440 protein-coding genes, 2 tRNA genes and 60 pseudogenes (1 of these 502 cut by a window edge) are annotated in these 445675 nt (G+C 59.2%); 278 read left to right on the plus strand and 224 right to left on the minus strand.

Features of this window, described 5'->3' with window-relative positions:
- Positions 1–123 precede the first annotated feature (123 nt).
- The gene (locus OVA00_RS31890) at positions 124–822 is read left to right on the plus strand and encodes a helix-turn-helix transcriptional regulator (RefSeq protein ID WP_268090397.1); all 699 of its coding nucleotides are present in this window, start codon (positions 124–126) and stop codon (positions 820–822) included.
- Between the two features lie 338 nt (positions 823–1160).
- Here OVA00_RS31890 and OVA00_RS31895 read toward each other — a convergent pair whose 3' ends face one another.
- The 3 genes from OVA00_RS31895 to OVA00_RS31905 all read right to left on the minus strand — a co-directional run bounded on the left by OVA00_RS31895 (position 1161) and on the right by OVA00_RS31905 (position 4095).
- Complete coding sequence (locus OVA00_RS31895; protein ID WP_268090398.1) at positions 1161–2408, minus strand: type II toxin-antitoxin system HipA family toxin; 1248 nt, start codon at positions 2406–2408, stop codon at positions 1161–1163.
- Complete coding sequence (locus OVA00_RS31900; protein WP_268090399.1) at positions 2401–2736, minus strand: helix-turn-helix domain-containing protein; 336 nt, start codon at positions 2734–2736, stop codon at positions 2401–2403. Before OVA00_RS31900 ends, OVA00_RS31895 begins: the two co-directional genes overlap by 8 nt.
- 432 nt (positions 2737–3168) lie before the next feature.
- Complete coding sequence (locus OVA00_RS31905; protein ID WP_244495328.1) at positions 3169–4095, minus strand: nucleotidyltransferase and HEPN domain-containing protein; 927 nt, start codon at positions 4093–4095, stop codon at positions 3169–3171.
- A 399-nt stretch (positions 4096–4494) separates the two neighbouring features.
- Between OVA00_RS31905 and trbB the strand changes: the two genes are divergently transcribed.
- The 12 genes from trbB (at position 4495) to OVA00_RS31965 (ending at position 15539) form a co-directional block, all read left to right on the plus strand.
- Positions 4495–5463, plus strand: a complete 969-nt coding sequence (trbB, locus tag OVA00_RS31910) for a P-type conjugative transfer ATPase TrbB (RefSeq protein WP_060644944.1) — start codon at positions 4495–4497, stop codon at positions 5461–5463.
- The gene (locus OVA00_RS31915; RefSeq protein WP_113189234.1) at positions 5453–5833 is read left to right on the plus strand and encodes a TrbC/VirB2 family protein; all 381 of its coding nucleotides are present in this window, start codon (positions 5453–5455) and stop codon (positions 5831–5833) included. Before trbB ends, OVA00_RS31915 begins: the two co-directional genes overlap by 11 nt.
- Entirely contained in the window at positions 5805–6119 is a 315-nt protein-coding gene (locus OVA00_RS31920; RefSeq protein WP_060644942.1) for a conjugal transfer protein TrbD, read from the plus strand. The genes OVA00_RS31915 and OVA00_RS31920 overlap by 29 nt, the downstream gene beginning before the upstream one ends.
- A 10-nt stretch (positions 6120–6129) precedes the next feature.
- Positions 6130–8580: a conjugal transfer protein TrbE gene (locus OVA00_RS31925; RefSeq protein ID WP_268090400.1), complete on the plus strand. Its 2451-nt coding sequence runs from the start codon at positions 6130–6132 to the stop codon at positions 8578–8580.
- On the plus strand, positions 8552–9355 hold the full coding sequence (gene trbJ, locus OVA00_RS31930; RefSeq protein ID WP_060644940.1) for a P-type conjugative transfer protein TrbJ: 804 nt from the start codon (positions 8552–8554) through the stop codon (positions 9353–9355). Before OVA00_RS31925 ends, trbJ begins: the two co-directional genes overlap by 29 nt.
- Entirely contained in the window at positions 9349–9525 is a 177-nt protein-coding gene (gene trbK, locus OVA00_RS31935; protein WP_060644939.1) for an entry exclusion protein TrbK, read from the plus strand. The genes trbJ and trbK overlap by 7 nt, the downstream gene beginning before the upstream one ends.
- Before the next feature lie 4 nt (positions 9526–9529).
- Positions 9530–10714, plus strand: a complete 1185-nt coding sequence (trbL, locus tag OVA00_RS31940) for a P-type conjugative transfer protein TrbL (RefSeq protein WP_268091125.1) — start codon at positions 9530–9532, stop codon at positions 10712–10714.
- 20 nt (positions 10715–10734) lie between these two features.
- Positions 10735–11397, plus strand: a complete 663-nt coding sequence (locus OVA00_RS31945; protein ID WP_060644937.1) for a conjugal transfer protein TrbF — start codon at positions 10735–10737, stop codon at positions 11395–11397.
- Between the two features lie 16 nt (positions 11398–11413).
- Positions 11414–12226 carry a P-type conjugative transfer protein TrbG gene (gene trbG, locus OVA00_RS31950; protein ID WP_268090401.1) on the plus strand — a complete coding sequence of 271 codons (813 nt, stop codon included), beginning with the start codon at positions 11414–11416 and terminating at the stop codon, positions 12224–12226.
- Between the two features lie 3 nt (positions 12227–12229).
- Entirely contained in the window at positions 12230–12667 is a 438-nt protein-coding gene (gene trbH / locus OVA00_RS31955) for a conjugal transfer protein TrbH (protein ID WP_268090402.1), read from the plus strand.
- A 12-nt stretch (positions 12668–12679) separates the two neighbouring features.
- Entirely contained in the window at positions 12680–13975 is a 1296-nt protein-coding gene (gene trbI / locus OVA00_RS31960; RefSeq protein WP_268090403.1) for an IncP-type conjugal transfer protein TrbI, read from the plus strand.
- Positions 13976–14450: 475 nt separating this feature from the next.
- Positions 14451–15539 carry a nucleotidyltransferase family protein gene (locus tag OVA00_RS31965; RefSeq protein WP_029742463.1) on the plus strand — a complete coding sequence of 363 codons (1089 nt, stop codon included), beginning with the start codon at positions 14451–14453 and terminating at the stop codon, positions 15537–15539.
- A 23-nt stretch (positions 15540–15562) separates the two neighbouring features.
- Here the strand turns inward: OVA00_RS31965 and OVA00_RS31970 are convergent, their stop codons facing one another.
- The 4 genes from OVA00_RS31970 to traA are packed head-to-tail and all read right to left on the minus strand — an operon-like array spanning position 15563 to position 21209.
- Positions 15563–16165 (minus strand): TraH family protein, encoded by a 603-nt coding sequence (locus OVA00_RS31970; RefSeq protein WP_029742461.1) that lies wholly within the window; start codon positions 16163–16165, stop codon positions 15563–15565.
- Between the two features lie 13 nt (positions 16166–16178).
- Positions 16179–17345, minus strand: a complete 1167-nt coding sequence (locus OVA00_RS31975) for a conjugal transfer protein TraB (RefSeq protein ID WP_192439386.1) — start codon at positions 17343–17345, stop codon at positions 16179–16181.
- Positions 17335–17901, minus strand: coding sequence for a conjugative transfer signal peptidase TraF (gene traF, locus OVA00_RS31980; protein WP_442780577.1), 567 nt, complete (start codon positions 17899–17901; stop codon positions 17335–17337). The genes OVA00_RS31975 and traF overlap by 11 nt, the downstream gene beginning before the upstream one ends.
- Positions 17898–21209 carry a Ti-type conjugative transfer relaxase TraA gene (traA, locus tag OVA00_RS31985; protein ID WP_268090404.1) on the minus strand — a complete coding sequence of 1104 codons (3312 nt, stop codon included), beginning with the start codon at positions 21207–21209 and terminating at the stop codon, positions 17898–17900. Before traA ends, traF begins: the two co-directional genes overlap by 4 nt.
- Before the next feature lie 253 nt (positions 21210–21462).
- Here traA and traC point away from each other — a divergent pair, with 253 nt between their 5' ends.
- From traC to OVA00_RS32010, 5 genes and pseudogenes are all read left to right on the plus strand, one after another.
- Positions 21463–21759 (plus strand): conjugal transfer protein TraC, encoded by a 297-nt coding sequence (gene traC, locus OVA00_RS31990; RefSeq protein WP_060520078.1) that lies wholly within the window; start codon positions 21463–21465, stop codon positions 21757–21759.
- A 4-nt stretch (positions 21760–21763) separates the two neighbouring features.
- Positions 21764–21979: a type IV conjugative transfer system coupling protein TraD gene (gene traD / locus OVA00_RS31995; protein WP_058328780.1), complete on the plus strand. Its 216-nt coding sequence runs from the start codon at positions 21764–21766 to the stop codon at positions 21977–21979.
- Positions 21966–23882, plus strand: coding sequence for a Ti-type conjugative transfer system protein TraG (traG, locus tag OVA00_RS32000; RefSeq protein WP_029742455.1), 1917 nt, complete (start codon positions 21966–21968; stop codon positions 23880–23882). The genes traD and traG overlap by 14 nt, the downstream gene beginning before the upstream one ends.
- A gap of 9 nt (positions 23883–23891) precedes the next feature.
- Entirely contained in the window at positions 23892–24332 is a 441-nt protein-coding gene (locus OVA00_RS32005; protein ID WP_049810932.1) for a thermonuclease family protein, read from the plus strand.
- A 338-nt stretch (positions 24333–24670) separates the two neighbouring features.
- Positions 24671–24945: pseudogene (locus OVA00_RS32010) on the plus strand (HU family DNA-binding protein).
- Between the two features lie 157 nt (positions 24946–25102).
- Here OVA00_RS32010 and OVA00_RS32015 read toward each other — a convergent pair.
- From OVA00_RS32015 to OVA00_RS32050, 8 genes and pseudogenes are all read right to left on the minus strand, one after another.
- Positions 25103–25273 carry a hypothetical protein gene (locus OVA00_RS32015; RefSeq protein WP_176960363.1) on the minus strand — a complete coding sequence of 57 codons (171 nt, stop codon included), beginning with the start codon at positions 25271–25273 and terminating at the stop codon, positions 25103–25105.
- A 663-nt stretch (positions 25274–25936) separates the two neighbouring features.
- Entirely contained in the window at positions 25937–26245 is a 309-nt protein-coding gene (locus tag OVA00_RS32020) for a DUF736 domain-containing protein (protein WP_268090405.1), read from the minus strand.
- A gap of 714 nt (positions 26246–26959) precedes the next feature.
- Positions 26960–27043, minus strand: a pseudogene (locus OVA00_RS39835) (zincin-like metallopeptidase domain-containing protein); the annotation flags it as partial.
- Positions 27043–27449 (minus strand): annotated as a pseudogene (locus OVA00_RS32030) (hypothetical protein); the annotation flags it as partial. The pseudogenes OVA00_RS32030 and OVA00_RS39835, both read right to left, overlap by 1 nt.
- Before the next feature lie 253 nt (positions 27450–27702).
- Positions 27703–27879, minus strand: a complete 177-nt coding sequence (locus OVA00_RS32035; RefSeq protein ID WP_268090406.1) for a hypothetical protein — start codon at positions 27877–27879, stop codon at positions 27703–27705.
- Positions 27880–27944: 65 nt separating this feature from the next.
- Positions 27945–28382, minus strand: coding sequence for a hypothetical protein (locus OVA00_RS39840; RefSeq protein ID WP_442780578.1), 438 nt, complete (start codon positions 28380–28382; stop codon positions 27945–27947).
- A gap of 25 nt (positions 28383–28407) precedes the next feature.
- Entirely contained in the window at positions 28408–28584 is a 177-nt protein-coding gene (locus tag OVA00_RS32045; RefSeq protein WP_268090407.1) for a hypothetical protein, read from the minus strand.
- A 290-nt stretch (positions 28585–28874) separates the two neighbouring features.
- On the minus strand, positions 28875–29186 hold the full coding sequence (locus OVA00_RS32050) for a DUF736 domain-containing protein (RefSeq protein ID WP_060644930.1): 312 nt from the start codon (positions 29184–29186) through the stop codon (positions 28875–28877).
- 425 nt (positions 29187–29611) lie between these two features.
- Between OVA00_RS32050 and OVA00_RS32055 the strand changes: the two genes are divergently transcribed.
- Positions 29612–29845, plus strand: a complete 234-nt coding sequence (locus tag OVA00_RS32055; RefSeq protein ID WP_268090408.1) for a hypothetical protein — start codon at positions 29612–29614, stop codon at positions 29843–29845.
- A gap of 220 nt (positions 29846–30065) precedes the next feature.
- Here the strand turns inward: OVA00_RS32055 and OVA00_RS32060 are convergent, their stop codons facing one another.
- Positions 30066–30917, minus strand: coding sequence for a DUF932 domain-containing protein (locus tag OVA00_RS32060; protein WP_268090409.1), 852 nt, complete (start codon positions 30915–30917; stop codon positions 30066–30068).
- A 922-nt stretch (positions 30918–31839) separates the two neighbouring features.
- On the opposite strand from OVA00_RS32060, the gene repA reads away from it, so the two are divergent.
- The 3 genes from repA (at position 31840) to repC (OVA00_RS32075) (ending at position 35542) form a co-directional block, all read left to right on the plus strand.
- A complete protein-coding gene (gene repA, locus OVA00_RS32065) occupies positions 31840–33102 on the plus strand; it encodes a plasmid partitioning protein RepA (protein WP_089045425.1) in 1263 nt (420 codons plus the stop codon).
- Entirely contained in the window at positions 33099–34115 is a 1017-nt protein-coding gene (repB, locus tag OVA00_RS32070) for a plasmid partitioning protein RepB (RefSeq protein ID WP_268090410.1), read from the plus strand. Before repA ends, repB begins: the two co-directional genes overlap by 4 nt.
- A 212-nt stretch (positions 34116–34327) precedes the next feature.
- On the plus strand, positions 34328–35542 hold the full coding sequence (gene repC / locus OVA00_RS32075; protein WP_268090411.1) for a plasmid replication protein RepC: 1215 nt from the start codon (positions 34328–34330) through the stop codon (positions 35540–35542).
- 1251 nt (positions 35543–36793) lie between these two features.
- Here the strand turns inward: repC (OVA00_RS32075) and OVA00_RS39845 are convergent.
- The 3 genes from OVA00_RS39845 to OVA00_RS32085 all read right to left on the minus strand — a co-directional run bounded on the left by OVA00_RS39845 (position 36794) and on the right by OVA00_RS32085 (position 39538).
- The gene (locus OVA00_RS39845) at positions 36794–37660 is read right to left on the minus strand and encodes a PAS domain-containing protein (protein WP_326494153.1); all 867 of its coding nucleotides are present in this window, start codon (positions 37658–37660) and stop codon (positions 36794–36796) included.
- Positions 37599–38072, minus strand: a complete 474-nt coding sequence (locus OVA00_RS39850) for a PAS domain-containing protein (RefSeq protein ID WP_326494154.1) — start codon at positions 38070–38072, stop codon at positions 37599–37601. Before OVA00_RS39850 ends, OVA00_RS39845 begins: the two co-directional genes overlap by 62 nt.
- Before the next feature lie 551 nt (positions 38073–38623).
- Positions 38624–39538 (minus strand): recombinase family protein, encoded by a 915-nt coding sequence (locus OVA00_RS32085; protein WP_060520067.1) that lies wholly within the window; start codon positions 39536–39538, stop codon positions 38624–38626.
- Between the two features lie 991 nt (positions 39539–40529).
- Here OVA00_RS32085 and OVA00_RS32090 point away from each other — a divergent pair.
- The gene (locus OVA00_RS32090; protein WP_268090412.1) at positions 40530–41765 is read left to right on the plus strand and encodes an HlyD family secretion protein; all 1236 of its coding nucleotides are present in this window, start codon (positions 40530–40532) and stop codon (positions 41763–41765) included.
- 302 nt (positions 41766–42067) lie between these two features.
- Here OVA00_RS32090 and OVA00_RS32095 read toward each other — a convergent pair.
- Positions 42068–42757: pseudogene (locus OVA00_RS32095) on the minus strand (IS66 family transposase); the annotation flags it as partial.
- Positions 42758–42867: 110 nt separating this feature from the next.
- On the opposite strand from OVA00_RS32095, the pseudogene istA (OVA00_RS32100) reads away from it, so the two are divergent.
- The 12 genes and pseudogenes from istA (OVA00_RS32100) to OVA00_RS32155 all read left to right on the plus strand — a co-directional run bounded on the left by istA (OVA00_RS32100) (position 42868) and on the right by OVA00_RS32155 (position 57911).
- Positions 42868–44402: pseudogene (istA, locus tag OVA00_RS32100) on the plus strand (IS21 family transposase).
- Positions 44392–45186 (plus strand): IS21-like element helper ATPase IstB, encoded by a 795-nt coding sequence (gene istB / locus OVA00_RS32105; RefSeq protein WP_268090414.1) that lies wholly within the window; start codon positions 44392–44394, stop codon positions 45184–45186. The pseudogene istA (OVA00_RS32100) and the gene istB (OVA00_RS32105) overlap by 11 nt, the downstream one beginning before the upstream one ends.
- Before the next feature lie 70 nt (positions 45187–45256).
- Positions 45257–46552 (plus strand): annotated as a pseudogene (locus OVA00_RS32110) (ISL3 family transposase); the annotation flags it as partial.
- Positions 46553–46788: 236 nt separating this feature from the next.
- A pseudogene (locus tag OVA00_RS32115) lies at positions 46789–47009 on the plus strand (IS110 family transposase); the annotation flags it as partial.
- Between the two features lie 207 nt (positions 47010–47216).
- Positions 47217–49484, plus strand: a complete 2268-nt coding sequence (locus OVA00_RS32120) for a helix-turn-helix transcriptional regulator (protein WP_268091127.1) — start codon at positions 47217–47219, stop codon at positions 49482–49484.
- Between the two features lie 182 nt (positions 49485–49666).
- Positions 49667–50695 (plus strand): ABC transporter permease, encoded by a 1029-nt coding sequence (locus tag OVA00_RS32125; RefSeq protein ID WP_058320658.1) that lies wholly within the window; start codon positions 49667–49669, stop codon positions 50693–50695.
- A complete protein-coding gene (locus tag OVA00_RS32130) occupies positions 50695–51555 on the plus strand; it encodes an ABC transporter permease (protein ID WP_268090415.1) in 861 nt (286 codons plus the stop codon). The genes OVA00_RS32125 and OVA00_RS32130 overlap by 1 nt, the downstream gene beginning before the upstream one ends.
- 1 nt (position 51556) lies before the next feature.
- Positions 51557–53227, plus strand: coding sequence for an ATP-binding cassette domain-containing protein (locus OVA00_RS32135; protein WP_268090416.1), 1671 nt, complete (start codon positions 51557–51559; stop codon positions 53225–53227).
- Between the two features lie 47 nt (positions 53228–53274).
- Entirely contained in the window at positions 53275–54834 is a 1560-nt protein-coding gene (locus OVA00_RS32140) for a hydantoinase/oxoprolinase family protein (protein ID WP_268090417.1), read from the plus strand.
- Positions 54827–55957 carry a DUF917 domain-containing protein gene (locus OVA00_RS32145; protein ID WP_268090418.1) on the plus strand — a complete coding sequence of 377 codons (1131 nt, stop codon included), beginning with the start codon at positions 54827–54829 and terminating at the stop codon, positions 55955–55957. The genes OVA00_RS32140 and OVA00_RS32145 overlap by 8 nt, the downstream gene beginning before the upstream one ends.
- On the plus strand, positions 55954–56226 hold the full coding sequence (locus OVA00_RS32150) for a hypothetical protein (protein WP_268090419.1): 273 nt from the start codon (positions 55954–55956) through the stop codon (positions 56224–56226). Before OVA00_RS32145 ends, OVA00_RS32150 begins: the two co-directional genes overlap by 4 nt.
- Before the next feature lie 107 nt (positions 56227–56333).
- Positions 56334–57911, plus strand: coding sequence for an ABC transporter substrate-binding protein (locus OVA00_RS32155; RefSeq protein WP_442780601.1), 1578 nt, complete (start codon positions 56334–56336; stop codon positions 57909–57911).
- A gap of 110 nt (positions 57912–58021) precedes the next feature.
- On the opposite strand, the pseudogene OVA00_RS40095 reads toward OVA00_RS32155, so the two are convergent.
- Positions 58022–58135: pseudogene (locus tag OVA00_RS40095) on the minus strand (hypothetical protein); the annotation flags it as partial.
- Between the two features lie 259 nt (positions 58136–58394).
- Positions 58395–58668, minus strand: a pseudogene (locus OVA00_RS32160) (DUF2726 domain-containing protein); the annotation flags it as partial.
- A gap of 183 nt (positions 58669–58851) precedes the next feature.
- Between OVA00_RS32160 and OVA00_RS32165 the strand changes: the two are divergent.
- From OVA00_RS32165 to OVA00_RS32185, 5 genes and pseudogenes are all read left to right on the plus strand, one after another.
- Positions 58852–59554 (plus strand): annotated as a pseudogene (locus OVA00_RS32165) (IS6 family transposase).
- Between the two features lie 54 nt (positions 59555–59608).
- Positions 59609–60484: pseudogene (locus OVA00_RS32170) on the plus strand (ABC transporter ATP-binding protein); the annotation flags it as partial.
- Positions 60485–60577: 93 nt separating this feature from the next.
- On the plus strand, positions 60578–60865 hold the full coding sequence (locus OVA00_RS32175; protein WP_268090421.1) for an AAA family ATPase: 288 nt from the start codon (positions 60578–60580) through the stop codon (positions 60863–60865).
- Positions 60866–61315: 450 nt separating this feature from the next.
- Positions 61316–61594 carry a type II toxin-antitoxin system Phd/YefM family antitoxin gene (locus tag OVA00_RS32180; protein WP_058328843.1) on the plus strand — a complete coding sequence of 93 codons (279 nt, stop codon included), beginning with the start codon at positions 61316–61318 and terminating at the stop codon, positions 61592–61594.
- On the plus strand, positions 61581–62012 hold the full coding sequence (locus OVA00_RS32185; RefSeq protein ID WP_268090422.1) for a plasmid maintenance toxin (PemK-like): 432 nt from the start codon (positions 61581–61583) through the stop codon (positions 62010–62012). The genes OVA00_RS32180 and OVA00_RS32185 overlap by 14 nt, the downstream gene beginning before the upstream one ends.
- 233 nt (positions 62013–62245) lie before the next feature.
- Here OVA00_RS32185 and OVA00_RS32190 read toward each other — a convergent pair whose 3' ends face one another.
- Entirely contained in the window at positions 62246–62482 is a 237-nt protein-coding gene (locus OVA00_RS32190; RefSeq protein ID WP_112773382.1) for a helix-turn-helix domain-containing protein, read from the minus strand.
- Between the two features lie 107 nt (positions 62483–62589).
- Between OVA00_RS32190 and OVA00_RS32195 the strand changes: the two are divergent.
- A pseudogene (locus tag OVA00_RS32195) lies at positions 62590–63476 on the plus strand (LysR family transcriptional regulator).
- Positions 63477–63669: 193 nt separating this feature from the next.
- Here the strand turns inward: OVA00_RS32195 and OVA00_RS32200 are convergent.
- From OVA00_RS32200 to OVA00_RS32210, 3 genes are all read right to left on the minus strand, one after another.
- Positions 63670–64176: an RES family NAD+ phosphorylase gene (locus OVA00_RS32200; RefSeq protein WP_268090423.1), complete on the minus strand. Its 507-nt coding sequence runs from the start codon at positions 64174–64176 to the stop codon at positions 63670–63672.
- Positions 64173–64658 carry a type II RES/Xre toxin-antitoxin system antitoxin gene (gene parS / locus OVA00_RS32205; RefSeq protein ID WP_112773384.1) on the minus strand — a complete coding sequence of 162 codons (486 nt, stop codon included), beginning with the start codon at positions 64656–64658 and terminating at the stop codon, positions 64173–64175. Before parS ends, OVA00_RS32200 begins: the two co-directional genes overlap by 4 nt.
- A 584-nt stretch (positions 64659–65242) precedes the next feature.
- Positions 65243–65923, minus strand: a complete 681-nt coding sequence (locus OVA00_RS32210) for a GntR family transcriptional regulator (protein WP_234824664.1) — start codon at positions 65921–65923, stop codon at positions 65243–65245.
- Positions 65924–66078: 155 nt separating this feature from the next.
- Here OVA00_RS32210 and OVA00_RS32215 point away from each other — a divergent pair, with 155 nt between their 5' ends.
- From OVA00_RS32215 to nuoG, 23 genes are all read left to right on the plus strand, one after another.
- Positions 66079–66846, plus strand: a complete 768-nt coding sequence (locus tag OVA00_RS32215) for an HAD-IA family hydrolase (protein ID WP_268090424.1) — start codon at positions 66079–66081, stop codon at positions 66844–66846.
- A 30-nt stretch (positions 66847–66876) separates the two neighbouring features.
- Positions 66877–67749, plus strand: a complete 873-nt coding sequence (locus OVA00_RS32220; protein WP_112773386.1) for an amino acid ABC transporter substrate-binding protein — start codon at positions 66877–66879, stop codon at positions 67747–67749.
- A gap of 40 nt (positions 67750–67789) precedes the next feature.
- On the plus strand, positions 67790–68494 hold the full coding sequence (locus tag OVA00_RS32225; protein WP_112773387.1) for an amino acid ABC transporter permease: 705 nt from the start codon (positions 67790–67792) through the stop codon (positions 68492–68494).
- A gap of 12 nt (positions 68495–68506) precedes the next feature.
- On the plus strand, positions 68507–69166 hold the full coding sequence (locus tag OVA00_RS32230) for an amino acid ABC transporter permease (RefSeq protein WP_112773388.1): 660 nt from the start codon (positions 68507–68509) through the stop codon (positions 69164–69166).
- A 63-nt stretch (positions 69167–69229) separates the two neighbouring features.
- The gene (locus tag OVA00_RS32235; protein WP_146749616.1) at positions 69230–69958 is read left to right on the plus strand and encodes an amino acid ABC transporter ATP-binding protein; all 729 of its coding nucleotides are present in this window, start codon (positions 69230–69232) and stop codon (positions 69956–69958) included.
- A complete protein-coding gene (locus OVA00_RS32240) occupies positions 69873–70961 on the plus strand; it encodes a threonine ammonia-lyase (RefSeq protein WP_268090425.1) in 1089 nt (362 codons plus the stop codon). The genes OVA00_RS32235 and OVA00_RS32240 overlap by 86 nt, the downstream gene beginning before the upstream one ends.
- A 20-nt stretch (positions 70962–70981) precedes the next feature.
- Complete coding sequence (locus OVA00_RS32245; RefSeq protein WP_268090426.1) at positions 70982–72193, plus strand: pyridoxal phosphate-dependent aminotransferase; 1212 nt, start codon at positions 70982–70984, stop codon at positions 72191–72193.
- 117 nt (positions 72194–72310) lie between these two features.
- A complete protein-coding gene (locus OVA00_RS32250; RefSeq protein WP_268090427.1) occupies positions 72311–72658 on the plus strand; it encodes a RidA family protein in 348 nt (115 codons plus the stop codon).
- 183 nt (positions 72659–72841) lie between these two features.
- Positions 72842–73696: an amidase family protein gene (locus OVA00_RS32255; RefSeq protein ID WP_255381658.1), complete on the plus strand. Its 855-nt coding sequence runs from the start codon at positions 72842–72844 to the stop codon at positions 73694–73696.
- A gap of 291 nt (positions 73697–73987) precedes the next feature.
- The gene (locus OVA00_RS32260) at positions 73988–74488 is read left to right on the plus strand and encodes an NADH-quinone oxidoreductase subunit J family protein (RefSeq protein WP_034796791.1); all 501 of its coding nucleotides are present in this window, start codon (positions 73988–73990) and stop codon (positions 74486–74488) included.
- On the plus strand, positions 74488–74790 hold the full coding sequence (gene nuoK / locus OVA00_RS32265; protein WP_060529633.1) for an NADH-quinone oxidoreductase subunit NuoK: 303 nt from the start codon (positions 74488–74490) through the stop codon (positions 74788–74790). Before OVA00_RS32260 ends, nuoK begins: the two co-directional genes overlap by 1 nt.
- A 4-nt stretch (positions 74791–74794) precedes the next feature.
- Positions 74795–76258, plus strand: a complete 1464-nt coding sequence (locus tag OVA00_RS32270; protein ID WP_268090428.1) for a monovalent cation/H+ antiporter subunit D family protein — start codon at positions 74795–74797, stop codon at positions 76256–76258.
- The gene (locus tag OVA00_RS32275) at positions 76255–76509 is read left to right on the plus strand and encodes a hypothetical protein (protein ID WP_255381653.1); all 255 of its coding nucleotides are present in this window, start codon (positions 76255–76257) and stop codon (positions 76507–76509) included. Before OVA00_RS32270 ends, OVA00_RS32275 begins: the two co-directional genes overlap by 4 nt.
- Positions 76502–78277: a Na(+)/H(+) antiporter subunit D gene (locus OVA00_RS32280; RefSeq protein ID WP_268090429.1), complete on the plus strand. Its 1776-nt coding sequence runs from the start codon at positions 76502–76504 to the stop codon at positions 78275–78277. Before OVA00_RS32275 ends, OVA00_RS32280 begins: the two co-directional genes overlap by 8 nt.
- Before the next feature lie 8 nt (positions 78278–78285).
- The gene (locus OVA00_RS32285; RefSeq protein WP_268090430.1) at positions 78286–79761 is read left to right on the plus strand and encodes a complex I subunit 4 family protein; all 1476 of its coding nucleotides are present in this window, start codon (positions 78286–78288) and stop codon (positions 79759–79761) included.
- Entirely contained in the window at positions 79758–81197 is a 1440-nt protein-coding gene (locus tag OVA00_RS32290; protein WP_268090431.1) for an NADH-quinone oxidoreductase subunit N, read from the plus strand. Before OVA00_RS32285 ends, OVA00_RS32290 begins: the two co-directional genes overlap by 4 nt.
- 153 nt (positions 81198–81350) lie before the next feature.
- Positions 81351–81716, plus strand: coding sequence for an NADH-quinone oxidoreductase subunit A (locus tag OVA00_RS32295; protein ID WP_029742550.1), 366 nt, complete (start codon positions 81351–81353; stop codon positions 81714–81716).
- Complete coding sequence (locus OVA00_RS32300) at positions 81704–82207, plus strand: NuoB/complex I 20 kDa subunit family protein (RefSeq protein WP_034796776.1); 504 nt, start codon at positions 81704–81706, stop codon at positions 82205–82207. Before OVA00_RS32295 ends, OVA00_RS32300 begins: the two co-directional genes overlap by 13 nt.
- Positions 82204–82740 (plus strand): NADH-quinone oxidoreductase subunit C, encoded by a 537-nt coding sequence (locus OVA00_RS32305; RefSeq protein ID WP_159416262.1) that lies wholly within the window; start codon positions 82204–82206, stop codon positions 82738–82740. The genes OVA00_RS32300 and OVA00_RS32305 overlap by 4 nt, the downstream gene beginning before the upstream one ends.
- Positions 82741–82820: 80 nt before the next feature.
- A complete protein-coding gene (gene nuoD / locus OVA00_RS32310; RefSeq protein ID WP_255381648.1) occupies positions 82821–84035 on the plus strand; it encodes an NADH dehydrogenase (quinone) subunit D in 1215 nt (404 codons plus the stop codon).
- A gap of 16 nt (positions 84036–84051) precedes the next feature.
- Entirely contained in the window at positions 84052–84564 is a 513-nt protein-coding gene (gene nuoE, locus OVA00_RS32315; RefSeq protein WP_255382345.1) for an NADH-quinone oxidoreductase subunit NuoE, read from the plus strand.
- A 2-nt stretch (positions 84565–84566) separates the two neighbouring features.
- Positions 84567–85832, plus strand: a complete 1266-nt coding sequence (gene nuoF / locus OVA00_RS32320; protein ID WP_268090432.1) for an NADH-quinone oxidoreductase subunit NuoF — start codon at positions 84567–84569, stop codon at positions 85830–85832.
- A 28-nt stretch (positions 85833–85860) separates the two neighbouring features.
- Positions 85861–88437, plus strand: coding sequence for an NADH-quinone oxidoreductase subunit NuoG (gene nuoG, locus OVA00_RS32325; protein WP_268090433.1), 2577 nt, complete (start codon positions 85861–85863; stop codon positions 88435–88437).
- A gap of 60 nt (positions 88438–88497) precedes the next feature.
- Here the strand turns inward: nuoG and OVA00_RS32330 are convergent, their stop codons facing one another.
- The 4 genes from OVA00_RS32330 to OVA00_RS32345 form a co-directional block, all read right to left on the minus strand.
- Positions 88498–88938 carry a CBS domain-containing protein gene (locus OVA00_RS32330; RefSeq protein WP_255381642.1) on the minus strand — a complete coding sequence of 147 codons (441 nt, stop codon included), beginning with the start codon at positions 88936–88938 and terminating at the stop codon, positions 88498–88500.
- A 37-nt stretch (positions 88939–88975) separates the two neighbouring features.
- Positions 88976–89542, minus strand: coding sequence for an NADH-quinone oxidoreductase subunit I (locus OVA00_RS32335; protein WP_268090434.1), 567 nt, complete (start codon positions 89540–89542; stop codon positions 88976–88978).
- A 132-nt stretch (positions 89543–89674) separates the two neighbouring features.
- Positions 89675–90661: an NADH-quinone oxidoreductase subunit NuoH gene (nuoH, locus tag OVA00_RS32340; RefSeq protein WP_268090435.1), complete on the minus strand. Its 987-nt coding sequence runs from the start codon at positions 90659–90661 to the stop codon at positions 89675–89677.
- A gap of 1615 nt (positions 90662–92276) precedes the next feature.
- Positions 92277–93014, minus strand: a complete 738-nt coding sequence (locus tag OVA00_RS32345) for a hypothetical protein (protein ID WP_255381639.1) — start codon at positions 93012–93014, stop codon at positions 92277–92279.
- A gap of 281 nt (positions 93015–93295) precedes the next feature.
- Here OVA00_RS32345 and OVA00_RS32350 point away from each other — a divergent pair, with 281 nt between their 5' ends.
- Together OVA00_RS32350 and OVA00_RS32355 are read left to right on the plus strand one after the other, a co-directional pair.
- Positions 93296–94159, plus strand: a complete 864-nt coding sequence (locus tag OVA00_RS32350; RefSeq protein ID WP_255381638.1) for a LysR family transcriptional regulator — start codon at positions 93296–93298, stop codon at positions 94157–94159.
- Between the two features lie 99 nt (positions 94160–94258).
- The gene (locus OVA00_RS32355; RefSeq protein ID WP_268090436.1) at positions 94259–94777 is read left to right on the plus strand and encodes a hypothetical protein; all 519 of its coding nucleotides are present in this window, start codon (positions 94259–94261) and stop codon (positions 94775–94777) included.
- An 823-nt stretch (positions 94778–95600) separates the two neighbouring features.
- On the opposite strand, the gene OVA00_RS32360 is transcribed toward OVA00_RS32355, so the two are convergent.
- The 3 genes from OVA00_RS32360 to OVA00_RS32370 form a co-directional block, all read right to left on the minus strand.
- On the minus strand, positions 95601–96080 hold the full coding sequence (locus OVA00_RS32360; RefSeq protein WP_268090437.1) for a hypothetical protein: 480 nt from the start codon (positions 96078–96080) through the stop codon (positions 95601–95603).
- Positions 96074–96238 (minus strand): hypothetical protein, encoded by a 165-nt coding sequence (locus OVA00_RS32365; protein ID WP_255381634.1) that lies wholly within the window; start codon positions 96236–96238, stop codon positions 96074–96076. The genes OVA00_RS32360 and OVA00_RS32365 overlap by 7 nt, the downstream gene beginning before the upstream one ends.
- Before the next feature lie 239 nt (positions 96239–96477).
- Positions 96478–97410: a LysR substrate-binding domain-containing protein gene (locus OVA00_RS32370; protein WP_255381633.1), complete on the minus strand. Its 933-nt coding sequence runs from the start codon at positions 97408–97410 to the stop codon at positions 96478–96480.
- Between the two features lie 159 nt (positions 97411–97569).
- On the opposite strand from OVA00_RS32370, the gene OVA00_RS32375 reads away from it, so the two are divergent.
- The 8 genes from OVA00_RS32375 to OVA00_RS32410 all read left to right on the plus strand — a co-directional run bounded on the left by OVA00_RS32375 (position 97570) and on the right by OVA00_RS32410 (position 103943).
- Complete coding sequence (locus OVA00_RS32375) at positions 97570–98265, plus strand: ABC transporter permease (protein WP_268091128.1); 696 nt, start codon at positions 97570–97572, stop codon at positions 98263–98265.
- Positions 98262–98981: an ABC transporter permease gene (locus OVA00_RS32380; protein ID WP_268090438.1), complete on the plus strand. Its 720-nt coding sequence runs from the start codon at positions 98262–98264 to the stop codon at positions 98979–98981. The genes OVA00_RS32375 and OVA00_RS32380 overlap by 4 nt, the downstream gene beginning before the upstream one ends.
- A complete protein-coding gene (locus OVA00_RS32385; RefSeq protein ID WP_255382342.1) occupies positions 98981–99760 on the plus strand; it encodes an ABC transporter ATP-binding protein in 780 nt (259 codons plus the stop codon). The genes OVA00_RS32380 and OVA00_RS32385 overlap by 1 nt, the downstream gene beginning before the upstream one ends.
- Before the next feature lie 35 nt (positions 99761–99795).
- Entirely contained in the window at positions 99796–100623 is an 828-nt protein-coding gene (locus tag OVA00_RS32390) for a lysine/arginine/ornithine ABC transporter substrate-binding protein (protein ID WP_255381629.1), read from the plus strand.
- A gap of 65 nt (positions 100624–100688) precedes the next feature.
- On the plus strand, positions 100689–101810 hold the full coding sequence (locus OVA00_RS32395) for an NAD(P)/FAD-dependent oxidoreductase (RefSeq protein WP_255381628.1): 1122 nt from the start codon (positions 100689–100691) through the stop codon (positions 101808–101810).
- Positions 101794–102093, plus strand: a complete 300-nt coding sequence (locus OVA00_RS32400) for a (2Fe-2S)-binding protein (protein WP_255381627.1) — start codon at positions 101794–101796, stop codon at positions 102091–102093. Before OVA00_RS32395 ends, OVA00_RS32400 begins: the two co-directional genes overlap by 17 nt.
- Before the next feature lie 2 nt (positions 102094–102095).
- Complete coding sequence (locus OVA00_RS32405; RefSeq protein WP_268091129.1) at positions 102096–103574, plus strand: FAD/NAD(P)-dependent oxidoreductase; 1479 nt, start codon at positions 102096–102098, stop codon at positions 103572–103574.
- Positions 103575–103598: 24 nt separating this feature from the next.
- Positions 103599–103943 (plus strand): RidA family protein, encoded by a 345-nt coding sequence (locus tag OVA00_RS32410; RefSeq protein WP_268090439.1) that lies wholly within the window; start codon positions 103599–103601, stop codon positions 103941–103943.
- A gap of 260 nt (positions 103944–104203) precedes the next feature.
- Here OVA00_RS32410 and OVA00_RS32415 read toward each other — a convergent pair.
- The 4 genes and pseudogenes from OVA00_RS32415 to OVA00_RS32430 form a co-directional block, all read right to left on the minus strand.
- Positions 104204–105064 (minus strand): annotated as a pseudogene (locus tag OVA00_RS32415) (IS30 family transposase); the annotation flags it as partial.
- Complete coding sequence (locus OVA00_RS32420) at positions 105027–105425, minus strand: hypothetical protein (RefSeq protein WP_268091175.1); 399 nt, start codon at positions 105423–105425, stop codon at positions 105027–105029. The pseudogene OVA00_RS32415 and the gene OVA00_RS32420, both read right to left, overlap by 38 nt.
- A 107-nt stretch (positions 105426–105532) precedes the next feature.
- Entirely contained in the window at positions 105533–106210 is a 678-nt protein-coding gene (locus OVA00_RS32425; protein WP_060607736.1) for a glutathione S-transferase family protein, read from the minus strand.
- A 138-nt stretch (positions 106211–106348) separates the two neighbouring features.
- Positions 106349–106627 carry a GYD domain-containing protein gene (locus OVA00_RS32430; protein ID WP_268090440.1) on the minus strand — a complete coding sequence of 93 codons (279 nt, stop codon included), beginning with the start codon at positions 106625–106627 and terminating at the stop codon, positions 106349–106351.
- A 630-nt stretch (positions 106628–107257) separates the two neighbouring features.
- On the opposite strand from OVA00_RS32430, the gene OVA00_RS32435 reads away from it, so the two are divergent.
- On the plus strand, positions 107258–108040 hold the full coding sequence (locus OVA00_RS32435; RefSeq protein ID WP_060607595.1) for a DUF1194 domain-containing protein: 783 nt from the start codon (positions 107258–107260) through the stop codon (positions 108038–108040).
- Between the two features lie 74 nt (positions 108041–108114).
- Here OVA00_RS32435 and OVA00_RS32440 read toward each other — a convergent pair whose 3' ends face one another.
- Entirely contained in the window at positions 108115–109629 is a 1515-nt protein-coding gene (locus OVA00_RS32440; protein WP_268090441.1) for a winged helix-turn-helix domain-containing tetratricopeptide repeat protein, read from the minus strand.
- 225 nt (positions 109630–109854) lie between these two features.
- Positions 109855–110550, minus strand: coding sequence for a gamma-glutamylcyclotransferase (locus tag OVA00_RS32445; RefSeq protein WP_268090442.1), 696 nt, complete (start codon positions 110548–110550; stop codon positions 109855–109857).
- 597 nt (positions 110551–111147) lie between these two features.
- On the opposite strand from OVA00_RS32445, the gene OVA00_RS32450 reads away from it, so the two are divergent.
- The 7 genes from OVA00_RS32450 (at position 111148) to OVA00_RS32480 (ending at position 118802) form a co-directional block, all read left to right on the plus strand.
- A complete protein-coding gene (locus OVA00_RS32450; RefSeq protein ID WP_442780602.1) occupies positions 111148–111630 on the plus strand; it encodes a nitrile hydratase subunit alpha in 483 nt (160 codons plus the stop codon).
- A 44-nt stretch (positions 111631–111674) separates the two neighbouring features.
- Positions 111675–112973 (plus strand): IS21 family transposase, encoded by a 1299-nt coding sequence (gene istA, locus OVA00_RS32455; RefSeq protein WP_268088390.1) that lies wholly within the window; start codon positions 111675–111677, stop codon positions 112971–112973.
- The gene (istB, locus tag OVA00_RS32460) at positions 112970–113761 is read left to right on the plus strand and encodes an IS21-like element helper ATPase IstB (protein ID WP_089046329.1); all 792 of its coding nucleotides are present in this window, start codon (positions 112970–112972) and stop codon (positions 113759–113761) included. Before istA (OVA00_RS32455) ends, istB (OVA00_RS32460) begins: the two co-directional genes overlap by 4 nt.
- A gap of 48 nt (positions 113762–113809) precedes the next feature.
- Complete coding sequence (gene nthB / locus OVA00_RS32465) at positions 113810–114484, plus strand: nitrile hydratase subunit beta (RefSeq protein WP_268090443.1); 675 nt, start codon at positions 113810–113812, stop codon at positions 114482–114484.
- Positions 114471–114827: a hypothetical protein gene (locus OVA00_RS32470; RefSeq protein ID WP_255381615.1), complete on the plus strand. Its 357-nt coding sequence runs from the start codon at positions 114471–114473 to the stop codon at positions 114825–114827. The genes nthB and OVA00_RS32470 overlap by 14 nt, the downstream gene beginning before the upstream one ends.
- Positions 114828–115590: 763 nt before the next feature.
- A complete protein-coding gene (locus OVA00_RS32475) occupies positions 115591–116823 on the plus strand; it encodes an HlyD family secretion protein (protein WP_060607576.1) in 1233 nt (410 codons plus the stop codon).
- Positions 116805–118802, plus strand: coding sequence for a glycosyltransferase (locus OVA00_RS32480; RefSeq protein WP_268090444.1), 1998 nt, complete (start codon positions 116805–116807; stop codon positions 118800–118802). Before OVA00_RS32475 ends, OVA00_RS32480 begins: the two co-directional genes overlap by 19 nt.
- Before the next feature lie 324 nt (positions 118803–119126).
- Here OVA00_RS32480 and OVA00_RS32485 read toward each other — a convergent pair whose 3' ends face one another.
- The 9 genes and pseudogenes from OVA00_RS32485 to OVA00_RS32525 form a co-directional block, all read right to left on the minus strand.
- On the minus strand, positions 119127–119507 hold the full coding sequence (locus tag OVA00_RS32485) for a helix-turn-helix domain-containing protein (RefSeq protein ID WP_029742565.1): 381 nt from the start codon (positions 119505–119507) through the stop codon (positions 119127–119129).
- A 17-nt stretch (positions 119508–119524) separates the two neighbouring features.
- Positions 119525–119836, minus strand: a complete 312-nt coding sequence (locus OVA00_RS32490) for a type II toxin-antitoxin system HigB family toxin (RefSeq protein WP_268090445.1) — start codon at positions 119834–119836, stop codon at positions 119525–119527.
- Positions 119837–120029: 193 nt separating this feature from the next.
- Positions 120030–120461: a hypothetical protein gene (locus tag OVA00_RS32495; RefSeq protein WP_268090446.1), complete on the minus strand. Its 432-nt coding sequence runs from the start codon at positions 120459–120461 to the stop codon at positions 120030–120032.
- 4 nt (positions 120462–120465) lie between these two features.
- A complete protein-coding gene (locus OVA00_RS32500) occupies positions 120466–120729 on the minus strand; it encodes a hypothetical protein (RefSeq protein ID WP_268090447.1) in 264 nt (87 codons plus the stop codon).
- Between the two features lie 164 nt (positions 120730–120893).
- Positions 120894–121682 (minus strand): annotated as a pseudogene (locus OVA00_RS32505) (tyrosine-type recombinase/integrase); the annotation flags it as partial.
- 27 nt (positions 121683–121709) lie between these two features.
- On the minus strand, positions 121710–122051 hold the full coding sequence (locus OVA00_RS32510) for a hypothetical protein (RefSeq protein ID WP_268090449.1): 342 nt from the start codon (positions 122049–122051) through the stop codon (positions 121710–121712).
- Positions 122048–122521 carry a hypothetical protein gene (locus OVA00_RS32515; protein WP_268090450.1) on the minus strand — a complete coding sequence of 158 codons (474 nt, stop codon included), beginning with the start codon at positions 122519–122521 and terminating at the stop codon, positions 122048–122050. Before OVA00_RS32515 ends, OVA00_RS32510 begins: the two co-directional genes overlap by 4 nt.
- A 308-nt stretch (positions 122522–122829) precedes the next feature.
- Positions 122830–123168 (minus strand): annotated as a pseudogene (locus tag OVA00_RS32520) (HNH endonuclease signature motif containing protein); the annotation flags it as partial.
- Positions 123168–123376, minus strand: a pseudogene (locus OVA00_RS32525) (hypothetical protein); the annotation flags it as partial. The pseudogenes OVA00_RS32520 and OVA00_RS32525, both read right to left, overlap by 1 nt.
- A gap of 339 nt (positions 123377–123715) precedes the next feature.
- Between OVA00_RS32525 and OVA00_RS32530 the strand changes: the two are divergent.
- The 5 genes from OVA00_RS32530 (at position 123716) to OVA00_RS32550 (ending at position 125153) form a co-directional block, all read left to right on the plus strand.
- Positions 123716–124012 carry a hypothetical protein gene (locus OVA00_RS32530; protein ID WP_268090451.1) on the plus strand — a complete coding sequence of 99 codons (297 nt, stop codon included), beginning with the start codon at positions 123716–123718 and terminating at the stop codon, positions 124010–124012.
- 21 nt (positions 124013–124033) lie between these two features.
- Entirely contained in the window at positions 124034–124414 is a 381-nt protein-coding gene (locus OVA00_RS32535) for a hypothetical protein (RefSeq protein WP_268090452.1), read from the plus strand.
- Between the two features lies 1 nt (position 124415).
- Positions 124416–124652 carry a hypothetical protein gene (locus OVA00_RS32540; RefSeq protein WP_268090453.1) on the plus strand — a complete coding sequence of 79 codons (237 nt, stop codon included), beginning with the start codon at positions 124416–124418 and terminating at the stop codon, positions 124650–124652.
- Complete coding sequence (locus OVA00_RS32545; RefSeq protein ID WP_268091130.1) at positions 124543–124776, plus strand: hypothetical protein; 234 nt, start codon at positions 124543–124545, stop codon at positions 124774–124776. The genes OVA00_RS32540 and OVA00_RS32545 overlap by 110 nt, the downstream gene beginning before the upstream one ends.
- A gap of 92 nt (positions 124777–124868) precedes the next feature.
- Positions 124869–125153: a DUF1515 family protein gene (locus OVA00_RS32550; protein ID WP_326494155.1), complete on the plus strand. Its 285-nt coding sequence runs from the start codon at positions 124869–124871 to the stop codon at positions 125151–125153.
- A 988-nt stretch (positions 125154–126141) separates the two neighbouring features.
- Here OVA00_RS32550 and OVA00_RS32555 read toward each other — a convergent pair.
- Positions 126142–126315, minus strand: a complete 174-nt coding sequence (locus OVA00_RS32555) for a hypothetical protein (protein ID WP_268090454.1) — start codon at positions 126313–126315, stop codon at positions 126142–126144.
- 415 nt (positions 126316–126730) lie between these two features.
- Positions 126731–127216, minus strand: coding sequence for a hypothetical protein (locus tag OVA00_RS32560; RefSeq protein WP_268090455.1), 486 nt, complete (start codon positions 127214–127216; stop codon positions 126731–126733).
- A 626-nt stretch (positions 127217–127842) separates the two neighbouring features.
- On the opposite strand from OVA00_RS32560, the pseudogene OVA00_RS32565 reads away from it, so the two are divergent.
- A pseudogene (locus OVA00_RS32565) lies at positions 127843–129246 on the plus strand (dipeptide ABC transporter ATP-binding protein); the annotation flags it as partial.
- Between the two features lie 197 nt (positions 129247–129443).
- Positions 129444–129832, plus strand: a pseudogene (locus tag OVA00_RS32570) (transposase); the annotation flags it as partial.
- A 115-nt stretch (positions 129833–129947) separates the two neighbouring features.
- Here the strand turns inward: OVA00_RS32570 and rsgA are convergent.
- Positions 129948–131006, minus strand: a complete 1059-nt coding sequence (rsgA, locus tag OVA00_RS32575; RefSeq protein WP_268090456.1) for a ribosome small subunit-dependent GTPase A — start codon at positions 131004–131006, stop codon at positions 129948–129950.
- A 304-nt stretch (positions 131007–131310) separates the two neighbouring features.
- Between rsgA and OVA00_RS32580 the strand changes: the two genes are divergently transcribed.
- The 5 genes and pseudogenes from OVA00_RS32580 (at position 131311) to OVA00_RS32600 (ending at position 135322) form a co-directional block, all read left to right on the plus strand.
- Entirely contained in the window at positions 131311–131526 is a 216-nt protein-coding gene (locus tag OVA00_RS32580) for a DUF736 family protein (protein WP_268091131.1), read from the plus strand.
- Between the two features lie 444 nt (positions 131527–131970).
- A pseudogene (locus OVA00_RS32585) lies at positions 131971–132142 on the plus strand (DUF932 domain-containing protein); the annotation flags it as partial.
- A gap of 805 nt (positions 132143–132947) precedes the next feature.
- Positions 132948–133517: a TetR/AcrR family transcriptional regulator gene (locus OVA00_RS32590; RefSeq protein WP_268090457.1), complete on the plus strand. Its 570-nt coding sequence runs from the start codon at positions 132948–132950 to the stop codon at positions 133515–133517.
- Positions 133518–133636: 119 nt separating this feature from the next.
- Positions 133637–134713: a 23S rRNA (adenine(2503)-C(2))-methyltransferase RlmN gene (rlmN, locus tag OVA00_RS32595; RefSeq protein WP_268090458.1), complete on the plus strand. Its 1077-nt coding sequence runs from the start codon at positions 133637–133639 to the stop codon at positions 134711–134713.
- Between the two features lie 45 nt (positions 134714–134758).
- On the plus strand, positions 134759–135322 hold the full coding sequence (locus OVA00_RS32600; RefSeq protein WP_268090459.1) for an AAA family ATPase: 564 nt from the start codon (positions 134759–134761) through the stop codon (positions 135320–135322).
- Positions 135323–135334: 12 nt separating this feature from the next.
- On the opposite strand, the gene OVA00_RS32605 is transcribed toward OVA00_RS32600, so the two are convergent.
- The 3 genes from OVA00_RS32605 to OVA00_RS32615 form a co-directional block, all read right to left on the minus strand.
- Positions 135335–135493, minus strand: a complete 159-nt coding sequence (locus OVA00_RS32605) for a hypothetical protein (protein WP_268090460.1) — start codon at positions 135491–135493, stop codon at positions 135335–135337.
- 260 nt (positions 135494–135753) lie between these two features.
- Positions 135754–137109, minus strand: a complete 1356-nt coding sequence (locus OVA00_RS32610; protein ID WP_268090461.1) for a serine hydrolase domain-containing protein — start codon at positions 137107–137109, stop codon at positions 135754–135756.
- Positions 137110–137242: 133 nt separating this feature from the next.
- Positions 137243–137716, minus strand: coding sequence for a GNAT family N-acetyltransferase (locus OVA00_RS32615; RefSeq protein ID WP_268090462.1), 474 nt, complete (start codon positions 137714–137716; stop codon positions 137243–137245).
- 431 nt (positions 137717–138147) lie between these two features.
- On the opposite strand from OVA00_RS32615, the gene OVA00_RS32620 reads away from it, so the two are divergent.
- The gene (locus OVA00_RS32620) at positions 138148–138927 is read left to right on the plus strand and encodes a class I SAM-dependent methyltransferase (protein ID WP_268090463.1); all 780 of its coding nucleotides are present in this window, start codon (positions 138148–138150) and stop codon (positions 138925–138927) included.
- 166 nt (positions 138928–139093) lie between these two features.
- Here OVA00_RS32620 and OVA00_RS32630 read toward each other — a convergent pair.
- The 4 genes and pseudogenes from OVA00_RS32630 to OVA00_RS32645 all read right to left on the minus strand — a co-directional run.
- Positions 139094–139997: pseudogene (locus OVA00_RS32630) on the minus strand (IS3 family transposase); the annotation flags it as partial.
- A gap of 135 nt (positions 139998–140132) precedes the next feature.
- A tRNA-Ile gene (locus OVA00_RS32635) sits at positions 140133–140208 on the minus strand.
- A 253-nt stretch (positions 140209–140461) separates the two neighbouring features.
- Positions 140462–141646, minus strand: a complete 1185-nt coding sequence (locus tag OVA00_RS32640; protein WP_268090464.1) for an RICIN domain-containing protein — start codon at positions 141644–141646, stop codon at positions 140462–140464.
- 279 nt (positions 141647–141925) lie between these two features.
- Positions 141926–142837: a LysR substrate-binding domain-containing protein gene (locus OVA00_RS32645; protein WP_268090465.1), complete on the minus strand. Its 912-nt coding sequence runs from the start codon at positions 142835–142837 to the stop codon at positions 141926–141928.
- Positions 142838–142935: 98 nt separating this feature from the next.
- Between OVA00_RS32645 and OVA00_RS32650 the strand changes: the two genes are divergently transcribed.
- The 3 genes from OVA00_RS32650 to OVA00_RS32660 all read left to right on the plus strand — a co-directional run bounded on the left by OVA00_RS32650 (position 142936) and on the right by OVA00_RS32660 (position 144547).
- A complete protein-coding gene (locus tag OVA00_RS32650; RefSeq protein WP_112772992.1) occupies positions 142936–143157 on the plus strand; it encodes a YdcH family protein in 222 nt (73 codons plus the stop codon).
- Between the two features lie 17 nt (positions 143158–143174).
- Positions 143175–143462 (plus strand): hypothetical protein, encoded by a 288-nt coding sequence (locus tag OVA00_RS32655; RefSeq protein WP_112772993.1) that lies wholly within the window; start codon positions 143175–143177, stop codon positions 143460–143462.
- A 92-nt stretch (positions 143463–143554) separates the two neighbouring features.
- Positions 143555–144547, plus strand: coding sequence for a TerC family protein (locus tag OVA00_RS32660; RefSeq protein ID WP_268090466.1), 993 nt, complete (start codon positions 143555–143557; stop codon positions 144545–144547).
- A 531-nt stretch (positions 144548–145078) separates the two neighbouring features.
- Here the strand turns inward: OVA00_RS32660 and OVA00_RS32665 are convergent.
- From OVA00_RS32665 to OVA00_RS32675, 3 genes are read right to left on the minus strand one after another with little or no spacing between them, the layout of a single operon-like run.
- On the minus strand, positions 145079–145909 hold the full coding sequence (locus tag OVA00_RS32665) for an alpha/beta fold hydrolase (RefSeq protein ID WP_268090467.1): 831 nt from the start codon (positions 145907–145909) through the stop codon (positions 145079–145081).
- A gap of 19 nt (positions 145910–145928) precedes the next feature.
- A complete protein-coding gene (locus OVA00_RS32670; RefSeq protein ID WP_268090468.1) occupies positions 145929–146405 on the minus strand; it encodes an SRPBCC family protein in 477 nt (158 codons plus the stop codon).
- The gene (locus tag OVA00_RS32675) at positions 146395–146739 is read right to left on the minus strand and encodes an ArsR/SmtB family transcription factor (RefSeq protein ID WP_112772998.1); all 345 of its coding nucleotides are present in this window, start codon (positions 146737–146739) and stop codon (positions 146395–146397) included. Before OVA00_RS32675 ends, OVA00_RS32670 begins: the two co-directional genes overlap by 11 nt.
- A 662-nt stretch (positions 146740–147401) precedes the next feature.
- On the opposite strand from OVA00_RS32675, the gene OVA00_RS32680 reads away from it, so the two are divergent.
- The 5 genes from OVA00_RS32680 to OVA00_RS32700 all read left to right on the plus strand — a co-directional run bounded on the left by OVA00_RS32680 (position 147402) and on the right by OVA00_RS32700 (position 151689).
- Positions 147402–147833: a SyrB-like regulator gene (locus tag OVA00_RS32680; RefSeq protein ID WP_112773000.1), complete on the plus strand. Its 432-nt coding sequence runs from the start codon at positions 147402–147404 to the stop codon at positions 147831–147833.
- A gap of 249 nt (positions 147834–148082) precedes the next feature.
- Entirely contained in the window at positions 148083–149597 is a 1515-nt protein-coding gene (gene istA / locus OVA00_RS32685) for an IS21 family transposase (RefSeq protein ID WP_442780449.1), read from the plus strand.
- Positions 149594–150490: an IS21-like element helper ATPase IstB gene (istB, locus tag OVA00_RS32690; protein WP_064816995.1), complete on the plus strand. Its 897-nt coding sequence runs from the start codon at positions 149594–149596 to the stop codon at positions 150488–150490. The genes istA (OVA00_RS32685) and istB (OVA00_RS32690) overlap by 4 nt, the downstream gene beginning before the upstream one ends.
- Before the next feature lie 111 nt (positions 150491–150601).
- Positions 150602–151120: a hypothetical protein gene (locus OVA00_RS32695; protein ID WP_268090469.1), complete on the plus strand. Its 519-nt coding sequence runs from the start codon at positions 150602–150604 to the stop codon at positions 151118–151120.
- Between the two features lie 32 nt (positions 151121–151152).
- Positions 151153–151689, plus strand: coding sequence for a hypothetical protein (locus OVA00_RS32700; protein ID WP_146749599.1), 537 nt, complete (start codon positions 151153–151155; stop codon positions 151687–151689).
- 97 nt (positions 151690–151786) lie between these two features.
- Here OVA00_RS32700 and OVA00_RS32705 read toward each other — a convergent pair whose 3' ends face one another.
- From OVA00_RS32705 to OVA00_RS32730, 6 genes and pseudogenes are all read right to left on the minus strand, one after another.
- Entirely contained in the window at positions 151787–151990 is a 204-nt protein-coding gene (locus OVA00_RS32705) for a cold-shock protein (protein ID WP_065377544.1), read from the minus strand.
- A gap of 343 nt (positions 151991–152333) precedes the next feature.
- A pseudogene (locus OVA00_RS32710) lies at positions 152334–152558 on the minus strand (transcriptional regulator); the annotation flags it as partial.
- A gap of 63 nt (positions 152559–152621) precedes the next feature.
- Entirely contained in the window at positions 152622–153185 is a 564-nt protein-coding gene (petA, locus tag OVA00_RS32715) for a ubiquinol-cytochrome c reductase iron-sulfur subunit (protein WP_268091132.1), read from the minus strand.
- 449 nt (positions 153186–153634) lie between these two features.
- Positions 153635–153913, minus strand: coding sequence for a hypothetical protein (locus OVA00_RS32720; protein ID WP_112773003.1), 279 nt, complete (start codon positions 153911–153913; stop codon positions 153635–153637).
- Positions 153914–153924: 11 nt separating this feature from the next.
- Entirely contained in the window at positions 153925–154224 is a 300-nt protein-coding gene (locus OVA00_RS32725) for a DUF982 domain-containing protein (RefSeq protein WP_112773004.1), read from the minus strand.
- Positions 154225–154294: 70 nt separating this feature from the next.
- Entirely contained in the window at positions 154295–154771 is a 477-nt protein-coding gene (locus tag OVA00_RS32730; protein WP_112773005.1) for an Hsp20 family protein, read from the minus strand.
- Positions 154772–155194: 423 nt separating this feature from the next.
- Between OVA00_RS32730 and OVA00_RS32740 the strand changes: the two are divergent.
- A pseudogene (locus OVA00_RS32740) lies at positions 155195–155427 on the plus strand (transposase); the annotation flags it as partial.
- A 171-nt stretch (positions 155428–155598) separates the two neighbouring features.
- Here the strand turns inward: OVA00_RS32740 and OVA00_RS32745 are convergent.
- Complete coding sequence (locus tag OVA00_RS32745; RefSeq protein WP_065376416.1) at positions 155599–155961, minus strand: SPW repeat protein; 363 nt, start codon at positions 155959–155961, stop codon at positions 155599–155601.
- Between the two features lie 302 nt (positions 155962–156263).
- Here OVA00_RS32745 and OVA00_RS32750 point away from each other — a divergent pair.
- Positions 156264–156581 (plus strand): annotated as a pseudogene (locus OVA00_RS32750) (transposase); the annotation flags it as partial.
- Between the two features lie 210 nt (positions 156582–156791).
- Here the strand turns inward: OVA00_RS32750 and OVA00_RS32755 are convergent.
- From OVA00_RS32755 to OVA00_RS40100, 3 genes and pseudogenes are all read right to left on the minus strand, one after another.
- Positions 156792–157300 (minus strand): annotated as a pseudogene (locus tag OVA00_RS32755) (ISNCY family transposase); the annotation flags it as partial.
- Between the two features lie 655 nt (positions 157301–157955).
- Positions 157956–158171 (minus strand): DUF982 domain-containing protein, encoded by a 216-nt coding sequence (locus tag OVA00_RS32760; protein WP_181529634.1) that lies wholly within the window; start codon positions 158169–158171, stop codon positions 157956–157958.
- Between the two features lie 58 nt (positions 158172–158229).
- Positions 158230–158325: pseudogene (locus tag OVA00_RS40100) on the minus strand (aldolase); the annotation flags it as partial.
- Between the two features lie 46 nt (positions 158326–158371).
- On the opposite strand from OVA00_RS40100, the pseudogene OVA00_RS40105 reads away from it, so the two are divergent.
- Positions 158372–158742 (plus strand): annotated as a pseudogene (locus OVA00_RS40105) (class II aldolase/adducin family protein); the annotation flags it as partial.
- A gap of 171 nt (positions 158743–158913) precedes the next feature.
- Positions 158914–159060: a DUF1127 domain-containing protein gene (locus OVA00_RS32765; RefSeq protein WP_112773006.1), complete on the plus strand. Its 147-nt coding sequence runs from the start codon at positions 158914–158916 to the stop codon at positions 159058–159060.
- 595 nt (positions 159061–159655) lie between these two features.
- Here the strand turns inward: OVA00_RS32765 and OVA00_RS32770 are convergent.
- Positions 159656–159778, minus strand: a complete 123-nt coding sequence (locus OVA00_RS32770; RefSeq protein ID WP_268090470.1) for a hypothetical protein — start codon at positions 159776–159778, stop codon at positions 159656–159658.
- A gap of 47 nt (positions 159779–159825) precedes the next feature.
- Between OVA00_RS32770 and OVA00_RS32775 the strand changes: the two are divergent.
- Positions 159826–160779 (plus strand): annotated as a pseudogene (locus OVA00_RS32775) (IS630-like element IS870 family transposase); the annotation flags it as partial.
- 233 nt (positions 160780–161012) lie between these two features.
- Here the strand turns inward: OVA00_RS32775 and OVA00_RS32780 are convergent.
- Entirely contained in the window at positions 161013–162011 is a 999-nt protein-coding gene (locus OVA00_RS32780) for a LacI family DNA-binding transcriptional regulator (protein WP_268090471.1), read from the minus strand.
- A gap of 285 nt (positions 162012–162296) precedes the next feature.
- Here OVA00_RS32780 and OVA00_RS32785 point away from each other — a divergent pair.
- The 12 genes and pseudogenes from OVA00_RS32785 to OVA00_RS32840 form a co-directional block, all read left to right on the plus strand.
- Positions 162297–163372, plus strand: a pseudogene (locus OVA00_RS32785) (ABC transporter ATP-binding protein).
- A gap of 40 nt (positions 163373–163412) precedes the next feature.
- Positions 163413–164648, plus strand: coding sequence for an ABC transporter substrate-binding protein (locus OVA00_RS32790; protein WP_112773008.1), 1236 nt, complete (start codon positions 163413–163415; stop codon positions 164646–164648).
- A gap of 64 nt (positions 164649–164712) precedes the next feature.
- On the plus strand, positions 164713–165648 hold the full coding sequence (locus OVA00_RS32795; RefSeq protein ID WP_234824611.1) for a carbohydrate ABC transporter permease: 936 nt from the start codon (positions 164713–164715) through the stop codon (positions 165646–165648).
- A 3-nt stretch (positions 165649–165651) separates the two neighbouring features.
- Positions 165652–166506, plus strand: a complete 855-nt coding sequence (locus tag OVA00_RS32800) for a carbohydrate ABC transporter permease (RefSeq protein WP_112977063.1) — start codon at positions 165652–165654, stop codon at positions 166504–166506.
- Positions 166503–168239: an L-arabinonate dehydratase gene (gene araD / locus OVA00_RS32805; RefSeq protein WP_112773010.1), complete on the plus strand. Its 1737-nt coding sequence runs from the start codon at positions 166503–166505 to the stop codon at positions 168237–168239. Before OVA00_RS32800 ends, araD begins: the two co-directional genes overlap by 4 nt.
- Positions 168240–168250: 11 nt before the next feature.
- Positions 168251–169054: an HpcH/HpaI aldolase family protein gene (locus OVA00_RS32810; protein ID WP_112773011.1), complete on the plus strand. Its 804-nt coding sequence runs from the start codon at positions 168251–168253 to the stop codon at positions 169052–169054.
- A gap of 19 nt (positions 169055–169073) precedes the next feature.
- Positions 169074–169949, plus strand: coding sequence for an SMP-30/gluconolactonase/LRE family protein (locus OVA00_RS32815; protein ID WP_268090472.1), 876 nt, complete (start codon positions 169074–169076; stop codon positions 169947–169949).
- 8 nt (positions 169950–169957) lie between these two features.
- Positions 169958–170716 carry an SDR family NAD(P)-dependent oxidoreductase gene (locus OVA00_RS32820; protein ID WP_112773013.1) on the plus strand — a complete coding sequence of 253 codons (759 nt, stop codon included), beginning with the start codon at positions 169958–169960 and terminating at the stop codon, positions 170714–170716.
- Positions 170717–170726: 10 nt separating this feature from the next.
- A complete protein-coding gene (locus OVA00_RS32825; RefSeq protein ID WP_112773014.1) occupies positions 170727–172718 on the plus strand; it encodes an alpha-glucosidase in 1992 nt (663 codons plus the stop codon).
- A 2-nt stretch (positions 172719–172720) separates the two neighbouring features.
- Positions 172721–173491 carry a TSUP family transporter gene (locus OVA00_RS32830; RefSeq protein ID WP_255381583.1) on the plus strand — a complete coding sequence of 257 codons (771 nt, stop codon included), beginning with the start codon at positions 172721–172723 and terminating at the stop codon, positions 173489–173491.
- Positions 173488–174957, plus strand: coding sequence for an NAD-dependent succinate-semialdehyde dehydrogenase (locus OVA00_RS32835; protein ID WP_112773016.1), 1470 nt, complete (start codon positions 173488–173490; stop codon positions 174955–174957). The genes OVA00_RS32830 and OVA00_RS32835 overlap by 4 nt, the downstream gene beginning before the upstream one ends.
- A gap of 21 nt (positions 174958–174978) precedes the next feature.
- A pseudogene (locus OVA00_RS32840) lies at positions 174979–175086 on the plus strand (FAD-dependent oxidoreductase); the annotation flags it as partial.
- Positions 175087–175354: 268 nt separating this feature from the next.
- On the opposite strand, the gene OVA00_RS32845 reads toward OVA00_RS32840, so the two are convergent.
- Entirely contained in the window at positions 175355–176341 is a 987-nt protein-coding gene (locus OVA00_RS32845) for an NAD(P)H-quinone oxidoreductase (protein ID WP_268090473.1), read from the minus strand.
- 11 nt (positions 176342–176352) lie between these two features.
- On the minus strand, positions 176353–176889 hold the full coding sequence (locus OVA00_RS32850) for a hypothetical protein (protein ID WP_268090474.1): 537 nt from the start codon (positions 176887–176889) through the stop codon (positions 176353–176355).
- Positions 176890–177007: 118 nt separating this feature from the next.
- On the opposite strand from OVA00_RS32850, the gene OVA00_RS32855 reads away from it, so the two are divergent.
- Entirely contained in the window at positions 177008–177922 is a 915-nt protein-coding gene (locus OVA00_RS32855) for a LysR family transcriptional regulator (RefSeq protein WP_268090475.1), read from the plus strand.
- A 174-nt stretch (positions 177923–178096) separates the two neighbouring features.
- Here the strand turns inward: OVA00_RS32855 and OVA00_RS32860 are convergent.
- The 7 genes and pseudogenes from OVA00_RS32860 to OVA00_RS32890 all read right to left on the minus strand — a co-directional run bounded on the left by OVA00_RS32860 (position 178097) and on the right by OVA00_RS32890 (position 182603).
- Positions 178097–178173 (minus strand) — tRNA-Ile (locus tag OVA00_RS32860).
- Between the two features lie 139 nt (positions 178174–178312).
- Positions 178313–178879 carry a hypothetical protein gene (locus OVA00_RS32865; RefSeq protein ID WP_112773020.1) on the minus strand — a complete coding sequence of 189 codons (567 nt, stop codon included), beginning with the start codon at positions 178877–178879 and terminating at the stop codon, positions 178313–178315.
- A gap of 368 nt (positions 178880–179247) precedes the next feature.
- A complete protein-coding gene (locus OVA00_RS32870; RefSeq protein WP_112773021.1) occupies positions 179248–179451 on the minus strand; it encodes a hypothetical protein in 204 nt (67 codons plus the stop codon).
- A 156-nt stretch (positions 179452–179607) separates the two neighbouring features.
- A pseudogene (locus OVA00_RS32875) lies at positions 179608–179810 on the minus strand (IS6 family transposase); the annotation flags it as partial.
- A gap of 219 nt (positions 179811–180029) precedes the next feature.
- Positions 180030–180356: a hypothetical protein gene (locus tag OVA00_RS32880; RefSeq protein ID WP_112773022.1), complete on the minus strand. Its 327-nt coding sequence runs from the start codon at positions 180354–180356 to the stop codon at positions 180030–180032.
- Between the two features lie 185 nt (positions 180357–180541).
- Positions 180542–182275, minus strand: coding sequence for a SulP family inorganic anion transporter (locus OVA00_RS32885; RefSeq protein ID WP_112773027.1), 1734 nt, complete (start codon positions 182273–182275; stop codon positions 180542–180544).
- Between the two features lie 67 nt (positions 182276–182342).
- A complete protein-coding gene (locus OVA00_RS32890) occupies positions 182343–182603 on the minus strand; it encodes a transcriptional regulator (protein ID WP_112773023.1) in 261 nt (86 codons plus the stop codon).
- A gap of 222 nt (positions 182604–182825) precedes the next feature.
- Between OVA00_RS32890 and OVA00_RS32895 the strand changes: the two genes are divergently transcribed.
- Positions 182826–183365, plus strand: a complete 540-nt coding sequence (locus OVA00_RS32895) for a transposase (RefSeq protein ID WP_234824612.1) — start codon at positions 182826–182828, stop codon at positions 183363–183365.
- Between the two features lie 235 nt (positions 183366–183600).
- Here OVA00_RS32895 and OVA00_RS32900 read toward each other — a convergent pair.
- Positions 183601–183717: pseudogene (locus OVA00_RS32900) on the minus strand (transposase); the annotation flags it as partial.
- Between the two features lie 271 nt (positions 183718–183988).
- On the opposite strand from OVA00_RS32900, the pseudogene OVA00_RS32905 reads away from it, so the two are divergent.
- Positions 183989–184561: pseudogene (locus OVA00_RS32905) on the plus strand (NAD(P)-dependent oxidoreductase); the annotation flags it as partial.
- Between the two features lie 70 nt (positions 184562–184631).
- Here OVA00_RS32905 and OVA00_RS32910 read toward each other — a convergent pair.
- Positions 184632–185513: an AraC family transcriptional regulator gene (locus tag OVA00_RS32910; protein WP_112773115.1), complete on the minus strand. Its 882-nt coding sequence runs from the start codon at positions 185511–185513 to the stop codon at positions 184632–184634.
- A gap of 136 nt (positions 185514–185649) precedes the next feature.
- On the opposite strand from OVA00_RS32910, the gene OVA00_RS32915 reads away from it, so the two are divergent.
- Genes OVA00_RS32915 through OVA00_RS32925 form a run of 3 tightly spaced genes read left to right on the plus strand, consistent with a single transcriptional unit; the run spans position 185650 to position 187789 of the window.
- Positions 185650–186393 (plus strand): SDR family NAD(P)-dependent oxidoreductase, encoded by a 744-nt coding sequence (locus OVA00_RS32915; RefSeq protein ID WP_112773116.1) that lies wholly within the window; start codon positions 185650–185652, stop codon positions 186391–186393.
- 15 nt (positions 186394–186408) lie between these two features.
- Positions 186409–186804, plus strand: a complete 396-nt coding sequence (locus OVA00_RS32920; protein WP_268090476.1) for a VOC family protein — start codon at positions 186409–186411, stop codon at positions 186802–186804.
- A 1-nt stretch (position 186805) separates the two neighbouring features.
- Complete coding sequence (locus tag OVA00_RS32925; RefSeq protein WP_112773118.1) at positions 186806–187789, plus strand: saccharopine dehydrogenase family protein; 984 nt, start codon at positions 186806–186808, stop codon at positions 187787–187789.
- On the opposite strand, the gene OVA00_RS32930 is transcribed toward OVA00_RS32925, so the two are convergent.
- The gene (locus OVA00_RS32930) at positions 187776–187943 is read right to left on the minus strand and encodes a hypothetical protein (RefSeq protein WP_268090477.1); all 168 of its coding nucleotides are present in this window, start codon (positions 187941–187943) and stop codon (positions 187776–187778) included. The genes OVA00_RS32925 and OVA00_RS32930 overlap by 14 nt on opposite strands.
- A gap of 50 nt (positions 187944–187993) precedes the next feature.
- On the opposite strand from OVA00_RS32930, the gene OVA00_RS32935 reads away from it, so the two are divergent.
- The 3 genes from OVA00_RS32935 to OVA00_RS32945 all read left to right on the plus strand — a co-directional run bounded on the left by OVA00_RS32935 (position 187994) and on the right by OVA00_RS32945 (position 190003).
- Positions 187994–188128: a hypothetical protein gene (locus tag OVA00_RS32935; RefSeq protein ID WP_268090478.1), complete on the plus strand. Its 135-nt coding sequence runs from the start codon at positions 187994–187996 to the stop codon at positions 188126–188128.
- Between the two features lie 105 nt (positions 188129–188233).
- Positions 188234–188704 (plus strand): nuclear transport factor 2 family protein, encoded by a 471-nt coding sequence (locus OVA00_RS32940; protein ID WP_112773119.1) that lies wholly within the window; start codon positions 188234–188236, stop codon positions 188702–188704.
- Between the two features lie 657 nt (positions 188705–189361).
- Positions 189362–190003, plus strand: coding sequence for an HD domain-containing protein (locus OVA00_RS32945; RefSeq protein WP_097542934.1), 642 nt, complete (start codon positions 189362–189364; stop codon positions 190001–190003).
- Positions 190004–190032: 29 nt separating this feature from the next.
- Here OVA00_RS32945 and OVA00_RS32950 read toward each other — a convergent pair whose 3' ends face one another.
- Both OVA00_RS32950 and pdxR read right to left on the minus strand, forming a co-directional pair.
- Positions 190033–190995: a GlxA family transcriptional regulator gene (locus OVA00_RS32950; RefSeq protein ID WP_097542903.1), complete on the minus strand. Its 963-nt coding sequence runs from the start codon at positions 190993–190995 to the stop codon at positions 190033–190035.
- A gap of 109 nt (positions 190996–191104) precedes the next feature.
- On the minus strand, positions 191105–192517 hold the full coding sequence (gene pdxR / locus OVA00_RS32955) for a MocR-like pyridoxine biosynthesis transcription factor PdxR (RefSeq protein ID WP_112773137.1): 1413 nt from the start codon (positions 192515–192517) through the stop codon (positions 191105–191107).
- Positions 192518–192610: 93 nt separating this feature from the next.
- Between pdxR and OVA00_RS32960 the strand changes: the two genes are divergently transcribed.
- From OVA00_RS32960 to OVA00_RS32980, 5 genes are read left to right on the plus strand one after another with little or no spacing between them, the layout of a single operon-like run.
- Entirely contained in the window at positions 192611–193033 is a 423-nt protein-coding gene (locus OVA00_RS32960) for a cupin domain-containing protein (RefSeq protein WP_268090480.1), read from the plus strand.
- Positions 193034–193047: 14 nt separating this feature from the next.
- Positions 193048–193503, plus strand: a complete 456-nt coding sequence (locus OVA00_RS32965; protein ID WP_097542905.1) for a carboxymuconolactone decarboxylase family protein — start codon at positions 193048–193050, stop codon at positions 193501–193503.
- A 13-nt stretch (positions 193504–193516) separates the two neighbouring features.
- A complete protein-coding gene (locus OVA00_RS32970) occupies positions 193517–194179 on the plus strand; it encodes an HD domain-containing protein (protein ID WP_112773121.1) in 663 nt (220 codons plus the stop codon).
- 11 nt (positions 194180–194190) lie between these two features.
- Positions 194191–194871 carry an HD domain-containing protein gene (locus OVA00_RS32975; RefSeq protein ID WP_268090481.1) on the plus strand — a complete coding sequence of 227 codons (681 nt, stop codon included), beginning with the start codon at positions 194191–194193 and terminating at the stop codon, positions 194869–194871.
- Positions 194872–194931: 60 nt separating this feature from the next.
- Entirely contained in the window at positions 194932–195693 is a 762-nt protein-coding gene (locus OVA00_RS32980; protein ID WP_326494157.1) for an SDR family oxidoreductase, read from the plus strand.
- A 778-nt stretch (positions 195694–196471) separates the two neighbouring features.
- On the opposite strand, the gene OVA00_RS32985 is transcribed toward OVA00_RS32980, so the two are convergent.
- Positions 196472–197008 (minus strand): LysR substrate-binding domain-containing protein, encoded by a 537-nt coding sequence (locus OVA00_RS32985; RefSeq protein ID WP_268090482.1) that lies wholly within the window; start codon positions 197006–197008, stop codon positions 196472–196474.
- Between the two features lie 45 nt (positions 197009–197053).
- Here OVA00_RS32985 and OVA00_RS32990 point away from each other — a divergent pair, with 45 nt between their 5' ends.
- The 5 genes from OVA00_RS32990 to OVA00_RS33010 all read left to right on the plus strand — a co-directional run bounded on the left by OVA00_RS32990 (position 197054) and on the right by OVA00_RS33010 (position 199537).
- Positions 197054–197437: a hypothetical protein gene (locus OVA00_RS32990; RefSeq protein WP_268090483.1), complete on the plus strand. Its 384-nt coding sequence runs from the start codon at positions 197054–197056 to the stop codon at positions 197435–197437.
- Complete coding sequence (locus OVA00_RS32995) at positions 197410–197601, plus strand: LysR family transcriptional regulator (protein WP_326494173.1); 192 nt, start codon at positions 197410–197412, stop codon at positions 197599–197601. The genes OVA00_RS32990 and OVA00_RS32995 overlap by 28 nt, the downstream gene beginning before the upstream one ends.
- A 209-nt stretch (positions 197602–197810) precedes the next feature.
- A complete protein-coding gene (locus tag OVA00_RS33000) occupies positions 197811–198014 on the plus strand; it encodes a hypothetical protein (RefSeq protein WP_146749603.1) in 204 nt (67 codons plus the stop codon).
- Between the two features lie 183 nt (positions 198015–198197).
- Positions 198198–199148: a TerC family protein gene (locus OVA00_RS33005; RefSeq protein ID WP_414436894.1), complete on the plus strand. Its 951-nt coding sequence runs from the start codon at positions 198198–198200 to the stop codon at positions 199146–199148.
- Complete coding sequence (locus tag OVA00_RS33010) at positions 199145–199537, plus strand: exopolysaccharide biosynthesis protein (RefSeq protein WP_112773129.1); 393 nt, start codon at positions 199145–199147, stop codon at positions 199535–199537. Before OVA00_RS33005 ends, OVA00_RS33010 begins: the two co-directional genes overlap by 4 nt.
- A 336-nt stretch (positions 199538–199873) precedes the next feature.
- On the opposite strand, the gene OVA00_RS33015 is transcribed toward OVA00_RS33010, so the two are convergent.
- A complete protein-coding gene (locus OVA00_RS33015) occupies positions 199874–200863 on the minus strand; it encodes a zinc-dependent alcohol dehydrogenase family protein (RefSeq protein WP_181529644.1) in 990 nt (329 codons plus the stop codon).
- Between the two features lie 108 nt (positions 200864–200971).
- Here OVA00_RS33015 and OVA00_RS33020 point away from each other — a divergent pair, with 108 nt between their 5' ends.
- Positions 200972–201865 carry a LysR family transcriptional regulator gene (locus OVA00_RS33020; protein ID WP_112773138.1) on the plus strand — a complete coding sequence of 298 codons (894 nt, stop codon included), beginning with the start codon at positions 200972–200974 and terminating at the stop codon, positions 201863–201865.
- 84 nt (positions 201866–201949) lie between these two features.
- Here OVA00_RS33020 and OVA00_RS33025 read toward each other — a convergent pair whose 3' ends face one another.
- Positions 201950–202804 carry a LysR substrate-binding domain-containing protein gene (locus OVA00_RS33025; protein ID WP_112773139.1) on the minus strand — a complete coding sequence of 285 codons (855 nt, stop codon included), beginning with the start codon at positions 202802–202804 and terminating at the stop codon, positions 201950–201952.
- Between the two features lie 88 nt (positions 202805–202892).
- On the opposite strand from OVA00_RS33025, the gene OVA00_RS33030 reads away from it, so the two are divergent.
- Positions 202893–203594 carry a haloacid dehalogenase type II gene (locus OVA00_RS33030; RefSeq protein WP_112773131.1) on the plus strand — a complete coding sequence of 234 codons (702 nt, stop codon included), beginning with the start codon at positions 202893–202895 and terminating at the stop codon, positions 203592–203594.
- Between the two features lie 16 nt (positions 203595–203610).
- On the plus strand, positions 203611–204426 hold the full coding sequence (locus OVA00_RS33035) for an aldolase (RefSeq protein WP_112773132.1): 816 nt from the start codon (positions 203611–203613) through the stop codon (positions 204424–204426).
- Between the two features lie 195 nt (positions 204427–204621).
- Here the strand turns inward: OVA00_RS33035 and OVA00_RS33040 are convergent, their stop codons facing one another.
- A complete protein-coding gene (locus tag OVA00_RS33040; protein ID WP_112773133.1) occupies positions 204622–205389 on the minus strand; it encodes an SDR family oxidoreductase in 768 nt (255 codons plus the stop codon).
- Positions 205390–205930: 541 nt separating this feature from the next.
- Positions 205931–206263 (minus strand): GYD domain-containing protein, encoded by a 333-nt coding sequence (locus OVA00_RS33045; RefSeq protein WP_112773092.1) that lies wholly within the window; start codon positions 206261–206263, stop codon positions 205931–205933.
- 677 nt (positions 206264–206940) lie between these two features.
- Between OVA00_RS33045 and OVA00_RS33050 the strand changes: the two are divergent.
- Positions 206941–207073: pseudogene (locus OVA00_RS33050) on the plus strand (IS3 family transposase); the annotation flags it as partial.
- A gap of 154 nt (positions 207074–207227) precedes the next feature.
- Positions 207228–207831: pseudogene (locus OVA00_RS33055) on the plus strand (VIT1/CCC1 transporter family protein); the annotation flags it as partial.
- Between the two features lie 78 nt (positions 207832–207909).
- Here the strand turns inward: OVA00_RS33055 and OVA00_RS33060 are convergent.
- From OVA00_RS33060 to OVA00_RS33080, 4 genes are all read right to left on the minus strand, one after another.
- Positions 207910–208299 carry a DUF302 domain-containing protein gene (locus OVA00_RS33060; protein ID WP_112773090.1) on the minus strand — a complete coding sequence of 130 codons (390 nt, stop codon included), beginning with the start codon at positions 208297–208299 and terminating at the stop codon, positions 207910–207912.
- Positions 208300–208583: 284 nt separating this feature from the next.
- On the minus strand, positions 208584–210353 hold the full coding sequence (gene arsA / locus OVA00_RS33065; protein ID WP_268090485.1) for an arsenical pump-driving ATPase: 1770 nt from the start codon (positions 210351–210353) through the stop codon (positions 208584–208586).
- Positions 210354–211147: 794 nt separating this feature from the next.
- On the minus strand, positions 211148–212482 hold the full coding sequence (locus OVA00_RS33075; protein WP_268090486.1) for a GAF domain-containing protein: 1335 nt from the start codon (positions 212480–212482) through the stop codon (positions 211148–211150).
- The gene (locus OVA00_RS33080) at positions 212479–212949 is read right to left on the minus strand and encodes a hypothetical protein (RefSeq protein WP_112773089.1); all 471 of its coding nucleotides are present in this window, start codon (positions 212947–212949) and stop codon (positions 212479–212481) included. The genes OVA00_RS33075 and OVA00_RS33080 overlap by 4 nt, the downstream gene beginning before the upstream one ends.
- Positions 212950–213087: 138 nt before the next feature.
- On the opposite strand from OVA00_RS33080, the gene OVA00_RS33085 reads away from it, so the two are divergent.
- Positions 213088–214632: a flavin-containing monooxygenase gene (locus OVA00_RS33085; RefSeq protein WP_112773088.1), complete on the plus strand. Its 1545-nt coding sequence runs from the start codon at positions 213088–213090 to the stop codon at positions 214630–214632.
- 57 nt (positions 214633–214689) lie between these two features.
- Here the strand turns inward: OVA00_RS33085 and OVA00_RS33090 are convergent, their stop codons facing one another.
- The 4 genes and pseudogenes from OVA00_RS33090 to OVA00_RS33105 form a co-directional block, all read right to left on the minus strand.
- Positions 214690–215118, minus strand: a complete 429-nt coding sequence (locus OVA00_RS33090) for a hypothetical protein (protein ID WP_181529639.1) — start codon at positions 215116–215118, stop codon at positions 214690–214692.
- Between the two features lie 212 nt (positions 215119–215330).
- Complete coding sequence (locus tag OVA00_RS33095) at positions 215331–216086, minus strand: SDR family NAD(P)-dependent oxidoreductase (protein WP_112773087.1); 756 nt, start codon at positions 216084–216086, stop codon at positions 215331–215333.
- A gap of 166 nt (positions 216087–216252) precedes the next feature.
- Positions 216253–217194: a LysR family transcriptional regulator gene (locus tag OVA00_RS33100; protein ID WP_268090488.1), complete on the minus strand. Its 942-nt coding sequence runs from the start codon at positions 217192–217194 to the stop codon at positions 216253–216255.
- 312 nt (positions 217195–217506) lie between these two features.
- Positions 217507–217629: pseudogene (locus OVA00_RS33105) on the minus strand (DUF2277 domain-containing protein); the annotation flags it as partial.
- Between the two features lie 150 nt (positions 217630–217779).
- Here OVA00_RS33105 and OVA00_RS33110 point away from each other — a divergent pair.
- The 3 genes from OVA00_RS33110 to OVA00_RS33120 all read left to right on the plus strand — a co-directional run bounded on the left by OVA00_RS33110 (position 217780) and on the right by OVA00_RS33120 (position 221651).
- A complete protein-coding gene (locus OVA00_RS33110) occupies positions 217780–218739 on the plus strand; it encodes an AraC family transcriptional regulator (protein WP_112773085.1) in 960 nt (319 codons plus the stop codon).
- 233 nt (positions 218740–218972) lie between these two features.
- On the plus strand, positions 218973–219431 hold the full coding sequence (locus OVA00_RS33115) for a (2Fe-2S)-binding protein (RefSeq protein ID WP_112773084.1): 459 nt from the start codon (positions 218973–218975) through the stop codon (positions 219429–219431).
- A gap of 3 nt (positions 219432–219434) precedes the next feature.
- A complete protein-coding gene (locus tag OVA00_RS33120) occupies positions 219435–221651 on the plus strand; it encodes a xanthine dehydrogenase family protein molybdopterin-binding subunit (RefSeq protein ID WP_268090489.1) in 2217 nt (738 codons plus the stop codon).
- A 286-nt stretch (positions 221652–221937) separates the two neighbouring features.
- Here OVA00_RS33120 and OVA00_RS33125 read toward each other — a convergent pair whose 3' ends face one another.
- Complete coding sequence (locus OVA00_RS33125; RefSeq protein ID WP_268090490.1) at positions 221938–222906, minus strand: MBL fold metallo-hydrolase; 969 nt, start codon at positions 222904–222906, stop codon at positions 221938–221940.
- Positions 222907–223043: 137 nt separating this feature from the next.
- On the opposite strand from OVA00_RS33125, the gene OVA00_RS33130 reads away from it, so the two are divergent.
- Together OVA00_RS33130 and OVA00_RS33135 are read left to right on the plus strand one after the other, a co-directional pair.
- Entirely contained in the window at positions 223044–223940 is an 897-nt protein-coding gene (locus tag OVA00_RS33130; protein WP_112773081.1) for a LysR family transcriptional regulator, read from the plus strand.
- Between the two features lie 327 nt (positions 223941–224267).
- On the plus strand, positions 224268–224519 hold the full coding sequence (locus tag OVA00_RS33135) for a hypothetical protein (RefSeq protein ID WP_112773080.1): 252 nt from the start codon (positions 224268–224270) through the stop codon (positions 224517–224519).
- Between the two features lie 190 nt (positions 224520–224709).
- Here the strand turns inward: OVA00_RS33135 and OVA00_RS33140 are convergent.
- The 6 genes and pseudogenes from OVA00_RS33140 to OVA00_RS33165 form a co-directional block, all read right to left on the minus strand.
- Positions 224710–224931: pseudogene (locus OVA00_RS33140) on the minus strand (DUF982 domain-containing protein); the annotation flags it as partial.
- 83 nt (positions 224932–225014) lie between these two features.
- Positions 225015–225659, minus strand: coding sequence for a helix-turn-helix domain-containing protein (locus OVA00_RS33145; protein WP_112773078.1), 645 nt, complete (start codon positions 225657–225659; stop codon positions 225015–225017).
- A 68-nt stretch (positions 225660–225727) separates the two neighbouring features.
- A complete protein-coding gene (locus OVA00_RS33150; protein ID WP_146749601.1) occupies positions 225728–225931 on the minus strand; it encodes a hypothetical protein in 204 nt (67 codons plus the stop codon).
- Positions 225932–226157: 226 nt separating this feature from the next.
- Complete coding sequence (fixJ, locus tag OVA00_RS33155; protein ID WP_181529640.1) at positions 226158–226769, minus strand: response regulator FixJ; 612 nt, start codon at positions 226767–226769, stop codon at positions 226158–226160.
- Entirely contained in the window at positions 226765–228249 is a 1485-nt protein-coding gene (locus OVA00_RS33160) for a PAS domain-containing sensor histidine kinase (protein WP_234824618.1), read from the minus strand. The genes fixJ and OVA00_RS33160 overlap by 5 nt, the downstream gene beginning before the upstream one ends.
- A gap of 816 nt (positions 228250–229065) precedes the next feature.
- Positions 229066–231171 (minus strand): putative bifunctional diguanylate cyclase/phosphodiesterase, encoded by a 2106-nt coding sequence (locus tag OVA00_RS33165; RefSeq protein WP_268090491.1) that lies wholly within the window; start codon positions 231169–231171, stop codon positions 229066–229068.
- A gap of 1357 nt (positions 231172–232528) precedes the next feature.
- On the opposite strand from OVA00_RS33165, the gene OVA00_RS33175 reads away from it, so the two are divergent.
- Positions 232529–232846: a hypothetical protein gene (locus OVA00_RS33175; RefSeq protein WP_112773072.1), complete on the plus strand. Its 318-nt coding sequence runs from the start codon at positions 232529–232531 to the stop codon at positions 232844–232846.
- A 716-nt stretch (positions 232847–233562) separates the two neighbouring features.
- The gene (locus OVA00_RS33180; RefSeq protein WP_112773071.1) at positions 233563–233922 is read left to right on the plus strand and encodes a hypothetical protein; all 360 of its coding nucleotides are present in this window, start codon (positions 233563–233565) and stop codon (positions 233920–233922) included.
- 102 nt (positions 233923–234024) lie between these two features.
- On the opposite strand, the gene OVA00_RS33185 is transcribed toward OVA00_RS33180, so the two are convergent.
- The 7 genes from OVA00_RS33185 to OVA00_RS33215 form a co-directional block, all read right to left on the minus strand.
- Positions 234025–234309 (minus strand): copper-binding protein, encoded by a 285-nt coding sequence (locus OVA00_RS33185; protein WP_112773070.1) that lies wholly within the window; start codon positions 234307–234309, stop codon positions 234025–234027.
- Between the two features lie 27 nt (positions 234310–234336).
- Complete coding sequence (locus OVA00_RS33190) at positions 234337–234813, minus strand: cupredoxin domain-containing protein (protein WP_112773093.1); 477 nt, start codon at positions 234811–234813, stop codon at positions 234337–234339.
- A 39-nt stretch (positions 234814–234852) separates the two neighbouring features.
- A complete protein-coding gene (locus OVA00_RS33195) occupies positions 234853–236202 on the minus strand; it encodes a multicopper oxidase family protein (RefSeq protein ID WP_112773069.1) in 1350 nt (449 codons plus the stop codon).
- Positions 236203–236216: 14 nt separating this feature from the next.
- A complete protein-coding gene (locus tag OVA00_RS33200; protein ID WP_268090492.1) occupies positions 236217–237680 on the minus strand; it encodes a TolC family protein in 1464 nt (487 codons plus the stop codon).
- Positions 237677–237904: a hypothetical protein gene (locus tag OVA00_RS33205; protein ID WP_112773067.1), complete on the minus strand. Its 228-nt coding sequence runs from the start codon at positions 237902–237904 to the stop codon at positions 237677–237679. Before OVA00_RS33205 ends, OVA00_RS33200 begins: the two co-directional genes overlap by 4 nt.
- A gap of 89 nt (positions 237905–237993) precedes the next feature.
- Positions 237994–238398, minus strand: coding sequence for a hypothetical protein (locus tag OVA00_RS33210; protein WP_268090493.1), 405 nt, complete (start codon positions 238396–238398; stop codon positions 237994–237996).
- Positions 238399–238935: 537 nt separating this feature from the next.
- Positions 238936–239817 (minus strand): LysR family transcriptional regulator, encoded by an 882-nt coding sequence (locus OVA00_RS33215; RefSeq protein WP_268090494.1) that lies wholly within the window; start codon positions 239815–239817, stop codon positions 238936–238938.
- Between the two features lie 127 nt (positions 239818–239944).
- Between OVA00_RS33215 and OVA00_RS33220 the strand changes: the two genes are divergently transcribed.
- The 5 genes and pseudogenes from OVA00_RS33220 (at position 239945) to OVA00_RS33240 (ending at position 246646) form a co-directional block, all read left to right on the plus strand.
- The gene (locus OVA00_RS33220; RefSeq protein WP_268090495.1) at positions 239945–241549 is read left to right on the plus strand and encodes a GMC family oxidoreductase; all 1605 of its coding nucleotides are present in this window, start codon (positions 239945–239947) and stop codon (positions 241547–241549) included.
- 18 nt (positions 241550–241567) lie between these two features.
- Positions 241568–242776, plus strand: coding sequence for a mandelate racemase/muconate lactonizing enzyme family protein (locus OVA00_RS33225; protein WP_268090496.1), 1209 nt, complete (start codon positions 241568–241570; stop codon positions 242774–242776).
- Positions 242777–242803: 27 nt separating this feature from the next.
- Positions 242804–244235: pseudogene (locus OVA00_RS33230) on the plus strand (aldehyde dehydrogenase family protein).
- Between the two features lie 95 nt (positions 244236–244330).
- A complete protein-coding gene (locus OVA00_RS33235; RefSeq protein WP_112773061.1) occupies positions 244331–245650 on the plus strand; it encodes an MFS transporter in 1320 nt (439 codons plus the stop codon).
- A 57-nt stretch (positions 245651–245707) separates the two neighbouring features.
- Positions 245708–246646: an NAD(P)-dependent oxidoreductase gene (locus tag OVA00_RS33240; protein ID WP_268090497.1), complete on the plus strand. Its 939-nt coding sequence runs from the start codon at positions 245708–245710 to the stop codon at positions 246644–246646.
- A 137-nt stretch (positions 246647–246783) separates the two neighbouring features.
- On the opposite strand, the gene OVA00_RS33245 is transcribed toward OVA00_RS33240, so the two are convergent.
- From OVA00_RS33245 to folE, 10 genes are all read right to left on the minus strand, one after another.
- The gene (locus tag OVA00_RS33245; protein WP_060530557.1) at positions 246784–247089 is read right to left on the minus strand and encodes a hypothetical protein; all 306 of its coding nucleotides are present in this window, start codon (positions 247087–247089) and stop codon (positions 246784–246786) included.
- Entirely contained in the window at positions 247089–248654 is a 1566-nt protein-coding gene (gene tnpC, locus OVA00_RS33250) for an IS66 family transposase (protein WP_060530572.1), read from the minus strand. The genes OVA00_RS33245 and tnpC overlap by 1 nt, the downstream gene beginning before the upstream one ends.
- Before the next feature lie 72 nt (positions 248655–248726).
- Positions 248727–249074 carry an IS66 family insertion sequence element accessory protein TnpB gene (gene tnpB / locus OVA00_RS33255; RefSeq protein WP_060530558.1) on the minus strand — a complete coding sequence of 116 codons (348 nt, stop codon included), beginning with the start codon at positions 249072–249074 and terminating at the stop codon, positions 248727–248729.
- Complete coding sequence (gene tnpA, locus OVA00_RS40110; protein WP_060530559.1) at positions 249071–249457, minus strand: IS66-like element accessory protein TnpA; 387 nt, start codon at positions 249455–249457, stop codon at positions 249071–249073. The genes tnpB and tnpA overlap by 4 nt, the downstream gene beginning before the upstream one ends.
- A gap of 503 nt (positions 249458–249960) precedes the next feature.
- The gene (locus OVA00_RS40115) at positions 249961–250179 is read right to left on the minus strand and encodes an RICIN domain-containing protein (protein ID WP_112773472.1); all 219 of its coding nucleotides are present in this window, start codon (positions 250177–250179) and stop codon (positions 249961–249963) included.
- Positions 250180–250601: 422 nt separating this feature from the next.
- The gene (gene trpB, locus OVA00_RS33260) at positions 250602–251819 is read right to left on the minus strand and encodes a tryptophan synthase subunit beta (protein ID WP_112773407.1); all 1218 of its coding nucleotides are present in this window, start codon (positions 251817–251819) and stop codon (positions 250602–250604) included.
- 362 nt (positions 251820–252181) lie between these two features.
- Entirely contained in the window at positions 252182–252343 is a 162-nt protein-coding gene (locus tag OVA00_RS33265; RefSeq protein WP_326494174.1) for a DUF2256 domain-containing protein, read from the minus strand.
- Positions 252344–252388: 45 nt separating this feature from the next.
- Complete coding sequence (locus OVA00_RS33270) at positions 252389–253951, minus strand: cryptochrome/photolyase family protein (RefSeq protein ID WP_326494158.1); 1563 nt, start codon at positions 253949–253951, stop codon at positions 252389–252391.
- A gap of 41 nt (positions 253952–253992) precedes the next feature.
- A complete protein-coding gene (locus OVA00_RS33275; protein ID WP_268090499.1) occupies positions 253993–254700 on the minus strand; it encodes an SDR family NAD(P)-dependent oxidoreductase in 708 nt (235 codons plus the stop codon).
- A 40-nt stretch (positions 254701–254740) separates the two neighbouring features.
- Complete coding sequence (gene folE, locus OVA00_RS33280; RefSeq protein WP_268090500.1) at positions 254741–255349, minus strand: GTP cyclohydrolase I FolE; 609 nt, start codon at positions 255347–255349, stop codon at positions 254741–254743.
- A gap of 442 nt (positions 255350–255791) precedes the next feature.
- Here folE and hemH point away from each other — a divergent pair.
- From hemH to OVA00_RS33305, 5 genes and pseudogenes are all read left to right on the plus strand, one after another.
- Positions 255792–256811, plus strand: a pseudogene (hemH, locus tag OVA00_RS33285) (ferrochelatase); the annotation flags it as partial.
- A 79-nt stretch (positions 256812–256890) separates the two neighbouring features.
- The gene (locus OVA00_RS33290; protein ID WP_112773456.1) at positions 256891–257112 is read left to right on the plus strand and encodes a hypothetical protein; all 222 of its coding nucleotides are present in this window, start codon (positions 256891–256893) and stop codon (positions 257110–257112) included.
- A gap of 505 nt (positions 257113–257617) precedes the next feature.
- Positions 257618–257878 (plus strand): PepSY domain-containing protein, encoded by a 261-nt coding sequence (locus OVA00_RS33295; RefSeq protein ID WP_112773455.1) that lies wholly within the window; start codon positions 257618–257620, stop codon positions 257876–257878.
- Between the two features lie 2 nt (positions 257879–257880).
- Positions 257881–258531, plus strand: coding sequence for a cytochrome b/b6 domain-containing protein (locus OVA00_RS33300; RefSeq protein WP_112773454.1), 651 nt, complete (start codon positions 257881–257883; stop codon positions 258529–258531).
- Positions 258532–258590: 59 nt separating this feature from the next.
- The gene (locus OVA00_RS33305; protein ID WP_268090501.1) at positions 258591–259040 is read left to right on the plus strand and encodes a helix-turn-helix transcriptional regulator; all 450 of its coding nucleotides are present in this window, start codon (positions 258591–258593) and stop codon (positions 259038–259040) included.
- 1256 nt (positions 259041–260296) lie between these two features.
- Here the strand turns inward: OVA00_RS33305 and OVA00_RS33310 are convergent.
- The gene (locus tag OVA00_RS33310; RefSeq protein ID WP_268090502.1) at positions 260297–266509 is read right to left on the minus strand and encodes a putative Ig domain-containing protein; all 6213 of its coding nucleotides are present in this window, start codon (positions 266507–266509) and stop codon (positions 260297–260299) included.
- A 493-nt stretch (positions 266510–267002) separates the two neighbouring features.
- Here OVA00_RS33310 and OVA00_RS33315 point away from each other — a divergent pair, with 493 nt between their 5' ends.
- The 4 genes from OVA00_RS33315 to OVA00_RS33330 are packed head-to-tail and all read left to right on the plus strand — an operon-like array spanning position 267003 to position 269214.
- A complete protein-coding gene (locus OVA00_RS33315) occupies positions 267003–267533 on the plus strand; it encodes a phage tail protein (RefSeq protein WP_112773060.1) in 531 nt (176 codons plus the stop codon).
- Between the two features lie 23 nt (positions 267534–267556).
- Positions 267557–268087 carry a phage tail protein gene (locus OVA00_RS33320; protein ID WP_112773056.1) on the plus strand — a complete coding sequence of 177 codons (531 nt, stop codon included), beginning with the start codon at positions 267557–267559 and terminating at the stop codon, positions 268085–268087.
- Positions 268088–268117: 30 nt separating this feature from the next.
- Positions 268118–268651 carry a phage tail protein gene (locus OVA00_RS33325; protein WP_268090503.1) on the plus strand — a complete coding sequence of 178 codons (534 nt, stop codon included), beginning with the start codon at positions 268118–268120 and terminating at the stop codon, positions 268649–268651.
- On the plus strand, positions 268651–269214 hold the full coding sequence (locus tag OVA00_RS33330) for a GNAT family N-acetyltransferase (protein ID WP_268090504.1): 564 nt from the start codon (positions 268651–268653) through the stop codon (positions 269212–269214). The genes OVA00_RS33325 and OVA00_RS33330 overlap by 1 nt, the downstream gene beginning before the upstream one ends.
- A 7-nt stretch (positions 269215–269221) precedes the next feature.
- On the opposite strand, the gene OVA00_RS33335 is transcribed toward OVA00_RS33330, so the two are convergent.
- The 6 genes and pseudogenes from OVA00_RS33335 to OVA00_RS33370 form a co-directional block, all read right to left on the minus strand.
- On the minus strand, positions 269222–269515 hold the full coding sequence (locus tag OVA00_RS33335) for a DUF6916 family protein (protein ID WP_112773053.1): 294 nt from the start codon (positions 269513–269515) through the stop codon (positions 269222–269224).
- Between the two features lie 106 nt (positions 269516–269621).
- Positions 269622–269741: pseudogene (locus OVA00_RS33340) on the minus strand (ornithine cyclodeaminase); the annotation flags it as partial.
- A 374-nt stretch (positions 269742–270115) separates the two neighbouring features.
- Positions 270116–270796, minus strand: a complete 681-nt coding sequence (locus OVA00_RS33350; RefSeq protein WP_268090506.1) for a type 1 glutamine amidotransferase domain-containing protein — start codon at positions 270794–270796, stop codon at positions 270116–270118.
- 214 nt (positions 270797–271010) lie between these two features.
- Entirely contained in the window at positions 271011–272237 is a 1227-nt protein-coding gene (locus OVA00_RS33355) for an alanine racemase (protein ID WP_268090508.1), read from the minus strand.
- 41 nt (positions 272238–272278) lie between these two features.
- Positions 272279–274158, minus strand: a pseudogene (locus tag OVA00_RS40120) (ABC transporter ATP-binding protein).
- 267 nt (positions 274159–274425) lie between these two features.
- The gene (locus tag OVA00_RS33370) at positions 274426–275379 is read right to left on the minus strand and encodes a LysR family transcriptional regulator (protein WP_268090511.1); all 954 of its coding nucleotides are present in this window, start codon (positions 275377–275379) and stop codon (positions 274426–274428) included.
- Between the two features lie 122 nt (positions 275380–275501).
- Here OVA00_RS33370 and OVA00_RS33375 point away from each other — a divergent pair, with 122 nt between their 5' ends.
- The 10 genes and pseudogenes from OVA00_RS33375 to OVA00_RS33420 all read left to right on the plus strand — a co-directional run bounded on the left by OVA00_RS33375 (position 275502) and on the right by OVA00_RS33420 (position 285292).
- A complete protein-coding gene (locus tag OVA00_RS33375) occupies positions 275502–277430 on the plus strand; it encodes an ABC transporter substrate-binding protein (protein WP_268090513.1) in 1929 nt (642 codons plus the stop codon).
- 75 nt (positions 277431–277505) lie between these two features.
- A complete protein-coding gene (locus OVA00_RS33380; protein ID WP_268090514.1) occupies positions 277506–278543 on the plus strand; it encodes an ABC transporter permease in 1038 nt (345 codons plus the stop codon).
- The gene (locus OVA00_RS33385) at positions 278540–279412 is read left to right on the plus strand and encodes an ABC transporter permease (protein WP_110819581.1); all 873 of its coding nucleotides are present in this window, start codon (positions 278540–278542) and stop codon (positions 279410–279412) included. The genes OVA00_RS33380 and OVA00_RS33385 overlap by 4 nt, the downstream gene beginning before the upstream one ends.
- Before the next feature lie 34 nt (positions 279413–279446).
- Positions 279447–281123 (plus strand): serine hydrolase domain-containing protein, encoded by a 1677-nt coding sequence (locus OVA00_RS33390; RefSeq protein WP_268090515.1) that lies wholly within the window; start codon positions 279447–279449, stop codon positions 281121–281123.
- A gap of 7 nt (positions 281124–281130) precedes the next feature.
- Positions 281131–282225 (plus strand): aminotransferase class I/II-fold pyridoxal phosphate-dependent enzyme, encoded by a 1095-nt coding sequence (locus OVA00_RS33395; RefSeq protein ID WP_268090516.1) that lies wholly within the window; start codon positions 281131–281133, stop codon positions 282223–282225.
- A gap of 371 nt (positions 282226–282596) precedes the next feature.
- Positions 282597–283397: a M55 family metallopeptidase gene (locus OVA00_RS33400; protein WP_034800685.1), complete on the plus strand. Its 801-nt coding sequence runs from the start codon at positions 282597–282599 to the stop codon at positions 283395–283397.
- A gap of 151 nt (positions 283398–283548) precedes the next feature.
- Positions 283549–283800, plus strand: a pseudogene (gene repC, locus OVA00_RS33405) (replication initiation protein RepC); the annotation flags it as partial.
- A gap of 136 nt (positions 283801–283936) precedes the next feature.
- Positions 283937–284326, plus strand: a complete 390-nt coding sequence (locus tag OVA00_RS33410) for an antitoxin Xre/MbcA/ParS toxin-binding domain-containing protein (RefSeq protein WP_029742583.1) — start codon at positions 283937–283939, stop codon at positions 284324–284326.
- On the plus strand, positions 284323–284841 hold the full coding sequence (locus OVA00_RS33415) for an RES family NAD+ phosphorylase (protein ID WP_112773047.1): 519 nt from the start codon (positions 284323–284325) through the stop codon (positions 284839–284841). The genes OVA00_RS33410 and OVA00_RS33415 overlap by 4 nt, the downstream gene beginning before the upstream one ends.
- A 244-nt stretch (positions 284842–285085) precedes the next feature.
- A complete protein-coding gene (locus OVA00_RS33420; RefSeq protein ID WP_112773046.1) occupies positions 285086–285292 on the plus strand; it encodes a cold-shock protein in 207 nt (68 codons plus the stop codon).
- A gap of 126 nt (positions 285293–285418) precedes the next feature.
- On the opposite strand, the pseudogene OVA00_RS33425 reads toward OVA00_RS33420, so the two are convergent.
- Positions 285419–285712, minus strand: a pseudogene (locus OVA00_RS33425) (Mu transposase C-terminal domain-containing protein); the annotation flags it as partial.
- Positions 285713–285722: 10 nt separating this feature from the next.
- Here OVA00_RS33425 and OVA00_RS33430 point away from each other — a divergent pair.
- The 3 genes and pseudogenes from OVA00_RS33430 to OVA00_RS33440 form a co-directional block, all read left to right on the plus strand.
- Positions 285723–285863: pseudogene (locus tag OVA00_RS33430) on the plus strand (IS256 family transposase); the annotation flags it as partial.
- A gap of 168 nt (positions 285864–286031) precedes the next feature.
- The gene (locus tag OVA00_RS33435) at positions 286032–286742 is read left to right on the plus strand and encodes a DUF938 domain-containing protein (protein WP_268091134.1); all 711 of its coding nucleotides are present in this window, start codon (positions 286032–286034) and stop codon (positions 286740–286742) included.
- Positions 286743–286853: 111 nt separating this feature from the next.
- Entirely contained in the window at positions 286854–287693 is an 840-nt protein-coding gene (locus OVA00_RS33440; protein ID WP_268090517.1) for a molybdopterin-dependent oxidoreductase, read from the plus strand.
- Here the strand turns inward: OVA00_RS33440 and OVA00_RS33445 are convergent.
- A protein-coding gene (locus OVA00_RS33445) for an IS5 family transposase (RefSeq protein ID WP_090429178.1) occupies positions 287624–288378 on the minus strand; the annotation gives its coding sequence in 2 pieces (ribosomal slippage) (positions 287624–288045 and positions 288045–288378; 756 coding nt in all). The two genes, OVA00_RS33440 and OVA00_RS33445, sit on opposite strands and share 70 nt — an antisense overlap.
- A 79-nt stretch (positions 288379–288457) precedes the next feature.
- Here OVA00_RS33445 and OVA00_RS33450 point away from each other — a divergent pair.
- Positions 288458–288841, plus strand: a complete 384-nt coding sequence (locus OVA00_RS33450; protein ID WP_268090518.1) for a hypothetical protein — start codon at positions 288458–288460, stop codon at positions 288839–288841.
- Positions 288842–288879: 38 nt separating this feature from the next.
- Here the strand turns inward: OVA00_RS33450 and OVA00_RS39855 are convergent.
- Positions 288880–289330: pseudogene (locus OVA00_RS39855) on the minus strand (pyrroline-5-carboxylate reductase); the annotation flags it as partial.
- A 118-nt stretch (positions 289331–289448) separates the two neighbouring features.
- Between OVA00_RS39855 and OVA00_RS33460 the strand changes: the two are divergent.
- The 7 genes from OVA00_RS33460 (at position 289449) to OVA00_RS33490 (ending at position 296880) form a co-directional block, all read left to right on the plus strand.
- A complete protein-coding gene (locus OVA00_RS33460) occupies positions 289449–290447 on the plus strand; it encodes a LacI family DNA-binding transcriptional regulator (protein WP_268090521.1) in 999 nt (332 codons plus the stop codon).
- Between the two features lie 41 nt (positions 290448–290488).
- Positions 290489–291790, plus strand: a complete 1302-nt coding sequence (locus OVA00_RS33465) for an ABC transporter substrate-binding protein (protein ID WP_268090522.1) — start codon at positions 290489–290491, stop codon at positions 291788–291790.
- A gap of 76 nt (positions 291791–291866) precedes the next feature.
- The gene (locus OVA00_RS33470; RefSeq protein ID WP_268090523.1) at positions 291867–292799 is read left to right on the plus strand and encodes a carbohydrate ABC transporter permease; all 933 of its coding nucleotides are present in this window, start codon (positions 291867–291869) and stop codon (positions 292797–292799) included.
- Complete coding sequence (locus OVA00_RS33475) at positions 292792–293685, plus strand: carbohydrate ABC transporter permease (RefSeq protein ID WP_268090525.1); 894 nt, start codon at positions 292792–292794, stop codon at positions 293683–293685. Before OVA00_RS33470 ends, OVA00_RS33475 begins: the two co-directional genes overlap by 8 nt.
- 2 nt (positions 293686–293687) lie before the next feature.
- Entirely contained in the window at positions 293688–295394 is a 1707-nt protein-coding gene (locus OVA00_RS33480) for a GH32 C-terminal domain-containing protein (RefSeq protein WP_268090526.1), read from the plus strand.
- Positions 295395–295407: 13 nt separating this feature from the next.
- Positions 295408–296454 (plus strand): ABC transporter ATP-binding protein, encoded by a 1047-nt coding sequence (locus OVA00_RS33485; RefSeq protein WP_268090527.1) that lies wholly within the window; start codon positions 295408–295410, stop codon positions 296452–296454.
- A 15-nt stretch (positions 296455–296469) separates the two neighbouring features.
- A complete protein-coding gene (locus OVA00_RS33490; RefSeq protein WP_268090528.1) occupies positions 296470–296880 on the plus strand; it encodes a hypothetical protein in 411 nt (136 codons plus the stop codon).
- A gap of 104 nt (positions 296881–296984) precedes the next feature.
- Here the strand turns inward: OVA00_RS33490 and OVA00_RS33495 are convergent, their stop codons facing one another.
- The 5 genes from OVA00_RS33495 to rocF form a co-directional block, all read right to left on the minus strand.
- Positions 296985–297278, minus strand: coding sequence for a hypothetical protein (locus OVA00_RS33495; protein ID WP_060517231.1), 294 nt, complete (start codon positions 297276–297278; stop codon positions 296985–296987).
- A 212-nt stretch (positions 297279–297490) separates the two neighbouring features.
- Positions 297491–297901, minus strand: coding sequence for a type II toxin-antitoxin system VapC family toxin (locus tag OVA00_RS33500; protein ID WP_268090529.1), 411 nt, complete (start codon positions 297899–297901; stop codon positions 297491–297493).
- A complete protein-coding gene (locus OVA00_RS33505; protein WP_082936598.1) occupies positions 297898–298131 on the minus strand; it encodes an AbrB/MazE/SpoVT family DNA-binding domain-containing protein in 234 nt (77 codons plus the stop codon). The genes OVA00_RS33500 and OVA00_RS33505 overlap by 4 nt, the downstream gene beginning before the upstream one ends.
- Positions 298132–298322: 191 nt before the next feature.
- On the minus strand, positions 298323–299384 hold the full coding sequence (gene ocd, locus OVA00_RS33510; RefSeq protein ID WP_034800695.1) for an ornithine cyclodeaminase: 1062 nt from the start codon (positions 299382–299384) through the stop codon (positions 298323–298325).
- A gap of 28 nt (positions 299385–299412) precedes the next feature.
- Complete coding sequence (gene rocF / locus OVA00_RS33515; RefSeq protein WP_060517226.1) at positions 299413–300333, minus strand: arginase; 921 nt, start codon at positions 300331–300333, stop codon at positions 299413–299415.
- 119 nt (positions 300334–300452) lie between these two features.
- On the opposite strand from rocF, the gene OVA00_RS33520 reads away from it, so the two are divergent.
- Entirely contained in the window at positions 300453–300890 is a 438-nt protein-coding gene (locus tag OVA00_RS33520; RefSeq protein ID WP_268090530.1) for an Lrp/AsnC family transcriptional regulator, read from the plus strand.
- A gap of 277 nt (positions 300891–301167) precedes the next feature.
- Here the strand turns inward: OVA00_RS33520 and OVA00_RS33525 are convergent, their stop codons facing one another.
- The 7 genes from OVA00_RS33525 to OVA00_RS33555 all read right to left on the minus strand — a co-directional run bounded on the left by OVA00_RS33525 (position 301168) and on the right by OVA00_RS33555 (position 307718).
- Positions 301168–301905 (minus strand): amino acid ABC transporter ATP-binding protein, encoded by a 738-nt coding sequence (locus OVA00_RS33525; protein ID WP_268090531.1) that lies wholly within the window; start codon positions 301903–301905, stop codon positions 301168–301170.
- 85 nt (positions 301906–301990) lie between these two features.
- Positions 301991–302671, minus strand: coding sequence for an ABC transporter permease (locus tag OVA00_RS33530; protein ID WP_268090532.1), 681 nt, complete (start codon positions 302669–302671; stop codon positions 301991–301993).
- A 4-nt stretch (positions 302672–302675) separates the two neighbouring features.
- Positions 302676–303347, minus strand: a complete 672-nt coding sequence (locus OVA00_RS33535; protein ID WP_060581649.1) for an ABC transporter permease — start codon at positions 303345–303347, stop codon at positions 302676–302678.
- A complete protein-coding gene (locus OVA00_RS33540) occupies positions 303344–304726 on the minus strand; it encodes a M20/M25/M40 family metallo-hydrolase (RefSeq protein ID WP_268090533.1) in 1383 nt (460 codons plus the stop codon). The genes OVA00_RS33535 and OVA00_RS33540 overlap by 4 nt, the downstream gene beginning before the upstream one ends.
- 61 nt (positions 304727–304787) lie before the next feature.
- Positions 304788–305567 carry a transporter substrate-binding domain-containing protein gene (locus OVA00_RS33545; RefSeq protein ID WP_268090534.1) on the minus strand — a complete coding sequence of 260 codons (780 nt, stop codon included), beginning with the start codon at positions 305565–305567 and terminating at the stop codon, positions 304788–304790.
- 46 nt (positions 305568–305613) lie between these two features.
- Entirely contained in the window at positions 305614–306747 is a 1134-nt protein-coding gene (locus tag OVA00_RS33550) for an aminotransferase (protein WP_268090535.1), read from the minus strand.
- A gap of 29 nt (positions 306748–306776) precedes the next feature.
- A complete protein-coding gene (locus OVA00_RS33555) occupies positions 306777–307718 on the minus strand; it encodes an ornithine cyclodeaminase family protein (protein ID WP_268090536.1) in 942 nt (313 codons plus the stop codon).
- Between the two features lie 123 nt (positions 307719–307841).
- Between OVA00_RS33555 and OVA00_RS33560 the strand changes: the two genes are divergently transcribed.
- The 5 genes from OVA00_RS33560 to OVA00_RS33585 all read left to right on the plus strand — a co-directional run bounded on the left by OVA00_RS33560 (position 307842) and on the right by OVA00_RS33585 (position 310893).
- Positions 307842–308411, plus strand: coding sequence for a helix-turn-helix domain-containing protein (locus OVA00_RS33560; protein WP_268090537.1), 570 nt, complete (start codon positions 307842–307844; stop codon positions 308409–308411).
- Positions 308412–308467: 56 nt separating this feature from the next.
- Complete coding sequence (locus OVA00_RS33565; protein WP_268090538.1) at positions 308468–309541, plus strand: aminotransferase-like domain-containing protein; 1074 nt, start codon at positions 308468–308470, stop codon at positions 309539–309541.
- Positions 309542–309552: 11 nt separating this feature from the next.
- Complete coding sequence (locus OVA00_RS33570) at positions 309553–310089, plus strand: transporter substrate-binding domain-containing protein (RefSeq protein WP_268090539.1); 537 nt, start codon at positions 309553–309555, stop codon at positions 310087–310089.
- A gap of 58 nt (positions 310090–310147) precedes the next feature.
- Positions 310148–310318, plus strand: coding sequence for a hypothetical protein (locus OVA00_RS33575; protein ID WP_268090540.1), 171 nt, complete (start codon positions 310148–310150; stop codon positions 310316–310318).
- Between the two features lie 185 nt (positions 310319–310503).
- Positions 310504–310893 (plus strand): inositol monophosphatase family protein, encoded by a 390-nt coding sequence (locus tag OVA00_RS33585; RefSeq protein ID WP_268090541.1) that lies wholly within the window; start codon positions 310504–310506, stop codon positions 310891–310893.
- A 150-nt stretch (positions 310894–311043) separates the two neighbouring features.
- Here OVA00_RS33585 and OVA00_RS33590 read toward each other — a convergent pair whose 3' ends face one another.
- The 4 genes from OVA00_RS33590 to OVA00_RS33605 all read right to left on the minus strand — a co-directional run bounded on the left by OVA00_RS33590 (position 311044) and on the right by OVA00_RS33605 (position 315482).
- The gene (locus tag OVA00_RS33590; RefSeq protein ID WP_268090542.1) at positions 311044–311802 is read right to left on the minus strand and encodes a DUF2306 domain-containing protein; all 759 of its coding nucleotides are present in this window, start codon (positions 311800–311802) and stop codon (positions 311044–311046) included.
- A 227-nt stretch (positions 311803–312029) separates the two neighbouring features.
- Positions 312030–313322, minus strand: coding sequence for a nucleotide sugar dehydrogenase (locus tag OVA00_RS33595; RefSeq protein WP_268090543.1), 1293 nt, complete (start codon positions 313320–313322; stop codon positions 312030–312032).
- A complete protein-coding gene (locus OVA00_RS33600) occupies positions 313319–314587 on the minus strand; it encodes a glycosyltransferase family 4 protein (protein WP_268090544.1) in 1269 nt (422 codons plus the stop codon). Before OVA00_RS33600 ends, OVA00_RS33595 begins: the two co-directional genes overlap by 4 nt.
- A 4-nt stretch (positions 314588–314591) precedes the next feature.
- Positions 314592–315482 (minus strand): polysaccharide deacetylase family protein, encoded by an 891-nt coding sequence (locus OVA00_RS33605; protein ID WP_268090546.1) that lies wholly within the window; start codon positions 315480–315482, stop codon positions 314592–314594.
- Between the two features lie 330 nt (positions 315483–315812).
- On the opposite strand from OVA00_RS33605, the gene OVA00_RS33610 reads away from it, so the two are divergent.
- Both OVA00_RS33610 and OVA00_RS33615 read left to right on the plus strand, forming a co-directional pair.
- Positions 315813–317297 carry an FAD-dependent oxidoreductase gene (locus OVA00_RS33610; protein ID WP_268090547.1) on the plus strand — a complete coding sequence of 495 codons (1485 nt, stop codon included), beginning with the start codon at positions 315813–315815 and terminating at the stop codon, positions 317295–317297.
- Positions 317298–317317: 20 nt separating this feature from the next.
- Positions 317318–318448: a glycosyltransferase gene (locus OVA00_RS33615; protein ID WP_268090548.1), complete on the plus strand. Its 1131-nt coding sequence runs from the start codon at positions 317318–317320 to the stop codon at positions 318446–318448.
- A gap of 217 nt (positions 318449–318665) precedes the next feature.
- On the opposite strand, the gene OVA00_RS33620 is transcribed toward OVA00_RS33615, so the two are convergent.
- Positions 318666–319055, minus strand: a complete 390-nt coding sequence (locus tag OVA00_RS33620; RefSeq protein WP_442780579.1) for a cupin domain-containing protein — start codon at positions 319053–319055, stop codon at positions 318666–318668.
- 425 nt (positions 319056–319480) lie between these two features.
- Between OVA00_RS33620 and OVA00_RS33625 the strand changes: the two are divergent.
- The 3 genes and pseudogenes from OVA00_RS33625 to OVA00_RS33635 form a co-directional block, all read left to right on the plus strand.
- Positions 319481–319673, plus strand: a pseudogene (locus OVA00_RS33625) (Lrp/AsnC ligand binding domain-containing protein); the annotation flags it as partial.
- Positions 319674–320027: 354 nt separating this feature from the next.
- Positions 320028–320705, plus strand: coding sequence for a dioxygenase family protein (locus OVA00_RS33630; RefSeq protein ID WP_326494159.1), 678 nt, complete (start codon positions 320028–320030; stop codon positions 320703–320705).
- Positions 320706–321622: 917 nt separating this feature from the next.
- The gene (locus OVA00_RS33635) at positions 321623–321886 is read left to right on the plus strand and encodes a hypothetical protein (protein WP_034803228.1); all 264 of its coding nucleotides are present in this window, start codon (positions 321623–321625) and stop codon (positions 321884–321886) included.
- A gap of 104 nt (positions 321887–321990) precedes the next feature.
- Here OVA00_RS33635 and OVA00_RS33640 read toward each other — a convergent pair whose 3' ends face one another.
- Both OVA00_RS33640 and OVA00_RS33645 read right to left on the minus strand, forming a co-directional pair.
- Positions 321991–322263 carry a DUF1515 family protein gene (locus OVA00_RS33640; RefSeq protein ID WP_268090551.1) on the minus strand — a complete coding sequence of 91 codons (273 nt, stop codon included), beginning with the start codon at positions 322261–322263 and terminating at the stop codon, positions 321991–321993.
- Complete coding sequence (locus tag OVA00_RS33645) at positions 322260–322463, minus strand: hypothetical protein (protein WP_112773340.1); 204 nt, start codon at positions 322461–322463, stop codon at positions 322260–322262. The genes OVA00_RS33640 and OVA00_RS33645 overlap by 4 nt, the downstream gene beginning before the upstream one ends.
- Positions 322464–322726: 263 nt before the next feature.
- On the opposite strand from OVA00_RS33645, the gene OVA00_RS33650 reads away from it, so the two are divergent.
- The 3 genes from OVA00_RS33650 (at position 322727) to OVA00_RS33660 (ending at position 324555) form a co-directional block, all read left to right on the plus strand.
- Positions 322727–323176 carry a hypothetical protein gene (locus OVA00_RS33650; RefSeq protein ID WP_268090552.1) on the plus strand — a complete coding sequence of 150 codons (450 nt, stop codon included), beginning with the start codon at positions 322727–322729 and terminating at the stop codon, positions 323174–323176.
- 66 nt (positions 323177–323242) lie between these two features.
- Entirely contained in the window at positions 323243–323389 is a 147-nt protein-coding gene (locus OVA00_RS33655; RefSeq protein ID WP_268090553.1) for a hypothetical protein, read from the plus strand.
- Between the two features lie 530 nt (positions 323390–323919).
- A complete protein-coding gene (locus OVA00_RS33660; protein ID WP_268090554.1) occupies positions 323920–324555 on the plus strand; it encodes a hypothetical protein in 636 nt (211 codons plus the stop codon).
- A 394-nt stretch (positions 324556–324949) separates the two neighbouring features.
- Here the strand turns inward: OVA00_RS33660 and OVA00_RS33665 are convergent, their stop codons facing one another.
- Together OVA00_RS33665 and OVA00_RS33670 are read right to left on the minus strand one after the other, a co-directional pair.
- The gene (locus OVA00_RS33665) at positions 324950–325150 is read right to left on the minus strand and encodes a hypothetical protein (RefSeq protein ID WP_112773344.1); all 201 of its coding nucleotides are present in this window, start codon (positions 325148–325150) and stop codon (positions 324950–324952) included.
- 122 nt (positions 325151–325272) lie between these two features.
- Positions 325273–325423: pseudogene (locus tag OVA00_RS33670) on the minus strand (glucoamylase family protein); the annotation flags it as partial.
- Positions 325424–325773: 350 nt separating this feature from the next.
- Between OVA00_RS33670 and OVA00_RS33675 the strand changes: the two are divergent.
- From OVA00_RS33675 to OVA00_RS33690, 4 genes are all read left to right on the plus strand, one after another.
- Positions 325774–325983: a cold-shock protein gene (locus tag OVA00_RS33675; protein ID WP_034806062.1), complete on the plus strand. Its 210-nt coding sequence runs from the start codon at positions 325774–325776 to the stop codon at positions 325981–325983.
- A gap of 118 nt (positions 325984–326101) precedes the next feature.
- Complete coding sequence (locus OVA00_RS33680) at positions 326102–326326, plus strand: hypothetical protein (RefSeq protein ID WP_268090555.1); 225 nt, start codon at positions 326102–326104, stop codon at positions 326324–326326.
- A gap of 29 nt (positions 326327–326355) precedes the next feature.
- On the plus strand, positions 326356–326736 hold the full coding sequence (locus OVA00_RS33685) for a DUF6481 family protein (protein ID WP_268090556.1): 381 nt from the start codon (positions 326356–326358) through the stop codon (positions 326734–326736).
- A gap of 74 nt (positions 326737–326810) precedes the next feature.
- Complete coding sequence (locus tag OVA00_RS33690; protein ID WP_034799791.1) at positions 326811–327086, plus strand: hypothetical protein; 276 nt, start codon at positions 326811–326813, stop codon at positions 327084–327086.
- A gap of 487 nt (positions 327087–327573) precedes the next feature.
- Here the strand turns inward: OVA00_RS33690 and OVA00_RS33695 are convergent, their stop codons facing one another.
- The 3 genes and pseudogenes from OVA00_RS33695 to OVA00_RS33705 all read right to left on the minus strand — a co-directional run.
- On the minus strand, positions 327574–328023 hold the full coding sequence (locus OVA00_RS33695; protein WP_268090557.1) for a hemerythrin domain-containing protein: 450 nt from the start codon (positions 328021–328023) through the stop codon (positions 327574–327576).
- Between the two features lie 388 nt (positions 328024–328411).
- Positions 328412–329485, minus strand: a complete 1074-nt coding sequence (locus OVA00_RS33700) for a sensor histidine kinase (RefSeq protein WP_268090559.1) — start codon at positions 329483–329485, stop codon at positions 328412–328414.
- Between the two features lie 181 nt (positions 329486–329666).
- A pseudogene (locus OVA00_RS33705) lies at positions 329667–329890 on the minus strand (histidine kinase dimerization/phosphoacceptor domain -containing protein); the annotation flags it as partial.
- 145 nt (positions 329891–330035) lie between these two features.
- Between OVA00_RS33705 and OVA00_RS33710 the strand changes: the two are divergent.
- A complete protein-coding gene (locus OVA00_RS33710) occupies positions 330036–330386 on the plus strand; it encodes a hypothetical protein (RefSeq protein WP_268090561.1) in 351 nt (116 codons plus the stop codon).
- A gap of 945 nt (positions 330387–331331) precedes the next feature.
- Here the strand turns inward: OVA00_RS33710 and OVA00_RS33715 are convergent.
- A pseudogene (locus OVA00_RS33715) lies at positions 331332–331646 on the minus strand (HAD family hydrolase); the annotation flags it as partial.
- A gap of 99 nt (positions 331647–331745) precedes the next feature.
- Positions 331746–332423 (minus strand): BON domain-containing protein, encoded by a 678-nt coding sequence (locus OVA00_RS33720; protein WP_268090562.1) that lies wholly within the window; start codon positions 332421–332423, stop codon positions 331746–331748.
- 914 nt (positions 332424–333337) lie between these two features.
- Here OVA00_RS33720 and OVA00_RS33725 point away from each other — a divergent pair.
- Positions 333338–333562, plus strand: a complete 225-nt coding sequence (locus tag OVA00_RS33725) for a hypothetical protein (protein WP_268090563.1) — start codon at positions 333338–333340, stop codon at positions 333560–333562.
- A 331-nt stretch (positions 333563–333893) separates the two neighbouring features.
- On the opposite strand, the gene OVA00_RS33730 is transcribed toward OVA00_RS33725, so the two are convergent.
- Positions 333894–334208 carry a c-type cytochrome gene (locus OVA00_RS33730; RefSeq protein ID WP_268090564.1) on the minus strand — a complete coding sequence of 105 codons (315 nt, stop codon included), beginning with the start codon at positions 334206–334208 and terminating at the stop codon, positions 333894–333896.
- Positions 334209–334879: 671 nt separating this feature from the next.
- On the opposite strand from OVA00_RS33730, the gene OVA00_RS33735 reads away from it, so the two are divergent.
- From OVA00_RS33735 to OVA00_RS40125, 10 genes and pseudogenes are all read left to right on the plus strand, one after another.
- Positions 334880–335089 (plus strand): cold-shock protein, encoded by a 210-nt coding sequence (locus OVA00_RS33735; RefSeq protein WP_034806062.1) that lies wholly within the window; start codon positions 334880–334882, stop codon positions 335087–335089.
- A 118-nt stretch (positions 335090–335207) separates the two neighbouring features.
- Positions 335208–335432: a hypothetical protein gene (locus OVA00_RS33740; protein WP_268090565.1), complete on the plus strand. Its 225-nt coding sequence runs from the start codon at positions 335208–335210 to the stop codon at positions 335430–335432.
- Between the two features lie 29 nt (positions 335433–335461).
- Positions 335462–335842: a DUF6481 family protein gene (locus OVA00_RS33745; protein ID WP_268090566.1), complete on the plus strand. Its 381-nt coding sequence runs from the start codon at positions 335462–335464 to the stop codon at positions 335840–335842.
- Positions 335843–335916: 74 nt separating this feature from the next.
- On the plus strand, positions 335917–336192 hold the full coding sequence (locus OVA00_RS33750; RefSeq protein ID WP_034799791.1) for a hypothetical protein: 276 nt from the start codon (positions 335917–335919) through the stop codon (positions 336190–336192).
- Between the two features lie 242 nt (positions 336193–336434).
- Positions 336435–336764, plus strand: coding sequence for an OsmC family peroxiredoxin (locus OVA00_RS33755; RefSeq protein WP_234824670.1), 330 nt, complete (start codon positions 336435–336437; stop codon positions 336762–336764).
- Entirely contained in the window at positions 336761–337456 is a 696-nt protein-coding gene (locus tag OVA00_RS33760) for a VIT1/CCC1 transporter family protein (protein ID WP_112773439.1), read from the plus strand. The genes OVA00_RS33755 and OVA00_RS33760 overlap by 4 nt, the downstream gene beginning before the upstream one ends.
- Before the next feature lie 76 nt (positions 337457–337532).
- On the plus strand, positions 337533–337922 hold the full coding sequence (locus OVA00_RS33765) for a DUF302 domain-containing protein (protein ID WP_112773438.1): 390 nt from the start codon (positions 337533–337535) through the stop codon (positions 337920–337922).
- Between the two features lie 141 nt (positions 337923–338063).
- Complete coding sequence (locus OVA00_RS33770; RefSeq protein ID WP_268090569.1) at positions 338064–338456, plus strand: hypothetical protein; 393 nt, start codon at positions 338064–338066, stop codon at positions 338454–338456.
- 111 nt (positions 338457–338567) lie between these two features.
- Positions 338568–339068 (plus strand): NUDIX domain-containing protein, encoded by a 501-nt coding sequence (locus OVA00_RS33775; RefSeq protein ID WP_112773436.1) that lies wholly within the window; start codon positions 338568–338570, stop codon positions 339066–339068.
- A 42-nt stretch (positions 339069–339110) separates the two neighbouring features.
- A pseudogene (locus OVA00_RS40125) lies at positions 339111–339269 on the plus strand (transposase); the annotation flags it as partial.
- Positions 339270–339561: 292 nt separating this feature from the next.
- Here the strand turns inward: OVA00_RS40125 and OVA00_RS40130 are convergent.
- The 4 genes and pseudogenes from OVA00_RS40130 to OVA00_RS33790 form a co-directional block, all read right to left on the minus strand.
- Positions 339562–339780 (minus strand): annotated as a pseudogene (locus OVA00_RS40130) (tyrosine-type recombinase/integrase); the annotation flags it as partial.
- Positions 339781–339911: 131 nt separating this feature from the next.
- Positions 339912–340421: a CYTH domain-containing protein gene (locus OVA00_RS33780; RefSeq protein ID WP_268090570.1), complete on the minus strand. Its 510-nt coding sequence runs from the start codon at positions 340419–340421 to the stop codon at positions 339912–339914.
- 224 nt (positions 340422–340645) lie between these two features.
- Positions 340646–341521, minus strand: coding sequence for a polyphosphate kinase 2 (ppk2, locus tag OVA00_RS33785; protein ID WP_268090571.1), 876 nt, complete (start codon positions 341519–341521; stop codon positions 340646–340648).
- Positions 341522–341624: 103 nt separating this feature from the next.
- Entirely contained in the window at positions 341625–342305 is a 681-nt protein-coding gene (locus OVA00_RS33790) for a VIT family protein (protein ID WP_268090573.1), read from the minus strand.
- Positions 342306–342579: 274 nt separating this feature from the next.
- Between OVA00_RS33790 and OVA00_RS33795 the strand changes: the two genes are divergently transcribed.
- Both OVA00_RS33795 and OVA00_RS33800 read left to right on the plus strand, forming a co-directional pair.
- Positions 342580–344664: a mechanosensitive ion channel family protein gene (locus OVA00_RS33795; RefSeq protein WP_112773252.1), complete on the plus strand. Its 2085-nt coding sequence runs from the start codon at positions 342580–342582 to the stop codon at positions 344662–344664.
- A gap of 70 nt (positions 344665–344734) precedes the next feature.
- Positions 344735–346039: a DUF2254 domain-containing protein gene (locus OVA00_RS33800; protein ID WP_112773241.1), complete on the plus strand. Its 1305-nt coding sequence runs from the start codon at positions 344735–344737 to the stop codon at positions 346037–346039.
- 31 nt (positions 346040–346070) lie between these two features.
- Here OVA00_RS33800 and OVA00_RS33805 read toward each other — a convergent pair whose 3' ends face one another.
- From OVA00_RS33805 to OVA00_RS33845, 9 genes and pseudogenes are all read right to left on the minus strand, one after another.
- Entirely contained in the window at positions 346071–346754 is a 684-nt protein-coding gene (locus OVA00_RS33805; RefSeq protein ID WP_268090574.1) for a MarC family protein, read from the minus strand.
- 1262 nt (positions 346755–348016) lie between these two features.
- Positions 348017–348386, minus strand: a pseudogene (locus tag OVA00_RS33810) (MFS transporter); the annotation flags it as partial.
- A 96-nt stretch (positions 348387–348482) separates the two neighbouring features.
- On the minus strand, positions 348483–348677 hold the full coding sequence (locus OVA00_RS33815; protein ID WP_181529650.1) for a hypothetical protein: 195 nt from the start codon (positions 348675–348677) through the stop codon (positions 348483–348485).
- Complete coding sequence (locus OVA00_RS33820; protein WP_112773242.1) at positions 348674–348889, minus strand: DUF2933 domain-containing protein; 216 nt, start codon at positions 348887–348889, stop codon at positions 348674–348676. Before OVA00_RS33820 ends, OVA00_RS33815 begins: the two co-directional genes overlap by 4 nt.
- Positions 348886–350976, minus strand: coding sequence for a copper-transporting P-type ATPase (locus OVA00_RS33825; RefSeq protein ID WP_326494175.1), 2091 nt, complete (start codon positions 350974–350976; stop codon positions 348886–348888). Before OVA00_RS33825 ends, OVA00_RS33820 begins: the two co-directional genes overlap by 4 nt.
- Before the next feature lie 210 nt (positions 350977–351186).
- Entirely contained in the window at positions 351187–352641 is a 1455-nt protein-coding gene (locus OVA00_RS33830) for a multicopper oxidase family protein (RefSeq protein ID WP_268091138.1), read from the minus strand.
- Positions 352642–352718: 77 nt separating this feature from the next.
- Positions 352719–353102, minus strand: coding sequence for a hypothetical protein (locus OVA00_RS33835; protein WP_146749606.1), 384 nt, complete (start codon positions 353100–353102; stop codon positions 352719–352721).
- A 502-nt stretch (positions 353103–353604) separates the two neighbouring features.
- Complete coding sequence (locus OVA00_RS33840) at positions 353605–353982, minus strand: NmrA family NAD(P)-binding protein (protein WP_326494176.1); 378 nt, start codon at positions 353980–353982, stop codon at positions 353605–353607.
- Positions 353963–354187, minus strand: coding sequence for an NmrA family NAD(P)-binding protein (locus tag OVA00_RS33845; protein ID WP_268090577.1), 225 nt, complete (start codon positions 354185–354187; stop codon positions 353963–353965). The genes OVA00_RS33840 and OVA00_RS33845 overlap by 20 nt, the downstream gene beginning before the upstream one ends.
- 103 nt (positions 354188–354290) lie before the next feature.
- On the opposite strand from OVA00_RS33845, the gene OVA00_RS40135 reads away from it, so the two are divergent.
- A complete protein-coding gene (locus OVA00_RS40135; RefSeq protein WP_414436896.1) occupies positions 354291–354398 on the plus strand; it encodes a LysR family transcriptional regulator in 108 nt (35 codons plus the stop codon).
- Between the two features lie 65 nt (positions 354399–354463).
- Entirely contained in the window at positions 354464–354736 is a 273-nt protein-coding gene (locus OVA00_RS33850) for a hypothetical protein (RefSeq protein ID WP_268090578.1), read from the plus strand.
- Between the two features lie 419 nt (positions 354737–355155).
- Here OVA00_RS33850 and OVA00_RS33855 read toward each other — a convergent pair whose 3' ends face one another.
- On the minus strand, positions 355156–355626 hold the full coding sequence (locus OVA00_RS33855) for a DUF6438 domain-containing protein (RefSeq protein WP_234824648.1): 471 nt from the start codon (positions 355624–355626) through the stop codon (positions 355156–355158).
- Between the two features lie 1030 nt (positions 355627–356656).
- On the opposite strand from OVA00_RS33855, the gene OVA00_RS33860 reads away from it, so the two are divergent.
- The 3 genes from OVA00_RS33860 (at position 356657) to OVA00_RS33870 (ending at position 360493) form a co-directional block, all read left to right on the plus strand.
- Complete coding sequence (locus OVA00_RS33860; RefSeq protein WP_268090579.1) at positions 356657–357064, plus strand: hypothetical protein; 408 nt, start codon at positions 356657–356659, stop codon at positions 357062–357064.
- A gap of 377 nt (positions 357065–357441) precedes the next feature.
- Positions 357442–360078, plus strand: a complete 2637-nt coding sequence (gene ligD / locus OVA00_RS33865) for a DNA ligase D (protein ID WP_268090580.1) — start codon at positions 357442–357444, stop codon at positions 360076–360078.
- A 37-nt stretch (positions 360079–360115) separates the two neighbouring features.
- Positions 360116–360493: a DUF4112 domain-containing protein gene (locus tag OVA00_RS33870; RefSeq protein ID WP_112773248.1), complete on the plus strand. Its 378-nt coding sequence runs from the start codon at positions 360116–360118 to the stop codon at positions 360491–360493.
- Positions 360494–360499: 6 nt separating this feature from the next.
- Here the strand turns inward: OVA00_RS33870 and ligD (OVA00_RS33875) are convergent, their stop codons facing one another.
- From ligD (OVA00_RS33875) to OVA00_RS33890, 4 genes are all read right to left on the minus strand, one after another.
- Positions 360500–361528, minus strand: coding sequence for a non-homologous end-joining DNA ligase (gene ligD / locus OVA00_RS33875; RefSeq protein WP_442780580.1), 1029 nt, complete (start codon positions 361526–361528; stop codon positions 360500–360502).
- 85 nt (positions 361529–361613) lie between these two features.
- On the minus strand, positions 361614–361886 hold the full coding sequence (locus OVA00_RS33880; protein ID WP_268090581.1) for a hypothetical protein: 273 nt from the start codon (positions 361884–361886) through the stop codon (positions 361614–361616).
- Positions 361887–361920: 34 nt separating this feature from the next.
- Complete coding sequence (locus tag OVA00_RS33885; protein WP_442780581.1) at positions 361921–363549, minus strand: GMC family oxidoreductase; 1629 nt, start codon at positions 363547–363549, stop codon at positions 361921–361923.
- 205 nt (positions 363550–363754) lie between these two features.
- Positions 363755–364537 (minus strand): alpha/beta fold hydrolase, encoded by a 783-nt coding sequence (locus OVA00_RS33890; protein WP_159416243.1) that lies wholly within the window; start codon positions 364535–364537, stop codon positions 363755–363757.
- 142 nt (positions 364538–364679) lie between these two features.
- On the opposite strand from OVA00_RS33890, the gene OVA00_RS33895 reads away from it, so the two are divergent.
- On the plus strand, positions 364680–365147 hold the full coding sequence (locus OVA00_RS33895) for a MarR family winged helix-turn-helix transcriptional regulator (protein WP_034799823.1): 468 nt from the start codon (positions 364680–364682) through the stop codon (positions 365145–365147).
- Between the two features lie 19 nt (positions 365148–365166).
- Here OVA00_RS33895 and OVA00_RS33900 read toward each other — a convergent pair whose 3' ends face one another.
- Complete coding sequence (locus tag OVA00_RS33900; RefSeq protein WP_112773210.1) at positions 365167–365946, minus strand: SDR family oxidoreductase; 780 nt, start codon at positions 365944–365946, stop codon at positions 365167–365169.
- Positions 365946–366266, minus strand: coding sequence for a nuclear transport factor 2 family protein (locus OVA00_RS33905; RefSeq protein ID WP_268090583.1), 321 nt, complete (start codon positions 366264–366266; stop codon positions 365946–365948). The genes OVA00_RS33900 and OVA00_RS33905 overlap by 1 nt, the downstream gene beginning before the upstream one ends.
- 95 nt (positions 366267–366361) lie before the next feature.
- Here OVA00_RS33905 and OVA00_RS33910 point away from each other — a divergent pair, with 95 nt between their 5' ends.
- Both OVA00_RS33910 and OVA00_RS33915 read left to right on the plus strand, forming a co-directional pair.
- Entirely contained in the window at positions 366362–367261 is a 900-nt protein-coding gene (locus OVA00_RS33910; protein ID WP_268090584.1) for a LysR family transcriptional regulator, read from the plus strand.
- Between the two features lie 243 nt (positions 367262–367504).
- Positions 367505–367654 (plus strand): annotated as a pseudogene (locus OVA00_RS33915) (IS1595 family transposase); the annotation flags it as partial.
- A gap of 514 nt (positions 367655–368168) precedes the next feature.
- On the opposite strand, the gene OVA00_RS33920 reads toward OVA00_RS33915, so the two are convergent.
- Positions 368169–369146 carry a LysR substrate-binding domain-containing protein gene (locus tag OVA00_RS33920; RefSeq protein WP_268090585.1) on the minus strand — a complete coding sequence of 326 codons (978 nt, stop codon included), beginning with the start codon at positions 369144–369146 and terminating at the stop codon, positions 368169–368171.
- Between the two features lie 98 nt (positions 369147–369244).
- Between OVA00_RS33920 and OVA00_RS33925 the strand changes: the two genes are divergently transcribed.
- The 8 genes from OVA00_RS33925 to OVA00_RS33960 all read left to right on the plus strand — a co-directional run bounded on the left by OVA00_RS33925 (position 369245) and on the right by OVA00_RS33960 (position 375382).
- Positions 369245–370219: an MBL fold metallo-hydrolase gene (locus OVA00_RS33925; RefSeq protein ID WP_268090586.1), complete on the plus strand. Its 975-nt coding sequence runs from the start codon at positions 369245–369247 to the stop codon at positions 370217–370219.
- A gap of 288 nt (positions 370220–370507) precedes the next feature.
- The gene (locus OVA00_RS33930) at positions 370508–371437 is read left to right on the plus strand and encodes an AraC family transcriptional regulator (protein WP_268091142.1); all 930 of its coding nucleotides are present in this window, start codon (positions 370508–370510) and stop codon (positions 371435–371437) included.
- Between the two features lie 146 nt (positions 371438–371583).
- On the plus strand, positions 371584–372333 hold the full coding sequence (locus OVA00_RS33935; protein WP_268090587.1) for an SDR family oxidoreductase: 750 nt from the start codon (positions 371584–371586) through the stop codon (positions 372331–372333).
- A gap of 57 nt (positions 372334–372390) precedes the next feature.
- Positions 372391–372939, plus strand: coding sequence for a flavin reductase family protein (locus tag OVA00_RS33940; protein WP_268090588.1), 549 nt, complete (start codon positions 372391–372393; stop codon positions 372937–372939).
- Positions 372940–372991: 52 nt separating this feature from the next.
- A complete protein-coding gene (locus OVA00_RS33945) occupies positions 372992–373276 on the plus strand; it encodes a DUF1330 domain-containing protein (RefSeq protein ID WP_090428604.1) in 285 nt (94 codons plus the stop codon).
- A 101-nt stretch (positions 373277–373377) separates the two neighbouring features.
- Positions 373378–373680, plus strand: a complete 303-nt coding sequence (locus OVA00_RS33950; RefSeq protein ID WP_113080614.1) for a putative quinol monooxygenase — start codon at positions 373378–373380, stop codon at positions 373678–373680.
- A 20-nt stretch (positions 373681–373700) separates the two neighbouring features.
- Positions 373701–374540 (plus strand): oxidoreductase, encoded by an 840-nt coding sequence (locus OVA00_RS33955; protein ID WP_060608865.1) that lies wholly within the window; start codon positions 373701–373703, stop codon positions 374538–374540.
- A gap of 71 nt (positions 374541–374611) precedes the next feature.
- Entirely contained in the window at positions 374612–375382 is a 771-nt protein-coding gene (locus OVA00_RS33960; protein ID WP_326494177.1) for an SDR family NAD(P)-dependent oxidoreductase, read from the plus strand.
- 56 nt (positions 375383–375438) lie between these two features.
- On the opposite strand, the gene OVA00_RS33965 is transcribed toward OVA00_RS33960, so the two are convergent.
- From OVA00_RS33965 to OVA00_RS33975, 3 genes are all read right to left on the minus strand, one after another.
- Positions 375439–375873 carry a DoxX family protein gene (locus OVA00_RS33965; protein ID WP_268090590.1) on the minus strand — a complete coding sequence of 145 codons (435 nt, stop codon included), beginning with the start codon at positions 375871–375873 and terminating at the stop codon, positions 375439–375441.
- A gap of 653 nt (positions 375874–376526) precedes the next feature.
- A complete protein-coding gene (locus tag OVA00_RS33970) occupies positions 376527–377237 on the minus strand; it encodes an NADPH-dependent F420 reductase (RefSeq protein ID WP_268090591.1) in 711 nt (236 codons plus the stop codon).
- Positions 377152–378048 (minus strand): pirin family protein, encoded by an 897-nt coding sequence (locus tag OVA00_RS33975; RefSeq protein WP_268090592.1) that lies wholly within the window; start codon positions 378046–378048, stop codon positions 377152–377154. The genes OVA00_RS33970 and OVA00_RS33975 overlap by 86 nt, the downstream gene beginning before the upstream one ends.
- 100 nt (positions 378049–378148) lie before the next feature.
- Between OVA00_RS33975 and OVA00_RS33980 the strand changes: the two genes are divergently transcribed.
- Complete coding sequence (locus OVA00_RS33980; protein ID WP_034799859.1) at positions 378149–379063, plus strand: LysR family transcriptional regulator; 915 nt, start codon at positions 378149–378151, stop codon at positions 379061–379063.
- A 392-nt stretch (positions 379064–379455) separates the two neighbouring features.
- Here the strand turns inward: OVA00_RS33980 and OVA00_RS33985 are convergent, their stop codons facing one another.
- From OVA00_RS33985 to wrbA, 6 genes are all read right to left on the minus strand, one after another.
- On the minus strand, positions 379456–379602 hold the full coding sequence (locus OVA00_RS33985) for a hypothetical protein (protein WP_268090593.1): 147 nt from the start codon (positions 379600–379602) through the stop codon (positions 379456–379458).
- 94 nt (positions 379603–379696) lie between these two features.
- The gene (locus OVA00_RS33990) at positions 379697–380650 is read right to left on the minus strand and encodes an alcohol dehydrogenase catalytic domain-containing protein (RefSeq protein ID WP_060608723.1); all 954 of its coding nucleotides are present in this window, start codon (positions 380648–380650) and stop codon (positions 379697–379699) included.
- Between the two features lie 188 nt (positions 380651–380838).
- Positions 380839–381609, minus strand: coding sequence for an SDR family oxidoreductase (locus OVA00_RS33995; protein WP_268090595.1), 771 nt, complete (start codon positions 381607–381609; stop codon positions 380839–380841).
- Positions 381610–381639: 30 nt separating this feature from the next.
- Positions 381640–382077: an ester cyclase gene (locus OVA00_RS34000; RefSeq protein WP_034799869.1), complete on the minus strand. Its 438-nt coding sequence runs from the start codon at positions 382075–382077 to the stop codon at positions 381640–381642.
- A gap of 24 nt (positions 382078–382101) precedes the next feature.
- A complete protein-coding gene (locus OVA00_RS34005; protein WP_192358335.1) occupies positions 382102–382869 on the minus strand; it encodes an SDR family NAD(P)-dependent oxidoreductase in 768 nt (255 codons plus the stop codon).
- Between the two features lie 93 nt (positions 382870–382962).
- Positions 382963–383562 carry an NAD(P)H:quinone oxidoreductase gene (wrbA, locus tag OVA00_RS34010; protein ID WP_060528814.1) on the minus strand — a complete coding sequence of 200 codons (600 nt, stop codon included), beginning with the start codon at positions 383560–383562 and terminating at the stop codon, positions 382963–382965.
- Positions 383563–383814: 252 nt separating this feature from the next.
- On the opposite strand from wrbA, the gene OVA00_RS34015 reads away from it, so the two are divergent.
- The 4 genes and pseudogenes from OVA00_RS34015 (at position 383815) to OVA00_RS34030 (ending at position 386411) form a co-directional block, all read left to right on the plus strand.
- Positions 383815–384735 carry a LysR family transcriptional regulator gene (locus OVA00_RS34015; protein WP_268090596.1) on the plus strand — a complete coding sequence of 307 codons (921 nt, stop codon included), beginning with the start codon at positions 383815–383817 and terminating at the stop codon, positions 384733–384735.
- A 311-nt stretch (positions 384736–385046) separates the two neighbouring features.
- Positions 385047–385411 (plus strand): annotated as a pseudogene (locus tag OVA00_RS34020) (short-chain fatty acyl-CoA regulator family protein); the annotation flags it as partial.
- A 255-nt stretch (positions 385412–385666) separates the two neighbouring features.
- The gene (locus OVA00_RS34025) at positions 385667–386209 is read left to right on the plus strand and encodes an SDR family NAD(P)-dependent oxidoreductase (RefSeq protein WP_268090597.1); all 543 of its coding nucleotides are present in this window, start codon (positions 385667–385669) and stop codon (positions 386207–386209) included.
- Positions 386103–386411, plus strand: coding sequence for an SDR family oxidoreductase (locus OVA00_RS34030; RefSeq protein WP_268091143.1), 309 nt, complete (start codon positions 386103–386105; stop codon positions 386409–386411). The genes OVA00_RS34025 and OVA00_RS34030 overlap by 107 nt, the downstream gene beginning before the upstream one ends.
- A gap of 90 nt (positions 386412–386501) precedes the next feature.
- Here OVA00_RS34030 and OVA00_RS34035 read toward each other — a convergent pair whose 3' ends face one another.
- On the minus strand, positions 386502–387428 hold the full coding sequence (locus tag OVA00_RS34035) for a LysR family transcriptional regulator (protein WP_268090598.1): 927 nt from the start codon (positions 387426–387428) through the stop codon (positions 386502–386504).
- Positions 387429–387562: 134 nt separating this feature from the next.
- Between OVA00_RS34035 and OVA00_RS34040 the strand changes: the two genes are divergently transcribed.
- Positions 387563–388120, plus strand: coding sequence for a hypothetical protein (locus OVA00_RS34040; RefSeq protein WP_034799876.1), 558 nt, complete (start codon positions 387563–387565; stop codon positions 388118–388120).
- Positions 388117–388368 carry an Atu4866 domain-containing protein gene (locus OVA00_RS34045; protein WP_268090599.1) on the plus strand — a complete coding sequence of 84 codons (252 nt, stop codon included), beginning with the start codon at positions 388117–388119 and terminating at the stop codon, positions 388366–388368. Before OVA00_RS34040 ends, OVA00_RS34045 begins: the two co-directional genes overlap by 4 nt.
- Before the next feature lie 102 nt (positions 388369–388470).
- On the opposite strand, the gene OVA00_RS34050 is transcribed toward OVA00_RS34045, so the two are convergent.
- A complete protein-coding gene (locus OVA00_RS34050) occupies positions 388471–389307 on the minus strand; it encodes a phytanoyl-CoA dioxygenase family protein (RefSeq protein ID WP_034799881.1) in 837 nt (278 codons plus the stop codon).
- 135 nt (positions 389308–389442) lie between these two features.
- Here OVA00_RS34050 and OVA00_RS34055 point away from each other — a divergent pair, with 135 nt between their 5' ends.
- The 5 genes from OVA00_RS34055 (at position 389443) to OVA00_RS34075 (ending at position 396176) form a co-directional block, all read left to right on the plus strand.
- Complete coding sequence (locus tag OVA00_RS34055; protein ID WP_268090600.1) at positions 389443–390450, plus strand: LacI family DNA-binding transcriptional regulator; 1008 nt, start codon at positions 389443–389445, stop codon at positions 390448–390450.
- Between the two features lie 547 nt (positions 390451–390997).
- Positions 390998–392506, plus strand: coding sequence for an ATPase domain-containing protein (locus tag OVA00_RS34060; protein ID WP_268090601.1), 1509 nt, complete (start codon positions 390998–391000; stop codon positions 392504–392506).
- A 28-nt stretch (positions 392507–392534) separates the two neighbouring features.
- Positions 392535–394541, plus strand: coding sequence for a hybrid sensor histidine kinase/response regulator (locus tag OVA00_RS34065; protein ID WP_234824637.1), 2007 nt, complete (start codon positions 392535–392537; stop codon positions 394539–394541).
- A 672-nt stretch (positions 394542–395213) separates the two neighbouring features.
- Complete coding sequence (locus OVA00_RS34070; RefSeq protein WP_268090602.1) at positions 395214–395639, plus strand: hypothetical protein; 426 nt, start codon at positions 395214–395216, stop codon at positions 395637–395639.
- 231 nt (positions 395640–395870) lie between these two features.
- Complete coding sequence (locus OVA00_RS34075; protein ID WP_112773237.1) at positions 395871–396176, plus strand: DUF1236 domain-containing protein; 306 nt, start codon at positions 395871–395873, stop codon at positions 396174–396176.
- Between the two features lie 507 nt (positions 396177–396683).
- Here the strand turns inward: OVA00_RS34075 and OVA00_RS34080 are convergent.
- Entirely contained in the window at positions 396684–398189 is a 1506-nt protein-coding gene (locus OVA00_RS34080; RefSeq protein ID WP_112773290.1) for a globin-coupled sensor protein, read from the minus strand.
- 302 nt (positions 398190–398491) lie between these two features.
- Positions 398492–398836, minus strand: a complete 345-nt coding sequence (locus OVA00_RS34085; RefSeq protein ID WP_112773291.1) for a hypothetical protein — start codon at positions 398834–398836, stop codon at positions 398492–398494.
- A 165-nt stretch (positions 398837–399001) separates the two neighbouring features.
- Here OVA00_RS34085 and OVA00_RS34090 point away from each other — a divergent pair, with 165 nt between their 5' ends.
- Positions 399002–399460 carry a HipA N-terminal domain-containing protein gene (locus tag OVA00_RS34090; RefSeq protein ID WP_268090603.1) on the plus strand — a complete coding sequence of 153 codons (459 nt, stop codon included), beginning with the start codon at positions 399002–399004 and terminating at the stop codon, positions 399458–399460.
- Positions 399461–399605: 145 nt separating this feature from the next.
- Here the strand turns inward: OVA00_RS34090 and OVA00_RS34095 are convergent, their stop codons facing one another.
- Together OVA00_RS34095 and OVA00_RS34100 are read right to left on the minus strand one after the other, a co-directional pair.
- Positions 399606–399875: a hypothetical protein gene (locus tag OVA00_RS34095; protein WP_268090604.1), complete on the minus strand. Its 270-nt coding sequence runs from the start codon at positions 399873–399875 to the stop codon at positions 399606–399608.
- 20 nt (positions 399876–399895) lie between these two features.
- Positions 399896–400195, minus strand: coding sequence for a DUF982 domain-containing protein (locus OVA00_RS34100; protein WP_268090605.1), 300 nt, complete (start codon positions 400193–400195; stop codon positions 399896–399898).
- A gap of 298 nt (positions 400196–400493) precedes the next feature.
- On the opposite strand from OVA00_RS34100, the gene OVA00_RS34105 reads away from it, so the two are divergent.
- Positions 400494–400742, plus strand: coding sequence for a CopG family ribbon-helix-helix protein (locus tag OVA00_RS34105; protein WP_268090606.1), 249 nt, complete (start codon positions 400494–400496; stop codon positions 400740–400742).
- A 62-nt stretch (positions 400743–400804) separates the two neighbouring features.
- On the opposite strand, the pseudogene OVA00_RS34110 reads toward OVA00_RS34105, so the two are convergent.
- Positions 400805–401113, minus strand: a pseudogene (locus tag OVA00_RS34110) (aminoglycoside phosphotransferase family protein); the annotation flags it as partial.
- Positions 401113–401793 (minus strand): annotated as a pseudogene (locus tag OVA00_RS34115) (APH(3'') family aminoglycoside O-phosphotransferase); the annotation flags it as partial. The pseudogenes OVA00_RS34115 and OVA00_RS34110, both read right to left, overlap by 1 nt.
- 338 nt (positions 401794–402131) lie before the next feature.
- On the opposite strand from OVA00_RS34115, the gene OVA00_RS34120 reads away from it, so the two are divergent.
- Genes OVA00_RS34120 through OVA00_RS34130 form a run of 3 tightly spaced genes read left to right on the plus strand, consistent with a single transcriptional unit; the run spans position 402132 to position 403506 of the window.
- A complete protein-coding gene (locus OVA00_RS34120) occupies positions 402132–402566 on the plus strand; it encodes an Hsp20/alpha crystallin family protein (protein ID WP_110819540.1) in 435 nt (144 codons plus the stop codon).
- 9 nt (positions 402567–402575) lie between these two features.
- Positions 402576–402980, plus strand: a complete 405-nt coding sequence (locus OVA00_RS34125; protein ID WP_268090607.1) for an Hsp20/alpha crystallin family protein — start codon at positions 402576–402578, stop codon at positions 402978–402980.
- Between the two features lie 25 nt (positions 402981–403005).
- Entirely contained in the window at positions 403006–403506 is a 501-nt protein-coding gene (locus OVA00_RS34130) for an Hsp20/alpha crystallin family protein (protein WP_110819538.1), read from the plus strand.
- Positions 403507–403561: 55 nt separating this feature from the next.
- Here OVA00_RS34130 and OVA00_RS34135 read toward each other — a convergent pair whose 3' ends face one another.
- A complete protein-coding gene (locus tag OVA00_RS34135; RefSeq protein ID WP_034803523.1) occupies positions 403562–403825 on the minus strand; it encodes a hypothetical protein in 264 nt (87 codons plus the stop codon).
- A 509-nt stretch (positions 403826–404334) separates the two neighbouring features.
- Between OVA00_RS34135 and OVA00_RS34140 the strand changes: the two genes are divergently transcribed.
- Positions 404335–405777, plus strand: coding sequence for a DUF1254 domain-containing protein (locus OVA00_RS34140; RefSeq protein ID WP_268090608.1), 1443 nt, complete (start codon positions 404335–404337; stop codon positions 405775–405777).
- A gap of 621 nt (positions 405778–406398) precedes the next feature.
- Here OVA00_RS34140 and OVA00_RS34145 read toward each other — a convergent pair.
- The 4 genes from OVA00_RS34145 to OVA00_RS34160 all read right to left on the minus strand — a co-directional run bounded on the left by OVA00_RS34145 (position 406399) and on the right by OVA00_RS34160 (position 409219).
- Positions 406399–406602, minus strand: a complete 204-nt coding sequence (locus tag OVA00_RS34145) for a hypothetical protein (protein WP_268090609.1) — start codon at positions 406600–406602, stop codon at positions 406399–406401.
- 1158 nt (positions 406603–407760) lie between these two features.
- Positions 407761–408213 carry a hypothetical protein gene (locus OVA00_RS34150; protein ID WP_268090610.1) on the minus strand — a complete coding sequence of 151 codons (453 nt, stop codon included), beginning with the start codon at positions 408211–408213 and terminating at the stop codon, positions 407761–407763.
- Between the two features lie 117 nt (positions 408214–408330).
- Positions 408331–408597 carry a hypothetical protein gene (locus OVA00_RS34155; protein ID WP_110818988.1) on the minus strand — a complete coding sequence of 89 codons (267 nt, stop codon included), beginning with the start codon at positions 408595–408597 and terminating at the stop codon, positions 408331–408333.
- 337 nt (positions 408598–408934) lie between these two features.
- Complete coding sequence (locus OVA00_RS34160) at positions 408935–409219, minus strand: helix-turn-helix transcriptional regulator (protein ID WP_112773306.1); 285 nt, start codon at positions 409217–409219, stop codon at positions 408935–408937.
- Positions 409220–409305: 86 nt separating this feature from the next.
- On the opposite strand from OVA00_RS34160, the gene OVA00_RS34165 reads away from it, so the two are divergent.
- Genes OVA00_RS34165 through OVA00_RS34175 form a run of 3 tightly spaced genes read left to right on the plus strand, consistent with a single transcriptional unit; the run spans position 409306 to position 410617 of the window.
- A complete protein-coding gene (locus OVA00_RS34165) occupies positions 409306–409788 on the plus strand; it encodes a peptidoglycan recognition protein family protein (RefSeq protein ID WP_255382370.1) in 483 nt (160 codons plus the stop codon).
- Between the two features lie 29 nt (positions 409789–409817).
- Entirely contained in the window at positions 409818–410129 is a 312-nt protein-coding gene (locus OVA00_RS34170; RefSeq protein WP_268090611.1) for a cell wall anchor protein, read from the plus strand.
- Positions 410129–410617 (plus strand): hypothetical protein, encoded by a 489-nt coding sequence (locus tag OVA00_RS34175; RefSeq protein WP_268090612.1) that lies wholly within the window; start codon positions 410129–410131, stop codon positions 410615–410617. The genes OVA00_RS34170 and OVA00_RS34175 overlap by 1 nt, the downstream gene beginning before the upstream one ends.
- Here the strand turns inward: OVA00_RS34175 and OVA00_RS34180 are convergent.
- Positions 410536–411807: an IS256 family transposase gene (locus tag OVA00_RS34180; RefSeq protein WP_268088859.1), complete on the minus strand. Its 1272-nt coding sequence runs from the start codon at positions 411805–411807 to the stop codon at positions 410536–410538. The genes OVA00_RS34175 and OVA00_RS34180 overlap by 82 nt on opposite strands.
- Before the next feature lie 161 nt (positions 411808–411968).
- Here OVA00_RS34180 and OVA00_RS34185 point away from each other — a divergent pair, with 161 nt between their 5' ends.
- The gene (locus tag OVA00_RS34185; RefSeq protein ID WP_268090613.1) at positions 411969–412133 is read left to right on the plus strand and encodes a hypothetical protein; all 165 of its coding nucleotides are present in this window, start codon (positions 411969–411971) and stop codon (positions 412131–412133) included.
- A 13-nt stretch (positions 412134–412146) separates the two neighbouring features.
- Here OVA00_RS34185 and OVA00_RS34190 read toward each other — a convergent pair whose 3' ends face one another.
- Positions 412147–412335, minus strand: a complete 189-nt coding sequence (locus tag OVA00_RS34190) for a hypothetical protein (RefSeq protein ID WP_110818991.1) — start codon at positions 412333–412335, stop codon at positions 412147–412149.
- Positions 412336–412588: 253 nt separating this feature from the next.
- Positions 412589–412891, minus strand: a complete 303-nt coding sequence (locus tag OVA00_RS34195; RefSeq protein WP_181432596.1) for a hypothetical protein — start codon at positions 412889–412891, stop codon at positions 412589–412591.
- A 1211-nt stretch (positions 412892–414102) separates the two neighbouring features.
- Here OVA00_RS34195 and OVA00_RS34200 point away from each other — a divergent pair.
- Complete coding sequence (locus tag OVA00_RS34200; protein ID WP_110818993.1) at positions 414103–414294, plus strand: helix-hairpin-helix domain-containing protein; 192 nt, start codon at positions 414103–414105, stop codon at positions 414292–414294.
- Positions 414295–414672: 378 nt separating this feature from the next.
- Here OVA00_RS34200 and OVA00_RS34205 read toward each other — a convergent pair whose 3' ends face one another.
- Together OVA00_RS34205 and OVA00_RS34210 are read right to left on the minus strand one after the other, a co-directional pair.
- Positions 414673–415173, minus strand: coding sequence for a hypothetical protein (locus OVA00_RS34205; RefSeq protein WP_268090615.1), 501 nt, complete (start codon positions 415171–415173; stop codon positions 414673–414675).
- Between the two features lie 458 nt (positions 415174–415631).
- Positions 415632–415901: pseudogene (locus OVA00_RS34210) on the minus strand (MauE/DoxX family redox-associated membrane protein); the annotation flags it as partial.
- Here OVA00_RS34210 and dctP point away from each other — a divergent pair.
- Positions 415899–416654: a TRAP transporter substrate-binding protein DctP gene (dctP, locus tag OVA00_RS34215; RefSeq protein ID WP_268090616.1), complete on the plus strand. Its 756-nt coding sequence runs from the start codon at positions 415899–415901 to the stop codon at positions 416652–416654. The pseudogene OVA00_RS34210 and the gene dctP overlap by 3 nt on opposite strands.
- Here dctP and OVA00_RS34220 read toward each other — a convergent pair.
- Positions 416590–417046, minus strand: a pseudogene (locus OVA00_RS34220) (TRAP transporter large permease subunit); the annotation flags it as partial. The gene dctP and the pseudogene OVA00_RS34220 sit on opposite strands and share 65 nt — an antisense overlap.
- Here OVA00_RS34220 and OVA00_RS34225 point away from each other — a divergent pair.
- Positions 417015–417674, plus strand: coding sequence for a TRAP transporter large permease subunit (locus tag OVA00_RS34225; protein WP_246811095.1), 660 nt, complete (start codon positions 417015–417017; stop codon positions 417672–417674). The pseudogene OVA00_RS34220 and the gene OVA00_RS34225 overlap by 32 nt on opposite strands.
- 440 nt (positions 417675–418114) lie before the next feature.
- On the opposite strand, the gene OVA00_RS34230 is transcribed toward OVA00_RS34225, so the two are convergent.
- Positions 418115–418639: an IS30 family transposase gene (locus OVA00_RS34230; RefSeq protein WP_268090617.1), complete on the minus strand. Its 525-nt coding sequence runs from the start codon at positions 418637–418639 to the stop codon at positions 418115–418117.
- The gene (locus OVA00_RS34235; protein WP_156553107.1) at positions 418548–418826 is read right to left on the minus strand and encodes a hypothetical protein; all 279 of its coding nucleotides are present in this window, start codon (positions 418824–418826) and stop codon (positions 418548–418550) included. The genes OVA00_RS34230 and OVA00_RS34235 overlap by 92 nt, the downstream gene beginning before the upstream one ends.
- Positions 418827–419051: 225 nt before the next feature.
- Here OVA00_RS34235 and OVA00_RS34240 point away from each other — a divergent pair, with 225 nt between their 5' ends.
- The gene (locus OVA00_RS34240; protein ID WP_268091144.1) at positions 419052–420275 is read left to right on the plus strand and encodes an ATP-binding protein; all 1224 of its coding nucleotides are present in this window, start codon (positions 419052–419054) and stop codon (positions 420273–420275) included.
- 153 nt (positions 420276–420428) lie between these two features.
- Here OVA00_RS34240 and OVA00_RS34245 read toward each other — a convergent pair whose 3' ends face one another.
- Entirely contained in the window at positions 420429–420827 is a 399-nt protein-coding gene (locus OVA00_RS34245; RefSeq protein WP_244547899.1) for a helix-turn-helix domain-containing protein, read from the minus strand.
- Positions 420828–420854: 27 nt separating this feature from the next.
- On the opposite strand from OVA00_RS34245, the pseudogene OVA00_RS34250 reads away from it, so the two are divergent.
- Positions 420855–421067: pseudogene (locus OVA00_RS34250) on the plus strand (S-(hydroxymethyl)glutathione synthase); the annotation flags it as partial.
- Between the two features lie 146 nt (positions 421068–421213).
- On the opposite strand, the pseudogene OVA00_RS40140 reads toward OVA00_RS34250, so the two are convergent.
- Positions 421214–421376 (minus strand): annotated as a pseudogene (locus OVA00_RS40140) (Tn3 family transposase); the annotation flags it as partial.
- Between the two features lie 78 nt (positions 421377–421454).
- Between OVA00_RS40140 and OVA00_RS34255 the strand changes: the two are divergent.
- Positions 421455–421766, plus strand: a complete 312-nt coding sequence (locus OVA00_RS34255) for a hypothetical protein (protein ID WP_268090618.1) — start codon at positions 421455–421457, stop codon at positions 421764–421766.
- A 146-nt stretch (positions 421767–421912) separates the two neighbouring features.
- On the opposite strand, the pseudogene OVA00_RS40145 reads toward OVA00_RS34255, so the two are convergent.
- A pseudogene (locus OVA00_RS40145) lies at positions 421913–422098 on the minus strand (SMP-30/gluconolactonase/LRE family protein); the annotation flags it as partial.
- A 46-nt stretch (positions 422099–422144) separates the two neighbouring features.
- Here OVA00_RS40145 and OVA00_RS34265 point away from each other — a divergent pair.
- The 9 genes from OVA00_RS34265 (at position 422145) to OVA00_RS34305 (ending at position 427459) form a co-directional block, all read left to right on the plus strand.
- On the plus strand, positions 422145–422498 hold the full coding sequence (locus tag OVA00_RS34265) for an ArsR/SmtB family transcription factor (RefSeq protein WP_268090619.1): 354 nt from the start codon (positions 422145–422147) through the stop codon (positions 422496–422498).
- Positions 422495–422935: an arsenic resistance N-acetyltransferase ArsN2 gene (gene arsN2 / locus OVA00_RS34270; protein WP_268090620.1), complete on the plus strand. Its 441-nt coding sequence runs from the start codon at positions 422495–422497 to the stop codon at positions 422933–422935. The genes OVA00_RS34265 and arsN2 overlap by 4 nt, the downstream gene beginning before the upstream one ends.
- A gap of 15 nt (positions 422936–422950) precedes the next feature.
- Positions 422951–423478 carry an arsenate reductase ArsC gene (locus OVA00_RS34275; RefSeq protein WP_060520386.1) on the plus strand — a complete coding sequence of 176 codons (528 nt, stop codon included), beginning with the start codon at positions 422951–422953 and terminating at the stop codon, positions 423476–423478.
- Between the two features lies 1 nt (position 423479).
- On the plus strand, positions 423480–424538 hold the full coding sequence (gene arsB, locus OVA00_RS34280) for an ACR3 family arsenite efflux transporter (protein WP_268090621.1): 1059 nt from the start codon (positions 423480–423482) through the stop codon (positions 424536–424538).
- 2 nt (positions 424539–424540) lie between these two features.
- Entirely contained in the window at positions 424541–424963 is a 423-nt protein-coding gene (gene arsC, locus OVA00_RS34285) for an arsenate reductase (glutaredoxin) (protein WP_268090623.1), read from the plus strand.
- A complete protein-coding gene (gene arsH, locus OVA00_RS34290) occupies positions 424938–425666 on the plus strand; it encodes an arsenical resistance protein ArsH (RefSeq protein WP_268091145.1) in 729 nt (242 codons plus the stop codon). Before arsC ends, arsH begins: the two co-directional genes overlap by 26 nt.
- Before the next feature lie 236 nt (positions 425667–425902).
- Positions 425903–426130, plus strand: coding sequence for a GDCCVxC domain-containing (seleno)protein (locus OVA00_RS34295; protein WP_077961967.1), 228 nt, complete (start codon positions 425903–425905; stop codon positions 426128–426130).
- A 106-nt stretch (positions 426131–426236) separates the two neighbouring features.
- Positions 426237–426428 carry a DUF6494 family protein gene (locus tag OVA00_RS34300; protein ID WP_060520389.1) on the plus strand — a complete coding sequence of 64 codons (192 nt, stop codon included), beginning with the start codon at positions 426237–426239 and terminating at the stop codon, positions 426426–426428.
- A 260-nt stretch (positions 426429–426688) separates the two neighbouring features.
- Entirely contained in the window at positions 426689–427459 is a 771-nt protein-coding gene (locus OVA00_RS34305) for an SDR family NAD(P)-dependent oxidoreductase (RefSeq protein WP_268090624.1), read from the plus strand.
- Between the two features lie 55 nt (positions 427460–427514).
- Here OVA00_RS34305 and OVA00_RS34310 read toward each other — a convergent pair whose 3' ends face one another.
- From OVA00_RS34310 to OVA00_RS34320, 3 genes are read right to left on the minus strand one after another with little or no spacing between them, the layout of a single operon-like run.
- A complete protein-coding gene (locus OVA00_RS34310; RefSeq protein ID WP_268090625.1) occupies positions 427515–428321 on the minus strand; it encodes a sulfite exporter TauE/SafE family protein in 807 nt (268 codons plus the stop codon).
- A 56-nt stretch (positions 428322–428377) separates the two neighbouring features.
- Entirely contained in the window at positions 428378–429577 is a 1200-nt protein-coding gene (gene arsK, locus OVA00_RS34315) for an arsenite efflux MFS transporter ArsK (RefSeq protein ID WP_442780582.1), read from the minus strand.
- A gap of 19 nt (positions 429578–429596) precedes the next feature.
- Positions 429597–429938: an ArsR/SmtB family transcription factor gene (locus tag OVA00_RS34320; protein WP_060520391.1), complete on the minus strand. Its 342-nt coding sequence runs from the start codon at positions 429936–429938 to the stop codon at positions 429597–429599.
- Positions 429939–429981: 43 nt separating this feature from the next.
- Here OVA00_RS34320 and OVA00_RS34325 point away from each other — a divergent pair, with 43 nt between their 5' ends.
- Entirely contained in the window at positions 429982–430503 is a 522-nt protein-coding gene (locus OVA00_RS34325; RefSeq protein WP_268090626.1) for a DUF6428 family protein, read from the plus strand.
- A 760-nt stretch (positions 430504–431263) separates the two neighbouring features.
- Here OVA00_RS34325 and OVA00_RS34330 read toward each other — a convergent pair.
- From OVA00_RS34330 to OVA00_RS34345, 4 genes are all read right to left on the minus strand, one after another.
- A complete protein-coding gene (locus OVA00_RS34330) occupies positions 431264–432052 on the minus strand; it encodes a hypothetical protein (protein ID WP_268090627.1) in 789 nt (262 codons plus the stop codon).
- 112 nt (positions 432053–432164) lie between these two features.
- Positions 432165–433394, minus strand: coding sequence for an alpha/beta hydrolase (locus tag OVA00_RS34335; protein ID WP_268091147.1), 1230 nt, complete (start codon positions 433392–433394; stop codon positions 432165–432167).
- Positions 433395–433517: 123 nt separating this feature from the next.
- Positions 433518–433730: a hypothetical protein gene (locus tag OVA00_RS34340; protein ID WP_268090628.1), complete on the minus strand. Its 213-nt coding sequence runs from the start codon at positions 433728–433730 to the stop codon at positions 433518–433520.
- On the minus strand, positions 433727–434533 hold the full coding sequence (locus OVA00_RS34345) for a DUF2092 domain-containing protein (RefSeq protein WP_268090629.1): 807 nt from the start codon (positions 434531–434533) through the stop codon (positions 433727–433729). The genes OVA00_RS34340 and OVA00_RS34345 overlap by 4 nt, the downstream gene beginning before the upstream one ends.
- 894 nt (positions 434534–435427) lie before the next feature.
- On the opposite strand from OVA00_RS34345, the gene OVA00_RS34350 reads away from it, so the two are divergent.
- From OVA00_RS34350 to OVA00_RS34370, 5 genes are all read left to right on the plus strand, one after another.
- On the plus strand, positions 435428–436090 hold the full coding sequence (locus OVA00_RS34350; protein WP_268090630.1) for a hypothetical protein: 663 nt from the start codon (positions 435428–435430) through the stop codon (positions 436088–436090).
- A 50-nt stretch (positions 436091–436140) separates the two neighbouring features.
- Positions 436141–438594 carry an arylsulfatase gene (locus OVA00_RS34355; protein WP_268090631.1) on the plus strand — a complete coding sequence of 818 codons (2454 nt, stop codon included), beginning with the start codon at positions 436141–436143 and terminating at the stop codon, positions 438592–438594.
- 303 nt (positions 438595–438897) lie between these two features.
- Positions 438898–441114: a mechanosensitive ion channel family protein gene (locus tag OVA00_RS34360; RefSeq protein ID WP_268090632.1), complete on the plus strand. Its 2217-nt coding sequence runs from the start codon at positions 438898–438900 to the stop codon at positions 441112–441114.
- Positions 441115–441138: 24 nt separating this feature from the next.
- Positions 441139–443535 (plus strand): tetratricopeptide repeat protein, encoded by a 2397-nt coding sequence (locus OVA00_RS34365; RefSeq protein ID WP_268090633.1) that lies wholly within the window; start codon positions 441139–441141, stop codon positions 443533–443535.
- A 484-nt stretch (positions 443536–444019) separates the two neighbouring features.
- Positions 444020–444316: a hypothetical protein gene (locus tag OVA00_RS34370; protein ID WP_268090634.1), complete on the plus strand. Its 297-nt coding sequence runs from the start codon at positions 444020–444022 to the stop codon at positions 444314–444316.
- Between the two features lie 451 nt (positions 444317–444767).
- Here OVA00_RS34370 and OVA00_RS34375 read toward each other — a convergent pair whose 3' ends face one another.
- Positions 444768–445361, minus strand: coding sequence for a mobile mystery protein B (locus OVA00_RS34375; RefSeq protein ID WP_268090635.1), 594 nt, complete (start codon positions 445359–445361; stop codon positions 444768–444770).
- Position 445362: 1 nt separating this feature from the next.
- On the minus strand, positions 445363–445675 hold the 3' portion of the coding sequence (locus OVA00_RS34380; protein WP_268090636.1) for a mobile mystery protein A. Its footprint extends 152 nt past the window's final position; only the last 313 of its 465 coding nucleotides appear in the window; its start codon lies off the right edge, out of view — the gene reads right to left on this strand; it ends in the stop codon at positions 445363–445365.

Consider the following 445675-nt stretch of genomic DNA (forward strand, 5'->3'; position numbering starts at 1 on the left):
TCAATCAGAACTGATCGCACTCACAAACCTTCACAAAACCATTGTGAATTCTTCACCCAGGCTTCGTTGCACCCTTTTTGCGAGCATTGCACGCTTGGCAGTCGCAACCGGAGATGATGTCAGATGAATTCGGCACTGGACCAACTGATTGACGCAAGCAATGTTGCAATGAATGAAGAAGACATTCGCGAGGCACTTTGCGCGTTCACGAAGCGATGCGCATTCGACTGGTTTGCCTATGTCGATATGACCTTCCCTTTCGGTGCAGCGTTCACGAACTTCCCCGAGGCGTGGCAGGACGAGTATTCCGCCTGCGGCTACTTGCAGATCGACCCCGTCATGGCCCAGGCCCAGCGCTTGATGCGCCCGTTCGCCTGGCTAAACGCACCCACGCCGGGTGCCGATCGCAACGTCAGACAATTCTGGGATGGCGCCCGCCGCCACGGTATCGCGGGAGGGGTATCCATCCCTATCCGTTGCCCCTTCGGCAACTTCGCGGCACTGACTTTCGCCGCAAGAGACTGGCCACATATCAAGTCACCGCTCGACGAATTCAAGGCGATCGCCGCGGTCGCCTTCGTCCATGCACGCATCGTTGCGTGCCGGCCCACCACGCTCAAGGCGCCCGATGTCAATCTTTCGGCGCGCGAAGTCGAATGCCTCGCCTGGGCATCGCTCGGGAAATCGATGGCAATGACAGCGGAACTGGTGGGCATGCGGCCAGGCACCGTGAAGTTCCACCTCGATCGGGCGCGAATGAAGCTTGGAGCGTACAACCTCACCAACGCCGTTTATCAGGCAACCCGTCAACGATTGATTTAGTGCCAGGTGAACGTTCGCAGTCGGCGACGCCGATCCTCCTCGAACGATACCGCCAACCTCGGAGCTAAGGGCGGTCCATGATGGGATGCGAGACCATAGCGAACTTGTGGCTCTTTTCGAACAGCTCGAACTCGCCGCTCGATAACAGGACTGTCCCTATGACCTTGCAAGCGAGGTCTCTCCGTTGGCGGCGGCGGTATGGTCTCAGCTCGCCGCCGACGCGGGCAATCTAGCGCTCGTGCAGCGTGGCGAGGAGGTTGCTCCGAGAGGCGATGCGTCGCGCCCAGATAGCCCCATGTAGCAGGAGGACGGATCGAAGCTGTGGAGGAAGGTCCTCGTCACAGGGCTAGCGCCCGCTGCAGATCGTCGTGCTCAAACGCGCTGGCCATGCGGTTGATCTCGGCCGACCGCGCACCGACCACCTTTGCGGTCTCCCGCCAAGTCGCGGTGGCGGTCGCCACTTCTTTGATGATAGTGCGAGCTTGGGCGAGCGTGAGGGCGAAGAACCCGGCGGCTTCTTCCAGCAGATCGAGCGAGCAGGTACCCTCATCGAGATCGATATTGGTCGTCAGCACCCGTGCCTTGACGTCGGTCGGCACCGGATTAAGGTCATAGGCAGGGGACAACGACCACCCGACCTTACCGAGCCAGAGAAAGCCGTGATTTCGCAGGTGATCGTCGACGTTGGAAATCAGCACATTGAAGGCCACGCGGCGATAAAGGGCGTGGGCATCGGTTCTTCCTTGCGCTCCGTGTTCAGCCAACGCGTCCACGATCTCTGGGTAGCTACCGCGCTCTCCGTCCCTGGCGCCCATCATCGCCATTGCCGACAGGAAGGGAATTCGGACGGTACCATCGCGGTCGAAGCGACGGGACAACAAGACCTTCTTACCGGCCACGTCTATGAGTTCGTGGAGGGGCGTCGCAATGCCGGCCTGATCAGCCAGTCGCAGAGCAATCTCCTCCCATGTCTCCATGCTATATTCGTCGGTCTCCTTGGGAAACTTGGCAATCGAGAGGTGGCCATGTTGATCGATGACGGAGGCCTTCGGCCTGGCCCCACCAAGCGACGAGCCAGGTGCAAAGATAAGTTGGAGGTCTTCGTCGGTCTCCTCATCGCGTAGGATCCGCTCGGTGATCTGCAGCAGGCGACCGAGCTCGATAAAGGCGGGGACACCGGCGCGGACCGGAGCTTGGAACGGCTCTTCGCCGGCCCAGCGAAAGCGTAGTGCACCCAACCGGGTCTCGTCGGCGACGCCAAGCAGATAGTCACTTTCAGCTAGCGTGCGCACAGCACGGCCGTCCCGCTCCGCAATGCGTCGTTCGGAGCGTTGCATGAGGCGGCGGCCCCAGGTGTCAGGTGCCGAATCGCCGATGGAGCCGAAGGTCGTGAGGCCGGCGGGCGGCGCGAAAGCTCCTCGAGTGAGGGCCAGAGCCGGCTCCAGCGAGAAGCGGTCGGGGTCCTCCAGCCACGCGCGGTCATACTCGAACATGATAGTCTCAGCGCCACGGACGCGATTGCTCCGCGCCAGCCCGATCGGGCGCGTGCGGCCGTGAAGGTCGATGTGAACTTCGAAATCAGCCATCTCGCGATGATCCCGGCAATCGCCTCGGGTGAGCGTGCTTAGGTAGTTGGGCGCTGGCCAGCGACTGACCGACACTGTCGTTACTGATGTCGGCGATCTGGCTCAGCCCATCCAAGAGGCCAAGCGCGTGCAGGACGCCGGCATAAATGCCGATACTGACGTTGGTGTCGCCTGCCTCGATCTTCTGAAGTGTCGAGCGCGACGTGAAGGCACGTTCGGCCACCACAGCCATCGGCAGCCGCCGGCGCCGTCGTGCGTCATGTATGTCTGCGCCCAGTTTGCGCAGCGCGCGCCGCACCGCGGTCGGAGGATTATGAGGTGTCGGCATTTGCTACCTTCGCACTACAATTTGGCCGAATATGTAGCACGAAGCTTACAATTTTTCCAGAGGCGATAGTCAGACAAGAAGTCCAACGGGTTCAACTCGGGAAATGGTACGATGAGAAGTCTGACGCGCCGGTCCGCCACTCTATATAGGCTCTCAGCGCTCCTGCGCTCGACTTAAGGCCGACAATGGTGATGTCACCAAACATGATCGTGCCAAGCGCCATCGACTTCGCCCCACGGGGCCATCGGATACTCACGCTCGGCTCTGGATAGACGCGCCGGATCGTTTTTGCTTCTTCGACTCCTTGAGACATGAGGCGAATACAGCAACGCGTATGGTTCTATCCGATCTTCTGCCGGACCGAATTTGCAACGGATACGTTTTGCCTGACGGTCTTGCCGGGAAACGGCTCACCCAACATATCCTCCCCACCTAGCCTTCGAGTTTCGTAGCCAGAGCTTCGAGCGCATTGAGATGGTCTTCGCAGACTTTCTTGACCAACGCGTGGAGGACTTGCGTGCGCTCGACAAGGAAAGCGAGCGCCTCGTCGGTTATCTGGTAGTGCTTCGAGTACCGCGCCTTCACATAGGCTTCGTTTATCGTGTTGAACCAGGCAACATAGCGCTGGCGGTCCTGGGGCCAGGCATCCGCCAGACTACGGTCAAGTTCTTCCGCAAAGCCGCGCAGGGAACGCAGATTGTGCGTCGGCGGACCATAGTTCTTCAGGACAAGCAGCACGGTCGAATAGGCGTGTTCTATGGATTGATGGAGCTGAAACGCTGCAAGTGCGGCATCACCCTCAGATATGCAAAACCGTGCAACCTTGAGGAATCCAAGGGCGTGCGGCAACCGGCCCTGATAATGCTCGCGCGCGACATCAAGTTGCTGCTGCGGGCTTAGCGGTCGCGGCTCAGCGAGCGGCTCACTGTCAAGTTCATAGAGCACAATCCCTTGTTGACGGATATCGCAGAAGAAGTCGTTTCCCTTTTTGAGCTCTTCATTCACCTCCCGCCGCGAATGCACGATAAACGGCACTTGGTCGCCTTTCAGCATTTTGTCGGTCAGCAAGCGATCAGCGGCGCTGTTCCAGTAGGTGACAAAATCCGTCAGCTTGCGATTGTTGACGATGACCAACAGGTCGTAGTCGGAACGATATCCTTTGCCAGTGTGCGCCTCGTCCACCCAATCGCCGCGGGCATAGGAGCCGAACAGGATGACCTTGAGTATGCGCCCCTTCTTCTTGAACTCCGCAGCGCCTTCGGCCAGCGCATCGTCGAACTCCTCGCGCAGGATCTCCAATGCCCGAGCGAGCTGGCGCCGCTTGGCTTCGGGAAGGTGATCCAGGTTGGATTTCATCATGGTCGGAGGGGGCTCTAGCTTCGCGGTTCAATAGGCAGTCGATCGAAACAATATTAAACACTCTCCGACTCGCCGCAACCCAAGCGTTAGATGCTGCTGCTGCCGAGGCTTTGCCCGAAGGGCCAATCCTCCCGGCGAGGGGCGACTAACACTTCTGCGAGTAGATTGATCCGCGCGACGCTGCAAATCTCCCCGACGAAACGAATAGGAGATTTACTTGATGCCTGTCATCCCGATGACTCGTTGCGAAACCAGTCCGATTGCGTGCCGTGACACCCCCAGACCGAGAGCAACTACCGGGACGTGCAGCTTCGACACCGAACTTCCCGATGTTCCCTTTTCATTCGCTTCCGGTCGTCCGATCGTCTTGTTTCCTCTTCAGCAGAAAGCTGCATCGTGATGACACCCCTCAATCGCTCACTTCCTCGCCTCATCAGCAAACTTCAGAACGCTCTCGGCGATCATCTTTGCGTCGCTCTCGATGATCCAAGCGTAGTCGAAATCATGCTGAATCCCGACGGAAAACTGTTCATCGAACGCCTGGGGCACGGCATCACAACGGCCGGCGAGCTGTCTCGATCTGCGGCCGAAACCGTAATCGGCACCGTCGCTCATGTACTGAACTGCGAGGTGGACGACGAACGCCCGATCGTTACGGGCGAGCTTCCAATTGGCGGCCACCGCTTCGAGGGTCTTCTTCCGCCGGTTGTGTCGGGACCATCCTTCACGATCCGGCGCCGTGCCGCACGCCTCATCCCCCTGGACGAGTTTGTCGCCAGCAAAGTCATGACGACCACACAGGGCGAAGTCATTCGGAGTGCGGTGGCCGCCAAGCTAAATATCGTCATCTCCGGCGGCACGGGATCAGGCAAGACGACGCTTGCCAACGCGATCGTTGCCGAAATCGTCGCCCAGGCACCAGAGGATCGCCTGATCATTCTTGAAGATACGGCCGAAATCCAATGCGCAGCGGAAAATGCCGTTTGCCTCCACACGAGCGATGCCGTTGACATGTCCCGTCTCCTCAAAAGCACGATGCGACTTCGTCCCGACCGCATCATTGTCGGTGAAGTCCGCGACGGAGCAGCTCTGACGCTGCTGAAGGCCTGGAACACTGGCCATCCGGGTGGCGTTGCGACGATACACTCGAACACGGCGCGCTCTGCGCTTCAGCGTTTCGAGCAGCTTACGGCCGAGGTCAGCCAGCAACCGATGCAGGCGGTGATCGGGGACGCTGTCGATCTGATCATCTCGATCGAGCGGACACCGAAGGGGCGTCGCGTCCCGGAAATCCTTCACGTCGAGCGATTTGCCGGCGGCCAGTACCAGATCGAGCCCTACGCCGAGGAAGCACGCAATGCAGCCTAACCGCAGATTTCTTCCATTCAGCATTGTTGCACTATCTGCAATCGCTGTTGCTGGCCCCGCGGTCGCCGGCTCGGGCGGAGGACTTCCATGGGAAGGGCCGCTTGAGCAGATTCAGGAGTCAATCACTGGTCCAGTCGCCGGCTATATCGCGCTCGCGGCAGTCGCCATCGCCGGCGGCATGCTGATCTTTGGTGGCGAGCTAAACGACTTCGCACGACGGCTGGTGTATGTGGTCCTGGTCGCCGGGGTCCTGCTCGGTGCCACACAGATCGTCGCCCTTTTCGGCGCCACCGGAGCCACCATCGCACTGTCGGAGTCGCAGGCAGAATCGGTGCGTTCGGATGGAAGTTGGGAGGCGGCGCGTGGCTGAAACCGGTCTTCAACGCAACCGTATACATCGGGCCCTCTCCCGACCAAACCTTCTGCTTGGTGCAGATCGCGAACTGGTGCTGATTACAGGCCTTGCCGCCGTCATCCTTATCTTCGTGGTGTTAACGATCTATTCGGCGCTCTTCGGGATCGCTGTATGGATCATGGTCGTTGGCGCGCTACGCATCATGGCCAAGTCGGATCCGCTGATGCGGAAGGTCTACCTCCGCCACATTTCCTATAGACCCTCTTACAGACCAACCGCCTCGCCGTGGCGTAAGTATTGAGGAGGCGAGCATGGTCGCGCTCAAGCAATTCAGGGCCAAAGGCCCTTCGTTTTCTGACCTCGTACCCTATGCCGGTATGGTGGATAACGGCGTCCTTCTCTTGAAAGACGGAAGCCTCATGTCCGCCTGGTACTTTGCCGGGCCAGACCTGGAAAGCGCGACAGATCAGGAGAGGAACGAGCTCTCTCGCCAGATCAACGCCGTCCTGTCGCGGCTGGGCAGCGGTTGGATGATCCAGGTCGAAGCAATCCGGATTCCAACCGTCGACTACCCGTCGCAAGAACGTTGCCATTTTCCGGACCCAGTTACGCGGGCAATCGATGCGGAACGCCGCATGCATTTCGCGCGCGACAACGGGCATTTCGAGAGCAAGCACGCCCTGGTGCTGACGTATCGGCCGCCCGAGTCCAGGAAAGCGGTGCTGAGCAAATATATCTACTCCGACGAAGAGAGCCGCAAGAAGTCCTACGCCGACACGGTTCTCATCGCGTTCAAGAACGCTGTCCGCGAGGTCGAGCAATACTTCGCAAACACCCTATCCATGCACAGAATGCGAACCCGCGCCGTCGCCGATCGAGGCGGCGCACGAACAGCCCACTATGACGAACTCCTTCAGTTCGCCCGGTTTTGCATTACCGGCGAAAACCATCCAATCCGCCTCCCAGACGTCCCCATGTATTTGGACTGGATCGCGACGGCCGAGCTTCAGCACGGGCTGACACCGATGGTTGAAAACCGCTTCCTCGGCGTCGTCGCGATTGATGGCTTTCCTGCTGAGAGCTGGCCGGGAATCCTGAACAGTCTTGACCTGATGCCGCTGGCCTATCGTTGGTCGTCGCGTTTCGTGTTCCTCGATGCGGAGGAAGCTCGACAGAAACTCGAGCGGACGAGGAAGAAATGGCAGCAGAAGGTGCGGCCGTTCTTCGATCAGCTCTTCCAGACGCAGAGCCGATCAGTCGATCAGGATGCTCTCACCATGGTGGCGGAGACTGAGGACGCCATCGCCCAGGCATCGTCGCAACTGGTCGCCTACGGTTACTACACGACTGTCGTCGTGTTGTTCGATGGCAACAAAGAAGCCTTACAAGAAAAGGCGGAGGCGGTCCGCCGGCTGGTTCAGGCCGAGGGTTTCGGCGCCAGGATCGAAACACTAAACGCGACGGACGCCTACCTCGGAAGCCTGCCGGGCAACTGGTACTGTAACATCCGTGAGCCTCTGATCAACACGAACAATCTCGCTGACCTCATCCCGTTGAACTCGGTCTGGTCGGGTGATCCGGTAGCCCCGAGCCCGTTTTATCCGCAGAACTCGCCGCCTCTCATGCAGGTCGCCAGCGGTTCGACACCCTTTCGGTTGAACCTGCATGTCGATGACGTCGGTCATACTTTGATTTTCGGCCCCACTGGCTCCGGCAAGTCGACCTTGCTGGCGCTGATCGCTGCGCAATTCCGACGCTATGAACATGCCCAGATCTTTGCCTTCGACAAAGGAAACTCACTTCTGCCGCTGACACTTGCCGCAGGCGGCGACCATTATGAGATCGGCAGCGACGGGAAGGGGAGGGCACTGGCGTTCTGCCCGCTTTCGGAGCTCTCCACCGACGAAGATCGCGCTTGGGCGACCGAGTGGATCGAGATGCTTGTGGCGCTTCAAGGCGTCACGATCACCCCGGACCTTCGCAACGCGATCGCCAGGCAAATCAGGCTCATGGCCAGTGCGCCCGGACGTTCGCTGTCTGACTTTGTCTCAGGCGTTCAGCTTCGTGAGATCAAGGATGCTCTGCATCATTACACGGTTGACGGTCCGATGGGCCACCTGCTCGACGCGGAGCATGACGGGCTCAGTTTAAGATCGCTCCAATGCTTCGAGATCGAACAGCTCATGAACATGGGAGAGCGCAACCTCGTTCCAGTGCTCACCTACCTGTTTCGAAGGATCGAAAAGCGTCTCGACGGATCCCCAAGCTTGATACTGCTCGACGAAGCTTGGCTGATGCTTGGCCACCCGGTTTTCCGCGACAAGATCCGTGAGTGGCTCAAGGTTTTGCGGAAGGCAAACTGCGCCGTTGTGCTCGCGACCCAGTCGATCTCGGATGCTGAGCGCTCTGGCATCATCGACGTGTTGAAAGAATCCTGCCTAACCAAGATCTGCCTTCCAAACGGTGCTGCGCGGGAACCCGGCACTCGAGCGTTCTACGAGCGGATTGGCTTCAACGAGCGGCAGATCGAGATTGTTTCGATGGCCACTCCAAAGCGCGAATACTACGTGGTTACGCCCGAGGGCCGCCGGCTTTTCGATATGGCGCTGGGTCCTTTTGCGCTCAGCTTCGTTGGCGCGTCCGGCAAGGAGGACCTCAAACGCATTCGCGCGCTCAGATCGGAACATGGCCGGGACTGGCCGACCCAATGGCTGAAAACGAGAGGAGTTCAGGATGCTGCGTCACTGCTCAATATCGAATAGGGTGGTTCCGGTATTAGCCGCCATTGCCATGGCATCCTTGTCCCCGCTGCCGGCACGCTCCGGCTCGGCAACGGGCGTTGCCACCGAATGGACGCAGCTTGCCAACAACGCTCAGCTCGTCGATCTCCTCAAGAGCAGTGGCCTGCAGGTCGACAACCAACTGACCCAGATCAGCCAGCTGGCGGAGCAAATCCAGAACCAGCTGAAGATTTACGACAACATGCTCCAGAACACGGCGCGATTACCTGATCATATCTGGGGCGAGGTCGAGCGCGACCTGAGCCAGTTGCGCGGCATCGTGGAGAATGGGCAAAGCATCGCCTTCTCGATGGGTAACGCGGACGACGTTCTTCAGCAGCGCTTCAAGAGCTACGCAGACTTGAAGAAGAACCTGCCTAGCGGTGAGAGTTTCTCGTCGACCTACCGGGCCTGGTCAGAGACAAACCGCGACACAATCGCCGGCACTCTGAGGGCAGCAAGCCTCACCGCCGACCAGTTCGATACGGAGGAGGGCACCATGGACGAGATCCGGTCGATGTCACAGTCCGCGGACGGACAGATGAAGGCGCTGCAAGTCGGTCATCAGATCGCTGCACAACAGGTAAGCCAGATGCAGAAACTGCGCGGTCTCGTCTCGCAGCAGATGACGATGATGGGCACGTGGCTTCAGTCGGAACAGACCGACAAGGATCTGGCACAGGCGCGGCGCGAAGAATTCTTCGGAGTGACCGCTCCGTCCACGACAGGTGGTGAAAAGATGAAGGTGGAATGGTGAGAACGAAGATCATCCTGGTCTCATTGGCCCTCACCCTCGCCATCATCAGCACAGGCGTCTGGATTCTCATGTCGGAGAAACAAGCGGCTCAAGAAAGACGTGCAAAGTTCATCGGCAGCTCAAGGGAATATCCGACCTCGGGCGGTGAGAAGATGAAAATTGAGTGGTGATCCCATGTCATTAACGCTCCATCCTAGATTTCGGACGGTCGCGCTCATCGCAGCCACTGCAGCGTTGGCCACCACACACCCGGCCCTTGCGCAGGAAGGCTCGGTCCTCACGTCTCTGCAAAACCAAATCACAACGGCAGCCAAGGGTTGGGAAACCACGGTGATGGACGCGGCCAGGTCGCTCTTCTGGATTCTTGCGACAATCGAGATTGGCGTCGCGGCGGTCTGGCTTGCCTTACAAGCGGCCTCACTCGACAGTTGGTTCGCCGAGCTCGTTCGCCGGATTCTGTTCGTCGGCCTCTTTGCATTCGTGCTCGAGCAAGGCCCGGGGTTTGCGAAGTCTGTTGTCGATAGCTTGTTCGAGATTGGAGCCGGGAACGGTACCGCCTCACCTGCAGATGTCTTCAACGCCGGTTTAGTCGTTGCCACCAAGATGTCGGAGAAGGTGCAGTTTGGCCTTTTCGAGGACAATGCACTGGCTATCTCAGCGGCGGTGGCAATGGTCGTGACGGTGATAGCGTTCTCGCTCGTGGCGGCGATCTTCGTATCGGTGATGGTCGAGATGTACCTGGGTCTTCTCGCCGGCATGATCATGCTGGGTCTCGGCGGATCGTCATTCACAAAAGACTTCGCAGTCAGATATCTTGTCTACGCCTTCTCCGTCGGCATGAAGCTGATGGGACTGGTAATGATCTCACGCATAGGATCCGAGGTTCTAATCGGGCTCGCGAATGAGCCCGAAGTGGGCGACCAGTTTCAAACCGCCCTGGCGATTGCCGGCATAGCCGTCGTCGTCTTCATCATCGCCATGTACGTGCCCGCAATTCTGCAGGGCGTCGTGCAGGGCGCCTCTGTGACGGGTGGAATGGAAACCATTCGTCATGGGGGTCAAGCTGCCTCCTTCGCCGCCGGTGCGGCGTCACTGGCAGCCGGTGCGGTCGGCGCCGGCGCCGCAGCGGCCCAGTCCGCTCGCGCAGCCGGCTCAACGACCGCCGCCTCAGCGCTTCGCGGAATGGGAGCGGCTCTCGGCTCCGGCGGCAAGGCAATGGGGTCTGCCGCCAAAGAGAAGGCGATCGGATCGCCTGGTGCCTATGCCGGGTCACTGCTCGGCCTTGCCAACGCGAAACTCGACAAGGCACGCGGGCGCGCCGGCCGGAGCAAGGCGATGCCTGAGCGAAACGATGAATAGCTTATCGAAGGAATATACCAATGGCAGCAAACCGCGCCCCCGAAAACCCGTACCTTGCTGCGCGTCAGGAATGGTCCGAGCGATACGGCTCCTATGTCAAGGCGGCCGCCGCGTGGCGCATCGTTGGCATTCTCGGGCTTGCCATGGCTGTTATCGGATTCAGCTACGCAATGTATTTGAGCACCCAGGTCCGGCTGGTGCCCTACATCGTCGAGGTCGACAAACTAGGCACACCGATCGCCGCGGGTTTCCCGGAGCAGATAGAGTATGCAGATGCGCGCGTGGTGCGTGCGACGCTTGCAAATTTTGTGGCGAGCTTCCGGAGCATCTCCCCGGATGCAGTGGTCCAGAAGCAGTACATAGACCGCACTTACGCCCTCCTTCGCACATCGGATCCATCTACCCAAAAGATCAACTCATGGTTTCGCGGCAACTCGCCGTTTGAGAAGGCCAAGTCGTCGACCGTGGCCATCGAGGTCAACAACGTTGTCGCGCTTTCGAACCAGACCTACCAAATCGACTGGACGGAATACGAGCGCGACCGCAAGGGCAAGGAATCCGGCACGCGCCGGTTCCGCGGGATCGCAACTGTCACGCTGACGACGCCGCAGGACGAGGCGATCATCCGCATCAATCCCATTGGCCTCTACGTCCAGGACTTCGACTGGACCGCGCAGCTTTAAGGGCAGGGACATTCAAATGCACAAATCAGTATTGATGGCGGCGGCAGGCTGCATGGCCGGGCTCGCGTTTGTCGGCGGCACGTTCGCGCAAGATATGACGACGAGCGAGGCAAAGGGCACGAGTTTATCCGCCAAATGGCGTGGCGCGTCGGGGCTCGTTACAAAGGGGCCCGACGGCAAGGTCATCTTCCTCTTTGGGCAAATCCAGCCCTCGGTGGTTTGCTCGCCGCTCCAAGTCTGCGATATCGAACTGCAAGGCGGCGAGATCGTTCGCGACGTGCTCGTTGGCGATACGGTCCGATGGAAGGTCGAGCCGGCGACATCAGGTGCTGCCGGCGGGCAGGCAATCCATCTCATCGTCAAGCCATCCGAACCTGGCATCGTGACCTCAATGGTCGTCACGACGTCGCGGCGAACCTATCACATCCAGCTGAAGTCTCATCCGAACCAATATATGGCCAGGGTGGGGTTTGAGTATCCGGAGGATGTCGCGCACAAGCTCGCCGATATCAACTCACGACTGGAGGCCGGAAGCTTCGGGTCGGCGGCGCCCGAGGTGCTGACTTTTTCATATACGGTAAGCGGACGCGCGCCTTGGAAGCCGAAGCGCGTCTATTCCGATGGCCGCAAGACCTACATCCACTTTCCACGTTCCATCGCCGGGCAGGATGCACCGGTTCTCTTTGTCGTCAGCGGCGGCCAGAACCGCGTGGTCAATTACCGCATGAAGAACGACATGATGATCGTCGACTACACCATCGATCGGGCAATCCTTGTCTCTGGTGTTGGCTGGCGTCAGCAGAAAATCACGATCAGGCGAGGAGGTTGAACCGTGCCAAGATTTTTCGCCGCTCTCGTTGCGGCACCCCTTCTTGCAAGCTGCCAGACCGCCGATCCACAGCACTCGGTGATAGGTGCGCCGATCGCCATCACCGGGCCGGCTGCAAGCGCGATAGCAGGCGACATGGCGAGCAGGTTTGCCGAGCAAATCAGGTCCGCCGGCGCGGCCACCATCAATTTGCAGGGAGAGCCGTCCGAATATGCGGCCGCGCTCGAGGCCGCCTTGAAGGGGTGGGGGCACACGATCGTTGCCGATGGAAAAGCTGCCAAGGATCAGAACCCGATAGAACTCGCCTATTCAATCGATAGCATCGACGGCCAGGTTTTCGCGCGGCTGACCACGTCCTCGATCTCGCTTGGCCGCGCCTACACGCCCACTGCGACAGGCGCGACGCCGACGAGCCCGCTTTCGATCATGCAGCGCGGATGACAGGAGGCGACTTTGGTTCAATCGCTACAGCTCGGTGCATCCCCTAATGGCGACGATCAGCATGGGATGCGCCGCCTCAACCGGCTGCCAGTCATCGTCACAGTCATGATCGTTGCGCTGTTCCTCGGCGTTGTCGTGATTGGACTTTCATGGCGCGGACTATCGTTCAATCGAGCCAATGAGCTTGAAAGCGCGGCAAACGGCAGCGCTACGAATTTCGGAGACCAGTTGAAGCGCGGTGTGCCGGACGGGATTATCGGGGAGCCTGAAGGCAAAGAAAGCGTCCAGCCGACGCCAGCCGTTGTCGAGAAAGAGCAGGCGAGGGAGCCGGACATCGAGCGGCAAGCAGAGGTCCGCGATAGCAAGCGGCAACGGCTGGAGTCCGAGGAAGACTGGAAAGCTCGACTGAAGCGCGAGCAGGACGAACAATATATCCGGGAAGCCCAGCGCCAACGAATGGCCCGCCTGCAGGCGCGTGCTACCGCAATGGATTCACCTCTGACTGTTGACGTCTCCAACGCTCGGACGTCTGCGGCTGATCGTGTCAGCGGCAGCCAGAGCTCAAGTCGCGCCCCCAATAGCGCTTCTGACCTCTATGCAGCTGCGATGAAGTCCAGTGCGATGGGCCAGAATGCCGATCCAAATGGACAAACATCGAAGGAAGACTTTTTCAATCAGGACATCAAGGATCTCGGGTACCTGCCCAACCAGGTCGTGCCGGCGCTTTCTCCCTATGAGCTGAAACGCGGCTCAGTCATTCCTGCTATCTTGCTTACGGGCTTGAACTCCGACCTACCTGGAAGGATCACAGCGCAGGTCAGCCAAAACGTCTATGACAGCGCAACCGGGCACCGCCTGTTGATCCCGCAAGGTGCAAGACTGTTCGGGCGCTACGATTCAAAGGTGTCGTTCGGCCAGCAGCGCGTGCTCGTTGTGTGGACCGATCTCATTCTTCCGAATGGCTCAACACTACAGATCGGCGGCATGGCCGGCACAGATGCCGAGGGCTATGGCGGCTTTAGAGACCGGGTCGACCGGCACCTCTGGCGAACATTCGGATCGGCGGCGCTTATTGCGCTCATCGGCACCGGGATCGATGCTTCAATGCCGGAAAGCTCGACCCTTGCGACACAGGATAGCGCCTCGGACGCAGCGCGCAGGAATTTCGCAGAAACCTTCGGACGCGTCGCCGAGCAGACGATCTCCAAGAATCTCAACGTGCAGCCGACAATCCGGATCAGGCCGGGCTACAGGTTCAACGTTCTCGTTGACCAGGACATTATCTTCCCATCTCATTACAAGGGCTAGCTGAGCACGGCCATTAGACGAACCTCGTCGGTTGTTGATCGATTTCCGCAGGTTGAGCGACGGCGCACGGTCAGCGGCTTGCTATTTCCGTGCATTGTTCCGCTTTTATTTGGCGCCTTCGACAAACACTAATATCAAGTATCTGGATCGCACTAATTTTATGCTTTGGACTCAAACGCCACAACGGTCTTGGGTGTTTGGACGAAGGGTTATGCCTTTTTTGTGGAAAGGTATAACGTTGATTTTTTCGACAAACATCAGTCCTATCCTTGACCCTCGATTCCGATCCAGTTATACCTTTTTTGATAAACGGTATAACGTCGAGGAATGCGACACGGGCAGCGGAGTCCGGTGAAAAATAAGCCGAGATCCTCCCGAAGAGAGAGCCAGTGGCGGTCTATCCGCTCGGCGACAAGCGGCTTGCCTATCCTGCTACGCAATCGAGAGACAGAAATCCGAGGAAAAAAGCCCGCCAATGAAGCAAATCGACCTCATGTACCAGACCATGCTGGCCGAACTCGGCCAACGCTCGCTCGACGCCGCATGGACGGCCGACTTCCCCCCTGAGGGCAGGTTCACGCCGGTCACAGTGAAAGATCGCCGCTACTGGTACTTCGATATCCCTGATGGAACTGGGGGCAGGACACGCCGCTACGTTGGTCCTGCGGACGATCCGGACATCGCAAAGCGCGTCGAAACCCACAAGCGAGAGAAAGACGACCTTCGCGCCCGCAGGCGCATGGTGGCGTCGCTGACCCGCGAAGGAGGCATGATCGCTCCGGATTCAATGACGGGCGATATCGTCGAGGCGCTGTCGGCTGCAGGCCTATTTCGGCTGCGGGGCGTTCTCATCGGCACGGTAGCTTTTCAGACTTACGCCGGAATCCTCGGTGTTCGCCTGCCGATGGCCGCGCTCCTCACAGGCGATGCGGACATCGCACAGGACTACGCCATCTCTCGTGAGGTTGAAGACACCCTGCCGCCGATGCTCGAACTGCTGCAGTCAGTGGATCCCACCTTCATCCCGGTGCCCCATCGATCGGGCGCCGCGTCCTCGTCCGCTTTCCGAACCGCCAACGGCTACAGAGTCGAGTTTCTGACATCGAACCGCGGCTCAGACGATTACCTCGACCAGCCCGCTAAGATGCCAGCTCTGGGTGGAGCTCGTGCCGATCCGCTGCGTTTTCTCGATTTCCTGATCCGCGATCCGGTGCGGACAATGCTGCTTCACAAGTCCGGTGTCCCTGTGACTGTCCCAGCCCCCGAGCGGTATGCCGTTCATAAGCTCATCGTCGCCAGCCGCCGACACAACGACGTGCAGGGGGCTGCGAAGCGGGACAAGGATATCCGACAGGCCGAACTTCTGTTCGAGGCCCTGCAGCAGACGAGGAGGGCATCGGACCTAGCCCTCGTATACAACGAGGCGTGGGAACGCGGTCCGCAATGGCAGGAAGCCATTCGCGCCGGAGCTGGCATGATGAGGAAAGAGGGATTGGACCGCCTTAGGGACTGTCTCACGTACGGCGCCATCCAGATCGGCGAAGATATCACAATGCCATTCTGACGACACAGGGAACGGGATGAATGTCAATTTCCGCCGATGCGGGACAGGTCAATGCGAATTCCAGCGCGTCCAAGATCCTCATTCGTCCCGTTCGCGGGTATAGTCATTGCTGCTTCCTCATCATCGATAGAATGCACTTTGCTTTGCTTCGGCATTTCGATTGAACCTCCCGGGTCCTCCGCCTCGAACACGCTTACGCCTTCGAACTCTCCCGTCTTCCAGGCATAGACCGCATCCTCGAAAATCTGCGGAAAGACGTCATCGCTCCTCGGATTGCCGTACCATTTGGCAACGATCCGCAGGATCTTCGCAAACATCAGCGTGCCCATTCGCAGGTTCGCACATGGTTCGACGAGGTCGGATTTCAGTTCGTACGCCTCTTTCAAGACTACTCCTGCCGGAAACTGCGTTAGGCCCACGCGAACGACTGCGCGCCCTACATTCTGCCGAATGATCTCCATTGCGCTGTCCGCTGTTGTCGCCTTCGGCACGAGGATCAATCGCCCGCCCGAATTCACGGTAATGGTAAGCGGATCGGGCGAGCCGGCTGCCTCAACGAACTTCTCTACGATCGCCGGCCTGAGTGAGGGGTCGGCACATTCTTTGATCAACGCAATGTCCATCATGCGATCTCCCGGTTCAGGTATTGAAGGAAATGACGAGAGGTTTGTCGAAGAGCCGTGCCCAGGCCTGAGCGCTGGCGCGTTGAATGTCGACGATTGAGGTTCCAGCCGTCCACCACCCATTGCCGACGGCGACGATGGCGTCGGGATCACGGAGCATCGATTGCAGGACCGGCCAGGCGACAAGCAATTCGTAGCAAATCAGGGGAGCGATGCGGGTATTGCCAACGAAGGCGGCGGAATCGCCAAAGAAATGTGCTTTGGCGCCACCGTCTCCCCCTGTCCAGGCCCGCCACGGCTGCCACATGGAACCGGGAACCGGCATTCGCTCACGATAAGCGACTTCACCACCCTTTTCGGAAATCGACACCAAGACGTTGTCGTATCCATCGTCATTCAAGACCGCTGCGCCAGCGAGCACGATGAGACCGGTTCCATTCAGCTCATGGTTCCAGAGGCGTTCGACCGTCGGCGTCCAGAAACCGAGCGCGCTCTCAGGAAGAACGACAACCGAACCTTGGCCTTGGTTTGCTGCCCGGACCGTTGCTGCAAGAGCACGGTGGCGGTCAAGATTGCTCACGCGACCGAGGGAGGCGCCGAAATCAAGATCGACACCATGCCAACCCGAAAGTAAACTCTGCGTCGTCCACTCAGCGGCGGACCAGAGCCAGAAGCTCATCAAGGCTATGGCTGCAGCCGGCCGAAGCCAAGTCGTCATGACGGCGAGGCCGGCTGCCATCAGCGCCAGTCCCGACCAACCCCATCCCGGGAACACGACGCCTGCGGCGGTGATCGGGTGCGCCCAGCCAAGAATTCCAAATGGTGGGACCGCCATGAGGACGGATGCGCCGAGATAGAAAATCCCGCGCCGCCAACCACTTCTTCCGGTCCAACAGGACGTATGGACGACGACGAAGGCGCTCGAGGCGATCAACCACAGTATCAATCCGGGCCAGAGGTCGGACGCGTAAAACGTTGCGACGCCTTGCGGCAAGCCACGCGACGCCGACAGAAAGTAAGCGGTGGAAACCAGCGCGGCCTGCGCTCTGTTTTCCGCCGTGGACCAGAGTGCGGGAAATAATGCCGAGACCGGCAGCAGCAGCACTTCACCGCTCCAGCCAACCCATCCGACGGCCGCAGCACTGATGACCTGCAGGAGAGGTCGGAACCAATTATGGGGCATAAGTGATAACCTCCTCTGCCAAACCGAGGATGCCCGACGCCGGCACCGGGCCGAAGTAGCGAGAATCGAAGGAGCCCCGGAAACCAGAGTGCAGGAACACGGTGCCCGACGGCACGCTGCCGCCACTGAAAGCTGTCAATCGTCGGCCTCCCCCGTCCTTCGATGAAAGCGTGGAGCTCAACACGGGAATACCGTCGATGGTGACGTTGTGACCGATCTGAACGTATTGGCCTGGCAAGGCCACGATCGTCTTGATAAGCGGAGCGTAACCGCCTGGGCAAAGTCCTGCCCTCAGATAACAGCGCTGGCGCGCGATCTCCATAGACCTCGCCTGCGGAGGGCAGATGAAGACGAGATCGCCGCGGGCTGCCGGCCGCTCGAGCGGCCTGATACGCCAGACGCCCAACGGCTCGCTTGGTGTCAGGTTCACACGATAACCGAGGAGCCCGCCCAAGCCGACAATGATCGGAATTGCCAGGGTGACGACCAGAAAACTCCTCGACCGGACGCTTGCGCGTGATGGCCGACCCGAATGTCCAAATAGAGCAAGGATCATTTCAATGAGAGCCCCTGGCTCTTCGTTTGACGAGATGTCTCTGACTGTTTCAAGGCAGTCATGGTGTGCTCATGCGCGGCGAGCTGCTGAGCGGTCCGCATGGCGTTCCAAGCAAATTGGACCTCGCCCTTCTGCGATGGGTTCATATCCGACGTCAGCCTCTGGAACGTCTCGCCGTTCGGCTCTTTCGCAGCCAGTGTGAGGAAGGTCCTTTCGCCAAACCGCTCGGACACCGCCCTGGTAAAACCATCGAGTTCCGCCTTCACTTGTCCCTCGGCAAGCGCAAACTCCAGACCCGCCGGAAGATCATTCCGATCGATCGCATCTCGAACCCGTTCGAGTGTCTGCTTGGCGGACGGCGAGAGGGCGGGAATGTCGATCGAGAACTTTGCGCGGATCGACCGTTCCTCCGTCTCGTGCTTGCGCTCGGCCACCGCGCGGTGGCGCAGGTAGCGTTCCAGATTGCGCGCGAGAGCGGGGGCATTCAGAGTCGCCTTTTCTCGATCTTGCTTGTGGGCGCTGCTCACGAACATGCCTGTCTTGCCCTTGAGCGCACCAAAACTTTCCGGTTCCGTGTTGATCTTCGCGATCGCGGACTTCGCGGCAGCTTCGTCCGCAAGGATGGCGTCGACATTGATCGCTTTGAATGCGGCTTCCGGCTCCGCGTAGACAACGTGGAAGCGAGATGAGACTTCCTCCCACTGCTTCTTCAGACCGGGATCGGCTGCAAGCCTATCCTCTACCGTCTGCTCAAGCGATTTTGGAAATACCTTAATTCCTGACACCATGGGCTTTGCCTCGTTGATGGCGCTCGCTGTTTCGGATGATTTCTTGATTGGGGACAGGCCCAAAGCTTTGCCGAGGGCAGACAGTTGAGCGCCGAGCTCAACGAGCCGCTGCTTCTGCCGGACAACCCAAACGAGCCGGTCTCGCGCTAAAGTGCGCGCGACATTGACGAGATGGAATCCCCGAGCTTCGGCAAAAAGGAGGGCCTGGCGGTAGAAGCTCCCGTTCACATAGTCGAGCGTGGTTTCCTTCGAATTCTTGCGAGACAGGATCGCGATCAGGCCGCCGGCCTTCGCAAAAGAACGACGGCCGTAATAGACGCCGAGATCCTCGCGATGGCGCGTCATCGCCACATAGGTCAGATGACGATCCAGCGAGAGGGAAGCGAGTACTTTCACCCGGTCGACCGTGGCACCCTGGCTCTTGTGAATGGTGGTCGCGTAGCCGTGATCGACATTGCTGTAGAAGCGCTGATCCACCGAGATCTGGCGGCGATGCTTGCCGTCGCCAATCTCCGCAACGATGCGACCGGGAGCCGCATCGGCGACTTTGGCCAGCATGCCATTCTTGACGCCCAGCGATCCCTCGTTCTTCAGGAAGACGATCTGGTCGCCCGCTGCGAAACTGCGATCGCCGTCTGCTGTCTTGAATGTCGCACCCGACTCAATGATGCCGCGCTGTATGAGCTTGGCCCGCGCCAATTCGTTCAACATCCGGACGTCGCGCCGTAGATGAGCGAGGATCAGGGAAGACTTCGCAGGATCGAAGTCGCGGTTCCAGTCGGCAATGAGAGCTGCGACTGCCTCCGACTTCAGTTCTGCGCCGATCATCCTGCCGTTGGCGCGATAGGCTTCGACCGCCTTGCCGACATTGCTACGCGCCAGATCGAGCGAAGCATCGCGCATCCACTGCTCGCGCTGGCGGTAGATGATTTCGAGCTCGGCATAACCGATCCGATCCGCGATGGCCCGGAAGGCGGCGCCCGCTTCGATCGGCTGCAATTGCTCCGGATCACCGACAAGAACGAGCTTGGCACCGGAACTGGTGACGGCTTCGACAAACAGCGCCATCTGCCGCGATGAGACCATGCCCGCCTCGTCGAGAACGAAAACGCAACGGTCGTCGAGTTGCTCGCGACCCTTGCCCCAGCACATTTCCCAGGACGCAAGCGTGCGCGAGGCAATGCCCGCTTCCTTCTCCAGACCTTCGGTCGCCTTACCGGCAAGTGCGCCGCCGACGACACGATAACCGGCGGCTTCCCACGCCTCCCGCGCCGCCTTCATCATAGTCGTCTTGCCCGCACCGGCGCGGCCGATGACAAGAGCGATGCGTGCCTTACCCACGACATGCTCGATCGCCGTTTTCTGTTCGTCTGATAACCGGTCATGACGTGCAAATGTCGCGTCGAGCACTGGCCGGCGAACTTCATGCGAGGACCGCTGCGACAGCCAGATCGCGCGATTGGCCATCCCGGCTTCCAGCCGGATCAGCTCGCGGGTGGTGTATTTCGCCGGGGCGCGCAAACCCGTCGCAAAGTCGATCCTCTCGAGATTCAGCCGCAGCGTCTCCGGGCTCTCCAGAATGCGCGCCATCAGGTTCTGGAAATGGCCGGCGTCGTCGATATAGCGATGCAAGATCTTCGCGATGTCTTGGCTGTCGAAAACGCTCTTCTCACGGGTGAGCAGGTCGAGCACGATACCAGGATTTCTCTGGATCCGACGCGCATTCTCGGCGCGACGTTCCGCCTGGAGCTCCAACCGTTCGAGCGCTGCCACCTCTCCGCAACCAGTCGCTTTCCGCTCCATGGCCTTGGCGCCGACGCCGAGATGGATTGCGGGCATGAGCGCAATACCCTGCTTCTCGTAGGAGCGGCCATCGACGCGCAAGTCGAGGCCGGCGAGCGCAAGATGCCTGTTCTGGCAGGCGAACCAGCCATCTCGAAACACAATGAAGTCGTTGAGGCTTCCGGCCCAAAGCTGGTAGACGATCTTGCCAGCATCATTACGAAGCGGTTTGCCGTCCGGACCTGTGACAGCAACCTTCTTCGAACCGAACCCATCTTCGGTCAGGGGCCGCAATGTCGTCATAAGATGGATATGCGGATTGCCGGGCGCGTCGTGGAAGACCCAGTCCGCCACCATGCCCTGACCCGTAATATGTCTTGCAACAAAATCCCGCACGAGCTCGATGTTCTGCGCGGCCGAAAGTTCGATCGGCAGGGCGATGGTCACGTCCTTGGCAAGCTGGGCGTCCGAGCGTTTCTCGAAATCCTCGACCTTGTTCCAGAAGGCTTCCGAGGCGCCGGACACCGAATGATAGGCAATCATCGATTGCAGCCATTCCGGCGCATCAGCGGGGATGACGAACTCCTCATGCAGAAGTCCCTGCTTGCGGGTGTAGTCGATCGTACGGGCCTCACGCTTGTAGTCCATCTTCGCGCAGTGCCGGTAGGCCGCCGACAGCACCGCACTTCGGCCGGAGCCGCGTGCGACGATACTGACGGAAAAATGCGGAGCGGCCATCGCTACGAAAGTTCCTGTGATCGAGCGAATTCAATACATTCGTCGTGAGCGGCGGCCCCGCTGGGCCAAAAAGCAAAGCGTCGCGTCAGCGACGTATAATTGCGCCCTTCGGATCCGCTCCTTCGGAACGGCCGGGATCATGATCAAAGGCGTTGGCTGCGCCAACTCGCACTTCTGTTAGTGGATCGGCACGCCGATCTGAAGGAACCTGATGCTGTTCAATCCAAACAACATCAGACAGGGACAACCGTAAATGAAGAAGCCCTCCTCCAGGATCCGCGAAGAAATCGCCAAGCTTCAGGAACAGCTGAAGCACGCCGAGACGCGTGAAGCCGAACGGATCGGTCGCATCGCACTCAAGGCCGGACTCGGTGAAATCGAGATCGAGGAGGCGGATCTTCAGAAGGCCTTCGAGGATATGGCCAAACACTTTCGCGGAGGCAAAGTCGGATCGAACGGAAAGGGGCGGGCAGGGGTTGGCGTCGCGGCCACGACGGAAAGTGCGACGGTCTCGGCTGGCGCGACTTCGGGGAGCGGTCACGAGGCTTGAGCGCATGCGCCGCACTACGACTTCAAAGGCGCGCAAAAAGGACACGCGCGACAAGATCGAACTTGGCGACCTGATCGTCAAAGCAGGTCTGCGATACGAGAAGCGCGCGCTTATCCTGGGCGCGCTCATCGAACTCGCTCGCCGCCTCAAATACGATGAAGGCGAGCGAACCAGGCTGATCGCTATCGGTGCGGAGGCCTTCAGCAATGACGGCGACTAGGACCCTGTTGGTCGTCGCACCGGTCGCACTCATGGTGACCGCCATCTTTGTCACGACCGGAATGGAGACTTGGCTTCAAGGCTTCGGAAACACGGAAGCGGCAAAGGTCGCTCTTGGTCGCGTTGGAATTTCTGCGCCGTATATTGCAGCGTCGGCGGTGGGTGTCGTCTTCCTATTCGCGTCTGCTGGTTCGGCAAGTGTCCGCTTTTCCGGCTGGGGTGTCGTTGCCGGAAGCGGTGCAACAATCCTGATCGCCGCGTTGCGTGAAGCGGTACGTCTTGCCGCGTTTGCGGGGAAGATGCCGGCAGGCAAGAACCTGGCGGCCTCTCTTGACCCCGCAACAGTGCTCGGCGCTGCGATCGCGCTGATGGCGGCGTCTTTCGCTTTGAGGGTCGTGTTGATCGGCAACGCCGCTTTTGCGCGTCCAGAACCGAAGCGTGTCAACGGAAGACGGGCACTTCATGGAGAAGCGGACTGGATGAAGCTCGCATCGGCCGCAAGGCTTTTTCCCGAATCCGGAGGAATCGTTGTCGGAGAGCTTTACCGGGTCGATAAGGATAGCACTGCAGCACAGTCGTTTCGCGCGGATAGTCCCGACACCTGGGGTGCCGGTGGCAAATCGCCGCTCCTTTGCTTCGACGGGTCATTCGGCTCCTCACACGGGATCGTATTCGCCGGATCCGGCGGCTTCAAGACGACGTCAGTGACGATCCCGACGGCACTCAAATGGGGTGGCTCGGTAGTCATCCTTGATCCGTCGAAAGAAGTAGCGCCAATGGTCTCGAAGCATAGGCGAGACGCCGACCGGGACGTCTTCGTCCTCGATCCAATGGCCCCGGAGACGGGATTCAACGCGTTGGATTGGGTCGGTCGGTTTGGTGGAACGAAGGAAGAGGATATTGCGTCGGTCGCTTCGTGGATCATGAGCGAAAGCGGTGGTGTACGTGGCGTGCGCGATGACTTCTTTCGCGCGTCAGCGCTACAGTTGTTGACGGCTCTGATCGCCGATGTGTGCCTGTCGGGACGCACTGACAAAGCGGACCAAACTTTGCGTCAGGTACGCAAGAACCTCTCCGAACCGGAGCCGAAGCTTCGCGAGCGGTTGCAAACAATCTATGACAATTCGGATTCCGACTTCGTGAAGGAGAACGTTGCGGCCTTCGTGAACATGACGCCGGAGACTTTTTCGGGCGTCTATGCAAACGCGGTTAGGGAAACGCATTGGCTGTCCTACTCAAACTACGCCGCACTTGTATCCGGCTCGACGTTCTCAACCGGAGAGATTGCCACCGGACACGCGGACGTTTTCATCAACGTGGATCTGAAAACATTGGAAGGCCACTCTGGTCTTGCCCGTGTCATCATCGGCGCGTTGCTCAACGCGATCTACAATCGCAATGGGGAGATGAACGGTCGCACCTTGTTCCTTCTCGACGAGGTGTCCCGGCTCGGTTACATGCGCGTTCTTGAAACGGCAAGGGACGCCGGTCGCAAGTACGGTATCACGCTCACGATGATCTATCAGTCGATTGGTCAGATGCGAGAAGCTTATGGCGGGCGCGACGCGGCAAGCAAGTGGTTCGAAAGTGTAAGCTGGATCAGTTTCGCTGCCATCAACGATCCTGAAACCGCCGACTACATTTCCCGGCGATGCGGAATGACGACTGTCGAGATCGATCAGGTGAGCCGCAGTTTCCAGTCACGGGGATCCTCGCGGACACGTTCGAAGCAACTCGCGGCAAGACCATTGATCCAGCCGCACGAAGTGCTGCAAATGCGAGCCGACGAGCAGATCGTATTTACTGCTGGCAATCCGCCGCTTCGCTGCGGCCGAGCGATTTGGTTTCGCCGTGCAGACATGAAAAGTTGCGTAGCGGAAAACAGATTCGAAAAAATGAAATAGGAAGCAAGCATGAATTTTCTCAAAGGCTCGTTGGCCATCGCGGGCACGCTGCTCTGTATGGCTGGGCCGGCAGTCTCGCATGCCGCGGCGCGTGACAGCCTTTCGGCACAGTTTTCGATCTGCTCCAGCGCCCCGCGCGTCAATTGCGTCGTAGATGGGGACACCTTCTGGTTTCGCGGTCAAAAAATCCGCATCGCCGACATCGACACACCGGAGCTCAGTCCGCCGCGTTGCGTGCGCGAAGCAGAGCTCGGTGAAGCCGCAAAGTACCGTCTGCTCGTGCTCCTAAATGCCGGGGAATTTTCGCTCACCAGCGGCTTGCGCGATGCAGATCGCAACGGCCGGAAGCTGCGGACAGTGCTGCGCAACGGATCATCGCTCGGCGAAATCATGATATCCGAGGGCCTGGCGCGCAGCTGGGAGGGACAGCGTCGGAGCTGGTGCAACTGACGCAGCCGAAGGCGATGAGACCTGTCGCGGCTTTCGCCCCGCCACTCTTGAGGCAATGAGCGTATCAGGCAGAGGACGCATCCTGCGTCCGGCGCCAATTCACGCGCCGCTTGACCGGTTAAAAGGGTCGCCGCAGGAGGGTTAGCATAGCGCCGCCGCCAGGCGGAACCCGGGACCGACTATCCCCGGCAAGCGGCTCCATTTGAAGCCACCTTTACGAAACATCACCCTCGTGAATCGATTGGCTGCGATCGATCCATATAAGTCGTTGGAGGTGCAACTGCCCGATCGGCGATGCTCGAGCCATGGGGCGTATAGGCCCGCGCGGGCAAGAGCGGGTGACGACAACGAATGAAATCGCCGACAAGATCGCAACCAACCATGGCCTCACCAAAGTGCAAAGCAAGGCGATCGTCGAAGCAGTTTTCTCTGCGATCACGACTGCCGCGGAATCGCCGAGACTTCCATTCCGGGCTTCGGCAAGTTCAAGGTGAAGGATACGCCTGAACGCGAGGCACGCAATCCGGCCACGGGAGCGACGATCAAGGTCGCGGCAGCCAAAAAGCTCACTTTCGCGCCCGCCAAGGCGTTGAAAGATGCCTTGAACCAATGAGCTTTGTTCGCGTGCGCGATCGGGCGCGTCGCGAAAACTCTCTTTGCATGCGGAGGCCGCCATGGCGGCCTTCGCATGCAAAGAGACCGAGTCCAGCGGACTCGATTCCATCTTCGATCCATAGCCGCTGGCAAGACACTGAATGGGAAATGCCGGCTTAGAAGGGCGGCTCAGGTACAGCTCTGTCTTCCTGCTCCGCCGTGATGATTGCCAATTCGGCTTGCGCCAGTTCCAGCTCAATTTTGATCTCGCGCCGTTCACTGTCGCTGATGGTCCCGGTCAGTTCAGCCCGCAGTTCTTCGATCTGGATTTCGAGAGAATGGGTCATCTTCGTTTCCCTGACGTTTGTGAAAGTTGACCGACAGTCCCGAGAAGGGGATGGCGGAGTCAGGGATCGCAACAGCGACCGGCAGAGCCGGCGAGTGGGGGAGCCGATTTCCGGGGCAGCAATCAGGCTGCGGGAGGAAATTGGGGGCACCGCTCGTCCTTGAGGCCTGCATGCCCGCTTGGTACAATCGGATATTCTGAGCAGCTTTTCCGCAAGCCGTATGGCACCAAGAAAGCCGGACCGGGCTCGATGCCGGGTCCGGCTTCGTCTTCTCGACACAAGAAGAGGCCTCACCGGCGCGCGAAGCCACCCGCGCCTGTTGCTCCTACACCGCTGGAAGCACGGAAATTCGGTTGCGTGGAAGAGATAGCTGGGTGGCCATGGCTATTCGTTCGATCCGGGATACAACAAATCGATGTCGATTGTAGGTCATCGAGACGCATTAAGACGTGTTTGAGACATCTGAAAAACTGCGCAAGAGCAAATCTCAACATCGGGTAGGTACGGCGGTTGGCGCGCCTTTGCAGATATTCGGACTGCACAAAACCGGCCCGAGAAATTTGCAACTGATGAAATCCCGCTTCCGGTACCAAAACCGCCAAGACGGAGCCATGTTTTCCTGCATTGCTGGGGGCCCCGCCGGCGGCGAGGCCCCTGGAAACCTCAGTCCCTGCTCGGGCGGGACCAGATGAGCTGGAGTCCGTCTTCGCCTTCCACTTCAGCGAGCGTTGCGTAGATCGGGGCAGGGAAGCTCGGATCGTCAAGCTTGACCGACAGGTAGTCGCGGCCCTGCTCGGTGGTCTTCTGCCAGGCGGCGCCGAGTTCAACGCTGCCGGCGTAGACGCGGAACTGCGGGCCCTTGTCGGAAGGGTTCTCGACCCGGGCGATGCGCGCCTTGACGTTGAGCGCGAGGGTGCGAATGGAGCCGGTGAAGCCGTTTTCGGTGGAGGTGAAGGTGCCGATGGTTGCCATTGTCGTATTCCTTTTCTTGTGTATCGGGCCGCGCCCATCGCGGCCTCGATGGCTGTCGCAAAGACCGGTGACGATCGGACCGCACCCAGCCGGGGTCCCCATCGCGCCCGCGCGTTGGGGTGGCGATTAGGCCGCAATAAAATGGAGGGCGGCAAGTCGCAGATTTGTTAGTGGGAGAGGAGGAGACCGAGCTGGGGTCCTCGCTCGACTTGTCGAGTGGGGTAGGTTGGCTCGGGGGTAAGAAATCTGAGGCTGCCGTTGCGGCAAGACGATCGAGGCGAAGCCGGTCTCCGGTCAGACATGCCTCATCGAGCCCGCAGATGGGTTGCCGGAAACTCTGACGTGAAGGGATATGGCAAAGGCGTGTCGCAGCGCTCGCCGGTGCACAAACGGCACCCGTCGCCTTGACCCACCATGGCCTTTGTCAACCCGCATCAATCGGGGCATCCGCTTCCGCCTCAATGTGCCCGTTTGCCCGACATACCCGGTGGGATATCGTTGCTCTCGCTTGTCGCAGCCTGGAGGATCAATGCGTCAGCAGACCAAGCCGTTCATCGTCGAACGCAAACCGTCCCGCAAACCCAAACCCGATGCCGAGAGACCATCGATCTGGGGAAGGCTGGACGCTGACATCATCGCACAAGGTCTCAAGGACCGTTGGATACGGATCAGGCGGCCGCCACCGGTGGTGACGGCCGCGCTCAAGCATGAACATCATGCCGCTGCCTTCACTTCCGCCTCTGGCTGCAACGAATGCAGGAAGCTGACGGCGCGCTGCGCGTGAGCCGCCGCCTGGAAATCGCCTGTTTGTCGTTGGCCACTGCGCCCTCCGCTGCCATTCTGAGCGCGTGGGACTGGACCTCCATGTCGGCCGCGAACTCCCGCTTGCGTTGGGCGGCGCTGTCATAGCCAACCGGGCCATCGAGGGCATCGTTGGACGCCTTGGCGGTGGCGTCGCGCGGCTCGGTCACGGCGCGGGAGTAGAACTGTCCAGCGCCGTGCGCCGATCCGACAAAGGTCCCGACGATGCGCTGCAGATGGATCTGCATGGCCTTTTAGCCCAGGCCTTCGGAGAGGCACTTGGAAGTGTGGATGATCAACCGTTCATGAAGGCTGCGGATGCCATCGCTGTCGACGACTGCTGTCCGAAGCTTTCGGCGATCTTCAATGCCTGGGTGGCGTGGGGGCAGGAAAGGCGGACCATTGCGAGGGTGGTGCCGCGGCGAGGTTGCGATGACCTGGTGCTGGCAATCCGGTTCGGGCCCGATATCAGTTCCAGACCGAGAGAAGACGACATGGCCAAGCCCGGCATGCCGACCGAAACCGGGCAAGTGTAGCACTGGCGCCGTCGTCTCAGGTCCGCCTATTCCCGCCTGTACCCCACAGCCGCATGATCGCGATACTCAAGCTCGCCGATAACCTGCTTGCCTGTTTGCAACGGCGTCGAGTTCCCGCCATCATTCGAAGGTCAGGCAGATGCGAGAGACGGGGATTGGATCGGCGCCTTTCCGGCTCCGGACCTTCACCGTCGTCGCCTGTCTTTCGGCAGGCGCCGCAATCTGCCGGGTCAGGGCAATCGAGATGCCGCTGCGCGTCATCGTCGCAAGCGGCCGACGGACAGCGACAGCACTCACGAGACACGTAAAGGCGCTGGATGCCGTGACTATATCCAGCACCAGATCACCAATGCGGGCAACGGCTAAAACATCCGCGCTGCTGGAAAACTCCACCCCCGTGGGTGATGCGATGTTCGATTGAATGGCGGAGGGTCATGCTGCAGCCCTCTTATCGATGTCATGATCATTCTTCTCGTCGGCTGGTAGAACTGCATCCAGTGGATCGCCATCGACCGCGTCGTCGTGATCCTCTTCGGCGGGATCGTGCCCATCGCCGACGCCACATTCTGAGGTCCCGCGCCAATGATATCGGTCGCAGCGCCGGCGCGGACCCAGCCCAGCAGCTCGTCGGCTGGCGGCGCGAAGCGGCCCAACGCATGGACGAAGTGCTCGTTTGCGAAATGCTCGACGAGCGCCGCACGGGTTTCACGTACCTTCGGCCGGGGCTGGACGGACGCCTCCGCGCAAGAGCCTTCCAGCGCCTGGCGCGACAGGCATAACAAGAACTCCTCCGAACCCATGTTCGGCAGAAATTCGTCGGGAGGCTCAATGAGCCGCAAAGGGATAGAGCTCGTGGATGACCTCAAGGTCATCGCCAGCGTCGATCTCGTCAGAGGGAAGGATGCCGTATTCGCCGTCGACTTCGAAGACGGTGACCGGGACCATCAGGTCGCGGGAAAGCTGGAACGCGTGGGCCTGTGCAAGAGAAAGGTCGTGCGACATATGGAAGGCTCCATCTCAGGAGCGGGCCAATTCCCGATCGACGGCGTCCTGGCTCAGGGCCGGATCTCTTCGTCTGCCGGTCATTTCATGCTGCGCTTCAGATCGAAAATCTGGATCATAGCGGTCGAATTTCGACCGCGAAATTGCAGGATTCATCAATAGACCAACGACGCCAGGAAGCGGCGCGCATTCCTGATTTCGGCCCGCGTGGCTTAATCAGTGTTCGATGGTCATTGTCGGCTCCCGGCGTTGAAAGAGAGGCCCCGCCTGGCGGCGGGGCCTGCTGCTTGTTAGTCCCGGTTCGGGCGCGACCAGATCAGCTGGTAGCCATCTTCACCTTCGCCCCCCGCAAGTGTCGCGTAGATCGGAGCAGGAAAGCTTGGATCATCGAGCTTGACCGAGAGGTAGTCTTTACCGGTCTGCTCGGAGCTCTTCTGCCAGGCCGCCCCGAACTCGACGTTGCCGGCATAGATGCGGAAGTGGGGGCCCTTGTCGGAAGGAGATTCGATCCGGGCGATGCGAGCCTTGACGTTGAGGGCCAGGGTGCGGATCGAGCCGTTGAAGCCATTTTCAGTGGAGGTGAAAGTGCCGATGGTTGCCATGTCGAAGTTCCTTTCTGTTGTTTCGGGCCGCGCCCTTCGCGGCCTCGATGGCTGTCGATAGGACCGGGGACGATCGGACCGCACCCATTGGGCCGCAATGAAATGGAGGACGGCAAGGCACACTTTTGTTGGGTTGGCGGGGAATGGCGGCCTGAGCCGCCAGGGGCAAGAAAAGTGCGCCTGCCGTTGCGGGCGGACGATCGAGGCGTCAGCCGTTTTCCGGTCAGACACGCCCCATCGAGCCCGCGCAGGGCGCGGCCCAAGGCACGGAAGAAACATCTCCATGGCAACGAAGCAGGCCAACGCTGATCAAAACGTTCGGCGGTCGTCCACAACCTGCGAATTCCGTCGGAGCCGACTTTCGCCGTTGCCGTCTCCATCCTCGATCAAGGCACAGCTGCAAATCCCGTCGCGCGCGAACTCGTTTGATCGCGACCCGTCCAGGGGAGGAGACATGGGCCAAGCAGACAAGACCGTTCATCGTTGAAATCAAGCAGTCCAGAAAGCCGCGGAACAAGGCGCAAAAGGCGTCGATTTGGGGAAAAATGGACCTGCGCGTGACCGACGAACCCATTGCAGCCATTCCGGCAGAACAGGGCCCGTCCGCGGCGACCGATGTCGTCGCTCACCGTCAGAGCGAGCGTCCTTCAGTTGCCTGATGGATGCCCATGGGCGCTTGTCCCAATCCAGCGTTGCTGCACATCCAGTGCCAGACCGACCAGGCAAACTGTCCAGGTCGACGCGAGCGTCCTTCGCGCTGGCGTCTTCCGGGTGGGCAGGGGAGTTTGAGGGGCGGGGCTTTGGGGCGCCCCTCAAGGCACGCGATCGCCTCGCGTCCAGATGGATACCGGACGCGAGGAAATCGATCGGCCGAGAAGGTCAGCGGCGGAGCAATGCGGCCATTCTCTCACCAATGAGCCAAAGAGCCTTGTTGAGCTTGATGTCCTGATCGATGCCGTTGATCGGTCGTGACGTCGACCGGCGCGCTCTGCCGAATTCATCACGCCTTACAGCAGGCAATCCACCTTTAACGCTGTTCTCCTGAACGACATTCCACACGGTCCAAAGATCTTCTGCCCGGTCCTCGATGCGGCGTGGCACCAGCAATTGCTCCGGTTTGATCGGGTTTGTCACCGACCCTTCGCTGTCGCCAAAACGAACGAGATGTGCAGCCTCGGCCAGGACTTCCCTTGCCTCACGCCCCACTCTTAAGCCCGACCAGTCCTGCGGCGCCGCCAGAGTGCGCTCCGCCTCCCCAAGGACGCGATAGGTGCCCTCGATCACCTTGCCTTGAACATCGCCGGAGTGCCGGACTTTGATCGCGTCGATCGTTCCCGTTTGCGCAACGAGCGAGTTGAGGCAGCACACGCGGAAAAGTCCTGCGAGCAATTCGTATGCACTCGTTCCGTCATTTGCATTCTTGAGCAGGATTTCGCAGACGGTATCGCCGACGTGATAGATATTGCCATCATCGAGACGGCGAAGCCGGATGAGGTGCTTTGTAAAATTCGCCTTTCCTTCGGTGCGGCTAACCGATTGGCGCGCTCCGACAGGCATGAACCCCTCCTTAGCGAGACCGCGCAAAATCTCGATTGTCGGGATCGGCTTGAAGCGCTCGGAGCGGCTTTCGTGCGCTGAGGTGGCAAATATCGAAGGTGCAAGGCCACGCATCTCGTCCTCGGTGAGAGCTCGACCGGTGTCAAATCGGGCAGTTTTGGCGTAAATGCTCATCGTCATTTCTCCTTTTCCCTTGGACCGCGAAGCAGGGCCGCGTCCTGCTTCCCGGGGCCGCGCGAGCGGTGGGGACGGAGGGGAAAACAGTCTTTGCGGGGAACCGCCTGCACGAAAGCGCAAGCGAAGGAAGGTGGGCGAAAGACTGTTTAGGGGAGAGAAGGGGCAAAGACCCTCGGCCCCCTCGACCGATCGGGGTCGATCGGTCAACCAACAATGAAGCGTATCGGAGCTTTCAGCATAGCGGCGCTTCAGCGGGAAAGCGGGAATTCGCGTCACGCGATGGGCGGAAAAAGGGCCGCCGCAGGAGCTTTAACATAGTGGCCCGAAGGGGAAGCGGGACCGACTGCCCCCGACCGTAGCGTTCCACCAATCAGGCACGTGAAGCCCTCGCGTTGGCAGCGCACTCTCGAGCATTCACGCGTGCGGGCAAAATGCTTCCTTTGACGCGCGTTACTGAAACTCGGGGACAATAGCTGCGTCCGACCAAGCACGGACGAATGTCGGAGAAGGCTAGGACTGGAAACCGTTCGAGGGTGAAAACGCTCTCGAGACTTCGTTGCATTTAGTCCAGGGGATGAGGTTCGGCGGGGAAGATCGTCTCTCCCGATCCGGCAATCACATGCACAGGCACAGACACATGCTGTAGGCAGCTTGCGTTGATAATTCCTGTCGCATTGCCGCACTGATTCGGGTGACAGGGGGACAACGCAACGGTGATTGCCCTGCAACTGACGGCGTCGAGCTTAACAAATGTGTGCGCAATTTCAGCCGCCGGGAGCGTTGCGTTTGGGAAAAACACACGCGATTCCAACGACTAGCGCGGGTTTGGTCACCGAGTCGTCACAATCGACGTTAAAGCTTTGTTAACCCTATAATTCTGGACGGTTCAGGAGAATCGTGTTCTATCTCTTGGCGGATAATGGCCGTCAAACCGGTCTTTGACCGCCAAGAGGGAAAAATGGCGATAGCTCAACGCGCAGAAAATGACGTTCAACTCAAGGAAGACGCAGCCGCAAAGATCTTGCGGCACGCCGGTCTTTTGTCGAACCAGCTGCAGCAACTGCGGACACGGATGTACCCGCCGAGGTCGGAAAAGGCCTTGAGGTCGTTTCTCACGAACGAAGTCTCGAAGCTGACGTCCATACCGGATTCGACCCTGAAGCTGATGTCATCGGAAGGGCGCGGGCCGACGCCGGGCCGCCTTGAGAACAACCATCGCGTCTACACGCTCGCACAAATCAACGAACTGCGAGAGCTGTTTGCCAAGCAGAAGCCTGCGGAAGCACTCCGCTTCCTGCCTCGCCGCCGACCGGGTGAGCACCTCCAGGTGCTGGCGATCGCGAACTTCAAGGGCGGTAGTGCGAAGACCACGACATGTGTTCATCTGGCGCATTACCTTGCCCTCCATGGTTATCGCGTCCTCACACTCGATCTTGACCCCCAGGCATCGCTGTCTGCAATGTTCGGTGCGCAGCCGGAAATCGATGTCGGTGCGAACGAAACGATCTACGCAGCGCTTCGCTACGATGACGCCGAGCGGCGACCGATCAAGGACATCATTCGCAAAACCTATTTCGATGGCGTCGATCTCGTTCCGGGCAACCTTGAAGTCATGGAATACGAGCACGAAACGCCTCGTGTTCTGGCAAACAAGTCGAGCTCTGGCGCGATCTTTTTCGAGCGCCTGAAGCTTGCCTTGGCAGACGTCGAACAGGACTACGACGTCGTCATCCTGGACACCCCGCCCTCCCTTGGCTTCTTGACCTTAAGCGCGATCTATGCGGCAACCAGTATGGTCATCACGGTCCATCCTGCGATGCTGGACGTGGCGTCCATGAGCCAGTTCCTCTTGATGATGGGCGATCTGATCAGCGTCTTGAATGAAAGCGGCGCCCAGCTCGACCAGGATTTCATTCGATATCTCGTGACACGGCATGACCCGAACGATGCGCCGCAATCGCAGGTCGTTGCGATGTTGCGACATATGTTCGGGACAGACGTCCTCTTGCCGACCGCCATCGAAAGCACGGCCGTCGAAGCCGCGGGCCTCGCCAAGCGCTCGATTTACGAGCTCGAAATGGGCCAGATTGGTCGTGACACCCATAAGCGCGCCCGTGAAGCCGTCGACTCGGTCAACGAGGCGATTATCCGCCTTATCAACGATAGCTGGGGGCGGACATGAGCAAGTCATCTCGCAAATCAATTGTCGCGAGCTTCGGTCTGCTGTCGCAAGAACTGGAGAACAAGCTCGCGGACGATCCGCAACCTGCGCCACCAGCCCCGTCGCCGCGCGTCGGGGCTGGCGTTGTCGGCGCGGCGCACCGCGCGATCGATGACATCAGGGCTGAGCGGGACCGTTTAAAGGCCATCGTCGAAGCCGGCGGGGGAACGGTCCTTGAGCTCGATCCCGCGCTGATCGATCCTTCCCCCTACCCCGACCGATTGTCGGATGATGACGGCAGCGATTTCGAGACGTTCAAACGCTCGATCGAGGCCGAGGGCCAAAAGGTTCCCATCCAGGTTCGGCAGCATCCCTCTTCTGCAGGGCGCTACCAGATTGTCTACGGTCACCGACGTTGGCGTGCTGCCAAGGAACTTCTTCGGAACGTTCGCGCGCTTGAGGTCGACATCTCCGATCTCGATCTCGTCGTCGCACAAGGCATCGAGAACGCGAGCCGGCAAGATCTGACCTGGATTGAGCGCACATTGTTTGCATCGCGGATGGACGACGCCGGCATCAAAGCCCGCAACATCTATGCGGCACTGTCGATTGCGGACGCAGAACTTGCTCGAATGCGCGGCGTTTATCGAACGATCCCGGCAGACGTGATCGAAGCGATTGGACGTGCCCCCAAAGTGGGTCGGCCGCGCTGGATAGAGTTTGCAAGAACGATAGCAAGCGATCCTGGATCGCTTGAGGTGGTGCGGAAGGTGCTCTCGCATGCACGTGAAGGCGGCTCCCTGTCGGATCAACGCTTCCAGCGTGCTTTCGAGGCAATAAAGCCCTCGGGCCCGCCGCGGGAGGACAGCCGTGACCTTCTGGACCATGCAGGATCGAAGCTCGGCTCTTGGAAGATTTCGGCCAAGGAGCTTCGGATTTCTGCAGATGGCCCGCTCGGTCAGGACTTCGTGAAGTTCGTCGGCGACGAATTGCCGGCTCTCATCGAACGCTTCTCGCGTGAGCGTCAAAGCTAGACGTTATAGACAAGCTGTCAGCTGGTCTATTCGACAAGGAAAATACGGAAAGGAATACCGCAAAAGAAAAAGGCCCCCTTAACGTTGCCGTCGTGGAAGCCTCTCTCATATCTGGACAATCTGAGAATCGCATTTCCACGAATCCCAGTCAAGAGTTTTTGGCACCGAATTGGGTGAGCGGATATCTTTTGCCTTCTGAAGGGTGAAGGAAGATGCAAAGTGGAAGTGTGACGACGCCTTTTGGGCGGCGGCCGATGACGCTTGCGCTGTTAAAGCGACAAAAAGCGTCCATCGAGATCCGGCCGAACAAATCGGCCGACAAATGGAAAGTGTTCCGGGATGCCTGTGAAGCCAGGGCGCATCTTGGACTGCAGGATCGTGCTCTTGCCGTCCTTGACGCGCTTTTGAGCTTCTATCCTGAGACTTATCTCCGGCAGGGAGATTCTCTCATCGTTTTTCCTTCGAATGCCCAACTGTCGGTGCGTGCGCACGGTATTGCCGGCGCGACGCTGCGGCGGCACCTGGCAGCGCTTGTTGAAGCCGGACTGATCAATCGCAAGGACAGTGCGAACGGGAAGCGCTACGCCCGCAAGGACAGGGCTGGCGATGTTCAGGATGCTTTCGGTTTCGATCTTTCCCCGCTTCTCGTCCGGTCGGAGGAACTTGCGCAGATGGCGCAGCAGGTGGCTGCCGAGCACGCCTTGCTTCGGAAGACCAAAGAAGCGCTCACGATCCGTAGACGCGACGCCCGCAAGCTCATCTCTGCAGCAATTGAAGAAGGGGCGAGCGGCGATTGGGGAAAGATCGAAGGCATTTATCAGGCTCTCGTTGCGAGGATCCCGCGGTCTCCAACCATCCACGACCTGACACCGATCCTCGACGAGATGGACCTGCTTTGCTCGGAGATCGTCAATCAGTTGGATATTTTGGATAATTCTGGAATTTTGAGCAGCAATGATGCCCAAAATGAGCGCCACATACAGAATTCACATACCGAATCCTTATATGAACTTGAACCTGGCTCTGGAGAGGAGCTGGAGGCGAAATCCGAACCAGCAAAGCGGGTGGTGAACGAGCCAATCAAGGCTTTTCCCCTCAGCATGGTGATGCGGGCCTGCCCCGAGATCGCACTGTACGGCCAGGATGGTGCCGTATCGAACTGGCGTGACCTGATGTCCGCCGCCATCGTGGTGCGTTCGATGTTGGGAATAAGCCCGAACGCGTACCAGGACGCCTGCGAGGCAATGGGGCCTGAAAATGCTGCCGTTGCGGTCGCTTGCATCCTTGAGCGGGCAGGACACATCAATTCGGCGGGAGGTTACCTGCGCGACCTGACGACAAAGGCACGGCGCGGCGAATTCTCTCTCGGGCCGATGCTGATGGCTCTGTTGAGAGCAAATGGAGGCTCGGAGCGGCGCGTTGGATAGACCCCGGGCTACCATCTCTTGTCGCTGTAGATCGAAATCGGTACACGAGACGAGGCTTATCTCTCCCGATGTGGAAATGCACCTGATGACGAGACACGGCTTCTCCCTCGGTTGGCGGGCGCGATCTCAGAAGGGCGGCAACTCCAGCCTGGTGAGATCAGTGTCTTTCACTCAAATGGCCCGTTCGACCATTGGACATTGTGGGTTCACGCTTAATGGCGGCTGTTCGGGCCTGAGGAGAAAAGTGCGGCTTCATTGGTCATTCGCACCGCTTTCCGTTTCACTGAGCTGGCTATCGATCCCATGCTTCCGGAATGTCGAGACGCAAATCGTAAGCATCCGCTGAACAGAAACCCGGTTCCGCTTGTTCCGTCCGCGGTTTTTCGTGCGGAAGGCGTCCGGGACAATGAGGCGTCGCTACGGTTGACGGCAGGTCGAGGCAAGAGCTGAGCTCAGAGTTGAGGGCGAACCCGACCGGCGTTTATGGGCTCCGTTCGCCTGCAGATTGTTCCTTTACGCGACGCGACGCACTCAGTGGCGGTGCCGTCTATTGATGGATGTCCTGGATGAAGCGGGCTCCGGTTGAGTGGCGGGTGATTGGACTTCCCGATGAGAAACCCTGACAGCTGTCAGGGTTTTTGAAGGATGAGCCTTCCAACTACGATGACGGAGCTGGACACCTCGTGCCTCAGACAGCAGGACGGGGCGATCGACTTATTGCGCTTCCCTGCACGCTTTGCCCCGTGATTTCCATCAAACCCTGACAGCTGTCAGGGTTTTGGATCTTACGGTTCCATGGTTTGAACTCGTCACTGGGAGCCTAGTTGTGACGACGTCTCCGGCAAAACACTCGGCGCGCTGCGCAGTCTCTTGCCGAAAAACACTGCGCGTCGGCGCAAATGGGAACGGTAGTCGGCCACCTTTAACGCGAACAGCAGCCTGCCGCTGAGATCGGGACCGCTTTTTAAATTTCTTTCGGTATGAGCGACCGGGGAACAACTGCGTGCGCGGGTTCAAAGGCATTGGGAAGCGCAGGTGATGAGGACTTATATCAAGGCGCCGCGGAGCTTCTGGAAAGGCTCCTTGATTGAAGGGCCGGAAAATATTGTGAAATCGACTGTTCGACGATCACCGTAATTCGGCCTGCTCCCATGTCCCGTGGGTCATGGAAATCATGAGCGCGTGCCATGGAAGATAGCTGCGCCTCGAATGAGCGCACGTCCGCGCATTTACATGTCCATGGCCAAGCGTTTAGCGCGAGATCGCAAGGACAGCCGCAGAAAGGTTCTTCACCCGATGGTTCAGTCCACCGACGAGGACGCTCTGTAGGCGTTCTGCGTCTTTTCGGGCCGAGATGTCATGCGCAATCTTCGATGCGCCGACGATCACGCCATAGGCGTCATAGATCGGTGAGACGCTGAGGAGGACAGGGACGCTTCGACCGTCCTTGTGGAGTCTTGCCGTTTCGTAGGGCTCCACCTTCAGGCCGGCGCTGACCTGGCGCAAAATTGCAGGCTCCTCACCCTGGCGGTCCTCAGGAACCAAGACCAGGACGGATCGGCTAATGACCTCGTCAGCCGTATATCCATAGAGCCGCTCGGCGCCAGTGTTCCAACTCGTGATTTTCATGCCAAGGTCTATGCCAAGGATGGCTTCGTTGGACGAAGCGATGATCGCGGCCAGGCCACGCTCGACGTCCTGCGCGCGCTTGCGTTCGGTAATGTCGACGATGATGGCAGTCGCTTGCTGGAAACCGCCATCTTTGTCGCGAAGCGCCGAAACCGAGCTCGCCACCCAGACCAAACTGCCATCTTTTCGCCGAAGACGGCTCTCCATCTCGAAACTCTGGCCGCGTTCAGCGTCAATATCTCCGGCAATACAGATATCCCGCATTCGCACCGATATGAGCTCGCTTTCGCTATAGCCGAGGATCTCGCAGAAGCGGTTGTTGACCAGGAGAAAGCGGCCCCTGAGGTCTGTCTGAACGATCCCTGCAGCGGACTGGGAAAAATCGCCCTCAGTCGCTCTTCGCTCGCCTGCAATGCACTCTCGAACTTCACCCGGTCCGTTGTTTCGTTGACGATGCAAAGGACCCGCGAACGCGGCGCTCCTCGTCACGGACGGGCGAATAGGAGATGTCGAAGTGGACTGTTTCCGGGTAGCCGTGGCGTTCGATGTAGAAGGGACGGTCCTTCGCAAAAACCGTCTCTCGGCCGTCAAGGACACGTCGAAGCAGGGGCTCGAGATCACTCCAGAGTTCACCCCAGTTTTCTCGGGCAGGACGTCCAAATGCGCGAGGGTGCTTGTCACCGATGGCGGGCGCATAGGCTTCGTTGTAAAGGGCGACGAATTCTTCGCCCCAAAACAGCATGATCTGGGCCTGCGCCGGCAGCAAAATATCCATTGCGGCGCTGAGACAGTTTGGCCAACGCTCCCTGGGGCCGAGAGGGCTGGCCTGCCAGTGGCCGGCTTCGATTACACGCTCACTTGCCCCAACTGCTATAAAATCGTTGCTGCTCTTCAGGGCCAAACTCCTCACCGATATGTGCGTGCACTTCAACCTTTTGAGACGGTTGGGATAAAAAGCAAAGTGAGGGGACCTGCTGGGCCCTATGCTTACGTTTCGGATCAGATGCGCGCTTGGAGCCACATGGCACGTACCCCGCTTGCGTGCTTGAACGGAGCTTGGCCTGTTCGTGAACCGATGATCATTCATCAGACTGCGGGTGTGCCCGGATAACGAATGATCCCTGCGCTGCCGTGGCTGTCGGCGCTCTCAGACATTGTCCTGGCGGAGACTTGCTTGGCGACCGCGCCGCCCTGGGTAGGCCAGACGTTGTCCTTGTATGGCCGGAGCGTATCAGGAGGGATGGGAGGCGAGGGAATTGCCGCGGCACAGGCCCAGCAAGGGGGCTCGCGCTAGTCTGTAAGTTCGGCATCGCGCAGACCGTCCACTCGATCACTGGCGGTTACGGAAGCAGAGCGGGTTCGGTAGTGAGTGTGTCACGTCAGCCAAGGGCTCGCCGTCGCAGAAATTCCGTAGGCAGAATGTCGGCAATCGCGCGCCTGATAGAATGTGCCTCAGCGGCGGATGAGGCCGAACCGGTGGGCCTCATCCAGCAAATCTCGGACGGAGGAGGGGATCCATTTTCTGCCGCCGCCCTTCGGCCGCTCTCCCAGTTTGTCCAGCTCGGCGGCAATTTCGCGAAGCGACAGATCGGGATCGGCGATCGCGATCGCCGCCACCAGTTGCATTAAATGGTCTTCGGGAGCGCGACGTGGGGATCGGGCGAGGAGATCATTTTCTGCGAGCTTTGCGCGGACCAGGCGATGCACGGCGCGACGAAGGCGTTCGACGGTCCAGTCCTGGCCACGTCGGTTGAGAACGCGAACGACATTATCCCAACTGTGCTGAGGCCTGAGTTGTCGCACCATCGGAAGCCACGCCTGTGCGGACGCGATCAGCTCTTCGAGATAGAGCTTCTCCCGCGCCTTTGAAACCGCCGCAATCGCCTCCGGCCGCCGTTCTCGAAGACCGGGGTTTCCAGGCAGCCTGCCCCGAGCCTTCGCGGCCTTGATGCCCGCTTTGGTTCGCTCGGCGTTCAGCGAACGCTCAAGCTTTTCGACGGCATCGAGGACCGCAAGGGAAAACATGCCTTGCGGAGTTGAGGTATCGATCGGATCTTGGATTGACCGAAAGTGCACCCCGCGATGTTGAAGATCCCGGATGACTTGCAGCAAATGGCTCACGGATCTGGCCAGCCGATCGAGACGGACGACGACGAGGACGTCTCCCGAGGTGAGCTCGCCCAGCAATTTGGTCAAGACAGGCCGAGCGCGCGAAACCCCGGTGCCATGTTCCTGATAGATCCGATCGCAGCCGGCGCCCCTCAGCTCGTCCAGCTGGGTATCGTTGGCCTGGTCATCCGTCGACATGCGAGCGTAACCGATTAGTCGCTGCAGGGGTTGGAAATCAGCTGTTTGTTGCTTCGCCATCGCGCCTTCGAACCGTCACTTCATTGAGGATAATAAAGTGTGTGAGAAACAGGTAAGTTGCAAGCGTGTTTTATAGTGAGAATGGGAGGCCATCAGACGCAATATAGAAGGGAGGATGGTAAGATGATCGTAAACGATAGCGAAAGCGCTCCAGTGGGCTTCTGTGGGCGAAATCTCGATAATTGGCAGCTCCACACGAGGTCGCAAGGCGTCGTAACTCATTGGAAGGAGAATATGGAGAATAATGCGAAGCGGATAGCGCACACACTGGACCCGCCCCTTCGGTCAGTCCATTCTATCTCGCAGGTGATTCTCCCCGTGCTGATCCGGGGACTGAGGCTTTGCGTTTTCGGTGCGATCACTATCCATACCTGAAACCTATCGATAGTGATGGTGCCTGGAAATCGACGTCCCGATGACGGAAACGTTCGATTAGTTAGATTCCGTTTATAAGATTTAAGATGTTAATTCATATGGTTAATGATTGCCTGAGGGCGTCAGGGGTTTGTGTTGATGGGGGTAACGGGGGCAGATTTTCTGGCGATGCTGATGAGATAGGCAACCTAACGGCTTCACGCCGAAGAGGGAGGGGTTTCTCAAAGCCCGGATGCCTTGAGGTGATTGACGTGCTCGCGGCATCACGAAGTTGATTTCCCGGGGCCTGGCCAGCTGGATTCCCGCAAGTATCTCTTGCGTTTACTGAGACTGTGCTAATCTGCAGCCTCCTGATCCATCTGCTCTCGGTGACAGGCAATGTCCGACAGCATTCCATCCAACTGCCATTCACCACCTGCCGCCGTTCATCACCGCTCAGGACTAGAGCGACATGCTGTTCCATGTCGCGGTGATCTTCATGATCCGTTCTCGTCGATCTCCCGCTCACCGGAGCCGGCCAGATCGAACGCCGCCGGGATCGGTGGAACTCGAAGTCGTGGCAAGCCATCCGTGCGCCGTTGTAGATCTGTCGTCCGTGGGAGGGAAAGCCTGAGCCATGTTTGAATTCATCCTATGCTCGATGCTGACAATCCTGCCGGACTATCTCTACCGCCGTTATGCCCAGGGCAAGCGGTTCGGCAAAGAGATCACGATCTATTCCGTCTGGTTCGAACTGCGCTACGGGATCACCGCCTGCATCCTCCTGACGATCTCCTTGATCACGCTGATCTTTTACTTCCATCCGTCGACGTCGCATGTGAACGCGGCGTTCCGCACCGTCGCGGTGCTTCCCGAGACCAGCGGACGGGTCTCCGAAATCTATGTCACTGCCTTCGACAAGGTGGAGGCCGGCCAGCCCCTGTTCAAGCTCGACAGCTCGGAAGAGGAAGCCGCCGCCGAGGTAGCGCGCCGCCAGATCGCCGAAGTCGATGCCGAGATGACTGTCTCGCGCACCGAGCTGGTCGCTGCCGATGGCGCGATTGTACAGGCACAGGCGGCGGTGCAGCAGGCCCAAGACGAATACGACACCCAGGTCGAACTGAACAAGCTGAACCCAAATGTCGTCGCACGGCGCGAGATCGAGCGTCGACAAGTCGCACTGGAAGGTAGCAAGGGTGCGCTTACCGCCGCCCAGTCCAACAAGCAGACGCTGGAGACCAAGCTCCAGTCGCTACTGCCCTCGCAGAAGGCCAGCGCCGAAGCGGCCTTGAAGCAGGCGGAGGTCGATATCACTAAGACCACCGTGCGCGCCGGCGTGTCTGGCACGCTGCAGCAGTTCACCCTCCGGGTCGGCGAAGTGGTCAATCCAATGTTGCGGCCGGCGGGCGTTCTGGTGCCTGAAGGTAACGGTGGCAAGCCATGGCTGGTTGCCGGCTTCGGTCAGATCGAGACGCAGGTGATCAAGGTCGGCATGATCGGCGAGGCGACCTGCGTCGGCAAGCCTTTCACCATCATCCCGCTCGTCGTCACCGAGGTGCAGGAGGTGATTGCCTCTGGCCAGGTTCGCGCCAGCGATCAGCTGATCGATATTGCGAATATTTCGCGGCCCGGCACGCTGACCGTTTTCATGGAGCCGCTCTATCCCGGCGTGCTCGATGACGTGCCTCCGGGCAGCACCTGCATTGCCAATGCCTATACCAACAGCCATGATGAACTGGAGTCGCCCGACATCAGCACTGGCCGCTGGGTCTATCTGCACGTCGTCGATACCGTGGGTCTCGTCCATGCGATGATCCTGCGCTTGCAGGCGCTGATGCTGCCTGTGCAGACACTGGTGTTCGGTGGGCACTAAAGCGGAAACAACAGACCCACGGGTCTAGAGGCGAAGCGCCGCCGCCCGATGACGCGCGCTCCACTTGACCTGCGGTCCCCCTCAGCCAGGTCCGGTAACGAACTTCGTCGCTGTCCGAGTTAGGCGCGCAGTCGCTGCGGAATAGCGGCGCTATTGAAATCGTTAGCGATAAATCTTCCGGTGTTGTTCGGGTAACCCAGCCGCCGTATGACAATTCACCGTTTGAAACGCCAAACCAAAACCGACATGGATCATAGCATGGGCTGAAGAAGTACAAGATGCCCGTTCGTAGGGGAGGGCGCCTAGGCTTTGGTCGCGACAAGGGTGGCCAACGGTGGGATGGCCTGGCCATCAACGCCGAGGCGATCACCGAGATAGTGCCAGAAGGAAAGTCCGAGCTTCCGGCAGGTCTTCATCAGCCCGAGCATGGTGTCGCGTGCGACGCGACCATCGCGGCTCATCGTGCCGCCGGAGATCTTGCGCTTGGTGACGAAGCTGCGCAGATCGTTCTCCGACGCATTGGTGTGGAGCGGCGTTCCCGGTCGTTCCAGCACCTTGAGCAGTTCGTCCTTGCGGCGAAACAGGCGCGCGAGCAGTTTATCGAGTTCGTCGTAACCGGTGCTGAATGAGAAGATACGGTCGAAGCGTCGGTGGAATGCGGCAGTGAGCCCTGGCGGCGGCTTTCGTTTGACGTTCTTCAGCGCCCGGTAGAACTGCCACACGAGATCGCGCACCGTCTCGACTAGACGCACCTGCCGCGGCGTTGTCGGCATTAGCTTTTGCAGCAGCCGCTCCGAGTGGACCCAACAGAGCGCATGATTGCCGACCCGAAACTGGCCGGCGTCGTCGGAAACGATGACGGTGTCACCGATCAGACCATGATGGCGGATCGATCCCCAGATGCCGGCTTCCGCCAGTACACGGATCGCCTGCCGGTCGAAAATGTCGATGCCTTTGCTCGCCAGATATTCGAGAAATGGCACCTGGTTTGTTGGTTTCCGCGCGGAACTGAGCCGGTTAGGCGCATAATTTCCATTGAGAATTGAGCCATGTGAACCTTCCCCTCAACGCGGTGAGCGACGGGGGCAACGGAGTGATCCACATGGGACTTTTAAACATCATCCGTCGGATGGCACTGCGCGAGAAGCTGTCGGTTCGCGAGATCAGCCGACGAACCGGATTGTCGCGCAACACGATCGCGAAGTACTTGAGCGCTGGCACGATCGAACCGAAGTTCGCGATACCAGAGCGACCAAGCAAGCTCGATCCTTTTGCCGATAAACTGGCCGGCTGGCTGAAGACCGAGGCCGGGAAGTCGCGCAAGCAGCGTCGAACGTTGAAGCAGGTTCACGCCGATCTGGTGGCTCTTGGCTTTGCCGGTTCTTATGGCCGGGTGGCCGCTTTCGCCCGTGATTGGCGGGCTGATCGGCAGCGTGAGCAGCAGACGACGGGCCGCGGCATATTCGTTCCGCTGTCTTTCCGCCCAGGTGAGGCATTCCAGTTCGATTGGAGCGAGGACTATGCCGTCATAGGCGGAGAGCGCGTGAAGCTTCAGGTCGCGCACATCAAGCTGTCGCACAGCCGTGCTTTTCTGCTCAGAGCCTACTTACTGCAGACGCATGAGATGCTGTTCGATGCCCACTGGCACGGCTTCCGGGTGTTCGGCGGCGTGCCTGGTCGCGGCATCTATGACAACATGAAGACGGCGGTCGATCGCGTGGGACGGGGCAAGGAGCGGCAGGTCAACATCCGCTTCCTGGCGATGACGAACCACTACGTCTTCGAACCCGAGTTCTGCAATCCGGCGGCAGGCTGGGAGAAGGGTCAGGTCGATAAGAACGTCCAGGATGCCCGTCCACGGCTGTGGCAACAGATGCCGGACTTCCCAGATTTGGCGGCATTGAATGCCTGGCTGGAACAGCATTGCCAGAACCTGTGGCGGGAGACATCGCACGGCACCTTGCCTGGCACGATCGCCGACATTTGGGTCGCAGAGCAGGCCGCGTTGATGGCGTTGCCTAGCGCTTTTGACGGCTTCGTCGAGCAAAGCAAACGCGTCTCACCGACATGCCTCATTACCTTCGAACGGAACCGCTACAGTGTGCCTGCATCCTTTGCGAACCGGCCCGTCAGCCTGCGGATTTACCCTGAGCGGCTGGTCGTTGCGGTACCGAGGGCAATATCCTATGCGAACATGCGCGGGTCATTGAGCGCAGCCACGACAAACCGCCGCGAACGATTTACGACTGGCGGCATTACCTTGCGGTCATCCAGCGCAAGCCCGGTGCCTTGCGCAATGGTGCGCCCTTCCTGGAATTGCCGTTGGCCTTTCGGCAATTCCAGGACCAGATGCTTCGCCGCCCTGGCGGTGACCGTGAGATGGTCGATATCCTCGCGCTTGTGCTTCATCACGACGAACAGGTCGTCGTCAGGGCTGTGGAACTGGCTCTGGATGCGGGCGTGGCGACCAAGACGCACGTGCTGAATCTTCTGCACCGGCTGATCGACGGCAAGACGACCGACGGCCCGGACATCGATACGCCACAGGCGCTGACCTTGCTGCGTGAACCCAAGGCCAATGTCGAACGCTACGACGGCTTGCGCGTCCGGATCGTAGGAGGTCGCCATGCGTCATGATCCTGCCAGCGCGGCCGTCGTCATCATGCTGCGCAGCCTGAAGATGTATGGCATGGCCCAGGCCGTCACGGACCTGATCGAGCAAGGGGCTCCGGCCTTCGACGCGGCCGTGCCGGTCCTGTCCCAGTTGCTGAAAGCCGAAATGGCCGAGCGCGAGGTTCGATCCATCGCCTATCACATGAAGGCTGCCCGCTTCCCGGCCTACAAGGACCTCTCCGGCTTCGACTTCGCCGCCAGCGAGATCAACGAAGCGACCGTGCGCCAGTTGGACCGATGCGAGTTCATGGACGGAGCGCAGAATATCGTGCTCGTCGGCGGGCCGGGCACAGGCAAAACACATGTCGCGACAGCACTCGGCATTCAGGCGATCGAGCATCATCGCCGAAAGGTCCGCTTCTTCTCGACCATCGAATTGGTCAACGCGCTCGAGCAGGAAAAGGCCAAGGGCAAGGCGGGCCAGATCGCAGAGACGTTGGTCAGGCTCGACGTGCTGATCCTGGACGAGTTGGGATACCTGCCGTTCAGCGCCTCCGGCGGCGCATTACTCTTCCACCTGCTGAGCAAGCTCTACGAGCGGACCAGCGTGGTGATCACCACCAACCTCAGCTTCAGCGAATGGGCCACGGTCTTCGGCGACGCCAAGATGACGACCGCTCTCCTCGATCGTCTGACCCATCGTTGTCACATCCTGGAAACCGGCAACGACAGCTTCCGCTTCAAAGCCAGCTCGGCCGCTGCGGCCCAGAAGAGAGGAGAAAAAGCCAATCCCTTGACCAAACCCTGATCAGAAAACCATACTCAGAGGTGGCTCACTTCTCGGTGAAAAACCGGCTCAGTTCCGCGCGGAAACCAACAAGATATTCGCCGAGCGGTTCGGCGATGTACTGGCGCCTTATGCCAGACGAACCGGACGCCTCGAGCATGTTGTCCATCACTTGGCCCTCGCGCTTGGTGGACGCCCGGCGGCCCGTTTTGCCCAACGTCTGATGCTTCCCGTCAGCAACGACACCTTGCTACGCGTCATCCGTAGGCAAGGCCTTCCGCCATCAGCCCCACCCTCGGTAATTGGCATCGATGATTGGGCCTGGCGTCGCAATCATCGCTACGGCACGATCGTGTGTGATCTGGAACGGCGGCGGCCGGTCGGTCTGCTGCCAGACCGCGAGCCAGCGACGGCGGAGGCTTGGCTGCGGCAGAACCCCCAAATCCAAATCGTTGCCCGCGACCGTGGCGGCGCTTACGGGCTAGCGGCCGCAAGGGCATTGCCTAATGCAGTGCAGGTCGCTGATCGATGGCATTTGATGGAGAATGCCAGCCGTGCATTCCTGGACGCGGTCCGCAAATCGATGCGGCAAATCCGCAAGGCGCTCGGCGCAACGCGCGTGGATCCGAAGCTGCTGACTGCGGCCGAACGCCTTCAATACGAAGGCTATCTCCGACGGGAACAGACCAACGCGGCCATCATGGCGCTGGCAAAGGACGGCATGACGATCAAGGAAATCGTGCGCCGCACCGGTCATAGCCGCGGCTTGGTCCGCCAGGTGCTCAGAGGCCAACGAAACGATGTCTTTCGGTGCCGAGAAAGTTCGTTGGAAATGTATCTGGAATGGCTCGACGCACAATGGGCTGCCGGCAAGCGGAACGGCACTGAACTATGGCGGCGTTTGAGAACACAGGGCTTTCGCGGTTCGCGCCGAGTCGTGAGTGAATGGGCCACACGGCGGAAGCGTGCCGACAAGGCGGATGCGGAATCGTTGACCCGCACTCCCTCCGCCAGGACGATTGCTCGCCTCTTAACAAACAACAGAGATAACCTGACGAAATCCGAAACCGTCACCATCGCCGCGATCGAAAGCGGCGTCCCGTTGCTCATTGCGGCTCGCGATATCATTACCGACTTCCATCTGATGGTTCGGCGCAAAGTGGAAAACCAGCTCATGCCGTGGATCGACCGCGCCCGAGACAGTCTGGTCGCCTCCTTTGGCAAGGGCGTAGCGAAAGACATTCAGGCGGTTCGGGCGGCGATCGTCTCACCATGGTCCAATGGGCAAACCGAAGGGCAGATCACCAAGCTCAAGCTGGTAAAGCGCCAGATGTACGGACGCGGAAAGCTTGATCTTCTTCAAGCCCGGCTGATCGGTGCGACATGAGAGTAATGCACCAAATCTGCGTCAGAGCCCAATTTTGACCCCCCTGGTAATGTAGATCAGCGCTGGCCGGGGTTGCAGAGGGTAGGCCAAGGGCGGGTGATGATCGTCTTCGGCTTTAGATTCCATGAGGCGTGAACCGCGCCCGGCGCTCTGCGAGAGTGTGGTTGCACAGATGCAATCAATCTCCAGGAGACGGTCATGCAAGTTCCCCAAAGCCAGTACGACAATCGACCGCGATCCGCACCGATCTGGGTGCTATTTTTGTGTCCCTTGAGTTGAGCCGGGCTACTTGGCTGGTCACGTCATTGTCGCCAGGCGGCGGTGAAAAGATGTCGAAGCATGCGGTCCAAGGCGGTGACGTCGGCGAATTGCTTTCCCGCTTCGCCCACCTTCAGGAGAAGGTTCGCGGTACCGGACTGGCCACCTCTTTCCAATCATTCCGATTCAGGAGGCAGGGCAAAAAATGGCCACTGAAGATATCAAACATGGCGAGCGCCTTGCCGTTCCCCAATGATGCGTCTCGGTTCTTGCGTGTCCATTGGCCAACACTCGCGGGGGCTGCTTGCGCCTTGACAGCTGCACTGAAGAGCGTTTCTTCGCGGGTATGGTCGAAATCATCAGACATGGGTTGCTTCAGCGCATTGAAAGCGCGCACGAGCCTATAGTGGTCGTCGACGCCGTTGCGGGGATGGGCAAGTCAGTCCTCGTGTCGCAACTCGCGTCGAGCTTGGGAACCAACGTGTGGCGATCAGATCTCCCACCCAGCCATGATGGTCCTCCGGGCGCCATCATTTGGGATGTGCCGCCGGCATCGGTCGAGATCGAACTCGATGGCGATTTTCTGGATGGCGACCGCAGAATTGTCATCGCCAAGCGCCCTCAGACGCTCATCCGTGGCCTCAATCGGGCCATTGTCTACGGGCGGGTATTGCGCCTTGACGAGAGGGATCTTTGTTATTCCGTCGACGAACTTACCGCTGCCTTCGGCGATGCTGCCGCCCAGGCGCTGAGCGATCGTACCGCCGGCTGGCCATTCTTGGTGCATCTCTTGACCCAAGGTATTCACGACGAGGGCGATATCGTTCGGTTTCTGATGGACGAAGTTCTCGAAAGAATGAGTGACGGCCTGTTTGTTGATCTTTGTCTTGCCCTGTCTGGCGAGCGGCCAGGATCGACCCAGGTCCGTTATCTTCTTGCTGACGCGGTAAAAGAGCCTGTTTCGGCAGCGGTCAATAAGACTATGTCACGCTGGATCGCTGAGGCGACCCGCGCGCCCGGCATCGCCGCCGCCTATTCAGCCCGCGGTCACGAGACTGACGCCATTCTGGTTCTTCAGCGCGCTGGCCTTCATGAATTAGCGCTACGTTCGTTCTTAGCTTACGGCACATTCTTCATCTATGTGTTCGGACCGGATGCCTTTGACCGGGTCCTTGACGGCTTTCCTGCCGAATTGGCCGGTCAGAACGAGACCATTGTAACGTCGCTGGCATTGCAGGCGCTGAAGAAGGGCGACGTCCCGCGTGCCCAGCGATTGTTGGCTGATTGCTACGGATCGAGGGCCAACAACGTTCTGAAAGTTCTCAGCGACCGCGCCGCTTTTTCCGCGACCTTTCGTTCTTTCCGCCTCGTCATGCTGATCTATGAAGATATCCCGCTCAGCGATGAACTTCTTGAGCAGGCGACGGCGCTTCTATCCGAGTTTCCTCTTAACGCCCATCTGGAACGGGGAAGTATCTACAACGCGATTCTGGAATTTTACATCCGCCGCAGGCGTTTCGAAGTCGCCCTGGACCTCGCTGCCCGAGCACTCTCGCATTACGAGCAGGCTGGTGTTGCCTTACTGTCGTTTTACATCAATCTGCATCAGGCGATGATTCACTTGATGATCGGCGACGCAATCCGGGCAAGGCGAAGTGCGGAAGAGGCCGCGGTGAAGCTCGCACGGGCGCCATTCCACAGCCCTATGGATACCCGTCTTCTCGGATTGCTCGAGGCCTGCGTTGCTTATGAGGACGGCAAGCCGGAGCCGCTTGCCCAGTTTTTGACGACAGAAATGGACGAATTCTCCCACGGCGAGGTTTGGGCAACCCTCATCGAATTTGCCTTGCAATATGGAAGCCAGGCGCTCAGCGAGCATTTCTCCGTCAACGCCGCGCGTGGCTTTCTTGATCGTTGGCGAACCTACCAAGTCTATAATCGTCAGTTCCGGTTGATGATCGAGGTTCGCGAGGCCGTTATCCTGCAAAATGGTAACCGCTGGCAGCAGGCCGCAGAAACACTGGCTTCGATTCAATCACGGATAAATCGCACCTGGGTGGAGGCCGCAGTGGACGAGTTGGCGCGCCTGCAGGATCAAGACGAAATCGCATTGGCGGTGGTCTGGCTGCGCCATCTTGTTTTCAACAAACCTGATCGTGCGCATCTTGGCCGGCAACTTGCCGCCCTCGCTAACAATCTCAACCTCAGCGGACGTCAGCGCTTGTGCGTTGAGGTCTGGCAGGCCTTTGTGGCCAGACGCCAACGCGACCTCACAGCTGCTCGATCCATCCTCCAAAAAGCCTTTGAAAAGGCAGCCCGTCTCGGAACGGTCGCACCGCTTTCCGAGGAGCGCGTCTTCTTGCACGAGCTGACGACCGACAAGCGGATCACAGACTTCCTGGCGACGATGCCGACCGCGCAATCGATCCTGCGTCGCCTTCGCGACGCCGGCTTTTCAGGGGAAAAACTCGGCGCAGAAAGCGAACTGACCCGCCGCGAGGCTCGTCTCCTCCTGATGATCGCAGAGGGCGCTTCAAACAAATTCATCGCAAATGCTCTGGGGCTCAGTGAGGCGACAGTCAAATTCCATCTCGGCAATCTGTATCGCAAGCTCGGCTGCAATCGCCGGCGGGAGGCGATCGAGGCTGCCAAGGGCATTGGTCTGATCACGTAACGGTTGTCATCCCATTCGGACGCGCTTTAGCGTTTTGCTGCCGAAAACAAAACCTATACCTTTCTCATCAAAACCTAGCCTTTCACCCCGTTGTGCGGGTGGCCTTGTTGGCTGGAAACTACTCCGACCGCAAAAAGCGGCAATGAGGACCGGACCATAGCCGGCCGAGGGGAGGTTTCCCGATGGGTAACTACTACGTCGCATTGTTTGCGCGACGCGCCGCAGGCTTTCTGCTGGTGCTTTTCGTGCTGTCACTGATGATTTTCATCCTTGCCCGTGTCGTGCCAGGCGATCCGGCGCGCATGGCACTCGGCCCGAGCGCCACTCAAGAGCAGGTCGATCAACTCCGCCAGAGCATGGGCCTCGATGATCCATTGTTCAGCCAGTATGTGACCTATATGGGCCACGCAATCACGGGCGATCTCGGACGCTCGATTGCTTCTGGACGCGCGGTCAGTTCCGACATCGCCACCTTCCTGCCGGCCACTCTTGAGCTCGTCCTCGCGACCATCATTTTCGTCTTTGTCGTTGCAGTACCTCTCGGGGTGATCACAGCCCGCTACCGCAACAGCTGGATCGATAACACCGGGCGCTTCTTTTCACTGATTGGCGTGACGATCCCGAGCTTTCTGTTCGCGGTCATCCTGCAGATCATCGCAGCTGACCATTTCCCATCGTGGCCAACGCTCGGCCGCGTTGATTTCTCCCTTGGCGCACCGACGGGTCCAACTGGCCTCTTGCTGGTCGACAGCCTCCTGGCCGGTCGGCCGGAGGTGTTTGTGAGCGCCGCCCAGCACCTTGTTTTTCCGACGCTTGCCCTTGCCATGGGCGGCATTGGACAAATCACGCGCATCACACGCTCTGCGATGATCGACCATCAGCGGCGTGATCACGTGTTGACGCTCAAATCCTTCGGCGTTCCCGATCGCGTGATCGTATTCCGTTATCTCCTGAAGCTGTCTTCGATCGCACCGCTGACAATCATGGGGCTCGAGTTCGCTTCGCTGATAGGCAACGCCTTCGTTGTCGAGATGGTGTTCTCCTGGGGTGGCTTTGCTTCCTATGGGCTCGACGCCATCCTGCAGAAGGACCTCAACGCCGTTATGGCCGTGGTGCTCGTGTCGGGCATCTTCTTCATCGCCGCAAATATCGTCATCGACCTGATCATCAGCATCCTTGACCCGCGGCTTCGTTTCAAGGAGGCCCGCTGATGCAGGAGCCCGTCCGCCTGTCCGCCAGCTACATGACCTGGTACCGCTTCAGCAGGAATTCCGCTGCCCTTGTCGGCGCAGCAATCGTGCTCTCGGTGATCCTCGTGGCGATCTTCGCGCCGCTGATCGCCCGCTTTCCCGAACATGTCGGCGCGGTCGTCGACTTCCGCAACCGTCATATGCCGCCAGACATCGTCAACTGGTTCGGCACTGACAAGGCCGGCCGCGATGTCTTTTCTCGCACGGTGTTCGGTTTTCGCGTCTCGCTGCTTTTGGTCATCGGGGTCCTTGGGATCGCGGTCCCGATAGGCTCGGCGCTCGGCATGATCGCCGGCTACGCGGGCGGCCTGACGGAACGTCTTCTCACGGGCTTTACAGACATCATGCTGGCAATCCCGCCTCTCGTCATGGCGCTTGCTATCGGCAATGTGCTCGAGCCCAACCTCGTCAATGCGATGCTCGCGATCACACTTCTGTGGTGGACCTGGCATGCCCGGCTTGTTTATCGCGTGACGAAATCGATTGTTGCTGACGACTACATCGAAGCAGCACGGCTCGCCGGCGCCAGCCATCTGCACATTCTCTTCAAAGAGATCCTGCCGAACTGCATCTCGGTGATTTCGGTCAAGACGACGCTTGATGCCGCCTTCGTCATTCTCTTTGGCGCAACGCTTTCCTTCCTCGGTCTTGGCGTCAAGCCGCCGACCCCGGACCTCGGGTCGATGGTCGCCGACGGCCGCCAGTTCCTGCCCGAAAAATGGTGGGAGGTGCTCGCACCGGGTGCTGCGATTTTCTACACGACGCTTGGCTTCAACCTGCTCGGAGACGGGCTGCGTGACATGTTCGACGTGGAGGCGTGAGATGACGAAGCAACCTCTTCTCGCGGTCAAGAACCTCGATATCGCCTTCTCCACCTATGGTCGACGTCACCATATCCTGAAGGATATCTCGTTCGAGATCGGCAAGGGCGAACGCGTCGCGCTCATTGGCGAGACCGGTTCCGGCAAATCGGTGACGTCCAAGGCGATCCTCGGCACGCTTCCCGACAACGCCCGCATTGAGCGTGGCAGTATTGAATTTGAAGGCCGCTCGATCCTGGACATGCGTTCCCGAGAGCGCGAGGCCCTCAAAGGCACGGCCTTTTCGATCATCATGCAAGACCCGTTGTCGTCGTTCAATCCGGTGTTCCGGATCGGACGGCACCTGGATGACGTCATGTATTATGCCGATCGCCGCGATGGCCTGGCAAGCTCGCGCAGCGAACGCAGACAGCGCATTTTCGACGTCTTGCGCCGGGTGCAGTTGCAGGATCCCGAGCGTGTGTTCGAGGCATATCCAGCCCAACTCTCAGGCGGCATGCGCCAGCGCGTGCTGATCGGCCTGGCACTGCTGCACCAACCGCAGTTGCTCATCGCCGATGAACCCGGGACCGCGCTCGACGTGACCACGCAGGACGAGATTCTAAAGCTGATCAATCGTCTCGTCGACAGCGAGGGGCTGTCGCTCCTGATGATCACGCACAATCTCGGTGTCGTTCGCCAGACGGCCGACCGCGTTTTGGTCATGCGACAGGGCGAGATCGTCGAAAGCGGCAACTTGCATCAGATCTTCGGCGCGCCGCGGCAGAAGTACACGGTCGACCTCATTGATGCGATCCCGCCACTCTACGGTCCCAAGGTTTTCGACCAGCCCCTTTCACAAAAGCCACCGATCATCACCGTCAAGGGCGCTGGCAAGACCTATGTTCTGAAGCCGTTCCTTGGCGCCGGTAAAGCTTATGAGGCGGTCAAGCCGGTGACTTTCTCGGTGTCGGAAGGCGAGATTTTCGGCCTGGCGGGCGAGTCCGGCTCCGGCAAGACGAGCATCGCCCGCATGATCATGGGGCTGATCGCGCCCAGTTGCGGGAAGATAGAAATTTCGACAGGCGCCGGACAACCCTCAGCGCAACGGCTGACGCAGATTGTCTATCAAAATCCCGGGACATCGCTGAACCCGAAACGAACTGCGGCCCAAACGCTGTCTGTTCCGCTTGCCCATGTCGGCCTGCGCGGAAAAGCGGCCACGAAGCGCATGGAGGAGCTAATGGCGCTCGTCAATCTGCCTTCAGCCTATCTCTCGAAGTATCCGCACGAGCTTTCAGGCGGACAGAAACAGCGGGTGGCAATTGCCCGCGCGCTGGCTGCGGAACCGAAGATCATCGTCCTCGACGAGCCGACGTCTTCCCTTGATGTGTCGGTGCAAAAGCAGGTCATCGCGCTCCTGCAGAAACTTAAGGATGAGCTCGGGCTGACCTATCTGTTCATCTCCCACGACCTCTCATTGATGCGCAACTTCTGCAGCCGCATCGCGATCATGCTGAAGGGCGAGATCGTCGAGCAAGGCCGAACGGCGGACGTTTTTGCCGATCCACGCCACCCCTATACCCGCGCGCTGATCTCCGCGATCCCGGTGATGAGCGATGAGGAAGAGGCTCTCAAGCCAACGGTCAGCGCCGAGGAGAGAGGGCGCTTTCTGGTGAAGACCACGGCCTGAAGCCGAGTGAGACAACCGGGCAAGACCCGCCAACAAGGAGACTATCCGTGTATCGATTGGGAATAGATGTCGGTGGTACCAACACCGACGCTGTCATCATGGAGGGACAGCACGTCCTTTCGGGGGTCAAGGCTTCGACGTCTGAAGACGTGACCACCGGTGTCATCGAGGCATTGGAAGGCGCCGTTTCGAAAGCCGGGATCGATCGTTCCAAGATCGGAACCGTGATGATCGGAACGACGCATTTCACCAATGCCGTAATCGAGCGCAAGCATATCAGCCATGTCGCCGCCATCCGCCTCGGCCTGCCGGCAACCTCCAGCCTGCCGCCGCTTGTCGATTGGCCGGACGATCTGGCGGAAGCCGTCGGCCATCACACCTATCTTGTTCGTGGGGGTTATGAGTTCGACGGGCGTGCGATCGCGCCGCTCGACGAGGAAGAACTCGTCCGCATCGCCCAGGATATCCGGGCAAAGAATGTCAAAGCCGCAGCGATCACCTGCGTCTTCAGCCCAATCAATTCTGAGATGGAAAAGCGGGCAAAGGCCGTTATCGAGAAGCACTGCCCCGGTCTTCCGGTCGTGATCTCCGGCGATATCGGACGCATTGGATTGCTTGAGCGCGAAAGTGCTGCGATCATGAACGCAAGCCTGCTTCCGCTGGCGGCAAAGACCGTCGACGCCTTCGGCAAGGCGCTTGCCGAAGCCGGGCTCTCCTGTCCTTTCTTCATTACCCAAAACGACGGCACCCTCATGGCCGCCGCGACGGTCCGCAGTTTCCCTGTTCTGACCTTCGCGTCCGGGCCCACCAATTCGATGCGTGGAGCCGCGTTTCTGACCGGACGAAAGGAAGCAATCGTCGTTGATATCGGAGGGACTACCTCCGACGTGGGGGCGTTGCATCACGGCTTTCCGCGCCAGGCGGCAACCATCGTCGATGTTGGCGGCGTGCGCACCAATTTCCGCATGCCGGACGTCTTCTCGATCGGCCTTGGCGGTGGCTCCCTTGTGCGCGAGCTTGCTGGCGGCGAGGTCACGGTTGGACCGCAATCGGTTGGTTACCGTATTGCGAAGGAAGCGCTCGTCTTCGGTGGCTCTACACTCACGACGACGGACGTCGTTGTCGCACTCGGCAAGGCCAGTGTCGGCGACGCCTCCAAAGTAGCTCACCTTGATCGGGCTCTTGCCGAAAAGGCTCATGCGAAGATCGTCTCGATGCTCGAAAACTCGGTCGAACGCAGCCGCGTTTCCGCCGATCCGATCCCGGTGATCGCCGTTGGCGGCGGATCTATTTTGATGCCGGACCGCCTTGGTGACCTTGAAGTCATTCGCCCGGAGAACTTTGCAGTGGCCAACGCCGTAGGTGCAGCAATCGCCCAGATCAGCGGCGAGGTCGACAGGGTTTTTGCACTCGAAAATGGGCTCACGCGAGAAGCCTGCTTGAAGCAGGCGGAGCAGGAAGCGACCGATCGGGCGCTTTCTGCAGGCGCCATTGCCGACACGATCCAAGTTATCGAGCGGGAAGACGTACCGCTTGCCTATCTGCCGGGTAATGCAACCCGCATTCACGTGAAAGTCGTCGGCGAAATGGGAGGTTACCATGGCTGAGCGCGCGCTTAAGACTTTGAACTACGATCCTTCTGACGTTTGGGTGCTTAACGAGGAAGACCTGGAGGCGCTCGAAATCGGCTCCGGGATTCTCGGAACTGGCGGCGGCGGTAACCCCTATATTGGCAAGCTGCGTGCGCGTCTTGCCATGCGCAGTGGCTATCCTTTGTCGATCCTGCCGCTTGATCGTCTCCCCGATGACGCGCGCTGTGTTTCAATCGGCGCGATCGGCGCACCGGTTGTGGCTTACGAACGTCTGAAGGAAGGCCGTGAGGGGCTGCGATGTGTGCGTGCGCTGGAAGAGCACCTGAACATTTCGATCGACGCGATCGTCTGCGAGGAAATCGGAGGTTCAAACTCGATGGAACCGCTGATCGCGGCCGCCTTTGCCGGTCTTCCGGTTGTCGATTGCGATGGGATGGGACGAGCGTTCCCCGAAATGCAGATGACGACCTTTTCGATCTATGGACACCGCTCGACCCCAAGCGTGATGTGCGACCTGCATGGCAATACCGTCCTGTTTCAGCATGCGGCGTCGGAGCTTTGGCATGAGCGCATGGCGCGTGCCTGCGTCGTCTCCCAAGGTGGCTCGTCCATGCTTGCCTCGTCACCGATGACCGGTGCGTTCCTGAAGAAATACGCGGTTCCCCATTCCTATACACAGGCCATCGCACTTGGGCGCGCGGTATTGAAGGCGCGGCGGGAGCATGCCGATCCGGTGGCGGCAATCTGCGCGCAGGAGAAGGGTCGCACCGTGTTCACCGGCAAGATCGTCGATCTGGAGCGCCAGTTGCGCGGCGGATTTGTTCTCGGCGAGGCAAAGCTTGCAGGCATCGATAGGTTCAACGGCGACACCGCCTCGGTGATGATCCAGAACGAAAACCTGGTCTTCAGCCGCAACGGCAGTGTCGAAGTATCCGTGCCGGATCTGATCATCGTGCTCGATGTCGATAGCGGCATCGCAATCACCACCGAGATGCTTCGCTACGGCCAGCGCGTCGCAATCGTCGCATTGCCCTGCCATCTGCTGTTGCGATCTCAAGCGGCACTCGAAGTCGTTGGACCAAAGGCTTTTGGCTTTGACGACGTTATTTTCCGCCCGATTGAGGAGATGCCGGCGTGACAGTTGGTTCGGAGGCCGGCTGCAGCATCGATGCGATGGCGACGGGCGGCGGCCTTGCCGCACGGACGCAGAAGGCTGGACTTGGATGCGGCAAGGGTGTGTTGAACGGCATCGAAGTCTTTGCCGGCCGCCGGCTCGAAGTTGTGTTTCAGTATGCATCTGAGGCCCGCGTGGCGCTTGATGCTGATGGCCACATGCCCGTGACCCTGGAACAGCTTCGCGATGGGTTCACGGTCAAGCTCACCGGCTTTGCGTCCGACTGGCGATAGCGCCGCAGCCAAGCGACCTGGGATTTGCCGGCAACGGTGAACACTAAACCCGGCCGTCATTGAGCGGCCGGCCTACTCAACGACAACAAGCAAAAGGGAACATGGATATGAAGAACACCCTCATCACGGGCCTGCTTTTGGGGCTGTTGCAAGCGACAGCGCTCACCGCCGCGGCCGCGGCTGCAGAGAAAGTGTCGATCGTCGTGAATGCGACGCAGGAATTTGGGACGATCGATCCCGCCAAGATAAACGATTATACCGAATACATGGCCGCGGTGAACCTGTACTCGGGCCTCACGACAGTCAACCCCGACGGTTCCGTGGTTCCAGACCTTGCCGAAAGCTGGAGCGTTTCCGACGACGATAAAACCTACACCTTCAAGCTGAAGCGGGGAGCCACGTTCCAGGACGGAACGCCGGTCAAGGCGTCGGATGTCGTCTACACGGTCAAGCGGCTGCTGGCAGGCAATGAAGGTCCGTCATATTTGTTCATTGACATCGTCGATCCGGACAAGGTGAGGTCCGTCGACGAGCAGACCGTGGAAATTGGGCTGAAGAAAGTCTATGCGCCCTTCATCGCCAGTACCCCGCTCATCCTCGTGTTAAACGAAAAGCAGATCAAGGCAAACAGCAGCCAAAAATGGGGAGCGGATTATCTTGCCGACCATCCGGCAGGTGCTGGCCCTTACACGCTTTCGTCCTGGCAGCGCGCGTCCCAGATGGTCATCAATCGCTATGAGGGTTACCACGGCGGCTGGAACAAGGGAAAACCGATCGACGAAATCCGTTTCGTCATCACGCATGACGAGGCGACGGTAAAGGCGCTCGCAGCCAAGGGCGAGCTCGGAATGTCGGCGCGCGCCCAGGCAAACGAGACCTTCGATGCAATCGGAAAAATGCCGGGCTACAAGATTCTGAACGGCACCACGGCAACCGGCTACTACATCAAGATGAACACCAAGGTGCCGCCGACCGACGATATCCATGTTCGCCGCGCGATTGCCTATGCAACGGACTATGACACGGTGCGCAAGGTGATCCATCCGGGCGAACCGATGAACGGCCCGTTGGCTGCGGTTTTCAAAGACGCCTATCTCGATGAGCTTGCCGCGCCGGAGTACAATCTGGAAAAGGCCAAGGAGGAACTTGCGAAGTCGAAATATGCGGGCAAAGGGCCGATCAAGGTCACCCACACTTACGTGACAGGCTTGGCATTCGAGGAGGATCTTGCTCTGCTGATGCAAGCCAACCTGGAGCAGATCGGAATCGAGCTCGATATCAAGCCGGAACCGTGGAATCGGATCACCGAGCTGGCGGCAAAGGCCGATTCGACGCCGGCGACCACTCAGGTCGTCTACGGCCCTACCTATCCATCCCCCGACAGCGTTTTCTATGTACAATACCATTCGAAGGCCAAGGGCACGTGGGCCTCTATGGAATGGCTCGATGATCCGGAAATCGATGCACTGATCGATAAATCGCGCGAGACGCTCGATCCGATCGCACAGAACGCTCTTTATAAGGATATCCAGCGCAAGATCGTTGAAACGCAGGCCGACGTTTTTCTGACCGTTGAGGCACAGCAATATGCCGCAAGCAAGTGCCTTCAGGGTTATGCTTTCATCCCGATGCAGAGTTGGGACCTGAACTTTTCGCGCTTCTGGTGGGACTGCCAGGCCGAATGACAACGTAAGGGTCCTGTTTCATCCTCGAGCAGGGCCTCAAATCAACTTTCCGATTGCGGGGAAAGCAGGTTCGAGCGGCTGAAGAGGTAGATTTCAGCCACTCAAACCGTTCATCGGCCGGGCGATCGTGATCGGTCGGCACTCTCATTGATGCCGTCAGAAGGTACCTCCGGTACAAAACCGAGGGCGTCAAGAATATCCGAGAGCTCCTCTAGTTGGGCGGATGACGTTTAGTCCCGAAGACCCATAATCGAAACAAGACTTGACCCGTTGGACGATGCGGTCGAGTCAGCCGCAAGTCTGCTTTCGCGCATCAGAACAGGGTTCGGCAAACGCCTTGCGTGAGCGAAGAGCGCTGGCGCTGGCCGGCGGGTTAGGAGAGGGAGGAGTGTTGAAACGCCGTTGACGCCCCACTTAGGCAACTCCGCGCAAGCCACGGCACTTATTTGTATAGACATAAAGTCTTTATTGGATAGATTAAATTGGCTTCTGAAGCCAGGGTCCCCGTATGATGCGCTCATTGCTGCGCTTTTCTTCCCAGCGTGATCTGTTTTTCTCCCGCCACGCCTGCTTTCTCATCGTGGCTAGGAACTGCTCAATGGCCATGCCGATCAGGAGGCCGATAAACAGCGCGGCGATTCAGCAGTTCAGGCTTTTGGAAGTCTGCAACGGTTATACCGCCCGAAGCGACTACTGCGGCCGCTCTGATGATAAGCCAAGGCGCTGTGAACAGCACCGACCTTTGGCGATAGTGCATGCCCCTCTCCAGATTTCGCCAAGATAGTAGAACGCGCGGAGGACGCGCGAAAAGTCACCCAAAAGCATTAGGTTCCGCGGACGCCGAGCCAGAAGCTATTGCATTCGAAATGCCTGGGCGGAAGGTTCGATTCGGTGTTGTCACATAAACCTGCTGTCAGTGAGTGGGCGTAGAGGTGGTGGGATGAAGAATTCAACCATTAGCTACAAGCGTCACCGTTTCCCGCAACAGATCATCGCCCATGCGGTCTGGTTGTACTTTCGGTTCCGCTGAGCCTGCGCCTGGTCGAGGAATTGCTGCTGGAGCGCGGCATCGTCGTTTCGTATGAAACGATCCGGCGATGGGGTCGGAAATTCGGACCGGCCTACGCGAAGCAAATCCGTCGCCGGCGGCCGTCGCACCGGGACGTCTGGCATCTGGACGAGGTGGTGGTTTCCATCGCTGGCCGCAAATACTGGCTTTGGCGTGCCGTTGACCAGACGGTTATGTTCTCGACGAGATCGTTCAAAGCCTGCGCGATACGAAAGCCGCGAAGCGATTGCTGATCAGGCTACTGAAGAAAGCAGGCATGCCGCCTAAGCGGATCATCACCGACAAGCTCCGTTCGTATGGCGCGGCCAAGCGTGAGGTTATGCCGGCTGTCGAGCACCAGGCCCACAAGGGTCTCAACAATCGAGCGGAAAATTCTCATCTGCCGCTCCGAAAACGAGAGCGGATGATGCAGGGTTTCCGATCAGCCGGCAGCCTGCAGCGGTTCATCTCGATCTTCTCGGCGCTCCGAAATCTCTTCGTCACCCGGCATCACAAACGATCCGCCCTGGCCACTCACATTCACCGCATCCGCGCAATAGCGCATTGGAAAGTCGCGACGGGCGCGGTTGCCTGATCTCAGAGCGCCGCGGGGCTAGTTCGATCACCGCTCGATAACGTGACAACTCCGATGGGGCAGCAGGTCTTCAAGGCGCTGGGCACGATCAAAGATGCGATGCCTGTGATGACCACGCCGCCGACCGTGACCGATCGGCAGGGTGCGACGAAGCTTGTTGTCCAGCACGGCAAAATTCGTTTCGAGAACGTCCGCTTTGCTTATAAGTCGAACCGGCCGGTTATCGATGGCTTGTCGCTGACGGTCCACCCGGGTGAAAAGGTGGGGTTGATAGGCCTTTCCGGCGCCGGAAAGACGACGCCCGTCAGTCTGCTGCTACGTTTCTACGACATCCAGGAGGGCAGCATCGAGATCGACGGTCAAGACATTCGCGCCGTGAGTCAGGCCAGTCTGCGGCGAAACATTGGGGTCATCGCCCAGGATGTCGCGCTCTTGCACCGGTCGGTCGGCGACAACATCCGGTATGGCCGCCCCGAAGCAAGCCAGACAGAGATTGAGCAGGCCGCAAGGGCCGCGCAAGCCGATGCCTTCATCGCCGAACTGACCGATGGCGAGGGGCGAAAAGCTTATGAGGCGTTCGCCGGCGATCGTGGCATCAAGCTTTCGGGAGGTCAGCGGCAGCGTGTTTCGATCGCGCGGGTGCTGCTGAAGAATGCGCCAATTCTGATTCTCGACGAGGCAACGTCCGCCCTCGATAGCGAGGCCGAGGCAGCGATCCAGGAAAAGCTCAATCTGCTGATGGAGGGTAAGACTGTGATTGCGATCGCCCACCGCCTGTCGACAATCGCAAGGATGGACAGGATCATCGTCCTGGATCGTGGTCAGATCATTGAGGAAGGCACGCCGGATGCGCTTCTGGAGCGAGACGGGCTCTATGCCCGTCTTTGGAAGCGGCAGACAGGTGGCTTCATACCAGAAGAACTGGAGTAGGTGCCATTCTGGGCACAGCACCCCTGGCTTGGTTCCGTTCACGGTTAGGGATGCAATCACTTTCTAGAACGTCGCTAAGCGGCAGGGGGAAGCATGCCAGTTGTTGTGTTGGTAGGTGCATCCGGTTCCGGAAAGACCACGATTGCCAAGGCAATCGCGGAGCGCTTTCAAGATGCTGTCGACGTGCTGTTTTTCGACAGCATTGGAGTACCAAGTGCCGTAATGGTCGTCGACCATGGATCAGTCGAAGGTTGGCAACGCGCCAAGACCATCGAATGGATGATCCGCCTCGCTCAAATTGCGGACACGCGACGAATGGTTATCCTCGAAGGCCAAACTCGCCTTTCATTCCTTGAGGAAGGCGCCTCGGCCGCGGGATGATTATTTGCCGATTCTCGTGGACCGCGATGATGCAACGCGAATCAGGCGGCTAACGGTTGACCGGCAGCAACCTGAACTCGCAAGCGCCGACACGATAAGGTGGGCGGAATACCTGCGACGGGAAGCTTTGGGCAGGGACTGTCAAGTCCTAGACACGTCAGAGTTATCGCCTGAACGAGGCGGTCTCCTACGTCGTGAAGCGAGGCTTGGGGGAGCCGCTATAACTGAAAGCTTCTTTTGGCTGCATTGAACATTCGTTATCCAGGTGCTGCGTCAAGCAACGGCCGTTTGGCGACCAGCATGCTGATATGGTGGGCCCGGCAGACTCGAACCCGCACCCAATCGGGTCGACCGCGCTTCTTTCTTACGGCCCGATTCAAGCTCTTGGTGACGTTGGCATCTTGTAATATTCCGTAAAGTACGTATTTTACGGAAAAATGGAGGTGCATGATGACATCCACCGTAACCGCCGCTGCGGTCTCCAAGAATTTTGGAGCCTATCAGGATGCGGCCGTGCGCGAGCCGTTAATTATCACTAAGAACGGCCGACCGCGCACGGTTTTGATCGCCTATGAGGACTATCTTCGATTGACGCGGCGCGAGCGCCACGTCGAGCTGACGAGCGCGTTGGATGCCGACGAACTCGCCGCAGTCGAAAAATCCACGATGGATCCCGGACTTGACCATCTCAACGCCGAATTGACGAAGGACAAGAATGCTGCCAGCTGAGCCGAAAGTCGGCTGGGTCTTCCGCTATTCCTATCTCTGGCACTGGCAGCATTTGGAAGGACGAGAAGAGGGGGACAAGGATCGCCCGGCGCTCGTTCTTGCCATCGTTGCCACCTTGGAAGATGGAACGCCGGTGGTCCGGGTCCTTCCGATCACGCATACGCCACCCTCCGACCCGGCCGATGCCGTCGAGATTCCGCCGGCGACAAAGCGTCGATTGGGGTTGGATGACGAACGCCCCTGGATTGTTTTGACGGAGAGCAACCGCTTTGCCTGGCCAGGGCCGGACGTCCGACCGCTCGACACGGAAAGCGGCTACCACGGCCCGTTGCCTCCGGCCCTGTTCGAAGAGGTGAAGCGTCGTTTTGTCGGGCTGGCGCGCAGCCAAAGACATCAGGCGACCCCGCGTAGTTCCTAAAAGCGATTTGTTCCGGCAATTTCTGCAAAATGGCGCATCGCATGACGGTCCCGAAAAGACGGGACGGCAATCATGCGGTTCGCCAGCATCTTGCGCCGAACTCCCGTAAAGCAACCGTCAAGCCGAAGGGCAGATCAAACCTGGCAAAGGCTCGTTGCGCGTATGTTCACGGTCTGGGCCAAGCAGATCGCATAATGTATCGAGCGGAACCTCTGAGACCGCTTCTCTCAAAACTAAAGAGAGGAAAGCCGCTCAAGTGCATCGTTTGGATTGAATCCAAGGATTGCCGCTATCTCGAGAAGTTCTACGACATCGACCCGTCTTTGGCCGCTTTCAAGGCGGGCGACGAACGACTGATACTCGCCTAATTTGGCAGCGAGTTCCGTTTGCGTCAGGCCTGCGGCCTCCCGCTTTTCGATAAGAAGCGCGATAAGCGCTTTGTGCCTCGCCGTTCCAAGCGTTTTGGCCACGATTGCCCACCTTGTTCAAGATGGGGTCTTCATCTATATCTGATTTTCAGTTATCTTAAATTCAGATAATCGTGACTGCACGAACCAGCGATAGATGGAGTGTCGCGATGGAACTTCGCCAGCTGAGCTATTTCGTTGCGGTTGCCGAGGAGCTGCATTTCGGCCGGGCGGCAGCACGGGTGCATATCGCCCAGCCGGCTTTGAGCTGTCAGATCCAGTCGCTGGAAAAGGAACTCGGCGTTCGCCTGCTGGAGCGCTCGACGAGAAAGGTCGAACTGACCAGGGCAGGGGAGATCTACTACGATCGCTGTGTGAGGATCCTGGGCGATGTTGATCTGTCGGCCGCGGTGGTGCGCTCGGTTGCCGGCAAGGCGAGGCGCAAGATCAGGATCGGAACGGTCTACCCCGCAACGATTGGTCTGCTGCCGGCATTCATCGCACGCATCGGCCGCAAGTATCCCGATATCGAGCTGCATATATCCAGCGGCTCGACCAACGACATCATCCGCGGGCTGGAGAACGGCCAGATCTCGGCTTCATCCGCCCGGTCGAAAACATCGGTTCGCTCCGGTTCTTCTCGATCGCGCATGAGCGCTACCTGCTGGCGGTGGAGAAAAACGGCGCGCTGCTTGCTAGAAGCGAGATCGGCATCGAGGACCTGAAGGGGGAGAAGATCATCTCGTTCTCGCGCCAGAACCTGTCTTTCACCGAGCGCTACTTCACTGAAAAGTTCGAGGAGCACGATCTGTCGAAGAACGTTGCCTATACCTTTGACGACACCTTCTCGCTGGTGTCACTGGTTTCGGCCGGTCTTGGCATCGGCTTTGCGCCGGAATGGACGCTGGATCTGCCCAACCGCAATTTCGAGCTCAGGAAGGTAAGGGGCGTCGACTTCAGGATCGGGCTCGGGGTTGCGTGGTCCAAGAACGATCCGACGGCTGCCCGTGATGACATCATTGATATCGCGCGCTCGCTGGTCAGGGCGGGTCGGTGAGCGGACCAAACCAAAAGTCCATGACAGCTGGCAGTTCCCCCGCAGGGACAGCGGCGACTGCCGACGAATAGATCGGTTGCCGGTTAATTTAGTGTTGCCTCACGGAGAGGCTTATATGTCCATGAAAAGCATGTCGCGGCCCCGCCATCCAAAAGGCGCCTGGCACAGTGTGCCCTGTCGTGAAGCGCTTCAATCAAGCCGATGGTGGGTGCAGCCTCGTATCGAGGGCGAAGACCTCCTGGAACTTGAGCCCATAAGCGCCTGCCGCAACGCTCGCCACGAAAATGAGATTCCAGCTATGCGTCGACACCGCGCTCGGGATCGCGATAAAACCATGCCGCCGAAGCAGATCGTCGCCGAAGGCCTGCTGGCCCGCACTTGGAATGCCCGGACGCAGCCAGTTCGGATTGGGAACGTTCACAGGATTGACGACATGCACAGCGGCGGTGTCGGTGATGACGGCCGCCGTCAGCATATGGGGAACCGTGTCGAGTGCGCGAAATCCCTTGTGAACGGCGACTTCGAGGATTGCCGTCGACGGATCGATCGAACAGTAGACAGCCCGAACACCTTTGCTGTTCCAGCGGCCTCCGACCCGGTAGGCGCCTTCGCCGCTATCCCACGTCGATGCAAAGCTTGCCTGATCAAGCCGCCAGGCAATCAGCTCGGAATCGCCAAGCGCAATCGGCAATGGCGTCATGCATAGACGCCGTATTCGAGCCGTTCGAGATAATCCTCGACCAGTTCGACGCCCGCCGGCGTGCCGAGAAGATCGATCGGACGATGCTGATCGAGCCCGATCGCCGGACGCTCCAGCCATTGTTCTGCCTCCGCCTGCGTTCCGAAGACATCCGTCGCCTTTGCCAGTATCTCGGCAAACTTCCAGGCCCGACCGCTCTGCTCCTGGCTCAGCGGTTTGGAGGGCGCATCCTTGCGTCGCTGCCATGTCCTCAGGCTCATGCCGACGGCTTTTTCCAGAGATTCGGTCTTGCCAATGAACACCAGTTGCCCGACCAGATGATCGACTGCCGAGGTCGGTAAACCATGCAGTAGGAGCTCATGCGCATCCAGCGCACTCGTCAGCCGGCGCGACAAGATACGGGTACCGCCAAGCAGCGCCGCAACTTTCTGCAGTTCTCCGCCGATTCCTTCAGGAAAGACCTTCTCCGCTGCGACTGCCATCATGCATCTCCTGTGTCATCTGTCGTTTTAAATATGACAGCTGACGCCACATCTTTCAAGAGTGCGAGCCGTGTGTCGTTTGCACCGCCTTGCACGCCTTCGCCTGCCCTCGCCCCCGCGGCTCAATCTGGAGGAAATTCTTAGTGGGGGTCAGTAGCCCTCCAACGCCGTATCGCCAACCTTTCAGCTACGCAAGAAGCCGTGTGTACGGAACCAGGCCACTTCATCACGCAGCGTTTCGGTGACCGGCCGGAACTCCAGGCGGCGGCGAAGGCAATACCCGCAAAAAGCCCCATAAAATCGCCCGGATAGCTCAAGCTTGGCACCTCTTACGATTAAATGCAAAACGACACTCCACGCAGAGGGTCGTGGGTTCGAATCGGTTCAAGAGCTCCAGAACAAATGACGTGACGCGTCGCCTCGAGAGCTGTGCTGTACACCAAATCTGCCGAACAATTAAGGGACCGACACATTTTCTGCTGAGATCGATCATCAACTGATCCAAGACGGCACGCAAAGACTCGCCTCCGCTCGCCATAGCCGGATAAACGCTTCACCGGCTTTAACGGCCCCGACGGCCTGTACTAGGCCTCTTGCGATGCGTTCAGGCTATCGACGAGCAAATCCCCCGTCGCAAGGATGTGCTTGCGAAGCGCATCGCATGCTCGTTCGGTGTCGCGCAGTCTGCATAGCTCCAGGATTAACCGATGTTCGGCTTGGGATTGCTCGAGGTGGTGGGTCTCTGCCCAGGTAAATCTCAGATACCGCTCGAAATTCATCCTCAGATTCTCGATCAACTCTAGCGTACGCGTCCTCTTAGCCGGCGCATACAAGAGTGCGTGGAAACGAGCGTTCAGCAGAATCTTTGCGTCCACAGACTCGGATGCGTCAAGCTCATCCAGTACCAGCTCGCATTGAACAAAGTCGGCGCGCAGCATGTTGGGTATTGCCCACCGCAGTGCCTGACACTCTAGGAGAGCGCGAAGTTGGGAAACCTCCCACGCTTCCTCGGCACTTAGAATCGCCACACTCACTCCCCGCCTGGGTTCTGCTTTAAGAAAACCTTCGGCTGTGAGCTGCTTGAAAGCTTCTCTAACGATCATCTGGCTGACCCCGTAGTGGGTTGCGATAGCATCCTGGCGAAGTCGCTCACCTCCGCTCAGCCGATTGTGCAGGATGGCTGCGCGCAATTCATCCGTGACCACTGCAGCCGCCGAACGATTCCCGCCGAGATTTCCTTGTTGCAGGCTGTCCGAGTAGTTCACAATTTCCGTCCTGTGAGATTAGCGATAATCTTTAATGATGCGCCTGTCGCGCGGTTCTCTATCTCGTCTAAATCGCTCGTAAAGTCAAGGAAACCAACGGCTTGTTTTGCGTGTGGCGTGGTTCTGAAACGTGAAACCGGTCAAAAATCGCCCAATTGATTGTTCTTAAATTGTCGATTATCGCTAATTCTAGTTACAACAACCGTGTGGGTTTTCTGATGCTACGACTTAACGATTTTGATGCTGTCACCTTTGACGTCTATGGGACTCTGATCGACTGGGAACCATCCATCGTAGCCTGGTTGTCCAACTGGGCGGATGACCTCGGCGTAAAAGCCAGCGGTGAAGAGCTGATCATGGCATTCGATCGGGCTCGTGCTGAGATTCAGAAAGAGCGGCCCGCACACCGCTATCCAGAAGTCCTTCGCCGGTGTTTCGACCGCATTTCCGGCGAGTTTGGCGTGGCTGTAGATCCCGCGCGCCGGGACGCATTTTCCAAGACGCCGCATCAGTGGCCTGCCTATGCCGACACGTCCTCGGGATTGAAGGCGCTGCAGGCGCGCGCGAAGATCGGCGCTCTTTCAAATATCGACAACGCGTCGCTCACGTCCTCCTGCGAGAAGATGGATATCGAATTCGATATCGTCGTCACCGCCCAGCGCGTCGGTGCCTATAAGCCGAGCTGGGAGCATTTCAACACTGCTCTTGCGGATTTGGCAGCGGAGGGCATTCCCCCCGAGCGTGTTCTTCATGTCGGCCAGAGCCTGCGTGCCGATATCACTCCAGCGAACAAGCTTGGACTGAAAAGCGCTTGGATCAACCGTCCGGAACGATTTCTCGGCCTTTCTGGCGAGGGAGCCGCCGAAGCTCGACCCGATCTTACTGTCGAAAGCTTGGCCGAATTGCTCGAAGCAATCGGCTGATAGTTCTGCAACAACGAAAAGGGGAATGACATGAAAATAAGAGCTCTTGGGACTATTGCAGCACTTGCGCTTACGCTCCTTCCGACATCGTGGGCGTTGGCGCAGTCGGTCGATGGAATCGTCGACCGCATCAAGGAAAAGAACACGATTTCAATCGGTTACCGTGACGCGTCGATACCCTTCTCTTATGTCGACGAGAAGGGTCAGCCGCTCGGATACTCAACCGACATCTGCATCCAGGTGGCGGCGACGGTGAAGAAGGCCCTGAACCTGCCCGAACTCAAAATCGAGTGGGTACCGGTGAACCTTCAGAACCGCATCCCATTGGTGGCAAACGGGACCGTCGATATCTCTTGCGAGTCGGCCGTGAACACAGTCGGCCGGCAGTCGCAAGTTGACTTCTCCAGTCCGTTCTACGTTTCCCACACCCGACTCCTTGTGAAATCGGGCTCGGGAATTTCGGAGCTCGGCGATCTAAACGGCAAGTCGATCGCGCTTTCGATCAATTCCGTGCCGGAACGCTTGATCAAGGCACTGATCGAGACAGATCAACTCAATATCCGGATCGTCCCGGTCAAGGACAATTCCGAGGGCTTTCTTGCATTGCAAACGGGGCGAGCCGACGCATTCTCCACTGATGACATTCTGCTGTTCGGACTCCGGAATAAGGCGCCGAACCCATCGGAATATGAGGTCGTGGGCAAACCGCTGTCCTACGATAGCTATGGCTTCCTCGTACAGAAAAACAGCACCGCCTTCCTCAGCCTGGTGAATGCAACACTTGCGCGTTTGTCTCGTGATGGCGAACTGGAGAAGCTCTACGCCAAATGGTTCGACCCGATGGGCGTGCCGCTCTCGCCAGACCTTGCGACCATCTTCCACGTCATTGCCATCCCCGAATAAGGGGCTGGCATTAGGTCGCGTTACCGGAGGGATCGCAGCGATGAATTACGCATGGAACTGGGCCGTTCTGATATCCGAGCCTTACTTGCAATGGCTGGGTTGGGGCACGTTGATGACGATCCTGATCTCGCTCGTCTCTTGGGCGATAGCTCTGGCGATCGGAACCATTGTGGGTACGTTCCACAGCACAGGAAACTCCCGGATCAGGCTCTTTACAAGCAGCTACATAAGCCTCTTCCGAAATATTCCGCTGCTGCTACAGATGTTCCTCTGGTTCTTCGTTGTTCCGGAATTGGTTCCGGATGCGATAGGCACGTGGTTGAAGCGTGACCTGCCGCATTCGGAAGTTGTCACAGCCATTGTCGCACTGGGCCTGTTTACCGCTTCCCGCGTCGCCGTGCAGGTCAGCGCAGGCATTGTTGCTCTTCCGCGCGGTCAAGGCATGGCGGCGAAGGCGGCCGGGTTATCAACTGCACAAGCCTATCGGCTCGTGCTGCTTCCCCAGGCCTTCCGCCTCATTGTGCCGCCTCTGACATCTGAGTTCCTGACGATCTTCAAGAACTCGTCGATTGCCATGACCATCGGTGTTTTTGAGCTGACTGCACAGACGCAACAAATCGAAAGCTTCACTTATCAAGGATTCGAAGCCTTCACGGCGGCCACAGTCATTTACATGTCGATAGCCCTCGTCGTCACGATGTTCATGCGTCAGGTCGAGCGTCGTACGTCCATTGGAAACACTTGAGGGAACAGAACAATGTCGGGATTCGATTTCTCTGTCATAGCCGACTCACTGCCGTCACTCAGCAGCGGCTTAGCTATGAGCTTTATGTTGACGGCAATAGCTATGGCGGGTGGTCTCATCCTCGGTCTCATCCTCGCCATCGTGAGACTATCGAACATACGCTTCGTCAGCACTATCGCCGCACTTTATGTCAACGGCTTCCGCGCGGTCCCGCTGATCCTAGTCATCTTCTGGTTTTACTTTTTGGTTCCGTTGGTGATTGGGCGTCCCGTCGGTGCTCTCTATTCGGTGATCATCGCCTTCGTCATGTTTGAGGGTGCCTACTACTCGGAAATCCTTAGGGCCGGGATGCAGAGCGTCCGCCGCGGGCAATGGCAGGCGGCAAAGGCGAGCGGCTTGAGCTTCTTGCAAACCGTCAGGCTGGTTGTGCTGCCTCAGGCCCTGAGAAAGATGGCACCGCTGATGGTAACTCAGGGCGTTATCCTCTTCCAGGACACGTCATTGGTCTACGTGGTCTCCCTCCACGACTTCATGACCTCCGCAAGCATTGTTGCGAACACGCAGAACCGCATGGTCGAGATGTATGTGTTCGCAGCGGTTGTCTACTTCATCCTGTGTACGCTTGGCAGCACGCTCGCCGAGCGACTGAAACGCAACCCCACTCTCGCCTGAGATATCGGCAGAGCTTGGCGGTTCTCTCACCTACGACTGGATACCTCTATGTCTTCGCGTGAAATGATCAGGGTTGAAAATCTGTCCAAAAGCTACGGCCAACTGCGGGTCTTGAACGACTGCAGCCTGACCGTTCAGCGTGGAGAGGTTGTCATCGTTTGCGGGCCCTCTGGGTCTGGCAAATCCACCTTTGTGAAATGCCTAAACGGGATCGAACCTTTCCAGTCAGGGATGGTGACGATCGATGGTCAGGCTCTGGCCACAAAGGGCAAAGAGGCGGCAAAGCTTCGTGCACGCGTCGGGATGGTTTTTCAACATTTCGAACTCTACCCGCACCTCTCTGTCCTCGATAACATTTGCCTCGCACAGGTCCATGTTCTCAAACGAAGCCGCGACGAAGCAGTGAGCAAGGCTCAGGGTTTGCTCAAGCGCGTCGGTCTGCTCGACAAACAGCAATCCCACCCCGCCCAACTGTCCGGAGGGCAACAACAGCGCATTGCTATCGTGCGAGCCTTGGCGATGGATCCCATCGCTATGCTCTTCGATGAACCGACGTCTGCTCTCGACCCGGAAATGATCGGTGAGGTCCTCGCCGTGATGACCGAACTCGCGCAGGAAGGGATGACCATGATCGTCGTCACGCATGAGATGGGCTTTGCCAAAGCTGCGGCGGATCGCATGGTTTTCATGGACGGGGGCGCGATCGTTGAAGAAGCGGAAACCGCTCGATTCTTTGCCGATCCCAGTTCCGAACGTGCTCGCCTTTTCCTCTCCCGTATCCTGGTACACTGAAATGAACGGTTTGATTGCTCCCACATTCGACGACATCCTTGACGCCCGCCGGTCGCTTGACGGCGTCGCATTTCGGACGCCGCTTTTGCGGTCCGAAAAGCTCGATCAGTTGACCGGCGCGAACGTCTTCATCAAATGCGAAAACCTCCAGCGCACCGGCGCATTCAAGTTCAGAGGCGCTTATACCTGCCTTTCCCGCTTGGATCGCTCGGCATTTCCTGGTGGCGTTGTTGCGTATTCCACTGGCAATCATGGCCAAGCCATCGCAACGGTTGGCCGGATGCTTGGCATAGCTGCAACCATCGTTATGCCGAGCGATGCCCCCGCGATCAAAATCAGCAAAGCGCGCGAGAACGGTGCCAAGGTTGTGCTCTATGACCGTCAGACCCAGTCGCGCGAGCAGATAGCCGCTGAAATTGCCGAAAAGTCGCCGGTCGCGATCATACCGCCTGGCGACAACCCATTTATTATCGCAGGCCAAGGCACGGTTGCTGCGGAAGCTCTCGAACAAGCCGGGAACGTCGCGATTGACGCCATCATGGTACCTTGCGGTGGGGGTGGCCTATCGGCGGGAACTTGTCTGGCCGCAAGAGCGGCTCATTCTCGCGCCGAAATCTGGGCAGTCGAACCGAAAGGCTTCGATGACACAAGGCGATCGTGGGTAAGTGGCAACCGTGAAGTTAATCCTGCCCTCAGCGGTTCCATCTGCGACGCGCTTCTCGCGCCCACACCTGCCGAGCTGCCGTTCTCCATTAACCGCCAAGGTCTGTCGCAGGTGCAGGTCGCATCCGACCAAGAGGTCCTGCTCGCGATCCGTTATGCTTTCGAGGAGCTTCGGTTGGTCACCGAGCCAGGTGGCATCATCGCCTTGGCCGCGCTTTTGAACGATCCGCAGGCGGTCCGCGGCAAGAATGTCATCGTCATCGTCTCCGGCGGCAACATCGAGCCGGCGGTTTTCAAGCAAGCACTCGACACCGACTATACGTCGTCGCTTTCGCATTAATTTTTGTTCTCGAGGTTGAAATGGTTTCCATCATCGAAAAGTTCGCAACCCTCGCTACCGACAATGCGCCGGGGCAGGAAGTCAGACAAAGCGCAGGCAACATTCGCGACTTGATGCGCGGCGACGAAATCCCTGGCAGGCTCGTCGATTTTTCGCACGGCGACGTCGATGCCTTCACTCCAACACCTGGCTCATTCGAGCGCTTCTCCGAAGCAGTGGAGGTCGGCGGTCGCCAAGCCTACACCGAATATCGCGGCTCGGCTGACATACGGTCCGAATTGGCGCAGCGGCTCGAAGCGTTCACAGGAGCCCCGGTTTCCGCCGATGAGGGCATTATCCTAACTCCAGGAACGCAAGGTGCGTTGTTCTTGGCAGTCGCCGCAACCGTCTCCGACGGTGATAAAGTCGCGATCGTACAGCCGGACTATTTTGCCAACCGCAAACTAGTCCAGTTCTTTGGCGGGCAGGTGATGCCGGTCGCTATGAACTACCTGAACGCCACGGCTGAGGCTGGCTTGGATCTCTCTCAATTGCGCGCCGTGTTTGAGGCGGGGGCCAAGACTTTCCTTTTTTCCAACCCGAACAATCCGACTGGAGCGGTCTACTCGCAAACAGAGATCGACCAGATCGTATTCCTGGCCCGGGAATTCGGCATCACCGTCATTGCTGATCAGCTTTATTCCAGGCTGCGCTATGACGGTGAAGACTATACTCACATCCGCGCCCGCGGGCTGCCGACGGAACAGGTCCTGACAATCATGGGCCCGTCGAAAACGGAGTCGCTCAGCGGGTATCGTCTCGGAGCAGCGTTTGGCTCTCCGACGATCATCAGCAGGATGGAGAAGCTGCAGGCCATCGTCTCACTGCGCGCTGCAGGTTACAACCAAGCGGTATTCAGTACCTGGTTCAATGAGCCAGAGGGCTGGATGGATGAGCGCATTCGGCTGCATCAGGCCATCAGGGACGACCTGCTCGAGGTGTTCCGAAGTGGCGGTCTTGAGGCCCGCACGCCGCAAGCCGGAAGTTATCTCTTTCCAACATTGCCGCCCCTCTCTGTGAGCCTACAGGATTTCGTCCGGCTGCTGCGGCATCAAGCAAGCGTTATCGTCACGCCCGGAACCGAATTCGGCCCCCATGCTAACAGTGTTCGCCTTAACTTCTCCCAGGATCATGCCGCCGCTGTCGAGGCTGGTAGGCGCATCGTCGAGATGGCGCGTCGTTACAGGAGGTAGACAAATGACTGATCGAAATGCGCCTCAACCACAGGGACAATACGTTCCCGCAAAAAGGCATGGCGATCTGATCTTTGTCTCGGGAATGACCTCGAGAGAAAACGGAAACTTCTTTATATGGGGCAGGTGGAGTTGGACACACCGGTCGAAACATACCGGATTGCGGTCGAATTGGCGGCGGAAAATGCATTGACCGCTGCGAAATCCCAACTGATCGCGGGAGAACAAATGGCGGTTCTAAGCCTGACTGTCTACGTCAACGCGCCAGTGGGCTACACTCTTCACAGCCGGATTGCTGATCTTGCGTCGAGGTTCATGGAAGAACATACTGGGGGCGCGATATCAAGCCGGGCTGCTATCGGGGTGAGTTCGTTGCCCGGAGACGCGACTTTCGAAGTGTCGATCGTCGCCGCTGCTGATCGCTATTCTCCGCTTCTGGTCGGGGTCGGGGTCCGGGTATCCTAATCTGAGCCTTCGAACCACGCAGTTCAGGCAGGCTGCACTGGCCTGTCGGCGGCTTGTTGCCCAAATGTTCACTTTCGGTCCAAAAAGATTATAATGTATCGTCTGGCACTTGCCCAGCTTCCCGGCGCTGGCCGCTCTTTCTGAATAGCTTAGTAATGGCCGTTTGGCGATCCGTATGCTGGTATGGTGGGCCCGGCCCGACTCGAATCTGAAAGAACGAATTTTGTGCAGGGGGCCGACGTGGGTGCGCCTCACTATCTCCCCCCTTACTCGGGCTCATTCCTCGACGCCGTCAGAGGGCCGTCCCGAATACTACGTATCGCGGTTTCCTCAGCGCCGATGCTCGGTGGTAAAGTCGAACCGGAGGTCCTTGCCGCATTCGCCGACGCGACAAAGCTGCTCTCAGATCTTGGTCACGAAGTCGTCGAGGCAGCGCCCCAAGTCGACGCGGAGGCATTCTCACTATCGTTTCTCACCATGCTCGCCGCGGAACTGCGTGTGGACATGGAAGACGCGGCTGATGCGGCCGGTGTTCCGATCAGGGTCGAGGATTTCGACGCTTCCACGATCGGCATGGGCCTGCTCGGACAGGCTTTCTCCGCAAGCGATCTTGCAAAGGCCCTGCGCTACCTCAAGCTGGCGGCGCGCGGCGTCAGTTCCTTCTTCGAAACCAGTGACGTGCTGATGACGCCAGTGCTTTCGCGTTTACCCCCGCCGATCGGGGCGCTCCAGCCTTCCCCTCAAGAGAAGACGATCATCCGGGCGATCGGCCGCGCCAAGGCCGGTTGGTTGCTTCGAAAGCTTGGGATTGCCGAACGACTTGCCGCAGATACGTTCGCCTTTATGCCCTGGACGCCGGTGTTCAACGTGACCGGACAGCCTGCAATGTCGGTACCGCTTTTCTGGACGGACGGCGGTTTGCCGATCGGCACGCATTTCGTCGGACGCTTCGGCGATGAGGCAACATTGTTCCAACTCGCTGGCCAACTTGAACGGGCGCGACCATGGTCTGACCGAAAGCCGCCTCTTTGCAGGTGAAGGACGACACGACCGCTCGACGAGATTGAAGGCGTATAATCGCATAAAGTATCGTCTGGAGCACCTTTGCTAACAGCGAGCGCGGCCAAGAGGCTAGAGGCACCCGCATGTCGCTCGCAAAGAGGATCGCATTGACGACCTATCAAAGCCTCATTCAACTAAGTTGCAGACAATATTCTTGTGAAAAACCGTTCCGTGGGGCACAATTTATAAACGCAACTGAAACTGCGGCGCTCCCTGATATCCGGCCATCAAGCGCCGCGGAATAGTTCGCGCGGGAGAGGCTGCGTCATGGGCCAGGGGTTCTTCCTTCTGTTTGCTGCGGGGGCCGTAGTTACCGCCCTTACGGTCGTCCTGGCACGGAACCCTGTTCACAGCGCATTGGCGCTGATGGCGTGTTTCCTGCAGATCTCGGCAATCTTTGTTTTGCTTGAAGCGCCGCTGCTCGCAGTGGTGCAGATCTTCGTCTATGTCGGCGCCATCATGGTCCTCTTCCTGTTCGTGATCATGATGATCGACGTGCGCGAAGCGGTACTGCAGCGGTTTGTGCCAGGGCGAAATCTGCCCGCACTCACCCTTCTCGTCCTGCTTGGGGTCGAGATGCTTGCGCTTGTGCTCTGGAGCGGCCGTTTTTCGGCGGTTGAGCCCGTCGCGTCGCGCGGCGGCGACCAGGTGAGGCAGCTGAGCACGGTCCTTTTCGCCGATTATCTCCTGCCGTTCGAAGTCGCTTCGATCATTCTTCTCGCGGCACTCGTTGGTGCAATTGTGCTCGCCCGGAAGGAGACCGGGTGATGGTTCCGCTCTGGTGGTACATTTCGCTCGCCGTGATCCTCTTCGTGATCGGAGCCGCGGGTGTGCTGCTGAGGCGCAACATCCTGGTCGTCCTGATGTCGCTGGAGCTTATGCTCAACTCGGTCAACATCAATTTCATCGCCTTTGGACGGTACTACGGTGACTTTCGCGGGCAGATCTTCGCGATCTTCGTCATCGCCATCACCGCGGCGGAAGTTGCCGTCGCCCTCGGCATTCTGGTCGCCCTCGTGAGGAACAAGCCCACCCTCAAGATCGACGACGTGACGACGATGAAAGGATAGCGGCTTGGATCCGGTGCTATCAATCCGGCCGCTACTTGCCGTCGCCGTCGCAGGACTGGCGGCACTGGCAGTTCTCCTCTTGAACAAGCACGACAAAATCCGGGACGCCGTCTCGCCGCTTGCCGCGGTCGTCATGTTCGCGATCGTCATCTCGATGGCACCCACGGTGCTTTCGGGTGGTACGCTCGATCTCCGTCTGTTCGAGATCCTGCCGGGCATCGCCTTCGCTTTCCGTGTCGATGCGCTCGGCATGGTGTTTGCCACCGTTTCCTCGCTGCTCTGGATCGTCGCAGCGGTCTATTCCATCGGCTACATGCGGCACTTGAACGAGCACGCGCAGACCCGCTTCTTCGCCTGCTTCGCCGCCAGTCTCGCCGCCGCCGTCGGGGGTGCTTTCGCGGCTAATTTGTTTACGCTGGTGATCTTCTACGAGGTTCTGAGCCTCGTGACCTATCCGCTCGTCTACCACCACGAGGATGAAGAAGCCTGGGCAGGCAGCCGAAAGTATCTCGTCTACCTGATGGGCGCATCGAAAAGCGTGCTTCTTGCCGCGCTGGCGCTGACCTATCAGATTGCCGGATCGCTCGACTTTGTGCCCGGGGGCCTGCTGGCGAAAGTGGATACCTCGGCGCCGCTGCTGACGGTTGTCTATTTCTGCTACCTTTTCGGCTTCGCCAAGGCCGCCGTGATGCCGATGCACGCCTGGCTGCCCGCCGCAATGGTTGCACCGACGCCGGTGAGCGCGCTCTTGCATGCCGTGGCCGTGGTCAAGATGGGCGTGTTTTCCGTGTTGCGGTTGGTGTTCGATGTCTTCGGCGTGGATCTGGTCGCAAGGCTGGGGCTCGGCATCGCAACGGCCTATCTCGTCTCCTTCACCATCCTTATGGCGTCGATCTATGCTCTGACCCGCGACGACCTGAAGGCGCGGCTTGCCTATTCGACGGTGAGCCAGCTCTCCTACGTGGTGCTGGGCGCGGTGCTTTTGTCTCCGGTCGCGATGATCGGCGGCATCATTCATATCGCCGTGCACGCCTTCTCCAAGATCACGCTCTTCTTCTGCGCCGGATCGATCTACTGCGCCTCGGGAAAACGAAACATCAGCGACATGGCCGGCATCGGCCGCCGGCTGCCCTGGACGATGGGAGCCTTCTTCGTCGCTTCGCTGAGCATGATCGGCGTGCCGCCAACTGCGGGCTTCGTCAGCAAGTGGTATCTTGCGCTTGGCTCGGTCGAAGCAGGCGAGATGGCTTTCCTCGTCGTCCTATTGGCAAGCTCGGTGCTCAACGCCGCCTACTTCCTGCCGGTGAGCTATATCGCCTTCTTCGGAAGAGAGCCGCCGCAAGGGGCAGAACCTGTCCGGGAAATTCCGCTGGTAACGATCCCGCTGGTGGCGACCGCTGCCCTGTCGGTGCTGATGGGCATCTTCCCAGGTTATTTCATCGCCTTGGCGGAAGGAGTGGTCAGATGATGAGGCACATCGTCGATTTCTTTGGCGACGAGCGCTATGCGCGGCCTCGCCGCCGGTTGTTTTATCTCGTGCTCGTTCTGATCGTCGCCGCCGATTTCCTGGTGCCGCGCGACCACGCCGAATATCTGTGGGACCGCTTGCCCGGCTGGTCGGCGGCTTATGGTTTCGGCTCCTGCGTGCTCATCATTTTCGTTTCCAAGTTCCTCGGCCACCAAGTCGGCCTCATGCGGCGCGAGGACTACTATGATTGACTTCGTCCATCCCGGCCTGCTGTTCATTCTCGGCGCCGTGCCGATCCCGTTCCTGAAGGGATGGGTCCGCAAGGTCTTTCTGGTGCTCGTTCCTGCTCTCGCCATCGTCGCGGTGTTGACGATGGAGCCAGGCAGTTATGGCGCGGCGCGCGTCTTCGGGCAGGAAATCCTGTTTGCAAAGGTCGACAAGCTCAGCATCGTCTTTGCTACCGTCTTCACCATCATGGCGCTGATCGGCATGGTTTACGCGTTGCACCTGCCGCGGGCAGGTCAGCATATGGCGGCCTTCGTCTATGTCGGCAGTGCGCTGGGCGTGGTGTTTGCCGGTGACTATCTGACCCTCTACCTCTTCTGGGAGGGCATGGCGTTCGCCTCGGCCTATCTGGTCTTCGCGCAAGGGGGCGAACGCGCGATCCGTGCGGCCTTCCGCTATCTGATGGTGCACGTCACGGGCGGCGTCGCTCTGCTTGGTGGCATCGTGCTCCACGGGTTCGCCGCCGGTTCGTTGCTCTTCGGCCCGATCGCCGGAGGCGGTGCCGCGGGACCAACGGATATGGGCGGCTATCTGATCCTTGCGGGCTTTTTGCTGAATGCTGCGGTGCCGCCGCTGAACGCCTGGCTGACGGACGCCTATCCCGAAGCGACCGTCACAGGCGCGGTGTTCATGAGCGCCTTCACCACCAAGACGGCCGTCTACGTGCTGGCGCGCGCATTTCCGGGGACCGAGCTTCTCGTCTGGCTCGGTGCTGCGATGGCACTCTACGGCGTCATCTACGCGGTGCTTGAGAACGACTGTCGGCGGCTGCTTGCCTATCACATCGTCAGCCAGGTGGGTTACATGGTGGCGGGCATCGGGATCGGCACTGAAATGGCGGTAAACGGAGCCACCAGCCATGCCTTCGCACACATCCTTTACAAGGCGCTTCTCTTCATGGGGGCAGGGGCGGTGATTGAGGTCACCGGACGGCGGAAACTGACCGAGCTCGGTGGGCTCTACAAAACCATGCCGCTGACGGTCGCGCTCTATATGGTTGGCGCCTTCGCGATCTCAGCCTTTCCGTTCTTCTCGGGTTTCGTCACCAAGTCGATGGTGATCGCCGCCGCCGGTCAGGATCACAGGGCACTCGTGGTTCTGGTACTCACGATGGCATCGGCGGGCACGTTCCTGCACACGGGCCTCAAGCTGCCTTACTACATGTTTTTCGGGCCTGATCGAAAGCTGGAGGCGCGCGAGCCGCCCAGTAACATGCTGATTGCCATGGGTATGGCGGCACTGCTTTGCATCGCGATTGGTGTGTTCCCGGGACCGCTCTATGCGCTCCTTCCCTATCCGGTCGCCTTCGAGCCCTATACGGGCGCGCATGTCACCGAGAGCCTCGGTCTGCTGATGTTTACCGCACTGGGCTTCGTGCTCTTGCTGAAAGCGCTCGATCCGGAAAATACCATTAGCATCGATACGGACTGGTTCTACCGCAAGGGCGCGCGAGCCTTCCTGTGGCTCGCCGAGAAACCGCTGGCGCGATACGAAAAGGCAGTGAGCAATGTGTCAGACTCTGTGGTCCTGCCGTTATTGCACGGGACGGCGCGCGCCGGACTGCGGGTGGATATCAACGGCGTCGATGCCGCGGTGAACGGGCTTGCCCGCGCCATCCTTGCTGGCGGCGGCGCGTTGCGGCGGTTGCAGACCGGCATGGTCACCCACTACGCGCTGGCGATGATCGCCGGCGTGATCGCGGCGATCACTGTTTTTGCCGTCGTGTGGCAGTAGGGGGTGTGATGGCGTTCCCGCTACTCAGCCTGATCGTCTTCGTACCGGCCGCCGGGGCGGCGGTCGTGATGCTTCTGCGCAGCGACGAGGCGGTGCGGTGGGCAGCACTCGCCTTCACCTTGCTCGACGTGGCGCTCGCCATTGCGATGCTGTCCGGTTTTAATACCGGGAGCTCAGAGATGCAGTTTGTCGAGAAGCACCCGTGGGTGCCGGCGCTTGGCATAACCTTTGCGCTCGGCGTCGACGGGATCAGCGCGCTCTTCGTGTTCCTGACCGCGCTTTTGGGCTCTGTCTCGGTGCTCGCCTCATGGATCGCCATCGACCGCAAAGTGAAGCAGTTCATGGTCTGCCTGCTCGCCATGCAGACCCTGATGTTGGGTGTGTTCATGGCGCTCGACCTGTTTCTGTTCTATGTCTGCTGGGAGGCGATGCTGATCCCGATGTATCTGATCATCGGGGTCTGGGGCGGCGATGGCCGGGTCTATGCGGCGTTCAAGTTCTTCCTCTACACCCTGGCGGGCAGCCTCCTGTTCCTGATCGGCGGCATCGTTCTTTACTTCGAGGGTGGCAGGACGTTCGACATCCTCGCCTTGATGGCACTCGACCTGCCGTTCGACATTCAATCCTGGCTGTTTTTTGCCTTCCTCGTCGCATTCGCGGTCAAGGTGCCGATGGTCCCGCTCCATACCTGGCTGCCGGACGCCCATGTGCAGGCTCCGACGGCCGGCAGCATCATCCTTGCCGGCGTACTCCTGAAGTTGGGGGCCTATGGGTTCCTGAGGTTCTCGCTGCCGATGCTGCCGGAGGCTTCAGTCTATTATTCGACCTTGATGATGGCACTCTCGGCACTCGCGATCGTTTATGGCGGGCTGCTTGCCTTGGCGCAGGACGATTTGAAGAAGCTGGTGGCCTATTCCAGCATCAGCCATATGGGCTTCGTGACGCTTGGGATTTTTGCCCTCAACCCGCTCGGGCTTCAAGGCAGCATCCTGCAGATGTTCAATCACGGCGTGACGACCGGCGCGCTCTTTCTGTTCGTCGGCCTGATCTACGAGCGCACCCATACCCGCAGCATCGCCGACTATGGCGGCTTGATGAAGGTGGCTCCCGTTTACACCGGATTCCTGGCGCTGTTCGTGCTGTCGTCGATGGCGTTGCCGGGAACGAACGCGTTCGTGGGCGAGTTGCTGGTTCTGTCGGGCGGGTTTGCGGCCAACCTCACCCTTGGCGCAGTCGCCGTATTGGGCGCATTGCTGAGCGCGGCCTATCTGCTTGGCATGTACCGGAAGGTGGCGCTCGGTCCGCCGACCGTCGGCGCGCGGTTCAAGGTTCGTGACGTCAACGGCCGCGAACTGGTGGCGATCCTGCCGCTTGCCGTCTTCGTGCTTTGGGTCGGGTTCTACCCCAAGCCCTTTCTCGCCATCATCGACAGCTCGGTCACGCATCTTTTGCAGCAGGTCCACGACAAGGGGAACGGCCCATGACCGCCGCAGCGCTCCTTGCGTCGATCCTTGTAAGCCTGCCCGAAATCATCGTGATTGTCGGGTCCTCAATCCTGTTGATTAGCGGGCAACTCTTGCCGAAGGGAAAGGACGCTCTTCTTGTCTGGGCGTCGGTCGCGGTCGTGCTGCTTGCCGTCCTGGCGACATTCACGCTGTCAGGAGAGGCGCAGCCGGCCTATGCGGGCATGTTCGTCGCCGATCCCTTCTCCATCTTCTTCAAATCGCTGTTCTACCTGTCGATCCTGCTCACGTTCCTGCTCTCGCGAAACTATGCCGATATCGAAGGGATCGGGGGCAGCGAATACTATGTCCTGCTGCTGCTTGCGCTTGCCGGCATGATGATCATGGCGTCTGCGACCGATCTCCTGTCGATCTATGTTGGTCTCGAACTGATGGTGCTCTGCACATATGTTCTGACCGGCTTCCTTCGGCGTGAACAACGCTCAAACGAGGCGGCGCTCAAATACGTCATCCTTGGCGCCGTCTCGACCGGGATTTTTCTTTACGGCGTCTCGCTGGTCTATGGCCTTACCGGCACGACGCAGCTGGACCGGATGGCGGCGGCAGTCAGCAATGATCCGCTTGATCCGGGTTTGCTTTTGGCGGTCGTGTTCATCGTCGCGGGGCTGGTCTTCAAGATTGGCGCGGTGCCGTTCCATATGTGGGTTCCGGATGTCTACGAGGGTGCCCCGACGACGATTACCGCCTTCATGTCCGTCGGGCCCAAGGCGGCAGGCTTCGCGGTGATCCTCAGGGTGTTCCTCAACCCGTTGGTCGCAAGCTCCAACGTCTGGATCATACTGGCCGTTATCGCGGTGGTGACGATGGCGCTCGGCAGTTTCGTGGCGCTGGTGCAGGATAACTTCAAGCGCCTGCTCGCCTATTCCAGCATCGCCCATGCCGGCTTTGCCATTTTGGGCATCGTGGCCGGCGGTGCGGACGGGATCGCCAGCGTAATGCTCTACCTTCTGATTTACACTTTCATGAACCTCGGCATCTTCGGCGCCGTCATCATGATGCGCAACGGCAATTTCTCGGGCGAAGTCATTGAGGACTATTCCGGCTTCGCCAAGCTGCATCCGGGGCTGGCGCTGTTGATGTTGCTCTATCTGTTTTCGCTGGCGGGCATTCCGCCGACGGCAGGCTTCTTCGCAAAGTTCTACGTGCTGGTCGCGCTCGTCGAGCGTGGTTTCGTCCTTTTGGCGGTGATCGCGGTGCTCCTGAGCGCCGTCGCCGCCTATTTCTACATTCGCATCGTCATGGTGATGTTCATGCGCGAACCGGTGCGGGCGTTCGAGCCAGCCCTGACGCCCCTGGTCGGCGCGGCTCTCGCCGTCACGGCCGCCGGCACGATTGGCATCGGCCTGTTTCCCGCCTGGTTTCTGCGGCTCGCCCAGCAGTCGGCCTTCGGCGGCTGAGCGATCGCATTTGCATTGGCCTATCCGACAGAATAAACTAGCGGTTTAGGAAAGGAATGCCCAAAGTCGCTTCTCCGGGGCGACCGCGTTACCGGCCCGAAAGAGCCGATCGCGGCTTGACCAACGCTCCGATGGGTGACCGGGCTGCGCGATATGTCTGCAGCGGATTTCCTGCCGGTTCTTTTCATGATCGCCGGAATTGTTCTGGTGGTGGGGGCGACGCTTTTTGTTTCCTCGCTACTGCGGCCGTCCAATCCCTATCCCGAAAAGAACATGCCCTATGAATGCGGCATGGACCCGGCAGGCGAGGCAGCCGGGGGACGCTTCAGGGTGCAGTTCTTCATCCTCGCGATCCTCCTCGTCGTCTTTGATGTCGAGGCGATGTTTCTCTTCCCCTGGGCAGTCGTCCTCAAAGAGATTGGTCTCGTCGCTTATCTCGAAATGTTCGTCTTCATCGTGCTGCTTCTCGTGGGTTTTGCCTACGCCTGGCTGAAGGGAGCGCTGGAATGGGAGGAGTAGGAAACACGATCCAGGACAGCGTGCTGTTCACCACGGCCGAGAGCGTCATCAATTGGAGCCGAAGGTCGGCCCTGTGGCCCGAGACCTTCGGCATCGCCTGCTGTGCCATCGAAATGATCTCGGCGGGCTGCGCGCGCTACGACCTCGACCGGTTCGGCGTGGTGTTTCGCCCTTCGCCGCGGCAGTCCGACGTGATGATCATCGCCGGCACGGTGACCCGGAAGTTCGCGCCCGTCGTGCGCCGGCTTTACGATCAGATGCCGGAGCCGCGCTGGGTGATCGCCATGGGGACCTGCGCCATTTCGGGCGGCGTCTACAACACCTATGCCGTGGTGCAAGGGTCTGAAACCTTCGTGCCGGTCGATGTGCACGTGCCCGGCTGTCCGCCACGGCCTGAGGCGCTGATGCATGGCTTCCTGCTATTGCAAGAAAAGATCAAGAAGTCCCGCGCGCTTGCCGGAACGCCTCTCGATCGGGTGGGGGCATCATGAGTGTCGAACCGTCTCTCAATCGCGCTTTGATCCTGGAGCGCTTCGGGGAAACGATCGAGGATCTCGGGACTGCGCATGGCATTGATGTCTTCGTGGTTCCGCCCGAAAAGATCGTCGAGTTCTGCCTGTTCCTGAAGGACCAGCCCGAGTTCAGGTTCAACTTCCTTTCCGACATCTGCGGGGTTGACCATTATCCCGAAACGCCGCGCTTTGAGGCGGTGTACCATCTCTATTCGCTGCCCAACCGCTGGCGTGTCCGCATCAAGTGTCGGCTTGGCGATCCGCCCGAGGTTCCCTCGGTCACCGGGGTGTGGCGCACCGCCAACTGGCACGAGCGCGAAGCCTGGGACATGTATGGCATCCGGTTCCAGGGGCATCCCGACTTGCGCCGGATCTATATGTGGGAGGGCTTCGAGGGCTTTCCCCAGCGCAAGGATTTCCCGCTTAAGGGGTACAAGGACAAGCTGAACCCGTTTGGTGCCGAAGGTCCGCCGCCGACCCAGCCCGACCTCGCCACCCGGAACATTCCATAGAGGAAGGTACGAGCGGTTTCTCTTTGGACCGATCCGAAACAACATGAACCAGGGAGACCGATCGATACCGGAAAGTTGAGATGACCGAAGTCACCGAGCTCACGAGGCCGGAAGGAGAAGCGCTCAACAGCAAGGAAGTGCTTCTCAATCTCGGACCCCAACACCCCAGCACCCATGGGGTCCTCCGGCTCGTGCTCGAACTGGACGGCGAGTATGTCAAGCGGGTGGACCCCCATATCGGCTACCTGCATCGCGGCACGGAAAAACTGGCAGAAAGCTTTACCTATACGCAGATCTTCCCGCTGACCGACAGGCTCGACTACCTCTGCCCGCCCTCGAACAACCTGGCCTTCGCGCTCGCAGTGGAGAAGCTCTTGGGCATCGAGGCCCCGATCCGGGCGCAATATATCCGCGTGATGATGGCGGAACTCGCGCGCATCTCCGGTCATCTTTTGATCACCGGCGCGCTGCCGATGGATCTCGGCGCCATGACCGCGCTGCTTTACGTCATGCGCGAGCGCGAAATGATCATGGATCTCCTCGAAATGGTCACCGGCGCGCGCATGCACACCTCCTTCTGCCGGGTCGGTGGGGTGCGCGAGGACCTGCCTGACGGGTTCTTCGCAAAAATCAGGGAGTTCTGCGACATCTTCCCAAACCGGATCCGCGACTATGAGCGGCTGCTCGAAGACAACCGGGTGTTCCTGAAACGCACCCAAGGGATCGGCGGCATCACCGCCGAAGACGCCATCGATCTTGGGCTCAGCGGCCCGAACCTGCGTGCTTCCGGCGTCGACTGGGACATCCGTCGTGACGAGCCCTACGAGATCTACGACCGGCTCGATTTCAATGTCATCACGCGCAATGAAGGCGATTGTTATGCGCGCTGGCGCTGCCGGGTCGATGAGATGCGTGAAAGCATGCGCATCATTGAACAATGCATCGAGCAGATGCCCGAGGGGCCGTTCCAGGTCGACATGCCAACGATTGCCTTCCCCGTCGACAAGGAGCGGGTGCATTGCTCGATGGAGGCCCTGATCCAGCATTTCGACCTGTCGGCCTATGGCTTCAGCGTGCCGAAGGGCGAGGTTTATTCGGCAATCGAGGCACCTAAGGGCGAGCTCGGCTTCTACATCATCAGCGACGGATCGCCGAAACCGTTCCGCATGAAGGTCAGGGCACCCTCGTTCGTCAACCTTCAAGGTGTCTTCGGCGTCACGAACGCCCGCTATCTGGCGGACATGATCGCCGTGCTCGGCAGCCTCGATCCTGTAATGGCGGAGGTCGACAAGTAGCGGAGATTTGGACGTGATGGCGATGCGCGAGAAGATCGAACAGGCGGCGGCGCGGTATCCCGACCAGCGCTCGGCGATCATGCCCGCACTTTTGATCGCGCAGCGCGAACATGGCCATCTGCCCGGCCCGGTACTGGAGGAAGTCGCCGACATCCTCGGCGTCGAACGCATCTGGGTCTACGAGCTCGCAACCTTCTACACGCTCTTCCATACCGAGCCGGTGGGGAAATACCATTTGCAACTCTGCGACAATGTATCCTGCATGCTGCGGCGATCCGAGGATCTGCTGACGCATCTGGAGACCGTGCTCGGGATCAAGAAGGGCGGCACGACGGCGGATGGTCTGTTTACGCTCTCGACCGTCGAATGCCTCGGCGCCTGTGAAATGGCTCCGGTCATGCAGGTCGGCGACGACTATCACGGCAATCTCGACATCGAGCGGATCGACGCACTCCTTGCCCGGCTGCGCGCCATGGTGCCTGACACGGCCGGCGCCGATCTCGCTGCCGTCGAACGGCAGGGGGAATAGCCATGTACGAACCGGTTCTTCTGAAGAATGTGAACGTGCAGGATGGGCATCTTCTTTCGACCTATGAGGCCGGCGGCGGCTACCGAGGGCTTCACAAAGCCCTCAAGGAACATACGCCCGACGAGATCATCGATCTCATCAAGCGGTCGAACCTGCGTGGCCGCGGCGGAGCAGGGTTTCCGACCGGCATGAAGTGGAGTTTCGTACCCAAGCGGGCCGACAAGCCGAAATATCTCTGCTGTAACGCCGACGAAGGGGAGCCCGGCACCTTCAAGGACCGGATCGTCATGGAGTGCGACCCGCACCAGCTGGTCGAGGGCATGGCGATCAGCGCCTATGCGATCGGGGCAGAGGTCGCCTATGTCTATGTTCGCGGCGAGTATGTGCTGGCGATCAGGCGGCTGGAACAGGCGATCGCCGAGGCCAAAGCCAAAGGCTATCTCGGAACGCGGATACTCGGCTCGGACTTCAATTTCGTCGTCCACGTCCATTGCGGTGCTGGTGCCTATATCTGTGGCGAAGAGACCGCGATGCTCGACTCGCTCGAGGGCAAGAGGGCGCAACCGCGCCTGAAACCGCCGTTCCCGGCGGTTGCGGGGCTCTATGCCAGCCCGACCGTCATCAACAATGTCGAGACGCTGGTCTGCGTACCGCATATCGTGGCGCGGGGCCCTGACTGGTTCCGCGGTATCGGACCCGAAAAGAGCCCAGGCCCGAAGCTCTATTGCGTCAGCGGGCAGGTGCGCATGCCCGGCCTCTACGAGCTTCCGATGGGGATCCCGCTTCGAGAACTGGTCGAGGACCATGCCGGCGGGCCGCCGGCCGGTCGCAAGATCAAGGCGGTAATACCAGGTGGCGTTTCGGCCCCGGTGATTCCGGAGGCGGGGCTTGACGTCGGGATGGATTTTGACTCGCTTGCTGCAGCCGGCACGATGCTGGGTTCGGCAGGCGTGATCGTCGTCGACGACACGACCTGCATGGTCAAGGTCGCCACCCGCATCATCGAGTTCTTTCACCACGAGTCCTGCGGCAAGTGCACGCCTTGCCGTGAGGGGTTGAACTGGGTGGTGAAAGTGCTGCGCCGGATCGAAGCGGGCGAGGGCGCCCCCGGCGACATGGAGCAGCTGGATATGCTCTGCAAGGGCATTTTCGGCAATACGTTTTGTGCTTTGGGTGACGGTGCTGCGATGGGGTTGCGGGCCTCGCTTGCGCATTTCCGCGACGAATTCGTCGCCCATATCGAGGAGCGGAAGTGTCCGTTCCACTGAGGAGCGCTCTAGCGCGGGCGAGTAAGTCATGGTGAGCGTTACGATCAATGGGCAAACACTGGAAGTTGCGGCCGGCTCGACTGTGTTGCAGGCCGCCCAGCGCTTGGGCATCGAAATTCCGACCTTCTGCTACCTGAAGCGCCTGCCGCCGCTCGCTTCCTGCCGCATGTGTCTCATCGAGATCGAGGGACTGCGGCGGCTACAGCCGTCCTGCGCCACAGCCGTCACTGAAGGCATGGTCGTGCGAACGGACACGCCACTGATTGATGAAACACGTTCGTCCATGCTCGACATGCTGCTCGCCAACCACCCGCTCGACTGCCCGATCTGCGACAAGGGCGGCGAGTGTGAGCTCCAGGACATGGTGATGGCCTACGGTCCGGGGAGAAGCCGCTTTCACGATCCCAAGCGCGTCTTCCATTCTCGCGACATTCGCCTGAGCCCGGTCGTCATCATGAACGTCAACCGCTGTATCCAGTGCCAGCGCTGCGTGCGCATGTGCGAGGAGGTCGTCGGCGCGGTCGCCCTTGGCACCGTCGAGAAAGGCATGGATACGGCCGTCACCGGCTTTGAGGGCAGTCTTGCCAGTTGCGACCAGTGTGGCAACTGCATCGAAGTCTGTCCGGTCGGCGCGCTGATGAGCTTTCCCTATCGCTATAAGGCTCGGCCCTGGGATCTCGCCGAGGTCGACACGATCTGTCCGCATTGCGGCACGGGATGTCAGCTGACCGTCGGCGCGCGCAAGGGCGAATTCATGCGTGTCCGGTCCAAGGAGGAACACGGGGTCAACCGCGAAACGCTCTGCGCACGCGGCCGTTTCGGCCTTGACTTCATCGAAGGGCACGATCGGATCAAACGACCGATGATCCGCCGCGACGGCACTCTTGTGCCGGTTTCCTGGGACGAAGCAGGAGACTATCTGCGCCGGCGGCTAGCAGCGGTCGAAAGCAAGGCTTCCGGCGGACTTGTCTCGCCGCGCCTGCCCAATGAAGTGCTCTATCAGTTCCAGAAGCTCATGCGCACGGTCTTTGCGACCAACAACATCGACTGCTCGTCGCGCTGGTCCACACCCTTCGACGCCCTTGCCCCGCTAATGGCAGGCTACAGTCGTGCACCTTTGACGGACGTGATCGGCGTCGACCACGTGCTTGTCATGGGTGGCAACGTGACCGAGGAAAACCCGGTTACCGAATATCTTCTAAGGGATGCCGCCAGGCGGCGCGGGACTGGATTATTGATGCTCTCGACGCGACCGTCCCGCCTCGACGCCGATGCTAAGGCTCTGGTTCGTGTGCCGCCCGGCGGAGAGGCCGCGAGCCTAGCAGCCGTGGTTGCTAGACTTGCTGCGGCCGCCGGCGAGAAACTGTCAGGTGACGCTCTTGCGGAGATCGCACTGATAACCGCCGGTCCGGTAGCCAGCAATGGCAGCGACGGACCGGATCGTCTGGCCGCAGCACTTAACGAAGGCGGCCCTGTGACCGTGCTTGTCGGTGTCGACCTCCTGAGATCGTCAGACGCGCGGGGAGCGTTGCAGCAACTCACCAATCTCTTGCAACTGCTTCGCCTCCTCGGCAAGACCCCGGCATTGCAGTTCCTCTTCGACCGCGCTAACCAGATGGGCGCCTTTGATATGGGGGCCCTGGCGGGCGGCTTGCCGGGGCTGCAGCCGGTTGTCGACGAGACGGCGCGCGCCGCTCTTGCCCGGAACTGGGGCGCCGAAATCCCCCCTGGGCCGGGTGCTGGTCTCGACGCGATGCTGGATCTCTGCGTGGCTGGGCAAATGGGGGCGCTCTACCTTGTCGGAACTGACCCCCTGATCGCCTATCCGGACAGGGAGTTCATGGCGCGGGCGCTTGGTGCTGCTGATCTCTTGATCGTGCAGGACAGTTTCCTTAACGAGACGGCCGCACTGGCCGAGGTCGTCTTGCCAGCGGCTGGCTACGGTGAAGAGCCCGGCAGCTTTACCAACAACGAGGGGCGCATCCAGCAGGTCCGCAAATTCCGGGAACCAGTCTTTGAGGCGCGGGACAATCTTGCTATCTTCGATTTTGTCGCAGCTGAGCGCGGCCAAACATTGGAGCCTTCGACGCATGTCGAGGTTCTCGATGAGATCGCCCGGCTGATACCGGCCTATCAGGCGCTCACCTGGGCCGAACTTGGCGCCGACGGTGCCTTCACGAAAAAAGGCCCGACGCCACCGTTGGGCGCCTTCCACGCACCGCCGACCGTTTCGCAGACGCACGACGGGCTCATGCTCGTCACCGGCAACTGTCTGTTCCACAATGGCTATCTGACCGAGCGTTCGGAGATCCTGAACACAGTCGCCAACGATCCCTATGTCGCGATGAGCGCTGAGGATGCGGCTAAGCTTGGCCTTTCGGGCGGCGACCAGGTGGTCGTTCGTTCAACCCGCGGTGAACTGGTAGCGCAGCTCAAGGTCGAAAAGCGGTTTCCCAAGGGTCTCGTCTTTGTTCCCGAAAACTATCGGTCCCTTCGCCTCAACAGCTTGATGAGGCGAGGTGAATACCCGTGTCCGGTTAAGGTTCACAAGGCAGAAACAGCGCACGCCATCGAGGGCACGAACCGGGTCTGGCGAGGAGCATGAGGATTTGCGCGCGAGGCGCCTGCAAGGCCCGTATCCCGACCTGTGGGCGCAAAGCCACTCTCAGTGGTAGCCGGCCCCGGCAATGTATTCGTACAGGTGCCGCTCCGTGCGCTGCGCCTCGTCGAGCCGGTGCTTGACCACGTCGCCGATGCTGACGACGCCGACAATGGCCTCCTCCTCAATGACCAGCACATGACGTGTCCGTCTCTGGGTCATGATCGACATCACCAAGGGCAGTCCATCGACAGCCGAACAGATCGCCACGTCGCGGTTCATGATCTCGGCGACCGGCATCAGCGCTGCCTCTGGCCCGTATTCCGCAAGCGCGTTGCAGCAATCCCGTTCCGAGACCGTGCCCATGTACCTTCCGGGCGCGTGGCTGACGACCACGAAGCCGATATTGTTGTCACGAAAGAGCCGCAGGATCTCCACCATCGCCTGGTCGGGAGCAACTGCGATCACTCCAGCACCCTTATCCTTCACGATTTCACCGACAAGCATTTGAGCCTCCTATCTGCGCGCGCCGGTTTGCTGCTCCTCACGTTCGCCGGATATTGCGCCACCAGTTGTATCCGTGCGGTTCGCTCGTTTCGACCAGCACGTCCTCATCCGTATTCAGGCGTGCGGCGACGACACTACCGCCGGTCATCGCCTTTCCAGGTTTTTCGAGCAGATCGTCGCGTCCGATCACCAGGTCATGTGACGAAAAACTAGAGAATTCATACTGCTGGCCAAGTGCGATGGCGTCCGCAGGGCAGGCGTCCTCACACAGGCCGCAGAAAAGGCACCTGGCCGTGTCGATTTCGAATTTTGCTGGGTGTCGGTTGCCGTTTTCGTCCTCGTAGGGAACGACTTCGATGCAGTCGCAGGGGCAGATGCGAGCGCAAAGCTCGCACGCGACACACTTGATCTCGCCCTCTTCGTCGCGTTTGAGGAAGTGATGGCCGCGATAGCGCGAATAGGGGAGCCACTTCTCCTTGTCCGGATACTGCATGGTCACCGGCTTGGACAACATATAGCCAAAGGTCAGCGTAAAGGCGCTCGCCAGGTCGGCAAAAAGCGCCCAGCCGATCCATGTTCCAGCTCTGTCGACCACGCGTGACATCGTCGCGCCGTTCTACAGCGGCGTGCGTCTATTCCAACGCGGGAGGGTCGCTGTAGTCCCTTCGATTGCTGCACGCACCTTCGTCAGATCGACACCGAACCTAGAAGGCGCGTGGACAAGCCGCCTTGGCTCCTAAGTGAAAGCAATACCAGTGATAATTATGTTCGCCATTGACAGAGGAAGCAAGACTTTCCATCCGATCGCCATCAGTTGGTCATAGCGATAGCGGGGCAAAGTGAAACGGAACCACATAAACACATAAACGAAGAATGCCACTTTGAGCGCAAACCAGACAAGCGGCGGCAGCGGAATGAGAATACCGTTCCAGCCGCCGAAAAACAGGATGACGGAGAGGACCGATACCAGGAGCACGATGACGTATTCGCTGACCATGAAGAACGCGAAACGGATACCGCTGTATTCGGTATGGAACCCTGCGCCGAGATCCCCTTCCGCTTCGGCCAGGTCGAAGGGAATGCGCTGCGCTTCGGCCAATCCCGCAACAAAGAAGACGAAGAACCCGATCGGCTGATAGACGATGTTCCAGAGATCACTCTGGGCGCGCACGATGTCCACCAGGCTCATCGACTGTGCGAGCATCACGACGCCGACGACCGCGAAACCCATCGGGATTTCGTAGCTGATCATCTGTGCGCAGGTCCTGAGGCTACCGAGAACGGCGTATTTGCTGTTGGCGGCCCAGCCGCCGAAGATGACGCCATAGACCTCCAGACCGATCACCGCGAGGACGAAGAGCAGAGCCACATTGAGGTTGGAAACGTAGAGCGTGATCTCTGCATTGAGCACTGAGACGGTCTCGCCGAAGGGGATTGCGACAAAAACCACAAAGGGCGGAGCGAGCGCCAGGATCGGCGCCAGCTTGAATAGGAAGCGATCTGCCTCGGCAGGGATATGATCCTCTTTCGTCAGGAGCTTGATACCGTCAGCCACCGGCTGCAGCAGGCCGTGCCACCCCACGCGCATCGGACCCATGCGCTGCTGCATGTGACCGGCAATCTTTCGCTCCAGCCAGGTCAGCGGCAAAGGCAAGAGTAAAAGCATTGCGATGAGCAATGCGATCTTGAGGGCGATAAGGCCAAGGGCGACGAGAAGTTCCATGATCCGCGGCCATCTATTCGACAGGCAGAAACGTGACTGGGCCCGACCCGGCTTACCCGTTGAGCGGGTCCTTCCAGTTTTCTCCATTTTCTCACGAAACGGCGGCCGTGGACAGGCTGCCGTTTCCTATTCTGGGACGGTCAGGAGGTTGCCGTCGGTTTCTTTCCTAGTCACCGTCGATCGGCCTAATCATGAGGCAAACCGGCTTGGCAGGTTCGAATCCGTTCACATCAGGATCTTTGTCAATTGGTCATTCGAGTGGCATCGAATTTCTCCGTTTTGGCGGATCTACGGTCTGAGCCCATAGTCTTACCGGCCCGTTCGCGGGCCTGTACAACCTGACATTCGGTCGCCGTGCGTAGCGGCTGCACCACTATCCCGTTTTCGACGTGCACGGGCTCAGAAGAACGGGACCAAACTCAAGATCGGCGTTTGAGAGCCAAAAGGATTCCCGGTCCACTTGACGCCCTCCACAATTGGCCCGCGAACCTCGCGAACTGGTTTGATTGGCTGCCAGATGGACCCATTCTTTGGTCAGAGACTCTTATTCGCCGCGCAAAACGAAACCGGGACCGCGTTATATGGGAAGACGATGTGCTGGCCACAGCAGCTATTCCTGAATACGAGGAGGCGAGACATTATTTCACTCGATTGGCCGACGTAGGTGCTCCCAGGCTGACTTCGAGCATGTTGTTCGCCGCTGGACAGCTACCATTCTGGCGCCGTGTCGCGAACGGCGGCTCCTTGCCGTTTCAAGAATCCCAGCAGCTCGAAGAGGCCTGCGATTGTGTCGAGCGGTCGGCCGAGGCCCTCGTTTCGGGGAGCTTGTTTTCCAGCTACTCGTTCGCGCAAGCGACCTTAGACCCCGGGAAAGTGCTCGGAGGCAGAAAGCGGGCGGCCTATCAACATAGAAGGGGCGATGGCAGGCTGAAGTGGTGACTGCTCGGACCACCCAATGTCGCCGCCTTGAAAGATACACCCACACAACCTACTTTGCTGCTAGGCCGTGAGGCCCTTTATCCCACCGGACTTCGGGCAAGAGCCGTGAGCAAGGGATTGCGTCGGGTACTGTTTTTGTAGGCGTAGTGGCCCGTCCACAGGACGTAAAACTGAAATCATCTCTGGCAGTGACGATGCCCGCTCGACTGCCCGGAAGGCGAGCACAGAGATCCATCAACTAAAGTGCAGCTGCAGGCTGCTGATGGATCTTTTATGTTCGTCTCTCTCATCGCGGTGATACCGCAAATCGACAATCCTTACTCTCTGGCAGCCTTCGCCTTGGTTTGGACAGCGGTAATGCTAAACAGTGCGAAGTAGTAAATTAGGTCGCTGGTCGGCGTCGGAGGGCACGGCTTCGGCCGTCGTCTCCGTAGCTTTGGTGTCGATCCGCTTGATTAAGCGAAATCAAATTTCCTTGGGATGATACAGTTTATTACCTGGCCTAGATCATTATAATCTTCCGGATTGGCCGGAATTCGCCCTTAGCAGACATGCACTGCTTAGAAGTTGACGGCTGGAATGGGGCCGACGGCCGCCCGTCCGCTGCTAGGTCACCCAACAAGAAAAGCGGACATCACTTACTCTGAAGCCTCCGGCTTCGATACCGCGCGTTTACCTAGTCCCCGAACACCAGAACATCGGGAACCTCGAAGCGCTGCTCACCGACGCGAATGAGGTAGAGTCCGTTCTCCACGGAAGATGACGTCTTAACTCCGCCATCGGCTTCACTGGTATCGGCACCCGCAAATTCACCGCCCTTGAAGAATAGGGTTCGCCTGCCGCCATCGGGCCAGAAGACGGTTACGTCCGAATTTCCATCGCCACGCCGCACTACACCCGCTTTGCAACTCGTCGATGGCTGGCCCGCGACGCGTGAGCACGGGATATCGCTGGTCGCGTTGAAATTGGTTCCCGGCACCAGGGCATCATTCGTCGAACTGACTGGGGCATTCGTTGCTCCCCCTGAAATTTCGACCGTGAACTTATATTTGCATTGCTCGTTTCGTCGAGCCGCATTGCGCATCAGATAGACACGAATGACATAGTCACCGGCTTCTTCGAGGTTGGCGGAAAATTCATTTCCGGAACTCGATCCTGTAAATATCGACACGTCGTTCGATCCAGGTGGAAGAACATTGAAGTAGCAGCTTCCATTATTCGGCGCGAACAGCACCGACATGGCCTGTCCGGCTTTCGCTCCGACACGATAGTCCTTTCCGTCATAGCCCTTGATCGTTCCATCGAGCGTGGCGGAGATCGCGCCCGGTTTGAAACGAACGACCTGCTCTGCGGAGACCGCGACTGAGGCGGGCAACAATGTCATTGCTGCAACAATCAGAATACCAGTTCTCATCGCCTTCTCCGAGTAGAGTTGCCAACAAGCGCGGGAGGCGCACCAGTCCTATCGCCACACCCTAGTTGCTCGCCTGGTCTTCGTCCAATGAATCGAAGCCAACAAAGTTGAGCTGCATTCAACTTCGGCCTTGCCGTGATGGTAATGAGAGTCAGTATGGGCCTGCTGGGGAGGGTCCGCTTACCGGCATCCAAGCCTATCTTGCTGACGTAGGTATCGGGCGGGTTTGTCGGCGATTTACAAAGCAATCTGCTCACGCATCAACCGCGGGATTATCGACCATGAACTACAATTTGCGGAGCCTCCAGGCATTGGAAGCCGTCTACCGGCATAGATCGGTTGCGCATGCTGCAACCGAACTGAACGTTACCGCGAGTGCCATCAGTCATCAGTTGCGGAACTTGAGCGCGAATGTCGGCGAACGGTTGGTTCAGAAATCCGGCAGAGGGGTAGAGCTGACGGAGGCCGGGCAGCGCTTGGCAGAGTCTCTCCACGTGGCATTCCAACAGATTAAGTTATCGATGGAAGAAAGCGTGGGGCGTACGAAGAAAGTTCTGCGATTGGCGGTGTGCAGCAGCTTTGGCCCGGGGTGGCTCATCAAGCGCCTCGCTGACCTGCAGGCCAATCGTAGTATCGACGTCCAGCTTCGCATGTATGCACAGCATCCCCAGTTGACGGACTCTGTGGCGGACGCGTTCGTGACAGCATATCCGCTTGAGTACGGATACGTTTCCACGCCTCTCTTCGATGAAGTCTTGGTGGCGGTCCATGCACCCGACTTCTCGGTTATGGATCACCCCCTGATTACGACCAGCATTGACGCTCACGATTTCGCAAATGATTGGCGACAGTTTGGTTCCGCAGCGGCAATCGACTTCCCGCAATTGAGCTCCAGTAAAGTTATGCAGTGCACTCACTACCTGCTGGCCATGGAAATGGCGTGTCATGGTCTTGGCGCAGCCCTCGTGCCCGATTTTCTGGCGGAGGAGCACCTTCGCGCAGGCAGGATCGAAAGGATGCACAGTGTTTCGCTTCAGTCGGGACGGCGTTATCACCTGTGCTACAAGTCTGCCAGGAAGAGCGATCCGGCATTGTTGGAGCTTCACCGCTGGTTCAAACACCAGATCGGAATGACGAATAGCTGAATTCTACTCAACGGTCGCTCGGTAAATTCATTAGACCGGGCGTAGCGATCACCTTAGGTTATACGCATCGTCACGAATGCGAGCTACGAGGGGTCAGCAATGCGCTTGAATGCTGTCTGTGTCACCTCCGCGCTGTTTGCGATGACCGCGCCATTGCAGGCCTCCACTGTCTCCGAGCGCGAATACAAACGCGGGTATGAAGACTGCTCCCGCGGCGACTACGATCAAAACCAGCACGGTGCGTCCTACAAGCGCGGTTGCCGAGCCGCTGAAGACGTGATGAAGAGCGGAGCCGCTCCCAAAGCATCGAAAGCTGCAGATCAGGGGCACATGAAGTCAGTCTGTGATGGAGCGGTGACCGGCAGATTTAATCCCCACGTACGCTCGGTAAACATCTCGAATGTCGAGCATCAGAATTTCGGTTGGGGCGTCTACGGAATGGCAGTCCTTGATGACGGCAGCACGTCCGACTTCGTCTGCATGTTCAGCACGAGTGGCAAATTCAAGCGAGTCAATGTCAGCGAGCCTATCGGCGCAAGCAACCAAATGGACCATGAGGGTTACTGCCCCCCGGACGTTACGGAGGCGGACCGCTACAAGTATCCTGCTTGCGACTGATTGAGCGCAGTCGCGATTCTATTTTCAACCTCGGAGCCCGGCATGAAACACCTTCCTTTGATTGCATGCGCCTTGCTTGCCCTTTCCGGCTGCGAAACCAGTTCGCCCACTGCCGGCGGCGGTGCGGCCAGCTCTGGATGCCCCGTCGATGTCTCGCAGGCGGACCGGTACAAGTATCCGGGGTGCGATACAGGAAGCCAGGCGGCATCGGCATGCCCTGTCGACGTTACCGAGGCCGACCGTGTCAGATATCCCGCGTGCGGCTGAGCGAGTGTGCTTCCCGCTCCGCCCAGTATCAACTTAACTGCAAGCTGGAGGCGAGGCGTCGGCGTACTGGGGCATAAATCCGCGCGATATCCGAGCCGTCAAGGTGCGACGCGGGGAAGTCCAGACCGCGACGAGAATCTCGGAGGGCGTTCGCTTGAACACGAACATTCGAACGTCGGCCAAGGGATGCTGCATGCGACCACACTTCGAATGTCACTGTAGTGGCCTGTGACACCTTGGCGCGGCAGAACGGGTGACCGCAGAATGATGCGACGAATATGCGGTGCACTCCATACCTGTCCGGCTTCAGATTGGAATAGCCGTCCGGCATCATCGGAATTGCAGCATAAGCAGTCCAAGAATTCGTCCGCACCTCCAACGGACCAGTTTTACATGTCGCCTGACAGCAAGAGCCTCGCGGGCACAGCCCCTGCAGAGACTCTAATTTCGACGGGATCGGAGTTTGGGAAGGCGTGAAGGCGGTGGTCGACTCGATCGATAGTTTGGGAGGGGCACGAGCTGATAATCCAATCAGCCGCCGCTCAGAACTGGGCGGTCAGGACAGGGCCGACCACTCACCACCTTTGTAGAGCCGCGTGTCGGAATTTGTCCAGCGAAAGTCGATCTCGATGGACATGGAGCGGGCCGAGCTGAACATTGTCGATGTGGAGATGTCCTGCTCGAACCACACGATCACGGATTCGATGGAGTTGAACGTGACCGAACCCGGGCGCACCGGGGAGGGGGCTACGTAAACCGGCGTCATGGTCTCGACGCCATTCAGGACAGAGACTTGGCTGAGCCCCGGATGGATCAAGCCGAATTCATTGGCCATCGTAACTCCGTCAAACGGACCGCGGGACACCCGTGGGTGCAAAATACAGTTTTCATCGAGCTCGCACGTCTGACCAAGCTCGAGCGTCTCCTGGTTGGTCGCAGCAACGACCGTTCTTCCCTCGAGGAAGAGGTTCGTACCGAACAGGGCAAATTGCGACGTCCACGAGAAGGAGGTACTGTGGGCATAATTGGTCAGCACTGCCACACGACATTATAGCTGCCGGAATCTCCGACCGAAGAGACCTTCTTGGCAAAGCACATTGCATAGTTGTTGGCCTTGAGTGCTACGATATCTTCTTGATCGACAACGATGGTCAGTTCCTTGTAAATGCGGTACCGGCTCAAATGCACGCTCATTTTGCCTCGCTTCGCTGTATCTCGTTCATAGACGGCGTTCCTCCATCTTCACCGAAGGTCGCAGTGTTTCCATGCGACAACGCCTCGCGTAAAAATTGCACAGCCTATCACACGCACAAATCCGCAGTTTTTAAGGGTATTCAGATAATTCGGGGAGCGCGATTTAGGGTTAGAGGCGCCGCCGTGGATTGGGCGCATCAACGATGTGACCGCTTGGTCTATAGAGGGGTCTGAATCCTTCATGCCACGGATGTTGGCCCGAGTGATGAACCGCCCAGAGCGCTCTCCTCCCCATTCAGGAGGGCCTCGTGATAGCTCCAGAATTCCCGCACAAACCGTTCCGCAAGTGCATTCTCCGCGCCGTGGTCGAGCCGTATCGCCAGGAAACCGGCGTCGACGAAGATGCCGAATGGCCTGACGACGACACCCCGACCTCGGAATTCGGTCGCGGACGACGGATCGATGATCGCGATGCCGGCTCCCTCGGAGACCAGCGTCAGGGCGGTGTGGGAGAGGCGCGTTTCCAATGTCGATGACCGCGGAACCCCTGCCAAAGCTACCTCCACCCGCATGGCAAACAAGGTGCCCGGCTCCAGCGTGATCATGCGCTCGTCGGCGAGATCGGCGGGCATGATGTTCTGCGTTTCAGCGAGTCGGTGTCCGGTCGGTACCGCGACCACCGCGGGTATCGGTCGGGTCTCTATCCGGAATCCCGGTCTGTCGAGCGGGCCGTCGGCGAAGCCGAGATCGACCTGGCCAGAAGCGACGGCTTCGATAACCAGTGACGACGGGATGCCGTTCAACGACGCATGGACATTCGGCCGGTCCCGCAGGAACCGCGCCAGAAACCGCGGCATAATCCCGTTCGCCAAGGCGGGCATGGCGGCGATGCGGAGCATGCCCGCATTCTGCCGACCGATCTCCTCAGCAAACGCCTTGATGCGCGACAGGCCGACATAGGCGCGCTCTACCTCCCGAAGCAAGGTCAACGCCTCGCGGGTGGGCGTCAGTTGGTTCCCCCTGCGGTCGAACAGCTTCAATTTCGTGTCGATTTCGAAGTCGCGGATCAGCCGGCTCACGGCTGGCTGGGTGATGGACATCAGCTCTGCAGCCGCCGTCATTTTTCCCGTCAACATAACGGTACGGAACGCTTCCACCTGACGCAGATTCATGGATCACCATAATATTTGGTTATGCTCGCGGCTTGATTACGAATTTGACGGTATTGAAGCAAGCTGTCAAACCCACTGGCAACAAGGTGGCGTCTGACTGAACTGGCGCTGCACCAAGGGAACAAACTGGTGGGTGCTTTGAGCGCGTATATCGATCTGATGGGGTTCGCCGAAGGAGCCTGGGGCATGGATATGCTCAGGGCGACAGGCGTTACACTTTGCGTTGCCCCCAGCGGCTTTGCCGCCGGGGCGGTCTTCGGCAGCCTTAGCGCGGCGGCATCTTTCTCGTCGCTGCGCGCCTTGCGGATCCTTGCCGACGGCTACACCACGATCCTGCGCGGTATTCCCGACCTGCTCGTCATCTATCTCTTCTATTTCGGCAGCAGTGCGGTTCTGAGCCAGCTCGGCGCCCTGTTCGGTTCCGAGGGCTTCATCAGCGCACCGGTCTTCCTCACCGGCGCACTGGCGATCGGGGTGGTATCAGGCGCCTATCAGGCCGAGGTCTACCGCGGCGCAGTGCTCGCTCTCCCCAAGGGCGAGATTGAAGCGGCAAAGGCCTACGGCATGCCGAACCAGCTACTGTTTCGGCGCATCATTCTGCCCCAGGCGACGCGGTTCGCAATCCCGGGCGTCGGCAATGTCTGGCAACTGGTGCTGAAGGAATCCGCGCTCATCTCGGTGGTGGGACTGATCGAGCTGATGCGACAGGCCCAGATCGGCGCGGGCTCGACCCGCAAACCCTTCACCTTCTTCCTGACGGCGGCTGTTCTTTACCTGCTGATCAGCTTCGTCTCGGGCGTTCTGTTCCGGATTGCAGAGAAGCGCGCCATGCGCGGCATCAGGCAGGCGCTATGATCGACCTTCCCTTCATGTACGAGGCCTTCGTGCAGCTTTGCGGCGGCATCCCGCTGACGCTGCAACTCATGGCACTGTCCGTCGCCTCCGGCGCCGTTCTCGCGACTGTTCTCGCGGCGATGAGGCTGTCGAGCTGGCCGCCACTCGATCTTCTGGCGCGCGCCTACATCTTCATCTTTCGCGGCACGCCACTCCTGGTGCAGCTCTACTTGATCTACTACGGCCTCAGCCAGTTTCCCGAGCTGCGCCAGACATTCCTTTGGCCGTTCCTGCGGGAAGCATATTGGTGCGCTGCGCTGGCGCTCGCACTCAATACCGCAGCCTACAGCGCTGAGATCATCCGCGGCGGCGTGCTTTCAGTCCCGGCAGGGCAGATCGAAGCCGCACGGGCCTATGGCATGGGCGGCTTCACGCTCATCCGCCGCATCATTGCTCCACAGGCATTGCGGCAGATGCTGCCTGCCTACTCCAACGAAGTGATCCTGATGGTGAAGTCGACGGCGCTCGCTTCGACCATCACCATGATGGAAGTCACGGGGCTGGCGGCAAAACTCATCTCGGCGACCTACCGGCCCGTGGAGATCTTCATCGCCGCCGGCGCGATCTATCTGTTGCTCAATTTCATCGTCAGCCGGCTGTTCAAGCTGTTCGAATACCGGCTTTCGGCCGCGCAGCGCCAACCCCTCTACCGACGTGCCGCAGGAGAAAATGCATGATGAACGCGCCCCTCGCTCCGGCCGTGAAGATCACCGGGCTCGAGAAGAGCTATGGTGCCTACAAGGTACTGCATTCCATCTCACTCAGTGCCAACCAAGGCGAAGTCGTCTCGATCCTTGGCGCCTCGGGCTCCGGCAAGTCCACCTTGCTTCGCTGCATCAACATGCTGGAAGTGCCGGATGCGGGCGAAATCTCCATTCACGGAGAGAGCTACAGGCTTACGCAGCGCGACGGTTTCGCTCCGCGCGTCGCCGATAAGAAGCAACTGCTGCGCCTCCGGTCGCAGGCGACGATGGTGTTCCAGTCCTTCAATCTCTGGTCTCATCTGACGATCCTGGAAAACCTCATCGAGGCGCCGGTTCATGTGCAAAGGCGCAACCGCGCCGAATGTGTCGCCGAGGCCGAAGCCCTGCTCGAGCGCGTTGGCATCGCCGACAAGCGCAACTTCTACCCGGCCCACCTATCCGGCGGCCAGCAGCAACGCGCGGCCATTGCCCGGGCGCTCGCCATGCGGCCGAAGATCATGCTGTTCGATGAACCGACTTCGGCGCTCGATCCGGAACTGGTCGCCGAAGTGCTGAAGGTCATGCGCGATCTCGCAGCCGAGGGCCGCACCATGCTCGTCGTTACCCATGAGATGGGCTTTGCCCGCGACGTCTCGAACCGCGTTCTGTTCCTGCACAAGGGGCTGATCGAAGAGGACGGTCGCCCGGAACAGGTCTTCTCGAACCCGAAGAGCGAGCGCTTTCGCCAGTTCATTTCCAAGCAGAACGCCTGAAACGAACTTCCAAAAAAACGAAGAGAGGAGAACGCATGAAACTGAAGATTGTCTTGTCTGCCGTCGGCCTGCTGGCAACGGCCCATGTCGCGCAAGCGGAGGACGTGATCCGCATCGCCACCGAAGGCGCCTATGCGCCGTGGAACTTTTCCGGACCCAACAACGTGCTGGAAGGCTTCGAAATCGACCTCGCGAACGAACTGTGCGGGCGCATGAAAGCAAAGTGCGAGATCGTCGCACAGAATTGGGACGGCATCATCCCGTCTCTCACCGCCGGCAAGTACGACGCGATCATGGCGGCCATGAGCATCACGCCGAAACGCGAGGAAGTAATGGCCTTCACCGCACCCTACGCGGCGGCAATCAATTCCTTTGCCGCGATGGAGGGAAGCGACCTTGCCGACCTGCCGGATACGGGCAAGCCGCTGTCGGTCGATTCCGAAGCCGCCAAGTCGGTGCTGGAAGAGATCGCCAAGAAGATCCAGGGCAAGGCTGTCGGCGTGCAGGGTTCGACCACGGCTTCCGCGTTCATGGAACAGTACTTCCAAGGTGGCGCCGACGTACGCGAATACAAGACCACCGAAGAGCACAATTTCGATCTCGCGAGCGCCCGCCTCGACGCAGTCGTGGCCAATGCGACCGTTCTCGCAGCAGCGCTCGAGAAGGACGACATGAAGGGTGCCAAACTCACCGGTCCGCTCTTCTCGGGCAGGGTGTTCGGCATGATCGGCGTCGGCCTGCGCAAGGAGGACACAGCATTGAAGGCCCGCTTCGACGACGTCATTAAGGCCGCGGTCGCCGACGGCACGGTGAAGAAGCTTTCCGAGAAGTGGTTCAAGGTGGACGTGAGCCCCCAGGAGTAACCCGCGAGAACTGGCCCGCCCGAGTTTCGGATGGGCCTTCACTGCCGAGATACGGACCAAACAGCATGCGCAGACTGCCAGATCAGGACATCGTCATCATTGGAGCCGGCCTCGTCGGGGCCGCCCTTGCCTGGGGCCTGGCGCGCACGGGGGAGCGGCCGCTGCTGCTTGACGGCGAGGATCTGTCGATGCGTGCCTCTCGCGCCAACTTTGCGCTGATCTGGATTCAGGGCAAGGGTCTTGGCGCGCCCCATTATGCGCGCTGGTCGATGCGTTCGGCCCGACTTTGGCCGGAATTCGCCGCCGCATTGCGCGAAACGTCGGGCGTGGATGTCGCCCTGAAGCAACGAGGCGGCTTCACCTTTGCGCTGAGCGAAGCCGAACTGGAACGGACGCATGAAGAGGTCCTGACGGTGGCGCGCGAACTTGGCGATGACGCCCCGGAACATGCCTTGCTCGACCGTGCAGAGACGGCGAAGATGGTGCCGTCTATTGGTCGGGATGTAGCAGGCGCCATCTATTCTCCGATGGACGGTGACGTGAATTCGCTGCGCCTGCTGCGAGCACTCCATACAGGAATGGTAAATCTCGGAGCGCGCTACGAACCCCATTGCGAGGTCGACGAGATCCAGCCCGGATCCGGCGGATTTCGGTTGAAGGGATCCTGGGGCGAGGTTTTCGCTAGACGCATCGTCCTGACGGCGGGTGTCGGCAATAGCCGGCTTGCCGCCATGGTCGGGATTCACGCCCCCGCCGTGCGCAGCAAAGGGCAGATCCTCGTTACGGAAAAGTGCCGGCCGTTTTTCCCCTATACTTCGGCCACGCTCAGACAAGCCGACGAAGGCGGCGTGATGATCGGCGACAGCCAGGAAACCGGCACGGACTCGATCGCCACCAACCAGGACATCAGCGCGGTTCTGGCCGAGCGGGCCATCCGGACGTTTCCCTGTCTCAGCGGTGTCAACGTCCTTCGCTCCTGGGCTGGGTTCCGCGTCAAGACACCCGATGGATTGCCCATCTACGAACAGTCGGCCGCCTATCCCGGCGCCTATGTCGCGATGTGCCATTCCGGCGTGACGCTCGCCGCAGTCCATGCACTCGAAGTTGCCGGCGAGATCGCCACACAACAGACCGAACTTGCCGGCGACAATTTCCCCGGCCGGAGGTTTCATGTTTCGCAGAATTGATAGAGCGGAGGAGACCGTGACCATCACGTTCGACGGTCTCCCCATGCGCGTTGCCGCCGAGCAGACGGTGGCCGCAGCGCTTCTCGGCCAGGGCATCAGCACGCTGCGCAGGAGCGTCGTCGGCAACGCCCAGCGCGCACCCTATTGCCTGATGGGCGTCTGCTTCGAATGCCTGGTCACCATCGACGGCACCCAAAACCGCCAGGCTTGCATGACAATCGTGCGTGACGGGATGGCGATCTCATCGCAAAGCGGTGCCCGCTCTCTGGACGAAGGGTGCTGACGATGGCGCTCCGGAAAATCAACGACCTTCATCGCCTCGACCGCGAATACGATCTTGCGATCGTCGGTGCAGGACCGGCAGGAATGGCAGCCGCCGCGCAAGCCGCGTCCCTCGGCGCACGGACGATCCTCTTCGACGAAAACCCTGGCCCCGGTGGCCAGATCTACCGGGCTATCGAAAGGAACTCACCCGGGAAACGTGACTTCCTCGGCAGTGACTACTGGAAGGGAAGGGGAGTCCTGCAGCCGTTTCTGCAGTGCGATGCCACCTACGTACCCCAGGCGCTTGTCTGGAGCGTCGAGCAAAAGGAAGCCGATGCGAGGGCATCTGTCGAACTGCGCGTCTCCGCCGGCGGCAGCAGCAGCATCGTTCATGCGCGGCGGGTCATCTTCGCGACCGGCGCGATGGAGCGGCCGATGCCCATACGGGGTTGGACGCTTCCCGGCGTGATGACCATCGGCGCAGCCCAGATCGCGCTCAAATCTTCAGGACTGGTACCCGATGGCCGCGTTGTCCTGGCGGGCAGTGGCCCGCTGCTCTATCTGTTTGCCGACCAATTGCTACAGGCAGGCGGGAACATCGTAGCAGTGCTCGACACCACGCCGCGATCGAACTGGATGGAGGCCCTGCCTTTTCTGCCATCGTTTCTGATTTCGCCCTATCTGTGGAAGGGTCTGTCGCTGTTGGCAAGGGTCGGTCGCTCCGTATCGGTTTTTACCGGTGTCGGGACGATCGAAATTATCGGAGAGGATCGCGCAACGGCGATCCGCTTCCAGACCAAGGGCCGGATCGAAGAAGTCGCCGTCGACAGCATCTTCCTGCATCAGGGCGTCGTCCCGAACAACAACCTGGCAAACGCGACCGGATGTGAGTTCGCGTGGAATGACCGGCAGAGGTGCTTTCATCCGCAACTGGACGCGCAAGGTCGATCCTCGCTTTCCGCGATCTTTATTGCTGGTGACGGCGGCGGCATTGGCGGCGCGCTTGTCGCCGAAGTCGGCGGGCAGATAGCGGCGCTGGCCGCCACTCTAGATATCTTTCCAGGCAAAGAATGGGAAATCGAACCGCTCTTGGCGAAACATGAAGGACGGCGCAGGGCCTTGTCCCGCGGGCGCACATTCATCGACACGCTCTATCAGCCCGCCCCGTCGTTTTGCGCGCCGACCGATCGGGAGACGATCGTATGCCGCTGCGAAGAGGTGACGGTCGGAGCCGTACGCGATGCCGCCGCACACAACGTGGTTGGCCCCAATCAGCTCAAGACGATGCTGCGCTGTGGCATGGGGCCGTGTCAGGGTCGCATGTGCTCGGCGACCATCACGGAGATCCTGGCTGATGCACAGCAGCGAAGCCCAGCCGAAGTCGGCACCTACCGACTTCGAACGCCGATAAAGCCGATCCCCCTGCGCGAGTTCGCCTCGCTCCCCCTCACGCCGGATGCCGTCCAGGCCGTTACCGGCGACCACACCGATCTTAGCTAACCCCTCGAAACGAAGGAAATCCAAATGGTAGAACGTCACATCCGCACGCCCATCATGCATCGCGTCGTGGAACACAACGGCATCGTCTATGTCGGCGGCACGACCTGCGACGACGAAAGCCTCGACATGGCCGGTCAGACACGCGAAATCCTGGCGAAGATCGACGGCTATCTGGTGGAAGCCCGTACCGACAAGACGAAGTTGCTGACCGCTACGATCTTCGTGACCGATCTTGGGAAGAAGCCGGAGATGGATGCCGTTTGGAAAGCCTGGATTGGCCCCGAAGACCTGCCGACCCGGGCAACTGTGGGCGTTGGCGATCTTGGCGGCGACACGATGATCGAGGTGGTCGTCTCGGCGTTCAAGTGAGCACGCCAACAGTCGTTCTGTTTTGCGTTGCCGGCTTCACTTGCAATTGAAGCCGGCGGCCCGGATTGAACCAGGAGAGCCTCGAGTTGTGGGAATCTGCAGCGCCCATGTTACCTAGGGATAAACAATGACCAGTATCGTTGATCCGGAAACACCGTCGCAGGCAACCCATGGCGACAGTTCTCTGGAGGAGCAAAGAAAATAGTTAATAAAGGGAGATCCTAACTGAAGTGCAACCCGCCGGTTTTCAGGGTAGGGGTTCAGCCTCCCTCTTGCAAATGTGCCCGGAACACTTCGGCGGGTGTTCTGTAGTCGAGGCACTTTCTCGGCTGGTCGTTGAGATGGCGAGCAAGCTGGATGAGCTTGCGTTGCGACACGCCTGCAAGGTCGGTATCGCCTGGCATGTATCGACGGATGCGCTTGTTGATGTTTTCCACGGCACCTTTCTGCCACGGTGCACTGGGGGCACAAAACCAGCTCCGCGCGCCGATGCCATCTTCCAAAGCCCTGAAGCCGGCAAACTCCGTGCCGCGATCAAAGGTGAAACTCTGCCGGGCAAAGGCTGGCAAGGGAGAGAACGTTTCGATGATGTTGTCCATGATCGGCCGCGAGTGGCGGCTCTGGTTCTTGATCATGACGGTGTAGCGGCTCTTGCGCTCGATCAGTGAGGTTAGGTTGGCGTTGCCCAAATCACGTTGGAAGATCAACAAGTCGCCTTCCCAATGCCCAAACTGCGAACGATCACCAATGAAATCAGGACGTTGCGATATCCTGCAGTCAGCGGGAAAAGTGCCGTCGCGCGGCTTCCTCGAGCCGCGGGGGCGGCGTTTGCGGCGGCCTTCCGACAGATGCTGATAGAGCTCCAGCGCCTGATCGTCCTTGCCGTAGATGAAGCGATAGATCGTCTCGGTACAGACCCGCACGGCGCTCACGCCATCGGCGAGCAGACGACCGGCGATCTGTTGCGGGGACCAAAGCGCCTTCAGCTGCTCGATCACCAGTTCGCGCAATTGTGGGTGCCGCACAAGCTTCCTCAAACGCTGCCGCCGCTCTTTGCGGATATCGTCAGCAACGGTCGGGAAGCTATAGTCGGGCAGCTCGCGATCGCGGAAGGTCACCCGCCATAAAAATAAAGGTGCAGGCCGAATAGCAACCTTTCCCTTTCGGGATAAAGGTGGAGAGGCGCCTCTCATGCACGTCGTCAGCAATCAGCAGTGCCATCTGGACAGCGCCGCTGATGCTGTCGAGCACCAGCAATCTGGCTTTCTGAGAAGCATGCAGCGCCCGCCTGAAATTCAAGGCGGAATAGAGGTCGATATCGCCCGCGAGAGTGATGACGCTGGGGTCGCTCTCCTCGAATGAGAAGGGACTAAATTTCTTTGTGTCAGCGAGCGCTGGATTACCCACAAGCGAAAGGGCCAGGCAGAATGCCCATATGCGAATGAGGCCGAACGGAAAACTCGGCAAGGTTGACACTTCCACGCTCTGTTTATATTCACAGAACATTGATCAAATTGAAGTTGCAACACAAAAAGCCGCAACGGTTAACAGAGCGACGGGTCAACGGTCTCGATCGCAGAGGCGTGGGGTTATGTGATCACTCCACTGGGGTGCTGTATCATCATCTCCGCATAAGCCTTCGCCATCATCTCGGTGTCTTCGAGATAGCGGGCCGCCCTCGGACGCGCGCTCACCAAACCGTGAAGCTTGGCAATAGAGGGAAACCGCAGGCACACCGCTTCTCGGTCGAGGTAGGCGACCCAAAAGCTTAGATAAAAATCTGCGAGAGAGAAGCGGGTCCCTAAGACGTAAGGTCCTCTTTTTGCCAGCCTAGTGTTCATGACATTCAAGCGGTCGAGAACGAGCGACTTTGCCAGCTCTTGCATCCCCACGTTATCCTCGCATCTCAATGAGAAACGGTTCGGAAAATGGTATCGCTTCATCTCAGATTGCACGTCCCCGGCGATATGGAAAACCGTCGAGAGAAACAGCCCCCTGTCGGGGTCGGTGAATGAAGGGGCCAGTTCTGTGAGCTGGTGCCGATCCGCGAGGTAGAGCATGAGAGCGGCTACTTCATAGAGTGCGTCGCCGTCAGGAGTGATCAGCACCGGAACCAAGCCGGCGGGGTTTATGGCGAGGAACTCTGCGGAACGGTGCTCGCCTTTGAGGATGTCTATTTTTCTGAGCTCATACTCTATCTCACCTTCTTCAAGCACCCATTGGACGAGCGGTGCGCGAGTGAAATCGCCGCCATAAAGAACGTACATCCTACGCTCCATATCTCCAGCGCGCGGGGCATGCGGCGGTGAACTAGCCGCGCGCTCGAGCTCGGCCCGATTGTGCGCAACGCTTCGTGCCTGGCAGTTGAGGTTCGATCCGCCGCCAGACATGTCTCAACCATCGACTTAGGCCGGGGGCTTGTACGAAGATGAGATTTTGTGCGCCTTCTGTTGCGCAGCCTTGAATTCCGCGCCGGTGTAGGCTCGCACAGTTTTGACATCCGATACGGCTCCCGATGCGCTGACGACGAGAAGTGCGGGGATCAGGTCAGCGCCATCCTCGAATTCCGTGATCGCCATCCAGTCGGTTTCGCCGGTCGTGAGGTAGAAAGAACGCAGTTTCCCGCCCGCGGCTTCCATGATGCCTCGTGCCGCTTCTTCTCGGTCTGATGGATTGTCAATCATTCCCTTCGCTGACGTAGCAGTATAGCACCCTGTGGTTACGAACAGTGGCATAGGATATCCTCCGCAATATGGGCAGATCGAATGACCTGCCGAACGGTCATTAACTCTATTGGCGTTAGACGAACGTCGGACTGCAGACCGCTGGATTGGTCGCCGCCCACCTCTTCGCCTTCATGGTGACCGGCCTCCGTGGCCGGCTTGCCGTTTCTGCACGGGCGATTGCGCACGTCGAGAGAACCACGGTCAGCATGACCAAGATCCTCAGCATACTAAGCTCGTCCTGAATTTCAGTACGCACTAATCTACAGCAGATCGAGCGGGATGGCCTGTAGTCAATCCGAGCTAGCACGGATGGTCGCTGGCTACGTTGTTACGCGCGCCCTTTATCAATTGGACTGGTCACGGCCATTGCACGCCAATAGTCATTTCAGCGGAAGTTCGGTCTGCCGTGCGCTTCGGCGAGATCTTAGGGAGGTTTGGCGTAGAGCGGCCACGGCTGCTTGCGCTTAGGCAGGTCGCGCGCCGATGGTTGCGCAAATGTTCGCTGCTGAGTTTGTAATTAAGCATAAACTAATTCAGGTCGGCGGCCTTGTGGTATCCTGCGGCAAGGACACCTTGGGGGGCTTTGCGATGTTTCGCGTGCTGGTGCTGATCCTTGCTTTCGTCGCAAATCCGTCGCGGGCCGCCGCAGCGCCTCCAGACGTCGATTTGGAACTCGTGCTGGCGGTCGACACATCGGGCTCGATCGATATCGGGGAGGCGCGCGTACAGCGCCTCGGCTATCTGGAAACGCTTCGACACCCGGATTTCATCAACGCCGTCAAAAGCGGTTATCTTGGACGCATTGCCATCGGCTATTTTGAATGGGGCGGGAAGGTGAATGAATCGTCGGTCGTCGCCTGGCAGGTAATCGAAGATGCCAAGGATGCCGAAGCCTTTGCCGCCAAGCTCGAAGCCCGCCCGATTGGCACGCGGCATGGCACCTCGATCTCGAGTGCAATCCGTTTCGGCACGAGACTCATCGAGACCAACGCTTATTTCGGAGCGCGCCGCATCCTCGACCTTTCCGGTGACGGGTTCAACAACACGGGTTTACCAATCGCAGTCGCTCGCAATGACGCCCTGGCGCGTGGGATCGTAATCAATGGATTGGTGATACTCATCAGGCCCACCGTTTCTACCGTTCCGCTCGAGCGCTACTATGCAGAATGCGTCATCGGCGGTCCTGGATCCTTTATGATTCCCGTGCGTAACGTGGAGGACTTTGCGAGCGCCGTGCGCCAGAAGCTGCTGCTCGAAGTGGGCGGGCTGACGCCTAGCTTGACTGCCCAGCCAGCCGCGATGCACGCGCCCGTAGACTGCAGGGTCGGCGAGAAATATCCGAGCTTTGTTGAACCGGCATTCCGGAATTAAGTTGACGCTGTCCACCGCCCTTGAACAACGCAGCGAAGACTCTGATTTTTTGCCGGCCTATTTCAGCGGTATTATCACGAGACTTGACGCAGCGCGTGCATGCCTTCGACAACCCGATCAAGGTCCTGCTGACGTTCGAAGGCAATTCCACGGACGGCGTAATCTACCGGATCGAAACCCGGTTGTAGAGCATGCAGTCGCGCGAGGGTTTTTCTGGCTGCAGCAGTATCGCCTGCCAACGCCTGAGCAGCCCCAAGCCGCGCAAGACCCCAGGCACCTAACCTGGGAATGCGCCCAAGACGTTCCGCCGCGCCGGCATAATCTCCGGCAAGATAAAGCGCCATCGAGCGGTCAAAGTAGTACCAATCCGGATGCAGCGGATTTAGCCGGACCGCACGGTCCATCCAGGCTATACCCTCGTCCCCCCGCCCGCGCAGGACGAGCAAATAGCCCATCTGCGCGATTGTATCGGCATCGTAAGGGTTAAGTTCGAGCGACCGCGCGACATGATGCTCGGCAGCGTCGTATTCTCGAAGATAAAGCCGCACGAGCCCGAGGATGCGGTGAGTGCGTGCTTCTTCCGGAGAAAGACTGACCCCCGTTGAGGCGAGGCTGAGGGCAGTGCGCAACTCCGTATCGGCGCTCAGGCCGTATTTGCTGAGGATAACGGTCGCAAGCGCCAGGTAGGAATGAACGAGGCCATTCGTTGGATCACGCAGGAGCGCTTCCGACAGAACGTCATGTGCTTTCTGATTATCTCCCTCGCCGTAGCCCCGCAGCAGCGCTACACCCTGCAGCAGCAGGTCATGCGCCTTTCGGTCGGCCGGAGGCTTGCGTGCAGCCAGCCGAAGCGACGCACCCTCCACATGTGACACCAACCGGCTGATGACCTGCCGCGCGATCAGATCCTCGAGAACCAGCGGGTCCGGGTCGTACGCCTCAAGACGATCCGCCCACACCAGGCTACCGTCGGCGGCGTCGATAAGGCTGACACCGACCCGCACCATTCCCTCATCCCGGTCAATGTGGCCGTCGACGAGATAGCGAGCACCGAGACGTCTCGCGAGGGCTTTCGGCTCGCTTCTGTCTGCATGTGCCGATGCAAGCGATGTGGCTCGGGCAATGACCGGAACGATCCTGAATCTGGCGAGCCCGTTGATGATCTCCTCGCAGAGCGTCTCACTATATGATGCGTTGCTGTCGAGGGTGCGGTCCTCGAACGGCAGCACCGCGATCGGTGTTTCCTCGCCATCATCGGAAGCGTCGACGGTTTTTGATGAACCTGGGTCCAGAAAATATCCTCGACCCGCCACCGTTCTGATTGTCGATGGGCCTACGGAGCCGAGCGCCTTCCTGATCTCGCGGATCGCCTGCGTCAGCGAATCCTCGGTGACAATCACGTCCGGCCAAACAGCGTCGACCAAGTCGCGTTTCGACACAACGCGGCCCGCCTCTTTGGCGAGGCAGGCAAGAAGTTCGAATGCCTTTCGACGCAAAGTAACAACGCCAACTTCGTTCAGAAGAAGGCCGCGGTTGAGGTCGAGCGTGAATCCCCGGAAGCGAATGGGCGTTTGGCTGCCCACGGCCATGAGTTCTTCACCTCCGCGCAAAAATCCTCAGATACGACCAGAGTTGCGACTGTGTTGGTCGGTTGTCAACCGCGTGACCTGCGGCGATGGCTTCTCCACCCTCATCTACAGAGGGCAGACAAAGGTGATCGATGCAGATGTCGTGGTATGCGCCCGTGATGCAGCTGCAGCTGGAAGCGGTTGTGAGGAACTCGAGAAGATCTTGTCGCTCTGCGTCGCTCATTGTTAGACACTCCCGATTTGCTGCTGGTTCGATGCAAGAATGCGCTGCGCCACCATCGCCTGAAGGAGCCATAGCCGATGGTCCCGGATGCCTCGCTGTTCCAGGCCCTCGACAGTTCGATATAAATATTCGGCGCAAGAGCCGAGATGGCCTGCTGCCGTCGCGAGCACGCCAGCGACAGTCTCAATCGGCTGATACCCCGTATAAGCGAGCCCAGCCCTGTCGGCGCAGAAGGCAAGGGCTTGCACCCGCACCCCGGCGACATTGACCGCGATCCAGCGTGGCTTGTTCGTCGTGGCGGGACTGGAAACTTCCCGCCGAAGAAGCGCAATCAAGGCGTCACGGCCATTCGGTTCGGGGAGGCGTTGCACCATGCCTTTGCATTGCCCGCCTCGATCCAATACCAGCATGAGCCCGGGGCACTCAGGCGTCCCGCGCCATCGCGTTAACCGCAGGCGAAAGGCGCGATGCCACCCGGGCGCGATCGCGTAACGTTCCTCAGCGACCTCAAAAGCGGGTTTCCAAAGGAGGGAGCCATAGGCGAAAACCCAGACTGGACCGTCAGAAGCTCGCCCCTCGAGGAGGTCGTCGGCTAAAGCTTCGTAGTCACCGTCCGTCATCGGCACAAAACCAGGCGTCGGACCACTGTCGACGACGGGCCGGTTAGCCTTGGCAACGATCTCCGAGGTAAGTTGCATGAGACGCCTCCACAGCGAATTCATGGTCGTCCAGGCGGAGCTTCATGTCCCGAACAAGTTCTGAAATTTCTGTGAAATCGAGAAAGCCTCGGCTCTGAGAAGAAGCATGATGCGAGGAGATGCTCTTGGCCTTCAGGGAACGGCTTGGCGAAATCGGTCATGGCGCTCCGTGAAGGCAAGACGCGGCCAATGGAATTTGGCTAGTTCGCCGCATTATCGCGACAACGGCGTTGTGAGCGAAAACCAGAGACCTTCGCCTTCCCGGGGTTGATACGATTGACTCCTGACACGGTGCAACATTGCTTGACCTTGGTGAAAAACCGCTCGATCATTCACGCCTGGACCCACCTCAAAATGGTGGGGTCGCTTGTTGATTTGGCAGACTACGCTCCTGGAGCAAGGCGATGACAAGCTTCGATTCGCGACGCATTTCCAACATTCATCACGACCTGCATCAGCACTTGCCTTCCGAATCCGCGCTGAGAACCAGAGCACTCGAAAGTCTTCTCGTCGAAAAGGGGCTGATCGATCCTGCGGCTATGGACGCCTGGATCGAAATGTACCGCGACGAGATCGGACCTAGGCGGGGCGAGGGTCCTGGCTCGGGCCTGGAGAGAACCGTCGTTCAAAAGGGCTCTTCTCGAAAATGCGACCGCTGCAATCGAGCAGTTCGGATTTGCTGGGCACGGAACGGGTCACCTGCAGGCGGTTGAGAATACATTAGAGATACACAATCTCGTCGTCTGCACCCTTTGTTCCTGCTACCCATTCTCGATTTTGGGAATTCCGCCTGCGTGGTACAAGTCGAACGAATACAGAGCGCGCGCTGTGCGCGAACCGCGTGCGGTTTTGTCGGAGTTTGGCGTGGAAATTCCCCCGACTGTCGAGGTGCGGGTCTGGGACTCGACGTCCGAGAGACGATATCTGGTGATACCGCAGCAGCCCAATGGTGTGGAATCCTGGAGCGAAGAGCAGCTCGCGGAGCTGGTCTCGCGTAATTCTATGATCGGGACGCAGAGGGATCTTTCTCCAACCTGGAGGGAAGCCTGTGTCAGGCGACATGTAAAACTGGTCCGGTAGCGACACCTAAAACTGGTCCCCCTTTCAGACCTTAGGAGGGACTAATGGACGTTGAGACAGGTACGAAGATCTCCGCGAGATTGGCGCGGAGAGAAGCGATGCTCGAACCGGACGAGGTGACTGCGATGCTGCGGCTCAAGAAGCTGGGGTGGGGCACGCGGCGGATCGCGGCGGAGCTGGGATGCTCGCGCACGACGGTACAGCGATACATCGAGACGGGTGGCTGGCGCGGGTATCGGCGAGCCCGCCGGGAAACGCAGCTCTCGAAGCATGAAGCGTGGGTCCGTGAGCGGTTCTTTCGCCATGGCGGCAATGCTGATGTCGTGCGGCAGGATCTGGCTCGAGAACTCGGCATTGAGGTCAGTCTGCGCACGGTTGAGCGAGCGGTCGCGGGGTATCGGCAGCAGTTGGCGGCATCGGCTTTAGCGACGATGCGCTTCGAGACACCGCCAGGCCATCAGATACAGATCGATTTTGGCGAGAAGCGAATGGAGATCGGAGGCGAGAAAGTCCGCGTCTACATCTTCGTGGCAACGCTTGGCTATTCGCGTCGCACATACGCGACGGCGTTTCTCCACGACCGTCAGTCTGCCTGGTTCGATGGGATGGAGGCAGCCTTCAGGCATTTTGGCGGTGTCACAAGCGAGGTCCTTCTCGATAATGCTGCGGCATTGGTAACACGGCACGACGCGGTGACCCGCGAGGTCGTGTTCAACGATCGGCTGCATGCCTTCTCCCGCTATTGGGACTTCCGTCCTCGCGCATGTGCACCATACCGGGCTCGTACCAAAGGCAAGGACGAGCGAGGCGTCGGGTATGTGAAGCACAACGCACTTGCCGGACACAGCTTTGACAGCATGGAAGGCCTTCACCTGCACCTTGCGTGGTGGATGCGCACGGTTGCCGATCTTCGATGCCATGGCACGACAGGCGAACCACCACTTGAGCGCTTTGTCCGCGACGAAGCTATGACGCTACACCCACTAAATGGCAGGCCGCCATTTCGTCAGATCCGAGAACTGCTGCGCAAGGTCCACGCCGATTGCGCCGTTGAGGTCGACACCAACGCCTACTCAGTCCCGTGGCGGCTCATCGGCGAGATTGTCGAGGTGAGGATCAGCGGTGGCCAGGTCCGCGTATTCCATGCTGGTCAGCTTGTCGCGAGCCACGCCGAGTCACACGGGCGTCATCGTCGCCTGACGGATCCCGCCCATTTTGTCGGCGTCAGCGGCTTCGGCATGCCTGTCAAGCAAGCCGCGCAGGCCGATCCGCCCGCTCCCAAGCTGCCCGAACTTCTTCGCCCACTGTCGGAATATGAGCGGTTGATCGGAGGGCAATGGTGATGGCAGTTGATCACGACACGCTGATCGGCTGGCTGAGCCGGCTGAAGCTCACCGCCATCCGCGACCAGCTCGACAACCTTCTTGACGAAGCCTCGCGCGCGGATCTCACCATTCGCGAGACGCTCGCATTCCTGTGCGAACGCGAGATTGCAAGGAAGGACGAGAGACGCATCATCATGGCGATGAAGATCGCGCATTTCCCGCATGCACGAGATCTCGAGGGATTTGATTTCGAGGCGCAGCCCAGTGTCGATCCGCAACAGATACGAGAACTCGCCACCGCCCGTTGGGTGGCAAATGGTGATGCCTTGCTGCTGCTCGGTCCACCTGGCGTTGGGAAGTCCCATCTCGCGATTGCGCTTGGAAGAGAGGTCATCCGTCAAAACTACACGGTGTTGTTCACAACGGCGCAGGCATTGGTCGCAACGCTCGTGAGAGCACATGGCGAAGGACGCCTGGAAGAACGACTTGGGTTTCTCGCCAAGCCCAAGCTGCTCATCATCGACGAGCTTGGCTATCTTCCACTCGAGCCCAATGCAGCCCACTTATTTTTCCAGCTCGTATCGAGGCGCTACGAGCGGGGTGCAATGCTCGTCACCTCCAACCGCAGTGTCGGAGAATGGGGAACAGTGTTCGGCGACCCCGTCGTGGCAACTGCTATCCTTGATCGGTTGCTGCATCACAGCCACGTCATCACAATCCGTGGCGACAGCTACAGGCTACGAGAAAAGCGCCGTAGCGGGCTTCTACAGAAGTCCACGACGGCAGCCGGTATGGAGAGTAACTAAACACCCTTGGCGGACCAGATTTGCGTGTCGCCTAAGGACCAGTTCACGATGACGCTTGATAGCCTGATGGACGGCGTTCACGATCTTGGCGGGCGCGAAGGATTTGGCCCCATTCTAGGCAGGGATGACGAGCGTCTCTTCCGTTCGGATTGGGAAATGCGGGCTTTCGGTCTCGCCCAGGCTGCCGCTGGCGATGCGGACTGGTCGATTGATTGGTTCAGGCATTGCCGCGAGTTGATCGTTCCGGCCGAATATTTGACGCGACCATACTTCGATCAATGGGTGCTGACGATTGCAGCCCAGATGATTGATGCCGGCTATCTTACATTGGAGGAACTCGATGTTGGCCGGTCGTCATTTGCACGCCAGCCTTGCTATCCGCCTGAAAGAGCGCACGAGGCGCGCGCCTACGTCAAGTCCGTGCGCAGCTACGCTCTTGATTCCGGGGCGCCGCCGTTGTTCGTCGTGGGCGACGTGGTGCGCGGCAAATCCATGGGACATTCCGGACATACGCGCTTGCCGTCCTATGTGCGGGGGAGGCGTGGAAGCGTGATCGCACATCACGGCGCCCATGTACTGCCGGACGCGTCAGCCGCCGGAACGCCCAGAGGCGAGCACCTCTACACGGTTGCCTTTGCCGCGTCCGAGTTGTGGCCGGAAGCCCACGACAGCCGCGATCAAGTTTTCGTCGATCTCTGGGAGAGCTATCTTGAGCGGATCTGAACCTGGGACGGCCCACCTGACGCAAAGGGACAGCGAACCGGCTTTCGCCGAGCCGTTGCATGCTCAGGCTTCCGCGATGGCAAATTTGTTGGTTGCTTCGGGCGTAATATCAGGAGCGCATTGGTCTGAAACTCTGGGCGCGAAGTTGTGCGAGGCGCATCTCGCCGGACAGTCGGACGACACCGAGACCTATTATCGCGCCGTGTTGTCCGCACTCGAAAGCCTCCTCGATCAAGCTCGCGCGATTTCCGGCAAGGAATTAACCCAGCGGCGAGATGCCTGGGAGCGCGCATATTTGCGCACGCCGCACGGACGGCCCGTCGTGCTGAATGGGGGCTTATGACCAAGCGTTCCTGCTCCTGACGAGTCTTCCGAGCTGTCGTGCCAAGAGACCTGGGATGTGATCCTCTTGGCCCGCACACGACACTGCCGGAGGCCTTAGAACATAAATGAGGGATGTGGTGGGCTCGGCAGGACCGGAGCCGACGGCCTTAACCATCGAGTTCCCTCCCAGCAGAGAACCAGGGCAACCGATCGATCAAGCTCGGGTCTGGACGATTTTCCGTGCAAACTTTGGCTCTGTGAGGGAAGCAGGTCTGAGCCGTCGATGTCGGCAATGTCATATTCCTATCCAGTTATCGCCGGTTCGTATCCCTTCAAATCGAGGGATTGATAGTTCGCAATCGAGAAGTCGCATTACGATCCAACTTCGAACTTTTTCGAAAGCCACGCTCGCGAAGGATGTCGGCAAAGCTGAGTTCCATCTGCCGCATCCCGTGGGGGCGCAGTCTGCTCAATCACGGAATGCAACGCGCCCGAGGACGTGCATATGGTAAGGCCCGTCCCAGACAATCTATGGCGCACGAAGCGCGTCTTTCCGGTTCACTCGTCAAAACATGAGTTCGACCACTCTGTTGGATGGAGGCTGAAATACCTAGCCGAGTTGTTCGTAAAAGCTTAACCAATCGAAAAAACACCAACTTCTGAGGGTTGCCCGAGGCGCGTTCGCGCATGATGTTCTTTACGCAGCCGGAGCCATGGACAGAGCCGGGACTGCGCTCTGGCGTTTGTCTTGCTCGGCAACGTAGTGAGTGGGAACGGTTGGCATGCTCCTGAACCATCGCATCACGCGCATCACCGTCGGCATTCTGCTTTTCACGCTCGCCGTTGTCGTCCTCCTGCCGGGATTGACCGGCTTTACCAGCCTCGACGGCACCGTAAATGCCCGCTTTGCCGTCATCAACGCACCGATTGACGGGGAAATCGGACAGGCGCCGCCACGCATCGGCACGCCGGTTGCCGAAAACGAGACCCTTCTGACCATCCGCAACGAACGCGTCAATCGGGCGATCCTTGCTTCGCTTCAGGCGGAAGGAAAGACGGCCGCCGATCGCGTCACGGCGCTGGAGCGTGAACGGGACGAACTCGTCGCCTTGCGCGATCAGCTCGCCCATCGGCTCGAGAAATTCAAGAACGCCACCATTGCCAGTCTGGAGCGCGAACTTCGCATCCTGCAGAAGCGGGTGGAGGTGTCGCGTGCCCAGGACGTCGTTGCAAGGGTAGACCTAGATAGACGGCAGGAACTGGAATCTAAGGGGATATTCACGCGCAAGATGGTCGAGGCGGCAGCCGCCGCCGGCGCGGCCACGGGCGGCGAGGTCGAGATCAGCAATTTGTCGCTCGATCTTCTCGAACAACGGCTGATGGCCCTGCGTGAGGGGATATTCATCGTCGGCGATGGTCAAAACGACGTGCCCTATTCGCGCCAGCGTCAGGACGAGGTGATCGTTCGCATAAACGACATCAACACCCGCATTGTCGAAAACAGCACGCGCGCCGACCAGATTGAACGGCAGCTGGAGGAAGAGGAGAAGCGCGTTCGCAGTCTCGAACAGGCAGAAATAGCGTCGCCGTTCAGCGGGGTGGTGTGGACCCGCAACGTCGTCAACGGCTCCAATGTCATCCTCAACAATGAGCTGTTGCGCATCCTCGATTGCCGCGAACTGTTCGTCGATATTCTCGTTCCTGAAGTCGATTACGACGAGATCTATCCGGGCCGCGAAGCGGAAGTGCGGCTTCTGGGCCGGAGCGAAGTCTTCAAGGGAAAGGTGCAGGCCGTAAAAGGCTCATCCGCCGTCGTCGAGAAAGACAATCTCGCCGCCAAGGAGCCGGAGGCCAAGGAGCGCGACGCGAGAATCCGCGTTCAACTCCTCCCCTCGGCTCTCAACACCGATTTCGGCAATTTTTGCCAGGTGGGGCGGTCCGCCCAGGTCCGCATTTCTCGGCACAATCTGCAATTGACACAGTGGATCAAAGGGCTGTGGTTCAACCTCTTCTAGCGCTCGCGCCCACATTGCTGGTGATCGCCTTCTTCCTGCTTGGGCCATCGAACTGGTCGCGGCATCAAAGCTGGGCGCGCACCATCACTTGCGCGGTCGTTGGGGCGGTCGCATTGCGCTACATGGTCTGGCGCCTCTTCGAAACCGTCCTTCCCTATCCCGCTGATGGCGCGAACGTCTGGTGGGTTTGGATCGTCTTTGTCATCGAGCTCCTTGCCTTCACGGAGGTCGTTCTTTTCCTCATCCTGATGAGCCGATACGTCGACCGCAGTCGCGAGGCGGACCGTTTGGGAAAGACGTTCTTCGCGCGCGAGGCGCAGGATCTGCCGACAGTCGATGTTTTCATTCCAACCTACAACGAGCCGCTCGATGTTCTGGAGCGCACGATTGTCGGGGCTTTGGCGCTCGACTATCCGAAGGACAAGTTCAACGTCTATGTCCTCGACGACGGCCGGCGTGATTGGCTGAAGACCTTTTGCGCAGAGCGGGGCGCGGTCCACCTGACCCGGACGGACAATGCGCACGCGAAAGCCGGGAACATGAACAATGGGCTGCGCGCAAGTTCGGGCGATTTCATCGCCATCTTCGACGCAGACTTTGCTCCCTATCGCCATTTTCTCAAGCGCACCTTGCCGTTCTTTTCGGACGAGGGGATCGGGATTGTCCAGACCCCGCAGCACTTCTTCAACGTCGATCCGGTGCAATCGAACCTGGGCCTGGAGAACATCTGGCCGGACGAGCAGCGCCTGTTCTTCGACGAGATCGCGCCCAGCCGCGACGTCTGGGACGTCAGCTTCTGCTGCGGTTCGTGCTCGATCGCCCGCCGCAAGGCCGTCGATGCGATCGGAGGCTTCCCGACGGAGTCGATCACCGAAGACCTGTTGACGACGCTGTCGATGCTGAACAAGGGATACAAGACCCGCTACCTCAACGAACGGCTGTCGATGGGATTGGCAGCCGAGAACCTGACGGGCTATTTTGTTCAGCGGGAACGATGGTGCCAGGGCGGCATCCAGACGCTCTATCTCCACAACGGTCCGTTGCGTGGACCGGGCCTGTCGTTGTTCCAGCGGATCATGTTTCTCCCCATGTCCTGGCTGGTTCAGTACGTGGTGCGCCTGATCGTGTTGATCGTGCCGATCGCCTATCTCTGGTTCGGCGCCTTGCCGCTGCACTTCACGGGCGTTGCCGACTATGTTGCAAATCAGCTTCCGGTGCTCGCGGCCTATTTCCTCCTGATGCTCTGGATAACGCCTACACGTTATCTGCCCGTGGTCTCCAGCGCGGTCGGGACCTTCGCGACGTTCCGCATGCTGCCGACGGTTCTCTCCAGCCTCGTGCGGCCCTTCGGCAAGCCGTTCAAGGTAACCCCGAAAGGCACCGGCAACGAGGCGAACAGTTTCGACGCCTACACGTTTACATGGATTGCCGCATTCATCGCCGTCACGGCGCTCGGACTTCTGATCAACCTCGTGCCGGAAACGGCGCAGGTCCAAGGGTCGTTCTCGGCGATCGGAGCCGTCTGGTCGGGGATCAACATCGTCGTCCTCGTCATCGCGTCGCTGATCTGTTTCGAAAAGCCGCGTCGACTTTTCCAGGCTTTCAAGCTCGATGAGCCCGCCAATGTCGACGGGACGCCGGGGCGCGTGGTCAGCCTCTCGCTCGACAAGGCGGTGGTCGCGGTTCCGCCGGAGGTGCGCTTCGAGTCTGCGAAGGTAACCCTCAGGCTCGACGGTTTCGAGCCGCTGCAGGCTGATCTGAGGCAAGTGACGCAGCGGCGCGGCGACATATCGCGTACCGGCGACAAGCGGCGCTTCTATCTCCACCTTTACTACGACCTCAACGGCAAGGAACGCGACAAGATGATCGTCAAGCTCTATACCGGCCGCTATTCCCAGGACATTCCTGATATCGATAAGGTCGCGGTTTCCGTGAACCTGTTGCTGCGTGCCTTCGGTCGCACCCGTACCGTTTCGTAACCGCAGCTCAATCGGTGCTTATGACTCGCGAATTGCGAAAGCCTCATCGGGCGGAAATGGCGCAGTGTTCATGTATGCGCTCGAATGATCGCATATTGTATCGACTGGCACTTGCCAGCTTCCCCGGGGCTCGCCGCTCTTTTTGATAACTGAGTGTTGGTCGTTTAGCGCTCAGTATGGTGGTATGGTGGGCCCGGCCCGACTCGAACCTGAAAGAACGAATTCGATCGTCCGGGGTTGAATGATTCGGGTCGTAATCGAGCGCATCAACGACGTTGCTCGCCTGGTCGATCGGGCTAATGGGGCGAGCTTAGACGGAATCCCTTAGGCCGCCACTTCGCCGATCAGTGAACCAGCCGGGATGTTCCATTCTTTGCTGAGCTTTCTAATCTGATCCAGATTAATTTCCCGTTTTCCGTTCAGAAGATCGGCCGCCCGCGCTTTCGAACCAATGACCGCCACGAGATCGGCGCGCGTGTAGTTGTTCGCAGCCATCACCGACTTGACCACCTCAACAGGGCTCGCCGTCGGGATTGGATAATGCTTGCCCTCGTACTGTTCGATCAGAAGGACGAGCGCGTCAAAGTGCGCAGCTTCCTCAGAGCCTTCTTCGGGTTCGTCTTCGAAATATGGCCGGACTTCCTTCAGTGCGGCGTTGTACTCGGCCTCACTCTGAAGCGTCCGAAACCCTTTCAAATCCAACATGTCGACTTCCTTTCACGTCAGAGTTCTTTGACGTCGATCGCATCGTACTGGGCGTGCGTCCCGACAAACAGGACGAAAATCCGCTTGGAACGAAATGCGACCAGCCCCACAATGCGGTACTTGTTGCCGCCGACGTCGAAGATAACCTTGTTGCCGGCCACCAGATCAGCTGAGTTAAATGTCTTCTTTAACTCGCTGAAATTACTCCAGCTCGCCTTCGATGCGGTAGTATACCATTCCGTCATTGCGGCTCGGGTGGTCTCTCTGGGGACGCCTTTCGGCAAGCTATTCCAAAAGCTGACCAGCGCAGATTTAGCGATAACGTTCACTTGAGCCCCTATTTAGCGCGTTCCCAATCTGGAAACAAGTGCGAAGTTTCCAATTTGGGAATTTTGCTGCGAGTCATTTTTGATAAGATCCAGTCAACGCAGAATGCAAATCTCGGGCAGCACTGTCTGACATACCTTGGAGTGCGGGTCCAACCCGGAAACGCGCCATCCCTTTGGCCGCCAGCGATCAAGTTCACTTATGGGGCTTGGTCGCCTTCACCATCTTTGGGACCTTCCGCGAAACCTCCTCAAGCGTCGTCATAACCCGGTTCACCTGCGAGAGCGTGGACGTCAGCTCAGGAGCATATCGGACAAGGAGATACTCTTGAGCTGAGGAGAGCGTTGCCACGTGCGCCAGCGTGCGCTTGCGCAAGACAAGTCCTGCGGCCCCCGCTCTTCGGGCCGGCTCGCCAAGGTCATGTTGGAAGTTGTGGATCGGCTCGTCATCGAGGCCTCTCGCCTGAAGAAGAGCATCGAGATAAAGCTCGATGGCATGAAGAGCCAGCAGCCTTTGCGGAAGATGGTTTGGACTGGATGGGTTCTCACCCAGCTTGACGGCGGCGGCTTTGTATTGCGTCGCCAGGTCCAAAACGTCTTGCACGCCCGTTGATTTGCCGAGGTCCATGTTGCTAGATCTCCCGCTCAGAGTGAAACTGCGGGCTGGGTTCCGACCGCGTCGGCAGTCGTTCGTGACGGTACTGATCGTCTCGCGCACCATTGATCCGGATGAGGTCCTTCAACAGGGTTCGCAGCTGTGGCCAGGGGGCACCCTCGAGTTTGAGGCCCGGATCTTGTGTAACGATCAGGCAGTGAAGCTTTGCTGCGACTTCGATCGCCGAGGAGACCGGCGCGATCAACAGCACCTGCCCCAGGACCCCGGTATGGGGCACCACCTACACATAACACCTATTGTTTTTGTTGTCTTTTTTTGCTGTTTTTGTCCCACATTTTCCAATGTCAAAATGTGTGGGACAAATTTGTTCCTGATCCGTGCGTCAGATTGCCCCCTTGTCGGCTATTGGTGAGCTTGTAAGGCGGGTTGAGGCGCGCTTCGGCCCTAAGCGGCGATAGCCCGAATGATCTCCGCATGATTGATTACCTCCGAACGGCTCTTCAAAAGAACCTTTGACCCAGCGCAGGCTTCGAACAGCTTCTCATGGCCGGCATAGCTGGTTGAAGAGTTCTCGCGCTTCCGATACTCGCGTACCCACTTAATCAGTTCTTGGAAATCTTCCTCACTGCCTCCGCCTTGGATGCCTCGGGCAAGAATATTGGCGACACAATCTTCTTCGGGCAAATCGATCCAGATCAAGCTTGTTACCCGATGCAGAACAGCATTGGCAAGCCATCCATATACGCCTTCCATCAGCCAACTCTCGGCCTTACCGGGTTCGACGACTTCATCGAAAACCAGTTGATTGTCTCGCGCGACACCGTACTGGCCGGAAGCCCAGCGGAGATCGTCAAGATGGATTGCAGGACGTCTAAGGATCTCGCCGATCTCGCGGGCCAGCCAAGTCTTGCCTGTCCCGGCATTGCCGAAGATTAGTATCCGCTGAAGGTGTTCCATTTGGGTCAGATCTCTTTTAGACGACGGGCGCGATCGCTTCAGACTTTGACCGCTAGCCCTCTCCCGGAACGAGCTTGTGCATCGCACTTGCCGCATCTGTTTGCGGCGGGCTTTCTTGGTGTAGGTCGTCGTCTGGTTCTTCGTGGTCCAGCCGAAAATTGCCATCAGCTCTTCGTCCGTGGCACCGTTCTCGGCGGCGATCGTGGCGCCGGCTTTCCGCAGGCCGTGAGTGGTGCAATGGAGTAATCCGGCCTGGTCGCACCAATCCCGCGTCTTGTTGCCGAGGCCGTTCGTTGTGAATGGTTAGGTTTGCCAAACTCGGTAACGAGGAAGGTCAGGTTTTTTCCAGTCGGGGGCTCGTCGATCGTCTTTTTGCAACTCAGGCAGCATTGGAATGTCGACGATGACGCCGCTCGACTTGCGCGTCTTCTCCGGACGGATGGTCAATTGGCCATTGCGAATGTGCTGGAGGCCGACGATGGAGAGACTATCGAGGCGCAAGCCGGTGTAGAGCGCTAGGTGCAGCATGAGGCGCGCCTTCGTGCCTGCGCCGTGTTTGGCCTCGTACTGGCGCACCTCGTCGACCGTCCAAGTGTGGAAGCCGTCGCCGGAGTGTAAGAGTTTGATCTTCGCTGCTGGGTTCATCGCGCGAGGTCGCTTTCGACGGCCCACGCGAACAATGCGGAGATTGCTTTCTTCACATCGTTGCGCGAACCCGGTTTGTCTCGGACGGCATCGCGGATCTCGACGACATGGCGCTTGCGCATGTCAGCGTATGGTAGGTCGCCACATCGAGCTGAGCCGAACTTGTAATCGCAGACCTCCTCCAAGATGGTCGCCCGTCGCGCCATGACGCCGGCGCTGATTGTTGCGCGCCGCTTGTACTCCGCATAGAGCCAATCGACGGTCCCTTCGGCGGGATCTCGTTTCAGCGTCACACCGGCATGCGGCGGCTCTGCGCCTTCAGGCACGTACGGTATTCCCAGGCGGGCGAAGGCAACTTCCTTGTCGAAAGCATCCGTCCCGGGTGTCTCTTTGAGGCGGACCTTCTTCCGGCCCGGCGCGCGAAAGTAGTAGCGCGCTTCTCTGGTGCGCCAGTCGCGATCGAGGCTCACGCCCTTCGGCAGTTTGTCATCAAGCCTTTTTGGCATTGTCGAAAGCGTTCCCTTGGGGTCGCAGCTCGTCGGGGTCTCGGCTCATCCCTGCTTTGTGTGGTGGCGCGCGGAAGCTCGCCCAAAGCTCGTCGACATCCCATATGTTTCGCCCGAAATGCACTCTCGGTTGTGGCATCTTGCCAACTTCAACGGCGCTGTCAAACAGAGACACGCTGATGCTCAAAAGCAGAGCGGCCTGCTCGCGAGTAACGCCAAAGGGCGGAAGGCCTGGAGGAAGCACGGCGGACCGGCGCGCGCGCGTGTCGACGGCCGCCATTGTGGCCGATCATGCCGGCGCGCGCCCGGTCGCGGCGCTTCTGATTCTCCTTGTGAGTCACCAGCTCCGTATGCTTTGGGTCCGGATTGACGCAAAGGCGGGTGCGGCATTTGTGGTCGAGCTGCTTCTTACCGGGAATGTGGCCGTGCTCGTTGGTCCACATGACGAGATGCACGGCGACGGTCTGGCCGCTGAGGTTCATCCGCGGATAGTTTTTGCCGCGGCCCTTGCTGCCGGAGGTGGGGCCTTGCCAAATCCAGCAGCCGGTTACGGGGTCGACGACGACCCTCGCCATGATCTTCTCGCGGATCTCGTCGCGGCGGCTCATCATCATCCGTGCTGCCTCCAAGCGTCGAAAGCATTGACCAGGCTGCGCCAGCGGGCCGCAGCGTCCTGGTTGCTGTCCAGCTCGCGGCGCGACGAATACTAAGGATGGAACGGACCTTCGTCGCAGCTCGCTCCTGTGTCAGGGGGCGCTGAAGGCTGTGGCGCTCCTCAAGGAATTTCAGGAACGCCGGCTCGCTGCACTTCATGGCGCATTAGGTGATCTTGTTGCTCGGATTAAAGCCCTTGAGGCTGCGATAGCACCCGGCGGCGGGGGCCAACCCGCATAACGATTACAACGAGTAGAGTTCCTTAGTGACTTTGCAATTCAATCCGGTCCAGGAGTGATACGACTTCGGACTCCAAGTCCAGGCACAGCGCCTGATACTCGTTTATCAATTCCTCGCGGCGGGGGTGCTCCTTCAGCAGATTGTCGACGGTCTGCGCGGCCAACGCGTAGGACTCGAAGAGATCGTAAAGCGTCGGGTTCCTGGCTGCTCGCAACTGTTCACGGTGGTGAGGGAAGACCAAGGAAAGCCGCGCCCGTCGGAACCATGCAGCCGGTGACCGAGAACCTGTATTACTCGGCCGAGCGGCTCACCCAGGTCTGGCCGTCCCGCTTCCCGACGATCGCCAGCGCCAAGCCCTTCGCCCGAAACCCGCGCAAGCTGGCGAACAAGGTCTATGGCGGCCGGATGGGCAACACCGCGCCCGATGACGCTGGCTCCATCGCGGCCGGGGCTTGCCGCAGATCACCGGCAAGCAGAACTATGACAAATTCGGCCTTGCCAAAGCGCCGGAGAAGGCGGCCGAGATGGCAACCGCCATCCGCATTCTCTTTGATGGCATGATCGGCGGCCTCTTCACCGGGGGTGAAGCTCGCCGACTATTTCAACCAGGTCGACAACGATCCGATCGGCGCGCGCAAGATCGTCAACGGAACCGACAAGCCGAAGCTGATCGCCGGCTATTATCGCAATCTCCTCGACGCGCTCGAGGCGTCGCGAGTGCCGGCCGATCTGCCGGATGTGAAGCCGGAAGCGGCGAAGGCTGACGATATGCCGGCCGAGAGGAGTGGCACTGCCGTCACGACAGTTGGCGGGCTCTTCGGCGGCGCTGGCCTCTCGGCGGTGCTCGGCGTCAACAATCCCTATGCCTTCGGTATCGCTGCGCTGCTAATCGTCATCGGCTCGGTCGCGGCTTTCATGTTCCTTACCGGCCGCTGGTCGGTGAACCGCGCCGCGGCTCGCTGACATGTGGCCGCGTATCATCGCTGCCGGGCTCGTGCTCGCCGGTGTCGTCTGGCTGGTTGCCGAGATCCGCGAGGACGGTGCCCGGTCGGTCATCACCAAGATTGAAAGGCAGAACGATGCGAGCGGTGATGCAGCGAGCAATGCTCGCAGTGATTTTGACCTATGCCTCGATTGGGGCGGCGTGTGGGATCACGGCGCCGGCAAGTGCCGACGGTCTCAGGCGCGTGGTCGGTACTGATCTGATCGGCGCGCGAGGGGCGACGGCTGAAGATCAGCGGAAGATAGATCGGACCGCGGTGGGCATCTGCGCGGCGGCGATCTGGACAAAGGCGGAATGCGAGCGACACGGGGAAGGGCGCTAGGGGATGGCACCAATGGAAATTGATGCAGCGGTTCACCGCCAGCTTGGGGAACTGGTCGCGGGCATGCGGGGCCGCAGGAATCGATCCGGCGATTGGATGAGGGGTCTCTGCGGGCAGAGGATAAGGCAGCGACGAGCCGGGCTGCCGTGCATCAACGCATGGATCAGCTCGTCGATCGCGTCGGCGACCTAGAGGCATCGGTATCGACCATCGATTCGAACGTGGCCGAAATGAAGCCGGTCACCGACGATGTGAAACGGTGGAAGCTGATGGGCATCGGCGCGCTCGGCGTGACCGGCATTGCAGCGATGGCTCTTGGCGTAAGCTTCGCCGAAGCCATCAGAAGAATTGTGTTCGTGATTATCGGGAAGGGGTGATCGAACGATAGCAACCCTCAATGCAGTGGCGCGTCGGAGCATCCACGTCGGCGCGCCTGTTCGATCTTGAGCCAGATTGCGTCTTCCGTTCGTCGGCCGTCAGCCGAGAGAGCGGCTGCGGCCAGATAGAGCATAAGGAATTCGTCATCGTCTCGGTGAGGTCTAAATCGTCGTCCATATCGCGTCCTCGGTTTCGATACCGAAGACTAGGGAGAGCAAAAATGCTCCTGCGAAATCTATGGGTATGAAAAGGAATGGCCCCGTCGGGCGGCGACGAGGCCATGGGCACCAAGCAGACTTCACTTCCGGAGGGATTGTGAAGGTGTCGCCCTGATCGGGGAAAGGGCTTCACAAAGCCAGAAACGCGGCAGCCATGGATGGGTTCCTACCTTGCAAAAAAAAGCGGCCCCGAAGGCGACTAAGGGGCCGAGATGGAGGTGTCGTTGCAAAAGAGCCCAAACTGGAGAGCTCTTTGTTTTAGCTGCCATCCTGGCGGCTGGTTCCGCCAAAACGGGCTGCATCCAAAATGAAGCCGCGCCGGGGAACGGGGCCTCATCTTTTGAGGTCGTCAAACCATAAAAAACGCAATACGTACATCAATGCAGTGGCGGCACGGCAACGAAAGACACAATCATGGATTGGTTGTGTTGCGCGACCACGGTTGTATCGTCGCAAAATTGATGGCTGATCGCAATCATGCCGAGGGGGTAGTTGCGTAATCCATTTGGGTAGCAAGGATCCGTTTTTTCGGATCACCATGACTGCTCGCCAGATCTCGGTTTTGTCGCTATGGCATCAACGCGAGGGCGACAAACCAAGCTGTCAAGGCGATCAGAAGCCAAACCCGAGCGTGCCTAAACCGTTGCCGTCTGGTGCTTTCCCAATCGTAAGACATGAGGGCCTCCTTTCGGCGGCGAACAATGCACTATTGCAGCCGCCGGGAAAAGAGTCTTTCTAACGGAAACCACAGGAGCGGATCTCAAGACGCTTAGGCCTCATCAGCGGTCCCGGTTTGCGACATTGCAATAAGGGCTGCAGCCAATTTGTCTTGCTCTACTGTTAGCAGTTCCTTCAGTATTTCTTTCTTCGAGGGGTCATTCTCCCTGGAGATAAAACCTCTGAAGTTCTCGATGTTCGCTTTCGCTATGAAGATCTCGAACATTGAAGTGCCTCACTCTTCATTTTGGAGGCGGAAACGTTGGCAACTCATGGAACCCTTAAGCCGGTTGATTTGACGTATGTCTTCGGATTCTGGGACGGTAGCTTGTCCTTCAGGGGGCCGCAGACTTGAAAGTCCGCTGCGACAGCGTCCGCGTTCATTCACTGTAAACACGTTATCTTGCGCTCCACGTCTTGCTTGTGCAATCCGGCACTCGGTAGTGTGGAGAAGTCTCTAGCCTTGGCTTTTAGGCACGCCGGTTTTGCGCAAGCCTGCCCGACCTCTACCCTCTCGCGTCGCCGCAACTTGGGTGTCGCTAGGTGAACTGTCCTCAGTTGCTAAGGGAATGCGGGCGGTACCGAACCAGATAGCGCACTCTAGAAGGGAAGTTTCATCCTTGTTCCCAAGCCGGTATTCATCAGCGATGAAGCTTGCTAGGCGGACGGCGCGCTTGCTGAAATGTGGAATGCGAGTTTTGGCGCAGGCCGTTTAGAAGACTTTTCGTATCAAGGCAAGATCTCGGGGACCAAGATGTTGAATTGCGAGTTTGGGCGGTATGTGCACTGACACCTCCTATGAATGAAGCGGGTGCGCGTCGAACCGGACTTGGAGGAAGCTCAAAAGGTGAACGTGCGATTGCGCCACCTTCATTCTCCCACCGATTGATGGCTTCCGTTTTCGTTTGGGCTGCAGTTTGATTTTTTCCGCCTGGCGCGCCGCGCTTCCCAAGAAAGGCGGTCAGTTGCGCCTTTGTCAGTTCGCCCCGCTGAATGGCGGCCGTCAGGAACTTTTCGGCGCGTTCATCTCTTTCTTTGGCTTCGAGATAACCAGCGGCTTTTAGTATTTCAACCAAAAGGCTGATGTCTTCGGCGTCTATATCTAGATCTGGATCCTTGGAAGACATGCGGTCCCCTTCGCGTGGGGCGGCAGGCGGCCCGCGCTAGTTCTAACGCGCTATACTATGCGCCCAATGGTTCAGAGATTCTACGGGTGTGCTCGGAAAGGCGACTCTAAGAAACGGCCTCGTCGTGGGGGGCGACGAGGCCGGCTACACGACTTCACTAATGGTGAAGCCGTCAGGCGCCTTCAGTCTCCGAAGGGCGGTGATCTAAATGCGCATTAGCTTATATAGGAGGCGTAGAATTCGCTTCCAGGGGGCAGGCCAGAAAAAGAATGGCCCCGAAAGGCGATTAAGGGGCCATGAGAGTGTCGTGCTTCTGCCGGGCCGGCAGGATGGAACTCGCCAGCCCACCTATTCAATCTATGAGGTTGAAATTGGTTCCTTGCAGCTTGATTTTCTCCTCGTAGCCGTCGCATCGTAACCCATGACCGAGCCCTAACAGCCCCGCTATCAATGGCGACGCACTGGCTGGCCGCTGGAACTGGGCCGGGTCTGTCCCCCGCACCTTTAAAGGATCGCCACCCACGCCGAACCTAGGCTATCGCGATACTGCGCGAGAGGCCACCGAGATGGTCAAGACCTATTGGGATTGGTGCCTGCGACGGATCCAGGGCGAATAGGTCAATGGAGCAGGGGCCGAGGCGAGGGCGGAGGTGATCAGGCTTCTGGAGAAAGTGCGCATTCCGAACGCCAAGGGACGCTTCGAAGAGTATCCGCGTCAGTTCTCCGGCGGCATGCGCCAGCGCGTGATGATCGCCATGGCGCTTGCTTCTAAGCCCAAACTTCTGATCGCGGACGAGCCGACGACAGCGCTCGATGTGACAATCCCGGGCCAGATCCTCGATCTGATCAAGGCGCTTCAGGAAGAGGAGGGCATGGCGGTTCTTTTCATAACGCACGACATGGGCGTCGTGGCGGAAGTCGCCGACCGCACGATTGTCATGTTCCGCGGCGATGCAGTGGAAACAGGTGCTACCGACGATATCTTCAATCGCGGCAAACACCCCTATACAAGGGCGCTGTTGTCGACGGTTCCCAGGCTTGGATCCATGGCGGGACGTGAGCGGCCCATGCGTTTTCCGGTGATCGACATCGTCACCGGTCGGGCGACCCAAGAGGAAGGTGAGGCAATGTTGCCGGCGGCCGGTCAACGCCCTGTGCTCGAGGTCAAAAATCTGACCTTCGACATCCGTTCCGGGCTGCTCGGCCGCAAGAGCGGTGCGGTGCATGCGGTCGAGGATGTGTCATTCGAACTCACGCCGGGTGAGACTTTGTCGCTTGTCGGCGAATCCGGCTGCGGCAAGTCGACGACGGGGCGTTCGATCATCCGGCTGGTCGAACCGTCTGCCGGAACGATCCTGATCGACGGCTATGATGCGATGAGCCTTAATCGAGCGCAATTGCGCAAGATGCGGCGCACCGTTCAAATGGTTTTCCAGGATCCGTTCGCCAGTCTCGACCCCCGCATGACAATTGGTTCGGCGGTGATGGAGCCTTTCATCGAGCACGGTCTCGGCACAAGGCTGCAAGCACGCGACAAGGCGGCGGATCTTCTGAAACGCGTCGGGCTCAACCCCGACCTGATGCGGCGCTATCCGCATGAGTTTTCCGGAGGTCAGCGACAGCGCATCGCCATCGCGCGCTCCCTCATGCTCGATCCGAAGTTAATCGTTGCCGACGAGGCGGCGTCGGCGCTCGATGTGTCGATCAAGGCACAAGTATGCAATCTTCTGCTCGACCTTCAGCAGAGCTTCAATCTCGCCTATCTGTTCATCAGCCACGACATGGCCGTTGTGGAGCGGGTAAGCCACCGGGTCGCGGTGATGTATCTAGGCGAGATCGTCGAAATCGGCCCACGCCAGGCCGTGTTTGAAAACCCTCAGCATTCCTATACGCGAAAACTGTTGGCAGCAGTCCCCGTACCGGATCCGGTGCGGCGCAACGTCAAACGGCCCATGACGATCGACGAGATCAGAAGTCCGGTGCAGTCCATCGACTATGGTCAACCTGGTACAGAGGTGAACGGCGCCCACAAACGCACAATCGGGTCATCGGAGGGACGCGCAGATAGCAGCACCTCTTCGCGAGGGCTTTGCCGCTCTTCTCGAACGCATCGAGGAACGATCGAGCGCCAGGTCCCGGCCGGCTGCGGGGGCTGGAAAAATTCCTAGTGTGTGAGTGGCGGGCGTCGGCCCTACGGTTGGGTTCGAAGATAGAGATTCTTTGAGGACTCGACGGCTCGGCGATCGGCCGCAACATGCAGCGTCACCGGCATCAGCAGTTAACCCGTTTCCTCAAGTCGATTGAGGCGGAACTGCCGAAGGATAAGGCCGTCCACGTCATTCGCGACACTACGCGACCTACAAACAGCCGAAGGTCCGCGCATGGCTGGCAAGGCATCCGCGATGGACCTTCCACTTCGTTCCAACATCATGTTCATGGCTGAACGCCGTCGAGGGCTTCTTCGCAAAACTGACACGCCGACGGTTGAAGCACGGCGTCTTTCACTCCGTCGTCGACCTGCAGGAGGCCATCAACCGGTTCATCAAAGAACATAACGCAGACCTAGACGACATCATTGCCGCCGTCAAACGCGGGCACCAAGTGTTGGAATCAATCACGCTAGATCGATGCCGTCGTAACGGTTGGCAAGGACCAAGGGGCCGTAGCCCTCGCCAGCTTGCATTGCGGCGATCGCGAGTCGCGAGTTCAGCCAGGGAGCGCCCGTGGCGCACTACTCGTCGCAGCGCGCCCGCTTTTTTGCCTTCCTTGCCTTGTTTGTCAATTTTGCGAAGTCACGGCCGTGGGCATTTCGTTCGGCAAGTCTTGCGCCATTGAAAGCCTCTTCTGCGGCGAGTTTATGCCAGCGCTTGATCCGCGACGCCTCGATTTTACCCAACTCAACTGCCGACTGGATCGCGCAGCCAGGCTCTGTCTGGTGTCTACAATCATTGAAGCGGCAATTTCGAGCAAGCGACACAATATCCGCGAACACCTCATCAACCCCCGCAGCCACATCTGTCAGTTGCAGTTCGCGCATGCCGGGCGTGTCTATCAACCAGCCACCAGCAGGGAGCCGGCATAGTGTGCGCCCGGTGGTTGTGTGTCGTCCCTTGGCGTCGTCTTCGCGGATATCTTGCGTTTGTGCCAGATGATGGCCTGCCAGTGTGTTGACAAGTGTTGACTTCCCGACACCAGACGAGCCGAGCAGCGCAATCGTTTGGCCGCGCGAGCACCACGGCGTCAAGCAAGTAACACTTTGCGCCTCGCGCGCATCGACAGCCTCAACCAGTAGTCCTGGTAGGAGCTTCTGGGCCTTGCGGACGAATTCGCCGGTATTGTCAGTAGCGTCGGCTTTCGTCAGCACGATCACCGGGGTTACTTCGGCTTCTCTCGCGACTGCCAGATACCGCTCGAGCCGCGCTGGATTGAATTCCTGGTTACAAGACGACACGATGAAAAGAGTGTCGACATTGGCTGCGATCAGCTGAAGATTGCGGGCGGTGCCCGCAGCCCGGCGTTTGAAGAGGCTACGGCGACGCAACAATCGACTGGGCCGCGCCGTTTGCGCATCGAGTAGCAGCCAATCGCCGACGGTTGCTACGGCCATATTGCCCTCCCCGCTTTCCCTGAAAGGGGAAACAAGCGTGTCAATTTCGGGGCCTACTACATGCAACCTGTCGCGGTGCACTGCCATTACGCGCACGGGCAGACCATTCTCTTCAATCTTTAGCTGTCCGGCAAAAAAGCTATTCCAGCCAAGATCGGCCAGTGTGATATTCTGGGATGTCATATTTTTCGTACCAGCTGGTGCCGCATGAGCGGACACAATTAAGTATACCTCGCCGGGTGGCCGAGGTTTCGGGGCTTTTGGAGCTGGTCGAAAGGGTAGGGTTGAAGTTTTCCTGTTCAGAAACTCAGGTCTGAGGGCATGCTCTATAAACCACTATCCGGCTTCGCCAGTCGGTTGGGAAAGGGCGACAATCATCAGGCGTCTCCTTTGCAGGTCAAATAAGCTTCAGAGTAACTATCCTGGCAAAATGCCTTGATGTCTAGTGGCGGATTTTCCCGCGCGTGTCGTGTTGCCTCTTTTTACAATGACTTCCGCCCACACAACGCCATCGGGTCCCTTTCCGACCCTCAACGTCAAGACCAAGTTCGTTCCCTCCGAGGCGAAAGTGAGCGCGGCCCCGACTTCCGCCGCATCGCAGGCACCAACGTCGAGTTCGGCCTGGAAGACGGCCGCCCGCGAAACGCAGCGCGAATATCTCTCGGTCAAGCTGGACGATCCGAGCTTTCCAGCCCCGATTTAATCCAGCCTGGTTGAAGACGAGCGCGGCGAAAGCCACAATCTGATCTGATCCCGTCGCAACGGGGACTGAGGCCAAACACTTCCGAAGCCCCGCCACGCGCGGGGCTTCGTCATGCCGGTACCCCGCATTCCAGAACGATACGGCGATCAGGATGTGCGGATTCCAGGTTCGGCGGCTTTCTGATCCGGCTTTATACCGGACTCCCGCTTCCGCTCACGCCGAGAAGGGTTGCTTGGGGGCGCTGCCCCCCCGGCGCGGCGCAAGGGATCCCTGCTGCTCGGCAGGGCGGTTCCCCGGCCTTCCTCCACGTCGTACCTCGTTCCGTGCAGGCTGGGTAATCCCCCTCGTCCCGGCCGCCCTTGCTCTTTCCACCCCCGGTCTCGGCGACGGCCAGGCTTGCAGCGCAGCGCTGCGCTGCAAGCCAAGCCAATGAGGATCAAGATTATGAACCACCAGCTTGCCAACCCGGTGCGGCGCAACTCCCACCAGATCAGCGGGCGTGAAGCCCTTGACAATGAAACGCTTTATCGTCGCGCCCCGTCGATTTTCGCCCGCGAGGCGCACGACAGCCGTTCCGAGCGTTTATGTCTATGTCCCGACCATCGACATTGTGGAGGACCGATCAAGTCACAGGGCACATAGCCTACGCAAGTCCGCCGCCGCGACTACCTGTTCCAGAATACGCCGGTAGTCGGTGCCATCGAGCGTGTCGACGTTGTCCGTCAGTGTCATGGTCCTTGGCCAGACCGCGGATGCGCTTGAGGTCGAGCCCGGCGAGTTGCTGAAGAAGGCCAGCGCGCCGAAATAATCGGCTTATCTCATCCCGATGACGCGGATTACGCTGCCGCGCGGCTCCAAATAGCGATGCCAGCCAGAGCAACCGGAGGGGTGCCGTCAGCGCATAGGCGCAAATGCGGCACGCTACCCGTCGCCGATCCCTCGCCATTGTTCGCCATAGCCCGCTGTCGCCATCGACACCGGCGCCCTTAATGAACCCGGGGTGATCCCATGGCCGGCGGTCGTTCTTCAACGGACCACAGTCACGCGACGAAAGAAGGGTTCTTTGCACGGCTCTCGGTAGGGCATTGTCGGGCATTGCAGCGATTTGCGCCTTTGTAGCGCCTGACTAACGACGAGCATCCGCCCACCGGAGAAGAAGCGATAATTGCAGCATGCCAGGTGCTGTTTTCCTAGCATGCGCCGCCGCCGCCCGGTGCCACCTACCTGGCAGCGACAATCTTTTTCCAACCTGGTAGAAAGGCTGTAATCTAGGCATGAGCGATCATAACTTTCATGCAGGCGATGATGAGGGTGCTAACCTACTCGAAAGAATTTCAATCCATAGGACCGGATGACAAGGCAAACGGTCGCGAGGCTTTGAACACGCTTCATCGATTTCCACCAGAACGAGACCACCTCCCATGCCACGCCCCAAACGCTATAGCGACGAATTCGTCCTCGACACCGCCCGCAAGGTGCTCCTGGAAAAAGGACCGGCCTCGTTCACTCTGTCCGATGTCGCTATCGCTGTCGACATATCACGAGCCGCCCTTATCCAGCGTTTCACTGATAAGGCGACTCTCCACCGAAAGGTCATGGAGCGGATGACGCAGGATGTCCGCGATTATTTTGCGGAACAGTCTCCTGAGACCGGCCTAGAGGTGTTGTGGATGATGTTGAAGGATCTCATCGCCGGCATGGGAAGTGGCGGCGGCACGGAGCGCTATCTGCTTCTTCTATCAGCCGACCTCGCTGAGCCAACGCTCCAGAAACTGGCTGCCGAACGCAACCGGCTGGTCGTGAGCGCCATCGAGCGGTTGTTGCCCGACCGCCCCCATGATCCCGCTAGGACCGCTAGCCTCATTCAGACGGTCATACAGGGTTCTTGCATGCAATGGCTCGTCGAGCCTCAGGGCGAGCTTTCGATCTACATGACCACGCGAGTACGAGATCTTCTCGCACATCTCTATTCCAATCACGTTTTCGACTAATCGTCTGATTCAAGCTCTCCCAGCAAAGGGATTGTTTATAACAGTCGCGTCGGTTATATATATCCAAGCGACCTGGCTCACCTCTCGCGTCGGGCGTTTCTGTCTTTGGAATCGCGACGATGCCTGTTAGCCATGAGCAAACGCGGCTGGCTACGCCAGCCATATTTGAACCTGAAGCGCGCCTTGCCCTCGATCTCACGGCGGCTGAGTTCGACGCGTTGAATGCAGGTGAAGACGCCGGGGTTTCCTATCGGGACCTCTTCTGGCCACATGCCGAACTGCCGCGTGCGCTGCGAAACTGGGCAGACACGTCCGGACTTCGGTTAAGGGGCTTGAACCGCATCACGCTTAAACGTGGCGGCCTGTCGCGGAAATTGCTCTTTGGTCTGCCAGACGGCTATGCGGTCGAGAGTGTCCTTATCCGCCGTCGTGATGGACATACCGCCTGTATCTCATCGCAGGTGGGCTGTGCCTTTGCCTGTCAGTTCTGCGCTTCCGGACAGGCCGGCCTTAGGCGGAACCTCTTGGCAGGCGAGATCGTCGAGCAGGTTGTGCAGCTTGGCCCGAAGGTCAATCGCATCGTCTTCATGGGTATCGGCGAACCCCTCAACAACTATGATCAGGTCATGAAAGCGATCCGCATCCTGCGGGATAGGCGAGGCTGCGATTTTCCGACGACTGGTATCACGATCTCGACGATCGGCATTCCCAAGGCGCTGAAGCAGCTACGCGAGGAGCACTTGGGTATGAACCTGACGATATCTCTGCATGCCACCACGCAGGAAATCCGGGACCGCCTGATTCCCGGCGCTCGCAAGCATGACATCGCCGAAGTCATCTCTCGAGCCCTGTCCTGGGCGGCGCGACATAACCGCACCGTAACCTTCGTATATCTAATCCTACCGGGCATCAATGATACGCCGACTGACCCAACGCGCCTTGCCCGAATGCTGGCGGGTCAGAGGGCACGGGTGAATCTAACGCGCTGGAACCCCGTGGACGGCATCGCTATCGACCGCACACCGGACCGAAGCCTTCGCATGTTCCGAAGCGAACTAGAGCGCGCGCATGTCCCCGTTGTCGTTCGCGATACGCAAGGACGTGACATCTCCGCAGCGTGCGGCCAGTTGTGGTTGCGAGATATAACGGGACTGAGAGTCGACAAATATTCCGCGCAAAGGAAGGCCGCTAACTAAATCGGGCAAGCACAGGAAACGAGTGCTGAAATCAAGGAACTGATCATGCTCGAATGCAAAGGAGAAGTCCTCATCTTGACCGGGCCACCGGGGTCCGGAAAGACGACGGTCGCGGCAGCACTTGCGCAGACAGCGGGGTCGGCGAAGGTCCATCTCCACTCCGACGACTTCTGGCATTTCATTAAGAACGGCGCCATCGCTCCCTACCTGCCAGAATCCGACGCTCAGAATCGGGTGGTGATGGATGCGCTTTCTCGAACCGTGTCCGCCTATGCCGAGGGTGGGTATTTCGTCATTCTCGACGGGATCATCGGGCCATGGTTCCTGCCGGCGTTCGAAGGTCTGACGGTTCCCGTCCACTACGTAATTCTTCGGCCGCCGTTGCGCGTGGCCATCGACCGCTGTCAGCGGCGCGGCGGCGATACGCTCGCCGATCCGGAGGTGATCACCTCACTTTACCGACAGTTTGAAACTCTCGGATCATTGGAATCACACGTTTTGAAGACTGAGGCAAATGATCGGACCGACCATTTGCTTCAAGTCATTTCAGCTATGGTCGTCGGCGACAATTGCCTCCTGAAATCCACTGAACGTAGTCATATTTTGTAAGCAGATAGCTAACTAGATTGAGCCATCAGCGTTTTCTGAAGCGCGCATATTTTGAATAGCTTGGGCTGTGCGGTCCTTATCTTTCTCACGGGAGAACGTGCGCAAACGAGGTTGCTCTAAGGCAGGCTGGATGTCGCCTTCACTGCTACGCTTACGGACCATCATCTTCATGCCAAGGTTGTCCGGAATGACCGCCTGGTGGCAGCGCTACGGCAAGAGCGTCATCTGGCGGAACAAGATATGGTGATATGGGTCGATCTCACTAAGGAAAACATCGTGGTGGGGGATGGCGGCAGCGGCCCTCGACTTGAAGAAATCTTATCCGCGCTCGGCCCGTCACTGGCCTGCCAGGTAGAAGTCGTCTCGTAGGTGGCGCGGTTACCAAGGATCGAGGTGACCCGCCAGATACCTGTTTGAATACGTCAGAATCATCACGATTGTGCGTCCACTCCTGCACAATTTTGTCGAGAAGCGCGGAAAACATCCTCGTAAATAAGGAGGGCGAGTTGCTCCCCGTCCATCACAACGCGAAACCCAGGCCGGGTCGGCACGATAAAGGCTCCATCACCAACGTGGACGAGTTCGAACCACTCATCCTCGACGGAAAAGTGAAGCGCCCCATTGCGCATGAAGATTTCACATACGGGGACCCCAATACCGCTGTCGCCTGCAAATACGTAGCCACCGCAAAATGATTCGGCGCTCCGTCTTTCCAAATGGCAGGGGATTGCCGGCGTGGGCATAATCTCATCCCATCCCGCCATCTGCGCTAATCCATGCAGAATTTCCCTGTTGAGCAGCGAACCGCCATCACCATTACTAATGATGGCAAGGGCGTGATGATCGCAAAGCCACATCTGGACCCGAAAGCCTGCATTGGCCCCGCCATGCTCAATCCACCCGCCAGGGCCATTGAAGAAACCGAAATTCATGACACCAAGGTCATCCTGCGGCTTGGTGAATAGCCCGGCGAGTTCTCCTGAAAGAATCCCATCCCCAGAAAGTGCCTTGCGAACACCGTTACAAAATTTCACCAGGTCACCAGGGGTAGTCCACAGGCCAGCCGCCGCGCGCTCCGGATAAACCAGATGCCCGCCTTGCACCCGCTCTCCGTTCGCATCGAAGCCAGCAGCGAGGGGGTGCGGTGGCGCCGGCTGGAAGTCTGAGGCCTCCATTGACAAGGGAGCGAAGACGTATTCCTTGACCAACTCTTCGAACGAGCGGCCGCAGACATCTTCCAGCAGCAGCTCCAAAAGGGTGTACCCGCCGCCCGAGTATTTGAATTGTGTACCGGGCTTGGCGATCTGCTTGATTGCCGCATTCTTCGCCGGCGCCTCACCGCCAAGGATCTGAGTTAGCGTCGGCAGCCCGTAATCCCGCGCATAACCGTCAAATCCGTGGACATTGAAGCCTGCCGTATGACTGGCTAGCTGAAGCAGTGTGAACGGACTGGCATCTTCAGGCATCCAGCTTTTAAGCAGCGGGCGAAGGTCGGAATCGAGTGGCAGGAGACCCCGCTCCACCATCATCAGCGATAGAAAGGCGGTGATGGCTTTGCTGGCCGAAGCCGCCTGCAATATCGTTCCTTCCGTCATCTGACAGCCACTATCGGCACTGCCTAGTGCGGTCGTCGCGATGCTCGCACCATCTGAGAGCGCTAGCGAAACACCGGGCACATTATGATATGCCATGCGCTCATGAAGGCTCATTGGCTGGATACGCCCCTCTATGGGAACTGCGGGCAGAAGGCGTGTGGCGAGATCAACGAGGAGATTTTCTATCTGCATTTTTCAAGGTCACTTCGTCGACGACCCGCTGCGATCGCCGGATAGTTTGCGGTATGGGTAAGGTGTTAAGCTCGCTCCGTGGGCGACACAGGACGGCCTGGGTAGCGAATTTCGCGCCCCAGGCCGCATCACGTTAGATTTCGTATTTCATGACGAATTCACCATCCAGAGTATCGCCGGTCAGCCGAAAGCCGACCCGTTCATAAATTCTGATGGCCTGATCATTTCCGGGTTTTACACCCAGCATGATGCATGAGCAGTCCGGAATCCCTGACAGCTTATTGATGATCTGCAAAAGAGCAGCACGCCCATATCCTTTGCCCTGGAAACGGGAATCGATCATTAGACGATAGATCCAGTAGTTTCCGTCATCCTCATCGAGCGCATACATAGCAAATCCAACAGGATTACCTTGCGCGCGAATTATGAGCGGGACACAGGCAGGATTATCTTCTGCCTCCTCCAACGAGTCCTCGTTGCTAGCTACAAATGATTCTTGACCTTTGCCCACGCGCAACGACCGAATATCGGCATGATCCGCGAGCTTGATTCTATCAACAGCAATCGTCAATACCTCGGCAACGTGAGATTGCACTTCTTCTTTCATGATATAATTTTCCTGCTGGCGCGACAGGTCGCACCAATCTCTAGACACACTTGTTGAGTGGATTACCGTGCCCAAAAGAGGCGCTCTGTGGCGCAAATGTTGATGACACGATTTCTGGCTATGCTCGCCGCAGCAGGACTTAATGCTTGGAATAAAGCCTGAAACCAGCGAGCGCGAATACAGCAGAAATTTTAAGCATAGCGCACCTCCCTGACAATAGGCTTATTCAGCATTGCTATACATAAATCTCTTACGCAGCACAACCGCAAACAGAGAGCGGAATGTTGCGGAACAGGCACACTAAGACATTTGTTCGGCATGATGTGGACAATTCGGACATTTCGGCCGGATGATTAGGCTAAAGGCTGCTTTGGAGGTCGATGATCTGCACCGGCCTTCGACTAGCGGGCCTGATATGGAATAGGAATTAGATGCTAAATCGATACGGAAAACTGGCTTCTTGGGTCTATGACCTCGACAAACCGGTCGGTCGCTCATTTGGGGATCAGGAGTATTATCGACAGCGCCTCCAACACTGCGGCGACGGCCCCATTTTGGAGCCGGCGGTTGGCAATGGCCGCCTTCTCGTACCCCTTCTGGAGGCTGGTTTCGCTGTTGAGGGCTTTGATCCGTCCACAGAGATGCTGGAATATTGCCAAGATGAATGCCGGAAACGCAGCGTCATCACGACTCTGACACGGCAGACATTCGAAGCATTCACCTATGATAAGCGCTTTGCAGCCATCATCATTCCAGCAGGGTCGTTCCAGTTGGTTACGGATGTAACCTCTGCCAACGCTGTGTTAAGACGCTTCTATGAATATCTGCTTCCCAATGGCAAATTGATCATCGACCTCGATCCGATCGGGAGTTTTCTTGGTTCTTCAGGCGCTATTCGCACCTGGACAACCGACGGCGGCGACCTGCTAACGTTGACCGATCATCGAGTTGAAACCAATTATGTCGCGCAAACAACTCTTTCCCACCTTCGCTATGAACACTGGCAAGGGGGGAAGTTGTTGGCGACCGAACTTGATTTGTTCAAACTAAGGTGGTGGGGTGTCAATGAGTTCTTGCTCGCTTTACACGCCGCCGGTTTCACGGATGTGGTAGTGTCGGGTAACTACCAGCATGGACAAGCGCCGCAAAAAGACGACGAAATCATCAGCTTCGAAGCCCTTCGACCTGCGGACAGTGCAGATGCTAAATAGCTTTGAGTGGATCATTGCGCAGCTTCGCACCTATGTCACAAATTGATAAAGCGGGCGGGTGAAAGTCGCGGCCCGCGCCAATATCCTCGTCGCGGGCCGCACCTCCACGGGCAAGACCACGCTTACCAACGCGCTGCTCGCCGAGGTGGTGACCTTGCCCCAAGTTTTATCCAGCTTTGAGTTCGCTCCAGCGGTTTTGGGTTGCTGTGTTTGGGGCGGTAGCGGCGGGTTGCGGTGCAGAGCCATTTCGGCTGCGCAGCACCGCATCACGTCGCGGGTTGGTGGACTGAGCGAACTCGGCGGGTGTCAGCCGGCCGAGGCCAGAGTGCGGTCGGTGATCCGTCGATAAGTCGGAGCGCTGTTGCGGCGTCCGGTAGGGCCGAGATGCGGATGTAATCCCATTTCAGAGTTTTCACCAATGCCTCGGACATGCCGTTCGACTGGGGGCTGGCGACGGGGGTGAAGCAGGGTGTCAGATTGAGCGCCTGGGCAAACAGCCCGGTCTCTCTTGCCGTATAAGCCGAGCCATTGTCCGAGAGATGCTCGATAACATGCGGGGCGCGGGTTGCTGCGAACCGCTTCTCGACTGCCTCCAGCATGATGTCGCGCACGTCCGAGCCGGAGATGCCTGCATTGGCAACAACCGTCCATGCGATGATCTCGCGGTCGAAAGCTTCGATGATGAAGGCGAGACGGATGACCTCGCCGTTCCAGCAGGTGAACTCCAGACCGTCGGAGCACCAGCGCAGATTGGAGCGCAAGACCATGACCTTGCCGTCATGGATGCGGCCCTTGCGAGCTGCCGTATGCTTCTCCAGCAACATGGCGTGGTTGCCCATGATGCGGTGAACCCGCTTGGCGTTGACGACAGGCTTATCGGCGGCTCGCCTTTCGCGATTGAGGAGCGCGGCGATCCGCCGATAGCCGTAGGTTGGCCTCTGATCCACCAGCCTGCGAATGACGGGCAGAAGCTCTGCATGCTCAGCCTTCCGATAGGGCCCGCGTGGCTTTGATCTGCCTTTCAACCGCCCCACTAGGTTGGAACGGGAGACGCCCAGCGTGTCTGGGACGGCTTTCATTGAGCTTCTTGTCCGCCTGTCGGACAAGTAAGACAAGCCGTCATAATGCAGTAAATTCAGCCCTCCGTACACGGAGGGAGTCCATTTCTAAGGCGATCGCGTAACGTATCGATTGGGATGTTGAAATGGTGGGCCCGGCAGGACTCTAACCTGCAACCAGTCGGTTATGAGCCGACGGCTCTAACCAATGAGCTACAGGCCCCACCAGAAAAGTTTCTAAGGAAAGTTTCATCGACTATCTCGTCGAGAAACTGCAGGGCGTTTTAAGGCTCGATAACAGCCTTAAGTGGCTCGGCTGCTTGAACGTGAGCTTCTAAGGCAAGAAAGAAAACGTGAGCGTCCCGTTATCCCACCATCGATCGCGAAGCTTACCATTGAATTCGGCTGCCCGAACGCGGGATGAGTATGTGAGCGCCATGAGGGCCCAACCTTTTGTCGAACCAAGCATCCAGTGCTTACGGAACCATAAGCCAGCGTTGACCTTGTCTGGTATCGGGAGTGTCCTGAGTTACGCGTGAGCCAATTAAGTTTGCCTCATCGGCGATTGTGAGGACCAGGCCAGATGAACGTGACACTAGGTAGAGGCCGCCGTTCGCTGCAGCGAAGTTCCACCTTTGATTGTCTCCCTCATTTCCTTCATAGGTGACAATATTCACCCCTGGCTCCGTTGATGCGTGAAAGACGGTCAAGTACTTACCGGACTCAACAGACCTGACCCGAAACGACTTTGTTTTGTCGTCAGCTTCAAGGACCCACTTTTGATTGTATCCGCCGTGAATTCGCGTGTCTACCTTTACGGCAGCTTCATTTTCGTGCCGGCTGTCCCATAGATCAAGTGTTGCCAAAGTCCCATTCACGATAGCCTGCAAGCGAACGGGATGGTCAATTACTGGGAAGTCCCCCATCAGGTAAGAACCCCGTGAGTGATCAGATTGCGCTAACCGTGCATAGGCCACGTCAATGGTGATGGCCTGCATGCGGTTACCAATGTTCGCGACGGAGCGCTGGATGCGTTCGCCCAGCTCGCGTTCGGAGATTTCGAGCCCCTCCAGCATCTCGACAGTGAGCAGAACCTGGTCGATGGTGTCGGCCATCAGTTTAGATTGCTCGCGCGCAACCCAAAAATCTGCGCGGATCGGGAGGAGGTCTTGGATGGAAGCAAGAAGCTCTTCCTTTCGCCTCGACTCGGCTATTGCCTCAATGGCAACTTGGATCCCGAAAGTTGCTGCGAACGCGATACCGCTGGATAGCACCCCCCCGAGTATCTTTCCGCGTGTGAACTTTCCCCTGAACTTGACCTCAGCCCAGGTTTTGAAGCCGGGGCTCTTCGACCAACGCGAGATTATGGCGTTGCGGAATTGGCGCCCCAATAAGAGTTCCTCAATGGCGATGCCGGAGGGGATCGCTATTGCCCACTCAACCCATTCGGAGATGCCTTCGGCGGCTTCGATTTGGACTCGTGTAACTGGCGGTGGAGTGGCGCCAATTGCTCGGTAAGATCGTGCCACAGCGGCGTTCGCGTCCTTGAGTCTGCCTGTGAAGGCCGACCAATAATTCCCGGCTTCGAGGAAATACGTCGTGGTTTCATTTGCAAGTTCCTGTACGCGTCCTGCGCGTAAAGCATTGTCGGGGTAAAGCATAACCAATTCCTTCAAAACGCGGTCACGCTCAACTCTGGGCAGGGGCGCATATTATCGTCAACCACTAATGGTAGTACCGGTTAGCGCACTTTTAAGATGCCCCAGCGCCGTGTACCGAACCCGATCAATTAACGGCTTGAAGATCAGGCGAGCCTCCTGGGGCTGCCGCCTCGTCCCGGCCGGAACAGAGACATGGCCCGACCTTTGTGCGGGCGATCTTCAATCAATGAACTGCACAACCGCGAAGGCAAACGGTCCGTCGAGTTCTGCATCTTGGTCTTACAAGATCCCGATTGCGCGGGCGATCGGCTCAGCTTCCGCGACGAGCATTTCATAATGCTTCTGACGGCCGCTGCCTTCTCGCCAGTAGAAGCCCACCTCGCGCCTTTCCTCCCAGCCGGTGATTGAGAGCAGCTTCACGTCGTCATCCTTGCGAAACTCGGCATGCGCGTAGAGCTCGGGGAATAGCGAACAGCCCATGCCGATCGAGACCATCTGACGGATTGAGTCGAGGCTGGTTCCCTCATAGTCGTCATTGACCGCAGCGCCTGAAGCGGCAGCCAGGTGGCGTACGTTTTCCAATAATCGATGCCCACTGCCAAGGGCGAGGAGTTTTTCGCCTTTCAGTTCGCCGACCCTCACCGTATCGCGGCTCGCAAAATGATGATCGGCGGGTACGCCAAGAAAAAGTCTCTCGTTGCCGATCGCGCGAAACTTCAGGCCTTGCCGTTCAGGAGCAGGGCCCAGGCCGCTATCAAACGCGCCATCGAGAACCCCGGCCTCAATCGCCGAGGGCCGATCCTCGCGAATGTAAATCTTGAGGGTAGGGAACGTGCGATGGATGCCCGGCAAAAATCGAGGAAGAAAGTACGGGCCAAATGTTGGCGCCGTTGCCAAGCGAATGATACCACCCAACGCTTTGGTATCGCTCAGAGTGCCTTCCACCATATCATCGACAGTGGCGAGCGCGAGCCGGGCGCCTCGGGCGACATGGGACCCGATAGGCGTCGTGATGACGCTTGTGGAAGTGCGTTCGAACAGGGTGACACCAAGCGACCTTTCAACAAGGCCGATCTGCACGGACAATGTGGGTTGGGAGACGTGGCAACGCTTTGCCGCCCTGCCGAAATGCCGCAAGTCATCAAGTGCAACGATGTATTCCAGCTGTCGCAGAGTAGGTCGATAGGCCATCCGCTATTAATAATAACTATGGCGTCAATTTCAACAATGAATTGGAACTATCAAAACGGCTTGCCAATATCTGTGGCGTACAACAACGGAGCCACACCATGGACCAGTTTCTAAAGTCACTGCGCGGTCGCAAAGCTAACGTCCAGGCCCGCATCGATGAGGAGCAGTCCCGCCCTGCCCCCGACGCTCTTCGTCTCAATGCGCTGAAGAAACTCAAGCTGCGCTTTCGCGAACAGATCGATTTTATAGAGCGTCAAAACCGGCAAAGGGAAACGGTACTCATCCCAGTCGTTAAACGGCAATCAATCCGGCTGCTTTGAGAAGGGCTCAAGACGTGATGAAGATCAGATCAAAAATCGTGGCAGGCGCGGCCAAGGATACGGGGGCAAGCTTTGTGCGGCAGCTGGTGGTGCGTTACCGCTTGCTCAAGCGCAAGCTCGACAACGCCCTTGCGCGCGAGGATCGGGACTATTCGAGGCTCACTGCGCTGTCACAGGAGCTCGCTCGGTTCCGCCAGAAGGTCAGAGACGAGCTTTTGAGGCGCAAAGGAGCGAAACAAGCCCTCTCGGACGCTCGCGAACGAAAAGCAAGTCATTCGCGCAAGCTGCCGCTGACAACGCCGTAATTCTTAACCCCGGTCCGGGACCCCTCGGGCAAAGGGCGCTGTTTTTTTCGCGGTTTCGGACACCATAAAGAAGGTCGGCGGGAGTATTTGGGATGGACGTAGCTCTTCTTTTTGTCGACTGGCTGGGCAAGCCGATGTGGATGTGGTTGGCCTTCCTGGCGATCGTGCTTGCCCTGCTTGTCTTCGATCTTGGTGTTCTTCATCGCGACAATCATGAGATCGAGGTGCGTGAAAGTCTGGCGCTTTCCAGCCTCTACATCTCACTTGGCTTGGCGTTTGGCGCGTTCGTCTGGTGGCAGCTGGGCGCCGAGTCGGGCATGAACTACCTCACCGGTTTCGTTGTCGAGAAAACGCTGGCGCTCGACAATGTGTTTGTCATCGCGCTTATATTCTCGTTCTTTGCTGTGCCTCGGAAGTATCAGCATCGCGTACTGTTCTGGGGCATTCTCGGCGTTATCGTCCTACGCGCGATCATGATCGGCCTCGGCGCAACGCTCGTTTCCCAGTTTTCCTGGGTGCTTTACCTCTTCGCCATCTTCCTCATCCTTACGGGCATCAAGATGCTCTGGGTAGGCGAAAAGGAGCCTGAGCTTGGGAACAACCCGGTGGTAAACTTCTTGCGCCGGCGTTTCAACGTCACGGACGAGCATCATGGACAGGCGTTTTTCGTGAAGAAGCCGAACGCGCGAAACGGACGGATGACTTGGTTCATGACGCCCCTCTTTCTGGCGCTCATCATGGTCGAGATTGCGGACATCGTTTTTGCGGTCGACTCTGTGCCGGCAATCTTCACGATCACGACCGATCCGTTCATCGTCTATACGTCGAACGTTTTTGCGATCCTCGGGCTGCGAGCACTCTATTTTGCCTTGGCCGCAATGATCCACCGGTTCCACTACTTGAAGCCGGCACTTGCCATCGTACTCATCTTCATTGGCTCAAAGATCTTCGTCGCCGATGTGTTGAACCTGGAGAAGTTTCCCGCGGCAATCTCGCTCGGGGTGACATTCTCGATCATTGTTGCTGGCATCGTCTGGAGCCTCGCAAAGACCCGGGACAAGCCGACGACGGTGTCGGGCCCGTAGAAGTCGAGGAAAGTAGACGTTGGCAGCCTGCGGGCTCGGAGTTCTGGATTGGTCCCGGACGCGCGTTGAGTCACTGGTGTGCAAAATTTAGTGACGCCGTGTCGTTTGGCAGTTAAACGGGATCTTCTTCAATTTCTGGGGTTATCAGAATCTGAGCGCCACGACTGCTTCTGTGTTCTGGCTGCCCTCGATCGAAAGGCCGAGGTCACATCGTACAACCGCTCTTCCTGGCACTAACGTTACGTGCGCACCTAGCTATCATTTTCATCCAGTTTCGTAACGTTTGACACCGTAAAGATGTCATTTCGCAATCTTGATTAGCACATCGGTAAGGGTAGCGCAGTCGTGCGACTCTTATTGAGCTTGGCCGTTTCGATGAGCGAAATGGTCGCCCAGTGTTCGGCACCAGCATCGGAGCGCAGCAGCGAAAGCCGCCAGCCGATAAGGTGTCCCGTTAAGAGGCCGATTGAAATCCCGCCTTCAAAGACGTCCGAGGTCATCGCTCAGCAAAACCATCACATTGGATATGTCTCACTTCGCATTTAGAAAATCCAGCATGATCCCCGTAGCGTAGGTCGGCAGCCTGCTGCCTGGAATGGCAGCCATCGCCTCGCCAAGATAGGATCCGTGGCCGCCTGGCAGGGCAAGTAGCTGGGCATTCGGAATGGCGCGTGTCATTGCAACCACGTGCTCTAGTGGGGCGACGTCGTAATGGGCCTGCACGATCATCGTCGGCGCCGTGATGGAGCCGAGCTGGGCGTCGCTCCATCCTTCGAACGTCAGGAGGTTGTCGATGAGCTTCGGTGTGAGGTTGGCCAGATCACCAGGATTGGGGGCGACATCAAGATAGGCCGTGCGATAGGTTTCCGGCATGCTGTCCGGAGTGGCTTGACGGAAGGCAGCGAGAAGTTCGGGCCTGATCGCATCTCTTCTGAAGTAGATCGAACCGAGGACAAGACGGTCGACCAGCTCTGGATGCCTTAGAGAAAGTTCGATGGCGACGCCCGCACCATTGCTGAAACCGAGAACGTCAACCTTGCCGACATGAAGCTGGCGCAGTAGCGCGGCAGTGTCGTCGGCCATCTGGCCGAAGGACAGCGGACGATCGGCGTCCGCTGTATGGCCGTGCGCCTGCTGCTCTGGCGCAATTACAAGACGTTGCGCCGCAAAGGTGGGAAGAACCGCACCAAAGGTCGTCTGGATCGTCGAGCCACCGCCGTGTAGGATAAGGAGCGGCTTTCCAGCGCCGTGAACCTCGTAATACATCGAGAGCGGGCCGATCTTCGCATGTCCTGCTCCTGTCAAAGGGGCTGCCAAACCAGGAGCGAACCCTAGACCGGAAAGCAACGAAATCGCGATCATAAGGAAGGCCCTTCTAAGACTAGGCGGCTGCATCGCTGGCCTCCGCGATTGCTGAGGCAAGCCGGTCGAAACCTTCTTCAGTTCCTCCGACGCGACGACGCCTTGCCCCTTTGTCTCCCAAGAAGGCAGCCTGTTCGGTAAACTTCATCTGCGTTTGTGTTCCGAGCGGCGAAAACTCGACGGTGGCGAGCGACGCGGACATCCTTCGGCCTGCGAAGGTCATCTCGTAGGCGTAGATGATGCGTTGCTCGGGCACGATATCGAGAAAGTAGGCGTGATAGGCTAGCTCCTCGCCATCGGGCGTCCGCCACCGCTTGATTTCCCCGCCACCCGTGCGGAAATCGAAGGCTTCTTCAAGAACGGTCCACTCGGGGTGACATGCGTTCCAAAGTTCCTTCAATGCGCGGTCACTCCAGAACCTGAAGGCATGACGGGGCGAACCGGGCAGCTCCCGCTCGATCACAAATGTAGTGTGTTCGATGAATTCAGATGTCATTCTCGCTCTCCACTTCAGGAATTGCCAGCATCGCTGCTGCAAGCTTGTCAAATGATTTGTTCCAAGCGGCCTCTCGGCTGCGCGACCAGTCGCTAATGGCGCGTAGCGCTGCTGGTTCCAGGTAGTAGGTCCGTGTCCGGCCCTGCTTCCTGGACACCACAATACCCCCTGCCTCCAGTATCTGGAGATGCTTGACCGCCGACGGCAGCCGCATGCCGGACGGCGCCGCAAGCTGCTTGACCGTAGCGGGTCCGGCGCTCAGTCGCTCGACCATCCCAAGCCGTCCGGGATCCGCCAGCGCGTGAAAGATTCGTTCTACGGACTGGGCGATCATCAGCTCACCAAAAGTTTCCTGCTTGAGAAACTATCAGATCAGGAAAGGGCGTCAAGATAGTTTCCAATTCGGGAAACAATTAGAGGGTATGAACTTTGTACGCAGCAAGCCGTAGACGAGCGCAATACCGTCAAGTCCGGCCAATAAGCTTTCGTTGGGCCACACGATCGATCGGAAAGCCCCATATGAGCCCGATTGCTGCGAGCTTCGGGACGATCGGTGCCCAGGCGTAAAGCATCGGAAGCCAAGATTGAAGTAAAGCGACGGGTCATCCGGAAGCCGCGCGAGCGTGGCGGCGATTTCCTGTTTCAGCTCGATCTCCACCACGGCGCCGTCGGGCCGGAGAGCGGGATATTCTAGCGACATTCCTGAAGTGCCTCTCGGAGATTTCTCATGCCTGGCGCTAGCGACAGGAACTCACGTGCCGGAAATAGCTCAGGGGAGAGAAGGTCGGTTTCCTTGATTCCGGGACGCCTTTACAAAAAACTCGGTCGCCAGCGTTGCAGCGTGAACAGCGCGGCCGGCGCCTGGTAGCCTTCTGTCCTCAAATCGCTGCCGGCACAGCTGCATCGCCAAGGCACAGATGGTGTTGCGAAGTGCGCTTGTTGACTCTGCTTTCCGCCCAATGGAAAAGGATGATCGGTTCGAGAGGGGAAACACCCATGGCAGACGAGAGTAATACGGGTAATACCGAAATCGTGGAGACCGCGCCGCCGGCGGAAGTCGCGCCGCCCAAGAAGCGTCGGGGACCGCGGCCCAAGAATGTCGCTGCGGACGCGACTGCTGAATCACCGGAGGCAGCTGCTGCCCAGCCGGCGAAGGCGGGCAGGAAGCGCGCAGATAAGTCTGTAGACGGGACGCTCTCGGTGGAGACGCCGGCCGTTCGCAAGACCAGGGCAAAGAAGGTCGCCAAGAGCGCCGGCGAAACCCGTGGGGCAAAGCCGTCAACAGTGACGACGGCTCACGCTCCAGTCCTCGACGATATTGCAGACCTTCTCCAGCTCGAAGAAGAGAATTCGCGGCTGCGCAAGGCGCTGGCCAAAAAACTGCGGGCCGAGAACGCCGACCTGCGTAAGCGGTTGGGCCTTGCCTGATCAATTGATAGAGGGCCGATCGGATAGCCTGATTGGCCCTTGTCATCGCGTTCTGGCTGGAGTTCCTGCGCGGCGGCAATCAAGGTGAGATTCAGCGTCAATCAGGATGAGACTCGGCGGCGGGGGTGTGACGAAGGGAGGGCGTAGCCCGACCGGAGTTACACTCCCGCCGCGGCGCAATTTTTAGGCGTCTCATGATCGCGGTCGGCCCGCTACGGTGGCGGTTTTCTGGAATGGAGAACCACCTTTGTGCCGGGTCGCCATGTAACCGATCATCAGATGAGATTATTCATGAAGTATCGACAAACGCATTCTGTTGAGGTCGCCGCCGCGAAGGCGTCGATCAGCCGGGCGACGGCGTTCCGTGTGGAGAAAGAGCAACGGCTTCCGTCGCAAAACAAGCCGCCGCGCGGTCGGCGTCGCCCCGATCCGCTTGCGCATATCTTTGATGCGGAGGTCGTTCCGCTCCTCAAAGCCGCTCCCGGCATTCGTGCGGTCGCCGTTTATGACGAGATGCTGCGGCGTCATCCGGAACTGCCCGAAAGCATTCGCCGCACACTTGAGCGGCGCATTCGGTCATGGCGGGCCGTTCACGGTGAGGCACAGGAGGTGATCTTTCGCCAGACGCACGAACCCGGCCGGTTGGGGCTGTCGGATTTTACCGACATGGGCAGCCTCAGCGTGACGATCGCCGGCCAGCCGCTCGACCATCTGCTTTATCACTTCCGGCTGGTTTGGTCGGGCTTCGAACACGCCCATGTCATCCTTGGCGGCGAAAGCTTCGTCGCCTTGGCGGAGGGCCTGCAGAACGCCCTGTGGTCGGTCGGCGGTTCGCCGCTCTATCACCGCAGCGACAGCCTGTCGGCCGCCTTCCGCAACCTCGATGCCGATGCCCAGGTCGATCTCACCAACCGCTATGAGGACCTGTGCGCTCATTACCGGATGACGCCAACCCGTAACAACAAGGGCATCGCCCACGAGAACGGTTCGATCGAAAGTTCCCACGGCCATCTCAAGAACGCCGTCCGCGATGCACTCCTGATGCGCGGCACCCGAGACTTCAACGATCTCCGCTCCTACCGCGCCTTCATCGACGAGATCGTCAGCCGCCGCAATGCCGCGCATGGCAAGCGCATCGATGCCGAGCGCCCGCATCTGCAGGCACTTCCCGCTCGCCGCACCACCGACTTCGAGGAGGTGGTCGTCACCGTGTCGCGCACCGGCGGCTTCGCCTTGCGCAAGGTCTTCTACACCGTCCCCTCCCGTTTGATCGGCCACCGGCTGCGTGTGCGTTTGTTCGACGATCGCCTCGACGTCTTCATCGGCGGCACGCATCTGCTGACGTTGCCGCGAGGTCGCGCCCATGCGAGCGGCAAGCACGATCAGGTCGTCAACTATCACCACGTCATTCATTCCCTGCGCAAAAAGCCGATGGCGCTTCTCAACCTGGTCTATCGCGACAAGCTCTTCCCTCGGCCGGAATACCGAAGGGCTTTCGACACTCTCATCGAGCAACTGCCTGACCGGCAGGCTTGCAAGGTCACCGTCGAACTGCTGGCCCTGGCTCATGATCGTGGTTGCGAGCGTGAACTGGCCGAGGAGCTTGCCAGAACGCTCGACGCCCGCAAACTGCCCGACCTGATGGCCTTGAGAGCCATCTTCGGCCCGGACCCGGACCAGTTGCCGACCGTTCATGTGCAGCTCGCATCGCTCAATAGCTATGAAGCCCTGATGGGGCCTGCTTATGCGGGAGAGGCCGCATGAAAAATGTCCACAACACCATCGACGAAGCCCGCCTCGGCATCATGCTCAATGACCTGAGGCTGCCGACGATCAAAACGCTGTGGCCGCAATTTGCCGAACAGGCCGATCGTGAAGGGTGGCCTGCGGCGCGTTTCCTTTCGGCCATCGCCGAGCATGAACTGGCTGAACGGGCGCATCGCAGGATCGAACGTCACCTCGCCGAGGCGCATCTGCCGCCCGGAAAGACGCTCGAGAGCTTCGCCTTCGACGCCGTGCCCATGGTCTCCAAGGCCCAGGTTATGGCCATTGCCGCCGGCGATAGCTGGCTCGCCAAGGGTGCCAATATCCTGTTGTTCGGCCCGCCCGGCGGCGGAAAGAGCCATCTCGCCGCCGCCATCGGCCTCGCGCTGATCGAGAACGGTTGGCGAGTGCTGTTCACGCGCACGACCGACCTCGTTCAGAAGCTGCAGGTCGCACGGCGTGAGCTCCAGCTCGAATCCGCCATCGCCAAGCTCGATAAGTTCGATCTGCTCATCCTCGACGATCTGGCCTACGTCACCAAGGACCAGGCCGAAACCAGCGTGCTCTTCGAACTCATCTCCGCAAGATATGAGCGGCGTTCCATCATGATCACCGCCAATCAGCCCTTCGGGGAATGGAACCGCGTCTTTCCGGACCCGGCCATGACGCTTGCGGCGGTGGACCGACTTGTTCATCACGCAACGATCTTCGAAATGAACGTCGAAAGCTATCGGCGACGTTCCGCCATGGAAGCCAAACGCCAGCGCGGCAGACCTGCCGCCTTCGCGACAATTAAAAGTGCTTCCCAGATTGTCGCGGAGCGGCAATCAGAACACGACGAGACTCTTGCCAGCGACAATCAGCATGATACTTTCATCCCGACCGCGACATAAGAGTCTCATCCAGATTGTCGCCGCCGTCTCATCCTGATCGCCGCGCTATAAGTTCCTTTGAGGGCTGCTGCCGAGGATGCCGGTGCCATTTGATCGGGTTGGCGGCACACTATGAAAGCACCATGGAAATATCTGGTCCAGCTGGCGTCCCTGGGACGAACGGTCAAGGCGCCGGAGAACACTTCTGAAATCGAAGCCGAGGACCCGGCAGACAAAGTTGCCGACCCGATCGTGGAAGCCTCGAACGAGGAGCCAAGCAGTCTGGACGCTGCGAACATCGACACCGAAGTTGCTGCGGTTGACCAAAATGACGGGACGCTTGCTACAATCGTCGACCGGTCACCTGCCGACGCTCAGGTGATGCTTTCGGAACTCGACGGGCCACCACAGCCACCGCCGACGAAAAGGCGGAGGCGCAGCCAGAAAACGAGCGCCGGCGATGTTGCAGTGGCCGAAGTCGTCGAGTATGGAGATCGCCGTTCCGGTGCCCCACAGCCGCCGACGACCTTTGTCGATGAGATGAAGGCACTGGACGAGGACATCAGGCAACTAAGACGCCGGCTTGCAGAAAAGTTGCGGTTGCAGAATACGCAGCTCAAACAAATGCTCGGTCGGTATGATACGCCGTAAACTGATATCGCACCCTTTAACGTTGGAGCCGCATGAAACCGCAGCAGCGCAAGTTTATCGTCGAAGTCAAATCGGCTCGCCGGCGGTCGACTACCAGCCAGTCTTCAATTTGGGGCGATACGGACCTCAAAGCCCTCGTGCGCGCGGCGGAGACAGAAGCACCGCATCTGTTCGAACCGGCTCAGCGCATTGACCTGCCTTCTCCAGAGACCACTGCAGAAGTTTTGCCAAACGAGGACGCCGCAATCGAGGCTGCTGCGCCAATCGCAGATCCGGCGAACCCGACAGAAGGCGGCGCTGGTAGCGAGGATACTTCCGGTCCTTCTCTAATCCCGCCCTTGGAAGTGGATCGCCCGAAGGCTAACTCACAAAAAATGACGCCGAAGCGCCAAGGCTCGCGTCGGGGTCGTCCTAGTGGCATCCGGACGGTTATCGTTGCTCCCGAAGCAATTGACGACCTTGCCGCGCTTCAGGAAGAAAACCGCCGCCTGAAAGCAATGCTCGCTGAACGCCTTCGGCAGGAAAACATCCTGCTTCAAAAAATGCTTGAACGGTTCGAAACGAACTGAATTGTGGCTTGCTGACCTTCGCTTCGAAGGCCAGCGAGTCCTTCATTGGACCACAGCTCGCGACTTTCGTCGTTGTCACTGTCGTACAGTTGGCAACTCAGGCTGACCTGACGTTTTCGGCTCGCGATTTTCCTGTCTTACGGTCCTGGCCAATGTCGTAGCTGACCTTTTGGCCGTCTCGAAGCGGACTGCCACCTTCAACCGCGGACACATGGACAAACACGTCCGTTCCACCGTTCTCAGGTGAGATGAAGCCGTAACCCTTGTCTTGATTGAAAAACTTAACAGTACCGATTGCCATCATCATCCTCATTCACTGTAGTGGCTCTGCAGCCGTGCGAAGCCTATTCACCCACTTGGCTCACTGCAATCACGCAAACGGGTGAACTTCGATCCGCTCTCGGTTATGGATAATGAGAAACCCCTAAAATTAAAGGGAACAAAAGTAGCCGGGGGTCAGAACGAAGGCGCAACCATGCCGGTAGTTCCGATCGTGGATACCACAACAAAAAGTCGAGTAAATTTGAAAGGAATATCGCCGCCATTCCAGCCGATTCTAGAGGTCGGGCCCAATTGTACCCGCGCTCGCGGTCTTAGCTGATGCCGTGATGGCTATATCCAAGAGCAGGAAGCAACCAGGATGCTTAGCGGCCTTCACCCCTGCTCGTAGCCACAGTGTCCGCCGACGGTTCCGCCGGCGTCATGCGCTTCAGGAGCCCGATCAGATCACGCATGGTATCATGCGGTAAGCGTTCAATGAGCCTGGTTAGCGTCCGGCGATCCTCTGCCTCTTCCGGTGTCTTGCCCCACAGGTGGGGAGCGGTTTCGAAAATCATGTCCATCGGCATGAAGCCCATCAATTCACAGAGAGTGGAATAACCCGATCGGCGACACGGCAAACGTGGTGGCCGCGATTGGTGCACTTGCGCGGCTTATCCGATCCGGACAACAGATTCGGAGATGAACTCGAAGCGGGGGATCGCGAGGTTCTCCGGTGCGGGCCCCTTGCGGACGCGACCGGCAGTATCATAGTGCGATCCGTGGCACGGGCAGAACCAGCCTCCGAAGTCACCCGCCTGCCCTAAAGGCACGCAGCCGAGATGCGTGCAAACCCCGATCATCACGATCCACTCCTCCTTCCCCTCCCCGGCAGAGCGGGCAACGGCGGTCGCGTGCTGATCATCGGCAAGGTTGGCATTCCGAGCCAAGGGGTCCTTGAGATCGTCAAGCGCGGTCGCCCTTGCCACCTCGACCTCCTTCTGGGTGCGGTTGCGAATGAAAACCGGGCGACCGCGCCATTTGACGGTCAGTGACATACCCTCGACGAGCGAGGATACGTCCACCTCGATAGAGGCCATCGCGCGCGTCGACGCGTCAGGACGCATCTGATCGATGAACGGCCAGGAGGCGGCCCCAACACCCACTACCCCTGCCATGGCTGTCACCAGATAGAGAAAATCGCGTCGGGTGGGTTCTCGCGTCTCATCCATAACCATCATGATGCGGCCCTGCCAAGCCCTGCTCGCCCTGGGGGATAGGGGAGACAAGCAGTTCTCCCGGCAACCTCCGAGGTGCCCAGATGAATGGCTCACAATTTTACATCGTCATCGTGAATATTGGAACGTCGGAACTCGTGACCCACCCAGTCATTCATTCCGACCAGCCACTCAGCCTCTGGAATCCGCCTGCAAACATATTCCCACGGCGAGACCATCAGCCAGGAGAAGATGCGACTCAACCGCACCGCAGCCTACCGCTCCTCCAGGGCTAGAAGTGGCCGCCGGAACAACAATGAAGAGCGAAAGCTGGCACCGCGCCGTCTGAAGAAGGCATTCTTTCAATGTGAACTGAATTCCCAGTCCGTATATCTTTGACGGGCCGCCTCATATGAGAACCGCCCGTCGGAAAGCTGGCGAGGCTTTTAAGCAGGCGCCAGATAGCTCCGTCAGATATCGTACCGCGAATCGAGCTCTTGCAAGGCAGACCGAACCTCATCGATTGAAACCGGCTCCGGCGTTCCTGGCATATGACGGAGAGCCGGCCTCGAATCTATCGCGTAAAAGTCCGAAGCCCATGCGGCGAGGATGGTCCGTTTATCATCGACAGAAAGTGCAGGAGCATTCACCACATCCATTGGACGTCGAAACGGCGACCAGTGAGATGCCAGAACTTCTGGTCCGATGTTCACGGCAGTTGCGGCAATCTGCTTAAACATATCGTCCATCTCGGTTCACCTCAGCTTACGTGCGGATCCCGACTCCACCTCCCATTAGTCGGCATGACGAGGTCGGTTTCCGGCGCCAGCAGATCGTGCTTTTCTGCGAAGGCAGCAAAGAGGCCGCGTGCGGTCTCAGCTTCGATCTCGCCGCACAAGGCAGCGTGGCATGCCTTAAGCGCAACCGAATGCGGACCATCCCTGAGCGATATCGGCCACTCGACCAGATAGTGGTAAGCGTCCATCACGCTTCTCACTTCCGTCGGAAATCCAAGGCCGACGAGAATACGCACAGGGTTCTCGAACATATCCGGTTTCATAACTCGCTCCTTTCCAGCCCGGTGTGCCCATGGGCGCCATCGAAACGGCGCCCATATCCGATGTTGTCGTTTAGGCGGCGCTCTGGACTTCGATCTGCGGCGCGGCGTCCGGCCGTCCAAGGGCGGAACCGCTTTCAATGCTGACCTTGCGCGGTTTCAATGCCTCAGGAATTTCCCGGACGAGATCGATGGTCAGCAGACCATTGCTCAATCCCGCTCCACGCACCGTGACATGGTCGGCGAGCTCGAAACGATGCTCGAACGGGCGGCCGGCGATGCCTCGGTGCAGATAGGCTTCGGACGGAGGATCCTGCTTCTTGCCAATAACGGTGAGAAGGTTGGTCTGGAACGTCAGGTCCAGGTCGCCTTCGGCGAAGCCGGCAACCGCAATCGAGATGCGGTAGCTGTCGTCACCCGTCTTGACAATGTCATAGGGAGGCCAATCGCTGGTCGAACGGTCGCGCTGGGCGTTTTCCAGCAGATTGAAGAGCCGATCGAAGCCGACCGTGGATCGGAAGAGAGGCGTGTAGTCGTAAGATGTTGCCATAGCCATATCCTCCTGAAAGCAACATGGGTATGGAGCGCCGAAAGACGGCGCTTCCAGCATTGCCAGCCCTGTTGTCAGCGGCTGGCGGCAAATGATCTGGTATTTGTGAAATGCGGCTTCAAGTGCCGCCTTGGAGAATTTTCGCAAATCTCAGTGCAGCTTGAACGCCGGATCAGGCACTGATGCGTATAGCGAACGGAATGCAGCGGGCCGTCGAGATTGACTTGCCAGATTTCTAGTAGGCAGTCAGTGTTAGCGGCAGAAGGCTCAGATCGGCAAAATCTTATTTCCGGCCCACATCCGATGCTTCGAAAGCTTGCCAATCTCGTATGATGGCCGTGTTGCGGTCGAAGTGTCGAACCTTCGGTGGTCCTCATTGCGCATTCCGGTGGAGTCGAAGCCGGCCACCATTCCCATAGCACCGGCTATCGCCACTATCGCTCCGACCCGGCGATCCGTGGCGACTGCTCGTTGTTGGCCGCCTGCACATCAAATGCCGCTGCGACCCGCGCGGTCACCCGTTATGTCTGGGCCGATGCCCGCGAGCGCACCGATGCCAACCGCCTGACGTCCTGGGGCAAGGCGATCTACAACGCCGCAAGGAGACTGTCGAGCGCTCGTTTGCCGACGCCAAGCAGCGTCACGATCATCGCTATGGTCCTGACCAGGGCCGCTAACCCAAGGCCCGCCGCCGTGACAACACGTACAAGCCGCCGCAATCCACTCGACAGCGCAAACCCCAAAACAAAAACCCGCCGAAAATTTCGACGGGCTAGTCAACAGTTTAAGCCCGCCGCTGAGGGGGCGGGCCATACTCCAGTTCTCCATCATGCATGAGCATGCGGGTTCTGCCGATTGTCCCAAAGCGCCCAGGCCGACACGGCGGCGACGAGCGCTCCAAGGACCACGTGGGTCCACATCGCGTTCACGTTCGCCGCGAATTGAAGCAGCCAGGGCGAGACGATCAGCCAGACCCCGAGCACCAGGCTCGACCACTCTTCCCACTCAGCAAACGCCGACAGCGCGGCAACCGCCAGAGCGGCGAGTAAGATTCCTACAATCCATGCGTTCCACGCCGGTATGGTTTCGCTGGCGAAGCCGAGCACCCAAGGTGAAACGAACAGGGCGACTGCGAGAACCAGATTGAGCCAATCCTGTGCCTTCTTGCTTTCCATCAGTCCATTTTCCATGACAACCTCCACGAATGAAGCTTGATCGGCGGTGTTTTCGCGTGCTGTGCACGCTGCGCGAAACGATGTAATTTTGCGAAATACGATCTTCAAGAGCCCGATTATCTCGTTGGGCTGCATGAACCACGACTAGGGCGGGCGATGATCGTGTCCCACCGAGTGGTGTAGTTCGGCGGTAGCACAGCCGCTCGCGAGCGCGCCCCCAAATCGCGCTGTAGCGAATGAGGGGCTGTGCGGGCGGCCATCAGTGTTTTCCGCTAGGGTCGGGTTGTTCAAGACGCAACCTGACGGAAAGATCACTGATGACCACTGACATGATGAACGTGCGCTCGCTCGTTGAGAAGAGCGCTGATGCCGATTTGTTGCGCGAGATGATCGGCTCTGCCGCTGAACGGCTGATGGAGCTGGAGGTCGGCTCAGTTACGGGTGCAGGGTTCGGGGAGAAGAACCCGATACGGCTTGCACAGCGCAACGGCTACCGTGACCGCAATTGGGAGACGCGAGCTGGCACGGCCGAGCTTCGCATTCCGAAGCTGCGCAAGGGCAGCTACTTTCCGACCTTCCTCGAACCGCGCCGCATGGCAGAGAAAGCTCTGACGGCCGCTATCCAGGAGGCGTATCGAGCTCTTGTCACCCGGAAGGCCGGATTCGTTCCAGTGTTGGACACGCTGAAGCGTGGATGCATAATGCGCGCTCTACCTCTTGAACCGCCAAGCCGCGAAAATAAATCTTCGAAGGGCGCCATCCAAAAGCGCTTTCCTTGTTGAAAACCAACGATTTCAGTGAGGTAGAAATGCACACGAAGATGTTTGACCGACCAGTTTACCTGCGCGGTAGAGCTGGACACGATTGGGCCGACCACGTGTGAACTGGATGCGGCGCGCGCGCTTCTTGGCCGCGCGGCGATGATCGCGCCACGCCAGACCGGCGTTGCCGACCACCGCATCAGCCTGCTTCAGCAGGCGCACCATTACCCGCACAGCATCCCACAGCAGGCCACTGTCGCTCGGTTCGTGCATGAGCGCTGAGGTCACGGTGCTGTCCAGCCGCACGACGGTGCCATCTTCGCGCTTCGCCTGCCGAGCGTTCGACAGCAGCGCCCTGAAGCGGTGCTACGCTGTGCGCTGCTCAAGCAATACCGGCAGCTAAGCTATCAGGAAGCCGGCAGCCCTTGCCGTCCGGTGGCCCTGATGCCGTCGCGACACAGGTCTCGCGCCACTAGGTCGAGCAGATCGCGCTGCTCGACCAGCCAGTCCGACATCGCTTTCAGTTCACGGCCAATCTCGTGTTCGGCGAAGAGATCGAATAAGCTGGCCTGGACGGTGCGTTCTTGGCGCATTGTCGGCTCCGGCGGTTGCGGGTTTCCCTTTAGAATCAGTCGCTTGAACCTAAAGTTTACCTGAAGCCGCCGGGCTTTGCCCGCGGAAAAATCGAGATAACCCAACAATATCAGCGGCTTGCCGTTTATGGACGGGCACTAGCTAGCGCGGTAAGCAGCGTTTGTTGCGTGGTTTTCAAGGTAGGGTGGCGCGGGCGGCAGTGAGCCTGCCCCCGAATCCGCTTTCCTCCCATAGAAACCATCGGTAGCGCAGGGCATCAACCAGTAGCGCGAAGGCAGGCGATGCCAAGCGGCGGCTCGGATAGTGGAGGTGATAACGAGCGGACCCAGGTGGTCGCACGGCAGACAGGTAGGCAGCGCCCGTCGAGGGCGGCGTCGAAACGACGTAGTTTTGCGCTGATCTTCAAGAGCCCGATGGTCTCTTTGATGGGGCAGCCAACTATGGGTGACGAGATGTACGCCCCGCACCCTCCGCCCGCACGGTGGCCCAGGGGCCATAAATGCGAACATGGGCCTAGCATGATCAACCGAAATGCCCGGACATCGCGTCTGGCGACTCTATCAAAACGCTTTAAGGGTGATAGCAAATTGCTCCGATGCGCCGAAGCGAATGCTCGAAAGGTTGGGGCACTAGAAGTGCCCCAGCCCAGCCATTCTAGGCAAGCGAGCGTTGACCGCCGGCGCCTGTCTTCGCCCCGGGTGGTCCATCCGCGCCTGTCGACATGCCCGCGTCTCGGCAGGTGTCAATAAACGCTTCGCGCGCGATGGCGACTGGCGTCATTCGGTTTAGAGCGCGGCGGCACGTTTGAACCGCCCGATTGTATTTTCTGTCGCGATAGATGGCCCAATCCCCTTCGATGAAATCGAGCACGTCGTTGACAGAAGTGAAGACCTAGGCTCCCCGTCCTTCATATGAACACGCCATCTTAATTTAGACGCGCATGGATGTAGAAGGCCGTCGACTCCGGCTCGCCGTCGCCCGACAGCACGTTGCCGTCGAAATCACAGATCGGCAGGGTGGATGCCTGGAGCTTCAAGCTTCGTCGGCTCCGGTAGGCAGGAGAAATCGACTGGGCCGGGCAGACCGCGCTGAAGTTTTATGGTCGCACGGTGGTCGACGAGGACTATAACGGCCTGGCCTCGATGAACGTGAGGGGGACCGTCTGGCGAGTGTCCTGGGTAACACGGATATTCTCTACATGAGAAACCATGGCGTCATGGTCTACGCATAGATCATCGCGGAAGCCCGGGACGAACTTTATCATCTCGAGCGAGCGGCGAAGGTGCAATTGAAGGCGATGCGCACGGCGGCCGCTTCTGCCAGTCGATCCCGACATCTCGCGACCGCCAAACAGATGCGGGAGGGCGATTCGGAACGCGCACGGTTGCATCTGAAAAGCCTCAAGCACCGGTTTGGCGCCAAGTCGCCCGATTACAAGTCATTTTGCTTATTTTTTCATCGTTATCTATGCTCACCCATGCGATTTGTGCATGGGTGCGATGAGAAGTCGTCACTGCTTTGAAACGATTTAAATCACTATATTCGGAATATCGAAATGACGCAGGGGCCAAGAGGTTGCTGACGTCGCAAACCCTCAGGAAAGGGGAATGTCATGAACGTAGCCCGCTCCTTCAATAACTGGCGCAAGTATCGTCAGACTGTGTACGAGCTTGATCGGATGTCGAACCGTGAACTTCAGGACGTCGGCATTGACCGCGCGGAGATTCGTAACGTGGCCAGCGCCGCGGTCGCCCGTTAACGCACAGCACCTGGTCTTAGACTTGCTTAACGCCCGCCGACGACGCGGGCGTTATTGCTTGCGCGCAGTGAGATTTCAGGAATGCATTTTCGGTATAGCTGCAGTGCATTATAGGGCGTGGGAACTGTCGAGGATTGGTGTATCATTTCAAATGTCGAAGCAATGCATCTCCTCCCGCATGGCTTCGTGATGCAGGCGGCCTACTCCTCCCAAGGACGCCTGCGGGAACGGCGACGTTCCGTTGTGTTGGAAAGCCTGCCGCATCTCCTCCCGCGGCAGGCTTTTTTGTTTTGGCCGGGAACGTTCTGAGTTCCCGCGAGATCGGCGTTCCTTTTGTCACGATGAGGTCAGCACTTGCACGCTGACGGAGTAAAGGGCGGTTTCAGCGTCGGCGATGCCGTCTTTGGCGCGGGCGCGGGTCATGGGGCCATGACGAAGCGGTTGTGCAGGTTGCGCCCCGCCAGCTCGTAGCGTTCGAACGGGCTGTTCATGGATTTAATCTCTTGTTGTGTTTCAGGTTCAGCTCGGGAGTGGGCTCAACCCTGCGACCGGATTTGCCGCCAGATCGCGTCGAGGAAGCCTTGGTCGCTGACAGCTAGGTCTCGCGCGCGGCATCTTCGTCATTGCGGATCAGATCGGCGAATCTATCGACCATCAGGCCATGCTGCGATTTTTCGCCTGGCATCTCGATAAAGGCGAAGTCCTTTCTCGTGGCCATACCGGAGCGATGGATGAAACTCGTCGGAATGTCGCGATTGTCGAGCGGGTCTCGGAACCGTCGCGATCATGGAGGCCACGTCTAAGTCAAAGACCTGCGTCTGGCGTTGGCAGGAGCGCTTCATGACCGAAGGCGTAGACGGCCTTTTGCGCGACAAGAGCCGGCCGCCCGGCACTGCGCCGCTTGAGGTTGACCTTGTCGAGCGTGTTGTTGCTCTGACGCAGGAGCCGCCCACCCAGGAAGCCACACACTGGACGGTTCGTGCCATGGCAAAGGCTGTGGGGATTGCGGCATCCTCAGTCGTCAAGATCTGGCATGAGCATGGTCTTGCACCCCATCGGTGGCGCAGCTTCAAACTATCGAACGACAAGGCTTTCGCCGAGAAGCTTCACGATGTGGTCGGTCTCTACGTCTCGCCGCCGGCCCATGCGATTGTCCTTTCCGTCGATGAGAAAAGTCAGATCCAGGCGCTGGATAGGACGCAGCCGGGTCTTCCCATGAAGAAGGGTCGTGCCGGCACGATGACCCATGATTACAAGCGCCACGGCACCACGACACTTTTGGCGGCTCTGAATGTTCTCGACGGCTCCGTCATCGGCCGCAACATGCAGCGTCACCGGCATCAGGAGTTCATCCGCTTCCTCAACACGATTGAGGCTCAGTTGCCCAAGGATAAGGCGGTTCACGTCATCCTGGACAACTACGCCACACACAAACAGCCCAAAGTCCGAGCCTGGTTGGCGCGGCACCCGCGCTGGACCTTCCACTTCGTTCCGACATCCTGTTCCTGGTTGAATGCCGTCGAGGGTTTCTTCGCAAAGCTCACTCGACGAAGACTGAAGAATGGTGTCTTTCATTCCGTCGTTGATCTTCAGGCAGCCATCAACCGCTTTATCAAAGAGCACAACGAACAGCCGAAGCCGTTCATCTGGAAAGCAGACCCTGACGACATAATCGCAGCCGTCAGACGTGGGCACCAAGGGTTGGAATCAAACCACTAGATACCTGTGCTGCACGAAGCACGCCCCTGCAACCTTCTACTGGCATACAAAATTCCAATGAGAGGCGATTCTGGCCAACGCCCATGTCGAGGTAGGGGGCGGGAGGGTCAATCGGGACCTATCCGCCGAGGAGCGGCGCGTCGTCACGGTCGATAGCTGACTTTGAGCTGACGGACGTGCGGGGCCGGTGATCCGTGGCTGCCTGCGGGGGCGGAGCGGGGTGGCTTTCAAATCTAGCTACTGCGGCGATGTTGCAACGTGAACCGGGTATCGATCATGCGCGAGCCGGTAGGCTTCTCGCCGTTGAGGTGGTCTTCGATCAACCGCGCGGCTTCACGGCCGATTAGATCGCCGGAGGGGCGAATCGTGGTGAGGGGCGGATTGCATGCGGCGCTGAAGCTGAGATCGCCGAAGCCGACCACGGCCAGCCGGTCCGGCACAGCGATTTTCAGCCGTTCGCACGCGAACAGTGCGCCGAGCGCGATGTGATCGTTCGAGCAAGCGATACCGTCGGTGTCGGGATGGAGCCGCAAGGCTTCCGCCAAAAGCATTGAGCCGATTTCAGCGGAGGCCGTATCTGGATGTTCGACGACCTTGGCGACGGCGCCGGCGGCGTGCGCAGCTTGCAGGAAGCCGTCACAGCGTTGTTTGGCGCGTCGGTCCTGATGCATGCGGGCGCCGAGGAAGACAAGATTGCGGCGACCCTGTTGGATAAGGTGTTCTGCCACCGCAACGCCGACCTGATCGTGATGAAACCCGATGGCTGCGTCGATCTGCGGACCGCCGAGCTCCCAGATTTCGATAACGGGAATGGTGACGTTGGCGAGCAGGCGACGCGTTGCGGGACTATGCGACAGTCCGGTTAGGACAATGGCTGCCGGTGCCCATGACAAAGCCATGCGCACCAGTTCCTCCTCTTCTTGCTCGTCATATTCGGTGTGGCCGAGGATGAGTTGCAGGCGCTGCTTCTTGAGTGCTGTCTGCATGGACGCGACCGTCTCGGCAAAGAACGCGTTGCGCACTGAAGGGACAAGGATGCTAACAGCGCGGGAAGACGCCGCAGCAAGCCCCCCCGCCATCAGGTTAGGCACGTAATTGAGTTTCTCGATCGCCCGACTGATCGCTTGGCTCGCCGTACCCGAAACCGCCTCGGGCTTGCGCAAGAAGAGCGACACCGTGGAGGGGGAGACGTTGGCGAGTTCGGCCACGTCGGACATGGTGACGGACTGCATCTTTCGGCGATTGCGTGGTGGCTTTCGCATCCTGTCGTCCATGACTATCTCCATAGCGCTATTATCTTAATCTTAGCATGCTTTTTATCCGACCTCAACAACAATCGCGACTGTGATAAGATGTAATTCGCTGAAAAGATAGCATTATTTGGTTCGTCAGAGTCATCTTCGTCAGAGTTGGCAACCTCGCAAACATTTTTTCCAGCGTATCTTGTTTCGCAAAAATCGTAGCGCTATTATCGGGTGCAGTTAAGCCGGATGCCCGGCCGCTGTTGGGAGGAAAGAATGGCTTCTGTCAGCCTGCGAAAGTTGGAGAAAAGTTACGGTTCGCTGCGCATCGTCAAAGGCGTTGACCTTGAAATCGCCGATGGCGAATTCGTCGTGTTCGTCGGTCCGTCGGGTTGTGGGAAGTCCACCACATTGCGCATGGTCGCCGGGCTCGAAACCATCACTGGCGGCGAAATCCGCATCGGTGAAACGGTGGTCAATCGCCTCCCGCCGCGCGAGCGTGATATCGCAATGGTCTTCCAGGATTACGCCCTCTATCCGCACAAGACGGTGCGCGAGAATATGGGATTCAGTCTGAAGGTGCACGGTGTTGCGCCGCGCGAGGCTGATCAGCGTGTCAATGAGGCGGCTGAGATGCTTGGCATCGGCCATCTGCTTGAGCGTCGTCCGGGCCAGCTCTCAGGCGGCCAGCGCCAGCGCGTCGCCATGGGGCGTGCCATTGTGCGCCGCCCGAAGGTCTTTCTGTTCGACGAACCGCTGTCCAATCTCGACGCTAAGCTGCGCGGTCAGGTTCGCACCGAGATCAAGCGCCTGCATCACCAGATCGGGACAACGATCATCTATGTTACGCACGACCAGGTCGAAGCCATGACGCTAGCCGACCGTATCGTCATTCTCAAGGGTGGCGACATCGAGCAGGTCGGCACGCCTGACGAGGTCTACAATCGCCCGCGGAGCGTTTTCGTCGGTGGGTTTGTCGGGTCGCCGGCCATGAATTTTGCGAAGGCGAAAATCCAATCTGGGTGTCTCGCCTTTGCCGACGGCAACACGCTGGCGCTATCCGCTGTTCGGGCGGGACGTGAGACGGTTCTGAGGGCCGCGATGTTATCGTCGGCATCAGACCGGAGCATTTCGGTGTGGCCCCGGATCCGGCGGCGACGCTCTCAGCTCGCGTACAGGTCGTCGAGCCGCTCGGTTCCGACACCCTGGTGCATTTTTCGGTTGGCGGCGATGTGCTGACCGCCCGCATGCCGCCCGAGACGCGGCCCGAGCCGGGCGCTGAAATCCGCATCGCAGTCGATCCGTCGAAAATCCATCTTTTCGATGCCGCCAGCGAACGCGTCATCAACTGAGCGCCAGGCGTTTTGCGTCGCTAATCAACGGGAGGATAGAATGAACATCAAAACCATGGCGAGCGTGATCGCCGCGACCAGCGTGCTTGCATTTTCCATGCCGGCCTTTGCGGACACGGATCTTAAAATCTTCGTTTCCAGTCAACACCAGCCGGATGTCTGGCGCAAGGTGCTCGACAAATACGAGGCGGCCAATCCGGGCGTCAAGGTGGCGATCGAGACCGGCGGCAACACCTCCGAAGCGCAGGCGCAATATCTCAACACCGTCATGTCTGCAAAGGACACCAACCTCGACGTGCTGATGCTCGACGTCATCCGCCCTGCGCAATATGCCGCCGCTGGCTGGACCTCTGCCTTCGAGAACAAGGATATGTCCGTCTACCTCCCGGCCTATGCCGGGGCTAATACGGTTGATGGCAAGGTCGTCGCGCTGCCGGCCTTCGCGGACGCGATGTTCCTCTATTACCGCAAGGATCTGCTCGAAAAGTACGGAATCACTCCTCCAAAGACTTGGGACGAGTTGGCCGCCGCCGCCAAAAAGGTGGCGGAAGGCGAGCAGAATCCCGATCTCCAGGGTCTCTCCTTTCAGGGCAAGGCCATCGAAGGTGCGGTTTGCACCTTTCTGCTGCCCTATTGGAGCCAAGGGAAGAATCTCGTTGAAAACGGGAAGCTCACCTTTGACCACGATGCGGCCGTGACGGCGCTGAAGCTTTGGAAGGATTTCGTCGATACAGGCGTGGCCAAGAAGAACATTGCGGAAGTTGCCACCGACGACACGCGCAAGGAGTTCCAGGCTGGCAGCGCCGTGTTCGCGGTCAACTGGTCCTATGCCTGGACGCATTTCCAGGGCCCTGAATCGGCGGTAACCGGCAAGGTTGGTGTCACGCGCCTGCCGGCACTCGGCGACGGCGAGCAGGCGAGCTGCCTTGGCGGCTGGGAGTGGGGCGTTTCGGCCTACTCCACCCATCAGGACGAAGCAAAGAAGCTGGTCGAATATCTCTCGAGCCAGGACGTCTCGGTGTTCATGGCCGCCAACGGTTCGCTCCTGCCCACATATGCCGCCGCCTATGGCAATAGCGAAGTGCTGAAAGCCGTGCCTTGGTTCGCTGATGCCCTGCAGGTGGTCGAGACCGCCAAGCCACGCCCGGTGACGCCGCGATACAACGAGGTTAGCGAGGTCATCCGCACCACCGTCAACGCGGTACTCGCGGGCGTCACGACACCGGAAGACGGTGCCAGTCAGATCGAAGCCCGCCTGAAGCGCATCCTGCGTTGATCGCAAGCGCCGGAAGGGATCTTCCCTTTCGGCTACCCAACCTGAATTGTCGGGAGTTGCACCGGTGACGACGACCTCCATCCTCAATGCGGCAGGCAGTGCTGACCGCGGACCGCCAGCCTGGACGCGCTGGCTTGATCTCGGCGACCGGGCGCTTGCCGTGGTTCTGCTTGCCCCAGCGGCGATCCTTCTTGCGTTGATCATCGTCTATCCGGTGCTGCGCCTTGGCTACACCAGCTTTTTCAGTCTGTCGCTGACGTCGGGTCTACCCGCGGAGTTCGTGGGCCTGGAAAACTACAGCCTTATGCTGGAGGATCCGGTCTTTTGGGAAACGACGTGGAATACCGTCCTCATCACCCTCATCACTGTGCCTGGCGCCCTGCTGGTGGGGCTTGCACTTGCCCTGCTTGCCAATCTCCCTTTCGGCGTGCAGTGGCCAGTGCGCCTTTCTCTGCTGATCCCCTGGGCGCTGCCACTCTCGTTCGCCGGCCTGATCTTTGCCTGGTTCTTCCATTCGGAATACGGCGTCGTCAACGACGTGCTAATCCGCCTGGGGTTCGAGGGTATCATCTGGTTCAACTCGCCGAACTGGGCCTTTGCCGCGATCTGTCTGACCATCGTATGGAAGACCTCGTCCTTCATGGCGCTGATCATTCTTGCCGGTCTGCAGACGATACCGCGCTCGCTCTATGAGGCCGCCGACGTCGACGGCGCCGGCCGGATCCGCCAGTTCTTCGAGATCACACTACCGCTCTTGAAGCCATCGATCGTCGTCGCGCTGATTTTCCGCACCATCACGGCGCTGCAGACCTTCGACATCCCCTATATGATGACGGGAGGCGGCCCCGGCACGTCGACCTCGACGCTCGCCATGTACATCCACCAGAACACGGTCTCTTTCCTCGATCTCGGCTACGGCTCGGCGCTTGCCGTCGTGATGTTTGCCCTGTCGATGTGCGTGACCGCCGTCTATCTGCGTGCCATCCGGACCAAGGAGTAAGCCATGAGTGCCGTCGCCGCCCCCGGAATTTCCGGGCTTCTATCCGGCCGCCCGCTGCGCTTCCTCGCCGGGGCCGTGCTGATCGTCAACGGTATGTTCCCGGCGCTCTGGATTCTCTTCACCTCGCTGAAGACGGAGGCGGAGCTCACTGCCAAGCCTATCACCTGGGTTCCACACGCTCCGACGCTGGCGAACTACATGCAGGCTTTCTCGGATCAACCGCTGCATCTGTTCCTCTTCAACAGCTTCATGGTCGCGCTGCTGTCCACCTGCCTTACGTTGCTCGTCTCGGTGCTCGCAGCCTATGCGCTGGCACGGCTCAATCTGCGCTATCGCGGCCTTATCCTCTCGTTGATCATCGCGGTTTCGACCTTTCCGCTGGTCACGCTGCTCGTGCCTCTCTTCGAGATCATGCGCACGCTGAACCTCCTCAACACATGGGTCGCGCTGGTGCTACCTTATACTGTCCTGTCTCTGCCGGTCTGCACATTGATGCTCGTCTCCTTCTTCGAAGGCATTCCACGGGACCTTGAAAACGCGGCGATGATCGACGGTTGCACGCGTTTGGGGGCGCTTTTCAAGGTGGTCGTACCGCTCTGTGCGCCGGGTGTGTTCACCGCCGGAATCCTTGCCTTCGTCAATGCTTGGGACGAGTTCCTGCTGGCGTTGTCCTTCAATTCGAATCCGGCTTTGCGCACACTCCCGGTCGGCATTCAGCTTTATCAAGGCGAGTTCGCCTTCCCTTGGCCGGTCATCTCGGCTGCACTGGTTGTCGGCATCGTGCCCGTCGCCGTGCTGATCGTCATCTTCCAGGAGCGCGTCGTCTCGGGCCTCACCGCCGGAGGTATCAAGGGATGACCAGGAAGCTCGACATTAAAGAACTGCGTAGCCAGCGCTGGTTCGCCACCGACGATATGCGCGCCTTCGCGCACCGCCAACGCACTCAGCAGATGGGCATGCGGCGCGAGGAATTCATGGGGCGGCCCGTTATCGGCATCATCAACACCTGGAGTGAGATGAGCCCCTGCCATGCGCATCTGCGCGACCGGGCCGAAGCTGTGAAGCGCGGCGTTTGGCAGATGGGTGGCTATCCCGTCGAGCTGCCGGCGATATCCGTTGGCGAGGTCATGGTGAAGCCGACCACTATGCTCTACCGCAACTTCCTCGCGATGGAATGCGAAGAACTGTTGCGCTGCCACCCGATCGACGGCGCAGTGCTGCTCGGTGGCTGCGACAAGTCGACCCCGGCGCTGCTGATGGGCGCCTTCTCGATGGATATTCCGGTCATCTTCTGCCCGGCTGGACCGATGTCGAACGGCCAGTGGCGCGGTGTTAAGACAGGTGCCGGCACGCACACCAAGAAGTACTGGGACGAGCTGCGAGCAGGTAACATCACCCGCGACGACTGGGTGGATCTCGAAAGCCGTATGACTCGCTCGCCGGGCACCTGCAACACGATCGGCACAGCCTCGACCATGACCTCTATCGCGGATGCCATGGGCATGACGCTGTCCGGGGCGTCTTCCATCCCCGCCGTCGACTCCGGCCATACCCGCATGGCGTCGGCTTGCGGCTCACGCATCGTCGAGATGGTCTGGGAAGATCTGAAGCCGTCGATAATTGTCAACCGCGATAGCTTCCTCAACGGCCTTGTCGCTTATATGGCGCTCGGCGGCTCGACCAACGCCGCCGTGCATCTCATTGCAATGGCCAAGCGCGTGGGCGTCGATCTGACGTTGGACGATATGGCGGCGATGGCCGGCAAGGTGCCGGTCGTTGCCAACGTCTTTCCCTCCGGCGAATACCTGATGGAGGACTTTTACTTCGCCGGCGGCATCAATGCGCTTTTGAAGAAGCTGTCGCGCCACTTGACGCTCGATCGCCCGACCGTCAACGGACGCACTCTCGGCGAGAACATTGCCACTGCGGACTGCTGGAACGATGACGTCATCCGCGGCGAGGATGATCCCGTCGTGCCGCTCGCCCGTGGCAAGACGCTCGAAGTGCTGCGTGGCAATCTCGCCCCGAACGGCGCGGTCATGAAATCGTCCGCCGCTAATCCGAAATTCCTGAAACATGTCGGTCCGGCAATCGTCTTTGACGATCCCCGTACGATGAACAAAACGCTCGATGATCCTGACCTCGACATTACCGAGGATACCGTGATCGTGCTGCGCAATGCCGGGCCGGTCGGGGCGCCCGGCATGCCGGAATGGGGCAACCTGCCAATCCCGAAGAAGCTCTTGATGAAGGGCGTGCGCGACATGGTGCGCGTCTGCGACGGGCGCATGAGCGGCACCCACTATGGCACCTGCGTTCTGCATGTCTCGCCGGAGGCCGCGATCGGCGGCCCTCTCGCTTTGGTCCAGACCGGCGACCTCATCGAACTCGATGTTGCCGCCGGAACGATCAACATGCGCGTCTCCGAGGACGAGCTTGTTCGGCGCAGGGCTGAATGGAGGCCGTCAGCGCCGGTTTACGAGCGCTCCTTTGCCGCTCTCTATCAACGCCACGTCAGCCAGGCGCATGAGGGCTGCGACTTCGATTTCCTGACCGGCACGCAAGCTGTGCCCGAACCGCCGATCTATTGAGGGACGATCCCATGAGCAGCAACAATCCCTTCAAGTCCTGGCTGAGCGACAAGGCGCGCGCCACCCCGCTCGGCACCTGGCTGATGGCTGCCGCACCCGCGACGGCCGAAGCGCTTGGTTATGGTGGTTTCGATTTCCTCGTCGTCGACATGGAGCACGTGCCGGTCGAATTCACCGATCTGGCCCATATCTTGCGCGCCATCGGCTGCACACCCGCGGACGCGGTGGTGCGGCTTGCCTGGAACGATCAGGTGCTTATCAAGCGCGCGCTCGATGCCGGTGCACGCACCGTTATGCTGCCCTTCGTGCAGAATGCGGAGGAGGCGAAGGCGGCCGCTGCCTATACCCGCTATCCGCCGCTTGGCATCCGTGGTGTTGCCGCCGTGCATCGCGGGTCACGCTTCGGCACGATCCCGAACTACCTGAAATGCGCAAACGACGACATCTGCACCATCGTGCAGCTCGAAACTCCAGAAGCGATCGAGCGTCTGCCTGAGATCGCCGCGGTCGAGGGGATCGACGCGCTCTTTGTGGGGCCGGGCGATCTTTCCGCCGCGATGGGGCATATCGGCAATATCGCCCACCCGGAGGTCCAGGCCCTGATCGAGAAGGCGGCGAAGGACGCGCATGCGGTCGGTAAGCCGCTCGGCATCGTCGGTCCCAACCCTGACATGGTGAAGCGCTTTATCGGTTACGGTTACGATTTCGCGGCCATAGCCTCCGACATCGCCATGATGACTGGCCGCGCAAACGAATGGCTTGCGCAGCTGAAAGGCACGACCGAAGCGCCCGCGACACCAGCGGCGGCTTACTGAGGGCGGGGCTGTGGAATACGTGTTTTCCCCGGTTCTCGATTTCCAGGCGGCGCTTGGTGAATGCCCGCTTTGGTCGGTTGCTGACCAAATGCTTTACTTCGTCGACATCAAGCGCTGCCGCATCCACCGCTTCGAACCGGCGACGGGGGCGCTTGCGACAATGGAGCTTCCGGAGGAGGTTGGGTGCATCGGTCTGGTCGAAGGCGGCGGCTTCATCGCCGGATTGCGCTCCGGCCTCTGGATGCTCGGAGCCGACGGCACGCCGCGCAGAATGCTTGCCGCAAATCCCGAAGACCAGGAGATCAGTCGGTTCAACGATGGCAGCGTGGATCCGGTCGGTCGCTTTGTCGCCGGAACTGTGGACGAAACGCGGGAGAAAGGCGTTGCGAGCCTCTACCGTTGCGATGCAAGCGGCCTCACCAGCCTTGCCGAAGGGTTGCTAACGTCGAACGGCGTCGCGTTTTCGCCGGACGGCCGACGGCTCTATCATTCCGACACGCTGCGCTACACGCTCTATACCTATGACTACGACCCGGCGACAGGTGCGGCGACAAACCGACAGGTCTTCGCCCGCTTCGGCTCGGATAAGGACAAGGGCCGCCCGGACGGTGGCGCCGTCGACTCCGAAGGCTGCTACTGGACGGCTCTTTTCGAAGGTGGTCGTGTGCAGCGCTACGCGCCCGATGGCCGGCTGCTTGCCGAGTATCCGGTTCCCGCCAAGTGTCCGACCATGGTTGCCTTCGGCGGGCCGGATCTGAGGACGCTCTACTGCACCAGCGCGAGCGTTGGCCGGTCGGAGGCAGAACTCGCTGCCTATCCGCTCTCTGGGGCGCTCTTTGCTATGCGCACCGACGTTGCCGGCCTTGCCCGGCCTCTGTTCAATCCAAGCTGCTGAGATCTGCAATGACCTATGAAACAGTTCGATATCGTTCGCTCGAAGGTCGAAATGTCCTGATTACGGGCGGCGCTTCGGGTATCGGAGAGGCCATGGTGGCGGCGTTCCGCAGTCAGGGTTCGCGCGTGTCCTTCCTCGACATTGATGAGGACGCCGGCAAGGCGACTGCAGCGAAAACGGGCGCGGATTTCTACGGCTGCGACCTGACGGACATTCCTGCCCTACGAGAGGCGGTGGCCAAGGTAGAAGAGCGAAACGGCGCGGTAGACGTGCTTGTCAACAATGCCGGCAAGGATGACCGCCACCGCATGGACGATGTTGAGCCGGACTATTGGCGACGTATGTTGGCGCTCAATCTCGACCACCAATTCTTCGCAACGCAGGCCGTTTCAAAAGGTATGCGGACTAAGGGCGGCGGCTCCATAGTCATGATGGGGTCGGTCTCGTGGATGCGCGGCAATCCGGTCATGGTTGGTTACACGACGGCCAAAGCTGCGATCAACGGGATGACGCGCACGCTGGCCCGCGACCTCGGTCCCGACGGCATTCGCGTCAATTGCATCGTGCCAGGCGCGATCGTCACTGAGCGGCAGAAGGCGCTATGGGCGGGACCGGAGGAGAGCCAGAAGTTCATTGACCTGCAATCGCTAAAATTCCGCCTCGACGCCGCCCATGTCGCGCGCCTCGCGCTTTTTCTAGGCTCCGATGAGAGTAGCGGCTGCACCGGCGCCAATTTCTTCGTCGATGCCGGCCTTACCCAGAACTGAAGGTTTCGTCATGCTTCTCGAAAAGACTACCGCCGGCTTCACGCTATCCCTCTGCGGCCTTGAAATTCTGCGCCACTCGACGAGTAGCCCCGCCGTTTTCGTCGGCCGCGGAGAGGAGCGAAAGGACATGTACCGCGGCAACTTTGACATTGAAGACTATGTGATCGAGCGAACCCCGCTCGCCCATGCGGAGGTGGATGGCACCACGATCCGCCTCTCCACTATGTGCGGCCAGCCGGTGCGCCTTGTGATGACGGTCGAGGGCGATACGCTGGCGCTTCGCGCCGAGGACGCCAGCATCAACCGTCTCTGGCTGCGCACCGTGGCCGAAAAGGACGAGCATGTCTGGGGCGGCGGCGAGCAGATGTCTTACTTCGACATGCGTCGCCGCCGTTTCCCGCTCTGGACGTCCGAGCCCGGCGTCGGCCGCGACAAGACGACAGAAATCACCTTCAAGTCTGACGTCACGGGCAAGGCGGGCGGGGATTACTACAATACCAACTATCCGCAGCCGACCTTTGTCTCGTCGAAGCGTTATGCCCTGCATGTCGACACCACCGCCTATGCCGTCTTCGATTTCCGCCGCGAACTCTTCCACGAGGTGGAGGTATGGGCTGTACCGGAGCGGATCGAGTTCTTTGCCGCCGAAAGTTTCCGCGAGCTCGTCGGAAAGCTTTCCCTGCGCTTCGGCCGCCAGCCGCAGCTACCCGACTGGGTCTATCAAGGCGCGATAATCGGGCTTAAGGACGGCAAGACCTCCTTCGAGCGGCTGGAGAAGATCCGCGCTGCCGGGGTGAAGGTGTCCGGTCTTTGGTGCGAGGATTGGGTGGGGCTACGCCACACCTCCTTTGGCGCGCGTCTCTTTTGGGACTGGGTAGGCAATGAGGAGCGTTACCCGCACCTACGCCAGAAGATCGCCGAGCTTGCCAATGACAACATTCGTTTCCTCGGCTACGTCAACCCCTATCTGTGCGTTGACGGCTCGCTCTTTCCGGAAGCCGAAGCGAAGGGCTACTTCGCCACGAACGACGAGGGCAAAACGGCGCTGGTCGATTTCGGCGAGTTCGACTGCGGCGTAGTCGATTTTACCAATCCCGATGCGAGCGCCTGGTTCGCCGAACGGGTGATCGGCCAGAATATGCTGGACTACGGTCTTTCCGGCTGGATGGCGGATTTCGGTGAATACCTGCCAATCGACGTCAAGCTCGCCAACGGCGTCGATGCCAAGCTGATGCACAATGCCTGGCCGACTCTTTGGGGAGAGGTCAATGCCCGCGCAGTGGAAAGCCGTGGCAAGACGGGCGAGGCGCTGTTCTTCATGCGCGCGGGCTATACCGGCGTACAGGCCTACTGCCCGCTTCTCTGGGGCGGCGACCAGTCGGTTGATTTCTCCCGCCATGACGGCCTCGTCACGGTGATGTGCGCTGCTCTGTCCTCAGGTCTTCTGGGCAATGCCTATCATCATTCCGATGTCGGCGGTTATACAAGCCTGTTCGGCAATGTGCGCACGGCCGAACTGCTGATGCGCTGGGCCGAGATGGCCGCCTTCACGCCGGTCATGCGGACCCATGAGGGCAACCGCCCGCGGGACAATCTCCAGATCGACCAGGACGAGGCGGTGCTTGCCCATTTCGCACGCATGACCGCGATCTACGTGCATCTTGCGCCTTACCTGAAGGCACTGTCGGCCGAAGCGGCGGAGACGGGCCTCCCCGTTCAGCGCCCGCTCTTCCTGCACTATGAGGACGACCGCGCCACCTATACCATCCAGGACGTCTATCTCTACGGTGCGGACCTACTCGTCGCCCCTGTCTGGAAGGCGGGCGAAGAGGAGCGCACCGTCTATCTGCCGAAGGGTACCCGCTGGGTGCATGTGTGGAGCGGCAAGAAGCACGAAGGCGGCCGGGAGGTGACCGTGGCTGCGCCGCTCGGTCAGCCGGCCGTGTTCTACCGCGTCGGCGCGGCGCGCGCAGAACTTTTCGCGGGCATCGGGACGCTCTGACGATGGGCATGTTGAGCCTTGCCGTGCTATTGCTACTGGCGGCGGGCGCCTCTTATGTACAGACGCTGACGGGCTTCGCGCTCGGTCTGCTGTTCATGGGCGGCGTCGGGCTGACGGGTGTCGTGCCACTGCCGGATGCCGCCGTGCTCGTCGGTGTGCTGGCCATCGTCAATGCCGCGCAGGTGTTGGCCAAGGGCTGGCGCGATATCGCACGGCGAGAGTTCCTTCTGGTGATCTTCGTCAGCCTCGGCTTCCTCGTTATCGGCTATTGGCTCCTTGGGCTTTTGGTTTCGTCCTCGCTCGACTGGCTGAAGTTGGTGCTCGGCGCGATCATCGTCCTGTCGAGCATTCAACTTCTCTTGCGTCCCGCACCGCTCCGGAAGCCCTCGGGCCCGGCGTCCTTCGCCATTTTCGGAGCCATTGCCGGCGTAATGGGCGGGCTCTTTTCCACCGCTGGGCCGCCGCTCGTCTACCATTTCTATCGCCAGCCGCTACGCCCGGCCGCCATTCGAGAGACGCTCGTCGCCGTCTTCGCCGTAAATGCGGTGCTTCGCCTCCTGCTCGTCGCCGGAGCTGGTGCCATGCCGTCGGCCTCGTTCTGGTGGGGCCTATTGTGCGTTCCGGTCGTGATGGTTTTCACCGCGCTCGCCCGCCGCTATCCGCCGCCGCTGACCCCGACGGGCCTGCGCTGCGTCGCCTTCTGCCTGCTGTTCCTGTCCGGCATTTCGCTTGCCGCTCCCGCCTTCCTCAAGCTTTTTGGAGATCTTTCATGACGCACCCGCTCAAGTCAGCACTCAAGGATGCAAGCCTGCTCATCCACAAGGCCTTCGTCGGCGGTCAGTGGGTTTCGGCCGCCGATGGGCGCACTTTCGCCGTTACCGATCCCTTCGACGGTTCGGTGATCGTAGACGTTCCGTCGCTCTCGCGCGAGGAAGTCGCCATCGCCATCGACGCCGCCGAGACCGCACAGAAACTCTGGGCCAAGCGCACCGCCAAAGAACGCGCCAAGGTGCTGAACACCTGGTTCCAACTCATCCTCGAGAATGCCGATGATCTGGCGCTAATCCTAACTTCGGAACAGGGCAAACCGCTTGCAGAGGCCAGGGGCGAGGTGATCTCCAACGCTGCCTACCTCGAATGGTTCGCCGAAGAGACCAAGCGCATTGACGGCGACATTATTCCCGGAGCCAATGCGGGTCAGCGCATTATGGTCCTGAAGCAGCCAGTCGGCGTCTGCGCCGCCATCACTCCGTGGAATTTTCCGAACGGGATGATCACCCGCAAAGCCGGCCCGGCACTTGCTGCCGGTTGCAGCATGATCCTGAAGCCCGCCTCGCAGACGCCCCTTTCAGCGCTGGCACTCGGCGTGCTCGCCGAGCGGGCAGGGGTGCCGGCGGGTGTCTTCTCGGTCGTCACCGGCGAGGCGCGGCCGATCGGCGCGGAATTTTGCCACAACCCGAAGGTCGCCAAGATCACCTTCACCGGCTCGACCGGCGTCGGGCGCTGGCTGATGAAGGAAGCCGCCGACGGCATCAAGCGCCTTTCCCTGGAGCTTGGTGGCAACGCGCCGTTCATTATCTTCGACGACGCCGATCTCGATGCGGCCGTGGAAGGCGCCATGATCTCGAAGTTCCGCAATGCAGGGCAAACCTGTGTCTGCGCCAACCGCATCTATGCGCAGGAAAGCGTTGTCGAAGCTTTCACGGAAAAGCTGCTGGCCAAGGTCGCGACACTGACGCTGGGCCGAGGCACGGAGGCCGGCGTTAGCCTGGGCCCGCTGATCGACGACAAGGCCGTCGCAAAGATGGAGGAGCATGTGGCCGACGCGCTCGAAAAGGGCGGGCGGCTGCTCGCAGGCGGCAAGCGCAGCGCACTCGGCGGTAGCTTCTACGAGCCAACCGTCATTGCTGGCGTCACCCAGTCGATGAAAGTTGCCAGCGAAGAAACCTTCGCTCCGCTCGCGCCCATCATCGCCTTCAAGGATGAAGCCGATGTGATCTCCATGGCGAACGACAGCGAGTTTGGCCTCGCCTCCTATTTCTACGCCAAGGACATGGCGCGTGTCTTCCGTGTCGCCGAGGCGCTGGAGGCCGGAATGGTCGGCGTCAATACGGGCATGATCGCAAACGAGATGGCGCCGTTCGGCGGCATCAAACAGTCAGGTCTCGGGCGCGAGGGTTCGAGGTACGGCATCGAGGGCTTCCTCGAGTTGAAGTATGTCTGTGTTGCCGGACTGTGAAGGTGGGCCTTCGACTACGACATTCTCGTCATCGGCGGCGGCATCAATGGCTGCGGCGTCGCGCGTGACGCGGCCAGCCGCGGCTACAAGGTACTGCTAACCGAAATGAACGACCTCGCCAGCGGCAGTCTGCCAAAAGGCCTTGAGGACGCGATTGCCGTTATCTTATAGAACGGGGTCGGGCGACCGATTGACGTCACGTTGCGCCGCGAGATGACGCTGGCCGCCCTACTATTTTTTGCCTTCTGACTCCGGTCGGTAACGGTAGCGGGTACGTTTTTCCCGTCGGATCGATCTGCTTGACGGCCGGTTCGATTCCCATCAAGGCGCCCGCCTAAACAATGACGGAGCTGCAGTTCCCATCCCTTCGAGGCATGGTGGGCCACACCTGCCTGCGTCATTCATGAAAACCAGTCAGAATGACCTTCCCAAATAGCCCGCCGGCCTCCATTCGTCGATGGGCGTCCGATGTAGCCGTGATTGGATATACCGCGCCAATGACTGGCCGTAGCTCCTTTCCCATCATCGGCAGCATCTCGTCGCGGAAGCGGCGGATCATCGCTCTCTTCTCCAACCGCGACCTGGATTTCATGACCGTGCCCATCAATTGTATGTGGTTGTGAAGTAAGATATCGAGAGGAATAATGGCATTGTCATCGCGCCCCAGCAGGCCGACCTGAACGAGGCGACCGCCCGGCGCGAGGCTTCTGATGTTGCGCGCCAGATAGGACCCGCCGACGAAGTCGATGATCAGATCCACACCGCGAGAAGCTGTCGCGTCAATGCTCTCAGCCTCGAAGTCGGCCTCCTTGTAGTCGAACGCAGCATCTGCACCGAGCGATAGCACATTTTCGATGTTGCTTGTGGATGCCGTGGCCAACACCGTAGCTCCGACAGCCTTTGCGAGTTGAACGGCAGCCGATCCGACTCCGCCCGCGGCAGCATGAACGAGAACTGTCTCACCTTGCGCAGCTTTGCCGAGGTGCGAAAGCGCCTCCCAAGCAGTCACGAAACTTTCCATGACCGCGGCTGCGTCGATGAAGGACAGGCCGGCCGGAATGACCGCGGCCATGCCGCTGTCGAGACGCGCATACTGGGCATAGGCGCCACCACCCACAATGCCCATGACACGGTCGCCAACGGCAAAGCCGCTGGCTGCCTTGCCGACGGCTATCACTTCTCCTGCGACCTCAAGGCCCAGAATGTTGCTATCGCCGTAAGTCTGAGAACCGTAGACGCCTTCTCGTTGAAGAAGGTCAGCGCGGTTTACACCTGCCGCCATGACCTTAACCAGGAGGTCGTCGGGACGCACCTCAGGCATTGGAGCTTCGCCGAGCCGCATGACATCTGCGCCTCCGAAGTCATCGAAGATGATCGCTTTCATCGCATGGGTCCTTACTTCGAAAGCGCGCGCCGGGCGATGCTGGCGGCAAATAGCGGAGTTTCGCGCCGGTTATGGTCTCCGCCTGCAGCCTGGCGGGCTGCCGCAGCGTCTTCATAAGTGACGCCACGGTCTTGGATGAAGGTCATGAACGCATCCGTCGGATGGGCAGTGACCTTGTTGGTGTAGCGCGTCCTGCGGTCGTCGATCTTCTCTGCAATGAGCTCCCAGACGACATTGACCTGGGTGCGTCCGCTGGCGGTGAAGACATCCGAAATCGAGTTCATGCGGCAATAGGCTGGTTCAGCAACCTCGGCGACATAGTGCTGCACGACGAGGCCCGAGCCGATCTGCTCGACATTGATCGACATGCGACGGCCGTCGTCGGTCCAGGTGACGCCGCCTGCGATGTGGTCGGGCGGACAGCAGCGGAGATATTCGGCTTCGGGCAGGTTGAAGAGCCAATCGGCGATGTCGATCTTTTCGAGCGGAACGTCAATCTGTGCGGAATAGGCGGATTGTGAGAGAATTGTATCGAGGACCTTGACCATGGGAGTGTTCCTTCTGTTTGGTGAGTGCAACTGCCCGTTGACGAGAAGGAATGTGCTCCTGATGCCCCCGAATGATAACCAACTGAATGGTCGGAACGGTTTTGCGTCGTAGGCAAAGATGAGGGACCCACGCTTCGCCGAACATCTGGCGGTTTATGTCGACGTCGTCCGCGCGGGCAGCTTTTCGGCCGCGTCCCGGCGTCGGGCTGTCACTCCCTCGGCTATCGTCCGTCAGGTCGATGCGCTTGAGCAGGACCTGGGAGTCCCGCTCCTTGTGCGCTCTACACGGGCGCTATCTTTGACGGACGCGGGACGTCACCTTTTTGAACGGGCGCAGCGCTTGCTTGACGATCTCGCCGATACCCATGCCGAGGTTGCAGCGTTTGACAGTTCGGTCAGCGGCACGCTGCGGATCGCTTGCTTCCCGACCTTCGGAAAACGCTATGTCATTCCTGTTCTGGCGTCGCTTGCGCAGCAACACCCGAGCTTGCATGTCGAGCTGGATCTGACCGAGCGGCTGGCCGACCCGGTTGCAGAGCGGCTCGATTTGGTGGTGAGAATGGGGGAGCTATCGGACAGCACGCTGATCGCGACCAAACTGGCACCCCACGATCGCATCGTCGTGGCGAGCCCTACTTATCTTGAGCACTATGGCGTGCCGGACAGTGAGGACGCGCTCCGCCAACATCGTGTCCTCGACAAGCTCCATGGCAATGATCTTCTTGGCTGGTCGCATATTCTCGGGGCGCCGACTCCAGAAACTTGTGAGCAAGTCGTCTTCCGGTCCGACGATTTTGAAGCGTTGAACGGGGCCGCGATCGAGGGAATGGGTGTGGCATTCCTGCCGAGCTGGGTCTCAGGACCTTCAGTCCAGGTGGGTGACCTTGTGCGCCTTTCGCTATCGGGCGAAGGGTGGAATGAGAGGCCTTCGGGGATCTACCTCCTGCGCGCGCTCCAAGTGCCATCTGCCAAAGTCAGGGCATTCACAGAGGCGCTGAAAAGTCATATCGGGGCTCCACCACGCTGGAACTGAATGGGCGGTGACCGCAAGCTGGCTTCCCTAAAAGCCGACGCGATAGCCGCCAGTCATAGTTGCAGTGGTGCGGCAGAGTCCGTTCAAGACTCCCACGAGGGTTTACCAGCAGCAAGCGGCGCGATCTGCTGGCTGTTCAGACGATTGGTAAACTACCAGGAGCAGAACGCTTGTTGGTGGGCCCGGCAGGACTCGAACCCTGCAACCAATCGGTTATGAGCCGAGGGCTCTAACCATAGAGCTACAGGCCCCACGAGAAAGTTTCTAAGGACGGTAAGCCGAATCCGCTCGCGGGCTCCGAGACGATACCCCGTCATAGCAGTCTGAAGCCCGGACCTGGTGGTGCGACAAGTTTGCTCGTCGCCACCAGAGCACGCCCAGTCAAGAGTTTCAGGTCGCAATCCGCGAGTTAAGAGGTATGGCCGGGCCAGATGGTGAGGCCATTCCAGGTAACTCGGAGAGATCGAATGTTCGCTGGGTAATGAGCGTTTGCCACAACGTTTTGACACTTTTTCTCGTGGTGGCATGAATATATAGACCGCCCATATGATCAAACGCGAAGAGCTCTGCGTTTGCGTTGCCCAAGATTGTTTGAAAGGCATCCCTTATCTTCGCGAGCGAAGCGTAGAGGTGCTCTGCGTCCGCCAGGCGCGTATGTCGAAGGATGTCGGCAATCGATATCCTGTGAAGCGTGCCTTGACCCAAGCGGTTGATCGGATTGTCACGCCCTAACTCAAAGAAGACTTGGCAGGTGACATAGTCATTTCGTATTTGCTCGAGCAGGAGGCCGGCCTCTTTGAAACCGCATTCGGTCAAGGCTATTTCTCTTTCCTTTTCGGAGACCCCTGGCGGCAGCAGCCCTATCTCCAGTTCTTCCAGAAGAAGGGTTTTCAACCACTCCTTCACTTCCGGCGGTGCTGAAATTATTTGCGCCTGACTGAGGATCAAGTCCACCATCTCCGCCTCCACGTTTCCGATTTTTTAAGAATACAACGCTTTGTCAGTTACCGGTTTGACCGTCATCAATTTTGCTGCTTGTAGTCTCAGTGGGGTCAACTGATCAAAAATTAAACGGAATTCGAATTTGCTTGTTTTTTAGGCATCTATGTTTTATAAGCGGAGTTAGCGATGCGGACCTCCTCCCCCGCATTGCCGGGTACCCTGGCCCGCTGCCGATTTGGCATCGGCGGCGGGCCCTCTTTTCAAACGCTAAGATGTGCAACATAGCTTCGGCCAACTCGCTAGTCGCTTGCGTGCCTAGCCACCACGACGACGTCGCGGGATGCCGTCTGAGTAAAGTTCCGACGCCACAGGTCCGCCAAGCTTCACTCGCCACAAGATGTCGGTGGCGTGAAGCCTTTGAACCCGAGCTTTGGGCAATCGCATCGCTCGTCAAATTGTTCGGGCGGTTTGGTGCGCTTGCAGGCCGGATCGGTTTTGTAGGCATAGCCAGGCACAATAACGTGGCGGTCGGTCTGGGTGCATCCCGCTACGGCGATTGCCAAAAGCAACAGAACTGCATGCTTCATAACGACACCTTCGGATTGCGACGAAAATCTTTACCACCCTGTCATATGGAAGCCGCGCTCACATTGTCCGTGATCAAAGCCCCAACGCCTATCCTGTGTTAGGCTGTGGACTCACAAACTTTGAGACCAGATTCTCGTAGCGACAAGCTTTACGGCGATATTGTTGGCGAAATGCCTTCCGAACTTCTCCCCCAGAGCCACATGGTCTGGTGAGGGAGGATGACGCCACGCGCTGCCAACATATGCTCGACCATGCGCAGACTGAGCGGAAACCGGAAGCAGTGTCACACCGCAGGGACAATCACCTCTGCGGGAAATCGATGACGTCGATAAAGCGGATCACGGGCGAGTCTCGTCATGCCGCCAGATGCCACATTTTCACCAATGGCCGCTTAACGTTACGATGCCGCACCACGGCTAGGTTCCGCGAGGCAGCGCTTTTACCGGCGTTCACGCGAGCAGTAAGGTCTCCGAGATGGCGAGGGGAGGAGCTTTCCGCCGAAGTTGGAGGATCAAAATCGAACCGTGGGCTTCAAGCGACCCCACCTCAATCGTCTGAACGAAGACCAACTCGACAGCTAAGGGTCGAAACAGCCGTCGACGGATGGCGCAACTGATCCCTGAGCTTTTGTTTCGGCTAAGGCCGCTTCCACAATCACGTCATAGAGGCTGAACACGAGGTCGGTCACTTCTTCGTCGATTCTTGGGTCGTCTCGTGCATCTGGATCCCTGTATCCAAGCGCTGAGAGTGCTGCATCGCTTAAGACGATTTGCGCAGCCGCGCTATGCCCACGATCGTCTTCATCGTTGAGATAGCCGTCATCGTCAGATGCATGGCCACAAGTCCATTCAAGGAGCGCCCGCAGCACAGCATATTGCTCGTCTGTCAAAGTGATGGTCTTCATCGGCTCTTTCCTGCAAGTTGCGGCGGAAAGGTGATCCAAAAACCTCGGGCCATGCCCGCACTAATGGATATATAATAAATTCCTAATATTTAAAAACGCCGGAGCGAGTTGCCATCTAATGCACCGGCCACGCGGGGACAATTGGGTAGCCGTTGCCCCCGAAAAGTCACCCTAATTGGATAAGGTCAGCCATCCTGTTGGTTCTCTGTCTTCTGCGTCCCTTGCCTTATTCCAGCACGCGCGGCCGTCACTGCGTCGGCCAGCGTTCTCTTGAAGCGCACCCGCGGTGGTCGCATGCCGTGCACGAGAAGCACGCGCCGGACCGACGATGACGCGCCGCCAATGTGAACGGTGGCGCCTTGATGATGAGCCTTACGTACAAAGCCTTCAATGGTCGCGGCGCCGGTCGAGTCAAGAATCGGCACATTCGAGAAGTCAATGACATAGGCCTTGGGGTGCTCACCGATACGATCCAGCGCGGCACCGACCCCCGCTGCCGCACCGAAGAAGAACGCCCCCGAAATCCGGCAAACGACGATGTCCGGATCGGTTGCCAAATCCGCCTCGTACGGCTTGCGTCCGTTGCCATTGATCGTGTCGGGCTTATCCAGTTCCGCCACCGACCATGTGTGCTCGACTTGGACAGCCTCGGCCATACGGTGCAGGAAAAGCAGCGTCCCCAGCGCAAAGCCCACCAAGATCCCCTCGGTTAGGTCACGAAACACGACAAGCAAGAAGGTGGTCAGCAGCACAATGGCATCGCCTCGCGAGGCGCGCACGAGCGTCGCGAACTCGTGCTTTTCCGCCATGTTCCAGGCTACGACAGCCAGCACACCAGCCAGTGCCGACAACGGGACGTACGCGGCAAGCGGCGCGGCGATGAGCATGAACAGCAGCAGAAAGACAGAATGCAACATGCCCGCGACTGGGCCGCGGGCGCCGGAGCGGACGTTGGTTGCCGTGCGGGCGATGTTGCCGGTTACGCAGAAACCGCCGTAGAGCGGAGCGATGATGTTGGCCACGCCCTGGGCCACCAGTTCGCAGTTCGAGCGATGCCGCCGGCCGGTCATCGAGTCCGCCACAACCGCCGAGAGCAGGCTCTCGATGCAGCCGAGGAGCGCAAAGGAAAGCGCGGACGGCAGGACTTCGGCCACCTTCGCCCAGGAGAGTACTGGCATCTGCGGCATCGGAATTGACTGCGGAACGCCGCCGAAGCGGGTGCCGACCGTTGCGACCGGCAATCCGAGCAGCGCAGTGGCGCTGGCTGCGGCCGCCACTGCGATAATTAAAGCTGGCCAGTGTGGACGGAAGCGGCGGACGACGACGATCACGCCGATCGTCAGGGCTGAGACGGAGATCGCCGACATATTGACCGTCGCCATGGCGCCGCCAATCGCCTGGAGCTTCGGTAACAATGGCCCCGGCTCCTTGTCGAGCGTCAGGCCAAGCAGCTCCTTGAGCTGGCTGGCAAAGATGATGACCGCGATGCCAGAGGTAAACCCGACCGTTACGGGATAGGGGATGTACTTAATGAAGGTCCCGAGCCGCAGCAGGCCGACCGCCATCAGGATCGCCCCGGATATCATCGTCGCCAGGAGCAGGCCGTCGAGCCCGTGCTGCGCCACGGTCGCCGACACGAGCACGATGAACGCACCGGCCGGCCCAGCAATTTGAAAGCGGCTGCCACCAAGTGCGGAAACGATGAAGCCTCCGACGATTGACGTGTAAAGCCCGCGGTCGGGCGTGAGGCCGGAGGCGATCGCGATGGCCATCGACAGTGGTAGCGCCACAATGGCAACTGTCACGCCGGCAATGGCATCAGCTTTCAGGTCCGCGAGGCCGTAGCGTTCGCGCAGAACCGTGACAAGTTTGGGGGTGAACAACTCAAGAAAGCCGGGCTCAGCAGTTCGGGCGACCATGACCATCCCTTCTTGTGGATCGTCGGCCGGTCAGCCGGTCGGCGCCGCGTTCGCGGAATTCCTGAAACTAGCCCGTATTCACGGGGTCTTTGAGACGAACACCGCGCCCGCCGTCGCCGCTGACGGCGGGCTCGCCAATCAGCTCGATGGCTGCGTGGTCGAGCGCCTCGACAACCTTGACCAAGGTATCGATCACGCCACGCACATTCCCGGTGCTGCCCTCCATGAGCTGGATGGTCGGCACGGAGACGTCCGCCATCGCAGCCATGGTTTTCTGGTCGATGTCGAGAAGAGCACGGGCGGCACGAAGCTGGGCGGCGGTGATCATCGGGCATTCAAATAATGTATGAGAAATCACATCATCAGCATTACCATCGAACTAAAAAACATCAATAAGAACGAAAACCTTGATCGCCACTTGTATTTGGCGCGCGGATACCCGATTGCTGCATGGCCACCGGCGCGAAGACGCTGAACTAGTCAATTGATAGACTGCCACATCGCTGCACAATGGCGACGACGTGTCGCCCTGATCTCCCAGATGCGAGGCTTGCTTCTCGAGCGCGGAGTCGCAATTGCAAAGTCAGCTTCGATCGCCCAGCGAACGATACCAGAGATCATCAACAATCCGAGGATCGATATCACCGAGCTGACGCGCGAAATCATCGGCACGCTCCACGCCTTACTTCTGCAGCTCAACGAAAAAATCAGATACTTCGACAAGCAGATCGAAGCCGTCTTCCGCGAGAGTGACGTTTGCCAGCGCATTGCCAGCATACGTGGCGCTGGGCCCAAGACTGCGACGGCAGTTGTCGCCGCTGTTGGTGATGGTGGAGACTTCAAAAATGGCCGGCATCTGGCTGCCTGGATGGGGCTGGTACCGCGACAACATTCCAGCGGCGATAGACGGGTTGCATCAGCAAGCGGGGCAACCAACATCTGCGAACACGTCTGGTCCACGGCGGGCGATCTGTGGTGCGTACTGCGTAACGAAAATCTGACCCTGCCAGCGAATGGGTCAACGAGCTTAGGGAGAGGCGTGGTTACAACCGGGCAGCGGTTGCCGTCGCCAACAAAAACGCAAGGGTAATCTGGGCCTTGCTTCACCACGGTGGCGAATACCGAGCCAATTCCTGAGGGCAAGCATGCGAATTGCAGGCTGGCGGTTGAAATGGAATGAACGGTCGGACCGGCACATACGGAACATGTCTTTTATAGTGGCCGACAAGGCCTCCCATTTGTTGAGGCGTATGTGTGCGGATACCCATTTGGGTGCTTCAAACCGCTTCAACATCAAGCTTGCAACGGGGGAACAGTCCATAGATATAAAACGACGCCGTGCTCATCCCGTGCTCCCGGCATAGATCAGGCACGGGAACGCCGCCCTCCGCCTGGCGCAGGATTGCAAGGATTTGCGGTTCGCTGAATCTGCTCGTCTTCATCAAAATCTCCTCGATCATAAAGCCCGAGAAAACTCTAAGTAGAGAAATATCTGGGTTCTACTTCGGCTTCATCGCCGCGTCGGGTATCTTTGGTCTGATTGCCATAGGTTGTCTCAAGTCTCGGACGAAAATTAAAGCGGCGGCGCAAATATCAACCACGGTGGCCGCGGAATAGTAAGGCTGCGGGTGGAGCAAATTCCGGCTCTGCTAAGTGGCCGTTTCGCCTCCGCTTATGATTTCACTTTTCGGTTTAACAGGGATCGAATGCCCAATGATTTATGGCTATATCGGGCTAGGAAATCTCGGAGGGCACCTCGTTGCCAGCCTGCTCAAGGCCGGCTTCAAGGTAGTTGTGCATGATCGCCACAAATATCTTTCAGATCGCCTCGTTGCAGATGGGGCGACCTGGGCGGATTCTCCGGAAGAGATGGCGCGGCAGTGCGATGCAGTGATCACCTGCCTACCCTCACCATCTGTTTCCGAGCTGGTTCTTACCCAGTTACTTTCCGGCCTGAGACCCGGATCGACCTGGATTGAGATGTCGACGCTCAGCCGTGATGAAATTCTTCGTCTCGCTGCTGTTGCGGCGAGGCATGGCGTGCGAGCGATGGAGCTGCCGGTGACGGGCGGCGTGCATCTTGCCGCGCACGGAAAGATCACCATGCTTGCCGGCGGCGACAAGGACCTCTTTGACACCCATTTGCCGGCGATCGAAGCCATGGGCAACAAGATTTTCCACATGGGTACGCTTGGCAATGCTGCGATTATCAAGGTGATCACCAACATGCTGGCCTTCATCCACCTCAAGGCATGCAGCGAAGCGCTAATGCTTGCCCGGCGCGGTGCGGACATCAGAGGATCTGGTGCCGTTGTCCGAATTCGACCCGAAGCGGCCGTTGAAGGAAAGCAACCCGTCACACGGCGTCGCCCCGAAGCCGGACGACATCCTTCGAGGGCGGTAGTCCGAACTGCCTTGCGTATTCCCTGCTGAACTGGTTCGGGCTTTCATAGCCAACGCCGAAGGCGACCGACGTTGCCGTTCCTTCCCCAGCCATCAAAAGTCTGCGCGCATGCAGCAGCCGGACTTGCTTCTGGTACTGGATCGGGCTGAGTGCCGTGATTGCCTTGAAGTGTCGATGGAACGCCGAGACGCTGAGCGCCGCCATCTCCGCGAGAGCCTCGACCCTCAGGGGCTTGGCAAAGTTTTCGCGAATCCATTGGATCGCAACGCCGATGCGAGAGAGCGCAGCGTCAGGAGCGGCGATGTCCCGCAGCATCCAGCCCAGCGGCCCCTGCAGCACCCGGAACAGGATTTCCCGCTCGTAGGCAGGCGCAAGCACTGCGATTTCGTCCGGACGGTCCATCAGCCGGAGCATCCGCACCCAGGCATCGAGGAACTCGTCGTTGACCGGCGCCACGGAGAAACCGGAGCCGAACAGCTTGCTGCAGACCTGCACAGGCAGATCGCTGATAAGGGTCGCGACAGTTGGCGGGTGGAGTGTCAGGCTGACCGCGAGATAGGGTTCTCCCGCCACCGAAGGGTGAACCGACCCCACCGCGGGAAGATCGACCGACATGACGAAATACGTCGCCGGGTCGTAGGCGAATGTCTGCTCGCCGACCGTCATCGTCTTCGACCCAGTCAGGATCAGGTTGATCATCGGCTCGTAGACGGCTGAAAGCCGATGCTCCGGGATTTCCCCCTGGACCATCGCGACGCGTGGGATTCCCGTTTCCGTGCGGCGGTTTTCCGCCGTCGATGCCAGAGCGCGCAGTTCCTGAAGTTGTTTTTCCATGGAGGCGACCGTGACAGGTCAGGATCGCCTCCGCAACAGGGAAGCAGAAATAGGCAAGCTTCGGAGAGGAATAGGTGAGCGAGCGAGACGGCGTAGGCCTAGCTTCAGGGCACAGCAAACAGCCAAGGAAACAGCCATGAAGATCGTCATCGTCACCGGGGGAAGTCGGGGTCTCGGAGCCAGCGCAGCCATCGAATGCGCGGCTAAGGGAATGGGCGTCGTCGTGACCTACAATAGCAACCCTGCAAAGGCGGAGGATGTCGTGAAGGCAATCGTGGGGAACGGCGGTCAGGCCCTTGCCCTAAAACTCGACGTCGGCGATGTCGGCGCGTTTCCGGCGTTTCGCGACGCTGTTGCATCGAAACTGCGTTCCGTCTTCGGCCGGGGCGACTTCGATTATCTCGTCAACAATGCCGGATACGGCCTCTTCAATCCGATAGCCACGGTGACGGAAGATCAGTTCGACGGCCTCTTTAATGTCCATCTCAAGGGGCCGTTCTTCCTGACCCAGATCCTGCTGCCGCTGATGGCGGACGGCGGCCAGATCATCAACATCACCAGTGCGACCACGCGCGTGGCAACCGCAGGCGTCGCGCCCTATGCCTCCTTCAAGGGTGGCCTGGAAGTTTTGACCCGCTACATGGCCAAGGAGTTCGGCGAGCGGGGCATCCGAGCAAACTCTATCGCGCCCGGCGCAATCCGCACCGAACTCGGCGGCGGCCTGAACGACGAGTTCGAGGCGATGCTTGCAGGCCAGACGGCACTCGGCCGCGTTGGCGAGCCTGAAGAGATCGGTGGCGTCGTCGCCAGCCTTCTGTCTTCCGAGAACCGCTGGATCAACGCCCAGAACATCGAGGTCGCGGGCGGCTACATCATCTGAACGAAGGAGAGCAACATGCTCGACCATGTCTTCATTTCCGTCAGCGACATCGATCGCTCGATCGCCTTCTACGAGGCGGCGCTGGCTCCACTCGGCATCGTTCACGCCCATGACTACGAGGGAACGGACGGCCCTCCCGGTCATCCCGATCTGAAAGGGTTCGGCGCGAACGGCCGGGTGTTCTTCTGGCTCCGCGAAGGTGTGGTCGAAGGCCGCGCGGCCCATGTCGGCTTCGTCGCCGATGGCATCTCCCAGGTCGACGCAGCCTTCGCCGCCGCCATGACGGCAGGCGCTTCGGAAATCCATCCACCGGGAGCACAGCTTCACTACGACCCCCATTATTACGCCGCCCAGGTCCGTGATCCGGACGGCTACAGCCTCGAATTCGTCTACAAGGAATGGCAGCACTGACATGACCAAACTGATGATCTACGGCGCGACCGGCTATACCGGCCGCATGGCAGCCGAGCATGCGAAGAAAGCAGGCACGCCGCTTGTTCTCGCCGGCCGCAACGCAGCGAGCCTCTCGACGCTTTCCGCGGAACTCGGCGTCGAATACCGCGTCTTTGGTCTCGACGATGCTGCAGCGATCGATACCGGTCTGGTCGGCATCTCCGTCCTCCTGAACTGCGCTGGGCCGTTTATGCGCACAGCAAACGCCCTGATGAAGGCGTCGATCCGCAACAGTATCCACTATCTCGACACGGCCGCCGAACTCGACAGCTATCGTCTGGCCGAAACTTTGGACGACGACGCGAAGACTGCAGGTGTCATGCTTATGCCGGGCGGCGGCGGCAGTGTCGCCATGCTCGGCAGTCTCGCGGGACACGCGGTGTTGCGTATGAACGAACCTCGCAAGATCAGGATCGCGCTGCAGGTGGCGGGCGGACTGTCACGCGGATCGGCGATCAGCGCCAGCGAGAACGTCACCGTCGAGACCCTGGCGCGGGTGGACGGCGAGCTTTTCGCCATCGCCGCCGACGGCATTCGGAAATTCGATTTCGGCAAGGGTGCGGTCGATTGCTTCCCGGTGACGCTGCCCGACCTCATCACCATCTCGCGGGCGACGGGCGTTCCCAACGTCGAGACCTTCGTGCATGTTACCGGCGACGGTTTTCCTCAGGGTGACCTTTCGACACTCCCGGATGGCCCGAGTGAAGACGAGAGGCTAGCGAACAGTTATCAGGCGTCCGTCGAAGTCACGGGCGCGGATGGCGAGGTCACACATTCCGTCCTCGATACGGTCAACGGCTACACGTTCACGGCGATGGCGGCAGCCGAGGCCGGCCGACGCGTTCTGCGGGGCGAAGTCCGTCCCGGCTTCCAGACGCCCGCGGCCCTGTTCGGCAGCGGCTTCGCGCAAACCATTGCCGACACCTCGATCAATGATTTCTGAGGTACCCGGCACCATGCAAAAACTCGTCGACTCCTTCATCGCGACCGCCAATGCCTTCGACGTCGAAGGGGCATTGTCCCTGTTCGCAACCGACGCCGTCATTAGCGATGTTTCGGTCGGCGACGCCTTCGTTGGCCACGCTGGTGTCCGCCAATACCTCGAGCTTTTTTTGTCTGCTACAACACCAGAAGCAAGCTGCTGTCCATGGAAGATCTGGACACCTTCCATTCGAGCGTCCGGCTCGATTTCACCGGCGATTTCGGACACGAGACCGGCATCCTGAATATCGCGATCAATGCCACCGGCCTGATCGAGCGCATCGACGCCGATCTCGAATAACCGGCTTAACAGCAGTTCTTAGGACCACACCCATTGGCGCCCAGCGCGCCGATGCCGGGGAAGGTCTGCGTTCCGCAGGCCTCCGGCACGACAAGGAGCACGTTCATGACCATATCGCCATCGATCACACGGGACGCAGCCGACCGGCTCGCCGTCGTCGAGGCCCTCTATCGCTTCGCCGCCGGCATCGATCTTCGCGACAACAATCTCCTCGCCTCCTCGCTGGCGGAGAATGCCGTCTCCGATTTTCGGCCGGCTGCCGCCAAGGCCGGCTTCGACTATCCGGTCATCGAGGGCCGGGATGTCATAGTCTCGGCGCTGACAACATCGCTGGCCACTCTGGACACTACGCATTCCGTCAGCAATCCGCGGGTGACGATCGATGGCGACACTGCACGAATGGATGTTCTGGTCGAAGCACAGCACGTTCCCCGCAGCGATCCCTCGCGTCACTACCTGATGAAGAACCGCTACGACGTCGAGCTGAAGAGGAGCGTCGACGTCTGGGTCATCACCCGCAACACGGTCGACAATATCTGGCGCTCCGGCGACATCGGAGTTCTTTCCGGGATCTAGCCTCTATTATGCGTGCTCAAGGAGGGCGGGGGCGAGACATTGTCTCCGCCTTAGTAGCTTATGGCGGGGAGGTAGCGCGATGTCTGCCTTGGCGCAAAGCGGCCATACCCGGCGATGTAACCTTCTTCGCGAAAGCGGAAATTGTTTCCGCTAACGCCGCCGGTTGACTGATGCCCAAAGCCAGGCACAAAGGTGGCATCCACGGTCGCTCGCGATGGGAAAACAGAGGGATTTTCAAGGCTTTTCTTCTAAGCCATTGAAATCATGTGAGAATCCGGGTCTCCCAGGAAAGTCGTTTTTGAACGATTTTTCGATCAATGTTGGCGACCATCTCCCGCACGGAAAGGTGGCGTCTTATCAATAAGTTGGGCGATCTCGGCCGCGGTTTCTTGGGCTATCCGCCATGTTCGAAGACGGCTACGAAAACTGGCTGGGAACCTGGCTGGCCTGCAATAAGTTGCCTTCGTCACCGGCCAGACGCTTCACTTCTATGGCGGCGCCGCTCGATTGGAAAGGCTGCGCTATAGAGTGCTGCGGCTGGCCTTTTTTGGATGCTGTTTGGCACAAACAGCATCCTCATCATGTTTGAACTAGGGTTCGTAAGGAGCGACTGTCGGCACCATCAACTTTAACCTTTAAGGAAAAGACATGACCGACATCCCCATCATCATTGCAGGTGTCAAAATTCCCGATAGCTCCATGGCGAAGGCAGCAACGGAGCTAGTTCGAGATACGGAAACGGACCTGCTTTACCACCACTCGCGACGGGTCTTCCTGTTCGGCGCCCTGACGGGTGATCGCAAGGGCCTGAGCTACGACGCCGAACTACTCTACATCGGCGCCATGTTTCACGATATGGGCCTCATGGATTCGCACGCGAGCGAGACGGAACGCTTCGAGGTCGACGGTGCGAACGCGGCACGGGAATTCCTGAGCGCCTACGACATATCGGAGCGCGACGTCGACGACGTTTGGGACTCGATCGCGCTTCACACGACGCCGGGCATCCCTCAGTATAAGCGACCGACCGTCGCGCTCGTGACTGCCGGGGTCGAGATGGACGTGCTCGGCATCGGCTACGACGACTTCACAGATGAACAGCGTGAGGAAGTCTGCGCATGCCACCCGCGCGGCCTGAAGTTCAAGCACGGCATCCTGTCATCCTTCTGTATGGGAACGATCCGGAAGCCTGAGACCACATTTGGCAACGTGAAGGCGGACGTGCTCTCAAAGATGGATCCGACCTACCGACGTGTGGACTTCGCGGATCTCATTCTCCAGTCGATGTGGGAGAGCTAGGCGGCAACTACACTGTCCTATTGGGTGAGCTACTCTTCCATCTGTTGAAAGCTCGCTCTGTACTGACCGGGGGTGACGCTCAGCCTTCGTAGGAAGACCTGCCGCATACGGTGTGGTGTACCAAACCCGCATTCGAACGCGATCTCCTTGAGTGCCAGACGGCTTCCTTCCAATAGGTTGCGGGCGGCGTCCAGCCGGGCGTTCTCTACGAACTCGGCCGGCGTCGTTCGCGCCTGCTCCGCAAACAGACGTGCGAAGCTCCTGCGGCTCATGTGGATGTGGTCGGCAAGCTCGCCCACCGTCAGGCGGGACCTCAGGTTCGCCATGACAAACTCCGAGATCGCCGCCAGCGGAGACTTGGGATCCGCCGGCGCCACCACATATGGACTAAACTGCGACTGTCCGCCCTGGCGCTGGGCGACGACTACAAGACGCTTTGCGACTGTCAGAGCGATCTCCGTTCCGTGATCCTCCCTCACGATGGCGAGCGCAAGATCGATGCCGGCTGTCACTCCGGCCGAGGTCAGCAGACCGCCGTCCTTGACGTAGATACGGTCGCGGTCCACGACGGCGTCTGGGAAGCGCTCCGCCAGCGCGTCGGCATTTTGCCAATGCGTCGTCACCCGCTTTCCACCAAGAAGACCTGCATGTCCAAGGACGAACGCGCCCGTGCAAACCGATCCCGTTCGGACCGAAATCTTCGACAAGCGCCGGATGCATTCCAACATGCCCGTGTCCGGGAGGTCATCGGGAAGTTTCGGGCCGCCGGCTACGAGTACAAGATCGTAGCCGGCGGTGGCTTCGTCGTATGTTCGGTGCGCTTCCATCCTCATTCCGTTTGAGGCCGCGAAAATGCCCTGCGGTCCGACAACCTCGACCAGATATCTGTCGCCCTCCGGCAGAAGTGCATTCGCTTCCTCGAATACGTCCATCGGACCGGAAACGTCGATTGCTTGGACGCCGGGAAAGACGACAACAGCTACTGAGCGCATGCGAAGCTCCCGCCGTGGAATTCCTCACTGAGCACCATAGCCAACCCTTTGTTCAATCGGGATCGACCCGACATCGAAGAACCGTCCAATAAAACGATTTGGCTGCACCCTACGAACATCGCATGATTGTCTCGATCAGGCGCTCGCACGTCCGCACCACGTTCTTGATAGGTGCGGTCGCGACGCCGAGCAGCAGCCCTGCCTCCGCCATTTCAGCGGACGCGTACCAGGGCGAAAGCGGTGCGGGAAACGTGCCGAAGGTCAATGCATCCCTGGCGATCGCAACGTCGGGCGCGCCCTTAGGCAGTTTAAGGAGGACCGACAGGCCCGGAGTCGAGACCGAATCCGGGCCTAGGGCGTCGCTGAAATAGTCGAGAACCGGCTGCCGAGCCGCCGCGTAGGCACGTTTGATCCTTCTCAGATGCCGCATGTAGTGCCCTTCTCGTATGAACTCGGAAATCGCCAACTGAACCGACGGACCGGGAGGCGGAGACAGGCAGGCCGCCACTTCGGCGAACCGGCCTGCGAGTTCGGCAGGAGCGATAACGAAACCGAGCCGGAGGGCCGGACTGATCGTCTTGCTGAACGAACCGATGTGAATGACACGGCCGCCGTTATCGATCGAGGCGAGCGCCGGCGCAGCCCGCCCGCTTAACTGGAGTTCGCTCAGATAGTCGTCCTCGACGATCCAGGCTCCGGTGCGCTCCGCCCACGCGAGAAGTTGCAGCCGTCTCTGCAGAGAAAGTGTCGCGCCAAGTGGTGCTTGCTGGCCCGGCGTCAGCACCGCGAGCTTCGCTTCGGGGTAATTGCGTGTTCCGTGGTCGACGTTAAGGCCTTCGCCGTCGACGGGGACCGGGACCGGAAGCACATGAGCAAGTTCAAGTGCCCGCCGGGTCCAAGGAAATCCGGGATCCTCGAACCACGCGCTGTGGCCGTGCAGTCCGAGGACGTTGAGGGTCAGTCCAAATCCGCCTGCGAAGCCGCCGGTGATGATGACCTGAGAAGCCGAGCAGTTGATCCCTCTGGCCACGGCCAGATACGCTGCGATCTCACGTCTCAACTCGAGCTCTCCGCGAGGATCCGGGTACAGAGGCGGCGCACTCAGCTCGGCGCGAACGGCACTTGCACGCAGCCGGGCGAGCAATTTGGACGGGATCGTATGAGACGCCGGAACGCCCATCTGAAACAGTGCTGGCCCTTGAGTCATCTCAAGATACGCCTCAATAAATGAGCCTGCCGTCGGCGACGTGCCCCTTTTGGAACCGGAGCGGGGACGATCCGCCACCCGCGTTCCCGCGGCCCCCGAAGCTTCGATCAACTGCGCGGCGGCGAGCTTCTCGTAGGCGGTCCGTACCGTTCCCCGTGCGACACCGAGCTGGACTGCAAGGTCCTGCCACGAGGGAAGCCGTGCACCCGGTTCAAGTACCCCATCCTCTATGGCTCTGGCGATCCCATTGCGGATCTGCTCGGACAGGGAGCGTGATTCCGCCCGGTCCACGGTCAACTTCAGCAGCGTGTTCATCTGGCCATGGTACACTAATTCTTCGCGTTCTTGGTTCTTTTTTCTGGATCATGATGAGGGCATTTTGAATGCTTCTCTGAAGGAGAATGACCCATGAAACGATCGATAAATCGCGCTGCAACTGCACTTACGGCTGCAATTTCGATTGCGGGACCAGTGCCGGCCCACGACGCCGAGCGGGAAAGCGTCACGCCGAAGTTCGCCCACGCGCTCGCCAACATTCCCGGTAAGTCCATGCGCGTCGTCGAGGTTGACTACGCGCCCGGCGCTTCCTCGCTCCCGCACACGCGCGCTCCGTCCGCCTTCATCTACGCCTACGTCCTCTCGGGCGAGGTGGAGTCGAAGGTCAACGACGGCGAAACCCGTAGGTACAAGGCGGGCGAAAGCTGGTTCGAGGCGCCCGGCGCCGTTCACTCGATCAGCCGCAATGCCAGCGACACGGTGCCGGCAAGACTGCTTGCCGTCTTCGTCGTCGATACCGACGAGACGAAACTCACCACCCCTGTCAAGGAATAAAAGGAACTCGAACGATGACAAGAAGGCTCGACTACAATCAGGTTGCTCCAAACGGCGCCAAGGCGCTCGGCGGCGTCTACGGCTACGTGCTCCAGAGCGGTCTGCCGGGTGAACTGGTAGACCTCGTGTATCTGCGAGTATCCCAGATCAACAACTGCGCCTACTGCCTCGACATGCATACTCGCGAGCTCCTGAAGCGCGGCGTGAAGATCGAAAAGCTCGCGCTGGTTCAGGCATGGGAGGAAGGCGGCAACCTCTTCAGCGAGGCCGAGCGCGCTGCGCTTTCCTGGGCCGAAACCGTGACTCTTGTTGCGGAGACAGGCGTACCGGACGGCGCATACGAGGCGGCACGCCAGGTCTTCGACGAGAAGCAGCTTGTCGATCTTACGATCGCCATCAGCCTGATGAACAGCTACAATCGCATGGCGATCAGCTTCCGCAACACGCCTCAAGCGGTCCTCGAGACCTGACGGAGGACAGAACATGGCTGTCGTTGAAATTTCCGGCATTAGGATTCCGGACAGCAGGCTGGCCCGCGAAGCGAGCGAGTTCGTCCGAGAGATGGAAAGCACGTTGCTATTCGAGCACTCCACGCGTGTCTATTTCTGGGGCGCGCTGGCCGGGCAGCGGAGGGGCCTGAAATTCGATCGGGAACTGCTCTTCGCGGCGGCCATGTTCCACGACGTCGGCCTGACAGCCGGCTTCAAGGAGAGCAGACTGCGCTTCGAAGTCGACGGCGCGAACGCCGCCCGTGACTTCCTTCGCGGCCACGGCATCTCGGAAGAGGACATGCAGAAGGTCTGGCTCGCGATCGCGCTGCACACGACACCGGGGATTTCGGCACATCTGGACCCTATTGCTTGCCTGACCGCCGAAGGCGTCATGATGGACCTCGTCGGCGCCGACTATGACCGGTTCGACGAAGACCAGCGAGCTGCCGTCGAAGCAGCATATCCGCGCGGAGCCGGCTTCGCTGAAGGCCTACTCCAGGCACTTTACGATGGCCTGGAGCACCGACCGGACGTCACTCAGGGAACAGGTCTCGCCGACGTGATGGCGGACAAGAACGCTCATTTCCATCGCCGCAACTTCTGCTGCCTGATGCGGAATTCCCCGTGGGCATGCGACGATTGCAGCTCTAGTTAAGAGGTTTTCCCATGTCGAAAATACCAGAGGGAGTACGAATCCCTGACAGCCAGATTGCCCGCGAGGTCACCGAGTTCATCCGTGACACCGAGAGCGACTTGCTCTTTCATCACTCCGTTCGGGTCTACTTCTGGGGAGCGATGACCGGAAACAGAAAGCGAATGATCTTCGACCCTGAACTGCTTTACACGGCTTGCATGTTCCACGACCTCGGACTGACGGAGCAGTATGGCGACAGCCAACTCCGCTTCGAGGTCGACGGCGCGACTGCGGCAGCCGACTTCCTCCGAAGCCGTGGGATCGCGCCAGGGCAGATCGAGATCGTCTGGAACGCTGTCGCGCTTCACACCACTCCCGGCATTCCGGAATTCATGCGCACGGAGGTCGCACTGGTTCAGGCGGGCGCCGGAATGGACGTGGTCGGACGTGGTTTCGACGAGTTTTCCCCCGCGGAACGCGAGGCTGTCGTCGCAGCATATCCTCGCGAGGACGCCTTCGCAGACGGCATCATTGAAGCCTTCTATCATGGAATGAAGCATCGTCCTAAGAGCACGTTCGGTACATTCAACGACGACGTCCTCGCGTTCAAGGATCCAACGTTCGAGCGGGTCGACATCTGCAAGGCGATATTCAGCTCCCGATGGAAAGTCGAGCCTCGCCGCTGCGGAAACGCTTGCGATCACGCTCATTGAGCAAATGAGAATTTCCGGGTCTGCCGACGTTCACCTCTGCTCGCTACTGCGGATGTTGGATTGCCGAGCCCCTGCGCACTCGATAAGAGGAAAAATACGACCATGAAGACACGAACGTTTCTCGTCACTGGTGCGAGCAGAGGCATTGGCAGAGCGCTGTCACATCGCCTTGCCGAATCCGGCCATCTGGTTGTCGGCATCGCACGTGGGAAGGACTCGACCTTCCCTGGGGAGCTGGCCGCTATCGATCTCGATGACGACAGCGCTGCCGCCGAGGCATTGGCAGACATGGCGAAGAAGTACTCCTTCGACGGAGTGGTGAACAATGTCGGGATGGCCAAGCTCCACCGTCTCGGGGAGATCGATCTGGCCGACGTCGACGACATGCTCCGCTTGAATATCCACTCGACAATCCAGACCACCCAGGCCGTCCTGCCAAGTCTCATGGAGAAGAGATGGGGAAGGATCGTTAACGTGACAAGCCTTGTGACGACCGGGACACCGCTCAGGAGCGGATACGCGGCTGCGAAGGCCGCGGTCAACAGTCTCACGCGAACATGGGCGATGGAACTCGCCGAGACCGGCGTGACCGTCAACGCCGTTGCGCCCGGTCCGACCGAGACCGAGATGTTTCGGCGAAACACCCCCTCTGGTAGCGAGGCCGAAGCTCGCTTTCTTTCGATGATTCCGATGAGGCGCCTGGGTAAGCCGGAGGAGATCGCCGCCGCGATCGCCTTTCTGCTCTCGGAGGACGCATCCTACATTTCCGGACAGATCCTCTTCGCGGATGGTGGCGGCTCTGTAGGACGAGCCTCAGTCTGACAGTTCATAAAGAACGGGCCGTCTCCAGCGACGGCCCGTGAAGTTTTGCACCCCTGGAACCAGAACTATCCGCTCCCGCTAAAGATTGCGAGCGATCAATGATCACGAGAAATGAATGCGGGCCTCCTCGAGCATTGCCACGACCTCGTCCGAGACCAGGCGGATCAAAGGGTCTCTCTTGTCGCACCTGCGTGTGAGCAGGAACACCTCCCTGTTTGGGGGAAGCGGACCGAGATCGCAGCGTCGCTGCGACCAATATAGTGAGGTAGGAGCGTCAGCCCCGCTCCGGACCGTGCGGCGACGGATTGAGCGAAGTGGTCGTTCGCCCGAAAGGCGACACGGGCGCGCGGAAAATGCGTTGTCACCCATGCCGCTGCCGGAAAATGCGCGTCCCCATTTTTCGACAAGCTATTGAATTCATGTGCGAATTAAGGCCTCCTAAGCAAGCCATTTTGGACCAATTTTTCGATTCAACCTGGCGACCAGCTCCCGCACGAAAAGTGACGTCTTTCCAACAACGTGGGCAATCTCTGCCGTAGTTTCTTCGGCCATCCGTCGTGTTCGAAGACGGCTAGGAAAACTGGCTGGGGACCCGCAGCAATGGCTGCTGTGGGGGGCCGGGAACTGACCCTCCGGTCTTGGACGTGGAGAATGAAATAGCTGCCATAAGTGCGGCGGCCTCCATGGCTGCTTCCGACCCCAATGGAAACGTTCGACTGAGTTCGTGTATCGCCTAGAAGCGGACAATGGCAGGCTATGGGCCCGCTGAACCGTCCGATTACCCACTTCCTATCGGCCTAATTCCAAGGGTCGTAGCAGACCGCTTAGCTTCGGCCGCCAGTGCCGCGAAATGCTCTCGGCGCCCGCTCGATTGGCGGAAGTACAGGCCGACGGCCCGCGTTTCCGTCCAGCCCATGATCTCCAGCAGCCTGACATCCTCCACGTTTTGGAGTTCCGCTCGAGCGTAGAGTTCGGGAAATAACGAACACCCCATGCCGATGGACACCATCTGTCGAATGGCATCGAGACTGGTGCCCTCGTAGTCGTTGACGACAATGCCGCCGCTAACTTGCGCGAGATCACGAACATTTTCGAGTAGCCGATTGCCGCTGCCGAGGGCCAGCAGCCGTTCCCCGCTCAGATCGCCAAGAGCCGCGACTGCGCCTTCTGCGATTCGATGATCAGTCGGGACGCCGAGATAGAGCCGTTCCGTGCCGATCTCGATGAAAGCTAGTCCTGGATCCTCGCAGGTCGGTCCGATCCCGAAACGACATGCGTAATAGATAAAGCCTAATGAGATGATTGCAACAATCAATTGGCGCTATCGGCCGGGACCTCCCACCTCTCTGTCGTCCAAACCATGGAGGTTTCTGATGGACCAGTTCTTGAAATCGCTTCGTCATCGTCGCGCCGCGATTCAGCAACGTATCGAGGAAGAGCCAAGATCTACATCGTCGAGGACCGCCCCGCGGCCATTGAAACCGCGGTCGTTGAGGGACGTCTCGAAAAGCTTCTTGAGTGCATGCAGCTTGAGACTGTCGGGACGAGGCCGCGTCTACCCGTAGGCGAAACCTTCGTCCATGGAGCGCGCCTGACGCTGGCGACGATGAATGATCTGATGGATGTCGTCGCGCGCGACAGGCAGTCGCTTGGCGGGCTGATCAGGATCGGTACGCCGCCGATCCTACACTGCGTCAATTGGATTACATCATCGCGGTGGCGGAGTGCGGCCATTTCAGCATAGCCGCCAAACGCTGCCATGTTTCGCAGCCGACGCTGTCGGTCCAGATAGGTCTGGTGGAAGACAATCTCGGAGTTCAGATTTTCGAGCGTACGTCTTCGGCGGTGCTGACAACAAGATCCGGATATGCGCGATGGATGGGTGGAAGGAAGGACGGCAGGAAATAGGGGCCAAAGCTTAGACTGCGGTTTCGCGAGCAAATCGAGTTTATCGAGCGGCTCAATCGCCGAGGCGAGGTGATGACGATACCCGTCGTCGTGCGCCGACGCTTTGCGCCGGCGTCCGCTCGCCTGCGCGACTGATGGCCATGCACATTTGACCGCATCAACCCGCGAAGTTCAGTCGCATCATTGGGTATACCGCCGTGGCGTTGGTCGTGACGTCGCTCGCGGCCGATGCGGGCATCGAGGCGGCGGTCGCATGGGTTAGCGAATGGGCGGCTGACTGTTGGCTGGCTTCTATCGTCCAATTGTCGGCCCCGGTCGACGGGCCGGCGATCGCCATTATCTGGCTGATCGGGGTTGTTTTGCTGGGCGCTCTGGCGCTCCTGCTGTCGCGAATGACCCGGCGACTTCAATAAACGTCGAAACCGTGGCACGCCTTTGACGGTAGCCACGGTCACTAATTCCTGTAGTCCGGGCCCCTCTGGCGAGAGATGCCGGTCCTCTCGCGATGTCGGACGCCAACATTTTTGGCAAAGGGCCGGCTGGAGACTTATCGTGGAACTCGCATTCTTGTTCGCCGACTGGCTCGGCAAACCTGGATGTGGCTCGGCTTCATCACTATAGTCATTGCGCTCCTGGTCTTCGACCTCGGCGTCCTTCATCGCGACAACCATGAGATAGAGGTTCGCGAAAGCCTCATCCTGTCGTCGATGTACATCACTCTCGGTCTCGCCTTCGGCGGCTGGGTCTGGTGGCAGCTTGGCACGGAATCAGGCATGAACTATCTGACCGGTTTCGTCGTCCAAAAGACGTTGGCCCTCGACAACGTCTTCGTCATCGCGCTGATCTTTTCGTTCTTTGCGGTTCCGCGCAAATATCAGCACCGCGTTCTCTTCTGGGGCATCCTGGGTGTGATCGTGCTGCGCGCCATCATGATCGGTCTCGGTGCGACGCTCGTCTCCCAGTTCTCGTGGGTGCTCTACGTCTTCGCCGCGTTCCTCGTGATCACCGGCCTCAAGATGCTTTGGATCGGCGACAAGGAGCCGGAGATCGGCAAGAATCCAGTCGTCGGATTCTTGCGGAGGCGTTTCAACGTGACGGACGAACACCACGGCCAGGACTTCTTCGTCAAGAAGCCCGACCCCAGCACTGGCAAGATCGTCTGGTTTATGACGCCGCTCTTCATGGCGCTGGTTATGGTCGAGATCGCAGACGTGATCTTTGCGGTGGACTCGGTGCCGGCGATCTTCGCCATCACGACGGATCCGTTCATCGTCTACACGTCGAACATCTTCGCGATCCTCGGCTTGCGCGCGCTCTATTTTACTCTCGCCGCCATGATCCACCGGTTCCAGTACCTGAAGCCGGCACTGGCGATCGTCCTGATCTTCATCGGCTCGAAGACCTTCATCGCCGACCTCGTAGGGCTTGAGAAGTTCCCCGCGGCGCTGTCCCTCGGCATCACTTTCGCGATCATCGCCTCGGGCGTGATCTGGAGCCTCGTCAAGACGCGGCCTCCGGTGGCGACAACGCATGACCGTAATGCATGACCAACACCAGCGCGGATTCTGATCAAAACCACGAGCGCGCCCACGCCGCCGCGCTCGAACCGATGGCGACGGCCATCGTCGAGGATATTTTGGCCTACTGCTCCGATCGAGACCGGGTCTCGGTCGGGGAAGTAATCAACCGGTTGGGCAGCTCAGGCCTTGCGGTATCGGTGCTCATGCTGGTCCTGCCGGCACGTCTGCCTATTCCTGGGCCATATCCGCCTGTGCTGGCGATTGCGATGATTGCACTGGCGCTCATCCTGAAGGACGGACTGGCTTTGATCATTGCCTTCGTCGCTGCAATGCTCGCGGCAGCCTGTATTGGAGGCCTCATGTGGTTCGGCAACGAATTTCTGGTGCCGCTATTTTCGTTCTGGCAGGTCGGCTAACGCCATCTAAGGCCACAAAGCGGCCTGTCCGCTTCCCACCCCTGAATCGCCATCGCGTCCACTCGAGCAGACCGTCTGGATTTAGGGAATCCGAGAGGCGGTCTGAACGACCGATTTGGAGGCGCGAAGCTGCCCCTAGAAAATCGCGCCTCCGTGTCGACTTCGGACCGGAAGAGGCCGCTGATGGCATTTGCTACCTAATACCGGACTTCCGCCCATGTCGTGTGATCACTCGCGAGTAACAAGACGGGGAGGACGCCCCGGCGTCCGGTATGCAAAATATAAAGCAATTGCATTGAAACGGGTCCCGCGCATGAACACGCGGGACCCCGGCTATCACGCGATGTCGACGACGAGCTTTCCGTCAACCTTGCCACCTTCAATCAGCTCGTGAGCCGTCATCACACTTTCGAGGGTGAAGGACCGACTGTCGAGCCGCGGCATCAACTGGCCCTTTTCCGCGAGGCGCGTCGCTTCCTTCATGATGTCTCCGTGATGTTCACGGCCTTCGCCAGTGAGCAGCGGTAGCAATGTGAATACGCCGGAATATGTCGCGGCCTTGAATGATAGTGGGGCGAGAGCGTGTGTGCCCCAGCCGAGGCAGCTAACCACGTGCCCAAAGCGGGCGACCGCCTTGAACGCGGTGTCCAGGCCAGCGCCGCCAATGGTGTCGTAGACGATGTCGAAACCTCGTCCTTGTGTGTACTTGGCGACATAATCCTCGACGGTCTCTGTGGCGTAATCGATCGGCGTCGCATCGAGGCTCTTGATGTAGTCAGCCTTGCGCGCGCCATCGACTGCGTAAACATCCGCGCCAAACGATTTGGCAATCTGGACTGCTACGTGTCCGACCCCGCCACCGCCACCGAGAACGAGCACCTTCTGGCCAGCCCGGATGCCGACGCGATCCACAAGGCCTTCCCACGCAGTGATGAATATGAGGGGTAGAGCGGCCGCCTCACGCATGGAAAGGTGAGATGGCTTGATGGCCAGCAACCGTGCATCGATGGCCGCAAATTCTGCCAGCGAACCTTGAACGCCGCCCACTCCGCCTGTCATGCCGTAGACCTCGTCACCGCGGCGAAATCCGGTCACGCCTGCGCCGACTTCCTCGACGACCCCAGCAAGGTCGATACCCAGGATTGCGGGGAGAGGGTGCCGGGCATGAGCGGCTGCTCCTGCCCGGATTTTCGTGTCCAGGGGATTCACGCCGCTCGCCTTTACGCGGACGAGTACCTGACCTTCGGCCGCAGTTGGTCGTGCGATCTGCGCGACGCGGAATTCGGTGCCGTGATTGTCGAGAACTAATGCTTTCATCGTGCCCATAGGATTGATCCCTTTCAGTTGATGTCAGCACTTTGCTATGGAGTTATCCGCATGGAAATCATATAGATTGCATGTTGATCATGCACTTTTGAATGGTCGTAAGTTATGATGGAATGGAGCGATGTCCGTCTTTTCCTTGCGATCGCGAGGGAGGGAACGCTGGGTGCGGCCGCGAGGAAGTTGGGTCTGACGCAGCCAACAATGGGAAGACGACTAAAGAGTCTTGAGGCCGCGGTCGGCCACTCGCTGTTCCAGCGCACACCGGACGGGTTTGTTCTGACAGATGAGGGCACCGTCGTGATGGGGCACGCGGAACGGATGGAGGAGGAGGCGCTGGCACTCCAGCGCCAGCTTGCGGGCACCGAGAACACGTTGTCCGGAACCTTGCGGATCTCGTGCTCTGACTGGTTCGGCATTCATATTCTCGCCCCCATCCTTGCAGATTTCAGACGTGTGCATACCAACGTAATCGTCGAGATCCTCACGGATTCCAGGCTTTTGAACCTTGCGCGTCGCGAAGCGGATCTGGTCTTCCGCATCAAGCCCTTCACGGAGCCGGAAGTCATCTCACGCAAGTTGCTTCACATTCCCTATGGCCTGTATGTAGCCAAAGGATCGGACGACCCTTCGCCTGGCACTGGAGAAGGATTCAGTATGATCATTATGGACGAGGCTTTTGGAAGCATGCCGGACGTAGGCTGGCTCAAGGGCCGGTTCCCCAATGCCAACGTTTCGATGCGAAGCAATAATCGCGATGTTCAGGCGAGGTTATGCGCGGGTGGTGCAGGCATGGCGGTTCTTCCGAGGCCGTTGGGGGATTCGATGGACGTCTTGAAACGCATCGATGTGTTAGAGCCTCCTCCTGGAAGGGACACGTGGATGGGGTACCACCAGGATCTCCGGCGCCTTCCACGGCTGCGGGCTTTTATTCAGTTTGTTGGTGAACAAGCACAAACGATGCAACGACGATATGGCGAATTCAATTCGTTCAATATTCGATAGAGTAGTGCGTCGGATGCGTGTCTGTGATCCGGCGCTGCATGAATTTTGTCGATGCCGAAATTGGGAGCTCAATTCTGAGAGCGACTACCTCAGGTTATCCGCCAGAAAACCTCCGAGCGATTTTGCCTCGTTGGACAAACTTGCCCGACCTTTCACAAGTGCTATCTCAGACGCTGGCTGATCATCGAAGCCATCAGCAGGACCGAGCTGCCGGTGGTCGGAAAGCACGGCATCGGATGGCAACAGACTGATCCCGAGGCCCGAAGCGACCGCTGCCTGCACACCCATCAAGCCTTGGCTCGTATAGGCGATCCTCCAACGGCGACCGCTTTGCTCGATAGCGCGGATGGCCCGATCCCGGTAGATGCATCCGACGGGAAACACCGCAAGTGGCACGGGGTCGGTCTCGACGAAACGCGTGGCGCATCGTACCCAAACCAGTTTTTCCTTCCAACTGGCAAGACATTGCCCATTACCGGGTTCGCGCTTGATCAGCGCGAGGTCGATTTCGCCAGCGTCCAATTGGCGTCGAAGCTCTGTGCTCCAGCCGCTGACAGTGTCGAGTCTGATATGGGGCGATGCCGCTGAAAATCCTGACAAGAGGTCGATCAGGCGTCGTCCGGCAAAATCCTCCGGCACCCCAAGGCGCACGGTTCGGGGTGCCAAAGGTTTCCGCATGACTTCGGCGGCTTCCGCTGCGGTCGCAAGTATCCTGCGGGCATAGCTCAGCAGTAATTCCCCAGCCTCAGTCGTCTCGACGGTTCCGGACGATTTGTCCCGACGCAGCAGGATAGAACCGATGTTGAGCTCAAGCTTCTTGATCTGCTGGCTCACTGTCGATTGCGTCCGGTGCACCCGCTCGGCGGCCTTAGTGAAGCCGCCGCAATCGACGACGGCAACGAAGGTGTTCAGAAGGTCTAGATCGAAGCCTAAGGTCATTTGATTCATCGATTGCCTACATGGTTATATTTAATTTTCCAATGATTGATGTGTTTGTCAATGTCGGGCTGAACAATGAGGAGAAGATGTGACATTGCCCGGAGCCAGACCAACATGGTTGACCTTTGATTGCTACGGAACCCTGATCCAGTGGGACGAGGGGCTGCTGGCGGCGATAAACAGGATACTGTTCGCAAAAGGTGGCGATATCGCTCAGAAAACCTTCATCGCAGTCTATGACCGACATGAACACGCACTCGAAGCGGAGCGTCCCCACCGAACTTTTACCGAGGTCAGCGCCCTTGCTCTGGAAAGGGCGATGGTCGAATTCGGCATTCCGTTTGAGGCGGCTGATGCCGACATCCTGACCTCGTCCATCGGCGAGTTGCCGCCGTTTCCGGAGGTCGTCGCAACGCTGGAGACATTGAAGGCTGCTGGTTTCCACCTTGCGATCGTCTCGAACACCGACGACGCCATCATTGCCGGAAATGTCGCTCAACTGGGCGGCTCAATCGACCGCGTTGTCACGGCTGAGCAGGCTGGTGCCTACAAGCCTTCCAGCCAGATTTTTCGTCACGCCTGGAAAAGCCTTGGTGTTGAAATGAAAGATCTGGTGCACATCTGCGCTAGCCCACATCTGGACCTTGCCGCGGCGCGTGAGCTTGGATTCCGCGCAGTTTGGGTTGACCGTGGCACCGGCCGCAAACCACTTCCCGATTACAACCCGGATGCAATAGTCCCGACACTCGACAAGGTACCTGCCATCCTTGCCGCAGCAGGCTGGATGTAACCCTGAGGAGACACGAATGGCGCATGAGCTGAATATCTCGAAGCCAAACCACGCTCTTCGGCAGAGGCTCCCGCTGGATAGCGAGGAAATCTGGCAGGCGAGGGTCGATCTTGCTGCCTGCCTTCGCATGGCTGCTCGTCTAGGTCTTGAAGAGGGCATCTGCAATCATTTCTCGGCCGTTGTGCCCGGCCATCCCGATCTCTTCATCGTCAACCGGCTCGGCTGGGCGTTTCAGGAGGCGACGGCTTCATCGCTGTTGATTTGTGATTTCGATGGGAATGTGGTCGTCGGTGACGGCGTCCCAGAGGCGACTGCCTTCTACATCCATGCGCGGCTTCACAAGATGTCGCCGCGGGTGGGTGCCGCGTTTCATACCCATATGCCGAACGCCACCGCCCTGAGCATGCTTGAAGGTGAGCCATTTGTCTGGGCCGGGCAAACGGCGCTTAAGTTCTACGGCCGTGTTGCAGTCGATGAGAACTATAACGGTCTCGCGCTGGACGAAAGCGAAGGCGACAGGATCGCCTCGGCCCTGGGTGACAGCGACATCCTGTTCATGAGAAATCATGGCGTCATGGTTTGTGCACCCAACATCGCTGAGGCTTGGGACGATCTCTACTACCTTGAGCGCGCCGCCGAAGTTCAGCTGAAGGCGATGGGCTCGGGCCGCAAACTTCTGCCGGTTTTGCCTGATGTCGCCGCCGAGGCAGCCCGGCAAATGCGGGAAGGGGATCCGGAAAGTGCTAGGATGCATCTGCAAAGCATCCGGAGGGTGCTTGAGCGCCAGGCGCCAGACTTTCTAAACACGAGTGGCAATTCGGGCGAATGCTGACGCTCGCTCGACGCACCGAGCTTGAAGTACTGTGTGTACGAATCCTCGCAATCGTCCTCAGACTGATAGGCCGGCGCCCGCCGTTCGAAATGGAGCAGCGTCAGCTCTAAGTCATATCGCGTCGACTTGAGCAGACCGTCTGCACTCAGGGAAAACCGAAAGGCGCTGTGTACGATCGATGTGAGCGCGCAAGTCTTAGTACGCGCGCGTAAAGCCGCCATCGTGCAAGATGTTCAAACCTGTCATGTGGTCCGAGAATTGCGAAAGCAAGCCCTCGACCACATTCGCAACCTCCGCCGGCTCGCCATATTTCCTGAGTGGAACATTGTCCGTCTCGATGGCGAGTTGCGACTCAAAAGAAATGCCATTCTTTTGCGCCCGCGCTTCGAGCTTGTCTCGGTACCACGGCGAGAGTGTACCGCCCAGGGACAGGGTGTTGACGTGAATCCCGCGGTTCCCGAGCGCAAAGGCGAGTGTCTTCGCTCCGCCGATCCAAGCTGTCCTGATGACGTTGGCGGTTGCGTAATGGCTCAATACTTGTGCCAACGATATGCCCGAGATGATGACAATTTTGGCTCGGTGGCCCTGGGCAGGGTTCGGGTTCATGCGCGCCACCGCTCCCTTTAGCAGGGCCAGCGGGCCGATGAAGCTCACCTCAAACAGATGGCGCCATACGTCAGGGGTCGGCATGGGGTCGTCGTTAGAATGCGGCTGGGGGGGCATCAGCACCACCCCATCGAGAGAGACTTGCTCGCTTTCCATTCTCGCAGTGAAAGCATTGATGGCGCGATCCTCGCCCATGTCGGTCGCCCACGCACGGTGCCCGCCACCAAGCGTCACCGCTAAAGCATCAAGTTTGGCCTGATCACGTGCCACAAGGATTAGCGAATGAAGCGGCGCCAATCTTCGGCAGATCGCCTCACCGATGCTACCGGTTGCGCCGGTTATCAAATAGGTTGCCATTTATAGATCCGCTAACGGTGCAGCAGGCTCTCAATAGGCAGCTCAAGGCAGGCCACAGCATGCGGTCGCTTAAACCGTCCCACTGTCGTGACCTCAGCCTTACAGCGCGGCAATCGTGCTTCGCTTCATCTGGTTCGATGGTCTTGGTGTCCAAATCTACTTCCCAGGCGAACGCGCATCGACACGACTAGCGTGTGTTGGATTGAGCTTCTGCCGTTGTGAGAAGCCCTGAGGGGTCAAGTGCGAGAACTCTGCTTACGCAATTGATAACCGGTTTGATAATTGTTCAGCCGGCACCTTGGGACACACTTGGCTGCCATAGTCCCTCGGGGCTCACCGACCGGCGCCTGGCGTACACAATATTCACCGTTTCGAATTCATACCCCGCAATCTGGGCAGCATCCGTCTCTGTACGGGCGATGGCCCCCGTCGAGAGAGACCATCACAGTCAGCGCATGTCGCGATCGAACCCACCGCGCGCTCGAACACGGCCCCACTGCGTGCCTCTGGCAGTGGAAGTTCGATCCGCGGCCAGATCTGCCTATTTTGCCGGGGGCTTGTACGAAGATGAGATTGTGTGCGCCTTCTCTTGCGCAGCCTTGAATTCCGCGCCCGTGTAGGCTCGCACAGTTTTGACATTCGATACGGCTCCCGATGCGCTCACGACGAGAAGTGCGGGGATCAGGTCAGCGTCATCCTCGAATTCCGTGATCGCCATCCAGTCGGTTTCGCCGGTCGTGAGGTAGAAAGAATGCAGTTTCCCACCCGCTGCTTCCATGATGTCGCGTGCCGCCTCTTCTCGGTTCGATGGATTGTCAATCAATCCTTTCGCCGACGTGGCTGTATAGCACCCTGTGGTTACAAACGTTGGCATAGAACATCCTCCCGCGATATGGGCAGATCGCGTGATCTGCCGAACAGTCACTATCTCATCTTGGCATTAGACGAACGTCGGACCGCAGGGCGCTAATGGTCGCCGTCTACCTCGACGCTGTCATGGTGGCCGGCTCGCTTGGCGCAACGATCTGCTCGTTTTGCCGTTCTACTCAGCCGGCACCTTGGGACACACTTGGCAGCCAAAGCCCCTCGGCTCCACGCCATCCGACAGCTGGAATGTCGCACTTTCGATCAAACTCGCCGATCGGCGCCTCGCGCGCGCAATTCTTTGTCGTTTCGAATTCATGTCTCGCAACCTGGCCAGCATCCGTCTCTGCACGGGCGATGGCGCACGTGGAGAGAACCAGCACGATCAGCGCGAGCAAGAATCTCGGCATGTCAAGCTCCTCCTGAATTTTAGATCACGCTAATTTACAGCGAATGGAGCAATTTGGCATGTAGTCATTCCGAGCTAGCACGGATGGTCAATCGCTATGTTGTCTCGCGCCCCTTGCCGCTCCCCTTGATGTCGTTTGGCACCTCTGTGGTTGCCGCCCGTTTGGAGAGGAGTTCCTGACCTTTCTTGCCGTGTGATCGAGTGCGGTCTTCTGTCAGGCCTTTCACGCTTGCAATGGCCGCCGGCCGGTGTGGTGATCTGCGGAGTGGGTCCAAATCTTAACGAGCCGCCAAACCACCAATGTCGTTCTACAGGCTCTGCTTATGGCCATGTGGCGACGCAAGCCGAAGGAAAAGGTGCTGATCCACTCGGACCAGGGCTCGCATTTCACCAGCATGGACTGGGCCTCGTTAGTGATTGAGAGTTCGTCGCACGGCTTCAAAAAGAATCGACTCCCACCGGGCATGTGTCTTGATCAGAGTCAATCCGGTCCAGGCATGGCGTGGTAGTGTGCTATCGTCAGATCTGTCCTGCCCGGATAGTCGCGGTCGACTACGAACTCGTGACCGCAAGCCTGATCATGGGCGTCGCCACGGCATCTGCCGATACCCAGCAAATCCTGGTGGCTGGTGTCGCCGGTCTCGTCGCCGGCGCAATGTCCATGGCAGCCGGGGAATGCGTTTCGGTGAGTTCGAAGGCGGACACCGAGCAGGCCGATCTGGCGCGGGAACGGATTGAACTGCAGACAACACCAGAAGCCGAGCTTGAGGAACTGACACAACTATACGTGAAGCGTGGCCTCACCCACGAACTGGCAGGACAGGTTGCGGTGCAATTAACTGCCAACGACGCCCTCGACGCGCATTCCCGCGACGAACTCGGCATCGTCGAGCACATGGCTGCCCGACCGATCGAGGCGGCAGTGACTTCGGCTGCCACCTTCGCGATCGGAGCCGCAATGCCCCTGCTCATGGTCGACCTTTCGCCCGCTTCGATGCTGATCTTCGAGGTCTCGATAGCTTCGTTGCTGTTTCTCGCGCTGCTTTGCGAAGTTGGCGCGAAGCCAGGCGGCGCACATGTCCTCAAAGCCACTGCTCGCGTCACCTTCTGGGGGGGCATTCGCGATGGCGTTGACCGCAGGCATCGGGGCACTGGTGGGGACTGCGGTCTTAGGTAGCGGCCTCTGCCCAGACCTATTAGCTCGGCAGGGTCACCATTGTTACGGCAAATACGGATTCTGTCCGCTCTCAAATATCCGCGACGACATCTTCGAGCATCGACCGAACCTTGCCGGCCAGACCCTTCAGCGTGTCGTTATCGATTGCTTGCATCGAGGCGACTGGATCGATAGCGCTCACCATGATGCTTCCCCCATTGATGGCCCGCACAATCACATTGCACGGCAACATGGCCCCGATTCTCGGTTCCAGCTTCATCGCCTCGTGGGCCATCTGCGGATTACAGGCTCCAAGTATGAGGTAGTCCTCGACGTCGGCGTCGAGCTTGTTCTTCATCGTCGACTTGACATCGATTTCGGTCAGGATCCCAAAACCGTGCTTGGAGAGTGCGGATTTTGTCCGGCTGACAGCGTCTTCGAAACTGGCACCTGACAGCGATTTGTCGAGCGTATAGGGCATAGCGGGTCTCCTCAGCCGAGTGCCACCATATCAGTCGGACAGACTTAAATTATGATCCAGATCGACTCGAATGACTTGGGCAATTGGCGGTATCAAGCGAAATGGGTCTGCCCATGGAACGGGTTTGGGGCTTGGGATCAGCCAAAGACGCAATCGGAAATCGCTTCCGCCTTGCAACAGAAAGTGGTTGTTGAGTTTGGAAAGGGCAGGCTAGGTCGATTGGCTTAATCCTCATTATTCTTCTCGTCTTGTTCGGCGGGAGGCCTCTCAGGCCGCTTTGACGGCTATGGGCATGGCGGAGAGAGCCGTTTCAAGGCTTCGATGCCAACCGGGGGAACAGCCTGGAACGGCAGAATATAGGCTCGTTTCGCCAGGTTGCGTCTGATCCGGTCGATTTGGACCTGTTCCCCCGCAAGGCGCGACTGCAGAACCGGATCTTGCGTGCCACTGGCCGCCATGGTCCTGTTGATCACCCAGCCGTAAGGCTCAATCTTTGCACGCCGCAGGTCTTCCTGCAGCATCGCCGCTTCGGAGACTGGCGTCGTTTCCGCAAGGGAAACGAGGATGACGCGGGTATAGTCCGGGTCCTGAAGGCGCATCAGTGGCGTGACTATCCGGCCAGGCCCGACTGCCTCCATCTGTCGCGTCATCTGGCGATGATAGGCTCCCGTCGCATCCAGCAGGAGAAGCGTGTGCCCCGTCGGAGCGGTGTCGATGACCACAAAGGCGTCGCGGGCCTCTGCCACGATCCGTGAGAAGGCGCGGAAGACAGCGACTTCCTCCGTGCAGGGAGATTCAAGGTCTTCCCGGAGCAGCGCCTTGCCTTCCTCGTCGAGATCGCGTCCGCGTGAGGACATGATCTTCTCGATATAGCGTTTGGTCTCGGCAGCCGGATCAATCCTGTCGACCGTCAGACCGCACATATGCCCCTCGACAACGAACGACAGGTGAGCCGCCGGATCAGTGGTCGTCAAATGCACGGCATGGCCGCGTTCGACCAGGCCGACCGCAAGGGCCGCAGCGACCGTCGTCTTCCCGACGCCGCCCTTTCCCATCACCATCACCAGGCCCTTGCGGCCACCGGCGATCTCGTCAATCAATTTCGCAAGCGACGGCAGGGTGGTCTGGGCGGCTGCCACCGGTTTCTGGACGGTCGACGCCTGTGACTGAGGTGCGAACAAGGCACGCAGTGCATCGAGACCCACCGTGTCGAAGGGAAGCATCGGAAACTCGTCGCTCGGCAGCCGGGACAGTTCAACCGGCATCGTCGAGAGCGCGCCACTTTGTGCTCGCTCAATCCCGACTGCGATTGGATCGTCTCTTTTCGTAGCGCGGAACCGCCCATTGATCGCAAGCAATTGGTTTTTCAGCCCAAGGGCCGCCAGTTCTCCTGATGTGCGTGAAGCCTCCCGAAGGGCACTCCTGTCCGGACGGGCGACCAAGACTATCCGGGTGCGCTTCTCATCTCCCAGGCATGCGAGTGCTTTCTGGAACCGCGCCTCCTGCATCTTCAGGCCGGAATGCGGACCCAGGCACGATGCGCCGCGATCATTTTCCTCGAGAAAACCCGTCCATGCCTTCGGAAGACTGAGAAGCCGCAACGTGTGACCCGTGGGGGCGGTGTCGAAAATGATATGGTCCACCGTCGACATGTCGTCTGCAAGGAGCCCGACGAAGGCGTCGAAGGCGGCTATCTCCGTTGTGCAGGCTCCGGAAAGTTGTTCCCGGACCGTGTTCCTTTCTCTCTCGGAGGCGTTGGCTGCCATCTGTGCCAATACACGATCGCGATAGTCTTCAGCGGCGGCTTCCGGATTGATGTTCATGGCGTAGAGGCCGGGCACGGATGGGACTGGGGTGGGGATATCACGCAGCGGCGTCGCCAGCATCTCGTCCAGATTGGAGGCGGGGTCAGTGCTGACCAGCAGCACCCGCTTTCCGCCGTCGCAGAGCGTGATCGCGCTCGCACAGCTTAGAGACGTCTTGCCGACCCCGCCCTTACCCGTGAAAAACAGGTACCGCGTCGGGTTGGTCAACATTTGCAGGGTCTGGGTCATGATGATCTCACTTTCAGACGAGCTTAAGAGATAGAGGCCGAACCATCCTTGATCGACCTCAATCAATATGACTGAGGCTTAGCTCTTTCGCACACCATACTCTGTGACACGGGATCCGTGCGCGTCCGCAACAGGCATGACCGCTAGTGGCGCGCAGGAGACATGACGCCGATGCGGAGCTAGTCTGCTTAAGGGCTAGCGTGATGGCGACCTCTACGACGGACATAAGCCGCAAGCCTGCCGTCTCCGCGCAACGAATTGACAGTCCGCTTCGTGCCGAACGTAACCGCTCATCACGAGCCTTGGCCTGTTGCTAGGTTGTTCACGCTCGGGCACGAACCCGATGGCTAGGGCGGCGGCAGCAAGCACCGGATCGAGTTCCTGAGCTAGTCAGCCCGTCAATCAGCTCCGGCAGATCCTCATGCCGCGCGCTGCCATGATCAGGTATGGCGGTCCCAGAATTGCGGTCGAGCTCGCCGACGACCCGCCTCGGTTCGCGGTCCCAAATACACGTAATGCGCGTCGCCGATGACTATGCGTTGCAGGCGCTCCAGCTCCGCGCGGTCTGCAATGCCGTGAGTTTCAATACCCGCTCGTGAAAATCGGTTTCAGCGGAAACACTTGATGAAAACTGGTACTTTGCAACTTCAGGCTACGACCGGGTCAAGTAGTGACATGAAGTCCCGGCAATCACCGGTACTAAGGTTCGAACCTGTTCAACGCGAGGAGGGGTTTCAAGGTTTGTTTCTTGTGGGGACCGGGGAAGGGCATGTCGAAAAACGTCGCGAAGAGCCTCATGCGCCTTCCCGGCTCAGGCGCACACGCCCCTCTACCCCAAACCCAATCCGCCCGCGTCCGAGGCGGATGAGACGGATCGGCAGCCGCTTTTCTTCGAGCCGGCGCCGCAAGAGCAGTAGCCGTGTTTCGAGGTTGTCTTTGAAATCCGGCAGGCGCAGCCCACTGTCCAGGCGAATTTCCCTGTTCGTAAATTCGTTGCGTCCGCTCGTGAGATGTTGGTCCAGCATGAAAGCGAGCAAGCGCCCGGCCACGCCTTTGATGACATAGTTCCCGTCGATGAAGATACTGTCGTCGAAGCGGTGATGTACGACGTGAATGGTCCTGTCGGTAGCCGGCGAAAGCTGCGCCGCACGACGGCCCACTTCCACCTCCTCGGAATTCCGCTCGCTGAAGGCGAGCGCCAGCGCCGCCTGCCGGGCGATGATCGACAGTGCCGCCTCGTCGGCCCTAGTGAATGCAAGTCGCGCGCGGCTTTCGAAGAACAAGGCACCACGAACGACGCCGGCGACGATGAGCGGCACTGCGATCTGGCTCATCGCATCCGGCATTCCGGGCAGCACGATCGACCGGGTGCGGTTCTCATCGCTCGATGAGTTGCGCACCGCTGCGTTGAGGCGACGAACGCGGCTCATGTCGCTGACTTTGACGATGCTGCTGCTTTTTGCCGCCGCACCGATGACACTTTGGCCGAGTTCAACGTCCGAGCCGATACCGGATGGCGCATAGCCCAGGCTGCCGATCGTGACGAGCTGGCGCCGCTCCTCGTAGAGCTGGAGGAACAGGCCGTGCTCGAAGCCGAGCCAGGATCGGATGCCGCCGAGCGTCGCATCGACGATGCCGGCGGCATCGCTTTCAGCGGCGATCATTTCGATGACGCGGGCCGTCGCCAGCAGGCGATCGCGCGCGGGCGAGGGGTTCCGTTCGGGCTCAATCGTCGATCGGATGCTTTCAATCCTGAGCACTCGGAAGACATCGAGGCCGCGCAGCCGCATGATGCCCGCCATGCCGACCTGGGCACTAGTGGCGTCGAGGTGCCGCGACAGTTGCTCAAACAGCGGCCCGTCGTCGAGCGAATAGGCAAAGGCAAGGTCCAGGCGGAACTGGGCTCCGTTTCGCGCATCCACGGCAACCAGCGCCGCCTGCGGGTTGAGTCGGATGTTTGCCGATGTCTTGGCGAAGAACTGGTTCGAGAGCGCGACATGATCGCCGTCCACCATGGCGACATGCGAAAGATAGGAGATGTTCGGAACGCCATTGCCGTCGGCGGTAGCAATGATCGACGGCACGACTCCTTCGAAGCAAGCCTCGAGATTGAGAAGGCCGAGCGTCACGTAGCCGCGCTCCAAACCCTGGTGCCGGCAAGGGCGCCGGGCGTCTGCAGGAAGATCTCTGCCACCGCGATGCTAACAAGAAGCGGGTCGCGGTTGGACAGCCACGGGGCGATGATCTCTGCGGCAACTCCTAGCCGCATCAGCGTGGATTCCATATCGACGAGATAACGGCTGGAGCGTTCGATCTCCTCGGCTTGCGCGGCGCGGAGTGTCGCCTCGCCCTTGATCTGATAGGAGACGTAATCCGCCGGCCGCGAAAAAGTGATGGCAACACGTCCGTTTGTCTTGAGATTGGCCACGGTTCCCGGCCATTGCCAGCCCGACAGCACCAGGTGGATCACGCGTCGGTCGTCAGACGCCCAGGCCCCCGCCCCGCGCCCGATTTCGGGTTTCAACGCCTCATCGGCCGTCCCGACGATCTGCATCACCGGGCTTTCTATGAAGCGGGCCAAGTTTTCGTCGATCATCGGTATTGGTCTCCCTTGGCTTGACCCTTACAGCAATTAGGCAAGTTTTAGGATTCCCGCTTCGCCGCTTAAGAAGCTTTTAGGAAACGACCTCCCGCGAGCCGGCTAAAGAAAGCGGCAGCAAGCAGGAGGCCCGACATGCAAGACAATCGCCCAGTAAGAATGCCCGAAAACGCCGTCGCCGTGATCGGCGGCGGTCCCGGTGGCCTTGTCGCGAGCCGGTGGCTCAGCGCCCACGGCCTGGTGCCGACAATCATTGAAGCGGCCCCACGCCTCGGCGGCCAGTGGAATTCCGCATCCGCCACCAGCGCAACCTGGCCTGGCATGCGAACGAACACAAGCCGCATTACGACGGCGTTTTCCGACTTGAACCATGCGCCGGGCACTCCCGCCTATGTCCGGCAGGAGGAGATGCTGAATTACCTGGAACGCTACGCCTTTACTTTCGGCCTGCTGCCGCATCTGCGCCTCGGCAACCGGGTGGAGCGGCTCGAGCGGTCGGCGGAAGGGGGCTGGCTCATCCGCTCGGCTTCCGATGAAACGACGCGGGCTGAGATCTTCCGGCAGGTAATCGTGGCGACCGGCCGCCACAATCTTCCGCACGTGCCGGAACTCGCCGGTCTCAAGTCCTTTGACGGCGCGCTCGGGGTTGCGCACACCGCACAATATGCCGGTGCGGAGCGATATCGCGGACGAAAGGTCGTCGTGGCCGGTTGCTCCATCAGCGCGCTCGAAATTGCCTCTGACCTAGCATTCGGCGGCGCGACGGAAGTGGTTTCGACCAACCATCGTCAACGCTACGTCCTGCCGAAGATAATTGCGGGGGTCCCGACCGACCATGTGATGTTCACCCGCGCGGCAGCCCTTCTTGGGGAGGTCCTCCCCCCGGAAGAACTGGGGGCGGGCATGAAGTCCACCGTCGTGAAGGCCGCCGGTCGGCCGGACCAGTTCGGTGCACCGGCGGCAGCCGAGAGCATCTTCGCGGCCGGCATTTCACAATCGCAGAACTTTCTTCCGGCGGTGGCGGAGGGTCGGATCGCGGTGCGCCCCTGGATCGAAAGCCTCGAAGGCCGAACGGTCCGCTTCTCGGACGGTTCGGCCTTCGAGGCGGATGGCCTGCTGTTCGGTACCGGCTATCGTCTGTCCCTCCCCTGGCTAAGCAGGGAGATCTCCGAGACGATCGGCCACGATGGTAACCATCTCGACCTCCATGACCACACGTTCCACCCGGACCTTCCGAGGCTCGCCTTCCTCGGTCTTTACGACCTCATCGGCCCCTATTTTCCGGTCCTCGAACTGCAGGCGCGTTGGATCGCCTATTGCTTTGCAGGGCGACAGCCCTTGCCCTCAATAGAGACGATGTGGGCGGGCGTCGAGAAGGTCCGAGCGGTGCGCTCCGGCCAGCCGAGCCTGCCGATGCACGTCGCCGCCTTGATGTTCGCGCGCAATGCAGGCGTCGAGCCAGATCTCGCCGCGTGGCCGGAACTCCAGCGCCCGCTTTTGTTCGGGCCGCTGTCACCGGTCTCATTCCGGCTCGAGGGCCCCGATGCAGATCTGGGCGCATCCGCCAAGATCTGGGCTGCCGCGGCCGCTTTCGGCGCAATCCAGGACGGCTGCTTCACGTCAGAGGAGGAGTTGGTGCGCCGGCTCGTCGGCTCGCGCATGACGCGAACAGCAGCCTGACAAGAGCGGCGGCGAGGTGACCTTCTATCGAGCAATCGTTGCTCTCGTTATGCGCTTCTAAAGTAGTGTAATGGGCGGAAACCGTCCCTGCAGGTTTGAAGGGCCGGTGGTCGGGAATACTCCAGCGTGTGTGTGGTGGATGCGGATGGCCGGATCGTCCGGGAAGCGAAGATCCTCAGCGAATCCGAAGCGCTGATCGCCTAGTTCGGCGCTCACGATGGAGAGCATTCGTCTGGAGCCCGTCCCCCTGCCGCTGGGGCTGCATTCCGGGATGGTGAAAGCAGGTCTTTCATCGAGCTGATCGCGACACGCCAAGTGCGTGCCGCCTTCAAGACAACGCCGGTCAAGATCAACAAGAAGGACGCCCGGGGTATTGCGCAGTTGATGCGGCTTGGCTGATTCAGACCGCTCCACTGCAAATCCCTGGCCGCCCAGGAGGTGCGTGCGCTGCTTACTGCCCGCAAGCTCATTCAGGGCAAGCTTCACGACATCGAGAGGAGAATCCGGGGCAAGCGAGCGGCGATGTCTGGATTTGCTCAGCCTGGATCTTCTGGATTTCAGCTCTCGTGCTTCAACGGGTCACTTGCTCGCAGGAGGAAAGCAGGACCGCCCCATCTTGCCGGGCTTCTCGACAAGTGCGGCAGCCTTGCCAACATTCGCGAGGTCGAACGGCTGCTCGACCGGAAAGAGCTCGGGCTTTAGACTTGGGCCTGGCCGCCGTCGGCGAAGAGCTCGGCGCCGTTGACGAAGCTCGCATCATCGGAAGTCAGGAAAAGGGTCGCCTTGGCGATCTCCTCGGATTCGCCGACGCGGCCGAGCGGGATGCGCGAGGCGAGATAGTCGAGCAGGCCCTGCTGCTGTTCCTTGTCTTCACCGGCGAGCTCGACGAGGCCCGGGGTGCGTGTCGCGCCGGGCGAGACGACGTTGACGCGGATGCCGGTACCTTTCAGGTCAAGCGCCCAGGAGCGCGCCAGGTTGCGGACGGCGGCCTTGGAAGCGGAGTAGACGGAGAAGGCAGCCGTACCTTCGGTGCCGGCGGTCGAGCCGGTCAGCACGACCGACGAGCCCCTGCCCAAAAGCGGAAGCGCCTTCTGGACCGTGAAGATAACGGCCTTCACATTGCGGCCGAAGGTGTCTTCGACCTGTTCCTCTGTGATCTGGCCCAGCGGAAGCATGCTGCCGCCACCGGCGTTGACGACGAGGGCGTCAAGGCGCCCCTGTTCCGTCTTTACCTGGGCGAACAGCTTGTCGAGATCTTCGTTGCTCGAGGAGTCGGCCTGTACGCCGACCGCGCCATGGCCGATCTCAGCGACTGCGTTGTCGAGCGCATCGATGCGCCTGCCGGTGATATAGACGCGTGCGCCCTCGGCGGCGAAAAGCTTGGCAGTCGAAAGGCCGATGCCGCTGGTTGCTCCGGTGACGACGGCGATCTTGTTTTCAAGTCTCTTGGTCATTTTGCTTTCCTGATGCTGGGCGCACGAAAGGGGTCAGCCCGGATGCGCGGCCTGTTGAAATTCTGAAACTGTTCGGGAGGTGCGTGGGCTGTTGGTCTCGTCGCCGTCCGATGAGGAGAAGTTAGTTCGTCAGGCTAGCGGCAAGAAGCCGCTCAAGGTGGAGACATTATTCATGTGTATGGATGGTCTTCGTCGTCACATCGCGCCTAGCGTCGACGGCTTCGAATACCTTCGCCGCCCACTCTGTGAAGGCGCGCAGCCGCGGGTTTGGAAATCGATCGGCCGGGTAGACGAGGTGCAGCGGATGATTGTCCGGCCTCCAGTCAGGCAGAAGTTCGACCAGCGTCCCGCTCTCGAAATGCGGTCTTGCGAGGAACCCGAAGCTCTGTCCGATCCCCAGCCCGGCGAGCAGCGCGTTTAGATGCGCGGTGCTTTCATTGACCGAAATGCCATTGGAGGTTGGGACATAATCGGTTCGCTCTTCGCCGCGCTGAAACCGCAATGGAAATCTCTTTCCAGATGACGCGGAGAAGTAGCTGACGATACGATGACTCTCGATATCATCAGGCCGCTCCGGCAATCGGAGTCCATCCAGATAGGCGGGCGATGCGCAAATGACGTAATCCAGTTCGCATAGCTTGCGCGCCTTCATCGACGAGTCGCCGAGGGCTCCGCCGCGAATAACGCAATCGATCCCTTCACTGATGAGGTCGGCGGGGCGATCGCTGACACCGAGCATAAGGTCGATATCAGGATACTGGTGCTGAAAGTCGGCAAGCGCAGGGATGAGGATCTGGTTTGCCAGCACGGAGCCGATGTCAACGCGCAGCTTTCCCTTGGGCGCGCTGCGGGAACCGGCAACGGTGCCGTCCATGTCATCGAGATCGGCGAGCAGCTTCAGCGCGCGTTCGTGATAGGCGACACCCTCGGTGGTCTTCGTGACGGACCGTGTGGTGCGTTCCACCAGCTTCGTCCCGAGATGCGCCTCAAGATCCTGCACGAGCTTGCTGACCGAGGACCGGGGCAGGTTCAACGTGTCAGCCGCCTTGGCGAAGGAGCCGGCTTCGGCGACGCGCACAAATGTTCGAATAGCTAGTATTTGATCCACGGGCGGCCTGCAGACAGTGAAGGTAATGTTGTTCTACTTTTAGTCGGCGAGGAGTACTATGTACATTCTTGCTAACAGTGTGAAGATTAGCGCCGTTCAATGGGATGTCGAACTCAGGTGACTGAGAGTGTTCGTTCCGTTTTGACGAACCGAGGTTCATATCGCATCAAGGCGAGGGATGCGTAGTCGGCTTCCGCTGCGTCGCAGCGGCAAAGGCCGATCGTCTCGAACGGGCCGACTGCAGAAGATGGCCAAGGCTGACATGCGCCAACTTGAGACCTGGCTGAGATCTCCTGTACGTAACGGACTCTCTTACGCGAACCGGGATGCTGTTCTCGCGCGCGCCTTTGCCGCTACCTCCTCGCGATCGCGGAGAGGTTGAGAGGTCCCCAGTGATCCGAGCAGCTCGCGGGCGCATGCCGCGATCGAACTGACACGCGCTCGATCGCTGATCTGCTGGTTGATGCCCCTTCTGGCGCGGATGCTTCGCCGCGTGTTCCGGCACTGTGGTTGTCTAATCCTGTTGAGATCAACGTAATATGATAAGAAGCCAACTTGACGGGCGGGTCGGAGGACAGTCAAGGCATGGCGAGCAAGACGATTATGCAGCAACGCGACCTGCGCGAGGAAACCGCGCCCATTCGGGCGCGAATTCTCGACATGCTCTCGCAACTGCCATGGGACGGCGTTCGCTACGGCCACCCTGTTCCGGAGCTTTCGCTCTATCGCATCATCGAGCCAGCGGGCCCGTTTTCCAGCGTCTCCGAACCAAGCGTGGCGCTCATCATTAAGGGAAGCAAGCGTATCCATGTCGGTAACGAAATGCTCGTTTACGATGAATCCTGCTTCTTCATGACCGCCATCGGCTTGCCGATGACCGGCCAGATCTGCGAGGCGAGCGAGAGCGAGCCCTATGTGGCAGCCACGCTACGCCTTGATCTCGAAAAGCTGCGTCGAATCATTGCCAATTACGACATCCAGCCACTTGATGCAGCCGGACGCGATCTCGGCGTCGCGGTTGGCGCCGCCACACCGGAGCTGTTCGACGCCTTATTGCGACTGATCTCGCTCGCGAACACGCCAGCGGACATCCCGTTCCTGGCCAATCAAATCCAGAGCGAGATACTCTATCGGCTGCTCACCGGCGAGCAAGGTGCGCGGCTCAGGCGTTTCGCGCTCGCTGGCACGAACAGTAACCGGGTGGCAAAGGCCGTCGCATGGCTGAAAGAAAACTATGCCCGGCCGCTTCGTGTAGAAGAACTCGCGGAGATTGCCAACATGGGGATATCCACGTTGCACCACCATTTCCGCGCCATGACAGCCATGAGCCCACTGCAGTTCCAGAAGCACTTACGGCTGCATCATGCGCGGGAACTGATGCTTTCGGAATCGCTTGACGCCGCTACAGCCGCGCTGCGCGTCGGCTACCAAAGCCAGACACAGTTCAACAGGGAATATCGACGCGCCTTCGGTCATCCGCCGCTCAGAGACATCAAGGCAATCCTCAGCGCCAGCGACCCGAAAAGACGCGACTCTATCGGTTGACGGGCTGCCGAATAGAAGTGGAGCGCACCGTTGGTGCGCTGGCGCATCTTTTGTCATGATCACAATTTCGTCAGGACAAGAGGAATAGGCAATAATCTGGCAGGATCGAACCTACCAGCATGTAGGATGGTCTTCTAAGGTGCAGCCGTGGTCTGGCGAAGGGCCGCGGCGCGTGAAGCGGGGTTTCCGGATAAGCATCCCGAGACCACGCGCCCGAACGCGAGGAGAGTATCATGGCAATCGTAACGATCAACGGCGTCGAACACACGGTCGAGGCCGAGGCGGATATGCCGCTTCTTTGGGTGATCCGTGATCTGGTTGGACTAACAGGGACGAAGTTCGGCTGTGGCATGGCGCAGTGTGGTGCCTGCACGGTCTATGTCGACGGTTCGCCGGTTCGGTCTTGTCAGACCTTGGTCGGTGACATCGAAGGCGCAAAAGTGACGACCATCGAGGGCCTCGAGGGAAAGGTCGCGGAAACGGTTCAGGCTGTCTGGGCCGATCTCGACGTCCCGCAGTGCGGCTACTGCCAATCCGGGCAGATCATGTCGGCGACGGACCTGCTGGCGAACAATCCGAAGCCGAGCGATGGGGACATCGACACGGCCATGTCGGGCAACCTGTGTCGTTGCGCCACCTATCAGCGAATCCGAGCCGGCATTCACGAAGCCGCAAAGCGTCTGGAGGCTTGAGCCATGCTGCCCAAACTCATGCAATCGGTTTTCCTCCCCGCCGCCAAAGCGCAGGCATCGCGGCGACAGTTTCTCATTGGTGCCCTTGCTGCAGGTACTGGTATGGCCGTCGGCTTTCGCCTCCTGTCCGCGTCCCCGGCGGAAGCGGGCGAGACAGCGACGGCCAGCGCTTCACATGCCTTTTCCCCCTACGTGACAATCGACGGCGATGGAAAAGTGACCGTACTTTCGTCGCAGTTCGAGATGGGCCAGGGCTCCTATAACGGTATTGCCACATTGGTGGCGGAAGAACTCGATGCCGACTGGTCGACGATCGAAGTGAAGGGGGCCGCCGGCGATGTGAAGGCCTATGGCAACATCGCCTTTGGAGGTGCCTTTCAGGGCACCGGCGGGTCCACGTCGATGGCGTCCTCCTGGGAGCGCTATCGCAAGGCGGGTGCCGCGGCCCGCTCCATGCTGGTCGCCGCCGCTGCCTCCGAATGGGGCGTTGCCGCGGCAGAGATCACCGTCGAGAACGGCGTTCTTGCCCATCCGTCAGGCAAGAGCACCGGTTTCGGTGTCTTCGCCGCAAAGGCGGCGACAATGCCGGTGCCCACGGACGTGGTACTTAAGCAACCGAGCGACTGGAAGCTGATCGGCAATGCCAGACTGAAGCGCTTCGACAGCGCCCGTAAGGCAAACGGGACGGAGCAGTACACGATCGACATCAAGCTTCCCGGCATGCTGACCGCCGTGATGATCCATCCGCCGCTGTTTGGAGCGAAGGTAAAGTCCTTCGACGCATCGTCCGCGCGCACCGTCAAGGGGGTGGTGGACGTCGTCGAAACGCCTCGGGGCGTTGCCGTCGTCGGCGAAAACATGTGGGCGGCGATCAAGGGCCGTGAGGAGGTCACCGTCAGTTGGGACGAAACGGCGGCGGAAAAGCGCGGCACGGCCGAGCTCATGTCTGCCTATCGGAACCTTGCGAAGAAGACGCCGGCCGCGCTCGCTCGCAACGATGGCGATGCTGGGACAGCCTTCGCCGGCGCAACGAAGGTCATTGAGACAAATTTTGAGTTCCCCTATCTCGCGCATGCCGCGATGGAACCGCTGAATGCAGTGGCGCGCATGAACGAGAACGGCACGCTCGAGGTTTGGGGTGGGCATCAGTTCCCGGACGTATACCAGATGCTTGTCGGCCAGGTGGCCGGGATTGCCCCCGAAAAGGTACGCCTCAATGTAATGAAGACCGGCGGCAGTTTTGGCCGGCGGGCCGTGTTCGACGGTGACGTCGTCGTCGAGGCGGTGCATGTGGCCAAGGCCCTCGGTTTCCGCGCGCCGGTAAAGGTGCAGTGGACTCGGGAGGACGACATGCGCGCGGGTCGCTATCGACCCGCGTATGTGCATAGCCTCAAGGCCGGCATCGACGAGAACGGAAAGCTCGTTGCATGGAGCAACCACATCGTCGGTCAGTCCATCATGGCGAAGACTGCGTTCGATGGAATGGTCAAGAATGGGGTCGACCCGACCTCGGTCGAAGGGGCCAACAATCTGCCCTATGCCATTCCAAACCAGACGGTGGGTTTGACCACCACTGAGGCCGGCGTTCCGGTTCTGTGGTGGCGCTCCGTCGGCTCGACCCATACGGCCTTCGCAGCTGAAACCTTCCTGGACGAGGTCGCCGAGACGGCGGGACGAGATCCGATCGAATTCCGTCTTTCGATGCTTGAGCCGCAGTCGCGTCACGCGACCGTCCTCAAGCTGGCGGCGGAAAAGGCGGATTGGCAGAAGCCCTTGCCGGAGGGGCGCTTCCGAGGCGTTGCCATCGCCGAGAGCTTCGGCTCCGTTGTGGCCGAGATCGCCGAGGTTTCGACTGACGCAAATAGCCAGATTAAGGTCGAGCGCGTCGTAGTCGCTGTCGATTGCGGTCTGGCGATCAATCCGGACCAGGTCCGCGCCCAGGTGGAGGGCGGAATCGGCTTTGGGTTGGGTGCGATACTCGGCGAGGAGATCACGCTGACGGACGGCAAGGTCGATCAGAGCAATTTCGACCTTTACACGCCCCTCAGAATTGATGCGATGCCAAAGGTCGAAGTTCACATCGTCGCCTCCGCCAATCCGCCCTCCGGCATAGGCGAGCCCGGCGTTCCGCCCATCGGCCCCGCAGTCGCCAACGCCGCCTATCGGGCGCTCGGCAAGCGGATCCGCGTCATGCCATTCGTGAGATCGCTCAACACGTGAGCTCGCATGCCCCGGCCGGCCGCATGGCCGGTTGGGCATGCGGCCAGACCTTCGGCGGTTACGCGCGTGGCAGAAAACCGTCGCGCGGGCCGATGAAAGCCGTTTTTGCCGGACCGAGACGCCGGCTCTGCGCAGTTTCGGCTGCTTGAGCGCCGCGCGCCGATCCGCGCCCACTGCTCCGCGCTGCCATAGTGCTGCTGTGCGGCCGCTAAGGAGGGCGTCGTGGCGATACTGAGATATCTGCTGCTCATTCCGTTCCTAACTTTCTAGACCGCCGGAGCTAACTTCAATCCTGTAAGGCCCAGTCGGCCACCTCCCAGCGCATCTGGCCACGGTCGGCGACGACACGGCCGAGCCCTGGAAAGGGCATGTGCGTGGCGGCGATGAGTGCGCCTTCCGAAGCGGCGCGAGGGAAAAAGCGGTCGCGCATTGCCTTGGCCGCTGCACGGTCCTGCTCGAACAGGAAGAACACGTCGGTCGCCCCCGGATGCACGACCGGAAAGATCATGTCCGAGACCATGATGAGGCTCTTCCCGTCATCCTCGACCCGCACGCCGATATGGCCGGGTGTATGGCCGGTCAGGTCGACAATTGAGACGCCGCGCACAATTTCGCGTTCTCCGTCAATCGCCTGGAGTTTCGGGTAGAGGCGCACCACCTCCTCCGCCATCTTAAAGCTGGTTTGCAGATAGTCGGGCGCGCCGCTGCGCTTGGCCTGGTCGGTCCAATGGGTGACGTCGCGACGATCGATGTAGAGCTCCGCCTTTGGGTAGTTGTTCTTGCCTCCGGCGATCAGACCGCCCATGTGGTCCTGATGCATATGGGTTACGATCACCGCGTCGATCTGGTCAAGCTGCAGGCCAAGCGCACCGAGCGCCTGCGGCAGTTTGCCGGTCTGCCCGATTGAGCCCGCTGCACCGGCATCGATCAGAATGCGGCGCTCGCCATCATCGATGAGATACTGGTTGAAGAGGAACCGCACCCCACTCGGCCGGGCGGTGAACTGAGCGACTGCCGCCTGCTCCACCTGGGCCGCAGCGCGTCCCGGAAAATAGTAGAAGGGCATATCGGCGTACCCGTCTGTCAGCGCCGTCACCGTGAAGCGACCGATGCGGATCTGCGCCAGCGGCGTAACGCTGATCGGCGATTTGGTATTCTGCGCGGCGGCAGGGGCCGGTGCGCCACTGATAAGTCCTCCCCCGAGGAGGCCGAGAGGAAGAGCGCTGGCAAAGGCACGACGTGAAAGTTGAGGCATGACTTCTTTCTCCTCGTCATTGGCAATACAGGTAGCCGGCCGGCGTCCCCCGGATCGACGCAAAAGCTAGGATATCCGAAACCAATAGGGTATCCTGCCATTTCAGGAACTTTCCTCTCAGTTTCCGGAAGGGTACGATGGATCGGTTTGAAGCGATGTCGGTGCTGCTGGCGGTGGTGGACGCCGGCAGCCTCTCGGCTGGATCGCGGCGATTGCATGCACCGCTCGCCACGGTTAGCCGCAGGGTCGCGGATCTTGAAAAACACCTTGGCGTGCGCCTGGTCCTGCGCACCCGCCGCGGTCTCTCCTTGACGGATGAGGGGCGCAGCTTCGTCGCCGCGTCACGTCGTATTCTGGAGGAGCTGGATGCGGCAGAGCGGCAGGCCAGCGGCGACTATGGCGCGCTGCGTGGAGGGCTCCACGTGACTGCCCCGATTGCCTTCGGTGAGCGCCATCTGCTGCCAATAGCTCTGGAGTTCCTGAAGCAGCAACCCGACATCAACCTGCGCCTGACCCTCGCCGATCGGCAGCTAAGTCTGGCAGATGAGCACGTCGATGTGGCCCTGCGCATCGGACACTTGGCGGACAGCGCGCTTATCGCAACGCGCGTCGGGGCCGTCCGACGGGTGATCTGCGCGAGCCCCGACTATCTTGCCCGCCGAGGCGTTCCGCGTCAGCCGGAAGACCTCAGCCACCATGACGGCATAAGCTTTCAGGGCTTTGCGACCGCGCCGGAATGGCGCTACCGCCGGGACGGCGCGGCCTTTACCATCGAGCCGCGCCCTAAATTCGCGGTCAATACGACGGAGGCTGCCATTCAGGCTGCAATAGCCGGTATCGGCATTATCCGGGTGCTGTCTTACCAGATTTCCGAACAGTTGCGCTCCGGTGCTCTGCACGAATTGCTGACGGACTTTGCACCGGAACCGCTACCTGTGAACGTTATCCATGGACCAGCCGATCCCCTGCCGCTGAAGGTGCGGTGCTTCCTCGACTGGATCGTCCCAAGCCTACGCCGGCAGCTGGCTTACTAGCGACCCGATTCAGGACCGAAATCGGGCACATTGCTTCCTAAGCGTGGATGGACAGAGCCTGTTCCCACGAGAACGGTGTATTGCTTTGATGGCCCGTTTTGGGCTTCCAGAATCGAATAATCTCTCAACGTAACACTTCGGTTTCGCAAGCCGTACCCCGGGTCAGGCCCGTTTAACCGTTACGTACTTCCCCTCCGCTCGTAACCAGCAATGATGTTTGCCGGACGTCGCGAATGGCGCGATATGTGAAGGCGTGTGGGGAGCAATCCGTACGGTCCAGACCCTCGTGCCGTTGGAAAACGCGGGCCGCGCAACATTGGAAGGCGCATGAGCTTGTTAGAACTGGGGCGGGCTCGGCTGGCCATGGTGCTGCCACGCCATCGCGAGCAATTGCGGGGCGCGATGGAGGAACGCATCTGTGAGCTTTTCGAGGCCTACGCATTGGCTTCGACGACACTTGACAATCTCGAGCGAGAGATGACGAGGCGTGAGGACTTAATATATGAGTATCGCCAGATCTGCCTGGACTTGCAGGGGGAAGTGGTGACGATGCTCGCGCTGAGGAAGGAAAAGTCGTAACGCCGTCGGGGCGAGCACGCCGTATTTATCGAGCGGGAGACAAAGCGTCTCGGCGCATCCTGCGCTTGTTCCCTAAACTGTGGAATTGGCGGTGTTTGGTGCGACTGATGCTCGCCCAGCATACTGCGCCGATGCTAGCGCATCGTAGCGAAAAGAGGCCGCAATCGCAGCCTCTCGCGGGAAGGTTGGTTTAAGGCGAGAGTCGCCCGCCGCCGGACTTTGCTTTGATCATCCACGGCGCAACCGCGGGAGTTTTCACGAGTATACCCTTCTTCTTCGCGAAGGCGCGCAGTGCGTCTCGCGCCACCTGAAGGGGTTTATGTCCGTCGTGGGCGAGGTAGCACGTCTTCAGGGTTGCGTCGTGAATGATGTCACGGTTACCTTTGGACCATTCCTCAAAGAAATCGATCGACCGCGACGGGCGCCCCAATGTTGCGCTTGCTCGTGTGGGCGCGTGTGGGAAACTGTATCGTGGCCACGAGTCCGGCGAACTGCCTATATGCTCGTCAGTCGTAGCTTCGTTAGGTTCAACACCTCGACCGCGCGTGCGCTTTTGAGTCGAATGACCCCCATCGAGCGCAGCTTAGAGAAGCTCCGTGAGACCGTCTCGATCGTCAAGCCAAGATAGTCGCCGATGTCTGTACGGGTCATTGGAAGGTCGATCAAACCGTTTGCGCCTTGGCGTTCGTAAAGGTCAACGAGGAAGACGGCCACTTTTTCAAGGGCGCTCTGCTTTCCGACGACCAAAAGATGTTCCTGCGCCCGCACCATGCTTTCTAGCGCCAGCGCCATCAATTCGGAGGAAGCGCGGCCGCTTTCTTCGATCGTTAGGGTTGTCAAACCCGTAGGGACGATGCTTTCAGCGAAGAAGCTGCGCATGGTCCGCGCTTCGAAACCGAAGGTCTCTCCGGCAACGTGAAACGCAACCACCTGTCTGCGGCCGTCGGCGAGCAGACGGAAGATCCGAACAGCTCCATACTCGATCCGATAGAGCGCACCCGCCAGCTCGCCCTGGGCGTAGATTTCGGTTCCCGCCCCGTAGAATGAGATCGCGCGCGGCCGAGCGAATGAACGACGACCATCAAGGGCTACGGCGGCATTGAAGCTGAAGGAGGGGATAGAAGCGGTAGAAGCGTGCATGGGACCGACCCTTTGTTGACGGTCAGATCATGACGAAGCATGGCTGCGTGCGAAATTCGTTCGTTCCACTACGCGTTACTACGTAGTGCGGCCAAGGCGGCGATGACATCAGAGCCAGAGAGAGGTTTGTGAAGGACGAGAATGTTCTGGCGCCTCACATGGTCTACGTCGTCATCAGCAAGCAATACGACCCTCTTGCCGGTCGCCAGCGCCAAACATGCTTCGATATCCAACGCCGGAAGAGATCCGTCAAGGACAAGGATCTCGGCCATGGAGCTTCGTTCTCTTGCTGCAACCCATGACTGGAACTGCTCGACCTGATATCCGTGCGCCTCCATCGCGAAGACCAAGGAGCGGAGCAAGGCTTCGTCTTTCGCAATCGTGACGACGGGTGGCGGGCTGGACAATACGGTTCCGTGGGTTCGAGGCGCAATAATTCCTCAAACTTTGCATAGCCGGACAGCCCGGGCTTTGTTCCAGATCAAGACGATGCCGTGGTTAGCCTTCGGTTTCCGCCGCGAGTGACATTCTTACCAGTTCTGGGAGGCTGCGGGCCTGCATCTTCGCCATGACGTTCGCCCGGTGAACTTCAACGGTGCGCGGGCTAATGTCGAGAGCAAAGGCGATCGCCTTATTCGGTTGTCCGGCGACAACCGCGGTTAGAACCTGACGCTCGCGGTCGCTGAGGGTGCTGATGCGCGTCCGAATGTCTTCAGCACTCTCGATTGGCGACGAGGCATCGCTCAGGCGCTCAGAGGCGCGTCGGATCGCTTCAACAATGGTGTTGTCGTCAAACGGCTTTTCAATGAAGTCGACGGCTCCTGCTTTCATCGCTTCCACGGCCATCGGCACATCTCCATGCCCCGTTATCATGATCGACGGGATCGTTGTCTTGAGCGCGGCCAGTCGGCGAATGAGGTCCAGTCCGCTAAGATCGGGCATGCGCATGTCGGTAATGAGCACGGCTTGCCGGAGATTTAGAGCGACAGAGAGGAACGCGCTGGCGGATTCGTGCATGCGGACACCCAGTCCATGCATCGTCAGCATAAAGGCTAGCGATTTCCTGACCGCCTCTTCGTCATCGACAATATGCACGGTGAAGTCGTCAATCGGCATTTTCTTCCTCGTTGTATTGCGGCAGGGTAAAGCCGAAGCGTGCGCCGCCCAAGCTCCCGGTGGAAACGATGAGATCGCCCCCATGCGCCTCGACGATGCGCTTAGAGATCGATAATCCAATGCCCATTCCGCCAGCCTTGGTCGTTGTGAACGGCTTGAACAGGTCGGCCGCAACTTCCTCAGGTATGCCCGGGCCGGAGTCTTCGACAGCGATCATCACCTCTGTAGTGCCCAAGCGCCGAATGGTGACCAAAAGTTCCTTCTTGGGCGTATTTTTCATCGCCTCTACGGCGTTGCGCATGAGGTTTGTCAGCACCTGCTGTATCTGGATTCGGTCAACCAGGACCTGGTCTGCGCCTGATTCGAAATCGAAGACCGTTCGCACGCCTTTCTCGCGCGACCCGACCAAAGCAAGCGCGCCGGCTTCTTCGACCAGTTGCCGCAGGTTGTGGGGAGACTTATCCGTCTCTCCCTTGGTGACGAATTCCCGCAAGTGTTTGATGATTTGTCCCGCACGCAGGCTCTGTTCGCCGGCTTCCTTCAGCGCATCGCGTATCTGGATGTCGCGTGGACTTTCGGCTTGTTGGAGCAGCCGCCCGCAACCGTGGACATAATTGGCTATAGCGGAGAGTGGCTGGTTCAATTCGTGGGCGAGCGTCGAGGCCATTTCGCCCATTTCGTTGAGACGGGCGAGGCGAGCCAGCTCTGTCTGAACCTCTTGCAGACGAGCGGCCGATTCTTCGCGCTCAGTCAGGTCGCGTACAAAACCTGTGAAAAACCTTCGACCACCGGATTGCATCTCCCCGACGGCAAGTTTCATGGGAAAGGTCGACCCGTCCTTCCTTTGACCGACGACCACGCGGTCGATTCCGATAATACGCTTTTCACCTGTCGAGAGGTACCGCTCGAGATAGCCGTCGTGTTCCTTACGATAGGGCTGCGGCATCAGCATCCGCAGATTTTGGCCGATCACCTCATCTTCGCCGTAGCCAAACTGTCTGACGGCCGCAGCATTGAACGATACGATCGTGCCGTCCTGCTCGCTGACGATGGTGGCGTCTAAAACAGTGTCCAGGATCGACCGGAGATGCGCCTCTCTGGTACGCAAGGCCTCGTCAGCAGTTGTTAACTCATGTTGAGCGCGTCGGAGCATTTCTCCCAATAAGGAAATTGCTACCCCCACGGTGGTGAACACGACCAATTCCGGTATCTGTACCCCGCCAGGAGTAAGTGACCGAAGATAGGCTGCCGAACCGATTGAAGCGATGACAGCAAGGATCCCGGGACCGATGCCCCCGATTGCGGCTGCAAGGAGGACGGGGGGCACGAAAAGAATGTAGATTGCCCGATCATCTAGAACACCCATTAGGAAATAGCGAAGGAGAAAGGCAATCAAGACCGTAGTGGCCGCAAATCCGTGCGCTTTGGCGGGAGACGAATTTCCGAGGAGCACGCGATCCGAAATGCCGCGCATTAAGCTGGTCCGACCACTGAGCATCATCTCTTCCGCATTCCCAATTGAAAGCGAATTGACGCTTATCATCTTGATAACGCTGCTGTCACATGAAAGCTGCACCTCTCCCCTGGGCGTGCTTGTTTGAGGGCGGCAGACGAAACCGATTGGGCGATCGGGTTGACGGCAGCTTCGCCGACGTTGTCTGGCGTGCGGTGCGGCCACACGAGTCGGTATCGTTCTCGATACGCGCGGCTGAAATCGCCATCGTGCAGGATGTTCAAGCCCGAAAGAAATTCCGTTCTTTTGAGCTTTCATTTCGAGCTTCTCTCGGTACCACGGCGAAGGTGTACCGACGAGGGACGGAGTGTTGCCGAAAAAGCATTGCCTCCCGATTCCGCGAGCTGTGATCGAACCAACTCCAAAGTGCTTAAAGCCTGCACTTTTTGTTGACGCCTTTATGCGACTGCAACCTAAGCGCGCAATGGAGAAGGAGATGAACCGAACTCCTGGCCTGGTTTCTACGAAAGTGTCGCCCGAGGGAAAGCGGTCGTTGCTGACAGCGCTTCTCGTCGACGATGAGATAAAGATCGCCGAAAGGCTTACCAGCGAATTCGCGCACCACGGGTCGGCCATTGAGATCTGCACGACCTTGGATACCGCCATCATTGCGCTCGGAACCGACTTGTCGTTACGGAGCTCCGTATCGGCGAAGGCAGTGGTCTCGGAGTCGCCTCTTCGGCTTGCGCCGGAGCGACTTTAAACCCATTCAATTGTGGACGGCAATCCGAAAGCTTTCCCGGCTGCTTTTCAAGGATCTACGCCATCCGGGGATTGTCACGCGCGAAAGATGACGCTTTCCACAACGCTGCCGCTCTCAAGCAGGGAGATCAACTCGTCTGGAGGTATCGGTTTCGACATGAGGAAGCCCTGGACATTGTCGCAGCCGAGAACCTTGAGAGCGTTGAGTTGATCTACGGTTTCGACCCCCTCGGCCGTAGTGCTCAGACCTTGAGCCCGAGCCATGGCGATCATCGCCTCTACCAGCGAGCGGCTTCGGTCATGATGAATGGCTTGCACGAAGGACTTATCGATCTTAATCCTATCGACCGCCATCTTTTGAATGCGCGCGAACGACGAGTGCCCGGTCCCGAAATCATCGATCGCGAAACGAACCCCTGCGGCCCTAAGCATCGCAATGTTTCGATCCGTCTGCTCTTCGCCTTTGATTGCTGCGGTTTCTGTAATCTCGATTTCGAGGCGAGTAGGCGCGACGCCCCACTTCGAAAGCATTGTCAATACTCTTAAGCAGTAGCCAGAGGAATCCAACTCAACCGCTGAGGCGTTTATGGCAACGTCGACCGCTTTGCAATTGGCGGCCAGACGACAGGCGTTCTCAATTACGATTGCCCCAATTTGATGGATCACCCCGATCTCTTCCGCGAGTGGGATGAAGACGTCGGGTGCGACCAGACCCATTTGCGGATGGCGCCAGCGGGACAAAGCCTCTATGGAACGCACGGTACCTCCATCTGCGCTGAAAACAGGTTGATAAACGGTTTCGATCTGTATCGGAGTTTCGACTGCCGCGCGTAGATCTACCTCGAGCTGTCTCCGGGTTCGAAGAAGTTCGTCCATATGAGCGCCAAACACGGCATAAGTGTTCCGCCCCGCAGATTTCGCGTGATAGAGCGCGATATCCGCTTGCCGCGTCAGCTCAAATGCGTCCATGTGCGCATTTCCAACTGCTGCACCAACACTCGCGCCGATCGATATTTTCAGACCCTCGATGTCGAATGGTTCACGCATACAACCGACCAGATCCTTCGCGATCGATTCAATCGCATCCCGGTCGCGACCTTCCAGAAATACGGTGAATTCATCGCCACCTATCCGGCCGACGAGCGCGTCTGGCAAGAGGCTCCTCATACGCTCGGCTGCGATGCGGATGAGCTTGTCGCCGGTCGGATGGCCATAGGTGTCGTTGACAGCCTTGAATCGGTCGAGGTCGAGAAACAGCACGCCACAATCTTTACTGGAAAAAGCACCCCTTAGACGCGCTGCAACTTCGCGTTCGAAGTAGCCTCTATTGGCCAATCCGGTCAGTGTGTCGTGCATCGCGAGATGCTGAAGCTGCGCCCGACTTGACGCAAGCCGCACAGAGCGCCGGCAAAGCAAATGTCCAGTTGCGCATGCGGTGAGGAAGATTCCCACCACCGCCAATCCAATCGTCGGGAGCGTCGCGTTCAGAACATTGAGGCCCGGCATAAACTGATTCCACCTGAGGTATCCAATGACCTCCCCCGTGTCGGACTTCAAGACGATGTGCGATTGACCTGCTTCAACATGATCCTCGGGCGTGAACCGGATGTTTGCAAATTGGTATTCCGCTTCGATTGAGCGCTGAAAGTCCGTGTCCAGAAACCGTACGGCAACGTGCAGGCTTTCTTTGCCCGCCGGCTGGGTGATTTCACCGGTATCGGAGACAATCGGCTTTACGCTGACCACTGCCGGCCGCGAGCCAACGATCTTTAAATCGCTCTCGCCAATGGAAAGGACGCGGCCAGATATACCTTCGCGATCGCCCACGCGAAGCCGCGCTCGAAGGCGCTCGACGAGTGGCATGTAGCTCGTTCGCAGATCATCGTGCAGCGACGTGGATTTCAACGGGACAATAAACTCGTAAACCGGTTCATCGTTCGACGTGAGCACGATTGCGGCGTCATGGCCGAAGTAGGTGTTCATCCATTCGCCGAGATTGGCCTGAAGCCAGGAAACATCACCTTCGGCGACCTTGAGTACAGCGTCGTCCCAAACAGTTGCGCTCTCTTGATCGTGTGCGATCTTCGCTTGCAACTGAGACACTATCAAAGAGATCAGATCCTGCTGCCGTTCCCTCGCAACTTCATCGGTCTTGGATGCCGCCCAGTGCAGCGTACTCACCAACACTAGACCTATTAAAGCCGATATGCCCGCCGGGATCAGCCATTTAAACAACCACTGTGAATGCCTGGACATGCTTGAACCTGCTATAGAACGACGAGTAGATATCACCGGGTCGGTTAAGAGTGGCGAAAGCGAGGTGGTTAATGAGAAACGATCACTCTTCGAACTACGCGCTGCTTTCGGCACCCGCTAAGACACCCCAAGAATGCGCCATCATGCGATCTGAGCATTCTTCGAACAGAGCATTTCCTGCCTGAATCCTTGCCCCAAGCTGATGCTGCTTGTTCCTGGAAAATCGCCACACCGGCTAAATGAGCTGGCCGCAAGTGCAACTGCAAAATCGGCATTGCTGGGCTCGGTAGTCGTTTTGATCTTTAGGACGTGATCGAGATCAGGAATGACGACGCCGAGCACTCTGCAGCTTGACGGTTCGTAGCGATCGGGGAACGACTTTGGAACGCGCCGCATCAGCAGTAGGCGGGCAATCTCACTCGGCGATAACCAGTTTTGGATACCCTTCTCGGCCTGCCTCTGGTCAATGGGCCGATAGATAGAGCTTGCGCCGAGTACTAGCGCCGACGTTGACGCCAATCAACAGTGCTGTATCCCGGGGATTGAAAGCGCGCCCGGGCTTCATCATTAGTGAAGCCCGCTGGCGTCGTTGCGCGCATACGGCGAAGCCTTTGTCCCCAGATCGCAATTCTTCGGGTAGGAGACTAGCAAGAAAAAAGTTGCACCAATGATCACGGAGAATGGCTCCCGAAACTCACGTCTGGGCTGGGTCTCTGCCCAATGCGTCACAGATTTTCTGCCACGATTTTGTTCCCATGCCCTTCATCCGCAACGCGTCTGTCGTGGGAACGTGCTTCATGTCGTCTACGGACTCGTACCCTCGCCGCTCGAGTTCAGCGAGAAGCTTTGGATTTCTCAATGCCAAGTCTGAAAGTTTCGTGCCCATACTCTGATATTGAGCAGGTCTGCTCGCCGCGCGCAATTACAAGAATCTACAATAATGGAAGGCGAACCCTCCGCCGGCCCTGTGTGTTGGGCGCCAACGATCCCTAGTCCCCGGAATGGAGCCGATTGGCACTATGCCCTTCCTTCAGGCCCCGCTCTCTCCGGACACGGGGCCGTTTTCTTTGAGCGGCTGCGCCTCGGACTTAGGTCCGACGTGGTCGCGCAAAGGTCCGGGCTGCGTTGCCGAAACCTATTGCTCCGCCAATTGCCGGTTAAGCAGAAGCCGCCGCGTTGCAGCCAGAGATCACCGAGCGCGGCTCCGCAAGCGTCGAGCCAAGGCGGTTCAGCTCAGGTTCAGGCTTGAGGGGCCAAGTTGATCCTAGAAAGGATGAGTCAAATGAAAATGCTAATATCCACCCTTGGCGCCGTCGTTCTGGCGGCATCCTTCGCGCTACCGCTAAACGCCGCGCCAATCTTCGTTCTGAAGCCGGAACAAGTGCAGACCGGCGATGTCGAACAGGTAAAGCACCGCAAACATCGCCATGAGCATGCGGATCGCCACTGGAAACGGAAGTACGCCCATCGTCACTGCGGCTACTACGACAGGTGCTACCCCCGCTATTCCCGGTATTACGGCTATCGTGACCATTACCGATACGGCTATCGAGACTACTATCAGCGGCGGCAAGGCGTGACAGTCTACTTTAACTTCTAGCCGGCAATTATCTTCACACCGCCCTCGGGAGACCTGGGGCGGGCTTTGACCATTGAAGTGCCGTGCGACGCCACTGACCGCTCGGCCCTGGCTTAGAATGAGGCGGCGACGAAGGGAGAATCAAGCTGGCAAGGAACGAACCGATCTCCCAGAAGTTAACAACCCGGGCCCGGCGTGTTTCCATCCTCCTGGCCCAACACAAAGCACACTGTCGTCGGCCGCGTCAGTCACTTTTGGGGCCATCTCTTTCTGGGCAAGGTCACGATCCATTGCGGTTTGGGAAAAAATGGTCTTGCTCCGTTGGACCGCCGGGCGAACGATCTCGGGCCTGACGGCCTGCGTCGGTCAACCCGTCGCGAATATTTTTCGAACCGTCACGTTTCATCTTAGCATCTCTGTTCACACGGTCGCTTCTGTCTCTACTAACCATTGAAGTGTGGGAACGCACTTCATCTGGCATCTGCTGAACGCCGTCGCCCTCGGACTAGCGCTCTCAATCGAACAACTTGCACCAGGAGGCCGTGCAGTCTCGTTGTCGAACCCGGTGCGGGACTCAGTTCTGAGGCTACTCTGCCAGCCCGCACAGGTCTCGACAGCGAATGATATCGGGGCACACAGGCGAAGACGAAGCGCACTGCGCCCCGGGTATTTCACTCCTCCTACATCCGGTCCTCGTGGTATAGTCCAGGCATCCTAGAAACCCAGGGGAGGGATGAATGCGTACTCTTGTTTCAGCCCTTGTAACCGGAATTGCGCTGGCAACGCCTGCCGCCGCTACCGAGCCTTTCCACACCGCTAGTTTCCCTGATCACACCATCGTCAGCCTGAGCCTGGTCGGGAACCAGACGGCCGCAAGCATCGAATATGACTACGATGTTTACATTTCGCTTTCGACCGTGAGCACCGACGGATACGGCTTCTACAGCGATCCAAGCAGGCACAAGGCGTCGGTCCGCTGCCATGCTCCCGAAGTGGTCGCGGTGAAAGGGGTCAGCTATCCCATTCCAACGTCGACCGGGGGCGCCGACTGGAAGGACGATCTTTGGCGAGCCGTATGCATCGTTCCGGTGTCGTAGCAGTGATCCCGCCCTCGGGAAACAGCGCCGCGCCATGACTTCGCTCTACAGGCGGAGCCATTTCGAGGGCGGGGACCGGGCCTAGCGGCTGCGGACTTCGGCCTACTTGACCTCGGTCACCGTCAGCTTGCCGTCGACCCGCTCGGCGACGAATTCGACGCTCGCGCCTTCCTTGAGCTTCTCCATCACCGCGTCGTCCTTGACCCGGAAGACCATGGTCATCGCCGGCATGTCGAGGCTCTTCAGCTCCTCGTGGATGAGCGTGACCTTCTTGGCCTTGGCATCGATCTTCTTAACGGTTCCCTTGGTGAACTCGGCGGCCAGCGCCCCATAGGCAGTCCCGAGGGCGAGGACCGAAGCGAGGGTGAGTCTGATCAGCGTTTTCATGTGAACTTTCCTTTCCGAGCTTGATTACTACTTGGCGACAGTGACGTCACCGTGCATACCAGCGTCGTAGTGGCCGGGGACGAGGCACGCGATCTTGAAGGTGCCATCGTTGGTGAACTTCCAAATGATCTCTCCGGACTTGCCCGGCTCGAGCCGGATGGCGTTCGGGTCGTCGTGTTCCATCTCCGGAAACTTCTCCATCGCCGCCTTGTGCTCGATGATCTTGTCTTTCTGGTCGAGCACGAACTCGTGGTCGAGTTCGCCGTCGTTCTTGATCGCGAAGACTACGGTCTGGCCCTTGCGAACCTTGAAGGTCGACGGCGTGAAGATCATCTTGCCGTCGTCCGTCTCCTTCATGGTGACCCTGATCGTCTGGGTGGCGTTTGCCTTCTTGCCCGGCTCGCCGACCGCCATGGCTCCGCCGTGGCCGCCTGCGTGGTTGCCGGAGGCGAGCGCCGGGGAGGCGAGTGCGGCGACGAGGATTCCGAAGATCGCAGCTTTCATTGTCAGGTCCTTTGGTTGGTTGAACATGGGCATGCGGGATCAGCCGTGATTTCCATGCTTCGGCGTGATCTGGGTTTTCGCGTCATTGGCCTTGGTCGCGTCGGGGAGCTCGCCCGTCCACTCCCAGGCCTGGGTTCCCGGCGGGTTCTCGTACCAGCCGGGGTCGGCGTAATCGCCGGCCGAGATGCCTTCGCGCACCTTGACGACCGAGAACATGCCACCCATCTCGATCGGGCCGTGTGGTCCCCAGCCGGTCATCATCGGCACGGTGTTTTCGGGGATCTCCATTTCCATCTCGCCCATGTCGGCCATGCCTTTGGTGCCCATCGGCATGTACTCGGGGCGGATCTTCTTGATCTTCTCGGCCACCGTCTTCTTGTCCACGCCGATGAAGGTCGGGATGTCGTGACCCATGGCGTTCATCGTATGGTGCGACTTGTGGCAATGGATCGCCCAGTCGCCGACGTACTTGGCGTCGAACTCGTAGGCCCGCATCGCACCGACCGGAATGTCGATCGAGACCTCGGGCCAGCGGGCTTCCGGACGCACCCAGCCGCCATCGGTGCAGGTGACCTCGAAGTCGTAGCCGTGCATGTGGATCGGGTGGTTGGTCATCGTGAGGTTGCCGACCCGCACCCGAACGCGGTCGTCCTTGGAAACCACCAGCGGGGTGATGTCCGGAAACACGCGGCTGTTCCAGCACCACATGTTGAAGTCGGTCATCTCCATGATCCGCGGCACGTAGGAGCCGGGGTCGATGTCGTAGGCGTTGAGCAGGAACACGAAATCCCGATCGACACGCATGAAGTTCGGATCCTTCGGGTGCACCACGAAGAAGCCCATCATGCCCATGGCCATCTGCACCATCTCGTCGGAATGCGGGTGGTACATGAAGGTGCCCGACTTCACGAGGTCGAACTCGTAGACAAAGGTCTTGCCGACCGGGATGTGCGGCTGCGACAGACCGCCGACGCCATCCATGCCCGACGGCAGGATCATGCCGTGCCAGTGGATGGTCGTGTGCTCCGGCAACTTGTTGGTGACGAAGATCCTAACCCGGTCGCCCTCGACCGCTTCGATCGTCGGTCCCGGCGACTGGCCGTTGTACCCCCAGAGATAGGCGGTCATGCCTTCGGCCATTTCCCGCTCGACCGGCTCGGCGACAAGGTGGAATTCCTTGACGCCGTTGTTCATCCGGTAGGGCAGCGTCCAGCCGTTGAGGGTGACGACCGGATTGTAGTCGGGGCCGGAGGTCGGTCTGACCGGGGTCTGGGTCTCGGCCGTTTCCATCACCGCAGCCTCGGGCAAGCCCATGTTGTTGGTTTTCGCCCAGGCGGCGGTTGACACCAGTGCGGCGCTCGCGCCGAGCAATTGTCTTCTGTTGAACATAGCCTGTTCCTCTCTCAGTGCCCGCCGCCGCCGCTTTCGGCGGCCGCGGCGACTTCGGTTTCTTCTGAGGCGGCTCCCGCACCGCCGCCGTAGATCGCCGGCGCGAGGTTGGCCTCGGCCAGCCAGAAGTCGCGCTTCGCATTGACCGCGAGGAGGATGGAACTGACCTTTTCCCGGCTGTCGGCGAGCAGTTCGAATGTGTTGGTGATCATGCCGTTGTAGGTGAGGAGGGACTCCTCTTCGATCTTGGTGCGCAACGGCACGACACTGTTCCTGTAGTGCCGGGCGATGTCGTAGTTTGAGCGGTAGGCCTGGTAGGCGGAGCGCGCCTCGGAGCGGACGTTGACGGCCTTCTCGGCGAGCAGGTTGGCTGAGCGCATGTAGGCGAGTTCCGCCTTGCGCATGCGGGCCTTGCCGCTGTCGAAGATCGGAATCACGAACTCGAGCTCAGCGATCCCTGTCGTCTCGGTCTGGACGTCGCCATCCTCCTTTTCCCGCTCCGTCTCGAAGCCGGTCAGGAGTTCGAGGTCGGTGACATAGCGGGTCGCTTCGGTCAGCTTGTAGGATTTCGCCGTTGCGTCGAGGTCCAGCTTGGCCATCTGCAGGTCGACGCGGCGCTGCAAGGCTTCCGCCTCGATGAGGTCGCGCTTCATCACGCCCTTCGGCAGGGAGGGCAGGCGGTTCGGCACCTGGTAGTCGACATCCGACCCCCAGAGTCCCATCAGCCGCGTCAGCTCCTCCTTGGCGAGCCGGGCCTCCAGCCGGGCCTTCGCCGATTGCCCGACCAGCTCCGCGTAGAAGACGTGTTCGCGGGCCTGCGAGCCCTTCGTCATCGCGCCTGTCTCGCCAAGTTTCTGGGCAAGCTCGGACGCGGCATCGGCCGCGGCCTGGGCCTGATTGAGCTGCGCGACGGTCTCCCACGCGGCAACGGCGTTGATCCAGGCGCGGCGGGTGTCCGCAGCGAGCTGAAGGGTCCGCAGTGCCGCGTTCAACTGTGCCTGCCGGAACCGGGTGTCGGCGATGGCGATGTCCCGGTCGCGCGTGGCGAGCGCCAGGATGTTGGAGGTGATCGCTCCCTCAATCGACCTGAATGCTTCGATGCCAGGCGCGCCAACGCCGTTGAAGCCGACGGAGACCGTTGGGTTGACGAACATCGTCGACTGCCATGCGTCGGCGGCCGAACCCCCGAGATTCGCATAGGCGGCCTGCAGGCCCTTGTTGTTCAGGAGCGCGACCTGGACCGCCGTGTCCACGTCGAGGGTCTTCTTGGCGATCAGCGTCTTGACGCGGTCGGAGACGACCCGCGCCTGCTGCTGGTTCTGGACCCAGACGGTTTGTTTGCCCGTCGCCTCGGAGGTCCTGGCTTCGACCGAAGGAAAACCCGCGTCCTTGGCAGCATATTCGGTGGCCGACACGCAGCCTCCGATGACCAAGGGCAGGGCGAGCGTCACAGCCAGCTTCAACGTGCGTGAGGTCATGACGCGTCTCCTTCCGGAGCCTGCGCGTCATTCTGGTTGCGCCATGGTTTGGGATCCACGGGCGCGCGGTGAGTGTAGCCCGACACCGGGCTTATATATCTGAGAGGGCGGGCTTCAGCCGGCGATGCCGCGAGGTTGCCCGAAGCAATGACGTCGGGAGGCAGTGTGGTCGCGCATCCGCTTGCAATAAGCGGCAAGGCAGCCACCAGAAATAAGCGTTTCATGATCTTTTCCGAACAGGAGATGGCATCGGCGTTGCGAAGCATGACGCTCGCGTACGCGCGGTTAGGCCCGAAGAACGGGTGCAGTCTGTTCAGATATTCGGGGGACGGTGAAGCGACGGGAACTCGCCCATGACATGGGCGTCATCGATAAATTCCCGGATGATGGCCAGACGCTCACCGCCGACGGGGATGCTGCTGGCTACGATGGCCATGCTCGCACAGAAGCTGCCGCAGCATTCCTGCTTGGCAATTTTCAATGCAGCGTCATCGGACGAGGACGCGTGGTCGCCGTCCGAATGGTGGCTGCCCGCTCCTTCGTTATGGTCATCCACCTGGCCATGATGATCGTGAGGCTGCAAGACCTCCGACCCGGACCATGACGCGTGCATGGCTGCCGACGCGGTCGGCAAAGAGTATCCCGCCAGTGACATGACGATCACCACGCGGAGCAGAACCAGCATCTTTGAAAATGTGATTCGATACATCTTGCCCATATCGGAGGACTAGCAGCAGCCCGGAAGTTGTCAATTGCCAGGTTCTATCGTTCATGCGATTCGCGTCTATTATATGGCACTGAAGTACATGCCGGCCCCGTCGAGTTGGCAAGTCAAATGAGAAAACCGTCGGACGAGCCGTGTTCGAAATCTCATTGGCTATGTTGAGAGTGATGAAATCAGGTCATTTCTGGCGAGAGCCTACCCCCTCGGTCAGATTATCACGGCGCAGAAGGATTTTCAGGAGAAGCGACACATCGGAAAGTTCGTACTAATCCCGTCATAACTACCCCTCTTAGGACAGGTCGGACCTTCTTGGTAATCTGGCATCACCGACCCACATCCTGCCGACCTCCAGGGCTGAGGCTATGCGGGCGTGCCGTAGGTGCAACAAGTTCTTGAAGAGGTGACATCGCAGTCCGCACCTGCGCTGCCACACCGCCTTTGGTTGAGACCACCGCGCGGATCTGCGGATCTCGCGTTTTGAGGGACGGACGGGCATCCGAGGACTGAATATATCTGCCTCCCGAAATTCTTTCACGGTAAAGACGACATGAGCCAGTCGCAGAAAATCTGAACCTCTTCGCCGGGGTTAGACTTGCCGCTGCGCACTAAGAAATGGGCCAATCTGATCGGAAGCCGATAATCGAAGGGAGCAATTAGAAGACCCTGCTCGAGGTAATGGTCCGCGAAGCGCTTCAGCACCATCACGGAACCAGCGCGAGCGATCGCCGATTGCAGAGCAATAAATGAGGAGTCTACCTTGAACCAGTCACCGGTTGTCCGAAGATTCAATCCGTGCTGTTCGGACAATTGAACCCAGTCGGATTCAGACCCCATGATGCTGACAATCCTTCCCGCAGCCAATGCTTGTATGGTGAGCGGCTGCGGAAAGGATGCAGCATACTCTGGATGGCAAACCGGGATTGCGTATTCATGGCCGAGATGCTGCACGGTGCCATCGTCCCAATCCCCTGTGCCATAACGAATATCGATGTCGGCGGGATCATCGTGGAACTTGTCCGCCCAGACAAAGGACGTCAACTGGACTGAAATGTCTGGATGCAACGCGTAGAATTCGGCGATACGCGGCGCAATTACCAGCCCTGCAAACGAGATGGAAGCGCGCACGCGCACTGTTCGCATCGTTGAATTTCGAAACAAGCTGTTAGTGGCCGACATCATGTCTGCAAACGATCGCCGGATGGGCTGGGCGTATGCTTTGCCAGTGTCCGTCAGGGTCACCCCTCGCGGAAGCCTCACGAACAATTCTGTGCCGAGCTTGCGCTCCAAAAGTCGTATTTGCTGGCTGACTGCTGCAGGGGTCATCCCCAACTCTTCTGCTGCTGCCGAGAAGCTGGCATGTCGAGCCGCCGCTTCGAAACTCTGGAGCCACGTGACATGGGGCAGCCTACCCATACTATACCTACAATGAAAATGATGCCTTTGCTTACGAAAGCATTGTTTGTGTTGTAAGTCTAGGCCTGCGATAGACCTCCCTCATAACCGCGAATGTCCACATGTCAGTTGGGAGGCTGATCCGGCGATGAATGAAGCTCCATTTGACTACATCATCGTAGGCGCTGGATCCGCGGGCTGCGTCTTGGCGAACAAGCTGAGTGAAAACCCTCGTCACAAGGTGTTGCTGATCGAAGCTGGAGGCAGCGACGCGCGATTTTGGATCAAGGTCCCGTTGGGATATGCGAAGACCTTTGCCGATCGGGCCGTGAACTGGGCTTACAAGACCGAGTCCGACCCCGGCCTGAATGGGCGGCAGGCATATTGGCCACGTGGCCGGGTGATCGGGGGGTCAAGCTCAATCAATGCGATGGCCTATTTGCGGGGCTTGCCACATGACTTTGACGATTGGGAGCGCGCAGGTGCGACCGGATGGAACTGGGAGGCCGTCCGCAAAACCTATGAAGCGCTAGAATGTCAGGTCGAGGGTGCTATCGAAAAGGGTAGCGGGCCTTTGGTGGTGAGCGACGTCAGTGCGGAGATGCACCCTTTTGTGCAGAACTTCCTGGATGCTGCTGGTGAAATGGGTTGGACGGTCGCCCGCAACTTGAACGGTGAGGATCCCGAAGGGCTCATGCGCATGCGCAGCACAGTTCGCAACGGTCGACGTTGGTCGGCTGCGGACGCATTCCTTCGGCCTGCAATGAAGCGATCAAACCTGCGCGTCATCTCGCGGGCATTCGTTGAAAAGCTCATCGTTGAAAAGGGGCGCGCAGTCGGCGTCCAGTTCCGCTCAGGCGGGGTCCAACATATCGTCGGGGCGAACAAGGAAGTAATCTTATCCGCGGGCGCCATTAACTCTCCCCAGATTCTTCAATTGTCAGGAATTGGCCCGGCGGCACTGCTGGAGGCGCATGGCATTAAGGTTTTGAATCACCTGCCCGAAGTCGGCAAAGGCTTGCAAGATCATTTGGCGGTTTCACAATACTATCGCGCGAATGAGCCTACATTGAACAGCACCTTGGGAACCGGTCTTGGCAGGGTTTTGGCAGGGCTCCGCTATATCCTGACGCGCAAGGGACCGCTTAGCATACCTGTAAATCAAATTAGCGGGTACGTCCGCTCATCGCCGGAATCGGAAGTTCCCGATGTGCAGGTGTACTGCAATCCAATGTCTTACATTACACACACTTCAGGCGCGGTGGCCGTGGATCCTGCTCCGGGATTTCTCCTGTGCGTCCAACCCAGCCGCCCAACCAGCCGGGGTCAAGTGACAATTGCCTCGGCCAATCCCGCGGACCCGCCGCTGATCCAGCCCAATTCGCTCGCTACCTCTGAGGATTGCGAAACAGTGATCAAGGCCAGCCGACTTCTTAAAAAATTGGCTCAGACAAAAGCTATCCGTGCAGTGACCGAGGCGCCACTTCAGCCCGACATCTCCACCATGGACGATGCTGCGCTACTGGAGAACTTTCGTAGTCGCGCGGGTACAGTTTTCCATCCAAGTTGCACTTGCCGGATGGGTCAGGATGCGAGCGATTCCGTGTTGGACGCACGCTTGCGTGTTCATGGAATGAAGGGGCTTCGCGTTGTCGATGCGTCGGCCTTTCCCAATGTCACGTCCGGCAACACCAACGGTCCAACCATCATGTTGGCTGCGCGAGCTGCCGAGCTGATTTTACAAGATGCGTGATCGCAAAGGGCCCAGTTCATGAAGCTTGATCGGATAGAGACTTTCGTTGTCGCCAACCCGCCACCGCGACACGGCGGCCGGTATTTCATCTTCGTCCGCCTGACGACCGCCTGTGGTATCACTGGGGTTGGCGAAATTTACAATGCCACCTTCGGACCGGGCCTTTGCGCCGCGATGGCCGTCGACATGTTCACCCGCCAGTTCGAAGGCAGCGATCCGCATCATATCGAGCGGATGTGGCGCAGATGCTATGGCGCCGGCTTCACGATGCGCCCCGACGTGACTGTGATGGGCGTCCTGAGTGGCCTCGAAATGGCCTGCTGGGATATCGTAGGCAAGGCCGCCGACCAGCCTGTCTATCAATTGCTTGGCGGCAAGGTTCACGAGCGGCTGCGCAGCTACACCTATCTTTATCCCCCCCATGGTGACGTCTATCCCGATCCGAGCCTTCCCAACGTCTATAACGATCCGGATATCGCCGCCGAAGTGGCCGCTTCCGCCGTTGAAGAGGGCTTCACGGCCGTCAAGTTCGATCCGGCCGGCCCTTATACGATCTATGACGGTCATCAGCCCCGCATGGAAGATTTGTGGCGGTCGGAAGCTTTCTGCAAACGCATCCGGCAAGCCGTCGGCAACAGTGCCGACCTTCTATTCGGCACCCATGGGCAGTTCACCGTTTCCGGCGCCAAACGCCTGGCACGGCGACTGGAAACCTACGATCCGCTCTGGTTCGAGGAACCCATTCCGCCGGAAAATCCCGCCGACATGGCCGAGGTGGCACGCTTTACCTCGATCCCCGTCGCAGCAGGAGAGCGGTTGACGACGAAGCACGAATTTGCGCGCCTGCTCGAGGCGGGCGCTGCCTCGATCCTGCAAATGAACCTCGGTCGTGTCGGCGGCATGCTGGAAGCGAAAAAGATCGCCGGGATGGCGGAGACGCGATCGGCGCAGATCGCGCCGCATCTTTACTGCGGGCCGGTTGTGGCGGCGGCCAACATCCAGATCGCGACATGCAGCCCGAATTTCCTGATCCTGGAATCGATCGGCCGCTTCGACGGTCCTTTCATGCGGTTTCTAAACGAGCCGATCGTTTGGGAAAACGGCTTCGTTATTCCGCCCACGGCTCCGGGTCTCGGCGTGACGCTGAACGACGAGGCGATCGCCCAAAGTCCCTATGCGGGGTCCGAACTGCACCTCAACCTAATCACCGAACCGGTCGCGCCCTGACCTGCATCCAAACGGAATGAGAGATCTATGAAGAAGCTGGACAAGTTCTATATTGGCGGCGCCTGGGTCGCGCCCGTATCAGGCACACCGCTTGACATCACAAACCCCGCCAACAGCGAAGTTGTTGGTCAGGTGATTTTAGGCGACAGCCGCGATGTCGACGCAGCAGTGGCAGCGGCAAAGCTTGCGTTCGACACTTTTTCGAAGACAAACAAAGAAGAACGGATTGCTCTGCTGGAGCGGTTGAAAGCGGTATTTTCCTCTCGGGTGGAGGAAGTGGCGCAGGCGATAAGCACGGAAATGGGCGCGCCGATTAGCATGGCGCGAGAACAACAGGCTTTTTGCGGCGTCGAACATATCGAGGCGTTTATCGCCGCACTGAAAGGCCAGGCCGAGCGCGAGATCTTAGCCAATGGTGATACGCTGCTTCGTGAACCAATCGGGGTTTGCGGGCTGATTACTCCATGGAACTGGCCGATCAGCCAAATAGCGCTGAAAGTCGTACCCGCCTTTGCCACGGGGGCGACCTGTGTGCTTAAGCCGTCAGAATATGCGCCCCTGTCAGCGGCGCTGTTCGCGGAGATCGTGCACGAGGCTGGCTATCCGGCGGGCGCGTTCAATCTCGTCTTCGGCGATGGACAAGAGGTGGGCAGTGCGATGTCGCGCCATCGTGATATCGCGATGATGTCATTCACGGGATCCACACGCGCGGGCATCTCGGTTTCAAAGGACGCCGCCGATACGGTCAAGCGAGTAACGCTGGAACTGGGCGGCAAATCCCCGAACTTGGTCTTTGCCGACGCCGATTTGGAAACCCGTGTTGCCGCATCGGTTGCCCATTGTTTCCATAATACGGGACAGTCGTGCAACGCACCCACTCGGATGCTGGTCGAACGAAGCGTCTACGATCGTGTCCTCGAAATTGCAAAAAAGGTTGCAGAGACGCAAATGGTCGACGATCCCGCCAAGCCCGGCGACCATATTGGCCCCTTATTCAACCAACTGCAGTTCGACCGTGTGCAGACCATGATCAAGATGGGCATCGACGAAGGTGCGCGCCTTTTGGCGGGGGGGGAATGGCAAGCCCGAAGGGCTGGAAAAGGGGTGCTTTGTGAAACCCACAGTCTTTGCAGACGTAACCAACGAGATGCGGATTGCGCGCGAAGAAATCTTCGGTCCGGTTCTAGTTATCATTCCCTTCGACACCGAAGCCGAGGCTATCGCCATCGCAAACGACAGCGATTTTGGCCTAGCCGCTTATCTGCAAACCGGGAACGTGGCTCGGGCTGAGCGCGTTGCTGACGCCCTTCGCGCGGGCACCGTGACAGTAAATGGCCAGGCCACGAACTACGGCTCTCCCTTTGGCGGCTACAAGCAATCGGGCAATGGCCGCGAAGGTGGGATCTTCGGGCTCGAGGATTACCAGGAGCTCAAGGTTCGTAGCTCCATCCGCGTTTAAGCCTAAGCCCGCCTTGGCGGGCGACCTACTATTTCACCCTATCTCACTAACCGCACGGTTTCACGGCTTCACACTCTTGGGAGGAGTTTAAGGCGATGGCAAAATTCAGTCCGGCCACAGGCATCGGCAATGCGCAACCGCATCAGTCTGGCCTCCGGCGCTATTTTCAGTTTTTCATCCTGCTGCTCGCGGCGGGCTCGATCTATCCGCTGATTTATCTTCGCCAGAACTTCGAAACGACAATTCTCGAAACCTTCCACATCTCCAGTTCCGAACTTGGCACCTATTACTCGATGCTCGGCACGATGTTTCTGCTCACCTATCTGCCAAGCGGCTGGTTGGCGGACCGCGTATCGCCGCGCCTGCTCTTGACCGTCTCGATGATGGCCACCGGCATGCTGGGTCTTTGGTATGCCAGCATTCCAGATAAGTCGGCCTTGTATTGGATATTTCTTGGCTGGGGCATCTCATCCGGCCTGACTTTTTGGGCGGCGCTCCTGAAGGGCGTTAAAATCCTGGCTCGACCCCATGAACAGGGACGATTCTTTGGCGGGCTAGAAGGGATGCGCGGCCTTGTGGAAGCTATCCTGGCTACCGCCGCGGTTGCGCTATTTAGCTACTACGTTGATGGTAAAGGCCGCGCTGCGGCAGAGACCCTGCCATCGGTCATCATGCTTTATGTCTACAACAGCTTCGCAGTAGGGGTCTTGTGTTTCCTGTTTCTGCGTTTGAAGGACGACACCCCGGTCAAGACCGCTGCAAGCAAGAACAATCTTCTGGCTGATCTCAGGTTCCTCCTGGCAGTGCCCGAGCTTTGGCTTATCGCCATTATCATTCTTTGTGGCTACCAGTTGTTTTGGGCAACCTATTCCTTCTCCGCTTTCCTACAGGAAAAATACACGATGACGGCAAGCGCCGCCGCGTTTATGACCGTAGCAAAATTGTGGATGCGCCCCATCGGTGGTCTGGGGGCTGGTTTTCTGGGCGACAAGATCGGCCGGGAAAATGTACTGGCGATCACAATGACATTGAGCATTCTCGGGCTGCTGGCGCTGCTGTTTCTGCCATCGACGGCTGGCAGTTTCGTACTGCTGTTTGTCGTATTGCTGATCGGGGTGATGACCTACGCCACTCGAGGCTTATATTGGTCGATCCTTGAAAGTCGCAATATCCCGAACCGGGTGACAGGGCTCGCCATCGGCGTGATTTCCCTAATCGCATATACACCTGACATTTATCTCCCTAAACTGAATGGGTACCTTGCAGATCACTATACGGGACTCGCAGTTTATCAGCTGTACTTCGGCTTCATCGCCGCGTCGGGTATCTTTGGTCTGATTGCCATAGGTTGTCTCAAGTCTCGGACGAAAATTAAAGCGGCGGCGCAAATATCAACCACGGTGGCCGCGGAATAGTAAGGCTGCGGGTGGAGCAAATTCCGGCTCTGCTAAGTGGCCGTTTCGCCTCCGCTTATGATTTCACTTTTCGGTTTAACAGGGATCGAATGCCCAATGATTTATGGCTATATCGGGCTAGGAAATCTCGGAGGGCACCTCGTTGCCAGCCTGCTCAAGGCCGGCTTCAAGGTAGTTGTGCATGATCGCCACAAATATCTTTCAGATCGCCTCGTTGCAGATGGGGCGACCTGGGCGGATTCTCCGGAAGAGATGGCGCGGCAGTGCGATGCAGTGATCACCTGCCTACCCTCACCATCTGTTTCCGAGCTGGTTCTTACCCAGTTACTTTCCGGCCTGAGACCCGGATCGACCTGGATTGAGATGTCGACGCTCAGCCGTGATGAAATTCTTCGTCTCGCTGCTGTTGCGGCGAGGCATGGCGTGCGAGCGATGGAGCTGCCGGTGACGGGCGGCGTGCATCTTGCCGCGCACGGAAAGATCACCATGCTTGCCGGCGGCGACAAGGACCTCTTTGACACCCATTTGCCGGCGATCGAAGCCATGGGCAACAAGATTTTCCACATGGGTACGCTTGGCAATGCTGCGATTATCAAGGTGATCACCAACATGCTGGCCTTCATCCACCTCAAGGCATGCAGCGAAGCGCTAATGCTTGCCCGGCGCGGTGGCCTTGATCTCGGTCAGGCCTGGCACGCCATCAAGGCTTCATCTGGCAACTCCTTTGTCCACGAGACGGAGGGCGCGCTCATTCTCAACGGATCGTACGATGTCGCCTTTAACATTGATCTCGCGCTGAAGGACCTTGGATTTGCCATGGCGTTTGGCCGTGAATTCGGCGTCCCACTCGACCTTGCGGGGGTTACCGAGCAAACCTACGTCGCCGCCAAGGCGGCCTATGGCGGCAACGCTGAATCGCCGATGATCGCCAAGCTTCTGGAAGACCTGCTCAAGACCGACCTGCGCGCACCGGGCTTTCCGGCCCGGTTGGAGTGATGAACCGTAGCATTGCGACGGGAGCCGAAGGGACGCTGGCGACGATATCGCCGCTCGCCGAAGGCTGTGTGCCGAATAGCCTCGGATCATGTGTGAGCGTCCGGCGAAGGCATTTTCGCTTGGTTGAGAGGCCGAGATTATAGGTCGCGTTTCATCTCGTCTGCCATAACGCGTTCGACCACATCCGGATCGCATTGTTCATCGACGAGAAACTGGCGGATTCCACCATCCCATGTCCGTATGTCGGCGAGGAGATTTTGGAGCTCGTCCACGCCGTTCTCGGTCAGGCCCTTTGTGCCGTGTTCGCTGCCGTCGCGGACATAAAGCAATTCGCCTTCGCTGATATTATCCGAGTTGGCGGTCACCTCTTCGATCAACTCGAGGTTCTCGCCGATCATCTCAGCGACCTCTTTGAGGGTATAGATGATCCTTGAGCGCGCCATCACGCAGCCTCGTACCGGTCGTTTGCCGGAGTCCACTGCCACGGGAGCAGTTCCTCAAGTCGATCCTTCGGATGGCTCTGGATCCTGGTCAGGACGTCTGCCAGATAGGTCTCTGGATTGTGGCCATGGAGTTTAGCTGTTTCGATGATGGTCAGGATATTGGCGATGCGCTCGCCGCCCTTGTCTGACCCAGCAAAGAGCCAATTTTTTCTTCCAATTCCGAGTGGCCTCATAGCGCGCTCAGCTATGTTGTTATCGATTTCGACACGGCCATCGTCAATGTAGACGCTCAAAGCTGCCCATCGCGAGAGAGCGTATCGCATCGCTTCGGCAAGCTTCTGTTTCTGCGGCAGCGTCGAAAGCGTCGTTTCAATCCAAGCCTTGAGGTCCGCCAGAATGGGTCTGGCGTGTTGCTGGCGCAGTGTTCGCCTCTCGTCGGAAGACATGCCGCGGATACGATCCTCGATATCGTAGAGTGCACCGATGCGCGACAGAGCCTCGTCGGCGATCGGAGATGGCTTGAGCTTGATCACATCATGGAACTTGCGGCGCACATGCGCCATGCAGGCGGCTTCGATGATCTGGTTGCCGTAAAGCTTGCTATAGCCAGCATAGCCATCCGCATGCATTACGCCGCTGAAGTGAGCGAGGTGTTCAGCCGGATGCACGCCCTTTCGGTCGGGGCTATAGTAATAGGCGATCGCTCCGGGCGTGGGATCCTGGTAGCCGCTGCCGTCGAAGACATAGACCCAGACCCTGCCGGTCTTCGTCTTTCCTCGTCCTGGGTCGAGAACATCGACCGGCGTATCGTCCGTGTGTATTCGGTCGACCGCGGCGATATGGGCTCTGATCAGCAAGATGAGGGGCGAGAGCAGAACGGACACACGGCCAACCCAGTCCGCCATGACAGACCGGGAGATGTCGATCCCCAGCCGGTCGTACATCTCGGACAAACGGTAGAGTGGGATATGATCGTCAAACTTGGCGACCATGATGTGTGCGAGCAGTCCTGGTCCAGGTTTGCCTCGCTCGATCGGCAAGCTCGGCATCTCACCCGATACCGTTGTATCGCAGTCCTTACAGACCATGCGCTTCTCGATATGCCGGACGATCTTCACAGAAGCCGGCACATGCTCCATCACCTGCACCACCTTGTCGGCCGCCTTCAGGAAGGACTTGCCACCACACGTCGGGCAACTGCAGGGCGCTGTGTACACCCGCTCTTCGGTTGGAAGACCATCCGGCAGAGGCCTGCGTTTCGGCTTGTCGGGGGTATCATCCAGATCTGGCAGCAGGCCTTTTCCGGAACGAGCATCAGCCTCGGCGCGAGAGGCTTCGATCTCCTCGAGCATCAGTTCGAATTGCTCAATCTTCCGATCGATCTTTTCCGAGGATGCGCCGTGCTGCCGATGTCGGAGCAGTTCCAGCTGCGCGCGCAGAAGACCGATGATCGAGTCGCGTTTGATGACTTCGGCTTCTTGTGCGCTGAGTTTCGCCGCCTGTTCAGCGACGAGCGCGCGCAATGCCAATAGCTCGTCCTGACTGTCCAGCGGCGGTGCTTTCATGCCCAAAAACATAGCCGATTTGCAGCGAAAGCACTAGCGTTTTGCCCCGGATGTGCCTGTAAAATATAGCTTTTAACCCGTGCGGCCAGGGGCGGAAGTCCACGCTGGTCGGCGCCAGTCAATCCCTTCGACAAGCATCGACAACTGGGCCTGCGTAAGATGCGCAACACCATCTTTCGCCGTGGGCCAGGGAAAGTATCCGCGCTCGAGAATCTTGTAGAATAGGCAGAACCCTTGGCCATCCCACCATAGAAGCTTGATCCGGTCGGCGCGCTTTCCACGGAAGCCGAAGATTGCGCCGGATCCTGGCGCCTCCTTGAGGACCGTCTCAACGAGCGTGGAGAGTCCATCAATGCCACGCCGCATGTCGGTCACTCCGCAGGCCAGATAAACCCGCACATTTCCCGAAGGCCCGATCATGCTGCCTCCACACAAGCGACAAGCGACGATAGCACTTCGAGATCCATATCCGCTGCAATTCTCAGTAGACGGCCATTCCTCAAGACGATTTCAACGTCCTTGCATCTCGACCGAGCACCGATCCTCTTGGAACCGTCACTCACGCTCTCCGACGCTCCGATAAGCGAAACCGGGATGAACGATGGGGTCTGTGGAGGTTTCAATTCGGATGGCGAGAACTTCTTTCGCCAGGCGTATATTTGTTGCGGAAGAACGTCGTGCCGGCGCGCTACATCCGAAACGCTGCCATCCGCGCTGAACGCTTCTTGCAAGATCGAAAGCTTCAGTTCCGTGGACCATCGACGTTGTCGCTCGGCACCCGTCAGGATCTCAACCTTGGCCATTCATACCCTGTTACGTCACAAATGAATCATCTGTGACGCAACTTGCGCCAATTCCCCGCCGGACCAAAATCCGCTCACCGGACGCTCACGATCATGTTGCCACTGAGAGGCGTGGCGCGGTGCCGTCGCGCAGTGGATAATGCGCCGCCTGGATGCGCCTTCAGATGTTTCGGCGGAGTCGCTCTGAGACGTAGCTCATAGAGCCGTAGCTTCATCTCGCTCAGGGCCATCCCACTGCTTAGTGCGCAATGGTGGAACGCCAGACAGAGGTCTGCGAATTTCGTCGCTGTCCGAGTTAGGTGCTCAGTCGCTGGGGGAGCGCAACACGCACGGATTGGATGAGGCTTAGGAGTTACTTGGTTGGGCCTGTTCCCACTCGGCAAGATCGGGCGCTCAGAGCGAGGCAATATCCCTCGTTTTCACCGCGCCTTTACAGCCGCAGCCAGGTGCACATCCGAATCAAAGCCGAGGCTTAACTTTTTCACGAACCGCGCATCCAGTGTTTACGGAATCAAAAGCCAGCGTTGACCTTGTCTGGCATCCGGAGTGTCCTGTATCACGCGTGAGCCAATTAAGTTTTCGTCATGGGCGATAGTTAGGACCAGGCCAGATGAACGTGATATTACATACAGGCCACCGTTCGCTGCAGCAAAATTCCACCTCTGATTGTGACCTTCGTTCCCTTCGTATGTGACGGGGTATTTGCAGCCGGCTCCGTCGATGCGTGAAAGACGGTCAAGTACTTACCGGACGTGCCGGCTGTCCCAGAGATCAAGCGTTGCCAATGTCCCGTTCACCATGGCCTTCAAGGGATGGGATGAATAACGCGGTTTCGGCGGGAGGGGAAGACGAGTTCTAATGTTGCCTCGTCGTCGGCTACAAAGGTTTGTATGTTCCTCGCTACGCCAGCCACTGGCGGCCTAGGGGCGGAGTTCTGGAATGGTCGCGAACGCGCGTTGAGTCATTGGCGTGCACTATTTTTTGACGCCGTGTCGTTTGGCAGTTAAACGGGTTGTTCTTCATTTCTGGGATTAACAGAGTGTCAGCCCCACGACTACTTCGTTAATTTTCTGGCCGCCCTCGATCGACAGACCGAGGTCACCATCATAAAGCCGCTCCCCCGTCACTCACACTTCGTGCGCAACTAGCTATCAGTCTCATCCAATTTCATAAGGTTGGACACGGTAAAGATGTCCTTATCTCCGCGGCCGCAGAGGTTGACGATAATGACTTTATCCGGCTCCATAAGCGGAGCGCTCTTCATGACCTCGGCGATGGCATGCGACGGCTCCAAAGCGGGGATGATGCCCTCAACGGTCGATAATAACCGAAACGCGTGCAGGGCCTCGACGTCTGTGGCTGAGGAATAGAGGACGCGTCCACTATCCTTCAGCCAAGAGTGCTCAGGGCCGACGCCAGGATAGTCGAGACCCGCGGAAATCGAGTGGCCCTCATTGATCTGACCGTTACCGTCTTGCAGTAGATACGTTCTGTTGCCGTGTAGGACCCCCGGAGTGCCAGCTGTGAGAGAGGCACAGTGTTCTGGTGTGTCCAGACCCTTTCCGGCAGGCTCGACACCGACCATCGCGACTTCGCTATCGGACAGAAACGGGTGAAATAGACCTATCGCGTTCGAGCCGCCACCGACGGCTGCGACAAGAAGGTCAGGAAGGCGGTTCTCATGCTGGACTATCTGTTCTCGCGCCTCACGGCCAATCACAGACTGCAAAGTTCTCACCATCTCCGGATAGGGGTGGGGCCCCGCTGCGGTTCCAATGAGGTAGTAGGTATCTTCAACATTTGAGACCCAGTCGCGAAGCGCTTCGTTCATGGCGTCCTTAAGAGTGCCGTTTCCTGAGCTAACGGCGCGGACTTCCGCTCCCAGTAACTTCATGCGGAAGACGTTAGGAGCCTGCCGTTCGATATCGGTCGCTCCCATGTAAATCACGCAGTCCAGCCCGAACCGCGCGGCCATCGTCGCTGTCGCAACCCCGTGTTGACCCGCCCCTGTCTCGGCAATGATACGGGTCTTACCCATGCGACGGGCGATCAGGATCTGGCCCAGGCAGTTGTTTATCTTGTGAGAACCGGTGTGATTCAGTTCGTCCCGTTTCAAATAGATCCGCGCGCCGCCTAAGTGGGCCGTCAGTCTTTCCGCAAAATAGAGCGGACTGGGTCTGCCGACATAATGTCGAGACAACTCGTCGAGTTCTTCCCAAAAGCACTGATCCGTCTTAGCGGCCTGCCATTCCTTGGTCACCGCGATAAGCAACGGCATGAGCGTTTCGGCTACAAATCGGCCGCCAAACTTTCCGAAGAAACCCTTGTCGTCGGGCAATGCATTTAATGACATCAGTGACATGTTGTATCTCCTGGCTTCGCGTTATACGATGCTCGCAAAATTTAGATCAAATATCTGAGTATCAAATCTGCACCCGTCACGGGCGTTCCGGTGGTGCTCTTGGCAGAGAAGTTGCAGATTGGCGAAATACCCGGTGCTTTTGCCGCGGTGGCCGCCTGACCCAAAGCAGGTACGGCTTCCGACTTGCGCATCTTCCCAATAGAGGCGGCAGCGACGGGTATCATATTGTATCTGGCCAGCTTCATGGCTGTAGGCGAGCAGTGCGGGTCTCATAAACTAAGAGATCGTCATTAGGTTCCAGCCGCTTTAGGGACGCGGCATCACAGCCTTTTCGCAGATGTGGCAGATATCGGCCGATACGATCACATGCTGATGACCTTGGTGGGTGTTGACCCTTTCGGTCGGCGGCAGCGTTCCGAGCAAAATTTGACCCGGTTCCAATCCTTTGCCCACTTTCGACGCCATTCGAAGGCAAGCCCACAGCTTGGGCAGATCTTCTTGGGCAAATCCGCCTTCTTGATCATCCTGGCCAAGTTAAGCTCCGCCACTATCTTGTGTGTTGCGCGAGATCACACGCGTTTACCAGCATCAAGATCTGCAAGAAATGCCCGTGCACTTTGGCGGTAGAGCTGCTGTTTGTCGGCAGACATTCGCTTCCACGAAGAGTACGTCTGGCCGAGGCGATGATTGTTAGAAAGCGTGTCAGCGTTTCGATCGAGGAAGTCCCAGTAAAGAGCATTGAAGGGGCAGGCGTCCGTACCTGTCTTCTTCTCGACATTGTACCGACATCCTTCGCAGTAGTCCGACATCCGGGAAATGTAGGCGCCGCTTGCGGCATAGGGTTTTGAGGCCATGAATCCGCCATCCGCGAATTGGCTCATGCCGATGACGTTCGGCAATTCCACCCATTCGAAGGCGTCTGCATATACGGAGAGATACCAGAGATGAACAGCATGAGGGTCGAGCCCCGCCAGCATCGAAAAGTTTCCAACCACCATTAGGCGCTGGATATGGTGGGCGTATGCGTAATTGATCGTTTGAGTAATGACAGATGACACGCAGGCCATATCCGTTTCGCAGCTCCAAAAGAATTCGGGAAGCGACCTATGCGCGTTAAAAGCGTTTGAGTTTTCATAGCCTGGCATTTTCAGCCAGTAGATGCCGCGGATATATTCGCGCCATCCGATAATCTGGCGGATGAAGCCTTCGACGCTGTTGAGTGGCGCATGGCCTTCCATGTAAGCGCGCTCGGCCGCGCGGCAGATTTCCAGGGGATCGAGGAGCCCGATGTTGATGTAGAATGAGAGCAGGGCATGGTTGAGGAACGGTCGCTCTCTCAACATCGCATCCTGCGTTTCGCCAAAATTCGGGAGGAACTGATCGATGAAATCATCAGCCGCCGCTTCGGCTTGGGCGCGAGTGACTGCAAACCCAAAATCGCTGGTGGAGCCCATGTTTTCGGGGAACTTTCGTTCTACAAGCCGAACAACTTCTCTCGTGATAGTGTCCGGACTGAACCGACGATGCCTGGGTTGGAAAAGATCAGGCTGCGCTGGCCTACGGTTCTCGGCATCGAAGTTCCATCGCCCCCCCTCAGGGTCATTTCCGTTCATCAATAGACCGGTGCGACGCCGCATATCGCGATAAAAATATTCCATCGTCAAAGTTTTGCGGCCCTGGGCCCAGTCTTGAAACTCACTTTTGGAGCAGAGGAAGCGCGTGTCTGGCCTTATATCGACAGGCAGACGAAGCAACGTCTCCCATTCTTTCATAGCCTCAAGAACCCGCCACTCTGAGGCCTCGCATACGACCACTCGCCGGGGCTTGGCTTTAGCGACCTGGCGCGCGAGCTCTCCGATGAACGAACCACTGTTTTCTGGATCGTCGAGCGTTGTGTAATGAACATCAAATCCAAGTTCACGAAGTTCAGCTGCAAAATGTCGCATCGCAGAAAATATGAAGGCGATTTTCAGCTTGTGATGACTAACGTAGGTGGCCTCTTCCATCACCTCGCACATCATCACGATGTCCTGTCCGGGATCAAAATTCTCCATGCTCGAAACTGATCTGGAGAGTTGATCGCCGAGTATGAGAACCAGATTTCGAATCTTACCTGCAGGAACATCCGGCATTGGTCACCCGAACGTGACGAAAAACAGCTTCGAACGGTCGGCTACCAAGGGATAGGACTACCGTCATACGCGAAAAAGCCGCCTGTGTCCGATGGTTGAAGCTCATCAAGCACCGCTAGTATTTTTTGCGCGACGTCCACGGGCTCCATTCGCTCGTGTCCCGATGCAAAAGGCTCTGAAAGGGTTGTCTTAACGCTTCCTGGATGTATCGAGACGACAACCGATTGAGGATTGATCCTGCCAAGTTCAATCGCACCGGTGCGAACAATCTGGTTGAGCGCAGCTTTCGAGGAACGGTAAGAAATCCATCCACCGAGTGCATTATCGCCGATGGATCCTACCCGAGCCGATAGGAATGCGAAGATCGTCCTCTCCTTGCGAGCAAGGAGCGGGGTGAAATGCTTGAGGGTGAGGGCGGGTCCTACAGCATTCAAGGCGAACTGCGCCATCATCGCTGTCTGCGAGATTTGCCGGATGGATCGTTCCGGGCCGACCCCATCGATGGTGAGCGCGCCTGTCGCACAGAGGATCAAATCGTACGCACCGGGCTCAAGCGCGTCGGCAGCCCTCTTGATGCTTGCCTCGTCGGATATGTCAAAACCATCGGAACTACGAGAAAGAGGAACTGCCGCGAAACAATTGGGATCAGATTTCAAGGCCGCACTGATGGCGCCACCGATCCCGCCACTCGCTCCGATTATAACAGCGGAGTATCCCGCTTTCAGCGATTTCATCGAGTATTCGGCCATTTACGATTCTTTCAGCGATGGTGGGGTCGGCTCATGTTTCCTAACCGCGCACGAATTGGATGAATCTTGTCTGGTCTCTGGCCGATCGTTCGAACTTTCCAACGAACGTCGTCGTGATTGTCTTGGCATCTTGTTTCTGAATGCCGCGCATTGCCATGCACATGTGCTCGGCTTCGAGCATCACCGCAACACCTTTCGGCCTCAAGCTTTCGTCGAGAGCTTTGGCGATCTGGGATGTCATCGTTTCCTGGGTCTGCAGCCGGCGCGCATAAAGGTCAACCAGACGGGCCATCTTGGAGAGACCAAGAACCCCGCCCTCGGGGATATAGGCAATGTGGGCAACGCCATGGAAGGGCACCATGTGGTGCTCGCAATGAGAATGGAACTCGATGTCCTTAACGATGACCATATCGCTATAGCCGGCGACGTCGGAAAATGTCGTCGCCAAAATGTCTTCCGGCGTCGCATCGTATCCCGCAAAAAGCTCACGATATGCTTTTGCCACCCGCTTGGGTGTATCGAGGAGGCCTTCGCGCGACGGATCATCGCCGGCCCAACGTATCAAGGTCCGCACGGCTGACTCCGCTTCCGCCTGGGTCGGAACATTTGATGCGAACAAAAGATCGCTGTCCGTCACAATCGCGTCCATCGAAGACTCTCCCTATTTTGTCAACCACGCCATTACGCTTATTGCCTTCGATTGGATCAAATCGGGCACAAGGACGGACCACATATTTTTTGATCAGAATTCGGTCCGTGGCCAAATGAAGTGGTTCATGACGCACTCCTTCACTCCTTCACTCCTTCTGACGTTCGTCGTGGTGGAAACCTTGGAAATCGTTTTGCCGTTCACTCCGTTCGGATCACAACAAATCCGTTCATTTTAGATGTGTCGGAAATTTGCGGGTTGCGAGTTATCTACTTTAAGCTGGGTTTGCCCGACTTCCACCGTCGGCGCTGGGAGTTTATCAGCGGTTTGTTCTAACTCCGCTGACGAGATCGACTATTAACCGGCGGCCGGGGCGGACGACTGATCCAAACCGCGCGAGAAACGTACTGGAGCGGGAAATCAATTAAAAGGAGTGCGTTTGATGGTGGACAAACTTGCCGACCATCCGATCATCAAACGCGGCGGCATCGGAGTTCTCCTGGTCAATCTCGGCACGCCTGATGGCACCGACTACACCTCGATGCGCCGCTACCTGAAGGAGTTTCTGACCGACCGCCGGGTGATCGAGTGGTCGCGACTGTTCTGGTACCCGATCCTGTTCGGCATCGTGCTCAACACCCGCCCCGGCAAGGTCGGCAAGGCCTATGAGACGATCTGGAACAAGGACTTGAACGAAAGCTACCTGCGGACCTACACCCGCAACCAGTCCGAACTGATGGCGAAGTCCTTCGCCGACCAGCCGAACGTCATCGTCGACTGGGGCATGCGCTACGGCCAGCCGTCGATCGCCTCGCGCATGGACGCACTGCAGAAGGCCGGCTGTGAACGCATTCTCGTCTTCCCGCTCTATCCGCAATATGCCGCCGCCACCACCGCCACCGTTAATGACAAGGCCTTCGAGGCGCTTGTGAAGATGCGCTGGCAGCCGGCACTGCGCACCGTTCCGCCCTACCACGACGATCCCGTCTACATCGACGCTCTGGCAACCTCGATCGAGCGTCACCTGGCGACGCTCGACTGGGAGCCGGAGGTGGTTCTGACCTCCTTCCACGGCATTCCGAAGAGCTATTTCGACAAGGGCGATCCCTACTACTGCCAGTGCCAGAAGACCGCGCGGCTTTTGCGCGAAAAGCTCGGCTGGTCGAAGGAGAAGCTGCAGGTCACCTTCCAGTCGCGCTTCGGGCCTGAGGAATGGCTGCAGCCCTATACCGACAAGACGGTCGAAAAACTTGCGCAGGACGGTGTCAAGCGCATTGCCGTCCTCAACCCGGGCTTCGTCTCCGACTGTCTGGAAACGTTGGAAGAGATCGCAGAGCAGGCGGCCGAAAGCTTCCATCACAATGGCGGCGAGAAGTTCACCCACATCCCCTGCCTGAACGACAGCGCCGAAGGCATGGCCGTGCTCGAACACGTCGTGCGCCGGGAGCTTGCCGGGTGGTTATCCGCAGGAGAGTCCGACGATAAAGCGCGGCAAATGGTTTGCCATCACCCATTGAAGAAACAGGTAAGGATTTTTGAGAATGGCTGAAGAGCGCGAACTCACAATCATCTACGATGTTGTGAAGAAGGCAGTTTTTGTCGAATTTCGAGGAAACCCGTATTATCTTGAGGGTCCGTTTGCGAGCCGGAGAGACGGGGTTAGGGCGGCTGAAGAGCTCTGTCGATCGCTCGGGTGGAGGCCCAGCCGCGACAATCAGAAAATTTTCAGAAAAGGAACCATGGAGACACCGGAATCTTCGTAGGGAACTCCCTAAGGAGCGGCAAAGCCGTGCCGCAGCTATTTGATTTCCGGTTTGAATCCCTTCAAGGGGCGAGATTCGAACAGCGCTGCCCCGGAGCTGACGCTCTCAACCCTAATCACGCGGTATGGGCTTTCGCGGCGGCCCGCCGCCGCGTGCCCGTAGCCGAGCCGACTAGGTTACTTCGGTGCATTGGTCGATCGAGCAGGATACCTCGACACAGAGTTGCGCTGGTGTTTTTGAACGCCGCGCGGATGGAAATATCGATTGGCACCCAAGCCTCTAGGAATAATGAATGAGTAATATGTAATGTAAATTGGAAATCCGGTGAGCGAAAGCTCGCACGCTGATGTGCTGCTCCGAAGCGCTTGCAACGAGAAGGGGGCGTAAGCACCTGCTTATTCAGCTCTCAATAAGCAGATCGTCAATCGACGTGAATCGTTCTGATCGTTCCTTCTGACCTGGGCCGCGACACCTGGCCCTGGCACATCCAAGAAAGGAATACATGATGATGAAATCGATCGCACTCGCTCTGGCGCTTTCAGCCTTGCCGCTCACCGTGCACGCGATGCCGGCTGTCGGCGATGTCGTGGGGACCAATCCCACCGATGCAACGGCTGCACTAGAGAAGGCTGGATGCAAAGTTTCAGACTTTGAGCCCGAGGGCGGCCAGATCGAAGCGAAATGTTCAGACGCAGGCGGCAAAGCATGGGAAGTTTACATCGACCCCAAGTCCGGCAAGGTCAGTCAGATAAAGGACGGTGACTGATCATGGGCGCCGCTGAAAAGAAGGCAACTGAGGGGGCGGTTCGGCCCCCCAATCCCTGGGATCCGCTTGTTCGCATTAGCCATTGGGCAATAGCAGCGGCTGTAATAGCAAACGGGCTCATCACCAAGTCCGGCAGCGCGACCCATGTCTGGGTTGGTTGGGCGGTGATCGGTGTGTTGGCGAGCCGGTTGATTTGGGGGTTCGTTGGGCCGGCTGAGGCTCGCTTCAACGCCTTTCCTCCGTCCCCGGCTGCGGCGCTACGGCATATCGGTCATCTGTGGCGCGGCGGGGCACGTGAATATCCTTCGCACAATCCCGCGGGTGCGATTATGATCTATGCGCTATGGGCGTGTCTTACGCTGGTGATAGTAACCGGCCTCTTCATGACCGGCGGCAAGAGTCCGGTCACCCTTGCTGAGGAGCGCGCTGCCATCGCAGCCGGCGACTGGTCGGTTCTTGCCAAGCCGGTTTCTGAAAGCAATGATGGCACCAGCAGGTTCTACATCCGCGTCGCCGGGGAGGTTCATGAGTTGGCCGCTAATCTCTTGTTGATCCTAGCTTTTGTTCATGTGGGAGGTGTGTTCGTCGAAAGTCGAGCGCTCGGTCGAAATCTCATCCGGCCGATGATCGCCGGAAAGCGCCGGCGGAGTTAACAGGAATGTCGAGATGGTCTAAAGGGCGGCGCCAGTCCGCCGCCCTTGCCGTTCTGGTGATGAGCCAGACGATTGCTGCGGCCTTCTTCGTGGGCGACGCCGTTACGGATTTGATCGCATTTCCCGGCACCGCCCATGCCATGGTTGAGGCAATGGTCGCCGCGGCACTTGTTCTTGGCATCGTGATCGGAGGATGGCAGCTTCGCTTGGCGCTGGAATCGATGCGCGAACAGGAGCGCTTCCTGGAGACGGCACGCGGCGAGCTTGCCCGCATTGTCGACATGCAGTTTGTTGCTTGGGGACTGACCTCCGCCGAAAGCGATGTTGGTCGGCTCGCCCTAAAAGGGCTCGATGCGCCCGCGATTGCTCGCATCCGAAACGCAGCGCCCGGCACCGTTCGTGCCCAACTGACACGAGTCTATGCCAAGGCGGGTGTTTCCGGACGCGAGCAGTTCATGGCGTGGTTCTTCGAAGACCTCATGCACGAAAGGTTGCTTCCACCGGAGTGAGCTCGTTGACTATTTCCTTCGAAGCGGCTGCGGACATGTCAGCGGCTGCCACAGTGGCGTCTGCGCCGGGCCCGTAGATACCCAATATGCGGCTGGCAAGGTCAACATCGTTTAGCCGTGGAGTTGTTCGCGACAGAGGTGATCGTGCCCGTTTCCGGTACGTTCGTCCTAACCCGAAAAGTGATCATGAATTCCCGATCGGGCGACGTCTGAGCTGATGGAACGGACGGCACAGCTGGGAAAAGTTATGTCCTACAGGCAGGCAGCTCACGAAGTTTCTTCCTTTTGAGCCAATTGAGGTGCACGGGACCGTGCGCAAGCGTACCATCAGGGTCGGCGAGCCGATCGACGACCAGGTTGCACATGAAGAATGGCTCGCGACAAGGATGATGGAGGAGCGGCATCAGCTCAAAATGTAGCGCCGAACCTAATTTAGCGCGAAGCTTCGAGCTTGTTGTGGCCCCGATGCGTTCGCGGTGGTAGGGGCGACGCCGCCGGCCACTATTTCATCACCGCCAGCACCGAGCAGAAGGCAATCCGCAATCGAACCTGGCATGCGCTTCGACGGGAGGGGTATTGCGGTAATGGCGACGTTACCGTGCTCCTGAGGGCCGTCTACCGGGCGCCGCCCCTGGGGCTTTAGGGACACACCTTGCGACTTCGTACGCACCTTGGGCTGCAGGACGTTCAGCCTATTTGGTGGCGAACAGAAGCGAGCGCCCGAAACGCCAGGAAAATTGCCGAAGAGAGCGCAGGTGCCACATGTCTAGCCACACTTCTATCTCGGCTTCCCAAGACCTGCTAAGCGCACTCGAAGTGGGTGGAGGGGTCGCTTCGCGCGCCTTCCCTTCCATGTAACCCGACGAACCCGTTTCTTGCCATTTTGTCCTCGAGCCGGCCTGCACCCGGAGGACGTTCGGCACAGGACAAACGGGCCTGCGGTTTGCGTGTCCGATCAAGGCTCCAGCGTGTCCGCCCCCATAACGGAGTTGATCGTCAAAGCAGTGAGCTTCAAAATCGTCGTTCGCTTCATCTGCGAGTAAGTGTCGGATATGCGCGGGGACATCCTGCGGCCGTTGCACCGATGTCTAATGACACCGCGTCTAGCTTTCACACGCCCACTACTTTCGCTCTTTTCATCCCAACTGAGTGTTCGGTCAGCCCAGCCGGCCCGCTGCACCGGCTGAGCAGTTTGTCATCCTCGGCTCCAATATGCCTTTGCGAAACGCAGAGCCGTCTGGCGTGTGATCGTTCGGTCAAAAGCTCACGCGAGCGCCAATCTTCCCGCCGGCTGAGCGCGAACCATCGCCCTCGACGTTAAACAGCAGTGAAAAGTCGATATTCCAGTTGTCGTTGTTGGAGAGAGCGAGCCCGGCGGAGATCCTCCCGAACAGGCCTTCGCCATCAAGCGAGGCAAAGCCGATATCCGCGCCGATCGACGGTGATAGCGTTAGTCCGTTTTCGAGCCCCAGCGTTCTCTCGACATCGAACCCGACGCTGAAGCGGGCCTGTTCCTCTATGAAGCCCTTGAGATCGATTGTTTCGCCAAGGGAATTGGAGACGGAATAGTCCTCAGTCTCCTCGGTGAAATAGACCGCGCGGAGCTTCGGCGTGAGCACGGTCATTTCGTCCAGTTGCCATTCGCCCGTGAGCTTCACATCCGCCATCCAGCGGCGCGTGTCGAAGCTGCCATGGAAGATGCCGGTATCGATGTCGTTCGATGAGCCGCCATAGAGCAAGTTGGCATCGAGAAAGACTCCCTTGCCGATTTCGAACGAGGCATAGGGTCCGGCAACCCAGCCATTGCCCTTCAGTTCGGCGTCCTCGTCGGTCGGGTCCGTCATGTAGTCGTAGTGGAACGACAGGCCGACGAGCATGCCGTCATTAACGAGATAATCGGCGCCGACGGAGAACAGCCCGAAGCTGCCCCATTTGTCGCTTTTGTCGTGTTCGTCTTTATGGAACAGGAAGCTGCCGTTCATCCAGATGTCGAAGGGGCGATTGGTCATCACGAAGGTTTCGCCGGCTGCGGCCGCATCGGCGGCATCGCGTGCCGCCTGGATCTGGGCGAGGCTGGATGAGAAGCCGAGCCTTGCGCCTCTTTCGGACGGCGTGACGGCCGTCGTTACCGGATCGGTGCTCACCGCAGCCTTGCGTCGGTCGAGCAGGCCTGGAACCTTGACTGTCGATGACAACAAGTTCTGCCGTGTGCGGACGAAATCACGCACAAGACCGTCGATTTCCTCGCCCGCCGCCACTCGGTCTAGGGCAACCCTGTAGGTAACGCGGCCGACATTCGAAGTCCCGAGCGCGCTCTGGAGAGTGTAACCGATGACGGCAGAGCCAGAATAGGACGGATTGGGCGTGAACCTGAGGTAATAGCCGACCGGCGTGAAGCTGCCCGCAGCCGCGAGTTCACCTTCGATGATCTCCGCCTTACCCGCGTTGGGCGGTGTAACGGAAGCAATCGCGGCGCTGACGAATGGACCACCAGTTGCGCCACTGTTGAGGTAGACATTCTTCGGTGTCGACCCGGCGGGAACGTCGACGACGATGTCGGGTACGGTCACCGCTCGCCCCTTCAGTCTCAGCGTATAGACCGCCAACCCACTTGCGCCGCGGCTGTCGACGACGGCAATCGTGAAGCGGTAATCATCGGGCGTCGCATCGCCGGCGACTGGCCCTGTCAGTTCTCCGGTGGATATGTTTAGGACCATGCCCTTCGGCAAGTCGCCGCTCTTAACGCTGTAAACGAGCTCGCCGGCGCCTCCGGTTACCGAAATGCGCGATGAATAGTCTTCGCCGACCATGGCGTCCGGCAGCGCACCGGCAGATGGGCTGAAGACGAAATTGGTGGAAAGGACGGAGAGCGTATAGTTCGCCTGCCCTGTGGCACCGCTCGCATCCGTTGCTGTTACGGTGAAGCGGAAGTCGCCGTCAGCGGTCGGCCTTCCGGAGATGCGGGCGGTGGCCCCATCTAGCATCAAACCTCCTGGCAAGGCGCCTGATGTCACAGCGTAAGTATAACCACCACCAACACCGCCGCTTGCGGAAATCGACGTGTCCGAGTAGGCGACGCCAAGTGTACCGGATGGAAGCGTCGCGCCTGTGGCCGGCGTCAGCACGACCGGTAAAGCGGCAACTGTGATCGAATAGTTCGCAGAAGTGGATCCACTGGTTGCCGCAGTCGCCGTCACTGTGAAGTTGGCAGTGCCGAGCGCTGCGACTGTCGGCGCGCCTGATATCGCAGCGTTCGATGAATTCAGGCTCAGGCCCGCCGGCAGCGAACCGGCCGTTACCGCATAGCTAATCGTACCAACACCGCCCGTTGCTGAGATTGACGTATCCGAATAGGACGAGCCAACCATCCCGCCGGAAAGCGCCGTGCCGGTGGCCGGAGCGAGCACCAGGGTCGGCGCCCCGATCGTGATGGAGTAGGCTGCAGAGGCAGAGCCGCTGATAGCGGCCGTTGCTGTCACGGTGAAGGTCGCCGTTCCGAGCGCGCCGTCCGTCGGCGTGCCGGAAATCGCACCATTCGATGCATTGAGACTAAGTCCTGCCGGCAGCGCTCCAGCCGTCACCCCATAGCTGACCGCACCAGCGCCACCGCTCGCCGAGATCGACGCATCCGAATAGGACGAGCCGACGGTGCCGGCCGTCAGTGCAGTGCCGGTTGCTGGCGTCAGCACCAGTGCCGGCGCTCCAATGGTGATCGAATAGGTGGCCGAGGCGGAGCCAGCGGTGGCGGCCGTCGCCGTGACCGTGAGGTTTGTCGTACCGAACCCGGCAGCGGTCGGCGTCCCGGTGATGGCACCGGTTGCAGCATCGATGGTCAGGCCCGCCGGCAATGTACCGCCCGTCACGGCATAGCTGATCGCACCCACGCCGCCGCTTGCGACGATTGACGTGTCCGAGTAGGACGCGCCCACCATTCCAGGGGAAAGCGCTGTGCCGGTTGCCGGCGTCAGCACCACGGGCGGAGCACCTACGGTGATCGCGTAGACTGCCGAGGTGGAGCCCGCAGTTGCGGCCGTCGCGGTGACCGTGAAGTTTGTCGTGCCAAACCCGGTCGCAGTCGGCGTGCCGGTGATGGCCCCGGTTGTCGCATCGATGGTCAGACCCGCTGGCAACGTCCCCGCCGTGACGGCATAGGTGATCGTCCCCACGCCGCCGCTCGCCGAGATCGAGGCATCCGAATAGAACGCGCCGACGACGCCAGTCGCCAGTGCGCCGCCCGGCGGCGTCAGCACCACCGGCGGGGCCGCGATGGTTATCGAGTAGTTGGCCGCAGCCGAGCCGCTGGTCGCCGCCGTTGCCGTCACTGTGAAACTCGCCGTTCCGAGCGCTGGAACGGTCGGCGTGCCGGTAATTGCCCCGGTCGACGCATCGAGGCTCAGGCCGGTCGGCAGAGCGCCTGATGTCACCGCATAACTGAATGTTCCAACACCGCCACTGGCAGAAATCGTGGCGCCCGAATAGACGGCACCCACCGTGCCGCCCGAAAGCGCCGTACCGGTTGCAGGTGTCAATACGACGGCCGGCGCACCCACGACAATCGTATAGCTTGCAGAACTGCTGCCGCTGGTCGCCGCTGTCGCTGTCAGTGTGAAACTCGCCGTGCCGAGCGCGGCCTCAGTGGGCGTGCCGGCGATCGCGCCGGTCGATCCGTTGAGCGTGAGGCCGGTAGGCAGGGATCCGGCGGTCACCGCAAAGGTGATCGCCCCTGCACCGCCGCTCGCCGAGACTGATGTGTCGGAGTAGGACGAATTGACCGTGCCGGCAGCAAGAGCCGTGCCGCTTGCCGGCGTTATTACCACCGGCGGTGCCCCGACTACGATCGTGTAGTTTGCCGTAGCAGAACCTGCCGTGGCCGCCGTGGCCGTCACGCCAAAGTTCGCCGTGCCAAAGCCGGCCGCCGTTGGCGTTCCTGATATCTCGCCGGTTGCCGGATCAATGGCAAGGCCCGACGGGAGAGCGCCCGATGTCACGGCATAGCTGATAACACCCACACCGCCGCTCGCCGAGATCGACGTCTCCGAATAGGGCGATCCGACCATGCCGCCCGTAAGGGTCGTACCGGCTGCCGGTGTCAGTACCACCGGTGGCGCCCCCACCGTGATCGTATAGCTTGCCGAAGTGGTGCCGCTTGTGGCCGCGACAGCCGTCACGGTGAAAGTCGAAGTGCCGAGCGCGGCTGCAGTCGGCGTGCCCGTTATCGCACCGCTTGCCGGGTCGATCGTAAGGCCGCCGGGAAGTGCACCGGATGTCACCGAAAAGCTGAGGCTCCCCAGGCCGCCGGTTGCAGAAATCGACGCACCCGGATAGGACGCACCAACTGTACCGGCCGAAAGCGCCGTACCGTTGGCCGGCGTCATGACCAAGGGCGGAGCTCCGACTTCAATCGAGTAGGTCGCCGAAGCAGAACCCGAGGTGGCCGCTGTGGCCGTCACCGTGAAGTTCGCCGTGCCGAATGCACTCGCTGTCGGCGTGCCGCTGATCGTACCGGTCGTCGCATTCAAAGAGAGGCCATCGGGCACCGCTCCGCTGCTAACCACATACGTGAACGCACCCACACCGCCGCTCGCCGAAATCGTCTGCGAGTAGGCAGAACCGACCGTGCCGGCCGTCAGAGCCGTGCCTGTGGCCGGTGTCAACGCCACCGGTTGTGCTCCGATCACGATCGTATAGTTGGCGGTAGCCGAGCCGCTGGTCGCGGCCGTGGCAGTCACCGCGAAATTCGCCGTACCGAACCCGCCAGCTGTCGGCGTGCCGCTGATCGCACCGGTCGATGCATTTAGGGTGAGGCCGGCCGGCAGCCCGCCGGCGGTCACCGAATAGGAGATTGGGCCCGCGCCTCCGGTCGCCGAAATAGATGCGTCTGAATAGGCTACGCCAACCGTTCCTGCCGTAAGCGTTGTTCCGTCTGCCGGTATCAGCACCACCGGCGTCGCGGCCACCGTGATCGAATAGCTGGCCGAAGCTGAGCCCGCGGTTGCGCCTGTCGCCGTAACCGTGAAATTGGACGTGCCGATCCCGCCGGCCGACGGCGTACCACTGATCGAACCGGTTGACGGGTCCAGGGCGAGGCCTGCAGGAAGAGCACCCGATGTGACCGCGTAGCTGATCGTTCCGAGTCCACCGCTCGCCGAGATTGATGCACCAGTATAGATCGCGCCAACCGTGCCGCCCACCAAGGCGCCGCTCGCTGGCGTCAGGACAACCGGTGGTGCTGCGATCGCGAGCGAGTAGCTCGCCGAAGCCGAGCCCGTTGTCGCGGCCGTCGCCATCACCGTGAAGTGCGCCGTGCCGAACCCACCCGCCGTCGGCGTCCCGCTGATCGCACCGGTCGATGTACTCATGGAAAGACCCGCCGGCAGCGAGCCGGACGTTATCGCGTAAGTGATCGTCCCCACACCGCCGCTCGCCGAGATCGAGGTGTTAGAGTAGGATACCCCCACGGTACCGCCGGTCAAAGCGCCGCTCGCCGGCGTCAGCACCACCGGCGGAGCTGACACCGTTATCGAGTAGCTGGCCGAAGCCGAACCGGAAGTCGCAGCCGTCGCCGTCACAGTGAAATTCGCGGTTCCAATCGCGCCCACTGTGGGCGTGCCAGTGATCGCGCCAGTCGATCCATTGATGCCGAGGCCTGCCGGCAGTGCGCCGGCGGTGACCGCGTAGGTGATTGCACCGGACCCCCCACTCGCCGAGATCGATGCGTTGGAATAGGAGGTTCCCACCACGCCGGCCGAAAGCGCCGTGCCGCTTGCCGGGGTCAGCGACACCGGCGGGAAGGCATTGATGGTGACGGTAACGTTCTGCGTGATGAAGTGAACCCCGCCGGTCGAGATGGTGGTGCTGTCCTGGACCTTCAGGTTGAAGGTCGAACTGCCAACCGCAGATGGCGTGCCGGACAGGAGGCCGCTGGCCGAGAGCGTAAGCCCGGCGGGTAGGCTGCCGCTGTCGCGGGTATAAGTGTAGCCCGGGGTGCCTCCGCTTGCAGAGAACTGGACGCTGTAGGCCGTACCGACACCGCCGTGCGGCGGAGTATCCGGTGTTACGTCGATGGCAGGCGGGGCGATGAGGACGCTGTAGGCTTTATCGAGCGTATTGGCCGTCGGCATCGTCGAATCGACAACACGGATTGTAAAATTGTAGGGACCCGAGCCGGTCGGCGTACCGGAGATGACGCCGGAGGAGGAAAGAGAAAGGCCGGGCGGCAGATTGCTGCCTGCGACGAGCGAATAGGAATAGGGGCTGGTTCCGCCACTCGTGTTGAGCGCCTGATTATAGGACGTGCCGATCACCGGCGTAGCAACGCTCAAAGGCGTGACCGTTAGCGGCGAGGATGAAGGCGCGATCGTAATGTTGAAAGTAATGGGAATGCCAAAATCATCCTTGACGATGAACGTGTCGGATGTCGCACCGTCGCCGTTGTTGGTGTAGATGAGCGCCGATGTGTTCGACGGCATTCCGAAGGTCAGGCTGCCGTGGGACGGGGATACGTTGGCGGGCGAAATAAAGCCGAAGTCCGCGCAGGTAAAGGTTGCCGTACCGCCCGAGCTTATAGTTGCCGTCTGCGGTGAACTACAGGCCGCCTGAGCCGCTGATGTCGGCCACAGCGCTGCCAGGCAGGCCAGCATAAGCAAAGCAAGGAGGTAGGCCACGTTCGTGCGATATCCGCACACCAGGTTTGCCCAACCAAACGATTTCTGCGCCATTGTTCCGCCCTTGTGCGCACGGCACGCCACATGGACGCAAGTCCACCGTTACGATTAGTCCGTTCATCGCCTCACCCAGTGATTGCCATGTATTTTTGAGCCACACAACCCAGAATCGTGCGACTTTTGCGGGAATCCTGACAAAAAGTCTGCAAGGCCCCCCTTCTCAATGTGCTCGTTATGAGAGAGAGTGCGCCGCAGGATAAATCCAGAGTCGTCGAATTTTATCGGGATGGGGGCAACCATGAGCGAACCTTTTGTGGGGCAGATCATGATGAGCGGGTTCGGCTTTGCGCCGCGCGGTTTTGCACTGTGCAACGGCCAGATTTTGGGGATTAATCAGAACCAGGCCCTGTTCTCCTTATTGGGGACGTACTACGGCGGCAACGGCTCGACCACCTTTGCCCTGCCGAATCTGCAGGGGCGAACGCCTGCAGCGACCGGTCCGTCCGCCGACCCCAGCTGGAACCCGACACCCTATGAACTCGGAGAGGTCGGTGGCATTGAAGCTGTAACGCTCACACAGCAGCAGATTCCTGCCCACCAACATCAGGGCAACGGGACGACCGCGGAGGCCAATCAGCGCAACCCGACGAACACGCTTTACGGCACCACCTCCCTGCCGATCTATGCGCCGTCAGGCGAAGCCCAAGTTGTGCTGGCGCCCCAGAGCGTCGCGGCAGCGGGCGGCGGACAGCCGCACTCCAATATGCAGCCATTCAACGTCATCAGTTTCTGCATTGCGCTACAGGGCGTCTACCCGCCCCGCAATTGAACCCAGCCGCCGGAGGATAACTAATGAGCAATCCCTATATCGGGGAAATTCGGATGTTCGGCTTTTCCCGCGTGCCGACCGGCTGGCAAGCCTGCGATGGTTCGCTGCTGTCAATCGCGGAATATGACACACTGTACATGCTGCTTGGCACCACTTATGGCGGCGACGGCCAGAATACGTTCGGCGTGCCCGACCTTCGCGGTCGCGTGCCCCTGCATCAGGGCACCGGCCAAGGCCTGAGCACGCGCTTACCCGGCCAACTTGGCGGCTCCGAAACCGTGACGCTTGTCGGGACCCAGCTGCCGCCGCACAACCATCCGATGTTTGCGACGACGACAGCAGCCAGCGCGACCGCGATCGGAACGAACGCCGAACTCGGCGCACTCTCGGGCAACACGATGTATGCCACTGATGTCACTGGCCTTAATGGGTTTAATACGTCCCCGAACTCGACCGGGCCCACCGGACAAACCCAACCCCACGACAACATGATGCCGACGTTGACGGTGCAATTCTGCATCTCGCTATACGGTGTGTTTCCGTCGCAAAGCTGATGCCCCCCATTGCACGATAAGGGAATAGAAATGTCAGAGCCTTTCATTGGTGAAATCCAGCTATTCGGATTCAATTTCGCGCCCCTCAATTGGGCGTTTTGTAATGGCGCGACGCTTGCAGTTCGGCAGAACACGGCTTTGTTCTCATTGCTGGGCGTAGCGTACGGCGGCAATGGCAGTACCACTTTCCAGTTGCCAAACTTTACTGGCCGCGCCGCCTTCAATCAGGGCATTGCACCGGGCCTTTCGCAACGCACGATCGGCGAGGTTGTGGGCGAAAACAGCGTGACGCTGAGCAATTCTGAAATGCCGGCGCATTCGCACGGGTTTACGATCTACAACCAGACCGACACGGCAAAACGGGCAAGCGCACCTTCTGCCGGCAACGCGTTGACACTTCCCATCGAGACCTCGGTCACCGCAAAGGACGCTCAGCCCAACGCGCCGTTCGCGTCAAACATGATAGGCTTGGCCGGCAACAACCTGCCGCATGAAAACAGGCAACCTTATCTCGCCGTGAACTTCTGCATCGCCCTTTACGGCAACTACCCGACGTTCGGGTGATGTCGCCACTCGACATTGCCGCCACAGGATTTCCGACACGCCGCAATCCACCCCGGTTGACGGTGGCAGATATGGGCTTACGCTATGCCACGTCTGATGACATGCCGTTTCTCCAGCTGCTTTACCGATCTTTTCGGACGGACGAGCTGGCGGGCATACGATGGCCGACGGAGCAGAAGCACGCCTTTCTGGAGCAGCAGTTTATTTTTCAACACCGCCACTATATGGCGGCTTTCCCCGAAGCCGAATTCCTCATTATCGAACTCGACGGAATGCCGATCGGCCGCCTTTACCTGAATTTTAGCCCAGAGCATTGGCTTATCGTAGATATAGGCCTGATACCGGAGTGGCGCAGCATGGGCAGAGGTGGCGCTCTCCTGTCTGCCATTCAGCGTGAGGCGACCAGATCAGGCGTCCAGGCACTGACACTGCATGTCGAGCACCACAATATCGCAGCACAGGCGCTTTATCGCCGACTTGGCTTTTTTGACGTAGAGAGTGGCAGTTCGCATATCCGGATGGAATGGCCTTGCAGTATTGTCTCCAACGCGACGCAGCGCTGACCGACAATCAATTGAAGACAGCTTGGTAGACTATACCGTGCTTATCGCGGGCGACCGGCACGAGGAAAATTTCCAACGCGCCGAGTGACGCATTCTTCATGCGATAGATCTGCTGCGGCAGAACTATTGCCGAATGACTGCGGAACAACAGGGAAAACGGAGCACGCCTCATGCCGGCCATGATCTGCGGTCCTCCCGGAGTGGCTTCCGCCAAGGTCAGTGGCACGGTACTCTCGCCAAGCGAAAGATCGAAGGCCTGGCCGACGCAACTTGCAAAATTTTGAAGCGTCAGAAATTCCATTCGTTGTGCTCCCCGATGATTCCCGCTTAGGTCTATTGCCGTACTCTTACAGCATTACGGTTGAGCGCAAAAGACTGCGACATCACGCGTTCTTTCGCGTTTGAGAGAGGCGTCGCGCGGCGGGGCAGTCGCCGGTAACCGCGTTGATGTGGCCACTGGGGCCGACATGGTTGTCCGCGAGGACCGTCACGGACTGCTTGTCGGCCGTGACGGTTATGATGATGTCGGTTGCGGCCGGAACCGGCGTGTTTCCCGCGGTCTCGTGGATGCGCAGCCGCACTGTTTTTCCCGGAAACACCCGGAAATGGTAGCGCACCGCATGTCCATGAAGGGCGAAACATGAAAGATTTTCGTGCGGCTCTCTCGAATGCCCGCCGCGCTCACTTCGCCGGGCAACACCGATGCGACATAGCTGTGCCGTTCGTCGAAGGTATTGCGCACGGCATAGATGACCGCGACCTTCTTTCCTTGCGCGTCCTAAGCGAAATAGGTGGAAAGCGGATTGAACACATAAAAAAATCTGCGGAAACGCGAGCAGCAAGACACGCTCCGCCGAAGGCGGACGCTCATTCTGGCGACGCGCCCCGATCCAATCTTCGATCACGGTTTCAAGGCGGCCAGGAGGGCTTTTGCCGTTTCGCCAGATGAGGCGGGATTCTGGCCGGTGATGAGCCGTCCATCCACGACCGTGTGGACGCCCCAGTCTTTCACCTTCGAGAAAACGGCGCCGAGACCGAGCAACTCATCTTCCACCAGGAAGGGCACGACCTCCGTCAAACCGACGGCCGCTTCCTCGGAATTCGTAAAGCCGGTGACCTTTCGCCCGTTTACGAAAGGTGTTCCGTCCGGGTTCTTGACGCGGTGCAGAACGCCGGGTGCGTGGCATACAAGGGCAATTGACTTGCCCGCCGCGATGAAGGCTTCGAGCAGCTTGATCGAGTTTCCGTCCTCGGCGAGATCCCACATCGGACCATGACCGCCGGGATAGAAGACGGTGTCGAAGTCCCTTTGGTTGACGCTGTCGAGGCGAACCGTCTCGGCGAGCTGGGCCTTGGCTTCCCGGTCTGCCTTGAAGCGCCGAGTGAGGTCGGTCTCAAACATCGGTTCATCGCTCTTCGGGTCGAGCGGCGGTTGGCCGCCCTTGGGCGATGCAAGGGTGATTTCGGCTCTGGCATCCCTAAAGACGTAATAGGGAGCCGCCAGCTCTTCGAGCCAGAACCCTGTCTTCTTGCCGGTGTTACCGAGGGTGTCGTGCGAAGTGAGGACCATTAGGACTTTCATGGATCATATCCTTTACACTGGAGGCGTAGATTTGAAGTCCGATCAGCCGCGTCGGCTTCTCGATGCACTGATATTGGCGTCGCAATGATATTTGGGAGATCTAGGTCTCACAATCCAGCTTTCCATCTCGATGATGGACGAAGGAGCGAGAACTTCAACGCGTTGATGGGGGGCGATAAATCGCCGCCCAGGTGGCCGAAGGCCGGTGCGCTCTTCAGGTCTGACCGTTGCGGGCGTCGACCGACAGGCCGGCTGCGGTGCCATCCGCGCGCGCCAGGACGAAATTGTCGAAGTTGGCGATCGAGGCGCAGGAATGGTTGGGGAACACGCGCACGCGGCTGCCCAGCGGCAGGGGGCGTCCGGAGTGGGGGACGAACCCGTGTTCCTCGGACATTCTCTCGAGCGTCCACAGGCCGGTTTCGCCATCGCCTTCGGCGCTGACGACCGTGCCGAACCCTGCGCCACCCATGCCATGTGCGCCGCGATCGGAGCTCATGGACTTCGAGCCAGCGTCGATGATGAAGTGCGCCTCGTTCGACGCAACGACGCGGGCGACGACTGAAAGCGCGAGGTGGTCGGCGGTACAAATGCCAAGCCGAAGGGCGGTGCCGTCCAGAAAGACGTAGTTTCCGGGACGGATGCAATCGACTTCCCGGGGCAGCGGTGCACCGAGGCAAGTCGGCGTTGCGCCGACGGAAATGCAATCAACGGCAATTCCGCGTTGCCGAAGCCGCTCGGCGAGGCCGGCGAGGGCCTCGGCCTCGTCGTGGGCGATCTTGGCCAGGGCATCGGGCTCAGGAGCCGCGTAGGCATGTCCGGCGTGCGAAAGCAGTCCGGCAAATCGCAATCCAGGGGTGCCGGCGATGCTTGCGCACAGTTCAGGCGCTGCCGGGTCATCGGGTTTGAGGCCGACGCGGCCGAGGCCAACGTCGACCTTGAGGAACACGCCGATCTCGACCCCGTGCCGGCTGGCGGCCTGCGACAGCGCATCGACACCTGTTTGGCTCGCCGCAATCGTGCGCAGTTCCACGCCCCGCGCCTTGACCGCAGGCAGAAGGCGATCGAGCGACGCCGCGTGGACGATGGGATAGGCCAGGATGATCGACGGAATACCGGCTTCGGCAAAGACCAGCGCTTCGCTGGGCTTGGAGGCGGTGATACCGCGCGCACCTGCGGCAAGCTGCTGCCGGGCGATGTGGAGGCTCTTGTGCGTCTTCACATGCGGAAACATCGCCACGCCGGCTGCATCGGCGCGCTGCTGCATGGCCTTGATATTGCGGGTGAGCCGTTTCTCGTCGACCTCGATATAGGGTGTCGGTCGCTCGGCGGTCGCTGGACGCAGGAACATTGCGGCCGTGGTCCCGCTTGCGCTGTCGCGGATATCTGTCGACGCCATGCCGGCAGCGCTCGCAGCCGGTTGCGTCACTTCGAAAGTGCTCATGTTGGGATACTCTGATCTGGAACGGGGTATAGCGGCTACTGTCAGGCGGTTGCGACCTGGCGCACGTAGTGGGTCGATGAGATCTGCCGCATCGGCAGTTCGCGAGGCACGAAGTCCGGCGCACGCACCGCGCTTGGAATTTCGTCGGACATCGGCTGGCGCCCTTCCGGACGGCGCGTCGGATCGGCAATCGGCACGGTCGATAGCAGCTTGCGGGTATAGGGGTGCTGCGGATTGCTAAACACCGAGCGGCGATCGCCGATCTCGACGATTTCGCCGAGATACATGACCGCAACGCGGTGAGCGATGCGCTCGACCACCGCCATATCGTGGCTGATGAACACAAGAGCGATCTGCATCTCGCGCTGCAGGTCCATGAGTAGGTTGATCACCTGCGCCTGGATCGTCACGTCGAGCGAAGCGACTGCTTCGTCGGCGACGATGAGACGCGGGTTGAGCGCAAGCGCCCGGGCGATACAGATGCGCTGGCGCTGCCCGCCGGAAAATGCATGCGGATAGCGCTCGAGATGCTCAGGCGAAAGCTCGACCTTTGCCAGAAGTTCGGCAGCGCGGGCGCGCATGTCCCCGGTCGAACCCAGCTTGTGGACCCGCATCGGATCCATCAGCGATTGCTCGATCGTCATGCGCGGGTTGAGCGAAGAAAACGGATCCTGAAAGACCATCTGCGCTTCGCGCCGAAATCGCGCGAGGACAGGGCGCGGCGCGCCGATCAGTTCGGTTCCATCAAAGCGGATGGAGCCAGAGCGCGGTCGATCGAGCTGCATGAGCGAGCGGGCGACCGTCGACTTGCCGCAGCCGGATTCACCGACCAGCGCCAGTGTCTCACCGGGAAAAATGTCGAAGGAGACGTTCTCCACCGCGTGCACCCGGCCGGAGACGTGGCCGAACAGCCCGGCCTTCAGATCGAAGCGCGTCACCAGGTTTCGCACCTCGACAAGTGGGCGAGGGGATTGCGTCATATGAGCCGGCGCGTTCATTCTGTCGCCTCCGCGGGCTGCCGCTCCGGTTCGAACACCAGCAGCGGAAATTTCTCCGGCGCATCCTTGTCGGCCATGCTGCCGAGGCGCGGCACGGCGGAAATCAGGGCGCGTGTATAGGCATGCTTCGGCTTGGCGAAGATGTCGTAAACCGAACCCGTCTCGACGATCTCACCCTTGAGCATCACACAGACCCGGTCTGCGACTTCCGCGACGACGCCCATGTCGTGGGTAATGAACAGCACCGACATGCCGATTTCGTGCTGCAGGGCGCGAACCAGATCGAGGATCTGCGCCTGAATGGTCACGTCGAGCGCGGTCGTCGGCTCGTCGAGGATCATCAGCGACGGGCGGCAGGCGAGCGCAATAGCGATCATGACGCGCTGGCGCATGCCGCCGGAGAGCTGGTGAGGATACTGGTCGAGCCTGCGTTCCGCATCGGGCACACGTACCAGCTTGAGGGTGTTGAGCGCGATCTGGCGCGCTTCCTCGGGTGCCTTGTTCTGGTGATGGATCACCGCTTCGGCAATCTGGTCGCCGACGGTAAAGACCGGGTTCAGGCTCGACATCGGGTCCTGGAAAACGATCGAGATGTCCGCGCCACGAAGGGCTTCGACCCGCTTTTCCGACAATGTCGCGAGGTCGGCGACCTTGCCGTCCTTCAAGCGCATCAGCACCCGCCCGCCGGTAATCGCCGCGCCATCATACTCGGTTAAACGCATGATCGTCATGGCGGTCACCGATTTGCCGGATCCAGACTCGCCGACCAGTGCAACTGTCTCGCCGCGCGCGATGCGGAAGGAGACGCCCCGCACCGCGCGCAGCTGTGAGCGGGTGCCGGCCGCGAAGGAAACCTCAAGGTCTTCCACGGATAGGATGACATCCTCGGGCAGTTCAGGGGGCGCGGATTTAGACAGGAACATCAGCACATGGACCCGATTTCGAGGGGACGTTGCCCTATCAGGTCTCGCAACGGGGTTGCCTCCTGTCAATATGCTCGGATGGCGGAGAACTCCCCGCGAGGCAGGCCGTCAGTGCCCGGGCGGCACGCAATCGGCTTTTGTCCGTGCCGCAAAACCGAGTAAAATCAATGTGTCACGAATGTGGCAATCGAAACTATGCGCTTTCTGCATCGTGTCGCCTGTCTTCGCATATGGCCTCGGTCGGGCGATTTGGGGTATGACGGTGCCTCAGGCGGCGTCGATGCCGGAATCGAATCCGTTCTTGTACTGTGGCAATGCCGCACACTGCTTGAGATGCTGCCACAACCCATCGCTGTCGGCGCTACCAGGGCCGGCGCGCCTGAAGATACGGATCTCCATTTCGAGCGACATCTGTGGTCCGCCGATCTGGACGAGGCGGCCTTGGCGCAGGGCTTCCGCCACACAGATCTGCGGCAGCCAGGCGACGCCGCGCCCGGCGACGGCCATGTGCTTCAGGCCATCGGCGAGGCCCGACTGGTAGACGATGCTGAGATTGAGCGGCCGGCGCCAGCGCGACTGGATCAAGGTCGCCAGCTTGCCGATGTAGCCGTCGCTCCAGGAATAGGCGAGATAGGGGATCTCCGTGCTTTCGGGCCCGTCGATGTCGAACAGCGGTCGGCCGCTCTCGTCGGCTCCCGACACCAGGATCAGCCTGTCCTTGCCGATCTGCAACGATTCGAACGGCCCGCCTTCCAGCACCGGCGGTCCATCGGGATGCACATAGGTGATGGCGAAATCGCATTGGCCCGAACACAGATGGTCGATGCTTTCGAGGAAGTCGGCGGCGTGCATGCTGGTGCGCAGCGGCAGGCGCGAGATCAGCGGCGAGCCGATCCATTTTGGGAAGAAGTACATCGCCAGCGTATGCAGCGAGGTGAAGGTGAGCATGGCCGAGCTCTCGCCGGCGACATTGCGGCAATCGGTGCGCAGCCTGTAGGCTTCGCGCACGAGCCGCTGGCAACCCGGCAGGAACATCGTGCCTGCCCTTGTCAACTGTACCGGATAGGTGCTGCGGTCGATCAGGTCGGCGCCGATCCAGTTCTCGAGGGATTTGATGCGCCGGCTAAAGGCCGGTTGGGAGATGTTGCGCGCCGTCGCTGCCGTCGAGAAATTTCTGGTCGCGGCAATTTCCAGAAAATCTTCAAGCCATTGCAGTTCCATGCCGGCCCTCATGCGTGATTTGCATAGTCTATCCTAATTACACATTGGACAGACCTGCAAGCGCTCTTCTAGCCTCCCCTATAACGAGAAGAAAATTCCGCCTCCACCAAATGGGAACAACGATGAAACGCACCTTAGCCCTCGCTCTCTGCCTGGGGCTCGGCATCGCGGCTGCGCCCGCTATGGCCGAGACCAAGAACCCCGGCACTTTCGTCTTCATGTGGACCGATGACATCCAGTCGTTCGATCCGGCCTATATCGCCAACACGCCGAGCTCCTACGGCACGCTCAACATCTACAGCCGCTTGTTGAACTTCAACGGCTCGAAGATCTCCGAGTTCGTGCCGTCGCTCTCGACCGAAGTACCTTCGCTCGAAAATGGCCTCATCAAGCAGGCGGCGGATGGCTCGGTCAGCTACACTTTCCCGATCCGCAAAGGCGTTTCAGCCCACAAGGTCGGGATCAAGGGTGCCGACGGTAAAGTCACCTGGGAGTACTACGACAAGCTGACGGACGCCCAGAAGGCGACGATCGAGCCTGGCTACGGCCAGATCACGCCGGAGGACGTGCGCTATTCGCTGTTGCGCGCCATCCTTCAGGGGCAGTCGTGGATGTCGAACGCGATCACCGAGGTGATCACTGCCGGCAAATATACCGACATCGCCAAGTGGGTTGAGGCCGAAGGCGAGGTGAAATCCATCAACGACGCCAGCCCCGAGATCCTGCGCAAGGTCTATGACCAACTCGCCTCGCAGATCGTCGTCGATGGCGATAATGTTACGCTCAAGCTGCCCAAGTCGTTTCCGGCCACGCTTGGGGTGATCGCGCTGCCCTTCGGCACTTCGGTCGTCGACAAGGAATGGGTTGCATCGGTCGGCGGCTGGGATGGCTCGGGCGACACCTGGAAGGCCCACTACCGTCCGGAACTCGGTGCCAATCCGCTGTTTGCGGAAGAAAATGGCACCGGGCCGTTCATGCTCGAGGAGTGGGACCGGACCGACCGGCGCATCACGTTGAAGCGCTTCGACAATTACTTCATGGGCCCCGCCAAGCTTGAGCGCGTGGTCATGCGCACGGTGCCGGAATGGACGACGCGGCGCCTGCAGCTTCTGTCCGGTGACGCCGATTTCGTCACGGCACCCGTCGAGTTCATCGACGAACTCAGCAAGACCGAAGGCGTCAAGGTCATCGACGGCCTGCAGAAAGTGTTCTCGCGCGGCATCTTCTTCGCCTGGCCGCTCGATGACAACGACAATCCGGCGATCGGCAGCGGCAAGCTGGATGGCGCCGGTATTCCGCCGGACTTCTTCGCCGATATCGATGTGCGCAAGGGCTTCAACTACGCCCAGAATTACGACGCGCTGCTCACCCAGGTGCTGCTCAACAAGACCGTGCAGTCTCGTGGGCCGACGGTTCGCGGCATCATGGGTTACCGCCCGGATTCACCTGTCTACAGCTACGATCCCGCCAAGGCCGAAGAACACTTCAAGAAGGCATTTGACGGCAAGCTCTGGGATACCGGCTTTGCCTTCACCGCCTATGTGACTGAAGGCAACCCGCAGCTGACGGCGGCACTCTCGGCGCTGCAGCAGGGCCTGTCACGCATCAACCCGAAGTTCAAGATGCAGATCCAGGCGCTGCCTTGGGCATCGGTATCGGACAAGCTCAACAACCGCGAAAAGCCGGCAGCACCCTTGACGGTGATGGGTTGGGGTCCTGACTATTCCGACCCGGGCGGTCCGCTCGGTGCCGCCAGCTACTATCTCTCGCCCACCGGCCTCGTCGGCGGCATGGTCGGCCAGGGCTATCGCGACCTGATGGCGGAGAAGTTCAAGCCGCTCCTGGATGAAGCCTGGGCATCGGTCGATCCGGCGGTTCGCGAGCCGATCTACGCCAAGCTGCAGGAGATGTCGTACGAATACGCCACCACCCAGTTCCTCTGGGAGGACTTCGGCTACGTCGTCACACGCAGCAATATCGATGGTTATGTCGACAACATGATCCTCTACGGCGCATGGGACTTCTACCCGGTCACCAAGGCCAACGATTGACTGGCCAGGGCTGCCGGTGGCAATCCCGCCCGGCAGCCCTTGTTTCATTTTCCCTGAAATCGGAACGTGTGAACCGTGCTGAACTACGCACTCAGACGATTGATGATGCTGCCGATCGTTCTCTTCGCGCTGTCGTTGATGATCTTCGCGCTGCAGATGTCGCTTTCGCCGACACAGAGACTGGCGGCCTACGCACCGTCGCCCGATTATCTCAAGGGCGGTCAGGAAAGCATTCGCCGGATGATCGAGCAGTACGGGCTGAACGATCCCTTCTATCTCCAATATGGCCGCTGGATCGGCGGCGTTCTCAGCGGCAATCTCGGCTGGTCCGAGACCGCGCGCCAGCCGGTGTCGACGGCGCTGATGTCGCTGTTTCCGGCGACGCTGGAGCTGGTCGTGCTCGCCTTCGTGCCCTGTCTGCTACTCGCCATCTACCTCGGTTCGCGTGCCGGCATCTATCTCAACCGCTGGCCCGACCACGTCATCCGCATCTTCACCATTCTCGGCTGGTCTTTTCCGGTTTACGTCTTTGGCCTCTTGATGCTGCTGATCTTCTATTCGGCGCTTGACTGGTTTCCGCCCGGCCGGCTCAGCCAGTGGGCTCAGACCATCGTCAGTTCCGGCGATTTCGTGCGCTACACCGGCGCCAACACCGTCGACGCGCTGCTCAACGGCAACCTGGCGATCTTCGGCGATGCACTTCGTCACCTTGCCGCGCCCGTCATCACGCTGACCTATGTCAACGTCGCCAGCATGACGCGGGTGATGCGCACCTCGATGCTGGAAACGCTTCGCCAGGACTACGTACGCACCGCCCGCGCCAAGGGCCTGCCGCGCCGCGTCGTCGAATTGCATCACGCCAGGCGCAACGCGCTTTTGCCGCTTGCAACCATCGCCGGCATGGAACTCGCCGTGATGATGGGTGGCGTGGTCATCACCGAGACCATCTTTGACTACGCCGGGCTCGGCCAGTTCGCCGCCAAGACCGCTGCCAATCTCGACTTTCCCGCAGTTCTCGGCTTCGGCCTCTATTTCGCGGTCGTCCTGGTGCTGATGAACCTGGTCGTCGATCTCATCTATCCGTTGCTTGACCCGAGGGTGAAGACGCAATGAAGTTTCTTCGTTACCTCGCACGAAATCCGGTGTCGCTGTTCGGTGTCGTGATCCTCCTCGCCTTCGTGCTGATCGCCGTCTTCGCGCCCGTTCTGGCGCCGCCGCAAAGCTTCCAGCTTTCTCCCTACGACACACCGCGAGCCGGCTTCCTGGCAACGCCGCAACCGCCTTCGCCGGAGGCCATATTCGGCACCACGCAAGGTCAGTACGACATCTTCTATGGCGTCGTCTGGGGTACGCGCACGGCGTTCAAGATCGGGCTCGGGGTCGTGGCGATCTCCGTGCTGATCGGCACGGTCGTCGGCGCTGTCGCGGCCTATTACGGCGGCGTCGTCGAGGAAGTGCTGATGCGCATCGTCGACGTGTTCATGGCCGTGCCCTTCCTGATCGCCGCCATGGTGCTGACGGCGTTGCTCGGCAAAGGCATCGTGCCCATCACGATCGCGCTGACGACGTTCGGCTGGATGAGTTATGCCCGTATCGTTCGAAGCGAGATCCTGAGGATCCGCGAGATGGATTACATCCACGCAGCCAGGAGCTACGGCGCCAGCGATCTCAGGCTGATCGTCCTGCATATCCTGCCCAACGCCATGTTCCCGGTGCTGGTTCTCGCGACGATGGCGACCGGTTCCATGGTGCTGTCGGCCTCAGCGCTCAGCTTCCTCGGCGTCGGCACCGAAGAAGGGTATGCCGACTGGGGCCAGTTCATCGCCTATTCACGCAACTGGATCGTCGGTCAGCCCGGCAATCCCTTCCAGTTCTGGTACACGCTGGCCTTCCCCGGCGCGGCCGTCTTCCTCTTTGTACTCTCGTGGAACCTGGTCGGCGATGCGCTGCGCGACATGCTCGACCCACGCCACGCCCATTGAGACCCAATCCCTTTACGACCAAGGAGCATTTTCCATGTCCCCTCTGTCTGCTGCTTCCATCGAGCTGTTCGAGGATCTGATCCGGTACGAGGTCGAGGACAAGGCGATCCCGTCGATCTCCTACGCCCTCGTCGATCGAGACGGTGTGCTTGCCGAAGGCCATGTCCAGCGCCATGACCGCCATTTCGACATGGGCAAGGACACGTGCTTCCGTATCGGCTCGATCACCAAGACCTTCACCTCGCTGGCGATCATGCAACTGGTCGAAAAGGGCCTTGTCGATATCGATGTCGACGTCGCGACCTACCTGCCCGGATTCAAGCCGGCGAACCCGTTCGCTGGCGCCGAGGGCGGGCCTCACGGCTCGGTCATCAGCCTGCGCAAGCTGATGACCCATACGGCCGGGCTCGTGCGCGAACCCAAGAGTGGCCACTATCTCGACGCGACCCGTCCTCCGCTGGAAGACACGGTCGACGAGCTCGCCAGCTCGACCTTGAAGCAGGATCCGAGCCTCGGGGTGATGCATTACTCCAACGCCGGCATCGCCGTCGTCGGTCGGGTGATCGAGGTCGTCACCGGCCAGAGCTATTCCAACTATGTCGCTGCCAACATTCTGAAACCGCTCGGCATGGACAGTTCCTCCTGCGGCATGGCGCCGGGCATTCGCGAGCGGCTTGCGCCGGCCGACATGTGGACGCTCGACGGCGATACGCCGGCGCCGGTGTTCAGCCTGGGCGGCTCGCCGGCCGGCAACATCTTTTCCACCACGGGCGATATGGCACGCTACGCCCAGTGCCTGCTGCGCGGCGGCTTTGACGCTGAGGGCAATTCGATCATCTCGCCGGCGTCGCTGCGTGAGATGTGGACACCGTTCGGCAAACGTCCGGCCGGCCACGACAAGACGCTCAACGGGTATGGCCTGTGCTTCGGTGCCGGCGACGTCGACGGCTGGACCTCGGTCGGCCATGGTGGCGCCGTCTATGGTTATGCTTCGCAGATGATGCTGTTGCCTGCCGCCGGCGTCGGCGTGCTGATCTTTGCGACCCTTGATTTCGCCAACCAGATCGCCTCGCGGCTCGGCGTCGACGGCGTGCGCATCGTTCTTGCCGAGCGCAAGATGGGCAAGATGCCCGAGCGGACACAGCGTCCGCCGGAGATCCCCGAAGCGCAGTTCAAGACCCTGCCGGGCTATTACCGCGACGACGCCACGCAGGAGATCGTCGAGGTCAAATCCAAGGACGGCAAGATCTACCTGATGGGCGAGGGCGTTCCGCACCGGATCCGTCCCGTTGCCGGCAACGATTTCGTCATCGACGGTCGCATCTACGGGCGCGGCGCGGACTATGCCCATATGAACCTCTCCTTCCCGGGAGCCGGCAAGCTCGTCTGGCGGGATACAAGCTGGACGCGCATAGAGACGCCTGAAGACGAGACTGTGCCCGACGCCATTGCGCCGCATCTCGGCGAATACGGGCCGGACTTCAACATCACCTACCTGACCTACAGCCATGGCGACCTGAAATGCCTAATCGAGTACTTCTGCACGCACACATGTGAGCCGGTGGAGGAGGGACGCTTCCGCATGCATGGGCGGCTTTACGAAGACGAGATCCTCGAACTTGATGCCGTCGACGACAACGGCAAGCGCGGCATTCGGGTCGGGCCGATGTTCCTGGAGCGGCGCAGCCCGTCCCCGACCGAAGCGGCGTGACCCAAACATGACCGCTCCAATCAAGATGGAGTCACCTCTTGGCGCCCGCATGTTCATCGGCGGGCGCGAGGTCGACTATTATTGCGGCACGTCGTACTTCTGCCTGCATGGCCACTCCGAAGTGATCGAGGCGGCCTGCGAAGCGACCAGGCGCTACGGCATGGGGCCGGGGACGCTCGCCCATATGCAAGTCTATGCCGACTTGCAGGAGCGGTTGCGCGACTGGTTCGGCACAGACGAGGTCGTCTACATAATTTCCGGATACACCAGCCCCATGGTGTTGCTGCAGGGGCTGCGCGACGAATTCGATGTCATCTTTATGGATTGCGCAACGCATTACAGCACCCGTGACGCGAGCCCGACGCTCGGCAAGCGGGTTCACGAATTTCGGCATGCCGATCCGGAGGATCTTGCTGCGCAACTGTCGTTGCATGTGAAGGCGGGCGAGCGGCCGGCGGTGCTGACCGACGGCGTCTTTCCGTCATCCGGACGGTTGGCGCCACTTGGGGATTACCGGCAGGCCATGGCCCCCTATGATGGTGCGCTGCTCTGCATCGACGATTCCCACGGTGTCGGCGTTCTTGGTGAGACCGGCCGCGGATCGCTGCAGCACGCGGGGCTCGAAGGCGAGGGCAACTATCTCGCCGGCACGATGAGCAAGGCGTTCGGCGCGCTCGGCGGCATCGTTCCCGGTAGTGCGGATCTGGCCGCCAAGATCGCGGGCAATGCGATGATCATGCGTGGTGCCTCGCCGGCGCCACCGGGTCTTGCAGCCGCTGCAGCCGCATCGTTGCGCGTTCTGCAGGCGACACCGGAAAAACGCGCCAACCTCGTTCGCAACGTCAAGCATATGCGCAGCGGGTTGCGGACCCTCGGGTTCGACGTTGCCGACACGCCGGTACCGATCGTCACCATCAAGGGCGTCACCGACCTCGAACAGCTGCGCGATCGTCTGGCGGAGCGCGACATCATCGTCAGGGTGCAGCAGCCTGGTGGTTATTCCGACGCGTCAGATGTTGCGACCATGCGGCTTGCGGTGTTTTCCGAGCACACGGCCGATCAGATCGAACGGCTCCTGCGGTCGATGGGCGAACTTCTCTAGACCTGCGTGTGGAGTTCTCACCGACGTTGGCGTCGGCGAGAACTCCGCGCTAGCGACCGTGCACGCACGCCTGCTCGTGAGGGAGTTATCCATAACCGATTGAAATCTCGTGAGTTAGGCGATTCTTGCATGGAGTTTTGCCCAAATTGAATTGGCCTGTGGCGGCGAGCTGCACCAATGTTCCGTTAAACGACATGCAAATCGCCGATCACCGGTCAGACGTGCCTCGCCGATAACCAAGTCTGCCAAAGTGGCCGCTGAAGCCCCCGCGGTTGGCGGCGCCCATCGCGTTGGTTGGCCTTCGCGATGCCTGCCTGAAACGACCGCATCTATCCCGCTCTTCCCGATTTGACCGATAGAGGAACCCACCCATGAAAGTTTTCATCTCCGCTGACATCGAAGGCACCGCAGGCATCGCGCAATGGGACGAAGCCGAGCGCACCCATTCCGACTGGACCGAATTTCGCGCCCTGATGACCGCCGAGGTGGTCGCTGCCTGCGAGGGCGCGCGTGCCGCCGGTGCGACGGAAGTCGTGGTGAAAGACGCCCATGACAGCGGTCGCAACCTCATCCTCGACCGCCTGCCGGACTATGTCCGCATTGTGCGCGGCTGGTCCGGCCATCCGGATGCGATGATGTTCGGCCTCGATGCCGGCTTCGCGGCCGCGCTCTATACGGGCTATCACTCCAAAGCGGGCAGCGAGGCAAATCCGCTCGCCCATACCTCCACGATGCGCATCTCGCGCCTGCTTTTGAACGGAGAGGTCGCCTCGGAATTTACCGTCAACGCGCTCTGTGCCGCCGGTTACGGTGTACCGTCGGTCTTCCTTGCCGGCGATGCCGGTATTTGCTCTGAGGCGCGGGCGATGGTGCCGGGGCTGAAGTCCGTGGAAACACTGGAGGGTAAAGGTCGTTCGACGACGTCGATCTCGCCTGCTTGGTCGCGCCGGCTTATTCGTGAAGGCGTGGCAGAAGCGCTGTCCGGCGATTTCGCTCAGGTGCTGCCGTCCAGGGCCGAGCGCTACGAAGTGGTGATCGAGTTCAACAATCCGACAGATGCCTATCGTGCCGGCTGGTATCCCGGTGCATATGCGCACGGTCCTCGCGCCGTCGCCTTCAAGCATGCGGATTTTGCGGAGATCCTGCGAGCGCTGGTCTTCCTGAAAGCCTGATCAAGGGCGGGCTCCAGTGCCTGGACGTCGCGGGATAGAGCCACTGGCCTTGATAGGTAGCAACGCGCCGAAACGGGCGCTTTATGATAACTGAGTTCAGCAACAGATCTTCACCAAACACCTGCCGCAGCCGGACCTTCAGGTAGGTGGGATGAGTAGGCGAGTGGTGGTCCGATCGATGCTGGGCGTCAGTCCAAGCGCCTACCAGGACGCCTGCGAGGCGATGAGGCCGGAAAATGCGGCTGCGACAATGGCCTGTATTCTCGAAGGGGCAGGGCACATCAACTCGGCCGGCGGATATCTGCGCAATCTGACGGACAAGGCGCGGCGAGGGGAGTTTTCGCTCGGTCCGGTGTTGATGGCTCTGTTGCGGGCGAATCCAGTGGCTGCTCGAAGCGCCTAGCGAACGGCTCTTTGGGGGTGGCAGTGGCTTGAAACTTCTCGCTACCCCGGCGAATCTGTCGTAGTCGCTTGCGTTACCGTCAATAGAGTCATATATTTCGCACAATAAATGAGTTGCTGGATATGGCGGAATGATCATGCCTCAGGTTCTGAAATCTTTAGAGCACAGCGGTCCCTTGGTGCTGTCCTATATGGATCGCTCGGGAAAGATCGCTGTGGAACGGGTCGCAACCGGCTTCGGCATGTCTAAGAGCCAGTTGGCCGAGACGGCGGGGCTAGCCCGCGAAACACTGTATAGAAGTGAACGTAGCCTGGGCGCGAAAACGCAGAGCCGCCTTCGGGAAATGCTGGAGATTATCAGTCGTGTCTCAGATTGGGCCGGTGGTAAGGAGCAGGCAATGGCTTGGTACCGGGCCCAACCTCTGCCAGCTTTTGGCGGGCGTACGCCCGAGGCTCTCGTAAAAGACGGCAAGGCCGCGGCGGTGCGAGATTACCTCGATCATATGGCCCTCGGGGGCTTCGCTTGAGGTTTGTGGGCAATTGTTACCGTGCGCACGATCCACGCTGGGCTTTCAAACCGGTTTCAGGAGATGGCGCGGCTATAAGAGGCGCGCGGTTCAACCCAAAAGGCGTGCCAGCTCTCTATCTCGCCCTCAGTGTGATGACGGCGGTAAAGGAAGCCAATCAAGGGTTTGCCCATCGCATCGACCCTTGTGTACTTTGTTCCTACGATGTCGACTGTGATGACATTGCGGATCTTACTTCTGAAGTTGGTCGGGCCTCGAATTCCGTTTCGGTGGAGGAAATGGCCTGCAGTTGGGCCACCACGCTTTCCGAAGGAAGGAGACCCCCATCCTGGTCGATATACGATCGACTCAAGGCGAGGGGCACGGCAGGCATCATAGTACCCAGCTTTGCGCCCGGCGCCGAAGAGGGAGATCGAAATCTGGTGCTTTGGAACTGGGGCCCCAACCTGCCGCATAAAGTGCAGGTACACGACCCAAGTGGTCAGCTTCCGAAGGATCAACTGTCCTGGGATTAGGCGCATCGGCGCAATTAACGCGTTCAGGCCCTTTACGACTGCGTCTTGATCTTGCAGCCATATTACGCCCGCTCTACCGTGCTTACAGCAAAGGTAAGCAACCAAGATCCGGAATTTTGGTCCGGTGCGATAGACGCGACAGCTCGCATGCTTTTCGTTGACGCCGGAACCGTCTACTAATGTGAGCGTATCAGTATCATTCGAGCCTATCGGTCCGACACGACGATGATCAAAGGAGGATACTTTGGCAACCGGTACAGTAAAATGGTTCAACACAACAAAAGGCTTCGGTTTCATCCAGCCGGATGACGGAACTGCCGATGTGTTCGTCCACATTTCCGCGGTAGAGCGAGCTGGTCTACGCGGACTCAACGACGGCCAAAAGATTACCTATGAGCTGGTGAAAGACCGCAAGTCCGGCAAGATGTCGGCGGACAACCTCCAGGCCTGAGCGCATTGCGATTCTGCAGCTTACTGCATGCAGTGTTTGCTCTGCTCCAGCGGTGCCTCTTGGCCGGAACCCGCCGGTATGACCGGCGCTTTCAGGTGATCAGCCGGGCCGCGCGACCTTGTTTTCGCTCAAATCGGTCGGCGTATGGTCGATCTGGCAGACGTCGAGTGGGTGCGGTGCGTGGATATAGCCTGGTCGCGGTTTTAACCGCAGCAGGTGCTTTGGATTGGCCGACCGCTTTCTGGCGATCTCTTCAGGCGAAAACAGCGCCGGGATGCGCCGGGCAATGGTGACATAGGACGGCAGGGCAAGACCAGCCTCTTCACAGCGCGCACGGATTTCGGCGACGACCGGTGCGAGAGGAGGCGCCTCGAGCGTCAGCCATTGCTCGCGCAGTGTCTTGCTGATGATTGCCTCGATGCCTTCTGACGCCATCGTCCGCCTCGCCGGCGCGACCCTGCTCGAGCAGAACGACGAATGGGCTGTCCAACGCGCCAGATACATGACGCTGGAAACCATCAGCCAGATGAGCGATGATCCGCTCATCAGCCTGCCAGCCGTGGCGCGCTGATCATCCCGGCCCATGCCGGAGAACGCGGCGACCAAAGCCGCCACTTACACCACTCCCTGGGACACGATCCCGAACGCAGCACCGACGACCCTTTGTAAGTCCGCAATCCTTGATTTCAGTCATTTCAGCTATAAGGTGGAGGCATTGCCCAAAGGGGATTACAGGCCAATGCTCCCAGAGAAGAAGGACCGTTCGCCTGTTGCGCTGGAACAGCGCGACGTCAGCGCCGACCAGCGCATGTTCTCACCTTCCGCTGCGCGAAATTCGGCGCCGATCCTCGCGGTCCTACAACGTGTCCTTCCAACACGTGGCACCGTGCTGGAGATTGGATGCGGGACCGGTGAGCACGCCGTGTGTTTTGCGGGGGCAATGCCAGACATCACCTGGCAGCCGAGCGATCCGGATGCCGACGCCCGCGCCAGTACGTCTAGCTGGATCAAATTCTCAAGGCTGAAGAATGTGCTGGCACCGCGGGATATTGATGTGTGCTCAGGACAATGGATCGTCGAACAAACGGGGCATTTTGACGCCATCTTATCGATCAATATGATCCACATCGCGCCATGGACGGCAAGCTCAGGATTGTTCGAAGGAGCTGGCCGTTTGCTTCACGATGGTGGGCTTCTCCTTCTCTACGGTCCCTTTACGCGCGACGGCGTACACAACGCCCCCTCGAATGCTGCTTTCGACGCCGCTCTAAAGGAGCGCAACCCATCCTGGGGTGTGCGTGATATCGCTGACCTTGAACAATTGGGTGAGGCCGCTGGACTTGTTCTCCGCGAGACGATCGAGATGCCTGCCAACAACATGTTGCTGGTCTTCTGCAGAGGTACTGTCTCAACGACAAGCCGGCGCGAAAGAGATGTGACCATGCAGTAAGCTGCCGTCCGAGGTCGATGCTCGAAACGTGCGGTATAGGCGAGAATGCAGCCGAAGGCGGAACGCGACAGGCGCACTGCGCGGGGTGTGATCTAACCGGAACCCGCGGGGATGGATACCGAGGTTGTGCTTTTGGAAGGAGAGACGAGAACGATGCCGACACCAGAGCAACCCAGCCTGATAGTTCGACAAAAATCCCCACAGAATACCGAGTTTCCATTTGCGTCGCTCTCCGATTTGCTGATCCCAACCGAGCTGTTCTTCGTGAGAAACCATTTCCCCTCGCCGGACCTCGATGCGCGAGACTGGAGATTGCGCGTTGACGGGGCGGTGGCGCGGCCGCTCGAACTTGACCTCGACAGCATCAAGGCGATGCGGAGCACTACCTTGACTGCCGTCGTCGAATGCGCCGGGAATGGCCGCGTCTACTATGTGCCACCGAAGGAGGGGTTGCAGTGGCAGAACGGAGCCGTCGGCAATGCTGCGTGGACAGGAGTTCTTCTCAGCGAGATACTGGAAATGGCGGGCGTTAAGCCTAACGCGCGTGAGGTCCTGCTTGTGGGCGCAGACAGCGGCGTCGTCGACACGAACAAAAAAACGGCTTCTCCTGGCCCCATCGCTTTTGCGCGCAGTCTACCGCTTGAGAAGGCCATGGCGCACAGCACGATCCTTGCCCATTCGATGAACGAGGAGCCGTTGACGCGCGATCACGGCTACCCGCTGCGCGCGGTTGTGGGTGGCTGGTTCGGCATGGCTTGGGTCAAGTGGATCACCCATATCACGGTTTTGGAACAACCATTCCTTGGATACTGGCAGGCGCGTGAGTACTTCCGTTGGGAGCGCAACCTCGGGGAACCGAGCCTAGGGTCAGGACTCGTTAATTACAGCCAGAAGATGACGGAAGCTGCGATGCAGATTGCTGAAAAGAAGGTGTGGGCGCATCGGTCGTAGCGAGTTGCGATGCGTCTCCAATCCTTGAGTTTGGCGAATAGGTTCTCGACCTTGTGTCTGCGGCGATAGAGAGCTTTGTCGTAGGCGTACGGTTTCGTCCGGCTTTTAGAGGACGGAATGCAGGGCTCGATGCCCCTGGCGAGGAGCTCTTCGCGGAACCAGGTGCTGTCGTAGCCCTTATCGGCGATGAGGCAATCGGCCTTGGGTAACGCGTCGAGCACCATCCGGGCGCCCCTGTGGTCGCTCATCTGACCCTCGGAGAGCAGCATGATGATCGGTCTACCGTCATCATCGCAAACGGCATGGAGCTTCGAGTTCAGTCCGCCCTTGGTTCGCCCGATACGGCGGGGAACATCCCCTTTTTTAGAAGGCTTGCCGCGGTGCGGTGGGCCTTCAGATGTGTCGCGTCGATCATGATGCGCTCAGGCTGAGGACCTTCGCCGGCCAAAGCGGCGAAAATCCTGTCGAACACGCCGAGCCGGCTCCAGCGAATGAAGCGGTTGTAGAGCGTCTTATGTGGCCCGTACTGCGAAGGTGCATCCTTCCACTGCAGACCATTGCGGATCACATAGACGATACCACTGACAACGCGCTGGTCATCGACACGCGCAACCCCGTGTGAAAGAGGAAAATGTGGAGAGATGCGAGCCATTTGGCGCTCGCTTAGCAGAAACAAATCACCCATCAGAACCTCCTTCAACGGAGACTCTGAATCACATCTCAAACGAAATTAATAGGTCCTGACCCTAGTCCCCCTCACGGAGATGGAGGTCAAAGCGCAGATCGCGCGACCCGTGCAGGGCGCGCGTCTCATCGCCGGCCAACCCTATCGAATTTTCGGAGCCGCCTGGGGCGGCGAGGCTGCTATCCGGCAGGTTCAGGTCTGCAGCGAAGATGGTAGTGGCTGGCGCGAGGCAAACCTCCTCGAGAAAGAAAGTCCCTTTGCATGGCGCTTGTGGGAGTACATGTGGACCCCTGAAAAGGTGGGGCAATACAAACTGCGATGTCGCGCGATCGATGCGGCGGGGCGCGTGCAGCCCGACCAGCAGCGTTCCGACTTCGAGAGCTACGCGGCCAATTGGATCGTACCGGTGGAGGTTACGGTCGTTCCCGAGCCGCAGGCCTATGAGGAGGAATTCGTGATCTAATCAACCGCATGGGGCGAAATGGCGGCGAGTGTCACCTGTTAGCGGTTGTTGATCCGCTCGAACACTCTGTCGAGCGCTCGCGTCAGCGCTTGGGTTCCGCCCCTTTCGTCGAAGTCCCGGAACACCTGTTCGTTGGGGCCGCTCTTGGTGGCAAACTCGCGGCTCAACTTGACGAAATCGACATCCTTGCCTTGCGTGAAGTGCCGATTCGGAACGATCGGCAAACAGGGGCACGAGATAGGCGCGGCCCTTTTCTTCCGGCAGGCCATTTTGGGCGAGCCATTCTGTCGTGCGGTGTATGATGCCGAAATAGGTGGCCATCAAGGCGCTGGCTGCGGCGAGAAGGTCATATTCCACCTTGCTCTTGCATTCGACGGCGTTGCCGGGCACGTCGAAGATCGCCGCCGTCGCTTGGTCCCCAGGGAAGACTGCCGTGACGCCTTGGCCACGGGCAACGAAGGGCAGAGGGGTCACTTGGGTCAGATGGGCGCCTGCGACGAACCAGCGGTTTGTCGGCGAAGTCGCAAGGACCCGTCGGCTGCGCTTGACAAAAGACCGCGGTTTAAACTATAGGGTAATCGATAACCCAGCGGAGTTCAGGAGCATCGTGGCAATCTCGCTTTCTGACATTGCGGAGCGTGCAGGCGTCTCGGTGAAGACGGTCTCCGGCGCATTGCACGGCGGCTCCGCGCGCATGTCGGACGATACCCGCCAGAAGGTGAAGGCGATCGCCGAGGAACTGGGTTACGTGACCAATCTCGCCGCGCGCGGTGTGCGTCAGGGATGGCTACCGCTGGTCGGCGTCGTTTCTGATGGCCTCATCACTTCGCCGTTCGCCACCGAAATCGTGCGCGGGCTCGATGGTGCTGCGCGCAGTGCAGGCATGGCAGTGTTTGCCGTCAACCACAGCAGTGGACAGTCAATCGGCTCGGTGGTCGACGAGGTGCAGCAGTTCCGGCCGCGTGCCGTTGCCTACGCCGCCATGTACCACAAGGACGTCGATCTGCCGCCGGCACTCGCGGGCTCCGTCGGCGTGATGATCAATTGCCGTGAGGCATCCGGGCGCGTCACATCACTGGTCCCCGACGAAGAAGGTGGGGCGAGCGAGATCGTGCGTTACCTGCTGGCCTCTGGCCGCCGCCGCATCGCCTTCATCAACCTGCCGGGTATCCTTGCCGGGGCGCTACGGGAAAAAGGTTTTCGCGCAGCCCTTGAAGAGGCGGGCATCGAACCGATTGGTGTGCTTCCGGCCGTGCGCCGCAGCGTTTATAGCGACCGCGCTCCGAGTCTCGTCGCCTCGCATGTCGAGACATTGCTGGCCACCGGTCAGCGGCCGGACGCGATCCTGTGCGGCAACGACCGTGTCGCAATGGAAGTCTATGCAGCCCTTGCGCGCGCCGGCCTTAAAATCCCGGACGACATTGCGGTGGCCAGCTTCGATAACCAGGTCGAGCTTGCCTCGCGGCTGGATCCGCCGTTGACGACGATGGCCCTGCCGCACCGCGCGATGGGCCGCCTGGCCATGGAGATACTGCTCGCCGGGGAACCTCAGCCGCCGCATCTGCGCAAGCTGCCGTTTCATCTCGTGGAGCGGGCATCGGTCTGACAATCGGCATTTTCGTCGAACTGAATAGGAGGAGAAGATCAATGACAACTTATCTGGGTAATCGTTTACTTAGCGCGCTTTTCGCGTCGTCCGCACTCTTGTGGACCGCCGGTTTTGCAGAGGCAAAATCCGTCATCCATGTGATGCACCAGGGCGATCCGGGTTGGGTGAAGGCCTATGGCGACGTCGCCAAGCGCTTCGAGGAAGCCAATCCCGACATCGACGTCGAGATGATCTACGCGCCGCACGACGCCTATAACGAGAAGTTCAGCGCCGCCGTCATGGCAAAGCAGTTGCCCGACGTGATGGAACTCGACGCGCCGTTTCTCGCTAACTACGTCTGGTCGGGCTACCTGCAGCCCATCAAGCCACTCGTCGACAAGGATGTCCTCGACGACATGACCGGCTCGAACATCGCTCAGGGAACCTACCCGATCGACAAGGACCTCTATGCAATCGGTCTCACTGACTCCTCGGTCGTTCTCTACGGCAACAAAAAGTATCTCGAAGCCATCGGCGCACGCATTCCGAAATCCGTCGACGATGCCTGGACGCGCGAGGAATTCGAAGGCTATCTCGAAAAGCTCTCCAAACTCGAAGGCGTGAAGTGGCCGATCGACACGTTCCGCGGTTACGGGATCAAGACCGAGTGGATCACCTATGCCTACGGCCCGCTGCTCGAAAGTGCGGGCTGCGACCTGATCGATCGCAAGGCTTGGAAGTCGAGCGGCACGCTCGACAGCCAAGCCTGCGTCAAGGCGCTGACGATGATGCAGACCTGGGTGAAAAACGGCTGGGTTGTTCCGACCTCGTCCGGCACCAACCAGTTCTATGCAGAGGGGCAGCCGGCAGCGCTTGCCATGGGTGGGCACTGGTTCTACGCCGAAGCTGCCGCTGCGATGAAGGACAACATCGTCGTCATGCCGCTGCCGAAGATCGGCGAAAAGGGCGTCAGCCCGAACGGCACCTGGATCTGGGGTATCTCGGCGAGCTCCGAAAACCCTGAGGCCGCCGGAAAATTCCTGAGCTTCCTTCTGAAGGACAAGGACTATCGCGACTATGCAAAGACCCAGTCGGCCTATCCGGGCCTGAAGAGCTTTGCCGCAGAATCCCCGCTCTACGCTGAAGGCGGGCCGCTTGCCGTCGCCTTCGAGCAGGCCTCGAAAACCGCCGTCGCCCGTCCGCCCCACCCGGCCTATCCGACGATCACCTCGGCCTTCATGCAGGCGGTCGACAAGATCTTCAATGGCGGTGATGCGCAGGAGGCACTGACGGCTGCGGCCAAGAAGATCGATCAGGACATCGAGGACAACGCCGGCTACCCGCCCTTCGACGAGCAGTAATAGGGCGTATTTTGCAGGGCCGTCCCGCTGGCCGGCCCTGCGCCATCTTGGGAGGATGAGCGATGAGGAGGAGACCATGACCTTGCAACAGACGTCCACGGCCGCGCTGCCACGCCCCGCCAGGCGGCGCGACCGGCAGCGGTTCTGGCAGGAGGTCGCGATGATCGCACCGGCCGTGCTGCTGCTCGCCATCTTCCTGATCACGCCGTTTCTTCTGTCCTTCTGGACGGCGATGACCAACCAGCCGCTCGTGCCGCGGCCGACGCCGGTACGCTTCGTCGGCCTCCTGAATTTCCAGCGGGTCTTCACCGATCCGCTTTTCTGGACGTCACTCTGGAACGTCACGCGCTTCACGGTGTGGGTGCTGCCGGTCCAGTGCGGCCTTGCCTTCCTGACGGCGTTGCTGCTGCACCAGAAGTTGCCGATGCAGAACCTTTTGCGCGGCATGTTCTTCCTGCCGGCGATTACCTCGATGGTCGTGGTCTGCGTGATCTGGGGCACGCTCTTTCAGTATCCGAGCGGTCCGCTCAACCAGATCGTCGGTTTCTTGTCCGGTGGCATGATCCAGCCGATCGACTGGCTCGGCGACCCGAACTGGGCGATGTTCTCGATCGTGCTGCTGTCAGCCTGGCAGGCCTATGGCTTCCAGATGATCATTTACCTCGCCGGCCTGCAGGGCATTCCGGACGAACTTTACGATGCCGCCCGCATCGACGGGGCGAGTGCGCTGCGCCGTTTCTGGCATGTCACCATGCCAGGCCTGCGTCCAACCCATGTCTTCGTTCTGGTCATCACCACGATCCAGGCCTTCAAGCTCTACACGCAGGTTGCGATCCTGACCCAGGGCGGCCCGAAGGAAAGCACGGAGACCGTTGTGCACTACATGGTGCGTGCGGGCTTCGAGGAACAGAAGCTCGGATACGCATCCGCCGTCTCCGTCATTCTCTTCGTCATCGTTCTTCTGATCGCGCTTCTCCAGCGCAAACTCCTGAGGCGCTTCGATGTCTGATCTCGTGCTCAGCCAGCCAGCCCCGCTGGCGATCCCCCGCGGCAACAGCAAGACGGGCCTGCGTATCGTCCAGACCGCCTGCATCTTCATCATCGCTCTGGTGATGATCTCGCCGCTCTTCATGCTGCTGATCGCCAGCCTCAAGGATGACCGTTTCCGCATCCTTGCGGACATGGGCAGCTTCCGCGCCTTCTGGGTCAGCGATCCGACCCTGTCGAACTACCGCGAGATCGCCAACTTTTCGGGTGAACTTGCCTATGGTCGCTACCTCGTCAACTCGCTGGTGATCCTCGTCGTCACCGTCGTGTCCGGGCTGATCATCAATTCCATGGCGGGCTTCGTCCTTGCCTGGGGGTCGCTTCGCGGCAAGGCGATCCTGCTTGCCCTCGTGGTCGCGCTCTACGTCATCCCGCAGGAAAGCATCATCATGCCGCTCGTCGTGATGATGTCGCGGGTGGGCCTGACGGATACGTTTGCCGTGCAGATCCTGCCCTGGGTGGCAAGCCCGCTCTATGTCTTCCTGTTCTACCAGTTCTTCGCCCAGCTACCGAAGGAACTCTACGAAGCTGCGGAGATGGATGGCGCGTCGGCGTTTCGCATCTACCGGTCGATCTACATGCCGCTCAGCCTGCCGGCGCTTGCGACGGTCTCGATCCTGATGGGGATCGAGAGCTGGAACCAGTATCTGTGGCCGACGCTGGTCACCCAGACCGACTATGCCCGGCCGATCTCCGTCGCGATCGCCACCTTCTTCGGACAGGACAGCATTTACTGGGACCGCGCCATGGCCGCGTCCGTGCTGATGATGATCCCTGTCCTCATCCTTTACCTCGCCTTCCAGCGCTGGTTCGTAAGTTCGTTCGTCGGCTCCGCCGTGAAAGGTTGATTATGACTTCGCAGACAAAACCCGCGAGCCCCGTGCTTGAAATCGTCGAGGCCGAACTCCCGGCCGGGACCGTGCTGCATCTCTGGCTGAAGGCGCGCAAAATTGGCGACGAGGCAATACTGTCCGTCACCTTAGACCGCAGGGAGATTGCCGGTCCGTCCACGTGCCGCGCCGGGGAGTTCGAATTCTTCGCGGTGACGCTCGAGGCGGGTGGCCGCACGGTGCTTGCCTATGATGCGGAAACAACCGCGCTCTCCGTCGCCTATGCGTTCCACCCGCAGACGGTAATGGAGGAGGGGATCCGCGTCCTCCATTGCGACGTCCGCACGGCGCCGCCGGAGGTTCCCGGCAGCTACCACTTCCGCCCGCCCTTCGGCTGGATGAACGACCCGAACGGCTTCGGCCGGTTCAAGGGCCTCGGCCATCTCTTCTACCAGCACTATCCGCATGGCTTGCGTTGGAACACTATGCACTGGGGCCATGCGGTCTCCAAAGATTGGATCCGCTGGACGCACCTGCCGATGTTCCTGTTTCCGGCGGACCACCTGTCGGAAAAGGACGATGGCCGTGGCGGCGCCTTTTCCGGCTCGGCCGTCCCCGTCTCCGGGACGGAGGGGGATGACATCCGGGTCTTCTACACCGAACATGTGCGAGATCGAGAGCCGGAGGAGCAGATCCAGCTCTCGGCCGTCAGCCGAGACGGCATCGTTGCCGGCCCGTCCGAGGTGATCCTGCCTATCCGTCCCGAGGGCCTGAACCTCACCGCTGATTTCCGCGATCCCTATGTGTTCAAGGGCCCGGACGGCCGCTGGAAGATGCTGCTTGGCAGTCGCGACCGATCGGGCGGTGTCGTCCTGCTTTACGAGACGGCGGATCTGCAGGGTGCCACGGGCTGGACCTTCCTCGACATCATCCATCGCGAGGACGGTTTCGGCATGACCGCAGCGGAGTGCCCGTGCATGCTGCCGGTCGGCGGCATGGCGGATGATCCGGAGACCCGCTGGGCGCTGATCTTTGGCCTGCTCACAAGCCGTGACCCGGCCACCGGCCGGCGCAACCTCACATCCGTCACCGTCGGCCGCTTCGACGGCCGGGCGTTCACGGCCGAATTCGAACAGGAACTGGATTTCGGCTCCGACGCGTACGCCTTCCAGGCCTTCGTCGACGGCGACGAACCGGTCGGCATCGCCTGGCTTGCCAACTGGACAGACTTTTCCAAGAAGGACGATTTCCCGACGGCGATGACCTTGCCGCGTCGCTTGCTTCTCGATGGGGGTGCCGTGTTGACGCCGCCGGTCGCGGCAGTGGAAAGCCTGCGCCACAGGCTGCTCGATGAAACAGCCCTTGCTGCGGGCGAAACGGTTCCACTCGAAAGCGGTGCGGTTGAGATCGTGCTTGCACTGCCCGAGGCCGGCGCGGCTTTCGAGCTCGTCCTCGATCACCCGGATGTCGCGTTTGGCGTCAGGCTCGATGACGAGGGCCTTGCAATCCTCTTCGATGCCGGTACCGGCAAGCCGCCACCGCGATATCTGGCGTCAGGCGCCAGACCTTCGCAGCTGCGCATCTTCCTCGATGCGGGCTCGATCGAGGTCTTTGCCGACAACGGCCGCTGGACAGGCACCAAGCGCATTCCGGGATTTGCCGCCGCGCGATCGGCAAGGCTGACCGGCGCCGTCACGGGCGCGAAAATCTGGCAACTCAAGCTTTGAGGGAGGAAGAAAAATGGCATCGGTAGCGATCGACCGCGTTCTGAAACAGTACGGCGCAGCCTCCGTCATCCACGGCGTTTCCGTGGACATTGAGGATGGAGAATTCGTCACGCTCGTCGGACCGTCCGGCTGCGGCAAGTCCACGCTCCTGCGCATGCTTGCGGGGCTCGAGGACATCAGCGGCGGCGAAATCCGCATCGATGGGCGCGTCGTCAACGACGTCGCACCCAAGGAGCGCGACATCGCCATGGTGTTCCAGAGCTACGCACTCTATCCGCACATGACGGTCAAGGAGAACATGGGCTTCTCCCTGAAGCTCCAGGGTCGAGACAAGGCGACGATCGATAAGCTGGTGAAGGAGGCCGCCGGAATTCTCGCGCTTGGGCCGCTGCTCGACCGTCTGCCCAAGCAGCTCTCCGGTGGCCAGCGCCAGCGTGTCGCCATGGGCCGCGCTATTGTTCGTCACCCCAAGGTGTTCCTCTTCGACGAGCCGCTGTCCAATCTCGATGCTAAGCTGCGCGTGACCATGCGCAGCGAGATCAAGGAATTGCACCAGCGGCTCGGCACGACCATCGTCTACGTTACCCACGACCAGATCGAAGCCATGACCATGGCCGACAAGATCGTCGTCATGCGCGCCGGCCGCGTGGAGCAGATCGGCAAGCCGCTCGACCTCTACGATCGCCCGGGCAATACCTTTGTCGCCACCTTCATCGGCTCGCCGTCGATGAACCTCTTTGAGGGCAACGTCGGTGATGGCGGCTTTTTCATTGACGGCGGTGTTTCCCTGCCGCTGCCGGCGTCGCTGGGTCACGGTGAAGCACGCACCTACGGCATCCGCCCGGAAGATCTGGAGATAGCCGAAACGGGCATACCGGCAACCGTGCTGACGGTCGAGCCAACCGGCGCCGAAACCCACCTTCTGGTGCGCGTGGGTACGCAAACGGCGGGGATCGTGTTGCATCGCCGCGTGGACCTGAAACCTGAGGAGCAGATTTATCTCGCGCCGAAGAACCAGAAGATCCATCTGTTCTGCGCCCAAGGAGCCCGGATCAACTGATCCTTTGGCCCCCAATTGAGCGTCGACAAACCGGGGAACGTGATTGCTTCGCGTCAGTCTATGCCGCTTCGAGCTTCTTCGCGCAGCGAAGCAGCTGCCGTAGAGGTGGCGCGGTTCGTCGGGATCAGCGAGGAGGTCGAGTTCTGTGAACATGGCACCCCCGGCATCAGTCGGCCAATCGGCGTGCAGGTCGCTGGTAACTCCAGCGGCAACTACGTCGAGCGTCGCGCCCCGTTCGTCGAGGCGAACTCTGTCGGCAACACTTCGGTTGCCTTTGGCTTGAGTGGAGGGAAGCTCACCCTTGCGCCTCGCCTTTCGAGCCGCGCGCGTCCAAATTCGTCGTCAGCTTTCGACCGCAAGAGCCGGCTGACCGGGATCGCTGGCGGGCGGCGGCACCGACAAATCGGCAAAGGAGTCTTTACCTAACACGCCCTTTGCCGACTAACAGATGCCATCCGGCTGCGGATCACTTGCTCGGTTAGAAATGCTAGGGATGTTCGATTGGGCTTCGAAAGATAAGGGGCTCCTGCCTACCAGCGCGCCCGAACGCCACTAGTCGAAGAAAGGCCCAGGTATAGGCCGATGCAAAATCCGATAAGCGCGGCCGTACTGACGATTGTCGTTGCTGTTCCGGGATTTTCCCGCGCGGCCTCTATTGCGCCCTGTCCTTGCTGTCGGACCGTCTGGGCTGCGTTCCTAGCTATTCCAGAGGCGCCTTCAGCCGCAGAATTGATCCCCTCACTCACAGCTTGCTTCACCTCCGCGATCTGCGATCGCAATTCGGCGATTTGATCTTCAATCGATTGCTGGTTCACACCAATCATCTTCCACCTCCTGGTTTGTGAACGCAAAACCGTTGAGCTGCGAGAATGTTCCAGCAACGGGGAGTGGGGTCGCCGCCTGTCCCTGACTCTCTGCTGAAGTGCGGCAACGCACAGTATTCCTCCCGCGTTTGCGCAACGCGTATCTTCCGGTTCTGTGCATTTTTGATCGCATAACGTATCGACGGGAACTGAGCCTCCCATGAGCAGCTTCATCAGGTCGGCAAGTTCGGCGCAATCAGCGTCAACGTTGGGAAATAGGTGCGATAACGGCCGACGTCGCGTGTGAGCAGCGAATATCCGCTAACCGCTGCGTGCGCACCGATGAAGAAATCAGGGAGCGCCCCTGTCCGCGTTCCGCCTGCTTTGCGATATCGTGTGAAAACCTTGCTCGCCAGAAAAAGGGCCTCACGCGGTATCGCCGTCAGCTCCAACCCCGCTTGATCAAGGAAGCCGTCAACGTCTTCGATCCGATCGTAGCGGACGGCGAGTTCGGCGTAGACGATGTCGTTGATCCAGATTGCTCCCCCGAGGCTTGCAGCTTCCAGCTGCGCTATCGACCAATCGGCCCAAGTTGGATCATCGGTAACGACGTCGAGAAGGACTTTCGTGTCTACGAGTATCACGGTTCGCCACGCGTAAGCGCCATGATCGCGTCAGTGTCGGGGCCCTTGCCCGCATGCCCTCGTAGTTTCGCGAAGCGGCTGGGCGGCTGCTTTTTCGCAGCATGGACGAGGACAACGCTTCCATCTGAAGTGCGTCGGAAGTCTATCTTGCTTCCAGGCACGATACCCAAGAGATCGCGCACAGGCTTGGGAATAGTAATTTGTCCCTTGGATGTAACTGTCGTCGTCATGGCCGGACCCGTGTAAGGAATGATTTATCCAAGGTATTACTTTTTGTGCCGCGGTTTTCAAGGAATTGGATAGTAAGTTCGATTCCCATCAAGGCGCTCAATTGGCCTCTTCAGACTGCTTGGCGACTGACGCCTAGCGTTCCCCGGCTTGACCGTCGACAAACCGGGGAACGTGATTACTTCGCGTCAGTCTATGCCGCTTCGAGTTTCTTCTCACACCGCAGAAGCATGCCGTAGAGGTCACGTGGCTCGTCGGGATCAGCGAGGAGGTCGAGTTCTGTGAACATACCGTGTTCGGCAATCTGGTCCCGGACGTAGCGGAGGGCGGAGAAGTCCTCGATCGCAAAACCGACACTGTCGAAGAGCGTGATCTGATCCGGGCTCTTGCGGCCCTCTGTCTCGCCGGTCATGACCTGCCAGAGTTCGATGACGGGGTGCTCGGCCGGCAGCTGCTGGATTTCGCCTTCGATGCGTGTCTGCGGCGGATATTCGACGAAGATGTCCGAGCGCAGCAGAATGTCCTTGCTGAGTTCGGTCTTGCCGGGGCAGTCACCGCCCACCGCGTTGATGTGGACACCGGGGCCGACATGGTTGTCCGATAGGATCGTCGCGTACTGCTTGTCGGCGGTGACCGTGGTGATGATGTCTGCGCCTTCGACCGCCTCTTCGACCGAGGTGCATTCTTCAATGGTGAAGCCGAGGCCTGCGAGGTTGCGTGCGCATTTCCGGGTGGCGGAGGCGTCGATATCGTAGAGGCGAAGCTTGTCGATGCCGAGCAGCGACTTGAAGGCGCGAGCCTGGAATTCGCTCTGCGCACCATTGCCGATGATGGCCATGGTCCGGGCATTCGGCCGGGCGAGGTACTTCGCCGCGACCGCGGACGTTGCCGCAGTGCGTAGCGCGGTCAGGATCGTCATTTCGGTGAGCAGCATCGGGTAGCCGTTGCCGACATCCGAGAGCACGCCGAAGGCCGTCACGGTCTGGCGGCCATCGCGCGTGTTCTTCGGGTGACCATTGACGTATTTGAAGCCGTAAAGCGTTCCGTCGCTGGTGGGCATCAGCTCGATGACGCCTTCCTGCGAATGGGAAGCGACGCGCGGGGTCTTGTCGAAGACCGGCCAGCGGCGGAAGTCCTCCTCGATCGTGGCCGCCAGGTCCGTCAGGAACCGGTCGATGCCGACCTTCAGAACCAGTTTCATCATGTGGTCGACGCTTACGAACGGAACCACGTTCAGTTTCGGATCAGTATTCATTTTTCCTCCAACCAAAGAACAATCGAAATCAGCCAGTGACAGTCGGGCGATCCATCACCCGCTTGCCCATCAGGCTGGCGACGAGATCGACGAGCAGCCGAGCGGTCTTGCCGCGCTCGTCGAGGAACGGATTGAGTTCGACAATGTCGAGGCTGGTCACCAGCCCGCTGTCATGCAGCATTTCCATGATCAGGTGCGCCTCGCGGAAAGTTGCTCCTCCCGGTACCGTGGTGCCAACGGCCGGCGCGATGTCCGGCTCGAGGAAGTCGACATCGAAGCTGACATGCAGGAGGCCGTTTGCGGCCCGGACCCGTTCGATGAAATTGCGGACGAGGACGGCCACGCCATGCTCATCGATTACGCGCATGTCGTGCACCGTGATGCCGGTGGTGCGAATGGCGGCCTTTTCGGCGGCGTCAACGCTGCGGATGCCGATCATGCAGACGTTTTGTGCGGCAACGGGATGGGCAAGCGCAGGGAAGAAGCCATCGAAACCGGTCTGGCCGGTATAGTAAGCGACGGGCGTGCCGTGCAGGTTGCCGCTGACCGTCGTTTCGAGAGTATGGAAGTCGGTATGGGCGTCCAGCCAGAGCACGAACAGCGGCCGCCCGAGTTCGGCGGCTCGGCGTGCGAGACCGGGAACGGTGCCCGCGGAGATGGCGTGGTCGCCGCCGAGGAAGATGGGCATGCCTGCCTTGCTGTGTTCGTAGGCAGCAGCAGACAGCGCTTCGACCCAGGCGACCGTTTCGCCGAGGTGATGGACGGCCTTGTTCGGATGGGGCATCTCGTCGAACGCACGCGGGCTGAGATTGCCATTGTCCTTGACCGAATGGCCCAGTTCTTCCAGTGCCGTACGAAGGCCAGCGATGCGCAGGGCGCTCGGCCCCATCTCGCAGCCAAGCTGCCCTGCCCCGATTTGCAGGGGCGCGCCGATGAGCGTGCAGTCCATAGTGTACTCCCGTTTGTTTTCATGATTATAAAAGTCATCGATGGCGGATTGAACATTGAATTTTGGCATATCGAGATGCTAGTTTGACCAAATTGATAAGAACGGAATCCAAATCGGGCATGGATGCTCTCGACCAGAAGATCGTGATGCTGTTGCGCGGCAATGGGCGTCGAAGTGTCTCGGACCTCGCGCTGGAAACGGGCGCCTCGCGGGCGACCGTGCGGGCGCGCATCGAGCGGATGGAGCAGGACGGGACCATCCTCGGCTACACGGTGATGCTGCGTGCCGATGCGCTTGAAGATGTCGTTCGTGGCGTGATGATGGTTGAGATCGAGGGCCATGTGACCGATCGGGTGATCCGCACGCTCGGCGGCTTTCCTGAAATCTCGCAGATTCACACGACGAACGGCCGGTGGGATTTGCTGGTGGAACTCAGCGCAGCGAGCCTGGCCAACTTCGATGCCGTGCTGCGCAAGATCCGTCTCGTGCCCGGCATTATGGGCAGCGAGACGAGCCTTCTTTTGTCCACGCCGCGGTCGACGAGGGCGAAGCTCTAACCTGACGAGCGTCGACCTGGAAAATCACTTCGACGGGTGTCACTGCGGCTGGCGCGCGCCGCGTTTTCCCGCAATGGGTTGGCGCACCGGCGGCACAAGCGCCGGCGACAATCATCGAGCGCTTTCGGGCCTTGAGGATTGCGACGGCTTTGTCGATAGCGGCGCATCTGGTCGCGGCCGGGCCTCGGCCGACGAATGATCGGCCGGGGTAATTATGACATCGAGCGGGGCTAGACAAGGACGGGCGCGGACGCGCGCAATGGTGCAATGCCTTCGGTCAGTGCAGAATCTGGCTGAGGAACAGCTTGGTGCGCTCGTGCTGCGGATTGTCAAAGAACTCGGCCGGCGAGTTCTGCTCGACGATCTGGCCCTGGTCCATGAAGATGACGCGGTTGGCGACCTGGCGGGCGAAGCCCATTTCGTGGGTCACGCACAGCATGGTCATGCCTTCTTCGGCGAGCGACACCATGGTGTCGAGCACTTCCTTGACCATTTCCGGGTCGAGCGCCGAGGTCGGCTCATCGAACAGCAGGATCTTCGGCTTCATGCACAGCGAACGGGCGATCGCCACGCGCTGCTGCTGGCCGCCCGAAAGCTGACCCGGATACTTGTTCGCCTGCTCGGGGATCTTGACGCGCTTCAGGAAGTGCATCGCGATTTCTTCGGCCTGCTTCTTCGGCATCTTGCGCACCCAGATCGGCGCAAGCGTGCAGTTTTCGAGGATCGTCAGGTGCGGGAAGAGGTTGAAGTGCTGGAACACCATGCCGACTTCGCGGCGCACTTCGTCGATCTTCTTCAGATCGTTGGTGAGCTCGATGCCGTCGACGACGATCTTGCCCTTCTGGTGCTCTTCGAGGCGATTGATGCATCGGATCATCGTCGACTTGCCGGAGCCAGACGGGCCGGCAATGACGATGCGCTCGCCCTGCTGAACATCCAGATCGATGTCCTTCAAGACGTGGAAAGCGCCGTACCACTTGTTCATGCCGGCGATCTTGACTGCTGACTTTGACATTTTTCTCCTCCAGAAGTGTGCATTGGCTGCGCCGCGCGGAAGACGTTCTCCGCTTGCAGTTCTCGCGACTGTCGATCGTGTTGGCTTATCGGCCTGGGATGGCGAACCTTGTTTCGAGCCCCTTGAAGACCCGACCGAAGGCGGCACCGATCAAGAGATAGATGGCACCCGCGATCAGGAACGTTTCGAATGGTGCATAGGTCTTGGCGACGGATACGCGGGCTGCACCGGTCATTTCCATGACCGTGACCGCGCTGGCGAGGGTCGACCCCTTCATGACGAGGATCAGTTCGTTGCCGATGCTTGGCAACACGGCGCGGTAGATCTGCGGCAGGACGACCTTGATCAACAGGACGTATTTTGCCAACCCGAGGGCTTTCCCGGCTTCCCACTGCCCTTTGGGCACCTGCCGGATTGCACCGGTCAGGACCTCAGCCGAATAGGCGGCCGAGTTGAGGGCGATCGTCAGGACGGCGCAGTAGACCGGGCTGCGGAGGATGGGCCAGAGGATGCTTTCACGAACGGCCTCGAGCTGTCCTAAGCCGTAGTAGACAATGAAAAGCTGCACGAGAAGCGGGCTGCCACGGATGACGAATGTGTAGGCAGACGCCGGAAGCCGCAAGCACCTTGAGGGAGAGGACAGAGCCAGGGCGACCGGCAGCGCGAGCACCTGTCCCGCGAGGAAGCTCGCCAGGGTGATGATCAGTGTCAGAACGAAGCCGTTCTTGATCGTGATGAAAGCGGGAAGAAAGAGATCCAATGACATGGGACTACCGCAGATGAGTGGTCAGGCGCTGATTGTAGGCATTGATGAAGAGCGTCGAGACGCCGGTCACCAGCACATACAGCGCCGCAGCCGTAAGGTAGAAGGCGAGGGGCTTGTGGGTTGCGCCGGCCGCGACGACGGATTTGCGCATCAGTTCCTCGAGTCCGATGATCGAGACCAAGGCGCTCTCCTTCAGGATCACGAGCCACTGATTGCCGAGCCCGGGCAGGGCTCGGACCATCATCTGCGGTAGGACGATGAGCCGGAACGCTCCGGGCCTGCGAAGGCCGAGAGCGAGTGCCGCCTCCCATTGACCTGACGACACCCCGACCAGTGCGCCGCGGACGATCTCCGTCAGATAGGCGGTTGAGACGACAGTCAGCGCTGCGATGCCGGCGGTGAGAGCATCCACTTCGACATAGACGCCGAAAAGACCGGTCAATAGAACCGTGCCGCCGTAGAAGATCAGGAAGATGACCAGCAGTTCCGGCAGACCCCGAATGAGGCTGACGTAACCGGCGATGACCTTGCGAACCGGGGCGGATCCGTAGACCACGGCCGGTGCAAGCACGACCGCGAAGATCAGTCCAAGGACAAAGCTTCCGACGGCGACGGAGAGCGTGACGAGGAAGCCCTGCAGGAGCTGGGGAAAATACTGGACAACCGCTTCGATCATGACCCGGTCTCGCGTTGCTGGTAACCAACGTCTGCCGCCGATCCGCACTGGCTGGCGAGCGCGGAGAAGAAGTCTGCGGAGAAGCCGATCATCTGGTGGAACTGGTCGATGAGGATGTTCTCATCGGGAGAGTGCAACATTGCGCCATGGTGCGTGATGCCCGCACCGAAAAGCGTGGCGCCGAGCTGATGCACGAAGGGGTGCGCAAGACCCGAGGCTGCCGAACTCGGCTGAAGGATGGCAGGCTGGCCGAACCACTTTTCCAGCAACTTCGCTCCGAGCTTGACGGCCCAATGCGACGGATCGCTGCGAACACCCAAGACCTCGGCGTCGTGAACGATCAGCTCGATATCGTCAAAGCCGTTGTCGTCCAGGTGCAGGCGTACCAGGTCAGCGACGGCTTTGGGGTTCTGTCCAGGGACGAGACGAAAATCGAGCTTGGCGGTCGCGGCCGCCGGCAGGACCGTCTTCGTGCCAGCGCCCTCGTATCCGCCATGGATACCGTTGACGTTCAGGCAGGGTTCGAAGTTGAGCTGCTCGTAGAAGTTGGATGGAGTCACGGCGCCAAGAAGCTTTTGCCCCCCGGTTGCCGCCATTAAGTCTTCCAGTGCAAACGGGGGGGAAGCGGCAAGTTCTCTCGTCGCTCGATCGGGCTCGATGCCTTCGTAGAAGCCTTTGATCAGGACACGGCCGGCTGCATCGCGCATGGAAGCGACAGCAGAGGCCAGCCGCCATAGGGGATTATCGAATATGGCGCCGAGGCTGGAATGCAGATCAGCGCGTGCGGTGCGAACGCTCAGCTCGATCGCCAACACGCCCTTGAAGCCCATGAGGACCACCGGTCGGCCGCGTGTATCGACCTCCCCGAATTCCCACCAGCAGAGGTCAGCTTGAAGGCCTGGATAACGTTTCTCAAGGAAGCGTACGAGCGAAGGACTTCCGATTTCCTCTTCGCCCTCGACGATCCAGATCAGGCGGAAGGGTAAGGGGCCGGGGTGTCGTTCCCGGAACAGGCGCCATCCGGCAATGCGGCTGACGAATTCGCCCTTGTCGTCTGCCGCACCGCGGCCGAAGAGCGCGCCGTGGCGCTCCGTCAGGCTGAAGGGCGGTGCCGTCCAAAGATTGACAGGCTCTTCAGGCTGAACGTCGTAGTGGTTGTAGATCACCAGTGTGAAGGGGCCATCACCGATTTCTCCGGTTACGAACGGACCGACGTCCCCTGGCTCGATTGCAGTTTGGAAGCCGGCGTCGGCGAGAAGAGCGGCAACCTTATCGGCGCACGCATCGAGGCCTTCAAAGCGGGCGCTGACGGAAGGGATCGCGACGAGGTCCGTCAGGTCTCGCGTCGCTTCGATCTTGATGTGATCTGGAAGTGTCATCGTCCAATTCCTTTCGCGAGGAGGCGGGCTTGCTCGCCCCCTCGCGTGGTTCATGTGTTCGTCATTTCTTGGAAATGTCGTATCCGAACCACTTTTCGGAGATCGTCTTGATCGTGCCGTCGGCGAGCATCTCCGCCACGGCCTTGTCAACCTTGGCGGCGAGTTCCGTGTTGCCTTTGGCGATGGCGACGCCCTGTCCCTTGCCGAATTCGGGGAAGTCCGCGCTGGTCAGGAGCGGGCCGGCATAGACCAGCTTGTCAGCGCCACGATCCTTCACAAGCGGCTCCAGTGCGGATCGCTCCATCAGGCCGGCATCGATGCGTCCGGCGACAACGTCGTCGGCAATCTGGTCCGGGCGGTCATAGACGCGCACGTCCGCATCTGGGAAATGGGCGCGAACCACCTGCTCATGGGTTGTGCCGGTCTGCACGCCGATCGCGACCTTCGCAAGCTTGTCCTGCAGATCCTTGGCGGACTTCGCCTCGGCAAACAGGCTGCCCGCGGCAACGACCATTGCGTTTGGGGCGTCCGCGTAGGCGACGGAAAAGTCGACCTTCTGCGCCCGTTCCTCGTTGATTGACACGCCCGAGATCACCAGGTTGAACTTACCGACCTGCAGGCCGGGTAGCAGACCGTCATAGGCCTGGTTCTGCCATGTACAATTCGCCTCGATGCGCTTGCAGATTTCGTCACCGACGTCGCGGTCGAAACCGACGACCTCGCCGGCGGCATCGACGGACTCCCACGGCGGATAATCTGCGCTCGTGCCGACCCGCAGATCTTGCGCACTGGCGACACTCGCTGCCAGCGAAATCGTCATCACGGCAAGCAATTTCTTCATGTTCACTCCCCTTTCGTTATGAGACATTGCATCTCCACCGCCCTGATCACGGGGCCGCGGTTTGATAGCCCTTAAGAAATTCGGACATGCGCTTCAGCCCTTCCTGAAGGGTGGTGCCGTTGTTGGTGAAGCCGATCCGGACATACCCTTCCATGTCCATCGCGCTGCCAGGCGTCAGCATGACGCCGGTACGTTCCAGAAGCCGGATGCAGAACTCTTCCGAGGAAATTGGCAGATCGTACCTGAGGAGTGCCGTGGTGCCGGATTTCGGTTTGATCCACGAGATCAACGGCTCGTTCTCAACCCAGTCGGAAAGCAAGGCGAGGTTGGTGCGCGTGATCGCCTGGCTGCGCGCAAGAATCTTGTCGCGGTTCTCCAGTGCAATTGCTGCGAAATGATCGTCCAGCATGCCGACGCTGATCGTGTTGTAGTCGCGATGGACGGAGACAGCATGGATCAATTCTACGGGAGCGACGATCCATCCAAGGCGCAGGCCGGCAAGCGCGAAAGTCTTGGACATGCTCGCGGTGCTGATGCCTTTCTCATAGAGGTCGGCGATCGACGCGGTCATTCCGTCGCCTTCCTGGTCCGTACCGCGATAGACCTCGTCACACAGGATCCACGCGCCGCAGGCGCGGGCAATCTCGACGATTTTCTCCAGATAGGCGCGGTCCATCAGCGAGCCCGTCGGATTGTTCGGATTGTTGATGGCGATGAGTTTCGTGCCCGGTGTTGCAAGGCGCTTCAGCTTCTCCAGGTCTGGCAGGAAGCCAGTCTCTTCCGTGAGATTGAGGATTTGTAGGTCGGCGCCGTAGCTTTCCGGGATGGAATAGTGCTGCTGGTAGGTCGGCCGGACCGAGACCACACGGTCACCCGGCTCGACCAGCGTTGCGTGCACCAGGGCATTCGCGCCGATGGCGCCGTGCGTGACCACGACATTTTCTGCAGTTTGCTTTTCGTAGAGGCCGGCAATCAGCTTGCGGAGGCGTTCGCTGCCTTCGATGGCGCCGTAGGTTAGCTTCATCGGCAGAAGCTCGGAGAGGATCGTGTCGGTCTTGCCCGCCATCTCCAAAAGTTCGGCGACTGTCAGCGACTCGACGCAGGTCTCGGCGATGTTCCAGTCGCATCTGTTTTCGTAGCGGTTCATCCAGATCTCGACGCCGAAATTACGAATCTTCATTGCCTATCTCCTGTGCTGTCTTGGAAGGGTTAGCTGCGTGCTGCGGAAAGCAGGGCGCTGGCGGTTGCTATGTCTTCGAGCCCGAGCCCGATCGAACGGAAGAAAGCTGGACGGCCAGTGTCCCGGGCAGTTGCTCGGCCCGACAATAGCTCGGGCAGGTCGCCAACAAGGCGATCTGTGCTCCACTGGCCACGTTCCGCGGCAAGTTTCATTTCGCCGGCCGCAGCCGGCGTGGTGGCCCGATAGTCGCAATAGACATCGAACCGATTGAGCGTGTCGGGGGCGATCTCGTGGGCGTTGGCGACATTGGTGCTGATGGATGTGACGAGTACGCCCGCGCCGAGCCTCGACGCGTCGATGACCGGTGTGCCGGACGAGGTGCATAGCATGACCACGTCGGCGCCGGCCGCGGCCGTATCGGTATAGGTGGATGTCGTCACCGGGCAGCCAAATTCGAGCTGCACCGGAAGACCGTGCCGGTTGGTAATATCCGGAGAGCACAGACGAATTTCCTGCCACGGACGGATCGATGCAGCATGCCGAAGATGCGCGAGGCCGATTTCGCCTGTGCCGATGATCGTCAGGATCTTTGCCTCTTTCGAGGCGAGCAGATCGGCGGCAATCGCGGTGGTCGCGGCCGTTCGTTCGGTCGTCAGGCGTTTGGAATCACACAGGAGCAGCGGCTTCCCGGTCTCCATCGACATCAGAAGCGTCCAGGCGGTAACGGTCGCCCCATTCGTGCCGGGGATATAGGGCGAAAGCTTCGTGCCAAAGACACCATCGCTTCCAAGAACGCCTGGATAGGTGATGAAGTCTCCGCTGCCGGCCGGGAACAGGCTCAACGTCTGTGGCGGCTGCACAGCCCGTCCATCGGCAAGCGCGATGAACATACGCTCCAGGGCTGCGCGAACATCTGTGCGGGGCAACAATCGGGTGATATCTTCGTCGTTGAGTACGACCAATTTCTGCATTGTGACGATCCCAAAAGGCGTGCGAAGTCACGCTGCATGGACGCCAAAGCCTTGGCGCCCCATGCAGGGCAAGACGCACAGAAATGTGTTGAGCTGTGAAAGCCGGTAGTCTAGAAGGACCATATGAGCAATATATTGCACAGTCAAGACCGGGCCGATGTGTTGGCCCACGTTTCCGGAAACCTCCGCCGTTTAAGGCTCGCCACGGGCCTGAGCCAAACGGCGCTGGCAGATGCATCCGGTATCAGCCGGCGGATGATCGCGGCGGTCGAGAGCGGCGACGCGAACATCAGCCTTTCCAGCCTCGATAAATTGGCGACCGCGATGGGCGTAGACTTCGTCGAGTTGGTGCGCGATCCATCGAGGGAGACGCGCGCCGAGATAAACGAGGTCACCTGGCGCGGAAGTCAACCGGCGAGCGCCGCGATGCTGCTTTGTTCGGCGCCCGCCTCGCGGGAAACACAGATGTGGCTGTGGACCCTCGGCCCGGGCGACAGCTACGTGGCCGAGCCAGACCCCGAAGGATGGCACGAGATGCTTTTCGTTGTCGAAGGAGCGCTGCGTTTGATCCAATCGGGCGAGGCGCAGGACTATGCCACGGGCGAGTTTGTCACTTACAGCACGGCCCAGCATTATTCGTACTGCAACGTCGGAAAGAAGACCGTCCGCTTCATTCGCAACGTCGTCTCGTAGGTCGAAATACCGCCCGGCAGGGAGATAGTGCGCGGCCCCGCACAGGGATTTCCCGGATGGCTTCAGCGAAACAGTTCAACTATCCCGTTTGGACCATGGTCGTTCGAGAAAAGTCCGGTGGGCCGACGTTGCAGGGGCAGCTCTTCATCCAGTTGCGCCGGCTGATCGTCAACGGACAGCTTGCGCGCGGCGCCCGATTTCCGGCCAGCCGGTCGATGGCGACCGATCTCGCGATATCGAGAAACACGGTCAACATGGCCTATGATCGCTTGGCGGCCGAGGGCTATATCAAGCGTCGCCCGAGTTCCGGCTTCTACGTGGAAGAGAGCCTTCCGGAAGACTCGGTTCGGCCTGGAGGAGAACGAGGCCCGCCGCCTTCGAGCTTACCGGTTGCGCTGTCTGCACGGGGGAGAGAGGCGTCGATACGGCATTGGAGTTGGTCGCGCCAGGACAAGTTCGATCTCAGTCCTGGCATGCCGGCGCTGGATATCTTCCCCTACAAGCAGTTCGGCAAGATCGCCGCCAACTATTGGCGACGCTTCACGGTTTCTGACCTCGGGTATGGCGACGGCGGCGGCCTGGCGGCGCTTCGCCAACAACTCGCCATCTATCTTAGCGAGGCGCGCGGTATCCGATGCGAGGCTGACCAAATTATCGTCGTGGGAAGCACGCTTCAGGCTGCCAATCTCGTCGCGCATGTTCTTCTCGACGCCGGTGACGTTGTCGGCGTCGAGGACCCGGCCTACGCGACGCTCTTGTCCACTCAGCGTTCGGCTGGGCTTCGGCTCTCACCCGTGCCCGTTTCTCGTGACGGACTGAACGCTGACGACATCGCGCATCGTGCCGCGGATGCCCGGATGATCCTGGCTTCACCGGTCGGCCAGTTTGCCGCGGGTGCAACCATGTCGGAAGCTGCGATTGAACGGCTTCTCGCCTGGGCCAGTAAGTCGCAGCGCTGGATATTCGAGGACGACTTCAACAGCGAGATCAGATGGCGCGAGACGCCGCTCGTGCCGCTCGCCGCGCGTAAGGGTGGCGAGCGGGTCATCCATGTCAGCTCCTTCAATCGTGTGCTCGCCCCCGGGCTGCGGCTTGCTTATCTGGCCTGCTCGCCGGAAAATGCGACCTGATCTCCGCATCGATGTCCATCACCGAGGAGCGGCTGCAGAGCATCAATTTCTCCGTTCCCTACCGCTCGTCGGCCGCCCGGTTCGTCGGACTAAAGACCTTGGATGCCAAGCCGGTGACGGATGCAGGCGAGCCGAACCCGGAAGGCGTTGCCGGTAAGACCATCGGCCTCCAGCGCTCGTCGACCTATGCGAAGTACATCGCAGAGAAGTATCCGCAGGCGACCGTGTCCGAGTATGACAAGGTCGACAACATGATCCTCGATCTTCAGGCTGGCCGCGTCGATCTCATTTTTGCTGGCCCCATCAAGCTCGACAACGACTTCCTCAGCAAGCCGGAAGGCAAGGACTACGGTTTCGTCGGTCCGGAAATCGACGACGCGTCCTACTTCGGTCCCGGTATCGGTATCGGTATCGGCATCCGCAAGGCCGACGAGGATCTTCTGAAGAACGTCGATGGTGCGCTGACCGCCATGTTCAAGGATGGCAACTTCAAGGCGATCAACGACAAATTCTGGTCGTTCAGCGTCCTTCCGGCCGCCGCAAAATAATCCGCGACCACAACCTGACGGATGCGTTTGACGGCTCCGTCTTTCTTTGGAGACGACCATGGATCTATTGCAGGGATGGGGTGACGAGATCGCCCACGGCACCCTTTTGACCATGAAAGTGGCAATCCTCTCGCTGCTCGTCGGCCTGTGCTGGGGCATGCTGGGCGCGTTGGCGCAGATGTCACCGACCGGGCCGTGGCATCCCTTGGCCGTGGCTTCAGTCTGGTGATGCGAGGTACACCGGAACTGTTGGTCATCCTGATCGTGTACTCGTCTGGGTCATTGATCCTATTGACGGCACCAAGGCTTTCGTCGGCGGACTTGCTGTCTATGGCACATGATTTCATTGACGCAGGGCGGAACGCCGGTCCTTGGACTGATTGACAATCCTGTCACCGGCGCCGCTGGCTGGGATTGTCAGGGCGCGCGACGACCCTCAACGGTGTCGCCATCCGGACAGCATCGACTGCTCTCCTTTCTGAGGCGTTCATGGCCAACGGCAATCCGGAGCCGTTCCAGCAAAACGAGAAGGATAGCGTTGAGCGCCTGCGCCTATCTACGCGCTGGTGCGTCTATGGGGGGAGCTGCATGGCCTATGGCCGCGTCGCGGACGGCAGCATCCACATCAGCATCGATGGAGGGCTCGATCCCTACGACTATTGCGCCCTTGTCCCGGTGGTGACGGGTGCGGGCGGCTGTATCACCGACTGGCAGGGTCGGCCGCTCACGCTGACTTCCGGCAATCTGTGCCTCGCAGCCGCCAACGAAGCCTTGCATCGCCAAGTCCTCGAAACGCTGAAATGATGCAGGTCTGACTGGAGGGCAGGGCTGCTCTGACTGGTGATGGGGCGGCTCGGACAGACCCTGAAGTTCTCGGCTCTCGTTTTTCCGGTCTTGAGATCCTGGCCACCGAGGTTCAGATACGTCAATTCGGTTAGCTGCACGCAACGCAGACTAAGGTGATGACGAGTCACCAGGCGGTATTTGAACTGAGAACTCTCGCACCGGCTGAGACGTAAGTTGCCTGTCTCGTCGCCGGCGGTAGGCATGGGAGCGAAGCAGATCCCGCCAATTCGGGCTTGTGAAAAATGCAGTTTGAATCAGCAATTCGGCAAACAGAAGGTTTGGAACAAACTGCAGCGATCGCAGGGGCTCATAGATAAGGTCGAAGTCTGCCCCAAGCCAAAGGGATAGATGCAGTTCAGCGCGGAAAGTCACATTTGTAAGGGTCAGGGCGTAATTCCGGATCATCCATTCAGCATGACGAGCATATCGTCCTTGAACAGCCCGCAACCAGGCAAGAGCGGCCGTGACGAACCATAGGACCGAAAGAACGGCAAAGCCGAAAACCGTCAAAGGCCCCTCGGTTTCGTTCAGGCTCATCTTCAGCGTTGCGATCGAGGTGACAAGCACTGTCAAGATGTACGCGCGGCCGCCCCAGCGGTGAACAGTGGGGAACCGTTGCGGGAGCCGGTCAAAGAAAAGAAGTGCCCCGCCGACAAGAAGCACCGGCGCCGTAAAAAGATGCAAATACAGCTCGAACTTTTCATTCTCGAGGTGATCAATGGCTCGATGAAATATGGTGTGAATATCCACCAAGATGAACCGCGAATTCAGTATTGCGACCGAAATCGCCGAGAGAGTCATCAACAGCCAAAGCGATTTGCGAAAACGTCTTAATTCAACCATGGCACGCCCGCCAAAAAATTGCATACGTTACAATGGTTTAAGATGAAAACAGAAATTCAATTTGAGGTCGTGCCTCAAAGGCGCTCCAAGTGTAGTTTATTATTAGAAAAATGTCATGTAGTTGGTCGTTGTTAAGGCTGCAATTGTGGGGTCTGTAGTCAGCCGACGCGTCGCTGTGTCTCTCCTGATGTCGGATCGTTGCGGGCGCGCAACACGAATGGCTGTTGCAAATATCTGCCTGGTCCGCTGCCTCAAAGGCTCCAGTGCCTAATATCGTCAGGGATCTGTGCGCCAGTCAGCGCCCTCTTGACATCGACAAGCACACCACCGCGATCAAGCATCCGGCCGATCTCCCCATCTTTGGCGAGATAGGTGTCGTGCGGCACGGCGAGGATCAGCGCCTGCAATTTTTTGAAGTGTGAAAGGTCATCAAGAGCGATGCCATATTCGTGTTTCGCTTCATGCGCCGAACAATGCGGGTCGTGAACGAGGGCCCGAATCCCGAAGCTGCGCAACTCGTCGACAATATCGGGTACTCGAGAGTTGCGCAGGTCTGGCACATTCTCCTTGAAGGTGAGCCCAAGAACACCAACCCGGGCAGTGCTGAGCGCAATGCCCATTTCGACCATGAGTTTCACCGCTTTCTGCGCTACAAATCGCCCCATTCCATCGTTGATCCTGCGGCCCGCAAGGATGATTTCGGGACGGTAGCCGACTTCCTCGGCTTTTGCCGTCAGATAGTACGGATCGACACCGATACAGTGTCCGCCGACCAGCCCGGGCGTGAAGGGCAGGAAATTCCACTTGGTCGCGGCTGCAGCGAGAACCTCGCCCGTCGAAATGGCAAGTCTTTCAAAAATCATCGCCAATTCGTTCATCAGCGCAATGTTGATGTCGCGTTGGGTATTCTCGATAACTTTCGCCGCCTCGGCCACCCGAATGGAGCTGGCGCGGTGGATGCCTGCATGGATGATGGCGCCATATGCGGTTGCGATCCTTTCCAGGGTCGTCATGTTCTGTCCTGCGACAACCTTGACGATCGTCTCTAGCCGGTGAACGTGGTCGCCCGGGTTGATCCGCTCCGGCGAGTATCCGAGGAAAAAATCCCGACCACACGTCAGGCCGGAGGCGTGCTCTAACTCTGGACCGCAGATCTCTTCGGTTGCGCCCGGAAAAACCGTGCTTTCAAGCACGACGATCGCCCCTGCCGTCAGATGAGGAGCAACAGCGCGACAGGCGGAGAGCAGGGGCGTAAAATCCGGGCGTTGCGCCTTGTCGACCGGCGTTGGCACAGTCAGAATGTATAGAGTGGCATTCGCCAGGCATTTGGGGTCATTCGAAATCGTCAGTCGCGTAGCGGACAGTTCGGAGCTCGAAATTTCGCCGGTGCCATCGCGTCCGGTTCCCAGTGCCTCCACTCGCCGGCGCGAAATGTCGTAACCCACGACGTGCTCTGCCACACGTGCGAATGCAACGGCCACCGGTAGTCCGACATAGCCGAGCCCTACGACTGCGATACGCTCCTGAACCAGGAAATCGCTCACGGGGCACCTGCTCCCTGTAGTGGAAGACTTCTGTCCCGCGACCCAGGAACCACCGGGTCCAACCCAAGGCCGGCAAAAAGCGTCTCATTGACCGCATGTACGTCGTAGCGCTCCTCCGCGCGGCGACGAGCTTCAGCGCCCATGGTTTCGATCAACGGGGGGTCGGCGATGAATCTCTCCATCGCAAGCGCGAGAGCATCAATGTTTCTGACCGGGGTGACGTAGCCGGTGACGCCGTGCTGGACCGGCTCTGCGCAGCCGGGTGCATCGCTAGTCACCACCGCTCGGCCTGTTGCCATAGCCTCGAGAATAGTGCGTGATAGTCCCTCCCTATAGGAAGGCAAGACGAAAACCGAGCAATCGGCAAGATGGGGCCGTACGTCCTTCGTCTGCCCGAGATATTCTATCGCACCCTCAGCGACCCAGCGATCGACTTCGTCGCGCGAGATCGCTGCGGGATTGGAATCGAACGGTCCAAGCAGTCTGAAGCGGGCTTGCGGATGGCGCATCCGAAGGATCTTTGCTGCCGCCACGAATTCATTCACACCCTTGTCATGCAAGAGACGCGCGATCATCAGGAAGACCGGCGTCCCGATAGGCGGCGGGCATGCAGCAAACCGTTCAGTGTCGACGCCAGATCCGGGTACCAGCGTCAGAACGTCTTCTGCGACGATCGCGCGCGCCTTCAGTTCAGCCGCGTCCGTTTCGTTGTAGACAAAGACGCGCTCCACGCCCTTCAGAGCCATGCGATACAATTTGACGCTCAACCACCGCAACGCAATCGTGCGCAGCGTGTGTACCCGGTCAACAAAGACGTAGCCGAGGCCCGTTACCAGCGCGAAGCGGTGCGGTACGCGCGTGAGCTTGGCGGCGAGCCCGCCGTAGATGATCGGTTTCATGGTGTAGGGCAGAATAATGTCTGGGCGGATTTTCCGAAAGATGCGCACGAGTGCTGCGAAGGTCGTTAGATCGCCGATTGGTCCGGTCGACGTTCGGGCCAGCGGTATGCGGATGTAGTGAACGCCGAGGCTTTCAAGAACAGCGGTGGTCTCCGCGTCGTCGTCTGGTCCCAGTGCATAAACATCGCAGCCACGTTGACGAAGGCCACGCAGCAGCTCCAACCGAAAATTCACCAGTGACGAAGTGAGGCTCGCAATCACGGCGATCCGGGGAGAACGGATGTCCACCTCTGATCTGCCACGAGCCGTTGCTGTCACTGCGTCGATCCCCCAAGGTACGTCGGCGAGCTGCTTGCGAAGTGCCAAAGTGCTAACTGCCTTCCGCCTCAATTGTCGTGTCTTGCCGCACGGCAGAAGCGGCGGCCTCGGCCATGTTGAGTGTCGGCCAGCCGTAACGCTCGCGCAGGCGCGCGGCTTCTGCGGCGATAGCTGACATCGTCGCGAAATTCTCGTCGTGGTCGACGCCGAAATTTTCTGGATGAAACCACAGATGAAACACGCCGCCTCGTTGAGCGGCACGGCGCATGGCGTTCAAGATCCGTTGTAACTTCAGACCCTCGCCAGCGGCCAGGCGATGCGAAAAGGGTCTCAGGAAAAGGCTTGCCGGGACGTTGCACATCCCATCATGCCTCTCGATCCCAAGTTCTCGTCGTGCCCCCATTTCAAGATAGCTGTCGGCAAACCGAACGGCCCGCCGAAGAACGCCTTCTCTTTCGCGAGCGACACCTCCGCCGCCAGCTGCGCGTCCCGTTCCCCGGTAGACCGTAATTCCGGCCTTCCGGCAGACCGCCAGCGCCGCGGCGCTGACCTGGTTGCGTGGAAAGACGATCGTGCGGATAGAGTATCCTTTGGCAGCAGCGACATCGAGCGCCGCATCGATGTCGGCAGCGAGAGCCTCGTGTGTTTGGCCCTCTTCAAGGCAATAGTAGTGGGAGAATGTATGCGTGGCGATTTCCTGATGCGGTCGCCTGCTGATGTCGCGAATAAGGCTTGGGGCGAAATGGTAGGGATCCTTGCTTTCATCCGCGCCTACGGTGTTCAGATAGGAGTAGTTCGAAAGACGCGGATTGCGATAGGAAGGGCGGATCGCGGGCAGGCGAGCAAGGAGTTCGTCACGACCGTCGCAGAAGAGGAATCCGACTGTCGCCCAGGTGCAGCCAAGTTCGTAATGATCGAGCAGGTCAAGCATCCGCGGAACCATGTGGCGCACTCCAAGGATGTTGCGGCCATAATTGGCAACCGTGCGGGAATCATTGACACCCCACATAAGCTCAAAATCCAGAGACAGGACAAAGCCTCCCCCGTCGCCCATTCGACTTACCCGTAAGTATTTCTGTTTACATAATTCGAGCGATGCTTGTCATTTTCGCATCTTAATGTGCTATCATTCCCAATGAACTAAATTAAACTTGGCATTTATTGACAGGGTATTGTAATGGTGCAAAATCGGCAAGAGCGATTATTAGTCTGCCCACCGACGGCAGCATTGGTGTCGGCATGTTTGGGCTGTTCCTCTACGTAAAGAGCCAATATGTCCGATGTCCGTCCTCGTAGGAATGATGAACACGTCATTGTGCTCGGGGCAGGCCCATCTGGCCTTGCAGCATCACTCGCGCTTTGTCGCGGCGGGTTGCAGCCGCTTGTGCTGGAACGCGATGACGATGTCGGTGGATTGATGCGTTCATTCAGGTGGCGTCAGTTCATTGTCGATCTGGGCCGCAAGGAACTTTACACCCGGTTTCCCGAAGTCGATGCACTTTGGAACGAGGCGCTTGGCGGTGCGTACGGTCCGTATCCTCATCGTGTCGGTAGCCTTTATCGCGGACGCATCCTTGAGTTGTCTGGAAAATATCGCGGAATTCTGCGTGGCATCCCTGTTCCATGGCTGGTCCGTGGAGGACTGTCGATGCTGGGAGGCTGGGCCCGCGCAGCGATCCGCTCCCCGAAATCCTACGAGGCCTATTGGCATGGTCGCGTCGGACGGGTTTTTGCAGAGTTGCTGGCGCAGGGCTACTGGGAGAAATTCCGCGGCCGGCGCTGGGTGGAAATGCCCGTGCCACAAATGGACGACGAAGTCCCCTCGAAACGCTCCCGATCATTCGAAATCGCGCGACAGGCCTTACGACTTGCCCAACGCGGAGGTGTACAAACTCAAGCCGCCTGGCGTCACCCCACGCACGGTACCGGCCAGATTTTCGAAGCGCTGCGCAGCGAGATTGATGCCCGTGGTGGCAGGATACGGTTCCAAGCAGAGGTCCGGGCGATCCGACCCCAGGCGGACGGTTCATTCGAAGTCGACTATTTGGAGTCCGGCGTTGTTCATAGTAGAGCGAGCCGCCATGTGATTTCCAGCCTGCCTATTGAGAAGCTTACGGAGTTGCTTGGCGCCGGTCCGAACGATGTGGATTGCCGCGAAGCACGGCGGAGCGTTATCCTCGTTTATCTTTTTTTTGACGAACCACCACAGTTCCCACACGCTTGGTTGGAGGTCAACGATCCCCTGACATCGATCGGGCGCGTTACCAATTACGCGGCATTTGGCGGGGCAATGGTTCCACCAGGGCATGCGAGCCTCTGCATTGAATACTTTTGTCAGGCCGACGATCCAATTATGCAAATAGGCGAACAGGCCCTTACTGAGCGCACTCTCAACGAACTTGCTTCCGCCGGGCTGGTCGATCCGGCAAGACTGATCGGCTCTTCTGTTCGCCGCCTGCAACGCACAAACGCCGCAGCAAGTTGGCGCGAGCAGCAGACGGAGCGACGTCTGTCACTTCTGCGAAGCTTGGCAAGATATCCAACGCTCTACCACGTCAACAGGCCGGGGTCCGACTGGGCTACGCTCGCGGGTCTGCTCGCAGCGGAGGCGGTCCTGACGAAGGATCGCGCGGTATTCGATCAGCGTGCCGATCCGACGGTCAGGCATGTGGAAAGACCCATCAAACCCTCCGGTAGCCGCGGAGATCACGAGATGATCGGACCAGCGGACGGGCACGAAATGGGCGCACCGAATTAGCACGGCGGGAAACGGCAAGAATGCGCGTGATGCATATTATAACCAACATGATGGGGACTGGCGGTGCGGAGGTGATGCTGCTGCGACTTGCGAGCGCGATCGGAGGCGAACGTCCAATTATCGTGTCTCTCATGGATGTCTCCGAACGACATAGGCAGCTGATTGCGGAGCATGATCTCGATGTTCGTCCCTTGAAGGTGCGGTCGACCGCCGGAATGATGAAATCGGTGCTCACGGTTCGCCAGCTCATCCGCAATGAGCGGCCGGATGCATTAATGTGCTGGCTGTACCACGCCATGGTCGTCGGACAGGTGGCTGCCTGGCGGGTTGCTCACGAGGTGCCGGTTTACTGGAACGTCAGGCAGTCGTTGGACGACATGAGTTCGTTCAGCGCGAGCACCCGTACGGCGCTACAATTGACGCGTCTTCTGTCGAGCCGGCCAACGGGGATTGTCTTTAACTCCTCGCGCGCCCTCCATTTGCATCGACAATTCGGCTTCCGCAATCCGAACCTTGTCACGATCCCGAATGGTTTCGATTTCGTAGAGGAAGTACCAGTGAACGCCCGCCGGCCTTTGGTATTCGGCATTGCCGGTCGGTTACATCCGCAGAAGGACTACGCGACCTTTTTCGCTGCCGCTTCACATGCCCACCGGTGCCACCCGGAGATCCGCTTCGTCGCTGCTGGATCTGGCCTGACCCTCGATAGCGCCATCGTTCGCCAGATGATCGCTGATGCAGGACTGCCTTTGAGCGCCATCGAACTACGCGGAAATGTTTCAGACATGGCAGGTTTTTATCACGACATCGACGCTCTTGTACTTTCGTCACGCACAGAAGGTTTCCCCAATGTGGTGGCCGAGGCGATGAGTTTTGCCAGACCTGTGATTTCGACGGACGTGGGCGACGCGGCAGTCATAGTCGGCGACAGTGGTTTCATCGTTCCGCCTGGCGACGTCACCGCATTGGCCGATGCGATGGATCGTATGCAGGGTCTCCGTCCATCCGAATATGCAGTGCTCGCCGCAGCGGCCAAGCGCCGGGTCGACAGCGTTTATCCTCTTGCGCGTGTCGCCGAACTCTATGACTTGTTTTTACGGGGAACGCCCGCGCCCCCGGCTGCATCAGAGCGGCAGTCATGGTCTGTGTAGTTGCCCCGCCAAGCAGTTCTTGCGGTGGGGTGCTTCCATCTGAGTAAGCGGTGCATAGACCCCACCTGGCTATAGCAAGCCAGCGGGCCTCTTCGTCTGCACTCTATGATCGAAGCCGTTGCGGATCGGTTGTCGCGGCATTTCTTGTAGCCGCGGCGCCTGTCGACCCAGGTCGCCACGAACAGACTTAGTGGATCGCTCCCCCATCGCTGCGAACTCATTTCGCCGGGGCAGCAAGCGGTGCGTCCTTCGCGACGATGTATGTCGCAAGCTCCGACGCCTCGCCATTGCCAACGTTCTTGGCGATGTGCGCAACACCCGCCGGAATGAAGAGGGCTTCACCGGCCTTCAGCGTTACCGGCTTCTGACCCTCGAGCGAGTACTCAAGCGTACCTTTGAGCACATATGCTGTTTCTTCGCCGGGATGTTTATGATTGATAGATGCAGCCTTTGGTGGGAAATCTACCCGGACCTGAAGCGCTTCCTTGCCCGGCACGCTGATATCGCTTTGAACCAGACCAGTCCGTTTGAGTTCCTGCGCCTGGGCAACGTCGCCCAGCGCGAAACTGATCGAAGCCGCCGCGGCAGCGATCGCGATGCTATGCATAATTTTCATTTGAAACCCTTTCCAATGGTGACCAGTTGTCGAAGTTGGAGCGTGCTGCCGGGGATGCAATCGCGCTTTTGCGGCGGGACCTCAGTCCTTACGAAATCCGTTTCCATTACCGCGTTCAGTTGACCCGCTGCTTGTGTATGGATTGTTTCTCGATGAGCAGGAGTTTGTATCGTATCTGCGCCAATAGATTGGCTGAGGCGATTAGTTACAAACTGGCGATGATGGTTCGTCGAAAGCTGGAGCAAGTCGAGCCAGGCTATCGTTGACACTGCCCGCGCTGCGTTCTGGTATCTTTCCAACCCCGAAAGTCAGTCGGTCACCGCGCCGTGGGCTTCTTGGCGGCTAAGCCGGCGGGGAGCATTGAGCTGTCCACCATCACTTTTCTAAGGACAGCAGAACCGATAGATCAATCGCGTGGCGGCTTTCCTGAAATCTCGCAGATTCACACGAAGAACGGCCGGTGGGATCTGCTGGTGGAACTCAACGCATCTAGCCTGGCCAACTTTGATGCTGTGCTGCGCAGAATTCGTCTCGTGCCCGGCACGGCATTATGGGCAGCGAAACGAACGTTCTTTTTCCACGCCGCGGTCGACGAAGGCGAAGCTTTAACTTAACAAGCGTCGATTTAGGTCACGCCGCGGCGTCGGGCAGCTGCGATGATTTCGATCTGATCTCCGCTGGAAACATGGATAACCATCAGCGGGACGCCGGTCACCCCCCACCAGCTGCATTTTCGCAATGATCCTGACCATCGCGGCCTCACGGCGCGCGGCTGCCGTGGCCTCGAGCAACTCGCGGTGCCTGTAGCTCAAAATGATGAAGACAGGATGCTTCAGCTTCGCCAAGACAAAGCGACGAAGCTTACTTCCGCTAGAAAGCAGACGGGTTCAATTCAAGTCAGACACCAGATGCTGACGTGCAAACCGTGTAGACCGGCGACGCTTCAGCAGCGGCACTCGCCTGATGACGTTGTTGGTCGCGAAATCTGGTAGTATCCGCCCCACTTCTGCCCAATGGGCCCGCAACGATCTTGGCTTCCATGTTTGGAGATACAGCGCCATGCCGACCCGGCGACATTTCCTTATCAGCTTCGTCGCCGCGCCGATTGTGCTGCCGAGACTCGGCCATGCAGCCGGCGCTTCCGCGGAGTTGCCGCTTACGGCCAATTGCGGTGATGACCACGATCTGACGCCGGCACAGACCGAAGGCCCGTATTTCACACCGGAGAGCCCTGAAAAAAAGGACTTCGCCAGCGATTCACCGGGCGGTGAAAGAATGACACTTGTTGGCTACGTGTTAACCAAGGACTGCCAGCCGGTAGAAAAAGCGTTGATCGAGTTGTGGCATGCCGATGAGACCGGCACCTACGACAACAGCGGATACAAACTCCGCGGACATCAATTCACGGACGCAGAAGGCAAATGGTGGTTCGAGACGATCGTGCCCGGGCTCTATCCTGGTCGCACCCGGCATTACCACGTGAAGGTCCAAAGGCCGGGCGGGAACGTGCTGACGACGCAGCTGTATTTTGCCGATGAGCCGGACAATAAGCGTGACCGCATATTCAATGCAGACCTGTCGCTCGACATCAAAACGACGAGCGACGGAAAATTCGGCCGCTACGATTTCATAGTGGCGTAACTGGCACTTTTCATCCAGCCCTACCGGCGGCTACGCCGTGGCAGAGTGTGTCTGAGCATTCTTACAGCAGCTCGGTCATGTTCCAATGGATGGCTTTCGAGCAATGCCATTGCTGAGGATACGAAAAGGTCGGGGCGCTTGCGGTTGATTGCGGGGCCGCCTGGCAGATCCTGCTGCCTGCAGTATATCGCAACCTCATGATTTCCCTGATGACCGTTCACACACACCGTCCTCTCCGCCCACGCTGTATGGACCGATCTCCGCGAATGGACGACACTGAAAGCCGTGCGCACCAAGGCCAAGGACTCTGGTACTTTAGACCGGATCGTTCGCTTTGGCCCGGTCGTCGCCGTTCGCGGCCATTTTTCTTCCCCTCCCGGCTTTCAGATCGAGCCGGAACCAATCCTGACGTCGTAGGTTTGGATATCGTCCTGGCTCTCTTACACCAGGATGATTTTGGCACGTACCTCCTAGGGCCCCGTTATCGGCTTTCGGGGCCCCTTTTTTCTTCGGTGCTGGAACCTCTGTCAAACTTACGCGTTTCTAGCTCTGCCGACGATCCACCATCCCCCGCGGGATCTAGGCTAAGGCTAGGCTCCATCTAATAGCCCAGCATGGAGACCATGGCACCTCCGTGCCGAGGCCCCGCTCTCCCCGGACGGGGCCGTCTCTTATCCAACCCAACTGGGAACCACTTTGACACGCGGCAGTTAGAGGATAGGCAATGATCCTTTCCGGGATCACAGCCCGCTTCATGGGGTACTCCCATTCCCCGCGTAGAAGCGCCAACGATACCAACTGGCCCCGACACCCCATCGGGGCCATTCTTCCGTTTTCCCCGAATTCCGGTGAGCGTTTTTGTCCGTGTGGGAACCGCTCGACCTCACAGTAGTTTCTCGTTTCAAAGCGAGGATGTCATGATTGAGAGCAAGCGCGAAATGAACGCAAATGAGATCCCGAGTTTTGTGGCCGAAGTGATCGCGGCGGGTTGCGATATCAACGCCGTGGGACACGATATGTATGTGCTTGGCGATGTCGATGAGCAGGAAGAAGCCAAGGAGGAACTTAGTCGGATCGGCGAGAGGTATGGCGACCGCGCAGCTCTCAGGTCCGAGATCATCGCCTACCTTCGGTCCATTGGTCGGTTCGTGGACGTGACATGGCCCCAGACCATCCACTAGCGCAGCCTGCGCGACCTTACGGAGCCATCTTTATTCAACGGCAGCAGGAACCTATCCGGGACCTATTGGTTTGTTCATTGCTGATGATCCCGGATCCCTCCGGATCAAACGTAGAGAGCCCCATCGTCGTGCCGTCGGAGGTGGGGTTCTTCTTTCTGCTTACCACCTTTCCCCATGACCACGAAGATGATCCGGCGTATCGCCTCGGCGTGACTCATCCCGAGCGCCCTGACCGCAATTCCAGTGACGCCAAGCCACCGATCCCTCAGCTTCCATCGCCTCACGTCATCGGTCACCAGCTTCATCTCGGAGACCTCCTCCCCAATCGTTATCGCGGACGCCTCCAGATGGCCAACGCGGTCGACAAGCTGGTTCATGCGGCAATGAACCACTTGCCGGCTAGTCGTCGCATCGTCTTGACGGCCAGAGCTCGGCCAGGCGCGCGGGCCGAGTAATTGAGCTTCTCGATCACCCGCTGCATCGTGCCGCCGGTCTCGTGAAAGACGGTCGCGAGCATGTAGGCGAGCCACCGGTCGTCGATTACCTTGCCGGCCGATTGGGGCCGATAGGATGACACTCATGGCGCCGACCTGAGACGCATCAGGCGGCCGCCAAAAAAGGCGCGCCTCGCATAGGCGAGGAACGTCGTTCTGTTCATCGAGTTTTCCTTTAGTGAGATGAAGAAATGAGATAAAAATCGCCGGCCGAAGTTGGTGCCGGCGCTGTTAAGGGCTAGTCACAGCCCGTTTTGAAGGCCATATTTTGTCTGATCGCTGGACCATGACACGGGCTCCAGCGACTGACGGACCATCATCACTTTCGCCTTAAATGGAGGAGGTTATGTTTGATCGACTGCAATCCGGATACATTCTTCCCGAGGGGCTCACCGTCATTTCCACGGTCTTTAATAAGATCGTGAACGCACGGAATATCCCCCGACAAAGTGAAGAAGGCGAATGGCTGGCTCGCGACGCGCTCCGCCTGTTCATGAGTGGCGTACGAGACGCCTGGGAACTGGAACGCCGACTTAAGGATGCTCGCCGCCCGCTCGACCATCCACCGCCATCGGGAGGCGTTGGCATGGTCGTGGATCTGCTGCCAGAGCTGACGGCATGGGCGCGGAGCTTGACCGCCTCACAGCGTGCGGCAACCGCGCTCACCGAAAAAACACTCGAATACGCCATCGAAAACATCGATGAATTCGTGGCGACATCAGATGTCAGGAGATGGCTGGTGCGTGTGATGTTGGACCTCCGACTTGGCCGAAGACGAGGCCAACATCGAACGTAGGCCCGGAGGGGCAATCATCGGGTTTTACCTCTTTGTTAGGAACACCAGCCACCGTTCACGAACGGCATGAAGCCGGCTGAGGAACAGATCATGGGCTATGACTGGAATGGTGCTCGCGGGCGCCGGATGAAGATCGCACGAATTGGAACGGCCGTCGCGCTGGCCGCCTTGCTGGTGTCCGTCGCGACCGAGGTTGTGACGCGAGCTATCTAGAGGGGAATAGACGATGGATGCTTTGGGGGTGACCGTGCTGATCGCAGGGCTGTTCTGGCTGACCAGAAGAACACTAGCTGGGGGCCTCGTGCGCAACCTCAACCAAGGGTCGAAACCTTCCCATCGAGCAAAATCGCCGCCTGGGACCGACTCCTTGACTGGCTGGGGTCCCTGCCGGCTTGGCCTGGAGCCGCGTTCTTCATCGGTGTCTCCATGATTTTCTGGCTCTGAGTGATTGCACTCGTTCAATCCACCCCCTCAACCATCGCGAACCCGGCGCCGGCTTTGCGGATCGATCAAAAGCGATTATTTTAGTGATGTCTTTCCTACTCTACAGGAGGAATCCGTGGGGCTTGGCAGCACAACGGTCCAGGGCGAAGTTCTGGGTTCTTTTTCTATCGCGTCCATTGAGCCGCTCCTGGGGGGCGAACTATCAACTGCGGCTGGTACGACGATCGAGCTTCAGCTTGACCGGTACAGCTTGCGCAGTCCCTGGCTCAAGGGCAAGCAGCGGAGTTTGACGACGGGATGTGAAGGGTTTGCTGGGTGAGGCGAGCTCTTTAGGGAGGGAAGGTGAGGCCTACTTGGGGGTGATCGCGCTGATCGTAGGTAAAGGTGTTGCCTTCCATCTGGGCCTTCGATTTCGGCAGATGACGCAATTGAGAGCGCATTCACTCGAGGAATGCAATCAAACGATTTGTTTTGCTTCGTCGGCTGGACCATCGAGGGCGAGCGGTCGTCGCTCTGGCGGCCTGTCCGTCGAGTTATCGTGGACCTGCCGCGCGGTGATGGCGCTCACCGGTTACTCCTGTTCTGATATGCATGGGGCAGGCAAAGTTGCTAGGCAACTTGCTAACGAGGTCGTGTTCGAGGAGACTGCGTTCAGCCTTGCCTTTAGGGGGTGTAAAATGGACTTCCAAAAGGTCGGTAGAGCCCGGATGATGATGCGCCTGCCACGACATCGGAAACAAATTGCTGACGCAAACTTCCTTGCGATAACCGATCTGCTCGAAGCTTACGGTAAAGCCGCCATGACCCGTGACGAACTGCGCGAGCAGGCGGCTCCTGACCCAGCACGGCTGAAAGAATATGAAGACCTGTGCGGGAAGTTGGAGGACGACATCCTGAGAATGCTGAGTGCCGTCAGTCCACGTATGATCCGCTAGCGCACTAGAGCGCCCGAACGGTACTCACCGACATTTTGACAGCGATTTCTTTCGATACTCGCGCCGTGCCGTCCGCAACGGACACAATCGACGTCATTCGGAACGCGCCTCCGCAAACACGTTATGATGTCGTTCTTATCGGCTGGCAGATGGATGGATTAGAGGCTCCAATGGCGCTCCGCTCGCTTGGGATGACCGACAAACCGTGCCTCATCATTGTGACGGCCCATGGCCGTGAGGACGTAGTCAAGGCGGCGAGAAGGGCGGGAATTCGGATGTGCTGATCAAGCCTGTTCAGCTATCCTTGCTGTTCGATGCGGTCATCCGTGCCATGGGGGACGAGCCGCCCACAGGGCCGAGGGAGGTGCACCTTCAGCGTCGCCTGTCCTTGACCCTAGGTTTTTAGGTCAAAGCCGCCTTTCACCGTGCTGACATAGAAAAACACGTCCTCGCGGTGCCTGACCGTCTCAATCCTGATGGTGTCTCCGCCAAGTGCCGCTATTGCCCTTCGGCTATAGCTTGCGAGTGCTGCAGTTCCTGCCAGCACCATTTCTGTATAGCCTGGCATGCTATTAGAGAAGAATCCCTTGTTCATGGCCGTTTCCTTTCGGCAGAATGTCGATACCGGCATCGGGCAGCTATGCGGTACCCTCAGAGCCAGCCGCCGGAGAACCCCGCTCGCCTCAGGCCGGTGACCACAGGCGCGCATCGGCGCCTGTCGTTTGCGATAAAGCCCCACCATGTTCGCCGTAGCCGACGAAATTCACCGGGTTGCGGATGGCAATTCCTGCTGGACGAAGGTCGCGTGGCGACTGTTCTGGAAATAGTCGCTGTTGTGCTCGCGCATGAATTCGTCGCGGATGCCGCGTAAGGCGGCGAAGTCGCTTTCCGTCGTTGGGAACGGCAAGACGGATGACTTTGATCGCTCCCGCACCGTGACCGCAAACGCTGTCGCACAGCCGGTGCAAGCGTGCCTTCGCTCCTGCGACAATAAGATGACCACAACCAAAAGGTGAATATTGCATCTTGGAAAACTAATCGTTGACGCGGCAATCCAAGTCCCTTATAGGTGCGGCATCGATCTTTTGCTTGCCGAGCTTTGTCTACCGCGCGATTGGCACCGCGCCTTAAGCGAACTTCCCTTTCAAAAACAGTCGGTTTCCAACTGCTCAGCATAGGCTGAGCGGTCCCTCACTCTATGCTTTGAAAGGGTTCATCATGACCACAGGCACAGTAAAATGGTTCAACTCCACCAAGGGCTTCGGCTTCATTCAGCCTGATAACGGTGGCGCAGACGCGTTCGTGCACATCTCCGCTGTCGAGCGCGCCGGAATGCGCGAACTCGTCGAAGGGCAAAAGATCGGCTTCGAGCTCGAGCGCGACAATAAGTCGGGCAAGATGTCTGCTACCAATCTGCAGTCTGCCTAAAATTGAGATTTGCTTCCCTTTGACCACGGATGTACTGGCATTGCCGGAAGCAGTTTCAACAAGGCCAGGCGTTTCGCCTGGCCTTTTTTGTTCGCTACGCCGAACTGGTTGAGGTCCAATGATACAAGCACATAGCAAATCCCGTCAGCAGGCGGAGATCGCCTTCATGAAAGTCCAGACGCAGTTCTTCTCCAAAAACAACGCGATGGAAGAGGTGGAATCCGTTGCTCAGGCCCGGGATGCCAAGACTCTGCGGCTTAGAGAGGAACGCCTTGCAAAGGAGTTGGCCGACCGCTTGTCGGCTACACGCAACCTCATCGCCAAACGCGCCAACGCGCGCTGATCTCTGCTGCACTTACTATTGGGATACGAATGAAGAACGCCAGAAAAAACGAAGTCTCCGACCGCCGAGCCGCATCGGCTGACGCCAAAACTGCTCTCTTGAACGCCTACCGAGCGGCAAGGACTGCAGCAGAACCAGGGAGGATGGCAAGGCAGGCCGAGCGCGCAGCCATTGCCACCGCCCGTGAAGAGCGGCGCGTTGAACGCGAGCGTCTGAAGCTTGAGGAACAAAAGCGTATCGAGACCGAAGCGACATCGCGGCAGGCAGCCGTTGAGGCGGCAGCAGTGGTCGAAACCGAAGCGCGGGCGATCGCCGAAAACGCGCGTATAGCGCGGGTGATCGAAGATGAGGCGGTGCGAAAGGCCAATCGCGACAGGCGCTATGCCAATCGCAAGGCAAGACAAGGATAAATTTCTCCGTTGCGCCGCTACCCGAAAGCATGGCGATGTCATGCTCGGGACACTCAATACGAAAGGGAACCCCGATGGCACCGGATGCGAATGAACTCCAGGCGATCAACACGTCGTGGCAAATCGCAATCCAGGAAATTCTGCGCATGGTTATACGGGACATGTACCATGCCGGCGGTGAGGCAAATTTCAAAGCGCACATCAAACGCATCGAAGAGGCCGCCGTCGACAGCATCTACACCGATCTAAGACTTCGAGGAACCAATGAGTGGACCGAGGTGCTCGTCAAGGAACGGGCGAGCAATTTCGTAACCACCCTGCTGACGTCCTTTACCTACGACCGAGCCTGACTGGCTGCATGTACGCTAGCGGCGATGGGCGATGTCACGTTGCTTCATCAACGCCGACTAGTCGACAGGCTGGGCGGCCCTCACCGTCATCTCATCCAAAAGCAATGATGCTGTCCGTGCGTACGCGCTGTAATCGGCTTTAAACGCATGGCCGTCTCTTTCAGGATAAAGGCGCTGCCCGGCAATCGGCGGTTTCGGCAAGCGCGCTGCGATACGGCAAACCGAGCTGCTTATCCATAGCGCTCCGAAACCAGGTGCGGGGCGGGTGATGATAGGCTCCGGTCGCGACGTCGGGTTTCGTTTCTGATTTGCTCATTAGGGAGACCTTCCGCCACACGCAACGATGACGCTCCATTCCTTAGCCGTCATATGACTTGTCGATATTGATGTCGCGCAAGACTGTCATTCCACACTTTCGATATCCGCATGCCACTTGACCAGCGGAGAGAGGTGGGTCCGCTCAGACGCAAGCAGCTGCCACCCGAAGCTATTTGCCAAGCGACAACCTGATGTAGCGCCCGATGATAAGCGCGGCCGGATAGAGGACTTCCTCTTCAGTCCTGGCATGCAGGATCAGCTTCTCGGCGAAGTCCGTATATTTCGGCTTGTTCTCGGCCTTCGCCGCCGCAATCAGTCCGCCAAGCGCTGCCACGATTTGCTTGTGCTCGGCTAGCATTCCATCCAGTTCGGCCTCCAATCTGTCCGTTAGAGCGAGGACATCGGCCATCTCGGGCATTAAGGTCCCCTTCGCCAAGGTTGCGAGCAGCCCCAGCGGAGGGAGTGCGAATTCTTCTTCGCGGATAAAATGCGGGTGCAATAGTCTCGCTACCTCTTGTGCGGCTGCCCCAACACGGCCGCCTTCTTTTGTCGCGTCGACCAGTTCTCCGTGAAGTTCGGAGTGCTCCATCTTGAGCGGTTCAGGAATCTTCCATTCCATGGCTTGCTCCTTCGACGCGGCGCCGAGCCCCGGGACATCAAAGGGCACCGGATTCGGTCCCGCGGGGACAGCGGCTCCATCCCCGCAATCATAGGCTCTCCCGAACGATGGGCAATCTGGTGTCAGTCCATCATGCTTGGTCTCGGAAACTCGTCCCGTATTCCACCACCAAGCTCTGTTCTTGTGCGTACGATTGCGCATTTGAGTTCGCTCCGAGCCACGCGGCCCACTGGGCCAACTATCCAGACATTTGCGAAATGTTGTGATCCTTACACTCCGGTGCGGCGACGGCTGTACGCTTCCTGAAAAGAGAAACCCTTCAACTCGCCGCCACCGAGCGCGACGAGCACGTCCATCTTCAGTGCGGCAATTCGCCTGGCCGCCCCTGTCACGTCTGGATCACCCCCGTGGCCAAGGGAGCTTGCAGGGTCCACGACACCCCCTTTGGAGCGACTGTCAGATCCGCCTTGCCACCGAAAGCGGTCGGAACGATCGACTTAAGAATGACTGACCCGAAGCCTTGACGTTCTGGAAGCTGAGCGGGTGGCCCGTTACGCTCCGTCCATTGAAACTCGAAAAGCTGCGCTCTCGGTTCAAATGACCATCGGACATCGACGATGCCGGTGGGCACGGAAAGTGCGCCGTGTTTGACGGCGTTGGTCGCAAGCTCGTGAACCGCCATGCCAAGGTATTCCGCTGGAGCCGGTTCTAGGCAAATCTCCGGTCCTTGAATGTCAATCCGGGACATGCCCTCCGTTTTGAGGAATGCGATCTGAGACTGGACAAGATCGCGGACAGGTGCTGCTTGCCACCGTTCTTTCTCAAAAACGCGATAGGACGCGGAAAGTGCCTCGAGACGATCTTCCAATGCGTCCTGGAAATTCGAAACAGAATCGCTGTGTTTACCAAGCTGCCTAGAAATGGCGCAAATGATAGCGAATACATTGCGAGCGCGATGTGTCAGTTCCTTGACGAAAAACTCTGTTCGCTCCGCCAGTTCGCGGGCCGATATGTCGATTACGGTCAGAATGACCGCGACCTTCGATGTCTCGAGCACCACGGGGTTCATCGCGATATGGACGGTCACTTCCGTGCCGTCCTTCTTGCATGCGACCAGCCGCCGACCCTCCGCCATCGGTCTCGAAACCGGGTGGGTCATATAATCTTGGCGTAGGTGCTCATGATGCAGGCGCTTATCTGAGGGTACGAGGGCTTCCACCGGCTGCCCGATCAGCAATTTCTTAGGGTAGCCAAAGAACTCCTCGGACGCCTTGTTAATGTGTTCTATTGCGCCCGCAGCGTCGACCATGATCATTGGCACTGGGGAGTGTTCGAACAAGGTTCTGGCGACGAACTGGGTGGGCTCTAAATCCGGCGAAGGCTTGCTTGACGGCGCATCGCACCCATCCCCAAGGGGGGCATCTCGCTCATTCGAGCCTGCCACATTGCTCCCGGGCTTCATTTTGGCCTCCCTCAGGCGGTGCAAGCGCAAGAGGCTATTCTATCCTTGCATATTAGTAGTCGCTTTGATCTCAAACAAAGCCGTATCGGCATGCCGAGTGGCAAACTTGTCCCCGGCCTGGGTACCGGCATCGTCGAAGCACTTACCAGGACCCTGGAGAGCGAAATCCAGTTGAGCGGCCGTCGGCGAGCATCGACGCGCCAAGGCTTTCGCAAAGCTGGGTGAAGTAGGTGCGCAGTTCGACGCTGCCGGCGCCGGACGTACAAGATGCCGTTGCACGGCCGCAATCGACATGACCCGGTGATGGGCGTTGTGAAGGTGGCCGCGCGCTTCGTCCGACTGAACCCGGCGCGCGCTCTGCATGAGAACGCTGGCAATGATCTGTAGGCGGTTTGCGACCCGGTCGCCGGCATTGCGGAAAAGTTGCGAGCTCCGGCAATCTACTACCGGGAGCTTATGGAACATGGAAAACATTGCGAGCATTATTGCTAGCTATTGCAGGGCTTCTGGCCCGCGCTTAGCGCCTGCGCCCCACGCGAAGGAGGACTCCATGTCTTCCAGAAATCCAGATCAGTATCTAGATTCCGAAGACATCAGCCTTTTGGTCGAAATACTAAAAGCAGCTGGTCATTCCGAAGCAACAGCGAAGGATAAAAGTGGCGGAAGGCTGGCTGCGGCGCGTTTCCTGACGGATGCTATTCAGAGGGGCGTCCTGACCAAGGCGCAACAGACCGCCGCTCGTCGTAAGCGAGGCGACGCGCCATGCGGGCAAAATCAGACTCCTGCCGAGACCAAAACGGGAGCCATCAATCGGTGGGAGAATGAAGGTGGCGCAATCGCACGTTCACCTTTTGAGCATTCCTCGAAGCCCGATATGGCGTGCACCCCGCTTCATTCGTAGGAGGTGTCAGTGCATATACCGCCCAAACTCGCGATTTAACATCTTGGTCCCCATGATCTTGCTTTGATACGAAGGGTCTTTGAAACGGCCCGCGCCAAGGCTCGCATTCCGCGTCTCAGTAGACAAGCCGACCGACTAGCAAGTTTCATCACCGATGAGTATCGGTTTGGGAACAAGGATGAAGCCTCCCTTCTCGAATGCGCTCTGTGGTTCGGTACCGCCCGCATTCCATCAGCACTCGGGGAAGCTTCGATTGTCGACACCCAAGTTGCTGCGACGCGAGAGGGCAGAGATCGGGCAGGCCTGCGGAAGACGGGCGTGCCTAAAAGCCAAGGCTAGATCGGCTCTCAACCATGCGCACCGTCCTTCCAGCTAGCGGCCGGATCGCCGATACCGCCGGTTTGGACGCAGCGATCGAGCTTTAGCACGCAGGTGAAGAGGATGTTCAAAGTCTTTATAGCGAGAGCGAACATCAAGAAGTTCAATCATTCCTGTTGGTTGGCGGCGGAGTCTCGGGTACAGCTCTTCCTCGAACACGAGCCGCCTGATGACCTCGGCGTGTGAGTGTGAGGACCCGTCTGAGCAGCGTGAACCGACATTTTAGGCCGTAAATGACAGGTGGAGTGCTGCCAATGTCCTACGCTTCCAAGGCCATGCACAGGGCATCTTTCGCGAGGCATTCAATCACGCCGTCGTCGCTTACCAAGACGATCCGCGCCCGGAAGAAACTCGCACCGAATCGCTTGATGCGCCGTGAAAACGGCGATATCTGGAGGTAGGGGATGGCCTGGATTGCGCGCACACTCGCCCTGTGACCAAAAGAGTGACGATCATCGCCAGTCGCATCGCCGGAATGAGGCCCCAGGGCCAGCTACAGGGCTGCCTCTTTTCGCGACTTCGCCCCTAAGCGCGACCAGAGCCTGTGGCGCCAGCGTACCTTCTGGGTCTTGTCGGCGCAGTTTGGCGTCCGCCCACCTCGAGCGACGCCATATCGCCCGGCACTAAGAGCCGGGCGTCGATTTCCTGCAAGCGTCCATCTTGGATGACACTCGCCTTCGGCTGCTCCAGCCGGCGTAACGCCCATGCGGCTTTGCCGGCGGTGTGTTCCGGCAGAGCCCCGATGATGCCGTTGGCGATGAGCACGACACCGATGAACGGCGCATCCTTCAGGTCGATTGAGAGGAGAGATACCAGTGCCGCGGCAGAGAGAATGTAGATCAGCGGGCTGCGGAACTGGCGCAGGAACGTGATCGCGAGCAGAGACGAGCCTCATGGCCTAGTCACGCACTGCCGACCAGTGAACCCTTCCGAGCGGGGCAGGATCAGGGCGTGCCGCGGAGGTCATTTGAAGCGCTCCATTTAGGTGTTGCGCGGGTCAAGGGGTTCTTCGATTATCAAGTGGTCCTCAACAGCCGTGACCCCTCGAGCTGACCAGGCCGCTCGTTCTGCGACTGCTCTCTCGTGCCGGCTTTGAACCTTCCCATTCAACGCAACATGACTGCCGGATACTTCGACGTCGATGTTTTCGGCTTCTATCTCAGCATTGCGTTTGAGCGCCTCTCTGATGCCATGCCTGATGTCGAGTACGTCCGTCACGGGACGAATTCTGAGGCGGTTGTCGATCCCCGTGATGCCCGTCAAGCGACGCACCAAACTCTCGGCCGCGGTGCGCAGGAAATGAAATTCGACAGTTCCGTCCAGGGTGACGTAACCGTTTTCAACCTTGACCTTGATGTCCTTGAGGTCGGCAATTGCGGAACCCCAGCCCAGAATTTTTACCACGCGGCTGGCGATCTCGTCATCGGCAGCCTTCTTGTTCTCGGGTAACCGCACGACGATTTCCTCGGCAATTGCGCGCACGCCCTTCACCCGTTGCGCAACTCGTTCTGCAGTGTGTTTTTCCGCAAAGCTATGGACATGGCCCGTCAAGGTGACAACGCCGTCATCGACCGTCACTCCGATGTTCGTGGCGTCTATGCTGGGTTCATATTCGAGCTCATCCAGGATGTCCTGGCGCAGGCGAATGTTGCTCATCATCGTCTCCTTCTTCACACGGGACAAAATGATGGCTCAACTATTGGCTATTCCGGGCTATCAGTCTTTGAGGGACGTCAAGGCACAAGCGCCCATTGGAGATTTCGCTTGAACTTTGAGGTCAACCTATGGGGAAGGGATATGATGTCCATCACGGAATTGATCACGAACCCAACAGCGTGCTCCGGGCCGCCCACTTGGCTCGTCTTGCTTGCTGCAAGGACGACAGGCCGTACAGCAACTGCCTCTACAGTCTTTCGCGATCGTGTCGAGCCTTCTCGTTGTGCTGCTGGTCGGCTGGGAGTTGGCGGCTTAGAGCGGGCGATGGTCACCGGTGCTCTTTCCCGCTGTCTTGAGCGTCGCCCGGTATCTCGGGTGCCATGGTGGACGGCACGCTTTTCGAAACGATCAGGGTTACCATGCAGTACCCCGAGGATGTCGGAGGCGAAGTCCTGGCAGGGGCACCGAACTTTGGCAAGCGATAGACGAGCGCAATCTGCTGAGAATTCGAGACTTGATTGTTCAGAAATATCCGCCAAAGATGACGCGTCTGTGAAGTCGAACGCTCAGACGCATGGCCCCGGGTTCTTCCCCGTTCGAACCTGGGGCCTTTTGATCTCGCGCGCTCCGAGAGCGGCCTGTGCTGCGACAAGCGAGCCAGGCCTGGGTATGGCCGTTTCGGCATTGTCGCGTCCACGCCATTCCTTAATCGCGGCGTGAAGGCCTGCTGCCTGAAGTTGGCCTAATGCAGGCCGCCGTTCTTCAGTTGATTTTCCGCGACGAGTTGTCTCGCCCGAGCCTTACTTGCTTCTCGACCCCCGCATGGGCCTGCACATCGTCGACATTAACGACGCCTACGGGCTGGCGACCATGACATCTTGCGCAAAGATCGCCGGCAGTCCGATAACCCGGCGAACGTGGCCGCCGATGGGGTCAGCAACCTATTCGCCTCACTGAAGCGGATCATTGAAACAGGCGCTTCCGATCCGATGCCAGTGCAGCACTACGACGTGCGTGGCCCGGATGGGGTTTTCGTCACGAAATTCTGGAAGCCGGCCAATCGCCCGATCTTCGACAGCGAGGGAAGACTAGTCTATTTGCTTCATCACGTCGAAGACGTCACCGACATCATTCTCTCGTAATCGCAGTGCGATAGCTATAGTCACGTCTCCCAAATTGAGACGGAACCGAAAGACGTCGGTGATCAAGCTCTGATACGATGATTGGCTACCGCCTTCCCGATTTTGCGTCTGGGTGTTCCTGTCTTAATCCGCGCTTCGGATATTGCCCTGGCGTTGTCCTGCCTCCGCCAATGCGCGAGTATGACGCCCTTTATGGCGGTAGTGACTCCGCGAGATCCTGGTGCAAAGCGCGCATATGTAGCACCTGAGCTGGGCGGAATTGATTTGTCGTTCAAATGGACGCCAAAACTTTCGAATTCGGCCTTCCCAACCACCGGATCGGGATTCGTCTCTATTCCCTCAGACTGAGAATATAGGCCGACACGTCCTGCACATCGGTCTGCGAGAGCATGATGTTCGGCATGGTTGGATGGTCCTGAGCGGTGAGCCAAGCGTTAAGCGCCGCTGAGGTCATCCCCGGCGTCGCAGTAACAGCCTCGAAGCTCGGAGCTTCCGCAACGGGCGAACGAATTTGGCCGGCGAGGACGGCGTGACAGGCAGCGCAAACCTCAAGCGCAAGCCGGCGCCCCTGCTGGACGTCCTGTGCCTGTACTGTCGAAGCCACTGCGATGGTGCCGGCAATCACTGAGAAGATCGTTAAGCGCATTCCCTAACTCATCCCCCGCTCGAAAGATCGCGCCCCCAGCGTCAAATGGAAATCAACGCCACAAGCGTAGTAACATGACGACGGCGCCATCAAATCGTTCAAGGTCGTCCCGGCGCTTGTCTCCCACGAGGGCCGATGCCGTTTCCGTCCAATTCCGCGGTCGACTGCGCCCAGCTCGGATGGCTTGTTAAAACTACACCATAACGTCCGGCAGACCAGCAATAATCTGTCGAGCCGACACGGCATAGGCTGCCTGAATGCGTAACAAATCTTGGCAGAGCGACGAGGGCGGTCACGTCCGGCCGGGGATCCCGCGGAACCCGGTTGTTGATTGGATGCGAGTTTGTCGGAGTTCCGTTCTTGCGGTCTCAAGAACCTGCGCGCGAGGATAACGCCTCGAGGCGCGGCGGAAGCTGGCGATGTCGTCGCTTCTCCCGCAAATTCTTACGCGACCACAACCAAAAGGTGAATATTGCATCTTGGAAAACTAATCGTTGACGCGGCAATCCAAGTCCCTTATAGGTGCGGCATCGATCTTTTGCTTGCCGAGCTTTGTCTACCGCGCGATTGGCACCGCGCCTTAAGCGAACTTCCCTTTCAAAAACAGTCGGTTTCCAACTGCTCAGCATAGGCTGAGCGGTCCCTCACTCTATGCTTTGAAAGGGTTCATCATGACCACTGGCACAGTAAAATGGTTCAACTCCACCAAGGGCTTCGGCTTCATTCAGCCTGATAACGGTGGCGCAGACGCGTTCGTGCACATCTCCGCTGTCGAGCGCGCCGGAATGCGCGAACTCGTCGAAGGGCAAAAGATCGGCTTCGAGCTCGAGCGCGACAATAAGTCGGGCAAGATGTCTGCTACCAATTTGCAGTCTGCCTAAAATTGAGATTTGCTTCCCTTTGACCACGGATGTACTGGCATTGCCGGAAGCAGTTTCAACAAGGCCAGGCGTTTCGCCTGGCCTTTTTTGTTCGCTACGCCGAACTGGTTGAGGTCCAATGATACAAGCACATAGCAAATCCCGTCAGCAGGCGGAGATCGCCTTCATGCAAGTCCAGACGCAGTTCTTCTCCAAAAACAACGCGATGGAAGAGGTGGAATCCGTTGCTCAGGCCCGGGATGCCAAGACTCTGCGGCTTAGAGAGGAACGCCTTGCAAAGGAGTTGGCCGACCGCTTGTCGGCGACACGCAACCTCATCGCCAAACGCGCCAACGCGCGCTGATCTCTGCTGCACTTACTATTGGGATACGAATGAAGAACGCCAGAAAAAACGAAGTCTCCGACCGCCGAGCCGCATCGGCTGACGCCAAAACTGCTCTCTTGAACGCCTACCGAGCGGCAAGGACTGCAGCAGAACCAGGGAGGATGGCAAGGCAGGCCGAGCGCGCAGCCATTGTTACCGCCCGTGAAGAGCGGCGCGTTGAACGCGAGCGTCTGAAGCTTGAGGAACAAAAGCGTATCGAGACCGAAGCGACATCGCGGCAGGCAGCCGTTGAGGCGGCAGCAGTCGCCGAAACCGAAGCGCGGGCGATCGCCGAAAACGCGCGTATAGCGCGGGTGATCGAAGATGAGGCGGTGCGAAAGGCCAATCGCGACAGGCGCTATGCCAATCGCAAGGCAAGACAAGGATAAATTTCTCCGTTGCGCCGCTACCCGAAAGCATGGCGATGTCATGCTCGGGACACTCAATACGAAAGGGAACCCCGATGGCACCGGATGCGAATGAACTCCAGGCGATCAACACGTCGTGGCAAATCGCAATCCAGGAAATTCTGCGCATGGTTATACGGGACATGTACCATGCCGGCGGCGAGGCAAATTTCAAAGCGCACATCAAACGCATCGAAGAGGCCGCCGTCGACAGCATCTACACCGATCTAAGACTTCGAGGAACCAATGAGTGGACCGAGGTGCTCGTCAAGGAACGGGCGAGCAATTTCGTAACCACCCTGCTGACGTCCTTTACCTACGACCGAGCCTGACTGGCTGCATGTACGCTAGCGGCGATGGGCCCCCGCTTGGCGGTCGACAACTGCCATCGTGCGTCGCGTTAAGTTGTCACGGAAAAGCCCACGCTCGCCTCTCCTCGAGTTGATCGACAAAAGGTAATTTTTTGGGGGGCGCACGAACTGTTAGTGCCGGCTTAGCCATGTTGGTTGCCTTTGCTGGTCTCCTTTGATGCTGGTCAAACGGGATGATTGGTCACGTGGTAGGATGTTTATGAATGTCCGGCAGCGACCGTTCCCGGCCTGGCTACGCCTCAAATTGGGCCGAGCTGCTGCTCCCGGCAATCGCGGCCTGGATGATCAAGGGGATCGAACGCTTCATGCCCATTCTCGCTTCCACTCTCGATGGTGTCGACGTGATCCTGCATGCCGCTCGACAAGACGAACCGCCACATATCTTCTCCGTCGCTTACAAACTCGAGGTCGATACTGATCAAACGGACCAGCGTCTTGAACTGCTGCACAACAACGTACGTAAATGCAGCACGATCTCGAACAACCTCGCTCTCGCTGCACGCCGCGATGGCGTTATCCGGAGAAAGTCATGAGGGGTCTTCAGCGCGAAACTCATCTCGTGTCTCGGATCGGATGGCTGCGGGCCGCCGTCCTCGGAGCGAATGACGGCATCGTCTCGACGGCGAGCCTGATCGTCGGTGTTGCAGCGTCGGCGGCGGGAAGCTCCGAAATCCTGATCGCCGGTGTTGCCGGGCTGGTGGCCGGTGCGATGTCGATGGCAGCGGGGGAATATGTTTCGGTCAGCTCGCAGGCGGATACCGAGCAGGCCGACCTCGCACGCGAACGGCAGGAGCTCGAGAGCCAGCCCGATGCGGAGCGTGAGGAACTGGCGCAGCTCTATGTCAAGCGCGGGGTTGATATCGCCTTGGCCCGACGCGTCGCCGAGCAATTGATGCAGAAGGACGCGCTCGAAGTGCATGCACGCGATGAGCTTGGCATTTCCGAAATTTCAACCGCAAGACCAATCGTTGCGGCCCTGACGTCGGCTCTGACTTTTGCTGTCGGTGCGATGATGCCACTCGCCATGGTGTGGCTGGCGCCGGCGAACCAGCTCGTGCTGCTCGTCTCCGCAGCGTCGTTGCTGTTCCTCTCCCTGCTCGGTGCAATCGGTGCCAAGGCAGGTGGAGCGAACGTGCTGAAAGCCACGATCCGTGTCACCTTCTGGGGTGCCTTTGCCATGGCGCTGACGGCAGGCATAGGCGCTTTGGTCGGAACCACCGTCTAGGCGCGCTGCGCACAAATTGAGTGCTTCGGGATGGTCCCACACCGGCAACAGGTGCCGGTCGCATTGGAGACAGACAATGACCTACACGCTCGACAAAACGACCAACGACATGCCCTTCGACGAGGTGGTGGCGGCAACAAAGACGGCTCTCTTGGCGAAGGGGTTCGGTGTGCTGACTGAAATCGACGTCCGAGCGACGATGAAGAAGAAGCTCAACATCGATGTTGCGGACTATCTCATTCTGGGAGCGTGCAATCCTAAGATGGCTTTCGAGGCTATGAAGATCGAACCAAAGGTCGGCGCCATGCTGCCCTGCAATGTGATTGTACGATCAGTGGGAAGTGGCACAATCATGGTCAGCGCCATCGATCCCGTTGCCTCCATGCAGGCGATCGACAACCAGGAACTCAAGAAGGTCGCCGGGCAGGTTCGGTCTCTTCTTGAAGAGGCGGTCGCAAGCATCTGAGGAGGCTGGTTATCAACGCCCGAAGTTGGCTGCGGCCTCGAGCGCACGCAGGAGAAACTGCTTGACCTGCTGGCCTTCGCCGCAACGCGGTCGAGTTCAAGCACAATGGCCGCAGTCGGGGCCTCATCCATGCCAATAAGCTTGCGCGTGCCCGCTGGACACGCGCCATACTTCGAGGCGACCGCCCCGAGAATTATTTCAAGCCTCAACCGCTACGGCATCGAGGTGGCCGTGGCGGAAGCAAAAGGCGATGACTTTGCCGGAGGCTTTTCGCGCAAGAAGAAGGCAGAAGCCGCAGCCCATGCCGAAAACGCCGCCATGGGCACCGGCGGGCTGCCGCAGCCTGTGCGCGTCGCGACCATATCGCCGGACGCCGATGCCTACGGCGCGGTGTTCATCAACCCCATCGAGGAACCCTTCCAATCGCTTGTGGACCGACAAGGACAGGATCGCCAGAATTACGGCCCAGAGCACAGCGGTGTAGTATGGAACGAGGGGCCACGCAGGCGGGCGATGGTTAGCCTAACTTCTTGATTTGCAGCCGCCGCCGGTAAACAATGCAAACGAAGGGAATCGCGGCTCCCGATAGAAATGCGTATCGCCCCTCCGTCCGGAAAAGAAAGCCGTGAGCCCAAGGAGCAAGTAATGCCACCAAGGAGCGCCGGTCTAGTCCTGCATTTCGGCATAGGGAAAGAGCTGGAAGTCCTATTGGCCCATCCCGGCGGTCCGTTCTGGGCGAGCCGAGATGACGGCGCTTGGTCTATACCCAAAGGGCTAATCGAGCAGAACGAGGAGCCTCTGGCGGCGGCCATCCGCGAAACTGAGCAAGAATTGGGGCTACGGGTAAAGGGTGATTTTGTGTGGCTAGGCGAGTATCGGCAACCGAGCGGTAAGGTCGTGTTCGCCTGGTCAGTCCGCATGGTGGAGAAATTGGACATGACCGCGATCCGCGGCGGGACATTTCAGATGGAGTGGCCGCCGAAATCAGGTCAGATAGCGTCATTTCCGGAGGTCGACAAAGCTCAATGGTTTGCGATCGAGGTTGCCAAGGCGAAAATACTAAAGGGACAGCTTGCGATACTCCTCGACCTGCAGAGAAGAGAAGTCACAAGACAAGATGTGGCGTCTCAGGGGCATAGTTTGTGAAGCTAAACCTTTCCGCTCCCTGACACAGCGTTCCAACGGGAGATAGTTTCCTACGCGGCCGCTGCAGAGCGACGTGTTCCCGATGAGTTTAAGGCTGGCGCGGTAGAAGAAGCTTGCAAGCCGGGAGTGAGCATCTCGGCGATCGCGCGGCGGATCGGTATCATGCCGTCGCAGCTCTATCGCTGGCGTTGCGAGCTCCTGGAAGCTGGCGAGCCTGGCCAAATTGCGGCGAACGAAGTCAAGCAGAGCTCAGGGGCTGGTGCGGGCCCCGTCGTTGAAATCCTCATCGGAAGGGTTGTCGTGCCCACCGGCGCAGATATCGACGAGGCGCATTTGCAGCGAGATAGGCTGCGACATGCTCCGTCATTGTCTTGATCGCCGTCACGCCCTCCCTGGCCAAGGAAGAGCGACAGCCGCCAGCCGGACGAAATCGATCTTGGTAGATTTTTGACGTGTCGAGGCTACGATGGCGTAGGATATCGGCAATGTGCTTCATCGGCGTGCCCTCGCGTAGCAATCGGCTCGCCACACTATGACGCAGAACATGCGGGTCGCACCGATCCCAGCCGCACCGGCGAAACGCGGCGCTCACTGCTCGCTTGGCTACTCCTGTCTGGACGGGGCGATCATAGGGTGCGACATGGCGAACGAAGATCGCCCGGCTTGCCGTCTTGGGCCGCTGCAGCGAAATCGGCGCGCTTTTGTTCCTCAATTGCCTTCAACTTCTGCTCCTTGTCCAACTCCTCCAGTTCCCGTTGGAGCACCCGCAAGCGAAGCTTCTCGGCCTTGGGGCGCTTGTCACAGCATCTATATCAAGTTTCTTTGGCATCCCATTGATCCACTTCAAGTGCGAAGAGTGTTGAATTCGCTGGCGCTCGACGGAGTGCCTTTCGGTGCGTACGGTGGTTGCTTTGCCAGAATCCTGTTTGAGTAGAGCGGATTCCCAGTAACTTCGGCCCCGAGCCATTCCGGTAACGACGGCGTATCGTTGACGTTGTCGAGCTCGACTTCGGCAACAACGAGACCACGATGCTGACCTGAATAGACATCGACTTCCCAGATGAAGCCCTCGTGTTTGACCTCGTAACGTGTTTTTTGCAGAACTCCTCGGGCCTGCTCGAGCATCTCCTCGGCGTCCGAATAGGGGATATCGTATTCGTACTCTTCGCGTCGATTGCGACCACTTCGGATCTTGACTGTTAGTTTAGCGCGACTGCCATCTATCGTCCGAATGCGTACGGTTTGGCGCCGCGTCGCCAGCAGATAGGCTTGTCGCAGAGCCGAGCCTTCAGAGGCATATTGCCGCCAGCGATCGTCAGCAACGAGGTATTTTCTCTCTATTTCCGCCGCCATATCTCCCTCACCTGCCGCAAGATGGATAAGCACAGCCAGCTCGAAGCCTACTTCGCAGACAAGCTCTCACTAAGGGAACACATTCTGCTTAGTGGCGCTTTGATCGCCGTCAACGTGCTCCACTATGGTTCTCTTGAAAGGCACTGAACTGTCGTCCGGCAGTCGCGCCCCTACGGCCGCGACTGCCCAGGTTTCAGATGCGTCGCATTTTGCGTAACGATTGTTTATAAGGCGCTGGGTACATACCGACGCACATGTGGGCTTTCGACGAAGTCGCTGGGTCGCTTCTGGCGTTTCCCGAGTTCCGGTTCGTCGAACTTCACTTTCTCGTAGGGTATCGCGGAGAGCATGTGCGAGATACAGTTGATGCGCGCCCGCTTCTTGTCATCGGATCGGATAATCCACCAGGGAGAATATTCCGTATCGGTCATCCGGATCATCTCGTCGTAGGCACCGCTGAAGTCCCACCATCGTTGATAGGATTCGATGTCCATCGGGCTGAGCTTCCATTGTCGGAGCGGGTCGCCAATGCGTTGACGGAAACGCCGTTCCTGTTCGTCCTCGCTGACATCAAGGAAATACTTGATCAGTATGATGCCGCTTTCAACAATGGCAGCTTCGAAACGTGGTACGAGTTCAAGAAAGCGGCGAGCCATCTCGTCGCTGCAAAAGCCCATGACACGTTCGACCCCAGGTCGGTTGTACCAAGAACGATCGAAGATGACCACCTCACCGCCGGCTGGCAGATGCGGTATGTAGCGTTGCATGTAAATCTGGCTTTTCTCCCGATCTGTGGGTGCGGGCAGGGCGACGACGCGGAAAACGCGGGGGCTGACACGTTCGGTTATGCGTTTGATTACCCCTCCTTTTCCCGCGGCATCACGTCCCTCGAAAATGACTACGACACGAGCCTTCGACTTCTTCACCCAGGCTTGCAGATGTGCGATCTCTACCTGTAGCCGACGTAGCTGCTTCCCATAGTCGGCAGCATCGGCCTCGGACCCGATCGTTTCGCCGGTTGCGTTCTGAAGTTTCGGGCGCGCAGTCTTACCGTTCTTGGGCGACTTGTCTTTGTCCTTCCCTTTGCCGTTCTTTGACATGGTTCGACTTCCTCCGTTGCATTGGTTCATCCTTCTGCAGCAGCCGGCTTAAGCGGCGAACTGCATTGGTATGACAGGGAGCTACTCGACCCGCGCGCGGAACTCATCCTCCCAGGGCTATGGCTATCGCCACCATGCTCAGGCCCACGACGGTCATCAAAAGGCCGACACGTAGCGGCGCTCCGGCATGTCGGCCAAAGGTGTAGCCGGTCGCAAACAGCAGTCCGACCGCAATCCCATTGGAAACCCGTAGAGCAATTGTCGCATCGTTTATGAACAAGAACGGTGCAACAATTGGAAAGGTGAGCGAAAAGACCACAAGGAACACCGCGATCGCGCCGGCAAAGTCATGCGCTTCAATCCGAACTTGGATTGTCTTAGCAGGCAGGTTCATCAGATGATGTCGAATGCGGTCGAGGTCGGTTGCTGACAGCGCGGGCAGGACGAGAGGTGGCAACGCGCCGGCAATGACTGATCGCGCCAGAGAAGCACTGGGCGCCATCTGGACGGCCTCAACCGTTTGCTTTGCAAGCCGGCGCTCGGCTGTCGAGCCCAACAAGACGCCCCATGCCAAGTTGCAGCTGAGCGCTCCAAGGAGCATCGCCTTGACATCTGCGCTACCTGCTTGGGCGACACCAAGGGACCCGGTGAAGGTCATAACGATGATTAATCCGAAAAGGATCTCAGCTGCGCGGTCAACCGGATCGAGCACGCGTCGAAACGACAGTCCACTTTCGGATCTTACGATTGGATCGACGGCTATATGAGCGTTCTCATCGTTCATTGCGAGCCTCGAACCTTAATCAATTCATTATGCCTGCGCAGTTGCCCGTTTAAATTGATCCGCATCAATGTTGGGCAGATATTTTAGGGATAGCTTTTTTAAGGAGAAATTTGGCGTAGTCGCCGGCGTCGAGAATGGAGCGTGCATTCGTCGCCCTGACCGTCGGATGCGGAGCTGCGCTGTAGCCTGTCTAACGGTCGCCGTAGAGCAAACGACACAGGCACTGCGTATTGGACCGAAATATAATTCTGGTGCGTTGAGCAAGAAGGGAATTATGTCCAGTTCTTCGTCCCCCCGCAGTATCTGGATCACGCCTATTGCCGTGTTCGTACTTTTGCTCGTGCCAGTCATCTCGTTGGCAGAAACCGTTTCGACAGGGAACCTTCCGCCCGAAAAAGTGCGGCAATTTCTCGAACTGGCAAACACCCCAGAGGTCAGATCCTGGCTAGAGGATAAGGTCACTACACAAGCTCCGGCCGCGGATGTTTCGATTGCGGACGCGATTTCCAACTGGGGAGCGGCCGTTGAAGGTCGAGTTGCTGCTGTCGTGGGCGCAATCGATCGAGTGCCAGACGAGGTCGCAAATTCTTCTGCGATATTTATGCGTGATGTAAACTCAGGAAGACCCGGCCTAGTCGTTATGATCTTTGGGTCCTTGCTTGCGGCCGGCTTTGGCTCCGAGCGGTTCCTCTTGGCCTTGCTGACGAGGCGCAACGCCTCCAAGTCGAGCGTAGAGCCGGTGCAGGCTGCCGTATTAGAAGGTGTTTCGCTTGTGACGTTCTCGCTGGCAGCCTTTGGTCTATACCTATTATTCGATTGGCCCGCTCTGCTTCGCAAGACAATTTTGCTGCTGCTTCTCGCGTTCATCCTGTTTCGATTGATCCATGGCATCGCCCGTTTGCTGCTGGTTTTTGGCGGACTCGACGAAGATGAAACAAATCGTTTATCCGATGTTCAAGCCAATGTCGTAAGTCGATTTTGGCTACGCCGCATCGATCTCATCACCGGCCTGACCTTGATCGGCTGGGTCATTGTGAACCTAATGTCGTCGTTGAGTTTTTCCGCGGAGGTTACGAGGCTTGCCGCATTCACGCTCGGCTTGGCCGTGCTTGCAATCGGGATCGAGGTTGTTTGGCGACGACCGAGGGTGACTGCGTCCGTCATTGTCCGATCGCTGCTTACACTCTATATGGTTCTTCTGTGGCTCGCATGGGTCGGCGGTCTTATCGGGCTGCTGTTTGTCGGAATATATTCCCTGGTTTTGCCAAGTCTTACTCGGAGCGTCGGTCGTTTGGCGCAAGCCGTAGGCAGCCGGGCGCATTTGAGTGGCGCTTTCGGCGTCCTATTGAACGTGATCGTCGTCAGGGGCGCTCGCGCTCTGGTGATCGCCGCGGCTGTAGCGGGGCTTGCCTACGCCTGGAGGTTCAGCGCTGCGGCAATGGTCGGCAGCGAAGTCGGCAAGGTTGTGGTCAACGGCGTGTCGAACGCGATCGTCATCCTGCTCTTGGCCGACTTGTTTTGGCAGTCGTCGAAGGCGCTCATCGCCTACCGCATGGATCTGGCCGAGAATTCAAGCGGTACCGAAGACCAGGTGAACCGAAGCGACAGATTGCGAACTTTGCTTCCTATTTTTCGCAACGCATTGGCAGTTCTCATCGGTGCGATCGCCGTCTTGACGATCTTATCTGGACTCGGCGTTCAGATCGCGCCGTTGCTCGCCGGCGCCGGCATATTTGGTGTTGCCATAGGCTTTGGGTCGCAAACCCTGGTGAAGGACGTCCTCAGCGGCGTCTTCTACATGTTGGACGACGCATTCCGCGTCGGGGAGTACATCCAAAGCGGAAGCTATAAAGGTACTGTTGAATCGTTCAGCTTGCGGTCGGTGCGGTTAAGGCATCACCGTGGACCTATCTTCACCGTACCGTTTGGGCAACTTGGTGCGATCGAAAACATGAGCCGAGACTGGGTGATCGACAAAATGACAATCAATGTCACCTACGATTCCGACATCGAATTGGCCCGCAAACTCATAAAGAAGATCGGTCAGGAATTGGCCGCGGACCCAGAATTTGCGGCAGACACGCTACAACCTCTGAAAATGCAGGGCGTTGATAGTTTCGGGGACTTCGCAATCGTCCTGAGGCTCAAACTCATGACCAAGCCCAACACGCAGTTTGCTATCAAACGGCGAGCTTTGATGATGATCAAGAAAGTCTTCGACGAAAATGGCATCAAGATTGCCGTGCCGACCGTACACGTGGAAGGAAGCGGTGAGCATGCGGCGGCGGCCGCCCATCAGATTCAGCGGTCAGCGAAGGCGGCAAACGTCGCTGAAGCAATGGGGCAATCCGTGCCTTGATCAGCTCAATGCGTCAACATCCTGAGGGCGCGCGTAGGCGCGCCAGGTCCAGTAGAAAGCAAGACCCAAAATGAGTTGGAACAGGTTGTATGCTCTCAAGAGCTACGTGCGAGCCTCCTTGTGGATTGTTCCGTTTTTTGCACTTGTTTTGCAGCAGGCCCTTTTTCGCGTAGTGCTGGCCTCGGAGGAGTGGATAGGCTGGATCCCCCCTTGGCCTCTAGGGGCGGACGGCACTGTGGCCGCAATGCAGGCGATTATCAGCCTAGCCCTTTCGTTCATTGTTTTCACGTTCGGCTCATTGCTTGTGGCGTTACAAATAGCAAGCGGACAACTTACGCCCCGGATCATCGCGACCACGTTACTGCGAGACAATGTTATCCGGTTTACCGTTGGCTTGTTCATCTTTACGCTGCTGTTCGCCATCGGCTCGATAAGCCGCGTGAATACGTCAGCTCCGACCTCCATCGTGTGGATCTCGGGAATCCTCGGCGTCATCTCCCTAGCAGCATTTCTTTATTTCATTGATTATTCAGCTCGTTTGCTACGTCCCGTTAGCATCATCCATAGCGTCGCCGAACAAGGCTTCGCGGTTATTGAGAGTGTTTATCCTGACCGTTGGAAGGAGACTGTCAGGCAGTTGCCACCGAGTGACGCGCCTGGAAAGCCGGACGGGGTTGTCTTGCATGTGGGTTCATCGGATATCATTCTTGCTGTGGACGTGAGGTCCCTGCTGAAGCGAGCAACTCGCGCGGATGGGATAATTGAGCTTGCGGCGCGTGTCGGTGACTTTGTCGCTTGGGGTCAGCCTTTGTTCCGCCTGTATGGTGGTGCCGGGCAAATTCCTGCTACTGAACTCTATAGCAGCGTCGCGTTGGGGCGCGAGAGAACCATCGAGCAGGACCCAACTTTCGCCTTTAGGGTTATCGTCGATATCGCTACGAAAGCGCTTTCAAAGGCGATCAATGATGCAACGACTGCGGTACTGGCAATCGATCAGTTGCATCGGTTGCTGCGCAACGTTGGCGGGCGGGATCTGCGCAACGAGTATCTTTGCGATGACTGCGGGCGCTTGCGTGTGGTATATCCAACACCTGACTGGGAAGACTTCGTACAACTGACTTGCCGCGAGATCAGGATCTACGGAGCAGAAAATCTTCAGGTCGCGCGCAGGCTTCGCGCGATGATCGACAATCTCGAAGACGTGTTGCCCGAGATCCGCAAACCGGCTCTGCGGCTTGAACGCGATCTACTCGACCGAATGATCGACAGGGTGTACTTTCTGCCCGAAGACGCTGCATTGGCGCGCATCGCTGATACGCAAGGACTGGGGGGCTCAGTCGAAGCATTTTTGCCCGCCGGCAGCAGACGGCCGTAGGACGGCCGTAGCATGTCGCGCAGGCGAATTCTCACCAATTCATGATGCTGTAGCTATGTAAGATGATTTGAAGGCCAAGTGCTGCCTGGGTGACACCGAGCACGACCGCGAGGACCTGGAGCAACGTTCCGACCCATTTTAGTATGACATCTGCGAAAAGCATCGCGAGCCAATCGAGCGCGAGGATCAATAACACAATCGCAGTCACGGTGAAGCCTTCCGCTTTGTGACCGCCTGCAAGCGTCGTAAAGACGATTACCGCGGCAATCCCGTAAGGTGTGACGATCGTCGGAAAAGCCAGTGGCGAGAACGCTAGTTTGAGGTCTGGTGCCCGATCAGGCGCCGGAGTGTGATCCGTGGGATTTGCCGACTGCTGCAATATGGTTCGCAGCGCCACCAGAAACAGGATGATGCCGCCTGTCATGGCCAGAACCGGCAATGAAATCTGAAAGTTCTCGAGCATGGTGCGCCCAAGAAGGCCGGCCACTGCCAGGGCGCCTGCGGAAAAAAGGATTGCTCTTCGGGCCACCTGGCGTTGAAAGTCGCGTTCCCAATTCTTGGTAATCGTCACAAACGGTACCAGGATTTTGATCGGACCGAGCATCAGAAAGAGCATGAAGAATACTTTTCTCGCGCCGAACTCGGCCTCTGGCAATGCTTGACTGACTGGCACTTGGGCGAGAGACTGAACTGGCAAGCTGACCATGATCGCCATCAGTGTGGTGATCAGACCATTCGGACCGCGAAAATGGCGCTGCTTGGATCTGTGGAGTAATTCAGTCGAGCGAGGATTGCTATCAGTGCGTGATGTTTCGTGCTCCGCAGTGGGTTTCCGCAGGCATATTGTCATCGACCGTTCTCCAGTTAAGCGGTATCGCCGCAGCTCCGGAAGCCGGATACGACAGAACCGCAACTTTTGCTGATTGTTCAACCCACGATCGTGACAGTGCATCACAAGTGGCTTTCTGAACGTCTTCTGCGAGACCGTCCCAAACACTCGGCGATTGAACATTCCAGCTGCATCTTCGAAACGTGGATCGAACGATCGGGTGATATCATGATTTTGGTGAGTGCTCGCTTCTGTTCCTCCCGGCTATTGGGCCCGATCTCAACTGATAGGCTTCTCCACCCTCGAGACACTCGCGCGAATACAGGTCGCCCACAGCTTCGACGCCATTTCCGAGCCACTCGACAATCTGTAACCTCTCCTGTGTCACTCTGCCGTAACTGCATCAAGGCTTCCGTATAGGAAGCCAATCAAACGCGACGCACTATAGATCAAAACTGGGTATGCAGCGGCACTGTTTGGCCTGCCTTCAGCCGCACCGACTACTTTGATTGCGACCGCGAATTCAAAAGATTGGCAAGGCTGCCCTTTCTGCGCAAAAGTCTGTGCATACGCTTCATAATCGCAGAGATATCGCGTATTTCCGCGGGTTGGGGGGATACTGCCTTGGCATGTGTCGCGGCCAGGCAAAGGACGGCGTCCACCTTGCCGAAGGTCCGCCCCCAGTCTCATCGTGACATTCGCGCCTCCTACTTGGGTCCACGCCAAGAACAATGTTTTACGTTCCTCAAAGCTCATAAACTCGTTGCTTCAGCGCGCGCGGTCGCTCACAAGGACAGCTGGGTAACGCAAACCGTCCAGCCGCAGTCGCGTTGCCATGTGCAAATACTTAACGCGCGTGTTTGAGGCTGGTCGCGCCGGTCTCGAAACTTTGATTTTACCATTCAAAGGACCGCTGAGATTTGATGCCGCGCAAACTTTCATCGGAACGCAGATTTTCCGCAAGCCGCCTCAATTCCAACGGCGCTTTATGGCGGCCAACGTATCGTGCGCTCCCGCTGCACGACGATCGCGTTTGCAGTCCGACCGGCGAAAGCAGCGTGATCTGATGACGGCTTCAACAATTGCATCGATTGTCTAGAGTTTATTGCGCCTGGGCGGCCGCAGCCGCCACCATACTCCATTCGTCGTCATACGGCACCAGGCCGGTTGATCGTCAGGAAGTGACTGGCAACAGGTTTCTCCGTGCTGGCAAAGATGTTCAGCCCAGGATTCCACCATGAACCATTCGACCATCTTCTCCGGATCAGCCGAGTCCTCGGTGACACCCCAGCCATAGGTACCATCGCGGCGGCGTTCGTTTGAAAGATAATCGATGGCGTGCAGGAATGCGCTGTGGTGCTGATTCTCGACCTTGTACTCGATCAGGATCAAAACCGGCACACGGTCATGGGCAACGGGTTCCGCAACAACCGGCTCAGGTCAGTGATTGGACGGCACCATGTCAGCGTCGCCTGCAGGAAGTTTCACGCGGTGCATGATGAACCCGGCCCCGAGAAGCAGCCCGTCGGAACTTAGGCGTTCGCGCAGCTTCGGCATGACCCACCTATCGCGCCTGCACCGATTGCCCCGAGCAGGATGCCGTAGAAGCTGGTATCACTCGCATCGAGATGCGGGATCCCACAGCGCGTCCGGCAGAATCGTCGAGTATGACATCCGTCCGCCGAGCATCATCATCGATGGCTTCCCCATATGTGAACCGAGGGTCGCCTGGTCATCGAGGAAGTCGAAAAGCGTCTCGGGGGAAGCCGCAATATCGGTGACGGTTTCTGCCGAGCGAACGTAGCTCATGTGATGTCGCCCGGCTCCGTCGGATGGCTTTCACGGTCATGGCGATGCCTGGCGTGCCCATGTCCATGGAAGAGATGCATCAACGGGCACGCAAGCAGCAGCAGATAGGGTGTGAGACCCAAGACGTGCTGCCAGTGCTCGCGAAGTACGAAGAATGCGGCAATCACTGCCAGCGAAGCGGCAAATAAAATCCATCTGCGATCCCACATCATATCCGCGCGCTCCTCAATCTCAGGGCATTGCCGATCACGCTGACGGAAGAAAGCGCCATGGCGGCCGCCGCGATGATCGGAGACAGCAGCAGCCCGAAAGCCGGATAGAGCACTCCGGCGGCGATGGGCACGCCTGCGGCGTTGTAGATGAAGGCGAAGAATAGGTTCTGCCGGATGTTCGTCATGGTCGCGTGGCTTAGGCGCCGCGCGCGAACGATGCCCTGCAGATCGCCTTTGAGGAGCGTGACGCCCGCGCTTTCGATCGCGACATCGGTCCCGGTTCCCATGGCGATGCCGACGTCGGCTGCGGCAAGGGCGGGGGCGTCGTTGACGCCGTCGCCCGCCATGGCGACGGTCCTGCCTTCCTTACGCAGACGGGCGACGATCTCGCTCTTGTGCTCGGGCAGGACTTCCGCCTCGACCTCCGTGATCCCCAGCTTGCGGGCGACCGCACTGGCGGTGGTCTTGTTGTCCCCGGTGAGCATCACCACGCGGACCCCGTCCCTGATCAGCGCCCCCACCGCAGCCGGTGTCGTGGCCTTGATCGGATCGGCGATAGCAAATAGTCCGCCCAGGAGGCCGTCGATCGCCGCGAAGATCACCGTTGCTCCCTCGCCACGCAGTTCTTCCGCCCTCTGAGACAGCGCAGAGACGTCCACTTTCTCCTCCGACATGATGCGGTGGCTGCCGATGATGAGCCTGCGGCCATCGACGATGCCCGTCACGCCCTTACCGACCGGACTGTCGAAGTTTTCCGCGGACACGACTTCCAGGCCACGCTCGTTGGCGGCGTCGACGATGGCGCTTGCGAGCGGATGTTCGCTCGGCCGTTCCAGCGCTGCGGCCAATCGCAGCAACTCGGCTTCAGATACACCGCTCACGGCGACGATTTCGGTGACCTTCGGCTTACCCTCTGTCAGGGTTCCGGTCTTGTCGACCACCAGTGTGTCGACCTTCTCGAAGCGTTCTAGCGCTTCGGCGTTCTTAATCAGCACGCCGACACCCGCGCCCTTGCCGACACCGACCATGATCGACATCGGCGTGGCGAGACCGAGGGCGCAGGGGCAGGCGATGATGAGCACCGCCACGGCTGCGACCAGTCCGTGGGCGAACCTCGGCTCTGGTCCGATCATCATCCACGTTGCGAAGGCGATGACGGCAATCAGGATGACGACCGGCACGAACCAGCCGGAAACTTCGTCGGCGAGCCGCTGGATCGGGGCGCGGGAGCGCTGGGCCTCCGCCACCATCTGCACGATCCGCGAGAGCATCGTGTCGCGACCGACCTTGCCAGCCTCCATGACGAAGCCGCCCGTCTTGTTCATGGTGCCGCCGATCAGCTTTGCTCCGGCCTCCTTGGTGACTGGCATCGACTCGCCGGTGATCATCGATTCATCGACCGAGCTGCGGCCCTCCAGAAGTGTTCCGTCGACCGGAACCTTCTCGCCAGGGCGGACGCGCAGCTTGTCACCAACGGCGACGGTCTCGAGCTGCACGTCCTCGTCGGTGCCACCGCTACCGATGCGGCGGGCGGTCTTTGGCGCGAGATCGAGAAGGGCGCGGATCGCGCCACCTGTCTGCTCGCGCGCTTGCAGCTCGAGAACCTGCCCGAGCAGCACCAGCACGGTGATGACCGCCGCCGCCTCAAAGTAGATCGCAACGACCCCCTCGCTGGATCGGAACGTTGTCGGAAACAGACCGGGAGTAACGGTTGCGACGACGCTGTAGACCCAGGCAACGCCCGTACCCATGGCGATCAGGGTGAACATGTTCAGGTGCCGTGTGACGATCGACTGCCAGGCCCGTTCGAAGAACGGCGCGCCAGCCCAAAGCACGACCGGGGTCGCCAAAACGAGCTGGATCCAGTTCGACATCTGCGGACCGAGCAGCATGTGCAAGTTGGTGAGGTGGCCGCCCATCTCGAGCGCCAGGACAGGCAAGATCAGAACCAGTCCGATCCAGAACCGCCGCCGCATGTCGACGAGCTCCGTGCTCGGTCCAGTGTCGGCCGTCACGACCGCGGGCTCGAGCGTCATGCCGCAGATCGGGCAGTTGCCGGGGCCGAGCTGTCGTATCTGGGGATGCATGGGGCAGGTGTAGATCACGCCATCCTGCTGTGAGTCCTGCTTGCCTGGGGATTCGGCAGTCCTCGCGTTCTGATTGACGTAGTGGTGATGGTCGTGACCTTCATGTTCGTGGTGATGCTTATGCTCGTCCATGGGGTTTCTCCGTAACGGTACCCGCCTCCAACAGAGCTAGCGTCCAGCCACCCAGTAAGGGGGCCGGACGTCTCCTGTTTAGGCATAGGCGACGAAGGACATCATTCCAGATGCCATGTGATAGAGGTGATGGCAGTGGAGCGGCCAGCGGCCCGGATTGCTTGCGTCGAACACGACGCTCACGCTTCCCATCGGTGGCACAACAACGGTATCCCTCACGGCGCCGCCGATTGCAGTTCCGTTGATGTCGACCACCTGGAAGTGGTGACCGTGCAGATGCATCGGATGGGACATCATCGACATGTTGCGCATGGCAATCTCGACCCTTTCGCCTTCGCGGACATCAAGGCCGTCGCCGCCGTCGATCCGCCAGTCGTAGCCGCTCATGTTGCCCGTCAGAGTGAGCTCAAACCTGCGGTCGGCGGGACGGGGAGGGAGCGGTATGACGGCTGCCAGCCGCTGTTCGAGGTCGAGTCCCACGACCGGGCCGGATTCCGTCCCGCGCGAGGCAATCTTGGCGATCTTTGCGCCGGACGGCGCCAGAACAATGCCTGTGCGATGATCTGTGCCCTCGCGCAGTGCAAGGATTGGATGGGCTTCGGCCGACTTCTGAAGCTCAAGCAGGATATCGAGCCGCTGACCCATTGAGATCGGGAAGCGGCTTCCGGAAATCGGTTGGATTGGCTGCCCGTCGACGGCGATGACTTGTCCGGCAATCGTACCTGTGTCGATCGTGAAGGCAGTGGCTGTCGCGCCATTGATGATGCGCAGGCGGACGCGCCCTCCGCTTTCGACGGTGACCACTTCCGGATCATCGAGCGTGCGGTCGTTGGCGAGATAGGCATCGTACTCGATGTCGTTCAGGTCCATGGCGGTCATGCCCGCCATCGCCGTTCCGGACGTGTGGCCGTCATGCATGTTGGATGCCATGCCCTGCATCATACCGCCGTGGTTCATCCCATGGCCGCCTGTCGCTCCCTTGAGCTTGGCGAGCAGTTCTTCGGCAGGCGTGAACGAGAAGTCATGCAGCAGCACGACCACTTCCTGCTCGTCGCGCTGCCTGTCATCGGCGGTTCGCACGATCAGGGGCGCGGCAAGCAGGTTCTGCTCCTGGAGCGTATGCGCATGCATCCAGTGCGTGCCGCCGGAGCCGACCGGAAACGTGTAGCGCCGGGTTTCCTTCGCTTTCAAAAGTGCTGCGGGATTGTCCGGAACCCCGTCCATGTTCCATGGCGGCGCAAGCCCATGCCAGTGGATGAGCGTTGCTTCGCCACCTTGATTTGAAAGGGTGACGTCGAACAGAGCCTCCGCATCGAGCGTAAGCCCGACGGCGCCATCCGGTTGGAGGAGCCCGAACACGTCGGCGGCTTTGCCGTTCACCTCGATCACGCGCTTCGTGATCGCAAGGTTGCGGGTGCCCGCGCTTGATGTTGCCTTGGCCTCAGCCCAGCTTTTGTTTGGATGGAGTCCGGTGCCCGATGCGGCGACCACGACGCCCGACATCAGTCCGCCCAGAAATTCACGGCGTTTCATCTTCATTGACCTCTCGTTCCGTGCCGGTTAATGCCGGCGAAGGTCGCACCACAGGATGCGACCGTGGACGACCGCCGTCAAACGACGGCTGGTCTGGCTCGTCCGGCGGATCGAGGAGGGCCGATGGCGGGTCGCGAAATAATGCCGTTGATGGGCGGCTGGGGGCTGAGATCCCGGCGACCACCGGACTTCAGGGTGACTTCGCCGAATATCGGAGCGGGGAACAAGGCGTAGCACAGGCTACATATGCGTTTGCAGCACACTTTCGGGCGGCCTGTTTCTTTCTCTGCGTGGAGATCGCTTTTGCCCGGCGGTGAAACGACATGTTCGCTGCCGGCGATATGTGGCCCGCATTTGATGGGAGCCGCCTCAGCCATCGGCGTGACCAGAAACAGAAAAGCGACCAAGATGGCCAGCAATTCTGTTGCGCGTCTCCGGGCGGTCTGGCTGACGGCGATCATGTTTTCGTCCAACACCTCGTGCTGTATTCACGAACTAGATTGCGTGATGTCTGCAAGTCTCGCCTTGACCTTGATCAAACCGCGACAAGAGTGCGTCTGTCAATGGGAGGATTACATCCTAATGTGTTCCTCCCAGCGGCCGCACGTCTGCTGTTTAACAGACGCTCTCGTTTTGTGGTAGAAAGGTCGCATAACGTATGACTGGAATGGTACGGCGCTCGGTATGATCTAGGGCCTCCGAACCCGCCACGTTCACGGCTTTTGTTGTCAGTCGGCCTGATACCGAAAGTACTCCCGAGCCCACGGCAGACGTTTCGTCGGCTGCTTTCCCGAGCCCACGTTTGCGAGCTCAAATTCAGCCGCCGTTAGTGTGCCCATGTAAGTGTGCGCCTCATAGTAATTGAAAGTCGCCTCACTTCCGCCGAAAAGGCGCCCGGCGGAGCGCGATTGAACGTGAATTCGTGTCCGAACTGCTGAAGTGTTTCAATTATCTCGGCGAAGCTCATGAAGTCACCCACCAATGGCCAGTACCAGTGCCGGCCACTTCAGGGCGGGCGAACGCCCCTGCGACGATGTCACCGAGTTCGATGATGTCGGCCATGTGAAAGCTGCGCGAGTCAGGATTGAGCGGCAGAGTCCAGCCATAGGTGCCGCCTCGTTGCTGCTGCGGCGCCGACACCGTCAACAGGTTCTGATAATAGAACGGCGGGACTACAAACGTGTGATGCGCGAATCCGGCGGAGCTTACAATGTGATCCACCTTGGCCTTACCGGTGTAAGGCGGAACGTTAAATCGGCCGGCGCTAATCGTTTCGACATCCGGCAGTGTAGACCAGATCAGGTGCTCGACACCGGCCTCTCTAGCAGCATCGATTTGCAGTTGTTGCCTGCTTGATCTCGTCGGCCCCCTCTTGCCAGAAGTTCGTCATGAAGAAGAGCCCATATGCACCTGAGAGCGCCGGCTTGAGGGTCTCCGGTCGGTCAAGATCAGCCTTAACGATTTCGTCGGCAAGATCGCTATGTGCGCTTGGATAACGAGTGAGGGCACGGGTCTTGAATTGACTGTTGGTCTTGAGGGCGCGCAAGACAGCGCCTCCTGCTAGCCGGTTGGGATGAACAATCCGCATCCACCCACACTCGAGCAGCTCCGCGTGTTCCTCGCCATTGCGGACGCCAGAAGCTTTGCGGGTGCTGCAAGAGCTCAACCGCGCGACATCCGTTGTGAGCTACCAGCTCGCGAACTTGGAAGCGCAGTTAAACCTCTCGCTGTTTGACCGTCAGACGCGAAACGGCTGAGCCTCACCGAGGCCGGCCGAGCACTGCTGCCCGGCGCTCGGGCAGTCACACGGGAGGTGGGCGGTTTGCTCACCCGCATCAGAAGCCTCCTGCAAGGCGAAGAGGCCGAAGTCTCCCTCGCCGTTGATGTGATGATGCCAATCCCCACGCTCACCGAAATCCTCAATGCATTCAGTGCTGCCTATCCGACCGTTACCATGCGATTGCATGTCGAGGCTGTTGGGGCTGTGACGAGCCCCGTGCGCGACGACGTCGCCGACCTCGGCGTGAGCAACACCCATTCCTGTGACCGACCAATATCTCGAGCGATGACCGGCGCGAGGATGCTGAAGGCATAGTAGACCGAATTCAATGAGCTGCGTGACACCCAGACCCCGGACTGTCCACACGGGCAGCTTGCTTTCCATCGTCAGGCACCTTCGCTGACGGTCTCGGGCAGCGGTGAGCTACCGCAGCCACAGCCCGATTTGCCCGAGGATTTCGCGACAGCGTCTGTGACGCAGCAGGCGTCAACCTGCACCGGCGCGGGGCCGCCGCAGCAGCCGCGGCGATGTCGTGCTCTCCGAATGTGTCGGGGTATCGCGCGAGGAATGGTCTGCCGACACGCCAGTCCGAGGGCGTCAGGGTGATCTGCAGCGGTAGCCCAATTACCCGCGCAGCGCGCTAAAGAGGTTGGAAGGTGACAGTCTCGCCTTTCAACCCACAAGCGTCCCAGCGATTAACTCTGAGGCCCTGGTCGTAAGTCGCTCTCAGAGCCTCACTTTGCTGGACGATCCCAGGCTCCATCCTCAAGACGGCGATCTTCGATCAGTTTCCCCACCGGAAGCAAATCGGGCGCATCCGCAAGCGTTCGCGCCAAAGCATCGTTCCGCGGATCCCTGCAGCCGAAATTGAAGACAAGCTGGTCAGTACGTCCGGCCCCGATCCACGTCACCGAGACTGAAGCATGGTCCGTGGCAAACTGTGTGCACCGCGCATGCCCCACGGTAATGGTCTCCGTTCCTTGCGGCCGATGCGGCGCGAGTGCCGACTGGAAGGTGGACCATTCCTTTGGCGTGATCGAAAAAGGCTGTTCGCCATGAACGTTCGTAAAGCGCCGGCCCTCGAACATACCCCCGCTGGCGCTCACCTGGAAACGGTAAACTGGGCACTCGCCGAGACATGGTTTGCGTTCGACAATGATGCTCGGCGTCTGGCTTTGCTCCACCAGCAGCGCTGCTGCAGCCATTATAATCTTCGCAAGTAGTATCATATTGTGCACCTTCAGGCAGAGACACCCTGGGCCGGTCGTCAGGTCCGCTCACGACACGTGTGTCGCGGGGTGGCATCTTTTGCGTGTTAAGACGTTAATTTCAACCAACACGCAGTCCCAGTCAATGTCCTTTTGTGGCTGACTTTCTCTGCTTGTATCCGGGCCGGTCACGCGTCTGTCTTGAGGCGCCGGCTGCCCATGTCGATAGCTGGTTCATTGCCGTCGGAAGGACGATAGGTCACGAATATATGTGGGCCACGGACCCGACACGTCGTCGGTTGGAACAAAACCCCCGAGGTACTGTTTACCTACAATATGCGAGAGGATCAAACATGGCCGACATCGGACTGCCTATTCCCAAGGCGATCGTGGATCCCACTAAAGATTTCGTGGGTATTCCGCCACAACAGAGAAACATTGCTAAGGAAATCAATCGACTTAGAAAGCAGGTGCGTCGCTTGCAGACGCTTGTTGAGAACATGGGCATAGTGGCAAGTCGTCCGAGGCGAAGGACGTATCGACTAGTAGGCGCGGCTGTAACCATTGCATTTGCGGGGCTTTCATGGGCCCTTTGGAGATCACGAGATACGGCGACTTTTCGTCGAATAGTATCCGTCGCGCTTCCGTTTCGCGGTCGCGGCAACTTCTGACCTCTCGCCCCAAGTCCGGCATTTCAAGCTAACAGCGGGGCCTGAGGAGGCGCCGCCAATCGGCTCCATTCCGGGGAATGTCGATGGAACTCGGCCCGGGTCCGCGGCGACAATGCGCGGATCGGGGCGCGCCGCCTCCCCCAAAGAGTCTCGCGGTGAAATGGGAGACGAATGTAGGCTGGCTTGGCGAAGGCGAACAGCTTTCTTGCCCATTCAGTGGTCGACAGCGGTGAGCAAGGTTACCGCGCTACTTTTGGCAGCCGACCGGTTGAGTGCTCCATGGATCGATGGGCCAAACCGTCTGTTAAATCTCTGCCGCTAGTCTGTATCAAAAGGGGATATGGAAAGGCATTTCGATGAACGGCGCGGCACCTGTCTTGCAGCACTTCCTGAACAAGGAAGAGTCCTTCATGTACGATCGGGAGACCAGCTTCCCGATGGAGGACACGCGAAACGAGGCGCGCATCGAATACACTGAGAAGGGCATGACGCAACTGAGCTCTCGTCGCTGCGAAATCATCAAGCTTTCGAAAAGCGGCGCGCTGATCAGCATCCTCACGCAGTACCAGCTGCCACAGAATTTCTACCTGGATATCCCGAGCGCACGCGTCCAGATGGTCGGCTGCCTGTTGAAGCGGGTGCATGCCAACAACGTCATCGAGGCGCGGTTCCTACGCATGCTGACGGACCGCGACCTCAATCGCATCTTCGTCTACAGCACCCATCCGAACCACCGCAATCGGACGCTCAACATTTACCGCTAGAAAGGAAATCGCCGGCGCCGCCGCCAACGCAGCGCCTGCGGTAGCGACCACCAGGCCGATCCAAACGCCATAGAGTTTGTGATTAAGTATGACCGCCAAAATGGAGCGGCGAAGTCCCTCAAGGCGGTGACTGGGCAGATCCCATCAAGCACCTTGACGGCTGCGAGCACATTGACGGACAAGGCAGCTCGGTAGGTTGCTTGGCCATGGCATCGCCTGTGCTTAACCACCGCGCCGCCGGCAGAGGATATTCTCCACACGAAAAACCTGCGACGGGCCGGCGGGACCTATCCTTGGAGTATGGGAACAACAATCCGGCGCGGGGGTTTTCGACTCCAGTGTAAGGAATTTCCTAATGGGATGGATTGAGGTCGATCATGGCGGCTGACAAGCTCTCAACCTACAAGAAGAAGCGGGACTTCAAGCAGACACAGGAACCGAGCGGCGCGGCCGCCGTCAAACCGGCCAATCGGCTTCGCTTCATCATCCAGAAACACGACGCGACGCGCCTTCATTACGATCTTCGCCTCGAACTCGACGGCGTGTTCAAATCCTGGGCTGTTACGAAGGGGCCATCACTTGATCCGCATGACAAACGGCTGGCGGTCGAGGTGGAGGATCATCCGCTCGACTATGGCGATTTCGAGGGCACCATCCCGAAAGGCCAGTATGGCGGTGGCACGGTCATGCTGTGGGACCGGGGCTATTGGGAGCCGGAAGGAAACAAGTCGCCGGAGGAAGCCCTGGAGAGGGGCGATTTCAAATTCGTGCTGCAGGGTAAGCGCCTAAATGGCAGCTTCGTGCTCGTGCGGATACGCAACGACCGCGATGGCGGTAAGCGCACCAATTGGCTGCTGATCAAGCACCATGATGACCATTCCGTTGAACAGAACGGCGCTGCAATACTGGATGAGAACATGACCTCGGTGGCATCTGGACGAACCATGGAGCAGATCGCCAGCGGCAAGGGGCGCAAGCCCAAGCCGTTCATGATGCCGAGCGGTGAGGTCGAGGCCGACGCAGTCTGGGATAGCAAGCGAGGGCGCGCAGCCGATAGACGCAAAGAGAGGGGTCGGGAAGATGTGGCGACGTCGACCGGGGTTGACCTGCCGGACTTCATTGCTCCGCAACTCTGCGAAACCGTGGAGCGCCCGCCGGCCGGGAAGAACTGGCTGCATGAGATCAAGTTCGATGGATACCGCATCCAAATGCGGGTCGCAGACGGTGAGGTCAGGCTGAAGACCCGCAAAGGGCTGGACTGGACGGCCAAATATCCGGAGATAGCGAGAGCTTCCTCCCAACTACCCGACTGCATTATCGACGGCGAGATCTGCGCGCTCGACGACAATGGCGCTCCGGATTTCGCGGCGCTTCAGGCCGCCTTGTCGGAAGGCACCACCGGCAACCTGGTCTATTTCGCGTTCGACCTCCTGTTCGACGGCGGCGAGGATTTGCGGCCGAGGCCGCTTACCGATCGAAAGGCGCGTTTGCAGGAGCTGCTAGCAGATGCGACCGACAATCCTCGTCTTCGCTTCGTCGAGCATTTCGAGACGGGCGGCGATGCGGTCCTGCGTTCTGCGTGCAAGCTTTCCCTCGAGGGCATTGTCTCGAAGCATGCCGATGCGCCCTACCAGTCCGGCCGTACCGACACCTGGGCGAAATCGAAATGCCGCGCCGGACATGAAGTGGTTATCGGCGGATACGCCAAGACGAATGGCAAGTTCCGGTCGCTACTTGCCGGCGTCAATCGCGGTGAGCATTTCGTTTATGTCGGCCGCGTCGGCACAGGCTACAGCGCCAAGAAGGTCGAAACACTGCTGCCAAAGTTGAAGGCTGTGGAAACGACGAAGTCGCCGTTCGCGGGGATCGGCGCGCCGAAGAACGAAAAGGAAGTCGTCTGGGTGAGACCCGAGTTGGTCGCCGAGATCGAATTCGCTGGCTGGACCGCAGACGGGCAAGTCCGCCAGGCCGCCTTCAAGGGCCTGCGTGAGGACAAGCCGGCCGATGAGGTGGAGGCGGAAAAGCCTGCATCCCCCGCGACGACCAAAACGCCCAAGCCCGCGCCGATGGTGAACAATGTCCCGCGCCGCAAGGGCGCGAAGGCCGAGGTCATGGGCGTGCTCATCTCCAATCCGGACAAACCGTTATGGCCGGACGCCGACGACGGCAAGGCCGTCACCAAAGAAGAGCTGGCCCGGTATCACGAAGCGGTCGGCTCTTGGCTGATCGAACATGTCAGGGGCCGGCCGTGTTCGATCATCCGCGCGCCTGACGGCATTGGCGGCGAACAGTTTTTCCAACGCCACGCCATGCCGGGTACGTCAAACCTGCTGGAGCTGGTCAAGGTGTTCGGCGACAAGAAGCCGTATTTGCAAGTCGACCGTGTCGAAGGCCTCGTCGCCGTCGCCCAGATCGGCGGCATCGAACTACATCCATGGAACTGCGAACCAGGAAATCCGGAGGTGCCGGGCCGGCTGGTCTTCGACCTCGACCCCGGTCCGGATGTGCCGTTCGCGGCTGTGGTTGCGGCCGCCCGTGAAATGCGGGACCGGCTTGATGATCTCGGACTTGTCAGCTTCTGCAAGACGACTGGCGGCAAGGGACTGCATGTGGTGACGCCGCTGGCCGTGAACGCGCGTACGCCACTTTCATGGGCGCAGGCGAAGGGCTTCGCCCATGACGTCTGCCAGGAGATGGCCCGCGATAATCCAGACCTTTATCTCATCAAGATGACGAAAAGCCTACGGGAAGGCCGCATCTTCCTCGACTATCTGCGCAACGACCGCATGGCGACGGCGGTGGCCCCCCTCTCGCCACGGGCGCGTCCGGGCGCCACCGTGTCGATGCCGCTGACCTGGACGCAGGTCAAATCCGATCTCGATCCGAAGCGGTTCACCGTGCGGACCGTACCGGCGCTGCTAACGAAGACGATTGCGTGGGAGGACTATTGCGACGGACAGCGCGAGCTCGAACAGGCCATCAAGCGGCTCGGCAAGCACAAGGCTGCGGCATGATCTTTGAACGGCAGGGCGCAAAGACCACATAGGACATATGAAAAATCACGCTGTCCCCATCGAGCACCTGACCCGCCTTCGGCGCATCCGCGGCCTGGTACGGTTGATGGACACGGCGCTTCGCATTCCCGGCACGCGCGTATCGCTGGGCGCGGACTCGGTTCTTGGCCTCATCCCAGGCGTGGGCGATTTCGCAGCGGCGACTATCAGCCTCTTCATTGTAAACGAGGCGCGCCGTCTCGGCCTGCCGAATGACAAGCTGGTGAAGATGCTTGTCAATGTCGGCTTCGACACGGTCGCAGGAAGCGTGCCGGTGCTCGGCGACGTCTTCGATATCTATTTCAAGTCCAACCGCCGCAATCTGCAACTCGTGCTGGACCACTTGGGCCTCGACCACGCTGACCTCGATCGGTAACGCCGGTCAGATGCGGTCTCCAAGCGTGGCGATATCGAACACCGCGGCATTGTCCTGGATTTCGCACAGGCCCTTATAGGAGGCATGGCGCAGATTTCCGTCGATCGTCCAGCCGCGGAAGTCGATCTCGGCGATCAGCGTCGGCAGCGCGAACACGTAATTCTTGCCCTTGACCGGCACGACCGGTTTCTTCGTCTTCAGCTTGTCCAATGTCTTGCGCAGGTATTCGGCATCCTTCGCCTTGAACCCGGTTCCGACAGAACCCACCGACACCCAGCTATCGCCCCGCCGGGCGGCAAGCAGAAGGCTGTCGATCCCGCTACGCGCTTCAGCGGACTGCTCATAGCCGACGATCATGAAGCTCTCACTCTGGACGCATTTGACCTTGATCCAGTCGCCTGTTCGTCCCGACCTGTATGGCCGCTCGCGGTGCTTGGCAACAATGCCTTCGAGCCCCATCGAACATGCATTTGCCAGCAGCTCGACGCCATCACCCTGCGCTTCTTCCGACAGTTGCACCGCGCCGCTTGCGCTGTCGAGGAAATCCGTAAGCAGATGCCGGCGAACCGAAAGTTCCGTCTTCGTCAGATCGTGGCCATCAAAATAGAGAAGATCGAATGCGACAAAGACCGCCTCCGTCGAGGCGCGCTTGCCGCCGCGGCCCCCGAGCGAGCGTTGCAGCGCCCCGAAGTCCGCATGGCCCTCCTTGTTGAGAACCACGGCCTCGCCATCTAGGATGGCGGTCCCGACGTCGAGCCTCTTCGCGGCTTCCGCGATCCGGGGAAAGCGATCGGTCCAGTCGTGGCCTCCGCGCGTGATGATCCTAACACCCTTCGCTTCGATGTGGATGGCGAGGCGATACCCGTCCCATTTGATTTCGTAGAGCCATTCCGGTCCTTCCGGCGGCGTCGGCCGCAGAAGCGCCAAGCACGGCTCCATGCGGTCGGGCATCGGATCGAAGGGCAAAGTGAGCTGGTCGCGATTGCGTCGGCGGACCGGCCGCGACTGGAGCGCAGTACCGGAGTCATCGAGCAAGGGTATGGCCGATCAGCGCTTCGCTTTCATGGAGATCCATCATGCGCAAGAGAGAATACGAACTTAAGTGCCTTCCGTGAAGTTTTCAGGATGAGTGCTTTCCGTTTCCGCTCGCCGCCAAACTCTTGCGAAGAGCGTCCATGATGTTGATGACGTTGCTGCCAGCGGCGCCGGTCTCTTCCTGGGCCTTGCCCTTCTTCAAGGGCCTCAGCCCCTTCTTCTTTTTCGCGATAATGTCGAGGAGAGCGTCCTGCACGGGGTCGGAAACCATGTCCGGGGACCAGGTCTTGCTGCTAGCAGAAGGTCTTGAAATACGCCGAACGGTTGACCGAAGAGGGGCAAAGAGCTCGACCGCCATTGTGTGCGGACCGCCGAGCTCTTCTAAAGCACCTTCAGGCGAATGGAGCCACACCACTCAAGTCAGCAAGACCATGCGTCTTCCTGATCAAATCGCCTGCGCGCTCTCCGATGACGACACACGGTGCCATCGTGTTTCCCGTGGTGATACGCGGCATGATCGAGGCATCTGCGATACGAAGACTTTCAATCCCGTAGACCTTGAGCTCGTTATTGACCACGGACATGCTGTCGCGTCCCATTTTGGCCGTGCAGGACTGGTGCCAGTAAGTGACGGCGGACTTTCGGATGAAATCGATCATTCCTGCCCGGTCGCGTGTGCCTGGAGCTGCCTCCCTCGTGACCAGCGGCGTGAAGGCGTCGCCATTTCCGAGTTCGCGACACAGCTCAACCGCCGCCAAGGCGGCAGCCATGTCTTCCGGATGACTGAGAGAATTTGGTTCAATCAGGATAGGGTCGTTTGTATTGGGGCCGGAGAGCCTCAGCCGGCCGCGGCTTTTCGGCTGCGCAAGCCCTGAAAACATCGTCCAACCATGCGCCGGGGTTTCCAGACCTGTTTCTGTCGGCGAAGGAACGGCGAACTCCAACTGGCACTGCAGAATGTCCGGTTGAGAGAGGCGGGAGTCGCTTTTCCAATAGAGTTTTGCTTCGCAGCCTCCCCCGCCGACGCCTTCCGGCTTTCTATATGCCCAGGTGCAGCCGAACGCGAGATGATCTTGATGATTTCGACCCACACCCGGGAGATGCTGCACGACAGATATCCCGTGAGCTTTGAGTTCGTCCTTCGGGCCAATCCCTGACTGCATCAGCACCTTTGGCGTATTGATCGCACCCAGCGACAGTACCGTTTCGCATCGCGCAGTGAACGCACGCCGCTGTCCGTTGACGAGAGCCTCAACGCCTGTCGCCCGTTTGCCATCGAAGATGAGGCGCGTGACCAACGCCTCGGTTACGACCGTAAGGTTCGGTAGCGACATGAGCGGACGAACATAAGATCCGAATACGGACTCCCGCTTGCCATCCCGGATGCGCAGTTCTGCGATCGATGCACCTCCGGGACTTTCCATCAGTTCGCCGTTCGGAGTGTCGAAAACCGGAATGCCCATCGCCGATGCAGCGTTCAGCAGAGCCGCTGCGATTGGTTGTGGCGAACGTGGCTGGGCGACATATACCGGTCCTCCAGCCCCGCGGCGTACCGCATCCGGTGTGCCGCGCCAGTCTTCAATCCGCCGATAGTAGCCGAGAACCGATTCATAACCCCAGGCTTCATCGCCCGCTTCAGCCGCGAAATGATTCCAGTCTTCCTTGTGGCCTCGCGCCCAGACCATGACATTGATGCTCGAACCACCACCCAGTCCCTTCCCCATGCTGAGAGGAAGCCGCCTACCGTAGAGCTCAGGCGCCGGCTCTCCAACGAAACCCCAGTCACGGTTCGTACCGAGATTGAGTGGCCATTGCGACGGGTTTACAACGGACTCGGCCGTATCGTCTCCGCCAGCCTCAAGAAGCAAGACGCGGGCGTTTCCACATTCTGCCAGTCGGGCGGCAACGACGGAACCACTGGATCCGGCTCCACATACTATGAAGTCAAAATCGGCTGGAACCTCAGGATGTCGTGGTGCCAGATTTTCACGTCGGTTTATGTCATGCGTATTCTGATCCACGGGGTTACCTTTGTGAATTGGTGGGCTGAAATTGCAAGTTGGCCGCGAGCGCTATTGGCATCGGAGATGCAATCGATCTCAATCGGAGATCGACGGATTTACATACTGCCTGTAGGGCCGAGTGTGATGGGAGGTCAGGATGTTCCAGCATCCGATCATCGGAACAGGAATGCCTGTGCCGATGATAAAGCTCGAACGACCATCCTTACTGCGCCGAGACAGTTTTCGCCGCTTCGTCGATGGTGTCCGCGACCACCGTTGGCTGCGTCATGAACAGAGCGTGGCTTGCTGCGACCTTGGTGATCTTGGCTTTAATCCGCTCTGCCATATGGACCAGCATGGCTTGGTCAAATGCTTTGTCCTCTGTGGCGATGACGGCCCAGCTTGGCTTGGTTCGCCAAGCAGCATTCTCCAGCTTCGTGGCAAACGCCGACATGTTGATTGGGACCTGCGAATCCCGCATGAACGCGACGTCGGTGTCGCTGGCGTCATGTGCAAATCCAGCCTTGAATTTCCCAGGGTTAACGTACCCAAATCCATCTTTCGTGGTTTCGATGACGAATTCAGATGCCGGGGCAAAACCTTCATACTGCTGGGCCGTCGTCTCGCCTGCGTCCGGTGAGAGCGCGGAGACGTAAACCAGTCCCGCGACCTTTGTATCAATGCCGGCTTCCGTAATGACTGTTCCACCCCATGAATGGCCTACCAGAATGGCCGGTCCATCTTGCCGCTCAAGTGCACGCTTGGTGGCGGCAACGTCGTCTTCGAGGGAGGTCAACGGATTCTGGACGATGGTGACACGATATCCACGCTTCGTGAGATTGTCGTAGACGGCCCTCCAGCCGGAACCATCGGCGAAAGCACCGTGAACGAGTACGACGTTCTTCACGGCCTGGTTAGCAGGGATCGTGTCCGCAGCGTTCGCAGGCACTGGGGCGGATATTGCGGCTACGGCTGCGACGGTGGCCAATATGGTCCTGGTGGTCATGGCTCTCTCCTCTTGATACATGCGATAACTGTTATCGCGATAAATAATGCCTGTCAGTTTTCATTCTTCGTGTCAACAAAATTTATCGCAATATTGTTTTTTGCAGTACTTTTTGCTAATTCTGCGCCGACAGGAGCTCAAAATGACGAAACGACATAACGACCCGCCGCCGCTCAGCGATCAGCTCTGCTACGCAATCTACACCGCTGGCATCGCTATCCAGCGTGCCTACAAGCAAGTGCTTGACGAGTTGGGTTTGACCTATCCGCAGTACCTCGTGCTCAACGTTCTCTGGCGCGAAGACGAGCAGACGGTTGGTGCCATCGCCCATACCCTCGCCCTGGAATCCAGCACGCTTACGCCGCTTCTAAAGCGGCTGGAAGCATCAGGCTTGCTGCGACGGACACGAAATCTGAGCAATGAGCGGCAGGTTGTCGTTGCATTGACGAACGAGGGACGCACGTTGCAGCACCGGGCCGGCTGCCTCAGCGACACATTGCTCGCAGCCTCTACACAGACGCCCCAGGAGTTGGCATCCTTGAATCGCGATGTCCGGCATCTCCGCGACGCCATCTATTCACAGATCGGCGGATGGGACGCGCCCGCTTGATCTGCGAAGGCGTCTCGATCTAGGCTGTCGGCACAGTTCCTCCATCGATGGTGTATTCGGTACCTGTGATCGATGCAGCGCGGTCCGATGCCAGGAAGGCAATCAGATTTGCCACTTCCGTCGGTTTGGCAGGGCGCCCGAGAGGTATGCCGCCCAAACTATCCATGATGATCTTCTTGCCACCCTCAAGATCCGTACCCGCCTTGTACGCCAAGCGCTGGGCCAAGTGAACGGACGCTTCCGTTTCGATCCAACCCGGAGACACTCGCACGACGCGGACGCCCTTGGGCGATACCTCCTTGGACATGGCCTTGCTATAAGTCGAGAGTGCCGCCTTTGCTGCGGCATAAGCCGTGGTCGCTTCCGGGAGAGGTAGCAATCTTTGGATGGACGTGACATGCACAACCACACCGGTTCCCCGTTCGACCATGTCTGGAACCAGTTCGCGATCCAGTCGAACAGCGGGAAAAAGATTGAGAGACATTTCGTTGTACCACTCGGCATCAGTTAGCGCCCCAAAGCCACCGCCAGCTGCTGCCGAACCACCCAGCATATGAACGATGATATCGACGTTGCCGAGACGTTGACGCGTAACGTCCGCGACGGCCGCGCACCCCTCTTCAGTCGTGAGATCGGCCTCGACAAACAATTCTTCCGGCAGGTTCTCAGGACGCGTCCGCGCGGTCGTCAACACCTGCGCGCCGAGGTCCCGAAACAGGCTGACGGTCGCAGCCCCGGCGCCCTTGGTTCCAGCAGTAATGAGGGCTCGCTTGCCTCTCAGGTTGAGAAAGTCTGTCATCACCGGATCTCCAGCCAGGCGATCTTGCCGTCCTCGATGGTGAAGGCATATGAGAGCGTCACCGGACTGCCGGGAAACTGGCCGCCAACTTTGGCTCGGACGAGCACTTTGTTGCCGTCAACGGTGGATTCGAACGGTTCAGAAACGTACTGCGTCGCCTCCTTCGCAGCCACCCACCATTCACGGATAGCGACCACGCCTTGATGGCGCGATCCCTCATCTTCGACAACGGCTTCGATCGCAAAGGTCTCCGACAGCGCATCCGCGTTGCTGCCGCTGTCAGCGTCAAAGTACATGTTCACGATATCGGGCATATCCATTGTGGTTCTCCTCATTGGCTGACCTGATAGTAGCGCTCGACCATTGCGTAAATAAGTGGGATAAACCGGCATGCAGCAATGAACAGATCGGGACAATGGAACAAGCCAACCTGAAGGAACTTGAAGCGGTAATCGCTATTGCCCGGCGCGGCACATTCCGCGCAGCGGCCATTGATCTTGGCATGTCTACGACAGCGTTGAGCCACACAATAGGCAGGCTTGAGGCGGAGCTTGGGGTGCGATTATTCAACCGCACCACACGCAGCGTGTCGCTGACGGATGCCGGCAGGCTCTTTGTGCAGCAGGTGGCGCCCTCGCTTCAAGATCTCTATGCCGCCTTGGATTCGGTGCGGGCGCAACGTGAGACACCTTCCGGAACAATACGGATCAACGCGGCGCCCTTCGCGGCGCGCGCAATCATCTCGCCGCTCGTGCTTGAGTTCCTGCGCCGCTATCCCGACATGAATGTCGATATTGTAACTGAAGGAAAGATGGTCGATATCGTCAAGGACGGGTTTGATCTGGGAGTCAGGGTTGCGGGCCTCGTTCCCAGCGACATGATTGCAGTTTCGCTCGGCCGGCCTCAGCGACATGCTGTGGTTGGGTCTCCTGAATACTTCGAGAGGCATGGGAAGCCGGTGGTCCCTCCCGACCTCCTCAGCCATCGATGCATTCGCGTTCGCCTCCCCGATGGCTCCCTGTTTCGGTGGCGTTTCGAGAAGGACGGGGAGCAGGTGCAAATCGATGCACGCGGCCCGATATCGCTGGACGAGGCTAGCCTCACGAGAACCGCTGTCCTGGAAAGCGCCGGTATAGCCTACATCTTCGAGCAAGACATTTTCCCGGACATTGAGGCGGGGCGCGTCGTCCGTGTACTGGAAGACTGGACGCCACCGTATCCGGGGCTTTGCCTTTACTACCCTGGGCGCCGACATCTGTCAGCCGGGGTCAGGGCGCTCTTGGAACTTGCGCGTGAGCTCGCGAGAGTGAGCTAATTGAACCGCCAGTGGAGAAGCTTGCTTGTCTCTTCAACGCTCCAAGCGGACAGATTTGCAAGGCGTGAATGACCGGTTCGCGGCCAGTCGGTCACTGATCTGCCATTCCGCAAGGAATGAGCGGAAAGCAGACCCTCGGCTTCTAGGATCTCGTTCGAGTAGCCTGGACAACCGACATGGCGCGCAAAACCGCGTCCCCGCGTAACGAATTGATTGTCCGCTTCGGGCTATTAAATCGCGTCCAGGGAACGCATGAAAACCATGTGGTCGTAAGTGCCCCCAGCGCTGCCATTGCTGCAAATCTTTCGCGCCGCGACGGGCCGTCCACATATGCGCAGAAGTCCGGATGGTGGGATCATCGTCAAATCAGCGGTCGCGGTCTTTGGTTTATAGGGACCTTGTATCGAAGGAAGGTGCCGCTTTCGCAGTCCACGCCTCTGCGCCGCCGCGCGCAGTCACGGACATCGTTTAATCGCGACCGTCTGCGAGCGAGATCACTACCGTCATCAGCTCCGCTCACGTGAGCGACAAAATCACCCAGATCAGAACGGTGGCTGAGATGATCAGCAGCACGATTGCTGCGGCGCGTATTACCTTTCCCATCATTGTCATCCTCCCGCCAGAACCGCGCTGGTGCCATGAGATAAATTGGCAGAACCGCAAACTTGCTCCGTGGCTGCGGCTCTGAGTGCCAGCGGGGATTTGCGTGAACGAACGATGGCGACCAACCAAAAATTGCAGCGTTTTGGTTAATTTAGCGTTTCCTCACGTATATTGGTTTTCTATTGGAAAGATTTGAAGCCGTTGCTGCATCTTTCCGGCAAGTCGCCAGACGCTTGAATGCTCAAGCCGCGCTTGGAAAAGGGTTAGACACACCCGTACCGGACTTCGCCACCGTGATCAGTGGTCAGGCGAACACCAGACTCGAACCTAGTTCTTGTTCGGCGATCGCTTCGGTAAGGCCCGTGCGGGCAAAACTCTCGCGTATCTGCTGGCGAAGCCAGCCATTCGCTGGATCAGTGTCGGCATGTTTCGCCCAAACCATGTTCACCGCAGGGAAGGTCAATGAGACAGGCAATGGGCTGACCTCTAGACCCAACAGAGGACCGTAGCGTTCTGCGATCCTTGTCGGCACGGTGGCAATTACGGGACTGAGTTGCGCTGCTGAAAGAACAGACATGTATCCTGGGGCGGCAGCAACGACGTTGATATCGACACCAGCGATTTGAAGGGCATCTTTGATGCACCCCTGCAGTGTCTCGTTCTGGGATATGGTGGAATGCTCAGCTGAAAGATACTCAGCCAGGCCGACTGGATTGGTGAGGGTCATGAGATCCGCATTGAAACAGCACGACACCCCGGTGTCATAAAGCTTCTCAAACGACCTGCGGCTGGTCATGGAGTAGGTGCAGCCAACGGCGAGATCGATCGATCCATCCTCCAGAGAAGGCTCGATCGCCTCATGTGGAAAAACACGCGCGAGGAGCTTGATCCCTGGAGCCAGTCGCCGCAGCCGCGCGGTCAGATCTGGAATGAGCAGCAGTTCGATTTCCGGGGACATGGCGATCCGGAATATTCGCTCTTCCGTGGCGGGATTAAATTCCTCGCCTCCCGTTAACGCCAGTTGCGCCTGCCTTAATGCCTTCCTTATCGGAACCGCGAGGCTTTGCGCTCGCGCGGTCGGCTGCATGGTTTGGCCAACGCGTATAAAGAGCTCATCCTGCAACAGCACACGCAGCGTCGAAAGAGAATGGCTCATCGCCGGCTGTTGGATTTTCAGACGTCGTGCGGCCTTGGTCACGTTCCCCTCAGTCATCAATGCGTCAAAGGCGACAAGAAGATTGAGATCGAAAGAGCGAAGATTGAAATGATCGATAGTTGTCATGACCCACATCGATTTGCGCGTTGATCTTACGGTACATATTTAGTCTCCAGGTCAGTTCAAGGCCGCTCTTGCCACCTCGCGTACATCTGGAGCCTTTCATGCAAACTCGTCGTTCTTTTCTCATCAATACAGCTGTATTTGGCGCGGCCGCAGGGACCGGGATCGGACTCCCTGCCACCAGCTTCGCCAAGGCGCCCATGGTCGGCACGCAGGCGGCGGGGTTTTATCGGATGAAGCTCGGCGACTACGAGATCACGGCGCTTTCCGACGGAACGGTGAAACTGCCGATGTCGAAGATCTACCAGAGCATGGCCGAGAACGAAATCGACACCTATTTGACCGACCGGTTTCAATCGGGCGCGGCAGAAGTTTCCGTGAATGCCTACCTTGTCAACACGGGTGAGCGCCTCGTGCTGGTGGATACCGGCACAGGCGACCTGATGGGTCCCGCGCTGGGCAAACTTGTGTCGAATATCGAAGCATCGGGCTATAAGCCCGCGGAAATCGACGACGTCATTTTAACCCACATCCACGCCGACCACTCGGGCGGACTGGTTTCGGGCGATGATCCCGTCTACAAAAACGCCATTCTGCACGTCAACCGCCGGGAAGCTGAATTCTGGCTGAAGGCAAAAGCCAAAGCGAAGGCCGACCAGGTACTTGGGCCACAGATCGCCCAGGCCGAAAGGTGCCTCGGGCCGTATGTCGACGCCGAGAAGCTTGAAACATTCGATGACAATGGCGCACCGCTTCCTGGTTTTGCGTCCGTTCTGCTTTCCGGCCATACGCCCGGTCACAGTGGTATCATTGTCGAGAGCAAGGGCGAGAAGATCGTGTTTTGGGGCGATGTCGCCCATGGGGACGTGCTGCAATATGATCATCCGGATGTCACGGTCGCATTTGACGTCGACCAGAACGCCGCTGCAGCAACCCGCGCGACGGCTTTTGCTGAGGCGGCCGACGGGCGCTATCTGGTCGCCGGTGCGCATCATGCTTTTCCGGGGATCGGACATGTTCGCCGCGATGAGAACAATTACGACTGGGTGCCGTTGGTATACCGGGCCGTCTACTGAACGTTGGCCCAAACGCACGTCATCTACAGCGATCGCAGGCCGACCTCCCACGCGAGAAGTAGCCGGATATCTACCCCGCTTCTCGCCAATGGCCCGGAAACCGTCGTGTTTGGCTTCCCTCCAGAAGCAAATTGCGCATCGGGTCATCAAGAGGTGACGACGGGGCAACCCGGATGTGATTAAACGGAACCTGGCGCGAGCACTCGCCAGGAGGTCGTGAATTTGGAAGAGCCGGAAGAAATCTCTCGCGGTCCACTTTCGAAAGGAGCGTTATCGAAGGGCCCCACCTTGCAGGTCTCGCAAGACCGGGACGAAGCGGCTGCTCCACCTGAGCGGACCTCGCCGCTCGGCCTTGAGCAATACATCGCGGGCAGGACGCTTGTCAGTGGCGATGGCCCGGCGTGGAACGACCTGTTCGTTCAGGTCTATTCCCGCCGCGACAAGCAGGAAGCGTTTCTTGTCCCAGCTGTTGCGGAACCGCTGATCGTCTGGGTTATGTCGGGCGAAGCGAATGTCGAAGAGCGCGAACTCGGCGGCGATTGGGTATCCAATATCGTGTCGGTCGGAGACTTCTTCCTGACCCGTTCCGCGACGCCTTACGAAATGCGCTGGCGTTCGACTGGGACAGCGCCCTTTCAGGTGATGCATCTGTATTTATCGGTTCCTCTGTTTGAGCGCGTCGCCAAAGAGGTGCTTGGCGGCGATGGGCCGCCCGTGCTGCTCGACGTCTCCGGCGGGAAAGATGAGCAGCTCTCGCATCTATTGGCCTTGATCCATCAGGAACTTGCCGCTGAAGGCAAAGGCAGCCAATTGTTCGTGCAAGGATTGGCTCAAAGTCTCACGGTGCACCTGATCCGCAACTACGTATCGGAGGATCGGCAAGACAATCGGCAGACGGCTTTGCCAGGCTTTAAGCTTCGGCGCGCCATGGCCTATCTCGAAGCGCACCTGGCTGACCCGTTCAACCTGGCGCAGCTCGCCGTCGCGGTGGGCATGAGCGAGTTTCATTTCAGCCGACTGTTTAAGAAGGCAACCGGCCTTTCGCCCTCCCGCTACCTCATTCGCCAGCGCGTCGCCAAGGCACAGCAGCTCCTGCAGGAAACGGATACGAGCATCATCGAGATTGGCCTGGCCGTTGGCTATTCGAGCCCAAGTCACTTTGCCCAGGTCTTCCGCCGCGAGACAGGTCTGCCGCCGAGCCACTATCGTCGAGGATGATTTTTCATCCGTCTGCGATTTGAGCAAGATCGCGACAGGTCGCGCAAGGCCCCGTGAGAAGGGCCGGCGTGAAACGCTTAGGTTCCTCCTTGTCGAAACGAAACGCCCACCGCGGTGGTGGACTTCAAAGACAAGGAGTGAAGACAATGGCCAACCTCAACGGAAAGATCGCATTGGTAACTGGCGCGTCGAGCGGCATTGGCGCCGCTACCGCCGTAAAGCTCGCTGAAGCCGGCGCAAAAGTCGGCATCGCGGCTCGCCGGACCGAAAAACTCGAAGACCTGAAGAAGCGGATTGAAGCTAAGGGCGGCGAGGCTCTGGTGATCGAGATGGATGTCGTTGATCCGAGCGCCATCGAAACTGGCGTCAGGAGGCTTGTCGAAGCCTACGGCTCGATCGACATCCTGGTCAACAATGCGGGCCTGATGCCACTGTCGGACGTCGACCAGTTCAAGGTCGACGAGTGGCACCGGATGGTGGACGTGAACGTAAAGGGCGTGCTCAACACGACGGCCGCCGTTCTGCCTCAGATGATCAAGCAGCATTCGGGCCACATCTTCAACATGTCCTCGATCGCGGGCCGCAAGGTCTTCAAGGGTCTTTCCGTCTACTGCGCTACGAAACATGCGATCACGGCCTTCTCCGACGGACTGCGCATGGAAGTCGGCCAGAAGCACAACATCCGCGTGACCTGCATTCAGCCAGGCGCTGTTGCCACCGAGCTCTACGACCACATCACCGATCCGGGCTACCGCAAGCAGATGGATGAGCTGGCCAGCCAGATGACTTTCCTTCAGGGCGAGGACATTGGCGGCACCATCGTCTTCGCCGCCCAGGCTCCGGCGCATGTCGACGTCGCTGAGCTGTTTGTCCTGCCGGTTGAGCAGGGCTGGTAACAAACCGGCCCTGAAGGGTCCCTGCCTCAATGCAGGGACCGTTCAAGGGAGATTGTCATGAAGGAATTACCCGCCTCTCAAGCCTACCGCGTCCTGGAACCTGGCCCGATCGTCATGGTCTCAACGAGTGATAACGGCAAGCCCAACGTGATGACCATGGGCTTCCATATGATGATGCAGCATGTCCCGCCGCTGATCGGTTGTGTCATCGGGCCTTGGGATCACAGCTACCAGGCTCTCCGAAAAACCGGCGAGTGTGTCATCGCTGTACCCGCTCTCGATCTCGCCGAAACCGTTGTCGACGTCGGGAACTGCTCGGGCGATCAGGTGGACAAGTTCCAAAGGTACGGTCTAAGGACACGACCTGCCAAGGACGTGTCCGCACCGCTCCTCTCCGACTGCTTGGCCAACATAGAATGTCGAGTCGTCGATACCAGGCTCTTAGAGCCTTACAACCTCTTCATCCTTGAGGCCACGAGGATCTGGATCAACGAGAACCGAAAAGAGCGTCGACTGATGCATCACCGCGGTGACGGCACGTTCACCGTCGATGGCAGCACACTCGATCTCAAAGACCGCATGGTCAAGTGGCGCCATCTCCCCTGAGAGGCTCCGTCCCAGAATACACCTGAAAACCCCTTACGAAAGGAAGAGTGCCATGTCTGCTTATCTCGTTGTCGATCTCGACATCCACGACATGAAGTCTATCGAAGACTACCGGTCGAAGGCATTGCCGCTCGTCGCCGAAGCCGGTGGGAAGCTCATCGCCATCGATGAAAGCCCTCTGAAGTTAGAAGGCTGGACAGCCACCAACGTGCTCATCATCGAGTTTCCCGACAAGGATGCGATCCGTCAGCTCTTCGCATCACCCGAATACGCGCCATTGGCCGCACAGCGGCAGGCTGCGGCCGCATCGCGCATCATCGCACTCGACGGAGTCTGAAAAGAGCAAGATCGCGACAGCTCCCGCATAGGGGCGAGAGATCTTATCCGCTCATGCCGTAAATTATGCGGGTGCCGCTCCATCCAAGAAGGAGACCGGAAATGGCTGAACTGACTAACGTGGCCTACTTCACTGCAAAGCCGGGCCGCTCACGCGATCTGGGTGACGAACTGCTTCAGCTCGTCGCTCCATCCCGCAACGAGGAAGGCTGCCTACGCTATCAGATCCACCAATCCAATGACGTTCCCGACGTGTGGATGGTGCTCGAAGACTGGCGGCATGCATCCGACTTCGAACTGCATATGAGCACGCCTTACGTCCAGGCTTTCATGGCGAAGGTCCCGGACCTGTGCGTCGAAGACGTGGAAATCTGCGGCTACCAGCAACGGTCTCCGCGGGCCTGAAACAGAAAGGAGTATATGAAATGAGCACGCAAAACCCTAAAGTCTGGCTTGTAACCGGATGCTCTACAGGCTTCGGTCGCTACATCGCGGAACACCTGCTGGAAGCCGGTGAAAAGGTCGTGGTGACGGCTCGCAAGACTGACAAAATCGCGGATCTTGAGCAGAAGGGCGATGCCCTGATCCTCCCGCTCGACGTCATCGACCAGGATCAGTGCCAAAAGGTCGTTGATGCAGCAGAAGCACACTTCGGACGCATCGACGTTCTGATCAACAACGCCGGGATCGGTTTCTTCGGTGCTATTGAAGAAACCGCCGAAGCCGACGCCCGTCGCCTGTTTGATGTCAATTTCTTTGGTGTCGCCAACACGATCCATTCGGTGCTTCCGCATATGCGAGCCCGCCGCAGTGGTACGATCGTCAATCTGACATCAATCGGCGGCCTGGTCGGCTACACTGGCGTGGGCTACTACTGCGCCACCAAATTTGCGGTGGAAGGCCTGTCGGATACGCTTCGGAAAGAAGTCGCCCCTCTCGGGATCAATGTCATGACCGTCGAGCCCAGCGCCTTCCGGACGGAATGGGCAGGCTCGTCGAACGAGGTCTCCGCGTCCATTGAGGATTACGAGGCGACAGCGGGCGAGGCACGTCGTGCTTACCACGCATCGGTCGGAAAGCAGGCCGGCGACCCCGCGCGTGCGGCGAAGGCCATCCGGGAGGCCGTGCTGGCGCAACAGCCGCCCCACCATCTTCCGCTCGGCAATGACGCCGCGGACGCAGCCCTGAAGAAGGCGGAGGACCTCAAGGCAAACGTCATTGCGTGGGAAGCTTTGTCTCGTTCCGCCGACTTCCCGGCCAACTGAACCAATCCAGCCAAACCCAATGCGAACCAACACTGCCGCGGCCTTCGCCACGGAGAATGAAGGAGTGTGTCATGTCAAAGCGATTTGATGGAAAAGTAGTAATCGTAACGGGCGGTGGTTCCGGTATCGGCGCCGCCATTGCCAATCGGCTTCTTGAGGAAGGAGCGTCCGTGATGATCTCCGGCAGAACCGAGAAACGTTTGTCGGACGTTGCCTCTAAGATGCCGGCCGACCGCAGTGGCATCTTCGTCGCAAATGTTTCCTCACGGTCGGACTGCGACGCCCTTGTCGCAGCGACCGTCGAACGGTTCGGCCGCATCGACACTCTCGTCAATGCTGCAGGTATGAATCTCGTCGGCACTATCGAAGAGACCAGCGATCACGATTGGGATGAATGCATAGCCTCGGACCTTTCCGGGGTTTTTTACATGAGCCGTGCCGCGGTTCCGCATCTCAAGAAGACCAAGGGTTCGATCGTCAACATCGGCTCCGTCTCGTCCCTAGGTGGCGGCTGGAGCCATGCAGCCTACAATGCTGCAAAGGGTTGGGTTGCAAATTTAACCCGATCAGCGGCCTGTGACCTCGGCAAGTTCGGGGTCAGAGCCAATACTGTGGCGCCCGGACTTACCGTCACGGGAATGGTGGAAGCGATCATGGATGATGACGCGCTTCTCGAAAAAGCCTGGGACCGGATACCGTTGAGACGGGCAGGCCAACCTCAAGAGATTGCCTCGGCGGTCGCTTTTCTTCCCAGTGATGAAGCTACCTGGATCACCGGGATCGTCCTGCCGGTCGATGGTGGCCAGACTTGCACAGATGGCGGTCCGGAATGGGGCAAATGAAAGCACGAAAAGCCCGGACGACTGTCCGGGCTTTTCCCTTTGATCGCGTGCTTCGATTAGCGGCGGGCGTCGAGGCTGTATCGGCCCGCCCCGAACCCCACTATCTGGAGCAGACCGCCGGCCATCGCGATGTTCTTGAAGAAGTGGATGAACTGGTTCAGATCGCTGAGGTTGTTGTGGAACGTCAGTGCCGTGGCAACGCTGAACAGGCCCAGGACCAGGGCAACGATGCGGGTCTGAAAGCCGAGGATCAGTGCGCCGCCGCCGCCGATCTCCGTCACGACTGCCGCGCCATAGGACAGCGAGGGGAAGGGTAGGCCGACCATATGGATATAGCTTATCGTTCCGGCCGGGTCCGAGATCTTGCTGATGCCGGAAAGCAGGAAGATGGCGGCAAGAAGAACACGGCCGGCCAGCGGGGTCACGCCGTTGACGAGGATCGACCGGGAAAGAATTTCAGCGCGCTCAGCGATTGCATCGGGATAAGACATCGACGTTTCTCCTGGGTTGGGGCCGCAGCCGCCGTGGCTGCGTCATGGGGAGAAACTGCCATTAAGAGATCGGACTAAAAAGCCGGATATTCTCGCGCATTATCGTCGATAATTTCGAACAACGACGAGTATGCGGCATCTCCGCCCCGTTGATTTGCGGTTGCAACGATGATGGCGATCGCTGGCGGAACGCCCGCATCCCAGTTATGGCACGGCTTCGGCAATGGTCCTATGGACGTTCCTATTCTTAGTCTTCGCGCAACGCTTCTTAGTGACGTGAGAGCAACCGTACGTCGGGAACAGGGTTGTCTCCCGCGGTCGGCACAAAGCCGCCACATGATAGTCTTCGCAGGCAAGGTCTTCTTGTGTTTTTGCGCAGTCTCTGGGAGCTGCGGCGAGTTGCACGGAATAACCTTCCCCACGTCTACAACAGAGACGCCTCGTCGCGCCAAAAGATAACACGCTCAGAGTGATTGTCTGAAAGGTCCACACTTTATACGCGCTCGCCGATGGGTTGCCCCGTCGACCCATTTTGAACTCGGTCGCTGGCTCAATCCTAGCCGCGGTTTTCGACGACCGTACTCGTTCGAATGGCATGGCGAAGTCGTGTGACCTAATAGGGATGCCGCCCGTCAAGCGGGCGGCTCCATTTGTCAATCCTTCAGCAGGTTTAGAGCGACGAGCGGCTGTCCGAAATGCTGCAGAGAGCCAGAAGTTTTGAAGCTGCCGAGATCGGAAGGCGCAAAACCAAGGCGAGCGATCAGGTCAGCGACCTTCGTGCGCGCTTCCGGAAAGTTTCCGGAAAGGAACAACACGCGTCTACCGCTTTCCTTGACCGGATCCGCAGCCAGAACAGCGGCCGGGAGCGTGTTGAACGCCTTCACGAGCTCAGCACCGGGGAACAGTTCGGCGACAAGTTCCGAAGACAGGCGGCCGCCGAGATCGCGCGGCTTGAACGCAGGAAAATCGATAGCGTTCGTCGCATCTACAATGATGCGGCCTTCCCAGTCCGATTTTCTCTTAGCGACTTGCGGTACAGCATCATACGGCACTGCCAAAATAATGACGTCGGAATGAAGAGCTTGCTCCAGTTCCGCAGCCTTCACCGTGCTGCCAAACTTGTCGGTGATCGTCTGAAGCGAAGCCGCACCGCGTGTGTTGGCGATAACGGCATCGATGCCTGCGGCGTGGAAACGTTCTGCCAGTGCAGAGCCGATCGCGCCAGAACCAATGATTGCATATGTCGTCATGGTCGTTCTCCTTGATATGCTGAGATTGTCAGTTGAAGTTGTCGGGGAGGGGAATGAACTCGTCGTCTCCCGGCACGCCGGGGAATTGCCGTTCGCGCCATAGATTGGCGGCATGGCGGATGCGATCTTGATCGGTGGCTACGAAATTCCAGCGGATGAAACGCTTTTCCGGAAGCGGTTCTCCTCCAAACGCAAGGAACCGGGATGGTTGCCTCGCCTTCACTACGATTTCTGCGCCGGGCTTGAACACGATCAGACGGTCAGGCCCGTGGGTCCCGTCCTGACCGCCAATCTCGATTGCACCGTCGACAACGAAGATCGCTCGCTCGATATGCTCGCCATCGATCCTGTAGCGGGCGCCGGCCTGAAGCTGAATGTCGGCGGAAAACAGATCAGAGAAGGTGGCGGTGGGTGCGCGCCGGCCGTGCAGGGTGCCGGCGAGAAGCTTCATGTTGATGCCCTCGCCACTGACCGTCGGCAATTCGTTGACGCTTAGGTGCTGGAAACGTGGTGTCGTCTCTTCGGACTGTTTCGGAAGAGCAATCCAGCTCTGCAGGCCTGCGAGCTTCCCTCCGTCCTTGCGAATGTGCTCCGGCGTGCGTTCAGAGTGAACAATGCCGGAGCCGGCCACCATCAGATTGACTTCGCCCGGGCTGATCGATTGTACGTAGCTTTCACTGTCACGATGCAGCAGTTCGCCTTCGAGAAGATAGGTGAGGGTCGATAGTCCAATGTGCGGATGGGGGCGGGTATCGATCCCCTCGCCGGCCCCAAAACGAACCGGTCCGAAACTGTCGAGAAATATGAACGGACCAACCATCTGGCGCATGGCCGAAGGAAGCGCGCGGCGGACAGAGAAACCTCCAAGGTCTCGGCTCGAAGGCAAGATCACCTGTTCGATATCAGCGTTCGACAAATAGGACATCGTCAGCTCCGACGGTTGAATTTCGATGAGCTGAAAATAAGTCCACTAGACGTTTCGGAAAACTCAGATAATTTCGGCGGAAACGATCGAGGAATTCGAAATGTCAGATCCCGGCCAGCCGACGCTGGATCAGCTAAAAGTGTTCATCACCGTGGTTGAAACCGGGAGTTTCGCGGCCGCATCCCGCAAGCTTAACCGAGCCACCTCGGTCATCAGCTACACGATCGCCAATCTTGAAGCGCAACTGGGCGTGACGCTGTTCGATCGGCTATCGACGAAGAAGCCGCAGCTAACCTTGGAGGGCAGGACAGTCCTTGCTGAGGCGAAGAGCGTTGCTCATGGCATCGATAACCTCCGCGCCAAGGTGAAGAGCATGCTTCGCGGCGTGGAGCCGGAGGTTCACCTCGCACTTGATGTCATGCTGCCCGCCGCGCGCGTCATGGATGCGCTGAAGGCGTTTCGGAAGGAGTTCCCGAGCGTATCGCTTCGCTTGTATGTTGAGGCGCTCGGAGCGGTCACCCAGATGGTGCTGAACCGAAACGCCGGGATCGGCATTAGCGGCCCGCTCGATGTCGAAATCGCCGGGCTTGAACGCATCGGCGTGGGGTTCGTCAAACTGATACCGGTGGCCTCGCGTGACCATCCGCTGGCGGGCGGTTCACATCCGCCCGGAGCCGCACGAAGACACATTCAGTTGGTCCTGACCGACAGGTCTCCGCTCACCCAGGGACATGAGTTTGCTGTTGTCGGAAATCACACGTGGCGTCTGGCCGACCTGGGCGCAAAGCATATGCTCCTCAAAGAGGGCATTGGTTGGGGCAACATGCCCGAGCCGATGGTACGTGATGACATCGTGGCGGGTCGTTTGGTGCAGCTTGACCTTCCCGATTGCAAAGGCGGCCCCTATCGCCTTCAGGCAGTGTATCGCACTGATGCGCCCCCTGGCCCTGCGGCCAGTTTCCTGGTTGACCATTTCCGAAGTCAGGATGTGGATGAGCCCATCGCCGCTGCTTAGCAGACGCGCTCTCCCGGCTTCGACCGCTTGGCGTGGGCACGAGCGTACTGTCATTCTCGATATGGGGAACGACGTCCTCAATGAGCAGAAGAGATGCCTGGTTGGCAATTGAACGGGCTGTGCAGTCGACAAGTTCAAATGTTTCGGCCTGACGCCGAAGCCCGGCCGTGCCGCTGATCGAGGAGTGCCTTGCCAGCATGGAATGCGCAGTCGATGCCGTGAAGCCCATAACCTCTTCATTCTGGATACTGAGCGGTTATGGATCGAGACTGAGCGCAAGGCGTAGCTTGCATCACCGCGGCAACCGTGCCTTTGCGGCCGAAGGCAGGTGCTCGGTCTAGAGGGCGCATGGTAAAATGGCGTCACGTTCCGAGGCGACGCCATCGCTGTCTTTAGCAGTCGCCGGGCAGGAAAGCGGCCCGGCAATCATCGAGTTCAAGCGCATTCTCGTGGATAACGGCGACCTTTGAGGGGGCATTGGCACTGCCGGTCCACCGATCGAAGTTGGTCGCTAGCAACAGCAGCAGGACGACAGCCATCGCCACAGCTTCCACCAGCGACGGGCTGAGGCGCCGGCGGTGGGCCTCCTCGATCGTCTCGAGATTCCGGAAGGCGGGATGAAGTTTGTCAGCATCAAGGGATAAGCACCATCGGACCGCTGCTGCGGCGTTCGAGAATGTCGGCATGGGCGCGCTGCGCTTCGGAGAGCGGATATTTCCGCGCGCTGATCTTACCGAACACACCGGTGCGCCAGGCATCGAACACCTCGTCGGCAGCGGATTGCAGGTTGGCCTTCGTCACATGCTGCCCGGTGCTGCCGCGCACGAGGCGGATGCCGCGACGGCTGAGTTCCGCCTCGTCGATGGCGGCGCCACCGGATGCGGCGCCGATCACGGCGATCGTCCCGCCGTCACGGATGGAGCCGAGCGTCGATGCGAAAGTCGTTGCTCCCACCAATTCATAAACGACATCGACGCCATTGGGAGCGAGGCTGCGGATGTGGTCGTTAAGCGCGAGTGTTTCATATGCAAACGCATGGTCGACCGCCTGCTCCAGATCGGCGAGCTTGCGGCTCGAACCGGTTCCGATGACCGCTATGCCGCGCGCCCTCAGCCAGCGGGCAAGCAGATTGCCGACGCCGCCCGTCGCGCCCTGAACGAGCACGCGGGCGTCTTTGTCGGGCTTCGCCATGGCATTGATCGCCATCCACGCGGTGAGGCCCTTCGTAAGGATTGTCGCTGCCTTCTCTGCGGAGATGTCGTCGGGCACCTTCACGAGGACGTCTTCGCTGACAATGCGCTGGGTGGCATAGCTGCCGGGGGCGAAGAAGTAGGCGACCCGGTCGCCAGCGGCGAAGCGGGTCACGCCCGGTCCGACCGCTTCCACAGTGCCGGCACCCTCCACGCCGGCGACGGCAGGCAGGGCGACCTTGAACGTTCCATCCCGGAACATGGTATCGACGAAGTTCACGCCGATGGCTTCCTGTTTGATCAGAACCTCGCCGACGCCCGGGGCGCGGGCATTTTCCTGCTCGATGCGCAGGACGGACGGGCCGCCCCACTGGCTGTATTTGACGACGTAGGACATGGTCTTCTCCATTAGGCAGGCATGACCTGCCGCCAAGCGGATTCAAATGATGAGGGTTTGCCGTCGCCTGAGACGGCCGGCCTCGGGGTTCTAGCCCTCGAATGCCCAGCTGGCCCAAGCCTGGCACCGGACGGCAATGTCCTGATGAACCAGCACGTTCGGCGTTTTATCGCCGATTCCCTTATGGGTCAGAGGACGGCCAGCAGGCCGCCATCTACGAGGAGGGCGATGCCCGAGACGTAGCTGGAGAGGTCCGAGCCGAGATAGGCCACAGCGTCGCCCACTTCGGAGGGCTGGCCGAGGCGGCGAAGCGGGGTGCGCTTGCGAAAGCCTTCTGAAGCCTCGGCAATGCCGGGGCTAGTGCGCAAAAGCTCGGTTTCGATCGTGCCAGGAGCGTCCGCGTTGACGCGGATACCGTCCGGGCCGAGCGCGTCGGCAAGCGATTTTGCCATCAGCACGACGCCGCCCTTGCTGGTGGAATAGGCCACGGTGATTCCGGCGCCGGATATGCCGCCCATGCTGGCCATCAGCACAATGCCGCCGCCCTTGCCGTTCGCCTTCATTTGCCTGGCAGCGGCCTGCGCGCCGAACAGCGGGCCGTCGAGATTGATCGACAGCAGGCGGTGGTAGTCGTCTTCCGGCACGTCGGCGCCATCGGTGCGGAGCGTAATGCCCGCATTGGCGACCATGACGTCGACGCCGCCGAACTCGGCCGAGGCTTCGACGAGCGCATCGTTGTCGGCGCGTTTGCTGACGTCGGTCTTGACGAAGCGGGCGGCCGAGCCGATCGCCTCGATCTCCTCGACCGTAGGCCGGCCGCCTTCGCGCGGGGCCTCGGTGATGTCGGCGACGATCACGGCCTTCGCCCCGTGTTCGGCGGCGCGGATGGCGATGGCGCGGCCGATGCCGCTTGACGCGCCGGTCACGATGACCACCTTGTTCTTCAGAATGTCACTCATGGTACTGTTCCTTCAGAAAAATGGGATGGCTCAGCCCTTCGGCTGAAGCTGGAGGCCGAGCTGGCCGACGAGCGAATAGAGATTGGCGACGCCCCAGTGTTCGGTGATCTTGCCGTCGACGACGCGCATGGCATCCACCGTCTCGAACTGGATCGTCTTGCCGGTTGGTTCAATGCCGAGGAAGGTTCCCTTGTGGGTGCCGTAGTAGGTCTTGAAGGTTGTCACGAGATTGCCGTCGGCCGTTTGCCAGTGGATGACCGCATGGAAATCCGGAAAAGCCTTGCGCAGGCCGGCATAGAGGCCGCGCACGCCTTCCTTGTCCGGCACCATGTTTGGCTGCGGCGTGTGATCGAGAAAATCCTCCGAAAAGACTTCGTCGAAGATGGCGAAATTGCCCTTTCCTTGCACCTCTTCGGTGTTCCGGCGGACCACTGCGATCGCCGCTTCGCTTTCTGCACTTCTGGTCATGGTCTTATCCTTCGATGTCAGGGGTCAAAGTTCGAAGCCGCCGATGGTCATGCCGCCATCGACGACGATCATCTGGCCGAAGACGTAGCTTGCGGCCGGGGAGCTCAGCCACACGGCCACTTCGGCGAGCTCGCGCGGCTGTCCGCCCCGCTTGGCGGGGATGGCTTTCCGTGCAAGATCGGCGAAAGCCGGGTTCTGGGCGCTGTTGGACACGACCATCGGCGTTTCGGTCCAGCCGGGCGCGAGTGCATTGACGCGGATATTGCGGCTGGCGTTTTCCATCGCCACGACGCGGGTGAGGCCGTGGATGCCGTGTTTGGAGGCGGCATAGGCGCTCATGCCGCCAGGTCCGGTCAGCGCGGCAACGGAGGCGGTGTTGGTGATCGCGCCGGCGCCGGTCTTGGCGATCAGCGGAAGCTCATATTTCATGCCGAGGAAGACACTGCGCAGATTGACGGTCAGCACCCGGTCGAAATCCTCGATCGGGTAGTCCTCGATGCGGTAGGTGCCGCCGGTGATGCCGGCATTGTTGAATGCTGCATCCAGCCGTCCCGCATCCTTTTCGATGCGCGCAAGGAAGGCCCTCACCTGCTCTTCGCTCGAAACGTCGACACCGAAGATCTCGATTTTCCCGGCTGCGGAGATGTCCCTGGTCTCCTCAAGGCCGTCCAAGTTGAGGTCGGCCGCGAAAACATGCGCGCCGGACTCGGCAAACAGCCGTGCCGCCTCCCGGCCGATCCCCGAGCCTGCGCCGGTGACCAGTACCACTTTGCCGTCGAAATCCGCAGACATGTCTTCGCTCCTCGCCCGCCCGTGCGGGACGATGTTTCCGGTTGATTGTTGGTGTGGAGTGGGGCCGGAGGCGCGAACCTCCCGCCGATCGGCTTAGCCGAAGACCTTGATGGCCGCAGCAGCCACCAGTTCGCCCTGGTGACGGGCGCCGGCGAGGTCAATTTCGGTCGGCCGGCGCGATCCGTCGCCGCCGGCCACCGTGGTTGCACCATACGGGGCACCGCCGACGATCTCCTCGGCACTCATCTGGCCCTGGTGGCTATAGGGAAGGCCGACGATCATCATGCCGAAGTGCAGGAGATTGGTAATGATCGAGAACAGGGTGGTCTCCTGCCCGCCGTGCTGGGTGGCGCTGGAGGAGAAGGCGCCGCCGATTTTGCCGTTCAGGGCACCGCGCGCCCAGAGGCCGCCGGCTTGATCAAGGAAGGCTGCCATCTGTGAAGAGATGCGACCGAAACGGGTGCCGGTACCGACGACGATGGCGTCGTAATCCGCAAGTTCCGCGACGGTGGCGATCGGTGCTGTCTGGTCGAGCTTGAAATGGTTGTTGCGGGCAATCTCCTCCGGAACAGTCTCTGGGACCCGCTTGACATCGACTTGAGCGCCAGTCTTGCGGGCGCCTTCCGCGATGGCATAGGCCATCGCCTCGATATGTCCGTAGGTCGAATAATAAAGGACCAGTACCTTCGCCATTTTTGTTCTCCTTTGATTTGAGGCAGTCGCCCTTGCGGCTTGGGAACAAACTCGCATCGAACCGCTTGGGGGAATAGTCGAATAAAATGATTGGTTACGGTCGAAAAAATCGAACGATATAGCGATGGCTGCATTTGTTCGGACGTTCTATTAAATCGACCATAACCTTCGAATCTTTGCCGCTGTTGCCGATTTTTTAGAGGTGTAGCCTTCTCAACGACGCAAGAAGCGGTGCGATCGAGGGAGGCGGTCATGGATTTGCGCAGACTTCGCTACTTTGTTGCCGTGGCTGAGGAACTTCATTTCGGTAGGGCCGCCGAGCGGGCGCATGTCGTTCAATCGGCCATCAGCCAACAGCTAAAGCTTTTGGAGGACGAACTCGGTTTCACCCTCATCCGGCGTTCGCGCCAGGATGTTAGCCTGACTTTGCTGGGCGAGGTTTTTCTACCCGAGGCGCGCGAAATCCTGCAACGCACGGAGGAGGCGGTGCGGCGGCTGAAGGCATCAGCGAGCGGCATTGTCGGACGCCTGTCCATCGGCTTTGTGGATAATGTGCTGTGGACGCTGCTGTCGCCGATCATCCGCGATTTTCGTGAACGCTGGCCGCATGTCGATCTGAAGCTCATCCCAATGGACCGGGACGTGCAAGTGGAGGCAATCGCCGCCGGTACGGTCGATATCGGCATCATTCCCGCCCCCTCCCATCTTGCTGCGGCCGTCAAGACGGAGGTGCTGATATCCGCGCCGCTCATGGTCGCGCTACCATCCGCGAACGTGCTGGCATTGAGGCCCAAGGTCGAGATGGCGGAGCTGGCAGCGGAACCCTTCGTGACCTTTCCCCTGCAAATGAACAGCCGCATTCTCGATCTGCTGAAGACGGCCTGTGCGGGTGCGGGTTTTGCCCCGCGCGTGACGCAAGAGGGCGGACAATTGCACACGCTGCTCTCGCTCGTCAGCGCCGGACTTGGCGTGACGCTGGTGCCGAAATGGGTGGCGAATCTTCCCCAGCCAGGCGTCGTGTTTCGCGATCTTGCGGATTTTTCCACGCCCTATGAACTGCTGCTCGCCTGGAAGGACGACGAACCGAACCCGTTGGCCGTCACATTCCGCGAGGTGGCACATGATGTCGTGCACATGGCACTCAGCGGCACGCCGCGCGCCGGCAGGCTCTGATCTCGAATCCCGATCACGAGGTCATTAATCATCGCCTGCAGACATGCATAGGGGTTGCGGCGGCGGCAATGTTGGGAAGGACGGTAACAATGTGGTTGAGTGCTCCGGCAGGGGCTTCCCCCGTCGATTCCTCAGACGGCCCTCGAGGTCGAGCACGGCGCGGCCGGCATCGATGACATTTGTGCCGGGACCAACGAACCGCCGGATTTCTGGCAATATGTACCGAGCATCAGGGATGAGGCCTTTTTCGGACACCGGCCGACGACGCGGGAATGATCCGAGTCATAGCCGCGATGGGTAGCGAGATCGAAGTCGACCAGGCCGACAACAGCACCAAGCACCAAAGCGGCACGCGTTTCAATTCGTCCGCTTTGGCGCCTGTCCGCTGTGGAACGGGCACCAGGCCTTCGAAAATCCCGGCCGAATTTTCGGCCAGCTCGCCGAAACGCCGGACGGTGTGCGTTACTCTGCCTTTCCACGCATGTTTCGCGCGGCGGTCGCCAACACTATGTGCTGGCACTCAGCTGTGAGGTTTCCTGCGCAGACAGTTTCCACGGTTTGAAATTCGACCGCTATTTCCTGGCGCATCTGCGAGCGCACCCAATGCGCCAGCCGCGCCGTGCCACCCTTGAAAGGGCGGCTGGTAATGGAGCACAACAAGGGCCGAGCTATCCCTGCTCAATCCGCCCAGCGGGCGAAAAACTGTCGTCCTTCGTGCTTCCCGAACATTTGCTTCGAGCTACCACGACGGGAGAAAACAATTCGTGCTTGGATTTCAGCGGTCAGCCAGTCGTTTGTGCCCCTAAAGCGAACCGCGCTCATAAAAGCGCAAGAGCCCGATGATGGTAGCAAGCGTGCGAGAGCAGCATTTGTTCGAGGCGCCTAGTCTGGCTGTGTCCGATGAAAGGACATTCCAACCAGGAGAGCGAAAATGACTGTGAATCAAGTAAATGAAGTCGAGGGCAAGGTGGCTATCGTAACGGGTGCCGCGAGCGGAATCGGCAAGGCAACTGTCGAACTGCTGCGTGCGCGCGGCGCGAAAGTCATCGCCGAAGATGTCGATCCCGACGTGAGATCGCTTAAAGCGGACGGAATCGTGCCTTTAGTGGCCGATATTTCCAGGGATGGCAGCGCCGAGGAGGCTGTCGCGCTTGCTCTGGAGCATTTCGGAAAGCTCGACTTGCTGGTCAATAATGCGGCCCGCATCGTCTACAAGCCAGTCGTGGAGATGACTCGCCATGATTGGGATTATGTGATGGAGACGAACGTTACCGGTGCTTTCCTTCACTCCCGCGAAGCGGCGAAGGTGATGATCAAGCAGAAGAGCGGATATCGCGTCCTATGCCTCCTACTTCGCCTTTCCGACAATCGCCGCCTACACGTCGTCCAAAGGCGCGTTGGCACAGTTGACCCGGACGTTGGCGCTGGAGCTTGCCGAGCATGGCATCCGCGTCAATGCGATCGGCTCGGGTGATGTCGTCACCAACTTGCTGAACAGCTTCATGGAAGACGGTCCCGGCTTTCTCACGGAGCATGGCAAGGGTGCGCCGATCGGCCGTGCCGCCCAGCCGTCGGAGATCGCGGAAATTGTGGCGTTCCTCGCGTCCGACCGCGCAAGCTTCATCGTTGGCTCCGTCGTGATGGCCGATGGCGGCTATAGCGTCCAGATCAAGTAAGGAAGGGGCCATTGCCCGAAAATTGGTAGTGGTCCGTCAATTTCGGGGCCTTCGGCAGCTATTTGCCGATGGCCCCGGAAACCTTATGCCTCACGCCACAGACGTGGTGTCCGCTCTGGTTCGGTGTTCCCGTCGAAAGCGCTGAACATGCGCGATAAGCGCCCGCAGCTTGGGCGCCATGTTGCGCCGGCTGGGGAAATAGAGAAAGAGCCCCGGAAAGGGCGGCAGAAAATCCTTCAGCACTGAAATCAATTCGCCCCGTTCGAGATAGGGGCGAAACGTCTCCTCCAGCGCAAATGTGATACCGCCGCCGGAGAGCGCCGTCCGCATCATCAGGCGCAGGTCATTGGTAGTTATCTGGGGTTCGACGGAAACATCGAAGGCTTCTCCCTCCTGAACGAATTCCCACCGATATGGTGCAGTGTCCGGCGCTGGGCGCCACCCGATGCAACGATGATGAATCAAATCCCTTGGGTGGGTCGGCAATCCATTGGCTTCGAAATAGGCCGGGCTCGCCACGACGACTTCCCTTTGTTCGCCCGATAGCGGAATGGCCACCATATCCTGTTCAATGATGTCCCCCAGACGTACCCCCGCATCGAAACCGGCGGAGACGATGTCAAACGTGTCGTCCGTCACCGTCACATCCAAGACAATATTGGGGTAAGCCTCGGCAAACGACGCAATGAGCGGGCCAGAGAGAAATTCTTCGGCAATCGAGGTCGCCGCGATGCGAAGCACGCCGTGGGGGTTGACGTTGCCGCCGACGTCTTCAAGCGCGGACAGGACCTCGGCCAGGGGGTGAGAAAGCGTGTCGCGAAGGCGCTCGCCCGCTTCAGTGAGCCTGACGCTGCGCGTCGTGCGCGTGACGAGCGCGATCCCGCAGCCATCTTCCAACCGCCGGATGCCCTGACTGACGGCCGAGCGCGTAACACCGAGGCGAGCAGCGGCGGCCACGAAGTTCGCCTCCTCGGCCACCGCGAGGAAGAGGGGTAACAGGTTTAAGTCGATTGTCATTGTCGCGTCCTGCTAACCAATATGGTTATGTATAATGGGATACCGACGACAATCAACGCCGTCTATCCTTCTTTCATCCCACAACGCACAAGGCGAGTGGAGATCGAAACCCACCCAGGATGAAAGGAAGAACGATGACCTCTTTGAAGCTTATGCTGGCCGCAGCCGCCATTGCGGGCGCATTCACAGCTCCGGCCGCCGCCCGGGACGCCGCTTGCCCCCAGCAGGGCGACAAAGCTCCCTTGTCGCTCCACAAGAGCTGGATCATGACGGGATGGGAACGGCATGAGGGTGATCCCCGCTTCGTATTCGCCGAGAAAATGCGCGCATATTACGACCTGGAGAACACCACCGGCGTTTTCTACGATAATTTTGCGCCCGGTGAGAAACAGCTCTTCCGCAATGCGGCCCGCTACGGTGCAAACTGGGAAGACCTGCAGAATGCGGCACGGTCCGTTGCCCACGGCCTGACCGACGGGCACGATGAGATCATCGGAGACAGCGTTGCCTCGACCACTCTGGGCTTTGTCGGCCGGATCGAACGCCTCGACGGAAAAGTGATTGCTTTCGACGGTCGTTCGCAGTTGGGTTGGCAATGCGTGAAGGGGGCATGGAAGATCCGCCATGAGCTGAACTACGCCTGGACGGTCGAGCCCAAAACAATCGAAAAATTCCTGGGGAAGGCACAATGACCGGGAAAACCTCACCACACCCCTATGCCGGCATGTGGGTCACGGCCGATGGCAACATCCGGCACGCGCTTATGCCGAACGGCCGCTACGACGAGGCGCGCGGGCGGCGCGAAAGCGCCTATCAGGGGCGCTATGTAGTGACCGGCGACCATATCGAATACTGGGATGATACCGGGTTCACGGCGGATGGCGATTTTGTCGATGGCGTGCTCTATCATGCGGGCATGGTGCTGTATCGCAAACCGTGAAGCATCCCCACGATCAGAAGGCGGCTTTCAGCGGGCCGCCTTCTTCGTGCCCGATCCGGGCGTGCGTCAGGGCCTCTTCGGAGCAATCGGCTGGGCCAATGATCAACTTGGATCGGCGCCCATGACTAGTCCCTCGATGTCGTGCTTTTGCGTAATCGGCACGAGCTCGTCCACCACGCGGCAGACGAGGTGCTTCTTGCCGATTTCCGGCAGGGCATCATACCAATCCCGCGTGACCATCATGTCGTGCAACTCTGCATGCCCAGCGCCCGGCCTGTCCACACCGAGCACCATGACGGGTCGTGCAATAGGGGACTGATGCTCCGTGCCTCGGTGCACCGTCAGCGCCGAGCGGCAGGAAATGTCGCCGCGCTGCGGATACTTGCGTGTCGCACGCTCTTGAAACCGGCTCCAGAGCGCCTTGTCCGGGAACATTTCGTGCTTCCATTCCCGGCCATCGTCATATTGCGTTCCCGGCGCCACTTCGAACGGCCCCATATCCTCGGTGACGTCAACGCCGGTGAGGTTGAAGGCAAGCGAGGTAATCTGGTGGTCTCGATAGGTATCTACAGGCGAGGGGAAGTCGCGGTGCCACGGCTGGTATTTCGCGCCCTGGAACGGCACGTCGAGGCCTATCTCCACGATCTGGTAGTCCGATCCAAGCACGTTGGTGCAGACATCCACCACCCATGGATGGGTGATGAGATCCACGAAGCCGCGGAAGGCCTGGGGATGGATTTCGACATACCAGCGGCGCGGTCCCCGGCTGACCGCGCCGCCGGGCCTTTGAATGGCCGACCAGAAGGCCGTCATCATGTCCTCGTGCATATCGTCGGCCCATGCCAGACTAAAAGCACCCTTCAGCCCGATGATGCCGTCTGCCGCCAGCTGCGCCATCTGCGCAGCAATATCGTAGTCGGGTGCTGGCTTCGTTTTCATCCGGTTCTCCTCCCAATTTTCAACAAGGCTACTGCGACTAATAAATATTAGTCAATGGCCGATTTTTATTAGTTGGTGTAGAGAGGGCAAAACGGGGGCGACATGAGCGGTGGAAAAACGAAGACGCGCGTAACCATGATGGATGTGGCCAAGGCGGCCTGCTGTTCGCAGGCGACGGTCTCGGTGGTTCTCAACAATGTCACGGACATCAAGATATCGCCTGAGCTTCGGGCGCGCGTGCTGGATGTCGCGCATAGGCTCGGCTACGGGCTTGCAAGCCCCATCCGTCGCGCGGGCCTTGAGGATCTTCGCGGCGGCTGTATTGGCTTCATCGTCGATCAGCTCGCGACGACCCCGGAAGCCGTCAACGCCATCGAGGGCGCACGGCACGCTTCCTGGGAGAACGATGTTACAATTCTCGTGGCGCAGACGCAGGGACGGGCCACGCACGAGCGCAAAGCGGTGGCCAGCCTTCTGCAGGCCGGTGCGCAGGGGATCGTCTACATGTCCGTTTTCACCCGCCGCATATCGCTCGACCCGGTCTTCGAGGACCTTCCCGTTCCGCTCGTGCTGCTCAACTGCTATACCAGTGATAACCGTTTTCCCGCAGTGGTTCCTGATGAGGTGACCGGCGGGCGCATGGCGACGGCGACCCTTATCAGGAAGGGGCATACACGCATCGCAACGATCGTCGGCGAGAGCTTCATGGAGGCGGCGCAGGATCGCCTCGCGGGCTATCGTGAGGCGCTGGCGGAGGCGGGGCTGCCCTATGATGACGGCCTGGTGGCCGAAGGAAACTGGACACCGACATCCGGTTTCGAGGCTACCCAAAAACTCCTGTCGCTTCGAGAGCCGCCTACGGCGATCTTCTGCCAGAACGACAAGATGGCGATGGGCTGCCTAATGGCAATTGGCGAAGCAGGTCTGCGCGTTCCGCGGGACATCTCTGTCGTCGGCTACGATGACGACGAACTGTCGCGCCATCTGCGACCGCAACTGACTACCCTGGAGCTTCCGCACCGGCCGATGGGCGCCTGGGCGATTGAGCACCTTGCAAAGAAGCCGCGCTCAACGCATCACAGCCTAAAAAAGCTCGGATGCACTTTGGTCGTCCGGGGCTCGGTCAGTCGCAAATCGGCCTGACATGATCAAGGCGATGGGTAATTATTTCAGCGGACGAAAATCTTGGAAATTGCACTCGAAGAGAGCGCGTGTTGCTCACCCGATCTACGGGGGTCGACAATCTCCGTGTTGTTGATCTCCGCGAGGACCACGCGATTAGAATGGGGAGTGGCGACGGATGTCGCGAAATCCTATCGCCAAAGGTTTGCACGGGCGTGGTCACTCGCCTTCCGCGAGCACCAATCCGCGCCGGCCGGCATGAATTTTATCCATCCCGCTTGAATGGACATACAAATCTCGCGATCTTTGACAGCGCCATCTCAAAAACGCCGGCGGTACGCGTGGTGGCATTGATTGGAGCATCAGGCCTTGCACCGTCATAAACGATCTTCGCGTGAGCCTCGTCGACATCATCTGAGATCGCCATGATGGCCGAAGAACTTGATCCCATGGAACTCTCGTGCCGGTCATTATCAAGTGGAAGACCTTTCAGTCGTGCTGCTTTTGTGCTCGCCTGTTGCCTTCGCACCGCTCGACGCTAGTTACCTGTGATCAACGGAGGGCGAAAATGGACACAAGCGTTATGTCGAAGGCCAAAACAGGTGTAGACGGGCTGGACGACATCCTTTCGGGCGGTCTGTCACGTCGCCACGTATTCCTTCTCGAGGGCGCGCCGGGCACGGGGAAGACCACGATCGCCATGCAGTTCGTTCAGCAGGGCGCTGTGCTCGGTGAGAAGTGTCTCTATATCACGTTGTCCGAGACCGAGGATGAGCTACGCGACAGCGCGATGTCGCACGGGATGGAAATCCATAGAAATATCGAAATATTCGAGCTCGTTCCGCCTGAGAGCTTGTTGAACGCTGAACAACAGCAGAGCTTGCTCTACTCGTCGGATCTGGAACTCGGCGAGACCACCAAAATGATATTTGAGGTTTTCGAAAAGATTCAGCCGAACCGCGTCGTGCTCGACAGCCTCTCGGAAATCAGGCTGCTTGCCCAAAGCTCCCTTCGCTATCGCCGGCAAATCCTGGCGTTGAAGCACTTCTTTTCGTCTACAGGCGCCACGGTCTTGCTTCTCGACGACATGACCTCCGACAGTCTCGACAAGACGGTTCACAGCGTAGTGCACGGGGTTATTCATCTTGAACAACTGGCGCCGAGCTATGGTTCGGAAAGACGCCGCCTGAGGATTACCAAGTACCGCGGCCAGTCATTCCGCGGTGGCTATCACGACTTCATCATCAAGACTGGAGGTGTTTCCGTCTTTCCGCGATTGCGAGCTATCGAGCACCGCACGGAGTTTGAGCGCTGTACGCTAAAGAGCGGGATCGCTGAACTTGACGCGTTGCTGGGTGGCGGCATCGAGCGAGGATCGAACACGCTGCTGATCGGTCCTGCGGGCATGGGTAAAAGTCTCTTTGCGCTTCAATTCGTCGAAGCGGCCGTCAAGCGTGGCGAAAAGGCCGCCCTCTTCATCTTCGATGAAGAACTGGGGCTGCTGTTCCGGCGCATGAAAGACCTTGGCTTTGACTTGGAAAACTACCAGCGGGACGGTTCGATTCACATCGAGCAGTTGGATGCAGCTGAGGTTTCACCTGGCGAATTCGCCCAGCGTGTGCGCGAGCACGTTACCAGATTTGACGCAAAGACGGTCGTCATCGATAGCATCAACGGCTATCAGGCATCCATGCCCGAGGAAAGCGCGCTCGTCCTCCACGTCCACGAGCTGCTGCAATACCTGAACCGCCAGGGCGCGAACACCTTCGTAACGGTGGCGCAGCACGGGTTGGTCGGTGACATGAAGTCGCCGGTCGACGTGACCTATCTCGCCGACACTGTCGTTCTGCTGCGCTACTTCGAGGCGGTCGGCAAGGTCAGGAGGGCGATTTCCGTCGTGAAAAAGCGGACGGGCAAACACGAAGACACGATAAGGGAGTTTACGATCGGCCAGGGCGGCCTTTCGCTTGGAGATCCGCTTTCGGATTTCCAGGGCGTATTACGCGGCGTTCCGACCTTTGTCGGTGAAAACCACCCGCTGCTGAAGTCCAGTGAGGGCGAGGACGATTCCAAATAGAGACGCCATTGCTCTGATCCATGCCCCTTTGGGAAGGGACGCCCAGATCGCGGCCGCGCTTTTATCGGAAGCCGGGATCCGGCCGAAAATCGGCAAGGACGTTGCCGCTTTCGTCTCGGCTCTGGATGAGGACATCGCTTTTGCCGTCGTGACGGAGGAGGCCTTGCGCTCGGCCGACCTTCGCCCACTTTCGGCGTGGATCAAATCGCAACCGAGCTGGTCCGACCTTCCCTTCATCATCTTGACCCATCGAGGAGGTGGGCCTGAGCGTAACCCTTCCGCTAGCCGCCTGTTGGAGGTGCTGGGGAACGTCAGCTTTGTAGAACGACCATTTCATGCCACGACGTTCATCAGCGTTGCGAGGTCGGCGCTGCGGGGCCGCCGACGCCAGTACGAAGCTCGGCTCCGGATCGAGGCGCTGGACGAGGGGGAACGGCGGCTAAAGACGGCGCTTGAGGCAGGCCATCTGGGTGCGTGGGAACTTGACCTCACCACCTATGCTTTGATGACATCGATCACCTGTCGGGGGGTGTTTGGCAGGAGCGCTGGCGGGGCATTTACCTATGGCGACCTCCTTGCCGCTACTCATCCTGACGATGTGGAGAGGATGAAAACGGCGATGCAGGCCACCATCGAGAACGGGGCCGACTATGCAATCGAATATCGTACCGTCTGGCCCGATAGGTCCATTCATTGGGCGGAAATGCGCGCGCAGCTTTCTCGCGACCGGAGTGGGAACGCGGTCAAGTTGGTTGGCGTCTCTTCTGATATCACCGCCAGGGTAACGTCCGAAGAGCAGCAAAAGCGATTGAACGAAATCCTTGAAGAGCGTGTCGCCGAGCGGACGGCCGAACTGCACAAGGCTCACGGGACCGTCATGGCGGAAGTGGCCCAGCGCGAGCGTGCCGAGGCGCAGCTTCGGCAGGCCCAGAAGATGGAAGCTATCGGTCAGCTGACAGGTGGGGTCGCTCACGATTTCAACAACCTTTTGATGGCGGTGCTAGGAAACCTGGAGCTCCTGCGCAAACACACTGGTGGTGACGCGAGAGCCGAGCGTTTGATCGATGGTGCGCTTCAGGGCGCAAAGCGCGGTGCGTCGCTGACACAGCGGCTTTTGGCATTCGCGCGCCGGCAGGACCTCAGTGTAGATCCAGTAGATCTGGGCGAGTTGGTGAGGGAGATGACGGATCTCCTTAATCGATCAGTCGGCACGGGCATTGTGATCGAAATTCGCATTCCCGATCGAATGGATCCGGTACTTGCTGACTCCAACCAATTGGAGCTGGCCCTTCTCAACCTCGTGGTGAATGCCCGGGATGCTATGCCGAACGGCGGGACGATCTGCATATCGCTTCAGGTGGAGAATGTGGCGAAGCCGGAGGGCGAACTCGCGGCGGGTCGGTACGGCGTGCTCTCCGTTGCCGACGAGGGCCACGGCATGGATGACGACACGCTGCAAAAGGCGATAGAGCCGTTCTTCTCGACCAAGGAACTTGGCAAGGGAACGGGTTTGGGCTTGTCGATGATTCATGGCCTCGCGCTTCAGCTGCAAGGAGCGCTACGGCTGACCAGCACGCCAGGGAAAGGCACCAGAGCCGAGCTCTGGATTCCGGTTTCGGACGAAAGCCCAGTCGTGTCAAAGGACACGGAGGTGGCGGAACCGGACCAAAGGGTGAAACCGCTACGCGTTCTTCTGGTGGACGATGATTTCTTGATCGCCATGAGTTCGGTCGACATGCTCGTCGATCTGGGCCACGAGGTGGTCGAGGCGCATTCTGGAAAGGAGGCACTCGCTCATCTTAAGGACGATGGCCGCTTCGACCTGCTCATCACGGATTATTCTATGCCGGAAATGACGGGGGGAGACCTCGCAAATGCCGCGCGTGACCTATTTCCGGATCTTCCGATTCTCATTGCATCGGGATATGCCGAGCTGCCACCCGGCATCGATTTCGACGTGGTGAGGCTCGCAAAGCCCTACAGTCAGCAACAACTCGCCGTGGAGATCGAGAGTGTCCTCAGGGGTCTAAGTTAGACCAACGCGATACACGAATGGCTTTGGCACAGTGCCAATCGTGACGTCCTCTTGTTTAGACCCACCCCCAAGCTTGGGTGGCGCGCTATTGCTTCTAGTTGATCAAGCTCAAGCGACTGCGGGGATTTGACAAGTGACGGTTGCCGGCCGTGACGAACATTCTCACGCGCCGCCGCTGCTTCAAATAACTCCTGCTCGTCGCTGACGCCGCCACAAAACGCATCCATCCGAAAGCTCGCCAAGGGAGCGGCGAGCGAAGCAGCCAAACTACTGAGTGCTCTGTGTTTTGCTGCAGGACCTTACCCAGCGCCGATGCAAGGGGCCGCTGGCGGCGGCGTCTAGAACTACCTTATTGATCCGGTCGTACCTATTATCATCGCTGTTACCCCGCGCGCATCGATCGCGCTGGCAAGGTTGAACCTGGTTGGGCAAGGCCTGGAAGCGATTGTGGATCTACACAGGTTTCTGGTCGGCCGCGAACAACCAGGCATTGCCAAGGCAGGACGATTGAACGGAATTTGAAATCCGAGAGCGGTCTCCGCTCGATATGTCAAAGTTACTTTCCACTCCGCCTTCAGAGGCGCACAATGTGATTATCGCCGGACTTTAAAAAGGGCTCCGGCGGCTGGAAGATCAGAAAGCGCTTTCGCCCTAACTGGAGGAGATTGCGCCATGTTCGTTCCGCAGCAATCCGGATACATACTTCCTGAAGATTTCACTGTAATCTCCACGGTCTATGAGAAGGCCGTGAGTGCGCGCGCGATAAGCCGCCAAAGCGACGAGGGAGAGTGGCTGGCCCGATACACCCTCGAATTGTTCATGACGGGCACGCGTGATGCGCGGGAACTCGAAACGCGTTTGGAGGAGTTCAGCCTCCCGGTGAGGGGCCGCGGCAACTCCAGGGTAGTAGATTTGTTGCCTGATTTGTCGGCATGGGCGCGGAGCCTGACTGCCTCTCCGAATGAGGCGACTGCTCTGACTGAACAAACGCTCGACTACGCCATCGACCATGTAGAAGAATTTATTGCGACCTCGGATGTCCGAAGATGGTTGGTGCGTCTGATGGTGGAGCTCCGCCTGGGGCGTCGACCGCGGTAGAGATCAATTGAGCTGGTAAACGTCGTACCTATCGTTTCGCTCGCCGACTCTCTTAAATGACGGATGACGCAGTATGCCGATCCGCGCCAGACTATGGTCCGGGCTGACGGCAAGACCTAGGTCGAAGTACGTGCGACTGAAGTCTGACCGCTGGAACGGTAATTCCCGAAGAACGTTTGCAAAAGTATTCCCGCTTTGAGAGCAGGGAATTAAAAACAGATGGAGACGTACATGAAGAAGGTTGTCAGTTCTGCCCTTGTAGGTTTGTTTCTGCTCGGGGCCTCCGGCTTTGGTTTTGCTCAAACGGTTCTAGTCACGCCAGAGCAGGAAACGGTCGTTCGCGAATACGTGAAGAAGAAACCCCTCGCTTCCATCAATCTTCCGGGCGTTGAGCTTAATGTGGGCTCCGCACTCCCCGAGACGGTGGAATTGCACACCATTGATGCGCCGGATATCAAATACCGCTATGTGGTCATCGATAATCGCACCGTGCTGGTAGATCCAGGCACTCGCAAGATCGTTCGCGTTATCGAATGACTGAAGACACGTCCCTTCCTTTCGGGGAAGGGACGTCTTCGCGAGCTACTCGAGGAAGAACGGCCATTGGACTCTGGTCCCGTAATCTGGCCGCAAAGGTCCTAATCTGCAGCGGTCCTAGCCATCGCGTTGTTTTAAGCGCGCTCTCGAACGATCCTCAACAAACCAAATTTGTGAGCCGGCGGCGACGGATGGCGGAGGCTAACGAACGCTCAGTTCGCCGCTGAGCAGTCGCCCTCTTCTGGAACAGGATTCCGGCGGCCTCAAACGCTAGCCTGATCAGTTTCGAATTGCTTTCTTTTCTCGCATCTCGCCCCTTTTGGAGCGCTCGAATCGAGACTGCGGTGGTTCGCACTCAGCCGGGTTCACCGCTTGACCGCGTGAACCCGCAAGAAAGGTGGCGGCAAGCCACCACCTTTCCGTTTCAGAGCGGACGAATTTGCAGGGACGGTCGCTCAGAAAACCATCGTTGGACTGGAGGGAGATCACCGGCCGTCGGGCAAGCCGCTAAGCAGCCGGTAGATGCCTTGCTCGTTCCTTTTGGCCGTGCTCAGCACCGTTCGTTCGGAAACGGCCGACCAAAACCGCTAGCCTGTCGCTGATCTGTGAAAGCGTTTGGGCAGATGCGTTTGTCTCCTCCATCATCGTGGCGTTTTGTTGCGTGATCTGATCCATACTCCGGACCGCAGAATTAATCTCCTCGATCCCGGACGCCTGTTCCTGGGCCGACCGAGCCATAGAGCTGATGCTGCTGTTGATCGAAGCCACACGATCTCCAATGTGTGATAACGAATGACCCGTCTCGTTGACCAGCTGCACGCCGCGAAGCACGTCTGACGACGAGCGGTTGATCAACTCTTTGATCTCTTTTGCGGCACCAGCCGAACGTTGCGCGAGTTCCCGCACCTCCTGCGCGACAACAGCGAACCCCTTGCCTTGCTCGCCGGCGCGAGCCGCTTCCACACCAGCGTTTAATGCCAGTAGATTTGTCTGAAACGCAATTTCATCGATGACTCCGATGATCTGGGTCATCTTCTGCGAAGAGCTTTCGATATCTCCCATGGCCGCGACGGCTTGTTTCACCACCTCTCCGGACCGGTTCGTCTCGACCGTTGATTCCCGAACCACAGTCTGGACTTCCTGGGCTCTTTGAGTTGACTGTCCGGCAATGGTCGTGATTTGTTCGAGCGCCGCCGCGCTCTCCTCGAGCGCTGAGGCCTGGTGCTCGGTCCGCTTGGCAATCTCATTTGCGGCAGAAGCGATTCCGGCAGCTTCACAGCGAACCTGGTCAACTGACGAAGCGATCTCCTGCATAGCGCGATCGAGCGCGGCGACCGATGAGTTGAAGTTGTCTTTTAGTCCCCTGAAGCTCGGCGCAAGCGCCTGATTGAGTTCGGATGTCAGATCGCCACCCGCCAGTCTTGTCAGAACGGTTTCCAGCGCGGAAAGCGCTTGATCCTGCTCCTCTTTTTCCCTCGCTCGTTGCTCCTCCAGACGGGCGCGTTCATCGGCAAGTGCATCGAGATAGACCGAAATGGCATAGTCCATGTCGACCAGGGCCGCTTTCACTACTGCCGTTAGGTCATCTCCGACCTTTTGAGCTTTGCGGCCATGCAGGATACCTTTAAGCTCTTGATTAACAACGGCGCGAATGATGCCGTCCAGGATCATGGCGTATCCGCCGATGTACCAGCGGGGTTCGAGCCCGATCCGGGCGTGAACGCGTCCGACTGTTGTCACCCCCTCGACGTAATCAGACTGGTATGTGCCGGAGGCGATAATCTCCCAATGCTTGACTTGGCGATCTTTGGCGTGAGCAATATGAGCATTGTTCGAGAAGAATTTTGCCGTTTTCGGATGTTTCGACACTTTCGTGTAAAACGCGTCGAGCGCATGACCGATAGCCGTACCTATGACGGGCTGCACGTTTGCCAAGCTGCGGCGTTGGCGTTCATCAAGGCCCACAAAATCGAGGCGGTCTTGCAGGTCAGAATTGCTTGCCTGAATAGTCATCGTAAACTCCGCTTTGCGCTTGAAGCGATTGACGATGAGAATATTCGGCCATGCTTAATTTCCGGTTAGCAGCACAACGTGGGCGCGACGAATTTCCTCTGGCATCGGTGCAGGTTGCAAGACTCCTCGAAGGCGCGCTTCTGCACGCGCAGTCTCTACCCCTTCCGCTCTCTCCGCTCGCCACTGGACATTCCCCCGGACAACACGGACCCACAAGACGTCTGGAACGTATGCGTATCGAGCGGCCGTAAGGCGTATCGCTTTCCGGCGACCACGTTTCGAAGTTCATTGCCCGGTAGCCTTCAGGCGGATTGTTTTGTTCTCACCGACGCCGCCTTGAAAGCCTTCCTAATTTCTCTCATCCGACGGTCAAGGGTATTATGACCGGCTTGCATAACGTCGATATCCAAGAGGTGGCCAATAACTGCCAGTTCTTTCATCAAGTCGCCAATAATCAGGTCTGGAGATCGAGTGGTGTTTTCGCCAACGGGTAAGCTCTTGCCACCAAGAGCTGGGGCTTCTAATGCCTGAGTAAGCTCGAGTGCGGCTCCCAAGAATCTTTTCCGACGTTCCACGATATCGCCGGCGGCAGCCGTGCCGTCGCAAGCTGCCGTCAAGCGAACGGCTTTGTTTTGAAATTCGCTCATGTGTCGCTCCCGATTCAAATTCGTGTCTCTTAGCTAATATAGCTGAACGCCATCTTAAATCTTCGAACGTCACGAGACTCTCGAACCGCCACCGAGATCGGGTGCTGTGCGTCACTAACGCCTTCGCTCAGCGAAGGCATAGCTGAATGGCACTGAGAAGCGCGGATGAATCCGCCGGCACGTGGGTCGTGGAATAAAGACAATATCGCCTGCTGCTTCCCTTTCACGCAAGGTGAACATGAATGGAAGGTCGGCCTGCATCCGTTCTTCCAGCACCTTGGCCCTGATGGATGGCTACGCGAAGAACAGGCACGGTCGGCACAAGTTGTTGAAGAAGACGACTTTGCTGCTCCTTCTTTACGGCGCAGATTGTATCGGGGTCGTCAGCATCCGACCGCCGGACGATGCCGCACGGCTCCCGGAAATCAACGAAGTCACGGTCAGCCCCTGACGCACGGTTTCAGGTGTGCAGAACGTCCGGGATTGACGCTAGGAGGCTTGGCGCGCTGGTTTCGGTTATCGCTTTCAGCCGTATCGTTAACAGCTCTCCCATCTCCGCCAAGCTTAAGCACCTCACCATGCGGGGTGAGCTTGGAAAATCTCGGAGTAAAACGAGCCGCGTAAATGTCGGCCGTACGCTAGCACGGGGATCGGAAATGATTGTCGCGGCAATCTATCGTCGGCGATCGCGCCCCATCGTGAACTGGAGTATCATCGACGGCGAATGGTTCAGACGAATGGCGCGCCATGAGCACGGCGCGCCAAATGTCTAGTTGATTATTGTGTCGTCGAGCCCTTTGTCATGCTCATACATGGGGCCGGACTTTGAACGGCGCGCCTCGCGCCACATTGCTGCTTCGAAAAGAGCTGTCTCGTCCCGGATACCAGCCCGATATTCATGCAACAGGTAAGTCGCGAGCTGGTCGGCACGCTTGCTGGGCCGATCAATCTGGCACCACATGCAAACCCGGTCGAAGATCCTTTGCATGAAGTTCAACTCGGTCGGGCTTATCAAGGCACTTTCCACGGGGTCAAACATCGGAGCATTCCCATCCTGACCTATGCGGCGGAGCGCCTTTCATCGCGTCTCGAGCTGGTGCGGTGGGCTAGCGGGTTCGCTGGGAGACCGGCCTCCAGACAAGCAGCGACGAAAGCTTCACGCGCGATCGCAACCGGCATCTTTCGGTTAAGGGTGCGCCGACAGACTTCGACGGCTTGCTCGTAGGGTCGTCCGCGACGTCGCGGCCACTCGTTCTCCAGAAAAACGAGCGCGTCGAAGACCGATGAAAAGGTGCGATTGCTGCCGTTCTGCAACGTTACCTGCAACGGTACAGACCATGGCATCTCCGGAAGATACATGTTTCCCTCCTTCCTATCTAACCGGATGAAAGAAGATGGAAAATCATCTGGGAATGCTGAGATTGGTTTTCAAGACCTCCGACACCAGGCGTTTGGCGATCAGGATGTGGTGGGCGCGGCAGGACGCGATCCTGCAACCAGTCGGACACGCGCCAACGGCACTGACCATTGAGCTACAGGCCCCACCAGGACGTTTCTAAGCACAGATAAACCGAGGATGCTTTGAAGAAGTGTCTAGACCTTAATGCACCAGTGCGGTTCATCGATATCAAAGCGAACCAAGAAAGGTGAGATGCCCATGACCGCCACGTTTACCGTGCGTGTAAAAGATGAAACCGCGAGCAAACTGGATCAGCTCGCTGAGAAGCTGGATCGGTCGCCGTCCTATAGGGCTGCAGAGGCCATCGAAGCTTTAATTGAGCAGCAAGAATGGCAACTTGCTGAGATTGAAGCCGGGTTGACGGAGGCCGACCGGGGTGAGTTCGCCAGCGATGAAGATGTGGCAAAAGTCGTCAGGAAGTACGTCAAGTCTGCCCGCCAATCATGAGTGGGAGGCGTATTTGTTGGACGCTACAGGCGTTGCGGCGACTTGATGAGATCGGTGCGTATCGACGGCCGTGGTTCCTGCGACGCGCCATACAAATCCGCCATGAGTTCGGCTATAGCCCAGGTCTAGCCTTCGAGGAGCATCAGGTGGTTTTCTCGGCCAAGCAGACGAACTGCACCCTACCTTTGCGCCACGCCAGATCGTCTGCCCCCGGCAGTTCATCAGCAATATCCTCTATTGGCTTTAATGCCTTGACGATTGCGGGAGTCCCACTTGGCAATCGGGCTTTCCAAACGCAGCTTGAAAAGGTGCCTGCATGAGAACTGGTTGAGCGACATTCCAATCACAGGAAATTCAGGTGGCATATGCATCACCCCCAAGCAAGCGGATCCAAGCGCAGATAGAAGGCAAGGCGCTCACGACTAGGAGCGTCGATCCCCAAACTTGTGAACATGATATCCAAAGCGCTCTTTGCTTCCTCTGGGGAAGTCCAGCTCTTGTCAGCGTTGGCGATCATCAGCGTCAAATCTGCATAACGGTCCGCTTTTCCAAGCCGGCCAAGGTTAATTAGACCTGTACATTGCAGAGTTTCGGCGCTTACCATAAAATTCGGCATGCAGGGATCACCATGGCAAACCGTCAATTCGGTGCTTTCTTGCTCCAGACGTACCGTTACCTCTCGTTCGATCCGAGCTAAGAGATCGGGCTGCGGCGTATGCTTGTCCTCGTCTGGTAAGAAGTCAGGTCTAACGGCATTGCGGGAAACCACATCGACAGAGCGTGCGAACATTCCTGACAACCTACGCTCAAACGGGCATTCCTCTGGCGACAGGCCGTGAACAGCGTTAAGTTGCTCCGCCATCGACGGTCAGGCCTTGAGCAAGTCGAATCCTGAAAGATCTGCTGCCGGCACTCCGGGGATTGCCGTCATCACCAGGCACGCGCCTTCCTGTTCTTCCCGTCAACTGATTACTTCGGGACAAGCCACACCTCGGCCTTGTAGCCAAATGAGTCGGTCGCGCTCCTGGCAGCAAGCGCCGCGTCGTCCTGCGGCAAGGAACGGCCATAGTCGTTCGCAACCTCAAGCAACGTCGGCCCTTGAAACGCGCGCTTTTCTCACCTACCTCATTTTTGCCGGATGCCCTCTCGGATCCTGGCACGGGAACGATGGTCCATTTATGCGTTGGACTGGTTCGGTTCATATCTCTTCGCAAGGAGGATATGGTCCGGCGTCTGCCCGACCCCCTTGCGTAGCTGTTGTGCGATCGACCGTCTCGATTTTCTGATCGTCAGTTCCGTCCGTCTCCGATCCTGCGGCCTCCGGCATGCACGTACTTGGCGCGTTGTAAGCAACAACAACGGCTGATTATGAAACGAAGGAGGATGCACATGCTGATATCGGATTTTGGCCGCATGGGATTCGACCCATTTCTGGAAATGCGGCGAATGCAGCAGGAAATGAATCAGCGTTTGTCCGACATGACTGCCAACGCCGCCCACGAGTTTCCACCCGTCAACCTCTGGATGGGTGAGGGCAGCGTAGCGGTGACTGCTGAATTGCCTGGGATCGCGCCTGACGAGGTCGATCTGACGGTTCGCGAGAACACGTTGACATTGAGGGGCGAACGCGGATCCCCAACGGAGGATGAGAGATCCGTCTGGCACCGGCGCGAACGAGTGTACGGAAAATTCTCTCGAACGGTGCAATTGCCTTTCCGCGTCGATCCGGAACAGGTCGAGGCGCGTTTCGCAAACGGGCTTCTTGAAGTCGAACTACACCGGCCCGAGACGGATCGACCGAAGAAGATCCAGATCAAAGGATAGGAGGCCAAAATGGCTCAGGAACTGAAAACGACTGAACGCCGGGCTCCAAGCAAGCTTGACGGTGGCGAACCGACCCGTTCGCGCCCGGTGTTTGTCCCGCGCACCGATATCTATGAGACAGAGGACAATGTCGTTGTTCTCGTGGACATGCCGGGCGTCGCTTCAGAGGGTGTCGACATCACGCTCGAGAAGCGGACGCTGGCGATTCGGGGCTACGCGACGGACGAACAGCACGACAACTATCGCCAAATCTATGCCGAATACGGCGCGGGCAATTATGAGCGCGTCTTCACCCTCTCCGAAGATATCGATCGGGACAGTATCGAGGCATCGCAGAAGAACGGCGTCCTGCGGTTGGTCCTGCCGAAGGTCGCGCTGGCAAAGGCGAGAAAGATCAAGCTGAAGATGGCGTAATTCGTGCGGAGAAAGGAGGTTGACCATGCAGATTAGAGATCTGATCCCCTGGGGCAGTAACAAGGGAAGCGAAATTGCGAAGTCAGACGAGGGAAACCCCGTCTTTTCCTTGCAGCGCGACGTGAACCGTATTTTCGAAGATTTCTGGAAGCGGCTCGATCAACCGTTCGGTGCCTTCGGGCGCTGGGATACCGGCGGGCCGCGAATGGACGTCACCGAAACCGAGAGTGCGATTGAGGTTTCGGTGGAGCTCCCTGGAATCGACCAGAAGGACGTCGATGTCTCCCTGACGAACAGCGCGCTCACGATCAAGGGAGAAAAGAAGAGTGAGCAGGAAGAGAGCAAGAAGGGGTATCACTTGTTGGAACGCTCCTACGGGTCGTTCTACCGCTCGATCCCGTTACCGTCGGGCGTCGACGAGGACAAAGTCGCCGCCCAGTTCAAAAACGGCGTCCTGACCGTTACGCTTCCAAAAACGGAGGAAGCGTTGTCGCGTGTTAGGAAGATCGAGGTGAAGGCGAGCTGACATCGACTTCACGGTCGTGACATGCGGCGGGCGAAACCGCCGCATTTCTTAGCGATTACTGCAGAGGTCTCGTCCGTGGATAGGCCATCAGCGAAGCGCGGGCGCGGGCGAGATCTGCTCGGGCGACGGTCAGCATCTCGTCTGCTCTATCCAGAGCGCCGAAAGCAGCGGCAGTCGGATTGGGCCGTTCCGCAGTGATGCGAACCCAAGCGCGATCGATTTCAACAAGAGCCGCGCGAACATTCGCGATCGCTCGTTCGATGGCATCGTAGAGAGCGATCTCCTCTTCGGAGACGATTGGCGAATTGTCACCGCTCATCGATCTCTTCCGGTCACACGGGTCCCTGGTGCAGGCTCGAATTGCAAAATACCACGAAGAGCACTCATCTTAAACAGTCAGCGTGGCGCCGTTGGGATGGTAATCGCCAGAACCCGTGGGCACCGAAGTACTAAAGGCATGGGTGAAGTCGCGACCATTGAAACGCCTGATGAACGCGGGTTCAACTGCCAATTCTTCCCTCTGTCTCCAACATCCGTTTTCCTAAACGGGCACACCATTTTTATGAAACCAAAATGCATCGGCCGGCTTCGTTTCCTCCCGATAGATGTATGCGCCGATGATTACGGCGACAATCACGCCGCCGATGATCAGGTCAGGGTGTTGAGTCGGATGGTGGCAGCATCGTCAAATCAGCAGTCGCTGTGTATGGCACGCTTGCGGATCTCTGGCCCAGCCAGGTCATTTTCCACGCTAAGTTTCGGATTCGATTTCCCTCCCGTTATGAGTTAGCATCTCGCCGCTAATACACATCCTGTTCGGAGGGGAACATGAATATTTCGCGTCGGGCATTTACGACATCGACCTGTGCGGGAGTAGCCATGGGGATGACTGCGGGACCCGCTGTTGCGCAGGACGGATCGATTGGCGACGAGTTGCTAGGACGGACAGACTTCTGGACAGCACTTGAAGCTTACATTTATGCCTATCCGTTAGTCACCATGGAGTACACGCGGCGCGTGATCACGAACGTCGCCGAACCCCAAGGCACGAAGGCGCCGATGGGCCAGATTGGTCGACTGCGCGCCTACCCCGACGCATCGTTTCGCGACGTGACCGCTCCTAATGCCGATACTCTCTACACCTATGCTTTCTTTGATGTCGCCAAGGAACCCTATGTCTTGAGCCTTCCAGATCTTGGCGATCGTTATGCGCTTTTCCCGATGCTCGATGGTTGGACCAACGTCTTTGAAGTACCCGGAAAGAGAACTACGGGACCGGGTGCGCAGACATGTGCGATCACCGGCCCGGGCTGGACGGGGGCGCTGCCTGAAGGCGTGACTGAATACAAATCACCCACCAGCATGGTGTGGCTGCTCGGGCGTATCTATTGCACCGGAACGCCTGAGGACTATGCCGAAGTCCACAGGCTTCAGGATGAGGTGAAGCTCGTTCCCTTGAGTGGCTACGGGACGGACTACACCCCACCTGCCGGCAAGACCGATCCAGCTATCGACATGAAGACTGCAGTTCGTGAGCAGGTCAACGCGCTGGATGCGGTCGCCTACTTCAAACTGTTCTGCGACCTGCTGAAGAGCAATCCCCCCGCCGCGGCCGATGCTCCATTGGTGGAGCAGTTGGCCACCATAGGGATTGTTCCTGGCAAGGATTTCGACGAGAGCAAACTCGATGTCGTCCTCCAGAAGCGGCTTCCACAGATTGCGTACGCGCGAATTATGTTGCACTTCAAGGATAGCGGGGGCGACGTCGAGGACATCAACGGGTGGGCATACACGACAAAAACCGGTCTCTATGGTACGGATTATCTGCAACGCGCTCTGATCACCGCCATCGGACTTGGCGCCAATCGCCCTCAGGATGCGATTTATCCAACGAGTACGAAGTCGGGCAGTGGCCTTTTTAGTCGCGACTATAACGGCTCGGAAAACTATGTAATCAACTTTGCCAAGGGACATCTGCCTCCGGTAAACGGGTTCTGGTCGATAACGATGTATGACGCGGGGTACTTCTTCGTGGACAACCCGCTGAACCGCTATTCAATTAGCGCCCGTCAGGAGCTCAAAGCCAATGCTGACGGGACGACCGATATCTACATCCAGCACGAATCTCCTGGCGCAGACAAGGAGTCAAACTGGCTGCCTTCCCCGAAGGGTAAGTTTATCCTGATGATGCGGCTGTACTGGCCGAAGGAAGGAAACCCGTCGATCCTCGACGGATCGTGGGTTCTGCCGGCGGCGACGAAGACGGGTTGAGGTAAAGGGCCATAGTGAATCGGCCGTAACCGGGGATCTGGCAGTTGCAGCCTCAACGGGCGCAGCTTTGAAAAAGCACGGTGTTTATCTCGGCCGCGACTCGTTCACCACCGACAGCGATTTCCACAAAGCGGTCCACTCGCCCGTTGGTGTTGGAATCGTTGCTGTCCATGGCCTTCCTGAGTCGATTGTTGCGCTGAAGTTAAATCGCACCGTCTCTTAATAAACGAAACGGAAGTTTTGTTTATTACCGTACTCGCTTAATGAACGGTGGGCACAAAAGTTCGCTCGATTCTCATCAAGGCGAAGAGTCCGCAGCCGACTTACCGCCGTGCGGCTTGGGCAAGCGGTAAATGTGAAGAGCGGGCATTAATTACAACCGTGCCAAACGACGGCACTGCGACAAAACAGGACAAGGGAAAGTCCAGCGCCTGCTTGCCCAGTCGGGTCCGATCGCGATGGTCTTGACCTGCTCCTCGGCCATGACAGCAGCGTGGCATCCGATAGAGTTGCTGAGCGCAGATCGAAACTCTTGCTACGCAGACGACGGATCTCGTCGCTCGGATTGAAGCCCTCGAGGCTCTCATAGCGCCGGGCGGCGTGGGCCAACCCGCATAACGGTTACAGCGATCGGGTCACCACCTCGGTCGCGACGGACACCAGCAGGGCCGCTAGCGCGACGGCCGTTCCAATTCGCGCGATCTTCATGCGGCGCCCGCGAGCGCCATCCCAATCATAGCCCATCATGTTCCCCCAGCCGGCATCATGCCGTGCGTGGATGGTGGCGCGTTTTCCTGACAAAGAGGTAAATCCGATGAGCGCCATCGCCGCTAGCGGGTTCGCGATGCCTCGTCGGGCAACCGGAATGTCGTGAAACCCCATTCGTGCTCGCGCGTTATCCCCCCGACCAAGCGGTGAGGAATCAAATGTCTATTCATATGCGAGATCTCGGCGAGGCCGTTCTTGATTTGCTCTATTGGCGTCCGACAGAGCAGGCGCCTGAATTGAACGACGATCGGCATTTGCTCATTCAGGCATACCGAACGAACCAGGCCCCTGAGGCCGCTCGGCAAGAGCATCTAACGATTGACCCTGAGCTTGCAGTCTATGGGCGATCAAACCCCTGACACTGACCGAGCGTACCGATTGCGTCCCAACTGGTTGGCGGCGTAAAATGTTGTGTCTGTAGAAGTCGAACGCTCAGACGGAAAGGCCCCGGATCACCCTCGTGGGACTCTGGGGCCTTTTTGCGTCTCGGAGCGATGCAACAGGAATGGTGGTGTTCGCGGCATTGCCCTGGATAGCAGTCAGGAGGCGGGATACCTCCTCTTGTATCCCTCTGCTTGCCACCTCGTACTCGAATACAAGACGTTGATCTGGCTGTTCTGCTTCTCGGAATTCTTCTAACCGTTCGGCTGCGAGTGCATACGCCTCGAAAAGGTCATCCAGCTCCGCCGGACAGACATCACCTTCGAGCGCCCGTCGGAATTTCGGTAGTCTCACCGATAAACGGCGCCGTCCTAGTTCCCTGAGTTTCTGCATTTTCTCCCCCATTTCAGGGCAATCTAAGATGGCGCAGCCAAGGAAGGGTTAAATCGAAATTTCAATTGCGAGCGACCTCGCTAAAGCGACGAGCTCTCCTGCCGATTTTTCCCCGCGCCCAACGGCAAAACCGCAACCCCGAGGTCGGTGGCTGCGGTTCTGAGTGCCAGTTGTAACGTGCAGGGACAATGGCAACCGACCGTAGATTGAGCGGGAGCGGGCTAATTTAGTGTTTCCACACGGACGTGATCATGGGGGCGTTTCAAGCCGTTGCCGCGTCTTTCGCTGACAAGGCTACGAGACAAAAAAAGGGTGAAGCGCCCAGAACTCTTTCGCTTCACCCTACAGGTCCAGCTTATCGCATCGTGAATACAACATATCAACTGCCTCCGGTCGCATGCAAATCACCATAGCGCGAGCGCCTTTCGGCTCTGCTTCACGTCAATGTGGGCGCCGGTTACTCCCGCGGCCAAAGCGACGCTCCATCATCAGCCCGACGAGCCACTCTCGTAGATCGGTGTTTTCGCGAAACTCGTCGAAATGCTCGATGGCGTAACCGAGTGTCTGTTCGGCGAGAGCGTCCGCCTCAACCGGTGAGGTCGTTAGGCTGCGCGCCCATGCCAGTAGCTCAGGCAGAAAAGCCGAGAACTCGTCGTCGCGAGGGGCAGGTTGCGGCGGACGATTGACGAACACACAAACGTTCTTGAGCTTCTGTTCAAGTTCCCACGCATCCCCCGTGCCGTTCATGCAAAACTTGAGCGCATATCGCGCCAGGCACTCACTTTCCTTACTGTGCCGAGAAATATGTCGGCTGTTCACTATCTTCTCAAATACAGAAGAGACAACACGGAAGCCGTCAGGAAGCATGTACCCAGATTGCGGATGGCTAATCATAGCGCAATCTCCTCCACTCGGGCCGATTATGATCTCCCAGTCGCCAGAGGCTGTTTTACAGTCCGGCGATGGGCTGAGTATGCACCTCTGGAGGCGGGCTGGCTATCCTTCAAAATCTCAGGTTCGGGATTGAGGTGCCGCTAGCTCAATTTGCTTCAGCAGCGCGATGACTTCGGCCTGCATGTCCAGGCACAGCGCCTGATACTCGTTGATCAATTCCTCGCGGCGGCGGTGCTCCGTCAGCAGATTGTCGAGGGTCTGCGCGGCCAACGCGTAGGACTCGAACAGATCGTACAGCGTCGGGTTCTTGGCTGCTCGCAACTGTTCACGGTGATAGGGCAATACCAAGGAGAGCTGCGCCCGTCCGAGCTTGACCAACGACATTTGTCACAGCCTTTGTCGCGTCATATTCGCCGCGTCACGACAGATTTCCAGAATGTCTTCTTTTTGCATGCTGCGGGCAGCGCCGCAATGGGTGCGCTGAACCCGCTCCCTGGTCTCCATCTGAGCGAAAGTGAACCTCTCCCGCCCACTGCCCGTCAGGCACTGAATATCGAAGGTGTCTGAGCAATCCACGGCTGCCTCCGCGCATACACCACAACTATTTATCACTCTCCCAACCGAAGGAAAACCCGATGAACAGAACGACGTTGCTCGCCTATGCGAGGCGCGCGCCTTTTAGTGAGCGCCTGAACAGAGCCAAATCGACGGCATCAATGCCCTAACGCTTCTTAGCATTATCGAACGCGTTCGCTCGGCGATCGGCGGCTCCGGATAGAAGCTCATCAATACGGTTATGGTTCTCGTCGTGCAAATCGGAGAACGCCGCGTCGATCATCAGCCGGTCCCATACCACACAACCATCGATGCGCTTCGGCCTCGGCATTCGCCGGTCCGAAACCATCTGGTCGAACTTTGTCACACTCACGCCCACGTATCTGGCTGCTTCTTCTCGGCGCATCCCACGCGGTGGATAGCTGTATGCGTCTGTCGGGGTCTTCGGCATTCGGGCCCTTCACTGTCAAATCGTGAAAAATAGCAAGGCGCCAGCAACGCGCCACTGTTCACGACAACGATCAATACCAGATCCAGATCCCAGGTTCGCTTCGGCAATGGAGCGCCGGCGCCTATCGAGCATCCGATCTCGACAAGGAGCATTACCACTTCATCGTCGAGGGCTCCGGCAACGTGGTCCGCGGTGATCACACGATCGCCGACAACGTGAGCACTGCCGATGACGACTACGCCGCCCATACGCGGGGCTGCAACACCGGTTCGATCGGCGTCTCGCTGGCCTGCATGGCCGGCGCGATCGAAAGTCCATTCCATGCGGGCAAATATCCCATGACGGAAACGCAGTGGCATCGCGCCATGGACGTCATCGCGCACCTGGCCGAGTTCTACAAAATCCCGGTCACCTCGAAGACGATCCTTTCCCATGCCGAGGTTCAAACGAATCTGGGCATCAAGCAGGCCGGGAAGTGGGATTTCACCCGGCTCCCGTTCGCGACGAACGTCATCGGCGCCAAAGCATGCGGCGATAAGATGCGCGCCGACGTCAAAGCACGCCTCTAACCAACCTCCCAACATCGAAGGAAACGAACATGCGTTCGCTGATCATCGTATCGGCGGCGGCCCTTGTGCTGTCCGCTTGCACCGCCACTGGTTCGATCGACACCGCGATCAAGACCAGCCTTCCGAAGACCTGCGCTCTGCTCGAGACGGCGCACGCCGCGTTCATCGCGGCCTCGGTCTCGGGCAACATCAAGGCTTCGACCATCGCCAAGGAAAAGGCCGCCTACGACGGCGTTCGCGTCATCTGCGCCGATCCGGGAAGCGTCACGGCTGCCAACGCGCTCGTCGTCGCTGCGACCGCATACGCGACCATATCTCTCGCACTGAAGGAAGCACAATAATGGGTAGCATCTCGAAAGCTCTTGGCGCCGGCGTCGGCGGCGCGTTTGCTGGCAGCGCCGGCGTCCCGTTCATGCCCGAGGGCACGCCCTGGTACGGCTATCTGGCGCTCTACGCGCTCACGATCGGCCTGCCGGCGGTCCTGACCTATCTGGCCCGAAGAACCAGCAGTAAGCATCATCGCGGCCGTCTCTCATCCTCGGGAGCCGGCCTATTTCATCACGTGCGGCTGTGCAGACCAACGAGGGGCAAAATTTTGACCGGCAGGATCGACGACATGGAACCCGACCTGCCCGCGCGAGTGGTTGCATTGGAACAGAAGGCTTCGGACACGGAGCGCAGGCTTGCCAGGAACAGTGGCGGCAGCAATCCGACCGAGCTATGGTCGGAAATGGGTGACGAGGCCGATCAGGCGGCGCGATGGTCAGGGGTCGTCGTTTCGGCGACACCGTCGGTGAATTTGACGCCGGCGATGACCTTTGGCAACTGATTTTCGCCCTTCAGCCGGCGCCAGGTTTTGGCGGCGCTCATGACGAGCTTGAAGACCATGAGCCGTGCTGTGTTGTGGGACAGGCCTCCCTTGGTTCGCACCGTGCGGTGCCTGACGGTGGCGAAGACGCTTTCGATCGGGTTCGAGGTGCGCAGATGGTCCCAGTGTTCGGCCGGGAAGTCGAAGAAGGTCAGCAATGCCTCGTGGTCCTTCGTCAGGCAGTTGACGGCCTTGGGATATTTGGCCTTGTATTTGTCGACGAAGACGGCGATCGCGACCTCGGCGGTTGCCCGATCCGGGGCATCGCGGACCTCCCTGAGATCGGCCTTCATGTTCGGCTGCACCGACTTCGGCACCTTGTTGAGGATGTTGAGGAGCTTGTGTTGCCAGCACCGTTGATGGCGGGTCGAAGGGAATATCTCCTCCAGCGCCTTCCAGAAGCCGAGCGCGCCGTCGCCCACGGCAATTTCTGGCGCAATCGAAAGCCCGCGGGCCTTCAGCCCGACGAGCAGCTCGCGCCAGCTCTGGGTGCTTTCGCGCACGCCGACCTGAAAACCGACAAGTTCCTTCTTGCCTTCCGGCGTCGCGCCGATGACGACCAGCATGCAAGCGGCATCGTCCTCCATGCGTGCCTGAAGATAGACCCCATCGGCCCAGATGTAGACGTAGCGGCGGGCTGACAGGTCGCGGCGTTGCCAGCGATCATAGTCGGCCTGCCACTCCTCCTTCAGCCGGCCAATCACCGAGGGTGACAGGTTCGGCGCGTCCTTGCCGAGCAGCGCGGCAAGCGCCTCCTGGAAATCGCCGGTCGAGATGCCGCGCAGGTAAAGGACCGGCAGCAGGGCGTCGAGGCTCTTCGTGCGTCGTGCCCACTTCGGCAGGATCGCCGACGTGAAGGTGATGCGATCCTCGCCGCAAGTCTCCAAAGCCCGGTCGCGCAGCTTGACGCGGCGCACCGCAACCGGACCGATCCCCGTCTGGATCGTTCTTTCAGGCCCATGGCCGTGCCGCACCACCCGGTCCCGCCCATCGCTTAGGCGTTCGCTGGCCATGGCCGCAAGAAACGCCTCGGCTTCCGCCTCCACGGCCTGTGCCAGAAGCCGGCGCGCGCCTTCGCGTAGAACCGATGTCAGGGGATCATCGAGCGTCTCGGGATGCGGAAAGGAAACAACAGTGCTATCTGTCTTCATGGCGTATCGCTCTTTCATGAGGTTCTGGCAGGCTTGTCACCCGCCTCGATACGCCGCCCTCATCAAACCGTCATCACCCAGTTTCCGTCATAGCTCAATCCGACCTGACCGACGCCAGAAAGGACGAGCAATGGAAAAACCTGCTCGAGAAATTCGGTCTGATGGATCGCAAGATCGATACCGTTGACACAAGCCTGAACAAGAAGATCGATGAGCTCGGCGGGAATATCCGCTGGCTGGGGAAGATCGTCATCGGCGCTGCTCTAAGCGCGATGGTTGCGGGCGTCGTTGCCTTCATGATGAAGGGTGGGTTCAACGTGCCATGAGGTCAATGACGATTCACGCCCCACCCAGGCGACCGCCAAACTTTGAAATGATGTAGAGAACGGAGACCACGATGAGCAATGCGGCCCCAACGCCCCATATACCCGTTCCGACACTGGAGTTCGCGGTCCAGCCCACGATGCCGCCGACAATCATCAGCAGCCACCCCAGCAGAATCTGAACTCGGGCGTTTGTAAGAGACATCACCGTTACTCCTGCTCAAAGCAGCCAAGGGCGACCAAGCTACCGACGCCTCCGGCAACAGCGCCAATCAGCCCGACAAGTTCCGTTCCCAGTTCGGGCATACCCATGCCGGCGCCGAAGCCAGTGAGATAACCCACAATTGCGCCGGATAGTAGGCCGAGGCAGCACGCCCACGTTGGCTTGAACGGCAACTCTCCCTCCCCACGGATGCCCTTCTCGTAGTGACCGTACCGCAACCACTGCTCGATTTCACTTACTCCAAATTGAGTAGGGAAGCCTGCACGGGGGCTTTATAACTGGTTCCCGCAGGGGCGACGTTTATGAACCGTCCGATCGACCAGAGATAGGCGACGATCTCCAGCTTCAGCGGATCACGGTCGCCGTACTTCTCCCTGATCCGCTCAAGCTCCTCGATCGCGGCATGTTGCTCGTCTATATCCCCGAGCACGTAGCTTTCATGCCCGACTGCGCAGATGTTGCACCCGGCCTCGATCACGTCGACGACGAATGCGGGGATCTCGCTGGCGTTCATTTGGCGGCGGTCATTCTCCGTCATGTCAGGTCCTCCGTTGAGGTTATGACGAGACCTGCCATGGCCGACAGGAGCAAGAATACTCCCCGGAAATTTTGGGGGCTTGAAAAGAAATGGCCCCGTCGGGCGGCGACGAGGCCATCGGCACTGAGCAGACCTCACTTCCGGAGGGATTGTGAAGGTGTCACCCTGATCGGGGAAGGGTTCCACAAAGCCAGAAACGCAAACGGCGGTTCTGAGTTCCGTCTCTGCAAAAAAAAGCCCCCAAAATTGCAGCCAACGGGCCACGAAAGAGGTTGTGCGTCATCTACTCGCGCGCACTCAAACGAACGAAGCCCCGCAGGGGATGCGGGGCCTCATCGTGGAAGGTCGTCAAACCATAAAAAACGCAATGCGTACATTATTCAGTGATCGCACGGCAATGAGAAGCACAACCATGGATTATTTCTAGTGCGCGATCACGGTTGTATCGTCGAAAAAATGCGGACCGATCGCAACTATGCGAAAGGGGTAGTCGCGTAATCAATTTGGGGGCGCAACTGCTTTGATGCCGCCGCGGGGGATCCTATCTTTGGGACCCCCATCACTGAATAATGCAGGTGCCCGGCCAATCGCGGCAAGAGCGACCCGCACAGCTCGCCAGAGCTAATCCAGTAGCCACAATGCAGGCGATGACGGCGATCTTTCGGAACATTGGTTCGTTCCAGCTACGGCGTTAACGCGCGGGCGATAAGCCAAGCTGTCAAGGCGATCAAAATCCAAACCTGAGCGTGCCTAAACCGTTGCCGTCTGGCGCGTTCCCAATCGTAGGACATGAGCTTCCCCTCTCGGCCGCGCACAATGCCAGATTGTGGGTGGGCGGGAAAGACGCTTTTCCTCAAAGGAGCAATGCGGTCCCCGCCAAAAAGTATGGCCTCGCCGGGGAGAGCAAGGCCATTGGGGCACTTTCGTTGCTTTCAGATCCGGGCGGATCGTGAAGGCGTCATCCTGATGGGGGGACTCAGGGCTGCCACAGGCGAGAAACGCCGACGGCGTCATTGAGTTCCTGCCTTCGCAAAAAAAATGGCCCCAAAGTGCAACCAACGGGGCCGAAGAGTGTGCTGTGCCAAGAAGCCCGGGCAGGCGAAAGGACCACTCGGGCTCATTCTAAGACTATCACGTGCGGCGACTAATTCCGAGCCTTTTGGAGAATCCTACAAATTGCGCGTCGGGCGAAAGCCTGATCTGGTGCGGGCATGACCACGAAGCTTTCAGACTTGAGGCTGAGAAACCCAAAGCTCCTCGGCGAGCTCAAACGACGGGGGTTTGAGACCGTCGACGACATGAAGCACGTTCCCACGACGGACGCGTTGCGGATGAAGGGAATGGGCGCAAAATCGTGGCAGAAAATCTGTGATGCATTGGGCATAGACCCTGCAAAGACGTGAGGCCTGAAAGCCATTAGCGGGCCCCCTCCTTCGAAATCAGTTCATTGAACTTCTCGATATTCGCCCGCGGCTGTAAAGACTTTGAGCATTCTCTTCACCTGCGTGGAAAAGCTCCTCTACCGCTGCGTCCTGGGCGGTGGTATCGCCAATCCGGCGGCTAAGTGGATGGCGATGGCGCATGTTCCGGGGCGTGTCTAGCCCTGGCTTTTGGGCACGCCGGTTTTGCGCAAGCCCGCCCGACCTCTACCCTCTCGCGTCGCCGCAACTTGGGTGTCGCTAGGTGAACTGTCCTCAGTTGCTAAGGGAATGCGGGCGGTGCCGAACCAGATAGCGCACTCTAGAAGGGAAGTTTCATCCTTGTTCCCAAGCCGGTATTCATCAGCGATGAAGCTTGCTAGGCGGACGGCGCGCTTGCTGAAATGTGGAATGCGAGTTTTGGCGCAGGCCGTTTAGAAGACTTTTCGTATCAAGGCAAGATCTCGGGGACCAAGATGTTGAATTGCGAGTTTGGGCGGTATGTGCACTGACACCTCCTATGAATGAAGCGGGTGCGCGTCGAACCGGACTTGGAGGAAGCTCAAAAGGTGAACGTGCGATTGCGCCACCTTCATTCTCCCACCGATTGATGGCTTCCGTTTTCGTTTGGGCTGCAATTTGATTTTGTCCGCCTGGCGCGCCGCTCTTCCCAAGAAAGGCGGTCAGTTGCGCCTTTGTCAGTTCGCCCCGCTGAATGGCGGCCGTCAGGAATCGCGCCAGAGCAAGCTTTTCGGCGCGTTCATCTCTTTCTTTGGCTTCGAGATAACCAGCGGCTTTTAGTATTTCAACCAAAAGGCTGATGTCTTCGGCGTCTATATCTAGATCTGGATCCTTGGAAGACAAGCGGCCTCCTTCGCGTGGGGCGGCAGGCGGCCCGCGCTAGTTCTAACGCGCTATACTATGCGCCCAATGGTTCAGAGATTCTACGGGTGTGCTCGGAAAGGCGACTCTAAGAAACGGCCTCGTCGTGGGGGGCGACGAGGCCGGCTACACGACGTCACTAATGGTGAAGCCGTCAGGCGCCTTCAGTCTCCGAAGGGCGGGGATCTAAATGCGCATTAGCTTATATAGGAGGCGTAGAATTCGCTTCCAAGGGCAGGCCAGAAAAAGAATGGCCCCGAAAGGCGATTAAGGGGCCATGAGAGTGTCGTGGTTCTGCGGGGCCGGCAGGATGGAACTCGCCAGCCCACCTATTCAATCTCTGAGGTTGAAATTGGTTCCTTGCCAGCTTGATTTTCTCCTCGTAGCCGTCGCATCGTAACCCATGGCCGAGCCCTACCAGCCCCGTTACATAGGACATGCTATCCCTCTATTCGATTGATGAGCATCCAGACCGCCATAGCAATCAACATTAGGTTTTCAGTGAGTGAGATAAGGCCCAACGGGACATTGCTGTCGCCGCCGACGCAAGCACATTTCAGCTTACGGCGGTCAATGTAAACGGCCTTGAAAACGGAAATGGCACCAATGGTGCCGATTACGAACGCAACCGGAATTGCAAGCCACAACCATACGCCAGCGATCATCAGGATACCTGCAAGGGCTTCGCCGAAGGGGTAGAGGTAGGCATGAAGCGTTTTCTTATTGGTGCATTTGCCGTCGTCACGGCCATCGGCCTTGCCGGCACTGCGCTTGCGCAGGAATTCACGTTCCGCTTCCAGTCTTCGGACCCGGCGGGCAACCCGAACTTCGAATATCAGAAAGGTTGGACCGACCTCGTCGCCGAGCGCTCCGGCGGCAAGGTGAAGATCGAGCTTCTGCCGGTCGGTTCGGTCGTGGAATATAACGAAACGCTTGATGCGGTTGCAGGCGGCATTCTCGATGGTCAGATCTGCGATTCGACCTATTGGGCCGGCAAGGATCCGGCTTTCGGCCTGATCTCCAATCCGGTCGGCGCCTGGTCCGATCCGGCGCAGATGATCGACTTCGTGGAGAACGGCGGTGGCAAGGAGATCATGCAGGAATTGCTGGGCTCCTACGGCCTGCATTTTATCGGCGTTTCCACTCCGGGGCTGGAAGCGTTCGTCTCGCGTGTGCCGCTTGATGGTGTCGATGATCTCAAGGGGCTGAAGATGCGCGCCCCGGAAGGTCCGATTGCCAACGTGTTTGCAGCCTTTGGCGCTGCCCCGGTCAATCTGCCGTCCTCCGAAGTCTATACGTCGATCGACAAGGGCGTCGTCGATGCGGCCGATTATTCCGTATTCTCGGTCAATCAGGCGCAGGGTAGGACGAACATCGGCACCGAAACGAATACGAAGTTAGCCGGAGTTTCTCTTCTGTTGGGATCGGCGTCATATCTACCGGCGGCACAACGCCGGGCGTAAAGTAGGCGCACACGAGAACATAGGCTACATAGAACATCGCCAGCATGAAGCCAGGCAAGAAGGCTGCCGTGAACAAATCACCGATAGAAACGTTCGCCGTCAGGCCATAGATGATCAGGACGATGGAAGGCGGGATCATCGTGCCGAGCGAACCGCCCGCGCAGACGACGCCGATCGCCAGGTTGCGATCATATCCGAGACGCAGCATCTGCGGCAGCGATAAGGCCGAGAAGAACGATCTCGCCGCCGATGATACCGCTCATGGCAGCGAGGATCACCGACACAAAGACGGTTTGAACCGCAACGCCGCCGCGTATTCGGCTGGCAAAAAGCTTCATGGCATCGATGAGGTCGCGTGCGATGCCGGAGCGGTCGAGTATCGCGGCCATAATCCTTAAGGGTCTTGCCCTGCCGGTGCTTGTCGTCTTCGTTGTTCTCGGCTCGATATATGGCGGCATCGCGTCCGTAACTGAAGCCTCCGCAATCGGAGTCGGTGGGGTCATCCTTTCGACCATTCTGCGGGGGGAGTTCTCATATAGACTGCTGCGCGATGCGGCGATGCAGACGCTATCGACTGTGGGCATGATCGTCTGGATCGGCATAGGTGCCACGGCCATCGTGGGCGTCTACAACTTGATGGGCGGCGTGAATTTCGTTTCTGGCATGATCACCGGCATTTCCGATAATCCGACTGTGATCGTGCTGGTGATGATGTTGATCCTGTTCGTGCTGGGCGCCTTTCTGGGTTGGGTCGGGATAGCCCTTCTCACGATGCCGATCTTCGTACCGATCATCAAGTCGCTCGGCATGGACCCGGTCTGGGTCGGCGTTCTCTTCTGCATGAACATGCAGGTGTCGTTCCTGTCGCCGCCCTTTGGGCCGGCCGCCTTCTACCTGAAGTCAGTGGCCCCTCCGGGCATTACGCTGGGGATCATCTTCCGGGCTCTTGTTCCGTTCGTCATGTTACAGATCCTCGCCGTCTCCATGTTGATCGCGTTCCCGGGCATTACCGGACGATAACTAACCCATGTTTCCTTCAATCGTAGTCGATTGACGGTGTCGTTTGGCTGTTATCCGTCAGGACCATACAACTGGCCGGTACGTAGACCTCGCTCCCGAGGAACTGCGGCATTAAAGCCTTAGCCAGGCTCGTTGGGGAGGAGAGCTGGGCGTGACCGTGGTTCCGCCAAGACGAAGAACATCGAGCGGCTCTCTGTTCGTCGAACATAGCCTCGGTGCGGAATAAGATCCGAGGGTCTCAGTTATCACAGCGGCTCTGGTTGCCAATGCCTCCAGGTCCAATGTTAACCCTGGAGAATCTAGTCCAAGTGCAACATTTCCGTGTGAAGGGTAGGGCATCACGCGCACTCTCGCAAATGCGCTATGAAGACCTCGGCGGGTGTGCGGTAACCCAGGCACTTGCGTGGCAGCGCGTTCAGATGGTGGACGAGCGCGCCGAGCTATTGCTGGGTGACGGCGGTGAGATCGGTATCGCTGGGCGTGAAGCGGCGGCTGCGCTTGTTGGCGTTTTTCCACCGCACCTTTCCGCTACGGCGCACTGGGGTCGCAGAACCAGCTCCGCGCGCCGATGCCATCTTCCAAAGCCCTAAAGCGGCGAACTCCGTGCCGCGATCAAAGGTGAAACTCTGCCGGGCAAAGGCTGGCAAAGGTGAGAACGTTTCGATGATCTCGTCCATGATCGGTCTCCAGCGCCGGCTCGGATTCTTGATCATCACGGTGTAGAGGCTTTTGCGCTCGACCAACGAGATCAGGTTGGCGTTGCCGAAATCACGTTCGAAGATCAACAAGTCGCCCTCCCAATGCCCGAACTGCGAACGATCATCAATGAAATCAGGGCGTTGCGATATCCTGCAGGCAGCCGGAAAAGTGCCGTCACGGGGTTTCCTCGAGCTGCGGGGGGCGGCGTTTGCTGCGGCCTTCCGCCAGATGCTGATGGAGTTCCAGCGCCTGATCTTCCTTGCCATAGATGAAGCGATAGATCGTCTCGCTGCAGACCCGCACGGCGCTGACGCCATCGGCGAGCAGACGACCGGCAATCTGTTCCGGTGACCAAGGTGTCTTCAGCTGCTCGATCACCAGCTCGCGCAATTGCGGGTGCCGCACAAGCTTCCTCAGGCGCTGCCGCCGCTCTTTGTGGATGTCGTACGCCAACGAAAGCCCCTTCAGAAAAGGCTCCTGCTTAGCCGAAATTTCTTACCCCCACCTTTTTCCCACTCCCCTTGCATGGCCTGTGGCTTCCCTCATGCCGCAATCTGACATGCCACCCACTTCTGGTTTCGAGTTTCAATCAGTCGCCACGTAGATTTCAAATCGTCACTCCTTGACTTTCAATTGGTCATCGCCGTAGTTTCAAACAGTCATCAAAGGATGGAAGCTGTGGCGCTGTATCCAAGGCTCGTTGAGCAACGCGTTGCCGACGCCCTGTCAGACACGCGAGTCGTACTGATCGTAGGTCCCAGACAATCAGGAAAAACGACGTTGGCTAAGAAGATGGCCACCGAGGGGATGGAGTATTACACGCTGGATAATGCAACCATCCTGGACGCAGCGCGACAGGATCCCGTTGGCTTTGTAAGAGGTATGGATCGCGCCATCATCGATGAAATTCAGCGCGCGCCCGAACTGCTGTTGGCCATCAAGGAAAGCGTGGATACCGACCAGCGCCCAGGGCGGTTCCTTCTGACCGGTTCAGCCAATCTCATGACGTTGCCACGCGTGGCAGACTCGCTCGCAGGGCGAATGGAGGTTGTTCGATTGCTGCCGCTTGCGCAAAGCGAGATCAGAACCGCCGGCAGCAGCTTCCTGCGCGACGCCTTCCAAAACGAAGCCAAGGCCGGAGAGCCATTCTTCGGAGACGACCTCATGGCTGCGGTTCTGGCCGGTGGATATCCCGAGGCGCTGGCCCGCAAAACCTTGAACCGCAGACAGGACTGGTATGCGGATTATATCCAGGCGATCGTTCAACGCGACGTTCGCGATGTCGCGCAAATCGAGCAGATTGCTCAAATGCCGCGCCTCCTACGCATCCTGGCAGAGCATTCGGGACAGCTCGTCAACTATTCTGGAATTGGCGCGGCCATTGGGATGAACCACATTACAACGCAAAAATATGTCGGCATCTTCGAGAGCCTGTTCCTCGCTCGAACCGTACAACCCTGGTTTTCGAACAAACTAAAACGCCTCACGAAAACACCGAAAATACATTTCCTCGATTCTGGTCTTCTCGCATCCCTTCGTGACCTCTCTCTCGACCGTCTCCACGGCGACAGGGGTCAGTTCGGGGCATTGCTGGAGACTTTCGTTTTTGCCGAGATCCTTAAACTCGCCAGCGGCGGGCAAACCCGCTTCGAGTTTTCGCATTTTCGAGACAAGCAGCAGAACAAAGTCGATATCGTCATCGAAGATACAAGGGGGCGGATCGTCGGTATCGAAATAAAGGCGGCAGCATCCGTCTCGAATTCCGATTTTTCCGGATTGCGAATTTTGGCCGAAGCATCCGGAGAACGGTTTGTTTCGGGCATGGTCTTGTATGACCACCACAAAGTGGTCCCTTTCGGAGAACGTTTGTCCGCTGTGCCAATATCGGCGTTGTGGCGGTAGCGCGTGAGAATTTCGCTCAGTATTCAGACCCGAGCATTTTTGAGACTTCCAAGGTCTCGATAACCAATAGGCCTCAGGTTCGATTCCCTTCAAGGCGAGGGAATCGTCTCGCAGACGCTGAGAAACGTGCCAAGCAGCAAATCGGTCAACCTCCTATGACGGAAGTTGCCTTATCCAATCGTCGAATCCAGCGTGTGGGGCCTGTACCGCCAGACCCGTATTCGGTCGTCCGTCTGATTTCACCGATTGCCTAAGCTCCCGTGCGCTTTGCCTGTACTGCTGTTTGAAGGCGCGGGCGAAATGATCGCCTCTCAAAAATCCGAAGTCGGCCGCAATGTCGGAGATGCGGCGCATATCCCTGGGATTGGCCAAAATAGACCTAATCCGCTCGAGCCGACGGCTCTGGATGTAATGGACAACGCCACCTTCCGTTTCGAACAAGCGATAAAGCGTCCGGCGGGATACGGCGACAATGTTGCAGATCGCATCGATGTTCAGCGTGCTGGCGTCGAGGCGAGCCTCGATATAACGTTTCGCGTGACGCAGTAGCACGAGCTCGAGGCCGGGGCGCGCAGCCCTCCTGAGCGCTTCCAGGAAAGCGGCTGGGCGAAGCCCGGGTTTGCCGCCTTCGTCTCCTCGATCATCGAAAGCGGCTACGATCCAGCGAAGATGGACGGTGTGCGCGCGCGGCTGCGCGAGCTAAGACTTGAACCCTATGATTGCCTCAACCCGGTCCTGATGGATGTGATCGCCACATGGGCAGCCAAGAAGAGCGGCGCGCTCCCCAATTGATCGAAGAGACGCTCTTCAAACTCGATCCGTGTTCGGCTCGTTTGGAGCTCGCCAGCTTCCGTAGCATTGTGTGCTCGGCGAAGTTCGCCGAGCACTTCTAAAGCTTGCCGCGTTTATGGACGACGCGGCCGGTGTAGATTGTGTTCCGAGGCGCTGACGGTGCGCGGTGCCAAGAGAGGTCATCAGGCGCAGGATGTCGTCACAGTGCCCACGAAAAAGATCGGCGTCGATGCGGTCACCCGTTACGTTCTGAAGGATGCCATACTGCTTTGCGGGACCGCAGCCATAGAGACATCGCCCATCCCGGTCGACTAGGAAACGACTGACAAGCTCAGGGGTCATTGCCGAAAAAATTGGAACCAATCCGGCCACCCGAAGGTTTGATTTGTGGGTGTCAACACTTCACCCGCTTTCAGAAGCAGCGGGAATCCGATCGGCGCCTTTAGATCCGTCCTTAACGCACTTTCAGCAGTGACCGTTTTGGTCTCGGCGGCGGTCTTTACCCAGCCGGCGAACGCTGAGGACAAGGATCGTTGCCGCGTTGCTTCGGGCGACGACACGAACCAGAAGAATCTCTCAGAAAAACTGGACGATTGCGATGGGGTGTTGAAGCCCCCTCGCGTCGGCGACACTGAAATCACAACACCGGCGCCTGATGTCGGGAAAACGCGGGTGATGGGCCCCGGCGAATTGCAATAGAGCGTCGCCGATGGCGGGTAAGCCTGGCTCAAAATGCTAAGAGTTCTGTGGCCGCTATATCCGACTAAAGTCGGCTTACGGCGGGCGGCGTGAAACGGCGTTGAGCACCGGGATCCAGCCACAGGCTCTCCAGCGGAGCCGTCGGCGGGTGCAAATCGGACCACACATCCGCCGCCGGCGACGCGGCAATTCCAGATGAAGCCTTCAGCATCCACACAGGAGCCGTCCGGCAGACCTCGCTCAAAACCAGCCGATGCCGGTTCTGCGCCAGCGTGAAATCGAGAGGGGGCCTTGGCGGATTTCGATCCGCCAAGTTTTCTGGCACTCAACAAAGCCGACGGAGGTTGACACGAAAATAGTATCCGTTATTCTGGATATATGGATAGCAATACAGCAATCGCGGCGCTTGCCGCACTCGCCCAGTCTACCAGGCTCGAGACGTTTCGACTTCTCGTCCGACACGAACCCGATGGCATTCCTGCCGGCGAACTCGCTCGGCTTCTCGATGTGCCGCAAAACACCATGTCGGCGCACCTTGCGACGCTGTCGCGTGCGGGCCTGGTTTCAAGCGACCGGCAGAGCCGTTCGATCATCTATCGGGCGGACCTTCAGGGGCTGCGCAACCTGACCCTCTTCCTGCTGAAAGACTGCTGCGGCGGCTCGGCGGAACTCTGCGCGCCGCTCATCGCAGAACTCACACCCTGCTGTGCTCCCGAGGTGAAGCTGTCATGAGCGACATCAGGCTGGAGCCAGTCACGGGGAGCGATCCCGAATTGAAACTGGCGCTGTCGGCTTCCGGTCTTCCAACCGAAGACCTCGAAGACACTGGGCGCTCGTTTTTCAAAGCAGTTTCCTCAGATCGCGGCACGGTTGGCTATGCTGGCATCGAGGCGTGCGGCGACGACGTGCTTCTCAGGTCGATAGTCATCTTGCCCGAGCATCGTGGCAAGGCGCTTGGAAAATCGCTGACCAGGGAAACCCTGAAGACCGTCCATGTGAGCTCGGCAGTCTTCCTGGCGACAACCTCCGCCGCACCGTTCTTTGAAAGCCTTGGCTTCGTTGTGGTCGAGCGGGCCGATGTGCCGCCCGCCGTTCTGGCAACCCGTCAACTGTCGGGCATCTGCCCGGCATCGGCAACGATCATGAAACTCGACAGAGCTCCGACCTAACCACGGAACACAACCATGACCGACAAGACTTACAACGTGCTCTTCTTGTGCACGGGCAATTCCGCACGTTCTATTCTCGCCGAATCCATTCTCAACAAGGAAGGCGGCGGGCGCTTCCGGGCGTTTTCCGCTGGCAGCCAGCCCAAGGGCGAAGTCAATCCACATGCCCTGAAGGAACTGGACGTCCTCGGCTATCCGGCGACCGGCTTCTCGTCGAAGAGCTGGGACGTTTTCGCACAGCCAGGCGCGCCCGAAATGGACTTCATCTTTACCGTCTGTGACAGCGCGCACGGCGAGGCCTGCCCGGTATGGATCGGGCATCCGATGACGGCCCATTGGGGTGTGGAAGACCCGGCTGCGGTTGTCGGCTCCGAGGTCGAAATCCAGCGCGCCTTTGCACAGGCCGCTCGCTTCCTCAAGAACCGCATCATGGCCTTCATCAATCTGCCTCTGGCCTCCATCGACCGCCTGGCGCTCGAGCAGCACGTCCGTCAGATCGGTTCGCTCGAAGGCGCTTCCGTCAAGTCCGCAAAGGTCGAGTGAAATGTCTACGTTCGAACGCTACCTCACCATCTGGGTCTTCCTTTGTATCATCGTCGGCGTCGCCCTCGGTCATCTGATGCCCGGGGTTTTCCAGGTCATCGGTGCGGCAGAGGTCGCGAAAGTGAACTTGCCCGTCGCCATCCTGATCTGGCTGATGATCATCCCGATGCTCATCAAGATCGACTTCCGCTCGTTGGCGCAGGTCAGCACGTATTGGCGTGGCATCGGCGTGACCCTGTTCATCAACTGGGCCATCAAACCGTTCTCCATGGCGCTGCTCGGCTGGCTATTCGTGGGCTGGCTGTTCCGTCCTTATCTGCCGGCCGACCAGATCGACTCCTATATCGCTGGCCTCATCATCCTCGCGGCCGCCCCCTGTACCGCGATGGTGTTCGTCTGGAGCAACCTGACGCGCGGCGCGCCGCTGTTCACGCTGTCTCAGGTGGCACTCAACGATGCGATCATGATCGTCGCCTTCGCGCCGATCGTCGGACTGCTTCTCGGACTGTCGGCTATCACCGTACCGTGGGACACGCTCGTTCTGTCGGTCGTCCTTTATATCGTCGTCCCGGTCATCATCGCTCAGGTCCTGAGAGCGCGGCTGACCGCCGATGGCACGGCGAACGCGCTGGACGCCATGCTGACGAAACTGCAGCCGCTTTCGCTCCTCGCCCTGCTCGCGACGCTCGTTCTCCTCTTCGGCTTCCAGGGCGAGCAGATCATCGCACAGCCGACGATCATCGCGCTGCTGGCCGTGCCCATCCTGATCCAGGTCTACTTCAACTCAGGCCTGGCCTATCTCCTGAACCGGATGTCGGGCGAGCGCCATTGCGTCGCCGGGCCTTCAGCACTGATCGGAGCCAGCAACTTCTTCGAACTTGCGGTTGCCGCGGCCATCAGCCTGTTCGGCTTCCAGTCAGGTGCTGCGTTGGCAACCGTCGTCGGCGTGCTCATCGAAGTTCCCGTGATGCTCACGGTCGTCTGGGCCGTGAACCGCACCAAGGGCTGGTACGAGGCAGCTCCCGCTGTCTCCCGGAACACCATCACTGAAAGGACATGACAATGGACGCCACCATCTATCACAACCCCGCCTGCGGCACGTCCCGCAACACGCTGGAGATGATCCGCGCAGCCGGGATCGAACCTGATATCATCGAGTATCTCAAGTCACCGCCGTCGCGCGACGAGTTGGCAAGGATGATCTCCGATGCCGGATTGACCGTCCGACAGGCGATCCGCGAGAAGGCTACGCCTTACGCGGTACTGGGTCTCGACGACCCGAAGCTGACGGACGACCAGCTTCTCGACGCGATGCTGAAGGACCCGATCCTCATCAATCGTCCGTTCGTCGTCACGTCACTCGGCACCAGGCTTGCGCGACCCTCCGAGGCCGTGCTCGACATCCTGCCGGATGCCTTCAAGGGTGCCTTCTTCAAGGAAGACGGCGAGCAGGTCCTCGATCAGGAGGGCAAGCGCGTTGTCTGAGACTTTTCCCGCCTTGCAGGAGCGGCATCTTCGCCAACCTGACATCGACGCGTTGCGTCCGGCGTTCTCGACGCACAAGCCGCGCATCCTGATCCTCTACGGCTCGCTCCGGGAGGTTTCCTACAGTCGGCTGCTCGCGCACGAAGCCAGACGCCTTCTCGAGCGGTTTGGGTGCGAGGTGCGGATGTTCGATCCGAGGGGGCTGCCGCTTCCCGACGAGGCGCCGGTCAGCCATCCGAAAGTGCAGGAGCTGCGCGACTTGTCGCAATGGTCGGAAGGCCAGGTCTGGGTTAGCCCCGAGCGCCACGGCGCGATGACGGGCATCATGAAGGCCCAGATCGACTGGATTCCCCTGTCGCTGGGATCGATCCGGCCGACGCAAGGCAAGACGCTGGCGATCATGGAAGTCTCCGGCGGCAGCCAGTCCTTCAACGCCTTGAACCAGATGCGCGTGCTCGGCCGCTGGATGCGGATGATCACGATCCCGAACCAGTCGTCGGTCGCCAAGGCCTACCAGGAGTTCGACGCCGACGGCCGCATGAAGCCGTCGTCCTACTACGACCGCGTCGTGGATGTCTGCGAGGAACTGGTGAAGTTTACGCTGCTGACACGGGACGCCTCGGCCCACCTTACAGACCGCTACAGCGAGCGGAAGGAGCACGCGGCCGAGTTGGAGAAGCGGGTGTCACTGAGATCGATTTAGTCAAAGGCCATCGGCAATGTTCCGATAGCGGCCATCTTGCAATCGCAATGGCCGCTGTTTGGCCAAAGCGAACCAACGCCTTGTCCGCTTATGGCGGCCCATTGCAGCCTTTCGAAAGACTGACCTAGCGCTCATGACGCAAAACTATGCACGAGGCGATATTTCCAATAGGCTATTTAGCAATGGATGACGGGCGTCATCTGAAAGCATTCGTTGCCGAGGCACAAAGTGTGACCATACAGCTTCGATCAACCCTCACCTGTCCCAATTGCGGCCAGCGGGCTACGGAAACGATGCCCACCGACGCCTGTCAGTTTTTCTATGATTGCAATGGATGCGGTATGATGCTCCGGCCAAAATCCGGGGACTGCTGTGTGTTCTGTTCCTTTGGCGACGTGCCTTGCCCGCCAATCCAGGAGGCCAAACATAACAACGGAGCCGCAAGTTGTTGCGTCGGTTCCTAACGTGGGATGAGAGGCAAGGCTGACATCCCATTGGGCTATGCCGGCGCATTCCGGGCGATAGACAAGCGCCCACGCTGCTCCCTCACGGACGCCGAGGAGTTCCACGATGAGCGAAGACGCCTTCAACATGTCGATCCGCAAGTTCCTGAAAGAAGTCGGTGTCACCTCGCAGCGTAAGATCGAAGAGGCGGTGCGCGGGGGGCAGTTCGGCGGCGAGAAGCTGAAGGTGCGCATGACGCTGACGGCGGAGGGCACTGGTCTCAACCACGTGGTGAACGGTGAGATCGAACTTCCATAGGTCTGGCGAAAGCATGGATCGAAACGCCCAGGCCGATACCCATCAATGAGACCAAGATCGGTCAGGCATCGCGCCCGCACTGAGCCGGAAGCTTCTATCTCCCCACCGAGCCAAGGCTAGAGCCCGCGCACCACTGCCCCAAGGTCTTTCTCGACGAGCGTGACGTTGGTCGGACGGACTTCACGTGCGCGACATGAACAGAACAACTGGCATCCGCACGCCGACGCTGCAATAATTGAGCTTCATCGAGGGAGGCAATGATGCGGAAGAGTACGCCGGATTTCAGCCTTGAGGGCAAGGTGACTTTGGTGACGGGCGCGAGCCGTGGCATTGGACGTGCCTGCGCACTTGCCTGTGCTGCAGCAGGCTCAGATATTGTCTTGGGGGTCCGCGATGTCGCAGCGTCAGCGGGCCTGATCGCCGAACTCGAGGGCGCGGGACGAAAGGTTCTCCCGGTTGAACTGGACATTCCCAAGAAGGCCCATATCGCACAAGCCGTCGACGCGGCGGTTTCTGCATTCGGTCGGATCGACGTCCTCGTCAACAATGTCGGCGTGGCCCCGGGCAATCTCGCGGAACTCGTTGAGGAGAAGGACCTTGACGAGATACTCGATGTCAACATCAAGGGCACCTTCCTGATGACACAGGCAGTGGGCCGTCACATGATCGCGCGAAATGGTGGCCGGATCATCAGTATTAGCTCACAAGCCGGTACGGTCGCACTGCGCGGTGAGGCAATCTATTGCATGAGCAAGGCGGCAATTAATCACCTCACGCGCTGCCTTGCAGCCGAATGGGCACGCTATAATGTCACCGTAAACACCGTATCGCCGACATTCATCCACACGGATGGTACAGCACCGTTTTTATCCGATGCCGAAAATCGCAAAGCGACGGTCGATCACATTCCACTCGGCCGGATCGGGGAAACCGATGATGTGGTGGGTGCCGTAGTCTTCCTTGCATCGCCGGCTGCGAGCCTGATCACCGGCGCGAACCTGCTGGTGGACGGCGGATGGTCCGTCGCCTGAGGCCACGGGGCCGAGCTCGAAAAGCGCGTCAAATTGATCTAGGGAAGAAATCCTGTCAGCCGTGCCGCCAGACCTTCACGGCTGACAGCAACAAGATCACGGCGAGTGCGGGAAGGAGGATCGAATTCGGGACAATGCCGAGGAGTAGACCGCCGACAAACGTCCCCACCACCGATCCCGCGGCCATGATGAGGACGAACACCCTGTTGCGACCCAGAGCCGAAAAGCTCTGGTCGCGGCTGTAGCGGGTAAAGCCCACCAGTATTGTGGGAAGGCTCACCGCCAGTGAGAGGCTACCGGCGAGCTTGATGTCCGCGCCGAAGAGCAGAGCCAACGTCGGAATGAGCAACTCGCCCCCGGCGACGCCCAGCAGCGACGCAACGATGCCGATCACGAAGCCGGCGGATATTCCGGCGACGATCTGCCAGTTTCCGGTCAGAAGCGGTTGACCCGCCGAGGTGCCGTGGCCAAGCACCAGCACGACGGCGATCGCGACAAGAAGAACGGATATCACCCTGTAGAGGGTCTCAGATTTCAACCGTGTGGCCCATCCTGCGCTGAACCAGGCACCGATCAGGCTTCCTGCAAGAAGGTTCAGTACGATCGGCCAATTCGATGCGATCTGACTGAAAGGGATCGTGCCGGCTCGAAACGGCAGGGCGGAAGACACGACGACAAGGCTCATTGCCTTGTTCAGGATCACCGCCTCGAGGGCCGCGAAATTGAATGCGCCGATGAGCAGCGGCAGACGGAATTCTGCCCCTCCAAGCCCTATCAACCCGCCGAGTGCGCCGATGATGGCGCCGCCGCCGAAAGCGGCCGGACGACTGCGTGACGTCGTCGATTTGATCGGAGTGTTCACGGAGGCTCGGCTTTCATGGCGATGATCCGCGGACTCTTATGTACGCTCTTCCATTATCAGGCAACGCGGTCGCGACGCACCGATGAGGCGACAGCGACGAACGCCAGGATCCCAAGCGTACCCAGCGCGGCGATCACGAAAAGCGAGAGGGTTGTCCCGAAGTGGTTCATAGCGGCCGCGAACGCAAACGGGGCGGCCGCGCCAGTCGCCAACCTTGCCGCAGCCATCTTGCCCGTGATCGCGCCATAGCCAGCGGACCCGAAGAGATAGAGGGGCAAGCTCCCCTGAGCGATGCTGTTGATCCCTGACCCAAGGCCAAGACAGATGGCGAAAGCCACCGCACCTGGCAGCCAATCACCTGACACCCCGAGTATTACCGCGCCAGTGACCATGAGAGCGGCAGAGACAATCGCAAGCGCGGGCGGCGACAGGCTCTTTCCGAAGACCATGTTGATCAGGCGGCTCATAACCTGGGCCGGACCAAACAGGGAACCGATCACGACCGCCGCACTGCCAAGTCCGATCGCGCCGAGCATCGGCACCATGTGGGCAAGGATCGCGGCGAGGGTGAAGCCCGAAAGAGAGAAGGCAAAGGAGACCAGCAGCATGCCACGGCGACGCGCCTGGGGTTCGAGAGCGCCGACAACGACCTCGCGGGTTCTTGTCTCGTCCGTTTTGGAACTCAGCCTTCCGGCACGCATGATCCAGTAGTGTAGGGGCATGCAGACGATAAGGTTCAAGACGGCGAACACCAGATAGATTTCCCGCCAGGTCAGATATCCGGTCAGTGCCGCGGCGATCGGCCAGAAGATGGTGGAGGCAAAGCCGCCGATGAGTGTCAGATAGGTGATGCTGCGGGACGCGGTGCGAGGTTCGCTTTCGACCAGTGTTGCGAAGGCCGCCTGATACTGGACCATCCCGGAGGACACTTCGAGCAGGACAATCGCAAGGACAAAGAGCGACACAGACGGCGACCATGCACAAAGCACCAGCGTTAACGCCGCAAGGGCCGACCCCAGCGTCATCACCGTTGCCGCACCGATCTTGTCCATGTGCCTGCCGATGAATGGAGCAGACAGGCCGCCGATGAACAGCGAGACCGAGAAGACGGCGAAGACCCGCTCCAGGCTGATGCCAAGGTCTTTGGCCATTCCGGGTGCGAGGATGCTGAAGGAATAGTAGAAAGTGCCGTAGCCGATGATCTGCGTGACACCGAGAGCGGAGACGATGCCCGCCGGAACCTTGATCGTATGCAATGACGTGTTCCTTGACGGGCTATGCTTCGCTTGAACAGCAACTGGCGGATCGCTCCACGGACCCGCGGATGCCGGGATGCCCCGCGCAGCAGTCTTCCATCAGGAAAGTCACCAGATCGGCCAGCGTGTCGTAACTTGCGTTATAGACGATCGAGCGCGACTCCCGGCGTTGGGAGATGAGGCCTGATCGTTCGAGTTCCTTGAGGTGGAACGAGACGTTTGATGGAGAGACGCCCATGCGTTCGGCAATCGCGCCGGCGGCCAGACCTTCAGGGCCGGCGATGACCAGGGTCCTCACGATGGAAAGTCGGGTTTCCTGTGAAAGCGCGGCGAAGGAGGAGAGGGCTTGACGATCATCCATATTTCAATAATCCTTGAATCATTGAAATTGAGGATAGCCACAAATGAGCGCGATCGACAATAGCCAATCCGACAAAACCGATATCTCGCTTGGGGAGTTGCTCGGCAGAGCCGCAGAGACACCGGACCTGCCCTTGGTCTTCCTGTATGACGGAAAGCCCGTGAAGCCCGGCTATCACGTGACCGAGGTCAAGGCTGGCCAGTTCTCCGCGCTTGATTGCGGGGCAAATCCGGAAGCCTGGTCGGAGATTTTCGTGCAGCTATGGGACATCGAGGAGGGCGAGCGGACCCATATGACGGCCGGGAAGTTCTCGGCCATCGTCCGCAAGGTTTCGGAACACGTCCGTCTCGACGGGTCCGCCAAGCTGACCTTCGAGGTGAGCGATGGCGTCCGGCCGATGCAGTTGTTCTGCGCGAATACTCCTGTCGCGGAAGACGGCACTCTCCAGGTCGCGTTGACGCCACGGCCTGCGAGCTGCAAGCCTCGGGACCGCTGGTTGGCCGAACAAGCTGCTAAAGAAGTCTCTTGCTGTGGTTCCTCCGCCAGCTCCAAGTGCTGCGCATAAGGCGGCGCAAACGACCCGCATCAGCGTTCCGGCCGCCCCTACTCCTCGAAAGCCCTTCCATCTACCGACTTTATGTAGCGCAGGATAGCAGTGACGCTGTCGAAGATGGAACGCGCTTCGCTTGAAATGCAGCTTCCCGGTGACCGACGCGAGGAGTTCGTCATCAGCATCGACACGGTTCATGTCCGAAGTGCTGATCCTAATTCAGCGCAAAATTTCGAGCTCGTTGTGGCCCGATGCGGCCGCAGCCGTCGGGGTGATGTCGGTGGCCGCTTTTCGCGACGAGCAGCACCGACGAAACCGCAATCCGAGATCGAACTTTGCATGCCCTTCGGCAGGAAGGGTATCGCGGTTTCGGCGACGTCACCGTGATCTCGGACGGCGCCGAAATCCTCAAGCGCCTGCCCCGGGCTTCGCGTCGCTACGACACCTGCCGAGTCGACGGTAAATTCGCTTGTTGGAAAGCGGATGGTCAAGAAGCAGCAGATGTGATAGTCGCTCCACGGCGCTCACATGCTCATGCAGGTCCGGACGGCCGCGTTGAACGGCGAACTTCGCGATCGCTTGAGGGCACCATTCCGACAGCCAGAACCGAACGTGCCTTCGATATTCAAACCCAAGCCACCCTTCCTGCGCGCCGCCTGACCCCAGAGAAGTTACGGTCTCGTGGTGAAATGGGTCGAGATGCTGTGCGCTGTGCTCACTCGACTTGGTGCGTGTAAATCCCGCGCCGGGCCAAGTGCTGGGAGGATTACAATGCCTAGAAGCGAAACGCGACGCCGATGATCGGCCCCTGCTCGACGACGTCGAAGACAAACCCGTCGTTGCTGTAGTCCACACCCACGGCGCGGTAGCCGGCGACCGCCGAGATCGTGTCGGTGAACTTGTAACCGAGTGCTAGAGCGACATCCCAGTCGAGATCGGCACCACCGCCGCCGACGAGTCCCCAGCCTGTTAAGTAGATTTCCGGGGTGAAGAAGTAGTTCCCTCTAACCCCGGCGAGGGCGTCGACCCACGTCGCCCCATCGTCCGTTTCGCGCCCGCTGAGAAAGCCGCCATTGAACGCGATGGTGGTGTCGACCGACCACACGCGGACGCCGCCGACGACATCGAGACGACCCGACTGGTTCTCAAGTACGGAATATCCGGCTCCGAGCAATCCGGCGAAGGTCTTTGAGGTCACGTCGACGCTGTCCGCCAGGATACCCCTTCTCGTCGTCGCATCCGCTCCGAGCTTAGTGTACATGATGTCGGCGAAGATGCTGAAGCGGTCGTATCGCGCTTCACCCGCCGCCATGAAGGCGAAATCGAGGTTTTCCAATATGTCGTCGAAGCTGGAGTCGATATGCACTTCAGGAAGACCGAACTGCGCCAGGTCGCCAGAAAGCCCGGCTGCCCAGAAGTAGGGAGCAACGGTATAGGTCCAGCCGCTTTCAGTCTCGACCACCTTGGCTTGCGGAACAACCGGCGCGATGTCCGCCGAAAATGCTGAAGACGCGACACCAAGACCGGCGCACACGACGGCGGCCCGTAACACTGAAACCCGCATGTATTCCTCCTATACCTGAGACGGAATCGCCGTCTCTCTCACTCTTCCGATCGAAAATGCCAGTAAAAGCTGGTCATGCCTATGTCTGTTACAGTAGCCTCTATCCGCTACATCAACGTTTGCAGCTCGGCGTCGGTCTGGTCTGGTCGCAGTCGTTGGTCGCGGCCGGCCGCGTGCCTCTCGACCCCGACAGAGTTCCGACATGGGTGGCGTAGTTGTCGCGAGTGTCCTGATCGACCACCGCAACAGGCGCGGCGAGGACTAGGCCGGCGACATTGCCAGCAGCCGCCGCAGCCCCGGTGGTCGCCACCAAAATCTGGTCGCCAAGTCCGACGTGACTGTCGGTCAACGTCTGCCCCTCGGAGATACGCTGGCCAATAAGTTGCACGATCTCAGGCGACTCCGCGAACTTGCCGTGGTTCATGCGATCGCCGGATTTGATCTTGGTGAGGTCGATCACCATGATCTTGTTGTCCTCGAGCTCCTTCTTGAACGGGGCCTGCTCCGGATCGATGGCACCAAGCCGGGAGACGTCGCCCCAGACCCGGCGCGAGAAGGCCAGCGCCTTGTCGTCACGGGAGACAAACAGCGTGAACTGCGGGTGTTGCTTTCCCATGTCGGCGATCTGCTGGCGGAACACGTCGACGTCGACGTCGGGAGCCGCCAGCATGACGTTTCTGAACTTTTCAGGCAGCCGACCATTGCGAATAGCCATCTGCCGCAACGATTCCAGCGCCAGCCAGTTGCCCATCGAGTGCGCGAGGATCGAGACCTCCTTCACCTCCGGATCCTTCGCCAGATACTGGAAAAGCGTCTCCAGGGCGTTGCGCGTATAGTTGGTGCTCTCACGGTCATAGCCATAGGCAAGCAGGCTGCCGCGGGACGGCCATGTCACCAGGATGGGCGCACTATGGACGCCGGAATCGTGAACGATCTGCGCGAAGCGGTAGACCGCATCCTCGAACCGGTTGTTAAAACCGTGAATAAAGACAAGGACGCTACCATCGGGCGTCTTCCTGACGCTCGCACTCAGCCATTTCTTGGCCTGGTCCTTGTTGAGATCGTCGGCCTTCACGGTCGCGAAGTCGGTCGCCGGATTGGATGGCAATCTCTTCGGCCAGGCGACCTGTCCTTCCTTGCGAACCTTGCTAGGCGGAATCGAGATCGTCATGTCGGCGAAGGCCGGGGCCAGCGCACGTTCTCCGTTGAACATCTCGCCTGGAACGGTCGACCGTGTGCGTGTCGTCGCGATCAGCATGTCTACCTTTGGCGACTGCGGAGACGTGTCGGCGACCGGCGTCAGCACATCCTTTGGATGGCCTCCACATCCGGCGAGCGTCATGATCATCAAACATACGGGAAGCCAACGAAGCCAACTCGTTTGCGTCGACGCTACGCTACTTTGACTGCCCACAGATCGCCCTCACAAAAATATGCCAACAGACAGCCCCTCGATCGCCTCGTCCTAACAGTAGTAGACGCCCACCGCGCAGCGCCTGACCGTGCGCCGTGCCACCCCGGCGACGCTGACCGGTGTCAGCGGCCGGCCGATCCGGGCTTCGGCCGGGGTTACGATGACGTCTGGCAAAGGGATTGAGAATTTCTCGGCGACCTCAATCCCGGAAATGACAACGGCCGCGGCAATCAGGAGAACTCTCACGCGTCCGAAAAGGGTCATTGCTTAGCTCCTTTTGCGAGGTGATCGGGAAGCTCGTCGGTGTCCTTGAGCTTCGACAGATCGACCTTCTTGGCGTCCGTGGTGTTTTTGAACATGTAGTCTGCCGCCACAACGTCGGTGCCCGTCTTCCAGTCGCTGATCTGGATGCTGTATTGCGGTCCCTGATCGATCTGCGTCGCGGTGATCACATACCTGCAGGGGTAGGGATGTTCGCCTTGCGCGATCCATATCTGCCAGTCGACCTCCTTGGTGCGGAAGGCGAGGTGGTCGCATTCGGTTCCGCCGATAACGCCGCTGCCGAGATCCTTCACGTCCGTCACGCCGTCCATCAACGTGCCGTAGACATCGGGTGACAGGAGGTCGGCACCGGGAACAGGCCGATGTAGCTTGTCGCGCATCTCGTCGACCAGGTGAGCGATCGTTCCGGGCACGTCGGCCTGCGCATACAGATTGGCGTCCTTACCGAAAACGGTCGCCGTCTTGCCGTCGAAGACCATCTCGACATTGGTGAAGCCGCCGTGCCGGGTGACGCGGAGCTTGTCCGGTCGGACCATTTCTACCTTGCCGGAACTTGCGAGCAGGATCTTTTGATGCTCGGTGGTGACAACTTCCAAGTTGGTGTCGTAAGCGAAGGAGATGGCCTTCTGGGAGGCGAGATAGTCGGACATCGCCTTCATAAATTTCTTGGCGTCGGCGTCGTCGGCAAGGGTTGCTGACAACGATCCGGACCCGATCACGCCAAGCACCCCGGCCGCGAGTGCGATCGCGAACCGATACTGAGATCTTCCTGATGGTCTGGTCATCGATGCATGCCCTCCCGAGTGGATCGTTGCAATCCGGTGAACGGTAAAGTTGGGCGACGGAAAAATCCCGCAGCATCTGGTGGCATATGTACCGTCACAGCCCCACACGCAGCGAGCTCCCAGCGGAACAGGTTAAACGGAAGCCGTACCCCCGAGCATAGCTTGTCTCATTGCTGCGCTCTGTACAACAGTATATTCTAAAATAACCAAAATAGTCCGGTTTGGACTGGGGGCTTTAAAATGAGAATCGGTCGCAGCTTGCTCGCGGGAGCGGGTTTCCTGGCAATTGGTTGCGTGTCAGTGCTGGCTCAAGAGGTGAGCGGGGTACCGGGCTCACTTGGAGCAACAACGATGTCGGCGAGCAGAGTGACGTCGAGTGGAAATTGGTGAAGCGCAGCCACGCGGTGCGGCGCCTTCGACTATCCGGAGGCCGTCCACAAGGCGAGAGGCGGCTGGCATAATTCTAAGCGGCCCGAGAACCATTCGCCGGAACGTGGATAGTGCGGCCGCGCTGCAGGACTGCGAAGGGACCGCAACAGGACGTTGAACGCTCTTCAAGCCTGAAGGAACTCTGTGAGTCTCTGTCCGGACTACCGTTGCAGCGAATTACGCCACAACCGACGGCCGCCAAGCACTACTTATTTGCGTTGAATTGCGCCAGATCAACGTAAGGGACTAAAATACGCGACAAGAATGGAGCGCGCCGTGTTTGAGGGACGCCGTGGCGTGTTGGGGGAACGCGATGCTTCATGCCCATCTGAACAAGAGATCGTCAGTGGACCGGCCAAACTTTGTCGGCCGCGAACGGCATTTGTGCCTAAAGCTAGAGCAGCTTCCAAAGCATAGTCTCGCGATAGTCGCCGCAGTCGATGCGGACATTAAGGGAGGACAAAGATGGTTATCGGAGGTGTATCGCGACTCGCGCTGATCGTCGCTGTCGCCGGGTCACTCGGCGCGACAGGTCCGGCAGTTGCCGAAAACGCAATCAAAGCGCCCGCCCAAAAATCGATCGGCACGGCCAAGCAGGAAATCGTTCCGTCCCTGATCGTAATGAACTCCGAAGGCGCAAGCCTCAAGGGAATGACCCTGACGCTCAATGGCATTTCGCCCAACTCTATCATGTTCGCTGATCGTCCGGTGCGGTCGGCTGGTCACGGGTTGACCGCGCACCTTTTGGAAGAGTGGGCGCCGGGCGGCGGTTTTGAGAAGGATCTGCCGAACGCAACGGTTTCGGTGTTCGATGAAGAGGCGTCGATCGTTGAAGATGCGGTGGTAGTCCTCAAGGAACCGAAGCTCTCTGGCGACACGCTCACCTTCACCGTCGAGGTTCTTGAAAGCAACATCGAGAAAGCGGACGGCCCGGCGTCGATCTTCATCGACATCATCGGGTTGCCGCGCACTCCGGCATCGTTCGCGGGCGTGGCCCGGCGCACAGCTTGGCGCGGCGCCTGGTATGCGGGCGCGGCGGCCGGCGCCGCCTACGGAGCTGTCCCTGGCTACCGCCCGCCATACCCGCCTCCGGCCTGCGGCTACTATCCCTATCCGCCCTGCTACTAGGTCGGAGAGGCTGAGCTTGCGCAGTCTTTTGCACCACACGGGAGGAGAAAATGGACATGTGTAGAATTGCTCGGAAAGTAGCGCTTGGGCTTGTCGCTTCCGTTGCGGCGCTCCTGTCCGGCGTGACCCTGTCGGCAGCACAAGAGGTGGTCTCGGGCGAGCCCGGCTCGCCGAGCTCGACGACGACCATCGACGGGAAGCAGCTCCCTCCGACGCCGCCGAAATTCGGCGGCGTAATCAAAGAAGATGCCAAGGATTCAAAGCCTTGGTGGCCCCCGACGGTTGTGCCGCCCAAGGGTGCACCCAACGTACTGCTGATCATGACCGATGACTCCGGTTTCGGCGTGCCGAGCACCTTCGGCGGCGTCATCCCGACACCTGCCCTCGACCGCGTCGCCAATGCGGGATTGCGATACACGCAGTTTCACTCGACCGCACTCTGCTCACCAACACGTGCAGCGTTGATCACCGGCCGCAACCACCACTCGGTGGGTTTTGGCCAGATTAGCGAAATGGCTACCGGCTTTCCGGGGTATAACTCCATCATTGGTCCGGACAACGCCACCATCGGCGGAATCCTGAGCGACAATGGCTACGCCACATCTTGGTTCGGCAAGAACCACAATACACCTTCGTTCGTGTACAGCGCGGCGGGGCCGTTCGACCAATGGCCGAGCGGCATGGGCTTCCAATATTTCTATGGCTTCATGGGCGGCGAGACCGACCAGTGGACTCCCTATCTCTTCCGGGACCACACCCCCGTTTACCCGTGGATCGGAAAGAAGGATTATAACCTCATCACCGACATGGCGGACGATGCAATCCGCTATATGAAGGAACTCAATGCCTCGGCGCCTAATAAACCGTTCCTCCTCTACTACGTCCCCGGCGCGACGCACGATCCGCACCAGCCGACCAAGGAATGGATCGACAAGATCGGGGCAATGCACCTCTTCGATCAAGGCTGGGAGAAGCTGCGCGAGCAGATCTTCGCCAACCAGAAGCGGCTCGGTGTGATCCCGGCGAACACTCAACTTACCCCATGGCCCGACGAGTTGCCGAAGTGGGATTCGTTATCTCTCGTGCAGAAGAAGATCGTGACCCGGGAGGCGAATGTCTTCGCGGCCTATACGGCCTACGTGGACAATGAAATCGGCCGCGTCATCCAGGCAGTCGACGACATGGGCAAACTAGACAACACGCTGATCATCTACATCAACGGTGACAACGGCACGAGTTCCGAGGGCACTATGATGGGCACGCCGAACTGGATGGCCGCCGCCAACGGCGTGCTCGAATTGCCCGAGGCCGAGTATCTGCGCTACTACGAGTCATGGGGGTCCGACCAGACATATCCGCACATGGCAGTACCGTGGGCCTGGGCATTCGACACACCTTTCAAATGGACCAAGCAGGTCGCGTCGCATTTCGGCGGCACGCGGCAGGGCATGGCGATCTCCTGGCCTGGCCATATCAACGACGTGGGTGGCATCCGCAACCAGTTCCACCACGTGATTGACATCGTGCCGACGATCCTCGATGCGGCGGGAATCCAGGCGCCGGATATGGTGGATGGCATCGAGCAGAAACCGATCGAAGGCGTCAGCATGGCGTACACCTTCGACAAGGCGAATGCCAACGCACCTACGAAGCGTGCCACCCAGTATTTCGAGATGTTCGCAAATCGCGGAATCTACCACGACGGCTGGTATGCCTGCACGACCCCACCCGCGGCGCCCTGGCTCTTGGGGACGAAGCCGCTTCCGCCAGTCGAGCAATACAAATGGGAGCTCTACAACATCGACGAGGACTTTTCGCAGGCCAACGACCTCGCCGCAAAGAACCCCAAGAAGCTCAAGGAAATGCAGGCGCTGTTCCTCACCGAAGCTGCGAACCACCAGGTCCTGCCGTTGGACAACTCGGTTTTGCCGCGTATCCTCACGCCTCGACCAAGCGGTACAGCCGGGCGGACGGAGTTCACCTACACGGGTGAGAACATGGGAATTCCAGTCGGCAACGCTCCAAGCATCCTGAACAGGGACTACACGTTCACCGCCGACATTACGATCCCGACAGCCGGCACCGAGGGAATGATCGCCACCATGGGCGGCCGTTTCGGCGGCTATGGACTGTACCTGCTCAAAGGGAAGCCGGTTTTCGTCTACAACCTGCTGAACCTGAAGCGTTACCGCTGGGAAGGCGGCGTCGGCGCTGAGGACTGGCTGGGCTCCTCGCTCGAACCGGGCAAGCACACCATCGTGTTCGATTTCAAATACGTCGGACCGGGTTTGGGTAAGGGCGGCACCGGCGTACTCTCGGTCGACGGCAAGGTCGTGTCGAAGCAGACCGTGGACCACACAATCCCCTTCCTGATGTCACTCGATGAATCAATGGACGTCGGAGTGGATACCCGCACGCCCGTGGACGACAGCTACACGCTGCCCTTCCAGTTCACCGGCAACATTGACAAGCTCACCGTCAAGATCGGCCGCGAGCAATTATGAAACGGACGACGGGCGGTATCGATACGACACCGACGTCGAGGACCACGACGACCATGTGGCCTCGCGTTCACAGGCAAGATCAAGCTGAACATCGAGCGGTCCATTCTGACCAACGCCAGAAAGCCGAGCTCGAGGGCCCATGAAGGAGGCCAACGACCTGCGACACCGGTCACCGCCAGTGGCGGTGACCTTAGCCGAGCGCAAAGGCGGCCCGCGAGGCGGCGGACCGCCAGTCCAACGGCTAAGCCGTGCGACTCAAGCCTCGGGTAGCGGGAACGGCGATGGAGGGCTGGGGAGGACACGATGAGGACAAGTCTGCAGAAGATGTTGCTTTGCCTGTACTTGTTGCTGTTGGCTGCACCCGTAGGCAGCCACGCACAAGATGTGCACGCTAGCCCCCCTTCCTCAACCATCACACTCTCGAAAGATCAGCTTGATCAGCTCGTCGACGACGTTAGCAGCGATGTGATCCGCAAGTTGGCAGAAAAACCAGTTGCTCGGGCACCGGAACCCCACCCTGCATCTGCTCTGCCGAAATCTGCAAGTACTCTGGAGCAAGAATTGGGCACAGGAACAAGTCGGTTCTTCCACCGCCTGGTTGCCGCTGTCACCGCACTTCCGCAACTGCCTGAGGTCTTTTCCAGTACTTTTGATCAACTCTATGAGGCGAAGTCAGGTGGCCGGAATACCGGGGACTTCCTGCTGCTGGTCTTGTTCACTGCAGGCACCGCGATCCTCCTGCAATTCGTGGCTACCAAGTTCGGTGATCGGGCTTTAAGCCACAGGCTTTCCGCGGAAGAGACGCCGACGCTCGTGACGGTCGGCTTGGCGGCGTTCGTTAATGTTCTGGCGTTTGGGACAGCATGGGTCGTCTGCGACCTTGCGAAAGGCACCTGGTTTGCAGGAGCGGGAGCTCAGGCAAGCGTTGGCAATCTGCTTCTCAATGTGGTGCTCGAACTGAGTTTCTTCGTGCAGGTGATCGCTATCTGGTTCCGGCCACGAAGGCCGGCCCTGCGGATCGTTGAACTCGATGACGATACGAACCGTGCGACATCTTACTTTTTGGTTATAAACATCTCGGCGAACGCGTTGCGGAAATGGATCTTGGTTCCCGCGGCTGCGGGAGTTTCTTCCGACGCCATTGCGGCGGGTCTTCTGATCAACGCGCTGCTGTTTGCAGCGATCCTCACATGGTCGGCCATTCAATGGCGCCGCGCGATCGGGAAATTGATCGCAACGAGCCTTGGATGGTGGGGAAGCGGCCAAGAGCAGGAACGGATCGTCGATGGCTGGTTGATTGTAGGTCTGCCACTGATCGTCCTGCGCACCCTCGTGGATGTCTACGGTGCCGTGCAAGGCAACCATGTCGAGATGACCGCCATCAATGTGGTCGTCGGGGTCATCCTTGCCGAGTCCTTCTTCAAGTTTTTCCAGCGCAGGCTCGCGGCGAGGGCGGCCGCTGACTCCGGGGAGGCGCCGTCACCCCGCCTTTCCGGCATTGTCATGCGTGTCACGCGTCTTGTTATCATCAGCAGCGCGGTAATCTATGTCTTGCATATATGGCTCGGAGAAGCGTTGGGCATATTTACAACTTCTCAGTGGAACAGTTGGAAGAATGTATTGGTCAGGGCCGGGGTCGTCGCGCTCGGCGCATATATCGCCTGGGAGGCGATGAGGTTCACAATCGACAAATATATGGCTACGGCAACGTTTGCGCCTCAGACAGCCGACACCAGCGTTTCGGCTTCGGATCGAACAAGGGCGTCCCGTATCCGGACGCTTATGCCTGTCGTGCGGGTGAGCCTGAGTGTGTTGATCATCGTTGTCACGGCGCTGATGATCCTTTCAGAACTGGGGATTAACACCGCCCCTCTGATTGCGAGCGCTTCGATATTTGGTCTTGCCCTCTCATTCGGCAGCCAATCGCTGGTGCGCGACGTTGTTTCAGGAATTTTCTACCTTGCTGACGACGCATTCCGGGTCGGAGAATATATTGATTGCAACAAGGTGCGGGGAACAGTCGAAGGCTTTACGTTGCGCTCGGTTCGTCTCCGGCATCAAAGCGGTCAGCTCCATACCGTTCCGTTCGGACAGCTTGGCCAGATCACCAATTTCAGCCGCGACTGGTCCACGGTCAAATTCCAGCTCAATTTCGCCCGTCACACGGACCTGGAGAGATTGCGGAAGATCACCAAGAGCGTGGGGCGTGAGCTGATGGACAGTCCCGACTACAAGGAGGCCATCCTTGAGCCCCTCAAATTGAAAGGCATCTCCGACATTACCGAGAACGCCCTCGTCGTTAGTTTCAAACTTGTCATTCGCGTCGACAGCGCGAGTGGTATCGACGCTGACGCCAAGTGGCGTATCCTGGAGGCCTGTCGCAGAGAGGGAATAGAACTATCCTCTTCGCTGCCGAGTTCAGCGCAACTGAAACTCGATTCGGTCGGCGACTCCACGATGCAGCAGCCCAGCGGAACCGATAGGGATGCTGTGTTGGATCGGCCGCGCGCTGCGTTATAGGGTATGATCGGAGAGGTAGGTTCGATGAAAGCGATGCGCTTGTCGGCTAATTCTTCGCCCGACGCCGCTGGTCGCGCGCTGGCGGCCGATGCGTGCGGCCTGCCAGGACGTTGGATGCGAAGCGTGCGGTCGCATTCTTCCATCGGACGGAAAGCAATTCTTCGGGTGGCTTTTTCGGTTTGTTTCCTGCTTGTGTTCGCCGCATCCACGATTGCTGCCGAGACCGCTCCGGTGTCCACCGCCGATCCGCGGATCTCGATCCACGACGGATTCGTGGACGAGAAGGCTTGTGCATCCTGCCATGGCGACCAGGTAGCCGCCTTCGCCAAATCCAACCATGTAAAAGCGATGGCAGTTGCCGACGACAGCACGGTCCGGGGCAATTTCAACAACGTCCAGTTCGATCACGACGGCGTCGTCACGAACTTTTCCCGCCGCGACGGCCGCTTCTTCGTCCGGACCGAAGGGCCGGACGGCAAGCAGGGGGAATTCGAGGTCAAATACACCTTCGCCTATGAGCCGCTGCAGCAGTATCTGGTCGATCTGGGTGGCGGCAGGCTGCAGGCTCTCGATGTCGCCTGGGATACGGACAAGCAGGAATGGTTCTGGCTTGGCGAAGGCACGCCAGCAAAACCGGGCTCGACATATCATTGGACAGGTCCGTTCTACCGCTGGAACCGCACCTGCATCGACTGTCATTCGACCGATCCTCAAAGCAATTTTCAGCCGGAGACGAACCACTATCAATCAACCTATGTCGCGACCAGTATCGGCTGCCAGTCCTGTCACGGAGCTGGTGCGAAGCACGTCGAATGGGCCGAGGCAAGATCCAAAGACGCCACTACGTCCATCGGTTCAGATCTCGGGTTGCCGCAGGTCGACGCGAACATCTGCTTCGGTTGCCATTCGAGACGGATCAAGCTCGGCGACGGCTATGCTGCGGGAAAACACTTTCTCGATTATTTTTCGCCGGCACTGCTCCGTCCCGATCTCTACTTTCCGGACGGGCAGATTTTCGACGAGGTGTTCGAGTATGGCTCCTTCCAGCAGAGCAAGATGGCAAGAGCGGGCGTCACCTGCCTCGATTGCCACAGGCCACACGAGGCAATGTTGAAGGCGGATGGCAATGCCTTGTGCACTCAATGTCATACCGAAACCGCGCCGGAGCGGTTCGCCAAGTATAACCCCGGCGGCATGTTTGACACCCCGGCCCACACCCACCATCCGGTCGGTTCGACCGGCGCGCAGTGCGCCAACTGTCACATGCCGAAGCGCACCTATATGAAGGTCGATCCGCGCCGAGACCACTCCCTCACGATCCCTCGCCCCGATCTCTCCAACGCTTACGGAACGCCGAATGCCTGTACGGGGTGCCATCAGGGCAAAACCAATGCCTGGGCAGAAGAGAACATGGACAAGTGGTACGGTACCGATTGGCGCGCACGCCCCACGATAGCGCACGCTTTCGCCGCGGCCGCAAAAACCGATCCGGCCTCGATCGAAGCTCTGCGCAAGCTTGTTTTGGACCGGGAACAGGCTGGCCTCGTCAGAGGCAGCGCGATCGTCCAGATGAGCCGGATCGGTGGGGCAGACATCGTCGCTGACATAAAGGCAACCGCCGGAGATCTCGATCCTCTGGTCAGGCTGGGAGCGGCGGAGGCGGCTGGCAACCTGCCACCAGAGCTCAGGCTGGATGCAGGCGGGAGACTGCTTGGCGACGAAACCCGTGCCGTGCGCGTGGCTGCGGTGATGGCCCTGGGCGCCATCCCCTCCCTGGATCTTCTTGGCGACCAACGAAAGAGGTTCGAAGCCGCGGTCGAAGACCTACGTGCCTATGTTGAAGCGAATGTCGACGTCGCCGAGGCACAGAGCAATTACGGAACTTTCCTGTCCGGCCAGCGGCGCACGGGAGAAGCGGACAAGGTGTTCCGCCAGGCGATTGCGCTTGATCCGACGCTTGTTGGACCGCATATCAACCTCGCCGAACTCTACCGTGCCACCGGGCAAAACGACAAATCGGAGCGCGCCTATGCCGAAGCGATCCTGATCTCCCCCGATCACGCCGACTTGCGCTATGGACACGCGCTGTCGCTCGTTCGCGAGCACGCGATGGCGGAAGCGATCCGCGAGCTCAATGAGGCGATACGATTGGATCCGGGCAATGCTCCCTACAAGACGACGCTTGCCATCGCGCTCGATTCGCTCGGCCGGACGGAGGAGGCCCTCGTCCTGCTGGGTCGGGCAGTAGGACGTGGAGAGCTTGACGCCAATCTGCTCGGCACTGCGATCAACTACGGACTGAAACTCAGACGCTTCTCGGAAACGCTGAAGTACGCCGAGGCACTGGCCCGTCTGCAACCGGACAATCCACAGATTGCAGAGCTGATTAGGCAATTGCGTGCGGCAACCGGTGTCCAATAAGGCGCGGCGCCACATTAAAGCAGCTGCCCCTTTCGGGGGGAGTGCAATGGCAGATGGATCTGGTTACGAGGACAAACGGCCGCTTGGAAAGCCTCCGTGGCGCTCGATTTCGGCCCGCTGCTGGCCGTCGACGTCAAGCGCGTTAGGGCACGCAAAAGGCTGACTGAGAGCTGATCGACAACCTTGTGATGGCCCCGTTCAGCTTGAGAGTGGGCGGCGAAGCCAGGGGTAGTGTCGTTTTGCATTTAACCGCAAGACTCCGACCGAAATAGTTTGAGACCGGTAACTTCTCCGGGGTTGAGCACGGATTTGCATAGACATCGCTTTGCTCAAGGAGGCGACCGTGGCGGTGGAGTGGACGATCACGATCCAGGGGAAGAACGAGTTCGGCGAAGTCTGCCGTCGGTAGGTCCGCGTTGACAAGAGTTGGGAGCGTCTGTTCGACGGAGAGATCGGCGTCTCGATCGAAGCGAGCAAGAAGATCATGGCGGCGCTTCAGGGCGCGGTCGTGAGCCACGAGGCGGAGACCTATTCCCTCTTTCGTCGGGTCTGCCAGGATTGCCACACGTTCCGGCCGGTCAAGGACTACACGACACGCCGGATCCGAACCGTGTTCGGTACAGTCGAGGTGCGCAATCCCCGCTGGGAGCTGTGTCGGGATTGTCACCCGGGCATGGCCGGCGCCTTCGCCGCTGAAAGAACTCTGCCCCGATCGGGCGACGCCCGAGTTGATGGAACTGACGGCACGGCTGGCAAGCATGAGTCAGCATCGTCGCGGTAGCTGTCGACCATAGCGCCGACGAGAGCCCGCCGTAACGCTGGGTGTAGGTTGTAAGATAGACCATGGTTGCAAATGCGGTGAGTGACCACAATGTGACGATACCTGCCGACTGAAGAATAGAAATCACGATTGATCCCGATGCCGCAGGGGCCGAAGCGATCGACCTTGCCGGCATTTTTTCGAACCGCGGCCTCTCATCGACATGACGACGCATGTAGAGGGCAACGACACCGAGGAGACCGCCGACAATGAACGGGACACGCCAGCCTACTCATCGATTTGGTCAGGGGGAGGAAAGTCGATAATGCGGCGGATTTCGGATCAAAAGGATAGCGATTCCGGTAAATCGGGGACAGTCGTTTCACTAAATCGCGGACATTCTCGCGGGATCGACCTTCGTTCGCCTGGTTGATGTCATTTGCTATTGGCTGGCTAACTCCCCGTTCGAACCTCAAGAGCGGGCGAACGCCAGCAACGGTCCTATGTCGTGGTTATCAGCCGCCCGAAGGGCCGCAACATAACGAGCGAGGGTCTCGCCCGCATCCACCAGATTAGCTCTGCCCCAGGTAAAGGGCGGCCGGCCAAGCCGACGTGCCAGCAGATCACCAGCCAGCCGGGAAAATCTGCCGTTCCCGTTCGGAAAGGGATGAATGGCCACGAGCGTATGACTGAACCGCACGGCGATCTCGTCGGGCGGAAAAGTTTCGTGCTCGACCCAGTAGCGTACGTCGTCGACCACCTGCCTGACTGCCACTGAGATGCGATAGGCATCGATACCGATATTGCGAGGCGTGGTTCTGTAGTCCCCAGCCCAGTCCCAAACGTCCCCAAACATGCGGCGATGCAGCTCACAAAGAAAAGCCTGGTCGAGCACGTCCCTTTTTCGCGACGTTGCCCACCGCAGGCCCTCGCCGATATTGACTTGCTCGGCCTCATTCAACTCGTGCCGCAAGGTGATGTAGGAAGGGATGAGCCGCTCCCGCTCCTCAGGGCGTAGAGGGGTGTTTGCCTCGTCGTCGTCCTCGAATAGAGGATCTTCAGCCATCTCAATCCTCATCCCAAAGGCGCCGTGCAGAGTCGGTAAGCAGGGATTCGACGAGCCGCCGACGTTCTGCCTCCAGGTCCGACTTAAGCAGCGCCTGATTCTCCAGCCGCATGGTGTGGTCGAGCCTCGTCATATCCTCGCCCACCTTTTCGGCGGCACGCTCGTAGAGGATATCGTCGAGCGGTTTGATCGGCACGAAAGCGTAGACGAACGTGCAGTTCATTGCCGCAGCGGCCTCACGAAGGGTCTTGATGGTTGTCGCCCCGGAAACCTCGGCCTTCTCGATGGCCGGTATGCGAGACGGAGCCGCTCCC

The sequence above is a fragment of the Ensifer sp. SL37 genome, from assembly GCF_026672675.1.
Taxonomy (GTDB): domain Bacteria; phylum Pseudomonadota; class Alphaproteobacteria; order Rhizobiales; family Rhizobiaceae; genus Ensifer; species Ensifer adhaerens.

Excerpts from the sequence above, each read along its gene's own strand:
- OVA00_RS31890 (WP_268090397.1), top strand. The coding sequence starts at position 124 with ATGAATTCGGCACTGGACCAACTGATTGACGCAAGCAATGTTGCAATG.
- OVA00_RS31895 (WP_268090398.1), bottom strand. The coding sequence starts at position 2,408 with ATGGCTGATTTCGAAGTTCACATCGACCTTCACGGCCGCACGCGCCCG.
- OVA00_RS31900 (WP_268090399.1), bottom strand. The coding sequence starts at position 2,736 with ATGCCGACACCTCATAATCCTCCGACCGCGGTGCGGCGCGCGCTGCGC.
- OVA00_RS31905 (WP_244495328.1), bottom strand. The coding sequence starts at position 4,095 with ATGATGAAATCCAACCTGGATCACCTTCCCGAAGCCAAGCGGCGCCAG.
- trbB (WP_060644944.1), top strand. The coding sequence starts at position 4,495 with ATGACACCCCTCAATCGCTCACTTCCTCGCCTCATCAGCAAACTTCAG.
- OVA00_RS31915 (WP_113189234.1), top strand. The coding sequence starts at position 5,453 with ATGCAGCCTAACCGCAGATTTCTTCCATTCAGCATTGTTGCACTATCT.
- OVA00_RS31920 (WP_060644942.1), top strand. The coding sequence starts at position 5,805 with ATGGAAGTTGGGAGGCGGCGCGTGGCTGAAACCGGTCTTCAACGCAAC.
- OVA00_RS31925 (WP_268090400.1), top strand. The coding sequence starts at position 6,130 with ATGGTCGCGCTCAAGCAATTCAGGGCCAAAGGCCCTTCGTTTTCTGAC.
- trbJ (WP_060644940.1), top strand. The coding sequence starts at position 8,552 with ATGCTGCGTCACTGCTCAATATCGAATAGGGTGGTTCCGGTATTAGCC.
- trbK (WP_060644939.1), top strand. The coding sequence starts at position 9,349 with ATGGTGAGAACGAAGATCATCCTGGTCTCATTGGCCCTCACCCTCGCC.
- trbL (WP_268091125.1), top strand. The coding sequence starts at position 9,530 with ATGTCATTAACGCTCCATCCTAGATTTCGGACGGTCGCGCTCATCGCA.
- OVA00_RS31945 (WP_060644937.1), top strand. The coding sequence starts at position 10,735 with ATGGCAGCAAACCGCGCCCCCGAAAACCCGTACCTTGCTGCGCGTCAG.
- trbG (WP_268090401.1), top strand. The coding sequence starts at position 11,414 with ATGCACAAATCAGTATTGATGGCGGCGGCAGGCTGCATGGCCGGGCTC.
- OVA00_RS31965 (WP_029742463.1), top strand. The coding sequence starts at position 14,451 with ATGAAGCAAATCGACCTCATGTACCAGACCATGCTGGCCGAACTCGGC.
- OVA00_RS31970 (WP_029742461.1), bottom strand. The coding sequence starts at position 16,165 with ATGATGGACATTGCGTTGATCAAAGAATGTGCCGACCCCTCACTCAGG.
- OVA00_RS31975 (WP_192439386.1), bottom strand. The coding sequence starts at position 17,345 with ATGCCCCATAATTGGTTCCGACCTCTCCTGCAGGTCATCAGTGCTGCG.
- traF (WP_442780577.1), bottom strand. The coding sequence starts at position 17,901 with ATGATCCTTGCTCTATTTGGACATTCGGGTCGGCCATCACGCGCAAGC.
- traA (WP_268090404.1), bottom strand. The coding sequence starts at position 21,209 with ATGGCCGCTCCGCATTTTTCCGTCAGTATCGTCGCACGCGGCTCCGGC.
- traC (WP_060520078.1), top strand. The coding sequence starts at position 21,463 with ATGAAGAAGCCCTCCTCCAGGATCCGCGAAGAAATCGCCAAGCTTCAG.
- traD (WP_058328780.1), top strand. The coding sequence starts at position 21,764 with ATGCGCCGCACTACGACTTCAAAGGCGCGCAAAAAGGACACGCGCGAC.
- traG (WP_029742455.1), top strand. The coding sequence starts at position 21,966 with ATGACGGCGACTAGGACCCTGTTGGTCGTCGCACCGGTCGCACTCATG.
- OVA00_RS32005 (WP_049810932.1), top strand. The coding sequence starts at position 23,892 with ATGAATTTTCTCAAAGGCTCGTTGGCCATCGCGGGCACGCTGCTCTGT.
- OVA00_RS32015 (WP_176960363.1), bottom strand. The coding sequence starts at position 25,273 with ATGACCCATTCTCTCGAAATCCAGATCGAAGAACTGCGGGCTGAACTG.
- OVA00_RS32020 (WP_268090405.1), bottom strand. The coding sequence starts at position 26,245 with ATGGCAACCATCGGCACCTTCACCTCCACCGAAAACGGCTTCACCGGC.
- OVA00_RS39840 (WP_442780578.1), bottom strand. The coding sequence starts at position 28,382 with ATGGGTTCGGAGGAGTTCTTGTTATGCCTGTCGCGCCAGGCGCTGGAA.
- OVA00_RS32045 (WP_268090407.1), bottom strand. The coding sequence starts at position 28,584 with ATGTCGCACGACCTTTCTCTTGCACAGGCCCACGCGTTCCAGCTTTCC.
- OVA00_RS32050 (WP_060644930.1), bottom strand. The coding sequence starts at position 29,186 with ATGGCAACCATCGGCACTTTCACCTCCACTGAAAATGGCTTCAACGGC.
- OVA00_RS32060 (WP_268090409.1), bottom strand. The coding sequence starts at position 30,917 with ATGAGCATTTACGCCAAAACTGCCCGATTTGACACCGGTCGAGCTCTC.
- repA (WP_089045425.1), top strand. The coding sequence starts at position 31,840 with ATGGCCGTCAAACCGGTCTTTGACCGCCAAGAGGGAAAAATGGCGATA.
- repB (WP_268090410.1), top strand. The coding sequence starts at position 33,099 with ATGAGCAAGTCATCTCGCAAATCAATTGTCGCGAGCTTCGGTCTGCTG.
- repC (WP_268090411.1), top strand. The coding sequence starts at position 34,328 with ATGCAAAGTGGAAGTGTGACGACGCCTTTTGGGCGGCGGCCGATGACG.
- OVA00_RS32085 (WP_060520067.1), bottom strand. The coding sequence starts at position 39,538 with ATGGCGAAGCAACAAACAGCTGATTTCCAACCCCTGCAGCGACTAATC.
- OVA00_RS32090 (WP_268090412.1), top strand. The coding sequence starts at position 40,530 with ATGTTTGAATTCATCCTATGCTCGATGCTGACAATCCTGCCGGACTAT.
- istB (WP_268090414.1), top strand. The coding sequence starts at position 44,392 with ATGCGTCATGATCCTGCCAGCGCGGCCGTCGTCATCATGCTGCGCAGC.
- OVA00_RS32125 (WP_058320658.1), top strand. The coding sequence starts at position 49,667 with ATGGGTAACTACTACGTCGCATTGTTTGCGCGACGCGCCGCAGGCTTT.
- OVA00_RS32130 (WP_268090415.1), top strand. The coding sequence starts at position 50,695 with ATGCAGGAGCCCGTCCGCCTGTCCGCCAGCTACATGACCTGGTACCGC.
- OVA00_RS32135 (WP_268090416.1), top strand. The coding sequence starts at position 51,557 with ATGACGAAGCAACCTCTTCTCGCGGTCAAGAACCTCGATATCGCCTTC.
- OVA00_RS32145 (WP_268090418.1), top strand. The coding sequence starts at position 54,827 with ATGGCTGAGCGCGCGCTTAAGACTTTGAACTACGATCCTTCTGACGTT.
- OVA00_RS32155 (WP_442780601.1), top strand. The coding sequence starts at position 56,334 with ATGAAGAACACCCTCATCACGGGCCTGCTTTTGGGGCTGTTGCAAGCG.
- OVA00_RS32175 (WP_268090421.1), top strand. The coding sequence starts at position 60,578 with ATGCCAGTTGTTGTGTTGGTAGGTGCATCCGGTTCCGGAAAGACCACG.
- OVA00_RS32180 (WP_058328843.1), top strand. The coding sequence starts at position 61,316 with ATGACATCCACCGTAACCGCCGCTGCGGTCTCCAAGAATTTTGGAGCC.
- OVA00_RS32185 (WP_268090422.1), top strand. The coding sequence starts at position 61,581 with ATGCTGCCAGCTGAGCCGAAAGTCGGCTGGGTCTTCCGCTATTCCTAT.
- OVA00_RS32200 (WP_268090423.1), bottom strand. The coding sequence starts at position 64,176 with ATGACGCCATTGCCGATTGCGCTTGGCGATTCCGAGCTGATTGCCTGG.
- parS (WP_112773384.1), bottom strand. The coding sequence starts at position 64,658 with ATGGCAGTCGCAGCGGAGAAGGTCTTTCCTGAAGGAATCGGCGGAGAA.
- OVA00_RS32220 (WP_112773386.1), top strand. The coding sequence starts at position 66,877 with ATGAAAATAAGAGCTCTTGGGACTATTGCAGCACTTGCGCTTACGCTC.
- OVA00_RS32225 (WP_112773387.1), top strand. The coding sequence starts at position 67,790 with ATGAATTACGCATGGAACTGGGCCGTTCTGATATCCGAGCCTTACTTG.
- OVA00_RS32230 (WP_112773388.1), top strand. The coding sequence starts at position 68,507 with ATGTCGGGATTCGATTTCTCTGTCATAGCCGACTCACTGCCGTCACTC.
- OVA00_RS32235 (WP_146749616.1), top strand. The coding sequence starts at position 69,230 with ATGATCAGGGTTGAAAATCTGTCCAAAAGCTACGGCCAACTGCGGGTC.
- OVA00_RS32245 (WP_268090426.1), top strand. The coding sequence starts at position 70,982 with ATGGTTTCCATCATCGAAAAGTTCGCAACCCTCGCTACCGACAATGCG.
- OVA00_RS32250 (WP_268090427.1), top strand. The coding sequence starts at position 72,311 with ATGGGGCAGGTGGAGTTGGACACACCGGTCGAAACATACCGGATTGCG.
- OVA00_RS32255 (WP_255381658.1), top strand. The coding sequence starts at position 72,842 with ATGGTGGGCCCGGCCCGACTCGAATCTGAAAGAACGAATTTTGTGCAG.
- OVA00_RS32260 (WP_034796791.1), top strand. The coding sequence starts at position 73,988 with ATGGGCCAGGGGTTCTTCCTTCTGTTTGCTGCGGGGGCCGTAGTTACC.
- nuoK (WP_060529633.1), top strand. The coding sequence starts at position 74,488 with ATGGTTCCGCTCTGGTGGTACATTTCGCTCGCCGTGATCCTCTTCGTG.
- OVA00_RS32275 (WP_255381653.1), top strand. The coding sequence starts at position 76,255 with ATGATGAGGCACATCGTCGATTTCTTTGGCGACGAGCGCTATGCGCGG.
- OVA00_RS32280 (WP_268090429.1), top strand. The coding sequence starts at position 76,502 with ATGATTGACTTCGTCCATCCCGGCCTGCTGTTCATTCTCGGCGCCGTG.
- OVA00_RS32285 (WP_268090430.1), top strand. The coding sequence starts at position 78,286 with ATGGCGTTCCCGCTACTCAGCCTGATCGTCTTCGTACCGGCCGCCGGG.
- OVA00_RS32290 (WP_268090431.1), top strand. The coding sequence starts at position 79,758 with ATGACCGCCGCAGCGCTCCTTGCGTCGATCCTTGTAAGCCTGCCCGAA.
- OVA00_RS32295 (WP_029742550.1), top strand. The coding sequence starts at position 81,351 with ATGTCTGCAGCGGATTTCCTGCCGGTTCTTTTCATGATCGCCGGAATT.
- OVA00_RS32300 (WP_034796776.1), top strand. The coding sequence starts at position 81,704 with ATGGGAGGAGTAGGAAACACGATCCAGGACAGCGTGCTGTTCACCACG.
- OVA00_RS32305 (WP_159416262.1), top strand. The coding sequence starts at position 82,204 with ATGAGTGTCGAACCGTCTCTCAATCGCGCTTTGATCCTGGAGCGCTTC.
- nuoD (WP_255381648.1), top strand. The coding sequence starts at position 82,821 with ATGACCGAAGTCACCGAGCTCACGAGGCCGGAAGGAGAAGCGCTCAAC.
- nuoE (WP_255382345.1), top strand. The coding sequence starts at position 84,052 with ATGGCGATGCGCGAGAAGATCGAACAGGCGGCGGCGCGGTATCCCGAC.
- nuoF (WP_268090432.1), top strand. The coding sequence starts at position 84,567 with ATGTACGAACCGGTTCTTCTGAAGAATGTGAACGTGCAGGATGGGCAT.
- nuoG (WP_268090433.1), top strand. The coding sequence starts at position 85,861 with ATGGTGAGCGTTACGATCAATGGGCAAACACTGGAAGTTGCGGCCGGC.
- OVA00_RS32330 (WP_255381642.1), bottom strand. The coding sequence starts at position 88,938 with ATGCTTGTCGGTGAAATCGTGAAGGATAAGGGTGCTGGAGTGATCGCA.
- OVA00_RS32335 (WP_268090434.1), bottom strand. The coding sequence starts at position 89,542 with ATGTCACGCGTGGTCGACAGAGCTGGAACATGGATCGGCTGGGCGCTT.
- nuoH (WP_268090435.1), bottom strand. The coding sequence starts at position 90,661 with ATGGAACTTCTCGTCGCCCTTGGCCTTATCGCCCTCAAGATCGCATTG.
- OVA00_RS32345 (WP_255381639.1), bottom strand. The coding sequence starts at position 93,014 with ATGAGAACTGGTATTCTGATTGTTGCAGCAATGACATTGTTGCCCGCC.
- OVA00_RS32350 (WP_255381638.1), top strand. The coding sequence starts at position 93,296 with ATGAACTACAATTTGCGGAGCCTCCAGGCATTGGAAGCCGTCTACCGG.
- OVA00_RS32355 (WP_268090436.1), top strand. The coding sequence starts at position 94,259 with ATGCGCTTGAATGCTGTCTGTGTCACCTCCGCGCTGTTTGCGATGACC.
- OVA00_RS32365 (WP_255381634.1), bottom strand. The coding sequence starts at position 96,238 with ATGAGCGTGCATTTGAGCCGGTACCGCATTTACAAGGAACTGACCATC.
- OVA00_RS32370 (WP_255381633.1), bottom strand. The coding sequence starts at position 97,410 with ATGAATCTGCGTCAGGTGGAAGCGTTCCGTACCGTTATGTTGACGGGA.
- OVA00_RS32375 (WP_268091128.1), top strand. The coding sequence starts at position 97,570 with ATGGGGTTCGCCGAAGGAGCCTGGGGCATGGATATGCTCAGGGCGACA.
- OVA00_RS32380 (WP_268090438.1), top strand. The coding sequence starts at position 98,262 with ATGATCGACCTTCCCTTCATGTACGAGGCCTTCGTGCAGCTTTGCGGC.
- OVA00_RS32385 (WP_255382342.1), top strand. The coding sequence starts at position 98,981 with ATGAACGCGCCCCTCGCTCCGGCCGTGAAGATCACCGGGCTCGAGAAG.
- OVA00_RS32390 (WP_255381629.1), top strand. The coding sequence starts at position 99,796 with ATGAAACTGAAGATTGTCTTGTCTGCCGTCGGCCTGCTGGCAACGGCC.
- OVA00_RS32395 (WP_255381628.1), top strand. The coding sequence starts at position 100,689 with ATGCGCAGACTGCCAGATCAGGACATCGTCATCATTGGAGCCGGCCTC.
- OVA00_RS32400 (WP_255381627.1), top strand. The coding sequence starts at position 101,794 with ATGTTTCGCAGAATTGATAGAGCGGAGGAGACCGTGACCATCACGTTC.
- OVA00_RS32405 (WP_268091129.1), top strand. The coding sequence starts at position 102,096 with ATGGCGCTCCGGAAAATCAACGACCTTCATCGCCTCGACCGCGAATAC.
- OVA00_RS32410 (WP_268090439.1), top strand. The coding sequence starts at position 103,599 with ATGGTAGAACGTCACATCCGCACGCCCATCATGCATCGCGTCGTGGAA.
- OVA00_RS32425 (WP_060607736.1), bottom strand. The coding sequence starts at position 106,210 with ATGTACGTTCTTTATGGCGGCGATTTCACTCGCGCACCGCTCGTCCAA.
- OVA00_RS32430 (WP_268090440.1), bottom strand. The coding sequence starts at position 106,627 with ATGATTGACAATCCATCAGACCGAGAAGAAGCGGCACGAGGCATCATG.
- OVA00_RS32435 (WP_060607595.1), top strand. The coding sequence starts at position 107,258 with ATGTTTCGCGTGCTGGTGCTGATCCTTGCTTTCGTCGCAAATCCGTCG.
- OVA00_RS32440 (WP_268090441.1), bottom strand. The coding sequence starts at position 109,629 with ATGGCCGTGGGCAGCCAAACGCCCATTCGCTTCCGGGGATTCACGCTC.
- OVA00_RS32445 (WP_268090442.1), bottom strand. The coding sequence starts at position 110,550 with ATGCAACTTACCTCGGAGATCGTTGCCAAGGCTAACCGGCCCGTCGTC.
- istA (WP_268088390.1), top strand. The coding sequence starts at position 111,675 with ATGGACGTTGAGACAGGTACGAAGATCTCCGCGAGATTGGCGCGGAGA.
- nthB (WP_268090443.1), top strand. The coding sequence starts at position 113,810 with ATGACGCTTGATAGCCTGATGGACGGCGTTCACGATCTTGGCGGGCGC.
- OVA00_RS32475 (WP_060607576.1), top strand. The coding sequence starts at position 115,591 with ATGCTCCTGAACCATCGCATCACGCGCATCACCGTCGGCATTCTGCTT.
- OVA00_RS32485 (WP_029742565.1), bottom strand. The coding sequence starts at position 119,507 with ATGTTGGATTTGAAAGGGTTTCGGACGCTTCAGAGTGAGGCCGAGTAC.
- OVA00_RS32495 (WP_268090446.1), bottom strand. The coding sequence starts at position 120,461 with ATGGACCTCGGCAAATCAACGGGCGTGCAAGACGTTTTGGACCTGGCG.
- OVA00_RS32510 (WP_268090449.1), bottom strand. The coding sequence starts at position 122,051 with ATGAACCCAGCAGCGAAGATCAAACTCTTACACTCCGGCGACGGCTTC.
- OVA00_RS32530 (WP_268090451.1), top strand. The coding sequence starts at position 123,716 with ATGCAGCCGGTGACCGAGAACCTGTATTACTCGGCCGAGCGGCTCACC.
- OVA00_RS32540 (WP_268090453.1), top strand. The coding sequence starts at position 124,416 with ATGTGGCCGCGTATCATCGCTGCCGGGCTCGTGCTCGCCGGTGTCGTC.
- OVA00_RS32545 (WP_268091130.1), top strand. The coding sequence starts at position 124,543 with ATGCAGCGAGCAATGCTCGCAGTGATTTTGACCTATGCCTCGATTGGG.
- OVA00_RS32555 (WP_268090454.1), bottom strand. The coding sequence starts at position 126,315 with ATGTTCGAGATCTTCATAGCGAAAGCGAACATCGAGAACTTCAGAGGT.
- OVA00_RS32560 (WP_268090455.1), bottom strand. The coding sequence starts at position 127,216 with ATGTCTTCCAAGGATCCAGATCTAGATATAGACGCCGAAGACATCAGC.
- rsgA (WP_268090456.1), bottom strand. The coding sequence starts at position 131,006 with ATGACATCCCAGAATATCACACTGGCCGATCTTGGCTGGAATAGCTTT.
- OVA00_RS32580 (WP_268091131.1), top strand. The coding sequence starts at position 131,311 with ATGACTTCCGCCCACACAACGCCATCGGGTCCCTTTCCGACCCTCAAC.
- OVA00_RS32590 (WP_268090457.1), top strand. The coding sequence starts at position 132,948 with ATGCCACGCCCCAAACGCTATAGCGACGAATTCGTCCTCGACACCGCC.
- rlmN (WP_268090458.1), top strand. The coding sequence starts at position 133,637 with ATGCCTGTTAGCCATGAGCAAACGCGGCTGGCTACGCCAGCCATATTT.
- OVA00_RS32600 (WP_268090459.1), top strand. The coding sequence starts at position 134,759 with ATGCTCGAATGCAAAGGAGAAGTCCTCATCTTGACCGGGCCACCGGGG.
- OVA00_RS32605 (WP_268090460.1), bottom strand. The coding sequence starts at position 135,493 with ATGAAGATGATGGTCCGTAAGCGTAGCAGTGAAGGCGACATCCAGCCT.
- OVA00_RS32610 (WP_268090461.1), bottom strand. The coding sequence starts at position 137,109 with ATGCAGATAGAAAATCTCCTCGTTGATCTCGCCACACGCCTTCTGCCC.
- OVA00_RS32615 (WP_268090462.1), bottom strand. The coding sequence starts at position 137,716 with ATGAAAGAAGAAGTGCAATCTCACGTTGCCGAGGTATTGACGATTGCT.
- OVA00_RS32620 (WP_268090463.1), top strand. The coding sequence starts at position 138,148 with ATGCTAAATCGATACGGAAAACTGGCTTCTTGGGTCTATGACCTCGAC.
- OVA00_RS32640 (WP_268090464.1), bottom strand. The coding sequence starts at position 141,646 with ATGCTTTACCCCGACAATGCTTTACGCGCAGGACGCGTACAGGAACTT.
- OVA00_RS32645 (WP_268090465.1), bottom strand. The coding sequence starts at position 142,837 with ATGGCCTATCGACCTACTCTGCGACAGCTGGAATACATCGTTGCACTT.
- OVA00_RS32650 (WP_112772992.1), top strand. The coding sequence starts at position 142,936 with ATGGACCAGTTTCTAAAGTCACTGCGCGGTCGCAAAGCTAACGTCCAG.
- OVA00_RS32655 (WP_112772993.1), top strand. The coding sequence starts at position 143,175 with ATGAAGATCAGATCAAAAATCGTGGCAGGCGCGGCCAAGGATACGGGG.
- OVA00_RS32660 (WP_268090466.1), top strand. The coding sequence starts at position 143,555 with ATGGACGTAGCTCTTCTTTTTGTCGACTGGCTGGGCAAGCCGATGTGG.
- OVA00_RS32665 (WP_268090467.1), bottom strand. The coding sequence starts at position 145,909 with ATGATCGCGATTTCGTTGCTTTCCGGTCTAGGGTTCGCTCCTGGTTTG.
- OVA00_RS32670 (WP_268090468.1), bottom strand. The coding sequence starts at position 146,405 with ATGACATCTGAATTCATCGAACACACTACATTTGTGATCGAGCGGGAG.
- OVA00_RS32675 (WP_112772998.1), bottom strand. The coding sequence starts at position 146,739 with ATGATCGCCCAGTCCGTAGAACGAATCTTTCACGCGCTGGCGGATCCC.
- OVA00_RS32680 (WP_112773000.1), top strand. The coding sequence starts at position 147,402 with ATGGCAGACGAGAGTAATACGGGTAATACCGAAATCGTGGAGACCGCG.
- istB (WP_064816995.1), top strand. The coding sequence starts at position 149,594 with ATGAAAAATGTCCACAACACCATCGACGAAGCCCGCCTCGGCATCATG.
- OVA00_RS32695 (WP_268090469.1), top strand. The coding sequence starts at position 150,602 with ATGAAAGCACCATGGAAATATCTGGTCCAGCTGGCGTCCCTGGGACGA.
- OVA00_RS32700 (WP_146749599.1), top strand. The coding sequence starts at position 151,153 with ATGAAACCGCAGCAGCGCAAGTTTATCGTCGAAGTCAAATCGGCTCGC.
- OVA00_RS32705 (WP_065377544.1), bottom strand. The coding sequence starts at position 151,990 with ATGGCAATCGGTACTGTTAAGTTTTTCAATCAAGACAAGGGTTACGGC.
- petA (WP_268091132.1), bottom strand. The coding sequence starts at position 153,185 with ATGGTTATGGATGAGACGCGAGAACCCACCCGACGCGATTTTCTCTAT.
- OVA00_RS32720 (WP_112773003.1), bottom strand. The coding sequence starts at position 153,913 with ATGGACGATATGTTTAAGCAGATTGCCGCAACTGCCGTGAACATCGGA.
- OVA00_RS32725 (WP_112773004.1), bottom strand. The coding sequence starts at position 154,224 with ATGAAACCGGATATGTTCGAGAACCCTGTGCGTATTCTCGTCGGCCTT.
- OVA00_RS32730 (WP_112773005.1), bottom strand. The coding sequence starts at position 154,771 with ATGGCAACATCTTACGACTACACGCCTCTCTTCCGATCCACGGTCGGC.
- OVA00_RS32745 (WP_065376416.1), bottom strand. The coding sequence starts at position 155,961 with ATGGAAAATGGACTGATGGAAAGCAAGAAGGCACAGGATTGGCTCAAT.
- OVA00_RS32765 (WP_112773006.1), top strand. The coding sequence starts at position 158,914 with ATGAACGTAGCCCGCTCCTTCAATAACTGGCGCAAGTATCGTCAGACT.
- OVA00_RS32770 (WP_268090470.1), bottom strand. The coding sequence starts at position 159,778 with ATGGCCACGAGAAAGGACTTCGCCTTTATCGAGATGCCAGGCGAAAAA.
- OVA00_RS32780 (WP_268090471.1), bottom strand. The coding sequence starts at position 162,011 with ATGCAGTCCGTCACCATGTCCGACGTGGCCGAACTCGCCAACGTCTCC.
- OVA00_RS32790 (WP_112773008.1), top strand. The coding sequence starts at position 163,413 with ATGAACATCAAAACCATGGCGAGCGTGATCGCCGCGACCAGCGTGCTT.
- OVA00_RS32800 (WP_112977063.1), top strand. The coding sequence starts at position 165,652 with ATGAGTGCCGTCGCCGCCCCCGGAATTTCCGGGCTTCTATCCGGCCGC.
- araD (WP_112773010.1), top strand. The coding sequence starts at position 166,503 with ATGACCAGGAAGCTCGACATTAAAGAACTGCGTAGCCAGCGCTGGTTC.
- OVA00_RS32810 (WP_112773011.1), top strand. The coding sequence starts at position 168,251 with ATGAGCAGCAACAATCCCTTCAAGTCCTGGCTGAGCGACAAGGCGCGC.
- OVA00_RS32820 (WP_112773013.1), top strand. The coding sequence starts at position 169,958 with ATGACCTATGAAACAGTTCGATATCGTTCGCTCGAAGGTCGAAATGTC.
- OVA00_RS32825 (WP_112773014.1), top strand. The coding sequence starts at position 170,727 with ATGCTTCTCGAAAAGACTACCGCCGGCTTCACGCTATCCCTCTGCGGC.
- OVA00_RS32830 (WP_255381583.1), top strand. The coding sequence starts at position 172,721 with ATGGGCATGTTGAGCCTTGCCGTGCTATTGCTACTGGCGGCGGGCGCC.
- OVA00_RS32835 (WP_112773016.1), top strand. The coding sequence starts at position 173,488 with ATGACGCACCCGCTCAAGTCAGCACTCAAGGATGCAAGCCTGCTCATC.
- OVA00_RS32845 (WP_268090473.1), bottom strand. The coding sequence starts at position 176,341 with ATGAAAGCGATCATCTTCGATGACTTCGGAGGCGCAGATGTCATGCGG.
- OVA00_RS32850 (WP_268090474.1), bottom strand. The coding sequence starts at position 176,889 with ATGGTCAAGGTCCTCGATACAATTCTCTCACAATCCGCCTATTCCGCA.
- OVA00_RS32855 (WP_268090475.1), top strand. The coding sequence starts at position 177,008 with ATGAGGGACCCACGCTTCGCCGAACATCTGGCGGTTTATGTCGACGTC.
- OVA00_RS32865 (WP_112773020.1), bottom strand. The coding sequence starts at position 178,879 with ATGGTGGACTTGATCCTCAGTCAGGCGCAAATAATTTCAGCACCGCCG.
- OVA00_RS32870 (WP_112773021.1), bottom strand. The coding sequence starts at position 179,451 with ATGAAGCATGCAGTTCTGTTGCTTTTGGCAATCGCCGTAGCGGGATGC.
- OVA00_RS32880 (WP_112773022.1), bottom strand. The coding sequence starts at position 180,356 with ATGAAGACCATCACTTTGACAGACGAGCAATATGCTGTGCTGCGGGCG.
- OVA00_RS32885 (WP_112773027.1), bottom strand. The coding sequence starts at position 182,275 with ATGGTCGCCCGAACTGCTGAGCCCGGCTTTCTTGAGTTGTTCACCCCC.
- OVA00_RS32890 (WP_112773023.1), bottom strand. The coding sequence starts at position 182,603 with ATGATCACCGCCGCCCAGCTTCGTGCCGCCCGTGCTCTTCTCGACATC.
- OVA00_RS32910 (WP_112773115.1), bottom strand. The coding sequence starts at position 185,513 with ATGGAAAAACAACTTCAGGAACTGCGCGCTCTGGCATCGACGGCGGAA.
- OVA00_RS32915 (WP_112773116.1), top strand. The coding sequence starts at position 185,650 with ATGAAGATCGTCATCGTCACCGGGGGAAGTCGGGGTCTCGGAGCCAGC.
- OVA00_RS32920 (WP_268090476.1), top strand. The coding sequence starts at position 186,409 with ATGCTCGACCATGTCTTCATTTCCGTCAGCGACATCGATCGCTCGATC.
- OVA00_RS32925 (WP_112773118.1), top strand. The coding sequence starts at position 186,806 with ATGACCAAACTGATGATCTACGGCGCGACCGGCTATACCGGCCGCATG.
- OVA00_RS32935 (WP_268090478.1), top strand. The coding sequence starts at position 187,994 with ATGGAAGATCTGGACACCTTCCATTCGAGCGTCCGGCTCGATTTCACC.
- OVA00_RS32940 (WP_112773119.1), top strand. The coding sequence starts at position 188,234 with ATGACCATATCGCCATCGATCACACGGGACGCAGCCGACCGGCTCGCC.
- OVA00_RS32950 (WP_097542903.1), bottom strand. The coding sequence starts at position 190,995 with ATGCGCTCAGTAGCTGTTGTCGTCTTTCCCGGCGTCCAAGCAATCGAC.
- pdxR (WP_112773137.1), bottom strand. The coding sequence starts at position 192,517 with ATGAACACGCTGCTGAAGTTGACCGTGGACCGGGCGGAATCACGCTCC.
- OVA00_RS32960 (WP_268090480.1), top strand. The coding sequence starts at position 192,611 with ATGAAACGATCGATAAATCGCGCTGCAACTGCACTTACGGCTGCAATT.
- OVA00_RS32965 (WP_097542905.1), top strand. The coding sequence starts at position 193,048 with ATGACAAGAAGGCTCGACTACAATCAGGTTGCTCCAAACGGCGCCAAG.
- OVA00_RS32970 (WP_112773121.1), top strand. The coding sequence starts at position 193,517 with ATGGCTGTCGTTGAAATTTCCGGCATTAGGATTCCGGACAGCAGGCTG.
- OVA00_RS32975 (WP_268090481.1), top strand. The coding sequence starts at position 194,191 with ATGTCGAAAATACCAGAGGGAGTACGAATCCCTGACAGCCAGATTGCC.
- OVA00_RS32990 (WP_268090483.1), top strand. The coding sequence starts at position 197,054 with ATGGAGGTTTCTGATGGACCAGTTCTTGAAATCGCTTCGTCATCGTCG.
- OVA00_RS33005 (WP_414436894.1), top strand. The coding sequence starts at position 198,198 with ATGTGGCTCGGCTTCATCACTATAGTCATTGCGCTCCTGGTCTTCGAC.
- OVA00_RS33010 (WP_112773129.1), top strand. The coding sequence starts at position 199,145 with ATGACCAACACCAGCGCGGATTCTGATCAAAACCACGAGCGCGCCCAC.
- OVA00_RS33015 (WP_181529644.1), bottom strand. The coding sequence starts at position 200,863 with ATGGGCACGATGAAAGCATTAGTTCTCGACAATCACGGCACCGAATTC.
- OVA00_RS33020 (WP_112773138.1), top strand. The coding sequence starts at position 200,972 with ATGGAATGGAGCGATGTCCGTCTTTTCCTTGCGATCGCGAGGGAGGGA.
- OVA00_RS33025 (WP_112773139.1), bottom strand. The coding sequence starts at position 202,804 with ATGACCTTAGGCTTCGATCTAGACCTTCTGAACACCTTCGTTGCCGTC.
- OVA00_RS33035 (WP_112773132.1), top strand. The coding sequence starts at position 203,611 with ATGGCGCATGAGCTGAATATCTCGAAGCCAAACCACGCTCTTCGGCAG.
- OVA00_RS33040 (WP_112773133.1), bottom strand. The coding sequence starts at position 205,389 with ATGGCAACCTATTTGATAACCGGCGCAACCGGTAGCATCGGTGAGGCG.
- OVA00_RS33045 (WP_112773092.1), bottom strand. The coding sequence starts at position 206,263 with ATGCCAACGTTTGTAACCACAGGGTGCTATACAGCCACGTCGGCGAAA.
- OVA00_RS33060 (WP_112773090.1), bottom strand. The coding sequence starts at position 208,299 with ATGCCCTATACGCTCGACAAATCGCTGTCAGGTGCCAGTTTCGAAGAC.
- arsA (WP_268090485.1), bottom strand. The coding sequence starts at position 210,353 with ATGACCCAGACCCTGCAAATGTTGACCAACCCGACGCGGTACCTGTTT.
- OVA00_RS33080 (WP_112773089.1), bottom strand. The coding sequence starts at position 212,949 with ATGATCGACGAAAACTTGGCCCGCTTCATAGAAAGCCCGGTGATGCAG.
- OVA00_RS33085 (WP_112773088.1), top strand. The coding sequence starts at position 213,088 with ATGCAAGACAATCGCCCAGTAAGAATGCCCGAAAACGCCGTCGCCGTG.
- OVA00_RS33095 (WP_112773087.1), bottom strand. The coding sequence starts at position 216,086 with ATGACCAAGAGACTTGAAAACAAGATCGCCGTCGTCACCGGAGCAACC.
- OVA00_RS33110 (WP_112773085.1), top strand. The coding sequence starts at position 217,780 with ATGGCGAGCAAGACGATTATGCAGCAACGCGACCTGCGCGAGGAAACC.
- OVA00_RS33115 (WP_112773084.1), top strand. The coding sequence starts at position 218,973 with ATGGCAATCGTAACGATCAACGGCGTCGAACACACGGTCGAGGCCGAG.
- OVA00_RS33120 (WP_268090489.1), top strand. The coding sequence starts at position 219,435 with ATGCTGCCCAAACTCATGCAATCGGTTTTCCTCCCCGCCGCCAAAGCG.
- OVA00_RS33125 (WP_268090490.1), bottom strand. The coding sequence starts at position 222,906 with ATGCCTCAACTTTCACGTCGTGCCTTTGCCAGCGCTCTTCCTCTCGGC.
- OVA00_RS33130 (WP_112773081.1), top strand. The coding sequence starts at position 223,044 with ATGGATCGGTTTGAAGCGATGTCGGTGCTGCTGGCGGTGGTGGACGCC.
- OVA00_RS33135 (WP_112773080.1), top strand. The coding sequence starts at position 224,268 with ATGAGCTTGTTAGAACTGGGGCGGGCTCGGCTGGCCATGGTGCTGCCA.
- OVA00_RS33145 (WP_112773078.1), bottom strand. The coding sequence starts at position 225,659 with ATGCACGCTTCTACCGCTTCTATCCCCTCCTTCAGCTTCAATGCCGCC.
- OVA00_RS33150 (WP_146749601.1), bottom strand. The coding sequence starts at position 225,931 with ATGGCCGAGATCCTTGTCCTTGACGGATCTCTTCCGGCGTTGGATATC.
- OVA00_RS33160 (WP_234824618.1), bottom strand. The coding sequence starts at position 228,249 with ATGCGCGGCATTTCGGATCGCGTGCTCCTCGGAAATTCGTCTCCCGCC.
- OVA00_RS33175 (WP_112773072.1), top strand. The coding sequence starts at position 232,529 with ATGAAAATGCTAATATCCACCCTTGGCGCCGTCGTTCTGGCGGCATCC.
- OVA00_RS33180 (WP_112773071.1), top strand. The coding sequence starts at position 233,563 with ATGCGTACTCTTGTTTCAGCCCTTGTAACCGGAATTGCGCTGGCAACG.
- OVA00_RS33185 (WP_112773070.1), bottom strand. The coding sequence starts at position 234,309 with ATGAAAACGCTGATCAGACTCACCCTCGCTTCGGTCCTCGCCCTCGGG.
- OVA00_RS33190 (WP_112773093.1), bottom strand. The coding sequence starts at position 234,813 with ATGAAAGCTGCGATCTTCGGAATCCTCGTCGCCGCACTCGCCTCCCCG.
- OVA00_RS33195 (WP_112773069.1), bottom strand. The coding sequence starts at position 236,202 with ATGTTCAACAGAAGACAATTGCTCGGCGCGAGCGCCGCACTGGTGTCA.
- OVA00_RS33200 (WP_268090492.1), bottom strand. The coding sequence starts at position 237,680 with ATGACCTCACGCACGTTGAAGCTGGCTGTGACGCTCGCCCTGCCCTTG.
- OVA00_RS33205 (WP_112773067.1), bottom strand. The coding sequence starts at position 237,904 with ATGAAACGCTTATTTCTGGTGGCTGCCTTGCCGCTTATTGCAAGCGGA.
- OVA00_RS33210 (WP_268090493.1), bottom strand. The coding sequence starts at position 238,398 with ATGGGCAAGATGTATCGAATCACATTTTCAAAGATGCTGGTTCTGCTC.
- OVA00_RS33215 (WP_268090494.1), bottom strand. The coding sequence starts at position 239,817 with ATGGGTAGGCTGCCCCATGTCACGTGGCTCCAGAGTTTCGAAGCGGCG.
- OVA00_RS33220 (WP_268090495.1), top strand. The coding sequence starts at position 239,945 with ATGAATGAAGCTCCATTTGACTACATCATCGTAGGCGCTGGATCCGCG.
- OVA00_RS33225 (WP_268090496.1), top strand. The coding sequence starts at position 241,568 with ATGAAGCTTGATCGGATAGAGACTTTCGTTGTCGCCAACCCGCCACCG.
- OVA00_RS33235 (WP_112773061.1), top strand. The coding sequence starts at position 244,331 with ATGGCAAAATTCAGTCCGGCCACAGGCATCGGCAATGCGCAACCGCAT.
- OVA00_RS33240 (WP_268090497.1), top strand. The coding sequence starts at position 245,708 with ATGATTTCACTTTTCGGTTTAACAGGGATCGAATGCCCAATGATTTAT.
- OVA00_RS33245 (WP_060530557.1), bottom strand. The coding sequence starts at position 247,089 with ATGGCGCGCTCAAGGATCATCTATACCCTCAAAGAGGTCGCTGAGATG.
- tnpC (WP_060530572.1), bottom strand. The coding sequence starts at position 248,654 with ATGAAAGCACCGCCGCTGGACAGTCAGGACGAGCTATTGGCATTGCGC.
- tnpB (WP_060530558.1), bottom strand. The coding sequence starts at position 249,074 with ATGATCGGGCCTTCGGGAAATGTGCGGGTTTATCTGGCCTGCGGAGTG.
- tnpA (WP_060530559.1), bottom strand. The coding sequence starts at position 249,457 with ATGGCCAAGGTTGAGATCCTGACGGGTGCCGAGCGACAACGTCGATGG.
- trpB (WP_112773407.1), bottom strand. The coding sequence starts at position 251,819 with ATGTCACTGATGTCATTAAATGCATTGCCCGACGACAAGGGTTTCTTC.
- OVA00_RS33265 (WP_326494174.1), bottom strand. The coding sequence starts at position 252,343 with ATGATCAAGAAGGCGGATTTGCCCAAGAAGATCTGCCCAAGCTGTGGG.
- OVA00_RS33270 (WP_326494158.1), bottom strand. The coding sequence starts at position 253,951 with ATGCCGGATGTTCCTGCAGGTAAGATTCGAAATCTGGTTCTCATACTC.
- OVA00_RS33275 (WP_268090499.1), bottom strand. The coding sequence starts at position 254,700 with ATGGCCGAATACTCGATGAAATCGCTGAAAGCGGGATACTCCGCTGTT.
- folE (WP_268090500.1), bottom strand. The coding sequence starts at position 255,349 with ATGGACGCGATTGTGACGGACAGCGATCTTTTGTTCGCATCAAATGTT.
- OVA00_RS33290 (WP_112773456.1), top strand. The coding sequence starts at position 256,891 with ATGGCTGAAGAGCGCGAACTCACAATCATCTACGATGTTGTGAAGAAG.
- OVA00_RS33295 (WP_112773455.1), top strand. The coding sequence starts at position 257,618 with ATGATGAAATCGATCGCACTCGCTCTGGCGCTTTCAGCCTTGCCGCTC.
- OVA00_RS33300 (WP_112773454.1), top strand. The coding sequence starts at position 257,881 with ATGGGCGCCGCTGAAAAGAAGGCAACTGAGGGGGCGGTTCGGCCCCCC.
- OVA00_RS33305 (WP_268090501.1), top strand. The coding sequence starts at position 258,591 with ATGAGCCAGACGATTGCTGCGGCCTTCTTCGTGGGCGACGCCGTTACG.
- OVA00_RS33310 (WP_268090502.1), bottom strand. The coding sequence starts at position 266,509 with ATGCCGTCGAACACATCGGCGCTCATCTACACCAACAACGGCGACGGT.
- OVA00_RS33315 (WP_112773060.1), top strand. The coding sequence starts at position 267,003 with ATGAGCGAACCTTTTGTGGGGCAGATCATGATGAGCGGGTTCGGCTTT.
- OVA00_RS33320 (WP_112773056.1), top strand. The coding sequence starts at position 267,557 with ATGAGCAATCCCTATATCGGGGAAATTCGGATGTTCGGCTTTTCCCGC.
- OVA00_RS33325 (WP_268090503.1), top strand. The coding sequence starts at position 268,118 with ATGTCAGAGCCTTTCATTGGTGAAATCCAGCTATTCGGATTCAATTTC.
- OVA00_RS33330 (WP_268090504.1), top strand. The coding sequence starts at position 268,651 with ATGTCGCCACTCGACATTGCCGCCACAGGATTTCCGACACGCCGCAAT.
- OVA00_RS33335 (WP_112773053.1), bottom strand. The coding sequence starts at position 269,515 with ATGGAATTTCTGACGCTTCAAAATTTTGCAAGTTGCGTCGGCCAGGCC.
- OVA00_RS33350 (WP_268090506.1), bottom strand. The coding sequence starts at position 270,796 with ATGAAAGTCCTAATGGTCCTCACTTCGCACGACACCCTCGGTAACACC.
- OVA00_RS33355 (WP_268090508.1), bottom strand. The coding sequence starts at position 272,237 with ATGAGCACTTTCGAAGTGACGCAACCGGCTGCGAGCGCTGCCGGCATG.
- OVA00_RS33370 (WP_268090511.1), bottom strand. The coding sequence starts at position 275,379 with ATGGAACTGCAATGGCTTGAAGATTTTCTGGAAATTGCCGCGACCAGA.
- OVA00_RS33375 (WP_268090513.1), top strand. The coding sequence starts at position 275,502 with ATGAAACGCACCTTAGCCCTCGCTCTCTGCCTGGGGCTCGGCATCGCG.
- OVA00_RS33385 (WP_110819581.1), top strand. The coding sequence starts at position 278,540 with ATGAAGTTTCTTCGTTACCTCGCACGAAATCCGGTGTCGCTGTTCGGT.
- OVA00_RS33390 (WP_268090515.1), top strand. The coding sequence starts at position 279,447 with ATGTCCCCTCTGTCTGCTGCTTCCATCGAGCTGTTCGAGGATCTGATC.
- OVA00_RS33395 (WP_268090516.1), top strand. The coding sequence starts at position 281,131 with ATGACCGCTCCAATCAAGATGGAGTCACCTCTTGGCGCCCGCATGTTC.
- OVA00_RS33400 (WP_034800685.1), top strand. The coding sequence starts at position 282,597 with ATGAAAGTTTTCATCTCCGCTGACATCGAAGGCACCGCAGGCATCGCG.
- OVA00_RS33410 (WP_029742583.1), top strand. The coding sequence starts at position 283,937 with ATGCCTCAGGTTCTGAAATCTTTAGAGCACAGCGGTCCCTTGGTGCTG.
- OVA00_RS33435 (WP_268091134.1), top strand. The coding sequence starts at position 286,032 with ATGCTCCCAGAGAAGAAGGACCGTTCGCCTGTTGCGCTGGAACAGCGC.
- OVA00_RS33440 (WP_268090517.1), top strand. The coding sequence starts at position 286,854 with ATGGATACCGAGGTTGTGCTTTTGGAAGGAGAGACGAGAACGATGCCG.
- OVA00_RS33450 (WP_268090518.1), top strand. The coding sequence starts at position 288,458 with ATGGAGGTCAAAGCGCAGATCGCGCGACCCGTGCAGGGCGCGCGTCTC.
- OVA00_RS33465 (WP_268090522.1), top strand. The coding sequence starts at position 290,489 with ATGACAACTTATCTGGGTAATCGTTTACTTAGCGCGCTTTTCGCGTCG.
- OVA00_RS33470 (WP_268090523.1), top strand. The coding sequence starts at position 291,867 with ATGACCTTGCAACAGACGTCCACGGCCGCGCTGCCACGCCCCGCCAGG.
- OVA00_RS33475 (WP_268090525.1), top strand. The coding sequence starts at position 292,792 with ATGTCTGATCTCGTGCTCAGCCAGCCAGCCCCGCTGGCGATCCCCCGC.
- OVA00_RS33480 (WP_268090526.1), top strand. The coding sequence starts at position 293,688 with ATGACTTCGCAGACAAAACCCGCGAGCCCCGTGCTTGAAATCGTCGAG.
- OVA00_RS33485 (WP_268090527.1), top strand. The coding sequence starts at position 295,408 with ATGGCATCGGTAGCGATCGACCGCGTTCTGAAACAGTACGGCGCAGCC.
- OVA00_RS33495 (WP_060517231.1), bottom strand. The coding sequence starts at position 297,278 with ATGATTGGTGTGAACCAGCAATCGATTGAAGATCAAATCGCCGAATTG.
- OVA00_RS33505 (WP_082936598.1), bottom strand. The coding sequence starts at position 298,131 with ATGACGACGACAGTTACATCCAAGGGACAAATTACTATTCCCAAGCCT.
- ocd (WP_034800695.1), bottom strand. The coding sequence starts at position 299,384 with ATGAATACTGATCCGAAACTGAACGTGGTTCCGTTCGTAAGCGTCGAC.
- rocF (WP_060517226.1), bottom strand. The coding sequence starts at position 300,333 with ATGGACTGCACGCTCATCGGCGCGCCCCTGCAAATCGGGGCAGGGCAG.
- OVA00_RS33520 (WP_268090530.1), top strand. The coding sequence starts at position 300,453 with ATGGATGCTCTCGACCAGAAGATCGTGATGCTGTTGCGCGGCAATGGG.
- OVA00_RS33525 (WP_268090531.1), bottom strand. The coding sequence starts at position 301,905 with ATGTCAAAGTCAGCAGTCAAGATCGCCGGCATGAACAAGTGGTACGGC.
- OVA00_RS33530 (WP_268090532.1), bottom strand. The coding sequence starts at position 302,671 with ATGTCATTGGATCTCTTTCTTCCCGCTTTCATCACGATCAAGAACGGC.
- OVA00_RS33535 (WP_060581649.1), bottom strand. The coding sequence starts at position 303,347 with ATGATCGAAGCGGTTGTCCAGTATTTTCCCCAGCTCCTGCAGGGCTTC.
- OVA00_RS33540 (WP_268090533.1), bottom strand. The coding sequence starts at position 304,726 with ATGACACTTCCAGATCACATCAAGATCGAAGCGACGCGAGACCTGACG.
- OVA00_RS33545 (WP_268090534.1), bottom strand. The coding sequence starts at position 305,567 with ATGAAGAAATTGCTTGCCGTGATGACGATTTCGCTGGCAGCGAGTGTC.
- OVA00_RS33550 (WP_268090535.1), bottom strand. The coding sequence starts at position 306,747 with ATGAAGATTCGTAATTTCGGCGTCGAGATCTGGATGAACCGCTACGAA.
- OVA00_RS33555 (WP_268090536.1), bottom strand. The coding sequence starts at position 307,718 with ATGCAGAAATTGGTCGTACTCAACGACGAAGATATCACCCGATTGTTG.
- OVA00_RS33560 (WP_268090537.1), top strand. The coding sequence starts at position 307,842 with ATGAGCAATATATTGCACAGTCAAGACCGGGCCGATGTGTTGGCCCAC.
- OVA00_RS33565 (WP_268090538.1), top strand. The coding sequence starts at position 308,468 with ATGGCTTCAGCGAAACAGTTCAACTATCCCGTTTGGACCATGGTCGTT.
- OVA00_RS33570 (WP_268090539.1), top strand. The coding sequence starts at position 309,553 with ATGTCCATCACCGAGGAGCGGCTGCAGAGCATCAATTTCTCCGTTCCC.
- OVA00_RS33575 (WP_268090540.1), top strand. The coding sequence starts at position 310,148 with ATGGATCTATTGCAGGGATGGGGTGACGAGATCGCCCACGGCACCCTT.
- OVA00_RS33590 (WP_268090542.1), bottom strand. The coding sequence starts at position 311,802 with ATGCAATTTTTTGGCGGGCGTGCCATGGTTGAATTAAGACGTTTTCGC.
- OVA00_RS33605 (WP_268090546.1), bottom strand. The coding sequence starts at position 315,482 with ATGGTTCCGCGGATGCTTGACCTGCTCGATCATTACGAACTTGGCTGC.
- OVA00_RS33610 (WP_268090547.1), top strand. The coding sequence starts at position 315,813 with ATGTCCGATGTCCGTCCTCGTAGGAATGATGAACACGTCATTGTGCTC.
- OVA00_RS33615 (WP_268090548.1), top strand. The coding sequence starts at position 317,318 with ATGCGCGTGATGCATATTATAACCAACATGATGGGGACTGGCGGTGCG.
- OVA00_RS33620 (WP_442780579.1), bottom strand. The coding sequence starts at position 319,055 with ATGCATAGCATCGCGATCGCTGCCGCGGCGGCTTCGATCAGTTTCGCG.
- OVA00_RS33630 (WP_326494159.1), top strand. The coding sequence starts at position 320,028 with ATGACGTTGTTGGTCGCGAAATCTGGTAGTATCCGCCCCACTTCTGCC.
- OVA00_RS33635 (WP_034803228.1), top strand. The coding sequence starts at position 321,623 with ATGATTGAGAGCAAGCGCGAAATGAACGCAAATGAGATCCCGAGTTTT.
- OVA00_RS33640 (WP_268090551.1), bottom strand. The coding sequence starts at position 322,263 with ATGAACCAGCTTGTCGACCGCGTTGGCCATCTGGAGGCGTCCGCGATA.
- OVA00_RS33650 (WP_268090552.1), top strand. The coding sequence starts at position 322,727 with ATGTTTGATCGACTGCAATCCGGATACATTCTTCCCGAGGGGCTCACC.
- OVA00_RS33655 (WP_268090553.1), top strand. The coding sequence starts at position 323,243 with ATGAAGCCGGCTGAGGAACAGATCATGGGCTATGACTGGAATGGTGCT.
- OVA00_RS33665 (WP_112773344.1), bottom strand. The coding sequence starts at position 325,150 with ATGAACAAGGGATTCTTCTCTAATAGCATGCCAGGCTATACAGAAATG.
- OVA00_RS33675 (WP_034806062.1), top strand. The coding sequence starts at position 325,774 with ATGACCACAGGCACAGTAAAATGGTTCAACTCCACCAAGGGCTTCGGC.
- OVA00_RS33680 (WP_268090555.1), top strand. The coding sequence starts at position 326,102 with ATGATACAAGCACATAGCAAATCCCGTCAGCAGGCGGAGATCGCCTTC.
- OVA00_RS33685 (WP_268090556.1), top strand. The coding sequence starts at position 326,356 with ATGAAGAACGCCAGAAAAAACGAAGTCTCCGACCGCCGAGCCGCATCG.
- OVA00_RS33690 (WP_034799791.1), top strand. The coding sequence starts at position 326,811 with ATGGCACCGGATGCGAATGAACTCCAGGCGATCAACACGTCGTGGCAA.
- OVA00_RS33695 (WP_268090557.1), bottom strand. The coding sequence starts at position 328,023 with ATGGAATGGAAGATTCCTGAACCGCTCAAGATGGAGCACTCCGAACTT.
- OVA00_RS33700 (WP_268090559.1), bottom strand. The coding sequence starts at position 329,485 with ATGAAGCCCGGGAGCAATGTGGCAGGCTCGAATGAGCGAGATGCCCCC.
- OVA00_RS33710 (WP_268090561.1), top strand. The coding sequence starts at position 330,036 with ATGTCTTCCAGAAATCCAGATCAGTATCTAGATTCCGAAGACATCAGC.
- OVA00_RS33720 (WP_268090562.1), bottom strand. The coding sequence starts at position 332,423 with ATGATGAGCAACATTCGCCTGCGCCAGGACATCCTGGATGAGCTCGAA.
- OVA00_RS33730 (WP_268090564.1), bottom strand. The coding sequence starts at position 334,208 with ATGCGCTTAACGATCTTCTCAGTGATTGCCGGCACCATCGCAGTGGCT.
- OVA00_RS33735 (WP_034806062.1), top strand. The coding sequence starts at position 334,880 with ATGACCACTGGCACAGTAAAATGGTTCAACTCCACCAAGGGCTTCGGC.
- OVA00_RS33740 (WP_268090565.1), top strand. The coding sequence starts at position 335,208 with ATGATACAAGCACATAGCAAATCCCGTCAGCAGGCGGAGATCGCCTTC.
- OVA00_RS33745 (WP_268090566.1), top strand. The coding sequence starts at position 335,462 with ATGAAGAACGCCAGAAAAAACGAAGTCTCCGACCGCCGAGCCGCATCG.
- OVA00_RS33750 (WP_034799791.1), top strand. The coding sequence starts at position 335,917 with ATGGCACCGGATGCGAATGAACTCCAGGCGATCAACACGTCGTGGCAA.
- OVA00_RS33755 (WP_234824670.1), top strand. The coding sequence starts at position 336,435 with ATGTCCGGCAGCGACCGTTCCCGGCCTGGCTACGCCTCAAATTGGGCC.
- OVA00_RS33760 (WP_112773439.1), top strand. The coding sequence starts at position 336,761 with ATGAGGGGTCTTCAGCGCGAAACTCATCTCGTGTCTCGGATCGGATGG.
- OVA00_RS33765 (WP_112773438.1), top strand. The coding sequence starts at position 337,533 with ATGACCTACACGCTCGACAAAACGACCAACGACATGCCCTTCGACGAG.
- OVA00_RS33775 (WP_112773436.1), top strand. The coding sequence starts at position 338,568 with ATGCCACCAAGGAGCGCCGGTCTAGTCCTGCATTTCGGCATAGGGAAA.
- OVA00_RS33780 (WP_268090570.1), bottom strand. The coding sequence starts at position 340,421 with ATGGCGGCGGAAATAGAGAGAAAATACCTCGTTGCTGACGATCGCTGG.
- ppk2 (WP_268090571.1), bottom strand. The coding sequence starts at position 341,521 with ATGTCAAAGAACGGCAAAGGGAAGGACAAAGACAAGTCGCCCAAGAAC.
- OVA00_RS33790 (WP_268090573.1), bottom strand. The coding sequence starts at position 342,305 with ATGAACGATGAGAACGCTCATATAGCCGTCGATCCAATCGTAAGATCC.
- OVA00_RS33795 (WP_112773252.1), top strand. The coding sequence starts at position 342,580 with ATGTCCAGTTCTTCGTCCCCCCGCAGTATCTGGATCACGCCTATTGCC.
- OVA00_RS33800 (WP_112773241.1), top strand. The coding sequence starts at position 344,735 with ATGAGTTGGAACAGGTTGTATGCTCTCAAGAGCTACGTGCGAGCCTCC.
- OVA00_RS33805 (WP_268090574.1), bottom strand. The coding sequence starts at position 346,754 with ATGGCGATCATGGTCAGCTTGCCAGTTCAGTCTCTCGCCCAAGTGCCA.
- OVA00_RS33815 (WP_181529650.1), bottom strand. The coding sequence starts at position 348,677 with ATGAGCTACGTTCGCTCGGCAGAAACCGTCACCGATATTGCGGCTTCC.
- OVA00_RS33820 (WP_112773242.1), bottom strand. The coding sequence starts at position 348,889 with ATGATGTGGGATCGCAGATGGATTTTATTTGCCGCTTCGCTGGCAGTG.
- OVA00_RS33825 (WP_326494175.1), bottom strand. The coding sequence starts at position 350,976 with ATGCATCCCCAGATACGACAGCTCGGCCCCGGCAACTGCCCGATCTGC.
- OVA00_RS33830 (WP_268091138.1), bottom strand. The coding sequence starts at position 352,641 with ATGAAACGCCGTGAATTTCTGGGCGGACTGATGTCGGGCGTCGTGGTC.
- OVA00_RS33835 (WP_146749606.1), bottom strand. The coding sequence starts at position 353,102 with ATGATCGCCGTCAGCCAGACCGCCCGGAGACGCGCAACAGAATTGCTG.
- OVA00_RS33855 (WP_234824648.1), bottom strand. The coding sequence starts at position 355,626 with ATGGCTGCAGCAGCGCTGCTGGTGGAGCAAAGCCAGACGCCGAGCATC.
- OVA00_RS33860 (WP_268090579.1), top strand. The coding sequence starts at position 356,657 with ATGAACGGCGCGGCACCTGTCTTGCAGCACTTCCTGAACAAGGAAGAG.
- ligD (WP_268090580.1), top strand. The coding sequence starts at position 357,442 with ATGGCGGCTGACAAGCTCTCAACCTACAAGAAGAAGCGGGACTTCAAG.
- OVA00_RS33870 (WP_112773248.1), top strand. The coding sequence starts at position 360,116 with ATGAAAAATCACGCTGTCCCCATCGAGCACCTGACCCGCCTTCGGCGC.
- OVA00_RS33880 (WP_268090581.1), bottom strand. The coding sequence starts at position 361,886 with ATGGCGGTCGAGCTCTTTGCCCCTCTTCGGTCAACCGTTCGGCGTATT.
- OVA00_RS33890 (WP_159416243.1), bottom strand. The coding sequence starts at position 364,537 with ATGACCACCAGGACCATATTGGCCACCGTCGCAGCCGTAGCCGCAATA.
- OVA00_RS33895 (WP_034799823.1), top strand. The coding sequence starts at position 364,680 with ATGACGAAACGACATAACGACCCGCCGCCGCTCAGCGATCAGCTCTGC.
- OVA00_RS33900 (WP_112773210.1), bottom strand. The coding sequence starts at position 365,946 with ATGACAGACTTTCTCAACCTGAGAGGCAAGCGAGCCCTCATTACTGCT.
- OVA00_RS33905 (WP_268090583.1), bottom strand. The coding sequence starts at position 366,266 with ATGGATATGCCCGATATCGTGAACATGTACTTTGACGCTGACAGCGGC.
- OVA00_RS33910 (WP_268090584.1), top strand. The coding sequence starts at position 366,362 with ATGGAACAAGCCAACCTGAAGGAACTTGAAGCGGTAATCGCTATTGCC.
- OVA00_RS33920 (WP_268090585.1), bottom strand. The coding sequence starts at position 369,146 with ATGACAACTATCGATCATTTCAATCTTCGCTCTTTCGATCTCAATCTT.
- OVA00_RS33925 (WP_268090586.1), top strand. The coding sequence starts at position 369,245 with ATGCAAACTCGTCGTTCTTTTCTCATCAATACAGCTGTATTTGGCGCG.
- OVA00_RS33935 (WP_268090587.1), top strand. The coding sequence starts at position 371,584 with ATGGCCAACCTCAACGGAAAGATCGCATTGGTAACTGGCGCGTCGAGC.
- OVA00_RS33940 (WP_268090588.1), top strand. The coding sequence starts at position 372,391 with ATGAAGGAATTACCCGCCTCTCAAGCCTACCGCGTCCTGGAACCTGGC.
- OVA00_RS33945 (WP_090428604.1), top strand. The coding sequence starts at position 372,992 with ATGTCTGCTTATCTCGTTGTCGATCTCGACATCCACGACATGAAGTCT.
- OVA00_RS33950 (WP_113080614.1), top strand. The coding sequence starts at position 373,378 with ATGGCTGAACTGACTAACGTGGCCTACTTCACTGCAAAGCCGGGCCGC.
- OVA00_RS33955 (WP_060608865.1), top strand. The coding sequence starts at position 373,701 with ATGAGCACGCAAAACCCTAAAGTCTGGCTTGTAACCGGATGCTCTACA.
- OVA00_RS33960 (WP_326494177.1), top strand. The coding sequence starts at position 374,612 with ATGTCAAAGCGATTTGATGGAAAAGTAGTAATCGTAACGGGCGGTGGT.
- OVA00_RS33965 (WP_268090590.1), bottom strand. The coding sequence starts at position 375,873 with ATGTCTTATCCCGATGCAATCGCTGAGCGCGCTGAAATTCTTTCCCGG.
- OVA00_RS33970 (WP_268090591.1), bottom strand. The coding sequence starts at position 377,237 with ATGCCGCCAATCTATGGCGCGAACGGCAATTCCCCGGCGTGCCGGGAG.
- OVA00_RS33975 (WP_268090592.1), bottom strand. The coding sequence starts at position 378,048 with ATGTCCTATTTGTCGAACGCTGATATCGAACAGGTGATCTTGCCTTCG.
- OVA00_RS33980 (WP_034799859.1), top strand. The coding sequence starts at position 378,149 with ATGTCAGATCCCGGCCAGCCGACGCTGGATCAGCTAAAAGTGTTCATC.
- OVA00_RS33985 (WP_268090593.1), bottom strand. The coding sequence starts at position 379,602 with ATGGCTGTCGTCCTGCTGCTGTTGCTAGCGACCAACTTCGATCGGTGG.
- OVA00_RS33990 (WP_060608723.1), bottom strand. The coding sequence starts at position 380,650 with ATGTCCTACGTCGTCAAATACAGCCAGTGGGGCGGCCCGTCCGTCCTG.
- OVA00_RS33995 (WP_268090595.1), bottom strand. The coding sequence starts at position 381,609 with ATGAGTGACATTCTGAAGAACAAGGTGGTCATCGTGACCGGCGCGTCA.
- OVA00_RS34000 (WP_034799869.1), bottom strand. The coding sequence starts at position 382,077 with ATGACCAGAAGTGCAGAAAGCGAAGCGGCGATCGCAGTGGTCCGCCGG.
- OVA00_RS34005 (WP_192358335.1), bottom strand. The coding sequence starts at position 382,869 with ATGTCTGCGGATTTCGACGGCAAAGTGGTACTGGTCACCGGCGCAGGC.
- wrbA (WP_060528814.1), bottom strand. The coding sequence starts at position 383,562 with ATGGCGAAGGTACTGGTCCTTTATTATTCGACCTACGGACATATCGAG.
- OVA00_RS34015 (WP_268090596.1), top strand. The coding sequence starts at position 383,815 with ATGGATTTGCGCAGACTTCGCTACTTTGTTGCCGTGGCTGAGGAACTT.
- OVA00_RS34025 (WP_268090597.1), top strand. The coding sequence starts at position 385,667 with ATGACTGTGAATCAAGTAAATGAAGTCGAGGGCAAGGTGGCTATCGTA.
- OVA00_RS34035 (WP_268090598.1), bottom strand. The coding sequence starts at position 387,428 with ATGACAATCGACTTAAACCTGTTACCCCTCTTCCTCGCGGTGGCCGAG.
- OVA00_RS34040 (WP_034799876.1), top strand. The coding sequence starts at position 387,563 with ATGACCTCTTTGAAGCTTATGCTGGCCGCAGCCGCCATTGCGGGCGCA.
- OVA00_RS34045 (WP_268090599.1), top strand. The coding sequence starts at position 388,117 with ATGACCGGGAAAACCTCACCACACCCCTATGCCGGCATGTGGGTCACG.
- OVA00_RS34050 (WP_034799881.1), bottom strand. The coding sequence starts at position 389,307 with ATGAAAACGAAGCCAGCACCCGACTACGATATTGCTGCGCAGATGGCG.
- OVA00_RS34055 (WP_268090600.1), top strand. The coding sequence starts at position 389,443 with ATGATGGATGTGGCCAAGGCGGCCTGCTGTTCGCAGGCGACGGTCTCG.
- OVA00_RS34060 (WP_268090601.1), top strand. The coding sequence starts at position 390,998 with ATGGACACAAGCGTTATGTCGAAGGCCAAAACAGGTGTAGACGGGCTG.
- OVA00_RS34070 (WP_268090602.1), top strand. The coding sequence starts at position 395,214 with ATGTTCGTTCCGCAGCAATCCGGATACATACTTCCTGAAGATTTCACT.
- OVA00_RS34075 (WP_112773237.1), top strand. The coding sequence starts at position 395,871 with ATGAAGAAGGTTGTCAGTTCTGCCCTTGTAGGTTTGTTTCTGCTCGGG.
- OVA00_RS34080 (WP_112773290.1), bottom strand. The coding sequence starts at position 398,189 with ATGACTATTCAGGCAAGCAATTCTGACCTGCAAGACCGCCTCGATTTT.
- OVA00_RS34085 (WP_112773291.1), bottom strand. The coding sequence starts at position 398,836 with ATGAGCGAATTTCAAAACAAAGCCGTTCGCTTGACGGCAGCTTGCGAC.
- OVA00_RS34090 (WP_268090603.1), top strand. The coding sequence starts at position 399,002 with ATGAATCCGCCGGCACGTGGGTCGTGGAATAAAGACAATATCGCCTGC.
- OVA00_RS34095 (WP_268090604.1), bottom strand. The coding sequence starts at position 399,875 with ATGTTTGACCCCGTGGAAAGTGCCTTGATAAGCCCGACCGAGTTGAAC.
- OVA00_RS34100 (WP_268090605.1), bottom strand. The coding sequence starts at position 400,195 with ATGTATCTTCCGGAGATGCCATGGTCTGTACCGTTGCAGGTAACGTTG.
- OVA00_RS34105 (WP_268090606.1), top strand. The coding sequence starts at position 400,494 with ATGACCGCCACGTTTACCGTGCGTGTAAAAGATGAAACCGCGAGCAAA.
- OVA00_RS34120 (WP_110819540.1), top strand. The coding sequence starts at position 402,132 with ATGCTGATATCGGATTTTGGCCGCATGGGATTCGACCCATTTCTGGAA.
- OVA00_RS34125 (WP_268090607.1), top strand. The coding sequence starts at position 402,576 with ATGGCTCAGGAACTGAAAACGACTGAACGCCGGGCTCCAAGCAAGCTT.
- OVA00_RS34130 (WP_110819538.1), top strand. The coding sequence starts at position 403,006 with ATGCAGATTAGAGATCTGATCCCCTGGGGCAGTAACAAGGGAAGCGAA.
- OVA00_RS34135 (WP_034803523.1), bottom strand. The coding sequence starts at position 403,825 with ATGAGCGGTGACAATTCGCCAATCGTCTCCGAAGAGGAGATCGCTCTC.
- OVA00_RS34140 (WP_268090608.1), top strand. The coding sequence starts at position 404,335 with ATGAATATTTCGCGTCGGGCATTTACGACATCGACCTGTGCGGGAGTA.
- OVA00_RS34145 (WP_268090609.1), bottom strand. The coding sequence starts at position 406,602 with ATGGCGCTCATCGGATTTACCTCTTTGTCAGGAAAACGCGCCACCATC.
- OVA00_RS34150 (WP_268090610.1), bottom strand. The coding sequence starts at position 408,213 with ATGATTAGCCATCCGCAATCTGGGTACATGCTTCCTGACGGCTTCCGT.
- OVA00_RS34155 (WP_110818988.1), bottom strand. The coding sequence starts at position 408,597 with ATGTCGTTGGTCAAGCTCGGACGGGCGCAGCTCTCCTTGGTATTGCCC.
- OVA00_RS34160 (WP_112773306.1), bottom strand. The coding sequence starts at position 409,219 with ATGCCGAAGACCCCGACAGACGCATACAGCTATCCACCGCGTGGGATG.
- OVA00_RS34170 (WP_268090611.1), top strand. The coding sequence starts at position 409,818 with ATGCGTTCGCTGATCATCGTATCGGCGGCGGCCCTTGTGCTGTCCGCT.
- OVA00_RS34175 (WP_268090612.1), top strand. The coding sequence starts at position 410,129 with ATGGGTAGCATCTCGAAAGCTCTTGGCGCCGGCGTCGGCGGCGCGTTT.
- OVA00_RS34180 (WP_268088859.1), bottom strand. The coding sequence starts at position 411,807 with ATGAAGACAGATAGCACTGTTGTTTCCTTTCCGCATCCCGAGACGCTC.
- OVA00_RS34185 (WP_268090613.1), top strand. The coding sequence starts at position 411,969 with ATGGATCGCAAGATCGATACCGTTGACACAAGCCTGAACAAGAAGATC.
- OVA00_RS34190 (WP_110818991.1), bottom strand. The coding sequence starts at position 412,335 with ATGTCTCTTACAAACGCCCGAGTTCAGATTCTGCTGGGGTGGCTGCTG.
- OVA00_RS34195 (WP_181432596.1), bottom strand. The coding sequence starts at position 412,891 with ATGACGGAGAATGACCGCCGCCAAATGAACGCCAGCGAGATCCCCGCA.
- OVA00_RS34200 (WP_110818993.1), top strand. The coding sequence starts at position 414,103 with ATGACCACGAAGCTTTCAGACTTGAGGCTGAGAAACCCAAAGCTCCTC.
- dctP (WP_268090616.1), top strand. The coding sequence starts at position 415,899 with ATGAAGCGTTTTCTTATTGGTGCATTTGCCGTCGTCACGGCCATCGGC.
- OVA00_RS34225 (WP_246811095.1), top strand. The coding sequence starts at position 417,015 with ATGCCGGAGCGGTCGAGTATCGCGGCCATAATCCTTAAGGGTCTTGCC.
- OVA00_RS34230 (WP_268090617.1), bottom strand. The coding sequence starts at position 418,639 with ATGGCAAGGAAGATCAGGCGCTGGAACTCCATCAGCATCTGGCGGAAG.
- OVA00_RS34265 (WP_268090619.1), top strand. The coding sequence starts at position 422,145 with ATGGATAGCAATACAGCAATCGCGGCGCTTGCCGCACTCGCCCAGTCT.
- arsN2 (WP_268090620.1), top strand. The coding sequence starts at position 422,495 with ATGAGCGACATCAGGCTGGAGCCAGTCACGGGGAGCGATCCCGAATTG.
- OVA00_RS34275 (WP_060520386.1), top strand. The coding sequence starts at position 422,951 with ATGACCGACAAGACTTACAACGTGCTCTTCTTGTGCACGGGCAATTCC.
- arsB (WP_268090621.1), top strand. The coding sequence starts at position 423,480 with ATGTCTACGTTCGAACGCTACCTCACCATCTGGGTCTTCCTTTGTATC.
- arsC (WP_268090623.1), top strand. The coding sequence starts at position 424,541 with ATGGACGCCACCATCTATCACAACCCCGCCTGCGGCACGTCCCGCAAC.
- OVA00_RS34300 (WP_060520389.1), top strand. The coding sequence starts at position 426,237 with ATGAGCGAAGACGCCTTCAACATGTCGATCCGCAAGTTCCTGAAAGAA.
- OVA00_RS34305 (WP_268090624.1), top strand. The coding sequence starts at position 426,689 with ATGCGGAAGAGTACGCCGGATTTCAGCCTTGAGGGCAAGGTGACTTTG.
- OVA00_RS34320 (WP_060520391.1), bottom strand. The coding sequence starts at position 429,938 with ATGGATGATCGTCAAGCCCTCTCCTCCTTCGCCGCGCTTTCACAGGAA.
- OVA00_RS34325 (WP_268090626.1), top strand. The coding sequence starts at position 429,982 with ATGAGCGCGATCGACAATAGCCAATCCGACAAAACCGATATCTCGCTT.
- OVA00_RS34330 (WP_268090627.1), bottom strand. The coding sequence starts at position 432,052 with ATGCGGGTTTCAGTGTTACGGGCCGCCGTCGTGTGCGCCGGTCTTGGT.
- OVA00_RS34335 (WP_268091147.1), bottom strand. The coding sequence starts at position 433,394 with ATGACGCTCGCCGGATGTGGAGGCCATCCAAAGGATGTGCTGACGCCG.
- OVA00_RS34340 (WP_268090628.1), bottom strand. The coding sequence starts at position 433,730 with ATGACCCTTTTCGGACGCGTGAGAGTTCTCCTGATTGCCGCGGCCGTT.
- OVA00_RS34345 (WP_268090629.1), bottom strand. The coding sequence starts at position 434,533 with ATGACCAGACCATCAGGAAGATCTCAGTATCGGTTCGCGATCGCACTC.
- OVA00_RS34350 (WP_268090630.1), top strand. The coding sequence starts at position 435,428 with ATGGTTATCGGAGGTGTATCGCGACTCGCGCTGATCGTCGCTGTCGCC.
- OVA00_RS34355 (WP_268090631.1), top strand. The coding sequence starts at position 436,141 with ATGGACATGTGTAGAATTGCTCGGAAAGTAGCGCTTGGGCTTGTCGCT.
- OVA00_RS34360 (WP_268090632.1), top strand. The coding sequence starts at position 438,898 with ATGAGGACAAGTCTGCAGAAGATGTTGCTTTGCCTGTACTTGTTGCTG.
- OVA00_RS34365 (WP_268090633.1), top strand. The coding sequence starts at position 441,139 with ATGAAAGCGATGCGCTTGTCGGCTAATTCTTCGCCCGACGCCGCTGGT.
- OVA00_RS34370 (WP_268090634.1), top strand. The coding sequence starts at position 444,020 with ATGGCGGCGCTTCAGGGCGCGGTCGTGAGCCACGAGGCGGAGACCTAT.
- OVA00_RS34375 (WP_268090635.1), bottom strand. The coding sequence starts at position 445,361 with ATGGCTGAAGATCCTCTATTCGAGGACGACGACGAGGCAAACACCCCT.